Annotated in this window: 403 protein-coding genes and 2 tRNA genes (2 of these 405 running past the window's edge); 142 read left to right on the top strand and 263 right to left on the bottom strand. The window is 42.7% G+C overall.

The window, feature by feature from the left end; translation table 11 throughout:
• Both ACSLUR_RS04975 and ACSLUR_RS04970 read left to right on the top strand, forming a co-directional pair.
• Nucleotides 1-724: the 3' portion of a hypothetical protein gene (locus ACSLUR_RS04975; RefSeq protein WP_448552352.1), read on the top strand. It extends 401 nt beyond the left edge of the window; only the last 724 of its 1,125 coding nucleotides appear in the window; its start codon lies beyond the left edge, outside the window; its stop codon occupies nucleotides 722-724.
• Between the two features lie 356 nt (nucleotides 725-1,080).
• Entirely contained in the window at nucleotides 1,081-3,039 is a 1,959-nt protein-coding gene (locus ACSLUR_RS04970; protein WP_448552350.1) for a methyl-accepting chemotaxis protein, read from the top strand.
• Nucleotides 3,040-3,118: 79 nt separating this feature from the next.
• On the opposite strand, the gene ACSLUR_RS04965 is transcribed toward ACSLUR_RS04970, so the two are convergent.
• From ACSLUR_RS04965 to ACSLUR_RS04950, 4 genes are all read right to left on the bottom strand, one after another.
• The gene (locus ACSLUR_RS04965) at nucleotides 3,119-4,363 is read right to left on the bottom strand and encodes a sensor histidine kinase (protein WP_448552347.1); all 1,245 of its coding nucleotides are present in this window, start codon (nucleotides 4,361-4,363) and stop codon (nucleotides 3,119-3,121) included.
• A gap of 95 nt (nucleotides 4,364-4,458) precedes the next feature.
• Nucleotides 4,459-5,169: a response regulator transcription factor gene (locus ACSLUR_RS04960; protein WP_448552345.1), complete on the bottom strand. Its 711-nt coding sequence runs from the start codon at nucleotides 5,167-5,169 to the stop codon at nucleotides 4,459-4,461.
• A gap of 231 nt (nucleotides 5,170-5,400) precedes the next feature.
• Nucleotides 5,401-6,300, bottom strand: a complete 900-nt coding sequence (locus ACSLUR_RS04955) for a dienelactone hydrolase family protein (RefSeq protein WP_448552343.1) — start codon at nucleotides 6,298-6,300, stop codon at nucleotides 5,401-5,403.
• Between the two features lie 69 nt (nucleotides 6,301-6,369).
• The gene (locus ACSLUR_RS04950) at nucleotides 6,370-7,497 is read right to left on the bottom strand and encodes a type 1 glutamine amidotransferase domain-containing protein (RefSeq protein ID WP_448552341.1); all 1,128 of its coding nucleotides are present in this window, start codon (nucleotides 7,495-7,497) and stop codon (nucleotides 6,370-6,372) included.
• A gap of 324 nt (nucleotides 7,498-7,821) precedes the next feature.
• Between ACSLUR_RS04950 and ACSLUR_RS04945 the strand changes: the two genes are divergently transcribed.
• Both ACSLUR_RS04945 and ACSLUR_RS04940 read left to right on the top strand, forming a co-directional pair.
• Nucleotides 7,822-9,357, top strand: coding sequence for an AbgT family transporter (locus ACSLUR_RS04945; protein ID WP_448552339.1), 1,536 nt, complete (start codon nucleotides 7,822-7,824; stop codon nucleotides 9,355-9,357).
• Nucleotides 9,358-9,625: 268 nt separating this feature from the next.
• A complete protein-coding gene (locus tag ACSLUR_RS04940; protein ID WP_448552337.1) occupies nucleotides 9,626-10,780 on the top strand; it encodes a c-type cytochrome in 1,155 nt (384 codons plus the stop codon).
• A 93-nt stretch (nucleotides 10,781-10,873) separates the two neighbouring features.
• Here the strand turns inward: ACSLUR_RS04940 and ACSLUR_RS04935 are convergent, their stop codons facing one another.
• The gene (locus tag ACSLUR_RS04935) at nucleotides 10,874-11,431 is read right to left on the bottom strand and encodes a TetR/AcrR family transcriptional regulator (RefSeq protein WP_448552335.1); all 558 of its coding nucleotides are present in this window, start codon (nucleotides 11,429-11,431) and stop codon (nucleotides 10,874-10,876) included.
• Nucleotides 11,432-11,655: 224 nt separating this feature from the next.
• On the opposite strand from ACSLUR_RS04935, the gene ACSLUR_RS04930 reads away from it, so the two are divergent.
• From ACSLUR_RS04930 to ACSLUR_RS04920, 3 genes are read left to right on the top strand one after another with little or no spacing between them, the layout of a single operon-like run.
• Nucleotides 11,656-12,966, top strand: a complete 1,311-nt coding sequence (locus ACSLUR_RS04930) for an efflux RND transporter periplasmic adaptor subunit (protein ID WP_448552333.1) — start codon at nucleotides 11,656-11,658, stop codon at nucleotides 12,964-12,966.
• Nucleotides 12,963-16,124, top strand: coding sequence for an efflux RND transporter permease subunit (locus ACSLUR_RS04925; RefSeq protein WP_448552331.1), 3,162 nt, complete (start codon nucleotides 12,963-12,965; stop codon nucleotides 16,122-16,124). The genes ACSLUR_RS04930 and ACSLUR_RS04925 overlap by 4 nt, the downstream gene beginning before the upstream one ends.
• On the top strand, nucleotides 16,124-16,981 hold the full coding sequence (locus ACSLUR_RS04920) for an ABC transporter six-transmembrane domain-containing protein (protein ID WP_448552329.1): 858 nt from the start codon (nucleotides 16,124-16,126) through the stop codon (nucleotides 16,979-16,981). Before ACSLUR_RS04925 ends, ACSLUR_RS04920 begins: the two co-directional genes overlap by 1 nt.
• A gap of 335 nt (nucleotides 16,982-17,316) precedes the next feature.
• Here the strand turns inward: ACSLUR_RS04920 and ACSLUR_RS04915 are convergent, their stop codons facing one another.
• Nucleotides 17,317-17,952, bottom strand: coding sequence for a GNAT family N-acetyltransferase (locus ACSLUR_RS04915; protein WP_448552327.1), 636 nt, complete (start codon nucleotides 17,950-17,952; stop codon nucleotides 17,317-17,319).
• Nucleotides 17,953-18,340: 388 nt separating this feature from the next.
• On the opposite strand from ACSLUR_RS04915, the gene acuR reads away from it, so the two are divergent.
• Together acuR and acuI are read left to right on the top strand one after the other, a co-directional pair.
• A complete protein-coding gene (acuR, locus tag ACSLUR_RS04910) occupies nucleotides 18,341-18,979 on the top strand; it encodes an acrylate utilization transcriptional regulator AcuR (protein ID WP_448552325.1) in 639 nt (212 codons plus the stop codon).
• 114 nt (nucleotides 18,980-19,093) lie between these two features.
• Nucleotides 19,094-20,083, top strand: a complete 990-nt coding sequence (acuI, locus tag ACSLUR_RS04905; protein WP_448552323.1) for an acrylyl-CoA reductase (NADPH) — start codon at nucleotides 19,094-19,096, stop codon at nucleotides 20,081-20,083.
• 35 nt (nucleotides 20,084-20,118) lie between these two features.
• Here acuI and ACSLUR_RS04900 read toward each other — a convergent pair whose 3' ends face one another.
• A complete protein-coding gene (locus ACSLUR_RS04900; RefSeq protein ID WP_448552320.1) occupies nucleotides 20,119-20,625 on the bottom strand; it encodes a gamma-glutamylcyclotransferase family protein in 507 nt (168 codons plus the stop codon).
• Nucleotides 20,626-20,770: 145 nt separating this feature from the next.
• On the opposite strand from ACSLUR_RS04900, the gene ACSLUR_RS04895 reads away from it, so the two are divergent.
• Nucleotides 20,771-22,309, top strand: coding sequence for a leucyl aminopeptidase (locus tag ACSLUR_RS04895; RefSeq protein ID WP_448552318.1), 1,539 nt, complete (start codon nucleotides 20,771-20,773; stop codon nucleotides 22,307-22,309).
• Between the two features lie 122 nt (nucleotides 22,310-22,431).
• Here ACSLUR_RS04895 and ACSLUR_RS04890 read toward each other — a convergent pair whose 3' ends face one another.
• On the bottom strand, nucleotides 22,432-22,974 hold the full coding sequence (locus ACSLUR_RS04890) for a peroxiredoxin-like family protein (protein WP_448552316.1): 543 nt from the start codon (nucleotides 22,972-22,974) through the stop codon (nucleotides 22,432-22,434).
• A 9-nt stretch (nucleotides 22,975-22,983) separates the two neighbouring features.
• On the bottom strand, nucleotides 22,984-23,565 hold the full coding sequence (locus ACSLUR_RS04885; protein ID WP_448552314.1) for an NAD(P)H-dependent oxidoreductase: 582 nt from the start codon (nucleotides 23,563-23,565) through the stop codon (nucleotides 22,984-22,986).
• 183 nt (nucleotides 23,566-23,748) lie between these two features.
• On the opposite strand from ACSLUR_RS04885, the gene ACSLUR_RS04880 reads away from it, so the two are divergent.
• Together ACSLUR_RS04880 and ACSLUR_RS04875 are read left to right on the top strand one after the other, a co-directional pair.
• Nucleotides 23,749-24,105: a winged helix-turn-helix transcriptional regulator gene (locus ACSLUR_RS04880; protein WP_115999664.1), complete on the top strand. Its 357-nt coding sequence runs from the start codon at nucleotides 23,749-23,751 to the stop codon at nucleotides 24,103-24,105.
• A gap of 167 nt (nucleotides 24,106-24,272) precedes the next feature.
• Nucleotides 24,273-24,479 carry a dodecin gene (locus ACSLUR_RS04875; RefSeq protein WP_115999663.1) on the top strand — a complete coding sequence of 69 codons (207 nt, stop codon included), beginning with the start codon at nucleotides 24,273-24,275 and terminating at the stop codon, nucleotides 24,477-24,479.
• A gap of 85 nt (nucleotides 24,480-24,564) precedes the next feature.
• Here the strand turns inward: ACSLUR_RS04875 and ACSLUR_RS04870 are convergent, their stop codons facing one another.
• The 4 genes from ACSLUR_RS04870 to ACSLUR_RS04855 all read right to left on the bottom strand — a co-directional run bounded on the left by ACSLUR_RS04870 (nucleotide 24,565) and on the right by ACSLUR_RS04855 (nucleotide 31,026).
• Complete coding sequence (locus ACSLUR_RS04870; protein WP_448552312.1) at nucleotides 24,565-25,449, bottom strand: LysR substrate-binding domain-containing protein; 885 nt, start codon at nucleotides 25,447-25,449, stop codon at nucleotides 24,565-24,567.
• 111 nt (nucleotides 25,450-25,560) lie between these two features.
• Entirely contained in the window at nucleotides 25,561-26,550 is a 990-nt protein-coding gene (locus ACSLUR_RS04865) for a zinc-binding dehydrogenase (RefSeq protein ID WP_448552988.1), read from the bottom strand.
• 117 nt (nucleotides 26,551-26,667) lie between these two features.
• A complete protein-coding gene (locus ACSLUR_RS04860) occupies nucleotides 26,668-29,832 on the bottom strand; it encodes an efflux RND transporter permease subunit (protein WP_448552310.1) in 3,165 nt (1,054 codons plus the stop codon).
• A 12-nt stretch (nucleotides 29,833-29,844) separates the two neighbouring features.
• Nucleotides 29,845-31,026, bottom strand: coding sequence for an efflux RND transporter periplasmic adaptor subunit (locus ACSLUR_RS04855; protein WP_448552308.1), 1,182 nt, complete (start codon nucleotides 31,024-31,026; stop codon nucleotides 29,845-29,847).
• Between the two features lie 213 nt (nucleotides 31,027-31,239).
• Here ACSLUR_RS04855 and ACSLUR_RS04850 point away from each other — a divergent pair, with 213 nt between their 5' ends.
• Complete coding sequence (locus ACSLUR_RS04850; RefSeq protein WP_448552306.1) at nucleotides 31,240-32,208, top strand: LysR family transcriptional regulator; 969 nt, start codon at nucleotides 31,240-31,242, stop codon at nucleotides 32,206-32,208.
• Between the two features lie 115 nt (nucleotides 32,209-32,323).
• On the opposite strand, the gene ACSLUR_RS04845 is transcribed toward ACSLUR_RS04850, so the two are convergent.
• Nucleotides 32,324-33,604 carry an NAD(P)/FAD-dependent oxidoreductase gene (locus ACSLUR_RS04845; protein ID WP_448552304.1) on the bottom strand — a complete coding sequence of 427 codons (1,281 nt, stop codon included), beginning with the start codon at nucleotides 33,602-33,604 and terminating at the stop codon, nucleotides 32,324-32,326.
• A gap of 350 nt (nucleotides 33,605-33,954) precedes the next feature.
• Between ACSLUR_RS04845 and ACSLUR_RS04840 the strand changes: the two genes are divergently transcribed.
• A complete protein-coding gene (locus tag ACSLUR_RS04840; protein ID WP_448552302.1) occupies nucleotides 33,955-34,719 on the top strand; it encodes a fibrobacter succinogenes major paralogous domain-containing protein in 765 nt (254 codons plus the stop codon).
• A gap of 27 nt (nucleotides 34,720-34,746) precedes the next feature.
• Here the strand turns inward: ACSLUR_RS04840 and ACSLUR_RS04835 are convergent, their stop codons facing one another.
• Complete coding sequence (locus tag ACSLUR_RS04835; RefSeq protein WP_448552300.1) at nucleotides 34,747-35,718, bottom strand: AraC family transcriptional regulator; 972 nt, start codon at nucleotides 35,716-35,718, stop codon at nucleotides 34,747-34,749.
• A 275-nt stretch (nucleotides 35,719-35,993) separates the two neighbouring features.
• Here ACSLUR_RS04835 and ACSLUR_RS04830 point away from each other — a divergent pair, with 275 nt between their 5' ends.
• Nucleotides 35,994-36,962: an SDR family oxidoreductase gene (locus tag ACSLUR_RS04830; RefSeq protein ID WP_448552298.1), complete on the top strand. Its 969-nt coding sequence runs from the start codon at nucleotides 35,994-35,996 to the stop codon at nucleotides 36,960-36,962.
• A 108-nt stretch (nucleotides 36,963-37,070) separates the two neighbouring features.
• On the opposite strand, the gene ACSLUR_RS04825 is transcribed toward ACSLUR_RS04830, so the two are convergent.
• Both ACSLUR_RS04825 and ACSLUR_RS04820 read right to left on the bottom strand, forming a co-directional pair.
• The gene (locus tag ACSLUR_RS04825) at nucleotides 37,071-37,640 is read right to left on the bottom strand and encodes a hypothetical protein (protein ID WP_448552296.1); all 570 of its coding nucleotides are present in this window, start codon (nucleotides 37,638-37,640) and stop codon (nucleotides 37,071-37,073) included.
• Nucleotides 37,641-37,759: 119 nt separating this feature from the next.
• Nucleotides 37,760-38,668 carry a LysR family transcriptional regulator gene (locus ACSLUR_RS04820; RefSeq protein WP_448552294.1) on the bottom strand — a complete coding sequence of 303 codons (909 nt, stop codon included), beginning with the start codon at nucleotides 38,666-38,668 and terminating at the stop codon, nucleotides 37,760-37,762.
• A 143-nt stretch (nucleotides 38,669-38,811) separates the two neighbouring features.
• Between ACSLUR_RS04820 and ACSLUR_RS04815 the strand changes: the two genes are divergently transcribed.
• From ACSLUR_RS04815 to ACSLUR_RS04795, 5 genes are all read left to right on the top strand, one after another.
• Nucleotides 38,812-39,345, top strand: coding sequence for a nuclear transport factor 2 family protein (locus tag ACSLUR_RS04815; RefSeq protein ID WP_448552292.1), 534 nt, complete (start codon nucleotides 38,812-38,814; stop codon nucleotides 39,343-39,345).
• A gap of 90 nt (nucleotides 39,346-39,435) precedes the next feature.
• Entirely contained in the window at nucleotides 39,436-40,446 is a 1,011-nt protein-coding gene (locus ACSLUR_RS04810; RefSeq protein ID WP_448552290.1) for an NAD(P)H-dependent oxidoreductase, read from the top strand.
• Nucleotides 40,447-40,709: 263 nt separating this feature from the next.
• Nucleotides 40,710-41,825, top strand: a complete 1,116-nt coding sequence (locus tag ACSLUR_RS04805; RefSeq protein WP_448552288.1) for an alkene reductase — start codon at nucleotides 40,710-40,712, stop codon at nucleotides 41,823-41,825.
• Between the two features lie 2 nt (nucleotides 41,826-41,827).
• On the top strand, nucleotides 41,828-42,919 hold the full coding sequence (locus tag ACSLUR_RS04800; protein ID WP_448552286.1) for an alkene reductase: 1,092 nt from the start codon (nucleotides 41,828-41,830) through the stop codon (nucleotides 42,917-42,919).
• 759 nt (nucleotides 42,920-43,678) lie between these two features.
• The gene (locus tag ACSLUR_RS04795; RefSeq protein WP_448552284.1) at nucleotides 43,679-45,670 is read left to right on the top strand and encodes a methyl-accepting chemotaxis protein; all 1,992 of its coding nucleotides are present in this window, start codon (nucleotides 43,679-43,681) and stop codon (nucleotides 45,668-45,670) included.
• A 306-nt stretch (nucleotides 45,671-45,976) separates the two neighbouring features.
• On the opposite strand, the gene ACSLUR_RS04790 is transcribed toward ACSLUR_RS04795, so the two are convergent.
• The gene (locus ACSLUR_RS04790) at nucleotides 45,977-47,143 is read right to left on the bottom strand and encodes a methyl-accepting chemotaxis protein (RefSeq protein WP_448552282.1); all 1,167 of its coding nucleotides are present in this window, start codon (nucleotides 47,141-47,143) and stop codon (nucleotides 45,977-45,979) included.
• 219 nt (nucleotides 47,144-47,362) lie between these two features.
• Between ACSLUR_RS04790 and ACSLUR_RS04785 the strand changes: the two genes are divergently transcribed.
• Nucleotides 47,363-47,536: a DUF2897 family protein gene (locus ACSLUR_RS04785; protein ID WP_448552280.1), complete on the top strand. Its 174-nt coding sequence runs from the start codon at nucleotides 47,363-47,365 to the stop codon at nucleotides 47,534-47,536.
• A 136-nt stretch (nucleotides 47,537-47,672) separates the two neighbouring features.
• Here the strand turns inward: ACSLUR_RS04785 and ppiC are convergent, their stop codons facing one another.
• The gene (ppiC, locus tag ACSLUR_RS04780; protein ID WP_448552278.1) at nucleotides 47,673-47,951 is read right to left on the bottom strand and encodes a peptidylprolyl isomerase PpiC; all 279 of its coding nucleotides are present in this window, start codon (nucleotides 47,949-47,951) and stop codon (nucleotides 47,673-47,675) included.
• 141 nt (nucleotides 47,952-48,092) lie between these two features.
• Between ppiC and can the strand changes: the two genes are divergently transcribed.
• On the top strand, nucleotides 48,093-48,692 hold the full coding sequence (can, locus tag ACSLUR_RS04775) for a carbonate dehydratase (protein ID WP_448552276.1): 600 nt from the start codon (nucleotides 48,093-48,095) through the stop codon (nucleotides 48,690-48,692).
• Nucleotides 48,693-48,797: 105 nt separating this feature from the next.
• Here can and ACSLUR_RS04770 read toward each other — a convergent pair whose 3' ends face one another.
• Together ACSLUR_RS04770 and ACSLUR_RS04765 are read right to left on the bottom strand one after the other, a co-directional pair.
• The gene (locus ACSLUR_RS04770) at nucleotides 48,798-51,185 is read right to left on the bottom strand and encodes an AAA family ATPase (protein ID WP_448552274.1); all 2,388 of its coding nucleotides are present in this window, start codon (nucleotides 51,183-51,185) and stop codon (nucleotides 48,798-48,800) included.
• Nucleotides 51,186-51,391: 206 nt separating this feature from the next.
• Entirely contained in the window at nucleotides 51,392-51,874 is a 483-nt protein-coding gene (locus ACSLUR_RS04765; RefSeq protein ID WP_448552272.1) for a zinc ribbon-containing protein, read from the bottom strand.
• A gap of 336 nt (nucleotides 51,875-52,210) precedes the next feature.
• On the opposite strand from ACSLUR_RS04765, the gene leuS reads away from it, so the two are divergent.
• The 13 genes from leuS (at nucleotide 52,211) to lipA (ending at nucleotide 65,956) form a co-directional block, all read left to right on the top strand.
• Nucleotides 52,211-54,811: a leucine--tRNA ligase gene (leuS, locus tag ACSLUR_RS04760; RefSeq protein WP_448552269.1), complete on the top strand. Its 2,601-nt coding sequence runs from the start codon at nucleotides 52,211-52,213 to the stop codon at nucleotides 54,809-54,811.
• Between the two features lie 94 nt (nucleotides 54,812-54,905).
• Nucleotides 54,906-55,406, top strand: a complete 501-nt coding sequence (locus ACSLUR_RS04755; protein WP_448552266.1) for an LPS-assembly lipoprotein LptE — start codon at nucleotides 54,906-54,908, stop codon at nucleotides 55,404-55,406.
• Between the two features lie 32 nt (nucleotides 55,407-55,438).
• A complete protein-coding gene (gene holA / locus ACSLUR_RS04750; RefSeq protein ID WP_448552264.1) occupies nucleotides 55,439-56,479 on the top strand; it encodes a DNA polymerase III subunit delta in 1,041 nt (346 codons plus the stop codon).
• On the top strand, nucleotides 56,472-57,242 hold the full coding sequence (gene nadD / locus ACSLUR_RS04745; protein ID WP_448552262.1) for a nicotinate-nucleotide adenylyltransferase: 771 nt from the start codon (nucleotides 56,472-56,474) through the stop codon (nucleotides 57,240-57,242). The genes holA and nadD overlap by 8 nt, the downstream gene beginning before the upstream one ends.
• Before the next feature lie 210 nt (nucleotides 57,243-57,452).
• Nucleotides 57,453-57,773: a ribosome silencing factor gene (gene rsfS / locus ACSLUR_RS04740; protein ID WP_448552260.1), complete on the top strand. Its 321-nt coding sequence runs from the start codon at nucleotides 57,453-57,455 to the stop codon at nucleotides 57,771-57,773.
• 23 nt (nucleotides 57,774-57,796) lie between these two features.
• Complete coding sequence (rlmH, locus tag ACSLUR_RS04735) at nucleotides 57,797-58,267, top strand: 23S rRNA (pseudouridine(1915)-N(3))-methyltransferase RlmH (RefSeq protein ID WP_115999627.1); 471 nt, start codon at nucleotides 57,797-57,799, stop codon at nucleotides 58,265-58,267.
• Nucleotides 58,268-58,328: 61 nt separating this feature from the next.
• The gene (mrdA, locus tag ACSLUR_RS04730) at nucleotides 58,329-60,302 is read left to right on the top strand and encodes a penicillin-binding protein 2 (protein WP_448552257.1); all 1,974 of its coding nucleotides are present in this window, start codon (nucleotides 58,329-58,331) and stop codon (nucleotides 60,300-60,302) included.
• Nucleotides 60,302-61,420 carry a rod shape-determining protein RodA gene (rodA, locus tag ACSLUR_RS04725; RefSeq protein ID WP_448552255.1) on the top strand — a complete coding sequence of 373 codons (1,119 nt, stop codon included), beginning with the start codon at nucleotides 60,302-60,304 and terminating at the stop codon, nucleotides 61,418-61,420. Before mrdA ends, rodA begins: the two co-directional genes overlap by 1 nt.
• A gap of 99 nt (nucleotides 61,421-61,519) precedes the next feature.
• Nucleotides 61,520-62,344, top strand: a complete 825-nt coding sequence (locus ACSLUR_RS04720) for a septal ring lytic transglycosylase RlpA family protein (RefSeq protein ID WP_448552253.1) — start codon at nucleotides 61,520-61,522, stop codon at nucleotides 62,342-62,344.
• Nucleotides 62,345-62,536: 192 nt separating this feature from the next.
• Nucleotides 62,537-63,733, top strand: coding sequence for a serine hydrolase (locus ACSLUR_RS04715; protein WP_448552251.1), 1,197 nt, complete (start codon nucleotides 62,537-62,539; stop codon nucleotides 63,731-63,733).
• Between the two features lie 273 nt (nucleotides 63,734-64,006).
• On the top strand, nucleotides 64,007-64,270 hold the full coding sequence (ybeD, locus tag ACSLUR_RS04710; protein ID WP_115999622.1) for a DUF493 family protein YbeD: 264 nt from the start codon (nucleotides 64,007-64,009) through the stop codon (nucleotides 64,268-64,270).
• A gap of 68 nt (nucleotides 64,271-64,338) precedes the next feature.
• The gene (lipB, locus tag ACSLUR_RS04705) at nucleotides 64,339-64,998 is read left to right on the top strand and encodes a lipoyl(octanoyl) transferase LipB (RefSeq protein WP_448552249.1); all 660 of its coding nucleotides are present in this window, start codon (nucleotides 64,339-64,341) and stop codon (nucleotides 64,996-64,998) included.
• Complete coding sequence (lipA, locus tag ACSLUR_RS04700) at nucleotides 64,988-65,956, top strand: lipoyl synthase (RefSeq protein WP_116014310.1); 969 nt, start codon at nucleotides 64,988-64,990, stop codon at nucleotides 65,954-65,956. The genes lipB and lipA overlap by 11 nt, the downstream gene beginning before the upstream one ends.
• Before the next feature lie 147 nt (nucleotides 65,957-66,103).
• On the opposite strand, the gene ACSLUR_RS04695 is transcribed toward lipA, so the two are convergent.
• The 3 genes from ACSLUR_RS04695 to prmB form a co-directional block, all read right to left on the bottom strand.
• On the bottom strand, nucleotides 66,104-67,255 hold the full coding sequence (locus ACSLUR_RS04695) for an MFS transporter (protein WP_448552247.1): 1,152 nt from the start codon (nucleotides 67,253-67,255) through the stop codon (nucleotides 66,104-66,106).
• 490 nt (nucleotides 67,256-67,745) lie between these two features.
• On the bottom strand, nucleotides 67,746-68,834 hold the full coding sequence (gene aroC / locus ACSLUR_RS04690; protein WP_448552244.1) for a chorismate synthase: 1,089 nt from the start codon (nucleotides 68,832-68,834) through the stop codon (nucleotides 67,746-67,748).
• On the bottom strand, nucleotides 68,834-69,835 hold the full coding sequence (gene prmB, locus ACSLUR_RS04685) for a 50S ribosomal protein L3 N(5)-glutamine methyltransferase (protein WP_448552242.1): 1,002 nt from the start codon (nucleotides 69,833-69,835) through the stop codon (nucleotides 68,834-68,836). Before prmB ends, aroC begins: the two co-directional genes overlap by 1 nt.
• 89 nt (nucleotides 69,836-69,924) lie before the next feature.
• On the opposite strand from prmB, the gene smrB reads away from it, so the two are divergent.
• Nucleotides 69,925-70,458 (top strand): endonuclease SmrB, encoded by a 534-nt coding sequence (smrB, locus tag ACSLUR_RS04680; protein ID WP_448552240.1) that lies wholly within the window; start codon nucleotides 69,925-69,927, stop codon nucleotides 70,456-70,458.
• 90 nt (nucleotides 70,459-70,548) lie between these two features.
• Here the strand turns inward: smrB and sixA are convergent, their stop codons facing one another.
• Nucleotides 70,549-71,040 carry a phosphohistidine phosphatase SixA gene (sixA, locus tag ACSLUR_RS04675; RefSeq protein ID WP_448552238.1) on the bottom strand — a complete coding sequence of 164 codons (492 nt, stop codon included), beginning with the start codon at nucleotides 71,038-71,040 and terminating at the stop codon, nucleotides 70,549-70,551.
• A 212-nt stretch (nucleotides 71,041-71,252) separates the two neighbouring features.
• Here sixA and ACSLUR_RS04670 point away from each other — a divergent pair, with 212 nt between their 5' ends.
• The 3 genes from ACSLUR_RS04670 (at nucleotide 71,253) to ACSLUR_RS04660 (ending at nucleotide 79,334) form a co-directional block, all read left to right on the top strand.
• Nucleotides 71,253-74,039, top strand: coding sequence for an insulinase family protein (locus ACSLUR_RS04670; RefSeq protein WP_448552236.1), 2,787 nt, complete (start codon nucleotides 71,253-71,255; stop codon nucleotides 74,037-74,039).
• Between the two features lie 239 nt (nucleotides 74,040-74,278).
• A complete protein-coding gene (locus ACSLUR_RS04665; protein ID WP_448552234.1) occupies nucleotides 74,279-78,808 on the top strand; it encodes an EAL domain-containing protein in 4,530 nt (1,509 codons plus the stop codon).
• A 220-nt stretch (nucleotides 78,809-79,028) separates the two neighbouring features.
• Complete coding sequence (locus ACSLUR_RS04660; protein WP_448552232.1) at nucleotides 79,029-79,334, top strand: hypothetical protein; 306 nt, start codon at nucleotides 79,029-79,031, stop codon at nucleotides 79,332-79,334.
• A gap of 877 nt (nucleotides 79,335-80,211) precedes the next feature.
• Here the strand turns inward: ACSLUR_RS04660 and fadJ are convergent.
• Both fadJ and fadI read right to left on the bottom strand, forming a co-directional pair.
• Nucleotides 80,212-82,386, bottom strand: a complete 2,175-nt coding sequence (fadJ, locus tag ACSLUR_RS04655) for a fatty acid oxidation complex subunit alpha FadJ (protein WP_448552230.1) — start codon at nucleotides 82,384-82,386, stop codon at nucleotides 80,212-80,214.
• Entirely contained in the window at nucleotides 82,386-83,690 is a 1,305-nt protein-coding gene (gene fadI, locus ACSLUR_RS04650; protein WP_115999611.1) for an acetyl-CoA C-acyltransferase FadI, read from the bottom strand. Before fadI ends, fadJ begins: the two co-directional genes overlap by 1 nt.
• Before the next feature lie 262 nt (nucleotides 83,691-83,952).
• Between fadI and ACSLUR_RS04645 the strand changes: the two genes are divergently transcribed.
• The 10 genes from ACSLUR_RS04645 (at nucleotide 83,953) to ACSLUR_RS04600 (ending at nucleotide 95,699) form a co-directional block, all read left to right on the top strand.
• Nucleotides 83,953-84,909, top strand: a complete 957-nt coding sequence (locus tag ACSLUR_RS04645; protein ID WP_448552227.1) for an AAA family ATPase — start codon at nucleotides 83,953-83,955, stop codon at nucleotides 84,907-84,909.
• A gap of 10 nt (nucleotides 84,910-84,919) precedes the next feature.
• On the top strand, nucleotides 84,920-85,927 hold the full coding sequence (locus ACSLUR_RS04640) for a DUF58 domain-containing protein (protein WP_448552225.1): 1,008 nt from the start codon (nucleotides 84,920-84,922) through the stop codon (nucleotides 85,925-85,927).
• Nucleotides 85,915-86,469: a DUF4381 domain-containing protein gene (locus tag ACSLUR_RS04635; protein ID WP_448552224.1), complete on the top strand. Its 555-nt coding sequence runs from the start codon at nucleotides 85,915-85,917 to the stop codon at nucleotides 86,467-86,469. Before ACSLUR_RS04640 ends, ACSLUR_RS04635 begins: the two co-directional genes overlap by 13 nt.
• Nucleotides 86,462-87,463: a vWA domain-containing protein gene (locus tag ACSLUR_RS04630; protein ID WP_448552222.1), complete on the top strand. Its 1,002-nt coding sequence runs from the start codon at nucleotides 86,462-86,464 to the stop codon at nucleotides 87,461-87,463. The genes ACSLUR_RS04635 and ACSLUR_RS04630 overlap by 8 nt, the downstream gene beginning before the upstream one ends.
• A 2-nt stretch (nucleotides 87,464-87,465) precedes the next feature.
• The gene (locus ACSLUR_RS04625; protein ID WP_448552220.1) at nucleotides 87,466-89,388 is read left to right on the top strand and encodes a vWA domain-containing protein; all 1,923 of its coding nucleotides are present in this window, start codon (nucleotides 87,466-87,468) and stop codon (nucleotides 89,386-89,388) included.
• A 2-nt stretch (nucleotides 89,389-89,390) separates the two neighbouring features.
• Nucleotides 89,391-91,094, top strand: coding sequence for a BatD family protein (locus ACSLUR_RS04620; RefSeq protein ID WP_448552218.1), 1,704 nt, complete (start codon nucleotides 89,391-89,393; stop codon nucleotides 91,092-91,094).
• A 105-nt stretch (nucleotides 91,095-91,199) separates the two neighbouring features.
• Nucleotides 91,200-91,766: a sigma-70 family RNA polymerase sigma factor gene (locus ACSLUR_RS04615; RefSeq protein WP_115999604.1), complete on the top strand. Its 567-nt coding sequence runs from the start codon at nucleotides 91,200-91,202 to the stop codon at nucleotides 91,764-91,766.
• Nucleotides 91,759-92,472, top strand: coding sequence for a DUF3379 family protein (locus tag ACSLUR_RS04610; RefSeq protein ID WP_448552215.1), 714 nt, complete (start codon nucleotides 91,759-91,761; stop codon nucleotides 92,470-92,472). Before ACSLUR_RS04615 ends, ACSLUR_RS04610 begins: the two co-directional genes overlap by 8 nt.
• Nucleotides 92,473-92,603: 131 nt before the next feature.
• Nucleotides 92,604-94,076 (top strand): sodium/proline symporter PutP, encoded by a 1,473-nt coding sequence (gene putP, locus ACSLUR_RS04605; RefSeq protein ID WP_448552213.1) that lies wholly within the window; start codon nucleotides 92,604-92,606, stop codon nucleotides 94,074-94,076.
• Between the two features lie 402 nt (nucleotides 94,077-94,478).
• Nucleotides 94,479-95,699 carry an EAL and HDOD domain-containing protein gene (locus ACSLUR_RS04600; protein WP_448552211.1) on the top strand — a complete coding sequence of 407 codons (1,221 nt, stop codon included), beginning with the start codon at nucleotides 94,479-94,481 and terminating at the stop codon, nucleotides 95,697-95,699.
• A gap of 171 nt (nucleotides 95,700-95,870) precedes the next feature.
• Here ACSLUR_RS04600 and galE read toward each other — a convergent pair whose 3' ends face one another.
• The 8 genes from galE to ACSLUR_RS04560 all read right to left on the bottom strand — a co-directional run bounded on the left by galE (nucleotide 95,871) and on the right by ACSLUR_RS04560 (nucleotide 105,487).
• Nucleotides 95,871-96,881 carry a UDP-glucose 4-epimerase GalE gene (gene galE, locus ACSLUR_RS04595; RefSeq protein ID WP_448552209.1) on the bottom strand — a complete coding sequence of 337 codons (1,011 nt, stop codon included), beginning with the start codon at nucleotides 96,879-96,881 and terminating at the stop codon, nucleotides 95,871-95,873.
• 34 nt (nucleotides 96,882-96,915) lie between these two features.
• Nucleotides 96,916-97,872: a DHH family phosphoesterase gene (locus ACSLUR_RS04590; RefSeq protein ID WP_448552207.1), complete on the bottom strand. Its 957-nt coding sequence runs from the start codon at nucleotides 97,870-97,872 to the stop codon at nucleotides 96,916-96,918.
• A gap of 39 nt (nucleotides 97,873-97,911) precedes the next feature.
• Entirely contained in the window at nucleotides 97,912-98,511 is a 600-nt protein-coding gene (cysC, locus tag ACSLUR_RS04585; protein ID WP_448552205.1) for an adenylyl-sulfate kinase, read from the bottom strand.
• A gap of 17 nt (nucleotides 98,512-98,528) precedes the next feature.
• Nucleotides 98,529-100,259 carry an SLC13 family permease gene (locus ACSLUR_RS04580; protein ID WP_448552203.1) on the bottom strand — a complete coding sequence of 577 codons (1,731 nt, stop codon included), beginning with the start codon at nucleotides 100,257-100,259 and terminating at the stop codon, nucleotides 98,529-98,531.
• 100 nt (nucleotides 100,260-100,359) lie between these two features.
• Entirely contained in the window at nucleotides 100,360-101,772 is a 1,413-nt protein-coding gene (gene cysN / locus ACSLUR_RS04575) for a sulfate adenylyltransferase subunit CysN (RefSeq protein WP_448552201.1), read from the bottom strand.
• Nucleotides 101,773-101,843: 71 nt separating this feature from the next.
• Nucleotides 101,844-102,743 (bottom strand): sulfate adenylyltransferase subunit CysD, encoded by a 900-nt coding sequence (gene cysD / locus ACSLUR_RS04570; RefSeq protein ID WP_448552199.1) that lies wholly within the window; start codon nucleotides 102,741-102,743, stop codon nucleotides 101,844-101,846.
• Nucleotides 102,744-103,115: 372 nt separating this feature from the next.
• Complete coding sequence (galU, locus tag ACSLUR_RS04565) at nucleotides 103,116-104,009, bottom strand: UTP--glucose-1-phosphate uridylyltransferase GalU (protein WP_448552197.1); 894 nt, start codon at nucleotides 104,007-104,009, stop codon at nucleotides 103,116-103,118.
• A gap of 134 nt (nucleotides 104,010-104,143) precedes the next feature.
• Entirely contained in the window at nucleotides 104,144-105,487 is a 1,344-nt protein-coding gene (locus ACSLUR_RS04560) for a UDP-glucose dehydrogenase family protein (protein ID WP_448552195.1), read from the bottom strand.
• Between the two features lie 348 nt (nucleotides 105,488-105,835).
• On the opposite strand from ACSLUR_RS04560, the gene ACSLUR_RS04555 reads away from it, so the two are divergent.
• The 4 genes from ACSLUR_RS04555 (at nucleotide 105,836) to serA (ending at nucleotide 110,380) form a co-directional block, all read left to right on the top strand.
• Nucleotides 105,836-107,362, top strand: a complete 1,527-nt coding sequence (locus tag ACSLUR_RS04555) for a peptide MFS transporter (RefSeq protein WP_448552193.1) — start codon at nucleotides 105,836-105,838, stop codon at nucleotides 107,360-107,362.
• 209 nt (nucleotides 107,363-107,571) lie between these two features.
• Nucleotides 107,572-108,336, top strand: coding sequence for a 5-formyltetrahydrofolate cyclo-ligase (locus ACSLUR_RS04550; RefSeq protein WP_448552986.1), 765 nt, complete (start codon nucleotides 107,572-107,574; stop codon nucleotides 108,334-108,336).
• A 56-nt stretch (nucleotides 108,337-108,392) separates the two neighbouring features.
• Entirely contained in the window at nucleotides 108,393-109,055 is a 663-nt protein-coding gene (gene rpiA, locus ACSLUR_RS04545) for a ribose-5-phosphate isomerase RpiA (RefSeq protein WP_448552191.1), read from the top strand.
• 95 nt (nucleotides 109,056-109,150) lie between these two features.
• The gene (serA, locus tag ACSLUR_RS04540) at nucleotides 109,151-110,380 is read left to right on the top strand and encodes a phosphoglycerate dehydrogenase (protein WP_448552189.1); all 1,230 of its coding nucleotides are present in this window, start codon (nucleotides 109,151-109,153) and stop codon (nucleotides 110,378-110,380) included.
• Between the two features lie 152 nt (nucleotides 110,381-110,532).
• On the opposite strand, the gene ACSLUR_RS04535 is transcribed toward serA, so the two are convergent.
• The 15 genes from ACSLUR_RS04535 to ribH all read right to left on the bottom strand — a co-directional run bounded on the left by ACSLUR_RS04535 (nucleotide 110,533) and on the right by ribH (nucleotide 127,360).
• A complete protein-coding gene (locus ACSLUR_RS04535; protein ID WP_448552187.1) occupies nucleotides 110,533-111,675 on the bottom strand; it encodes a glycosyltransferase in 1,143 nt (380 codons plus the stop codon).
• A gap of 57 nt (nucleotides 111,676-111,732) precedes the next feature.
• The gene (locus ACSLUR_RS04530) at nucleotides 111,733-112,875 is read right to left on the bottom strand and encodes a glycosyltransferase (protein WP_448552185.1); all 1,143 of its coding nucleotides are present in this window, start codon (nucleotides 112,873-112,875) and stop codon (nucleotides 111,733-111,735) included.
• A 229-nt stretch (nucleotides 112,876-113,104) separates the two neighbouring features.
• Nucleotides 113,105-114,265: a glycosyltransferase family 4 protein gene (locus ACSLUR_RS04525; protein ID WP_448552183.1), complete on the bottom strand. Its 1,161-nt coding sequence runs from the start codon at nucleotides 114,263-114,265 to the stop codon at nucleotides 113,105-113,107.
• Nucleotides 114,262-114,936, bottom strand: coding sequence for an ABC transporter ATP-binding protein (locus ACSLUR_RS04520; RefSeq protein WP_448552180.1), 675 nt, complete (start codon nucleotides 114,934-114,936; stop codon nucleotides 114,262-114,264). Before ACSLUR_RS04520 ends, ACSLUR_RS04525 begins: the two co-directional genes overlap by 4 nt.
• Nucleotides 114,936-115,706: an ABC transporter permease gene (locus tag ACSLUR_RS04515; RefSeq protein ID WP_448552178.1), complete on the bottom strand. Its 771-nt coding sequence runs from the start codon at nucleotides 115,704-115,706 to the stop codon at nucleotides 114,936-114,938. Before ACSLUR_RS04515 ends, ACSLUR_RS04520 begins: the two co-directional genes overlap by 1 nt.
• A gap of 6 nt (nucleotides 115,707-115,712) precedes the next feature.
• Entirely contained in the window at nucleotides 115,713-118,046 is a 2,334-nt protein-coding gene (locus ACSLUR_RS04510) for a glycosyltransferase (protein WP_448552176.1), read from the bottom strand.
• A complete protein-coding gene (locus tag ACSLUR_RS04505; protein WP_448552174.1) occupies nucleotides 118,046-118,975 on the bottom strand; it encodes a DUF4214 domain-containing protein in 930 nt (309 codons plus the stop codon). Before ACSLUR_RS04505 ends, ACSLUR_RS04510 begins: the two co-directional genes overlap by 1 nt.
• Nucleotides 118,959-119,954, bottom strand: a complete 996-nt coding sequence (locus ACSLUR_RS04500; protein ID WP_448552172.1) for an NAD-dependent epimerase/dehydratase family protein — start codon at nucleotides 119,952-119,954, stop codon at nucleotides 118,959-118,961. Before ACSLUR_RS04500 ends, ACSLUR_RS04505 begins: the two co-directional genes overlap by 17 nt.
• Before the next feature lie 10 nt (nucleotides 119,955-119,964).
• A complete protein-coding gene (locus ACSLUR_RS04495; protein ID WP_448552170.1) occupies nucleotides 119,965-121,275 on the bottom strand; it encodes a nucleotide sugar dehydrogenase in 1,311 nt (436 codons plus the stop codon).
• Between the two features lie 277 nt (nucleotides 121,276-121,552).
• Nucleotides 121,553-122,971, bottom strand: coding sequence for a phosphomannomutase (locus ACSLUR_RS04490; RefSeq protein ID WP_448552168.1), 1,419 nt, complete (start codon nucleotides 122,969-122,971; stop codon nucleotides 121,553-121,555).
• Nucleotides 122,972-123,153: 182 nt separating this feature from the next.
• Entirely contained in the window at nucleotides 123,154-124,572 is a 1,419-nt protein-coding gene (locus ACSLUR_RS04485) for a mannose-1-phosphate guanylyltransferase/mannose-6-phosphate isomerase (protein ID WP_448552984.1), read from the bottom strand.
• Nucleotides 124,573-124,855: 283 nt separating this feature from the next.
• Nucleotides 124,856-125,329: a phosphatidylglycerophosphatase A family protein gene (locus ACSLUR_RS04480; protein ID WP_448552166.1), complete on the bottom strand. Its 474-nt coding sequence runs from the start codon at nucleotides 125,327-125,329 to the stop codon at nucleotides 124,856-124,858.
• Nucleotides 125,330-125,429: 100 nt separating this feature from the next.
• Complete coding sequence (gene thiL / locus ACSLUR_RS04475; RefSeq protein ID WP_448552164.1) at nucleotides 125,430-126,395, bottom strand: thiamine-phosphate kinase; 966 nt, start codon at nucleotides 126,393-126,395, stop codon at nucleotides 125,430-125,432.
• A gap of 17 nt (nucleotides 126,396-126,412) precedes the next feature.
• On the bottom strand, nucleotides 126,413-126,829 hold the full coding sequence (gene nusB, locus ACSLUR_RS04470; protein WP_448552162.1) for a transcription antitermination factor NusB: 417 nt from the start codon (nucleotides 126,827-126,829) through the stop codon (nucleotides 126,413-126,415).
• Nucleotides 126,830-126,895: 66 nt separating this feature from the next.
• A complete protein-coding gene (gene ribH / locus ACSLUR_RS04465) occupies nucleotides 126,896-127,360 on the bottom strand; it encodes a 6,7-dimethyl-8-ribityllumazine synthase (RefSeq protein WP_448552160.1) in 465 nt (154 codons plus the stop codon).
• A 158-nt stretch (nucleotides 127,361-127,518) separates the two neighbouring features.
• Between ribH and ACSLUR_RS04460 the strand changes: the two genes are divergently transcribed.
• Entirely contained in the window at nucleotides 127,519-127,800 is a 282-nt protein-coding gene (locus tag ACSLUR_RS04460; RefSeq protein WP_448552158.1) for a DUF6170 family protein, read from the top strand.
• On the opposite strand, the gene pssE is transcribed toward ACSLUR_RS04460, so the two are convergent.
• The 59 genes from pssE to ACSLUR_RS04165 all read right to left on the bottom strand — a co-directional run bounded on the left by pssE (nucleotide 127,786) and on the right by ACSLUR_RS04165 (nucleotide 189,606).
• Entirely contained in the window at nucleotides 127,786-128,238 is a 453-nt protein-coding gene (gene pssE / locus ACSLUR_RS04455) for a PssE/Cps14G family polysaccharide biosynthesis glycosyltransferase (RefSeq protein ID WP_448552155.1), read from the bottom strand. The genes ACSLUR_RS04460 and pssE overlap by 15 nt on opposite strands.
• Entirely contained in the window at nucleotides 128,235-128,735 is a 501-nt protein-coding gene (gene pssD, locus ACSLUR_RS04450; protein ID WP_448552153.1) for a PssD/Cps14F family polysaccharide biosynthesis glycosyltransferase, read from the bottom strand. Before pssD ends, pssE begins: the two co-directional genes overlap by 4 nt.
• Nucleotides 128,728-129,957: an O-antigen ligase family protein gene (locus ACSLUR_RS04445; protein ID WP_448552151.1), complete on the bottom strand. Its 1,230-nt coding sequence runs from the start codon at nucleotides 129,955-129,957 to the stop codon at nucleotides 128,728-128,730. Before ACSLUR_RS04445 ends, pssD begins: the two co-directional genes overlap by 8 nt.
• A 10-nt stretch (nucleotides 129,958-129,967) precedes the next feature.
• Nucleotides 129,968-130,882 carry a glycosyltransferase family 4 protein gene (locus ACSLUR_RS04440; RefSeq protein ID WP_448552149.1) on the bottom strand — a complete coding sequence of 305 codons (915 nt, stop codon included), beginning with the start codon at nucleotides 130,880-130,882 and terminating at the stop codon, nucleotides 129,968-129,970.
• A gap of 24 nt (nucleotides 130,883-130,906) precedes the next feature.
• Entirely contained in the window at nucleotides 130,907-131,770 is an 864-nt protein-coding gene (locus ACSLUR_RS04435; protein ID WP_448552147.1) for a glycosyltransferase family 2 protein, read from the bottom strand.
• Nucleotides 131,770-132,918, bottom strand: coding sequence for a polysaccharide pyruvyl transferase family protein (locus tag ACSLUR_RS04430; protein ID WP_448552145.1), 1,149 nt, complete (start codon nucleotides 132,916-132,918; stop codon nucleotides 131,770-131,772). The genes ACSLUR_RS04435 and ACSLUR_RS04430 overlap by 1 nt, the downstream gene beginning before the upstream one ends.
• Nucleotides 132,915-133,715 (bottom strand): nitroreductase family protein, encoded by an 801-nt coding sequence (locus ACSLUR_RS04425; protein WP_448552143.1) that lies wholly within the window; start codon nucleotides 133,713-133,715, stop codon nucleotides 132,915-132,917. Before ACSLUR_RS04425 ends, ACSLUR_RS04430 begins: the two co-directional genes overlap by 4 nt.
• Nucleotides 133,716-134,003: 288 nt before the next feature.
• Nucleotides 134,004-135,335, bottom strand: coding sequence for a flippase (locus tag ACSLUR_RS04420; RefSeq protein ID WP_448552141.1), 1,332 nt, complete (start codon nucleotides 135,333-135,335; stop codon nucleotides 134,004-134,006).
• The gene (locus tag ACSLUR_RS04415) at nucleotides 135,332-136,252 is read right to left on the bottom strand and encodes a Wzz/FepE/Etk N-terminal domain-containing protein (protein WP_448552139.1); all 921 of its coding nucleotides are present in this window, start codon (nucleotides 136,250-136,252) and stop codon (nucleotides 135,332-135,334) included. Before ACSLUR_RS04415 ends, ACSLUR_RS04420 begins: the two co-directional genes overlap by 4 nt.
• Before the next feature lie 254 nt (nucleotides 136,253-136,506).
• On the bottom strand, nucleotides 136,507-136,875 hold the full coding sequence (locus tag ACSLUR_RS04410) for a DUF2304 domain-containing protein (RefSeq protein ID WP_448552137.1): 369 nt from the start codon (nucleotides 136,873-136,875) through the stop codon (nucleotides 136,507-136,509).
• A 12-nt stretch (nucleotides 136,876-136,887) separates the two neighbouring features.
• Nucleotides 136,888-137,601, bottom strand: a complete 714-nt coding sequence (locus ACSLUR_RS04405) for a glycosyltransferase family 2 protein (RefSeq protein ID WP_448552135.1) — start codon at nucleotides 137,599-137,601, stop codon at nucleotides 136,888-136,890.
• Between the two features lie 131 nt (nucleotides 137,602-137,732).
• A complete protein-coding gene (locus tag ACSLUR_RS04400; RefSeq protein WP_448552133.1) occupies nucleotides 137,733-139,322 on the bottom strand; it encodes a hypothetical protein in 1,590 nt (529 codons plus the stop codon).
• 3 nt (nucleotides 139,323-139,325) lie between these two features.
• Nucleotides 139,326-141,254 carry a tetratricopeptide repeat protein gene (locus tag ACSLUR_RS04395; RefSeq protein WP_448552131.1) on the bottom strand — a complete coding sequence of 643 codons (1,929 nt, stop codon included), beginning with the start codon at nucleotides 141,252-141,254 and terminating at the stop codon, nucleotides 139,326-139,328.
• 106 nt (nucleotides 141,255-141,360) lie between these two features.
• Nucleotides 141,361-142,671 carry a Slr4 family S-layer protein gene (locus tag ACSLUR_RS04390; RefSeq protein ID WP_448552129.1) on the bottom strand — a complete coding sequence of 437 codons (1,311 nt, stop codon included), beginning with the start codon at nucleotides 142,669-142,671 and terminating at the stop codon, nucleotides 141,361-141,363.
• A 304-nt stretch (nucleotides 142,672-142,975) separates the two neighbouring features.
• Entirely contained in the window at nucleotides 142,976-145,030 is a 2,055-nt protein-coding gene (locus ACSLUR_RS04385; RefSeq protein ID WP_448552127.1) for a secretin GspD/PilQ domain-containing protein, read from the bottom strand.
• Between the two features lie 12 nt (nucleotides 145,031-145,042).
• The gene (locus ACSLUR_RS04380; RefSeq protein ID WP_448552125.1) at nucleotides 145,043-145,579 is read right to left on the bottom strand and encodes a hypothetical protein; all 537 of its coding nucleotides are present in this window, start codon (nucleotides 145,577-145,579) and stop codon (nucleotides 145,043-145,045) included.
• Nucleotides 145,566-146,117 carry a hypothetical protein gene (locus tag ACSLUR_RS04375; protein WP_448552124.1) on the bottom strand — a complete coding sequence of 184 codons (552 nt, stop codon included), beginning with the start codon at nucleotides 146,115-146,117 and terminating at the stop codon, nucleotides 145,566-145,568. Before ACSLUR_RS04375 ends, ACSLUR_RS04380 begins: the two co-directional genes overlap by 14 nt.
• Nucleotides 146,107-147,207, bottom strand: coding sequence for a hypothetical protein (locus ACSLUR_RS04370; RefSeq protein WP_448552122.1), 1,101 nt, complete (start codon nucleotides 147,205-147,207; stop codon nucleotides 146,107-146,109). Before ACSLUR_RS04370 ends, ACSLUR_RS04375 begins: the two co-directional genes overlap by 11 nt.
• An 18-nt stretch (nucleotides 147,208-147,225) precedes the next feature.
• Nucleotides 147,226-148,092, bottom strand: coding sequence for a type II secretion system minor pseudopilin (locus tag ACSLUR_RS04365; protein ID WP_448552120.1), 867 nt, complete (start codon nucleotides 148,090-148,092; stop codon nucleotides 147,226-147,228).
• Complete coding sequence (locus tag ACSLUR_RS04360; RefSeq protein WP_448552118.1) at nucleotides 148,085-148,765, bottom strand: prepilin-type N-terminal cleavage/methylation domain-containing protein; 681 nt, start codon at nucleotides 148,763-148,765, stop codon at nucleotides 148,085-148,087. The genes ACSLUR_RS04365 and ACSLUR_RS04360 overlap by 8 nt, the downstream gene beginning before the upstream one ends.
• Nucleotides 148,766-149,188 (bottom strand): PilW family protein, encoded by a 423-nt coding sequence (locus ACSLUR_RS04355; RefSeq protein ID WP_448552116.1) that lies wholly within the window; start codon nucleotides 149,186-149,188, stop codon nucleotides 148,766-148,768.
• Nucleotides 149,172-149,594: a pilus assembly FimT family protein gene (locus ACSLUR_RS04350; RefSeq protein WP_448552114.1), complete on the bottom strand. Its 423-nt coding sequence runs from the start codon at nucleotides 149,592-149,594 to the stop codon at nucleotides 149,172-149,174. The genes ACSLUR_RS04355 and ACSLUR_RS04350 overlap by 17 nt, the downstream gene beginning before the upstream one ends.
• Entirely contained in the window at nucleotides 149,594-150,802 is a 1,209-nt protein-coding gene (locus ACSLUR_RS04345) for a type II secretion system F family protein (RefSeq protein WP_448552112.1), read from the bottom strand. Before ACSLUR_RS04345 ends, ACSLUR_RS04350 begins: the two co-directional genes overlap by 1 nt.
• Nucleotides 150,802-152,457, bottom strand: a complete 1,656-nt coding sequence (locus ACSLUR_RS04340) for a GspE/PulE family protein (protein ID WP_448552110.1) — start codon at nucleotides 152,455-152,457, stop codon at nucleotides 150,802-150,804. The genes ACSLUR_RS04345 and ACSLUR_RS04340 overlap by 1 nt, the downstream gene beginning before the upstream one ends.
• Nucleotides 152,454-152,855 (bottom strand): type II secretion system major pseudopilin GspG, encoded by a 402-nt coding sequence (gspG, locus tag ACSLUR_RS04335; protein WP_448552108.1) that lies wholly within the window; start codon nucleotides 152,853-152,855, stop codon nucleotides 152,454-152,456. The genes ACSLUR_RS04340 and gspG overlap by 4 nt, the downstream gene beginning before the upstream one ends.
• A 79-nt stretch (nucleotides 152,856-152,934) precedes the next feature.
• Nucleotides 152,935-153,990 (bottom strand): UDP-N-acetylglucosamine--undecaprenyl-phosphate N-acetylglucosaminephosphotransferase, encoded by a 1,056-nt coding sequence (wecA, locus tag ACSLUR_RS04330; protein WP_448552106.1) that lies wholly within the window; start codon nucleotides 153,988-153,990, stop codon nucleotides 152,935-152,937.
• Between the two features lie 127 nt (nucleotides 153,991-154,117).
• On the bottom strand, nucleotides 154,118-156,709 hold the full coding sequence (locus tag ACSLUR_RS04325; RefSeq protein WP_448552104.1) for an SLBB domain-containing protein: 2,592 nt from the start codon (nucleotides 156,707-156,709) through the stop codon (nucleotides 154,118-154,120).
• 262 nt (nucleotides 156,710-156,971) lie between these two features.
• Nucleotides 156,972-157,763 (bottom strand): MlaA family lipoprotein, encoded by a 792-nt coding sequence (locus ACSLUR_RS04320; RefSeq protein WP_448552102.1) that lies wholly within the window; start codon nucleotides 157,761-157,763, stop codon nucleotides 156,972-156,974.
• A gap of 113 nt (nucleotides 157,764-157,876) precedes the next feature.
• Complete coding sequence (locus ACSLUR_RS04315) at nucleotides 157,877-158,233, bottom strand: DUF2802 domain-containing protein (RefSeq protein WP_258872108.1); 357 nt, start codon at nucleotides 158,231-158,233, stop codon at nucleotides 157,877-157,879.
• A 160-nt stretch (nucleotides 158,234-158,393) separates the two neighbouring features.
• Nucleotides 158,394-158,888 carry a chemotaxis protein CheW gene (locus ACSLUR_RS04310; RefSeq protein ID WP_115999555.1) on the bottom strand — a complete coding sequence of 165 codons (495 nt, stop codon included), beginning with the start codon at nucleotides 158,886-158,888 and terminating at the stop codon, nucleotides 158,394-158,396.
• Between the two features lie 69 nt (nucleotides 158,889-158,957).
• The gene (locus ACSLUR_RS04305) at nucleotides 158,958-159,848 is read right to left on the bottom strand and encodes a chemotaxis protein CheW (RefSeq protein ID WP_448552099.1); all 891 of its coding nucleotides are present in this window, start codon (nucleotides 159,846-159,848) and stop codon (nucleotides 158,958-158,960) included.
• An 8-nt stretch (nucleotides 159,849-159,856) separates the two neighbouring features.
• Nucleotides 159,857-160,633: a ParA family protein gene (locus ACSLUR_RS04300; protein ID WP_115999554.1), complete on the bottom strand. Its 777-nt coding sequence runs from the start codon at nucleotides 160,631-160,633 to the stop codon at nucleotides 159,857-159,859.
• Between the two features lie 8 nt (nucleotides 160,634-160,641).
• Nucleotides 160,642-161,613, bottom strand: coding sequence for a flagellar motor protein MotB (locus tag ACSLUR_RS04295; RefSeq protein WP_448552096.1), 972 nt, complete (start codon nucleotides 161,611-161,613; stop codon nucleotides 160,642-160,644).
• A complete protein-coding gene (locus ACSLUR_RS04290; protein ID WP_448552094.1) occupies nucleotides 161,610-162,356 on the bottom strand; it encodes a flagellar motor protein in 747 nt (248 codons plus the stop codon). The genes ACSLUR_RS04295 and ACSLUR_RS04290 overlap by 4 nt, the downstream gene beginning before the upstream one ends.
• Nucleotides 162,349-163,536 carry a protein-glutamate methylesterase/protein-glutamine glutaminase gene (gene cheB / locus ACSLUR_RS04285; protein WP_448552092.1) on the bottom strand — a complete coding sequence of 396 codons (1,188 nt, stop codon included), beginning with the start codon at nucleotides 163,534-163,536 and terminating at the stop codon, nucleotides 162,349-162,351. Before cheB ends, ACSLUR_RS04290 begins: the two co-directional genes overlap by 8 nt.
• A gap of 41 nt (nucleotides 163,537-163,577) precedes the next feature.
• A complete protein-coding gene (locus ACSLUR_RS04280) occupies nucleotides 163,578-165,704 on the bottom strand; it encodes a chemotaxis protein CheA (RefSeq protein ID WP_448552090.1) in 2,127 nt (708 codons plus the stop codon).
• A 14-nt stretch (nucleotides 165,705-165,718) separates the two neighbouring features.
• On the bottom strand, nucleotides 165,719-166,462 hold the full coding sequence (locus ACSLUR_RS04275) for a protein phosphatase CheZ (RefSeq protein WP_448552088.1): 744 nt from the start codon (nucleotides 166,460-166,462) through the stop codon (nucleotides 165,719-165,721).
• A 24-nt stretch (nucleotides 166,463-166,486) separates the two neighbouring features.
• Nucleotides 166,487-166,870, bottom strand: coding sequence for a chemotaxis response regulator CheY (gene cheY, locus ACSLUR_RS04270; protein WP_115999548.1), 384 nt, complete (start codon nucleotides 166,868-166,870; stop codon nucleotides 166,487-166,489).
• 45 nt (nucleotides 166,871-166,915) lie between these two features.
• Nucleotides 166,916-167,635, bottom strand: coding sequence for an RNA polymerase sigma factor FliA (locus ACSLUR_RS04265; RefSeq protein WP_115999547.1), 720 nt, complete (start codon nucleotides 167,633-167,635; stop codon nucleotides 166,916-166,918).
• A 19-nt stretch (nucleotides 167,636-167,654) separates the two neighbouring features.
• Nucleotides 167,655-168,497, bottom strand: coding sequence for a MinD/ParA family protein (locus tag ACSLUR_RS04260; RefSeq protein ID WP_115999546.1), 843 nt, complete (start codon nucleotides 168,495-168,497; stop codon nucleotides 167,655-167,657).
• Nucleotides 168,498-168,514: 17 nt separating this feature from the next.
• A complete protein-coding gene (flhF, locus tag ACSLUR_RS04255; RefSeq protein WP_448552085.1) occupies nucleotides 168,515-170,116 on the bottom strand; it encodes a flagellar biosynthesis GTPase FlhF in 1,602 nt (533 codons plus the stop codon).
• A gap of 56 nt (nucleotides 170,117-170,172) precedes the next feature.
• The gene (gene flhA / locus ACSLUR_RS04250; protein ID WP_448552083.1) at nucleotides 170,173-172,275 is read right to left on the bottom strand and encodes a flagellar biosynthesis protein FlhA; all 2,103 of its coding nucleotides are present in this window, start codon (nucleotides 172,273-172,275) and stop codon (nucleotides 170,173-170,175) included.
• 165 nt (nucleotides 172,276-172,440) lie between these two features.
• Nucleotides 172,441-173,571, bottom strand: a complete 1,131-nt coding sequence (gene flhB / locus ACSLUR_RS04245) for a flagellar biosynthesis protein FlhB (protein WP_116014464.1) — start codon at nucleotides 173,569-173,571, stop codon at nucleotides 172,441-172,443.
• A 40-nt stretch (nucleotides 173,572-173,611) separates the two neighbouring features.
• Complete coding sequence (fliR, locus tag ACSLUR_RS04240) at nucleotides 173,612-174,394, bottom strand: flagellar biosynthetic protein FliR (RefSeq protein ID WP_448552080.1); 783 nt, start codon at nucleotides 174,392-174,394, stop codon at nucleotides 173,612-173,614.
• A complete protein-coding gene (gene fliQ, locus ACSLUR_RS04235; protein WP_115999540.1) occupies nucleotides 174,394-174,663 on the bottom strand; it encodes a flagellar biosynthesis protein FliQ in 270 nt (89 codons plus the stop codon). Before fliQ ends, fliR begins: the two co-directional genes overlap by 1 nt.
• Before the next feature lie 2 nt (nucleotides 174,664-174,665).
• Entirely contained in the window at nucleotides 174,666-175,400 is a 735-nt protein-coding gene (gene fliP, locus ACSLUR_RS04230; protein WP_374188845.1) for a flagellar type III secretion system pore protein FliP, read from the bottom strand.
• A gap of 118 nt (nucleotides 175,401-175,518) precedes the next feature.
• The gene (gene fliO, locus ACSLUR_RS04225) at nucleotides 175,519-176,214 is read right to left on the bottom strand and encodes a flagellar biosynthetic protein FliO (protein WP_448552078.1); all 696 of its coding nucleotides are present in this window, start codon (nucleotides 176,212-176,214) and stop codon (nucleotides 175,519-175,521) included.
• 4 nt (nucleotides 176,215-176,218) lie between these two features.
• Nucleotides 176,219-176,620, bottom strand: a complete 402-nt coding sequence (gene fliN / locus ACSLUR_RS04220) for a flagellar motor switch protein FliN (protein WP_115999538.1) — start codon at nucleotides 176,618-176,620, stop codon at nucleotides 176,219-176,221.
• A 12-nt stretch (nucleotides 176,621-176,632) separates the two neighbouring features.
• Nucleotides 176,633-177,700, bottom strand: coding sequence for a flagellar motor switch protein FliM (gene fliM / locus ACSLUR_RS04215; protein ID WP_115999537.1), 1,068 nt, complete (start codon nucleotides 177,698-177,700; stop codon nucleotides 176,633-176,635).
• 52 nt (nucleotides 177,701-177,752) lie between these two features.
• Complete coding sequence (fliL, locus tag ACSLUR_RS04210) at nucleotides 177,753-178,295, bottom strand: flagellar basal body-associated protein FliL (protein WP_448552075.1); 543 nt, start codon at nucleotides 178,293-178,295, stop codon at nucleotides 177,753-177,755.
• Between the two features lie 82 nt (nucleotides 178,296-178,377).
• Complete coding sequence (locus tag ACSLUR_RS04205) at nucleotides 178,378-180,462, bottom strand: flagellar hook-length control protein FliK (RefSeq protein ID WP_448552073.1); 2,085 nt, start codon at nucleotides 180,460-180,462, stop codon at nucleotides 178,378-178,380.
• A 398-nt stretch (nucleotides 180,463-180,860) separates the two neighbouring features.
• On the bottom strand, nucleotides 180,861-181,301 hold the full coding sequence (fliJ, locus tag ACSLUR_RS04200; RefSeq protein ID WP_448552071.1) for a flagellar export protein FliJ: 441 nt from the start codon (nucleotides 181,299-181,301) through the stop codon (nucleotides 180,861-180,863).
• 74 nt (nucleotides 181,302-181,375) lie between these two features.
• Nucleotides 181,376-182,755: a flagellar protein export ATPase FliI gene (fliI, locus tag ACSLUR_RS04195; RefSeq protein WP_115999533.1), complete on the bottom strand. Its 1,380-nt coding sequence runs from the start codon at nucleotides 182,753-182,755 to the stop codon at nucleotides 181,376-181,378.
• Between the two features lie 20 nt (nucleotides 182,756-182,775).
• Nucleotides 182,776-183,573, bottom strand: coding sequence for a flagellar assembly protein FliH (gene fliH / locus ACSLUR_RS04190; protein WP_448552069.1), 798 nt, complete (start codon nucleotides 183,571-183,573; stop codon nucleotides 182,776-182,778).
• Between the two features lie 49 nt (nucleotides 183,574-183,622).
• Nucleotides 183,623-184,678 (bottom strand): flagellar motor switch protein FliG, encoded by a 1,056-nt coding sequence (fliG, locus tag ACSLUR_RS04185; RefSeq protein ID WP_116014478.1) that lies wholly within the window; start codon nucleotides 184,676-184,678, stop codon nucleotides 183,623-183,625.
• Complete coding sequence (gene fliF, locus ACSLUR_RS04180) at nucleotides 184,671-186,383, bottom strand: flagellar basal-body MS-ring/collar protein FliF (protein ID WP_448552066.1); 1,713 nt, start codon at nucleotides 186,381-186,383, stop codon at nucleotides 184,671-184,673. The genes fliG and fliF overlap by 8 nt, the downstream gene beginning before the upstream one ends.
• A gap of 52 nt (nucleotides 186,384-186,435) precedes the next feature.
• A complete protein-coding gene (gene fliE, locus ACSLUR_RS04175; protein WP_115999529.1) occupies nucleotides 186,436-186,768 on the bottom strand; it encodes a flagellar hook-basal body complex protein FliE in 333 nt (110 codons plus the stop codon).
• 302 nt (nucleotides 186,769-187,070) lie between these two features.
• Nucleotides 187,071-188,411, bottom strand: a complete 1,341-nt coding sequence (locus ACSLUR_RS04170; RefSeq protein ID WP_448552064.1) for a sigma-54-dependent transcriptional regulator — start codon at nucleotides 188,409-188,411, stop codon at nucleotides 187,071-187,073.
• Nucleotides 188,404-189,606, bottom strand: a complete 1,203-nt coding sequence (locus tag ACSLUR_RS04165; protein WP_448552061.1) for a sensor histidine kinase — start codon at nucleotides 189,604-189,606, stop codon at nucleotides 188,404-188,406. The genes ACSLUR_RS04170 and ACSLUR_RS04165 overlap by 8 nt, the downstream gene beginning before the upstream one ends.
• 473 nt (nucleotides 189,607-190,079) lie before the next feature.
• Here ACSLUR_RS04165 and ACSLUR_RS04160 point away from each other — a divergent pair, with 473 nt between their 5' ends.
• Nucleotides 190,080-190,370 carry a hypothetical protein gene (locus tag ACSLUR_RS04160; RefSeq protein ID WP_448552059.1) on the top strand — a complete coding sequence of 97 codons (291 nt, stop codon included), beginning with the start codon at nucleotides 190,080-190,082 and terminating at the stop codon, nucleotides 190,368-190,370.
• A 142-nt stretch (nucleotides 190,371-190,512) separates the two neighbouring features.
• Here the strand turns inward: ACSLUR_RS04160 and ACSLUR_RS04155 are convergent, their stop codons facing one another.
• Nucleotides 190,513-192,003 (bottom strand): sigma-54 dependent transcriptional regulator, encoded by a 1,491-nt coding sequence (locus ACSLUR_RS04155; RefSeq protein WP_448552981.1) that lies wholly within the window; start codon nucleotides 192,001-192,003, stop codon nucleotides 190,513-190,515.
• 246 nt (nucleotides 192,004-192,249) lie between these two features.
• Here ACSLUR_RS04155 and pseB point away from each other — a divergent pair, with 246 nt between their 5' ends.
• From pseB to pseI, 7 genes are read left to right on the top strand one after another with little or no spacing between them, the layout of a single operon-like run.
• Nucleotides 192,250-193,251: a UDP-N-acetylglucosamine 4,6-dehydratase (inverting) gene (pseB, locus tag ACSLUR_RS04150; protein WP_448552057.1), complete on the top strand. Its 1,002-nt coding sequence runs from the start codon at nucleotides 192,250-192,252 to the stop codon at nucleotides 193,249-193,251.
• On the top strand, nucleotides 193,248-194,402 hold the full coding sequence (pseC, locus tag ACSLUR_RS04145) for a UDP-4-amino-4,6-dideoxy-N-acetyl-beta-L-altrosamine transaminase (protein WP_448552055.1): 1,155 nt from the start codon (nucleotides 193,248-193,250) through the stop codon (nucleotides 194,400-194,402). Before pseB ends, pseC begins: the two co-directional genes overlap by 4 nt.
• A 29-nt stretch (nucleotides 194,403-194,431) precedes the next feature.
• Complete coding sequence (locus ACSLUR_RS04140; RefSeq protein WP_448552053.1) at nucleotides 194,432-195,352, top strand: aldo/keto reductase; 921 nt, start codon at nucleotides 194,432-194,434, stop codon at nucleotides 195,350-195,352.
• A 27-nt stretch (nucleotides 195,353-195,379) separates the two neighbouring features.
• Nucleotides 195,380-196,162, top strand: coding sequence for a cytidylyltransferase domain-containing protein (locus ACSLUR_RS04135; RefSeq protein ID WP_448552051.1), 783 nt, complete (start codon nucleotides 195,380-195,382; stop codon nucleotides 196,160-196,162).
• A 1-nt stretch (nucleotide 196,163) separates the two neighbouring features.
• Nucleotides 196,164-197,465 carry an aminotransferase class III-fold pyridoxal phosphate-dependent enzyme gene (locus ACSLUR_RS04130; protein WP_448552049.1) on the top strand — a complete coding sequence of 434 codons (1,302 nt, stop codon included), beginning with the start codon at nucleotides 196,164-196,166 and terminating at the stop codon, nucleotides 197,463-197,465.
• A gap of 21 nt (nucleotides 197,466-197,486) precedes the next feature.
• A complete protein-coding gene (pseG, locus tag ACSLUR_RS04125) occupies nucleotides 197,487-198,629 on the top strand; it encodes a UDP-2,4-diacetamido-2,4,6-trideoxy-beta-L-altropyranose hydrolase (RefSeq protein ID WP_448552048.1) in 1,143 nt (380 codons plus the stop codon).
• A 7-nt stretch (nucleotides 198,630-198,636) separates the two neighbouring features.
• Nucleotides 198,637-199,707, top strand: a complete 1,071-nt coding sequence (pseI, locus tag ACSLUR_RS04120) for a pseudaminic acid synthase (protein WP_448552047.1) — start codon at nucleotides 198,637-198,639, stop codon at nucleotides 199,705-199,707.
• Here the strand turns inward: pseI and ACSLUR_RS04115 are convergent.
• Nucleotides 199,704-200,291 (bottom strand): formyltransferase family protein, encoded by a 588-nt coding sequence (locus ACSLUR_RS04115; RefSeq protein ID WP_448552046.1) that lies wholly within the window; start codon nucleotides 200,289-200,291, stop codon nucleotides 199,704-199,706. The genes pseI and ACSLUR_RS04115 overlap by 4 nt on opposite strands.
• A gap of 123 nt (nucleotides 200,292-200,414) precedes the next feature.
• Between ACSLUR_RS04115 and ACSLUR_RS04110 the strand changes: the two genes are divergently transcribed.
• From ACSLUR_RS04110 to ACSLUR_RS04080, 7 genes are read left to right on the top strand one after another with little or no spacing between them, the layout of a single operon-like run.
• Nucleotides 200,415-201,605, top strand: coding sequence for an N-acetyl sugar amidotransferase (locus tag ACSLUR_RS04110; RefSeq protein WP_448552045.1), 1,191 nt, complete (start codon nucleotides 200,415-200,417; stop codon nucleotides 201,603-201,605).
• Nucleotides 201,606-201,607: 2 nt separating this feature from the next.
• On the top strand, nucleotides 201,608-202,285 hold the full coding sequence (gene hisH, locus ACSLUR_RS04105) for an imidazole glycerol phosphate synthase subunit HisH (protein WP_448552043.1): 678 nt from the start codon (nucleotides 201,608-201,610) through the stop codon (nucleotides 202,283-202,285).
• 18 nt (nucleotides 202,286-202,303) lie between these two features.
• Nucleotides 202,304-203,062: an imidazole glycerol phosphate synthase subunit HisF gene (gene hisF, locus ACSLUR_RS04100; RefSeq protein WP_448552042.1), complete on the top strand. Its 759-nt coding sequence runs from the start codon at nucleotides 202,304-202,306 to the stop codon at nucleotides 203,060-203,062.
• A gap of 1 nt (nucleotide 203,063) precedes the next feature.
• Nucleotides 203,064-204,086, top strand: a complete 1,023-nt coding sequence (locus tag ACSLUR_RS04095) for a formyltransferase family protein (RefSeq protein WP_448552040.1) — start codon at nucleotides 203,064-203,066, stop codon at nucleotides 204,084-204,086.
• 2 nt (nucleotides 204,087-204,088) lie between these two features.
• Entirely contained in the window at nucleotides 204,089-205,408 is a 1,320-nt protein-coding gene (locus ACSLUR_RS04090; protein ID WP_448552039.1) for a DUF4910 domain-containing protein, read from the top strand.
• Complete coding sequence (locus ACSLUR_RS04085) at nucleotides 205,409-205,957, top strand: GNAT family N-acetyltransferase (protein ID WP_448552038.1); 549 nt, start codon at nucleotides 205,409-205,411, stop codon at nucleotides 205,955-205,957.
• A 36-nt stretch (nucleotides 205,958-205,993) separates the two neighbouring features.
• Complete coding sequence (locus ACSLUR_RS04080) at nucleotides 205,994-206,839, top strand: 3-hydroxyacyl-CoA dehydrogenase family protein (RefSeq protein ID WP_448552035.1); 846 nt, start codon at nucleotides 205,994-205,996, stop codon at nucleotides 206,837-206,839.
• A gap of 103 nt (nucleotides 206,840-206,942) precedes the next feature.
• Here ACSLUR_RS04080 and ACSLUR_RS04075 read toward each other — a convergent pair whose 3' ends face one another.
• The 24 genes from ACSLUR_RS04075 to ACSLUR_RS03960 all read right to left on the bottom strand — a co-directional run bounded on the left by ACSLUR_RS04075 (nucleotide 206,943) and on the right by ACSLUR_RS03960 (nucleotide 231,992).
• Nucleotides 206,943-209,048, bottom strand: a complete 2,106-nt coding sequence (locus tag ACSLUR_RS04075) for a GSCFA domain-containing protein (protein WP_448552034.1) — start codon at nucleotides 209,046-209,048, stop codon at nucleotides 206,943-206,945.
• 111 nt (nucleotides 209,049-209,159) lie between these two features.
• Nucleotides 209,160-209,855 carry a GNAT family N-acetyltransferase gene (locus ACSLUR_RS04070; protein WP_116014511.1) on the bottom strand — a complete coding sequence of 232 codons (696 nt, stop codon included), beginning with the start codon at nucleotides 209,853-209,855 and terminating at the stop codon, nucleotides 209,160-209,162.
• Nucleotides 209,856-209,885: 30 nt separating this feature from the next.
• The gene (locus ACSLUR_RS04065) at nucleotides 209,886-212,048 is read right to left on the bottom strand and encodes a motility associated factor glycosyltransferase family protein (RefSeq protein ID WP_448552031.1); all 2,163 of its coding nucleotides are present in this window, start codon (nucleotides 212,046-212,048) and stop codon (nucleotides 209,886-209,888) included.
• Between the two features lie 36 nt (nucleotides 212,049-212,084).
• Nucleotides 212,085-212,399, bottom strand: coding sequence for a hypothetical protein (locus ACSLUR_RS04060; protein WP_116014514.1), 315 nt, complete (start codon nucleotides 212,397-212,399; stop codon nucleotides 212,085-212,087).
• A 1-nt stretch (nucleotide 212,400) separates the two neighbouring features.
• The gene (gene fliS / locus ACSLUR_RS04055; RefSeq protein ID WP_448552029.1) at nucleotides 212,401-212,847 is read right to left on the bottom strand and encodes a flagellar export chaperone FliS; all 447 of its coding nucleotides are present in this window, start codon (nucleotides 212,845-212,847) and stop codon (nucleotides 212,401-212,403) included.
• A 42-nt stretch (nucleotides 212,848-212,889) separates the two neighbouring features.
• On the bottom strand, nucleotides 212,890-214,242 hold the full coding sequence (gene fliD, locus ACSLUR_RS04050) for a flagellar filament capping protein FliD (protein WP_116014518.1): 1,353 nt from the start codon (nucleotides 214,240-214,242) through the stop codon (nucleotides 212,890-212,892).
• Between the two features lie 86 nt (nucleotides 214,243-214,328).
• On the bottom strand, nucleotides 214,329-214,772 hold the full coding sequence (locus tag ACSLUR_RS04045; protein ID WP_448552027.1) for a flagellar protein FlaG: 444 nt from the start codon (nucleotides 214,770-214,772) through the stop codon (nucleotides 214,329-214,331).
• An 85-nt stretch (nucleotides 214,773-214,857) separates the two neighbouring features.
• Nucleotides 214,858-215,670 (bottom strand): flagellin N-terminal helical domain-containing protein, encoded by an 813-nt coding sequence (locus ACSLUR_RS04040; protein ID WP_116014521.1) that lies wholly within the window; start codon nucleotides 215,668-215,670, stop codon nucleotides 214,858-214,860.
• A 599-nt stretch (nucleotides 215,671-216,269) separates the two neighbouring features.
• Nucleotides 216,270-217,082, bottom strand: coding sequence for a flagellin N-terminal helical domain-containing protein (locus ACSLUR_RS04035; protein WP_116014523.1), 813 nt, complete (start codon nucleotides 217,080-217,082; stop codon nucleotides 216,270-216,272).
• Between the two features lie 195 nt (nucleotides 217,083-217,277).
• The gene (locus ACSLUR_RS04030) at nucleotides 217,278-218,093 is read right to left on the bottom strand and encodes a flagellin N-terminal helical domain-containing protein (protein WP_116014525.1); all 816 of its coding nucleotides are present in this window, start codon (nucleotides 218,091-218,093) and stop codon (nucleotides 217,278-217,280) included.
• A 119-nt stretch (nucleotides 218,094-218,212) separates the two neighbouring features.
• Nucleotides 218,213-219,028 carry a flagellin N-terminal helical domain-containing protein gene (locus ACSLUR_RS04025; RefSeq protein WP_448552024.1) on the bottom strand — a complete coding sequence of 272 codons (816 nt, stop codon included), beginning with the start codon at nucleotides 219,026-219,028 and terminating at the stop codon, nucleotides 218,213-218,215.
• 129 nt (nucleotides 219,029-219,157) lie between these two features.
• Nucleotides 219,158-220,363, bottom strand: a complete 1,206-nt coding sequence (flgL, locus tag ACSLUR_RS04020; protein ID WP_448552023.1) for a flagellar hook-associated protein FlgL — start codon at nucleotides 220,361-220,363, stop codon at nucleotides 219,158-219,160.
• A 17-nt stretch (nucleotides 220,364-220,380) separates the two neighbouring features.
• Entirely contained in the window at nucleotides 220,381-222,363 is a 1,983-nt protein-coding gene (gene flgK / locus ACSLUR_RS04015; RefSeq protein ID WP_448552021.1) for a flagellar hook-associated protein FlgK, read from the bottom strand.
• A gap of 45 nt (nucleotides 222,364-222,408) precedes the next feature.
• Nucleotides 222,409-223,416: a flagellar assembly peptidoglycan hydrolase FlgJ gene (gene flgJ, locus ACSLUR_RS04010; protein WP_448552019.1), complete on the bottom strand. Its 1,008-nt coding sequence runs from the start codon at nucleotides 223,414-223,416 to the stop codon at nucleotides 222,409-222,411.
• Between the two features lie 122 nt (nucleotides 223,417-223,538).
• A complete protein-coding gene (locus ACSLUR_RS04005; RefSeq protein WP_115999467.1) occupies nucleotides 223,539-224,642 on the bottom strand; it encodes a flagellar basal body P-ring protein FlgI in 1,104 nt (367 codons plus the stop codon).
• A 36-nt stretch (nucleotides 224,643-224,678) separates the two neighbouring features.
• On the bottom strand, nucleotides 224,679-225,359 hold the full coding sequence (gene flgH / locus ACSLUR_RS04000) for a flagellar basal body L-ring protein FlgH (RefSeq protein ID WP_448552016.1): 681 nt from the start codon (nucleotides 225,357-225,359) through the stop codon (nucleotides 224,679-224,681).
• 17 nt (nucleotides 225,360-225,376) lie between these two features.
• A complete protein-coding gene (gene flgG, locus ACSLUR_RS03995; protein WP_115999465.1) occupies nucleotides 225,377-226,165 on the bottom strand; it encodes a flagellar basal-body rod protein FlgG in 789 nt (262 codons plus the stop codon).
• Between the two features lie 21 nt (nucleotides 226,166-226,186).
• A complete protein-coding gene (gene flgF / locus ACSLUR_RS03990; RefSeq protein ID WP_448552014.1) occupies nucleotides 226,187-226,930 on the bottom strand; it encodes a flagellar basal-body rod protein FlgF in 744 nt (247 codons plus the stop codon).
• Between the two features lie 254 nt (nucleotides 226,931-227,184).
• Nucleotides 227,185-228,534 (bottom strand): flagellar hook protein FlgE, encoded by a 1,350-nt coding sequence (gene flgE, locus ACSLUR_RS03985; RefSeq protein ID WP_448552013.1) that lies wholly within the window; start codon nucleotides 228,532-228,534, stop codon nucleotides 227,185-227,187.
• Nucleotides 228,535-228,587: 53 nt separating this feature from the next.
• The gene (locus tag ACSLUR_RS03980) at nucleotides 228,588-229,277 is read right to left on the bottom strand and encodes a flagellar hook assembly protein FlgD (protein ID WP_115999462.1); all 690 of its coding nucleotides are present in this window, start codon (nucleotides 229,275-229,277) and stop codon (nucleotides 228,588-228,590) included.
• A 33-nt stretch (nucleotides 229,278-229,310) separates the two neighbouring features.
• On the bottom strand, nucleotides 229,311-229,730 hold the full coding sequence (flgC, locus tag ACSLUR_RS03975; protein ID WP_115999461.1) for a flagellar basal body rod protein FlgC: 420 nt from the start codon (nucleotides 229,728-229,730) through the stop codon (nucleotides 229,311-229,313).
• Nucleotides 229,731-229,732: 2 nt separating this feature from the next.
• Nucleotides 229,733-230,131: a flagellar basal body rod protein FlgB gene (gene flgB, locus ACSLUR_RS03970; protein ID WP_448552011.1), complete on the bottom strand. Its 399-nt coding sequence runs from the start codon at nucleotides 230,129-230,131 to the stop codon at nucleotides 229,733-229,735.
• 63 nt (nucleotides 230,132-230,194) lie between these two features.
• Entirely contained in the window at nucleotides 230,195-231,028 is an 834-nt protein-coding gene (locus ACSLUR_RS03965; protein WP_448552009.1) for a CheR family methyltransferase, read from the bottom strand.
• 34 nt (nucleotides 231,029-231,062) lie between these two features.
• Nucleotides 231,063-231,992: a chemotaxis protein gene (locus ACSLUR_RS03960; RefSeq protein WP_115999458.1), complete on the bottom strand. Its 930-nt coding sequence runs from the start codon at nucleotides 231,990-231,992 to the stop codon at nucleotides 231,063-231,065.
• 177 nt (nucleotides 231,993-232,169) lie between these two features.
• Between ACSLUR_RS03960 and flgA the strand changes: the two genes are divergently transcribed.
• From flgA to ACSLUR_RS03945, 3 genes are all read left to right on the top strand, one after another.
• Nucleotides 232,170-232,862 (top strand): flagellar basal body P-ring formation chaperone FlgA, encoded by a 693-nt coding sequence (flgA, locus tag ACSLUR_RS03955; protein ID WP_448552008.1) that lies wholly within the window; start codon nucleotides 232,170-232,172, stop codon nucleotides 232,860-232,862.
• Nucleotides 232,863-232,936: 74 nt separating this feature from the next.
• On the top strand, nucleotides 232,937-233,254 hold the full coding sequence (gene flgM / locus ACSLUR_RS03950) for a flagellar biosynthesis anti-sigma factor FlgM (protein WP_448552006.1): 318 nt from the start codon (nucleotides 232,937-232,939) through the stop codon (nucleotides 233,252-233,254).
• A 9-nt stretch (nucleotides 233,255-233,263) separates the two neighbouring features.
• Nucleotides 233,264-233,692, top strand: coding sequence for a flagellar protein FlgN (locus tag ACSLUR_RS03945; protein ID WP_448552004.1), 429 nt, complete (start codon nucleotides 233,264-233,266; stop codon nucleotides 233,690-233,692).
• 251 nt (nucleotides 233,693-233,943) lie between these two features.
• On the opposite strand, the gene pssA is transcribed toward ACSLUR_RS03945, so the two are convergent.
• Nucleotides 233,944-234,783, bottom strand: coding sequence for a CDP-diacylglycerol--serine O-phosphatidyltransferase (gene pssA / locus ACSLUR_RS03940; protein WP_448552002.1), 840 nt, complete (start codon nucleotides 234,781-234,783; stop codon nucleotides 233,944-233,946).
• A gap of 291 nt (nucleotides 234,784-235,074) precedes the next feature.
• On the opposite strand from pssA, the gene ACSLUR_RS03935 reads away from it, so the two are divergent.
• Nucleotides 235,075-235,536 carry a DUF4124 domain-containing protein gene (locus ACSLUR_RS03935; protein ID WP_448552000.1) on the top strand — a complete coding sequence of 154 codons (462 nt, stop codon included), beginning with the start codon at nucleotides 235,075-235,077 and terminating at the stop codon, nucleotides 235,534-235,536.
• A 175-nt stretch (nucleotides 235,537-235,711) separates the two neighbouring features.
• On the opposite strand, the gene clpB is transcribed toward ACSLUR_RS03935, so the two are convergent.
• The 3 genes from clpB to rluD form a co-directional block, all read right to left on the bottom strand.
• Nucleotides 235,712-238,288, bottom strand: coding sequence for an ATP-dependent chaperone ClpB (clpB, locus tag ACSLUR_RS03930; RefSeq protein ID WP_448551998.1), 2,577 nt, complete (start codon nucleotides 238,286-238,288; stop codon nucleotides 235,712-235,714).
• Nucleotides 238,289-238,512: 224 nt separating this feature from the next.
• On the bottom strand, nucleotides 238,513-239,298 hold the full coding sequence (gene pgeF / locus ACSLUR_RS03925; RefSeq protein WP_448551996.1) for a peptidoglycan editing factor PgeF: 786 nt from the start codon (nucleotides 239,296-239,298) through the stop codon (nucleotides 238,513-238,515).
• A complete protein-coding gene (gene rluD / locus ACSLUR_RS03920) occupies nucleotides 239,282-240,256 on the bottom strand; it encodes a 23S rRNA pseudouridine(1911/1915/1917) synthase RluD (protein ID WP_448551994.1) in 975 nt (324 codons plus the stop codon). The genes pgeF and rluD overlap by 17 nt, the downstream gene beginning before the upstream one ends.
• Before the next feature lie 154 nt (nucleotides 240,257-240,410).
• Between rluD and bamD the strand changes: the two genes are divergently transcribed.
• The gene (gene bamD, locus ACSLUR_RS03915; protein WP_448551992.1) at nucleotides 240,411-241,172 is read left to right on the top strand and encodes an outer membrane protein assembly factor BamD; all 762 of its coding nucleotides are present in this window, start codon (nucleotides 240,411-240,413) and stop codon (nucleotides 241,170-241,172) included.
• An 83-nt stretch (nucleotides 241,173-241,255) separates the two neighbouring features.
• On the opposite strand, the gene glnB is transcribed toward bamD, so the two are convergent.
• Complete coding sequence (gene glnB / locus ACSLUR_RS03910) at nucleotides 241,256-241,594, bottom strand: nitrogen regulatory protein P-II (RefSeq protein ID WP_115999448.1); 339 nt, start codon at nucleotides 241,592-241,594, stop codon at nucleotides 241,256-241,258.
• Between the two features lie 179 nt (nucleotides 241,595-241,773).
• Here glnB and nadE point away from each other — a divergent pair, with 179 nt between their 5' ends.
• Nucleotides 241,774-242,607, top strand: a complete 834-nt coding sequence (gene nadE / locus ACSLUR_RS03905; protein WP_448551990.1) for an NAD(+) synthase — start codon at nucleotides 241,774-241,776, stop codon at nucleotides 242,605-242,607.
• A 95-nt stretch (nucleotides 242,608-242,702) separates the two neighbouring features.
• A complete protein-coding gene (locus ACSLUR_RS03900) occupies nucleotides 242,703-243,251 on the top strand; it encodes a GspH/FimT family pseudopilin (RefSeq protein ID WP_448551988.1) in 549 nt (182 codons plus the stop codon).
• 238 nt (nucleotides 243,252-243,489) lie between these two features.
• Here ACSLUR_RS03900 and ACSLUR_RS03895 read toward each other — a convergent pair whose 3' ends face one another.
• The 12 genes from ACSLUR_RS03895 to murJ form a co-directional block, all read right to left on the bottom strand.
• A complete protein-coding gene (locus ACSLUR_RS03895) occupies nucleotides 243,490-243,798 on the bottom strand; it encodes a TapY2 family type IVa secretion system protein (protein WP_448551985.1) in 309 nt (102 codons plus the stop codon).
• A 19-nt stretch (nucleotides 243,799-243,817) separates the two neighbouring features.
• Nucleotides 243,818-244,222 carry a type IV pilin protein gene (locus ACSLUR_RS03890; protein WP_448551983.1) on the bottom strand — a complete coding sequence of 135 codons (405 nt, stop codon included), beginning with the start codon at nucleotides 244,220-244,222 and terminating at the stop codon, nucleotides 243,818-243,820.
• Nucleotides 244,222-247,881 (bottom strand): pilus assembly protein, encoded by a 3,660-nt coding sequence (locus tag ACSLUR_RS03885; protein ID WP_448551981.1) that lies wholly within the window; start codon nucleotides 247,879-247,881, stop codon nucleotides 244,222-244,224. The genes ACSLUR_RS03890 and ACSLUR_RS03885 overlap by 1 nt, the downstream gene beginning before the upstream one ends.
• A 2-nt stretch (nucleotides 247,882-247,883) precedes the next feature.
• Nucleotides 247,884-248,354, bottom strand: coding sequence for a hypothetical protein (locus tag ACSLUR_RS03880; protein WP_448551979.1), 471 nt, complete (start codon nucleotides 248,352-248,354; stop codon nucleotides 247,884-247,886).
• A complete protein-coding gene (locus ACSLUR_RS03875) occupies nucleotides 248,348-249,304 on the bottom strand; it encodes a PilW family protein (RefSeq protein WP_448551977.1) in 957 nt (318 codons plus the stop codon). Before ACSLUR_RS03875 ends, ACSLUR_RS03880 begins: the two co-directional genes overlap by 7 nt.
• A gap of 10 nt (nucleotides 249,305-249,314) precedes the next feature.
• The gene (pilV, locus tag ACSLUR_RS03870; RefSeq protein WP_448551975.1) at nucleotides 249,315-249,851 is read right to left on the bottom strand and encodes a type IV pilus modification protein PilV; all 537 of its coding nucleotides are present in this window, start codon (nucleotides 249,849-249,851) and stop codon (nucleotides 249,315-249,317) included.
• Between the two features lie 339 nt (nucleotides 249,852-250,190).
• The gene (gene ispH, locus ACSLUR_RS03865) at nucleotides 250,191-251,120 is read right to left on the bottom strand and encodes a 4-hydroxy-3-methylbut-2-enyl diphosphate reductase (RefSeq protein WP_448551974.1); all 930 of its coding nucleotides are present in this window, start codon (nucleotides 251,118-251,120) and stop codon (nucleotides 250,191-250,193) included.
• Nucleotides 251,121-251,128: 8 nt separating this feature from the next.
• A complete protein-coding gene (gene fkpB / locus ACSLUR_RS03860) occupies nucleotides 251,129-251,557 on the bottom strand; it encodes an FKBP-type peptidyl-prolyl cis-trans isomerase (protein ID WP_448551972.1) in 429 nt (142 codons plus the stop codon).
• A gap of 74 nt (nucleotides 251,558-251,631) precedes the next feature.
• Nucleotides 251,632-252,138 (bottom strand): signal peptidase II, encoded by a 507-nt coding sequence (gene lspA, locus ACSLUR_RS03855; protein ID WP_448551970.1) that lies wholly within the window; start codon nucleotides 252,136-252,138, stop codon nucleotides 251,632-251,634.
• A gap of 82 nt (nucleotides 252,139-252,220) precedes the next feature.
• Nucleotides 252,221-255,037, bottom strand: a complete 2,817-nt coding sequence (gene ileS / locus ACSLUR_RS03850; protein WP_448551968.1) for an isoleucine--tRNA ligase — start codon at nucleotides 255,035-255,037, stop codon at nucleotides 252,221-252,223.
• Between the two features lie 134 nt (nucleotides 255,038-255,171).
• Nucleotides 255,172-256,113, bottom strand: coding sequence for a bifunctional riboflavin kinase/FAD synthetase (ribF, locus tag ACSLUR_RS03845; protein ID WP_448551966.1), 942 nt, complete (start codon nucleotides 256,111-256,113; stop codon nucleotides 255,172-255,174).
• A gap of 142 nt (nucleotides 256,114-256,255) precedes the next feature.
• Nucleotides 256,256-257,845, bottom strand: a complete 1,590-nt coding sequence (gene murJ / locus ACSLUR_RS03840; protein ID WP_448551965.1) for a murein biosynthesis integral membrane protein MurJ — start codon at nucleotides 257,843-257,845, stop codon at nucleotides 256,256-256,258.
• Between the two features lie 348 nt (nucleotides 257,846-258,193).
• Between murJ and rpsT the strand changes: the two genes are divergently transcribed.
• The 4 genes from rpsT to ACSLUR_RS03820 all read left to right on the top strand — a co-directional run bounded on the left by rpsT (nucleotide 258,194) and on the right by ACSLUR_RS03820 (nucleotide 262,800).
• On the top strand, nucleotides 258,194-258,454 hold the full coding sequence (gene rpsT, locus ACSLUR_RS03835; RefSeq protein ID WP_115999434.1) for a 30S ribosomal protein S20: 261 nt from the start codon (nucleotides 258,194-258,196) through the stop codon (nucleotides 258,452-258,454).
• A gap of 301 nt (nucleotides 258,455-258,755) precedes the next feature.
• Complete coding sequence (locus ACSLUR_RS03830) at nucleotides 258,756-260,378, top strand: DUF8614 domain-containing protein (RefSeq protein ID WP_448552979.1); 1,623 nt, start codon at nucleotides 258,756-258,758, stop codon at nucleotides 260,376-260,378.
• Nucleotides 260,379-260,610: 232 nt separating this feature from the next.
• Nucleotides 260,611-262,212, top strand: coding sequence for a GMC family oxidoreductase (locus tag ACSLUR_RS03825; protein ID WP_448551963.1), 1,602 nt, complete (start codon nucleotides 260,611-260,613; stop codon nucleotides 262,210-262,212).
• An 84-nt stretch (nucleotides 262,213-262,296) separates the two neighbouring features.
• A complete protein-coding gene (locus tag ACSLUR_RS03820; RefSeq protein ID WP_448551961.1) occupies nucleotides 262,297-262,800 on the top strand; it encodes a TlpA family protein disulfide reductase in 504 nt (167 codons plus the stop codon).
• Between the two features lie 74 nt (nucleotides 262,801-262,874).
• Here the strand turns inward: ACSLUR_RS03820 and ACSLUR_RS03815 are convergent, their stop codons facing one another.
• The 3 genes from ACSLUR_RS03815 to ACSLUR_RS03805 form a co-directional block, all read right to left on the bottom strand.
• Nucleotides 262,875-264,056 (bottom strand): tetratricopeptide repeat protein, encoded by a 1,182-nt coding sequence (locus tag ACSLUR_RS03815; RefSeq protein ID WP_448551959.1) that lies wholly within the window; start codon nucleotides 264,054-264,056, stop codon nucleotides 262,875-262,877.
• Nucleotides 264,057-264,322: 266 nt separating this feature from the next.
• A complete protein-coding gene (locus ACSLUR_RS03810) occupies nucleotides 264,323-266,119 on the bottom strand; it encodes an acyl-CoA dehydrogenase C-terminal domain-containing protein (RefSeq protein ID WP_448551957.1) in 1,797 nt (598 codons plus the stop codon).
• A 192-nt stretch (nucleotides 266,120-266,311) separates the two neighbouring features.
• Complete coding sequence (locus ACSLUR_RS03805) at nucleotides 266,312-266,737, bottom strand: DUF3010 family protein (protein WP_448551955.1); 426 nt, start codon at nucleotides 266,735-266,737, stop codon at nucleotides 266,312-266,314.
• A gap of 232 nt (nucleotides 266,738-266,969) precedes the next feature.
• On the opposite strand from ACSLUR_RS03805, the gene ACSLUR_RS03800 reads away from it, so the two are divergent.
• From ACSLUR_RS03800 to ACSLUR_RS03780, 5 genes are all read left to right on the top strand, one after another.
• A complete protein-coding gene (locus ACSLUR_RS03800; protein WP_448551953.1) occupies nucleotides 266,970-267,665 on the top strand; it encodes a TetR/AcrR family transcriptional regulator in 696 nt (231 codons plus the stop codon).
• Nucleotides 267,666-268,055: 390 nt separating this feature from the next.
• Nucleotides 268,056-268,781, top strand: coding sequence for an SDR family NAD(P)-dependent oxidoreductase (locus ACSLUR_RS03795; protein WP_448551951.1), 726 nt, complete (start codon nucleotides 268,056-268,058; stop codon nucleotides 268,779-268,781).
• 49 nt (nucleotides 268,782-268,830) lie between these two features.
• Nucleotides 268,831-269,700, top strand: coding sequence for an amidohydrolase family protein (locus ACSLUR_RS03790; protein ID WP_448551949.1), 870 nt, complete (start codon nucleotides 268,831-268,833; stop codon nucleotides 269,698-269,700).
• A gap of 222 nt (nucleotides 269,701-269,922) precedes the next feature.
• Nucleotides 269,923-270,336 (top strand): hypothetical protein, encoded by a 414-nt coding sequence (locus ACSLUR_RS03785; RefSeq protein ID WP_448551947.1) that lies wholly within the window; start codon nucleotides 269,923-269,925, stop codon nucleotides 270,334-270,336.
• Between the two features lie 115 nt (nucleotides 270,337-270,451).
• Complete coding sequence (locus ACSLUR_RS03780; protein WP_448551945.1) at nucleotides 270,452-271,003, top strand: DinB family protein; 552 nt, start codon at nucleotides 270,452-270,454, stop codon at nucleotides 271,001-271,003.
• Nucleotides 271,004-271,314: 311 nt separating this feature from the next.
• Here ACSLUR_RS03780 and ACSLUR_RS03775 read toward each other — a convergent pair whose 3' ends face one another.
• The 11 genes from ACSLUR_RS03775 to ACSLUR_RS03725 all read right to left on the bottom strand — a co-directional run bounded on the left by ACSLUR_RS03775 (nucleotide 271,315) and on the right by ACSLUR_RS03725 (nucleotide 282,163).
• Complete coding sequence (locus ACSLUR_RS03775; RefSeq protein ID WP_448551943.1) at nucleotides 271,315-271,698, bottom strand: hypothetical protein; 384 nt, start codon at nucleotides 271,696-271,698, stop codon at nucleotides 271,315-271,317.
• 165 nt (nucleotides 271,699-271,863) lie between these two features.
• Nucleotides 271,864-273,129 carry an amidohydrolase family protein gene (locus ACSLUR_RS03770; RefSeq protein ID WP_448551941.1) on the bottom strand — a complete coding sequence of 422 codons (1,266 nt, stop codon included), beginning with the start codon at nucleotides 273,127-273,129 and terminating at the stop codon, nucleotides 271,864-271,866.
• Nucleotides 273,130-273,144: 15 nt separating this feature from the next.
• Nucleotides 273,145-274,527 carry an amidohydrolase gene (locus tag ACSLUR_RS03765; protein WP_448551939.1) on the bottom strand — a complete coding sequence of 461 codons (1,383 nt, stop codon included), beginning with the start codon at nucleotides 274,525-274,527 and terminating at the stop codon, nucleotides 273,145-273,147.
• A gap of 218 nt (nucleotides 274,528-274,745) precedes the next feature.
• On the bottom strand, nucleotides 274,746-275,333 hold the full coding sequence (msrQ, locus tag ACSLUR_RS03760) for a protein-methionine-sulfoxide reductase heme-binding subunit MsrQ (protein ID WP_448551937.1): 588 nt from the start codon (nucleotides 275,331-275,333) through the stop codon (nucleotides 274,746-274,748).
• Nucleotides 275,334-275,382: 49 nt separating this feature from the next.
• Entirely contained in the window at nucleotides 275,383-276,399 is a 1,017-nt protein-coding gene (gene msrP, locus ACSLUR_RS03755) for a protein-methionine-sulfoxide reductase catalytic subunit MsrP (RefSeq protein WP_448551935.1), read from the bottom strand.
• Nucleotides 276,400-276,618: 219 nt separating this feature from the next.
• Nucleotides 276,619-277,020, bottom strand: coding sequence for a glutaredoxin family protein (locus tag ACSLUR_RS03750; protein ID WP_448551933.1), 402 nt, complete (start codon nucleotides 277,018-277,020; stop codon nucleotides 276,619-276,621).
• A gap of 95 nt (nucleotides 277,021-277,115) precedes the next feature.
• Entirely contained in the window at nucleotides 277,116-277,664 is a 549-nt protein-coding gene (locus ACSLUR_RS03745; RefSeq protein ID WP_448551931.1) for a DUF2058 domain-containing protein, read from the bottom strand.
• A gap of 233 nt (nucleotides 277,665-277,897) precedes the next feature.
• The gene (locus ACSLUR_RS03740) at nucleotides 277,898-280,156 is read right to left on the bottom strand and encodes a xanthine dehydrogenase family protein molybdopterin-binding subunit (protein WP_448551929.1); all 2,259 of its coding nucleotides are present in this window, start codon (nucleotides 280,154-280,156) and stop codon (nucleotides 277,898-277,900) included.
• 2 nt (nucleotides 280,157-280,158) lie between these two features.
• Nucleotides 280,159-280,689, bottom strand: a complete 531-nt coding sequence (locus ACSLUR_RS03735; RefSeq protein WP_448551927.1) for a (2Fe-2S)-binding protein — start codon at nucleotides 280,687-280,689, stop codon at nucleotides 280,159-280,161.
• A 159-nt stretch (nucleotides 280,690-280,848) separates the two neighbouring features.
• Nucleotides 280,849-281,484 carry a nucleotidyltransferase family protein gene (locus ACSLUR_RS03730; RefSeq protein ID WP_448551925.1) on the bottom strand — a complete coding sequence of 212 codons (636 nt, stop codon included), beginning with the start codon at nucleotides 281,482-281,484 and terminating at the stop codon, nucleotides 280,849-280,851.
• Nucleotides 281,485-281,797: 313 nt separating this feature from the next.
• Nucleotides 281,798-282,163 carry a hypothetical protein gene (locus tag ACSLUR_RS03725; protein WP_448551923.1) on the bottom strand — a complete coding sequence of 122 codons (366 nt, stop codon included), beginning with the start codon at nucleotides 282,161-282,163 and terminating at the stop codon, nucleotides 281,798-281,800.
• A gap of 365 nt (nucleotides 282,164-282,528) precedes the next feature.
• Between ACSLUR_RS03725 and ACSLUR_RS03720 the strand changes: the two genes are divergently transcribed.
• Together ACSLUR_RS03720 and pheA are read left to right on the top strand one after the other, a co-directional pair.
• Nucleotides 282,529-284,970, top strand: a complete 2,442-nt coding sequence (locus ACSLUR_RS03720; protein ID WP_448551921.1) for a penicillin acylase family protein — start codon at nucleotides 282,529-282,531, stop codon at nucleotides 284,968-284,970.
• Between the two features lie 273 nt (nucleotides 284,971-285,243).
• Entirely contained in the window at nucleotides 285,244-286,419 is a 1,176-nt protein-coding gene (gene pheA / locus ACSLUR_RS03715; protein WP_448551919.1) for a prephenate dehydratase, read from the top strand.
• 83 nt (nucleotides 286,420-286,502) lie between these two features.
• Here the strand turns inward: pheA and ACSLUR_RS03710 are convergent, their stop codons facing one another.
• Together ACSLUR_RS03710 and ACSLUR_RS03705 are read right to left on the bottom strand one after the other, a co-directional pair.
• A complete protein-coding gene (locus tag ACSLUR_RS03710) occupies nucleotides 286,503-289,598 on the bottom strand; it encodes an efflux RND transporter permease subunit (protein ID WP_448551917.1) in 3,096 nt (1,031 codons plus the stop codon).
• Nucleotides 289,598-290,668 carry an efflux RND transporter periplasmic adaptor subunit gene (locus ACSLUR_RS03705; RefSeq protein ID WP_448551915.1) on the bottom strand — a complete coding sequence of 357 codons (1,071 nt, stop codon included), beginning with the start codon at nucleotides 290,666-290,668 and terminating at the stop codon, nucleotides 289,598-289,600. The genes ACSLUR_RS03710 and ACSLUR_RS03705 overlap by 1 nt, the downstream gene beginning before the upstream one ends.
• Nucleotides 290,669-290,991: 323 nt before the next feature.
• Between ACSLUR_RS03705 and ACSLUR_RS03700 the strand changes: the two genes are divergently transcribed.
• Together ACSLUR_RS03700 and ACSLUR_RS03695 are read left to right on the top strand one after the other, a co-directional pair.
• The gene (locus ACSLUR_RS03700) at nucleotides 290,992-291,645 is read left to right on the top strand and encodes a hypothetical protein (protein WP_448551913.1); all 654 of its coding nucleotides are present in this window, start codon (nucleotides 290,992-290,994) and stop codon (nucleotides 291,643-291,645) included.
• 147 nt (nucleotides 291,646-291,792) lie between these two features.
• Nucleotides 291,793-292,443, top strand: a complete 651-nt coding sequence (locus ACSLUR_RS03695; RefSeq protein ID WP_448551911.1) for a hypothetical protein — start codon at nucleotides 291,793-291,795, stop codon at nucleotides 292,441-292,443.
• A gap of 103 nt (nucleotides 292,444-292,546) precedes the next feature.
• Here the strand turns inward: ACSLUR_RS03695 and ACSLUR_RS03690 are convergent, their stop codons facing one another.
• The 9 genes from ACSLUR_RS03690 to ACSLUR_RS03650 all read right to left on the bottom strand — a co-directional run bounded on the left by ACSLUR_RS03690 (nucleotide 292,547) and on the right by ACSLUR_RS03650 (nucleotide 302,192).
• Nucleotides 292,547-293,071: a thioredoxin family protein gene (locus ACSLUR_RS03690; RefSeq protein ID WP_448551909.1), complete on the bottom strand. Its 525-nt coding sequence runs from the start codon at nucleotides 293,069-293,071 to the stop codon at nucleotides 292,547-292,549.
• A gap of 42 nt (nucleotides 293,072-293,113) precedes the next feature.
• Entirely contained in the window at nucleotides 293,114-294,241 is a 1,128-nt protein-coding gene (gene tyrA / locus ACSLUR_RS03685) for a bifunctional chorismate mutase/prephenate dehydrogenase (protein ID WP_448551907.1), read from the bottom strand.
• A 102-nt stretch (nucleotides 294,242-294,343) separates the two neighbouring features.
• Complete coding sequence (locus tag ACSLUR_RS03680; protein ID WP_448551905.1) at nucleotides 294,344-295,426, bottom strand: 3-deoxy-7-phosphoheptulonate synthase; 1,083 nt, start codon at nucleotides 295,424-295,426, stop codon at nucleotides 294,344-294,346.
• Between the two features lie 507 nt (nucleotides 295,427-295,933).
• Entirely contained in the window at nucleotides 295,934-297,190 is a 1,257-nt protein-coding gene (gene glyA, locus ACSLUR_RS03675) for a serine hydroxymethyltransferase (protein ID WP_116014624.1), read from the bottom strand.
• Nucleotides 297,191-297,503: 313 nt separating this feature from the next.
• Entirely contained in the window at nucleotides 297,504-298,124 is a 621-nt protein-coding gene (locus ACSLUR_RS03670; protein ID WP_448551902.1) for a hypothetical protein, read from the bottom strand.
• Nucleotides 298,124-298,750, bottom strand: a complete 627-nt coding sequence (locus ACSLUR_RS03665) for an RNA polymerase sigma factor (protein WP_448551900.1) — start codon at nucleotides 298,748-298,750, stop codon at nucleotides 298,124-298,126. Before ACSLUR_RS03665 ends, ACSLUR_RS03670 begins: the two co-directional genes overlap by 1 nt.
• A gap of 26 nt (nucleotides 298,751-298,776) precedes the next feature.
• Complete coding sequence (locus ACSLUR_RS03660; RefSeq protein ID WP_448551898.1) at nucleotides 298,777-299,952, bottom strand: ABC transporter permease; 1,176 nt, start codon at nucleotides 299,950-299,952, stop codon at nucleotides 298,777-298,779.
• Nucleotides 299,952-300,689: an ABC transporter ATP-binding protein gene (locus ACSLUR_RS03655; protein ID WP_448551896.1), complete on the bottom strand. Its 738-nt coding sequence runs from the start codon at nucleotides 300,687-300,689 to the stop codon at nucleotides 299,952-299,954. The genes ACSLUR_RS03660 and ACSLUR_RS03655 overlap by 1 nt, the downstream gene beginning before the upstream one ends.
• A 9-nt stretch (nucleotides 300,690-300,698) precedes the next feature.
• Nucleotides 300,699-302,192: an alpha/beta hydrolase gene (locus ACSLUR_RS03650; RefSeq protein WP_448551893.1), complete on the bottom strand. Its 1,494-nt coding sequence runs from the start codon at nucleotides 302,190-302,192 to the stop codon at nucleotides 300,699-300,701.
• Nucleotides 302,193-302,488: 296 nt separating this feature from the next.
• Here ACSLUR_RS03650 and ACSLUR_RS03645 point away from each other — a divergent pair, with 296 nt between their 5' ends.
• Nucleotides 302,489-302,932 carry a hypothetical protein gene (locus ACSLUR_RS03645; protein ID WP_448551891.1) on the top strand — a complete coding sequence of 148 codons (444 nt, stop codon included), beginning with the start codon at nucleotides 302,489-302,491 and terminating at the stop codon, nucleotides 302,930-302,932.
• A gap of 210 nt (nucleotides 302,933-303,142) precedes the next feature.
• Nucleotides 303,143-303,361, top strand: a complete 219-nt coding sequence (locus ACSLUR_RS03640) for an EF-hand domain-containing protein (RefSeq protein ID WP_115999398.1) — start codon at nucleotides 303,143-303,145, stop codon at nucleotides 303,359-303,361.
• Between the two features lie 166 nt (nucleotides 303,362-303,527).
• On the opposite strand, the gene ACSLUR_RS03635 is transcribed toward ACSLUR_RS03640, so the two are convergent.
• Nucleotides 303,528-304,967 (bottom strand): NAD-dependent succinate-semialdehyde dehydrogenase, encoded by a 1,440-nt coding sequence (locus ACSLUR_RS03635; RefSeq protein ID WP_448551888.1) that lies wholly within the window; start codon nucleotides 304,965-304,967, stop codon nucleotides 303,528-303,530.
• A 436-nt stretch (nucleotides 304,968-305,403) separates the two neighbouring features.
• On the opposite strand from ACSLUR_RS03635, the gene ACSLUR_RS03630 reads away from it, so the two are divergent.
• From ACSLUR_RS03630 to ggt, 3 genes are all read left to right on the top strand, one after another.
• On the top strand, nucleotides 305,404-305,940 hold the full coding sequence (locus ACSLUR_RS03630; RefSeq protein ID WP_116014634.1) for a cytochrome b: 537 nt from the start codon (nucleotides 305,404-305,406) through the stop codon (nucleotides 305,938-305,940).
• A 187-nt stretch (nucleotides 305,941-306,127) separates the two neighbouring features.
• Entirely contained in the window at nucleotides 306,128-306,685 is a 558-nt protein-coding gene (locus ACSLUR_RS03625) for a YceI family protein (protein ID WP_448551886.1), read from the top strand.
• Nucleotides 306,686-307,046: 361 nt separating this feature from the next.
• Nucleotides 307,047-308,810, top strand: a complete 1,764-nt coding sequence (gene ggt / locus ACSLUR_RS03620) for a gamma-glutamyltransferase (protein WP_448551884.1) — start codon at nucleotides 307,047-307,049, stop codon at nucleotides 308,808-308,810.
• 61 nt (nucleotides 308,811-308,871) lie between these two features.
• Here the strand turns inward: ggt and ACSLUR_RS03615 are convergent, their stop codons facing one another.
• From ACSLUR_RS03615 to ACSLUR_RS03600, 4 genes are all read right to left on the bottom strand, one after another.
• Complete coding sequence (locus ACSLUR_RS03615; RefSeq protein ID WP_448551882.1) at nucleotides 308,872-309,252, bottom strand: DUF1289 domain-containing protein; 381 nt, start codon at nucleotides 309,250-309,252, stop codon at nucleotides 308,872-308,874.
• Nucleotides 309,253-309,382: 130 nt separating this feature from the next.
• Nucleotides 309,383-310,939 (bottom strand): SulP family inorganic anion transporter, encoded by a 1,557-nt coding sequence (locus ACSLUR_RS03610; RefSeq protein ID WP_448551879.1) that lies wholly within the window; start codon nucleotides 310,937-310,939, stop codon nucleotides 309,383-309,385.
• 287 nt (nucleotides 310,940-311,226) lie between these two features.
• Nucleotides 311,227-311,895 (bottom strand): GntR family transcriptional regulator, encoded by a 669-nt coding sequence (locus ACSLUR_RS03605; protein ID WP_448551877.1) that lies wholly within the window; start codon nucleotides 311,893-311,895, stop codon nucleotides 311,227-311,229.
• A 163-nt stretch (nucleotides 311,896-312,058) separates the two neighbouring features.
• The gene (locus ACSLUR_RS03600; protein WP_448551875.1) at nucleotides 312,059-313,645 is read right to left on the bottom strand and encodes a sensor histidine kinase; all 1,587 of its coding nucleotides are present in this window, start codon (nucleotides 313,643-313,645) and stop codon (nucleotides 312,059-312,061) included.
• Between the two features lie 281 nt (nucleotides 313,646-313,926).
• On the opposite strand from ACSLUR_RS03600, the gene ACSLUR_RS03595 reads away from it, so the two are divergent.
• The 4 genes from ACSLUR_RS03595 to ACSLUR_RS03580 all read left to right on the top strand — a co-directional run bounded on the left by ACSLUR_RS03595 (nucleotide 313,927) and on the right by ACSLUR_RS03580 (nucleotide 317,942).
• Complete coding sequence (locus tag ACSLUR_RS03595) at nucleotides 313,927-315,459, top strand: DNA-3-methyladenine glycosylase 2 family protein (protein WP_448551873.1); 1,533 nt, start codon at nucleotides 313,927-313,929, stop codon at nucleotides 315,457-315,459.
• Between the two features lie 92 nt (nucleotides 315,460-315,551).
• A complete protein-coding gene (locus ACSLUR_RS03590) occupies nucleotides 315,552-316,031 on the top strand; it encodes a methylated-DNA--[protein]-cysteine S-methyltransferase (RefSeq protein WP_448551871.1) in 480 nt (159 codons plus the stop codon).
• Between the two features lie 168 nt (nucleotides 316,032-316,199).
• A complete protein-coding gene (locus tag ACSLUR_RS03585) occupies nucleotides 316,200-317,450 on the top strand; it encodes an NADH:flavin oxidoreductase/NADH oxidase family protein (protein ID WP_448551869.1) in 1,251 nt (416 codons plus the stop codon).
• A gap of 90 nt (nucleotides 317,451-317,540) precedes the next feature.
• Entirely contained in the window at nucleotides 317,541-317,942 is a 402-nt protein-coding gene (locus ACSLUR_RS03580) for a hypothetical protein (protein WP_448551867.1), read from the top strand.
• Between the two features lie 91 nt (nucleotides 317,943-318,033).
• On the opposite strand, the gene trmB is transcribed toward ACSLUR_RS03580, so the two are convergent.
• The 3 genes from trmB to ACSLUR_RS03565 all read right to left on the bottom strand — a co-directional run bounded on the left by trmB (nucleotide 318,034) and on the right by ACSLUR_RS03565 (nucleotide 319,965).
• Nucleotides 318,034-318,756, bottom strand: a complete 723-nt coding sequence (trmB, locus tag ACSLUR_RS03575; protein ID WP_448551865.1) for a tRNA (guanosine(46)-N7)-methyltransferase TrmB — start codon at nucleotides 318,754-318,756, stop codon at nucleotides 318,034-318,036.
• Between the two features lie 103 nt (nucleotides 318,757-318,859).
• A complete protein-coding gene (locus tag ACSLUR_RS03570; RefSeq protein ID WP_448551863.1) occupies nucleotides 318,860-319,417 on the bottom strand; it encodes a GNAT family N-acetyltransferase in 558 nt (185 codons plus the stop codon).
• Between the two features lie 137 nt (nucleotides 319,418-319,554).
• The gene (locus ACSLUR_RS03565) at nucleotides 319,555-319,965 is read right to left on the bottom strand and encodes a 50S ribosome-binding protein YggL (RefSeq protein ID WP_448551861.1); all 411 of its coding nucleotides are present in this window, start codon (nucleotides 319,963-319,965) and stop codon (nucleotides 319,555-319,557) included.
• A gap of 111 nt (nucleotides 319,966-320,076) precedes the next feature.
• Here ACSLUR_RS03565 and mutY point away from each other — a divergent pair, with 111 nt between their 5' ends.
• The 6 genes from mutY to ACSLUR_RS03535 all read left to right on the top strand — a co-directional run bounded on the left by mutY (nucleotide 320,077) and on the right by ACSLUR_RS03535 (nucleotide 322,950).
• Entirely contained in the window at nucleotides 320,077-321,162 is a 1,086-nt protein-coding gene (gene mutY / locus ACSLUR_RS03560; RefSeq protein WP_448551859.1) for an A/G-specific adenine glycosylase, read from the top strand.
• Between the two features lie 62 nt (nucleotides 321,163-321,224).
• The gene (locus ACSLUR_RS03555) at nucleotides 321,225-321,818 is read left to right on the top strand and encodes an HD domain-containing protein (RefSeq protein WP_448551857.1); all 594 of its coding nucleotides are present in this window, start codon (nucleotides 321,225-321,227) and stop codon (nucleotides 321,816-321,818) included.
• 112 nt (nucleotides 321,819-321,930) lie between these two features.
• Nucleotides 321,931-322,206 carry an oxidative damage protection protein gene (locus tag ACSLUR_RS03550; protein ID WP_448551855.1) on the top strand — a complete coding sequence of 92 codons (276 nt, stop codon included), beginning with the start codon at nucleotides 321,931-321,933 and terminating at the stop codon, nucleotides 322,204-322,206.
• A 28-nt stretch (nucleotides 322,207-322,234) separates the two neighbouring features.
• Complete coding sequence (locus ACSLUR_RS03545; RefSeq protein WP_220347625.1) at nucleotides 322,235-322,525, top strand: TMEM165/GDT1 family protein; 291 nt, start codon at nucleotides 322,235-322,237, stop codon at nucleotides 322,523-322,525.
• A gap of 186 nt (nucleotides 322,526-322,711) precedes the next feature.
• Nucleotides 322,712-322,787: transfer RNA gene (locus tag ACSLUR_RS03540), tRNA-Phe, on the top strand.
• 87 nt (nucleotides 322,788-322,874) lie between these two features.
• Nucleotides 322,875-322,950 (top strand) — tRNA-Thr (locus tag ACSLUR_RS03535).
• A 79-nt stretch (nucleotides 322,951-323,029) separates the two neighbouring features.
• On the opposite strand, the gene ACSLUR_RS03530 is transcribed toward ACSLUR_RS03535, so the two are convergent.
• Nucleotides 323,030-323,620 carry a LysE family translocator gene (locus ACSLUR_RS03530; RefSeq protein ID WP_448551853.1) on the bottom strand — a complete coding sequence of 197 codons (591 nt, stop codon included), beginning with the start codon at nucleotides 323,618-323,620 and terminating at the stop codon, nucleotides 323,030-323,032.
• A 125-nt stretch (nucleotides 323,621-323,745) separates the two neighbouring features.
• Between ACSLUR_RS03530 and ACSLUR_RS03525 the strand changes: the two genes are divergently transcribed.
• Both ACSLUR_RS03525 and ACSLUR_RS03520 read left to right on the top strand, forming a co-directional pair.
• On the top strand, nucleotides 323,746-324,606 hold the full coding sequence (locus tag ACSLUR_RS03525; protein ID WP_448551851.1) for a LysR family transcriptional regulator: 861 nt from the start codon (nucleotides 323,746-323,748) through the stop codon (nucleotides 324,604-324,606).
• A 435-nt stretch (nucleotides 324,607-325,041) separates the two neighbouring features.
• Nucleotides 325,042-326,610, top strand: a complete 1,569-nt coding sequence (locus tag ACSLUR_RS03520) for an ATP-binding cassette domain-containing protein (RefSeq protein ID WP_448551849.1) — start codon at nucleotides 325,042-325,044, stop codon at nucleotides 326,608-326,610.
• A gap of 94 nt (nucleotides 326,611-326,704) precedes the next feature.
• On the opposite strand, the gene ACSLUR_RS03515 is transcribed toward ACSLUR_RS03520, so the two are convergent.
• Nucleotides 326,705-327,622: a LysR substrate-binding domain-containing protein gene (locus tag ACSLUR_RS03515; protein ID WP_448551847.1), complete on the bottom strand. Its 918-nt coding sequence runs from the start codon at nucleotides 327,620-327,622 to the stop codon at nucleotides 326,705-326,707.
• A gap of 470 nt (nucleotides 327,623-328,092) precedes the next feature.
• On the opposite strand from ACSLUR_RS03515, the gene ACSLUR_RS03510 reads away from it, so the two are divergent.
• The 5 genes from ACSLUR_RS03510 (at nucleotide 328,093) to ACSLUR_RS03490 (ending at nucleotide 334,057) form a co-directional block, all read left to right on the top strand.
• Nucleotides 328,093-330,504, top strand: a complete 2,412-nt coding sequence (locus ACSLUR_RS03510; protein WP_448551845.1) for a TonB-dependent receptor — start codon at nucleotides 328,093-328,095, stop codon at nucleotides 330,502-330,504.
• A gap of 92 nt (nucleotides 330,505-330,596) precedes the next feature.
• Entirely contained in the window at nucleotides 330,597-331,031 is a 435-nt protein-coding gene (locus ACSLUR_RS03505; RefSeq protein ID WP_448551843.1) for a hypothetical protein, read from the top strand.
• A gap of 1 nt (nucleotide 331,032) precedes the next feature.
• A complete protein-coding gene (locus ACSLUR_RS03500; protein WP_448551841.1) occupies nucleotides 331,033-332,727 on the top strand; it encodes a PepSY-associated TM helix domain-containing protein in 1,695 nt (564 codons plus the stop codon).
• 3 nt (nucleotides 332,728-332,730) lie between these two features.
• Nucleotides 332,731-333,039, top strand: coding sequence for a DUF3325 domain-containing protein (locus tag ACSLUR_RS03495; RefSeq protein ID WP_448551839.1), 309 nt, complete (start codon nucleotides 332,731-332,733; stop codon nucleotides 333,037-333,039).
• A gap of 172 nt (nucleotides 333,040-333,211) precedes the next feature.
• The gene (locus tag ACSLUR_RS03490) at nucleotides 333,212-334,057 is read left to right on the top strand and encodes an enoyl-CoA hydratase/isomerase family protein (protein ID WP_448551837.1); all 846 of its coding nucleotides are present in this window, start codon (nucleotides 333,212-333,214) and stop codon (nucleotides 334,055-334,057) included.
• Between the two features lie 119 nt (nucleotides 334,058-334,176).
• Here the strand turns inward: ACSLUR_RS03490 and ACSLUR_RS03485 are convergent, their stop codons facing one another.
• The 3 genes from ACSLUR_RS03485 to ACSLUR_RS03475 all read right to left on the bottom strand — a co-directional run bounded on the left by ACSLUR_RS03485 (nucleotide 334,177) and on the right by ACSLUR_RS03475 (nucleotide 336,681).
• Nucleotides 334,177-334,719, bottom strand: coding sequence for a nuclear transport factor 2 family protein (locus tag ACSLUR_RS03485; RefSeq protein WP_448551835.1), 543 nt, complete (start codon nucleotides 334,717-334,719; stop codon nucleotides 334,177-334,179).
• Between the two features lie 318 nt (nucleotides 334,720-335,037).
• Entirely contained in the window at nucleotides 335,038-335,547 is a 510-nt protein-coding gene (locus ACSLUR_RS03480; protein ID WP_448551833.1) for an acyloxyacyl hydrolase, read from the bottom strand.
• A 225-nt stretch (nucleotides 335,548-335,772) separates the two neighbouring features.
• Nucleotides 335,773-336,681: a 2OG-Fe(II) oxygenase family protein gene (locus tag ACSLUR_RS03475; RefSeq protein ID WP_448552977.1), complete on the bottom strand. Its 909-nt coding sequence runs from the start codon at nucleotides 336,679-336,681 to the stop codon at nucleotides 335,773-335,775.
• 473 nt (nucleotides 336,682-337,154) lie between these two features.
• On the opposite strand from ACSLUR_RS03475, the gene ACSLUR_RS03470 reads away from it, so the two are divergent.
• Together ACSLUR_RS03470 and ACSLUR_RS03465 are read left to right on the top strand one after the other, a co-directional pair.
• Nucleotides 337,155-337,949 carry a helix-turn-helix transcriptional regulator gene (locus tag ACSLUR_RS03470; protein ID WP_448551831.1) on the top strand — a complete coding sequence of 265 codons (795 nt, stop codon included), beginning with the start codon at nucleotides 337,155-337,157 and terminating at the stop codon, nucleotides 337,947-337,949.
• Between the two features lie 304 nt (nucleotides 337,950-338,253).
• Nucleotides 338,254-339,252, top strand: coding sequence for a septation protein IspZ (locus ACSLUR_RS03465; RefSeq protein WP_448551829.1), 999 nt, complete (start codon nucleotides 338,254-338,256; stop codon nucleotides 339,250-339,252).
• Nucleotides 339,253-339,386: 134 nt separating this feature from the next.
• Here the strand turns inward: ACSLUR_RS03465 and ACSLUR_RS03460 are convergent, their stop codons facing one another.
• Nucleotides 339,387-340,280 (bottom strand): LysR family transcriptional regulator, encoded by an 894-nt coding sequence (locus ACSLUR_RS03460; RefSeq protein WP_448551827.1) that lies wholly within the window; start codon nucleotides 340,278-340,280, stop codon nucleotides 339,387-339,389.
• 196 nt (nucleotides 340,281-340,476) lie between these two features.
• On the opposite strand from ACSLUR_RS03460, the gene ACSLUR_RS03455 reads away from it, so the two are divergent.
• Nucleotides 340,477-341,466 carry a zinc-dependent alcohol dehydrogenase family protein gene (locus ACSLUR_RS03455; RefSeq protein WP_448552975.1) on the top strand — a complete coding sequence of 330 codons (990 nt, stop codon included), beginning with the start codon at nucleotides 340,477-340,479 and terminating at the stop codon, nucleotides 341,464-341,466.
• A gap of 138 nt (nucleotides 341,467-341,604) precedes the next feature.
• Nucleotides 341,605-342,999 (top strand): MATE family efflux transporter, encoded by a 1,395-nt coding sequence (locus ACSLUR_RS03450; protein ID WP_448551825.1) that lies wholly within the window; start codon nucleotides 341,605-341,607, stop codon nucleotides 342,997-342,999.
• Between the two features lie 176 nt (nucleotides 343,000-343,175).
• Here the strand turns inward: ACSLUR_RS03450 and ACSLUR_RS03445 are convergent, their stop codons facing one another.
• Nucleotides 343,176-347,825 (bottom strand): hypothetical protein, encoded by a 4,650-nt coding sequence (locus tag ACSLUR_RS03445; protein WP_448551823.1) that lies wholly within the window; start codon nucleotides 347,823-347,825, stop codon nucleotides 343,176-343,178.
• A 619-nt stretch (nucleotides 347,826-348,444) separates the two neighbouring features.
• Between ACSLUR_RS03445 and ACSLUR_RS03440 the strand changes: the two genes are divergently transcribed.
• The 9 genes from ACSLUR_RS03440 to ACSLUR_RS03400 all read left to right on the top strand — a co-directional run bounded on the left by ACSLUR_RS03440 (nucleotide 348,445) and on the right by ACSLUR_RS03400 (nucleotide 357,378).
• A complete protein-coding gene (locus tag ACSLUR_RS03440) occupies nucleotides 348,445-349,104 on the top strand; it encodes a hypothetical protein (protein WP_448551821.1) in 660 nt (219 codons plus the stop codon).
• Between the two features lie 26 nt (nucleotides 349,105-349,130).
• Nucleotides 349,131-350,894, top strand: a complete 1,764-nt coding sequence (locus tag ACSLUR_RS03435; protein ID WP_448551819.1) for an OmpA family protein — start codon at nucleotides 349,131-349,133, stop codon at nucleotides 350,892-350,894.
• Between the two features lie 7 nt (nucleotides 350,895-350,901).
• The gene (locus ACSLUR_RS03430; RefSeq protein WP_448551817.1) at nucleotides 350,902-351,393 is read left to right on the top strand and encodes a Rab family GTPase; all 492 of its coding nucleotides are present in this window, start codon (nucleotides 350,902-350,904) and stop codon (nucleotides 351,391-351,393) included.
• A 5-nt stretch (nucleotides 351,394-351,398) separates the two neighbouring features.
• The gene (locus tag ACSLUR_RS03425; RefSeq protein ID WP_448551815.1) at nucleotides 351,399-353,534 is read left to right on the top strand and encodes a putative bifunctional diguanylate cyclase/phosphodiesterase; all 2,136 of its coding nucleotides are present in this window, start codon (nucleotides 351,399-351,401) and stop codon (nucleotides 353,532-353,534) included.
• Between the two features lie 185 nt (nucleotides 353,535-353,719).
• Entirely contained in the window at nucleotides 353,720-353,980 is a 261-nt protein-coding gene (locus tag ACSLUR_RS03420; RefSeq protein WP_448551813.1) for a hypothetical protein, read from the top strand.
• 478 nt (nucleotides 353,981-354,458) lie between these two features.
• Nucleotides 354,459-355,331: a LysR family transcriptional regulator gene (locus ACSLUR_RS03415; protein ID WP_116002293.1), complete on the top strand. Its 873-nt coding sequence runs from the start codon at nucleotides 354,459-354,461 to the stop codon at nucleotides 355,329-355,331.
• Nucleotides 355,332-355,622: 291 nt separating this feature from the next.
• A complete protein-coding gene (locus ACSLUR_RS03410; protein WP_448551811.1) occupies nucleotides 355,623-356,213 on the top strand; it encodes a hypothetical protein in 591 nt (196 codons plus the stop codon).
• 75 nt (nucleotides 356,214-356,288) lie between these two features.
• Nucleotides 356,289-356,414, top strand: coding sequence for a hypothetical protein (locus ACSLUR_RS03405; protein WP_448551809.1), 126 nt, complete (start codon nucleotides 356,289-356,291; stop codon nucleotides 356,412-356,414).
• A gap of 238 nt (nucleotides 356,415-356,652) precedes the next feature.
• Nucleotides 356,653-357,378 carry a YebC/PmpR family DNA-binding transcriptional regulator gene (locus ACSLUR_RS03400; protein ID WP_115999338.1) on the top strand — a complete coding sequence of 242 codons (726 nt, stop codon included), beginning with the start codon at nucleotides 356,653-356,655 and terminating at the stop codon, nucleotides 357,376-357,378.
• Between the two features lie 93 nt (nucleotides 357,379-357,471).
• Here ACSLUR_RS03400 and ACSLUR_RS03395 read toward each other — a convergent pair whose 3' ends face one another.
• Nucleotides 357,472-358,086: a nuclear transport factor 2 family protein gene (locus ACSLUR_RS03395; protein WP_448551807.1), complete on the bottom strand. Its 615-nt coding sequence runs from the start codon at nucleotides 358,084-358,086 to the stop codon at nucleotides 357,472-357,474.
• Nucleotides 358,087-358,481: 395 nt separating this feature from the next.
• The gene (locus ACSLUR_RS03390; RefSeq protein WP_448551805.1) at nucleotides 358,482-359,465 is read right to left on the bottom strand and encodes an alpha/beta hydrolase; all 984 of its coding nucleotides are present in this window, start codon (nucleotides 359,463-359,465) and stop codon (nucleotides 358,482-358,484) included.
• 223 nt (nucleotides 359,466-359,688) lie between these two features.
• Between ACSLUR_RS03390 and ACSLUR_RS03385 the strand changes: the two genes are divergently transcribed.
• Nucleotides 359,689-360,588 carry a helix-turn-helix transcriptional regulator gene (locus tag ACSLUR_RS03385; RefSeq protein WP_448551803.1) on the top strand — a complete coding sequence of 300 codons (900 nt, stop codon included), beginning with the start codon at nucleotides 359,689-359,691 and terminating at the stop codon, nucleotides 360,586-360,588.
• 47 nt (nucleotides 360,589-360,635) lie between these two features.
• On the opposite strand, the gene ACSLUR_RS03380 is transcribed toward ACSLUR_RS03385, so the two are convergent.
• Nucleotides 360,636-363,212 (bottom strand): EAL domain-containing protein, encoded by a 2,577-nt coding sequence (locus tag ACSLUR_RS03380; protein ID WP_448551801.1) that lies wholly within the window; start codon nucleotides 363,210-363,212, stop codon nucleotides 360,636-360,638.
• 260 nt (nucleotides 363,213-363,472) lie between these two features.
• Here ACSLUR_RS03380 and ACSLUR_RS03375 point away from each other — a divergent pair, with 260 nt between their 5' ends.
• From ACSLUR_RS03375 to ACSLUR_RS03365, 3 genes are all read left to right on the top strand, one after another.
• Nucleotides 363,473-364,495, top strand: coding sequence for a LacI family DNA-binding transcriptional regulator (locus ACSLUR_RS03375; protein ID WP_448551799.1), 1,023 nt, complete (start codon nucleotides 363,473-363,475; stop codon nucleotides 364,493-364,495).
• A 307-nt stretch (nucleotides 364,496-364,802) separates the two neighbouring features.
• A complete protein-coding gene (locus tag ACSLUR_RS03370) occupies nucleotides 364,803-367,142 on the top strand; it encodes a TonB-dependent receptor domain-containing protein (protein ID WP_448551797.1) in 2,340 nt (779 codons plus the stop codon).
• 466 nt (nucleotides 367,143-367,608) lie between these two features.
• Nucleotides 367,609-368,775 (top strand): alkaline phosphatase D family protein, encoded by a 1,167-nt coding sequence (locus ACSLUR_RS03365; protein WP_448551795.1) that lies wholly within the window; start codon nucleotides 367,609-367,611, stop codon nucleotides 368,773-368,775.
• Nucleotides 368,776-368,943: 168 nt separating this feature from the next.
• Here the strand turns inward: ACSLUR_RS03365 and ACSLUR_RS03360 are convergent, their stop codons facing one another.
• The 9 genes from ACSLUR_RS03360 to ACSLUR_RS03320 form a co-directional block, all read right to left on the bottom strand.
• Nucleotides 368,944-370,908, bottom strand: a complete 1,965-nt coding sequence (locus tag ACSLUR_RS03360; RefSeq protein ID WP_448551793.1) for a thrombospondin type 3 repeat-containing protein — start codon at nucleotides 370,906-370,908, stop codon at nucleotides 368,944-368,946.
• 283 nt (nucleotides 370,909-371,191) lie between these two features.
• Nucleotides 371,192-372,652, bottom strand: a complete 1,461-nt coding sequence (locus tag ACSLUR_RS03355; RefSeq protein ID WP_448551791.1) for an MFS transporter — start codon at nucleotides 372,650-372,652, stop codon at nucleotides 371,192-371,194.
• A gap of 203 nt (nucleotides 372,653-372,855) precedes the next feature.
• Nucleotides 372,856-375,159: a DNA topoisomerase IV subunit A gene (parC, locus tag ACSLUR_RS03350; RefSeq protein ID WP_115999329.1), complete on the bottom strand. Its 2,304-nt coding sequence runs from the start codon at nucleotides 375,157-375,159 to the stop codon at nucleotides 372,856-372,858.
• A 222-nt stretch (nucleotides 375,160-375,381) separates the two neighbouring features.
• Nucleotides 375,382-376,695 carry a GGDEF domain-containing protein gene (locus ACSLUR_RS03345; RefSeq protein ID WP_448551788.1) on the bottom strand — a complete coding sequence of 438 codons (1,314 nt, stop codon included), beginning with the start codon at nucleotides 376,693-376,695 and terminating at the stop codon, nucleotides 375,382-375,384.
• Nucleotides 376,686-378,734, bottom strand: coding sequence for a diguanylate cyclase domain-containing protein (locus ACSLUR_RS03340; protein ID WP_448551786.1), 2,049 nt, complete (start codon nucleotides 378,732-378,734; stop codon nucleotides 376,686-376,688). Before ACSLUR_RS03340 ends, ACSLUR_RS03345 begins: the two co-directional genes overlap by 10 nt.
• Before the next feature lie 481 nt (nucleotides 378,735-379,215).
• Complete coding sequence (locus tag ACSLUR_RS03335) at nucleotides 379,216-379,650, bottom strand: VOC family protein (RefSeq protein WP_448551784.1); 435 nt, start codon at nucleotides 379,648-379,650, stop codon at nucleotides 379,216-379,218.
• Nucleotides 379,651-379,745: 95 nt separating this feature from the next.
• Nucleotides 379,746-380,999 (bottom strand): organoarsenical effux MFS transporter ArsJ, encoded by a 1,254-nt coding sequence (gene arsJ, locus ACSLUR_RS03330; protein ID WP_448551782.1) that lies wholly within the window; start codon nucleotides 380,997-380,999, stop codon nucleotides 379,746-379,748.
• Complete coding sequence (locus ACSLUR_RS03325) at nucleotides 380,989-381,996, bottom strand: ArsJ-associated glyceraldehyde-3-phosphate dehydrogenase (protein ID WP_448551780.1); 1,008 nt, start codon at nucleotides 381,994-381,996, stop codon at nucleotides 380,989-380,991. The genes arsJ and ACSLUR_RS03325 overlap by 11 nt, the downstream gene beginning before the upstream one ends.
• Before the next feature lie 181 nt (nucleotides 381,997-382,177).
• Entirely contained in the window at nucleotides 382,178-382,834 is a 657-nt protein-coding gene (locus tag ACSLUR_RS03320) for a CPBP family intramembrane glutamic endopeptidase (RefSeq protein ID WP_448551778.1), read from the bottom strand.
• A 214-nt stretch (nucleotides 382,835-383,048) separates the two neighbouring features.
• Between ACSLUR_RS03320 and ACSLUR_RS03315 the strand changes: the two genes are divergently transcribed.
• Entirely contained in the window at nucleotides 383,049-383,555 is a 507-nt protein-coding gene (locus ACSLUR_RS03315) for a PepSY domain-containing protein (protein WP_448551776.1), read from the top strand.
• 56 nt (nucleotides 383,556-383,611) lie between these two features.
• Here the strand turns inward: ACSLUR_RS03315 and mtnP are convergent, their stop codons facing one another.
• The 10 genes from mtnP to ACSLUR_RS03265 are packed head-to-tail and all read right to left on the bottom strand — an operon-like array spanning nucleotide 383,612 to nucleotide 395,257.
• Nucleotides 383,612-384,460 (bottom strand): S-methyl-5'-thioadenosine phosphorylase, encoded by an 849-nt coding sequence (gene mtnP / locus ACSLUR_RS03310; RefSeq protein ID WP_448551774.1) that lies wholly within the window; start codon nucleotides 384,458-384,460, stop codon nucleotides 383,612-383,614.
• Between the two features lie 38 nt (nucleotides 384,461-384,498).
• Nucleotides 384,499-385,416 (bottom strand): radical SAM protein, encoded by a 918-nt coding sequence (locus ACSLUR_RS03305; RefSeq protein ID WP_448551772.1) that lies wholly within the window; start codon nucleotides 385,414-385,416, stop codon nucleotides 384,499-384,501.
• Nucleotides 385,416-386,465 carry a methyltransferase domain-containing protein gene (locus ACSLUR_RS03300; protein WP_448551770.1) on the bottom strand — a complete coding sequence of 350 codons (1,050 nt, stop codon included), beginning with the start codon at nucleotides 386,463-386,465 and terminating at the stop codon, nucleotides 385,416-385,418. The genes ACSLUR_RS03305 and ACSLUR_RS03300 overlap by 1 nt, the downstream gene beginning before the upstream one ends.
• Nucleotides 386,450-387,157, bottom strand: coding sequence for a TIGR04282 family arsenosugar biosynthesis glycosyltransferase (locus tag ACSLUR_RS03295; protein WP_448551768.1), 708 nt, complete (start codon nucleotides 387,155-387,157; stop codon nucleotides 386,450-386,452). Before ACSLUR_RS03295 ends, ACSLUR_RS03300 begins: the two co-directional genes overlap by 16 nt.
• On the bottom strand, nucleotides 387,144-388,139 hold the full coding sequence (locus tag ACSLUR_RS03290) for a DUF547 domain-containing protein (RefSeq protein WP_448551766.1): 996 nt from the start codon (nucleotides 388,137-388,139) through the stop codon (nucleotides 387,144-387,146). Before ACSLUR_RS03290 ends, ACSLUR_RS03295 begins: the two co-directional genes overlap by 14 nt.
• The gene (locus tag ACSLUR_RS03285) at nucleotides 388,139-388,942 is read right to left on the bottom strand and encodes a glycosyltransferase family 2 protein (RefSeq protein WP_448551764.1); all 804 of its coding nucleotides are present in this window, start codon (nucleotides 388,940-388,942) and stop codon (nucleotides 388,139-388,141) included. Before ACSLUR_RS03285 ends, ACSLUR_RS03290 begins: the two co-directional genes overlap by 1 nt.
• Nucleotides 388,935-391,271, bottom strand: coding sequence for an NAD(P)-binding domain-containing protein (locus ACSLUR_RS03280; RefSeq protein WP_448551762.1), 2,337 nt, complete (start codon nucleotides 391,269-391,271; stop codon nucleotides 388,935-388,937). Before ACSLUR_RS03280 ends, ACSLUR_RS03285 begins: the two co-directional genes overlap by 8 nt.
• Nucleotides 391,265-392,863 (bottom strand): MptA/MptB family glycosyltransferase, encoded by a 1,599-nt coding sequence (locus tag ACSLUR_RS03275; protein ID WP_448551760.1) that lies wholly within the window; start codon nucleotides 392,861-392,863, stop codon nucleotides 391,265-391,267. Before ACSLUR_RS03275 ends, ACSLUR_RS03280 begins: the two co-directional genes overlap by 7 nt.
• A 5-nt stretch (nucleotides 392,864-392,868) precedes the next feature.
• The gene (locus ACSLUR_RS03270; RefSeq protein WP_448551758.1) at nucleotides 392,869-394,392 is read right to left on the bottom strand and encodes a glycosyltransferase; all 1,524 of its coding nucleotides are present in this window, start codon (nucleotides 394,390-394,392) and stop codon (nucleotides 392,869-392,871) included.
• A gap of 4 nt (nucleotides 394,393-394,396) precedes the next feature.
• On the bottom strand, nucleotides 394,397-395,257 hold the full coding sequence (locus ACSLUR_RS03265; protein ID WP_115999313.1) for a hypothetical protein: 861 nt from the start codon (nucleotides 395,255-395,257) through the stop codon (nucleotides 394,397-394,399).
• A 495-nt stretch (nucleotides 395,258-395,752) separates the two neighbouring features.
• Here ACSLUR_RS03265 and ACSLUR_RS03260 point away from each other — a divergent pair, with 495 nt between their 5' ends.
• The 3 genes from ACSLUR_RS03260 to ACSLUR_RS03250 all read left to right on the top strand — a co-directional run bounded on the left by ACSLUR_RS03260 (nucleotide 395,753) and on the right by ACSLUR_RS03250 (nucleotide 399,111).
• Nucleotides 395,753-397,261 (top strand): FAD-binding domain-containing protein, encoded by a 1,509-nt coding sequence (locus tag ACSLUR_RS03260; protein ID WP_448551756.1) that lies wholly within the window; start codon nucleotides 395,753-395,755, stop codon nucleotides 397,259-397,261.
• A 167-nt stretch (nucleotides 397,262-397,428) separates the two neighbouring features.
• Nucleotides 397,429-398,025, top strand: a complete 597-nt coding sequence (locus ACSLUR_RS03255; protein WP_448551754.1) for a type II secretion system protein — start codon at nucleotides 397,429-397,431, stop codon at nucleotides 398,023-398,025.
• A gap of 321 nt (nucleotides 398,026-398,346) precedes the next feature.
• The gene (locus tag ACSLUR_RS03250) at nucleotides 398,347-399,111 is read left to right on the top strand and encodes a substrate-binding periplasmic protein (RefSeq protein WP_448551752.1); all 765 of its coding nucleotides are present in this window, start codon (nucleotides 398,347-398,349) and stop codon (nucleotides 399,109-399,111) included.
• Between the two features lie 277 nt (nucleotides 399,112-399,388).
• Here the strand turns inward: ACSLUR_RS03250 and ACSLUR_RS03245 are convergent, their stop codons facing one another.
• From ACSLUR_RS03245 to ffh, 12 genes are all read right to left on the bottom strand, one after another.
• Nucleotides 399,389-400,207, bottom strand: a complete 819-nt coding sequence (locus tag ACSLUR_RS03245; protein WP_448551750.1) for an SDR family oxidoreductase — start codon at nucleotides 400,205-400,207, stop codon at nucleotides 399,389-399,391.
• Nucleotides 400,208-400,233: 26 nt separating this feature from the next.
• Nucleotides 400,234-400,950 (bottom strand): enoyl-CoA hydratase/isomerase family protein, encoded by a 717-nt coding sequence (locus ACSLUR_RS03240; RefSeq protein ID WP_115999308.1) that lies wholly within the window; start codon nucleotides 400,948-400,950, stop codon nucleotides 400,234-400,236.
• 270 nt (nucleotides 400,951-401,220) lie between these two features.
• On the bottom strand, nucleotides 401,221-402,192 hold the full coding sequence (locus ACSLUR_RS03235; RefSeq protein WP_448551747.1) for a fumarylacetoacetate hydrolase family protein: 972 nt from the start codon (nucleotides 402,190-402,192) through the stop codon (nucleotides 401,221-401,223).
• Nucleotides 402,193-402,498: 306 nt separating this feature from the next.
• The gene (locus ACSLUR_RS03230) at nucleotides 402,499-403,548 is read right to left on the bottom strand and encodes an AraC family transcriptional regulator (RefSeq protein ID WP_448551745.1); all 1,050 of its coding nucleotides are present in this window, start codon (nucleotides 403,546-403,548) and stop codon (nucleotides 402,499-402,501) included.
• 304 nt (nucleotides 403,549-403,852) lie between these two features.
• Nucleotides 403,853-404,137 carry an SCP2 sterol-binding domain-containing protein gene (locus tag ACSLUR_RS03225; RefSeq protein WP_115999305.1) on the bottom strand — a complete coding sequence of 95 codons (285 nt, stop codon included), beginning with the start codon at nucleotides 404,135-404,137 and terminating at the stop codon, nucleotides 403,853-403,855.
• A 33-nt stretch (nucleotides 404,138-404,170) separates the two neighbouring features.
• Nucleotides 404,171-405,034: a TauD/TfdA dioxygenase family protein gene (locus ACSLUR_RS03220; protein WP_448551742.1), complete on the bottom strand. Its 864-nt coding sequence runs from the start codon at nucleotides 405,032-405,034 to the stop codon at nucleotides 404,171-404,173.
• A gap of 300 nt (nucleotides 405,035-405,334) precedes the next feature.
• Nucleotides 405,335-405,688, bottom strand: a complete 354-nt coding sequence (gene rplS, locus ACSLUR_RS03215) for a 50S ribosomal protein L19 (protein WP_115999303.1) — start codon at nucleotides 405,686-405,688, stop codon at nucleotides 405,335-405,337.
• Nucleotides 405,689-405,700: 12 nt separating this feature from the next.
• Entirely contained in the window at nucleotides 405,701-406,474 is a 774-nt protein-coding gene (gene trmD / locus ACSLUR_RS03210; protein ID WP_448552973.1) for a tRNA (guanosine(37)-N1)-methyltransferase TrmD, read from the bottom strand.
• 18 nt (nucleotides 406,475-406,492) lie between these two features.
• A complete protein-coding gene (gene rimM / locus ACSLUR_RS03205; protein ID WP_116002289.1) occupies nucleotides 406,493-407,014 on the bottom strand; it encodes a ribosome maturation factor RimM in 522 nt (173 codons plus the stop codon).
• 37 nt (nucleotides 407,015-407,051) lie between these two features.
• On the bottom strand, nucleotides 407,052-407,300 hold the full coding sequence (rpsP, locus tag ACSLUR_RS03200; protein ID WP_044835858.1) for a 30S ribosomal protein S16: 249 nt from the start codon (nucleotides 407,298-407,300) through the stop codon (nucleotides 407,052-407,054).
• A 232-nt stretch (nucleotides 407,301-407,532) separates the two neighbouring features.
• On the bottom strand, nucleotides 407,533-407,772 hold the full coding sequence (locus ACSLUR_RS03195) for a hypothetical protein (protein ID WP_115999301.1): 240 nt from the start codon (nucleotides 407,770-407,772) through the stop codon (nucleotides 407,533-407,535).
• A gap of 260 nt (nucleotides 407,773-408,032) precedes the next feature.
• Nucleotides 408,033-409,424 carry a signal recognition particle protein gene (gene ffh / locus ACSLUR_RS03190; protein ID WP_448551739.1) on the bottom strand — a complete coding sequence of 464 codons (1,392 nt, stop codon included), beginning with the start codon at nucleotides 409,422-409,424 and terminating at the stop codon, nucleotides 408,033-408,035.
• A gap of 156 nt (nucleotides 409,425-409,580) precedes the next feature.
• Here ffh and ACSLUR_RS03185 point away from each other — a divergent pair, with 156 nt between their 5' ends.
• The 3 genes from ACSLUR_RS03185 (at nucleotide 409,581) to ACSLUR_RS03175 (ending at nucleotide 412,973) form a co-directional block, all read left to right on the top strand.
• Nucleotides 409,581-410,669 (top strand): SO_0444 family Cu/Zn efflux transporter, encoded by a 1,089-nt coding sequence (locus tag ACSLUR_RS03185; RefSeq protein ID WP_448551737.1) that lies wholly within the window; start codon nucleotides 409,581-409,583, stop codon nucleotides 410,667-410,669.
• A gap of 101 nt (nucleotides 410,670-410,770) precedes the next feature.
• Nucleotides 410,771-411,571, top strand: a complete 801-nt coding sequence (locus ACSLUR_RS03180; protein ID WP_116014741.1) for a cytochrome C assembly family protein — start codon at nucleotides 410,771-410,773, stop codon at nucleotides 411,569-411,571.
• Between the two features lie 118 nt (nucleotides 411,572-411,689).
• On the top strand, nucleotides 411,690-412,973 hold the full coding sequence (locus tag ACSLUR_RS03175; RefSeq protein WP_115999297.1) for an HlyC/CorC family transporter: 1,284 nt from the start codon (nucleotides 411,690-411,692) through the stop codon (nucleotides 412,971-412,973).
• A 1,205-nt stretch (nucleotides 412,974-414,178) separates the two neighbouring features.
• On the opposite strand, the gene ACSLUR_RS03170 is transcribed toward ACSLUR_RS03175, so the two are convergent.
• From ACSLUR_RS03170 to ACSLUR_RS03140, 7 genes are all read right to left on the bottom strand, one after another.
• Nucleotides 414,179-414,616 (bottom strand): hypothetical protein, encoded by a 438-nt coding sequence (locus ACSLUR_RS03170; RefSeq protein WP_448551734.1) that lies wholly within the window; start codon nucleotides 414,614-414,616, stop codon nucleotides 414,179-414,181.
• 779 nt (nucleotides 414,617-415,395) lie between these two features.
• Complete coding sequence (locus ACSLUR_RS03165; RefSeq protein WP_448551732.1) at nucleotides 415,396-416,700, bottom strand: tetratricopeptide repeat protein; 1,305 nt, start codon at nucleotides 416,698-416,700, stop codon at nucleotides 415,396-415,398.
• Between the two features lie 9 nt (nucleotides 416,701-416,709).
• The gene (locus ACSLUR_RS03160; protein WP_448552971.1) at nucleotides 416,710-417,255 is read right to left on the bottom strand and encodes an energy transducer TonB; all 546 of its coding nucleotides are present in this window, start codon (nucleotides 417,253-417,255) and stop codon (nucleotides 416,710-416,712) included.
• A 123-nt stretch (nucleotides 417,256-417,378) separates the two neighbouring features.
• The gene (locus ACSLUR_RS03155; protein WP_115999293.1) at nucleotides 417,379-417,792 is read right to left on the bottom strand and encodes an ExbD/TolR family protein; all 414 of its coding nucleotides are present in this window, start codon (nucleotides 417,790-417,792) and stop codon (nucleotides 417,379-417,381) included.
• Between the two features lie 27 nt (nucleotides 417,793-417,819).
• On the bottom strand, nucleotides 417,820-418,347 hold the full coding sequence (locus ACSLUR_RS03150; RefSeq protein ID WP_116014747.1) for a MotA/TolQ/ExbB proton channel family protein: 528 nt from the start codon (nucleotides 418,345-418,347) through the stop codon (nucleotides 417,820-417,822).
• A 2-nt stretch (nucleotides 418,348-418,349) separates the two neighbouring features.
• Nucleotides 418,350-419,741, bottom strand: a complete 1,392-nt coding sequence (locus tag ACSLUR_RS03145; RefSeq protein ID WP_448551729.1) for a MotA/TolQ/ExbB proton channel family protein — start codon at nucleotides 419,739-419,741, stop codon at nucleotides 418,350-418,352.
• A 17-nt stretch (nucleotides 419,742-419,758) separates the two neighbouring features.
• On the bottom strand, nucleotides 419,759-420,544 hold the full coding sequence (locus ACSLUR_RS03140) for a DUF3450 domain-containing protein (RefSeq protein WP_448551726.1): 786 nt from the start codon (nucleotides 420,542-420,544) through the stop codon (nucleotides 419,759-419,761).
• Nucleotides 420,545-420,899: 355 nt separating this feature from the next.
• Here ACSLUR_RS03140 and ACSLUR_RS03135 point away from each other — a divergent pair, with 355 nt between their 5' ends.
• A complete protein-coding gene (locus tag ACSLUR_RS03135; protein WP_448551724.1) occupies nucleotides 420,900-421,508 on the top strand; it encodes a hypothetical protein in 609 nt (202 codons plus the stop codon).
• Between the two features lie 19 nt (nucleotides 421,509-421,527).
• Here the strand turns inward: ACSLUR_RS03135 and ACSLUR_RS03130 are convergent, their stop codons facing one another.
• The 7 genes from ACSLUR_RS03130 to ACSLUR_RS03100 all read right to left on the bottom strand — a co-directional run bounded on the left by ACSLUR_RS03130 (nucleotide 421,528) and on the right by ACSLUR_RS03100 (nucleotide 432,451).
• Nucleotides 421,528-422,541, bottom strand: coding sequence for an MBL fold metallo-hydrolase (locus tag ACSLUR_RS03130; RefSeq protein ID WP_448551722.1), 1,014 nt, complete (start codon nucleotides 422,539-422,541; stop codon nucleotides 421,528-421,530).
• Between the two features lie 170 nt (nucleotides 422,542-422,711).
• Nucleotides 422,712-423,755 carry an MBL fold metallo-hydrolase gene (locus tag ACSLUR_RS03125; RefSeq protein WP_448551719.1) on the bottom strand — a complete coding sequence of 348 codons (1,044 nt, stop codon included), beginning with the start codon at nucleotides 423,753-423,755 and terminating at the stop codon, nucleotides 422,712-422,714.
• Between the two features lie 366 nt (nucleotides 423,756-424,121).
• Nucleotides 424,122-425,042, bottom strand: coding sequence for an SDR family NAD(P)-dependent oxidoreductase (locus ACSLUR_RS03120; RefSeq protein WP_448551717.1), 921 nt, complete (start codon nucleotides 425,040-425,042; stop codon nucleotides 424,122-424,124).
• Nucleotides 425,043-425,330: 288 nt separating this feature from the next.
• On the bottom strand, nucleotides 425,331-426,185 hold the full coding sequence (locus tag ACSLUR_RS03115) for an AraC family transcriptional regulator (RefSeq protein WP_448551715.1): 855 nt from the start codon (nucleotides 426,183-426,185) through the stop codon (nucleotides 425,331-425,333).
• 21 nt (nucleotides 426,186-426,206) lie between these two features.
• Nucleotides 426,207-426,704: an SRPBCC family protein gene (locus ACSLUR_RS03110; protein WP_448551713.1), complete on the bottom strand. Its 498-nt coding sequence runs from the start codon at nucleotides 426,702-426,704 to the stop codon at nucleotides 426,207-426,209.
• 188 nt (nucleotides 426,705-426,892) lie between these two features.
• Nucleotides 426,893-429,559, bottom strand: coding sequence for a TonB-dependent receptor domain-containing protein (locus ACSLUR_RS03105; RefSeq protein WP_448551711.1), 2,667 nt, complete (start codon nucleotides 429,557-429,559; stop codon nucleotides 426,893-426,895).
• 159 nt (nucleotides 429,560-429,718) lie between these two features.
• Nucleotides 429,719-432,451, bottom strand: coding sequence for a beta-helix domain-containing protein (locus ACSLUR_RS03100; protein WP_448551709.1), 2,733 nt, complete (start codon nucleotides 432,449-432,451; stop codon nucleotides 429,719-429,721).
• A 388-nt stretch (nucleotides 432,452-432,839) separates the two neighbouring features.
• On the opposite strand from ACSLUR_RS03100, the gene ACSLUR_RS03095 reads away from it, so the two are divergent.
• Both ACSLUR_RS03095 and ACSLUR_RS03090 read left to right on the top strand, forming a co-directional pair.
• Nucleotides 432,840-433,271, top strand: a complete 432-nt coding sequence (locus tag ACSLUR_RS03095; protein WP_448551707.1) for a cytochrome b562 — start codon at nucleotides 432,840-432,842, stop codon at nucleotides 433,269-433,271.
• Between the two features lie 37 nt (nucleotides 433,272-433,308).
• Nucleotides 433,309-433,950: a cytochrome b/b6 domain-containing protein gene (locus ACSLUR_RS03090; RefSeq protein WP_448551705.1), complete on the top strand. Its 642-nt coding sequence runs from the start codon at nucleotides 433,309-433,311 to the stop codon at nucleotides 433,948-433,950.
• Nucleotides 433,951-434,163: 213 nt separating this feature from the next.
• Here ACSLUR_RS03090 and rpoS read toward each other — a convergent pair whose 3' ends face one another.
• The 10 genes from rpoS to ACSLUR_RS03040 form a co-directional block, all read right to left on the bottom strand.
• Complete coding sequence (rpoS, locus tag ACSLUR_RS03085) at nucleotides 434,164-435,090, bottom strand: RNA polymerase sigma factor RpoS (RefSeq protein WP_115999283.1); 927 nt, start codon at nucleotides 435,088-435,090, stop codon at nucleotides 434,164-434,166.
• 75 nt (nucleotides 435,091-435,165) lie between these two features.
• On the bottom strand, nucleotides 435,166-436,005 hold the full coding sequence (locus tag ACSLUR_RS03080; protein WP_448551703.1) for a peptidoglycan DD-metalloendopeptidase family protein: 840 nt from the start codon (nucleotides 436,003-436,005) through the stop codon (nucleotides 435,166-435,168).
• Between the two features lie 50 nt (nucleotides 436,006-436,055).
• On the bottom strand, nucleotides 436,056-436,637 hold the full coding sequence (locus tag ACSLUR_RS03075; RefSeq protein ID WP_448551701.1) for a YqaA family protein: 582 nt from the start codon (nucleotides 436,635-436,637) through the stop codon (nucleotides 436,056-436,058).
• Nucleotides 436,634-437,296: a protein-L-isoaspartate(D-aspartate) O-methyltransferase gene (locus ACSLUR_RS03070; protein WP_448551699.1), complete on the bottom strand. Its 663-nt coding sequence runs from the start codon at nucleotides 437,294-437,296 to the stop codon at nucleotides 436,634-436,636. Before ACSLUR_RS03070 ends, ACSLUR_RS03075 begins: the two co-directional genes overlap by 4 nt.
• Nucleotides 437,293-438,045 (bottom strand): 5'/3'-nucleotidase SurE, encoded by a 753-nt coding sequence (gene surE, locus ACSLUR_RS03065; protein ID WP_448551697.1) that lies wholly within the window; start codon nucleotides 438,043-438,045, stop codon nucleotides 437,293-437,295. The genes ACSLUR_RS03070 and surE overlap by 4 nt, the downstream gene beginning before the upstream one ends.
• 95 nt (nucleotides 438,046-438,140) lie before the next feature.
• Nucleotides 438,141-439,205 carry a tRNA pseudouridine(13) synthase TruD gene (truD, locus tag ACSLUR_RS03060; protein WP_448551695.1) on the bottom strand — a complete coding sequence of 355 codons (1,065 nt, stop codon included), beginning with the start codon at nucleotides 439,203-439,205 and terminating at the stop codon, nucleotides 438,141-438,143.
• A 12-nt stretch (nucleotides 439,206-439,217) separates the two neighbouring features.
• A complete protein-coding gene (gene ispF, locus ACSLUR_RS03055) occupies nucleotides 439,218-439,706 on the bottom strand; it encodes a 2-C-methyl-D-erythritol 2,4-cyclodiphosphate synthase (RefSeq protein WP_116014769.1) in 489 nt (162 codons plus the stop codon).
• A complete protein-coding gene (ispD, locus tag ACSLUR_RS03050) occupies nucleotides 439,706-440,434 on the bottom strand; it encodes a 2-C-methyl-D-erythritol 4-phosphate cytidylyltransferase (protein ID WP_448551692.1) in 729 nt (242 codons plus the stop codon). The genes ispF and ispD overlap by 1 nt, the downstream gene beginning before the upstream one ends.
• A gap of 15 nt (nucleotides 440,435-440,449) precedes the next feature.
• The gene (gene ftsB / locus ACSLUR_RS03045; protein ID WP_448551690.1) at nucleotides 440,450-440,746 is read right to left on the bottom strand and encodes a cell division protein FtsB; all 297 of its coding nucleotides are present in this window, start codon (nucleotides 440,744-440,746) and stop codon (nucleotides 440,450-440,452) included.
• A gap of 262 nt (nucleotides 440,747-441,008) precedes the next feature.
• On the bottom strand, nucleotides 441,009-441,668 hold the full coding sequence (locus ACSLUR_RS03040; protein ID WP_448551688.1) for a hypothetical protein: 660 nt from the start codon (nucleotides 441,666-441,668) through the stop codon (nucleotides 441,009-441,011).
• 233 nt (nucleotides 441,669-441,901) lie between these two features.
• On the opposite strand from ACSLUR_RS03040, the gene ACSLUR_RS03035 reads away from it, so the two are divergent.
• From ACSLUR_RS03035 to ACSLUR_RS03025, 3 genes are read left to right on the top strand one after another with little or no spacing between them, the layout of a single operon-like run.
• Complete coding sequence (locus tag ACSLUR_RS03035) at nucleotides 441,902-442,279, top strand: GntR family transcriptional regulator (RefSeq protein WP_448551686.1); 378 nt, start codon at nucleotides 441,902-441,904, stop codon at nucleotides 442,277-442,279.
• Nucleotides 442,280-442,289: 10 nt separating this feature from the next.
• The gene (locus ACSLUR_RS03030) at nucleotides 442,290-443,126 is read left to right on the top strand and encodes a hypothetical protein (protein WP_448551684.1); all 837 of its coding nucleotides are present in this window, start codon (nucleotides 442,290-442,292) and stop codon (nucleotides 443,124-443,126) included.
• Nucleotides 443,127-443,159: 33 nt separating this feature from the next.
• Nucleotides 443,160-443,375 carry a hypothetical protein gene (locus ACSLUR_RS03025; RefSeq protein WP_448551682.1) on the top strand — a complete coding sequence of 72 codons (216 nt, stop codon included), beginning with the start codon at nucleotides 443,160-443,162 and terminating at the stop codon, nucleotides 443,373-443,375.
• Between the two features lie 258 nt (nucleotides 443,376-443,633).
• On the opposite strand, the gene guaA is transcribed toward ACSLUR_RS03025, so the two are convergent.
• Both guaA and guaB read right to left on the bottom strand, forming a co-directional pair.
• Entirely contained in the window at nucleotides 443,634-445,211 is a 1,578-nt protein-coding gene (gene guaA, locus ACSLUR_RS03020) for a glutamine-hydrolyzing GMP synthase (RefSeq protein ID WP_448551681.1), read from the bottom strand.
• A 218-nt stretch (nucleotides 445,212-445,429) separates the two neighbouring features.
• Nucleotides 445,430-446,902 (bottom strand): IMP dehydrogenase, encoded by a 1,473-nt coding sequence (gene guaB, locus ACSLUR_RS03015; RefSeq protein WP_448551679.1) that lies wholly within the window; start codon nucleotides 446,900-446,902, stop codon nucleotides 445,430-445,432.
• A gap of 173 nt (nucleotides 446,903-447,075) precedes the next feature.
• Here guaB and xseA point away from each other — a divergent pair, with 173 nt between their 5' ends.
• Nucleotides 447,076-448,416 (top strand): exodeoxyribonuclease VII large subunit, encoded by a 1,341-nt coding sequence (gene xseA / locus ACSLUR_RS03010; RefSeq protein ID WP_448551677.1) that lies wholly within the window; start codon nucleotides 447,076-447,078, stop codon nucleotides 448,414-448,416.
• 138 nt (nucleotides 448,417-448,554) lie between these two features.
• Here xseA and ACSLUR_RS03005 read toward each other — a convergent pair whose 3' ends face one another.
• The 11 genes from ACSLUR_RS03005 to ACSLUR_RS02955 all read right to left on the bottom strand — a co-directional run.
• Nucleotides 448,555-449,235, bottom strand: coding sequence for a PilZ domain-containing protein (locus ACSLUR_RS03005; RefSeq protein WP_448551674.1), 681 nt, complete (start codon nucleotides 449,233-449,235; stop codon nucleotides 448,555-448,557).
• A 170-nt stretch (nucleotides 449,236-449,405) separates the two neighbouring features.
• Nucleotides 449,406-450,869 (bottom strand): ribosome biogenesis GTPase Der, encoded by a 1,464-nt coding sequence (gene der, locus ACSLUR_RS03000; protein WP_448551672.1) that lies wholly within the window; start codon nucleotides 450,867-450,869, stop codon nucleotides 449,406-449,408.
• 171 nt (nucleotides 450,870-451,040) lie between these two features.
• Entirely contained in the window at nucleotides 451,041-452,252 is a 1,212-nt protein-coding gene (gene bamB, locus ACSLUR_RS02995; RefSeq protein WP_448551670.1) for an outer membrane protein assembly factor BamB, read from the bottom strand.
• Nucleotides 452,253-452,267: 15 nt separating this feature from the next.
• Nucleotides 452,268-452,915: a YfgM family protein gene (locus ACSLUR_RS02990; RefSeq protein WP_448551668.1), complete on the bottom strand. Its 648-nt coding sequence runs from the start codon at nucleotides 452,913-452,915 to the stop codon at nucleotides 452,268-452,270.
• A 9-nt stretch (nucleotides 452,916-452,924) separates the two neighbouring features.
• Entirely contained in the window at nucleotides 452,925-454,199 is a 1,275-nt protein-coding gene (gene hisS / locus ACSLUR_RS02985; RefSeq protein ID WP_448551666.1) for a histidine--tRNA ligase, read from the bottom strand.
• Nucleotides 454,200-454,309: 110 nt separating this feature from the next.
• Entirely contained in the window at nucleotides 454,310-455,434 is a 1,125-nt protein-coding gene (ispG, locus tag ACSLUR_RS02980; protein WP_181901502.1) for a flavodoxin-dependent (E)-4-hydroxy-3-methylbut-2-enyl-diphosphate synthase, read from the bottom strand.
• A 24-nt stretch (nucleotides 455,435-455,458) separates the two neighbouring features.
• Complete coding sequence (locus ACSLUR_RS02975; RefSeq protein ID WP_448551664.1) at nucleotides 455,459-456,427, bottom strand: RodZ domain-containing protein; 969 nt, start codon at nucleotides 456,425-456,427, stop codon at nucleotides 455,459-455,461.
• A gap of 6 nt (nucleotides 456,428-456,433) precedes the next feature.
• On the bottom strand, nucleotides 456,434-458,107 hold the full coding sequence (gene pilW / locus ACSLUR_RS02970; protein ID WP_448551662.1) for a type IV pilus biogenesis/stability protein PilW: 1,674 nt from the start codon (nucleotides 458,105-458,107) through the stop codon (nucleotides 456,434-456,436).
• 245 nt (nucleotides 458,108-458,352) lie between these two features.
• Nucleotides 458,353-459,510: a dual-specificity RNA methyltransferase RlmN gene (rlmN, locus tag ACSLUR_RS02965; protein WP_115999261.1), complete on the bottom strand. Its 1,158-nt coding sequence runs from the start codon at nucleotides 459,508-459,510 to the stop codon at nucleotides 458,353-458,355.
• A 360-nt stretch (nucleotides 459,511-459,870) separates the two neighbouring features.
• On the bottom strand, nucleotides 459,871-460,302 hold the full coding sequence (gene ndk / locus ACSLUR_RS02960) for a nucleoside-diphosphate kinase (RefSeq protein ID WP_115999260.1): 432 nt from the start codon (nucleotides 460,300-460,302) through the stop codon (nucleotides 459,871-459,873).
• 376 nt (nucleotides 460,303-460,678) lie between these two features.
• Nucleotides 460,679-461,373: the 3' portion of an NAD-dependent malic enzyme gene (locus tag ACSLUR_RS02955; RefSeq protein ID WP_448551659.1), read on the bottom strand. Its footprint extends 997 nt past the window's final position; the window shows 695 of its 1,692 coding nt (coding positions 998-1,692); its start codon lies beyond the right edge, outside the window — the gene reads right to left on this strand; it ends in the stop codon at nucleotides 460,679-460,681.

Below are 461,373 nucleotides of genomic sequence, written 5' to 3'. Positions count from 1 at the left end.
TGGCTTGGAAGATGATTACGACACGGGTGTAAAATGGCAAACCAAAGGTGATGGCTGGAATGCTGACTTAGCCTACTTCTTTAATGCTGAGTATGACGACGGTGCAAGATACAGTCGTTACTCGTTTGATATCGCCAGTACGGACGAAAGAGCCAACCGTGAAGATGGCCAAGTTAACGGTCACATTCAATATCAACTGGGTAACCACACAGTGGGAGCATCTGCCCAATTAGGCAAATTTATTAATAGCCAGTCGCAAGACAAAGGCGACCACTGGGCGGCTGGCGCGCATTATGTTGGCACCTTTGGCAGTTGGAAAGTTAGCGGCCAGCTGATGCAATACGACTATGATACTGAAGAAAGCTTAGGTACAGCAGATCACCGCATTGCCCTTTCTGCGTTCGAGTTTCCTTTTGATATTGCCGCTAAAGCAACACTCAGTAATTTAAACATTGCAAAAACATTTACCTATAACAACGATCTTGTCGATAGCATTACTTGCTACAACGAGGTAACCTTGATTGACCCGAATGATCGCTCTGGGTTGGCGGAATCGATTCAAAACGTTACCGGCTGTGCAATTGCTAAAGGCGGTTTATATACCTATGTGGATTGGATTGCCGGTAAAAATATGTGGTTTGTCGGTGGCCCAGGCGTAGGTATTGAGCAAGGCCCAGAAAGATGGCGTTCACGCCTAAATATCAATATCGGCTACTACTTCTAGTCGCTTGGTTTTCTTGGTGTCTCTGTTAGCTCAACCGTCGGCGTAACAAACCTATCTGCACTTGCGGTAATTCAATTGGTACAGCTGAAAAGGCTTTGTTTAACTCAAAGCCTTTTCTATTTCTAACCCGCCCTTTCTATTTCTCGCGGTTAGTGCCGGAGATTTTCCTTTATTAGCTTTGCAGTTTTCCTTTTATTTTCTTTCCTGTTTACCGAGCTTTCTATTCCTCAAAGATAAAGTAGCGTCATGACAGCAAGTGTTATCACCTAGGAGGTACAATTCCTTTCGGCATTTGTTTGACTATCAGCAAAAGCTTACTAATTTTATTAGTAGGCCACCGTTGTTAAGGTAAATAAATGACCATTTCACAAAAACTTATCTCAGCATTTATCGCAACCATTACACTTCCTTTATTCACCATTTCGGTATTAATGATCAATAAAATAATTGATCAAGCTTATATAGACTTTGAAGTGAATAATACCCGCGAAGTAAAGCAAGTTGATCATGCTGTTGAATTGTTTTTTAAAGAAATAGCCAAGAACGTTATCTACATAACAGAAAATCAATTCGTGAAAAATGCGAGCCAAGATATCGCCCGTTATCTTGAAAATACGCAATCAACCGAGATGACTCCTCGCCAAAATAGTGAATTAGAGCAACAAATATTTGCCGACTTTGACAGCTTTGGCGCAAGCCACGAAGGGATCTCATACATCTATCTTGGTAATCAAGCTGGTGGCTACCTGCAATGGCCAATTGGCAGCATCAGCGCTAACTATGATCCTCGACCTCGACCTTGGTACCAACGTGGTTTACAAGGAAAAGGTGAAGCGGTGCGCACTAATGCTTATTACTGGGAACCAGATGATGCCGTGATCGTTTCTACCGTCAGAACCATCACCAACAACGGACAGTTAGTTGGCGTTGCAGGTATGGATGTGTCGCTTAAAGAACTCACTCAAATGGCGAAGAAAATTAAGATTGGCGAGTCCGGTTACTTGATGGTGATAGAAGATAGCGGCAATGTGCTAGTCGATGCCAAGTACCCAGATCATAACTTTAAACAACTTGCTGAAATTGAAAACGGTGTTTTCTCCGAAATTGCTCAGCAGAGCAATGGCGTAGTCGAACTTGAAATATACGACGAAACCTACCTTGCCAATATCTACACCTCGCCCAAAATGGGCTGGAAATACGTTAGCATGATGGAAAGCTCCGAAGTACTCGCATCGGCATATAGTATGGCAGTACTTATCGTCATTATTAGCGCAGTGTTACTGGTGATATTTACAATTTTAGGCGTCTACCTAGCAAGGCTTATTTCAAAGCCTATTGTTACCGTTACCGAAGGGCTTGAAGAAATAGCGCAAGGGGGTGGTGACCTTACCAAACGTTTGCACATCAAAACCAATGATGAAACAGGCAAACTGTCAGAAAGCTTTAATCGCTTCTTAGGCTCTATTGCCCAATTAATTAAAGAAATAAACCAAAGCAGCGAGAATGTGAACCAGTCTGCCGATCAAACTTCAGCGTTATCGAACAATTTAGACGAGTCGATCAAGCAACAACTGGAAGCCCTTGATCAATCTGCAACAGCCATCAATGAAATGGCAGCAACTGCAAATGAAGTGGCCAGTAATTGTGTAAGTGCAGCAGATTCTGCAAATGCTACAAAAGACTCAGCGGAATCAGGTCAAAAGCTCATTGAACAAGCGGTTGTGAGCGTACAAGCACTCGGCGAACTAACGCAAAAATCCGCTGATAGCATTCGCCATCTCGATGTAGAAAGTGAAAACATCACTTCGATATTAGACGTGATTCGCGGCATTGCCGAGCAAACCAACCTATTGGCATTAAATGCCGCCATTGAAGCCGCACGTGCGGGCGAGCAAGGGCGTGGTTTTGCTGTAGTCGCCGACGAAGTACGTGCGCTATCACAACGCACCCACGAGTCCACCGAAGAAATCGCTCATCAGCTGGGCAAATTAAGAAATATGACGCAAAGCGTATCGAATGATATGGAAATCAGCGTTGATAAATCACAGCAAACAATCGAATTTACACAAGAGGCTAAAACCTCTTTTGATAGTATTACCGGCTCGGTTGATGCCATCAGTGAAATGAACACGCAAATAGCAGCGGCCGCAGAAGAGCAGCAAGTGGTGGCAGAAGATATCAGCCGAAACGTTGTCGAAATTAAGATGGCTGCGGATGAAGTCGCGGTAATTTCGTCGCAAGCTGGCGAAAACTCGCAGCACCTCAACACCCTTTCGGCAGACTTAAATGCCCTAGTACAGAAATTTAAGGTGTAAAGGCAAAAATTTAAGGTATAAGTACAAAAAGTTTAAGTTGTAGTTAGTTGAGATAAAGAAAAAGAAAAATAAAAAGCAATTACGCAAATGTTAGCGTTGTGGTTGTACCATGCTCATTAGATGCTAATGCAATTCCTATCGCTTGCTGAGCACATAATCGTTTAGCCAATGATAGACCAATGCCCAAACCTTGGCTTTGGTTACCTTTTACGCCGCTCTCAAACACATTGGGTAAGATATCGTGCGCGATACCTTCGCCAGAATTTCTGATAATTAAATGCGGCGATTGCCAGTCAATATCAATTTCACCTTGCTTGGTATGACTAAAAGCGTTAGCGATAAGGTTACCGATAACGATGCGTAACGCCTGTGGGTTGGCGGTTACTGTGGCAGTATTTGAGACATTAACTTCAAGTTCGATGGCCTTATCTTCAATCAGCTGATGATGTTCGACAATGGCTGCCTCAACAACAGCAAGTAATGGTAAGGGCTCGTGCTTTGTCTCACCTTCTCGTGCCAAGGCCAATAAACCTTCAATGCACAATTGCATTTGCTGCTGCGCTGATGCGATGCGTTCAACTAATGGGAGCTGTTCTTTGGTCAAGGAAGTGTCGTTAAGTAAGGTGATTGCACCTTGAGTGATCGCCAATGGCGTGCGCAGTTCATGTGAAATGTCGCGAGTAAAATGTTGCTCACGAGCGATAAATGCGCGAACTCGATCAATTGCTCGTTCCAGCTCTATGGCAAACAGACCAATTTCATCTTGACTAAACTGCTTAGCAAAGCCGTTTGGCAATTCATCACCTTTGACCTGTATTAGCACAGCATTAAGTTGTTCAATTGGCTTTATCAAACGCTTTGCAAATGACCAAGCCAGCCACAAAGCTAAAATAATCAGCATACCAATAAACACGGCATGTGTTTTTGCCATACCACCTTTGATATTGCGCACAACTAAATAGTCACTTACTTCTGCCACTAAAAACCCGTCACCTAATCTCACTAAGTGGTAGTGCGCTTTGTTGTTTTGTTTTACACCAGAAAATTCAATGCGTTCAGGTTCATCCTTAAGCACATCTGAGATGGCTGTTGGTAATTGCTGAGCTGATGGATAATAACGGACGAAATTTAGTTGCGGTTGAATTGGCTGAGCCGCATTAATTTGAGCCTCAACCAGCAATTTTTCTTGTTCAAGCAAGCTCACAAATAAGCTGTCTTCAACATAGTAAGTAAACAAAAAACTTAAGGCACCAAATAACACGCTAATCAGTAAAACTAAGCCAATAAAATACGCAAGAATCCGACTTCGTATTTGAGAAAACATGTTAACGATCCTTATGTTTTTATTTTTCACTAATAAAGTGAATGAGCCTAATAGGCAATGCTGTTGCAAAGCCAATGAACTAGAGAATTAAAAAGTTAAAGCGCTAAACCAAACCCCACACCGTGAATAGTTTTAACGATTGGTACATCAAATGGCTTATCTAAGGCTTTTCTCAGTTGATAAAAATGAGATCGCAATGCATCTGACTCTGTCGGTGCATCACCCCATAACCTTTGACATAGCTCGCTGCGAGTAAGCGCCCTTGGGTGAGCTTCCATTAACAACTGCAAAATTGTGTATGGAATTGGCTGTAAATGGATTTCTTGTTGATTTCGCATCACTTGTTTAGTGCTTAGATCAAGCACTAAGTGCTGGCTTCCTTCACCGAGTTCAAGCTGTTTTCGCTGCTGACTTTGATTGCGAGCAGCTAAGGCTTGGCACCTAACCAATAATTCCTCAAGCGCAAATGGCTTGGTAAGATAGTCATCTGCACCTTGCGCAAAGCCAGTTAGTTTGTCATCAAGAGTATCGCGTGCCGTTAGCATAATGATTGGAATATGACGCTCTGCCTTTGCCCGAAGCAATTGGCACACAGCCAAACCATCTAATTTAGGCAATGCGATATCAAGCACAATACAGTCGAAATAATGGCTAAGCGCCAGCTCACATGCTTGTTCACCATCGTAAGCAAAATCGAGTATCACCTGATGCTTTTCAAAAAAGTTAGCGATATTGCGACTAATTGCCAAATTATCTTCAACAATAAGCACCTTTAAAGGCTTTACTTTTAATGCTTTACCTGTCAATTAGTTATCCTTAAATGGCTTTCGCTTTGAGCAACCAAGTGTTAATCATAGCACTATCAAATACTTAGCTATCGACGCTAATATTTAACATCATAATTTTAATTGTAAACCTTTAGTCGCTTGCTACTTCTCGTTGAAGCTGAACCTTCGCAGTCCAAATACTGCTAGTCTGTCACCTCGAACAGTACAATAAAGGCCAAATAAACAAAGGTTTACATAGAATAGCCCAGCTTACTGATACCAGTTTTCTAGCTGCTGATAGTAGCCTTGAGGTAACACATGCCCGCCATCAAACTGCACATGCTTCTTATTGGCTGTCGTAATGTTGGCATAAAGTTCGGCGTTCTCAGACTCGCTAGCATGCTCATCATCATTGGCCGAAACCAGCCATAATTTATCAAGGTGCGCCAAATTATGGGTAAAGTTTTTTGGTGCGACTATCGCCACTTTATCATCAAGGTACGGCGGCACAATAGATAGCACCCGTTCAATTCGTTCGTCAACTCCAGCAAGTAATAGGGATACTTGGCCGCCCATGCTATAGCCTGCAACCGTGGTATTGGCTTGGTCAAACTGCGCTTGTTTTTCCACCCAATCCAGTAAGACTCTATAATCTTTAACCGTGTCGATAACCATTTGCTCATATGGCTCGCGCTTGCCCCACCAATGTAAATCGCGCATCACTTCAATAATGTTGTAGTCAAGATTTTTGCGTTTGCCATGGTTGCGACTATCAATGGCGATGACGGCATAACCGTTGGCCAATGCCTGCTTGGCTAGCTTATCGGTTTGCTCAAGTGTTGGGCGCTCTTTGAAGCTATCCATCCACCAGCGATTTTCACTGCGCCCCATGGCGTGCACGCCCAGCATCACGGGCATTGAATGAGCTTTAGTATAAGTGTCAGGATAAGCCATTCGCCCATTAACAATAGCGCCATCAAAGCTTTGGTAAGTAAAAGCAAAGGTCGTCGCAGTTAACTGTTCAAGCTGCATATTCATTGGCTTATCAGCAATACTTTGATGAATATAAGATGCTTGTATTTCTTGCTGGCCAACTTGGTATGGATGCAAGCCCCAAATCGCATACCATACGCCACCCAATACAGCGACAATACCAACTATACTGATCATAGCCTTCCCCCACTTGATACCGCTAAGTTTCTGTTTAATTTGATTAAGCACACTCATTGCTCCTTAGTCTTATTCGCTCAGCGTTAGCAATAGGCTTGCTATTTGTTCGTTATCAGGGAACTTCGCTTTTGATGTTTTCAGTAGTTTCACCGCCGTTTGTGTATCGCTTTTATCAAGGTAGGCTTTGGCTATTGCTGTATCTAGCATTGGGTGGTTAACTTTCGCCTGCACCAATTCCATCAGCATTAGTCCAATATCAAGCTCAATTTGACGAGTAGCGTGCTTGGCTTGGTATAGCCCTAACATCGCCAACAGCATGGCATCATAGCGTTCACCGTTGGCAATGAACTCTTGCTCTGCAGCTTCTCGGTTATTAAAAAATGCTTCAGCCAGTTTTATCGTGCGGTCATCTTTAAAATCAATGTGCTGCGGTACAGGCAAGCCCAGTTTTGCAACCACAGCTTTCGCTGCGTCTGTGGTAGAAAATGGGTTTTGCCCCGTAATCAATCGACCATCGACACTGACCTGATTAAGCATTAAACCGTCTTGTTGATAATTAGCGCCATTTTCCGCCAGTTTATCTGCCAGCATAAATGGAAGCTGCCACTTTTTCGTAAAGGCATTTTCTTCTTCATTGGTAAACGCTGACACTCGCTTATTGGCAATAAGCAAGTCACCATTGCTAAGCTTTACATTCAGCAATGCTGCTGGCCCATGGCAGACAGCCCCGACAATACCTTTGTTTTCGTAAACCTGACGAATAATGTCTTTAACAGTTGAATTAGTCGCTAGGTCAAACATTGGCCCTTTGCCTCCAACCACGTAAACCGCATCGAACTTCGCTGGTTCAACTTGCGATAACTTAAGCGTTGAACCAAGTAAATCAACAGCCTGTTTATCATTGAGAAACGCTTGGTTATAAGCTTTGTTCTTATCAAACTTATCAGCGATTGGCTCGCCGCCATTTGGCGAAGCAAAAGTGACCGCAACACCTGCGGCTTTGAATACCAAATAAGATTTACTCATTTCATCAAATTCATAGCCGGGTTTTACTAATTGACCATCGTCCCCTTTTTCGCCATAACTACTGAGTACCATAAGCACTGCTGGTGTGAGCTCTGTTTGGCTGCTTTGGGCATTGATACTTGTAAATATTAAAGTGATAGGTACTAACACCTTAATGATAAATTGCTTCATTGCTATTGCTCCGTTTTAGCTAGTACACGAATATCTAAATTCAATCGTAAAGCTAGCAATAACGCTGTGAAGAAAATGTGAAGACAGCAGTCCTCAGAAAATGCATATAGAAAAATATTTGCGGAAAAGTTCTGGGCTATGGTTAGCAATTAAAGTTGTATGTAAAAAGATGACGGACCCACAACAGGGAAATCAAATTAACAACTTTGCAACAAGCCTTTCTATTTTTTGAGCAATTTCCTAAGATGGAGCTAATGAGTACGATTTTTACTCAAGTTTATTGATGCAAAATCAAGCCACAAAAAGAATAATAAAGGTGAATTTATGACGGAACATGCAACTCCCCTCATCCAGCGGTTACTAAACAAGGTCGAAGTGTGGGGCAATAAACTGCCCGACCCAGCCGCCCTATTTATTGCGTTGATGGTCATTGTTTGGCTACTTTCTTGGGCGCTTTCTGGCGTAGACTTTAGCGCTGTAGACCCTCGTACTGGCCAAGCTTTGGTGATTAACAACCAGTTAAGTGGCGATGCCATGACCACTTTCTTTTCCAAAATGGTCACTAACTTTTCGCATTTTCACCCTGTTGGCGTGGTACTTGTCGCTATTTTAGGCATTGGTGTTGCTGAATTTTCAGGCTTTATCAACGCCGGCCTGCGAGCCTTGATGGCGGTAACAGGCAAATGGCTACTTACCCCTATGGTGATCGCCGTTGGTATTGTCAGTCACACCGCAGTTGATGCAGGTTATGTGCTGGTAATCCCACTTGGCGGGGTGATTTTTTATGCGGCGGGCAGACATCCGCTCGCGGGCATTGCCGCAGCGTTTGCAGGTGTATCTGGCGGATTTTCTGCGAATTTTGTACCGTCTTCTATCGACCCTATGCTGCAAGGTATTACGCAAGCTGGCGCGCAAATCTTGAACTCAGAAGTCGTCCTTAACCCACTCAACAATTACTATTTTACCGCAGCCTCGTCACTATTAATTATCACCTTGGGTTGGTTTATTACCGACAAAATTGTTGAGCCGAAATTAAAAGGTAACGAGCTTGATGGTGATTTATCTGATTTGCCGACGATGGAGCCGTTACAAGCAAATGAACGTAAAGCACTGCGTTGGTCGTTATTAGCAACGGGGATTGGCATTGTCTTACTCATTGTCAGCACCTCATTTGAGAGCTCAGCATGGCGCGCAAGCGATGGCTCACTGACTTCTTTCTCTGCGCCGCTAATGCAGTCTATCGTTCCCTTGATTTTCTTACTGTTTCTTATTCCGGGACTAGTTTACGGCATTATTATTGGCAAAATCAGAACCACCAAAGACTTTATTCAAGGCATGAGTAAAGCAATGAGTGATATGGGCTACTACCTGGTGATTATGTTTTTTATCGCCCAATTTATTTACGCTTTTGGTCAATCTAACTTAGGAATTTTACTTGCGGTAAAAGGCGCAGAAGCGCTAAAAGCGCTGGCATTGCCAGGCGGTGTTACTATTACTGGCATTATAATTCTTACTGGCTTTATTAACCTCTTTGTTGGCTCAGCCTCGGCGAAATGGGCACTGCTAGCGCCAATTTTTGTGCCTATGTTAATGCAGCTAGGCATATCGCCAGATCTTGCGCAAGCGGCCTATCGCATCGGTGACTCAAGCACCAATATAATCACCCCATTAATGCCCTACTTCCCACTGGTTGTTGTGTTTTGTCAGCGATATGTAACCTCAGCGGGGATAGGCACATTAGCGGCTATGATGCTGCCATTTTCCGTGATATTTCTAATCGCTTGGACAATATTTCTTATGATCTTTTGGAGTTTAGGCTTACCGCTAGGTTTGCAGGCAAGCTATGAGTATTTGCCTTAAACTCTGGCTCTAAAATAGACTTCGTTAAACAGATAGAGAGTAGCCTTAATAACTAAGATATTGAGGCTACTCGCTAATTCCATTGAACTTCCCTCTTAGCTTTACCCTAACTTTCCCTTTTACTGCCTATCAGCAAAGCTAAATCAAACAATTGTTACCAAGTTTGTTAAACCACTAGCGAACACAGATAACAATTATTATGCTGTTACCACTAATTTATGGATGAAAAGGTCAATTCAGCTTGTCACACTTTTACATGTCAGCTTTTATGCGCTCAAGCCAAACTAACGGCCATACCAACGGCCAGAATAAACGTCAGACAAATAGCCTGATTAAAAGCCTGGCCCCGCTAGCCTTGGTGCTTATTAGCAGTATTTATTCCTTTAACGTATCAGCACAAGAGCGGGAGTTACGTTCACCGCCACGCAAGCTTACCGCAGAGCAAGCTGAAGTCGCCGCAAACAATTATCAAAAGTACTGCGCCTTATGTCATGGCGAAAATCGTGAAGGTTATGCCAATGATCACGCCCCCTCGTTAAAAAGTAAAAGTTTGATGGAGTCTGGCATTGCCCATCAAGTGCTGCGCCCGATGCAATATGGCCGCAAAGGCACTGCCATGGCAGGCTATCTGGATGAAGTGGGTGGCCCTATGACACTGGCGGAAACTTGGGATCTTACCTACTGGCTATTTGAACAAGCAGGCTTTGACCGCCTCAAGTTTTCCACTAAGCCAGTCAACGGTGATATAAAACTTGGTGAAACACTATATCAGGCTAATTGCACCGCCTGCCATGGCGTTAATGGCGGAGGGGTGAATGCACCAGCGTTGATGAACCAATCTGCCCTTGCCCACAATACCGATGAATTTATTCGCCATGCCATTGAAAATGGTCGTCAAGGCACGCCGATGAAGGCGTTTGGCGAGAAGTTAACCGCGCAAGAAATTAACAGCATTACCGCCTTTTTACGCAGTAAATCACTCGGTTTAAACGAAACTAAGCCGACATTAACGGCGATGCCTGAGCCTAAAGATTACATCATCAATAAACAAGGGGATGATCCTAACTTTACGCTGAAGGATGGCATGTATGTGATGTCAGCAGACTTAAATCGCGCACTCGAAAATAACAGCCGTATGGTATTGCTGGATACGCGCGTGCCGTCCGTGTGGCAAACCGCACATATCGACGGTGCCATCCCCTTCCCTTACTATGCCGATTTAGATGAAACAGTCGCTGGTATTCCAAAGGATGTACAAATCGTCGCCTACTGCTCTTGCCCTCGGGCTGCTGCCGATTACACCATTAATAAGTTAAGAAGACGCGGCTATACTCGCACCGCGGTTTTGTGGGAAGGCATTTTCGGTTGGATGCACTTAGGTTATCCGGTTAGGCGCGGTGATATCGCTGATGTTAGTCACTAGCGTTAACGCATTTTAAATCCCAGAATAGATAGCGAAATTATTAGCACTTTCTTTCTGCATTTGCTGATATTTCGCTAACTGAGATTGCACCAACTATGGCTGAACTGCCTTACTGAAACTACTAAAGGCGAGTGATGCCGCTTGCGCAGCACTTGCCTGATATTCCTCTTGTTGCACCCAACCAGCGTAAAATAACCCTTCAATTAAGTTTAAAACCCAGCTGGTGGGCAGCGAGTTATCAAGTTCTCCGGCTTGCTTAGCCTGCTCGATTAAATCCCATAAATCTTGATCTTGCTCGGCAATAATGCGGTTCACCTCGGGAATATCGTCGGCAAAATAATCCAGCGTCATTAAGAACTGTAACTCAGCCATTAACGGCATCGCTAAACTAAACAATAACTCAAATGCATGCATCGCCGAAGTCGCCTGCGCTTCAATAGGCTGCGTCGCTTGCTCAAAAACTTGTAAGCAATGTAAGGCAATCGCTTCAATTAACGCCTCTTTACTGGTGTACAAGCGATATAAGGTAGCCCTGCCAACACCGGCAGATTTGGCAATATCGGATAAAGATATTTCCTTATTTTTGTTAATCAGTGTTAAACCGGCCAGCACTAATGCCTGCTGCGACTTTACGATTCTGGCGTCCACCATCACATTCACCTTCAGTTTTTTGAGCGCTTTGACCACTAGATACTAAGCAATGCATCTCGGGCACTCCGCTTAGTAGTTGCCAGTCAGTCTACTGAAAAACAATCTCCGAAACAACACTTATGAAACAACAGTGACTCATAAATTTGACTCAGCAATAAAACCTCTTTATTCTAAAAATACGAAACACACATGTCTCATAAAACACATATTGATAAGGAGCTCTGGTGAAATCAGGTAAAAGCAAGTCGCTAGTCATCAAGTCACTGATCGCCGTCATTGGAATATTTCTGGTGCTATGGTTACTTGACGACAGTGAAGCGCAACAAGCGAAAAATGAAACGCCACAGTCAATACCACAAGTGTCTGTGATTGAGGTAACACCAACCGCCAGAATGGCTGAAATTAATGTTACAGGAACTGTGAAATCCAGATGGCCACTGACCCTAAACGCCAATGTCAGCGGCCGCTTGATTGACCATGTTGAGCATATTCAACCGGGCAGCTTTATTCGCCAAGGCCAGTTAATTGCCGAAATTCAAGATATCGACTATGTGACAGCGCTGGCTAGCGCCGAAGCACGTATTAGTCAGGCCAAGTTAACACTCGCCCGCTACCTGAATGAGCAAAGTGTTGCCAAACACCTAGAAACCACGAATAACAGCAATGAATATCGCTTGTTTAAACCGCATGTAAGCGCCGCAAAAGCGGAACTATCCGCCGCACAAGCGAACTATCAATCGGCGCTTAAACGGGTTCAAGATACCAAGGTTAAAGCACCATTTGATGCCATTGTGTTGGCAAAACATACGGTGCCAGCGCAAGAGATCAATGCAGGTGACACCCTTTATCAACTGGCCTCTTCACAAACTATAGATATCGAAGTGCACTTCGCCAGTTATCAGTGGCAGCAAATCGTTAGTACTAAAAGAGATACCCAAAGCGACGCCAAAAGTAATACCACAGTTAATTCTGAGCAGGTACATCATCAAGAAAATACCGAGATAACAGCACGTATAGCTGACAATCAAGGGAACATATGGCAGGGCCAACTGCGCTTTTTATCACCGACGCTCAACCCACAAACTCGCCAGCAGCGCTTGCTACTGACCATTGAAAATCCTTATCAAAACAGCGTTATGCTCTACCCCGAACAACAAGTGAAGGTTAGCTTTAACGCGGCACAAGGGAGCAACACTATTCTGGCTCCCGCCACTGTGCTGACCCGAGATCAGCAAGTGTGGACCGTTCAAAATGGCAGATTAGTCCAAGAAGAAATTCAACTGCATAGTGAAGGGATTGAGGATAGTGATCAGGTATTATTTTCCTTCAGCAAGCAACCCAGCCGCGAACGTCTACTAGTTCGTTATCCACTGAGCACTATGTTGGCAGGCCAACAAGTTAATCCCATGATGGTAAAAGAAAGCCTGCTTACCAAGCAGCACGATGAGCAACAAAACACTCAGCAAGACAAGCCGTTAGGTGCTCAGCTAGACAAGCAGCTAGCAAGCTCAGCATTTGCAGGAGCGCAGCAGTGAACACTATCACTAAATGGTTTCTTGATAATCCGGTTGCTGCCAATTTGCTGATGGTATTTACCCTAGTGGCGGGCTACTTATCGTTTTCCAGTTTACGCATCGAGAGTTTTCCGCAGCCACCGCCATCACAACTGGTTATTGAAGTGAGTTACCCCGGCGCAACAGCCCAACAAGTCGACGAAAGCATTAGCCAGCGCATAGAAGATGCGATCAGCGGTATCGCTGGCATTAAAACCATCACTAGCGCTTCATATGCTGGCTTTGCCTCTGTGCGGGTTAAGAAAAATACCGGTATTGAGTTAAGTGACTTGCTTGAAAAAGTGCGCAACCAAGTGAATGCCATTGTCGGTTTTCCAGAGCGCGCCGAGCAGCCAAAAATTTACCCTGATGAATTTGGCAACTTGGCCTCGTTTGTCATGATTTACGGTGGCGACAGCGATCACACGCGCCAGCAAGTTGCTACCTTAGTGGCCAACAATCTGAAAAAGCATCCGGCGATCTCACAAGTAACGAATTTGGGTAAACGCCGCAAGCAATTAGTTATCGAGCCAGACGCCAACGCCTTAAAACAATTCGGCCTGTCTTATCAGGATGTCGCCAATATTATTCATCAATGGTCACTGAATCATCGCAGTGGTGAGCTCGATACCGAGGCCGGTAAGCTCACCTTAAAGGCCGACAATTACAGTGACACCATACCCAGATTGGCGCAGATCCCGCTGATTAGCAGCGCAAATGCAGTGATCCGGCTTGCCGACGTTGCAAATATCACACGCGACTACGAGCAAACTGACAGCCGAGTGCGTTATGCCGGACAATCAGCCATTGCGTTAATGATATCGACCAGTCAAAAAGATAATTTGCTAACCGTCAGCGAGGCAACGCAATCGGTTTTAGCCGAACTGCAAAGCCAACTGCCAGCGGGGATACACACAGATGTGATGGCCGATATGGCACCTTACATCGACGAGCAATTGGACTTGCTGGGCAGCAATGCTTGGCAAGGCTTACTAATTGTTGTTGTCCTATTAGCGATATTTCTAGAGCTGAGGCTGGCACTTTGGGTTGCCATGGGGATCCCAATTTCCATCGCAGGGGCTATTTGGTTAATGGGGCTGCCAGCCTTAGATTACAGCATTAATGATATCACTCTGTTTGGCATGATTTTAGTGCTCGGCATATTAGTTGACGATGCCGTAGTGGTTGGCGAGTCCATTCATCAAGCGCGAAGCCGTATTACCGACCCGAAAGAAGCGGCTTATCAAGGAGTAAAAGCTGTTTCTGTCGCCACCAGTTTTGGTGTACTCACCACTATCGCTGCGTTTTCACCTATGTTATGGATAGAAAATGAGCTTGCTCAAGTACTCGCAGGTTTTTCTGCTGTAGTGATTTTTGCGCTGATTTTTTCATTGATTGAAAGCAAATTTATTCTGCCAATTCATTTGGTACTGGCACAAAACAAGGCAGCGCCTAAACAACTCTATCTCGCGCGATTAAATCAGTTTCTGAACGCTCTCAAGCGAAAATGCAATGCGGGCTTAACTTGGTTTACCGAGGTTTGCTATCAGCCTAGCCTATCACTGGCACTGGCCCATAAACGCACTAGCCTAGCGATATTTTTACTGCTCGTTCTTGGTGCTTACGGTGCCATGCTAAAAGGCACGATAAGAACAGTATTTTTCCCTGAAATTCCCGGCCGTTATGCCACCTTAGTGGTGGAAATGGATCAAGATGCCGCGCCACAACTAAGCCAACAACATATGCTGAATATTGAGCAGGCGATTGCGGCCACTAATCGCGAGTTGGTCAACAAATACCAAACAAGTGAACCTGTGATTAAACAGTTCTTAGTCGCGATGACTGATAATGAGCAGCTAGAGGCGACAATAGCGCTATCCAACCAAGCCTTGGTAAAGGTCGCCAGTGACGAATTGCTTAGTGTCTGGCAACGGCACCTTGGTCTGCTAGAAGGTAGCCAAGCACAAAAATTTACCTTTGCCGAAACGCCAGCGGGCGGTACTTATTTAACCGTTAGCGCGCCATCAAGAGACTTGGCCCATCATGTTGCCAACGAACTCAAACAAGCACTAGCTAGCTTACCCGGCGTCAACGATATCACCGACGATGGGCAAATTGGCAAGCCACAACTACAAATCACCTTAAATCAACGCGGCATTAACTTAGGCTTAAGTCAGCGCCAATTAGCCCTGTTGATCGGTGGTGCCTATGGTCATATTGAACTGCACCGCATCCTCGATAGCGGCGAAGAGTCCATGGTGCTGCTGCGCCTACCCGCTCAGTCGCGCCAGACATTGCAACAACTAAAAGAAACACAAGTGCTGATCGCCGAGCAAGAATATATAACACTGGCAGAAGTTGCTGATTTTAGCTTTAGCCGCGAGCCAGAGGTGCTATATCGCAAAAACCGCAACCAAGTCATTTCCGTGTACTGGCGACAAGACAAAGGCATTGCCTCACCACAAGAGGTTTGGCAGCAATTACAGCAGTCAAGCGTCGCCGCGCTTAACGCACAATACCCTAATGTTGAAATTAATGCTGGTGGCGAATTTGAGGAAATACTGGACGTGCAGCAAGGCTTTAAAAAAGCCATGTTGCTTACCTTGCTGTTAATCTATGTACTGCTTGCCATTCCACTGAAATCCTACTGGCAACCTTTTATCATTATGTCGGTGATCCCGTTTGGCTTTGCAGGTGCAATTTATGGTCATGGCCTAATGGGCTTATCGGTCAGTTTACTTTCCTTGTTTGGCATGATGGCTATGACGGGCGTGGTAATTAACGACTCGTTGGTTTTAATCACTCGATTTAACCAGCTGCACCGCGCTGGCATGGCAATGAAAACCGCCTTAATTACCGCAGGTAAAAGCCGATTACGGGCGATATTTCTCACCACAGTGACAACCGTTTTTGGCCTTCTGCCTTTACTCAGTGAAACCTCAGAGCAAGCGCAATACCTTAAACCCGCCGCTGTGTCCCTAGTATTCGGTGAGCTATTTGCGACGCCTATCACCCTGATTTTAATCCCCGTGTTACTGAGTTTTCGAACCGCTGACAATACGAATAAAGCGCAAGCCTGCTCAGCAGAGCATAGCGCCGCTAAGCCCAGCCCAAATACGACACCAGAGTTGACTAGCTAATGACGATACAACCAATTTCTGTTCGCCAAATTCTTCGCAGCAACCAGCAAGCCGTGGCAATAAACGTACTGCTGACGATAGTTGAAATCACATTAACCGCGCTTATTCCGCTGTTTATCGGCTTTACCATTGATGGCCTATTAGCAGGCCAAAGCCGAGAGCTATTGATATTAATGGCGATTTTAGTTGTGCTTGTTATCGTCAGCGTTACCAGACGTTTTTACGATACCCGCGCCTACGGCAAAATCCGAGTAACAACGCAGGTAGGTATTGCCAAACAAAACCATCACTTACCAGTTTCAACCCTTAATGCCAGATTAGAGATGGGGCGCGAGCTGGTCGACTTTCTCGAACATAAGCTGCCTGAAATTCTTACTGCCAGTGTGCAGTTTGTTATTTCACTAGCTGTGTTGTTTTTTCTTAACCCTATATTGTCTGCCACTGCTTTTATTGCTGCCGTGTCGATGATGCTGATTTACGGATTTTTTCATCAAGGTTTTTATCAACTTAATGGCGCACATAACCAGCAGACAGAGCAACAAGTAAGCTTGTTAGCAAAAAGATCTTTACCAACAATTACTCGCCATTTTAATAGCTTAAAAGCTTTGGAAATCAAATTGTCAGATCGCGAAGCCCTGCTCTACGGCGGCGTATTTATTGTGCTACTGGCAATGGTGGTGAGCAACTTATGGTATGCAACAAGCCAAATGGCCATCACAGCTGGCACTATTTTTTCCATCGTCAGCTATTCATGGGAGTTTGTTGAAGCAGCAATAGTGCTACCAGTTACCCTGCAAAGCTGGGCAAGGCTTTCAGAAATTACTAAGCGTATTAATTCAATAAACAAAGAAGATTAAATCAGCATTTAGTAGTTGTAGATTTGTACTTAGGCGCACTCAGAAGTCTTTGCATAGGCGGCAGCAGAATTGAGAAACACCAGAGTGATATTATTTGAAAATCTCGTCTGCTATCGGCGAGTAGCAGTCGTTTTCATGCTCTACTGAGGGGCTAATTGAGACACACATAGAGAACCCTGTGACTTTAGTCTTCTTCTGTGCGCCAGTTTGAGCCATTCAGTACAATTCGCTTAATTTAAACTGGACAACATAGCTGCTGTTCACCAAACAAGCTATTAGGCAAGAAAGGCTCATCGGATTACTCCCTGTTTATGCTTTTAATGCAAACTTAGGCATTAGATCCGTTTTACAAGTAGTTTAATCCCTTCATGCTCTGTGATTTCAAAAAACGGTCTTTCATCATTTAAAGTGAACTCACGGTATTTAATAAATGCTTTCTCTTCGAACCCGAATTTATTCTTAAAAATATGTTGAGAAATATTTCCAGTAGCTTCAGCCTGCGCATACTTGAATCCCTTTTTCTTGGCTTCGTTAATACACTTCGATATCAATTCATTAACTACTCCTTTACCATTAAATCTATCATCCATTGCAACGAACTTTATGTTTAAATAAGTATTGTCAGGTAAAACTTCGTCTTTAAAGTAGCTATTGTTGAGCTCTTCTATCAAAGAAGCGATAGGATTGTTTGGCTCGCCATCATAGGCATCAACTTTGTTCAAGCTCTCGGCCAGATCAGAAGCCAAAATGGCTCCTATTATTTTGTTCGTTGTTAACTCTTTGGCTACAAAACCCAATCCGTTATTTGCACAATGTTGCGTTAAATCCAAAATGAACTCAGCAAACTCCTTTGGTGGAGCATTATTTACTTTGGCCAATGGCTCTCTTTCATTAAACGTATCGACGACCAAATTGGCTGTTTCGTGTATATTTTGGCTACAAATATTGTCTACGGAAAAATTAAAAGACATAAATTAACTTATTGATATAGGATTAATTTTGAGCAGGAGTATAAGCAAGCAAAAGTCTTTTTTCCATGAAATTGAAACAGGATAAAATCTGTACTGCAGTGGTTTTATCAACTCTTTGGCACAGAGTGTGTTGTTTGAAAGTCTGCTTTTGAGACAAACTGAAATTTGTATGAATTTAGTTAAATGCCTCAAATTCGTTGAATTCTGCCGTTGAAGCCTAATTAAGCAGATGACCGCTTTACACAAAAAGCATACTGCTAGCTATCGTGCGGCAAATAATGAAAACTAGCACTTAGTCAAACAAATATTCTATATAACTTAATATGCCGATTTATTTGATTAACTATCAATATTGCAATTAATTAGACGATCGGTCTAATATAAATATATGACTGATACCCTTATTAAACCAAGACGCGGGCGCCCGCCAAAAGTTGCCCGCGATAATCAAGATACCAAAGCGGCATTAATCCGCAGTGGCCTTGAGCAGTTAACCGAAAATGGTTTTGCTTCTTCCGGTATTGATCAGATCTTAAAAAAAGTCGGTGTGCCAAAAGGTTCGTTTTATCACTACTTCGCCAGCAAAGAAGCATTTGGACAAGCGGTGATAGATAGCTATGCCGCTTATTTTGCGCGTAAGCTCGATCTCTATTTACTTGATGAATCCCACCCGCCGCTAACCCGTATTGCCAATTTTGTTGACGATGCCAAACAAGGAATGCAGCGTTATCAATTTAAACGAGGCTGTTTAGTGGGCAATTTAGGTCAGGAAGTGGATTTGTTGCCTGCGAGTTACCGCCAACAACTCATTGATATATTTAGTCAGTGGCAGCAAAAACTAGAAGCTTGTTTAAGTGCAGCACAGGCATGCGGTGAGCTTGCAACTAAGCATAATTGCGCGCAGCTCGCTGAAGACTTTTGGATTGGCTGGGAAGGCGCGGTTAGCAGAGCCAAACTCGTGCAAAATGCAAAGCCACTCGATAACTACCTAGCTTTTTTTATCGCACGCATTTCGCAAAGTAAATAGGCAAATACGCGAATACGAATAAGTAAAACGAATAACTCGGCGAGGCTATCATTTAAAAGCTTCACCACATTTTTTTCAACATTAATAGACAGTCGGTCTAAAATAGGAGAAAGCATGTTTAAGAGTATTGTTATCAATAAAGACGAACAGGGTTATCGGGCACAAATTCAAGAGGTTGACGAGAGCATTTTGCCTGAAGGCGATGTCACTATTGATGTTTCTCATAGCACCTTAAATTACAAAGATGCCCTAGCCATTACTGGTAAAGCTCCTGTGGTGCGAAGCTTTCCAATGATCCCTGGCATTGATCTAGCTGGAACGGTAACAGCAAGCGATAGCGACAAATTCAAGGTTGGCGATAAAGTGTTGCTCAACGGCTTTGGTGTAGGTGAAAAACACTGTGGTGGTTTGGCTGAAAAAGCGCGCCTGAACAGTGATTGGCTGATTCCATTGCCTGAAGCTTTCTCACCGCGCCAAGCCATGGCAATTGGCACCGCCGGCTATACCGCCATGTTGTGTGTCATCGCGTTAGAGAAAAATGGCGTCACCCCCGATAAAGGTGAAATTTTAGTCACTGGCGCAAACGGCGGTGTTGGCAGCTTTGCCATCGCAATTTTAGCTAAGCTTGGTTATACCGTGGTTGCTTCGACAGGTCGACTAGACCAAGCCGAATACTTAAAACAGTTGGGCGCGGCAGAAGTGATTGATCGCAACACCCTATCGGAGCCGGGCAAGCCATTAGCGAAAGAGCGTTGGGCAGGTGCCGTTGATGCGGCTGGCAGCCACACCTTGGCAAATGTTTGTGCCAGTATGCAATATGGCGGTGTCGTCACCGCTTGTGGTTTAGCACAAGGCATGGATTTTCCAGCCTCGGTTGCCCCGTTTATTTTGCGCGGTGTTGTATTGGCTGGCATTGATAGTGTGATGAGACCAATAACGGATCGCGTCGAAGCTTGGCAGCGCTTAGCCGAGATTATTGAACCAGCAGATTTAGAAACTATCTCCACCGATATCAGCCTTAATCAAGCCATTGAGACAGCACAAGCGCTTATTGCTGGACAGGTTCGCGGTCGGGTAATTGTTGATCTTGGCGCTAATAAATAGGCGAATAAGCGAACAAATAGTAAGTAAAGAGGTGGCTAATAGATTGCCATCTCTTTTGCTTTTCTTTTGTTATCCGTGTCATCAATAGCTGCAATTTGCTCAATTTTAGCAAGGTAATCAGCGGGTAAATTCGCTTGGCTCGCGCCATAAAACACATGATGTTTATACCAAGTAAACGGCTGAATATCGGGCGTGCTATCGCTGGCATAATAAAGGCTGGCTTGCTCCGCTTGGTGATTTTCATCATAAATGGTCACGTCTTTTTCAAAATAAAACACCCCCAAGCCTTCGGCGGCATCTAAAAAATGTTTCTCACTGGGGCAAAACTCAAATAGTACGCCAAAAACCACATCTTCTTCTTTGTTAGTCAAGTAGGCATCACACTTGGCAGAGCCGTCAACACCCTTTTTATGAAATCGCAAATCGTGCTTGGGTAAGTAATAAGCGCCAATATAGCGAGCGCTGGGCACCCGTTGCTGTAATCGTGGCACCGACATATTCGAGCCATAGGCAAAATATTTTAATAATGCACTATCCTTCATAACACTCCCTTAAAAAATTTCGGCTTTTGAGGCCTGCTAGTAAGACCATAACAAGTTAACCCAAAAGCCATCAAACGATAAAAACAGACGTAATAAACATACGTCAAAAGATACATCAAAAAATACGATAGTAGAGCAAATAAAGATGAAGAAATTAATCACCTTATGCCTTCTCTGGCTAGTCAGTGCACAAACCTTTGCCTTGCCGAAAGTGGAGTTTACCGCAGTGGATTTGGCTGTTCATAAACGCATTGTCGTTTTTATCAAAGATACGCAATCGTTAACGGGTATCGCTGCACAAATTAATCAAGAATCCTCAGGTCAATTACTCGCAGCGATTGCTAACAGTGATGCCTCTGCCAAGTTTGGTGACACGCAGATTTTTTACGGTATTGCGCCGTTTACGCAGGTTTCGGTGATTGGTCTAGGGGAAGAACCGTTAACTCAGGCTAACCTGCAAGCATTAGGTGGTTATGCTATCGCCAGTATTCCCGCTAATTTACAAGAGCAAGCAACCATCGTTACTGATGCACTTAACACCAAAGTTGAAACCCCAGAAGCTTGGCTAGCGCTCGGCGCCGCCTTGCGCGACTATCATTTTGATAAATACAAAACGCCGTCAGCCAGGACATTGCCTAGCGACTTACTTATTCAATCAAGTGATATCAATGCAGCAAAAGCTAAATACGACAGAGACTTAAAACATATGGCAGAAGGGATTTACCTAGCGCGCGATTTAGCCTCTGAGCCCGGTAAAACCATTTACCCAGAAAGTTTTGTTAGCCAAGTCAAAAAAGCGTTTAAAGGGGTGAAAAATATTGATATCGACGTACTGAAAGTCCGCGATATGAAAAAGCGTAACATGGGCGCGCTGTTAGGGGTTGGGCAAGGCTCAGTGCATGATCCAAGACTTTTGGTGATTAACTACCAAGGTGCCGACAAACAAGCGCCAATAGCCCTAGTAGGTAAAGGTATTACGTTTGATACTGGCGGTATTAGCCTTAAACAGAACAAAGGCATGTGGGCGATGAAATCTGATATGGCAGGAGCTGCTGCGGTTGCAGGTACGTTACTCGCAGTCGCCAAGCGAGGCGAACAAGTCAATTTAGTCGGCGTGATGCCATTGGCAGAAAATATGCCATCTGGTGATGCCATTCGCCCAGGTGACGTATTAACTACAATGCAAGGTACGACGATTGAAATTATCTCGACCGACGCCGAAGGCCGACTCATTTTGGCCGATGCAGTACATTACGCACAAAACGAATTTAAGCCAAGTTTGTTAGTTAATATCGCGACCCTGACAGGTTCAGCGGTGCGAGCGTTAAGTGATGAATATGCTGCTGTTGTAACGCGTGACTGGCAATTGACTGAGCAAATGATGGCAATAGGCAAAAGCAGTGGCGAAAACGTCTGGCCACTGCCACTGCACCCTAATCATTTTGACCAGATAAAATCGGATATTGCCGATATTAAAAACTCAGGAGCCGGTAATCCCGGCGCCAGTATTGGCGCTGCCGTGGTTGCCACTTTTATTGACAAAGACTTACCTTGGATTCACTTAGATATTGCTGGCGTTGACTGGTTAGACGCAGATATCGCCGTAGCTCCAAAAGGTTCTCAAGGCTGGGGCGTGCGGTTTATGGATCAGCTGGTGCGTGAAAGTTTGAAATCAGACGAGTAACAGTCACCCTGTTTTCAATGCTTACGGCAACAATAGTTAATCTTGATATAGTTATAAGCCAATAGCACAAGTAATTAGAAAGCCGCTAATTAGCGGCTTCTTTGTAATAGCTATTCAAATACTTAGCTATGCATACCGCGAATGGGGTAGTCATTGTCTGGGTTTTTAATCCAAGCTAAACCATTAACCAGCGTGCCAAGCTCTGGGCGCACAAAGGGATTATTCGAAATATCCACGACATGTAACTTACCCTCGCCATTCACCACAAATAAGCCCGGCTCGGCAAACGGATGATCGGTTTCTTCTGGCGAGCGCGGATCAGAAATATATACGCCCAGCTGCTGCATTTGCTCGACAGTTAAGCCGTAAGCAATTGGGAAGCTGATGTCTAACTGCTCCATATGGGCTTCTAGCTGTGCTTTCGAGTCACCAGAAACCGCCAGTACTTCAACGTCAATTTCCGCTAACGGTGCTAGGTATTGCTCCAATGCATTTAGGTACTTGGTACATAGTGGGCAGTGTTTACCGCGATACACTAACACCAGTTGCCAGCCATTTGTGTTAGCTGCTTTACCCAATACTTGTTGCTCGCCCGAGCGCATCGTGACAGATATTTCAGGAAATTGACTACCCGGGTGCAGTTTATTGGTTGTGTTTGTCATCACTTTTCTCGCTTAAAAATGTTGGTTAAGGTGCGCTTCAAAACGTTTAAAGTCGTTTTCAATATCGGCATTTTTCATGACATCGAAACACACAAAGGTTTCCATCGCCGTCATCCCAAAGAACTTAAAGTTCATATGCATCGGGAAGAACAAATCGTCAACGCTCTTACCTTCAAAAAAGTCTTGCTCGTCATTAAAAGATTCCGCTGGTGCGTTAAAGGTGAGTGACAGCATATATTTGGTGCCCGCTAATGTACCGCCCGTCCCATAGTTGCTTTTCGGTGCATCTTCAGTGCGGCCGTCGCCATTGCATAATGCGCCGCCCATGCCCGCGGTATACACTTCATCCATATATTTTTTAAACGACCAAGGTACGCCCATCCAGTTCACTGGCGCTTGCAATAAAACAATATCTGCCCACTGGTGATGCGCCAATTCTTGTTCAATATCGAAGGTTTCGCCAATGCTGATAACACGGATTTCGTGGCCTTTTTCAGCTAATTGTGTCGCCGCTTTGTCAACTAAGGCAGCATTTAGCTTGCCTTCAGAAAAAGGGTAATAGTGGTGGGCGTTAATAATTAATACATTGCTCATAAGAAAATCTCGTTAATATGCGCTAGCGATCACTTCAAATATATACGTGCTGGAAGCTAGGCTATTGATGAAAAATAAAATACAGAATCATTGCTGACTCAAACTTGTGGTTTATTTTAGTAACCTGTAAACTTTAATCAATTAGTATACTTTTAGTAACCTAGTTAAAATCTAGAGAGTTTTATGAAAAGTGTTGTAGAAACAGACAGTAAAGGTCGTAAAAAAGTTTTAAATGCCTGTCTAGAGCCATGTGCCATTGAAAAAGGGATGCGGTTAATTGGTGGAAAATGGACAGGTTCGATTATTTATCACCTAAAAGATGAGCCAGTGCGTTTTAACGATTTAACCCGCTTACTTGGCGGCGCAAGCAAGAAAATGATCGACCAACGATTAAAAGAGCTTGAAGCCAATGGTATGGTGCTGCGAAAAGTGATCAGTGACCGCCCTGTCGCGGTAAGCTATGAATTAACTGAATTTGGCCGCTCTGCATTATCGATTTTAGAGCAGTTAAGAAGCTGGTCTGAACACAACGACATATAAAGCGGCTACTCGGCTACGTCAGCGAAGTCAACTAAGTAAGTTTGCTTAAACAAGTCTTGTCGTAAATTACTCATATCCATCCAATTTACCGTGATGAGCAGAATATTTGATCTATAGTCAGTGAATACCCAAATGGTATGTCGCTTATGTCTTTAACAGGAGATCATATGTCTAATCACACTTATAAATTACTGGAATTAACGGGTTCCTCGCCAGATGGTATTGAGCAAGCGGTCAGCAATGCTATCGCCAAAGCCAGCGAGTCTTTACACAATCTTAGATGGTTTGAAGTCATCGACACCCGTGGGCAGATTGACGAGGGAAAAGTTGCTCATTGGCAAGTCACCATCAAGGTCGGATTTACGCTGGATTAACAGGTAATAGCATGTGCGTCATTGATTAGTGAACAGTGATTAGCGTACATTGACTATTGAAATCTAGATTTAGGCCTGTAGTTACTTATAGCCGAATATTTGCTTTTAAAAAGTCGATAAATACTCTGATGCGCTCTGACAATGCGGTTTGCTTGTAGTAAACCGCCTGAATTTGCTCCCAAGGGTTGGGAGAAAGCACCGCCCCCGGCAGCAATTCAACTAAACGGCCAGCAGCTAAATCGCGGTAGATCATAAAATTCGACAACAGCGCCAAGCCATGGTGATGTAGCACAAGTTGTCTAACGGACTCCCCGCTACTTGCCAATATAGAAGGCTTTGTTTGGCAAGGTTCAACAAGTGCCCAATCGTTAAACTTAGGCAAGTCGGCAAAGCCCACGATTTGATGATTTGCCAACGCCGCGATACTTTCTGGTTTACCGTGTTTGGCAAGATATTCAGGCGTCGCCACTATTTTTAATGGGCTTTCCCCTAAACGACTAGCATGTAAGTTTGAGTCGTTCAGTTGACCAATGCGAATCGCCACATCAGTGCGCCGTTCAAGCAAGTCGATGATACTTTCATTGGAAATCAGTTCCACCGATATATCTGGATAAGCGGCATTAAACTCAGCCATTAATGGCACTAATTGATGCAAAATAAAAGGGCTTGCGGCATCAATTCTGAGTCGCCCTGACGGCTTGGCATCAGCAAATAAGAGTTTTTCTTCTGCATTCGCGAGCGTTGCCAACGCTTGCTTTGCCTCAGCTAAAAACAAGCGCCCTTCTTCCGTTAAATCCACTCGTCGCGTAGTACGATTAAGCAAAGTCGTATTCAAGTTTTGCTCTAAACGGCTAACACTACGCGAGATTTTGGCCACTTGCAGATCAAGCGCATCAGCCGCACTGGAAAAGCCGCCAGTATCAACCACGGCAATAAAGGCCGTTAAATCTTCAATTTTTGATTTAACCACAGTGACTCGCCTTTTTTAAAAAACCGGCCATAAGCATTAACCATAAATATAAGCTTCAAACGTTAGTTGGACTCTCAATCGACGAGGCTAAACTGAATACACTCTAGGGAGCTAAGCTTTAGCACCAATTGCCACAATCTGCTTACCCACTAGCCCACCAGCTAGTTGCGCATGCATAGCTTTGGTGACCTGCTGAGCATCAAAGTCAATCGCATGGATTTCAGGCACATGCAGTTGTTTACTCGCCAGTAGTTCTAGCAAATGATCGCCCATCATACTGAGCTTTTGCTGGGCACATAAATCATTGGCAAGCCAAGCACCACCGAGTGAAATGACATGAATAGCAGGTGAGCGTTCAAATAATAAACCTGCGTCAATTACTGGTAGTTCGGTTAAACAGGCAATGCGGCCATTAAAGCGTAATAATTCAATATCACGCGAGGTTGCTTCGCCACCAACTGAATCAAGTACTGCGTCTAATGGCTGGTAAGCCAAGGCTTGCTTAATCTTATCCACTAAATGTTTATCGCGATAATCAAAAACATAATCAGCGCCTAAACAGCTAACTAGTTTATCATTGGCTTTCGAGGCAGTTGCCAGCACCGTTAGCCCTTTAGCTTTTGCTAGTTGAATCGCAAACTGACCAACTGCGCCAGCCCCCGCTTCAATTAAAATTGTTTCGCCAGCCTCAACTTGCAGCTTACATAAAGCGAGGATCGCCGTCATACCCGCACAAGGCAGGGTCGCCGCTTGAAGTGGCTCGACACCTTCTGGCAGCAGTGATACCGCGTGAGCTCCAATCGCGACATATTCACCAAGCGCACCAGCTTTTGACAAATCACTATGCCACAGCACTTGTTTGCCAATTAGCGGACAATGCGGGCTGTACGAATCTACCACAGTGCCAACACCATCTAATGCTGGAATATGCGGATATTGCCAAGCGCTATGCCCAGTTTTCGCTAACTTGCTATCCACTGGGTTGAGCGCGGCATAGTCAACTTTGATCAGTACTTGACCATCACCAACACTCGGCACAGGTAGCTGAGTTTCGGTTAGTTCAAAGTCTTCACTTGCCTTGGTTAATACCAGTGCTTGCATCGCACTGGCAATCGAATTGCTTGTTTTCACTTATTTCCCCGCTAATACAAACTTACTGCGATAGGTTTAATACTGACACAATCAGTCTTTGCTAAACCTATCGCATTTAGCCGTTCTCTAAGTTACTTGCTCAGCTGGTAACGTTGAGACGGCCTTTTTATTTTTATTAGCTAGTAGCATATAGAAAACTGGCGTAAATAACAGGCCAAATACCGTTACCCCGATCATGCCACCAAATACTGCTACGCCCATTGCTTGACGCATTTCTGCGCCTGCACCTGTTGCCAAGACAAGTGGCACAACACCAGCAGTAAAGGCAATTGAGGTCATTAAAATTGGGCGCAAACGCAAGCGACACGCTTCTAAAATTGCCGCTAATGGCGATTGACCAGCATCTTGAATTTCTTTGGCAAATTCCACCATCAAAATCGCATTCTTACAGGCCAGTGCGACCAGCACGATCAACGCAATTTGGGTGAAAATATTGTTGTCACCACCAATCATCCAAACCCCTAACAAGGCAGAGAAAATGGTCATCGGCACAATCAAAATAATGGCTAATGGTAAACGTAAACTTTCATATTGCGCAGCTAATACGGTGAACACTAGCACTACAACCAATGGGAAGATGTACACCATGGTATTACCGGCTAAAATTTGCTGGTAGGTCACTTCCGTCCACTCGTATTCCATGCCGTTTGGCAAGGTCGCGGCGAGTACATCTTCAATTGCAAATTGTGCCTGATCAGAGCTGTAGCCCGGTGCTGGGCTACCGTTTAATTCAGCACTTGGATAACCGTTGTAGTGCATCACGCGATCTGGCCCTGTGGTTGGTGTTACTGCCACAACTGCGCCTAACGGTACCATATGCCCTGCCGCATTACGGACTTTTAAGCCAAGAATTTGTTTCGGATCAACACGAAAGTCCGCATCTGCTTGCGCGTTAACCTGATAAGTGCGGCCAAACAGGTTGAAATCGTTGACATACAATGAGCCTAAGTAAACTTGCAGTGCATCGAACACTTCCGATAGCTCAACCCCTAAAATCAGCGCTTGTTCGCGATCCACTTCAATATCCATTTGCGGTACTTGAATGCGGAACGTTGAGTACAAGCCCATTAACTCAGGGCGTTTTTGCGCTTCACCAATCACCGCTTGCAGTGAATCAAACAAAGCGTTAAACCCTAAGTTACCTCTGTCTTCAATTTGCAGTTTAAAACCACCCGTTGAACCTAAGCCTTGAATCGGCGGCGGTGGGAAAATCGCGACAAAGGCTTCATCAATCGCCGCAAATTGGCCATTTAAGTTAGCTGCAATAGCGTTAGCAGAAAGCTGAGGGTCGCTGCGATCGCTAAAATCTTTTAAGGTCACAAACACAATACCGCTGTTCGGGCTATTGGTAAAACCGTTCACCGACAAACCTGGGAAGGCGACGGTATTGGCAACACCTGGGGTATTCAGCGCCATATCGCCCATTTCACGGATCACTTCTTCGGTACGATTCAAGCTTGCCGCATCTGGTAATTGCGCAATCGCTACTAAGTATTGCTTGTCTTGCTGAGGAATAAAGCCACCCGGTACAGCGTTAAATAAACTGCCAGTTGCGCCGACTAAACCTAGGTATAAAACAGACACTAACAGCGAGAAGCGGATCAACTTTTTCACTAAGTTTTCATAGGCATTGGCACCTCTGTCAAACAACTTATTAAATGGTGTAAATACCACTCTGCTCAGCGTTTTATCTAACACACGTGTTAACCAGTCTGGCTTGGCATCATGGCCTTTTAGCAACAATGCCGATAACGCTGGTGATAACGTTAACGAGTTAAACGCTGAAATCAGGGTTGAGATGGTAATAGTTAAGGCAAATTGCTTATAGAATTGGCCTGATAAACCAGTAATAAACGCGGTTGGAATAAATACCGCACAAAGTACTAGCGCAATCGCAATAATTGGCCCAGTTACTTCGGTCATGGCTTTACGCGTTGCTTCTAATGGCGACAAACCATCGTGAATATTGCGCTCAACGTTTTCCACCACCACAATGGCATCATCGACGACAATCCCGATGGCGAGTACCAAACCAAATAGCGAAAGCGTGTTAATTGAAACGCCAATCCACTGCATAATGGCAAAGGTACCGATTAACGATACAGGCACCGCAATTAATGGAATAATCGATGCACGCCATGTTTGTAGGAATAAAATCACCACTAAGACCACAAGCACAATCGCTTCTAGCAATGTCGCGATTACCGCGTCAATCGAACCACGCACAAACACCGTTGGGTCGTAAGCAATTTCGTAAGCTACCCCTTGTGGGAAGGCTTTTGACAGCTCGGCCATGGTGCTGCGCACTTCATCAGACAATTCAATAGCATTAGAGCCTGGACGCTGGAAAATCGGCATCGCTACCGCAGGCTTACCATTAAGCAGTGAACGCAAGGCATAGGTATTCTGCCCTAGCTCAACACGCGCGACATCTTTTAGTCGCGTAATTGAGCCATCGTCACCTACTTTAATGACAATATCTTCAAACTCTTCAATCGAGTTTAAACGCCCTTTTACGTTGAGCAGCACTTGGAATTCACTATCCACTGGCGTTGGTTGTGCGCCTAATGAACCTGCTGCAACTTGGCGGTTTTGCTCGCGAACGGCTGAAACCACATCCATTGCCGTCATATTGCGAGAAGCGATGGCATCTGGGTTTAGCCATAAGCGCATTGAGTATTCACCGCCGCCAAATAGCTGAACATCACCAACGCCGCCTAAACGAGCGATCTGATCTTTAACATACAGACTGGCATAGTTTGACAAGTAGCTGATTTCGCGTGATTCATCTGGTGAGTACAAATGCACGACCATGGTTAAATCAGGCGAAGCTTTCTCTGCCACAACACCCAAGCGCTGCACAGTTGTTGGCAAACGCGGTAAGGCACTGTTGACACGGTTTTGCACTTGCACTTGCGCTTTGTCTAGGTCAGTACCTAAGGCAAAAGTAACGGTTAAGGTCATGCGGCCATCACTAGTCGCCTGTGAAAACATGTACAGCATGTTTTCGGTACCGTTGATTTCTTGCTCAAGCGGCGTTGACACCGTTTCGGCAATCACTTTGGGGTTAGCACCCGGATAGTTCGCCGTGACTACCACAGTAGGTGGCACAACTTCTGGGTATTCACTGACCGGCAGTTGGAACAAGGAAATAGAACCGCCGATCAGAATGATCAGCGACAGCATCGACGCGAATATCGGCCGTTGAATAAAGAAATGAGAAAAATTCACAGCAAGTAACTCCTAGCGAACAGCCGCAAGCGTGTCGGCAGTAGCTGGGTCAACGGTCAGCGCAACCGCTGATAAGTCTAAGGTGACATTGCGCGGGCTGATCACCATGCCAGGGAATACTTTCGCTGGGCCATTTACCGCAATATTATCTTCTGGGTTTAAACCGTCAGTAATTACACGGTACTGACCGTAACGCTCACCTGCGGTCACTTGGCGATATTGCACGGTATTATTTTCACCAATCGTTAACACAAAACGATTTTTTAAATCTGTGCCAATTGCGCGATCTGGCACCAAAATGTGTTTCTCAATATCGGTAGACGCCAGTTTTAAGCGAGCGAAAGAGCCTGCTTTTAACGCGCGTTCTTGCGTTTGGTTATCAAACGTTGCACGCACACGAATGGTACCTGTTGAGGCATTCACTGCGTTATCAACAAAGTCGATATGACCTTGGTATTGGCGCTTGCTGCTGCCAGCTAACGTTAACATCACTGGTAATGGTGTATTTGACGTCACATTGGCAAAATCTGAATTCCACGTGCGCTCGTCAATATCAAAGTATGCGTACATTTCATCGTTAGAAACGATATTCGTTAACACGCTTTGGTTAGCAATAACGTTGTTACCTTCGGTAATTTCAGCGCGTGAAATCACACCAGTAATAGGCGACTTCACTGAGGTGAATTCTAAATCAAGTAAGGCTGAATCGAGCTGCGCTTTCAGTGCTAACAATTCCGCTTTACGTTGCTTTGAATCAGCTGAACGTGACTCCACTTGTTCAATTGAGATAGCACTACTTTTTCCTAAGTTTAACGCGCGTTTTTCGCGATTAATCGCCTCTTCCAGCGCCGCTTCACCAGCAAGAATTTGGGCGCGTAAGCGATCAACGACCGCTTGAAATGGACGAGGGTCGATTTGAAAAAGTGCCTCTCCTTGCTGAACAGTTTGCCCTTCGGTAAAGGCAATGCTTTCAACCACACCGGAAACTCGTGGCATTAAGGTAACGCGCTGCGGCGACTCTAGGCGTGTGGTATAGGTGTGCCAAGATTGCACTTCCTGAAAGGCAACTTGTGCAACATCAATTGGCAGTGGTGGCATTTGCATTTGTGGCTCGGCTTCTTGGCTATTACATCCAGCCAAGGTAAGTACCGCGAGCATTGCCGTTACGGAAGCTAATAAATGAAGCTTTTTCATGAAAATATATACCTTGTAATGCGCTAATTACGACCACAGGTGGCCGAGAATTTTATGAAAAGAGATTGGTAAGGGTGACAAGCACAGACTGTGAAACCATGACCAATTTATTGAGCGCTATTGTAAGACTTTTATTGTTGCCTATTAACCACCTATAATGACACACAGTGTTGCGCTTTTGGCACCAATAAAGTTAACCTTGTGGAGATCCGAATGGATATTTCTAGCCGTATGTTGTTGTTTCTGGAAGTTTCTGAGCGCGGCTCATTTGCCAAAGTCGCCGAGCATAGAAAGATCGATCGTTCAGTTGTATCGAAACAAGTCGCCAAGTTAGAGCAAGAATTAGGCGTGCGCTTAATGAATCGCACCACTCGCTCCTTTTCCATTACAGGCGCTGGCCATGATGTGCTAAGAAAGGCACAAGCGCTCAAAAGCCTGCTTGATGACACGACGCGTGTCGCACAAAATTATCACCAAACGCCACGGGGCACGCTAAAAATCACCTGTAGCTACTCTCTAGCTAAGCAAGTACTGATGCCGGTAATTACCTCCTTTCAGCAGCGCTTTCCACAAGTTAACGTAGAGCTATTCACCGGCGATAAAGTCGTCGATATTATTGCTGATGGATTTGATTTAGCGATCCGTGTTGGCGAGCAAAAAGACTCTTCTATGGTCGCCCGTTACCTCGCCCGCAATCGCTTATTATTACTTGCCGCGCCAAGCTTTATCGAACGCTTTGGCGAGCCCAAAACGCTTGAAGAACTGGCAAGCTTGCCTGCTACTTGCTATGCCGGCGAGCAAATTAGGCCGGATTATATCGACTATGCCGACGATAAAAACCAAACACAGCGTGTGCACCTGAACTGGCAATTTGCCTGTAACGAAGTGGAGTTAATGCGGGACCATGTGCTTTCAGGTGCTTCGTTTTATCTCGCCCCTGCGTTTCATATGCAAGACGATATCAGCGCAGGTCGCTTAGTGCCGATCATGACCGACTTAAAACTACTGGATTTTACGGCGATTTATGCGGTATACCCGCACCGAGATTTGCCACTTAGAGCACGCCTATTTTTTGATGCCTTAAAAGAATATATCGGCGATAAAATTCCGATTTGGGAGCAGAATATTCCAAACTTTGAAAAAATGTACGGTAACCCAACGCGTGAAGAGTGGAACAGCTAAGCATAAACCATTAACCGCTAGCTAGAGATATAAAGGCACTAAAGTTAAAAAGGCGCTAACGTTAAAAAGGCACCAATAGGTGCCTTTGCTTAAATACTCACTTTAATAATAGAACTTAATGCAACTTCATTTTAGGTCTCGTAACTTTCACTAACCGTTCTGCAAACCACAAAATCGTCGCTCGCACTTGGCCATGAATAGCGGCTTGGTGCATACGATACAAAGAAACATACACAAGCTTGGCAATGCGACCTTCAATAAACATGCTACCTTTGGTGAGATTGCCCATTAAACTGCCAACGGTACTAAAACGCGACAAATTCACCAGCGAGCCATAATCCATATAGCGATATTCTTTCGGCGTGAGCCCTTTGCGCTTACGTAAAATATTTTCTTTGACGATGCTCGCCATTTGGTGTGCCGACTGCGCTCTAGGCGGTACCCAACTTTCGTCTGGGTTTTGAAAACCGCAGGCATCGCCCAATACATAAATATCGTTATTAAAGGTTGAGGTCAGATCTTTATTGACTAGCACTTGCCCCATACGATTGGTTTCTACGCCTTTAATTTGTGCTAAAAACTCAGGCGCTTTTACCCCTGCCGCCCAGATCATAATATCGGCTTGCAGTTTTTCATCTTCGCTGGTGACAAAGCCATCATGCTCAGCGCGCTGCACCCGTGTTTGCTCTAATACTTCAACGCCTATTTTTTCCAGCTCACGTTTTGCAGCGCTTGCAATACGATCAGGCAAGGCGGGTAAAATACGCGGTCCGGCTTCAATTAGGCGAATTTTAAGCTGCTCTGCGGCCATATGTTCAAAACCATAGCTGCCAAGCATTTCGGTGACATGAAATAGCTCTGCCGCCAGCTCAACACCGGTCGCGCCTGCACCAACTATATCAATGTGTAGCTCTTGCTTGGATTCGTCCTGACTAATTCGGGTGAAAGTGCTTAATAAGGTCTTGTGAAAGCGCTCAGCCTGTTGGTGGCTATCAAGAAAATAGCAATGCTCAGCTACGCCCAGCGTGCCAAAATCGTTACTGACACTACCAACCGCTAGTACTAATTGATCGTAATGTAACTGTCGTGTGCCGAGATTATGCTCATCGCTGACGGGTTCTAAGGTCAAGGTTTTGCTGTCAGGGTCAACACCACTTAAACAGCCAAGCTGAAAGTGATAGCCATGACGTGCGCCATGCGCGTGATAAACCACGGCATTTAGGCCAGCATCAAAGGTGCCAGAGGCGACCTCGTGCAATAAAGGTTTCCACACATGGGTGCGGTTTTTGTCTACCAAGATGATCTTAGCTTGGTTTTTTCGGCCTAGTTTATGGCCTAATTGGGTTGCTAATTCAAGGCCGCCAGCCCCTCCTCCAACGATAACAATAGTTTGCATAGAAAAGTCCTTAAAAGTAATAAAGGACTGGCGTCGACAAAATTTTTAGCAGTTCACCTAGCATTTAAAATACAGAGAGGAACGCTAGCAAAAAAAATCCAACTTCAGTGCTTTATCACTTAAAAGCAACATCATACTAACACAATTTGTACGGTAATTTTAAAGAATCCTTTGGTGATAATAAGTTACCTCAAAAGTGCTGTGCTGAAGCAGTGCTTCGGAACTTCGAATTAGCAAATAGTCGATATGAACTTGATACAAATAGGCTATTTTTGAAGACGATATCGCCTAGCAGGTTAACCTTGGTAACTATAAAGTGGCTCGCAAAATTTCAACCAAGGTAAATCACCATGAAGCCGCTAATATTAGCGTTAGGAGCCCTAGTGTCACTGATCACCGTCACACCCGTTAATGCCTTAAGTTCCATGTCAAATAGCCAAACGCATACAAACAGCGAAGCGCAAGTAGATAGCAAAGCGCAAGCAGACAGTGAAGCGCTAAACAGAGCACAACCTGGTGTCCAAGATAGTGAAGGCAACTCCTATCGCACCGTAACAATAGGTGATCAAATCTGGCTCGCAGAAAATCTAAGAAGCACTAAGTTTCAAGATGGCTCGGCGATACCCACTGCTTTTATTCCAGATGACGATGAAAATAAGCTGCTTACCTATGGTCGGCTCTACAACTGGCATGATGTGATCGACGAGCGAAATATTTGCCCTATTGGCTGGCGCATTGCCACTGACGCCGATTGGCAAACATTGGAAAAAACCATTGGTATGGCTGAATCTGAATTGGATAAAGAAGGTTGGCGAGGAGATAACGACATCGCCATTAAATTAAAAGAAACGCAACCCGATAGCTGGTTTAAAAAGTTCGATCAATCACAAGTCAATAAGTACAACTTCGCTGCCAGACCTGCTGGCGTTAAATGGCATAACTTTTATATCACCCAAGGTATGTACACCGAGTTTTGGACAAGCACGGAGGCAACCGATAAAAAAGCCTATAACAGAACGCTCGTTTACCCTTGGTGGAATCCTCACAAAGGTGAAATAAACCGCGTCAAGATATCGAAAGACTATATGTTTTCCGTGCGCTGTATCAAAATTTAATCAAGTGTAATGAGTTTTGATAACCTGCTAGTGCGATTGCTGGGTTTGCGCCCATTGCTTGGGTGATTGACCATATAGTCGCTTAAAGTCTCGGCTAAATTGTGACGAGCTTTCATAGCCCATTGCCAGTGCTGCCGTGCTGACATTCTCACCATTGGCAATGCGCATCGCCGCGTTGTTAAGGCGCATGGATTTAACAAATTGTATGGGCGACATAGTGGTTGCTTGCTTAAACTTGCGATGAAAGACAGCGCGGCTCATTCCCACTTGTGACGCAAGCTCATCAATCGTCACGCTTTTACCTAAATGTGCCGATAAATATTCAATTGAACGGGCAATTTCATTTCCCATACCGAACGCTCGCTTCACTGACGGACCTGCTTGCCCTTCCAGTACAGCGTAATAAAACTCTCGTAATCGACTATCCCCGAGTATTTTCATTTGGGTTGGGTTAGCCAATAGTTGCAACAAGCGCAGCAAAGCGTCAGTAAAATTATCATCCCATGTTGCCAAGGTTAAGCTCGGTGATTGGTCGCTGTGTTTTGGTTGTTTCATAACACTGGTTGTACTTGCTAATTCGATCACCAGCTCAGTCATTACCTTTGTATCAAGCGAGATATAAACGCCCAACAGTGGCTTTTCACGTGAAGCTAAAGGTGTGCCAGCTTCAACTGGCATCGACATAGTGCAGCACATGTATTGATCGCTGCCATAGCTAAAACGCTGACCATCGAGTATCGCCTCTTTAGTACCGCTAACAATGGCGATAATTGCTGGCTCGTATATCGCTGGTGCACATCGCACCGCGTCAGTTACTTTAAAAAGTTGTACGCCTGTAATACCCGTATCAATTAACGCTTCTGCACTGACCTTGCTTGCACTCGCCTGCTTTTTATTTGCCGGCTTTTCACTAAGCTGGTGCTCACTTAAGGTTTGCTGACTTACCTGAGCCTCAATTAGTTGCTTTATTTGTTGTTTCAGCGCGTCTTTATTGCTCATATTTACATTCTACTTGTTAGTCTATCCAACTACCTTGACTCCCGAGCCCACATTTTAACAGCTAACCAAACCACTCGATTAATACCAATACGATACAAATAGGCAAGTTTTAAGGACTTTATCGTCTATTAGCTACGACTATTGAGATTTATAGTATTTCACCTGAGCAAGTGCTTCAAGCTTATTAAGCATATGGGTTAACGACTGAAACCCGCAATAACTGCGACTTGCCAACCCATTTAGTACTTTAGCAATACGCATTCAGGAGTTAGACGATGACCACACAACAATTTGGCAAATACGGCTGGAGCCCCGAGCGAATCCGCTCATTGGCGGGGAAAACTTATGTTATTACCGGCGCAAACTCAGGTACAGGTTTTGAAGCTGCCCGTATTTTCCTGTCTAAGGGTGCGAAGGTAGTGATGATGAATCGCAATCCTGAAAAATCAGCAGTAGCCATCGGCAAGCTCCAGCAAGAGTTTGGTACTAGTTGCCCGGTTAGCTTTATCCAAATGGATTTGGCAAGCTTAGTGTCAGTGCGCAAAGCTGCTGCACAGGTGTTGGAATCAGTACCGCAAATCGATGCATTGATCTGTAATGCCGCAATTGCACAAGTTGCTCAGCAAGAAATCACCACTGATGGCTTTGAGAGCCAGCTTGGCGTTAACCACTTTGGCCATTTTCTACTATGTGGCTTGTTGTTTAATCGCATTGAAGCATCAAGTGGTCGTATTGTTGTGGTGGGTAGCAACGCCTATAAAATGGGACTAAAAACTATTCAGTTTGACGATCTAAATTTTGACGCCAAATACACCGCATGGAATGCTTATGCGCAAAGTAAATTAGCTCAGCTGATGTTTGCCTATGAATTACAGCATCGGTTGGCCAACCGTTTTATCGACGGTATTGCTACCGGAGGCTCAAACGTTGAAGTGCACGTTTGCCACCCCGGCGCATCACGCACTAATTTATTGATGGATACCGCCAGCACATTTAACAAAGCTCTTTGGTCTGTACTCTCTCGCATTATCGCCCAACCCGCCGAACAAGGCGCTTGGCCTCAGGTGATGTGTGCGACTGAGCAAGGTCTAAAACCACAGCGTTACTATGGGCCAACAAAACGCAAACAAACGGTTGGTGCCGTTGATGAATGCCCGTTAGAAGCACTGGCGCTAGATAGAGAAGTCGCCACTAAACTATGGCAAGTATCTGAGCAGAAAACTGGTTTTACTTGGCTGTTTTAGTTAGCTATTTGTATTATGCTGTTTAATTCTTGGCGAGTTAAAGGATCTGTTCTCGCCAAGGCTCTTGCTGAATGCTTTATGCAAAACAAAACCGACACCAGCCCCTGACTAAATATCAATATAAGGATATTTAATTTCATTGACTGGCACGATATAAAAACTTACCCCTGCTATCGAATATGTCGGTAGTTGATAAGCGGGGTCAAAGCTTGTTGGTGTGCTAACGGCTTTTCTGAAGCGAATATTTTTTAAAATAAGATCAGAAAAGGCATCCACATCATTAGGTGAGAAAGCCAGAATATTGCGATCAATCACTAAGGAAAAACCGTTAAATATATTGGTGGAATCACAGGAAAAGCCGCAGTAACCAAAGTAGTCAGATAAGTTAGAGCCGATGCGAATCACTTCTTTGACGAACTCTTTTTCACCAAACAGATAAGCGATTTTTCGCTCGAATAAATCACTGTTTAAACCGACAAACTGACTCATCAAGCTACACTTTGCATGGGCATTGATCAGATCGGTTAATAGTTGATTGTTCGCGTGTATCAGCTCAGTTTCAGAAACAGAACCTGAGTCACGAAGCGCTATTAAAGAGTCGCATTTTTTCTCAAAGGTATCGAAATAAGCAGCAAAGTAGGCGACAAAATGAGAGACACTAGCATTAAATAAATTCATTCGAATCAAACTTATTGCGAATAAACCATTAATTTAAATCTAGTTAGCTTTTGCGGGTTCGGCAACATTGACCATAGATGAAAATTCTTCTCTCATAGTTGAGATTTGTAAGTGTAATATCACTCCAATCGAGCTAACTTTTCCAACAGAAAGTCAATCAAAACTCTAACCCGCTTTGCTTTTTGCGCGTCTTTGTGAAAATACACATACAGCGCGGAATACGGATACCAATACTCAGGCAGAACAGGAACTAGCTGGCTGCCGTCGATTAACTCAGTGACTAACGGCTCAACGATACGGCCTATTCCCAAGCCTTTTAGCGCGGCGTCGACCATTAAGCTGGTATCATTGACGATTAAGGCATTAGGCATTTCCACCGTCACTGTTTGACCCTTATCGTTAAGTAATACAGGCACTAATTGATTCGAGGTAATAAAGCGATACTGGATGAGTTTATGTTGCTGTAATTCGTTTGGCGTTGCTGGCAGGCCGTGTTGTTTTACATATTCGGGTGATGCGAAAAATGCCTCTTTCATTGGTGTGGTTAACTGGCGCGCCACCATCCCCTGCTCGACGCGATCACCAAAGCGAATACCCAGATCATAGCCTTCTTTTAAAATATCGATCGCCGCATCAGAAACCGAGATTTCCAATTCAATGGCTGGATAACGTTGACAAAATTCAGCATAAATGGGCTGTAATAAATGCTTATAAACAAAGCGCGGCGTGGTTAACCTGACCTTACCCGATGGTACCTTGCTTAAATCGCTGACACTTTCGAACGCCAAGGGTAATTCCTGCATTGGCTGTTGTGTTTGCTGATGCAATAACCTGCCCGCTTCAGTGAGCTCAATTCGGCGCGTTGTGCGAGTAAATAGCGGTAAGCCAACTTCTGCCTCAAGTGCTTTTAACGCATTGCTAACTGAAGGCGCGGCAATTTCTAGCTTTTGTGCCGCTTTGGTAATACTGCCCTCAGTCACTATTGTGTGAAACATTTGTAGTTGGTTAAAAGTCGCGCCATTCATCATTCTTGTGCTTTATTCACAGATATTCGCCCTAATTATTAGCTACAGCCTAACAATTATTTAGCCATACATCATCTAATCTTTATCAATAAACCAGATTACACTTTTCTCACTGTTTATTCTTCTGAGATTAAAAGAGTTACGTCATGGTCACAAAATATATAGCAAGCACAGTAACGGCCATGCTGATACTGGCAAGCTCATCAACATTAGCTGATGACGCACAAGCGATAAACCAAGCAAAGCTTTGGCCTAAACCACAAACCCCGATTGCTCAAGGTGCACAGCAGAGCAAGGCACTACAGGTTGTACAAGGCTTTTTCGCCGCGTATGCCAAAGGTGACCTCGAGGCAATAAAAGCATTCGTCGCAGAAGATGTTGAGTGGCATATTCCAGGCCGTCATAAGCTGGCAGGCACCAAACGTGGAATCGCCGAATTTACCGAGTTTTTTGGCCAGTTGGGTAAAGCGGGCTTTAAAGCTGAGGTGATGATCCTCGCTGCTAATGACACTTACGTTATCGACGCTCATCGCGGCTTTAGCAATACCGACGGTGGTAACAATATCGATATTAACTGGGTGCTGCTCTATCAAATTGAAAACAACAAAATTAAACGAGTGCAAAACTTCTCAGGTGATTTATATGCCTCAGATGCCTTTTTTAACGATGTTTTTCAGTAAGTTAATGCGCACTATTAGCCAGCTTACTATTAAACAGTTCAGCTTTGTCCAACTCACTTTATAGCCAGTTTCAACTGTAGGAATTTCATTATGAGTAATGTTGTTATTATTTCAGGCCACCCAGATTTAGCCAATTCAAACACCAATACGGTGATAATTGATCAATTAACTGAGCAACTTGCCGCTCCGTCATATAATCTTGAAGTTCGTCGATTAGATAGCCTATATCCTGATTTTCAGATTGATGTTGCCGCAGAGCAAGCAGCGCTTGTTAACGCTGATATTGTCGTCCTGCAGTTTCCATTTTACTGGTATTCAGCGCCAGCGTTATTGAAAAAGTGGTTAGACGATGTGTTTAGCTACAATTTTGCGTATGGCGCTGAAGGCGACAAGCTAAAAGGCAAAGATTTAATCTTATCCTTTACGGTGGGTGGCCCAGAAGAATCATACCAACCACTAGGTTATAACCACTTTTCGATTGAACAGTTAATTTTGCCACTTCAGCAAACCGCTTATTTAACTGGAATGAATTTTGTTGCCCCTGTTTACACTCATCGCATGGTGTATATTCCTGGCGTTTACAATACCTTAGAAGATGTGCAAAGCCGCGCGACTGCTCATGGTCAACGTGTGGTTAATCAAATTCAACTGTTATCCAATTCAATCGAAAGCAAAGTGAGCAAGTTTGTTGCTGACTGGTTTGCTGATTTTGACCTGTTGACTGCTGAGCCAGAGCGCTTTACCGCGAGCCTTAGCGAAGATGTCAAACTAGTGATGCCAGATGGTGAATTTATCGGTCATCAAGGCTTTAGAGACTGGTACGCCATTGCCCAAAAAACTTTTAAACCAAGCTGTGAGCACATTGTCGAGCAGATAAGTGTAGAACAAATAAGTGTCGAGCAGCTGAGTGTTGGTGAACAAAACAGCAATGGTAATTACACCGCCAAATTACGCATTCGCCTTAAAGCAGAAACTTTCCCAGAATCAGCGCTGCAAGGCGAAAGCGTTAATATGCTAGTCAATGAAACGTGGCAGCTAAGCTTAACTGATGCTGGTGATATTAATATTTCTGAATACTTAGTCGAATTGGTTAATGGCTAGCTATTTGGGAAATGGCCTCCCTTATTGGGAGGCGAAGCTCTTGCCAATTCAATTCAATTCAATTCAATTCAATTCAATTCAATTCAATTCAATTATTACGCAAACAGAACCACTCAAAACTAGCAAAAAAACCTTCATACTATTTCATTTTTAACAAATATTATTTGTTATTTTTGCTCTCAATCTAGCCAATCAGCCTTGCTAAGATGCGCGCCACTTAACTTACTTTCTTCACACTTTGCACAATGTAACGAGGCTCAGCCATGACAGATGCTTTATTCCAGCCTATTCAATTAGGCAAACTAACGCTTAATAACCGCATAGTAATGCCACCTATGACTCGCTCGCGAGCCAGTCAACCTGACGATGCCGCCAATGATTTAATGGCAACCTATTACGCCCAGCGTGCGAGCGCTGGTCTTATCGTTACTGAAGGCACACAAATTTCACCTATGGGTAAAGGTTATGCTTGGACACCAGGCATTTACAGCGAGGCACAAATCGCTGGTTGGAAAAAAGTGACAGAGGCTGTGCATGCTAAGGGCGGCGCGATTTTCGCGCAGCTTTGGCACGTTGGCCGAGTTACCCACCCAGATAACATTGGTGGCGAGCAGCCAATCTCATCATCAGCGATTCAAGCCGAAAACGTTAAAGTGTTTGTTGATAATGGCACCGATGAACCGGGTTTTGTTGATGTAGCAAAGCCGCGTGAAATGACCCATGACGATATCAAGTTAGTCATTGAGCAGTATCGCCAAGCGGCATTGAACGCGATTGACGCGGGCTTTGATGGCATCGAACTACACGCCGCTAATGGTTATTTGATTAACCAATTTATCGATTCAGAATCAAACAACCGCACTGACGAATACGGTGGTTGCCTTGAAAATCGACTACGGTTTTTAGACGAAGTCGTTGCCGCTATGGTGGACGCCATAGGTGCTGATCGCGTTGGCGTGCGCTTAGCGCCACTTACCACATTAAATGGCACAGTCGATGAAGCTCCAATTACTACATACACAGCTGCTGCGGTACTACTCAATAAACATAAAATTGTTTATCTACATATCGCGGAAGTGGACTGGGATGACGCCCCCGATACGCCTGTGTCATTTAAACAAGCATTGCGCGATGCGTTTAGCGGCGTACTCATTTACGCTGGTCGTTACAACGGCGAAAAAGCGCAGCAAGCCATTAGCCAAGGCCTTGCCGATATGATTGGTTTTGGTCGCCCATTTGTTGCGAACCCTGATTTACCCACGCGAATTAAACACGGCTACCCATTAGCTGCTCATGTGCCAGAAACCCTATTTGGCGGCGGTGAGCAAGGTTTAATTGATTACCCTAACTACACTAGCCAAGCCAACGCGGAGCAGTAACCATGATTTTCCAAGATTTTGAGCATCAATCACTTAGTTTGACCAACCGTATCACCATGGCACCTATGACACGCTCACGCTCAACTCAGCCGGGTGATATTCCCAATGAATTAATGGCGAAATACTACGAGCAGCGCGCTACAGCTGGGCTTATTATTACCGAGGGCACACCGATATCTGAAGTGGGTCGCGGTTATTCCATGACTCCCGGAATTTACACACCAGAACAAATCGCTGGCTGGCGCAAAGTAACTGATGCGATTCATGAAAATGGCGGTAAAGTTTTTGTTCAGCTTTGGCATGTTGGTCGCCGCAGCCATTCCAGTATTTCTGGGCAACAGCCGCTCGCGCCATCGGCAATCAAGGTGCCAGATCAAGTATTCGGCCCTTTGCCATCAGGTGGCTTTGGCATGATAGAAACTGAACAGCCAAAAGCCATGACCCAGCAAGATATCGACAACACCGTCGCTGACTTTGTTCAAGCAGCAAAAAATGCGATGGGAGCAGGCTTTGATGGCGTTGAGATTCACGCGGCACATGGCTACCTATTTGATACATTTTTGCGTTTAGAAAGTAACCAGCGAGACGATCAATACGGTGGTAGCCAAGAAAATCGCATGCGTTTTTTACTTGAGACTTTATCTGCCGTAGGTAATGAGGTTGGCAACGAAAAAGTTGCCGTGCGACTATCACCACATGTGATTGAAGGCTTTGCCGAGCAAGACTCTGAGCTGGTGCCATTAACGCTAAAAATGCTAGAAAAATTGCAGCCAATGAATTTAGCTTATGTGCACTTTTCAGAAAATATTTCTCGCTACCAAGCAGTGCCAGAGTCATTCCGCCAGCAGGTACGTGAAGTCTACCAAAACCCAATTATGGTCGCTGGTAAGCTTGACAAAGATAAAGCACAGGCATTACTCGCCAAAGGTTATGCTGATTTAGTGGCGTTTGGTACGCCGTTTGTTACTAATCCTGATTTAGTCGCACGTTTTGAAAATAGTTGGCCACTGGCAGAATTTGATGCCGATGCCAGACTAACGTTGTATGGTGGCAATGCTGAGGGTTACACTGACTACTCAAATTATTTTGCTTAGTTTTAAGAGCATAAATATTTTGAAGTTCTAAAAATAGTTCACAAAATAAAAGCTAAGCGTGATTGCTGATTTGCCTGCAATATAAAAAATCAGCTGTTACGTCTTGGCTTTACTCACTTTTAAAAGCGCAAAATTCTTATGTAACCAACAACTGCCATATAGCCGATACCTCTCATATAACCGTCAACGCTAAACTAATCAAAATAGTCAAAGTAAGCCACGGAGTTAAAGCAAACTTAGTAATTGATGTAATCAACGCAATAAACCCAAGAAACGTTGGCCAGCTAGCTCTTGACTAACCGCCTATTTAGAATCAAACACTTACAATAGTTTTTACACCTCTAGATTGAGTTGACAATAACGACAATTCATCAAAATCATAATGCCTGTAAGCTTATACATAAACTCTCTCAGGTATGATGCTAACTTGCTGACAATTCTTCATTTATTGTTATTTTTCAGTCACCTTTAGTGTTTTTTAGCATCAATGTTTAGGCCGTCACTTTGATCTAGCCCCTATTATTGCTCAATATTCCTGCTAATCTAGCTAAAGCTTTTACTCTAAGTTATCGAGAAAAAGCAAAAAAAAGCAGTAAAAACAATCATAAATTCTTCAGGTTTAAAATTCTTGGTCTACACTGAAGTGGTATTGCACAAGTCTGTAATACACACCAAACACCTAGTAAACACCCAAGAGTAACCCAAAACTTAGTTCGCTTTTTCAAAGCAAAGGACCTGTTGAGTAGAAGGAAGTCATCAATGAAAAAACTACTGAGTAGATTATCTATTATTCAAGTTTCGTTAATAAGCTCAGCCATACTCGCCATATTTGTTGTCACCTTGTTGATTCAAAACCTATTAAACAAGTGGCACGAAGTGGAAACCACAGAACAAGATATTAAGCTCATTATGTTGCTTGATGCATTAGAGAAAGTGGCACATAACCACGCTGTTGAACGGGGGTTGACCGCAGGCTTTTTAGGCAGCGGCACCGATCAAGCTCGACAGAAAGTTATTGCTCAACGTCAAAAGGCCGATGCATCTATTAACAACTTACGAGAGCTACAAAAAGAACTTGATCATTTAGGTGATAAACTTAGTGAAAACCTCACTATTTTGTACAACCATGAAGCGGGTAAAGCGAGCCTGCGTCGTAAGGTTGATGTGCGTAACGCGCCGGAAGCATTTGGCTACTACAGTACACTCAATAAAATTGCTATTGATATAGCCGCAAGCCTCAAAAACCAAATTAAACACCCAGAATTAGCTGAAGAATTAAGTGCTGCCTTTTTATTTGCCCAGTACAAAGAGCGACTTGGGCAAAATCGTGGCAAAATAAATGGTGTTTTAGCCAAACAACAAATTACTCCGAAAGCCCAACAAGACATCGCTTTGTATAGCGCAGAACTGAGTTTGTTGAACAATTATTTGAAAGCTAGCCTATCAGGAACCGACGGGCAGCAAACTTTCAACCGAATTTTGAGCTCTGGAGACTCAATTCGAATTAAGTCGATTGTCGATCAATTATTAGCATCAAGCGCTCCTGATTTTTCTTCGCTACCAACACCTGCCAACTGGTTTCCAATGGCAACCCAGCAAATTGGACAGGTTAAATCCATGCTAGACAACCAATGGCAGACCATTCAAACAGATGGCGAGGCAATGAAAAATGACGCATTAAATAATTTGACTTACACCCTTGTCGCGTTTGTGATCACTGTCATCATCATTATTACGCTGAACTACTATTTGCTATCAACTCTTCGTGCGGAGCTTGGCTACTTAACTAAAATGCTAAAAGAAGCGGAAAACGGTGATTTAACCGTTGAGCTTCGCCTTGATACCAAAGACGAACTAGGCGAAATATCAAGCGCTATACACAACACAGTTTATGCGTTTAAAGCCTTGATGCTAGGGTTAGATAAGTCTGTGAAATCTGGAACCCGACTCAACAATAGCATGAACGAAGCGACACAAACCGTACTAGAAGAGTCAGTTAAAACACAGTCGATGGCCACAAATATCGCTAGTGCAATTGAAGAAATGGCGGCCACTAGCCGTGAAATAGCTCAATCTGCCTCGCAGACGCTAGACGCTAGCGATGATTTAAATCGACAAGCACAGCAACTGATTGACGACAACCAAGCAAGCCAAACCTCGATCAACGATTTAACCGCAAGTATGAATACTGTTGAATCACTTGCCGCGCAAATGGAGCAGCAAGTTGCCAGTATTTCGTTGATTCTTGATTCGATTAGCAGCATTGCCGAGCAAACCAACTTACTTGCCTTAAATGCCGCAATTGAAGCAGCGCGTGCTGGTGAACATGGCCGAGGCTTTGCTGTGGTCGCGGATGAGGTAAGAAGCCTAGCCGGAAACAGTAAAGAGTCTTCAGAGAAGATTGCTTCACTGCTTAACCAGCTGCAATCCATCACTGAACAAGTTGTTCAATCAATTGACGATAGCGCTGAGTTGTCGAAAACCGCATTAGAGAAGTTTGAGCAAGCTAAAGACGTGTCTGAGCAAGTGCACGCTCAAAGCCGTAACTTAGAATCACTGGCAATGAATGTATCTTCTGCTGCCGAGCAACAATCGACCGTTGCCGCAACCATTGCAGGTGACGCAACTAATGTGCTGGAATATGCGAACCACGAAGTTGAAGCATCTCAAGACTTAGAGCAAATTTTCAAAGACATGAAAATCAATTCTAAAACACTTCAAAACACCATGGACAACTTTAAGTTTCAGTAACAATTTATACCAATTTCAATAAATACTAGATCATTCTGGCTGGTTAAAATGCTCATTAACTGCGTTGTTATTTTTGAAATTAGAACAACTAGTTAACAAAAAATAACGCCTTGTTTATGAACCTTTTTCCTACGCCATAATTGATCAACTAATTAATTCAATTGGTATTAAACGCAAGCCAATAACAAAAAAGCGAGCATCACATTAGCGTGAATTGCTCGCTTTTTATTTGCCTACTTTTGTCGAGTTAGTTTTGCCTAACTCGCTTTGTTCACTTATATTTAAGCACTTGTTTTTTATTACACTTTAAACACAGATTCGATTTAAGGTAGTGTCAACATCAGCAGCTGTGCGTTGTTGCTGCTCAGCATGCTCTGCAATAGCGGCTAAACCTTGCGTAACATCGCGGCTTAACTCCACCACAGTCGCCATAGCCTCGTTTATCGAAGATGTCGACAGCCGCTGTTCATCAGTACCACTGGCTATTTGTGAGGTTAAATTATCAACGTCAGCAAAGGCATCACCAACTTGGTCTAATGCCGACACTACCTGCTGAGAATGCGCTAAACTTTCTTGTGTTAACGCTTGCCCACGGCCAATTGCATTAACCGCATTCGTCGATTTTTCTTGTAAACCTTCAACCATCGACTGAATCTCTACCGTTGACTCTTGGGTTCGATGCGCCAGCGCCCTCACCTCATCGGCGACCACGGCGAAACCACGCCCTTGTTCTCCGGCACGCGCTGCTTCAATGGCGGCATTAAGTGCCAATAAATTAGTTTGCTCTGCGATGCCACGAATAACATCGAGTACAGTGCCAATTCGTGAGCACTCTTCTTGCAGCAAGGCTAAGTCATTGGCCATGCTGTTGACTTCATTAGTGACCGATTCAATTGTATGTTGGCTGGTATTTGACGAGGAAGTACCCTGTGCAAGTATTTCCATCACACGACTAGTCGTTTCGCTAACTTGCTCTGCGCTGTCAGATAAAATACTCGAAGTTTCGGCAACTTGGTTGATTGAGCTTGCCATTAGCTCGATTTGATTTGATGATTCGTCAACGGCATTAACCGAGTTAACCATTTGTGATGACAGCTTAGTAGAGCCTTGACTTAACACCTCAGACTCAGTGCGAATTTCTTCAATTACTTGCCCTAAACCTTCAATAAACTCGCTTAATTCATTAGTGATTTCAGCAAGTTCATCGCTACGGCTATCATTAAGTGGAGACTCTGGTGCTTGCTCAGTACTCACCACTAACGCCAAATAGGCTTTTAGCTTGGCAAGCCTAGCCGTTAATGTATGTTGGGAATAAAAGTAACAACCTATCAGCTGAGTGACCAGCATCGCTAGCACAAAGCCTGTGACTGCGCCGCCCGACAAGGTTTCCGCCATCAAGACACTAACGACAACAAAAATGACACCAATCAATGCCAACGGCATCAGCAATTTTACGTTTAACCTATCTAACATATTAACTTTCCATATTATTTTTCTTATTTTTCACAACTTTCTGAGTAATGATATTTACCGTCGTCTCACCTTTAGCCCTGAATAATACTACTCGAGCTATTTTGAAACTTAATACGATAATAAATGACATTATTGTTATGAAAGCGTTACCAAATTACCGACAAATCCGCTATTTTTCTATGATAATTTTAAGATTTAACAGACAAATCATTTATCTGCATGAATATTGAGCAATTATTAATTCTAGTGTTGGCGTTGGGAGTTATTTGGGGCGGGATACTGTTACTAAAACAGTCTGCAAAGAAATTTAACCTGACAGATGAACAGAAAAAGAAAATAAAAGAGCGTCAAGCCGCTTGGGAAAAGGAAGAGAAAGAAGAAGACAAGGAATAAAAGGCATCACTAGGGCATTAAAAAAGAAGTTAGAGAAGAAAAAGATGTTATGTAGTGATGGCGGCTTGCTTGGTTAAGCATTACACAAGCAAACCGCTCCATAAGTACCTTTAAGTGTAACGGCGAACACTTTGGCCTAGCTGCGATAAATGGTTTGGATCAGGTGAAAGCCAAAGCGAGTTTTCACTGGGCCGTGAATTTTCAGCACATCTTTCTTAAACACCACGTCGTCAAATGCTTTCACCATTTGACCGCGACGAAATTCTCCTAAGTCACCACCACGCTTGCCAGATGGGCAGGTGGAATGCTTTTTTGCTAGCTTGGCAAAGTCAGCGCCTTTGTCTAATTGTTGCTTTAACTTTTCTGCTAATGTTTTGTCTTTCACTAAAATATGTCGGGCAGATGCTGTCGCCATGATTGTTCTCAAAGTAAGTCGTCTATAGTGCCAATTGTAAACTGAAAACACTAAAAATAACTAATTCAACCACTTCACATGTTCAGTTGTGATACGCTATCACCAAGTTTATCTACTACTTAAAAATTATAATAATTAACTATGAGCGCCATCGATCATCTTTTTAGCCAAAACCAACAATGGGCAGATAAAATACGTGAACAAGACCCAGATTTTTTTGAGCAATTATCGAAACAGCAATCACCGGAATATTTGTGGATTGGCTGTTCAGATTCTCGTGTTCCCGCCAACCAGCTATTAGGCTTAGCGCCTGGGGAAGTTTTTGTGCACCGCAATATCGCCAACCAAGTAGTGCACACTGACCTTAACTGCTTATCGGTAATGCAATACGCAATTGAAGTGCTGAAAGTAAAGCACGTGATTGTTTGTGGTCATTACGGCTGTGGTGGTGTTATCGCTTCAATGGACGATGAACCTAGAGGCTTAATCGATAACTGGCTGCGCCATTTAAAAGATGTTTATCGATTCCACAAAGATAAAGTTGATTCCGTCACCGATCAAAACGAAAAGTTCAACTTAATGTGCGAGCTAAATGTGATTGAACAGGTCGCCAATGTCGCTAATTCCAGTATCGTTAAAAAAGCGTGGTCTAACGGGCAGGAGTTAACGGTTCATGGCTTTGTTTATAACCTTAAAGACGGCATTTTAAAAGATATGGAAGTGTCGGTTGACGGTAAGTAGTTGCTAGTGCTTTAACCTAAACGAGAGCCTTAACTAAAACTTTAACTAAAAAAATAGCCAGCAATTGCTGGCTATTTTTTTGATATAGGGTGACTGTTGAAAAAACTACTCTTCCGAACCTTCTAAAATATCGGCAAATTTGTTCAGTTTCTCTAATGCTAAACCATGAATTGATTTACGTGGGTAGCGATCAGTGCGACTGATCTCACCTGCAGGCATCGCCATCAAAATTTCCAACGCTTGGTCGATGCAATCAACGGCATAAATGGCGAATTTCCCTTCTTTTACCGCATCAATAACATCTTGCTCTAACATCAGATTAATGACATTGGTACGCGGGATAATCACGCCTTGCTTGCCGGTTAACCCCTTGTCTTTGCAAAGACGATAAAAACCTTCGATTTTTTCATTCACACCACCAACCGATTGCACTTCACCGTGTTGATTAATGGAGCCGGTAATGGCAATACTTTGCTCAATGGGCAGCTGAGTAATGGCCGAAATTAACACGCACAGTTCAGCCATTGACGCACTATCGCCATCGATATGCCCATAAGACTGTTCAATAGCAATATTGGCAGAAATTGAAACCGGAAACTCTTGACCATATTTATGGCCGAGATAACCCGTCAGTAGCAATACCCCTTTGGAGTGAATTGATTTACCTAAGTCGACTTCTCGCTCAATATCGGTCACACCATTACTGCCTGCATAAACCGTGGCAGTAATACGCGCTGGTGTACCAAACACGCTATCGCCAATTTCTAACACGGTTAAGCCGTTAACCTTGCCAACATTTTGCCCTTCGGTGTTGATCAGCACTTGGCGCTCTTTAATTTCGCTAAGCCAAGTTTCACTTAATCGCCCCGTGCGACGCTGCTTTGCAGCTAGGGCAAGTTTGACGAATTCAGCAGTCAGTGTGCTTTCCAGCGACTGCTTGCGCCAGCAATACACGGCTTCGTCTAACAAGTCATTGATTTGCACAATATTGGCAGAGATCTTGTGTTGATGCTCAGCGCGGCGCAGTGCATAGCGCACCAATTCGACAATCGCCTCATCCAGCACTTCGGGGTAATCGAATTGTTTTGCACGGCGACGAATTAAGTTGCCATACGCTTTCAAACTGGCGTGATTATTATCGATATGACGATCAAAGTCGGCTAACACTCGAAATAGCTCGGTAAATTCTTGATCGTACTCTTGCAGCATGTAGTAAACATCAGAGCTGCCCAGTAAAACCACTTTCACATTAAGTGGAATTTTTTGCGGCTGTAAGGTGACTGTCGCGCTCGCGCCCATTTCTGAATAGGGATTTTCAATGGCTAGCTTTTGGGTTTTTAAGGCCAATTTTAACCGTGACCACACCAATGGCTGATTCAGCAACTTATCAGCATCTAAAATCAAATAACCACCATTCGCTTTGTGCAAAGCCCCTGGGCGAATTTGACGATAGCTAGTGTAAGTTGCTCCTTGAAAGGTAGAAAAATCGATATGACCAAACAAATTTTGGAAGGTTGGATTTTGCTCGTACACCACAGGCGCGCCTTCATTCGGCTTACGTGAAACGAGTAGGTTTGGTAAGAAGTGCTCAACCAATAACTTACGATTGTCTTTATCATTGGTGTTTTCTGCACTTTCATCCGCCAGTACTTCAAGTACTGTATCAACAGCGTGTTCTTTGAGCTTGCTCAGGTATTTAAGCACACCAATATTACTGGCAAACTCGTGCTCTAATTCTTTAATTAATGGGCGGATACTATGATCAGCGGTTTCAAACTTAAGCTTTCGCAACTTATTTGACGACTCGCGTTTCCAAAGCGGTAGTTCAATCAACTGCTCTGACAACAAGGTTTCCAACGCCGCCAGAATTTTGTAAAACTCAGTGCGTTTTTCTTCTGACAGATTGGCAAATTCTTTGTCGCTAACAGGCTTGCCATCCACTAACGGTGAAAAACCAATTTCACCGTTTTCCTCGTGCAGCACCACACTATGACTAAGTGCAGTTTGTTCAACAGCACCAATGGCTTCATCATATTTTTGGTTAAACTCGCGATCAATCGCCGCCTTTTGACGTTGATAACCCGGGTTATCAAAAATTTCTGGAAACAGTGCCATCAACTCATCAATAAAAGTATTGATGCGAGCCAATAACTGCTTGCCATCGCCCGGGCTCACATAGAGGCGGTACGGTGCGTGGTTATCATCAAAGTTGTTGATATAGCACCACTCGGAAGGCGTTGTTTGCTCACCTGCTACTTCGTTTAGCATTTGCTTGATTAACGTTTGGCGACCCGTACCGTGATCTCCCATAGCAAACACATTAAAGCCAATAGCTTCCATTGATAAACCAAATTCCAATGCCTCTTTGGCACGTTCGTGCCCAACAAAGGGCTGACGCTCAATGGCGTGCTCAGAGCTGATAAACATCGCCTCTGATAAATTAGCAGTTAATTGGTTTGGTTTTAGCAGGCAGCTAACGGCGGATAAACTCATGCAGGAACTCAAATGAAACATGTTCAAATTTTGTTAGTATTATCGCCAGTTTACTCGCTTGCCTGCTAAGAGCAAAGGTAATTTACCCTTGGCTTTGACAGGTGGTCATTTATCAAACAATGCAACCCAACTAGTCCTTATTTAACCTGCCCTATCTGCGATAGAAATTGAGTCTCTTTTACTTCAACAATGCCTTTTAACGAAAACTAAGGCGATAACGGCTGGCGATAAAATTTATCGTGCCCGCACTTAGCACAACTAGCGACTTGCGAGAAATGAGAAATTGTCAGCGATGCATCGCATTGTCGGCAAACCAAGACACCAAAGCCAATATAGTCACCACTTTGATAGATACCGTCATGGGCAAAATCATCAGGCAGCTCAGCCCACTCAATTTGCGATTTATCTGCCGCTTTTGCTAACGAATCCCACCAAGTCTCGTTAAGTAGTCCCAAATAAATTGAATGTGCGGAGTCTTGCTGCCACTGCTCGCTAAACTCCTTTAAGTCATATTTCAAATTATCAACAAACTGGCCTACTCGCTCTTGCGATAAACTCTCTGCAGCATGCGCTAATGCTTTTGCTTCTTCTACGACATCGATTAACTGCCTGACCTCATGCTGCTGAATATCTTGCAGCCAATTGGAAAGCTTTTGATAAATGGTATCTAGTTGGTTGTGCTCAGCCATCATCACCCCTTAATCACTTAAGCAAGAAACACCCTATCATTGAGTATAGCTAGCCATGGCGATTAAGTGTTTTTACGGCGCGAATCGTACGTCATCCTAGCTTGTAATTTGCGGGATTAAACTTGTTGTTTCCTAGCAGGATAAGGTATTCTATGCGGCAAAATTTAACATGCCGCCATTGCAGCCGTTCATAGAGCGAACAAATAGCGATAAATTCGTTATTTAACGCCCTCGCTACTTGCCTAGCTACTGACTCAGCGTCAGAAAGATAAGTAACGTAAAAAGCTGCCAGTTAAGGCTTAAGCACCCTCTTCTGAGTATTTGAGAAATTAATTGATGGAATCCACATACAATCCCCAATCGATTGAAGCAGAAGTTCAGCAATTCTGGACTGACAACAAAACCTTTAAAGCACAAGAAAAGCCTGGCAAAGAAAAGTTCTACTGCCTGTCTATGTTCCCATACCCAAGTGGTCGTCTGCATATGGGTCACGTGCGTAACTACAGCTTGGGTGATGTAATTTCTCGCTACCAACGTATGCAAGGTAAAAACGTCTTACAGCCTATGGGTTGGGATGCGTTTGGTTTACCGGCAGAAAATGCGGCGATCAAAAACAATTCGGCGCCTGCCAAGTGGACGTACCAAAACATTGATTACATGCGCGGTCAATTGCAATCACTGGGTTTTGGCTACGACTGGGATCGCGAATTCGCTACCTGTCAAAAAGATTACTACCGCTGGGAGCAATGGTTCTTCACTAAGCTTTACGAAAAAGGCTTAGTGTATAAGAAAAACGCGACCGTAAACTGGGATCCAGTGGACCAAACCGTACTGGCTAACGAGCAAGTAATTGACGGTCGCGGCTGGCGCTCAGGTGCGATTGTTGAGCGTAAAGAAATTCCTCAGTGGTTTATCAAAATCACCGATTACGCAGAAGAATTATTAAACGACTTAGATCAGCTAGAAGACTGGCCTGAGCAAGTCAAAACCATGCAGCGCAACTGGATTGGTCGCTCTGAAGGTGTTGAAATGACCTTTGCTGTTGCTGACAGTGATGGCCAAGCATCTGACGAAAGCTTTGATATTTACACCACACGTCCAGATACCATTATGGGTGTGACTTATGTAGCGCTTGCTGCCCAGCATCCATTGTCAGTAAAAGCCGCTGAGAATAACCCGGCGCTGGCTGAATTTATTGCGGAAGTGAAAGCAAGCAAGCTATCTGAAGCCGATATGGCGACAGTTGAGAAAAAAGGTGTTGATACTGGTCTTAAAGCGATTCACCCATTAACTGGCGAGCTAGTGCCGGTATGGGCAGCGAACTTCGTGCTAATGGATTACGGCTCAGGCGCGGTCATGTCAGTACCAGGTCACGACCAACGTGACTTTGAATTTGCCACTAAGTATGGTCTAGAAATTGCGCAAGTCATTGCTGGTAGCGAAGAAGATGATATCAGCAAAGCGGCAATCACAGAGAAAAATACCTTAATCAACTCTGGCGAATTTGATGGTTTATCGTTTGATGAAGCGTTTAAAGCCGTTGCCGCTAAGCTTGAGTCACTAGGTAAAGGTAAGATTACTGTTAACTACCGCTTACGCGATTGGGGTGTATCTCGCCAACGTTACTGGGGCGCACCAATTCCAATGATCAACTTGGCCAATGGCGAGTCTGTGCCTGTGCCAGAAGATCAGCTACCGGTTGAACTACCAGAAGATGTAGTAATGAATGGTGTAACCTCGCCAATCAAAGATGATCCAGAGTGGGCGAAAACCACATACAACGGCGAAGAAGCATTCCGTGAAACCGATACCTTCGATACCTTTATGGAATCGTCTTGGTACTACGCTCGTTACTGCTCAACTGATTCAAACGACCAAATGTTAGACCCAGAAAAGGCAAACTACTGGTTACCCGTTGATCAATACATTGGTGGTATTGAGCATGCTATTTTGCACTTATTGTATGCGCGCTTCTTCCACAAACTACTTCGTGATGTTGGTTTAGTTGATTCAGACGAACCATTCAAGAGCCTGTTATGTCAAGGTATGGTGTTAGCAGAAACCTATTACCGTGAAGGTGCTAACGGCGGCCAAGAGTGGATTGCACCAACAGACGTAGAAGTTGAGCGCGACGAAAAAGGCAAAATCACCGCAGCGAAAAGCAAAATTGATGGCGAGCCAGTGATTTCGGCAGGCATGAGTAAAATGTCGAAGTCGAAAAACAACGGTATCGACCCACAAGCGGTTATCGAGCAATACGGTGCAGACACCGTACGTTTATTTATTATGTTCACTTCGCCACCAGAGCAAACCTTAGAATGGTCAGACTCAGGTGTAGAAGGTGCACATCGTTTCCTTAAACGCGTATGGAAGCTCGCTGCTGATTTCACCGAAGCAGCAAATACAACAGAGCTTGATGCAGCAAACGTGAACTTTGCTAGCCAACACAAAGCACTTCGACGTGAGTTACACAAAACAATCGCTAAGGTAAGTGATGACATTGGTCGTCGTAACACCTTTAACACCGCAATTGCGGCAGTTATGGAGCTAATGAACCACTTAGCGAAAGCTAAGCTTGAGTCAAACGAAGATCTAGTGGTGATGCAAGAAGCGGTGCGCGCAGTTACCTTAATGCTTGCGCCAATCGTGCCTCACTTAAGCCACAAGTTATGGCAAGAAATTGGTGACGGTAGCCAAGTTGAAGACGCACTTTGGCCACAAGTAGATGACGCAGCGCTTGTTGAAGATGAAAAACTTATCATCGTACAAGTGAACGGTAAGCTACGTGCAAAAGTGACTGTTGCTGCTGATGCTAGCCAAGACGATGTTCAAGCATTGGCAGAAAGCGAAGAAAACGTAGCAAAATTTGTTGAAGGCAAAACGGTACGTAAAGTGATTTATGTACCAGGTAAGCTGTTGAACATTGTAGCTAACTAAAGGTAGCTAATTAAATGCGCCTAACAACACCCATTGTTAGGCGCCAAATATTTAATCTTGTCGGGTTCTTTTCGCTTTAGAGTAAGGAAAAATTATGAAGTTATCGTCACGTAAAATAAGCCTAATTGTCGTGTTAAGCATTTTGCTATCGGCTTGTGGCTTTCGCTTACGCGGTGACTTTCTGCTCGCACCAGAACTGCAAACCCTTTATGTTAGCTCAGTTGACAAACACGGTGAACTTACTCGTTTAGTCAAACAACATTTAGCCTTAAATCAGGTGAATATCGTTAGTACACCTCGTGCCGAACTTCCTGAGCTGAGAATTTTAAAAGACGAACTAAATCGTCGCACGCTATCACTATTTCCTAATGGCCAAGTGGCTGAATACGAAATTATCTATACCGTTAATTACCAGCTACAAATGGCTAACCAAGAACCTCAGCGCTTTAGCTTTGAGCTGTACAGTGATTATCAAGACGACCCAGATCGCACTCTGGCAAAAAGTCGCGAACTTGCACTACTGTTGAAAGAAATGCGCCAACTTGCCGCAGATCGTATCCTACGTGAAATGGCGAGTATTCAAGTTAATAGCTAAGCCTTCAACGCCAATTAACGAGGTTTTTAAGCTTGCGCATCTACCACAATCAACTCTCACAAACCTTATCACAGCCGTTGGCACCTGTTTGGCTAGTATTTGGTGATGAGCCTTGGCAAAAAAACGACAGCTTGGCGCAAATTAAAGCCGCTGCCCTGCAGCAAGGGTTTGATGAGCTAATCCGCTTTAGCATCGATGACAAATTCAATTGGGATGAAGTGCTCAACGAATACAATGCCATGAGCCTATTTGCCGCCCGTCGCGTGATTGAGCTTGAATTTCTAAGCACCAAGTTAAACGACAGTGCCACAAAAGCGATTGAGTTAATTTGTAGTCAGCTTAGCCCTGACGTCACCCTACTTTGCCATGGTGATAAACTCGATGGCAACGCCAGTAAAAAGAAATGGTTTAAAGCACTGAGCGGCGCGGGTGTCTATCTACCGCTTTACGACCTAGACACCAAAGGTTTAGCCATGTGGCTCAATCGTCAGGTACGTCAGTATCAATTGGTGATTGATAAACAAGGCATTGAATTATTGCTGACCATGTTTGAGGGCAATATCTTAGCGCTCGATCAAGAATTGCAAAAGCTGTCTATTTTATATGGCCAGCAGGCAATTGACTTTGATACCTTGTCAGCACTGATTATTAGCCAAGCAAAATTTAACCCTTTTGCCTTAGTGGATGCCTTACTCGCGGGTAAAGTTGATCGCTGCATCACTATGTTAGATCAGCAGCAACAAGAAGGGACGCCTGCGACCAAAATCCAGTGGTTTATCAACAAAGAGCTTAACCAGCTCAAACAAATGCATTACCAATTGCAAGCAGGCGAAAACGAGCAAGCCATATTTAAAGCATTTCGCATTTGGGATAAGCGCAAACCGCTTTATCAGCATGCACTAGCCAATATGTCGCTTGATAATATTTTAATTGCGATTACCCGCCTAGCCGATGTTGATTTGGTCAGTAAAACTACGAGTGAATTTAATGTTTTTCAGATGCTTGCAGATGTCTGTATTTGCGCTTATCACGGTGAAAAGCTAAAGCCACTTAGCCTAAACTACTATGACTAACGTTGCTGGAAACGAGCTGGTTACAAGCAAACTGCCCAAAAACACGGAAAGCCAACTAATTTTTGGCGGCACCTTTGACCCTTTTCACTTGGGTCACTTAAACCTATGTAAACATATTGCAGGCGATTTAGACGTTAATAAAATCACGCTATTGCCAGCGAATATTCCGCCGCATAAAGCGGCTGCCAAGGTAAGCAGTCAACACAGATTGGCAATGTTACAGGCACTCGCCCAGCAAGTGCCGCTTTTTCGTGTCGATGGTCGAGAGCTTAATCGCGACAAGCCAAGTTATACAGTCGACACATTAGAAGAGATTAAGCTCGAAAAACCATCGCTTTCGCTAAGTTTACTTATTGGTATGGACTCTTTACTTAGCTTTACTCAGTGGCATCAATGGCAGGAAATACTCGCGCGAGTTAATCTTATTGTCTGTACACGGCCCAATTACACGCTTAACATAAAACAATTGCACGCAGAGCTTCAGCAGCGCCTGACCGACAAAGCCTCGTTAAATCTAGCTGATGTTGGACAAATCTATTTAGCCCCACCAGCTAATGTTGAGTTATCCTCAACCGATATTCGCTATCAGCTTAGTCAAGCTGGCATGTGCGATTCATCATCGGTTTCCGTACCTAAACAAGCGCCTTGCCAAGTGCCCAATCAAGGATTAAGCCAAGCGCCTAATCAAGGGTTAAGCCAAGTATTTAACCAGCTCCCCAAAGTAATTGCAGAGTACATCAAGCAGCATCAGCTTTATTGCTAGTACTTTGCCTGAATATACAGATAACTCACTATCCACGCTAACCCAAACATCAATGCGTTTTTGCTAATACTTGAAGAATAAGTGTTTCGTAGCCGAATAATTTACTGCCTGTTACCTTTGAGCAGTTAACGCTCCTGATAAATAGTGATATTATTAGCGGTTACTAATTTCGGATATTGTTTTAATTCAATTTCAATCAAGGAAAAAACATTGCAAAGTGAAGCTCTTTCCGCTTTCGTTTATGAAAAAATCGACGATCTAAAAGGCCGCGACATTATCACCCTAAACATTCAAGATAAGGCCAGTTTTGCTGATTACATGGTAATCGCTTCAGGTAACTCTAATCGCCACGTTAAATCTATTGCGCAAAATGTTGCCATGGAATGCCGTGCTGAAGGTATCGAACCGCTCGGTATCGAAGGTAATGATATTGGTGAATGGTCGTTAGTTGACTTAGGTTCAGTAGTAGTTCATGTCATGACTGACGAGCAACGTGACAAATACCAAATTGAAAAGCTTTGGCAAGACTAACAGCAATTTAGGCGATCCGTTCAATGCGTTTAACTTTATATGCCGTTGGCAATAAAATGCCTGCTTGGGTGACTCAAGGCTTTGAAGAATATGCCCGCCGTTTCCCACGTGATTTAAGCTTTCATCTGGTTGAAATCCCTCCTGGTAAACGTACTAAAAATGCTGATATTGCCCGTATTCTAGACAAAGAAGGCGAGCAAATGTTAGCGGCTATTCCAAAAGGCAATCGCATTGTTACCCTAGAAGTAACAGGTAAACCCTGGGACACTCCAATGCTTGCTACCCAGCTAGAGCGTTGGCAGCACGATGGCCGAGATGTGGCATTATTGGTTGGTGGGCCAGAGGGGCTAGCACCCGCTTGTATTAAAGCCTCAGAGCAAAAGTGGTCGCTTTCACCTTTAACATTGCCACACCCTATGGTGCGCATTATTATTGCCGAAAGCTTGTATCGCGCTTGGAGTGTTAACACGAACCACCCCTATCATCGAGAATAAGCGCAGAGAATAAGCCCAGAGAGTAAGCAAAGGTAATAGCCATCAAAACTAAGCAGCTATCATGGTAAGACGTAAACGCGTATCCATACGTAACCACAGCGCCGAGGCAAATTTATTTGCCCGCCGTGCTTTTATTGCACTCATTGGTGTGGTCGCGATGTTGATTGTTCTGTTTACCAACGTTTATAACTCGCAAGTTAATTCGTTCGAAAAGTATCAAACGCGATCAAATAGCAACCGCATTAAGCTTTTGCCTGTTGCCCCTAATCGTGGGCAAATCTACGATCGCAATGGCGTACTGCTGGCTGAAAATAAGCCCGTTTACAGCTTAGAAATTATTCCTGAGCAGGTTGAAGATCTCGAAGGTACGATTGCCGATATTAGTGAGTTACTCGATATCAGCGAAGAAAAACAACAAAAGTTCTTCAAAGCACTGCGAGGTAAACGTCGTTTTAAACCGATTGAATTACAGTCGCGTTTGAGCGATCAGCAAGTAGCGCTCTTTTCCGTTAATCAGCATAAATACCCAGGCGCATTTATTGATGCCCGACTTAAGCGTTATTATCCATTTGGCGATTTAACCACCCATAACTTAGGTTATGTTGCCAAAATTAACCGCAAAGACGCGCAGCGCCTAGAAGCAGAGGGGAAATCAGAGAATTACGCCGCAACCCGTGAGATAGGTAAACTAGGTTTAGAAAAGTATTACGAAGAGATTCTACACGGTCGTATTGGTCACCAAGAAGTTGAAGTGAATAACCAAGGACGCGTGATACGCACGCTTGATTTCACGCCTCCGACTCCCGGCAAAGACCTTACCCTTACCCTAGATATTGAGCTACAAATGATCGCCAAGCGGGCACTCGCTGGCAAACGTGGCTCAGTAGTCGCGATTGACCCGCGTGATGGCGGAGTGTTGGCGATGTATTCGAACCCAAGTTACGACGGTAACTTATTCGTGCACGGCATTAGCTCGAAGAATTATCGCAAATTATTAGACTCGAAAGACTTGCCACTGATCAATCGCAGTGTCCAAGGTTACCCGCCCGCTTCTACCGTAAAACCCTTCTTAGCCTTACTTGGCCTAGAGCAAGGAGTGATAACACCTGAAACTCGAATTTGGGACCCTGGTTGGTATCAGCTAAAAGGTGTTGATCACAAATACCGTGACTGGAAAAAATGGGGGCATGGCTGGGTTGATTTAACTAAAGCGATTGAACAATCGTGTAACGTTTACTTTTATGATTTAGCCTACAAACTTGGTATCACCAAAATCAGCGAGATGATGGACAAGTTTGGCTTTGGTGAACGCACCGGCATTGATATTCATGAAGAGAGCAGCGGTATTTTGCCCAGTGTTGGCTGGAAGCGCGCTCGCTACAATCAAAACTGGTATACAGGCGAAACTTTATCAGTCGGTATCGGACAAAGTTATTGGACGGTAACGCCATTGCAACTGGCGCAGGCGACCTCAGTGTTGGTCAACAAAGGTGAAATCAAAAAGCCGCACTTATTAAAAGCCAGTTCGCAAACTACATACACACAAGGTGAAGGCAAGAATGTTGTCACCATCAGTGCTCAGCCATATGAGCTTGAGGAGTACCCACCAATTGCCTTAAATAACCAAGACAATTGGCAGCTTGTGCTAGATGCGATGCATTCAACCGTGCAGAAAAAAGGGGCAACTGGCCATACCGCGTTTAAAGACCACCAATACGACGCCGCCGGTAAAACAGGCTCCGCACAAGTTGCGCGCATTGCGCAAGATGCAAAATATGACGCCGAAAAAACTCAAGAGAACAAGCGTGATAATGCCATGTTTATCGCCTTTGCCCCATTTGATAAGCCAGAGATTGTGGTCTCTGTTGCTATCGAAAATGTTGCCAAAGGCGGTGGTGCAACCAATGCCGCGCCGGTGGCAAGGCAAATAATGGATCAATATTTTGGTAATCGCGTGATCACTAGCGAATACACCAGTGAGGAACATCCACTTCACGACGAACACTTTACCGTTTCCACTGACGAGGCCGATTAATGCGATCAACGGGGCAAGATCAAGCCAAAAAACTCGATATTTGGCAGAAACTTCATTTAGATTTACCCTTGTTGCTTGGCTTACTTAGCTTGATGACCTTGGGACTTTTTGTGGTCTATAGCGCAGGTGGGCAAGACTTTGATTTGGTTGTTCGACAAGGTGTTCGCCTTGGCGTTGCCCTGCTCGTGATGTTTATCGTCGCGCAGATTCCACCGCAGGTTTATTTTAAATGGGCCGTTCCCACTTTTGTTATCGGCTTAGGTTTACTGATTGCGGTACTGCTAGTTGGTACGGTAGGTAAAGGCGCTCAACGCTGGTTAAATCTTGGCTTTATGCAGTTTCAACCTTCAGAAGTGATGAAACTTATTGTGCCGATCACCATCGCTTGGTTTATCAGCCAGCACGATCTGCCAGCCAAGCTAGGCAACATCGTGATTGCTTTTATTCTTGTTCTGATCCCGACATTACTCATTGCTAAGCAACCCGATTTAGGTACCTCACTGTTAATTGCTAGCTCAGGCATTTTCGTGATTTTTCTTGCAGGTGCCAGTTGGAAGTTAATTGGCACCTGCGTAGGGCTTGCCTCGGCATTTACGCCAATCCTTTGGATGTTTTTGATGAAAGACTACCAAAAGCAGCGAGTATTAACATTCCTTGATCCAGAGAAAGACCCACTGGGTAGCGGCTACCATATTATTCAATCAAAAATCGCCATTGGCTCAGGCGGGCTATACGGCAAAGGCTGGCTACAAGGCACGCAATCACAATTAGAGTTTTTACCAGAGCGCCATACCGACTTTATTTTCTCTGTGTTTAGTGAGGAATTCGGGCTAGTTGGTGTAACAGCTTTGCTGCTGGTTTATTTAGCTATCGTAATGCGCGGTCTTTGGATTGCAGTAAATGCTCAAGAAGCCTTTACCAAACTGCTTGCAGGCAGTATTACATTAACCTTTTTTGTATATGTATTTGTCAATATTGGTATGGTTTCGGGCTTGCTGCCAGTGGTTGGTGTACCACTGCCGCTCGTCAGCTATGGTGGTACGTCAATGGTGACATTAATGGCCGGCTTTGGCATTCTAATGGCAATAGGAACGCACCGTCGATTTAATGCACAGTGATTACCGATAAGCTTTAAATCTAAATTTTACGCAACGCATAAAAACAACGCGTAAAAGCTAAACATAAAAACTATACATAAAAGCTATACATAAATAACAATGACTAAAAAATTATGCCTAGCCAGCTTGCTTGTCACCGCTATTGCCATCATGGCTGGTTGCAGTACCAATACTGGCCGCTACCAACAAGCACATGACAGCATTCCAACCCGTTTACCAACCGCTGCGGAGCTTAAAGATCCCATTCCGCGTGCTGAGCCCAAAAGCCGAGGTGGTAATCGAGACTATCAGGTGCGCGGTAAGCACTATCAAGTACTCGATAGCGCAGAAGGGTTTAGCCAGTCAGGTATAGCTTCTTGGTATGGTAAAAAATTTCACGGTCATCTAACATCTAATGGCGAAATCTATGACATGTATGCCATGAGCGCTGCGCATAAAAACTTACCATTGCCAACCTATGTAAAAGTTACCAACCAAGCAAACCAAAAATCTGTGATAGTCCGCGTTAATGATCGTGGGCCGTTCCATCAAGACCGTATTATCGACTTGTCTTACAGCGCAGCATACAAGTTAGGCATGCTGTCCACTGGCACAGCAAACGTTACAATTGAAACGATTAGTGACGCTAAGCCGCCAGCCAACCAGAAAGTTAAGCAAGAAACGCTAGCAAATAGCGACAACGACGAGGCGGTACCAGAAGGTGATTATGTTCAAGTATTTGCGACACGCAGTGAAGACGTGGCTAAGCGTACAGTTCTAGCACTGACCAGCTTATATCAGCACAACGCCGTTTATTCGCAGCAAAATGGTATATACCGCGTTAAGCTAGGCCCATTTGCCGAGCACGAAAATACCGATGAATTAGTCACCAGTTTGCGACAAGCCGGTTACGAAAGCGCCTACCGTCGCAAAATCTTACATTAAGCCTGTTATCCATTGGGTTTGCGCGTAGCAAATCCTAATAGTAGTGATATACTGTTGGCAATTTTTTGACACAACTTATCACACCAACCTTTAGCACTGCCCTCCCCAATAAAGCGAGTGGCAAAGTAAATAACTCGCTAAAGCGATGATCAGTTGTGCAGCTGGTTAAAAATACAATTTTCAAGGAGCATTATGTCACGCCCATTCGCTCAGCGCGTAGCTAAATCCACTAAGCGATGCTTAGTTTTGCTAAGCGCCATTACGCTTTCCTCATCTATATTTTCTGCTTCGGCACAATCGATTCGCATCACACCGGATGCTCCTGAAATTAATGCCAAAGGCTTCATCTTAATTGATTACACCACAGGTAAAGTGATCGCAGAAGGCAATGCCGACACGCAATTAGAGCCGGCTAGTTTAACTAAAATGATGACTAGCTATATTATCGGTCGCGAACTTCAAGCAGGTAATATCGCAAGCACTGATATGGTGACTATCAGTGAAAATGCATGGGCAAAAAACTTCCCAGATTCATCAAAAATGTTTATTGAAGTCGGAACTGAGGTGAGTGTTGCCGAGCTTAACCAAGGAATTATTGTCGCTTCAGGTAACGATGCCTGTGTTGCAATGGCAGAGCATATTGCTGGCTCTGAAGACGCTTTCGCCGATCTAATGAATGCCCACGCACAGCAATTAGGCATGTCGAGCAGTTACTTTGAAAACAGCCATGGTCTGCACAGTGAAGAGCACTTCACTACACCACGAGATATGGCAACACTAGCAATTGCATTAATTCGCGATACACCAAGTGAATATGAGATGTACAAGCAACGCTCGTACACTTACAACGACATCAAACAGTACAACCGTAACAGCCTGCTATGGGACAAGAGTTTAGACGTTGACGGTATTAAAACGGGCTATCATTCAAAAGCTGGCTACAGCTTAGTGACCTCAGCGGTGAAAGACGGAATGCGTTTAGTTTCTGTGGTGATGGGTACCGAAAGCCAACGCGCTCGTAAAATTGAAAACAAGAAACTGCTTAACTATGGCTTCCGCTTCTTTGAAACCATCACGCCATATGAAGCTGGCGAAACGTTTGCCACGAACCGTGTTTGGATGGGTGATATTAAAGACGTTAACCTAGGCATTTTAGAAAGCACGCCGATTACTATTCCGCGTGGTCAACGTAAGAAAATTGAAACGAACGTTGAACTTACCAAAGAACTTGTTGCTCCATTAGCCAAAGGTGAGCAAGTGGGTAAACTTTATTTAACCCTTAACGGTGAAGATATCGCTGAATACCCACTGGTTACCTTACAAGAAGTGAACGAAGGCAGCATGTTCAGCCGTTTAGTGGACTATGTAAAACTGCAGTTTGCTAACTAGTTACTAAATTTTAAGTAACAGCGTAAATCCCCCCTTGAAAAGCCCTGGCAAACGCTAGGGCTTTTATGTCTCATAAAGTTGCATTTAACGCTTGAATTTTGATTGTTCGCCACCATTAACAAGCCAGCAAATCACAAGCATAGCCCTTGCCTGTAGATTAGTGATAAAATATGAACTAAGAGCACCAAGCGACCGCATTTATGTGAGCGTTCGCACCAGACTGCGTTGTGGAGCATTATATTAGCGCCCTGCAATCAGTAATAGAGAGCAAATATGCAAACTAAATTTGATGAACTATTAGAATTTCCAACCGTACTAAACTTCAAAGTGATGGGTGTCGCTTGCGACGAATTACCTGACTTGATTGTTGCTGAGTTACAAAAGCACACGCCTGGCGATTACTCACCGAAATTAAAGCCAAGCTCTAAAGGTAATTATGTATCTGTGTCTGTTGCCGTTCGCGTGACAAGCAAAGAGCATATTGAGCAGGTATATCAATCGCTAAATACGATTGAGCAAGTTCGCTACATTCTCTAGCGAACCAAGCCACCAAAGAAATAGCCAAGCATTCTATCGCGACATTGTAAAATCAAGTAGGCAGTAAATTGACTAAAACGCTAGTTATTCGACAGTTAGCACAAGCAGAGTACACACAAGTATGGCAAGCCATGCAAAAGTTCACCGATGAGCGTGATAAGTCAAGCTTAGACGAACTGTGGTTAGTAGAGCATCCGCCCGTGTTTACTCAAGGGCAAGCCGGTAAAGAAGAGCACTTACTTGCGCCTGGGGAAATCCCAGTTGTACAAGTTGACCGTGGCGGACAAGTGACTTACCACGGTCCCGGCCAGCAAGTTATCTACGTCATGATCGATCTTAGACGCCGAAAAATGGGTGTCCGAGAACTGGTTACCCTAATTGAAAATGCGATAGTTAATACCCTTGCAGAATATGATATTGACGCCTACCCAAGGCCAGATGCCCCAGGAGTCTATGTCGATGGCAAAAAAGTCGCTTCGCTTGGCTTACGGATTCGCAAAGGCTGTTCATTCCATGGGTTAGCGCTCAATGTTAATATGGATTTATCACCATTTTTGCGCATCAATCCTTGCGGTTATAACGATTTAGAAATTATACAAAGTGCTGATTTAAATGGTCCGAAAACTGTTGAGCAAGCAGGTCAAGGGCTGGTCAAACATTTAAGCGCACTACTTGAAGCCGACGAGCTTCAATATCAAACAGGTTTGGAACAACAATATGACAATTAAATCTTCACGTATGGAGCCAGGCGTTAAGCTACGCGACGCTGAGAAAATGGCACATATCCCAATTAAAGTCGTGCCTTCAGAGCGTGAAACTATGCTGCGTAAACCAGAGTGGTTGCGCATCAAATTGCCGCGTACAACTGAAAAAATCGATCAAGTCAAAGCTGGCTTACGCAAGCACGGTTTGCACTCAGTATGTGAAGAAGCTTCATGCCCTAATCTGTCAGAGTGCTTCAATCACGGTACCGCCACCTTTATGATCTTAGGTGACATTTGTACCCGCCGCTGTCCGTTCTGTGATGTAGCTCACGGTCGCCCGCTAAAACCAGACGCAGAAGAGCCGAAAAAATTGGCACTTACGCTTAAAGACATGTCATTAAAATACGTGGTGATCACTTCAGTTGATCGCGACGATCTGCGTGACGGTGGTGCGAGCCAATTTGCTGAATGTGTGAAAGAAATTGCCGAACTTGCACCACATACAAAAGTGGAAATCTTAGTTCCAGATTTTCGTGGCCGTATGGACCGAGCGCTGGAAATTTTAAACCAGCATCCACCACATGTGTTTAATCACAATATGGAAACCGCGCCGCGTCTATACACTAAAGCGCGCCCTGGGGCGAATTACCAGTGGTCATTAGACTTACTTAAGAAATTCGGTGAAGCTAACCCCGATGTACCAACTAAGTCAGGCTTAATGGTGGGCTTAGGTGAAACTAACGAAGAAATCCTTGAGGTGATGCGCGACTTGCGTGCTCACGGCGTGACCATGCTAACAATTGGTCAATATTTGCAACCAAGCAAAGAGCACTTACCTGTGGAACGTTATGTTCACCCTGATGAATTTAAAATGTTCCACGACGAAGCCATGAAAATGGGCTTTAAACATGCCGCCTGTGGGCCGCTTGTGCGCTCTAGTTACCACGCTGACAAACAAGCCGCAGGTGAAGAAGTCAGCTAGTAGTGTATCGCCAGCGTTACGTGCTTTAAGGCTAATCATAACTTCCTAAAAATTGGCGGCAGTATATTACCTTTGTACTGTCGCTAACTTTTTAGCCGTCTCATCCCTTCGGTAACTATGTGTAAAGCTAAGGCTATTTAAACACCGTTAACTTTCCAATTGACGCTTGTTAAGCCCCAGTGAAATCAAACCAGCTAGAAGCGCCGTTATCGCCGCAGCAACATGTGTTTGCATTAACCCGTTACCATCTAGCCACAGTAAACCAGCCGCGTACGCACCGATTGCGCCACCCACCCCATAAACACCACTAATGTAGAGCGCTTGCGCCCTGTTTTGTTGATTTTCACGAAAGTGGTGTTGAATAAACTGCATCGACGCACTGTGATAAAGTGCATAGCTTGCCGCATGAATAAGCTGCGTAAACACTAGTAATGCCATATGCTCGCCCCAAAGTCCCATTAACAGCCAGCGCAGTGCAGTACTTAAAAAACTAAAGATTAATAAGTGATAAACACTAAACCGCTTGAATATGCGCCCTGCAAGTATAAACGTCGCTACTTCAATCACCACAGAGACACCAATTAACAGACCAACTGCGTAGCTAGGGTGGCCTAAGTCACGAATATACAGAGCAAAAAATGAGTAGTATGGGCCAAAGCTTACTTGCAACAATAAACCAGCGACAAAGAATAAAATAAAGTTGCGAGACATAAGAGGGGTTAGCATTGAGCTCGTATCTATTTCGCTTGGTGCACGCCCTCTTTTATCGCGCATCAACAAAGTAGATAACCATAAACCAATCAATACCACTAAACCGAGTAAGACAAAGGTTTCACTGCCCTGGCTGGCAATAACTTCGCCACTAAGCACGGCAAGCGCAATAAAACCTAAACTGCCCCAAAGCCGAATACGCGCATAAAACTTTGCGCTTTTGCGCATCGAGTGCAGCGTTAGCACTTCTAGCTGAGGCAACATGCCTGTCCAAAATAAACTGAATAGCGCTAATACAATGGCAATCGGCCAATAACCATCAACAAAGAACAAGCCAAAAAATGAAATCATTGCCAGCGTACTGGCTACTTGAATAACGACAAGTTGTTTGCCCGTTTTATCAGCAAAGAATGCCCAAAAAGATGGCCCTACAATTTTAGTAGCGGTAAAAATCGCAAGTAGCTCACCAATTTGGCGGGAGTTAAATCCTCGCCCTTCAAGAAAAACCGCTAAAAAAGGCATGGCTAAACCAAGTACGGCGAAGTACCAAAAGTAGCCGTTAGAAAGGCGAACAAAGTTAGATAACATGTGTTAGAAAATTACTTCCATATTGGTAACAAAAAGAAGGTTTGGATAGGTCCAGCCTCCACAACCTCTTAGGAGCGACATTGTAAAATGTTCGCCAATCCTTATTTGAAAGGGTTTAATACCAATTGAAATAAATACTTAATCATTCAGCGAGAATTAAAAGGCTCATAGGCAAGGCATTGATTGCAGAGAATGGTTATCCCCTTGTCAAAATCAATAACGCCGAATATGAGCCTTTTAAACTCGCCCTTCGGGAGCGTGTCAGCACTGCGATTATTGCGCCAAATTTATTGGATGTAGAATAACTATATCGGCACAAATTTGGCTTATTCTCCCACCGCTGACAACGCTCTGAATTGATCAATTAATTAATTCAATTGGTATTATTATCGCATATAAAAAAGCTCGCCGCGGCGAGCTATGTCAATTTTATCGCTTAACAGCTTAAGATAAGTTAACTTTCATAAGCTTGCTTGCGTTTGCCGCCAGCCTATTCAATTACTGGTGTAGTGCAGGCCACGTCAGCGTTTTGACCACGATGACGTAAATAATGATCCATTAAGGTTAACGCCAGCATAGCCTCAGCAATAGGCACAGCGCGAATACCTACACATGGATCGTGACGCCCTTTCGTTGCGATATCCATAGGCTGGCCGTCAACATCAATGGTTTGACCGCTAACGCCAATACTTGAGGTTGGCTTAAGCGCAATATTGGCTACAATTGGCTGACCTGAAGACAAGCCCCCCAATACGCCACCAGCGTGATTAGAAGCAAAACCTTCAGGTGTTAATTCATCGCGATGCTCTGAGCCTTTCTGATTAACCACCTCAAAACCGTCGCCAATTTCAACGCCTTTAACCGCGTTAATGCTCATTAAACTGTGAGCAATGTCAGCGTCTAAACGATCAAAAATCGGCTCACCTAAGCCAACAGGGACGCCTGTGGCAACCACCATGATTTTTGCGCCAATAGAATCTTTTTGCTTAATAATGCCGCGTAAGGTTTCATCTAACGCGTCAAGCTTAGTGTCATCGGGGAAAAAGAAAGGGTTCTCCTCTACAATATCCCAGTTAAACTGCTCTGCTTTAACGTCAGCAATTTGTTTCACACAAGCCTTAATCTCAATACCTAATTGTTGTTTTAAGTACTTTTTCGCAATCGCACCAGCCGCTACACGCATTGCGGTTTCACGCGCTGACGAACGACCACCACCACGGTAATCACGAAAACCGTATTTTTGCGTATACGTGTAATCAGCGTGCCCCGGACGGAAGCTTTGTGCGATATTACCGTAATCTTTAGAGCGTTGATCGGTGTTTTCAATTAACAAGCCAATGGGAGTACCTGTTGTTTTACCTTCAAACACACCCGACATAATTTTCACTTGATCTGCTTCACGTCGAGCAGTGGTATAACGAGATGTGCCAGGCTTACGGCGATCAAGGTCAAATTGCAAATCTGCTTCCGAGATTTCTAAACCCGGTGGGCAACCATCAACAATAGCACCTAAACCTAGACCATGACTTTCACCAAACGTGGTGACCGTGAATAATTTTCCGTATGTATTACCTGACATTATCTTGCAACGACCCGTTGATTAAAAATTTCTTGATGTTCCTCTAATTGTGCCTTTGTTAGCACAAAAACGCCGTGTCCACCGCGCGTAAACTCAACCCAATGAAAAGGGACTTCAGGATAAGTTGCTTCAACATGAATTTGTGAGTTACCTACCTCACAAACCAAAATGCCATTATCACTGAGTTGACTTGCTGCCTTGGCTAATATTTCACGCGTGATATCTAAGCCGTCGTGACCAGAGCCAAGCCCCATTTCTGGTTCGTGAATGAATTCAGCAGGCAAGCTGTCAACATCTTCCTGATCGACATACGGTGGATTCGTCACAATTAAATCATATTTTTCCTGTGTGACAGAAGCAAATAGATCAGACTGAATCGGAATAACTTGTGCCATTAAACCGTGACCTTCAATGTTAATTTGCGCAACATCCAGCGCATCTGTCGATAAGTCAAGAGCGTCCACTTCAGCATCAGGGAAAGCATAAGCACACGCAATAGCGATACAGCCGCAGCCCGTGCAAAGGTCTAATATACGCGTAGGCTGATGTGACAAATATGGGGAAAATTGATTATCTATCAACTCAGCAATCGGCGAACGTGGTACAAGTACGCGCTCATCCACATAAAATGACAAACCAGCAAAACTTGCTTGATTGGTCAAATAGGCGGCGGGAATTTGCTCTTCAATTCGGCGCGCAATAAGTTCAAATAACGCCTGCTTTTCATCAGCTAACAGTTTGGCTGTTTTGCAACGTTCAAATAACTCGTTGGGCAGCGCCAGTGTGTACATCACTAATTTAACCGCTTCATCCCAAGCATTATCGGTGCCGTGCCCAAAAAATAAATCAGCGCGATTAAACTCGCTTGCCGCCCACCGAATCCAATCTTCAATCGTCGTTAATTGTTCAAATATTGGATTTGCTAGCTGTTGGCTGGCTATGTCTGGATCTAGCGACTCTTGCTGTGGCTCTGGGGTGGTTGACACTGTTTTTTCTGACATGGCTATCTTGCGCGTTCTGGCGTACTAATGGAGGACAAAAAAGGCCAACTACTATATCATTAAACTCTGTTTACGTGTTCAACTTTGCCATGAAATTTAAAGATTTATTAACCGCTGAAGAAAAGCAATTATTCAAAGATGAAATTGGTAAAGTTAAACGGCTTAAACAAGACAAAGTCGTGCATCAAAAAAAGCGCCCGACTTCTGCGGTTGTAAAAGCAAATCAAATGACGACAAGGCAAGTGGCTGAGTTTCATTTTTCTGATGAATTTGAGCCCGATTTAAATCACACAGGTCCAATGCAATACGTTAAGGAAGGCACCGACAGCTATGAAGCCAAGAACCTGCGCCGCGGAATTTATCATCCCGAGCTAATTTTAGATTTGCACGGGTTAACGCAAGAGCATGCTAAACGGGAAATTGCTGCCCTATTGCTAGCTTGTCATAAAGAACATGCGCGCTGTGTGTGCATTGTTCACGGTATTGGCAACCGAATTCTAAAGAACAAAGTGCCTCACTGGTTAGTGCAGCACCCTGATGTACTAGCATTTCATCAAGCGCCTTTGGAGTATGGTGGTGACGGTGCTTTGCTCGCGCTTGTTGATATCAAAGATAAGTATTGATACCCATTTGAGTTAACCGTGCTGTTGTATGCTTATACCTGTCAATAGGCCTTTTCATAGCTACTTATTGCTATAGAGTTTTGTACGTAGCTAGCCTAAATCACTTGGCGCAACGACGCCATTGAGCTCGCCAAGCATAGTGTTTACATCATATTCTATTTCAGCAATACCTGCCGTTTGGAAGATAGGAGCAAACTGCTGCTGTGTGAATTCTGACACTAAATAACTCACCAATGGCATATGCGAAACGATCAATAAGGTTTCTGTTGATGTCGACATCAATTCACCATCGATTAAATCACGTACTTGAGGCGCAGAGCCTGACGGGGTGATCATGGATTGAGTAACAACTAGCTCGGTTAGCGCTTGAGTCGACAGAGGCAAATATTCAGCAAGGGTTTGATAGGTTTGCTGAGCACGCAAGTAAGGACTAACCCAAATTTTGCTTGGCGTAATTGATTTGCTCGCCAACCATTTGCCCATTATAGCGGCTTCATTAATACCGTATTCAGTTAATGCACGTTCCGCATCAGAGTTGGCCGTCGCTTCTGCTTGACCATGTCGCATTATCAAAATCTGCATTAACTGTCTCCCGCACTTCAATAAATCGCGGTTATTGGTAAAAAATTCCGGCTATAGTAAAAGAAACGCGTTATGATTAATAACAACTCTTAAGAATAAAATAAACTGGCGTTATTCCCTCAAGTAATTTATAACAAAAACAACGCTATAATCAAAAGTATATACACGATTTTCCGATGGTGCTGTTCGATATAAGTGTGAAATAGGAATTTATGTTGAAACAAAGCCCTAATGACAAAAAACAATATCAGCCGCTGACACTTAGCAATGGTTTACAAGTGCTACTTGTACAAAACACTGAGTCTGAAAAAGCAGCGGCAGCTTTGGCAATTAATGCTGGTCATTTTGATGACCCTAGAGACCGCGAAGGCCTAGCGCATTTTGTTGAGCACATGTTGTTTTTGGGCACTAAAAATTATCCCGATGGTAGTGAATACCAAAAATTTATCAGTCAGCACGGTGGCCATCATAATGCATGGACAGGCACTGAGCATACCTGCTTCTTTTTTGACATTCAAAGTAATTACCTACCTGAAGCGTTAGCAAGATTTGCTGACTTTTTTATCTGCCCGCTACTTAGCGAAGAATTTGTTGAAACTGAGCGACAAAATATTGATGCCGAATTCAAATTAAAATTAAAAGACGACATTAGACGCTTGTACGATGTTCACAAGGCAACCGTAAACCAAGCTCATCCATTTTCGCAGTTTTCTGTCGGCAACCTTGAAACCTTAGCCGATCGCGATGGGCAAAGTGCACAAGCAGACATTCTTGCTTATTTTGAACAAAATTATCGCGCTAATTTAATGACCCTTGCCATCGAAGGGCCGCAGCAACTTGAGGAATTAGAGCAGCTCGCTAAACAGTACTTTTCATCCATCAAGGCTGGTGGTGATAAAAAAACGATAACCACACCCTTATATTTAGCTGAGCACTTAACGCAAGAAATATCGGTTACCCCTGTCAAAGAAGAAAGACAATTAATTGTCAGCTTTGCGATGCCAGGTATCGATGAATATTACCAGCACAAGCCGGAATCAGTGCTTACTTACCTGCTAGGACATGAAGGCAAAGGCAGTATTCTATCGCTACTCAAGCAACAGCATTTGGCTTTGGGGCTTACCGCAGGCTCTGGGATAAACGGTTCAAACTTCAAAGATTTCAATATCAGCATCTCGCTCACCGAACAAGGCGAGCAAGAAATTGATCGTATTCTCGACATCGTTTTTAGCTATATTCAGTTATTAAAATCAAAACCGTTATCGCACACTTACTACATTGAAAAGCAAAAGCTCGCGCGCATCGCTTTTGACTATATGGAAAGGCTCAAGCCGCTTGATTCAGTTAACCAGCTCGCGGTGAACATGCAACACTACCCTGTGGAAGACTATATCGCCGGCGATTATTTAATGGCAGGTATGTGCGATGACAGCGTAGAGCACTTGTTAACCTTTTTATCTCCCAACAATTGTCGCATCGTTAAAATCGGACAAAATTACCAATGTGATCAACTAAGCCCTTGGTATCAAGTGCCCTATCATGTGAGTGCCATTTCGCCTCAAACGCTAGAGCGCTGGCAAACCATAACTGTCCATCAAGACTTAAAACTACCAGCGCCAAACCCTTATATCATCGACAAGCCTCAGGTTTGGCCTCACAGCCATGAGTCAAGCAAGCCTGCGCTAATTGACAACCACAATGGCTTATGTGTTTGGTACAAGCAAGATACAACGTATAAAGTGCCCAAAGGGTACATCTATATTGGTATAGATTCACCACTTGCCATTGCATCTACTGCTAACATTGTCATGACGCGCATGTTCGTTGATATCTTTAGTGATCAAGTGATTGAAGAACATTATGACGCTGAGTTAGCAGGCATTCACTATCAACTCTATGCGCATCAAGGTGGCATGACACTACAACTATCAGGGCTCAGTGAAAAGCAACCTTTGCTACTAGAAAGGCTATTAGCTAGCCTTATTCAACATAACTTTACTGAGCAGGCATTTGAGCAGAGCAAAGCATTACATGTTAAGCAGTGGCAAAATGCTGACAAGAACAAGTCTATTTCTCAACTATTTGCGACCTTGAGCTCATTAATGCAGCCCCACAATCCGGCCGCAAGTGAATTATTGGAAACGGTTAGCTCAATCTCGTTTGCTCAGTTTATGCGCTTTTGTGGCAGACTATTCGAACATATCACCCTAGAGGTATTGATCCACGGCAATTGGCTAGAAAGTCACGCTCGAGCAATAGCCAAGCAAATAGAAGACGGGTTTAATCATTGCTTTGATGGTCGTAATCACGTTAGCTGCCCAGTTATAGATATCAATGGACACCAAGAATATATAGTGCCGGTGTTACTGCCCGAGCATGATCACGCAGCCGTGTGCTATTACCCACAAGCAGAAAAAGACGAACATTCAACGGCATTAACCATGCTAACCAGTCATTTTCTCGCACCTCTGTTTTTCCAAGAAATGCGCACAGAAAAGCAATATGGATACTTAGTTAATGTCGGCTATATACCTATTAACCGCTACCCAGGTATTGCATTTTACATCCAGTCTCCACATACCTCGCCGATAGAGCTAGTCAGCGCGATGGATGAGTTTATTGCAACGGTGAGTGATAAACTGTCAGGTGTCACCAATGAGCAATGGCAAACGTTTAAATTTGGCCTAAGTGCACAGTTAGCTGAGAAAGACACTAGCTTACGCACAAAAAGCCAACGCTTTTGGGCAGCAATATCCAATCAAGATTTTACCTTTGATCGCAAGCAGCGCCTGCTTGAAGCTATCAATGACATATCGCTAGAACAAGTCATCGCGTTTATCGAAAAGGTACTATGTAAAACTGACAATCAAGACTTCATTAGCCGATTAACATTAGTTTCACTTGAGAATAAAAGGCAAAGTAAACAATGGGAAGATAGAGGCGCCATAATTATTAACGAACCAAGTGAACTAAGCCAAAAGACGGAGCGAAAATACTAAAGCTCAGACACCAAGTTTTTAGCCAAACCTTAGGCTAATTTTTATCAAGATTGAGACATTACCGACGATTGTTTGAGCATATATCCTACACTTTTCTCAACAAATTTGACTTAGCACAAAGCATTCGATTAAATGTAGCAAACAATAATTATAAATGAACTAGCTAAGCCCTAGGCTGCTAGCAAAATAATTTGGCTGTTCTTTCTTTATATAAAGCTTTACATAGAGTTTTCTTTTTTTTGCTGTTAATTGCTGTGCCAATAACGTCGGTATTGGTTAGCAAAATATCGCACGCCAGCCATTTCGAAAATAACGCAACTTTTCAGCAATTCACCACCTCTGATGGCCTATCACAAAGTTATGTGTTTTCTATTGTCCAAGACAGTAATGGCTTTCTCTGGTTCGCAACAGCTGATGGTTTGAATCGTTATGACGGGTTTGAATTTGTGCATTATCGACACAATGTTCAAGATCCAAATTCGGTGGCTGACAATTATATTCGAACTTTATTTATCGATAGCGAAAATACCTTGTGGGTTGGTACAAAAGGTGGCCTCAGCCGATTTAATCCTTCCCGTAATAACTTTGATAATTTCACCGCCAATCAGGAAAACGCTCTTACCTCCTCTAATCAAAGTAATACTAATGCCCTATCCGACAACACCATTTGGACTATTTATGAGGTTGTTTCCAACGTTGACGGTGTTCAACTGCTTGTCGCGACAGAATCGGGCCTGCATAAGTTCAATACCGCGAATAGTCAGTTTACACGGATAGAAAATGGCACAACAGGCGAAAGTTTTAAAGCAGTAAAAAGCATTTACCAAGACGACAAAAAAAATATTTGGTTAGGTACTTTTGATGATGGCGTTTATCTTTCTAATCAAAGCTTTAGTCTGATAAAACACTTAAGGGTTGCAGGTGAAAAAACCAGCCAATGGAATTTCACTATTGATGCTACTTCATTATTTGATATTAAAGAAATTGCAGAAAACTATTGGCTAGCAACAGACAACGGTATTTTTATTGTTGATAAGAGCTACCAGCTTAAACACCATATCACCCAACAATCGACTGACTTCCAATTACTGTCAAATCAAATCAGAACCTTATTACCGACCCAAGGCAGCAAACTATGGCTTGGGACCAAAGAAGGTATCAATGCCATAGATTTATTGACCCTATCAATCAGCCAAGTCGCGAAAAAAGGCTCAGCCCCGAATGGTTTTGAAGAGCCATGGGTGATGACATCTTATCAAGATAGGGTTGGAAACTTATGGTTTGGCACCTATGGCGGCGGTATTCAAAAGCACAGAGACAGCAGTAAGCTGATTAAAACAGGTCCAAGAACGCAGTTAACTCATGACCTTTGGCTGACCTCATTTGCGCAAGACAGCGCAGGTACCCTGTGGTTTAGTAATGAATCAGGTGAACTGTTTAAACAACCACTTGATGCCGAGCTAGCTCAGCCAATATCGCTAAACATTGAAGTCGCGCAAGTACACGTTAAAGACAGCAATAGTCTATGGTTAAAAAGTTACTCACAAGAGCTTTTCGAATTCAATACTCAGTCACTCACGCTTCGACATTTTCAAGCTTGGACAGCTTCCAGTCACAAAATGCAAGAGCTAGTTGCTCTAAACAACCACCTTTGCCAAATCGACTCAGCAAGAAATGTCAGCTGTTTAAACAGCAATAGCGAGCAGGTACTAACTTTTCTGCCGGAAGGAGAACAAGCTGCTGTTTTATTGCAGAAACATACAAACGATAGCTTACTCGTACTGACCGAAAGCCAAGCCATTTATAAATTTTCAATTGCTCAGCAAACATTCGAGTTTATTTATTCTTTAGCAGATATTTACTCTCCCTCAGTAACGGTAAGTCACTTAATACTCAGCCAAGACAGCCTTTGGTTGGCTTCAAACGGTAAAGGCCTAACCCATATTGATTTAACAACTAGTCAAGTAAAAAACTTCATTGAAGGCAATGGTTTGGGCAATAGCTACGTGGCCGACTTACTAATGTCGCCTGACAATCAGCTATGGTTTGCGACCAATAAGGGAATTGGCGCAATTGATGTTAACAGCTTAACGTTAAAGCAGTTCGATCTGGATTATGGGTTGGATCACATCGAATTTAATAGTCATTCTGCGCTTTTAACAAAAGAAGGCTGGGCATATTTTGGTAGCCCTAAAGGCTATGTAAAATTCAAGCCACAACAGCTATTTAATACAACACAGTCAATATCAGCGCCTATCATCAGCAAAATCAACATTGCGAATAAAAACATTGAGACACTAGAACAGTTTGCGGGCCAACACTTTCCTATGAATTTAGCGAATACTAAAGCATTTACCATAGGTCACCGAGATTTCCCGTTAAGCTTTGATTTTGTTGCACCTAATGCCAAGCTAAAAAACCAAACCAGATACCGCTACCGCTTAATTGGCCTAGAAGAAAGCTGGGTTGAAGCTGACAACGAAAACAGGCGTGCGACCTACACGAATTTAAGCTCAGGCGAATATACGTTTGAGGTTGAAGCCTTTGACCTTTTTGACCCGACGCTTGTTGAAGGTACTAAGCTTTCGTTTACTATCACCCCGCCGTGGTGGTTAGACCAAAGCGCGGTTATTCTATATGGCTTAGCTGGCATCCTACTATGCGCTTACTTCTTGCAGCAGTTGCGACATCGTCACGAATATCACTATCAGATCAAGAAAAGCGAAGAGCGATTAAAACTTTCGCTTTGGGGCAGTGGTGATGAAATGTGGGACTGGAATATTCGTACTCAGAAAATATTCCGTTCAAATATCTGGGGCATTTTAGAGTTTCCACAAGATGGCACTCGTAATGTGGGAACAGAGCAAACAAATATTCACCCAAATGATATCAAGCGGGTAACCAACGCATTAGAAGATCATTTTGATAGCAAAACTGAGCATTACGAGACAACGTATCGCGTTCTAGATAAACAAGAAAACTGGGTGTGGGTACTCGATCGCGGCAAAGTCGTTGAACGTAATGAGCAAGGTAAGCCATTGCGAATGACAGGTACCCTTAAAGACGTTAGTCAAATAAAAAAAGCAGAAGAAAGGCTTAAATTATTTGCCAAGTGTATTGAAAACATCTCTGACGCAGTCGTGATTTACGACCGTCAATTTAACACCATTGATGTTAACAAATCTTTTAGCCGTATTACCGGCAGAAGCAAAGCCGATGTTATTGGCGAGCAATTGCAGTTTAATCGCTACCCCGCGAATTTTACACAATCCATTAAAAAGCAGTTAGTTGTTGAAGGCAGTTGGCAAGGTGAAATTGAAAGTTTGCGTCACAACAATGAGCTTTATTACTGTGAATTAACCTTAGATGTTATTCGTGACGAAGGCGACAATATTTCTCATTTTGTTGGCGTATTTTCAGACATTACTTCGCGAAAAGCATCAGATGCTGAACTGCGCCGCCTAGCCAATTCCGACACGCTAACAGGCTTGCCCAACCGTTCATATTTCCAAGCGAATCAGCAACGTTTAGTGAAAAGTAAAACGCCTCACGCCTTGTTAGTCTTCGATCTCGATAATTTCAAAAAAATTAATGACTCCATGGGACATCAAGTCGGCGACCTTATCTTAGTTGAGGTAGCTAAACGAATTGCTCGCGTTGGCGGCAAACGCATTAGCGTATATCGCCTTGGTGGTGACGAGTTTAGTATTATTATTGAAAATACCAATGATATTCATACGGTAACAACGCTCGCCAAAGAGATTCTTAACTGTATTGCTCAGCCATTAAAACTTAAAAACCAAGAAATCGTCTTGTTTAGCAGTATTGGTATTGTGCTTTACCCAGAAGATGGCGCGACGCCAGCAGAACTCCTCAAGAATGCCGATACCGCCATGTATCACGCGAAAGGCAATGGCGGTAATCGATATCAATTCTTTAGCGATTCAATGAATAAGCAAGCGGTTAAGCGTATTCAAATTGAAACGCTTATTCGCCATGGTTTAAAAGAAGATTATTTCTCGGTTTTCTATCAGCCTAAAATAGACATTGTCAGCGGTAAAGTCTCTGGCATGGAAGCCCTAGTGCGTTTTGAAACACCAACCAAAGGCATTATCAGCCCACTCGCGTTTATTCCTATTTCAGAAGAAACAGGGCAAATTATTGATATTGGTGAAATTGTTTTAAGAAAATCGTGTTTTGCAACTAAGCGCTGGATTGATGCGGGTTTATTTGATGGGCGTGTCGCGGTTAACCTATCGGCGGTACAGTTTACACAACCTAATTTGCCGCAGATGATTGCCAATATTTTAGAAGAAAGTCAGCTACCGGCTAAGCACTTAGAACTTGAGATTACAGAAGGCACTGTAATGGATTCGCCGCAGCAAGCTATTGATACCATGCTGCAAATCCGCTCTATGGGTATTCATTTAGCCTTGGATGACTTTGGTACCGGTTACTCCTCTCTTGCTTATTTGAAGAAATTCCCACTCAATACGTTAAAAATAGACAAGGCTTTCGTTGACGATATTGAAAGCTCAGATCAAGGTCGAAACATGGTAGCAACCATAGTAACCATTGCTCACAACTTAGGTATGCAGGTTGTTGCAGAAGGCGTAGAGAATAATAATCAGTTGAGCTTCTTAGCAGGCCTTGGCTGCGAACAGTTACAAGGTTATTTATATAGTAAGCCATTACCTGAAAATGACTTCCAAAAGTACCTGCTAAGCTATCAAATTACTGATAAATCAACGAGCTTCATCAACAGCTAAATCACTTACACGTCAAAATTTTGCCTCACTGCGCTAAGCTTTGCCGCTTGTTTGGCAGGATTTTGACATTTTTGTATTAAACACTCCCAAAAGCTAACACCAACAAAAATAAAACCTTAAACTTCAATGAGTTAGAAACAGTACAATATAGTAAATCAAATTGGCATACATTTGGCTAAACCTTATACGGATTAAATCAATAACCATAAGGAAAAACAAAATGTTAACTTCTATTCTAATGTCAATCTCAATGTCACTAACACAACCTGCTACTGTAGATACAGAACAAGTTGTTGATGGCGATTCAGCCACTTTAGTTAGCCAGAAGCGTCGTGAATCACGTATTAGCCAAAAACGTCGTGAGTCTCGCATTAGTGAAGAGCTTGAGTTAGCAAGCCAAAAGCGTCGTGAATCGCGTATTAGTCAAAAACGTCGCGAATCTCGCATTAGTGAAGAGCTAGAATTAGTTAGCCAAAAACGCCGTGAGTCACGTATCAGTCAAAAGCGTCGTGAGAGCCGTATTTAATGATTAACTTTATTAAATCGCTTTTTCATAAAAAACATCACGAAAATTCAATTGCCGCTAAGATTGAATTTAAAGAAGCCCCCGCTTCGACGTGGTGGAAATAAAAAAGCTAGTCAATTAATCGTCGCATTGACGTCGGCCATCAATTGAAAACAGTTAAGTAGTCGTTAATAGCTATACAGTTAATCAAATAATATGCGACAAGGAAGTTCGCTTATCAGTTATTACCAGTTGCTCGAATGACAAGACAGGAAATTCATAATACTTACTGCACCCCTGCGGAAATCTATTTAGAGAGCGATATAAGAAGCTAAGCAACAGTTAGCTCCAAAAAAGATGAGTATCTCAGCTCTGCTGTATTTAAAGCTAACAGCAGTTAGGCTTTAAATATTAAGTAATTAAACCCAAACGCTTTATTCACCTTCATACGTTTTTTCATACAAAACATTGGCCATAACGCTGGTCCAAAAACTAAGCCACCCAACGCCCAACGTCTACGCCCTAAACCATTTGATAGTGCTTGGCAGTAAAAAAATAATGAAGAAACTAAAGAGCAGACAACCACTAGTAACAACATAATACAACACCCATCACATACTAAGTCGAAAAGAGAACTAGGCTAAGATCGCAAGCCATTTATTGCTTTACCTAAGCACTAAACTTGAAAAGTGCTTAACTTGATTAGCACTAAACTAAAAACAAGCGAAATCACCTGATGAAAAAACGAGCAGAAATATAACAAAACTCGATGGGCATGAAAAGCAAATTGAGTAATTATTCTACAAAAAAAGAGCTCATGTTCGATAAAACATGAGCTCTTTTTAGCGTGTTAAATTACAGGTGCCAATTTAAAGGCAGGTCAGCAAAGTGCTGATAGTTAGTAGCAAGTAGTGCCCTGCTCTGCCATATCAACGAGTGCTTGGCATGGCTTATAACGCTCACCGTGCTGCTGTGCCCACTGATTCAGCTGGTTAACAATGTTAACCGCTCCAACTTTATCGATATAACGGAATGGACCGCCTAAGAATGGTGGGAAACCAATACCAAAGATTGCGCCAATGTCACCATCGCGTGCATTACGCACAACACCTTCATCTAAACAGCGCATAGCTTCGTTTAACATCATGTAAACGCTACGCTTAGCAATTTCCTGCTCTGTTAGGCTGCCACTTGGGGTAATGCCAAGTAAGCCGTAAATGGTTTCATCCACTTGTTTTTTACCTTTTTTGGCAGCTTTGCCATACAAGTAAAAACCCTTGTTTGACTTTTTGCCTAATCGACCATCATTGATTAATCGATCAAAGGCCTCAGGCGCAGTGAAACGCTCGCCTAATTCAGCGGTTAAAATTGGCGAGATTTTAGCACCAATATCAATACCAACTTCATCAAGTAACTGCATTGGCCCAACAGGGAAACCAAATTTAACCAGTGCTTTGTCGAGTTTCTCAATTGGCTCACCAGCAAGTAACATACGCGCTGCTTCGTTCATGTATGGCGCTAATATACGGTTAACAAAGAAACCCGCCTTATCTTTAACCACAATTGGGGTTTTACCTTGCTTTTTGGCAAACGCCACTGTCGTTGAGATAGTTTGATCTGAGGTTTTCTCATGAGCAATAATTTCTGCCAATGGCATTTTATCGACAGGAGAAAAGTAATGCAGACCAATCACATTCTCAGGACGCTCCGCTTTTTCAGCGATTTGGCCAATTGGCAGGCTTGAGGTGTTACTGGCAAAAATCGTTTCAGGCTTACAGTGTTGCTCAACATCAGCAACCATTTTTTGCTTTAATGACAAGTCTTCAAATACCGCTTCAACGACAATATCAGTGTCATTAAAGCCAGAGTAATCTAACGTGCCTGTAATGGCTGACATTTGCTTTTGCATTTCACTGTGACGCATAAAGCGGCGCTTAACTTTCTTATTCAGTAAATCAAAACTGTATTTAAACGCGGCATTAATGCCATTGTGTGCGATATCTTTTACACGCACAGGCACTTTCGCTTTGGTTGCGGTAACAAAAGCAATACCACCGCCCATCAAACCGCCACCTAGTACGCCAGCTTTAGCCACCTTTTCAGGAGCAACACCTTCGACACCATCTTCTTTTTTCATTTCTGTGGTAGCAAAGAATAAGTTACGCAGCTGCTCAGACTCTGGCGTCATCACCAAGTGGCCAAAATGATCGGCTTCCACTTGGTAACCCATCGCCGGTGAGTTTTCTGCACCAGTGCGCACACAATCAATAATTTTTAATGGTGCTGGGTAGTTACCCTTAGTTTTCGCCAATACTGACTTGCTCGCTTGATCAAAAACAATTTTGCGACCAAATGAGTTACCTTCAAGTAACTTATCCATTAACGAGCGCTTCACTTGCTTAGCTCTCACTTTGCCTGCTAAGGCGAGCTTTTCAGCGGTTGCGACCAAAATAGTATTCGGTACAACATCATCCACTAGCCCAGCTTTTAGTGCTTGTTTAGCACGCAGCTGTTTGCCCGTTAGCATCATATCTAATGACTTTTGAATACCGACAAGCTTAGGTAAACGCTGGGTGCCGCCGCCACCTGGCAATAAGCCAAGTTGCACTTCAGGCACACCTAATGCCGTTTTCGGGCTATCGCTACAAATACGTGCATGACACGCCATGGCTAGCTCTAAGCCGCCACCAAGACACGGGCCATTAATGGCGGCAATAATTGGCTTAGGAAACTTCTCCATTTGATCGAAAACCATCTGCCCCTGACGAGACAAAGTAGTTGCCTCTTCTGCCGTGGTGCAGCTAGCTAGCATGTTAATATCAGCACCAGCGACAAATGAATCCGCTTTACCACTAACAATCACAACACCAGTAATACTGCTATCGTCTTTGATCTCTTTTAGCATTTCTGTGACTTGCTCACTAAATTCTGCCTTAAGCGTGTTCATGGTTTCGCCCGGTACATCCATGATCAAATGGGCGATACCGTTTTCTTGACGCACTAGCGTAAATACGCTGTTTTCGCCCGCTTGCTTTTGTTCTTGAGCAGTCGCTTGAGTCGTTGCTTCAGTCATTAGTCTGTCTCCACAATCATGGCAGCACCTAAACCACCTGCAGCACACGCCGTGGTTAAGCCAACACCGCCGCCACGACGATTTAATTCATTAAGTGTTTGGGTAATTAAGCGAGCACCTGTTGCCGCAAATGGGTGACCATAAGCCAGTGAACCGCCCATAACATTGAACTTGTCCATGTCAATTTCACCAATCGCTTTGTCGCGACCTAAATGCTCTTTAGCAAACTTAGTCGAGCCAAACATCTTCATATTTGCTAATGCTTGCGCTGCAAATGCTTCATGCATTTCAATTAATGTTAAATCGCTTAATTCCATACCCGCGCGTTTTAAAGCAATTGGCGTTGCGTAACTTGGCCCCATTAACATGTCTTCCCAGACATCGATAGCAGCAAAGCCATAGCTTTTGATATAACCAAGCGGCTTGTAACCTAGCTCTTTGGCACGCCCTTCGCGCATTAACAAGACCGCAGCTGCGCCATCGGTTAACGCTGTACTGTTCGCCGCTGTTACTGAGCCATGTTTGCGATCGAACACCGGACGAAGCTTGGCGTAACCCGCTAACTCTGAGTTTTCGCGAATACAGTTATCTTTTTCGATAAATGATTTGTGAGGCTGTGGATGCGCCGCCATCACTTCATTATCAAGTTTGCCAGCAGCCCAGCTTTCAGTTGCTAATACGTGTGAGCGATGCGCTAATTCATCTTGTGCTTGGCGAGTAATACCATGCGTTTTCGCCATTTGCTCTGCCGTTTGTCCCATTGAAAGGCCGGTCGAGTATTCAGCAACAGCAGGTGGTACAGGCAATAAGTCTTTCAGGCCAAGTTGTCTAACTAGCGCAAACTTTTGCCCCATGGTTTTCGCTTTTGATAAATCCAATAGCGTTTTGGCCAGCTTTTTCGTCACCCCAATTGGCGCCACGGATGAAGAATCAGCGCCACCAGCAATACCAACGTCAACCACACCCGCCATGATTGACTCGGCAACATTGACAGTAGATTGGAAGCTAGTAGCACAAGCGCGTGAGACACTATAAGCATCAGTATGCACGTTCATGCCGGTCCCTAAGACAATTTCACGGGCGATATTGGGTGCTTCCGGCATTTGCACCACTTGACCAAACACTAATTGGTCTACAATTTTCGGATCAATGTCATGCTTTTGCATGAGCTCATTAACCACCATTTTTCCTAGGTCTACGGCAGGTACGCCATGAAAGGCTGTTGCCTGTTTAGCAAAAGGCGTACGCAAGCCTGCGACAACGGCAATACGCTCTCCTTTTGGAGTCGCTATGGTATGGGACATTGTTTATCTCTCTTATTTAAGAGGTCAGACCTCTTTGGGTTTTCTTCAATTTTAACGCTTAAGATATTTTTTTCAACTTTCCCCTGTTTAGAGCATGTTGGTCATGACAACGGCACGCACTAATTTTCTTACAAGTTTGTGCTTGTAATAAATAGTTTGAACCTTATATAACAAACAGCGTCATATTCTCGGCAGTCACTAACTTTTCCCTTAGTGTTGTCGTAAACACATAAAAATAGAAGATAAATAGTAAACAATTCTTATGACTATCGAGCATTTTTCAACTCTTAAAGAGCACTTATCTCAACAAATTATTGGCCAGCAAGATATGGTCGAAAACCTGTTAATCGCCCTTCTCGCTAACGGTCATTTAATTGTTGAAGGCCCACCAGGACTTGCCAAAACTCGTGCCGTAAATGCGTTAGCGGATGGCTTAGAGGCAGATTTTCATCGCGTTCAGTTTACTCCCGACCTGCTTCCTGCTGATTTAACCGGTACCGATATTTACCGCCCAGAAGATGGCACCTTTGTGTTCCAGTCTGGTCCATTATTTAGAAACCTAGTTTTAGCCGACGAAATCAACCGGGCGCCCGCGAAAGTGCAATCGGCACTGCTTGAAGCCATGGCTGAAGGGCAAATTACCGTTGGTCGTAAAACTTATCAATTACCCGAGCTGTTTTTGGTGATGGCAACACAAAACCCGCTAGAGCAAGAAGGTACTTACCCACTGCCCGAAGCCCAGCTTGATCGCTTTTTAATGCACCTTGATGTCAGCTACCCAGATGCCGCTAGTGAGCTAGAAATCTTAAAGCTCAATCGTGGCGAAGCATTAAAAACCGAAAGCAAACCACTGCGTACCCTGTCGCAAGAGGAAATTTTTGCCGCTCGTGAAGAAGTCTTAAAAATTCATATGGCACCTGCGGTTGAGCAATATATCGTCGATTTGATTATTGCCACTCGCCAACCTGAAAAATATGACGAGAAACTAAAACAATGGCTAGCCTTTGGCGCTAGCCCACGTGCCACGATTGCCTTAGATCGCTGTGCTCGTGCCCGTGCTTGGTTGCATAATCGCGATTTTGTTAGCCCAGAAGATGTGCAAGCCGTTGTTCACAACGTACTAAGACACAGATTACTGCTAACTTACCAAGCCGAAGCCGAAGGCGTGACCACGAACCAAGTGATTAGTCACTTATTATCTTTGGTGGCTATCGCTTAGTGGGTTTGTGATGAAGTGGTTTAGTCGCGCCGCCGACACTGGCAAGTTTGCAGCAATAACGCAAACCTTAAATGAGTTACAAAGCGATGGCCTGACGCTCAGTATTGAGGAGCTATTGCGCTATCAAAGTAAAACCAGCCTGATTGATTTAAAAGCATCGCGCAATCAGCAATCACGTATGTCTGGCAATTATTTATCGCGCAGTAAAGGCCGTGGTATGGAATTTGACGAAGTGCGTCATTACCAGCACGGTGACGATATTCGGGCGATTGACTGGCGTGTAACCGCACGTACCGGAAAAACGCATACTAAGCTTTACCGTGAAGAAATTGAGCGCCCAGTGTTGGTTGCAACCGATTTAAGCACCAGCATGTTATTTGGCAGCCAACTGCTGTGCAAATCAGTGCAAGCAGCGCACATTGCCGCTCTTGTCGCTTGGCATGCTAAAGCACGAGGCGACCGATTAGGTGGTATGGTATTTAACGAAACCACCCACCAAGAATGCAAACCTCGCTCGCGCAAGCAAGGGGTATTACATTATTTGCATCACTTAGAAACGATGCATGCCGCCAGTTTTGCCAACCAGCAAGCCTTAGCTGCTCAAGATTTTGCTAGCGCATTTGCTGACAACTGCCAGCGCCTAAGACAACTGGCCAAGCCCGGAAGCCTAGTGTATTTAATTACCGATGGTCACGCGATTGGCAGCGAAAGTGTTCGCCATTTATCGCAATTAAGTCGCCACTGTGAGCTGATTGTTTGCATGATCACTGATCCACTTGAAGTGGCACTGCCAAGTTCTGCTCAGCGCCTTAACGTGGCAATGACAGACGGTGAGCAACGTCAACAGGTAACCTTAGGCGATCAACATGCCGCGCAAACTTATCAAACCAAAGTTGACGGCTTAATGGCAGCGCGTAAACAGCTCTTTCGCCAAGCCGGTGCAAGGTTGCTGACCTTATCAGCGGGTGAGTCACTCGAACAACAACTGATAGACGGAGCACACCAATGGATCCGTTAACGCAACTTAAAGATATTCACCTGCCACAGCAGGTGACTAACTTGCCGATTGCCCCCGGTTGGTGGCTGTTACTGGTGCTTAGTATTGGCTGCATTGTGTGGGCCGTGCTAGCGTTTATTCGCTATCGTAAAGTGCGCAAAACACAGCGACAGCTCTTAACGGCATTATCAAGCTCAGTAACACTGGAAAGCAGCAATCAATTGCTAAAATTAGCGCTTATTAGTTACTTTCCACGGCAGGAAACAGCCAGCTTATTTGGAAGTGAGTTAAGAGCCTTCTTAGTTGCCGCACTGCCGTTAAAAAAACAAGCAAGCTTTGAACAACTGATGCCTGAGAACCTTAGCGATATTTATCAAGCCAATACGCAGTTAAGCCTAGATAAATTTAACCAAGCCATACGCTTTTGGTTAACTCATGCACTACCTGCAAAAAAACATGCTTTGGCTGTCGCCCCTAACAAGAATAGAGATGACAAAAACACAGCTAACGAAAGCACCGTGAAACAAACGATGAAAACAACTACTCGAGGTCAAGATGATTAGTTTTGCTTGGCCTTACTTATTATTAGCGCTGCCACTACCACTCTTGGTGTATTTTTTACCAGCAAAGCGCCAAGCACAAGTTGCGGCGTTAAAAGTCCCAGCACTTGTCACTGGTTTAGATGCCGGCGCACAAGCGGATACCAATAAAAAACTTCCGTTATTCGTATTGTCTTTGGTTTGGCTGTTATTAGTTCTTGCCGCCAGTCGCCCCCAATGGCTAGGTGAGCCAATTGATATTCCAACCGAAGGCCGTGAAATGATGATTGCCGTTGATTTATCCGGCAGTATGCGCGTTGAAGATATGGAGCTAGGCGGCAGTACCGTGAACCGCCTGCAAATGCTTAAAGTGCTACTTGGCGATTTTATTGAGCGCCGAGTTGGTGATCGCCTTGGGCTAATTTTGTTTGGTGACGACGCTTATATGCAAACCCCGATGACCTTTGATCGCGAAACCGTTGGGCAAATGCTCGATGAAACAGTACTTGGTTTAGTTGGCCAAAAAACCGCGATAGGCGACGCGATTGGCCTTGCGGTAAAACGCTTTGAGCAAAAAGAAGAGTCAAACCGCGTATTACTGCTGCTCACCGATGGTCAAAATACCGCTGGAAGAATTACCCCAGAGCAAGCATTAGAATTAGCTGTTGCCAAAGGCATAACTATCTACACTATCGGTATTGGCGCCGATGTTATGCTGCAACGCTCACTTTTTGGTATGCGCCAAGTTAACCCATCCAGTGAGCTAGACGAAAAAACCTTAACTAAGCTTGCTGAACAAACCGGTGGCCGTTATTTTCGAGCTCGTGACAGCGAATCAATGGCGCAGATATATCAATTGCTCGATCAGCTAGAGCCTGTAGAGCAAGATCAACAACAAATGCGCCCGCTGACCGCCCTGTTTTTCTGGCCACTTGCGTTAGCTCTGATTATCGCGTTACTGCATTTAGTGTGGCTTAACCTGCCTACTGGCCGCTTATCTAGAGATTCGGGAGCCTAGTTATGTCAGAATTTCATTTTATTCGACCACTGTGGTTAATCGCCCTACTCGCACTACCGCTAATTATTTGGTTAGTCAAACGCTTGCAAGTGAGTCACAGCGGCTGGTCTAACATTTTACCGCCACATTTGGCAGCGCGCATGATGGAGCAAGGTGGCCCAACCAAAGGGTTATCCGTTGTTCCCGCCAGCCTCATTTTTATATTCGCGATAATCGCTTTAGCTGGCCCAACATGGCAAAAATTGCCCCAGCCGGTTTATCAAGTTGAACGTGGTTCTGTGATTGTCATAGATATGTCCTATTCCATGTATGCCACTGATTTAGCACCTAACCGCTTAACCAGAGCCCGTTATAAGGCCGTTGATTTACTCGACAACCTCAACGAAGGGGATATAGGTTTAGTCGCTTATGCCGGTGATGCATTTGTTATTAGTCCGCTAACTCAAGATATCAATAACATTAAACTATTATTGCCATCGTTAAGCCCAGAGTTAATGCCAGCACTAGGTAGCAATCCGTTAGCTGCACTTGATCTTGCACAGCAGATGTTAGCCAATGCGGGACATGTCGAAGGTGATATTTATTGGTTTACCGACGGTATCGACCAAGAAGACGTTAAAGATTTAAATGATTGGTCAGCTCAATACCCGCATACGGTTAATATACTTGGCATTGGCACACGAGCAGGCGCCCCCATCAAATTACCAAACGGTGAACTGATGAAAGATGATCGCGGTGCTATTGTCGTGCCAAAATTATCAGATCAATTCTTATATGGCGTTGCCGGTAAAAGTAGCGGCGAGTACCGAACGATTCGCAGCGACAGCTATGATATTGACGCTTTAATTAGCAATGCTAAACGAGTGCAGGATAAAGACAGTACTGATAGCGATGAACTGGTCGAAAGCGAGCAAAACTTAGGCGATCAGTGGCAAGAAGCTGGCCCCTACTTACTGGTTGTTGTACTTCTTTTACTGCTGCCTTATTTTCGCCGTGGCTTACTTTTGGGCGTGTTACCCGCATTACTATTATTAACGCCAAGCGAGCAAGCAATGGCGATTGACTGGCAAAGCTTATGGCAAACTAAAGATCAACAAGGACAAAAAGCGTTCAACCAGCAGGAATTTGAGCAAGCTGCCAACACGTTTAACGACCCAATGTGGAAAGGCTCGTCACTTTATAAAGCTGGCGATTATCAGGCTGCGGCTGAGGCATTTGGTAAATTGGAATCCGCACAAGGCTACTACAATCAAGGTAATGCGTTAGCCAAAATGCAACAGTTTGACGAAGCCATTAAAGCTTATGAGCAAGCGTTAGCCCTTTCACCCGAGCATAGCGATGCTCAGGCTAACAAAACCTTAATTGAGCAGCTGAAGAATCAGCAAGAAAACCAGCAGCAAAATCAACAAAACTCAGATCAGAATCAGGACAACCAACAGAGCGATCCGCAAAAAAATCAGCAAGAAAATCAGCAACAAAACGATCAGCAAGGTCAAGGTTCACAAGGTGACGAATCGCAAAGTCAGCAAGAGCAACAAAGTGATGCGAGCCAAAATGATGAGCAACAGAGTAATGACCAACAAAATTCGAGTCAGCAAAATAGCCAAAATGACCAGCAAAACGGCTCAGATAGCAGCTCTCAGCCACCAGAGCAGCAAGGGCAAGACGCTGCACAAAATGAACAGCCGCAAGACAGCGCTGTAAGTGATCAGCAACAGGAAGAATCAACAGATAATGCGCAGCAGCAGGCTCAAGCCGCAACAGCAGGTGAACAGCCGATTGATCAAGAGCAAGCACAAAAGCATCAGCAATTACTGAAAAAAGTGACCGACGATCCTTATTTACTACTGCGTAATAAAATGCAGCTGGAATATCAAAAAAGACGCCAAGAAGGTTCAAACAACGGAGTTAAGAAAAAGTGGTAAGAATGTTATGGCTAGCAGCCTTGCTAATGCTAGGGCTAAGTTTTTCACCAGCAAGCCAAGCGCTAACGAAAGTCACCGCCAGTGTCGATAAAAACCCAGTCACAGTTAAGGAGTCTGTGGTACTGACCGTTGTCGCTGATGACGATGTTGACGCTAATGCACTTGATACTTCGCCACTACTTGCCGATTTTATCGTTGGTCGCACATCGGTTAGCTCACAAACTAGCATGGTGAATTTTAACACCACGCGCACGACGACCTGGCAAACCGTGCTTATCCCTCGCCGGATGGGAAATATCACCATTCCCACCCTATCGATAGAAGACCAGTACACGAGCCCAATTACACTGACTGTGCTTGATGCCAATGACCCTGCAGCGAGCCAGCAGCGAGACGTATTTATCACCGCGCAAGTTTCAAATACCGAAGTTTACGTGCAACAAATGCTGACGCTGACCGTCAATATTCATATTGGCGCTGAACTTAAACGCGGCAGTTTAACCGAGCCAGAGCTTGAGGGGGCAACCATTGTTCAAGTGGGCAAAGACAAGGAATCAGATAGCCGCGTTAATGGTAAACGTTATCGCGTAATTACCCGTACTTTCTCAGTCACGCCACAGCAAAGTGGTGATTTTGTGCTGCGCTCGCCGATGTTTAGCGGTGAAATTATGATGCAATCTAGCCGCCGTTCTAATTTCCTGAGCTTTGGCGAAAGTAAGGCCATCAGCGTGTTAGGTGATGAGCTGCCAATCAAAGTAAAACCTATGCCGGCAAGCTTTACTGGTCATTGGTTACCAAGTGAATTATTAACCTTGCACGAAGAATGGCAATCAGAAGGGACTGGTACAAACTATACAGTGGGTGAACCTATCACCCGCACCATTACATTAACCGCTGTGGGTGTTAGCGAAGAACAGCTACCAGATATTGAGCTAACTGCGCCAAGCGATATCAAAATATACCCTGATCAACAAACGACACATGCTAATTCCACCAATGGCCGTCATGTTAGCCAAGCGGTGAGCAATTTTGCCATTGTCGTTAGTCAGCCTGGTGAATACACATTGCCTGAGGTCGAAGTGCCTTGGTTTAACACCATCACTAATCGCATCGAAACGGCGACATTACCAGCTAAAACGATTCAAGTAATCGCAGGTGAACAAACTGTTAGCCCTACAGTTGCCTCTACAAGCCCTATCGCTAGCAATAATTTCTCACCTGCTTCAGGTAAAAGCGTAACTGTTTATCAAGCTCATTGGTTGCAATGGTTATTTTTAGGCCTATGGATAGCGACGAGCCTTGCTTGGATTATCACGGAATTAGTGCGCCGCAGTCGAAATAGCGGTCAAGACAAGTTACTTCAGGCGACACCAAGCACCGTTAGCAATGCACAGCTTGCCTTGATTGCGGCTTGTAAGCAGCAAGAAGGCCACAAGGCGATTAGTTTGTTGGTGCCATGGTTCAATCAACTAGCCAAAAGCGACAAACACATAGCTACAGTTGAAACCATCGCAGAGTTAAAACAGATTAGCCAAGACACCGAACTGCAGATGGCGATTGATGAATTACAACGTTATTGTTTTGCTGCAAATACACCAGCAGGCCAATCAAATTGGTCGAGTAAAGCGCTCGTTGCTGCCGTCAATCGAATCAGTAATCAGCAACAGAGTAAATCAGCTAGCCCCCTGCCCTCGCTAAATCCTTAAATTGACACCAATTTGCGGCTGATAGGAGCACTTTTTTCTGTCTTATCAACCGCGTTCCGGTTAAGCTAGCACTATATGCAGTGGCGCTAGCTGTCCGGATCCTCAATGATAAAAAAAATTCGAAATAATTTAACCGATGCTAAGGTCTCATCCAGCATGAGTACAAAACAAGTTAGATACGAAGCCTTAGTTAAAGCGTTACACACAGATTTATTCCGTTATGCGTATTGGTTAACTCATGACAAACAAGTAGCGGAAGATTTAGTGCAAGAAACCTTTTTAAGAGCTTGGCGTGCCCTAGACTCGTTGAAAGACGAAAAAGCCGCTAAGTCGTGGTTGATCACTATTCTGCGTCGTGAGAATGCGCGTCGTTTTGAGCGTAAACGTTTCGACATGGGCGAATATGAAGAAGCATCGATTACCGATCATCTCTCAACGAGTACTGAGCAAGAAATTGAAAATCATTGGCTACGCGAGCGCATCGCAAAAATGCCAGAAGAATACCGCGAGCCTTTAGTGCTTCAGGTAATTGGTGGTTTTAGTGGCGAAGATATCGCTGAAATGCTTGGACTGAATAAAAACACTGTCATGACACGGTTGTTTCGAGCGCGTAATCAACTTAAAGATGCTTTAGATAAAGAACCATTGAAAAGAGGTAACTACAGTGGATGATTTGCAGTTTAGGCGACATTTGTATGCTGCACCCAATAGCCAAGATCCCGAATTTTTAGCAGCAAAGCAAGCGGATGAATCACGCGCGCAGTTTGCTCAAGAGATTGAAGAATTAGACAGTAAAATTGCCAGCGCATTAAAAGTGCCTGTGCCTGAAGATTTATGCAATAAGCTGATATTGCGTCAAGCTATGGCAAGCCACCAGCAGCAAAAACGTAAAAACCGTATTCACTTAGCTCTTGCGGCTTCAGTTGCATTTGCTGTTGGGTTAACGGTGAACATGCTGCAGTTTTCTAGCGCTTACGACAACTTAGGCGACTATGCCATGGCGCATGTTTACTACGAGCAAGATCATTTTAGCAATGATATGTCTGCCGATATAACTTTGGCCTCGTTAAACTCTAAAATGTCAACGTTCGATGGCAATTTCACAGAAATGCTAGGTCAGTTAATTGCTGCTGACTACTGCCGCTTTGATGGAATAAAAAGTTTACACTTAGTATTTCAAGGTGAATCAGAGCCAGTAAACGTTTTCATCGTACCTGAGCGCAGTGAAGTCGCTTTTGCGGAAGCATTTAGTGATAAAAAGCTCAATGGTAAATCGTTTAAGCACGGTAAAAACCAAGTGGTTATCGTCGGTAACAAAGCTGAGCCATTGCAACAATGGAAAAAGAATCTTAGCAAGAACATTCAGTGGTCTACCTAAAAACTGCTTTTTCCTACCTAGCTTCAACCAGCATGATTGAGATGTTACCCGCAAAAGCTGGTTGAAGTAGCACCCAAATATGATTCTTGTTAGCATGACTGGATTATCCGTCATCTAGCAAGAATAATATTATGACCATTGCCCTTCCGACATTAGTCACTTTTGTTGGCTATTTACTCGCAACACTAACTATTGGCTTTATTGCCTACCGCGCTACGGATACGTTAAGCGACTATATCTTAGGCGGCAGACAACTTGGTCCAGCCGTAACTGCACTTAGCGTTGGCGCATCAGACATGAGTGGCTGGCTATTGCTTGGCTTACCCGGAGCTATTTACCTATCTGGTGCCAGCGAAGTCTGGATTGGTGTTGGTTTGGTCATCGGCGCTTTTCTAAACTGGCTGATAGTCGCGCCGCGTCTGCGCCAATTTACGGCGAACGCCAATGACTCGCTAACGCTACCAGAGTTTTTTGAAAACCGCTTTAACGACACATCCCACATACTGCGCTTTATCTCAGCAATCACTATTCTGCTATTTTTCACGTTTTACGTATCGTCAGGCTTAGTTGGTGGCGCCATTTTATTTGAAAAAGTGTTTGGCCTTGAGTATACCCATGCGCTAATTATTGGTGCACTAGTCATTGTTACCTATACCTTTTTAGGCGGTTTTTTAGCGGTAAGCTGGACCGACTTTTTTCAAGGTTGCTTAATGCTGATTGCGCTCATATTTTTGCCCATCGCCGCCATCAGTACCTTAGGCGGATTAGAGCAAACAGTCTCCAGCCTTGAAGCCATTAACCCAGATTACGATAATCTGTTTAAAAACTTTACCTGGCTAGGCTTTATTTCCTTAATGGCCTGGGGACTGGGGTATTTTGGTCAGCCGCACATTTTAAGCCGCTTTATGGCGATTCGCTCTACCCGCGATATTCCCACGTCGCGTAATATCGCTATGATCTGGATGGTGATCTCGCTTATCGGCGCCTTAGCCGTTGGTTTAGTTGGCCTTGCATATTTTGCCGAGCAACCACTAGCGAACCCTGAAACGGTATTCTTACAATTAGCATCCGCTATTCTAAACCCTTGGGTTGCAGGCTTACTCATCGCGGCAATTTTATCGGCGATTATGAGTACAATCGATTCACAGCTGCTCGTATGTTCCAGCGTGATAGTTGAAGATTTTTATAAACACATTGGTAAACGCAATGCGAGCGAGCGTGAATTGGTATGGTTATCACGTCTGTCATTAGCCGCAATCGCCATTGTCTCAACCTTAATTGCGACAAATCCAGAAAGCAGCGTACTTGATTTAGTGAGTTATGCATGGGCGGGCTTTGGCGCAGCATTTGGGCCAACGGTAATTTTAGCGCTATTTTGGCCAAAATTTAATAAGTTCGGTGCCATCGCAGCGATTGTTTCAGGTGCGGTAACCGTTGTTGCTTGGAAACAAGCTAGCGGCGGCATTTTTGACTTATATGAAATTGTCCCTGGCTTTATTATCGCTTTTATCGCTGGCTATTTAGTAAGCCGGTTTGTAGATGTTAGCAATACCGAGCCAGAGCAAATTTTTAATCGTTTACAACAAACCGACGAGCTTGGCTAACCTTAACTAAAGCCTTAACCAAAGCCTTGGCGTTAAAGTCAGTAACGCCCTAGCACAGCCTAGGGCTATTGAAAGTTGTAAGTGGTTTTGTATAGCGTAAGCAGCTAAATATTGCATAATGCTAGATTGATTTTCTTGCGTTAAATAGACGATAAAATAAGACAAAACATTGGCTATCTAATAAGCTTTCACTTATAGTGCGTACAAAATTAAATTTGGCTCTATCCGTTGTTTTTAGTCTACTTTTACAGGCATTCAACAACGAGAGTTGGCTGTTTTTAAACCTCAATTGATAGCATTTGTGGTACAAATCGTTTTTGTGAGCAATGCTTACCTTATGTAGTGATTGCTCTTAACACAGATTGAACAGCAATAAAGAATTTCGGAAAGGATTTTTACTCGATGTATTTTTATGCAGCGCGTCAACCAATACTAGATAAAAACAAAAATCTCTTCGCCTACGAATTATTATTTAGGGATAGTATCGACAATGTTTTCCCTGAAATAGATGGTGATGAAGCAACCAGCAAGATGGTTGAAGCTAGCCAATTTAGCTTAGGAATTCATGAGTTTACAGGTAATAAACCTGCTTTCATCAACTTTACATTGGATACCTTGAGTAAAGGTTACCCAACAATGCTGACGAAAGAAGAAGTTGTTGTTGAGATTTTAGAAACCATCAAGCCTGGTAAAAAGTTGCTCGCTTTGTGCCAAGACCTGCACAAGCAAGGCTACACATTAGCGCTAGATGATTATATTCATCAAAATGTTTGGGCGCATTTTTACCCATTTATCAAAATCATCAAAATTGATATTCAAGACACTTCGCTTGAGCAAATTCAAGAGATAAAACAAGCCATTGCTAAGTATCCACATATCCAATTATTAGCGGAGAAAGTGGAAACCTACGAAGAATACAACCAAGCACTTGAATTGGGATTTGAATACTTCCAAGGCTATTTCTTCTCAAAGCCTGAAATGGTGAAAACAAAGAACTTATCACCTTCACAAATCGCCATGGCAGAGCTTTTATATGAAACAAGCAAGCCAGAGCTAGACCTTGCCAGCATTACTTCAGTATTTGAGCGTGATGTGACGCTTTCATACAAGCTATTACGCTATGCTAACTCGCCAATTTTCAGACGCCGTAGTGAGATTGCCACCATCAAGCAAGCGTTGGTGATTTTAGGCTCAGCAGAGCTTAAGCGTTTCATTGGCTTAATGTTCGCTGCCAATGTTAACCCAGATAAGCCATCAGAGCTGATCAATTTGTCCATGGCACGCGCTAAATTCTGTGAACAAATCGCTGACATTATGAATCCAAGGCTAGATAGCTCAATAGCTTTCTTAACGGGTTTATTATCTTTAATTGATGCAATTTTGGATGAAGATATTGAAACTGTGCTAGAGAAGCTGCCGCTGTCGCAAGAGATTAAAGATACCCTATTAACGAAAAAAGGCGTCATGGCAGCGCTAATTAAACTGTTAGAGCTGATAGAGCGTGCCGAATGGGACAAAACCAGCTTAGTCATGGACAAGTTGCAATTAGATAAAGAGCAAACGGTTGAGTTTTATAACCAAGCTATTGCTTGGGCAGATGAACAAGCGCAACAGGTGAGCTAAAGTAGAATGAATCTCGCAGTATTTGCAGCTGTAATCATATAGTTTAAATCGAACCCAATAGTTTGAATCAGAAACGAAAAAAAAGAGCGCCGATGGCGCTCTTTTTATTTAGGTTAAAGTTTAAGCTTGTTGAATAGCTATATCTATAGCAGCATGGTTTTAGCTTTTTGACTACTCATAACCGTTAGGGTTACTTGATTGCCAGCGCCACGTATCCTTAATCATGGCATTAAGGTTCAGTTGAGTTTGCCAACCAAGCAGTTCTTGCGCTTTAGTCGCGTCGGCAAAAACGGTAGCAATGTCGCCAGCCCTGCGCGGCACAATTTGATACGGTATATCTTTACCGCTAATAGCTTTAAAGGTTTCAACAATTTCTAATACCGAAGTACCATTGCCAGTACCCAAGTTAATTGCATGACAACCTGATAGCTCACTAAGTTTATTTAGGGCTTTTACATGACCTTGAGCTAAATCAACCACATGGATATAGTCGCGTACTCCTGTGCCATCTGGCGTGTCATAGTCATCGCCAAACACACTTAATTGCCCTAGGCGGCCAACCGCAACTTGAGCTACATAAGGTAATAAATTATTTGGGATGCCCTTAGGGTTTTCGCCAATTAAACCTGACTCATGAGCACCAATTGGGTTGAAGTAGCGCAAGTTAACAATTGACCACTCTGGGTCACTTTTCGCTAAGTCCTGTAAAATCAGTTCTATCATCAGCTTAGTTTGGCCATACGGGTTAGTTGCTGATGTTGGCATAGTCTCGACTAGTGGAGACTGATTATGCTCGCCGTAAACAGTTGCTGATGAGCTGAAAACCAAACGTTTACAGTTGTGCTTTGCCATCACTTCAAACAAGTTTACAGAGCCTGTGACATTATTGTGATAATAGCTAAGTGGAATTTCCGTTGATTCTCCCACCGCTTTTAAGCCGGCAAAGTGGATTACCGCGTCAATGTCGTATTCCGTAAAAACTTGTTCAAGGTCTTCACGGTTACAAATATCCCCTTTGAAAAACTTTGCCTTTTTGCCGGTTATTTTTTCAATTCGAGCTAATACCGCTTCTGAAGCATTGGCTAAATTATCAAAAATCACTACTTCTTGGTTTAGCTGCAACAACTCTACAACAGTATGGCTGCCGATATAGCCCATACCGCCCGTTAACAATAAACTCATGTTATTCTCGCTTTCCTGCTTTAATGGTATTCGCTTAGCTGTAATAAGCTGTTAGCTTATCAATAAAAGTTGCTAATTGCTCGCATGGCAACTGATTAATACCCGCAGCAGCGGCTCTGCCACCACCTGTTTCAAATTGGGCACAAACGTTGTCGGCTCCTTGGCGGTTTGTCAGTGGTGCTCGTAAACTTACGGTATAGCTATCATCACTATTTTGCGTTAAAACGGCGTGTGCTTTATCTGGCGATTGATTGGCAAGATCATTGCCCAGCACTCCACTGACCCTTCTGGCCCAAGCTTCATCCGGTAGTTCTATGACTTTGGCAATTGTATCATCGTGATGGCATATCGCCTGAGCAGCATTTGCCATGTCTTGCTGATAAGCGCTTTCTAATTGATAAAACACCGAGTCTTTGTCATCTCTTAACTCCAATGGATTGGCATAGCCAACTAACGTTTTAAAAAGCTCTGCAGGTGGTATATGTAAATCATCAATCGTGCGACCATAGCCGTTATAGTTAACATAAATGCCAAGCGCCTTTAAGAACGTTTGATCGTGTTCACTTACTTGATGTTGAGTAGCCAACGCTATTGCAGACTTATTCATGTTATCGCCAAACGCTGCGGCAATCGCCCATAAATAGTGAGCGTGATTAAGGTGTTCATTGACTAGCAAGCTCGTACAAGTATTGGCATCTAAATCGATGATCGATTGCAAATATGGGCTATCAGGAATATCACCTGTTCGGTGGTGATCAACGTAAAAAACTGGCTTTTTCGCTGCTAACAAGTTCGCTAAACCATCAGCATTTTTTTCCATTGAAATATCTAGAGTTGTCACCGAGGTCACTTGCTCAATATCAAGTTTTGCGAGCAGCGCGATATCACGCTTAACGCCAGTCACCAAAACACTCTCTTTTGGCTCAGCAAGGCGTAACTGAACCAAGGCTAGAATGCCATCTGCATCACCATTAAAGACATCAAAATGCATGTTACTTCCTCTTGTTAGACTTAATTGAGTTTCGCCTGATTAAGCCAAATAGCCTTGTTCAGCCAAATAATTAACAATTTGCAGGGCGCATTGTTCTATCTCTTGCTCTGCTGTTTTAACATGCAGCTCTGGCGCCTGAGGCACGTCATAGGCCGAGTCGATGCCAGTAAAGTCTTTAATTTCACCTGCCCGCGCTTTTTTATACAGACCTTTAGGATCGCGTTGCTCACAAACTTCAATCGGTGTATCGATAAACACTTCAATAAACTCACCTTCAGCTAACAACGCTCTTGCTTGCGCACGATCTTCTTTAAATGGCGAAATAAACGCGGTTGAGACAATTAACCCCGCATCAATAAACAGCTTACTAACTTCACTAATACGACGTATATTTTCGACTCTATCTTCATTACTAAAGCCTAAGTCTCCATTAAGTCCGTGGCGAACATTATCACCATCAAGTAAATAAGTGTGGTGGCCGCGCTCGAATAGTAAGGCATCAACTGCATTCGCAACGGTTGATTTACCTGAGCCGCTAAGACCCGTATACCAAAGTAGACATGGGCGCTGTTTTTTCTGCTCGGCACGTTGTGTTTTAATCACCTGTTGTTGGTGCCATACCGTATTTTCTGTTTTCATCGGTGCGCGTTGCTCTATTAATAAAATGGGAAGACAAGTGGGATCATAACCAATACCACCAGAGAATAAGTGAAAGAAACGGGAATGCCGAACTTAACAAAATCTGTTAAACGATAATTACCGGCGTTGTATACCATCACATTGGTTTGATAACCGTACGGGCTTATAAAGCTGCCGCTAGCGGCAAATGCTACCGCCATGACAAACGGTAACGGGCTAGCGTCGAGCCCTAAAGCAATATTGTATGCAATCGGGAAAATTAGTGCTGCTGCAGCGTTGTTGGTGACAAGTTCAGTCACTAGCAGTGACAGCACAAAAATCATCACAAACGCGACATAGATGCTTTTGCCATCTAAAAGCTGCTCTACGTTTTCCGCCATAACGGTTGCTAAACCGCTATTTTCCATGGCCTTCGCGAGTGTCAATGCGCTCAGTACAATCATCCAAATCTCTAGCGGAAATCGACGTTTAATTTCATTAATAGTTAAGCAGCCAGAAAACACTAACAAGGCCACATAAAACATTAAACATTTCAGCAAGGATATTGAGGTAAAGACCGACACACCTATGGTGATAAAGAACCCGGCAACCGTCAGTTTGTCTCGCCAACCCGACAGCATATTGTCTGGCTTGTGACCAGAAAGAATGTAAAAGTTTTTTGATAAGTTAGTACGAGAACTAAAATCACTACCGACGGCAAGCACTAAAAAGTCACCTGACTGGATAACAATTTCTCCAAGTTTACCCGACAGAGTTTCACCCTCTCGACGAATTGCCACAACAGCAGCATCAAAACGAGCGCGGAAGCCAGCACTTTTTAAGCTTTTTCCGATAACCGAAGAATCCGGTTTAATAACAACCTCGGTTAAGTTGTCTCTGAGCAAACCGTCTTGTTCAGCAAACAAGGTTAAACCATCAAACTGCTGTAAGGTTAATACCTTAGTGATATCACCAGTAAAGATTAACTTATCTTTTGGCTGCAAAACTTCTTCAGGCGTTACTGGTGAGATTAGCCGCCCTTTGCGTACCACTTCTACTAAGAAGATAGAATCAAGATTACGTAGCCCATTTTCTTCAACGGTTTTACCAATAAGCGCTGAGTTCTCAGCGATTTCCGCTTCAAGTAAGTATTCTTTCGTTTGTAAAGCTTCTTCTGCAATATTGGGCAGTGAGCCTGCGCGTAGCACAATGACAAAAAAACAAACCAATAATGCTGTGCCCCCCACTAACGTGAAGTCAAAGAATTGCAGTGGTTGCCCGCTTTGCTCAATGTATAAACTATTGACTAATAAATTCGTTGAAGTGCCAACTAACGTTAGTGTGCCCCCTAAGATGGCAACAAAAGATAAGGGCAATAAAAGCTTACCTGGATTTATCAGAGTATTGTTTTTAATGGTATTAATTAGACTTGCGACAACTGCCGTATTGTTCATCAGTGCTGAAGCAAAGGCGGCGCTTAACAAGGTACGCAGTGTTGATTTTACCTTGGAACCACTGATCAGAATGTTCGACAGCTTGCGTAAAACGCTGGTGCGCTCAAAAGTAAAAGAGCACAGTACCAACAATAGCAAGGTTACTAAGCCAGGGTTTACCGCGTTATAGAGAATATCTTGAGTGGATACAATAGAAGCAAGTAAGCAAGTTAACGTAGATGCAAAAAATACCCGTTCAGGTACTTTTTGAAATTTTATCAAGCCTAAAAAGGTAGCGACAAAAACAGCCAGCACAAACCATTGCATTGCTGTCATAAAAGCAGTCTCTTCAAATAGTTGCAGTTGCGTTGCCCTTAACCACTTACTATTACCTATGATTTAGATACTAGCAAGCGATTAAGGTTAATTAGCGCACTTAATTGAATAATTTAGAAATGTCGCGCGCACCCCAATGTGGGAAATGCTTGCGTACTAGCGCATTAAATTCAATCTCAAACGCAGAGAAAGTCTGAGCTTCGTCTTTTTGCGTTTCGTGATTAATCATACCCGCACCAACAGTAATGTTAGTTAGGCGATCGATGATAATAAATGCACCCGTTTCAGCATTGGTTTGATAGGGGTCAAAATGTAGCACTTCAGCGACTTCAAAGTTAACTGAACCAATTTCGTTAAGTGCTAAATTGCTCGCTTCACTTTGTTCAAGCGTATTGACATCAGTGCGACTAACAATACTTGAAACATGACCTGTAGTTAATTTGCTACCGTGCTTAATGTAATATTCACGACCAGTTTCTAGCGCATCATCATGCATCCAAACAACAGAGGCATTGAATTCGCTCGATGAAACAACACTGCTCCCCTTGCGTACGATCATTTCACCGCGACTGATATCAATCTCATCGGTCAATGTTAAAGTAACTGCTTGGCCTTGCTCAGCACGCTCTAGCTCGCCGTCAAATGTCACAATAGACTTGACTTCACTCTCTTTACCTGAAGGCAGTGCAACCACAGTATCGCCTACGCGTACTTGACCTGCCGCCACAGTACCGGCAAACCCACGGAAGTTTAAGTGAGGGCGATTAACGTATTGAACTGGGAAACGGAACTCGCTAAGTTGATTGGCAGGTTCAACTTTGATGGTGTTAAGTAACTTCATCATAGTTGCGCCTGGGTACCACGGCATATTTTCACTTTCTTCAACAACATTGTCGCCATTTAGTGCTGAAATTGGCACAAAGCGGATGTCATCAAAGTTAAGCTCTTCGGCAAATTCTCGGTAGTCTTTCTTGATCTGTTGGTAACGGTCTTGGTCGTATTCAACCAAATCCATTTTATTAACAGCCACCAGCACGTGTTTGATGCCAAGTAATGAGCAGATAAATGAATGACGACGTGTTTGTACTTGCACACCACGGCGAGCGTCAATCAAGATAATCGCTAGATCACAAGTTGACGCACCTGTTGCCATATTACGTGTGTACTGCTCATGACCCGGTGTGTCAGCAATAATGAATTTGCGCTTTTCCGTTGAGAAGTAACGATAAGCAACGTCAATCGTAATGCCCTGCTCTCGCTCTGATTGCAAACCATCAACTAGTAGTGCTAAGTCAACCGATTCACCTGTTGTACCTGATTTCTTACTGTCTTTTTCAATGGCAGCTAGCTGATCTTCAAAGATCATTTTTGAATCATGTAGTAAGCGACCGATTAGTGTGCTTTTGCCATCATCTACGCTACCGCACGTTAGAAAGCGAACGAGCTCTTTGTTTTCGTGTTGTTTTAAATAAGCTTCAATGTCTTGTTCAATTAAGTCTGATTGGTGACTCATTTTGGTAAATCCTAAACGTTTATTTCAGAAAATGTGTAATTAAAAATATGGGTTATTGGCCTGTGAGGCCGTTAGAAGTAACCTTCCATTTTCTTTTTCTCCATCGAGCCAGAAGAGTCGTGATCAATAACTCGACCTTGGCGCTCAGAAGTTTTAGTTAATAACATTTCCTGAATAATATCAGGCAAGGTCGCCGCTTCAGATTCAACGGCACCTGTTAACGGGTAACAACCTAGTGTTCTAAAGCGCACTTTTTTCATCATTGGCTTTTCATTTTCAGCCAATGGCATACGCTCGTCATCAACCATGATTAAGGTACCATCACGCTCAACAACTGGGCGTTCAGCTGATAGGTAAAGTGGCACAATCTCGATATTTTCAAGGTAGATATATTGCCAAATATCTAATTCGGTCCAATTTGACAACGGGAAGACGCGAATACTCTCGCCCTTATTTACTTTGCCGTTATACACATTCCAAAGCTCAGGGCGCTGATTTTTAGGGTCCCAACGATGGTTTTTATCGCGGAATGAATAAACACGCTCTTTTGCTCGAGACTTCTCTTCGTCACGTCGAGCACCACCAAATGCAGCATCGAATTGATACTTGTCGAGCGCCTGTTTTAAACCCTGTGTTTTCATGACATCGGTATGTTTGGCACTACCAAAATCAAATGGATTCATGCCCATGGCTATGCCATCTGGGTTTTTATGAACAAGCAACTCAAACCCATATTTTTCGGCCATTTGATCGCGAAAAGCGATCATTTCTTTAAACTTCCAATCGGTATCTACGTGCAGTAGCGGGAATGGAATTTTACCCGGCGCAAACGCTTTACGGGCTAAATGTAGTAGTACAGCAGAATCTTTACCAACGGAGTAAAGCATGACGGGTTTGTCAAACTCTGCTGCGACTTCACGAATGATATGAATAGATTCAGCTTCGAGCTTCTGTAGGTGTGTTAAGTTCATGGGCAAGTCATTAAGTTAAGTTTATTAATTCGAATATTTGACTATCAAAGTCGCAACCTCGTTGCACATTAAAGCAATGAATCGCGCTACTTTATTGCTATTGTTTTGCGTATTTTACTAGCCAGAATTCAAGTTGAGGCTTTCTGGTTCCTAAGCTGCCAAAAACACATTTTAAGTAATGCTTAGCAATGAAAAAGGAAAACTAGCTTATTTTGATATGGTCATTATTCTGGCACAGAAGATTACTGTAAACCATATAACAATCTGCTTTCATATAACATCTGGTTATTTGAAAGCAGATAAAACCAATAGAACATGGTGTATGACTTGTTAAATGCTAGATGTGCATTCGTTGATAATGATTTGTTCCAATTAGCTCAGTGAAGCAAGGAACTCGCTAAATTGTGCTTTTAACTCCGGATGGCGAAGCGCATATTCGACATTAGCTTTCATATATCCAAACTTTGAGCCACAATCGTGCGATTTCCCTGTCATGTGAAAAGCTTCTACCGTTTCAACCTTCATTAGGCTCGCAATTGCGTCCGTGAGTTGAATCTCATCGCCTGCACCAGGCGGGGTAAACTCAAGTAAATCCCAAATCTGCTCTGAAAGTACATAACGGCCAACTACAGCCAAATTAGACGGCGCCTCTTTCACTGGAGGCTTTTCAACTACAGCTGTCATTGGTGCCACTTCACCAGCGCCCAATTTTGCACCGCCACAGTCGACAACACCATAGCTACTTACTTTCTCCATGGGCACCGGTTCAACCATAATTTGACTGTTGCCGCTATTAGCGTATCGTTCAAGCATCGCTGCCAAATTCTCAGTATTTAGATCTGCGCTTGCATCATCTAAAATAACGTCAGGTAATACCACTACAAATGGCTCATTGCCTACCAATGGCCTTGCCTTAAGTACAGCATGTCCTAAACCCTTCGCCTCACCTTGACGAACGTGCATAATGGTAACGTCTTTAGGGCAAATAGATTGAACTTCATCAAGTAGCTGACGTTTCACACGGTTTTCTAACGTAGTTTCCAACTCAAATGATTTATCAAAATGGTTTTCAATTGCATTTTTAGAAGAATGCGTAACTAAGATAATTTCTTTTAAACCAGCACTTACACACTCATCAACAATATATTGAATCAATGGCTTGTCAACGATAGGTAACATCTCTTTAGGGATAGCCTTGGTTGCTGGGAGCATTCTTGTGCCCAACCCTGCAACAGGAATGACCGCTTTTTTAATTTTATTTGACATGAGTATCCTTCTTATACCGCTTCAATAATGTGTAACTAAATGAATTTATAATTGAGGGGGCTTATTGTATTTACCTATCACCATATAAGACCCGAGTATCAATACTAATCTGATGCCATAAAGTGTATAGGCCATTAACCTACAACTTTGACACTATCCCCGCGGCCAATAGCATAGTAGCTAAAGCCCTTTTCTTTCATCATACTTGGTTCATACAAATTACGACCATCGACGACAACAGGGTGTGTTAATGAGCTTTTAAGCATAGCTAAATCAGGCGCCTTGAACTGAGGCCACTCCGTACACACAACTAATGCGTCGGCTGATTTTAATGCTTGTTCTTTAGTACCGCACAATATTAGATCATCTCGTTCGCCATAGATTCGCTGACACTCTTCCATTGCTTTAGGGTCATATGCCTGCACTGTTGCGCCAGCTTGCCATAGGGCTTCCATTAGCTCTCTTGCAGGAGCTTCTCTCATATCATCAGTTTTAGGTTTAAATGAAAGACCCCAAAGCGCAATGCGCTTGCCAGCTAAATCTTGCTCAAAATGAGTATTAAGATGGTTAAAGAGTTTCTGCTTCTGAGAATAGTTGATACTCTCCACAGCTTCGAGAAGAGAAGGTTTATAATCTACATCATTTGCTGTTTTCACCAGCGCTTGAACATCTTTTGGGAAGCAAGAGCCACCATAGCCACAACCAGCGTAGATAAACTGATAACCGATACGCGAGTCTGAACCGATTCCGTGACGAACTGACTCAATATCTGCGCCAAGGCGCTCTGCTAGGTTTGCCATTTCATTCATAAATGAAATTTTCGTCGCCAGCATACAATTGGCCGCATACTTGGTTAGTTCAGCAGAGCGAACATCCATAAAAATCATACGGTCGTGGTTGCGGTTAAATGGTGCATATAACTCTCGCATTACCATTTTCGACGCCTCATTCTCGGTGCCAATCACAATACGATCAGGCTTTGAGCAATCGCTGACTGCCGCCCCCTCTTTAAGGAACTCTGGGTTAGAGACCACATCAAACTCTAGTTCGACACTTCTTGATGCCAGTACATCAGCTATTTGCGCACTTACCTTATCGGCGGTACCTACAGGTACTGTTGATTTATCGACAACAATTTTAGGCGATGTCATATGAGTTGCTATAGTTTTAGCAACGGCTAGCACATATTTTAAGTCAGCAGAGCCGTCTTCATCGGGAGGGGTACCAACGGCAATAAATTGAACTTCACCATGTTCAACGCCAGCCTGAGCGTCTGTAGTAAAATTTAACAAACCATCTTTGTAAGTTTGTTCGACTATTGGGGTTAAGCCTGGTTCATAAATTGGAATAATGCCTTTTTTTAGGTTAGCGACTTTCTCTTCGTCAACATCTACACAAACTACATCATGACCTACAGACGCTAAAATAGCCGCTTGCACAAGGCCTACATACCCAATACCAAAAACCGTTACTTTCATGGAATCCCTATTCGAAGATAATCATTGCTCTATCGCAAAGCATATTTGTATAACATTTCATTACTGCTCTTTCAGTTTTCAACTGATTACACTGCAGCAGCTTACTTGCATTTATGATAACCAAGTTTATTCACTAGCGATAGCCAATCAACATCCTAGCGCCTAAAAAGACAACTAATTAACTAATAAAACAGCAAATCAGCATAGTTAGTCAGTATGAAAATTAGGTTAAATACTCAATAAAATATTTCAGCTTATATTTCAAAGCCTTTATCTATCGAGCCTTGCCTTTCTTAGCTAGCAAAGGTATAACACGGGCTGATTTTGAATATTAGAAAGGATAATTATATGAATTCCCCTACTCCAGGGACTTTCTTCGGTCATCCAAAAGGCTTGCAAACCCTTTTCTTTACAGAAATGTGGGAGCGCATGAGCTACTATGGTATGCGTGCACTTCTTGTTCTTTTCATGACCACATCACTTCAAACTGGTGGGCTTGAATACACCGTAGCGACAGCAACGGCAATTTACGGTTTATATACCGCTTCTGTATATTTTATGGGATTACCTGGCGGCTGGATCGCTGATCGCCTAATTGGTGGTCAAAAAGCGGTTTGGTATGGCGGCATAATTATCATGTGTGGCCACATAGTTTTAGCTATACCTACAACATACAGTTTCTTTGTCGGCTTAATTCTAGTGGTACTTGGTACTGGCTTACTGAAACCTAACATTACGGCGCTAGTAGGACAATTATACGAAGATGGCGACGCACGTCGTGACGCTGGCTTCTCTCTATACTACATGGGCATCAACATCGGTTCATTGATTGGTTACACGGTAACGGGTTATCTTCAAGTCAACCAAGGTTGGCACTGGGCATTTGGCGCAGCTGCTGTGGGTATGGCTATTGGCCTTATCCAATATCAAAAAACGATAGGCAATTTAAATGGTGTAGCAAGTGAGCCTATTCAGCCGTTAGAGCCTAAGCAGAAAAAGCTTGCTTGGAATATTATTGGCGCTTTTGTTATCGCATTAGCTGCAACAACTGTTATGGTGATGAACGGTTCGTTGACCATTAACCCAGTAGCGGTTGCAGAATTTACCGCATATGCAATTGCAATATTATTCTTAGTTTATTTTGGCAATGTGTACTTCGGTGGCGGCTTAAGTGGCGTAGAAAAGAAACGTATGTGGGCACTGTTTTTGGTGTGTCTTGCGTCAATGTGCTTCTGGTCTGGATTTGAGCAAGCGGGTTCATCACTAAACCTGTTTGGTCGTGACTACACTGACCGTATGCTCGGTAGCTTTGAAATTCCAACAACTTGGTTCCAAAACGTTAACCCATTCTTCATTATCGTTCTTTCGCCATTTTTTGCCGCTTTATGGATCAATCTTGGCAAGAAAATGCTAACCCCATCTTATACGCTTAAATCGGCAATTGGTTTAGTGATTATGGGTTTAGGTTTCGTTGTTATGTTCTTCGCAGCGCAAGCTGCAGCGAGTGGCTTAAAAGTAGCTCCATACTTCCTAGTCGCAACCTACTTCCTTCATACAGTAGGTGAGTTAACTTTTAGCCCAGCAGCTCTTGCTGCCGTTAGTCGCTTAGCACCTAAACGCTTTGCAGGACAAATGATGGGGGTATTCGTACTGACCTACTCAATGGGTAATATTGTTGCAGGTTTATTTGCAGGTAACTTCGATCCAAACAATGTTGAAGAAATGCCAAATTTATACTTACAAATTAGCGTGTTCATTGTCGGTGCAGGTATATTGTTTGCCATTGCAAACAAGTGGGCGGCTCGTTGGGAAAACTCTGAAGAAGATATGAAACCCGATGAAAACGGCAAAAGCGCTGATAAAGTAACGGCATAATAAATAACTAAGCTAATAACTAAAACCTTTTAGCTCAATATAAGAAAGCACTGCGCTAATACCGCAGTGCTTTTTTTACATCTAACTTTACACGGTTATTTTCACTCGTTAATTTTTGCAAGCTCGTTTTTTGCCTCAGCTAATTGAATGTGTTTACACTAGTGATTATGCCACTCACAATTTGAGTATTGATCATCACTTTGAGCACAATTAACCCCCATTTATCTAACCTCGCAAACCTTGACCATATCAAACTGGCTCATGACAAAGTTCAGATCAGAACTGAGATCAGAAAACAGCGCTCGTTGCTTAGCAATCAAAGCCAGCACAAGGCCGCTATTGAACTAGTTTCACAGCTCACAAACATAGTAGATGTGAAAAGTGCGAACACTATTGCACTCTATTTAGCAAACGATGGCGAGTTGGATCCTAGCCAATTTATAAAATGGTGCTGGCAACAAGGAAAACGCGTTGTATTACCCGTATTACATCCTTTTACGGCAGGTCATCTATTATTTTTGCAATACACACCTAGTACTTTGATGCTTTCTAACCGTTTTGGTATTCCTGAGCCTAGGCTTGATGTGACAAAAGTCGTCCCCCTTTCATCTATTGATATTATATTCACGCCCTTGGTTGCGTTTGACAAAGATGGTCATCGTTTGGGCATGGGTGGCGGATTTTACGACCGTACATTAGCTAGTTTAGACAGATGCCCCTCAAAACAACCAATTCAAACTGCTGCAGCGCAAGCTACATTAACGCATACGACAATAAAGCAAACGACAATAACGCAAACTAAAGCGGTAGCTGCTGACGTCCAATTGGCACCTAAAAGTAAAACGAGTAAAGAAAATAAACTTATTGGTTTGGCACATGACTGCCAGCAAGTACCCCAAATACCAATTGAACCATGGGACATTCCGCTACCAATGATTGTTACACCAAGCCAAATTATTCGAGCTAAGTGTTAGATAGGTGGGCTATAATCTGGCGGCAATTATTTAGTTATCAAAATTCAGGTAAACAAATGACTCAAGACGAATTAAAAAAAGCCGTAGGACAAGCCGCCGTTAAGTTTATCAAACCAGATACCATTGTTGGTGTTGGCACAGGCTCTACCGTTAACCACTTTATTGATGCATTAGCGGAAATAAAAGATCAGATCAAAGGCGCGGTTTCAAGCTCACAGCAGTCAACTGAAAAACTCAAAGCATACGGTATTGACGTCTTCGACCTTAACGAAGTTAATGAGCTTGATGTTTATATCGATGGTGCTGACGAAATCAACGAACACATGCATATGATTAAGGGTGGTGGTGCCGCGTTAACGCGTGAAAAAATTGTTGCCGCAGTTGCAAAAGAGTTTATTTGTATCGCTGATGAAAGTAAGCAAGTCGGTGTGTTAGGTGAATTCCCTTTACCTGTAGAAGTTATTCCAATGGCGCGCAGTTATGTTGCTCGTGAGCTAGTAAAACTCGGTGGTGACCCTGTCTATCGCCAAGGTGTAGTAACCGACAACGGCAATGTTATTCTTGACGTTTACAACCTCAAAATCGTTGACCCGAAAGCGATGGAAGTCGCTATCAATGCCATTGTTGGTGTAGTGACTAATGGTCTTTTTGCCTGCCGTGGTGCAGACCGCTTATTGCTGGGTACTAAAGCCGGTGTAACCGAGCATAATTTAGGCTAGTTTGGACTAAATTAGTGCTTTAGAGTTACAGCACTATATGCTAGTTTAGATATCTAGCCATCTAAAACTAACTTTTATTACGAAGTATGGACATCATGAATAAAACATCTCTAGCTAAAGAAAAAATTAAAATTCTATTATTGGAAGGGGTTCACCCAAGTGCCCTTGAAGAGCTAAAAGCCAAAGGCTATAGCAATATTGAATACTTAAAAACCTCATTAGCAGAGAGCGAACTCATCGAGAAAATTAAAGATGTCCATTTTATTGGTATTCGTTCACGTACTCAGCTTACTGAAAAAGTACTAAGCAACGCTAATAAGTTAGTCGCCATCGGTTGTTTTTGTATTGGTACTAACCAAGTTAATTTAGCGGCGGCACAAGCACGAGGTATTCCTGTATTTAATGCGCCATTCTCTAATACTCGCTCAGTTGCGGAATTAGTGCTTGGTGAAATTTTACTGCTGCTGCGCGGTATTCCAGAGAAAAACGCTAAAGCACATCGCGGTGAATGGTTTAAGTCTGCTGCAGGTTCGGTTGAAGCCCGTGGAAAAACGCTAGGTATTATTGGCTATGGTCACATTGGTACTCAGCTTGGCATTCTTGCTGAAACCATAGGTATGCGCGTCCGTTTCTATGATATTGAAACTAAGTTGCCATTAGGTAATGCCTGCCAAGCACCTTCGCTAACGGCACTACTAAAAGAGTCGGATGTAATTAGTTTGCATGTCCCGGAAACGCCACAAACACAGAATATGATTGGCGAAGCCGAGTTAGAAGTGATCAAACAAGGTAGTATTTTAATTAATGCATCACGCGGTACGGTTGTCGATATCGATGCACTTGCCCAAGCGCTAGAAAGTAAGAAGATTGGTGGCGCTGCCATTGATGTATTCCCTGTTGAGCCTAAAGGCAACGACGAAGAATTTGTCTCGCCGCTTCGCGCATTCGACAATGTCATTCTTACACCACACATTGGTGGTAGTACCCAAGAGGCGCAAGAAAACATTGGCTTAGAAGTAGCGAGTAAGCTAGCTAAATACTCAGACAATGGCTCAACGCTATCAGCAGTTAACTTCCCTGAAGTATCACTGCCAGAGCACACAGGCACATCTCGCTTGCTTCACATTCACCATAACCAACCTGGCGTATTAACCGCGATCAACAACGCATTTGCTGGTTTAGGCATTAACATTGCAGCTCAGTACCTGCAAACGGATGACAAAATTGGTTACGTTGTTATTGAAGTGGAAACAGAAAGTAGCGAAGCAGCACTAGCTGAGTTAAAGCAAATCGACGGAACTATTCGTACGCGTATTTTGCATTAGATGTAAATCTTTAGATCTTAGCTGTACTTTGAGCTTCATTGAACGTTTATCTTTAACTGATTAAATTCAATGAAGCCCAAACATAAGATACTGCATGTTTACAAAGAGAACAGCCACCGATAGAGAGCTTTTCCTTTTGAATCTGCTATATTTTATTTGAGGTTTGTTACTCTTGAATAAAGCTGGCTAATTTCCTCTGCTACTCGTTCGATAGTGAACATCTTTTGGAATCGTCGAAGCGCATTCTTTCCAATTTCCTCTAAATCTGATTTTTGATAGATACTTGAAATTGCCCTCGCCCAGCTATCGGCGTCTCCAGAATCAATAACAAACCCAGTAACGCCATGCTCAACTACCCAGCTCATACCTGAGCCTTTAACGTTCGACACCATACAAGGTTTTGACTGTCTCATCGCTTCTAATAGCACAACACCAAACGCCTCTGTTTTTTCAATTGAAGGTAAACAGATAATATCTGCCCTCTCAATTTCTTGAATAAGCTCGCTATCCGACACTTTTCCTAAAAAGAAAACTCTTTCCGCTAAACCCAAGTGTTTAACTAGGCGTCGCAGGTACTTTTCCTTATCGCCATGCCCTATTATTGATAAATTTACATTTGCATTGGAGTCAAGCTTTCCTAGTGCTCTAATCAATACATCATGGCCTTTGTAATAGGTTAACCGACCAACAATTAACAAATTCAAAGAGGGCTCAGGGCGTGAGTTTTTTAAAGGACTACTGGGTAATGCCCTGATTCCGAGCGGTATTACACAAGTTTTATCGGAGGCAAATAAGAGGGGGATACTATCTTTGAAGTAAGGTGGAGAAGTCGCAATTACAGAGTTGCATGCTTTCAGTAACTTCTGCTCAAATATTTGATAAAATGGATATAACAATCTAACAGCAGCTGTTGGTTGACTACCAAGTACATCGGCATGCCAATGGACAACCCATGGAATGTTATTGGCTTGGGCTATAAAAAAGCACCAAAACGCAGATACATTAGGCATATGGATGTGAATAATGTCAGGCTTTTCAGCAGTAATCGCCTTATGTAAGATAGAACGAAAGCTTGGCGCAATTGGTGTAAAAGCTAATATTCCTAGTATGGGCACTTTATAGCTATTGTAACCATAATCATTTGAACACTCATATTTGCTTCCTACCTTATGTTGGTGCACAACACAACTAACGTTATGCCCCTGCCTTACTTGCTCATCCATCAAATCCATCATGACATTTTCTATCCCCCCTTTAAAAGGAGCGAAATACTTGCCTACATGCAAAATTCTCAAACCAATTTGCCTAATTATTATCAACACTCAATTTAAGAAAGTGAATAATTTGAGAAATCAAGTATTATTGCTCGCGTCAATATTTCTAGCTAGTTGTCGAAGGTCCATATTTGAAGCTTCTAATATGAAAGCCATTTTTTTTAAGAAAATATCTGCTGAGAATTGATTTGCTCTGCGCTCACACGCCTCTTTCATGCTCAATGCAACATTACCGCTCAACCTCTCTACAGCTTTAATAACATCAACCTCTGTCGGGTTTACTGGACATAGAATACCAGTTTTACCATCTAACACAGTTTCCAGTAAACCTCCTTCTTTAACTCCAATGACCGGTTTACCTGCCGCCATAGATTCAACTGGAGAAATCCCAAAGTCTTCATTCATTGGAAGGTAAATAGTAGCAATACATTGTCCTACTAAATTTATCAGTTGCTCCTTATCACACCAACCTGTAAATTGAATGTTCTTAAAGCCTTCAGCTGACTTCCTTAGCTTTTTCAACTGGCTACCACCAGAGGCAACAACTAGTTTCTTATCGGGCATTCTCTTAAAGGCCTCAACCACTAATGCAATGCGCTTATATGGTTCCAACCTAGCAGTCGATAAATAAAAGTCACTTTGGAACTGCCAACAATAATCATCTACATCGCAAGGCGGGTATACTACTATTGACTCCTGATTTAGATAATGTCTCAAGCGATTTTGCACATTTACAGAGTTGGCAATTACCAAGTCCATCTTATTTAGCGTAGCCTCATATCTAGGTTGAATATAGCATATCAGAGCCTTTAGTAGAGGACGCTTCCACCAACTGATACTTTGAAGGTAGTGAAGCTTCATATCATAAATAAAACGCGGAGGTGTGTGACAATACAATATATTCCCGTTCCTCTTTCTTTGGTGAACGAGTAAAGGAGCATTGGTTCCGCTAAAAATAACCTTTTGATATTCATTAATCTTCTTGGGCTTTTTCTTGAATGCTAGTGCAGTCTTTAGCGTTTGCCACCCTTGCACATCTGTCATAGCAGTTAGTGTTTTCAGGCGCCCTTTCTCTAAAGGAGAGAACTGATAGTTAGCTTTATTAACAAAACCAACCATCAACTCCATGTCTTGAAAATGTCTACATAATGTCAACGCTACGCCTTCAGCTCCACCTTTAGACAGTAAGAAATCATATACATGTAAGTATTTTTGATTCATTAAAAATAACCTGTTCTATCAATAGTAATTGTGCTTTGGCACGCCTCCAATTAAGAACTACATTAAGCAAAAACTTCTGTAACACATTTGCTAAGAATTAGTTTAGTCAACTCTATACCCGAACAACCCAAAAAGCTTAGAGAATTAGCTATTCTTATTAACTTTTTAGAAACTCTATAAAGTATAAGTGCGTCAAAATAACAAACTTAACCGCCTTCTAATTTTGGGTTCAGCTTAAGGCTTTATATATGTCCATGGTTTTTTCTGCACACTCGGCCCAGGAGTAGCTTTTTGACTTATGTCGTCCTAATTTTGCTAACTCTAGATACATTCCTTGATCTTCAGACAACTCAATGATTTTTCTGGCCATATCTTCAATAGAAAAAGGATTCACCATAACACCACAATCTCCAACTATATCTGCCATTGGAGTATTATCTGAAGTTACAACAGCCGTATTACAGCTCATAGCTTCTAAGACAGGCAAACCGAAACCTTCGTAGATTGAAGGCATTAATAGTGCTCTAGCACCACTATAATAATATGGCATATGTTCTTCTTGAACATACCCTTTATATAAAACTACCCCCAAACGCTCCAACTCACGGATTTTAGTCATAACTCTATCTGACTTCCACCCAACGCCGCCAATAATAACAAGCGGAAAAAATTGTACTCTTTTATCAAAGTAAATTTTAAACGCATCTAGTAATCTATCCAGATTTTTGCGCGGTTCAATTGTAGATACGAATAAAAAATACTTGTGATAAAGCAAATTGTCCTTACTAAGAAACATCGCGACACTCGATTTTTCTTTCGGTAAAAACTGCTCAGACACACCTAATGGAGTTACAAAGACTCTATTTTTCGTATTTGGAAAGTGTTTTAAAATTTCGTCACGGACCATAGGGCTTACAGTGACTATTGCATCTGCCGACTTTTCAATATTTTTGAGCTGCTTGTTAATAAACTTCAACCTATTGCTGGGGTGAAACTCTGGAAACAGCAGCGTTGATAAATCATGAACAGTAACAACTTTTTTACCGCCAAATTGGGGTAGGTGAAAATTTGGAGAATGAAAAATAAAATCTTTATAATTAGATAAAGATAACCTCTCCTTAATTGGTATTACTCCCATATATAATGAAGTGGCTAATTTGGAACGAGAGAGATATTCTCTGACTTTATTTTTTTTATTTTCACTAGCTGAATTGTTGCTATGACTAGTCTTAAAGTCTTTTAACTCAAAGAACCGTCCGTGAGCAAAAAACAGCATTCGTTCCATATCATTACTTGCTGAAACCTTTTTAAGAATTTCTCGCGAATAATATCCGACACCAGACATTTGATTAAGAAGAGAGTCCACACCAAAGATTACTTTAACGCTCATACGCTCTCTAGGTACTCCTCACAAATGACTTTAGCATCTCCAATTTTGTATTCAAAAGGTGACTTTAAATAAAGTACTTTATTACATAGCCTCGAAATTTGATGGATATCATGACTAACAATAATTACACAATTATCTTTGGTCAGATTAGAATTGAATGCCTTTTCTGTTTTAAGTCTAAAATCTTCATCGCCGACACCTAATATCTCATCAACTAAAAGAACTTTAGCTCTAAGGAAGGTAGCAATTGCAAAAGCGAGGCGAGCTTTCATGCCATCCGAATATGATCGAGTTGGTAAGTCTATTGAACCCGAAATTCCCGACAAGCCTATAATCTCCGGTGTAACACGTTTCACTTCCTCTAACCCGTAACCTAGAAGCATTCCGCTCAGCACAATATTGTCTCGTCCAGATAATTCACCTTGGAAGCCAACTTGGAGAGAAATAAGAGAAATATTGTTAGTTGCTATTTTAACAGTGCCTTTTTCAGGCGGAAAAACACCAGCTATAAGTTTCAATAAAGTACTTTTGCCAACTCCATTAGAACCAATAACGCCACAGACATCTCCATAATCGAGCCTAAAATTCAAGCTTTCAAATACTTTCTTTTGATTACCGCCCGCTCTAAATGAAAAGCTAACATCGTTTAATTCAATCGCTTTATTATTCATTACTTATCAACTATAAATTTTAATATCCACGGCTGTTTCTTATTTAAATATAAAAATAAAAAAACAGAAAAAAACAATGAACAAACCCCAATTATAAGTAAGCCTACAACATCGGGTTGAGTATCAACCATCAAGATATCCCTGTAAGACTTAATGATAAGGGCAAATGGATTTAGGAAAAATATTGACTGCATTTCATCAGGGATTGCGTCATATTTATAAAATATACCTGAAGCAAACATACACAAAAGCAATGACGTTTGTACCACATACAGCAAGTCTCTAACAATTGACACTAAAAACGCCACTAGTATGCCTAATGCGCACGTCAATAAAAACTGTACTATGATCACAAATGGTAAATATGGTAGGTATGTTGACCAACCTTCGCTACCTAAGGCAACTAAAAGCAACAATGCTGAAAATGTAACTCCTTGTTTCCAGAAGTCTTGAATCAACGTAGCAATTGTAAATGTTAATATGGGGACACGAGCCTTAGTCAGAACCTCAGTGTTCCCATGAATGCTGTTGACGCAGTGGTTAATGGACTTTTCACTCCATAGCCAAGGGATCAAGCCACATAGCAGATAAACTGGAAAATTCTCTATTTCCGATTGAATCAAATAGCCAAAGACAAATAAAAAGACAGCCATATACATTAAAGGCTCTAATAACCACCAAATGTAACTAAGGTAGCTGTCTTTTACTTCTGCTTTAAGTTTTAATTTTGCACATACAAAAGATAACCTAACATAATGTAAATACTGCATATTAACTTAAATATAATCTCCAAGAACTTTTAAGAATTTACGTTCTACAATATCCCAATTATAGGTACTAGAATAATAGTCAAACCCTTGTTGACCTATTGCAGTTAACAATTCGCTATTTTCTTCTTTGCTGATCCAAGAGAGGAGTTTTTCTAGTTCATAGTAATTATTGTAGTAAAAGCCGCCGTTACTTCTTTCGCATTGCCCAGCCATTACTTTACAATAACCATTTACGATTACAGGTGTTTTCATAGACCAACTCTCCAACAATACCATTGACAAGCTTTCATATTTGCTTGGATTAATTAGAGCTTTAGCTTTAGAAATATAGGATAACTTTTCCTCTTCAGAGACAAAGCCTAAATGTTCAATAAATTGCGTTTCTGGAAACTCCACACCATCGATCTTTCCAATTACTTTTAATTTCAAATTAGACTCAGGGTTTCTAAGTTTATACAATATAAATGAGTCAAAAAGCTCAGAGACGTTTTTGCCAGGTTCTATTCGCCCAATATACAAGATGTATTCATCTTCTATAGATTTAGAAATATCAGTTACTGCTTCATCATCATAATCTTGCTCTAACCCAGAACCTATTACGCTAAATTCGTTGATACAATCAGCACCTAATATCTTCTTAACATAAGACACCTCTTCTGGTGTTTGAAAGATGATATGATCAAAGTTCTGAAATACTTCATTGAAACCGTCAAAATATGCATTTGGCTCATCATGAAAGAATGGAACAACGGCCTTTTTGACGTTAGTAAACCTAATTGCATTAAATGTAGTTTTAAACAAATATGTCCATGCAACTACAAAGTCGTAATTTTGATTAAAGCTACTGATGTAGCTATCCATTTCATTAGAGTTAGGCCCTTGCAACGAATATTTACTGCTTAGTCTAAAGAAACTTGAGGTATCCCTAGAGAGTGTCACTGAGTTTACGGGCTCAGTTTTAAACCTTCGAACCAAAACATTCGTATAATTATCCAAAGAATCTATTTCAGGAAGTTTGTTGTCCCAGTCCAACCCTTGAGAAGTTGAAGTTAATATGTCTATATCAAAGTATGAACTTAGCTTCTTTGCGTATAATTTTGCTATATACTCTGCGCCACCATTTACTGAGTCACCAAATCTTTGAACTAGAAATGCTATTCGCTTTTTTGGTTTATGCTTTGAAACGCATTTTTTTGATAAATCTAAGATAGCCTTAGAACAATTGACAGGAGAAACATTAACAGCAACAAATGATGAGATGTCTTTTTTAAGCTTTTCCAATGCCCCGGGAATGTAAAACAGTCGATAAAGCTCTTTGTACAAATCACCTGAAAGACTCTTATTCTTGTGAGAATTGATTTTAGGAATAAAGCTAGGTAGTTCTGAATACCAACCCACATCAGATACAATAACCGGCACAGCAGCACATAAAGCCTTCATCACAACCGCTGAAGTTTCGCCATAGGACGGCTCTCTAAGTGACAACACTAAATCGCAGCTCGCTAACTCATGTGTAAACTTAGTATTTGAAAGCCCCTCCTCAAGTTTAACGGGAACATACTTCCGTAGCTGCTTTAACTGCTCATAAAAAGCAGGGTAATCTTCTGCAACACTGCCAACGATAACAACTTCGAAATCCCGCCCATGAGCTGCGAGCTCCTTCAAAGCCATTAATTTTTGATCTACCAATTTGTTTTTGGTGATATAGCCAAAAATACCAACTTTCTTATTGACTCTAGAACTATTTCCTGGTGACAAATCATAAAATTGATATGTTTTCAGAATTGGTAATTCACTATCAAATTTACGTACTAAAGATTTAGCATATTCAGAATGAACAATGGCCCCGGTGGCATGCTTTATGAAGGGTGCAAGAAAATCAAACTCATTAATAAACCAACTTTCTTCCCAAAACTTCTCGTTGGAATATTTAATTTTATTCTCAATCCATTTTCTTTTCTCAACCCCATAACAGCTTTCAACAAGAGTAAAGAAAGAAGCTTCACCTCTGTCTAGGTAATAAGCTTTTGCAAATAGGTGCCCCAAATAGGCATCATGAACATGGATAACCCCTGGAAAGGCTTTAATCAAGTGTATCATCGACTCATGAACTGGGTTATTACCTACATGATAAATAATACTTTCAAAATTACGTAGCTCTCTAATATCACAGTTACTCATAAATTTAACTGTAACGTTTTCTATAGGCGCAGGAATACACTCTACAGTACTGAAAACAACTACATGACAATGTTTCGCCAACTCTTTGACAAATTCATATGCACTTTCTGCAACGCCATTCACATAATTCGGCCAAGGTGTGACCACTGCTAATTTCATCAGTTCAATTCTTCTTCTGTTTCTATATATTCAATGATACTATCAACACATTCATTGTTGGAATGATTGTAGTACTGCATACTTGCGTCCATTCTTTGAATTGATTTCACATAGGTAGCTAATTTCAATACGCTTACAGCCCACCGAACTCCACTCCCAAATAAAGGCACTCTTTGGATAGCTAGTAGAGCAAAAAACGGGAACAAATTTCCTTTAATTTTTTTATTAACAAGCTTTCCTTCTCGCGAATACTTCAAGAGAGCCAAAATTTCGGGTTTAGAGTACTCACCAGAGCGAAGCTTATTGAGGTAATAGTCTCGACCAACAGGGTCGGGCTCTCTCCCCAACAACGCATTATAGGAAACATTTATAAAGTCAAAATCATGGAATTGCTGGATCATATTAATATCAACAGTTTCGCCTGGCGGCATAGCAACATTCCTCACTGGTCTTTTTAGCTTCTGCGAGTAAATGTTTAGCTTTTCAAAATGAAAGTCAGAGACACACCCGCCTAATTCTCTCATATCAGTCAACCCAACTTCACTGGGCTTTTGTGCCTTTTCAAACAAAAGCTGTAGCTCAACTGTTTTACAGCCAAGAGAGCTAGGATTAATATTCAATTCAATATCAACCCAATTGTTTGACACCAACTTGACTGACTTTGCAGTCACACCATTGAGTTTTATCTCCGCCAAATTTTCATCTAAATATGTAGATAATTTAAACTTCAACATATGAGCTTTTGCGACAGAAAAATTAACTTTACAAGTCTTTTCAGTCCATCTAAAAGTTCCTTCACTCTGATGAAAGCCATCACTGAAAAGGCTAAAATCCGACTGTGAAAAATGAATAAACTTTTTATCTACGGGTATAGCCTTTGAAGAAAACAAACTAGCTTGAAGCTCTAAAATGTTATGAACTTTTTCCATTTTTTTCACCTTGCTGTTCAATTAAAGCTTTGTAGTATTTAATAACTAACTCTAAGCCCGTTTCTAAAGGTGTAAAATCCAACTCTCCAAGCTCATTTTTTAATTTCGTTATATCAGGCCTACGTCTTTTATGATCATGTGGACGTTCTTCTAAATGAACAGGGGTAAACTCTCTCCCTACCTTTTTATGAATGGAGGCCGCTAGTTCTAAAATCGAGATTTCTGCATCATTTCCCAGGTTAATAAAACCTGTCACATCACATTCAACCAGCTTTCTCAGTAATGATGTTGCATCTTTGATATAACAAAAGCTTCGTGTATGTGAACCATCACCAATGATTGTAAATTCCGGCTCTTGAAGGCACCTAGTTACAAACTCAGGGATAACTTGCCCATATTTTGTATTCACCATTCTTTCGCCATACATGTTAAATATACGTAATACTGTATAGTTAATATTGTACTGTTTGGCGTATAGCCTAGTATAAAAATCGCCTATAACTTTGGAAGATGCATATGAGTCTCTGTCAGCAAATGAGTTAAGTAATACAGGATGACTCTCATTTGTCGGAACCTCCAACGGCTCCCCATAAGCCTCAGATGACGAAGCATAAATTACGTGATTTACTGGTGAGTCTTTAATACTGAGCATTACGTTTCTTGTAATATCAATATTTTGTTGAAATACAAACACCGAATTGTCATAAAAATGTTGCGTACCATTTACAGCGGCAAAATGCATTACGCGAGAAACATTACTGTTTTTAAGAATATTGTGAAGTTGAATGTCGGCTCCATTTTCAGACAAGTCCATTTTTACAAATTCAAAATTTTCGTTGTCGTTTACCTCAGATAGGTTTTCTAGTTTACCTCTAAATAAATTGTCAACACCTATAACTTTATAGCCATTACTAATAAATTCATCACAAATAAAAGAGCCGAAAAAGCCTGCTGCACCTGTTACTAAAATAGTTTCCATCATCCCCTCCTTATACATTTCCTAAACATGTGTATTTAACGCCATTACCATACTGAGATTTTGGGTGTAAATTCCAATAGTCGTATACTAAGCCATTAGAACTCATGCTCTCACACAAAGATGTAACATCCATTCGTTTAAAGTCATCACTGTTATTTTGTACAATGACTAGATCTGCCCCTTCAAAGGCTTCGTTAATAGTTTTTACTCTCTGAATGGGTAAATTTTCCATATCCAAGTCTGAATCTGTTACTAAAGAATCAAATACTCTAATTATAGAGTTTGGAAGAACGCTATTGATGTACTTGATCATGGGAATAGCTAACGATCCCCTTAAGTCACTCGTGGCTGGCATGCCTTTAAAAGCTAGACCTAAAACCGAAATAACTTGGACTCTATTTTCACCTATTTTTTGCAAACACTTTTGAATAGGCGCAGTAACAAGCTCTTCATTTAATTTACGAGATTTGAGGGCTATTTGAGGACGAATTTCAATTTCTTTGAACCCCTCTGCTAATATATAAGGGTCTTTTTCCAAACATGGCCCACCTACCAAACCAGGCAATTTAAGATCTGATCTAGGGTAGTTATGATTGCAAGCCTTAATAACATTGTTGACGTTTATTTGCTTGCCTTCGCACAACAAGGCTACTTCATTTGCAAATGCAAACATTACATCTCGTTCTGTGTTATTGATTAGCTTCGTCATCTCAGCTTCTTGACATGAATCTACTAATACAGTTTCCTCGCATAAATGAGAAAAGAATTCACTCACAAAATTTAGAGATTCTGTGTCTTTCGCTCCTATTACCTGAGGTAAAAACTCGAGCTCATAGACTGCCTTACCCTCGATTGTTCTCTCGGGGCAGAAAGCTAGATAATAATTTGAACAGATTTTATCTAAAATTGGCTTTATAAAACCTTCTGTCGTACCTACTGTAACGGTTGATCTCAGTACTACAGCATCGCCCTCTGAAATAACCTTACTTATCATTTCAGTTACAGAAGACAGGGAATCCATATTAACAGTCCCAGTGCTTCCTAAAGGAGTACCTACGGTTATAATATAAACTCGTTGTTTAGTGGATTTTTCTACATAGTTGCCAAATGTAAACTTACCATTTTCAATAACTTTTTTGACTAGAGGATCAAAGTCATTTTCAAAAAAGTGAGCTTTCTTCTTCTCCAAGCTTTTTAATACTGGCGCAGCCCTTTCAACACCATGGACAGTAAATCCTTTATTTGCAATATGAACACCTAACGTCAATCCCACATAACCAAGACCGACTACAACTACTTCTAAACTATCTTTACATATCATAATTATTTACCATGTAAACCTTCAAACTGAAAATCTTAAATATCTTAATAACTAACACTGTCACTTTTCATACGCTCGATGACTTATTACCAACTTTAGCCAAACACTATATTTCTCAAGCCCTAAAAAGCCAAAGAAGGTTTTTGCCAATTAGTATTTATATGAGGGTTAATATTTGCTAGTGGGAACTTATACTCTTTGATAGCTCATCGAACGCCTATTTTGAACTGCCTTAATTTAACCCCAAAGGTTGCGGGTAACAAGTCTTCAAAATCACCTACATATTGCTTATAGCAGACAAACAACGTTTTACCGCTTCTTTAGCAGTCTTAAAGGTGTTGGCTTCTATATAGCAACGTAATTCAGGGGCATTTCCTGAAGGACGTAAATGTACAATAAGGTCATTCGACAGTTCTAACCTTATGCCATCAATTGTATTTTCATTTAGCACATCCACCCCTTCAAAGCCCATGAAAGTGTTAATATTATCAGGGCTTTGTTCTAACTTTTTTAACAAAGTATGGCTTTTATCTTGAGGAAAGTTTTTGATTCGATCACTAGCAGTATAACGAGTAGGTAAGCTGTTGACATGTGATGAAATACTCTTACCACCTGATTCCGCAAATAACATAAGAGCGGGTAATACGGCATCTCTAGTTGGTAAAGCTTTTAGTATTTTATTATTTACTTTAACATCTGTACCCAAAAGAAAGCCGCCGTTGGCTTCAAATCCGCCTACACTCAGATGTTTGACTGCTAAGTCAGCAAACTCAGCAATAACATAGGGAGAGCCAATTTTTGTTCGTGTTACTGATTTAAAATATTTACTAGACTCAATTAACGTATTGCAACTAATAGGGACTGCAAGGGCCTCGAGGCCTAGTGCTTTAGCACAAATAGTCCCTAATACATCCCCTCTTAACCAATTTCCTTTCTCATCTGAAATCAGTGGACGATCGCCATCACCATCTGTCGAAAAAATCATATCGAAGCCATGATATTCAGACCAACTAAAAGCCTTTTGTTGGTCCTCATCTGACACAGCTTCTGTATCTATAGGAACAAATTCATCACTACGCCCTAGCCCCACAACCTCTGCGCCTAAATCTGAAAACAGTTTAGTGTAAAGATCTCGTCCTGCACTTGAATGCTCGTATATACCAATTTTTTTACCAGACAAAAGAGTGTTAGTGAACAAAGAAGTATAACGCTCCAGATAGGCGTGCGCTGCTTCTTTGTTTACTGGTAAATCAGGAAGTTTTCCTAAAGGCTGAAAAAGGGATTGTTCAGATACAATTGACTGTTCATCCGTTTTTAATATTTCACCGTCAGGTCGATAAAATTTAATACCGTTACGATCAAATGGGATATGGCTGCCCGTGATCATAATACAAGGTACGTTGTCTTGCATCGCTTGATAAGCCAATGCTGGTGTTGGTATAACCCCATAGTAGATAGATCTTATACCCAATTGTTGACAGGCGGCAGCACACGACATCGCCATTTCATAACTACTTGGCCTGTTGTCAATTGCAATTGCAAGACAATCAAACTCAAATGTGCGTTTCATCACATTTACAAATGCAACAGTAAAGGCTGCACAAACATCTGGTGAAAATTGAGTGACTAATCCTCTGGCTCCACTGGTACCAAACACTACGCCACTTCGTTTGATGACGTTGATACTATTTAACATCTGTATTTACAACCTAGCATTATTAGTAATAATCATCGCAGATGATAATCTGCAGATGAATTTTTAATTTAAAAATGATTACCTTTCAAAAGGATAAAGTAGGGTTTCAAGTTCACGGAAAAGTCGAAATTTCAAAAGCTGAGTCAACTCTATTACTGTAACTAGCAAAAATTTCCTGGTTGTTATTTAACTCGTCCAAATACATCTTCAAAGCGAACAATATCGTCTTCACCTAGATAACTACCGCTTTGCACTTCAATCAACTCTAAAGAGAGCTTACCAGGGTTGGTTAAGCGATGCTTTTCGCCAATAGGAATATACACTGATTGATTTTCCGAAACCATTTGCTCTTGCTCACCAACTTGGACAATCGCTGTTCCAGATACTACTACCCAGTGCTCAGCTCTGTGATGATGCATTTGTAATGATAAACTTGCACCAGGTTTAACGGTAATACGCTTAACTTGGTAACGCTGCCCGTTATCAATTGAATCGTAGCACCCCCATGGGCGATGAACTTCCCGGTGTATATCGGGCTCACTACGATTATGAGCTTTTAACTTACCAACAATGTCTTTCACACTCTGTACTTTATCTTTGTGAGCAACTAACAGCGCATCTTTAGTGTCAACTATCACAACATTCTCAAGCCCGATCGTTGCAACTAGCTTATCGGTGTTGTGTACAAGTGTATTTTTACTTCCGATACTAATCACATCACCAATATGCGCATTTTGATCTTCATCTTTTTCGGCAATATCCCACAGTGAACTCCAACTGCCAACATCGCTCCAATTAGCGTCCAGTGGTACTACGTTGACATTCGATGCTTTTTCCATGATTGCATAATCAATTGAGTCATCTGGACTTGCAGCAAAACAGTCTTTATCTACACGAGTAAAGTCCAAATCTTCTGTAGCAAGCGACATCGATTTTTCGCACGTTTGGTGCATGTCGGGTGCAAACTCCTGCAAGGCCGCTAAATAAGCAGACGCCTTAAACACAAACATACCACTATTCCAAAAGTACTCACCGCTTGCTAAGTATGCTTGCGCTGTATCAAGATCTGGCTTTTCAACAAATGATTCAACAGAAAGTACGTCAAGTTCACTTGGTTGTGATTTATTCGCTTTAATGTAGCCGTAACCTGTTTCTGGAGAGTTAGGTACAATACCAAAGGTAATTAGCTCACCAGAGCTTGCAGCCTCTATCGCTTTATTTAATGATTGCTCAAAACTTTCTTGGTTAGAAATAACATGATCAGCAGGAAAAACGGCAATAATTGCATCTTCACACTTTGAATAAGCTTTAAGTGCTGCCAATGCTATTGCTGGGGCTGTATTTCGAGCTAAGGGCTCTAAAATGATTGCCTCTGGCCTCACTCCTACATATTGACACTGCTCAGCTACCATAAAACGATGGTCTTCATTACAAACAATAATGGGGCTGTCTAGATGAGAAACTCGTAACAATGTTTCTTGCAACATGGTGTACTCACCACCTGTAAGGTTTAACAGTTGTTTAGGGTAATGTTTTCGAGATAAGGGCCATAAGCGTGTGCCTGAACCACCAGATAAAATTACAGGGAAAATGCTCAAAATTCGCTCCAACTATTAGTACTATAAATATATGGAGTTAAAAACGTGAAGATAGGAGACTGGAAGAAAGTCCATATCTAGCAATGCAAATATCCATATAAATTGAGTATACTGAAAAATAAATTATTATAATTTTAATTTAGAGTAATTATTCATATCATGGTTAGAAAATCAAGCTTAAGGCTAAACTCCGCACCAAAAGAATAAACCGACTGAACAAATATCAAACAAAAAATATTTTCTTTTACAATTTTTAAACCTTATTTGTTTGAATAATTAGTTCTAGCTAGATCAAAGCATAAATATGAAGACAAACACATGCAAAAGCCCCAGCCAAAACATCATCAAACATAATACCCAATCCTCCATGCACTTTTTTATCAGCAACCGAAATTGGCCAAGGCTTAAGAATATCGAAGAGCCTAAATAGTAAGAAACCAATTATTATATTGGTAATAGAGAAAGGTACAAATGCCATTGTAACTAAAAACCCTGCAATTTCATCCCATACAATGGCAGGATGATCATGAACCCTAGCACATTTTGCTGCTTTCCCACAAATATAAATACCAAATACACATGCCAGCAAAGTGACATATAAATATACTGTCGGTGAAAACTGAATAATTATTAAATAAAGTGGAATTGCAGCTAAAGTGCCAAATGTACCAGGGGCTTTAGGCGCTAAACCCGAACCAAAGCCTAAGGCTAGAAATTGGACGGGATCGCTAAGCTTAAATTGCGTCACAGATTTAGTCATTGTAATTGTAATTCTCTTGGCCGCAGTTGATTGTTGGTGACAGTAAAGTGAGTTACTGAGTTAATATGTTACTTCGCAGTGAAACTAATCAGCAGTGCAATTAGTCACTGCTGAAGTGTTCAAAACCTTTGGCATTAACATGCACAACATTGCTATCAAGCGTAGTGGTCAGCTTCATACTTTTGTTTAGCTGCCCTATGCAGGTGAATTTCACCCCTGCATTGCTAAGTGCTGTCTCCATGCCAACTTTATTATCTTCCGAAACAGTATAAAGTAACTCGTAGTCATCACCACCTGACAACGCTAATTCTCTGGCTTTATCAGCATCGACATTTGCCAACAGCTCAGCAGAAAGTGGCAAGTCATCAAGTACGATATTTGCTCCAACCTGAGATGCTTGGCATAGGTGCGCTAAATCGCCCATCAAGCCGTCAGATAAGTCGATAGCAGCCGATGCATACTCTTTTAAAATCTGCCCAGCCAGTACTCTCGGTTTGGGATAATGAAGTTTCGCCAGTAACGTGTCCTGATACTCTGGAGCAACTTTCATTTCTTGCTGCAACATTTTCAGCGCCAATGCGGCATCGCCAAGCTTACCAGTCACATATAACCAATCACCAACAGCAGCACCACCTCGAGACAGGCCTTTATTTGCAGGTAACAGGCCTTGTGCGGTCACCGTGATGCTTAATGGCCCTGAAGTCGTATCACCGCCGATGAGTTGGACGTTGAAATATTCTGCGAGTTCAAATACGCCAGCACAGAATTCGGTAACCCAGTTTTCATCAACACTCGGCAGGGTTATCGCCAGCGAGATCCAGCTTGGTTCCGCGCCCATTGCCGCTAAGTCAGACAAGCTTACAGCCAAAGACTTATGCCCGATAGCGCGAGGCTCAGCATCCGCAAAAAAATGGACGCCAGCAACTAACGTATCTGTGGTAATCGCAATATGATGGTGTTCACCAGATGATACAAGCGCACAATCATCACCAATGCCCAAATGAACATCTTTTCGCTGAACAGGTTGCTCAGCGAAAAAACGTTTGATCAGATCAAACTCTTTCATGGAGGTTTTGATTGAGGTTATTCGTTTGGACGAAACTGTTTAACAAGCTTGTCAAGCACGCCATTGACGAACTTGTGGCTATCATCAGCTGCAAAGGCTTTCGCTAATTCAATTGCTTCGTTGATAATGACGCGATATGGCACGTCTTGGCAGTCACTTAGCTCATAAATTGCTGTGCGTAAAATCGCCTTTTCAACATGATCAATTTCATCTAGTGGACGATCAACCAGTGGTGCGATTGAACTATCTAACTCTGTGATACGGGCTGTTACGCCACGAAACAACTGCTGAAAGTATTCAATATCAAAACGGCGTTTAGCGTTTTCAGTTAAGAAATGCGCCTCAACAACGTTAATATCGTTGCCACTTAATTGCCATGAGTATACGGCTTGTACCGCTAACTCACGGGCTTTTCTTCGAGGAGAAGGTTTCACTGTATTATCCTATATAAAATCTTTAATAAGCTTTATTGGCCATAAATGCTCTTATCGATGAGGCAATTATAGCTTGGCTAATACGTTAACCATTTCAAGCGCGCCAAGTGCTGCTTCTGCGCCCTTGTTACCCATTTTAGTACCAGCACGTTCAATTGCTTGTTCGATTGAGTCGGTCGTGATTACACCAAATGACACAGGAACAGAAGCAGACAATGCCACTTGCGCTAGGCCCTTGTTACACTCACCTGCAACAAAATCAAAATGAGGCGTACCACCGCGAATAACTGCGCCTAAAGCGATGATAGCATCGAACTCTTGCTTTTCTGCCACTTTCTGTGCAGTTAACGGTAACTCGTAAGCGCCAGGTACTTTAACAACCGTAATGTCTTCATCATTCACACTACCGTGTCTTTTTAACGCATCGACTGCACCTTCTAATAACGAGTTAACAACGAAGTCGTTAAAACGAGAAACCACGATAGCAAACTTTTTGCCTTTCGCTTCAAAATTACCTTCAATTACGTTCATTGAAATTTACCTTGGATAAAAAATTGTCGCGATTCTAACAAAAAATCGCAATTTTAGGTACTGGTTTATCAAGATAAACCAACATCGATTCGAAAAAGGAAATTGTGCGTTACAGAAGTAATTAAGTTAAAATGAGTGAAAATTTATAGAGGTGACTGATGAAACTATTTCTATCATCTAAAGACATTCCATCACTTTCAAGCTTAAACTCAGATAAACGCAATGAGAGTGTATACAAAGCTCAACAAAAACTTGAAGTACCACAAAAACTCACGTTAAGCCTTTTAAAGCTGGTTTTATTAACCCCACCCTTTATTTTTCTTGCTCGACAAGAATGGTTGATATTGACGATAACAATAGTATTAAGCGCAATAGGTTATATGTTGATATTTAGGCCATTGTTCTTCAATTTTATTAATAAGCTGCTAACTAAGGACTAGCTCCATTAGTTTAGACTTCATGAAAAAGCGCTCTGGGGTGTATGGCGTAAATGCTAGCTCGCCCGACGATATTTTAGAAAGCAGCTTGGGGATTTGATCTAACTGCCACGCAACCGCTAAATGGTTGTGAGCTTCCATAAAGCTAGCTAAATCAGCTTGGTGCTTGTCTACTCGTTCGAGATTAGGAACGAGTATGACAGGCTTATCAAGGGCTAAAAGTTTATACGTAGAGCCCGCTCCCGCATGGGAAATAATAATATCCGCACTTCGATAATATTGCTCTATCTCGTCAGTAAACTTAAAGCTATGGTGACGTTTTAATTCAAGGTCTGTTGGGCCCGTTTGAAGGGTGAACTCAACCCCCTTTAAGTTAAGGTGTTCTATATAATCAAATAGCTTATCAAAAGACGTAGTGCCAACTGTCACTAAAACTTTCATAGCAAACCCACATAAGTTGATTTTGGATATAAACTTTGCAAAGACTTGTTTTGCACCCAGAACTCATCAGCCAACATATACATGACTTTTCCTGTTAAAGATTTGGTAGTAAATCTTGAACAAGACTCAACATGAAGTACTTTAATCCGGAGCAATTTCGCAGCTATTGCTGTAGCTATGGCCTTTCCTGGTCCTGTTGAAACCACCAGTGAAACGGGGTTAGTTAAAAGAAACAAAAAGCTCTTTACAAAATTTCTAATTAGCCAAAAAACCGAGAACAAGCTTTTGAGCTTACTCTGTTTATCTCTTACTTCATCCAGCAAAATAATCTCATCGGCCCAACTGATAGTTCTATCGACGTCGGTCATAGCCGTAAATGTGACCATTTCACAGCGGGATACATCAATATAGTTTATCAAACACTCCATTTCGGCTTGGTGCCCTCCCTCCCCGAAAACAAATATTACTTTTTTGCGAAGGTTTGTCTTATCAGACATTTGCAATTTCCTTCAATTTTTTTTCCTGTTCAGAGTTTCTTAACCATTGCTGTCCAGCGATTATTCCCATAAGCAACCAAAAAAAGTAGAAAAACGATATAGTGTAATATACTGGCCCTGCTAGCATCGCAATCAGCATGGCTAAGAAAGTATATAACGTGGCTTTTTCTATGGAGCTCTCAGGGCCTTTTGCTTGATAGAGCGGTTTGACTAAGCGGTAATGTAAAAATACAAATATGGTAAACAGCACTGGCCCCAGCTCTACCCAATACTTTACCCAGTCTGAGTGTGCTGAATAGCCTTGCCCTGATGGTAACTTCAGAGCATTCATATTAACTTCTTGGCCAAAACCTGCGCCCTTATAGCGGAATCTTGCATACCAATCATCTAGAAGTAATTTCCAATGAAGTACTCGCCACTGAAAGGAAGACTCTAATTTTTGACCTTCTTCAACTTCTAAATCCACGCCAGCAACAAAAGTTTCTACTATGCGATCACCGATAGGTGTGTGCATAACAACAATATACGAAGTTGGTACTGCTAAAATAAAACAGGTAAAAATTGCGAGAAACTTGCGCTTACTTGATAAAATCACATAGATTCCTATTACACCAGCTAAGCTAATGATATTTTTCAAAGTTCCGCTAGCAATAATGAGTGCAAAAGATATTACCGCCATATAAAGGAAAAAACCGCGGTGTCTACTTTCCATCAACCAGCGGACGGTAAAAAATACGCACGAAAACAGCGCTATATTGGCGAGTATATTAACCCTACCAGTTATTCCTATGGGTCGAAAGACTTCTTCAACTTCTACGCCTAATCCTAAAAAGTACCCAAACAATCCAATTGAAATGTGCAGGAATATTGCGAATGATAGGGTAAAAAGGGCAATATGACGTTTTCCATACAAGGTTAGAATAAAGCCTAAAAATAGAAATGCTCCCATTAGCATAAGCTTCATCAATTCTGACAGCGAGCTTGCAAGCGGCATACTATTTAGGAACGCGATAGCAGTACTCACCAATGCAATACCGAACAGCCCTAAATAGCTTCTAGTAATAGGGCTTTTTAAAAACGATACTAATGCCCCTCGATTGATGATCACAAATAATAGCGTCAAAGAGAGTAGAAAAACGGGTACGCCTAAACGCAAAATACTTGAGTCAAATGATATAGTGACAACTCGAAGAAACCAAAAGAATAAAATGACGCCGCTCATGCAGATTGACCTAAGCTAATTGTGAACGATAAACATTTATTACTTGGTGGCAAACCGCTTGATTAGATAGGGCTTCTTTATCTTTTTCAACGTACCTAAATAGCTCTTCGTTTTCTAACCAGTGCGCTACGCCATCAGCCAATTTACTATCAACGTCATCTACAACACAATGAGGATAGTCATTAAGTAGCATCGGCACGTCTCCAACACGCGTTGATATTACAGGTAGATCACACAGCATGGCCTCTTTTACCGCTTGCGGTGACCCTTCATAATCAGAAGTCATTAACATCACCGTTGAACTTCTAAATAAATCCGCCACTTCATTTCTGTTTAAATTTTCAAGCAACGCAACATCAAAGTTGACAGCTGTTTTTTTCTTGACTGCATCAATAATACGGCAAAAGCGATCATAGTTTTTTTCTGGTCGACTAGGGCTTGAAGGGAAAACAACAACGGGCTTTCTTAATTGTTCTGTCGAGTAAAACTCCTTTGTAATTCCACAAGGAATATATGTGGTTTGATCTGTTTTCTCTTTAACTATTTCATTAGTCTCATTACTTACATTAATAATGAAGTTACTAAGCTTGATGGCCAACTTTGTTACGAAACGAGTCATCGGGTAATGTCCCACAACGTCACCACCATGAGTAGTAAGTACAATTTTAACGCCTTTTAGTTTTAACCATGGAATCAATGCCAAAATAGGCAATATAGTTAGCCCAAAATGGAGATGAAGAATATCTGGCTTGAAATTTTTAATGGTTTTAAACAATCCAAATGTCGAGAGTAAATATTTCTGAAATGGACTTTTCCCATCAACAAAATGAAGTTTGACCTTATCATCGCCAAGTATGCTAGCGATCTCTTCTACCTGCTCTTTTACGAAAATGCCGAAATAAGGCGCACCATCTTTAGGGTACATGTTTGTAACAACTAGGACTTTCATTTATAGCTTAGCCCCTAACTTTATCGCTAATGCTCTCAGCCAATTTTTTACGTCACCCAAATTAAATAATTCAAATAAAGTTAACCAAGGCAATTTTTTATTTACAAAAATTGCTTTTCGCAAATTCGCATTTTTGCGTTGTTGTTTGTTCATTAAATGCCAATAGCGGTCATAAAACTTTTCGCAGCCCCTCATTCTTTTGCTAGAGGATGTAATTCTTTCACGAGTACGATCAATGTCCGCCACATACAGTGGTTCCATAATTTTTCTAGCATTGCCATGCTTAAGTAGCATGCGAACCCAAGTATCGTAATCTTGCCAAGCTGGCATATCTTCGCAAAAGCCATTTATTGCTTGAAATTTATCTTTGGTCGCAAGAATTTGATTACCTACGATATTATCTAACAACAATTGCTCTAACGTTACTTTTGAGGTCGTAGTAGTCAAGATACTCTTTTGACAAAACTCAGCAGTGCTTTTTATATTTAAATCCCACTGCAATAATGACGTGCAAACAAAAGCGTCTTCATCTGTTATCGCATCAACCATATGTTGAATTCTTTGGGGATGGAAAACATCATCATCATCCAACCCTGTACAGAATTTTCCATGAGAGTTATTAATACAAGTATTTCTTGCTGCACAAGCGCCTTTAGGGTGTTCGTGCTTAAAGTAACGAATGTTTGAATATTTATTACAATATTCAGCCATCATATCGTCCGTGTTATCTGAGGAGCCGTCGCTACAAACCAATATTTCGATATTGTTGTATGTCTGTTTGAGCACTGATTCTAGCGCTCGCTCTAATAATGCCGAACGATTATGAGTAGGGATGTATACAGAAACGAGAGGAGTAGATGACATTAAGCTTCAACTACCTCTTTCACCGTTTGCCACATTTGCTCTGTAACATTTTTATAATGACCACTTTTCAATTTTAAGGTGTCACTCACAACGTTATCATTCGCTAAACAGTTATCTAACAAGCGAATTACTGCATCATCTTGATAATCACCTGACACTAAATAATCGCTTACCTCATATTCACTAAACAATTGCTCATATTTATGGCTCCAACTGGTACCAATACACGGAATATTTTGAGATAAAGCGCTAACACATCCGTGAAAGCGAGAGCATAGAATCATTTTTGCACCACCAATCAGTCCTTTGACTTTAATGGGGTCCAACTCAGTAATAATTGGTAATGGAGTTGCTAACTGTTCATTAATTTGCTCGCAAATGCTTCTATCTTCTGCGCCTTCATGATTAAGAATATATACCCCTAACCCCTTATTTTGGCAGTACTCTGCCGCTACTTTAAACAAATGAATATAGCTACTTCGCCACGCTTTGTTTGGGTTCTTTTCATTTATCATGTTGTGATTTGGAATCAAACAAACTTGAAAGTTATCAGCACTATAATAATCTGGCAGTGATCCAACTAACGCATTCGTAAAATCAGGGAAAACTTCAACGTTCTTATGATCTGCCATTAAATTACTTAAATGTTCAAATGACTGTTGTTCTCTAGCGCAAACAAGCGAAGCATATTTCATTTTACTACTGATCTTTTGCTTGTTTTTTTCTTTAGAAAATGGCCCGAATGCTTGAGGTAAAAATATATATTTTTTACCAGCGATGTGCATGCGTTTTGCTTCAGCAAGAGCATGTTCAAGAATAACTGAATTCCACTGATCGCCATAGGCAAAACCAGAGGCATCAAGCACAACATCGATATCAGCTTCTGTTACTACTCCCCACTTCTTAAGCCAATTTCTAACTTTATGAGGTAATGATGTTGTCAAACTATTCAAATCAAATGGATACTTTCGAAGAGATAACTTTTGCCATGCTCTATAACGTATGCGATTTTGAAATGTTGAGTTAGCATTAGGTGCTAAAACTATCTCTGCATCTGGCCAAAAAGCTTCAATTTTTTGCACAATAGCACATAGCATAAGTTCAGCGCCCTTATTAACAAACTGGACGCCTTTAATTTCAATGATCATAGTTGGACTTCTTTTATTAACTGTTCAGGTCTTTTCTTCTGAGAGAATGGGATTTTTCCTTCTGCATCCGCATAGCCGAAGGACATCAACATGATAGGACGTTGATATGGCGTTAATTTTAGCTTTTTGGCCATAAGTTTTTCTCTAAACTCAATATCAGGCCAGTTTATAGGACAGGTACTTACCCCTAAACTCTCAAACGCCAACATCAATTGCATTGACGCTAGTGAAGCATCAATGTATATCACATGCTTATCACGTTCTGCTGGGTATGAGGAAAGGTCGCCAATAACAACAAATAAAGCAGGTATATTTTCAGCAAAGCCTGCTGTTCCCATCGCTAGTTTAGCAATAGAAACTGCATCATCTCCTGTCAACAAATGAAACTCAAACGGTTGGCGATTACAAGCACTCGGCGCTAATGCTGCCATTTCCATAGCCTGATATACAAGCTCTTTAGCTACCGGCTTATCTTGATACCAGCGAACTGAGCGACGTCGTTTAAACAGCTCATTTAACGATGATGCATCTATGTCAGTATTCGGACGAGCATGTTCTGCGTATGGAATAAACCCTGATGACTCATCACACTTTATGGTTGCGCGAGCCATTTGAAACTGTTCCTGGTAGACCTTTAGTTGTTGAGTTAATTCTACAACGTCAAAATATTCAGTTAATACGTCAGTTGCCCACTTTAACTCTTGGGCGCAGATTGACGGCTCTGCTACACACTTAACATAACAATCAACCGTTTCGCCAATATAAGCTAATGCAAATACGGCTCGACGAGGCTGCATAATTAAGCCCTTTTCTAGTCGATGCGTATTTCTTCTCAGTAAAACACTACTATGGTTTATCTCCTCAAGAGAGTTCTTATACGCCAATCGGCCTTTCAGTACTGACTGGTGTTCTCGATGAAACTGCCTGCTAAAAAACAGATAATAAAACGAGCTTAAAAACTTAGAGCTCGCAAACACAGGAATGATTGCTTCATCAAAGCGAGAGATAAAACCTCTTACTTTTTCAGCTGTTTCCCTCGAAATAAATAATTTTAGAATTTTCTTCATAATATTGATGGGATTACCCTAATTTCTAGACGCTGATTTTAAACCAAGCCCCAAGAGCCTTAAAGGCGAGAATAATGAATTTGTCATAATCATAGCCATTGGCCAGGTTGCTCGGCTAAAAAACAATGTTATATAAGATGCGGCTGCGTATGAAATAACCGTCGATACTGCTGCTCCAATGCCGCCATAAAGTGGAATTAGGTAAAAATTAAAGCCTATATTAACAACCATGCCGATACCATGTGTAAACAATGAGTACTTGACCAAATTTTCAGCAACCAGCCACTTACTCAATAGTGCCCTCATAAACACAAAAATGCTTGCCCAGATATGAATGGTCAATATGATGCCTGCTTCTTTGTATGCATCACCATATAGAAATGTCACTAACCACGGTCCTATTACCGTAATAAAGGTCGCAATTAGTAACGCCAAAAGGAACAACAAATCATTAGTTCTTTGTAACTGTGATTGATAACTAGCTTGTTCAGCGCTTTCTTTTAATTTTAAAATCTTGGGAAAGAAAGCGGTTACAATAGCTGTTGCAAAGAAATACCAAACTTCCGAAAGTCGACCAGCGACCGCATAAACCCCAACCTCTTCACTAGACACCAATTCACCCAGCATGACTTGATCTATCTTCAAATAGATAACAGATGCTATGCCAGAAAGAATCAACCAATATGATTGACTTAATAAGGATTTCCCATACTGCCAGTCGACAAGCGTAATCGAAGCACGGTTTGATTGTTTAATATAAACAGAATAAAAAGCAACTGATAACACAAAGAATTCAATAGCGTGAACCCAAATGTAGGTGGTTAAGCTGGCATCATTTAGATAACAAATCAGCTTAATGACAAAAAATAAAAACGTGTTGAAAAATCTGCATAATACAATGATCTGATTTTTAAGTTTCGCTTGAAACCAGAAATCTACAACATGAAGACAATTAAAAATATTAACTCCAGCAAACAAAATCATTGCCCACTGGTTACCATCGACACCACTTAACTCTACATTGAGGATGACTATAGTGCTCAAAACAAAAGCGATGAGAGCAGCAATAAATCTAAACATTAATGCCGTTGAGATAATTATCTCGGTTTTATTTGGGTGCTGAACTATCTCCCTCGTCACTATAGCATTGAAACCTATCGAGCTAAGCGGGCTTAATAAAGCAAGAATAGCTAATAAATAGCTCAATACTCCGAAGTCATTTGCTCCTAGTTGACGAGCAATCAGGATATTTATAGCTAGGACAAAGCCTAGCGAAATAACTTTTTCACCAATAAGCCAAATTGAATTCTTAAATACAGCACTATTTTTCAGCGCCGACAGCTTAATCATTGTTTGCTATTAAAGACAAAGTGACGCGCTAGAACGATAGTAATAATAAAAATTGCGCCAAATATTGTCGCGCCTATACAGATTAATGCACGTTGTGGCGAAACCTTTTCTTCAGGAAAACTAGGCGGATCTATTGTCTTAAAAACATACTCTTTACGAACTTCAGTCAACAATAATGTTTTCATTTGCTCTTCCATTAGCTGAAAAAACGTTTCTCTCATTGTTGAACTGTCAGTCTTATTTGTAGCCGTTTGCAGATAATGAATACTTTGCTTAGCTTCTACCATGTCTTGCTGACGTACTTCTTCATTAATGTCTTCAATTAGCCACAGAAGCCATTGCTGAGCAATTTTCGGATCGTAAAACTCCAGTTCTATTCTAACTACACCTGTTTTTTTATCACTATCAACAACCAGTATGCTTTCAAATGCTTGAAATACGTCTTCAGCTGAAGGGGTAACAGGCTTCGGTGGCACGACATCACGCACCCAAGTTTTCGCTTCTTGGTCGTATAGCTTATTGTTGATAATCAATTGGCCACTCTCATCAACGCCTTCTGCTGCTATCAGAGGCACTAAAATACCTCGACTATCAACGAACTTTTTCAGAAATACGCGAGACTTTAATAATTCTTTGGCAAGCTGAACTTTGCTATCGTCACTACCGCCGCCAAGTGCAGCCCCCGCCAAACCAGCAAGCCCGCCCAAGTTGCCAGCAATTGCACTAAGGCCTGAGTCTGAGCCTTTATTTGATATCAGTTTAGCTTGAGACTTATAAATATTTGGTAGTGATATTGCGACGAAAACGGAAGCTGCCGCAAATAACAATACAAAAAAGCTGATAAGAATTTTATTTTGCCAAAGGACAGAAAAAACTGACGAAAGCGAAACCTCTTCGTAATTATTTGGCGTAGCCATGTATAGTGAATTCCTTATTAACACCTAGCCCATACTAATGCGGTTGAGCTATGTCTTATGTCTTGTATAAAAATGGATTTTAAAGCTAAGCGGTGAATAATACATTAGGGGAGGCAGTATATCTAGTCGATGAACATTACCTAATAGCAAGCTGGGCTGATTATTTAACCGCACTTAATAGGGAATTAGAAATATCAACTCAATGCAAATTTTTGAATTAATAGACTTGATTATTCAGGTGAGTATCACACTATCTACGCATTTGAGGACTTATCAACTAAATAACGTAATTCGTCTACTTCAGCTTCAAGGATTGCCAGCTTTTGAACGAGTCTACTTTGGGTAATATTCATTTTATTTCGCTCAATATCCATTAATAGAATTTTTAAGAGCGCTGCACAAATTCCCAAAATTAAAGGAATGACTGGCGGATATGCGATGCCCATTGCATGCCCAAACTTATCAATTAAGCCAGGAAACGCTCCTAGGACGAATATAGTGAGCGCAACTAACACCCAACGAACCGCTTGTTTTGGTGCAAGATGATCTCTCCTAACTAGCCAATAAATCACCAGAGCAATTATTGCACCAATTATAGATGAAAAAAGCTGAGGGTTTTCCAATGTTTAAACCTTTTAATCTTGAAGTCTTTTAAAGTACTTGTTTTTGTTGGTGGGATACGCTTTAGCGCTAGACAAAATCGAACTGTAAATTAGGTAATTTAAAACAGCAAACCATGAGTTAAAAATTCGAGAAGCACCGACCTCTCTTTCGGCCATATTAACAGAGACCTCATGTACAGATAAATTTAAATTACGAGCCATAATTAGTACACCTATACATTGATACTCCAACATAGTTGCTTGTCTTGAGGTGGCTAAATCTAATGCAATGCTTGAATATAGCCTGAAGCCAGAAGTAATATCACTTACATTCAAGCCATTTAACTTTTTAAAAAAAGACCAAGCTATATGTCTGCCAACACTTCCGCGATTAGTACAATTCCCAATAACAAGGTTGGCACCTAAGGTGTATTTTTCTATTAGTAGTTCGATGTCACTTGCCATATGTTGGCCATCCCCATCCATAGTTACGACAACTTCATACCCTTTCTTTCGAGCATATCTCAATCCTGTTTGAGTTGCCTTCCAAGCGCCCATGTTCTTTATGCTTTTTAAAACTCGAGCACCTGCTGCCTTTGCCTGCAATACAGTACCGTCATCGCTACCGTCATCTACGACGACCACAAAGTAACCAAGTGAAGCCACTGATGAGACAACTTGTCGAATTGTCTTTTCCTCATTCATAGCAGGTATAACAACACATACATGAGAGGCTTTAATCGACATATCTTACGAGCTCCTTAAAAGGACGAGAGTATATTCTTTTTGCCGACAATTTAAAATATATTCGTATTTTCACATGCTAAGCAATCAATATATCTACTCTTAGTTCATAATAGAAATAATCGTCGCCAACTTTAATTGCATACCTTTATGTTCTTTGCAGCTTGGACGTTATGGGCGTTTAATTTCAATGAAGCATTTGAAAGGCTTATCGCAAAATCACACCCTCCCATTTTCACATAACCGTATGCTAGTATCGCAAGCAATTGGCTTCGTTCTTTCGGCTTGTGCACATACTTTAAGCCCAGCATGGCGGTTTGAATGCCTGTTTGATAACGTCTTCGCTTAAATAGCAAGGCCATTAGATTCTCAAGTGCCGATACTCTGACAATCCCATTTTTAAAGTTTATATTAACAGCCTTTAACAAAAGGTCTTCAGCCTCAGCTTCTTCACCTCTTTTAATGAGCTCCAAAGCATATGATTCCATCGTTCTTGTACTTTCTGGAGTGATTTCAAGCTCATGTTTATAAAATTGATAGCTGTCTTGCCAAAGTACGTTTCGATGATAAGTTAAACTACTCAAACTAATAGTGCTCACCAGTACCAAAAGTAGCAGTACTATCTTTTTTCGATTGCCGGAGATTAGGAAATTTAGTAGAGCCACCAACGCAATAACTAAGCCGATATTGGGTAAGTAACTTCTATGCTCAAATGCCAAATCCGTAATGGGAATTAATGAAGATTCAACAATGTGTGCAGAATAAAACCATAAAACGCCTATTAATAATAAAGGAATATGCCGACGCAAAATAACAGAAGTAAAAATAACGGCAAGGTGACAAATGAATGCCCAATAAACGCTTGGTGAGTTTGTTAGATAAAGGCCAACGTTCATATCGAGCTGCAAGCCGATGGGATAAAAAGCTTTAGCGATATATAGCCATAGCACTACAGCCTGTGTAGCAAAGTATTCGCCTCGGGTGAATTGAGTCGTTTCTCTGGTAAGCTTATCGAGCAAAATTAGGGTATCAGAGATAAAAGGGTAAGCAAGCGCAAATAATACTCCAGCTAATCCAATCGTTTGAAGTACTTTGGAGCGATCAAATGGTTTAAAAAAGAACAATTCACATAGCAAAATATATACAAAAATTGTGATGTAATTCTGCTTAGTGAGCACACCGAAACAAATAGAAATTATAAAGAAGAAGAGACGGAGTATTGTTGGCTTGTAAAACCTAATTTGAAGGTAGCTAACAAGCGTAAGCAACCAAAAAAAAGTAGCCAGCGATGCAGCTCTCTGTACTATGTAGGTGACAGCTTGTGTATTAAGAGGATGTAATAGCCAAATAGCGACACAGGCCATTGAAAACAGTATAGCCTGGTTATTATTATGCAGAGCACTATTCTGGGCGAACAGCCTGATAACAATAAAAGCCAAAATACCATTAGACAAATGAATCAAAAAGTTTACAAGGTGATAACTAAGTAAACTCCCATCGAAATACCGCTCATTCCCCCAAAAAGTCAGGTAGGTAAGAAACCTTAAACCGTAGTAATCCCAAAGCTCAGTTAGAGTTCCCGATTTAAGCAGTTCATTCTCAGCAATAGAAATGCGATCATCCAGGTAAAATGGGACTGACATTGACGGCCAGTACGCTAGGGTAGCAAAGGCTAGTATCAGCAGGCCTAAGCCCCAGTAACCATTTAATGAAAAGCGGTTCATAAACTAGCCGACCAAACTTACCTTTTCTCTTGAAATATAACTTTCAATATAAGTAATATTTGTTTCGATAAGCTTAGTAAAGCTCTGTTTAACAAATTCGCTAAGGCTCTCATCGGCATCAACTTCACTTAGAAACTCTGTTTTTACACCTTTCCAAATAGACAAGGTCTTGAATACTACCTGTCTCTCAATATTGAGTATTTCTTTCTTGAGAGTAAGTGGGTCGTTATATTCGGCTTCTCCAAGTGTTTGTATAAGAATATACTCAATCACTTGCTTAAACGCAGCGTGATTCTCGTCATTTGGAATAGGCAAACAGTTAACTACAACGTCACCTTTGTCTAACGAAACCTGTGCAGGTAAAAACTTAGCGAGATGTGGGTATGCCCTGATAACTGAAATATCTGCTCGACCAGAGCTTCCCTGCAGTATCAAACGACGGCCATTTAATAATGATACCTCTTGTTTTGCTGAGTAAACGAAGTCATAAACGGAATCAACAAAACCATATAGAAAATAAGTGTACGCTGGATCAAGCAAATTGTACTCAACGAAGACCTCTCTAGTCTGAGTATCTCCGGCACCGCTCACATCAACACTGCCTTTAGTCTGATTTAACTCATAGCCACTAGAGTTTAGCTTGTGGTTTAGGAAGTCAATAATTGCAAGCAAACCAAGTTCGTACTCGCCTTCTATAGATACTCCTGCTTTATTTAGTGCCTCACGAGAGTATTGGAATTCACGAGAACCAAAAAACGAACGAATCGCGAGCTCATCAAAGTCCTCAGTCTCCCAAAGGTGCTTATAATTTTGAAATTTAGGTGTCTGAAGGAAGTACTCAAATATAAAGTTTATTAGCCGATTATGATGTCGAAGCGCTAATAAAGGAAAGCTTGTAGACCATTCATTTATCTTGTCACAGGCATTATAAAGCGCAACCATCTGCTCCATTATTGGTATTGCTGCTGGGTTAGCTACTTCGCTATGAATTTGTAAGTGTAGCTTGTTCCCATCCATTGTCAGATCATAATCGCGAGATAAAGGCATACACTGTAGGGGAACACTCAGGAGTTGGCTCGCATCGTCGTTGAAGGCTTTAATAGATAGGTTGCCATTTTCAACATACACTCTGACATCAGGATGAATTGACGCCCCCATGCTCAATAATGTCTTGATAAAGTCACTTACTAACGGCTCAATATTTTTATTATCGCAAACAATTTGTTGTTTAGGCTTTATAAGCACCATATTTTTATTTTCGATATCTTTTAATGGGCTTACTAAGGCTTTATACCAAGCTTCATGGCTAAAGCGTGCTTCTAATTTTGTTAAAGATTCATTTAACAGTGAATCTTGTTTGCTAAGGGCAAGCGCATTGCACAGTATCTCGGCTTCATTTGTTTTAAGCTTGCTAATTATGTTGTCTACTTGAACTAGTGAACCATTAATTTCACTCCCCCTTCCCAAAGCACAAAGAGCATGAATTTTGAGTACTAGACCGACACTAGTAAAGTCGTTTGCGTTAATCAGGCTATCTATATAAGTTAATAGTATTTCATTCTTACTGTGAAGCCATGCCAACTGGCAAAGTTCGTGACGATAGTTAATGGATGCTATTGAAGAGTCTACTGAGAGGATCTGCTCTAAACAAGAAATGGCTTTTTCATATTCATCGAGCTTATATTCACAGGCTTTTAAGTTATTTAGAGAATTAATTCTCTGCTCGTTAGTAATAGAGAGTTTTAAAGCTTCAATGAACTTTAATCGCGCTTGCTGGTACTTAACTAACTGAAAATAAATAACACCTTCAAGCTCCATTGATTCAAAGCTAGTCGACTTTAACTTGCTATTGAGTTTTTTTGCTAAGGGCAGTGCTTTTTTCAACTTTCCTTCTTTGACTAAAGATAACGCCTGTTGTAGTTTTTCATCCATTGATGCGACTCCTGTCTAATAATAAACCTTAATTGACCTACATCTCATAAATAAAAAAGGCGAGCTAAAGCTCGCCTTTTTCACAACTCTAAAAAGTTAAGTAAAATTACTTACCTTTGTATTGAGAAGTGTTAACGAAGCCACGATCCGCGCCACCTACGTTGTAAGAAGCGTAAACTGTAACGTCTTTGTCTTGTGCGTTAACAGTAACAGTTAAAGCAACTTTACCACCAGTGAAACCTTCAGCAGCTAAACCGTCACGAACTTGACCAGCGATACCTGTAACTGTACCTTTCTTAGATTCAGCGATAACACCTAAGTCGTACATAGTGCCAGCTTCATCAATAGCAGTTACTGATACATCTGCGTCTAATGAACCTTCGTTAGTTACGTAAAGGATTTGAGAAATGTTAGCACCGTAAGGCATGTAAGGTACAGAAACTACTGCGCCATCTAATGTCCAAGCACCAGCACTTGTAGAACCTAAGTCTTCAGAAGAAGCAGTACCGAAAGTAGCAACACCTGAAACAGTGAAGTCTTGAGCGTTTAACACAACAGCTTCAGTTTCAGCAGCAGCATCAGTTACTGGAGGAGTAATAGTGATTGTATCAGTAGTTACAGGGCCTGTGTAAGTTACAACTAGCTCTTTCTTAGCGTCGTCGTACTTAGCTACACCAGTACCTGCAGATGCAAAGTTAGCATCTTTGAAACCAGCGAAATCACCTTTAAGAGTAACTGTAGTACCAGTAACAGTTACAGCACCATTTAAAGAAGTATCGTTAGATGTAGTGAAAGTGAAAGCGTCAGTTGTAGCACCAACTAGTGCTTTACGCTGCGCAGCAACACTGATAACACCGTCTAAATCTGCAGAAGTAGCAACTTTGATGTCACCTAACTGATCTTTAGAGTCAACGATCTTGTGTGTTTTAGTACCAGCATCAATTTCAGTTACGCCGTTTGATAACTTAGCTTCAACATCAACAGTTACGTCTGCAGTGAAAGAAGATGTGTTGTGAGTTAAAGCAACAGTTGCGCTTGCGCCAATTGTAGTTTGGCCAGTTGTAGCAGTAACTGTTGTTACACGGTATGTAGCAGTATCAACAGCAGAAGCGTCTAGAAGAGTAGCAACCATAGTCGCGCCACCAGAACCTGCAGTGTTGAAGTTAATTGTTGCAGGCCAGCCCGCTGTTTTGTTTACAGAACCTGCAGTTACTGTGTAAGTGATTAAATCGTTAATCGCAAAACCAGCATTTACAGTGTGCGTAAAGCTTGCTGCAGTTGTTGCAGTTGAAGTAGCTAGTGCAGCACCTTGTGCAGAGTAATCAGTTGTTGTACCGCCTAAGGTACCTGCAACAGCAACACTTGAAACACCAGCGATAGCTGCTGCTACTAACGTGTTTTTAAATAATTTTGACATTTTTATCTCCATTCATTTCATGAAATTTAATTGCCTACATCCATATCCACAATGGTGGAAAGTAGGACTTAGTTAAATTTAACGGTTTTTTAAGAATAATCCTAAATCCCCGACCGATTCTATGTAAACATTATCGACACTGTCAACAAGTTACTTTAAAAAAAACAGACAAATCAATTTATTGTTATAAATTTGTCACATTTGACTCAAATTAGCGACGCAACTGCCGATTAATTATACAAGAATTGTTAATGATAGCTCTGAATTTATTGTATTTGCACACATCAATCCACAGCTAAAAAAACTAATTTTGTAATCGAATATCGATATTTTCCAATACATTCTGAAAGCTATTCATTATGTGCTGCCACTGGTTACTTCGTTCAACTATTTTTGGTGTAACCATAATCACTAATTCAGTTTTCTCATTAGTCTTTGATGCTGATTCAAAAAGCGCTCCCAGCAATGGAATAGACTTCATAAACGGAACACCAGTATCGCTATTTGAGACATCCTCACTAATTAAACCGCCAAGTAAGATAGTTTGGCCAGAGTCGGCAACAACTTCAGTCGTTAATTTACGCTCGAAGAATATTGGGTTCCCCCCTTTCCCGACTTGGTTGGCAACTTGATTCGAAATATCTTGGGTTATTTTCATTATTACCACGCCTTGAGCGTTGATTGTGGGCGACACAACTAAATTAATGCCGGTCTCACGGAATGAAATATTTTCGGTTACTACATCACCATTGGAGCCAGTTGTACTGCCAGCACTAACTGGTATACGGTTGCCTACGTTAATTGTTGCCTCTGTGCCATCTCTTACCAAAATAGAAGGCTTTGATAAAATATTTACATATGAATTTTCTTCAACAAATTTAGACATCACCTCATTTAAACCGCTGCTCCAGTTTAAATTAAACCCTGTGATATCACTTAAACCAAGGGAACCCTCTGTTGTTGCAGTAAAATTACCACTATTTAGTGCAAACTCGAAACCACGACGAAATACACCGGTTAACGTAACCTCTGCAATAGTAACACTCAAGAGCACTTGCTTTGGCATCGTATCCATACGTTGAATCAAGGGGAGCATAGCTTGGTAGTCTGTTCCCGAGGCATGAAATATAAGGGTGTTTGAACGTCTATCAATCACCATAGACATTTTATCATTACTTACGGATGCGCTTTGCGGTGAGTTATTCGCCTGTGCGCTCGACTGGCTGTCTTTAGCTGTCGTTGGGTCACTCACAGGGCCAATAGAAGAGGCACCTCCGATAAGGGGGGCAAGGCTTTCCCCTAAATCACTAGCTCTCGCAAATTTTGGCGTGTAAACGTGATATTGCTTTTCGCTACCTTTGCTAGGCTTGTCTATTTGTTTTGCCCAAAACTCTACGCGCTCTAACAAGGCTTGTTCTGCTGAAAATACGGCGATAGAACCTAGTTGAGCAATTGGAACAAAAACCAAATTCTCTTGTTTATTTGGCGACCGCCCAATGTCAATACCTTCGGTTTGCAGTAGCTCAGTTACGGATTCAACAAATTGATTTGTTGACATGTAAACAGGTGAGATTAGCGCAATATACTTGCCGCGATTTGCCGGCACATCTAACAAGCGAATTAGGTCTAAAGCGCGTACAACTTGATCTCTGCGGCCACGGATAAATAACGCGCTTTGTTCAAAGTCCGTTGTAATTTCGGCATCAACTAAGCCTCTTAGTGTGCGCTCAACGCTTACCCTAATACCGTACTTCAATGGGACAACTTGCAATATATTACCAGAGCTTTGAGGAATGGCGTCTTCATCACGACCAAACCCCATGACGACACTCCCTTTACCGCCGCTAGGAATCTGATAAACATAGTATATATCGTCTTTAAACCTTAACCCAACGCCACGCTCTTGCAGAAGCTGAGCCGTTAGCTCAAACAATTTTCGCGGTGTAATTTTGTTAACTATATTCAAAGAAATAGCTGAATTATCTATCTCATTGCCAATAACATAATCAACGTTTAATAATTCACCTAATACATTGTGTAAAAACGATCGCGTAGGCATATTATTTACAGATACATTGAGTTCGCCTTCGTCCGCAAATCTTTCACTAAGTTGCGTAGAAGATAATTCAACACCTTGTCTATCTAGCGGAGTTAAACGCTTCATGTTGCCCGAGGAAGCATCTCTGTCAGGAGCTTGTTGGTTTTCACTGATGCTTATTTTAGGCCCATCATCAGCTAAAAATGACTTTTCCAATTCCTTTTTCGGGTTTGTGCTCGCACAACCTGTGAGCCCAATAGCCGTTACCAGTATAGCTGAGGCAAAGCGCTTTTGTTTACCCACGTAATTTTTTCTACTCATTGTTGACTGCAACTAAAATATTGAAAGTGTAATTTTGTTATTTGTAACTGCTGAAGCAAGCTCAACAGACGTCTTATTAATGTTATTTACGTTGTAGCTACCAAGTTGCTTACCAACGTCTACTTTAACTTCTTTAAATGCACCGGTAGTTAAGTGTTCTTGAATTAATATGGCAAACCATTGGTGTTGCTCTTGGAATAGTCCAAGCACCGTATATTTAAAATCTTTTGTATACAACTTATCTAAACGTCCCTGCTGTGCGTTTCGCTCTTCATCAGACAAGCCGCTATAGATTGGTTTTGTTTGAACGATAGGAGCAGGCTTTGGTGCCTCGACTGCGGGTTTATCGAACCCTTTATATAAGTTTAGGATTTCATCAAGCACTATAGCTTCTTTTGATAATAAACGGCCATCTAATGAAGACTGCTTTATAACTTTTTGAGTAATAGATTCAGCTTGAGCGAATTCTCTATCGTTTATGTCGTAAAAAGCATAAGCACCAACCAAGATCAGCGAAAAAAGCCAATGAAGTTTACTAATTTGCAGCACGTTTGTTCTCCACAGGGCTATAAACAATTAGCAGATTACCGTTAGTTTTACCTAATGAGTCATCTGTTTGGAATCGTGTATTCAAACTAAAACTATCAATCGTTAGGCTTTGTGTTGATTTGTAGAGTGCAAACTGCGCTTTCATAAAGTTTTTGACTAGACCTGAAAAACGCACATTTATTTTAAGCGTTGTACCAACCTGGTTAGGTACAGGTTCGTGCCAAGTAAGCGCTTTAATATCAAGAGAGTACTCACTAAAAACCCTCTCAATTTGTTGCTGCTTAGCTACTTGATATTTACCAAGATCATCATATTCGTCAATTGAAGACTTAATAATTTCAAGTTGCTGCTTAAGGTTTTGGTTATATTTGATAAGTGTATCCGATTGGGCAATAGCAGCCTCGGTTTTAGCAGCTTTGCGTTCAAGCTGTGCGCTCTCTGCTCTCAACTCATCTTGCCATTCAAATATAGGCACTACGATAAACTTAATAGTAACCAGTAACGCTAACAGCAGAAGCAGTTCATTTTTATGGTTCATCTTGATGCTCACTTTCAACTGCTAACTTAAATTTAATAATAAAAGTTTCGAGCCCTGCACTCTTCTGTACAGAAGTAGTAAAACTTGGATCCTGAACTTGTTTATTATCATATAAAAATTCAAGTACTGTTGCCGCAGAGCTTGCTTTTGCCTTAAAAAAGACCTGCTCTCCATTAAATCTAATAAACTGAAAAGTAACCCCTTGTTTATATAGTGGGTTCAAGATTTGCCATATGTTCCATAAAGGCTTCACATTTGCTTGGCTACCAATTAGCTGTTCATAATCTTGAATTAATCTCGAATTTTCAGCTTGTATATTGAGAACTTCTGTTACCGCCTCAGTATCTGATGAAATAGCCATTTGAACACTTTGATGCTTAAAATAAACATAAGCTGACGTTGCTCCCATATACACACAAAATAGGAGTGCAGTTGGTGCCCAAAGAGGCTTCGATCTTGCTATGGTATTTTCTAAAGACATACCATCATTAATAGAGAACTTAGTCAAAACAGCAAACATGTTCTGCCAAACAGCACTGCTGATTTGATGAACGAGGTGTTGATTGTTGAGTTTTTCCTGTTTCTCTATAGCAATGCCTGAAGAGAGTAAAAAAGACATCAATGTATCAGGGGAAACAATACTTGATACCGACTTCTCTTTACCTTTAACTACAGCAGTGACTTCAGTCGAACTCTCGTTTAGAAGTAAAGCCGAATTTTCATCCATAACTCTAGCTAATAGAAAAGACTCTGGGATGACATAGTGAGTGCCAGCTGGCACTTTCTCTTTCGGTATTTGCCATATAGTAACTAATGACTCTGTATCGCTGTTATTTTTAATATCATAACTAACGTAGTAATCTGCAGTTAGCTCTTCAATTTCAAATATAATCGCTGCTTTTAATTCCTTTTGATTGGTAATCGGGTAAGTGAGGTGTCGCTCTAAATAATGTTTACGCGACATAACAAGCAGCAAAGGAGCTTTCTTAGTTCCCACAAGTTCACTCGATTTACCTGAAAAGAGAGTCAAAGTCTCATGCAAGTAACCCATCAAGCGATCTTGTAACAAGGTTAAAAATTTATTCTTCATTAACTTTAATTCTAACAACTAGTAACGAATTTCATATTCTATATATGGCAACTTATCATATGGCTTTGTGTCTATTTCCATTGATTTAGTCAAACTTACTTCACCAATACTCGCTTCGAATTCCATTCTTAAAAGACCACTTGTTGAAAAAAACTGCAATTCATCTTGCCTTAACCCTGTGATAGCACTGAAATTCCGTGCGGTCAGGTTACCATTCTCCCTTAATTTGAGTACTTGATCTACTTTTTGTTGCGACATAAAAAGTAACAAAATCTCTTTGGGTGCGCTTAGGGGGTTAAAAAAGGAATGAGGCCTCAACGATACAAAAGGTGATAACCGCTCTGAAACGTTTTGGTTACCACCGCTCAGGTAAGCTATTTCACTTGTTTGCTGGAACGCAATATTGGTCGGAAAACCTGGTGTGCTATATCTTGAAGACTCAGCTCCATTAGGCAATGACAATGAATTCTCGTCTTGCCAATCAATAATTACATCACCAAATGATTGACTTACAGGCAAGTCAAGTAAATTTGCTAACCTAACGACATTACTGCCGTCTTTGATGTAGTACAAACTCAACAAGCTATATTGGTCTTGCATTCTAACAGTGACATTATCACTATACGCAAAATCTTGATTATGAAAGTTCCAGCTTTCTAGGTTTGGAAAAGAAGTTGCTTGATCTTTATTTTCAGTCAACAACTTAAAAACCAGTTCGGACTCTGCCGACTTGATTGCTACTTCGGCTTTGGCTCGATCAACGAGCAGCTGAGCAATAGCAACTTGGTTCTTGGCTGTTTGCGTAAATTGAATCGCCAATACGGTTATTATCGCGGTTATCAATAACACTTGAAAAAGTGCTATGCCGCGCTGTTGTTTACGCATTTTCATCGCCAAAATTTAAAATTAAGTTTAACCAGCGACCTTGGTCATTAATCACAGGAATTGTTACATTACCTTCCTGAGTAGCGATCGAAACTTTTATTGGCATTAAGTTACTGAGCGAAGAATCATAGCCTGAACGCCACTGAGGAACAAGATTACTATCACTAATTAACGGATCTTCAGCAGTAATTTTTTGCTGGAAGTTATCCCATGCTAATACATTGAGATCAATGCGAGCAGTATCATTAATAAGTACCTTTTCATAATCGTAAATGTCCGTGTTAGCTTGATAAAGGTTTTGAATTTTAGCTTCCTTGTATAATAGGTAAAATAAACCACTAGCAGAACGTTCTACAGATAATTTGAACAACGCAAACTCATTGTTATGAAAAATTGGGTTTTGTGTTACCCCTGTTATCTGGTTGTCAACGAGCTCAAAATAATAAGATGGCTGTCCGTTTTTGCGATACACAAAAGGGCTTATACCGCTCACAATTTCGTTAAGTAAGATTAAGTCTTTTGCTTGCGAAGCATGCTTGGAAAAGTAACCAAGCCGACCATCCCATCGATCAATGAAAAGCGAAAAGCTCCAAGTACCAAGTAGCATCACCATAGACAAAATAGTCATGGAAATCATCATTTCAATTAGTGTAAATCCAGCTTCCCGACGCATTCACTTCCAACTCAATTCATTAAATACAAAGGTTTTAGAGGCTTGCCCAGAATAAACATTCAAAGTGACTTGCCACAAATAAAACTTAACAGGTTGCTTCTCCCATAGCCCTTTCTCTGGATTGAATCTATCTGGGGGAGGCGCCGCTTTGATTAGTTCTGATTGCCATGAATAGCTGATCGCACCAAACTGGCCTGATTTAGACTTGGGTTCGGTAACCCCTTTAGTACGTAACTCACTTTTGACATCGTTAAGAAGCAATCCAATATTGCTATGCAACTCTATGTTTCTTGATGCAACCAGACTCGATCGCGCAGCGGTTTGATAGATGAAGGTCATCGTTGTGATAACAACTATCAATATAGTCGCCGCTACCATCACTTCTATCAGAGTGAAGCCAGCGTGGTTATTTGGACGCTTCAAACTCAGTGCCTTCCACTAACCGAAATAAGTTTATGCTTTCTTGCTTGTTTAGTTTGTCGAGGTTTAGCACTTCTGGGAATGGATATCCCCGCCCATTAAATTTAATTGCTTGCTTGTCAAAGTGCAAATGCTCAAATGTTTTTGAATCAACTAATTGTTCTCTAGTGTACAGAGATAAGACATTGTTATTAAACAATACCTGGTGCTCTGTTGCTGTTGAAAATGCCTTAAAGCTAATTTTTTTTAAGCTATTCTTCAAGCTTACTAATTCAGATTGTGCTTGTGCTTTAGCAATAAATTCAATAGTCAAAGGCCCAACTAAAGATAGCGCTATCGCCATTATTGAGATAACAACAATAAGCTCAATTAGCGTAAAGCCTTTAACCGAGTTATGCATTTTTCGCATTAAAAACCAATATCGTTAACTGTAACGATACTCATCAACATTACCACTACAACTGAACCGACAATTCCCCCCATAACAAGAATCATAATAGGCTCAATTAAGCTGGTTAGTCGCGTTGTCCACTGACTGAACTCTGTCCTTGAGCGATCGGCAACTTCTGAGAATATTGGCGCCATATTTCCTGACTCTTCACCAACTTCTAAGAGCGACACCATAAGGTCAGGAAGCAATTGACTTTGCTTAAGCGAGCTAGAAATACTCTCACCTTTTTTAACCTTATCAGCGGCAATGGAAAGATTTGACCGAACTACTTTGTTTTTTACACTCTTTGTTGCAAGCTTTAATGCTTGATCAACTTTTATGCCTGTTGATAGCATCAACGCCATACCGCTGGTAAAGCGTATACGCTCTATCACCTGAATTGAGCGACCTATTAGTGGTAAGCCGAGTAATGAACTATCTAGTCTGTCATCTATGTAATCATTATCAATTGCCCACTTAACACCATATATCATTGCCCCCAAGCTAGCAGCCAAATGAATTTGATATGATTGCATCCACTCGGAAAGTGAAAGTAAAGCTTGAGTATAAACGGGTAGTTCTGCCGCATCGGCAAACATCACGGTTAATTTTGGGACTACAAAATTGAAAATGAAAAATATAGCAAGTACACAAACCATAAAAATTACCGCGGGATAAGTTATGGCCTGAACAATTTTGCTATTCAGTTCTTTTTTGTATTTTAGATCTTCCGCTAACCCTTTAAACACGAGCGGAAGTTGCCCACTAGATTCACCGATGCGAACTAAGTTGATATAGAGCGAGTCGAATACTTTAGGGTGCTTTTCCATCACCTCACTCAGCGCAATCCCTTTTCTAACGTCCGCAGCGATCGAAACAAGAAGTTTTGCTAACGCACCTTCTTTTTTTGCCTTTGAGAGCACTTGAAGCGCTTTGTCTATCTTGACACCGCTTTCCAACAACAAACTGAGCTCTGCGGTAAGAAACTCTAAATCACTGGCGGTGACTTTATCATTGCTACCCAGTTTGAACATTATTGAGTTAGGCTTTTTGTCAACAGAAAAAGAGACTAACCGTACTTTTTGCGCTCTCAACTGGTTTTTAAAGTGCTGCTCTGACTCGGCTTCAATCACCCCGCTTATCGAAGTACCTGCCCGATCGTAAGCTTTATAATTGTAGCTTGGCATTAACCAGCAACCCTTAAGACTTCTTCGATAGTTGTTATTCCTTGAACAGCCTTGTAAATACCATCCTCTACAAGGTTCCTATATCCCTTACTTCTCGCTAACTCCCTCGCTGCTAACTGAAAATGCTTATCCTTAGGTAATTTCTTAATCTCTTCATCACAAGGTAAGTACTCTACAATAGCTATTCGTCCCGAATATCCCGTATGGTTGCAAAATTCACAGCCATAAGGCTTTTTAATGTTTAAATCGACACCATACTGCTCTGCTACCTTCTTGAGCTCATATTTCTCAATGAGCTCATGTGCTTGGTCATCGTCTTGGCAGCAATGTTGGCAAAGCTTTCTTGCTAAACGCTGAGCGATAATAGACGTAATGGCAGCATTCAGTAAGAACTCTTCAGCCCCTAAGTCAATGAGTCGAGTATAGGCGCTAGCCGCATCATTAGTATGTACAGTACTAAAAACCAAATGCCCCGTTAACGCCGACTGCATAGCTATTTGTGCAGTTTCAGAGTCACGGATTTCACCTAACATGATAACATCCGGATCTTGACGAACAATGCTCCGAAGACCAGCTGCAAAGTCAAAACCTATTTCAGAGTGAATTTGAACCTGATTAATACCATCAAGCTGATATTCCACCGGATCTTCTAAAGTAATAATTTTTACTTTCGCATCGTTGATCGCGTTAAGGAACGAATAAAGACTGGTGGTCTTACCACTTCCCGTCGGACCTGTAAGGAGAATAACTCCTGCGGTAGTTTTTAGGTCGCGTTCAATATATCCCTGAATATCCTTTGATAGCCCCAAAACTTCCATAGAATAATTAATGGCTTGCTTTCTAAGAAAGCGCATTACTATACTTTCACCATCGTTAAGTGGTAAAGATGACACCCGAATATCAAACTCTTCACCGGCAAGCTTCATTTCGATTTTGCCGTCTTGAGGCTTTCGTTTTTCTGCAATATCCATCCCACTAAGGATTTTCAACCGAGAAGCAACGGATAAACGCATTTTAGCGGGGATCATTTCGATGTCTTGCAATACCCCATCAATACGAAAACGTACGCGATACTTATCTAGGTGAGGTTCTAAATGCATATCCGAAGCTTTTAATTTAAGTGCTTTAGCCATCAAGGAGTTCAATAGATTAACCGTTGGCGCTTCACTAGCTAGCTCTTTTAGCTTCTCTTCTTCATTAAGCGTTAGCTCTGCGTCAGATGAATCTAACTCTGACTTAACATAGATATCAGCCAGTGCATTAGCTTGCTCTTCGGTAGGTATTGCTAATTCGAACTCCACTTTGTGAAAAGTCAATAATTCCCTAGGCTCTAGCATTAAAGGGTCTAATGTAGCAATTAGCCACCCTCTTTCACTATGGCTTACAGGAAACCAGTGATGAGCTACTAGTTCTTCTATTTTCACCTGCTCATGCCAATCACTCTTTTGACTTTCAAGTTCTATACTCTTATTTAAGAAAGGGGTTCCAAGTAATAAGTGATAAAATTTCGGAAGTTCTTCGTCAGATAAAACGCCCATATTGAGCAAGATTTTTTCAATCCGACCATCAGATTTCTGCTGAAAAGACTTAGCTTTATCAATATCCTCTGCTGCTACTGAAAACTGCTGAGTCAGTAACTCATCGATTGCTATCATTGGTGGATAATATCTTCTGCGTTATCTGAACCACCACTTTGACCATCACTGCCAAAAGACAACAGTGAGTATGGTTTTCCATCTATACCAGGCGTTTGATATTGATATGCATGCCCCCAAGGATCAACAGGTACCTCTTTTGGTAAGTATGGTCCATCCCAATTAGGGTGACTTGATTGGCGAAGTTCATTTAAAGTTTTCGGATACCCCCCCATGTCTAATCGATAAGTGTCTAATGCAGTTTCAATATTCTGCATTTGAGCGGCTGCCGTCTTGCGTTGCGTTGAATCAACTTTGCCAAACATTTTTGGTGCAACAAGTGACATTAATAGTCCAAGAATGGTAATAACAATAAGTAATTCAATAAGGGTAAAACCCGAAGGCATTGATCTTTTCATTAATAATGTTCCTGCAAAATAACTGAGTAGAGTCTATCAATCAGAATTTATACTGTCGATAGACGAAAAAGGTAGGTAACTAAGCATGTTTTCTTTTATCGGAAAGCTTCTGGGCTGACTCTATAGCAAATACATAAGCTACGAAAACAAGCAAAAAGCTGTACATCATTATCTGTTCCGCAACTTGATAAAGTTCGCCTAATATTCCAATTGAAGCTAGCGCTACTGAAACTGCGCTTAATAGCCACAATGATTTTCTCGAGCTCAACCCTAGGCCCATACAAATATGATGAATGTGGCTATTGTCAGCTTTAAATGGAGAATCCCCTCTACGGGCACGTCTAAACATAATTGCTACCATATCCATCAAAGGGATAGCAATGAGCCAAAGCGCTGTTACAGGTCGGAAAGTGTGTTGAGCACCACCATTACTTTGCGAGCAAATAGTTAGTAGCCAAATCACAGTAAGCCCCATATACATGCTACCAGCATCACCCATAAAAATTTTCTTCCCTCTAGGGTTTCGTCTACTCACGTTGTAGAACAGGTAAGGGATAGTTGAAACAACGATGAGCAAAGGTAATAAAACACTTTCATTACTTCCTTTGATTGACATTAATAGAGCGATAGAACCAATAGTTATAATACTCATTGACCCAGCTAGACCATCTATTCCATCTACCATATTAAATGCATTAATAGCAGCAATTACAGCCAATATCGTGAATATCATGCCATACTCAGCGATAAAAATTGACTCTCCCCCTGATATTGCACCAAAGTCATTGATATAACGGCCTGCACCAAAAACTAATATACAAGCAACAATACCTTGAAAGAGCATTCTTGAGCCAACACTCAAATCATAAATATCATCCAACGTACCAATAAAGACAATCAATGCAGAGGATATTAAGTACAAATTTACAACATGACTATTATCAATAAATATTGTTGATGCAATCAATACACCTGTAAATATAGATATACCGCCAATCAATGGTATCGCACCATCGTGCTTTTTACGTTCATTTGGTAAATCGATAAGGCCAATATGAGGAGCCAATGGGAGTAGGACCTTAATGGTCAATATAGAGCAGCAAAATGCTACGAGTAGCGCGAAAAAATCAAACATAGTTTACGATAAGTTATGAAGTTAGTAACAACGAATCGGGCTTCTAACAATCCGTTTCAAAGAAGGGGCATTATAGTTGCCCCCTCTTAAGTTAGCTAGCAAATTAAGACCTAAGCTAGCTGAATATTTATAACCCAGCAATAGCTGCTATGGCTACTGATGCTTGATACACGATTTGCGTGCCCAGCGCCCACAAGCTTAAATTATCAACAAAATAAGAATCCAATGGTACCACAACAGTATCCCCTGGGCTTACCCCAGCCTGATTGCTAGTAAACCAATTTGCAGTCTCTGGCAATACAACGCGACCATTGGCTTTTATTACATAAATGCGTTTTTCGTCAGCCTGTTGCTTAATTCCACCGCTTAATTCAACATAGTCAAACGCGTCTAAATCACTGCGATAAAGGTGCGATGTTGCAACTTGTACTTGTCCTACAACATTTACTGAATTTTGCTTAGTTGGTACATATAATACGTCACCATCTTCCAATAATATATCTAGCTCTTTATCACGCTGCATTGTTGGTAAGTCAACAACTAAACGCCCTACTGGCTGTACTTTGGTTAAATCCGCAAGCAGTAGCTTAGCCTGTTGATAATCAATATTTTGCGCATCTTTTTGCGACAAGCTTTTGGACGCAATTTCAGCACGAAGGCTTTCTGTTACTTTTAATATATTTTGTAACTCCAGCTGTTTTAACTTCTCGCGTGTAAAAATCGAACCTTCTTGATATGCAAACTCTGTAAAACCACCAGCTCTCTCAATCAGCTGTACTAATGTTTCACCACGTTGAATCGTATATTTACCTGGGAAAAGGAATTCACCTCGTAGCTCGACTATGTGATTTTCTTGCCATGCGGGAATCACGTGAATGTTAAGCCTATCTTTACTCCTTACGGGAATGTTTTCGATAGTTTTTCCAGATAAAGCTTCTCGAAGGTTGACATTAAGCGATGACTTGTTTGCTTTTCCTCCAATTATTTCATTTCTAGTGATTTCAGCTCTTTCCAAATAGGCAGACTCTAATAATCCACCGGAAGCTGCAATCATATCGTTTACCCTACTGTTCTTAGCTAGAGGATAGATACCTGGATATTTTACAGCCCCAGCGATTTCGACAAGTTGCAATGGTTCACCGCTTGCTGCTTGTTGTTGAAGTTTGTTAATTACAGGGACAAGCATTCTTTGACGAGAAAATACTCTAATGTCCCTTATGGCAACTTCTTCTTCAGCAGCACCGCCTGTAAGCTCCTCGAGTGATTTCTTTGCTAACTCTAATGATTTATCAGCGTCACCTTTTTGTTTCAAATCTTCTTCGTCACCGTACTCTAACCAGAATAGCTTCTCTTCAAAAAGTGACTTTGCTCTGTCTTTCTCTTTATCCTTAAGCTCATCATGAGTCATTGCTAGGGCGTCTAGAGATAATTCAGCGTCTGTGTACTTGTCATTTGTAGAAAAGATCAAAATACGGTCGTGGGCTTTCAACGTTAAATTGTCAGCGGAATCGTTATCACTAATCGCTTTAAACAGGCTAAACTGTAAAACCTCAATATTCCTCCCTATATCTTTTTCACGGATGATTAAACTGTAACTTAAGTCTGCATCGTCAAGCATATAAGAGTGAATACTAGGAAGTAAATCACTTACCTTGTCTCCTGTTTTCCACTGGTACTTTCCGGGCCTAGTTACAGCACCAATAAGTGTAACCGAATCATCAAACTGCTCAGACGTTTTTAACACCTTCAAATTGTCGCCGCCCTTGACCTTTTCATTCAATTGAGTTGGCTCGCTCAGGTTAACATTTACTATTGTTCGAATATTGCTCTGGTTAAAACGCTCTACAACACTTGCAGTTGGGTATGCTGAAGGTAATAAGCCTCCTGCCATTTTGATCACCGCTTCAAAATTGTCCCCTGCTTTTAGTTCATAAATGGCTGGGCGTCTAACTTCACCTGTAACAGTCACCCGTTCACCTACAGGCGCAACAAAAACAACATCACCGGATTTTAGTAAGATGTCACTTGATGAGTCACCATAGATTAATAGGTCATACAAATCTATTGTTGTAACAAGCTTACCTGCTCGTTTAACTTGGATATTGCGCAACGAGCCAATATCATTAATACCACCTGCAGCAAAGATGGCATGCGTAACGCTAGATAGCGCACTCATTACATAAGGGCCAGGTTTAAACGCATCACCGGCAACAAATATGCGCATCGCTCGCAAATCTGAAAGAGTTACGACGACGTCCACACCGAGTACTTTTTTCTTAATTTGCGAGGCGAAATATTGTTTAACTTCCGTATAAGTTAAACCAGCAACACTAAATGGGCCAAGATCCGGTATAACAACATCACCTTGTCGATTTACCTCTAGCTCAAATTCATTGCTTTCTTTGCCAAACATTTGAATTTTGATGGTGTCACCAGCGCCAATAATGTAGTCAGCTGGTACGGCAATATCCATAGTAGGCGCAAAAGTAAAAGGTGCATTAGCAAATACATCATAGCCAAACGGTTGTGGCTCAGTATCCTCCTCTTCTTCCTCTAGCAACTCATCCTCAGGCAGAATTGGATTACCAAATTCATCAAATTGAGTTCCTCTCGGGTAAACCGTTTGCTGTTCAACAAAGCTATCTTGGTTCTTTGTAGAGCCCACACTCTGTAGTTGTCTTTTTATCGCGTTGTAATCCACCCCCATACTTTGTGCCAACGCACGTTGTTGGGAAACTGGCAATTTTTTAAATTGCTCTAGTTGTTGTGGCGTAATGGAGCTAGGCACTTGTGTACCTATCGCACTCATTGATAAGGTCAAACCAAGCAAGGCCGACATCAAACGGGTAGAAATATATTTCATTGAACAGCGAATTTCCTGAGGACTAATTTTTTGTTTTGTAAAACTGGCGCAAATTCTATCATATGGGCCAGTTTTGTTAAGGTCGATATTAGTTTAATAACAAGTCAAGCTATGAGCTTCACTCTTCATCTAGCTCGTCTAAATAGGCATCAAGCTCAGCTTCTTCCTCTTCGTCTACCTTTATTGGCGGTTTGCCATCATAGACGCGATATTCCATGTTCTGGAAATAAGCTTGTTTAACAAACTCATAGGGATCTATAGCATTATTGATAAGCTGTTCTTGCTGCGTTAAAGATGCTCTTGCTTCTAATCCGATGATGGCACTGCGCACTACGTTAGGCCAAAAATCGATAACCGCTAAAGGCCAGTAATAACGATCGACAAAGTCACCTACTTCGTCTCGTACCGAGCTCGGCCCTAGTGCTGGGATGACGATATAAGGACCATCACCTACACCGTATACCGCCATTACTTCGCCAAACTCTTCTTGTGTGCCCGTCCAACCAAAGTCACTCGCGGGGTCAAAAAAGCCAAGTAGACCTACCGTAGAGTTAAGTACGAATCGCCCGGCACTTTTACCCGCATTGGAAAACTTACCTTGTAGTAGGTTATTAATAAAAGAAGACGGCTCATTAAGGTTGAGAGCCATGTTGTGAAGGCCTGTACGTAAAAACGTTGGCGTATACTCTGTATAGGCAGTTGCTGCTGGTTTTAACACATATTTATCAGCGTAGTTCCATGTAAATGTCCACGAAGCTCTGTTAACTGTCTCTAATGGATCTTTAGGATCACCTTCTACTTGTGACGTTGAAGAGCAGCCTGATACTGCCAAGACAGATAACAAAGCAACCACTTTTACCGCACGTAATGAAAAAGCGGCACGCAATGCTTGATGGATAGGTTTATTCACTGTGACTTCCTAATGATAAATTCTTGATATTATTGCCCAGTCTAACACGCTAGCGAAAATCGGACACTTGCCTAACAAGTCATAACATCCGCAATTAGACAGACGCGCTTGGGCTATTCATTGTTGTTTTGTTTGTATATGGCTAGCAACATTTCAACCTCAGCACGCGGCAACTCACACTCCGCCATAATTTCCTCAGCACTAGCGCCTTTAGCTGCCAGCTTTGAAGCGCGATGATAGAATTTATCTTGGGGTTGCTGCTCATCAATTAAGGTAAGCTGTTGGGTTATGTTTGCAATTGCTTGCTGCTGACCTTTGATACGGTGCTCAAGTTGCTTAGACACTTGCTCATTTTCCGTGTTTTGAGTACTGATAAGGTCATTAAGTTCCGCGTTTTTTTGTGCGATGTTATGAATATTGGCTTGTAAATCAGCTGTCAGCATTTCGAGCGCATTTACCTGGCTACTCAAGAGCTTGCTTTGTGCTTTAAGGTGCGAAACCTTTATTAGTAGCCAAGCTAGGCAACACACCACAGCTAAGGCAAGAGCTATTATCAAAACCAAGTTGATATTCACATTTAGCGCCCACAAAAAAAGCCTGATACACAGGCTTTTAGTCTAAAAAATCCATTTAGAATTGTTTCAATTCATCCCACTCGTCATCTGATAATAATTTATTCAGATCAACAAGAATCAACAATTCACCTTCGCGGTTAGATACACCTTGGATAAACTTAGCACTTTCTTCGTTACCAACATTTGGTGCTACATCGATTTCAGAAACTTTTAAGTAAACTACTTCCGCAACGCTATCAACTAAAATACCGATAACTTGCTTTTCAGCTTCAATAATAACGATACGCGTGTTATCGGTAATTTCCGCCGCTTGTAAACCAAAACGTGAGCGCGTATCAATAACAGTTACCACATTACCACGCAGGTTAATAATACCTAACACATAATCTGGCGCACCTGGCACAGGCGCAATTTCAGTGTAACGCAATACTTCTTGTACCTGCATTACATTGATACCGTAAGTTTCTTGCTCTAATTTGAAGGTTACCCATTGTAGCACTTCATCATTAGTGTCTACTGACTCATTTGCACTACGTCTTTCATCAGACATACTTCTTGTCCTCAAAGTTGTTAACTATTGCCGCTCGTTTGCAGCAGCACTGTTTATTTCGATATACGACTAATTTGGATAGACGCTCAACCCTTGATCTAGCATTTTAATCAAGGCGTCAATATCTAATAGCGCACACATACGTTCTTTAACCAGACCAGCTAACCAAGGACGTTTAGGGTTGTTATCCATCCACTTCACGTCACTTTGTTCTAGTGTAACTGTATCTACAAGGTGCTCAGCCATCAAGCCCCACTGGCTATTACTCAACATTATAATATATTGATAAGCTAATGAATCCATTAATTGTTGATCGCATTTTTCCGGCATTACCCACAGTGCGGTATCAACGACATTAATTTTTTCTTCGCGATGTAGCATAACCCCTTTGAACCAGTCGGGTTTGCCCATCAAACTATTAATGCTCTCAACATTGTGAATACCACCTAACTCAATCAATGGTACGGCAATAGTAAGCCCTGCTACATCAAAAAACATCGCCTGAAAACTACCTTCGCGATAATCTTTTTTCGCTTTAACTGGTACTTGCTGCTGGCTCTTTGCTGTCGCAATGGCTGTGCTGTCAGATGTTGTTTCAGTAACTAACTTATCTGACACAGGTGCTGGAGTAACCTTGGGTTCAGCAACCTTAGGCGCCGTTTGTTGCTTCGCGACCTGTGGTGCTAAAACCTGTGTTGCTGCTACCTTTGCTTTAGCCTCTGCGCGTGTCGAGGTAACTTTATCCGTAACAGGTAAGCTTGGTTTGGCAACACTCTCAAGTAACTTTTCTAGCTTCTCGCTGTCTGGCTCTTTATGTTGAAGCGCGCTCTGGCTTTTATCAGGTTGTGAGCTTGTTTGTATTGATGGTTGATGCTCAACAGGCTGTTCAGCCTCATCCGTCAGTAGCTCTGATAAATAAGACCTCATCACTTTTTGGCTAGCAGCTAGCGATCTTGACATTGATTAACCTATTTATTTACTGCGGTAAGTTTAATTAAATGTTTCAACAAGCTTTTATAAGCGTAGACACCACGAGAGTTACCTGCGTAATCTGAAGGTACTTTCTGCGAGACACTCGCGTTTCTAAAATTAGTATCAACTGGCACAACCCCAGGCCAAACTTTATCACCATAAAGTTCCTGTAACTTTTGATAGGCAAGTAAAGAGGCTTTAGTGCGTTTATCAAACATAGTCGGAACTATGGTATAGGTAAATGGCTCTTGTTGTTCACCTTGCATGATTTCCATTGTCTTCATCATGCGGTCTAGCCCTTTAAGCGCCAAAAACTCGGTTTGCACTGGGACGATAATTCTATCAGAAGCGGCCAGTGCATTCACCATTAATACACCGAGTACAGGCGGGCAGTCCATCAGTACATAATCGTATTGCCCTTCAAGCTTTTGTATCGCTTTTTTCAGCACTAAGCCCATGCCACCTTTACTACCAAGCGAACGGTCTAGTGTTGCTAGCCCCATGGTCGCAGGCAAGATATCAATATTCTTATATTCGGTTGGGCAAAGTGTTTGTTCTATCTGCTCTTTAGTCGATACTTTGACAAAAAGATCGTATACGCTCAGCTCTAAATCTTCAGATTCGATACCAAAATAATAACTCAGCGACGCATGAGGATCAGTATCCACCAATAGCACTTTATGTCCACGTTCGGCCAACAAGCCCCCTAAGGTTATTGTTGAGGTGGTTTTACCTACCCCGCCTTTTTGATTAGCGATTGTCCAAACGACCAATAGAGCACCTATTCACTTGAGTTGTTAGTTTCGTTTTCATTACGCGTCGTGATGCGAATTGCACCATTTTCTAAACGAATGATGTTAATTTTATTATCTTCACCTGTAGAATCAACCACTTCCTTAATCGCTTCTACGTCTTTTACACTGATAGTTGGGGTATCGAGTAAGCTTTCTTGATCTAGCCCATATTTTGAAATAGCGATAACAACTTTTCGATTTTGCGCTCGTCCCTGTGACGTGCTGTTATCTGCGCTAGGATAGTACTCTCCATAGCCTTCTATTGCCATTCTTGCAGGGGTTACCCCAAGCTCTTCAAGCAAGCGTAAAATCGCAGTCGCTCTGGATACAGAAAGTTCCCAGTTAGAAGAGAATATTTCGTTATTAATAGGTTGATTATCAGTATAGCCTCGTACTCGAACAAAATTAGTCACATCCGCAAGTACTTGGTTGATAACAGTTAGTATCGCGTCTGCTGAACGCGTTGGAGAAGAAGAGCCACTAGGAAATAGCAAGCCACTGTTGAGCTCAATTTCCAGCCAGTCACCATCTATCTTTAACTGAGCATAACCTGACTCAATGATATCATATAAGGCGGTATGCAATTTTTCTTCTAGCGAGGTCAAGTTAGTGCCAACGTCACTATCCGCAATGTTAGACAGTATTGGCTGACCATCGGTTAACTCGGGGCCAGCATCATCTTTTAAACCGTCGCCATATAAACGCTTATTCGTTTTACTCGAATTCACGGGCAAAATGTCGTCACCGTGACCGCGGTTTTTAGGCAGTTCGTCATTTGCTTGGAACACTCGCCCTATTGAGTCTGTCATTGTTTCAAATGGCTCTTCATTGATCATCGCCATGGCGTACAAAACCACGAACAACGCAAACAGCAACGTCATGTAGTCGGCATAAGACACCAGCCAACGGTGAACATCATCATGCTCAACATCATGGCGCTTTATTCTGAGCCTACTCATTCTTGCAACCTAAACGCTGACAAACGATTTTCAATAGCGTGTGGGTTTTCCCCTTGTGAAATTGCGATTAGACCTTGAGCCATCATCTCACGATACATGGTTTGCTGGTGAACAATAGCACGGATTTTGTTGGCAACAGGAATGTATATTAAGTTAGCAAAACCAACGCCGTATATTGTCGCAACAAAAGCTGTTGCGATACCTTGGCCCAACATATCGGGATCAGACAAATTACTCATCGCTTGGATAAGGCCTAATACTGCCCCTAGAATACCAATGGTTGGGCTATATCCTCCCATAGATTCAAAGATTCTTGCCGAGCGCAGACTATGTTCGCGATAAAGCTCTAAGTCTAGCTCCACTGAAGTAATAAGCTGTTCAGTTTCAATGCCATCGGCGAGGAAGTTTAAGCCTTTGTTGACAAAGCGGTCTTCAACATCCATCGCGACATTTTCCAACACTAGATAACCAGACTCTCTAGCTTGCTGTGCCCACCCAACAATGTCGTTAATGCCTTTATCGATATCAAATTTTGGAGGTGTAAAAATCCAAGGCAATAAGGACATTGCGTGGCTAAATTGTGCTTTGGATGACTGGAGCAGTACTGCGCCCATAGTGCCACCAACGACGATAATAAACGCGGGGAGCTCAAACAAAGTGCCGATGGCACCACCTTCAATGCTAAATCCCAAATATATCGCAAGTAGCGCAACAATAAGCCCAGCAATACTGAGCTTATCCATGGCCTAACTCCTTTAGGATAGAGCCTGCGACTTCGGCAAGCGGCAACGACAATTCAGATATGCCAGCTTTTGCCACGGCCTGTGGCATACCATAAACGACACAACTGGCTTCATCTTGAGCCCATATAGTAGCACCTTTATTTTTCAACATACGAGAGCCTTCCCTTCCATCAGCGCCCATACCGGTCAATATGATACCTAATACTTCACCCGCATATATTTTCGCAGCAGAGCCAAAACTTATATCTACACTAGGTTTGTAAGCAACTCTGGCAGAGTTGTCTTCCATCACCTTAAGTTTTGCTGCATTTTCCGTACCATCGATCAGCATTTGCATGCCACCCGGCGCAAGGTAAGCCTTGCCAGCTTCAAGTCGATCGCCGTCTTTCGCTTCCTTGACGGAAATTTGACACAAAGAATTCAAACGATTAGCAAATGCTTCCGTAAACGCAGCCGGCATATGCTGCACCATAACTATCGGCAGAGGGAAATTCGTGGGAAGTTGAGTTAGTATTTGTTGAAGTGCTACAGGGCCGCCTGTTGACGTGCCTATAGCTAGTAATTTGTATTTTTTGCCTGAGCTTTTACGCAGCTTAGTCGCCGCGACAGCATTTGCTGGTTTTTCACCAGCATTCATAACTTTTGCTGAAACCGGAGTTGCAGAAGGCGTTTTGCGTTCAAAGCGAGGCTTTATAGATTTAGTAGCAGTAGGTGAAGGTGTTCGAACACTCGGCGTTGCATGGCTAACTGGGCGTCGAATAAAGCCACGCTTCACCGAGCCACTTTTTCTTGCGAGTTCTAGTACTCGCTGACGCAGCAAGCTACCGGCGTCTTCACTGTTTTTTGCTATTTCATTAAATTTTTTCGGCAAGAAATCCAACGCACCTGCATCTAGTGCCTCAAATGTTGCTTTTGCACCTTCATGAGTAAGTGACGAGAACATTAAAATTGCGGTTGGAGAGTTAGCCATGATGGCTTTTACTGCATCGATGCCATTTAACACTGGCATCTCGATATCCATGGTAATGACATCTGGCTTCAATGAAGCCGCCTTCTCAACTGCTTCTTGCCCATTTACTGCCACATCAATCACTTCGATGTTTGAGTCTTGGCTTAGTATATCGCTGACTCGACGTCTAAAAAAACTCGAGTCATCAACCACCAATACTTTATATGCCATGTAAATTCTCTAATGCAGGCCAGCAACCTGGGAACTGCGCGTTAACCGCGCAGTTTTTTATGAACGAGGGATTTTTTTGCGTAGTGCTTTAACATACTTGGTACATCAAGAATTAACGCGATGCCACCATCACTAGTAATTGTCGCGCCTGCCATACCTGGCGTACCGTGAAGTAATCGGTCTAATGGTTTAATCACCACCTCTTCTTGACCAATTAAGCTGTCAACCACGAAGCCAACTTGCTGTGTACCCAGTTGCACAATAACAACATGACCATTATCACGTGGTTTATTTTCATTACCTTTTACTAACCATTGATCAAGATAGAACAACGGAATAGCTTTCTCACGAACAATAATTGTAAGCTGACCATCGACCACATTAGTGTTAGTTAAATCTAAGTGGAAAATTTCGTTAACGCCCGCTAGTGGTAACGCAAAAATCTGTTCGCCAACAACAACCATTAGCGTTGGCAAGATTGCTAACGTTAGCGGCACTTTAATTTCTAAAACGGTGCCAACGCCCATTTCAGAATCAATATTAACGGTACCGTTTAGCTGAGTGATTTTGGTCTTAACAACGTCCATGCCAACACCACGGCCAGACACTTCAGAAATCTCTGTTTTCGTTGAGAAACCAGGAGCGAATATAAGGTTGAACGCTTCTTTCTCGGGCATGCGAGCCGCAGCTTCTGCATCTAACACACCACGGTCAATCGCAATTTGCTTAAGCTTTTCTGCATTCATACCCGCACCATCATCACGGATGGTCAGTAAGATATGATCACCTTCTTGTGAAGCAGATAAAATAACTGTACCTTCGCGCGGTTTACCATTGGCCTCACGTACGCTTGGCTCTTCAATACCGTGATCAACTGAGTTTCGAACCAAGTGAACTAGCGGATCAGCTAGCGCTTCAACTAAGTTTTTATCTAAATCAGTTTCTTCACCTTCAAGAATCAGCTTAATTTCTTTATTTAAGCTACGCGCCAAATCACGAACAACACGAGGGAAGCGGCCAAATACTTTCTTGATTGGCTGCATACGCGTTTTCATCACCGCGCCTTGCAGGTCAGTTGTTACTGCATCTAGATTAGAAACCGCTTTTGTTAGTTCTTCGTCTTCTTTCGTCAGGCCTAAGCTCGTTAGTCGATTACGCACTAACACGAGCTCGCCAACCATGTTCATAATTTGGTCTAAACGTTTAGTATCAACACGAACGGTAGTTTCCGCTTGCGGAGCCGCAGGCGCTGCAGGCTTCTTCTCTTTAGCCGCAGGCTTAGCTGGCGCTTTTGCTGCAGGCTTGGCCGCAGGTTGTGCTGCTGGTTTGGCAGCTTGTGGTTTAGCTGCTTCAGGTTTAGCCACAGGTTTAGACGCTGGAGTCGCAGGGGCAGCACTTGGGGCTTTGCCTTTACCATGCAACTCATCCAATAACGCTTCAAATTCGCTATCGTCAATTTCGTCAGAAGAACTGCTTTGGCTTGGCGTAGTCTCTTTTGCTGCGGTTTTGAATGCTCCTTGGCCATGAAGTTCATCTAACAATGATTCGAACTCATCATCGGTAATTTCATCGCTATTGGAAGATGCCGGTTGTGCAGCAGGCGTGCTAGCAGAAGCTGCACTATTTCCCGGACCATGAAGCTCGTCAAGCAGTGCTTCGAACTCGTCTTCCGTCATTTCTTCATCGCCGCCAGCAGATTCTGCTGCGACTTCAGTTTCTTGGAAGATCTCTGGTTCGTGCTCTTCAACAGCAGGAGCTGGCGCAGCGCTTTCGCTACCTTCTGGCTCACTCAAACGGTGAAGCTCAGCAAGCAAAGCAGGATCAGCAGGCTCTGGTTGTTCGCGATTTTGCACTAACGCAAACATTTCATTAATGGTATCAAGCGCCTGCAAGATAACATCCATCAATTCAGGGGTTACAGAGCGTTGGCCATTACGCAGAATGTCAAACACATTTTCCGCACCGTGACAGGCATCAACAAGTTCAGTTAATGATAAAAATCCGGCACCACCTTTGACGGTATGAAAGCCTCTAAAAATAGCGTTCAGTAAATCAGCATTGTCAGGGTCATTTTCCAACTCAACAAGTTGCTCTGACAATGCTTCTAAAATTTCGCCTGCTTCTATTAAAAAATCCTGTAGAATTTCTTCATCCGCTTCAAAGGACATGCACCAAACTCCCGCTAAAATCCTAGGCTAGATAAGAGATCATCAACGTCATCTTGATCTGATACAACGTCGTCTCTCTCGTCTGTATTAACAATCGGCCCTTCAACTAGATTTTCACCAGTTTTAAGGGTTGCTTTTTCTTTTTGCTCATCTTCCGTCACACCAAAAGCTGTCAGCATATTAATCAAGCTTTCTTCCACTTCTCGTACAAGGTCAATTACTTTTCTAATCACTTGACCTGTTAAGTCTTGGAAATCTTGCGCCATTAATACGTCTGTCATTAGCGCGTGCATACGTTCGGTTTCTGATGATGTTGTTTTCAGCAATTTGTCGATATCTTTACAAAGTGCTTTAAACTCACCCAAATTCAGATCATTGTGCATCAGTTTTTGCCAAAGCGGATTAACAGCTTTGACTTGCTCTTGAATGGTATCAACAACTGGGAAAATGGATTCTACCGCGTCCATGGTCTTATTAGCCGCATCTTCTGTACGGCTAATAACATAATTTAAACGCTCTTTTGCATCAGGAATATCAGCATTGGCTAAGTCGTTTAGTCGTGAGTCCAATTGGAAATTCATCATTGAGTCATGCAATTGACGGGTCAACTTACCTATCTCTGCAAATAACTCTGAATTAATTGGGTTTTGAATATCAGCAAGTAATTGGTCAGCTTTTTCTTGCTGACCATTCTCGATAAATTCAACTAATGACTTGGCTTGTTCTAAAGTAATCTTTGCACTAGACAATTTACTCATGAAATTTCCTCGCGTTTAGCGCGTTTATCCTAAACGTTCAAAAATCTTGTCTAGTTTTTCCTTAAGGGTTGCAGCAGTGAAAGGTTTTACAATGTAACCGTTTACACCCGCTTGCGCCGCCATCACAATTTGCTCTTTCTTCGCTTCTGCAGTGATCAGAAGCACCGGAATGTGTGCTAACTTCTCATCAGCGCGAATTGCTTTCAAAAGATCGATACCTTGCATACCCGGCATGTTCCAGTCGGTCACTACAAAGTCAAAGTCACCGCCTTGTAACATAGGCAACGCTGTGCTGCCATCATCCGCTTCTTGAATATTAGTAAAGCCTAAATCGCGTAATAAGTTCTTAACAATTCTTCTCATTGTCGAGAAATCATCAACAACAAGTACTTTCATATTTTTATCCAAGGCACCCTCCGGTGAAATAAATCAATAAATTTCTATATATTCTACTTAACTTTGCCAAGATTGCATACGTGCTTTTAATCGATGCATTGCTTGACTATGAATTTGGCTCACTCTTGACTCACTAACGTCAAGAACTTGTCCAATTTCTTTTAAATTGAGCTCTTCGTCGTAATAGAGCGACAGTACTAAAGCTTCACGCTCAGGTAAAGTCGAAATACATTCTGTTAACGTTTTTTTAAAGGTTACATGTTCAATTGTATGATATGGATCATCTTCTTGAAATTCTTCATCAAAACTAAGCACATCATCAGTCACCCCTAAATCTTCGATGCCGATGATTTTTCCAGTGCTTACTTCATTAAGAATATGATGGTATTCATTCAGGGAGATATCAAGCTTATCAGCAACTTCCGAGTCTGTTACATCGCGACCAAGTTCACCTTCCAATGCTTTGATAGCATCGCTGATCATTCGGCTATTCTTGTGAACAGAACGAGGAGTCCAATCCCCTTTGCGAATTTCATCGAGCATAGCGCCGCGAATTCGAATGCCAGCAAATGTTTCAAAACTAGCGCCTTTGCTACCGTCAAAGTTGCTCGCAGCTTCCAATAGTCCAATCATGCCAGATTGAATTAGATCGTCAGCAATAACACTTGCCGGTAATCTGGCCAACAAGTGATAGGCAATACGTTTAACTAATACCGTGTGCTGTTCGATTAGTGCCGATTTATCAAGATAGCTAGTGTAAGCATTAGCTTTAACCACTATAACTCCCTATGAGGCGTTATTGCTCAAGCAATTGTTCGATAAAGAACTCTAAATGACCTGAAGGTCGGTTGGGAATAGGCCAACTGTTGATTTTACTTGCCAATTCGCTAAACGCTTTTGACGCTGCCGAATCTGGAAAAGCATCAACGATAGCTTTTTGCTTGCGCACCGATTTTCGAATGTTTTCATCAAATGGCACCACAGCAACCAACTCAATCGCGACATCCAGAAAACGATCTGTCACTTTAGTCAGTTTAGCAAATAACTGCTGCCCTTCTTTTGGGCTACGTACCATATTGGCAACCACTTTAAATTTAAATACACCGTGGTCGCGGCTTAATAATTTCATCAACGCGTAACAATCAGTGATTGAAGTAGGTTCGTCTGTTACTACTAACATCACATCTTGAGCGGCACGGGCAAAGCTAAGCACCATGTCTGAGATACCCGCTGCGGTATCAACAATCAGCACATCAAATTCAGTTTGCATATCGCTGAAGGCGCGAATTAGGCCAGCATGCTCTGATGGTGTTAAGTCCACCATGGATTGTGTGCCAGATGTCGCTGGAATGATCTTAATGCCAGCCGGACCTTCAATAATGATGTCATCAAGTTCGCAGTCACCACTGAGTACATGAGCAATGTTTTTCTGAACGCGCAGGCCAAGCATCACATCGACGTTTGCTAAGCCTAAGTCAGCATCGAGTACCAGTACCTTTTTGCCTTGTTTAGCCAGTGATATAGCGGTATTGAGTGAAACGTTAGTTTTACCTACCCCTCCCTTGCCTCCGGAAACTGCGATAACTTTGATTTGTCTTAAATCTTGCATTTTTCGTAAGCCGCTTGCTTGGTCAATCATCTACTACGTCTCAAAGGTTAACCAAAGGCAGCTGAGGCCATTGGTTGTCTATTAGCGCTAAAATTGAATCTTACCGCTGATTTGTTTGCTAATTTCTCTGCAAGACTAACTAATTTTTCAGCATTTGCAACTTTAATATCTTCTGGAACACGCTGACCGTCTGTTAGATAACCAATTGGTAAACCGTTTTGAATCGCAGTTGATAAGATTTCACCCATACTTAGGCTTTCATCTAGCTTAGTGAAAATGCAGCCACATAGTGGAATTTTCTTAAAGCGTTCAACGTTTTCCTGCATTACTGCTTGTTGCGTATTAGCCGCCAATACTAAGTAGTTTCTGATGCGAATACGTGAGTTCGCCACTAAGCCAGATAAGTTCTCAGCTAAGCGCATGTCACGTTGTCCCATACCTGCAGTATCGATCAAAATTAACTTCTTGCTGCTGTATTGCTGAATTAACTGTTCAAGTGCATCACTGTCTTTCGCTAGCTTCACAGGACAGCCGATAATTTTGCCGTAAGTTTCAAGTTGCTCGAAACCACCGATACGGTATGTATCAGTAGAGATTAGCAAAATGCTATCTGCGCCATGAACTTGTGCGAAACGTGCTGCCAATTTAGCCAAAGTTGTTGTTTTACCAACACCGGTTGGGCCCACTAGTGATACCACACCACCACGGTGAATAATGTCGTTGTTAGTGGTATTTACTTGGCTACTCAATAATTGCAGCGCACTTTGCCAGCTTTGCTCTTCGTCTAAATGCGTAGGGACAAAGCCTGCAATTTGATCAGCTAACTGCTCGTTCAAACCAAGCGAAGTCAAGCGGTCAATTAACATAGCGCGATTGGGGTCTTTTTGCGCCATGTCTTGCCACATTAGGCCTGATACTTGATGTTCCAACAATTGACGAATAGAAGCCATTTCAGCTTTCATTTGGTTAAATGCGTCCATGCTAACTACGCTTGAATCGTTGCCATATGCTGCTGTTGGGGTATTAGCAGCTTGAGCAGGAATAGCAGCGTTGGCAGGTACACCAAAACCATCATCTTCAGTCGAGAAAGGTTGTTCGTTTTGAGTAGCTTCAGTGCCAGCATGTTGCTGCTGAAGCTTGTCAGTAAACTGTTTTAATTGCAGTTCTAAATCTGGTGTTGCAGTATCGTGACTGTTTTTGGACACAGCAGTTGCTTGACTAGATTGACTAGCTTGACTGCTTTGCGGCTGCGAAACAGGCTGTTGCTGAACGTTTCTAGCCAACAATGCACTTAAGCTATCAGCTGGAGATTGCGCTTGCTCAGCACTGTCTAAACCCGACATTTCTAAACCCGATAGGTGCGGTTCAATACGCTGTTGTGGCTCAGTTTGCTGATGAGTACCAGACGCTGCAGGTGCTGGCGCCGATAGATTAACTACGTCGTCAGCAAGATCACGTTTAGTTTGAGCTGTCTCTTGAGACTGGCTCATTCTTGGCTCAACACGTGCGTTGTTGTCTTGAGCCGCCATTAATTCGACACCTTCAGGAATCTTCTTGTTTGACATAATGACAGCGTCAGCACCCAGCTCTTCTTTGATTTGTGCCAACGCAGTTCTCATATCTTTAGCAACATAACGTTTAATCTTCACTGATAACCCCTTAATTCAGCAGATAGCATTCTAATTCTTACGTTTGTGCTGGTGGTTTAGTTACCGATTGCGCTGACAATCTTGATTTGCTTATCATCTGGAACTTCTTGATAAGAAATCACTCTCAGGCCAGGAATCGTGTATTTAACAAACTTCGCTAATACCGTTCTTAGTATGCCTGACGTTAACAAGATAGGTGTTTCACCGCTTAATTCTTGTTGTTGTGCGCCATCGGTTAATGATTTTTGCAGTCTTTCTGCAAGACCAGGTTCTATACCTGCGCCATCATCACCAGCCATCTGCATAGACTGATGCAACATCTGTTCCAACTCTGGCGCCAATGTTATGACAGGCACTTCATTTGCCGAACCGACCATGTCTTGAATGATAAATTTACGAAGCGTAATTCGCACTGCAGCCGTTAATACTTCTGGGTCTTGGCTCTTCGGACCATACTCTACTAGTGTCTGAATAATGCTGCGCATATCACGCACTGCAACACCTTCGTTCATTAAGTTTTGTAGCACTTTAACAACGGTGCCAAGTGGCAGAACGTCAGGAATTAGTCCTTCAACAAGTTTCGGATAATTCTGGCCTAGACGGTCGAGTAAGTTTTGCACTTCTTCGTGACCAATAAGCTGTGACGCATTGTTACTTAAGATTTGGCTCAAGTGTGTAGCCAGTACCGTAGCCGCATCTACCACAGTGTAACCAAGCGATTGCGCTTGTTCCCGTTGATTCTGCTTGATCCATACAGCATCTAAGCCGAAAGCAGGGTCTTTCGTCGGAATTCCGTCAAGTTGTCCAAATACCTGGCCGGGGTTAATTGCCAAGTCATGATCATGGCGAATTTCCGCTTCACCTACCGCAACCCCCATTAATGAAATTTGATAAGTGTTTGGCTCTAGGTCCAAGTTATCGCGAATATGCACTGCCGGCACAAGGAAACCAAACTCTTGCGAAAGTTTCTTTCTGACCCCTTTAATGCGATTGAGTAACTCACCACCTTGTGCTTTGTCCACCAACGGAATTAAGCGATAACCAATTTCTAGCCCAATTACATCAACATGGTTTACATCATCCCAGCTTAAATCTTTCGTTTCTTCTTCTTTTTGTTGAGTTTGTACTTGCTCTTCTTGGGCTTTCTGCTGAGCCTCATCCGCTTTTTTCGCTTTCAGTTTTTCACCGAAGTAAGCAATACCGGCAATTAATGCTGCAAACGTTAAAAACGCAAAATGCGGCATACCAGGGACAATCCCCATAACGAACATGACGCTAGCCGCAATATACAGTGAACGGGCTTGACCTAACTGACTGCTGACCTGCTTGCCCATTTCTTCAGAGGTATTTTGGCGGGTAACCACGATTGCAGTGCCTACTGAAAGCAATAAGCCCGGAATCTGTGCAACTAAGCCATCACCAATCGTTAGTAAGGTGTAGATCTCAACAGCAGCATCAAAGCTTAAGTCATGCTGCACCATGCCGATGACTAGGCCACCAATGATGTTAATGAAAAGAATTAAAATACCTGCTATCGCATCACCTTTTACGAACTTACTGGCACCATCCATCGAACCATAGAAATCTGCTTCACTGGTGATTTCTTGGCGGCGTTCACGTGCTTGGTCTTGCGTGATAAAGCCAGCATTAAGGTCGGCGTCGATAGCCATTTGTTTACCTGGCATAGCATCTAGGGTAAAACGCGCCGTTACTTCAGAAATACGACCCGCACCTTTAGTGACTACAACAAAGTTAATGATGATCAAAATTAGGAAGACCACTAAACCGACCGCGTAGTTACCACCAATAACAACCGAACCAAACGCTTCAATGACTGCCCCAGCAGCATCAGGCCCCTCATGACCTTCCAGCAGCACCACGCGCGTACTTGCCACGTTTAATGACAACCGAAGGATAGTCGCAATCAACAATACCGATGGGAATGCGCCAAAATCTAGCGGCTTTAAGGTATAAACCGTAATCAGCAACACCACGAGTGATAAAGCAATGTTAAATGAAAAAAGTACATCCAATAGCATGGCAGGCATTGGCAGTACTATCATGCCAAGTGCGGCCATTACTAAGAAAGGCGTACCTAAGCCAGAAAGGTGGTTTACTTTACTTTTGTCAAATTGAGGGAGTTTCGCTAATAACTGCATTTCTAATTAGTGATAAAGTTTTGACGATTACGGGATACTACCGTTTAAGCAATAAGTAAGCCAGCTAGCTCAGGCTCTAACTAAACTATTAGATAACTAAAGGCGATAACTAAAGCTATTACTGAAACAATAGCTTAAATTGCTACTTAAACTATTCTTGCGGTATCAATATCGATAATCGTCTGGGATTGGAAGGTTTTTAGCCAATGGCACTGGGCGGCGGCCTTTGCCAGAGCGGTGTGCTCTTAACTGAAAAATAAAAGCCAGAACTTGTGCTACCGCCGCAAACAGAGCCTCAGGTATTTCTTCGTTAACTTCTGCGGTGTAATACAAAGAACGCGCTAACGCAGGCGATTGCAGAATTTCAACACCATGCTCTTTTGCTATAGTGCGTATGTGTATCGCCATTTGGTCTGCACCTTTGGCAATCATCATCGGTGCGCCGCCTTGTTCGGTGTCATATTTTAATGCGACCGAGTAATGAGTTGGGTTAGTAATTACCACGTCAGCTTGTGGCACATCTTGCATCATACGGCGTTGCGACATCTCATACTGCGCCCTGCGGATACGCCCTTTAATTTCTGGGCTACCCTCAGTGTTTTTCATTTCATCTTTAACTTCTTGTTTAGTCATTTTGAGCTGGCGGGTGTGATTCCAAACTTGATATGGCGCATCAATGGCAGCAATGATACCCAATGAACAGGCCAAAACTAAGAACATCCACAAGAGCATCTCAACCGCGTGACCAAAGTTACTCGGCGCTGACTCTAAACTTAAGCTGATGATTTCTTCAAAGAGAACGGTGAGTAAGGTTATCGCAACAAAAAAGACAACAAAGAACTTAAGCAGTGATTTAATCAGCTCAACCCCGGCTTGTACGCCTAGCATTCGCTTAAAGCCTTGCAGTGGTGAAAGCTTACTAGCCTTGGGCGCCATTGCCTCCCAGGAAAAATTCATACCGCCTAACAAGGTGTTTCCAACAAAGGCTGCGAGCGTGATAATCGCAAAAATCCATAACATTGGGTACATCACACCGGCGAAAACCTCACCAACGATGTTAAAAATATTCTGAGTATCCATTACCTCTTCGCGAGTAAAGGTAAACATGCGCTTCATCATTTGTGACAAGCTAAGCACTAACGAATCACCGACCATCAACAACGCAACCGCACTGCTGATTAACACGAACATAGTGCCTAAATCTTTCGAGCGAGGGATTTGCCCTTTCTGTCGAGCCTCCGACAGTTTTTTCGCCGTCGGCTCTTCACTGCGTTCGCCTGAGTCTGAATCTGCCATGGTTACCAGTTACCCATCAGAAATTTATACATTTAGAAAATTAACGTGCACCGCAATCAACAAGGTAGCAAGTAAAATCAATGGCACGTGCCCACTGCTGCTCAAAATGCAGCAAAAAGTTACCTAACGTAAGCCACATGATGATAAGCCCGCCAGTCATGGTAATCGGAAAGCCAACCGAGAAAATGTTAAGCTGTGGCGCGGCACGGGTCATAATACCAAATGAGAAGTTAATCAGTAACATTGCCGTTAAAGGCGCCAACGCCAACGACAGCGCAGTGGTAAACATCCAGCCAGCCCATTCGACGGTTTCTTTGTATTTAACGGTTTCTAGCCCTTCACTTGGAATAGGTATAGTTTCAAAACTAACCACAATAAACTGAAGAAACGTTAAATGACCATCAAGTCCCCAAAACAGTAAGGTCGATAAAATCAAAAAGAACTGACCAACCGCAGGCACGTTAGTGCCACTGGCAGGGTCAACCAGTGAAGCAAAGCCCAAACCTGTTTGCATTGCAACAATTTGTCCGGCCAAGGTAAAGGTATTAACCACCAACACAGTCACAAAACCAATCAATACGCCTATCAGTATTTGTTCAACAACCAATAAGAAGGTTTCAAAGGCAAATAAGTTATCAACACCAACGGGGGGAATGGCCGGCATTATCGCCAATGTTATCGCGATACATAGCAGCAGTTTTATTCGCGTTGGAATGGTTTGCGCACCCAAGCCAATCATCGACATGACTAAAGCTGAAACGCGCGTCAAAGGCAGCAATAAATCAGCCATAAACTGATTAATGACTGACTCAGTAAATTCCATTAGCTCACCACACTCGGGATACTATTGACTAGCCTGATGGTGTAATCCATCAGTTTTTCCACTAGCCAGTGGCCACCGAAAATTAGGGCTAATAAAGTCACGATCAAACGAGGTAAAAAACTCAAGGTTTGCTCATTGATAGACGTCGCCGCTTGGAAAATTGCGACAATTAAACCGACAATCAAGCTCGGAACAACAATCGCTGACACAAGCAAGATAACGAGAAACATTGAGTCTCTTAGTACATCAACAAAGACCTCTGGTGACATAGCTAAGTTCCCAAGCCATAACTGGCGGCAATGGTGCCAATCACTAAATTCCAGCCATCTACTAACACAAACAGCATAAGTTTAAACGGCAAAGACACTATCATGGGAGATAGCATCATCATCCCCATTGCCATGAGCACACTGGCAACCACTAAGTCGATGATCAAAAAGGGAATAAACAGCATAAAACCAATTTGGAAAGCGGTTTTTAGCTCACTTATCACGAAAGCTGGAATAATAACAGTCATCGGTAAGTCAGTTGGCTGATCAACCTCAGTAATACCTGCCATTTCGGCAAGGGTTGATAAATCTTTTAAGCGCGTTTGCTCAAGCATAAAGGCTCTAAGTGGCACCTTAGCTTCGTTGATGGCATCAACAGACGTCATTTGCTCTGCTAAGTAGGGCTGAATTGCCACTTCATCAATTTGGTTGTAAACCGGCGTCATGATAAAAATTGTCATAAACAAGGTTAACCCAATGATCACCTGATTTGACGGCGTTTGCTGCAAACCAAATGCCTGTCTGAGAATTGCCATCACCACCACAATGCGGGTAAATGAGGTCATCATAATTACCGCAGCGGGGATAAACCCGAGCGCGGTCATAAAAATCAGAATTTGTAAGGTCACTGAGTACTCTTGTGAGCCGTCTGGATTGGTGGTTAATTTCAGCGCCGACATCGAAAGGTCGTCAGCCGCCATTAACTGGCTAGACGTCAGCAACACGAGTAATGACATGACGACAATTAGTGCTTTTTTCATTATTCTCTTATCTAGATGATGTGTTAACAGCATTCGCTTTCTTACTAACTCTTATTACAGTCAATTTAACGTTAAATACTTAAATTTTGACGATTTACTTTTTCAAGAGCTTACTGAGGCTAGTCGCAATATCAACAGGCAAGTTCTGCTGACTTGTTATTGGTTCAGCCAACTCTTGTAGTATTGAAATATTATTGGCAGTAACACCAAGCAATAACTGCTTACCCGCCACTTCAACAACCACTAATCGCTCTTTTGTACCAATGTGCATTGACGTGATCACTTTTAAATCACTGTGCAACTGGCCACCTAATTTAAACTTCTTCAATAATGAAGCAGCCAGCAATATTAACGCCAATACCGCTAATAGCGACAATAACATGCTCGATAACTCAAGATTATTACTGGCAACATGACGCCCTACTTCTGGCGCTGTTTGTTGGGGTGCCAGTTGAGGCATTGGTTGAGACGTTCGTTGAGGCGTTGGAGGCTGCGAACTGGACATTGTGGATTCAGCTGCTATGGAGTCAGCATTTTCAGGGTTAGCCACTGATACTGATTGAAGACTCTGCTCTGTTGTTGGTTCAATCGGTTTAGTTGTTTGCTCTGTATGAGAGGAGTCTAACGCGAGGTCTGATTCGGATGCTGTTTGCGAGTTTATTTGCCCCGCATATTGTGTTGCTGGTGTTTGATCTTTATCTTCTGATTGCTGAGCATTTACCTGCAGCCCACAAAACAAAGCCAGTACCAAGGTACAGGCTTTGATAATACTTGCAGTGGTCAATCTCATGGAATTACTTAAGCTTTTTAATACGTTCAACCTGACTGATAACATCGGTAAGTCGAATACCAAATTTGTCGTTAACCACAACCACTTCACCATGGGCAATCAAAGTACCATTGACCAGCACGTCGAGCGCTTCACCGGCAACACGGTCTAACTCGACAACTGAACCTTGGTTTAATTGCAGCAGGTTACGGATTGAAATATTAGAGCGACCAACTTCCATGGAAATTGTTACCGGAATATCTAAAATTGCATCAAGTTTGCGCTGCTCTTCACCTGAGATAGGTGTATCGTTTTCTTCAAGTTCTTCCAACTCGACTTTCTCAGCGCCTTCAGCAGCCTCGCGAGCTTCGGCCTGTTCATTTAAGGCCTCATCCCACATACTTAGGTCATCATTTTCAGTACTCATAACTGCCTCTAATTAATACTCTAAATCGTCTTCTAGCATATGCAGTTCAGCATCACTATCTAGGCGTTTACCGCCTTTGGTTAATATGGTTAATTCAGACTTCACAGACTCTGGACGTTTAATCTTCTCTTGAATTTGCAGAGCAACATTGTCACGACTTCGTCCCAGCTTGGCCCTAAAGGTTGGTAAGTCTTCAATGAGCACAGTGACATGATCTGGAATTTCCACAGGTATGATATCTCCTGCTTCAAGCTCCATGATTTTCTGCAGCGGTAAATCAACCTCAATGAACTTGGTGGTCAACTCTACTGGCACATCAAGAATTTCATCGCGAAGCGCTTTTGACCAGCGCATGTCAGTGTCTTCTTTGTCACTTTGTACACCAGCATCAAGTAATTCGCGGATCGGCTCTAACATCGAATAAGGTAGGGCAACGTGGAAATCACCGCCACCACCATCAAGCTCAATGTGGAATGAGCTAATCACCACCACTTCGGTAGGGCTAACAATGTTTGCCATTGACGGGTTAACTTCTGAATCTAGGTACTCGAACGACACATCCATAACAGGCGACCAAGCTTCTTTGTAATCTTCGAAAATCAGCTTAAGTAACATTTGGATGATACGGCGTTCAGTGGGTGTAAATTCACGACCTTCGATTTTCGCATGATAACGACCGTCACCACCAAAAAAGTTGTCTACCAAAATAAACACTAAGCGTGCTTCCATGGTAATTAAGGCGGTACCTTTTAGCGGTCTAAATCTTACCATGTTCAAACTGGTTGGTACGAACAAGGTATGTACGTACTCACCAAACTTGATCATTTGAATACCGTTTATCGAGACTTCTGCAGTGCGGCGCATCATGTTAAATAAACTGATGCGCATGTGGCGCGCAAACCGCTCGTTAACCATTTCAAGTGTTGGCATGCGGCCACGAACGATACGATCCTGCGAAGAAAAGTCATAGTCAGAGGTCCCTTCTTGGGGCTCCTGTTCCTCGACTATTTCATCTTCTTCGACTTCATCGACACCGTGCAGTAGCGCATCAATCTCGTCTTGTGAAAGTAAGTCACTCACTTGAAATTACTCTTATACTCAGTTTTAAATATCGCTCTGTCTGGCTTGCCAGTTATTGCATCACAAAGCCAGTAAATAGCACTTTTTCGACAATTTTATTACCCGAAATTTCGCTCAGTATCTTTTGCACTTCCGCTAAAGATTTCTGTTTTAACGACGCTTTACCGGCACTGGTTGCTAAGTCATCTGCGTTGGCCAATGAAAACGTTGACAGCAAAGTGCTTTCAATTAATGGCACATGCTTTTTCGCTTCTTCTTCATTGTCACTGCCACGCACTAATAGCTGCACGCGTATTTCAACGAAACGGTCGCGTGTTGCACCAGGTACGTTGAATCTAAAGGGTCTTGGCATCGGAACATAGAGTGCATCTCCTGTTGACGCACCTGCCGCCTCGGCTGGCATTTCTTCACTACCTTCAGTACTTTCACCACTTTCTAACGCCGCTGCTACTTCTTCTTCTGACGGCTCGCCGCCCATAAAGAAGAATACACCACCACCTGACGCTAATAACACGACTACGGCAATGATGATGATCATCATTTTTTTCTTGCCACCGCCGCCGTTATCGACTTCCAATTCTTTTTCGTCTGCCATAAAACACCCTAATTAACCAGCAGTTGAGTTGCTTTGCTAAACTATATCGTCGTTAGCTGTTTACGCCAATGCTTTTAATGTTTTAAGCGTAGAAATCAATACCAGTTGCCGAACCTTTAACCAACTGAGCGATATTTTCCGGTGCTGTAGATAGCTCTTCATTACCGCTCGCTCCGCGTCCGAATCGCCCCTGCTCTTTACCATTGCCTTGCTGGTGTTGCGCGACATTGGCATCACCAACATCTACCCCACTTTCCTGTAGCATATCTCGTAATTTATCCATATGTTGCTCAAGTGCATCTTTAGCTTGTGGGTTTTGTACGGTGAAATTTACTGCTGCTTGATCCCCTTGCAAATTAACACGTACATGCACATTACCCAGCTCAGGTGGATCTAGCTGAATATCGACTTGTTGCAGCTTTTGATTGACCATCACCATCACTTTATCTTTCACCGCGTTAGCAAAGTCTCGGCGATAAATATTGATGGTTTCCGTTTGCAGTTGCTGGGTTTTCTTAATATCTAAGTTGCTGTCAATTACTCGGCTAGCAGCCGCCTCTAATTGCTCGACTTGCTCAGGGGTTAAATTTTCAGTATTTGTGATCGAACTCGTTGTATGAGTCTGGCTAGCATTCGCTGCTGCTATAGTTTCTGCAAAACTCATGCGTGAGTTTGGAGCAGAAACTTGAGCTTGCTGGCTGTTAGTTTCAACCTGTTGTTGCAGAGTTTCAGCTTGCTGGTGCTCACCTTGATTCAAATTTTGCTCTTGCTGCTCTGCTGGCGCTGCATCCGCCAGGGCATTTAACTGTTGAACATGGGCAGACGGTTCACCACTTGTTCGCTGCGTTGCAGCGCCGTTAGTATTTCGTTGCTGATTTGAAGTAAGTTGTACATCATTCGCAGCGGCAGCGTTTTGCTCTGCATCAAGCCCTTGATCATTAGCTGAGTTAATTGCATTACTTGCACTTGCTGCCAGACCGTTTACCGATTGAACGGATGATTGTTCATTAGTCTGAGATTTGTCATTGGCAGTGTTGCTACCCTGCGAAGCTGCTGACAAGGTATTTTGAGAAGAACCTTCAGTAGAGCCTTGATTAGCGCCTTGACTCGCAGATAAATCACCGCTTAATTGCTTAGAGTTCTCACTAGATGCGCCATTACCTGCCGCATCAGCCTCTATCGCACCAGCCTCTGATGCCCCCGTGTCTAAAACATTAGTAAGCTGGACTGCTGATTGTTCCTCGGTAAACTCTTCAGCACCTGCAGTCTCTGCCCCTAACTTAGGCTCAATCTTGGTATTAAGATCGGTAGATTGTGCCAACCCGTTACCTATGCCCACCAAATTACCAGCAGATTGAGAACCAACTGATAAGTCAATAGTACTCTCATCTTTGCTCGTTTGGCTATCGTTGCCTAGCTTACTAGCGTCAATTTTTTGTTCGCTACCTTTTGAAGAATGTGCAGCTAACAACTCATCTAATTTACTCGTAGACGGCTTATCGGATAATGTGCCATTTTGTGCTTCGCCCTCGCTTGAAATTACGCTTACTTCAGAGGCTCTAGCTTGCACACCGATGACTTCAGATAATTCATCAGCTTCAGCCTCAGTTTCAGTTGAGCTTGTCGAGTCAGCGGCAAGATTATTTACCTCGTTAGAGCGCGATACCTGAGTGCCAGCGTTTTTATCACCTTTGGCAGCGTCGCCACTTAGCCACTTTTCAGATTTTGCCAGCAAGGTCATGAAATCATCAGGCTTGGCTTCTTGTTCTGCTTGCTTTGCTAGCGACTGACTAGTGGTTTGTTCCTCTGAAACCTGCTCTTCGCCTGCCACTTGTTTAGGCGTGTCGGATGCTTGTGCATCTCTTTGCTGGCTAGATGTTTCCTCATCCTCAGTTGTTTTAGCGTCATTTGGCTGAGCATCGATATTCTTGCTGTCCAATGCATGTTCACTATCTACACTAACGTCTTGATCGTTATCTACATTAGCGCCTTTATCACTGGCACGACTTGTATAATTAGTTTGCTCTTTTTGCTGAGTTTGCATTTGGCTATCAACAAGTTTGGAAAACTCACCACTATTGCTAGCTTTGTCGCCACTAGGCGCTGCACCAGCAACTAGGTCATTACTTTGTAGTGTGTCTATCGACAATACATTTACTCGTGTCATAACAGTTCCAATACAACTAAATCCATTCTTAATGCCCACCTATTGCGTTAATCAACCAACATCTTCAATCGGCATTAAGCTCAAGGCAAACTATTCATGGTGACTAAGCAACCACTTATCTCATTTTGTACATCGCCAAGTTACATCACTTAGCTCTTTTTCAATTGTCAGTGTCGTTCACAAACCTTCACACAGGTTTTAGACGGAAAATCTTGTGCTATTAATGAAACCTGAGCGGCAATTATTGCGACTTGGTTTTTCAATTTTCCGCTAACTTCTGTTTGCTGACGCCCTAATTCTATGGCTCGTAAGACTTATACAACGCTCTAAATGAAGACCTATACAAGGTATCACAAAAATAAAAAGCAAAAATTACGCCACAGTATAAAAAATAAACTTTAGTGTGCCCTTCTGACAAATTGTTGGGTGGCGATTTCATCAAACATTTTTTGTTCTTTACGCGCCTCTTGTTTAGCTAACTCTTTCAGTTTTAGCTCTCTGAGGTGCTCTACCGCTTGCACTTTCTGTCGTTGTGCTAGCCATTGCCGCTTGCGCTGCTCCATCAAGGCTTTAGCTTGATTAATAGCGATAGAAACTTGCTCTGCCGCTTGATCGAGTTTTTTTACAAAGGCGTGAAAGTGGTTAAAGGTCGCACTGTCGATACCCGCTCTAGAGCGCTCACTTAGCCTGCGCATATACTCTAAGCGATAATCACTGACTCCTTGCATACGCTGTAAATTCTGCTGATAGTCAAGCTCTGCCGCTTGAAGTTGCTGTGCGGCTTTGGTTTCTTTTTCCTTTTCGAATCGATACAAAATATCGAGCTGCTTCGAAGACATGACTTTACCCTTTGCTATCCATGGAACTTGTTAAACAGTTCATTAGCTTTATCATTACTCACCTATTAACCCTGCTAGCGTGCTACTGCCATGTTTTGTTGAGCAGGTTGCCCTTGCTGTGCTTGTGCTGCTGCAACAATTTCATTGAGTTGCGTTAAGCTCTGATCGTAAGGGATCACTTCCTTCATTTGCTGTTGCAGATAGAATTCAATAACAGGCAACAAGTTAATTGCCTGATCAATACGTGGATCACTGCCTTTGGTGTATGCGCCAATGGCAATTAAGTCTTTATTTTGTTGATATAGTGAATAAGTTTGTTTCAAGCTACGCGCTAGTTGCTGATGCTCAGGGCTGGTCACCATCGGCATAACACGTGAAATTGATGCTTCAACATCGATTGCAGGGTAATGGCCACTATCTGCCAATGAGCGTGACAACACGATATGGCCATCAAGGATCGCCCTCGCCGCATCAGCAATCGGGTCTTGCAAATCATCACCTTCGGTTAGTACCGTATAAAACGCAGTGACTGAGCCTTGGCCCTCACCGCCATTACCCGCGCGTTCAACCAATTGCGGTAGCTTAGAAAATACTGAAGGCGGGTAGCCTTTGGTCGCTGGTGGCTCACCGACAGCTAAGGCGATTTCACGTTGTGCTTGGGCATAACGGGTCAGCGAGTCTAGAAGTAAAAGTACGTTAAGCCCTTGATCGCGGAAGTATTCAGAAATTTGTACAGCGGTTTCGCAGCCTTTTAAGCGCATAAGCGGCGAGCAGTCTGCAGGCGCTGCGACAACAACTGAACGTCGTCGCCCTTCTTCGCCCAAAATTTCTTCAATAAACTCTTTTACCTCGCGGCCACGCTCGCCCACTAGGCCAACCACGATAACATCAGCGCTAGTGCCTCGGGTCATCATCCCCAATAGCACGGATTTACCCACACCAGAGCCAGCAAATAGCCCCATACGTTGGCCTTGACCAACCGTAATAAAGCCATTGATAGAGCGCACGCCGACATCAAGCGGCTCTGAAATTGCTCGACGAGCAAGCGGGTTAAGTGGTGTGTTGTCATGGCGGTAATGCTCGTCCGCTTCGATTGGCCCTTTGCCATCAAGCGGGTTACCAACACCATCAATCACGCGCCCCAAAAGATCCATTGACATAGGTAGGCGGACTTTAGCGGAAAGTGGCAATACACGAGCACCGGGCAATACGCCAGTCAAGCTTTGCTCAGGCATCAGATAGGTTTTATCTTCTGCAAACCCCACGACTTCAGCAATTAGGTCACCGTGGGCAGTTTCAACTAAACATTGGCTGCCGACATGTGCTTTAACTCCAACGGCCTCAAGTGTTAAGCCGACCACGCGGATCAAGCGACCCGCTACTGCTTGGCTAAAAGGCTTAATAATAGGTTGGCATTGCGCTAAACGCTCAGCCAAGTGAGAACTTTCAATCATGTTGGAATTTTGACAACAAACTACTTATGCAGTGCTTCTTGCAAAAATGATTCCACAACTTGTTTGATACGTGATTTGATTGTTAGATCGATACTTGATGTACTATTTTCGATTTGACAGCTACCTGGCTCGAATTGCGGTGCTGGTAACAATCGCCACCCTTGCTCTTGAATATAGCTGTCACCAAATTGCTCGGTAACGCGTTCAATATCGATTGGGTGCAATAGCATTTGAACTTGCGAGTCTTGGCTAGGTAGCGCTTTAATGCCCTCGCTAATTGCTGCCATAAGAATATCGGGGTTGGTTTTAGCCTCAGTCAGTATGACCGCTTCGGTAAGCTGTGCAACCAAGACTAGCAATTGATGTTCAATATTTTTTTCTACAACAGCAAGCGGTTGATGCAACTGTTCAACTTGTTGTTGCCATTGATTCGCCAACTCGGTAATGGCTTGTTGCCCAGATGCTAAACCTTCGGCATGACCTTGCTCGCGGCCAGCTTGCTCACCGTCTTGATGGCCTTGCGCCTTGCCTTCATCATAACCTTTGGCAAACCCTTCCTCTTTGCCTTGGTTGAAGCCCTCTTCATAGGCGGCCTGACGAATCTCTTCGATTTCTTCGGCAGTTAAGGGGACAGGCTCCGGCTCTGGCTCCGGTGGTGGCTCATAACGCCAATTACGCGGTTTACCCAGCGCATTGGTTTGCTCAAGTTCTTGCGCGGTTACTTGCTTTTCAACGTCCGGTAAGTGCCATAGTGAACTTTCTTGTTCACCTTCTTTGAGCACTTGCTGTCCAACAGACGACTTTGTGAATTTATTCATAACAACGAGTGACTAGGCAAATATTGGTTGTGGCGATTGGTTGAGGCGATTACAAGAATTCATCGCCACCACCGCCGCCGCCCAGCATGATCTCACCAGCGTCAGATAATCGACGGGCAACCGAGAGAATTTCTTTCTGCGCAGCTTCCACTTCACTAATACGTACAGGACCCATAGCTTCAAGATCATCTGCCAGCATTTCAGCAGCACGTTTTGACATGTTGCCCAAAATTTTCTCTTTCAGCGCTTCGTCAGCACCTTTGATTGCTTTCATTAGTGCGTCTTGCTGCACTTCTTTCAAGATAGCTTGAATACCGCGGTCATCAACATCTGCAAGGTTTTCAAAGACAAACATAAGATCTTGAATCTGTTGACTCATCTCTTCATCGTGCTCGCGAATTGAATCCATCAACATACCTTCAACATTAGTGTCTAGGTAGTTCATGATATCGGCAGCCGCTTTCAAGCCGCCCATTTTCGCAGCTTGTGCACCCGCTTGACCGGCGAACTGTTTCTCCATAATTTCGTTCAACTCTTGCAATGCTGCCGGTTGAACTTCTTCTAGGTTGGCAATACGCATCATCAGGTCTAAGCGCACTTTTTCGGAGAATTGGCCTAAAATTTCGGCCGATTGCTCTGGCTCTAGGTAAGATAAAACAATGGTTTGGATCTGCGGATGCTCGTTGCGAATAATATTGGCCACTTGCTTCGAGTCCATCCATTTTAATGAATCTAAACCTTTAGCCCCACCGCCCATCACGATCTGGTCAATTAGGTTACCGGCTTTATCTTCACCAAGTGCTGCGGTTAATGCTTTACGCACGAACTCCTCACTCTGGAAGCCAATCGTCGAGAAGTTTTGAATTTCGTTGATAAACAGTTTGTGCACAGCAGTGATCTTTTCTTGGGTAAAGTCTTCCATACCCGCCATGATCATACCCACTTGCTGCACTTGCTTAGGCTCTAAGTGCTTAAGAATTTGCGCAGCGTCTTCTTCTGACAAACTCAGTAGTAAAATAGATGCCTTTTCGGCACCGTCTAGCTTTTCAACATCAAAGCCACCAGCACCACCGACAGGGGCTAATTCTTGGCCTTCATCACTCATCTTCGCTCAACCAACTTTTCACAACTTGAGATGACAGCTCTGGCTCGTTAGCAACAAGCGCACGAACTGCTTTAAGTATATCTTCATCACGATGCAGATCAGGTAACTGCAAGCTACCATCTGGCGCAAAACCTACGGCATCCGCATCGAAATCAGATGTTAACATATCCATGGTTTCATCACCTAGGTCAACATGACTATCCAGTGATTTGTCGCCGTAATCTGCTGGTGTTTGATCTGGGTAGATTAAGCGTTTCAGCATTGGGCGAACAACTGCCACAATCAACACAATAATTACTAATGCACCCATCACCAATTTCAGCGCCTGCATAAACCAAGGCTGCTCGTAAATTGGTACCTCTTCTTCTTCACCTAAATCAATACGTGAGAATGGCAAGGTAACCACTTCTAATGTGTCACCGCGCTGCATATCAAAGCCAATACTGCCTTGCAGTAAACGGCGAATATTAGCAAGCTCGGCTACCGAACGCGGTGCTGATGTGGTTTCCCCTTCTGCGCCCGGTGTTGAAATATAATCTAATGCTACCGACACACTGATACGGCGAATCACCCCAGTTTGCTGCTTGGTATAGCTAATTGACTCGTCAAGCTCGTAATTTTTAGTCGATTCAGAATGTTTACGCGATGGTAATACTGGCTGGTCGCCATTACCTGTCGCGTTTTCAGGAATATCGGAAGCAAGCGGCGGCTGATTCGTTAGTGCGCCTGGAATACCACCTAGAGAACCACCAATCGAGGTGTCTTCACTGTTCATTTCACTGCGCAATGCTGGTAAATCTGGGTTGTAGCGACGTGACGTTTCTTCTGTATTGGTAAAGTCCATCACAACGTCAACTTGTGCCGTATAGTTACCTAAACCAACGACAGGAATTAAAATTGAATCAATTTTTTCCATGTACTCGGTTTCACGCTTTTGCTCAATTTCAAATTCTTTGCGTGAGCGCGATGATACTGAGTCTTGGCTACCAGAATTTAATAGGCGGCCATTTTGGTCAGTTACTGTCACCCGATTTGGTGACATGCCTTGTACCGCAGAGGCAATAATATCAACGACAGAGTCTACTTCTTCTTCAGAAAGTACTCGGCCGCGAGCTAAGGTTAGTACTACAGTTGCAGAGGGCGACTTTTGTTTGCGGGCAAAAACATTTTCACGTGGGATCGCTAATAATACTTTAGCGCGTTGAATAGACTGTAACTGCTCAATCGTAAATGCCAACTGTTTTTCACGGCTGTGCTTTAAACGCTCACTTTCTAACCGTTGGCTAACACCAAAGCCCATGTCTTGCATGATAATATCTGTGCCTTCAGATGGCTCGTCTGTTAGGCCTTGGCGGGCAAGCAGTAATTTAATGTCTTGGTATTCGTCTGCGCGTACCGATATGGTGTTATTCGCTTGTTTGTAGTCAACTTGGTTGGCATCCAAGAAGTCCATTGTTTCGATAAGCTGCTGGGTAGGTAGCTTGGAAAGAATGCGGTACTCTGGCTGATTGGCCCACATGATCACAAAAACAGCAATCGCTAAACAAATGGCCAATGCCATGATTAAGGTTAACTGTCTTAATACATCAACATTACCTAACGAAGCAGCAAAACCTGACTTCTGCTCTTCGATCATATCATTGTCTTGGGCGACAAGATCTGAGCCGTCTGTGGTTGCCATTGCTGTGGAATTATTGTCAGCCACTTTACATCTCCGCTAATTGACTACTTGAATGCACACTAAATTTCAGCGCGCATTATACTGGCATACTCATGATTTCTTTATAGGCTTCGACAAACTTATTTCTTACCTGCACGGTTGCTTCAAAGGCAACGCTGGATTTTTGTGCAGCTATCATAGTTTCAGCCAAGGTAACGCGATCGTCACCCATTTCAAAGGCTGTGCGTTTCTGACCTGCATCTTGCTGCAAACCGTTCACAGTATCAATAGCTTGTTTAAAAACATTGCCAAAATCAGAAGATGAAGCGTTTACTTGCTGCATTGACTCCATCGGCATCGCGCGATTGCCTGTTGCTTGTACAGACATGGCTTGCATTTGTGCAAGTAAAGAATTTGCTTTGATATCCATGACGGTTCACCTCTGTCAAAAAACTGTTGTTTAATTCACCAACTAATTACTTACCTTGTAAAGCAAGCATAGTGCCAATCAAACAGAACAGAATTTATTAGAGCTAACCACTTGTAATTTAATAAATTAACAATGAGGCTTAGAGGAATTAGAACGACTAAACATCAAAAAACTGGCGTCAAAAAGAAGTGCCACATCAGGCGATGGAATTAACCTGATGTGGCTGGTGGAATGATGGTCAAATTAACCGCCAAAGTGCTAAGCAAGTTCTAAATAAGTACAAAGCAAGTTCTACGCAAGTACTAAGCCGGTATTTCGATACCTGAGTCACGCATCTTGGCAATTTTGTAACGCAAGGTTCTTGGGCTGATCCCTAACCGCTCAGCCACGGCCTTTCGACTGCCTTGGCATGCTTGCAAAGTATCTAAAATAATTTGATGCTCTTGCTGTTTAAGCTCATTACCGAGTTTTTCTTCTTTTTCATGCTCAATGTCAGTAGTGACTTGAATTTGCGTGTCGAAATTTTCAATTAATATGTCGCCTGCATTTATAACTTGATCTGAGTGCAGGATTAGCGCCCGTTGCATCACATTATCCAGCTCGCGCACGTTGCCCGGCCATTGATAAGCCAGTATTTTGCTGCGCGCACATGCGCTAAACTCTGGCATTGTCTGGCCGTTGCGCTGGCTATGAATATGCGCCAAATGTTTGGCTAACGGTAAAATATCATCTCGTCGCTCTGCCAACGGCAGCCAAGTCAATGGGAATACATTGAGTCGGTAGTATAAGTCTTCTCGAAAAACGCCTTCACGAACGGCATCTTTCAAATCGCGGTTGCTAGTGGCAATAACACGTACATCAAGCGAGATGGTTTTGCGGCCACCTAAGCGTTCGACTTCGCGCTCTTGCAGCACCCGCAGAATTTTAGCTTGTAAGCTTAAGTCCATTTCCGTGATTTCGTCGAGTAAAATCGTGCCGCCTTGGGCTTGCTCGAACTTGCCTGGGCAAGCAGAGATAGCACCCGTAAACGCGCCTTTCTCGTAACCAAAAAGAGTCGCTTCTAGCATATTCTCCGGAATTGCCGCGCAGTTAATCGCAATAAAAGGCGCCTCTTTGCGCGCGGAATGATTGTGCACATATTGCGCTAACACTTCTTTACCCGAGCCACTTGGCCCTAACACCATCACGGAAGCGTCTGTTGTCGCTACTTTGCGAGCAAGCGTTAATAGCTCTACACTTTTACTGTCTTTGGCAATTGGCTCTTGTTTGCTAACTGCAGAAATCGGCACATATTGACTGACCATGTTCAATAGTACTTCGGGTGCAAATGGCTTAGCCATATAGTTGCTGGCACCATCTTTCATCGCCTGCACGGCATCATCGATAGTGCCATAGGCGGTCATCAGCAGCATTGGTAAATTCGGGTAGCTTGCTTTAACACTTTTCAATAACGATAAACCCGACATGCCGCCCATTTGTACATCGCTCACTACTAAATCAACACTTTGTTGCTTAAGCATCATCAAGGCTTGTTCGCCAGAGTCTGCCTCAACACACTCATAGCCAGCTAACAGTAGCGTGTCGATGAGTGCTTCACGTAAGCCCGCATCATCTTCAACAACGAGAATTTTGCTACTACCCATGGGCAACCTCCTGAAAATGTTGTGTCAACTCTGTTGAGTTATGGTTAATCGAATTGTCTGCAGTTGCAGTATGATTACCTGCCACGAGCAAAGGCAGCTTAATACATATATTGGCCCCTTCATTTGGGCCACTAATCAGTTTCACATCCCCTTGATGGGCATTGGCGACCGACTTCACGACGGCTAAGCCAAGACCTGTGCCTTTTGCACGCGAGGTAAAAAATGGTTCAAAGATTTTGTCAGCCATTGATGCGTCAATCCCGTCGCCGTTGTCTTTAACGCTGATATAAACAAACTGTTCGTGAGCCTCGACGGTAATATTAATCAAAGCTTTCTGCTTAATAACCTCTAAACTGTTGTGAATAAGGTTTTGCAAGGCCCCTGAAAGCGCACTTTCGTTACCCAGTACTTGGCAATGGGTGTTGGTTAAATGCAGCTTCACTTCACTTTCTGATTTATTAACTAGGGCTTCCATCGCGTGTACTGACTTTTCTACCAACTCATTAACATTGAGCGTAGTGACCACTTGTTGATTACCACTTTTGGCAAACAACAACATATCGTTAACTTGTTGTTCTAAATCGGTAAGGCGCGACATGAGTTTTTCTTGAAACCCTGTTTTTGAAGATTCAGGTAAATTTTCATTCGCTAAGTTGGCGCCGTACAACATAGCAGCAGATAACGGCGTACGAATTTGGTGTGCTAGTTTAGAAACCATGCGCCCTAGTGAAGATAAACGCTGCAATTGACCCAGTTTATCTTGCAATAACCGAGTTTCAGTAAGATCTGTGATCATGATTAGCTGGCCAGGTTGATGACCTAATGCGCTAATCTCAAGTTTCACGCGGCGGCCATCTTTTAGCGAAACTTCGTGCCAATCGTCAGCGCGTGGCTTAAACGAGCGTTTAATCACATCAAACCATGCTTGACCTAAAATAGGCTCGTCTAATAATTGCTTAGCAAATTCGTTAACTCGCACAACAATGCCGTTGCCATCGAGAATGATGACACCTGTTGGCATAACATCAATAAGCTGACTTAACTGGCTACTCTGCTGGCGTAAAAAGGCTAACTCACCAACATAAGCTTCTTTGCTTAAGTTGTCTTGGTGCTCTTCAAATGCAAAACAGCCTTGACCAAAAATGGCGCTAGTACTGCTAGCATCAATATGATGAGTGTTTAAAGCGATAGCCATAATGCTTCCCCGAAGTTTGCTGCAAATTGCTTACTAGGTTTTGATTGACCTCAAGCAATGAACGATAAATATGCTCTAAAATGAGCTAAGTGCTTAGGGTTTAGCATTTATAGTGCCAAAATATTTATTTCTTTATTTACATGCACTTACATGGTTGTTTTGTTGATGCCAATTTTCTGTCAGTCATTTAATGGGTGTATAAATAACAGGCGTCAAAAATTAAAAACTAACCTATTCGACTGACAAGATAAAAACAAAAGCTCTTTTAAAACAGTCGGATAAGAATAATTTTATTGTTGGCACTATCTCTGCTTAGTTCTTTAAGAGAAATGTTCACAAGGATAATCGATTCGAGATAGAGAAGTATTCAGTCGAGTATTTTCTTGAGATTAGTTATCGAGCAAATTCTAGTAAATTTTTAGAAAACAGTTTTTAGCAGACAATTTTTAGCAAACAATGAATAAGGTATTTATATGTTAGTACTTGGTGGAAATGCAGAATCAAATCATGCAGCAAACAGCAGCAGCTTCGTCAAAGGCAAACGATACAGCTTTAGCCTGTTCACTCAAAATGAAAGCCTTGACGAGCAATTAGCATCAATTGAACAGTATATGATGAACAAAGGCTGGGACAATATCGTTATTGAAGAGCAAAGCTTACTTAACGAAGCCGACGAGGTGAATCACGAAGTGGTTGCTGAAGCAATTTTAGCAGCAAAAAATGACGGTATGGCAGGTATTGTTCACCACGTACCACTATCTTAGACACGTACTGGTTTATACCAAATACTCAAAAGGGCGAGCTGGTTTTAATCAGCTCGCCCTTTTATGTTTTTATGTCGTTTAACTGCTAACTAACTTAAACAACTAACTTAAACAACTAACTTAAACAACTAACTTACTTAGACTACTTATCTTTTTGTAAATCGTACTTTTTCATTTTCTCGACCAGTGTTGTTCGGCGCATGCCTAAAAGTTCAGCCGCTCTAGCCACAACACCTTGGTGCTGCTCTAATGCTTGGTTGATTAACGATACTTCAAGATCGGCTAGGTATTCTTTAAGGTTAATACCTTCACTTGGCAATACCCCTACCGAAGCTGGTGCAGGCTGTTCCGCCGATTGTGAATTATCGGCTGCTTCTTCTGTGTCTGATAAATCACCGTCATCATAGTCAAAGCCAGCAAACAGCTCGTTAATTGCCTCACGCTCTTGCAGCTCTTCAGGGTATTCTGGCTCGTATTCATCAACATCAATATGCTGATACTTGGCAGGTAGCTCACTGACATTAACCACTTGATCACCATACATAATGATCATGCGTTCAATAAGGTTTGAAAGTTCACGAACATTACCCGCCCAAGGATGCTCCATCAAAGACTCAATTGCTTTTTCAGTAAAGCGCACACTGCTATTTTGCTCAGCTTCAAAGCGCGATACCAGCTCTTGTAAAAGCAGAGGTACGTCTTCCTTTCGCTCTCGAAGCGCAGGTGTTTCAATCGGGAATACATTCAGGCGATAAAATAAATCTTCACGGAAGTCACCCGTTTTGATCATATTTTCAAGGTTTTGATGAGTCGCTGCGATAACACGCACATTCGCTTTAATACTTTTGCTACCGCCGACGCGTTCAAACGTGCGTTCTTGCAGTACACGCAGCAGTTTAACTTGCATTGGCTGTGGCATATCGCCAATCTCATCGAGAAATAGTGTGCCACCTTCGGCTAACTCAAAACGTCCTTTACGGCTAGAAATGGCCCCGGTAAACGCGCCCTTCTCATGGCCAAACAGCTCACTTTCCAGTAACTCAGCGGGTATCGCACCACAGTTCACAGGCACAAACGGGGCATTTGAACGATCAGATAGATTGTGAATGTTGCGCGCGACAACTTCTTTACCTGTGCCCGATTCACCTAGCACTAAAACGTTAGCCGCAGTTGGCGCCACTTGTTCAATCAAAAATCGTACTTGTTGCATTGGCTTACTAACACCAATGAGTGAACGAAATAGTTTAGTGCTACCAGGTTTGCCTTGGCCTTTAGTGGGTAGTTTATTATGGTATTGGTGGCAATGGTGAATCTGCTCTGTTAACTGAGCATAATTGAGTGGTACTGACAGCTCGCCTATAACGTTGGCATAGTTAGCTACAGCATTTTGATCAAGCACGTCATGTAATACAAATGGACAACGCGGATTATTAGCAATTAGCTGCACTGCTGAATGCGACACATTGCCAGCAAAAATCACTGTTAGCACATTCGCTGTTTGTTTAAAAACATTGATCAGCTCGTCTTCTGCACAAGACAAAAAATGCTCACCAACAAACGCTAATACCGTTTCAATTTGCTGACGCCTTGCTGCGTCATTATCCACTACAAGGATTTGCTTTTGACCATGCATAAGTATTTGTACTGCCACTTATAATAATGATGATCCGATTCTAACGGTGTCATTGAAATAAGCAACAGAAAATTGACGCTTAGGCAGTCAAAAATACGTCACCTTGTTCAAAAACATGATGCTTAGCGGCTTATTTGAACAATCAGTGCTGTTGATTCATATAGTTATTCTCTTCTCTGAGTGAATTTGGTATTTTGGGAATATTATTTGCTTTCTCTTTGAGAATCAGTGTTAAAGGGCGTTCGAATGTTTGACAACAAGAGTATTTTAATTACGGGTGGCACAGGCTCGTTTGGTAAAAAATATGTTCAAACTCTACTGTCTCGCTATAAACCCAAAAAGATCATTATTTACTCTCGTGACGAGCTAAAACAGTTCGAAATGCAGCAACAATATAACAGCGAATGCATGCGTTATTTTATTGGTGACGTACGTGACAAAGAGCGCTTAAATCGCGCCATGCGTGGTGTGGATTTCGTTATTCATGCCGCCGCAATGAAGCAAGTACCTGCAGCCGAATACAACCCGATGGAGTGCGTAAAAACCAACATTAATGGTGCGGAAAACGTAATTGACGCGGCACTCAATAATGACGTTGAAAAAGTTATCGCCCTATCAACCGATAAAGCAGCAAATCCAATTAATTTATACGGTGCGACCAAGCTAGCTTCAGATAAGATATTTGTTGCAGCCAATAATATTTCTGGAGGCCACAATACGACTTTTTCAGTAGTTCGTTATGGCAATGTTGTTGGCTCGCGCGGCTCTGTGCTTCCCTACTTTCAGAAATTGATGGCAGAAGGTACAGATCATTTACCTATTACTCATAATGAGATGACCCGCTTTTGGATCAGCTTGCAACAAGGTGTAGATTTCGTCTTAAAGAATTTTGAACGTATGTATGGTGGTGAAATTTTTGTCCCTAAAATTCCATCGATCAGAATTCCTGATTTAGCAACCGCTGTCGATGCTTCAATTCCACAAAAAGAAATTGGCATCCGCCCCGGTGAAAAACTGCACGAAATTATGTGTCCTGCTGATGATTCTTATCATACCTACGAATATCACGACCACTTTGTCATTGCGCCAACGATTATCTTCTCAAGCAGAAGTAACGACTTTACCGTTAATGCTATTGGCGAACATGGTAAGCCAGTAGAGCACGGCTTTGAATATAGTTCTAAAGACAATCCAGACTTTATGACGGTTGAGCAAATTAAAGCCTTTAATTCGCAGGCGTGTCTATGATCCCCTACGGTAAACAACATATTACCGAACAAGATATCAGCGCTGTTGTCGAGGTATTAAAGTCAGACTTTATTACTCAAGGGCCTAAAGTTTTAGAATTTGAACAAGCAATCGCTCAATATTGCCATGCGCAACATGCCGTAGCGACAAATAGCGCAACCTCAGCACTGCACATTGCTTGTCAAGCACTTGGTTTGAGCCAAGGTGACTACCTTTGGACTTCTCCAATCTCGTTTGTCGCATCTGCTAATTGTGGACGTTACTGTGGCGCGCAGGTCGATTTTGTCGATATCGATCTTGATACCGTTAACATTTGCCCGAAAAAACTAAAGGAAAAACTCGTCTTAGCCAAACAGCAAAACAAGCTGCCCAAAGTGGTGGTAGTGGTGCATATGGCGGGATTAAGCTGCGATATGCAAGCCATCGCAACGCTGGCTAAAGAATACGAGTTTACCATTATTGAAGATGCTAGCCACGCCATTGGCGGCCAATATCATGGAAAGCCTGTTGGCAATTGCCAATTTAGCGATATTAGTGTGTTTAGTTTTCATCCTGTGAAAATTATTACCTCAGCTGAAGGCGGCATTGCGGTCACCAATGATAAGGCGCTAGCAAGTAAGATGCGACTTTATTCAAGTCACGGCGTCACCAGAGAGCAAGCGACATTTACTAATGGCATTGACGCACCTTGGTATTATGAACAGCATTGCTTAGGGCAAAATTATCGTATGACCGAGCTACAAGGCGCATTAGGATTAAGCCAATTGCAGCGTGTTGACAACATAATTGAGCAGCGTCAACAGTTAGCAAAAAGGTATCAAACGGCACTTACAGGTTTGCCAATACAGTGGCAACAGCCAGTTGACGACAATTATTCAGCCTATCATTTGTTTGTCATCCGATTAAACGATGATGCGAAGCTTACACGCGAACAATTGTTTGAAGCGCTACGTGAGGCCAATATTGGCGTTAATGTGCATTATATTCCCATACACACCCAACCCTACTATCGAGAGTTAGGCTTTAATCAAGGTGATTTTCCGGTAGCCGAGCACTACTACCAAGGCGCATTATCATTACCATTATACCCAGAGCTAAGTGAACAGGACTTTGATCATATCACCACTACCCTGCACACTTTGCTGGGCTAGTCTTGGTTAGGGTAGGCACAAAATTTCCCATGGAACTCACCTTAGGTACCGTGCAATTTGGTCTTGATTACGGCGTTAGTAATCAAACTGGACAAGTTAATCAATCAACGATTGAACTTATTCTATCTAGCGCTCATTCCTCGGGAATCGAGACATTGGATACCGCCAGCGCCTATGGCAACAGTGAGCAAGCATTAGGGGGAATAGCTGCTAGCCAAGCTTTTCAAATCGTCACAAAAGTACCTAAGCTAGAACCGGAGGCGACTAGCTTGCTCCCCTTTGTTGAGCAAAGCTTAGCTAACCTCAAACGTGACAAACTAGATACTGTAATGTTTCATCATGCCGACGATCTAATTGCTCACCAGCATCGCGATGCGCTATACAAAGAGCTCGAGGCACTAAAGAAACAAGGGGTTATTAAGCGGATTGGCGCATCACTTTATCACCCAGAGCAATGGCACCAGCTCAAGAATAACTTCAAGTTAGATTTGCTACAGGTACCCGCCAATGCACTAGATCAACGCTTTGTTAGTGATACGCTTATCAATGATTATCGCGCATACGGTGTAAAGCTGCATTGCCGCTCTGCTTTTTTGCAGGGCTTGCTGTTAATGCCAAGCAGCAAGCGACCAAGCTATTTTCAACCCTTTGCTAGTGAGTTAAATGCTTTTGATCAAATGGCTGCAACGCTTAATTGCTCGCACCTAGCACTTTGCCTAGCCTGCCTACATTATTTTGCTCAGCAAACTAAAGCTCTATCCGCTGCTGACGATAACCTACTTGAAAGCATTGTCGTTGGCTGTTGCAGTGTTGAACAATTAGACGAAATCATCACGGCCAATAAATTGGCAACGTCATTGCTACCAAAACTGTCAGATAGTCAGCTCGCGAAATTAGCCTCAACAAGGCAGGCGTTAATTAACCCAAGCTTATGGCAAGTTGCTAAGTAACCTGCCAAAAGCACTAGTAGGAATCTCATGAAAGTTGTTGCAATTTTACAAGCAAGAATGAGCTCAAGCCGACTCCCCGGTAAAGTGCTAAAGCCTATCCTTGGCAAGCCTATGCTTGCTCACCAGCTAGAGCGTATCGAGCGAAGCAGTAAAATCGACACCATAGTTGTAGCAACATCAGCTAAAAATGAAGATGAGCCAATTGCGAGCTTATGTCAGCAATTAGATATCGCCTGTTTTAGGGGCAGTTTAGATAATGTGCTTGACAGGTTTTATTGCGCGGCAACTGAATATCAAGCCGATATTGTTGTGCGACTAACAGGAGACTGTCCACTTGCCGATGCCGATATTATTGATCAAGTTATTTCGATGCACCTATCACAAGGCAATGACTACACATCAAACGTAGAACCACCAACATTTCCCGATGGCTTCGACGTCGAAGTATTCAATATGAATCAATTGCGCTTAGCCTGGCAACAAGCGAATCTGCCATCAGATCTCGAGCATGTTACTCCTTATATTCGCAACACACTTGCAGTAAAAAAGGGCAATTTTGAATCACCAATAGACTATTCACATTACCGCCTAACCGTAGACGAGCCAAACGATTTCGAGTTAGTGAAAACTATTTATCAAGAACTTGGCGAAAATAGCCAGTATTTCAGCAGCGAGCAAATATATGAGTTGTTGTCGCAGCAGCCTAAGCTCTTAACTCTAAACCAAAATATCACTCGAAATGAGGGCTATTTAGCCTCGCTTAACCAAGACAAACACGATAAAAAAGCATGTCGTGTAGATGTAGATTAATATGAATAAGTATACTCCACGAGACTACTCTGCCTCCGAAAAATGGCTGGCACGCGCCGAACAAACCATTCCGCTTGGTTCACAAACCTTTAGCAAAAGTAAAACGCAATTCCCAGTTGGGGCAGCACCACTTTACCTTGAAAAAGGTAAAGGCGCGAAAGTGTGGGATATCGATGGCAACGAATACCTCGATTTTATGAATGGGCTGTTATGTGTGTCGCTTGGTTATGCAGATGATGATGTTACCCAAGCAGTTTATGAGCAAATACAAACTGGCGTTAGTTTTTCACTGCCACATAAGCTAGAAGTTGAAGTTGCAGAAAAGTTAGTAGAACTTATTCCATGTGCTGAAAAGGTACGTTTTGGAAAAAACGGATCTGACGCCACCTCAGCTGCAATTCGACTTGCACGCGCCTACACAGGCAAAGACATGGTGTTAGTGTGTGGTTATCACGGCTGGCAAGATTGGTATATTGGTTCTACGGCTCGCAATTTGGGTGTACCTGAAGCCACCCAGGCACTAACAAAAAGCTTTCCATTTAATGATATTGACGCACTCAAACACTTGGTTGAGCAATATGACGGACAAGTTGCTGCAATCATTATGGAGCCAATGAATGTTGAATACCCAAAAGACGGTTATTTAGCAGAAGTGCAAGCACTAGCCAAGGCACACAATATCGTATTCGTTTTCGACGAAACGATTACAGGTTGTCGTTTTGCCAAAGGTGGTGCGCAGGAGCTGTTCGGAGTAACACCAGACCTCGCAACCTTTGGTAAGGGCTTAGCCAATGGCTTTCCCTTATCTGCAATTGTCGGTAAAAGCGATATTATGGATTTGATGGAGGACGTCTTTTTCTCTGGCACATTTGGCGGTGAAACGGCATCGCTGGCAGCAGCAAAGGTGGTACTCGATAAAGTTGACCACCAAGATGTGCCAAAACAGCTAGCCGAAACTGGTCAATATTTGCTGGAAGGGCTAGAAAGGTTGATTACCGAATATCAATGCCAAAGCTTTGTTAGCACCGCTGGACACCCATCTTGGTCGTTTTTACAAATTGCTGATAGCAACGGCTATACAAGCTTTGAACTGAAAACCTTGTTTATGCAAGAAATGCTAGCGCGAGGTATTTTAACTTTCGGTAGCCACAATATTAGCCTCTCGCACAGTAAAGCAGATATTGACGAACTGCTCGCTCGCTACCAAGAAGTACTGCCAATGCTAAAAGATGCAATAACCAATCGGACAGTGATCGAACAGTTACGCTGCCAACCACTTGAGCCATTATTTAAAGTCAGATAGCAAAAAAACAGGTTAGTTTCGATGATGAATATTGCTATTAGAGCTGACTCCTCAACTCAAATGGGCACTGGCCATATCATGCGCTGTCTAACGCTTGCCAATGCATTAAAAACAAAGTGTTCAGCCAATGTCTACTTCTTCTGCCGAAATACAGTGGGCAACATAAACAAAGCCATTCTAGATGCAGGCCACCTCCTAATAGAGATGTTACCACCGTCAAACGTTGATAAAGGTCACTTAGCGCATAGTTCATGGCTTGGTTCAGCGCAAGATGAAGACGCAAAAGAATTTTTAATGCTAATGGGCCAACCAATAGCAGAGGCAACTGTTGTTCCCAAACATTTCGACTTTATCGTAATCGATCACTATGCTATTGACTGTCTGTGGCACAAAGCAGTTAGACGGGTAACCGATAACATCGTAGTGATTGACGATCTAGGCGATCGCCAGCATGACTGCGACTATTTAATTGATCAAACATTTCAGTGTTCAACAGCTAAATACAAAAATAAAGTACCATTGCATTGCCAACTGCAGCTAGGCACAGATTACGCAATGTTAAGGCCTGAGTTTAATGTAGAGGCGAGGTTTGGTCTGAATCAACACCAATTAGTTGATAAGCGAATTGCTCAGCTAAACGCTAACCAAGAGCAGCGACGCTTACTGATCATGTTTGGTGGCACCGACCCAGACAACCTGTCTTTACAAACTCTAAAATTACTGTCGGCTCAATCGAATCGCTACTATGTCGATATTATTCTTGGCTCAAGTGCCAAGCATATCGAAGAAGTAAAAGACTATTGTGAAAACCATCTTCAATTTACTCTGCACGTTGCACCTAAAAATATTGCCCAGCTGATGTTAAACGCTGACCTTGCGATAGGCGCTGCAGGAGCTACTTCATGGGAGCGTTGTGCGCTAGGTTTGCCAAGTTTACTTATAGTGCAAGCGCGAAACCAAATAGAGATAGCCAAAGCACTTACTAGAGCAGGAGCAGTGCAGAGTTTTGAAGCGACAGAGCTAGATACACTTTTAATTGAGCGATTGGCAGCGTTAACCGACAGTCAACTTATTCAAATGATTAACAACTGCGTTAGTGTCTGCGACGGATTAGGTGCAAATCGTCTAGTAAAACGCATTCTCTTAGACAACTCATCGAATTGAAACAACTATGACATCACATAAAGACTACATTGTAATCGATGGTAAAAAAATTGGTCCTGCTTATAAGCCGTATATCATTGCTGAACTTTCGGCTAATCACAACGGCGACTTAACGGCAGCACTTGCTACCATTGAAGCCGCAGCGCAGGCAGGGGCAGATGCGATAAAAATTCAGACATACACCCCTGAAACCATGACCATAAAGAGCAATAAAGAAGACTTTCAAGTCAGAGGCGGTTTGTGGGACGGTTACCAGCTATATGATTTGTACGAGTGGGCACACACACCATTCGAGTGGCATGAGGCGCTGTTTAAAAAAGCAAAGGAAGTTGGTATTACACTGTTTTCAACGCCATTTGATGAAACAGCAGTAGAGCTCTTAGAAAGTTTAAATACACCAGCTTATAAAATAGCTTCATTTGAAATGACTGATTTGCCTTTGATTAAGCGAGTCGCACAAACAGGCAAGCCAATGATTATTTCAACGGGCATGGCTAACGTGAGTGAAATTGAAGAAGCGATAGCTACGGCCAAAAACAATGGTTGCAATGATTTAGTCGTGCTTCACTGCATAAGTGCCTACCCTGCCCCTTATGATCAAGCCAACCTTGCGACCATCGCTGATATTAGCGAACGCTTTGATGTGCTTTCTGGTTTATCTGACCATACGCTTGGCACTGTTGCTTCGGTTAGTGCGATAGCTTTAGGTGCATGTCTAATTGAAAAGCACTTCATTTTAGATCGCAACCTAAAAGGCCCTGATTCAGAATTTTCGATTGAGCCTGATGAGTTAGCACGTTTAGTGACAGAAACCCAAGCGGCACACCAAGCAATAGGTCACGCTGGTTATGAGCGAAAGCCTGCTGAAGAGAGTAGTATCAAATTTAGGCGATCTATTTATTTTGTCAAAGACTTGGCGAAAGGAGAAGAAATAAGTACAGAGCACATTCGCCGAATACGGCCAGGCTACGGCCTAGCCCCCAAATATTTTGAGCAGTTAATTGGCAAAAAAGTGAATAAAGCTATTGAACGTGGAAGCCCCGTGAGTTGGCAAGATATTGACGGCTACGAGCTTTAACGTTTGGCTTCAAGCCCAGCTTCCATTATAGGTTTAATCTGTGTATCCCAGCCTTTAGTCAGTAACGGTTTATGCACGGCTAAATCTTTAGCGGCATGGTAGGAGCCAGTACCCGCTTGCGGAATGTTTGGGCAAGAAAGCGATTTGATTGAAAGCCAATATTCGGTGAATAAAGCTTCAATAGACGCGCACAATTTGTCGTATGAACTAGCCAATGTTTCGGTGTCAACATTAAACTCAAGCTGTTGTTGCGCAATGATATTGCCAGTATCAAGCCCTTGGTCAATATAATGTATAGTGACGCCTTTTGGAGTGTTGTCGAAAAAGCTCCAAAAATTTGGATCGGCACCTCGATTCCAAGGTAAGTAAGAAATATGAAGATTAATCGCACGCTGAGGAAAAAAGGCGAGTACCTCAGGCATTAGAATATGTCGATAACCATAGCTGACAAGAAAGTCGAACTTTTGGCTTTTCAGCCAAGTTAACGATAACTTTTCAGAGGTTTGTTCAACGCATTCCCCTTGGCGCTCGAGCCAAGCCAGAATATTTGATTCTTTTGGCCCTAAAAACAGAGTTTTTGTCACTTATTTACCCATACAACAATGCCTATATTCGTTTGGCATTTTATTTGCTTTTGCTTTTATCACAAAGAATTTATCATGCTGATCATATCAGTGATACTCAAACCATGCTAAGGACTTAACTACATGCAAAAATGTAGCGTTTGTAACTTACCCGAAACATACGAAACGATTGAATTTGATGAAAATGGTGTATGTAACATCTGTCGCCAAAAAGACTTCAAAGACGAAAAAATTAATTGGCAAAAACGTGCTGAAATGCTGGCCGAGCTGATCGAAAAGCATCGTGGCAAATATGAGTATGATTGTATTGTTCCCTTTTCTGGTGGTAAAGACTCTACCTACACCCTGTGGTATTTAGTTAAGAAATTTAATGTTAGGCCATTAGTGGTTCAATTTAACCACGGCTTTATGCGCGATACCTTAATGGAAAACAATCTCCGCACGTTTAAAAAATTAGGGGTCGATGTAATTTCATTTACTCCTAATTGGAAGTTAGTCAAACGCCTAATGTTAGAAACCTTAGTGCGAAAAGGTGACTTTTGCTGGCATTGTCACACAGGCATTTTCGCCTACCCTATGCACGTCGCCCTCAAGTACCAAGTTCCTCTGATTTTCTGGGGCGAACCATCATCGGAGTACACTGCTTACTACGATTACCAAGATGAAGAAATTGAATGTGTCGACGAGACTCGCTTTAATCGCTACATTAATTTGGGGATCACCGCTGAAGACATGTACGGCATGATCAAAGATGACTATCAGTGCGATCCGCGCGAGCTTACGCCATATACTTACCCACCGCTACGTGATTTAAAACGCTTAAAATATCAGTCGGTATGCTTAGGCTCCTTTATACCTTGGGATGTAAAAGCAAATACTAAGCTCATTCAAGAAGAGTTAGGCTGGCAAGGAGACCAAGTAGAAGGTATGCCTTGGGATGAATATTCTTATGAAAAAATAGAGTGTTCAATGCAAGGAATGCGCGATTATATTAAATACCTTAAACGTGGCTACAGTCGCGTTAGTCAAATGGTGGCATTAGATCTACGAAATGAGCGCATTAGTAAAGAATATGGTGATAAATTAGTAGCTGAGTATGAGGGCAAAAAACCACCGTCACTTACACTATTTTTAGATTACTTGGGCATTACTGAAGACCAATTCAACCATATTGTTGCCAAAACAGTTGTACCACCTTTCAAACCCGACTTTGATAACATGGAGTATGCCCCTAAAACCCATGACTTTGATCGCTGGTATCGTGAAGACGAGCAAGACAAAGGTATTATCTTTAAAACTAAGGTAGCTGAGTAAATATGATTGGGATCTTAGATATTGGGCTAGGTAATATCCAATCAGTGTATAACGCCATTTATGAAAATGGCTACGATCCGATTTTAGTAAACGAACCAGAGCAATTAAGTGAACTCAGTCACTTTATTATGCCGGGGGTAGGAAACTTTAGCGCGGTTTCCCAAATGTTGGCAGACAGTGGCTTTGACCGAGCAATTAAAAACCTTATTGCTGAAGGTAAGCCAACCTTAGGCATTTGCTTAGGTATGCAACTACTAGCTTCATTTAGTCGTGAAGTCGTAGGCGATGAAAAGCAAGCACAGGGACTTGATATCATCCCTGCTCAAGTACTTCCTATCGCAGATACTGTTAGTTTACCTGTGCCTCATGTTGGTTGGAATGAAGCAAAAATTGCCCAAAAACATCCCATTTTTGAGAATATTAAAAACCTACGCGATTTCTATTTTGTGCACAGCTACCATATGCAATGTCAGCGCAGCGAACATGTTTTAGCAACTACAGATTACCAGCACTCTCTGGTTTGCATAGTCGCCAAGGATAATGTTGTTGGCGTGCAATTTCACCCAGAAAAAAGCCAAAAGAATGGCATGCAACTGCTAGAAAATTTCTGTGAGTGGGATGGTGTTTGGCAGCCAGATAAAGCTAGTCAAAACCAAGTTGATCAAAATCTAAATGCGTAACTCTATTGAGCCAATTTGATGTTAAAGAAACGAATTATTCCCTTGATGCTGCTGCTCGATGAACGACTAGTTAAAACCGTGCAGTTTGACAGTTGGCGTGATGTTGGTGACCCAGTAAAAAGTGCGAGTGTTTATAACTCACAATATACTGACGAGTTGGTTTTATTAAATATTGCTCGACATAGCCGCAGTATCGACCAGTTAGCTGAGTTGATTCCTGAAATCGCAAAGGTCAGCTTTATGCCACTCTCTGTTGGTGGTGGCATCAACCGTTTTGATGACGCGGCGTACTTGATCAATCAAGGAGCCGATAAAATTATCGTCAATAGCGCTGCGTATTCTACCCCTGAGCTCATTACACAAATTGCCGATAAGTTTGGTAGACAAGCTGTTATTGTCAGTATTGACACTAAACATCAAGATAGTCAGCACGTTTTATACTCACATTGTGGCCAACAGGCAGAATCGATTTCTCTCGAACAGCACATTAATACATGTCAGCAAGCCGGCGCTGGTGAATTTATGATCCAATCGATTGATCACGATGGCATGATGTCAGGCTTTGATCTCGAATTGCTGAACCAAGTGGTCGCGATAAGCAAAGTCCCCGTGATTGGCTGCAGCGGCTCGGGGGATTACCAGCACCTAAAACAAGCTTTTGTTGAAACGGGCGTCAGCGCATTAGGTTGCGGCAGCTTATTTAACTTTTCTGATAGCAACCCGATTAGAGCCAAGAACTACTTAACTAACTACAACTTAGCATTTAAGCAGGTTTAATATGTCAACAAACCTTCACTTTAACCAAGTTGCTAGCATTACTTTGATCGGTGGTGGCAACTTAATGGCAGAAAGCGCATTAATTTTTGCCAAGCAAGGTTTTGAAGTTAATGCCATTATCGCACCGCGCCATATTGATGAACCATTAATTGGCACCAAAGCAACGTTAGGCGAATATCTTGCTCAAAACGACATTCATTTCAGCCTTATTCCAGATATCAACCAACTTACTTCTAGCGAGTTAGCGCAATACATCCCTAGTGGGTCGATGGCCATATGCTATGGGCCTGCATGGGTATTTAAACAACATGTCATTCATGCTTTCGAATACGGCATGTACAACATCAACCCTATTCCGATACCTCATTATTTAGGTGGCGCTCACTACACATGGCAAATTCTCAACCAAAACCGTGAAGGTGGCTGTGTTTTACAAATGATCACTGAGCAGCTCGATCAAGGAGCTATTATTGCCAAGCACCAATTTGAGATAAGTACATCAGCCAAAACACCTGACGACTACTTTATTGAAAACATTGAGCAAGGCTTAGTTTTTATTGAACAGCTCGCCATTGACTTTAAAAATGGTAAAGCTTTTATGTCACAAAATTATCGTGACACGAATAAAAATCGGGTTTACTTACCGCGCCTAAGAACAGACAAGCAAGCTTATATCAATTGGCAGTGGCACTATGATGAAATCATCAGTTTTTGTCGCGCATTTAGCGCTCCTTATGTCGGCGCTGCAACTTTTGCCAATCAACAAGAGTTGCGTATCACAGAAGTTGAAAGTATCGAACTAGAGCATCCACCAATGCACCCTTTTGCCGCAGGTGTCATTATCAGAAAACTAAACAATGAGATTGTTGTAGCTGCCGTAGGTGGCTTTATAAAAATCACCGCTTTAGAGCCAAGTGTTTACCAGCAGCTTAAAGAGGGTATGCGCTTATTCACGCCTGCATCGGTATTGGACCAAGCGATGCAATATCAAGTGGTGTTAACCGCTGAAGGTTTTAAGGATTAAATGTGAACGACTCTCAGTACAATGAATACGATGTGATTAGCTTAGTTGAAAAACTCTATCCATTCGCCTACTCAATTACGGGTGCTGGCAACGATAAAGCCATTTCAGCTTACTTGGAAGAACTCGACTTTACCATTCATGAATATGACTCTGGACAGAGTTTAAATGGTTGGCATATTCCACATGCATGGCAAGTTCAACAAGCCAAGATATTTTGCCAAGACCAAGTGGTCTACGATGCCGCGTTATCACCATTAGGTGTTGGCATTTTGTCGCCGTCATTCTCTGGAGAGATATCGCTTACGCAATTGCAAAAACACTTAGTGAGTGATCCGAATCAACCTGATGCCACTCCATACCATTGGCAAAACCTCTATCGCCCGCTTGAACGAGACTGGGCCATTTGTATACCGGATAAGCTTCGTCAATCCTTAACGGAAGCAAACTACCGCGTTGAACTAATTACAGACTCGACGCCGGGTACCATGAAAGTCTTGGACTTTTACTTACCTGGTGAGAGTGAGCAAACCATTGTGCTTAACGGGCACAACTGTCACCCTTTTCAAGCTAACGATGACATATCCGGTTGCGCTGTCGCGATTAGGGTTATGCAAGCGCTGCTGAAACTTAAAAGGCGAAAATTTAGCTATCGTGTGATTATCGCTCCAGAGCTGCACGGCCCGATGTTCTGGTTAAATGCGTTATCAGAAGCTGAACGCCATAAAATTGTTGGCTGTGTATTGTTTAAATCAGTTGGCAACTCTGCCAGCTTGAAGCTCCAACATAGCTACACTGGTGTCGATGATATTGATAAAGCTGCAGAGTTTGCCATGCAAAGCCGCTACCAGGAATTTGAGCAAGGGGATTTTCGCGCTATTTATGGCAATGATGAAACGGTTTTTGAGGCGCCGCCATACAACATCCCTACTATTTCACTAACACGCTGGCCTTTCCCAGAGTATCACACAGACTTAGATACACCTGATAGATTGGATGAAACAGCATTATCTGACACAGTTGCCACAACATTAGCGCTTATCGAACACTTGGAATACAACCGTCGCTATACCGTAAACTTTACCGGTCTAGTTTGCTTGTCTGCTTATGGCTTATACAAATCAGTACCGCCTGTTGATGACTCAGGCGTAGACTACAACTCGCTGAGCGGCCGTTGGAATAAGTTAATGAACTGCTTACCACGTGAAATTGAAGACAATATGTCAGTGTTTGATTTAGCCCTGAAATATCAACTGCCGGTAAAAGAGATTTTTGATTACCTATCCCTGTGGCAGAAAAACGGCTTGTTAATGGAGAAATCCTAAATGGCGTCGACATTACTAAAACTAGTAGACGAAACCATACCAGATATTTATCTGCAACAAATAACCAAGGATGACGCCACAGAGCAATACGTTAGCTGGCTCAACGATCCTATGGTGAACCGCTACCTTGAAACACGCTTTATGGTGCAAACCTTAGCTTCTGTTAATGCTTTTATTGACAATATTAACGTTAACCCTAACGAGCACTTGTTTACTATCAGGCTGTCAGCGACGGGACAGCATATTGGCAATATTAAGCTTGGCGCAGTCAATAGTCATCACGGCTACGGTGATATCAGCCTATTTATTGGTGAGAAAAGCTGCTGGGGGAAAGGTTATGCTAGCCAAGCCATTAAATTGATTAGTCAATATGGCTTGAAGCAACTCGGGCTACGCAAACTTTGCGCTGGTGCATATGAGCCCAACATTGGCAGTACCAATGCGTTTTTAAAGGCAGGCTTTATACATGATGGCGTATTAAGAGCCCACTACTTGCTCGATGGCAGCACTTGCGATCGAGTTCAAGTTTGCTTGTTTAGCGAAGACTAGAAAATAAATCATAGAATAACAATAGGAAACAAAATAATGAAAGTTTGTGTCTTGGGTGCTGGTGTAATGGGAAGTGGCATCGCGTCACTATTCATTCAGTCTGAACAAGTTGACAGCCTTATTTGGTGGGGACGCAATCTCGCGTCTGTTGAGGCTAGTTTTGCTAAGGTCAAAAAGGAAGTTTCTCGTTTTGCCAGAAAAAACTCGCTCTCCAAAGAGGTATTAGAGACCCTGCTGGAAAAAGTAACCTTCTCAGATGACATTAGTGCACTAGGTGGTTGTGATTTATACATTGAAGCTGTTGTCGAAGATTTCTCAATCAAAGCTGATATTTTCAAAAAATTGTCAGCGCTTGTGCCGCATGATGCGATTGTCGCAACCAACACCTCTTCACTCTCGATTACGGCACTAGCGATGAATATCGAAAAGCCCGAAAACTTTATTGGTATCCATTTCTTTCACCCGACATCCATGATGAAACTAGTGGAACTGGTCAAAGGGTTAGTCACCTCAGAGCAAACACTTAGCAAGTCACTAGCCCTAGTTGAAACCCTCGATAAAACGCCAGTAACGGTCAACGAATCGCCCGGCTTCATCGTCAATCGGATGTTAATTCCGATGATCAACGAAGCGGTTGCAATCTTATCTGAAGGGGTAGCAAGTCGAGATGATATCGACAAGGCGATGAAGTATGGTGCCAATCACCCTATTGGACCACTAGCGCTGGCAGATCTTATCGGAACCGATGTTTGTTTGTCGATTATGGAAACTTTGTACGCGGAAACGGGTGACCCTAAATATCGCGCGCACCCGCTACTTAGACAGTACGTTAGAGCCGGTATGCTGGGCAGAAAAGTGAGGAAAGGCTTTTTGGATTATTAGTGAAAATTAGCGAATATTTACGATTATAGTAACGACTGTTGTTTGTTACTAAACTATAGTGGAGTCGCCATAATCAACAGCAACTCCACTTCGGTTGGTTTAATTAGCGAACAAATATCTCTTTAAACATAGCCACTACTTTTTCTACCGTTTCAGATTTGACGTGGCGATGATCTATATCCCAAGCATCTTCAATACACTCAGTCACAAGCTCATAACTCGGTAGGTAATACATATCTTCGTTGTTATTAACAAGTTCATCCGCAGCAACTCTTAACACTGACTTAGAGTGACAATTTGCGCTAATAATATGCTGTTCTTCAGCCCTACCCGTTGCTAAAAACGGAATAGGTGAAACACTAATAATGAGTTTAAAGTCTGGATTATGAGCTTTAATAATGTCGAAGAAACGCTGAATATAGTCAACATTTTCTTGTACAGTAAGGGTCCTATGCTTAACCAAGTGAAACATATTTTCTCTTGGATTACGTGACATGAATGTACTGTCAGTGAGCTGCCAACATTCGTTCAGCCCCATCGTTAAGACAAATACCTTACAGCTTAAGAAAGTATCTCTTAACGCGGCAATATGCTTGTCATAATCAGCGAAATAAGCTTCTTTACTCGAAAACACAACCCCTTCTCGGTAGGGATCTAAAAAGTAACCCGTTTCATTTTGGAATAGAAGCTTGCTGAATTCTCGATGCCCAAATGCTTTTTCAGCTAGCTGTGTAAAGCTTGGTGAATTAAACATAATCCCATAGTTTGCACAGAATTTTACTAATTCATCACCAGGTTGGTAACCGTCAACAAACACGCCAGAGTTAGGGTCGTCATTACGCTCACTAATGACGTAATTGTAACCTTGAGTCTGAAAGTACTTAGCGATTTCAAATGCGAAACAACTGCCCGCCGAGCCTATCGGTGTATCTAAATCCATAATTGGCTCTTTGCGCACATAGGGCAGAATCTCAAATTTTGACTGAGGATACTTTTCATGCACTGGACTTGGCCAGAATATCGCATTTGGATTTGGCTTGTCGGCTTGGCTATATCGGCTTCTTGAGTCATTAAAGTTTTGCTCAAAGCTACTAATATCTTTTAATGCATCAAGCCACTCTGCTTGTAAAAATTTCTCCCAATGCAACTGCTCTAAAGCGACTTTTTTAATGAACCTTAAAAGGTCGAAAATACTGGTAATTGAAACAAGTGTTGGATCATTTCTTTCAAGGTAGTTTACAAGTAGCCACGCTGGCTTAGGTGTCTTGATTACATTTTCAATAATAAACCGCGCATGTTGAAGGTTTTCAACCTGAAAGTTCAAGCCCACTTCAACGTAATTGAGGTCTAACGCTTGGTCTTTTGTGATCTTTTTCACAATTGGCGCAAACTTTCTAAAGTCCTGACAATCGTATGCAGGAAAGTAGTATTGTTCTGCAACAGTTTTCCAATGAATTTCACTAGGAACAAGGCAAAAGTTCAACGCATATCTAGGCTTGCCTGGTACAGGTGTTTTTGCACGATGGGCGATTTCAAATGGATTGAAGATAATAGTATCACCAGCAGCGGGCTTCACGCCCATTGGCTGGTAGTCGACATTTAACTTTTTGCATAACGGTTCAATGTTAAGAGAGCGTTTTTCAACACTTGCAAAAATGTAACCGACTTCTTTTAACTTATCTGTCGCTTCTTTATCAAGATATGCGGTGTCACTGCCATGTTCATCAAAACCATTTAAGTAGGTGATAACCTTTAAATGCTTCTCGGGCCCACCATCACAGTGCCACTTAGTTGAATATCCCGTTTCTTCATCCGTACTTTCGATTTTATAAATAGACCACCAAAAAACACAGTATTCACTGCCAAAATATGAACGAATATGAGCGTCAATTTCATCCGTGAACACTTGGGTTAATAATAATTCAGCAACGCTTTCGTGCTGTATGCCCTCAGGGTCGCCTTCAAACTCCTCGATTAACGATTGGCATAGCTCTGCAGGTAACAGATTAGGAATACACTTGATATGATCTTTAACAAGTGTCGTGTCGATTGTCTCTCGTTCGAATTTTGCTTGGGCTTTTTCGGCGGCGCTTCGATAGCCATGGTCTTCGCCAAAATATTTAACAACAGCTTTATCAGCCCCCGGTTTGATATTGTATATCTCACCTTCTACTTCAAGTAAATTCTCTTCAAGATTAACGTCAGACATAATTGACCTCTCCATAGGCGGTAATTTGACACTGAATACCAACTTCTAGCAACTACCAAACCAGAAATGAGCCGACTAACTAAATTTAATGATCTCTTGTTTTATTACATGCTAGTTGCTAAATAGCTGCTCGTAATAATCAGAGTTTTCACGATAAAACTCGTTATACAAATCCATAAACGCCTTTTGGGGAAGATTTTTATATCGCGTTTTCATCTTCTCTGCCGAATCCCATAACCCGCCACGGAACTTTGAAATATAGTGATAGTCTTCGAGTAAACAAGCGATAGTAGCTTCATTCGTAACTTCCATCCCTTTGACAAATTTGTTTCGATGAATACCTTCAAATTTATAACCCACTAGTTCCATGCGTTGCTGCCAACCGGTCAAATCGATATGCTGGCCAGCTTCAATGCGCGTAATACCTAAGTACTCAAAGGCATGTTCCGAAATTCTCGCTATCGCTTCTAGCGCAATAAAGGGAGAGTTTCGTTTGTCTACTTTGCTGTCAACCACTAGTGCAATAACACAGTGCTTTTTTACCAAGTCGATACATGAAAGCGATACCACCCCCATGTACTCACCCTGTTTATTAGCAACAATAAGAATTAAACGCTCTTGGTGTTGTTGGGTGAAAAAGGCCACCTGCCCTGCGGGAGTATTAGGAAAAACGCCTTGATCCAGATAGCGAGTTATTTTTTTATCATTAAACCACTTGTACCAATTAGAGTCGCGAGCAAACTCTTCTGTTGGCACACACAAATCCATGACTTCGCCGGCAATGAATACATCTAAAGGTTTAATCATCTATCTTTACAACCTTATAACATCTGCAAATTATTTTTTGGTCAGCGGTGCAAACCAATTCGTTTCATAGTAATGAGGTTTTAGCGCATTTTCTTTGTAGTAGATTATGGTTTTGGCTAAAAACTCTCGATAGTGGGCAAGTGCTTGCTTGAAATCTTCAATTGCATCAGCTTCTTCAACGGCTTCATATAGCAGACGAATTAACATAGCCTGCATATGTAATACGCTACCCTTAAGCAAATAGTAGAAAATTTCTCTATTGCACAAGTCTTCATCAATTAGCAGCATAAAATGCTGTTTCAACAATTTAAGACACCCTTCAAAGCTATCATCTAACTCATCAATAGCTTTAATCAGCAGTAAACAAAACTCCTCATAGCCCTGCGTGTCCAGCTCACCAGCGAGCTCTTGATAATAAGAACCATCGTCTAGATAAGTACTGTCTGTAACCAACGCTTTTAGCTGCTTGCGCTTTTCTTCAATAATATCTGTCTTTATCTCTGCCACTTCGACTCTTAGTGGCTGAGCACCTTTGATCAAAGCACCGTCAGACAAATTTTTAAAGCTTAGCTCAGTATTGTTGCCAATAAGCCATTCGAGCACGCGTTTGGAGCCACCAAAAAATGAGTCGGTATGGAATATTCCACCAAAATTACCTTCTAGTTCATTTTCCAAAACATCGTTAGAGTCATACAGTGATAAGTCTTCGCCTTCTTCACTGTAATACATACTCTTAGCACTGTGATGCACCCCTCCCTTTTTGTGCGCTAAATCCACACCTAATAAGTAGATATCATTGAAACCTAAAGCCACAGCAATAGAAGTGGCTGTATTAGCTACTGTTGGATTGATGTAATTATGTATTTCAAATAAATGAGCCAGGCTACTTTCCATTAACAATGGTTCAGAAGGCTCACTACCTTTGGGTGCCATAAGTTTGACGGGAAACTTTGCATAAACATCAGGGTGCAATGTTGATGGCCCCCAAAGAATCAGTTCGTCTAGCGTTTCTTGAGGACAGTAATACTCTAACTGCTCAGCAATTGGCGATGTACGTTCTTGTTCACAATGAATATCTGGCGTGATGCCATATTGATATAGGGCACCTAAGGCACTGCCACAGCTAATGACAATGGCCTTTTCTTGGTTCGCTTTAATAAAGTCAACTAGCTGATCAAGTGATGGACCATTACCAACAATAAACACCGGACAATCAGCCAAAGGATTACTGAGCAAGGCTTTCTTCTTTAAGATAGGCACACCTTGCTTCATGCTAGTCAGCATATGGCTATTTGACATCACTGCATCATCAAAAAAGCCCCAGCCTTGAATAGTTTCGCGAAATCTAGCTTTAAAGACTTTAACTAAGCCATTAATTTTTTCAGTATGGTAATGAATAAAGCCAAACATCTTTGCCATATCATAGCGGCCATAGATATCGCTCCGTTTAAGCACATTTTGAAAAAAGGTGTCTTCGGTATCACCCAGTGAAATATGAATATTAAGGTCGAGGTGCTCAACTTTGGAAAGAATTTGATGCCAATTGGCGATAAAAAGCGACGCATAAAATACATCAAGCTCGGGCTCGAAAATATATAAGTTTTTGATGTTATGTTGAGCACTAAGTAACTCTATATGGTAACCATTACCAACACCGAATATCATGGTAGAGTTAACGAACTTGGAGAGCCTTCTCGTCGCACCATCGTTTTTTTCCATTCTATCCGCCAAAAGTTTTAAAATTTTGGTCAATGAATCAGAGTGAATAAAGCCAGGTTCATTTTGCTCGTTTGAGTCAAACATCGCCGACGCAGACTGTGGTGCTTGTTGATAAGAGGCGACCTGAGTACTTGCCATCAAATAAGCAGGGTATTTATAAATATATTGGCGAGTCTCCAAATCAATTATGTTTGGAAACCCCTCATGTATATCAACAATATATCGAGTCGGCTGATATTTTTCGAAAAACTCAAAAATATTAGGATCAAAACGCTTGAATGCAGCCATATTTAGTTGAAACTGTTCAAACAATGTATCGTCATCACACACTAACAGTGACATACGATCAGCACATTGCTGCAATGTTGACTCATCTTGAGCGACACGATTTATTTGTTGTCCAATTACCTTTGCCCTTTCCTCGAGCTTAGCTATTTTTTCAAGAAGACTTAATGATTCATGATTTTCAGACATGACTAATGACCCAATAATAAAACCGTCGAGAAGGGATTAAAGAGAAGTATATTGCTTAATCGCAAAATTAGTTTTTTTTTGCTTTGACAGTTTTTGTTGATATTTTGACTTAAACTCTACCGCTTTTTGATGTGGCTTCTTATCTTCTTTCTCTAGCCATCGCAGTAATTCTGTAAACTCAGCTCTTTCAGCGCTTGTTGGAGAAAGGGCCGTAACTTCACTTTCTATATCACGTAGCAGCAATAACCGCTGCTCGAGTAGCAAAGTACAGCCTTCAATATTAAAAGCTTCAATAAAGTCATTGATCTGTGTGGTCAGATGCTTAACTTTTTGAAACTTTCTATCTAACACACTATGACCCCATACCGCTAGCGGCTACAGAGTTATCTCGTTCGTTGAGCTTCGCAAAACCAGCTTGCTTGTCTTGCTCAGAGATATTTTGCCAAGCATCACGCAACGGGATAAGAAATTCCGCTACTTGGTCCAACACTGAAATATCGAGAGATACACTTGCTGCCATAAGCTGTTCGATACAGTAACCGTATAAATTACTAAAGTTATTTGAAATCGTCGGTTCAGAATCTTTATCGAGTGAATCTTCTAATGAGTTCAATATGTTAATTGCTTTAGTTAATGCAGTTGCTTTTAACGCTAAGTCTTTACGCTCAATAGCCCCTTTACCGATTGCAATATTTTCCAGCAAACCGTTATAAAGCATCAAAATTACTGTGTGTGGATCAGCGGCAGTTAAACCACTATCGCGGTTAACCTTTTGGTAAGCTTTTAAATTATTTCTCATAATCAATACCTATTCTATTGAGTGTTTCAGTGTCGCACCTCTTTAAGAATCACTACTTGTTGTAGTTCTCAGGGCATTGGACACAAAATCTCTAGTTGAATTAAAGCCTGCAACTGCTGAATCTAACGCGGTGAACTGAGCTATTAATCGAGCCTCATAATCAGCCAACCTCTCATTAAAGGCTATGCGTTCATCACCGACATCTGATATTTGCTCATTCAACGATGTTTGTCGCTGGGTCAAAACACCGTCAGAATCGACATAGTTATCAACAATTGCTGAAATACGTTTAGCAACACCATCATCTGAAGCAAAAAGCTTACCAACTTCTTCAAGATCGTTCGCTAAAGCATTACTTAGACGTTGTTCACCTGTTTGAATCGTATCAGAACTAAAGCGAGAAACTTCTAACTTACCATCATCATTAAGTTCAATACCTAAATTTTGCAAGCTACCGATACCGCTGCTCGCAACTGTATCTAACAACACATCATTAATTTGCTGCTTAACTTGCCTAATATTAGGATCAAACGCCAATCGCCCTAGTCTCGGGGCTCCTAGCCCTGTCAGTTGATCTTGCAAGCTGTTAAAACTACTTACAAACTCATCGATTAACTCTCTACCGCTATCTGTATCCTGACCAATGGTAATGGTTGAATTATCACCTGTTGTCACGGAATTTGCGGTGATAGTTACATCTTCTATGAAATTTTTAAACTCATTTGAACCATTAGTAACAGTGTTGCCATCGATATTGATTATGGCATCTTGGGCAGCACGAGTGACGGAATTATTGGTAGAAATTCCGGCTAGCGAGGCATCGGAACTTGTCACCGACAAACTATTGGCGCTTCCCGTTTCTGTAGAATTGAGAATTAAAAAAGTACCAGCATCGGCATTAATAATATTGGCAGTCACGCCAAAGTTATCAGACTCCGCATTTATTTTATCGCGAATTGCACTTAAATCATCAGCTGCATCAATGCTCACGTTAAAACTATTTGAGCCCGCAGCAAACGTTAGCGTACCACTGCCAAGAGTTGTTGTAGATGAAGCAAATGCTGTTGACTTTAATTGAGTCCCTGTTGCCAATTGCTGAACGTTAACATCAAACTCACCATTGCTCGCAAAGCCATTCGTGGTGACCGAGATATTATCATTGCTGGTAGAAATAGTTTGCTGATTGAAGGCGTTATCAGCAGCTAGCCTGTCGACTGTGGATTGAAAATCAGAAAGTGCCGATTTAAACGAGCCAACACCTGAAAGCTCAATTTGAAGTGATTCTTCTTTGCTATCAAGCCTTAATTCAGTTGGAATACGCTCCGCATTTAAAAAGCCTTCAACCAACGTATTTAGCGGTAAGCCTGAGCCGATCCCCAAATTGGTAAACGACATAAAGCCTCCTTAAGAAAGATGTCGAGTGAGCAAGAAAACGGCTACATGAGTAAACTCGTTTTACTTAGTCAATAATAACAACGGTTTTAAACCTTATCATCAATTAATATGCCAGTTCTATCAACGACTTCATCTTGAAGACCTTTAATACGCTCAGCCAATTCAAGAATTTCATCCGACGGGAATTGTTTAATTAACTCTCGACTCTGTGCGTCAAACACTTTGATAACTGTCTGACCGGAACTATCGTCTTGAGTAAAATTGACATTGCGAATTTGTGGCTCAATAAAGCTAGAAACCGTTTCAATAGCATCGGTTAGATCACCAGCAGGACTTTGTTCATCAGCTGCTTGAGATTGCTCTTCTGCTGCAACCTGCTCAGCCTCTGCAATTCTATCAACAGCCAATTCAGCCACGTCAGGTTGAATACCTTCGTTAGGTGAAGCTTGATTGACTTCGTTTCTGCGACTAACCAAACTTTCAGATACATCTGCAAGCACTGGCCTTACAACACCAAGATTAGACTCCATAGCGCCTCCTATTACTCAGCGGCTAGAATGCATTAAGGCTCTTGCGAAGAAGAGCCCTAATATTATGCCAAAATAATTGGGCTTATTATAACAATGATAGTGCAATTTGTGGCTGCTGGTTAGCCTGAGCTAATAATGAACTTGCTGCCTGTTGCAATACGTTGTTACGTGCTAATGCTGCTGACTCAGCTGCGTAGTCGGTATCTTCAATACGTGAACGTGAAGCAGCTACATTCTGAGCGGTGTTATCGTTACTACGGATAACTGAACTGAAACGGTTTTGGCTAGCACCAAGCTGTGAACGTACAGTGTTTACCGATGCTAACGCGCTATCTAAGTCAGTAATACGAGATTGTGCGCCATCAAAGCTGGTTAATGAACCCGATGCACCGATTTCTGAGCTAGCGAAATCTTGGCTAACCGTAATAGAGATCGTTTGGCTAGCATTGGCACCAATTTGGAACTGCGCACTATAGCTGCCATCTAGTAAGTTAACACCACCGAAGCTAGTTTGCTCTGAAATTCGCGTTAACTCGCTTTCTAGTTCAGTGTATTCAGTATTTAGCGCAACTCTATCGGCATCAGAGTTTGAACCGTTTGACGCTTGAACCGCCAATGTACGCATACGTTGAATAGTGTTTGTATACTCATCCAACGCACCTTCAGCGGTTTGTGCCAAAGAAATTGCATCATTAGCGTTACGAGATGCTTGGTTAAGACCATTTACTTGCGAAGTCAAACGGCTAGAGATTTGTAAACCAGCAGCATCATCTTTTGCGCTGTTAATACGCTTACCAGAAGATAAACGCTCGAAGCTAGTTGATAAATCATCAGTTGAACGTGATAACTGACGTTGAGAGTTTAATGATTGAATATTACTGTTTACCACTAAAGCCATAATGCTTGCCTCCGGGATTTAACCCTAAAAATCTGTTTAATTTTCGAGGTCCAATCATTAACTATGATCTCCTCTTGAAAACTTTATCGGTTGCCCAATTGAAATCTTTAATCTTTTTTCAAAAAAAAATAAACTTTTTAACGGAGTGAATTTTTATCCAATAAAAACAATAACTAAATAAGATAATTAATTTGCAAAATACTGTCGGATTTATTGTTGTGTGGTAACTGGCTAGCCCCTAGCTCTGATAACTGCCTTAACGAAACCTCAAAACACACCTTTAAATAACATTAAATCGTGCTTAGAGAAAATAAATCCGGACGTTATAACTACAAGTTTTATCGAAACTTAGATGAGAAATACTGAATACAGCGTTTAAGGCATTTGTCACTAATTCAACGTCACTACACTTTAAGTACATCAATTATTTATATGGCTAAATTCTCAAGATACAGTTTTCATTCAGCAAATAACTGTCGTAGTGGGCAGTTCTAACTTAACGCAGAGATTAATTTCAGAAATACGCAAGGGATGAAATATAAAAAAGGCTCTTATTACTAAGAGCCTTTTGATTGCAATACTTACTTATAAAACTAAAGTTACAGCAACGATAGTGCGATTTGTGGTTGCTGGTTAGCCTGTGCTAGCAACGAACTTGCTGCCTGTTGCAATACATTGTTTCTCGCCAAGTTAGCAGACTCAGCTGCATAATCAGTATCTTCGATACGTGAACGAGACGCTGCTACATTTTGTGCTGTGTTATCATTACTTCTAATAACAGACGTAAAGCGGTTTTGCGCGGCACCCAGCTGAGATCGTGTGGTATTCACTGTTGATAACACACTATCTAGGTCTGTAATTCGAGACTGTGCGCCATCGAATGTAGTTAAACTACCATCAGCACCAATTGCACCACTTGAGAAGTTTTGTGTGACACTTACAGAAATTGTTTGACCAGCATTAGCACCAATTTGGAACTCGTTAGCGTAGCTGCCGTCAAGTAAATTCACGCCACCAAAGCTAGTTTGCCCAGCTATTCGTGAAAGTTCATTTTCTAGCTCAGTATACTCAGTGTTTAGTGCAACTCTGTCCGCGTCAGAGTTAGAACCATTTGATGCTTGAACCGCTAGAGTACGCATACGCTGTACCGTATTTGTATACTCTTCCAATGCGCCTTCAGCTGTTTGAGCCAAAGATATCGCATCATTAGCGTTACGCGAAGCTTGATTCAAACCATTAACCTGTGAAGTTAATCGGCTTGAGATTTGAAGGCCAGCAGCATCATCTTTAGCACTATTGATACGCTTACCTGAAGATAATCGCTCAAAGCTAGTAGATAAGTTATCTGTTGAACGAGCCAACTGGCGTTGAGAGTTTAACGATTGAATATTACTATTTACAACTAAAGCCATGATACTTGCCTCTTACTAATTCCTACAAAACTGATTAAGGTTTAGGAAATACTAAAATTTAATTCCCTGATACTTTTGTTATCGGATATGGAAAAAATAACTTTAGTCTTTTTATTTAAAAAGTTTAATTAATCAGCAAAAAACAAAAAACCCTCAATAAATGAGGGCTTTGCATTACTAAAATTGACTTAATTGTTATTGAAGTAAACTTAGTGCAATTTGTGGCTGCTGGTTAGCCTGCGCTAAAATTGAACTTGATGCTTGTTGCAGTACATTACTTCTAGCCAATGCTGCAGACTCTGCCGCATAGTCTGTATCTTCAATTCGAGAGCGTGACGCCGATACGTTTTGCGCTGTATTGTCATTACTTCGAATAACCGAGCTAAACCGGTTTTGCGCAGCACCTAGGTCTGCTCGTGTTGAGTTTACCGCGCCTAACACGCTGTCTAAATCAGTAATTCTAGATTGAGCACCATCAAACGAAGTTAGTGAACCCGAAGCTCCAATTACACTGCTAGCAAAGTTACTTGAAATACTCACTGAAATGACTTGTCCAGCGTTAGCACCCACTTGGAATGTTTCACCATAAGTACCGTTGAGCAAGCTTACACCACCAAACTCTGCGTCAGTGGAAATACGGGTCAGCTCAGCTTCCAATGCAGTAAACTCAGTATTCAATGCAATTCTATCAGCATCAGAGTTAGAACCATTTGATGCTTGAACGGCTAACGTTCTCATACGCTGAATAGTATTTGTATATTCTTCAAGCGACCCTTCCGCGGTTTGTGCTAACGATATAGCATCATTCGCATTTCGTGACGCTTGATTCAAGCCATTAATTTGAGATGTCAGTCGACTTGAAATTTGCAAGCCAGCGGCATCATCTTTTGCACTATTGATACGTTTACCTGAAGATAAACGCTCATATGAAGTCCCTAAATCATCAGTTGAGCGGCTTAATTGACGCTGAGCATTTAATGACGAGACGTTACTATTAACAACTAAAGCCATAATTTTACTTTTAATCCCTTGTCGGAATTAAACCCCCAATTTTTGATTAATGTTATAGGTATTAAAGACTAACCAATTAAGCCTCCAGCTTGCCTCAAGCAAACTAGAGAGCCGACAAATTATTGTAATAAGCTCAGTGCAATTTGTGGTTGCTGATTAGCCTGAGATAAGATTGAACTAGACGCTTGTTGCAGAACGTTACTTCTAGCTAAAGCGGCCGATTCAGCTGCGTAATCGGTATCTTCAATACGTGAACGAGACGCAGATACATTTTGCGCTGTATTATCATTACTTCGAATTACCGAGCTAAAACGGTTTTGGGCAGCACCTAGGTTTGCACGTGTGGTATTCACTGTTGCCAATACACTGTCTAAATCGGTAATTCGAGATTGCGCACCATCAAATGAAGTTAGTGAGCCAGAAGCACCAATGACTGTGCTTGCGAAGTCAGTAGCGATACTGACGGAAATAACCTGTCCCGCATTAGCACCAACTTGGAAAGTTTCACCATAGCTACCATCAAGCAAACTCACACCACCAAACTCTGCATCAGTAGAGATTCGAGTAAGTTCGGCTTCGAGTGCTGTAAACTCAGTATTCAAGGCGATTCTGTCAGCATCCGAGTTAGAACCATTTGATGCTTGTACCGCTAGTGTTCTCATTCGCTGAATCGTATTGGTGTACTCTTCTAAAGAACCTTCTGCGGTTTGCGCAAGTGAGATCGCATCATTAGCATTTCGAGATGCCTGATTAAGACCATTTACTTGAGAAGTTAATCGGCTAGATATCTGCAAGCCAGCTGCATCATCTTTTGCACTATTGATACGTTTACCTGAAGATAAACGCTCATATGAGCTTCCTAAATCATCTGTTGAGCGACTTAACTGGCGCTGAGCATTCAATGACGACACATTACTATTAACAACTAAAGCCATTGTTATCATCTCCTAGTAGAGTTTGCGGTTCACTTGCTGATAACAGGTTAATGGAACCACAGGTTTAAAATTTGACACTTAAGGTATATGCATATAGTGCGCCAACGTGTCATTAGAAAAATAAAAAAATTAAATAAAGTTAAACAAACTTAGCTCTCTTACTTGCACAAACGTTTGCTGAGCCGCTTGCAAGGCGGTTTGTGACTGCTGAAAGTCACTGACTGCTTTAGCAAAATCTAAGTCTTCAATGCCTGAACGACTGCCTTCTATAATTAACTCGTTGTCTGCATGGATATTTTTTTGACTATCAATAAGTTGGCGGTTTACACCTGCTTCAGCTTGGCGTGCCAGTAGATGGTTAATTGACGCATCTATCTGCGCCAAAATCTCGGCATGATCGACTTTGTGCTGAGCTGGGTTGGCGGGATTCGCCCCTTGGTTTATCCAATCCAGTGCTGCACCAACGGTCTCAAAAACGCTTACTTCTTCATCAGGTTGCAACTCAAAACTATCACCCGGCAATGGGTTGCCGCTTATTTGTACTTCGAGCCCATTGAAGGCAACCGTTTGCCCTGCCGCGTAGGTATTAGTATTAAATACCGTGTTCCCTAAGCTATCGGTAACGGTTAAATCAGTTGCGGAAGTAAAGTTAAAGGTATAATCCGGCGGGTTAGCCGTCGTGTTGTAAGCACCTCGGTTGGCAACCACCGCAGATTGCAAAGCGATACCAGAGGTATTAGCCAGATAATTGGCAGAAAAGTCTCCCTGCGGGTTATCAACATTTAAAAATGCTTTATCCCCCGGTTGGTTTAAGGTGACATCAACATTACTGCCAATCGAAAGCTCTCTAACGCCATTATCACCGTTATAAATCACCGAGTTATCAGGTTGACGAATAAAAGGCTGTTGGTTTGATTGAAAGCCAGCGAAGATAAAACCACCGGTATCATCTTTGTTATTAGCGATGTCCAACAACTGCTCAAAAGAGTTGTTGGTTACCTGAGCTATGGATGCCAAGTCGTTATCACTAAGCACGCCGTTATTTGCCTGTATAAATCGCTGTTTGAGGTTCTGTAAAACGTCAATCGCTGAAGAAAATGATGTTTCTTGTAGACTATTTCTATTCTCGGCAATCGTAATATTTCTTTCGAACTGTTCGATGCTAGCTAACTCGCCTTTTAAGCCCGTTAAGGTGCCAAAATTTACCGCATCATCTTTTGCGCTTAAAACACGCTTACCTGAAGACAAGTATTGTGTTTGCTCATTAACATTTGACTGTTGCTGACTAATTTGTTGACTGTTTTGAAAATAAAACTGTGCAGTTGAAACTCTCATTGTTTATTCCTTAGCCTTTAACCTACTGCCGATAGCAAGGTGTCAAAAATAGTGTTAGCGACTGAAACCACCCGTGATGACGCTTGATACGCCTGCTGGAAGCGCAATAAATTGGCAGCCTCTTCATCCAAATTCACACCAGAAGTTTCCTGATTGCGATTAAACGCTTGAGTGAAGAGTGCTTGCGATGTTTCTGCTCCAAGCTCTGCGGCTTTTGCTTGGCTACCAACCTGTGCAGTGGTAATGCCAATACTTTGACTAAAGCTTTCTCGGCCGCCGTTGATAATGCCCTGCTCTCTGGTATCGGCGATAAATTTCGCGTTTTCTCCATTACCTGTGCCAAAGGCGTCACTAATGGTAAATTGCTCTGGGCCATTAGGTGCCTGACCAGACGGTCTTCCTGAGATTTCAATGGTAAATGCCGCGGTTGCTGGAGCTGCCGGCAGTTGTATCTGCTGTGATGGCGGCGTGTACGCAGCCGGTGCTGATGTTGTATTTGTTGTCAGATTGGTAATGGTGTAGTTAAAAGTGCCCGAACCCGCTGGACTTTCTAATACATTAACTCGCAAAGGGGCGGCTGCACGAGCAGCAACAGGATCTGCCACTGCAACTATCTCAACTTCACCTGCGCTGACATTATTGCTTGATGCAGTAACACTAACTGCTGAACTGGCAGCAATCGCTTTACCGTCGGTTAGCTCAACTTGCATTAAAGCTGCGCTATTTTCGGTCGGGCGAATAGTGAACCTGTCTCCTGCCGCTGGTGTACCGGAGTTTTCAACAAAGTTAAAACCAAAACTTGTAGTATAAGTACCAGAACCAGGCGCACCGAGGTTAGTGGTGGTGCCGTCAGCAAGATTCGTTAGTTGATAGTTAGCACCATCAAAAGAGAGATCAAACTCGTTTGTCGGCAACTGAGTTACATCGGTAATTTCAATGCCTGCTTGTAGGCCCGGTGTTGAGTTACCCGAGTAGGGTAGAATCCGTGATGTTTGGTTTGTTGTGTCGTTAATGTCACGGAAAAAGTTAGCGCCTTGCCCTTGGTTTAAGTCTAAACCTTGACGTTGAGCACCATTGAGCGTTTCTGATAATACCAGTGCAACGCGGTTTATTTGACTGCGCGCCTGCGCTAAATCTTCATCTCTAAATTTTATTTTTGCGCCTAACGAACCACCTAAGGAGTCTTGCTTAAGCGGAATTGTGGTATTTTTACTAGCAATTGCCACTTGTGTTTGCAAAGGATCTGGATCACCCGGCACAACTTGCAAGCTCAAAGGCGTTGTTCCAGCAACAAGTGTATTGCCGCTACCAATCATTACCGTCATCACGCCATTGGCATCTGTTACGGTATTTACACTGGTAAATTCAGCTAATTGATTAATTAATCTGTCGCGCTCATCCAGCAAGTCATTTGGTTGCCCTGGCTGGCCTTGTGAGTTGGTATGAAGTATTTGCTCATTAATATTGGCAAGTTCAGTTGATATCTCTGAAATCTGCTTAGCAATCTCTTCAATTTCACCATTGGTTGCCGTTTCAATACGATCAAAGCTGTCATTCAAATTATTAAAATTTGTCGTCAAGGTTTTGGCTTGATTAAGCGCGATACTGCGCAATGCAGGATCTGACGGATTGTCAGCGATAGAATTAATTGACTGATAGAACTGTTCAATAGAGCCAGTAATGGCCCCGCCTGCCGAGCCTAAAATACCATTAAGCTGCGTTAAACTCGCATTACTGGCATTGGCAGCCCCTAAATTGGATTGATTAATGACTTGCTCACGGTAAGCAAATTGGTCGTACAACCTTGAAATATCAGCGACATAAGTACCCGTACCAATAAAGTTGCCACCCGATTGAAGCGCTTGCGTTGGCGACTGCTCAGCACGTTGTCGGCTGTAGCCATCGGTATTAACATTGGCAATGTTATGGCCGGTTGTAGCTAACTGTTGTTGCGCCGACAATAAGCCGCTAACACCAGTTTGATACAAGTTGACAGTCATGCTTTACGCTCCTCGATTACCGAGGACAAAGCACTCGATAACAGTTTATTGGTTCAGAAAATTACTCACCGACTTTAACGTTCCTAAAATTTTGTTTGCGTAGTTAGGATCCGTCGCATATCCGGCTTTCTGTAGTCCTTGCAGGAAGTGTTCCACATTGTCAGGTTTTGCTAATGCGTCTTGATAACGCGTACCTGAAGAGAGGAAATTAACGTAGTCGTTAACGCTCTCGCTAATACTGTTATAGACGCGGAATGGCTCGTTTTTCTTAACCAAACTGCCCTGTTCAAATTCCAGCGTATCTTTCTGTGCTTTCTCGCCAGTCCAGCGGCTGTCCGCCTTGATATTAAAGAGGTTGTTAGAACTTGTGCCGTCACTGTTTTTGATAATTTTTTGGCCCCAACCAGTTTCTAACGCGGCTTGCGCTATCACTACTTGGAATGGCACTCCAAGCTGGCGTTCAACTTGTTTTGCGGGTTCGGTTAAGGCGGTGACAAAATCTTGAGGTTGGTTAAATTCTGGAGAAGATTTTTCTGATGTTTTGACGACGCTACTCGCTTTTGCTAATGGAACTTGAGTGCCAGCTTGACGATTATTTGACACCTTATCGGCGCTTTTCTCAGCACCAGATAAAAATTGCTCAGCTAAGCGAGCGACGTCGCGCTCAACCTTTTGGCTCGCGGGTGCTTGGTGATCAGTGCGAATTACTGAACGCGGCGTAAAAGAACCATCGCCACCGCCTAATTGGCGCTCAATCAGTTCTGCTAAGCCAAGCGTGCCCTTGTTCGACATATCAAGCGCCATTTGCTGATCTTGCATGTCACGATAAAATTTAGTTGATTGCGAGTTAAACGGGCTATCAGCTTCAAGTACTTCCTGTGCGCTACGCATACTCTTTAGCAGCATTTGCATGAAAATAGATTCAAATTGCTGGGCAGCTTCTTTTAACGCTGCCTTTTTTGACGCTTGATCGGTTTGATTAGCTTGCTGACGTATATTGTTCAGGCCATTTAGATCAAAAAAGTTTCTTGCTTCTGCTAGTTTGTTATCCACAAAAATACCTTTTTCCTTTACCTAACATTTACACCAAGAGTTAAAACTCAACACTAATGCCGCCAACGAGTAACTAAGCTAATACCTGCAACTTACGCCAGAGCTCGCAATACGTGTGTAGGCTAGATAATAATTAGCTCACCACGCAATGCGCCAGCTTGATCAAGGGCTTCTAAAATCGCCATCACATCACCTGGACCCGCGCCTATTTCGTTAATAGCGCGCACTAAGGTGTCTAAAGTCACACCTGGGTCGAAAACGAACATACGAGAATCATCTTGATTAACATCGATAATGCTATTTTCTGTCACCGCAGTTTCACCTTCTGCAAAAGCATCCGGTTGAGTAACTTCCTGCTGCTCGTTAATCGTTACCGTAATGCCACCATGAGTAATTGCCGCAGCGAGTAATTTAACTTCAGAGCCAATAACTATGGTGCCTGTACGTGAATTCACGATAATTTTTGCAGCCGGTGAGTCGGGTTCAAATTCAAGATTTTCTATCATCGATAAAAAACTAACGCGATCTGATGCGTCACGCGGCGCTGTAACTTTGACGGACGTTGCATCTATTGCACGAGCCGTGCCAGCGATAAAGTCATTGATGGTATCTGCCATGCGTTTAGCTGTCGTAAAATCTGAACTTCTCAGATTAAACGTAATATGATCGCCCGACATAAATGCTGACTTGATTTCACGCTCAACCGTTGCCCCATTTGAGATACGACCAACAGTAGGAGTGTTAATGACAACACTTGAACCATCTAAACCCTCAGCGCCTAAACCACTTACTACTAAGCTACCTTGCGCAACGGCATAGGCGTTGCCGTCAATACCTACCAAAATTGTTTGTAATAATGTACCGCCACGTAGGCTGGCAGAGCTGCCAATTGACGACACCGTAATGTCAACCTTCTGACCTGGCTTAGCAAATGCTGGCAGGTCAGCGTGCACAGCAACCGCCGCAACATTCTTAATCTGAGGTTTCAAATTTGCGGGCATAGAAATCCCAAAATTACTGAGCATGGTTTTAAAGCTTTGCTCAGTAAACGGCGTTTGTTCACCAGTGCCAGGTAAACCAACCACCAAACCATAACCGACTAGTTGATTCGAACGAACCCCTTGAATATCAGCCAAGTCTTTGATGCGCTGGCTATGCGCGCTAAAAGTAGATAGAAGCGAAACGCTTGCTAATACGACACTGCAAATTTTGATGAATTTATTCATATTAACATCTCCAAGCTTACGAATTGTTCCGTAAGCTTATAGTGGCCACCAAGAACTGTTGAAAAATCGAGTTAACCAGCCTTGCTCTTGCACATCGGCAAAAGTTCCTGTGCCAGCGTATTGGATACGCGCATTCGCGACTTTGTTTGACATAATGGTGTTGTCATAAGTGATATCTTGCGGACGAATAATGCCCGTTAAACGAATATATTCGTCACCATTGTTTAGGGTCATCCATTTTTCACCGCGGATCATTAAGTTGCCGTTTGGCAGCACACGCAATACATGAACTGAAATATAACCGTTTAAGCTGTTACCTTGATCTGCTCTTGAATCACCGCTGTAATCAGTTTCTTGATTAAAGCCAAATTGAATCGAATCGCCTTTGAATGTCGCGTTGCGACCGCCTAAACCAACGATTGGGTCAAGCGTTGCTTCATTTTCTTTGGTAATTTCTGTGGTCGCACTTTTTTGTGCTTGCGTGCTCTCATTTAAAATCACCGAAATAATGTCGCCAACGCGGTGGGCTTTCGAATCCGAATAAATATTGTTAACGTAATTAACTTTGAATAACGACCCCGTTGGCACCACTTCTTCTTCCTCTGTCTCAGGTAAAATTGGCGCAAATTCAGGGTCGTCAGGCAGCACTTTTGATTGTTGAACGCTAGCGCAGCCAGTTAGCAGCGCCATAATAATCACGATAGTTAGTTGTTTCATCAGGTTAACCTCAACTATTAAAGTTGCTGGTTCAAGTAACTCAGCATTTGATCGACCGCTGAAATTACTTTTGAATTCATTTCGTAAACCCGTTGGCTCTCAATCAGGTTAACCAACTCTTCCGTGGTATTTACATTTGACGTTTCAAGCGCTCCTTGCACTATCATGCCGTAACCTTCCAAACCTGGCACACCTTGCGCTGGCGCACCACTAACAGCTGTTTCAGTAAATAAGTTCTGACCAATCGGCTCTAAACCAGTTGGGTTGATAAAGTTGACGGTGTTAATTTGACCAACAACGGCGTTGTCAGCCTGTCCTTGAATTCGTACCGAAACTTCACCGTCTTGCGAGACATTAATCTCAAGCGCATCATCTGGAATTGTAATTTGTGGCTGTAATGGATAGCCGGCACCAGGGGTAACAATGTTGCCTTCTTCGTCCATCGTAAATTGACCATTACGGGTATATGACGAAGTACCATCTGGTAGTAAAACTTCGAAGAAGCCGTCACCTTGAATCATTAAATCCAATGAATTGTCTGTGGTAATCATATCCCCTTGGGTATGAATTTTTTGCGTTGCAACCACTTTGGCACCGGCACCTAACATTAAACCCGATGGTAATTCAGTGTCTTGAGCACTACGACCACCCGGCTGATTAATTGTTTGATACAGCAGGTCTTCGAATACTGCGCGACTTTTCTTAAAGCCAACAGTACTCGCGTTCGCTAAGTTATTGGAGATAACAGCAATATCTTTTGTTTGCGCATCTAAGCCAGTTTTACTAATCCACAATGCTGGGTTCATACTTCACCTCGAAAAAATAAATTAGAAAGCACGCAATAACGAAGAACTTGCTGAATCAATTTCTTCTGCTGTTTTCATTAGTTTCAGTTGCATTTCAAATTGACGCTGCAACGCAATCATGTCGGTCATTTCATTAACAGGGTTAACGTTACTGGCTTCAAGCGCACCGCTTGCTAGTTGCACGGTTACATCCGCTGGCTCATTATTGCCGTCTTTACGACGAAACAAGCCGTCATTACCCTTTTCAATGTCTCGTACATCTGGGTTAACCATCTTGATACGGCCAACTTCTTCTTGTGCGTTAGCTGGCGCACCTTCTGGCTGAACGGAAATTGTTCCATCACCGGAAATATGAATATTGTTAACCGGAAGCGGTAAAAAAATCGGTCCGGCGTCACCAATCAATAAATCACCATTGCTGGTTTCTAGGCCGCCCGTTTCAGTTAACTTTAAATGACCAGCTCGGGTATAAGCTTCGCCACCATCTGGCGTTTGTACTGCTAACCAACCATCACCTTGAATGGCAACGTCAAGATCACGTCCAGTGGTTTGAATTGAACCGCCGCCAAAATTTTGGCTGGCACGTTCAGTCATGGAAAACACCCGAGTTGGCAACCCTTCACCAAAAGCCTGCATGGTTCTAGCTTGCGCTAAATCGGCTTTAAAGCCAGTAGTCTTGGCGTTTGCGAGGTTGTTCGCTGTAACCGCTAAAGCGTGCATATTTTGCTTTGCACCGCTCATTGCGACATAGAGCATTTTATCCATTGTGGACTCCGATCAACGTTGCATATCTGTTAGTTCAATATTCTTAAACTAGTAAAAGCAAATAAAGTGCCAGAAATACCAACTTACCGATAAAAAGAAAATCAGAAGAGAATTTGAAGTGTAAAGCGACAGTACAAAGAAGAAGGCGTGAATTATAAAGTAGGCGTAAAAAATAGAAATCAAAACAAAGCCCCAATAAAACTTGGGGCTTGATAAACAAAGCTAGATAATTGTTTAATAAATCTGCTAGTAGACTATCGAATCTGCAAAATTGTTTGGTTTAGCTGGTTATCAACTTCTAGTGAACGAGAGTTCGCTTGGAAGTTACGCTGAGCGGAAATCAAATCGATAAGCTCGGCGGTTAAGTTTACGTTCGACTGCTCAAGTGCCGATGAGTTAATCGTACCAAATGTACCTGAGCCGGCTTCACCTGCTAATGCCTCACCCGAAGTTAAACTTTCTTTCCAAGAGGTTCCACCGACTTGTGTCAATCCTTGGTTATTGGCAAAGCTAACTAGAGCAACTCGCGCAAGCGGCTCTGAAGTACCATTTGAGTAGGTGGCACGAATTAAACCATCGTCGTCAATATCAAGACCTGTTAATCGGCCAACCGCTAAACCATCTTGTTCTAGTGATGTAACTTCAAAGCCCGCAGCAAATTGCGTAGGCTCGTTAGGGTTACCGCCTGTTGTATCTAAATTAAAGTCAATGGTAATTGTCTGTGTCGGATCTGCACCATTAGTTAAAATACCTGCACCCAATGTGTTAGTGATTAATGTATCGGGAAACTGACCTTTAAATTCGCCGCCGGCAGAAAAATACAAGCGTGCTGCACCAGCTGGTATACCCGCACCGGTTGGAGTCGTAGGTGGCGTAGAATTATCTTCACCCACACCAGTTGGCGAAGGGTCGTTAATGGCAACTTGGTTACCATCAACAGCAGTATAGACATCCCACTCATTAGCCGCTGATTTTTTAAAGTAATAGGTCATAACATGGCTATCACCTAAACTGTCAAATACGGTTACCGACGTGGAGTGGTTATACGTCAGAGGATCGGTAATATCAAATGCCGCCGCAATAACCGGATCGCCTGCTGGCAAGTTCATGCGAATATCGACCTCGCGACTCTGCATTGGAGAACCCGAAGCTGTCGGAATTTGTATCGGTGAAGCGGTACTTAGCGCAACAGAAGATGAAGAGCCATCACTGTTAACGGGGAAGCCTAATAGGTGACCACCCTGCGAATTAACAATAAAGTTATCTGAATTTAACTTGAATTCACCAGCACGCGTATAAGAGCGCTCTAAACTACTCAATTCAGGCACTGTCGCGAAGAAACCGTTACCTGTAATCGCCAAATCCAGCGCGTTGTTGGTAAAACGTATACTACCTTGGGAAAATTGCTGTGCCACTTCTGAGGTAAGTACACCATCACCGGCTTTTGTATTACCTGCTGCCAATAGCGATGTTGCAAATACATCGACAAACTCAGCGCGAGACTCTTTAAAACCTGTGGTGTTAACATTGGCGATGTTATTTGACGTTACATCTAAATCTTTTTGGGCAGCGTTTAAGCCACTTAGTGCTACATTGAAAGTCATAGTTTCACCTCTTGGAAATCTTTTATTGAATTAACTTACTAAGCTGATTTCGCTTAGCCTTGAGTTACTTCAACAACATCAGATAAATTCATCGTTGAACCGCCGTTTAGGTTCAACACAATATTACCGCCAGCACCTGCTAGCGTTACGCTGTCTACTTTTCGGTAAGTCATGGCTTGCAGCTCTGACGCTTGGCCGTCAACTAAGCCTGCAACGCGGAAACGATATGCCCCTTCAGGCGCTAACTCGCCATTTGATGTCATACCATCCCATGTAAAATTCGACTCACCTGCTGGCACATTGCCAACGGGAACTGTTTGGATAATTTCACCCGCCGTATTTTCAACATAAATATTGACGTTACTCGCAGGGCTATCAGTAACAATCTTACCTTTTGGCTGCTCACCTGTTGCCATACCAAAAGTATTGTCTTCAACCAAAACGCTTCGACCGACCAAAGAAGAAGCTTGTAATGCTTGGCTTGACGACATTGAATTTGCAAATTGTGCAAATGAGTCATTAAGTCTTGCCACACCGTCTGTCGTTGAAAACGCCGTCATCTGCGAAATCATCTCGTTGTTCTCTACAGGCTTGGTTGGGTCCTGATGAGCAAGCTCTTGAGTCATCAAGGCAAAGAAATCTTCTTGGGTTAACATGCCGTTGTTATCATCGGCTTCTGGTACCCCAGTCTCTCGTTGCCAGCGAAGGCCGTCTAAACTGCTGCTGCCACTAACTGAATCCATACTCTATCTCACTCTAACTGCTGGTCGAGCCTATTAGCTCTGACCTAATCTCAGGGTTCTGTTCACCATATTCTTAGCTGATTCCGCTAATTGAATATTGGTTTGATATGAACGTGACGCAGAAATCATATTGGTCATTTCTTCCATCACATTCACATTCGGTTTGTAGATATAGCCGTCTTTATCCGCCATTGGATGGTCGGGTGAATACTCAACGTTAAGCGGCTTATCGCTTTCTACAATACCAAGTACTTGAACGCCAACGGAGCCATCTTGTCCTGCGGCAGCTTTTTGCATCTCAGCGGCAAAAACCGGATGACGCGCTCGATAGGTTTGATCGACACTGCTACTGACGCTGTCAGCGTTAGCAATATTACTGGCAGTGGTGTTCAACCTGACCGATTGCGCCGCCATGCCTGAGCCACTGATATCAAATACATTAAATAAGCTCATAATTATTGCCCTCCAGATAGCGCTTTTTTCAGCCCTTTAACTTTAGAATCTAAAAATTGCACACTGGCTTGATACTGTAATGTGTTTTCTAGATACAAGTTTCGTTCCACTTGTACATTTACAGTATTACCGTCACCTGTATCTGGTTGATCTGGAACGCGAAATCCTTCACCAGCAGTCATTTCAGTACGGATATCAAAGTGCTTTTCGTGAGTGCGAGCCATGCCCGCTTGTTGATTTTTTGCCGCACCGGCAAGTGCGTCTTGGAAGTTCATGCCCTTGGCCTTGTAGCCAGGGGTATCGGCATTAGCAATGTTACTTGCAATTATTTCAGCGCGCTTGGCACGCAACATCATCCCTTGCGGGTGAATTCCGAACGCTTTGTCAAAACTAATAGCCATAATGCTACCTCCAAATCATTTGAAAGTAGCAATACAATTACTATGCCAACATTAGCGTCAAATTTATGATTGCTTTTGGTAAACGATGCCAGGGTTACACCTAAGCATATCAAATTGTTGATTTAATCCAGAAAGTGATTCAGAGGCTCCAAGGAATAAGTAGCCATCTTTATTGAGCACTCCGTGAATTTGAGAAAGGATTTGCGCTTTAATTTCCGGTGAGAAATAAATAAGTACATTACGACAGAAAACGATATCGAATCTGCCAATAAGGCTATAACTATTCAGCAAATTTAGCGGGCGGAAGCTCACCAGCTTTCGAACCGCTTCTTTGACCCTAAGCATGCCGTTATCACCAGGTTCAAAAAACTGACGCTTACGCTCTGCCGAAAGCCCTCGCGCAAGCGCTAGGCCGTCATAATGGGCATATTTACAATGCTCAAGCATAGTATTTGAAATGTCTGTGCCAACAATTTGAACCCCACCAGGAAAAGAGCCAGGCTTAGATTGCATGTATTCAAGTACCGTCATGGCAATCGAATATGGCTCTTGACCAGACGAGCTGGCCGCAGACCAAATCTTTAATGGCATACGTTGGTTCGCAAAATCAGGTAAAATTTTGCTTTTTAACAGTTCAAAAGGATAATCATCACGAAACCACAAAGTTTCATTGGTTGTCATCGCATCAATAACCGCTGCACGCAGTTGACGCTCCATGGGGCTAAGTGTGCGTTGCACAAGCTCAGCCAATGAAGCAACCTCAAATTTTGCCATCAGCGGCGCTAAGCGGCTTTTTACTAAATACTGCTTATTATCACCCAATACGATTCCGCATTGTTGCTCAAGAAAGGTTCTAAAGTCGTGATAACTTTTGTCATCTAATTGTCTAGCTGGCACTGCAATGTCCTAAAAGCAAACTAAGAAAAGAGGATTAATCTTCAATTTTTAACCACTTTTTCACTGCAGTTGCTAATTCGTCAGGGTGAAACTTCGGAATAAAGTCTTCCGCTCCAACTTTTTCAACCATGGCATTGTTAAACACACCGCTTAGTGAGGTATGCAAAATAACCGGCATCGAACGCATTTTTTCATTGCTTTTGATTTCTGCGGTCAAGGTATAACCGTCCATTTCTGGCATTTCAATATCAGAAATTAATAAGGCAACTTTTTCTTCGATAGTATTACCGCACTGCTCTGCAATTTCATTGAGTTGATTAAGGGCATCTTGACCATTTTTAGCCAATACCATTTTAAGTCCTAGCGGCTCAAGCGCTCTCTTGACTTGGTTTCTCGCAACGGTCGAGTCGTCAGCAATCATGATCACACGCTCACCCAAGCTAGCACCAACAGAGGCATCAGCAACCTCTTCACTCAAGTCGGTAGACACTGGGTTGATTTCGTTAAGGATCTTCTCAACATCTAAAATTGACACCATTTCTTTGTCAATTTCAGTAACGGCCGTTAGGTAACTAGATTTACCAGCACCTTCTGGCGGCGGCATAATGTCTTGCCAGCTCAGTGTAGTAATACGCTCAACCCCAGCAACTAGGAAGCCCTGAACACTGCGATTGTATTCAGCGATAATAATAAAACAGTTTTCCGTTAACGGTATTTCAGGACCACCAGTGGCCTTACTTAAGTCGATCACAGAAATAGTTTGCCCACGAATGTGCGCAACACCTTTGATAAAAGGATCTTGGTTTGGAAGCGATGTTAACTGAGGGCACTGCAGCACTTCACGTACTTTAAATACGTTAATGCCAAAACGCTGTGGTCCAATTAATTTAAAAAGCAATAGCTCGAGTCGGTTTTGGCCAACTAACTGAGTACGTTGGTTTACCGAGTCTAAAATGCCCGCCATAGTTACCCCTTAATCTCATGTGCAACAGAAAAGGCACAATTCTTGTTTACTATTAATTTAACATTAGTCTAAGCGCCTGTTTTTTGACAGCGCCGTTAAATACTTGAGTTAAAACTAAGCCATTTGATATTAAGCATAGTCGAGTATTTAACGTCAATAACACGATGACACGTAAACATGAGCAAATCGAAGATTCTTTTCACTTTTTTAACGCTGTGCTATCAGCTTCAATCGCAAGCAATTGCCACCAGTTTTGATCGAGACTTTATTGAAGGCCTCGCTAAACGTTCAGTTGAGGATAGCTTCACACATGTTAGTAATCGTAAAGTCTCCGTTACTGCCGCCAAGCTCGACCCTAGAATAGTGATCAAACCTTGTGACCAGAATTTGCAGGCCAATATACCTGATATTCATAACAGTAGAAACGTAAATGTTAAAATAACTTGCGAGGGATCAAGCCCCTGGAATCTATATGTTCCTGTGAAAGTGACGATAGATGCCCCGGTAGTAGTTGCTAAATATGCAATCGACCGCGGCAGCATGCTAACCCCTGATAATATCCAAATTGCTTACATTGATGAAAAACGCTTGCGCGGTGAGGCCATAGGCGACGTAAACAGTCTCTATGGCGCAAAAGCCAAACGCAACATTGTGAAGGGTAAGGCAATATCGCCTAATCACGTTTGTTCGGTATGCAAAGGGGATAATGTGACACTCATCGCTCGCAGTAGTACCTTTAGTATAAAAACATCGGGAACATCAGTTTCCAATGGCCACGTTGGCGATAAAGTGCGAGTTAAAAATAATCGCTCTGGTAAACTCGTTACCGGCCGAGTAAGTGGCGTTAATAAAGTGACCATTAATTTGTAAATAATGATAAAGAAATTCAGTAATTGGCCGATAATATTATAGAATGAGTAATACACAACATGCAGGTGTAAGAAATGGCTATTAATATCAACAACTTGAATAATAACAATCAAGTTAATCGTACTGTGCAGCAGCAACAGAACGACGTAAAGAACCAAGTCGACCAAAAAGCGGTTAACACATCTCAGGCGACAAGAGTTAGCCAAGATTCAGTGTCACTAACACCGCAAGCAAGACAGTTGAACGATATCCAAAAGAAAAACGGTGATGCGCCACCAGTGAATCAAAGAAAAGTTGATCAACTAAAAGAAGCAATTCAATCAGGTGCTTACAAGGTAGATGCGGAAAAGTTAGCGCAAAGCATCGCCAAATTTGAATTTGATTTACTATAGAGAATAACAATGAGCTCAAGCGTCTCACAGCAATTACTTAATAAACAACTAGAACAACTGACTGCTCTAGAGCAGTTGTTAATTGACGAAAAAGAATTGCTCACGCAACGAGACCCTGAGGCTTTAAATACGCTTACCGAACAAAAAAAGGTATTGCTTGAAGCGATTGAAGGGTTAGACGCTAATATCAGCAAAAATCCACAGTTTTTGGCGGACAAAGCGCAAAACCTGCTCGATGATTCGCTTAAAGAAATTCAAGCTACCCTGCTCCGTTGTCAAGAGCTCAATATCATCAATGGCCAAGTGATTACTCATTCACAACTTGCCGTTGAGCGCATGAAGACGACCCTATTAGAGCGTCACAATCGCTCTTCAATGACGTACGATAATAAAGGTAAGAAACACGCTGGGCTAAGCAGTCTTGATATGAAAGCCTAGATATCAAAGCCAAGTAAAGAAGCTTGGATATAAAAGCTTAAGCACAATCGCTTAACCTGAAGTCTACCTATTCCCAATTAGATAGCCTGTAATCATATTTTAGGTGACGTTAGCTAGACAAATCCTCAAGTCAAAGCCGGTGAAACAAAAACACTACCTATAAAAAACGCCAACATTAAGTTGGCGTTTTTTTATGTTATTAAGCTTTGCTAATCAATAAACTTAGTGATTAGCGCAGTCAAAACGGCAAGTTATTTTTGCTCAGTCATACTGCTAGCATCATCTGCTGCTTGGTTATTATTTACAGTAGCCTTTTTGCTATCAAAGTCAGCGTCATGATCTTCGTCACCAACTACATGCTCTAATTTAAGCTTTTTCACTGAGCGAACCGTTGTTATTGGGCCTGAACATGCGTACAAAACAAATACTGCCATTAACAGTTCAGCAGGGCTAGAGGCGACAACCACAAAGACCAAGACAATCAGTAAGACCACAATAAAGCTGACCTTTCCTTTCCAATCGACTTCTTTAAAGCTGTTATACCTAAAGTTGCTCACCATTAATAAACCAGTAACTATGGTCAATAAACCCATAATAAAGCCATAGTCTTGGCCGTTTAGTTGATATTCCGTACCGACCCAAACAATACTCGCGATAACACCAGCTGCTGCTGGGCTTGCTAGCCCTTGGAAATAACGTTTATCCGCAACCCCTACTTGAGTATTAAATCGTGCTAAGCGAAGCGCTGCACCGGCAACAAAGACAAAAGCCGCAAGCCAACCAAACTTACCCATACCAGAGAGCGCCCAATTATAGGCCACTAACCCAGGGGCGATGCCGAAAGAAACCATATCAGCCATACTGTCATACTCGGCACCAAATTCACTTTGAGTATTGGTAATACGAGCAACTCGGCCATCTAGCCCGTCAAAAATCATTGCCACAAAGATAGCAATTGCAGCAGCTTCGAAATGATTATTCATTGACGAAACAACCGCGTAGAACCCTGAAAACAAGCCTGCCGTAGTTAATAAGTTCGGCAATAAATAAATACCTCGGCTTTGGTTCACATTAGCATTAGGCGAAGTCATATAAGCGAGAAATGTCCTTGTCTGATAAAAACAGCTAATTTAGCACATCTCTTTTAGCGCCGCATTACGTAAATTTAGTAACAGATTAATTCAAATAGGCACGGTAAGCTCAAAACATCGGGGATGTTCACTGTGCAATCCCAACACTGATAATTAATCAACTTACAGCTTTGCGTGCAGTGAGTCAGAGGTCAGAAAAAACGCTGTCAATATATCAACTTAATGTTTAAGATGGGTTAAACTTTATTCAATGCTGTTGGCTGGGAAGTTTGCTAGTAAAAGGCCTTAATTATGTACAAGTTGATTCCAACACTTTGCCTGCTGTTATTCACAATGTCAGGAAACGCTCAAGATACAACTGTTTACCGCTGGGTTGATAAAGACAATATTGTGCATTTTAGTCACCAGCATCCTAACGATAAAGATTTTGCCAAAGTCGATGTCCGCGTTGCTTATGCGCCAGTAGTTCCTGACGGTGAAAAAAACTCATTTGTTGATGATTGGTTGGCAGAAAGGCAAGCACAAAAAGAAGCCAAGAATGAGCTCGAACGTGCCCGCCAGGCTTCAGAGTTAATTGAAAAGAACTGCCAAGCAGCACAAGTTAATTTGAAATTGCTTGGTGGTTTTGAACGAATTTTATTAAAAGAACCAGACGGCAGCTCTCGTTTACTAACGCCAGAGGAAAAGCAAGAACAGCGTATGCTGAATAAACAACACGTCGAAATTTACTGTGATGATAACGACAATAGCTAATGCAATTTAGCTGCGATAACTTATTCAGTTAACAGCAGTAACCAATCATCAAAAAGGTAGCAGCTACCAAGCTACTACCTAAAACCATTACCTAAAAGCACGACCTAAAATCACTCACTGGAAAGTTATCTACATTTACACTTTTCTTCTTGCGCTAAAACAATCAAAAACATCACTATTCCGTAGTGAAAGTAAATTTGTCATCAGCAAATTGAACAACGATTTTCTGGCCCTTTTCAAATTCTCCTGCCAGTAAACGCTGCGCCATAGGGTTTTCAATATCTGTTTGAATTGCACGTTTTAATGGCCTAGCGCCAAATAGAGGATCAAAACCAACTTCTGCAACCTTTCTTAGTGCACTGTCGTCAAGGTGCAAACCAAGCTCTTGCTGTGCTAAACGCGCTGATAAAGATGCAATTTGAATCTTAGCAATTTCAACTATTTGCTCTGCGACTAATGGATGGAAAACAACGGTATCATCAACACGGTTAATAAATTCAGGTTTAAAATGTTGGCTAAGCTCTGCCATCACAGAGGCTCGCATTAATTCGTATTCTTCGTCACCGCTATAGCTTTGGATTGATTCCGAGCCAATATTGGAAGTCATAATAATGACGGTATTTTTAAAATCTACCGTTCGCCCCTGACCATCAGTTAAACGGCCGTCATCAAGCACTTGTAGTAAAATATTGAACACATCAGGGTGCGCTTTTTCAATTTCATCGAGCAGCACTACCGAATAGGGCTTTCTGCGCACAGCTTCGGTTAAATAGCCACCTTCTTCATAACCCACATAACCTGGAGGGGCTCCCACTAGTCGAGCAACGGAGTGTTTTTCCATAAACTCAGACATATCAACGCGAATCAAGGCATCTTCAGTATCAAACAAAAATTCGGCTAGCGCTTTAGTCAACTCTGTTTTACCAACACCTGTTGGGCCTAAGAATAAAAAAGAGCCTATTGGCTGATTAGGATCTGCCAAGCCTGCTCGTGATCGGCGAATAGCGTTAGCGACAGAAACAACGGCTTCAGACTGGCCTATGACGCGCTGATGAAGTTCATTCTCCATACTGAGTAACTTTTCACGCTCTTCAGACAGCATTTTAGCTATGGGGATGCCAGTGGAGCGACTAAGCACGTCAGCAATTTCAATTTCAGTAACTTTGTTACTGAGCAAGCTCATTTCTTGCATTTCCGCTTGACTGGCTAAATCTAACTGCTTTTCAAGTTCAGGGATCCTGCCGTATTGCAGCTCAGACATACGATTCAAATCGCCCGCACGGCGTGCTGAGTCCAAATCTATTCTCGCTTGTTCAAGTTCTGCTTTGATGGTTTGCGTCCCTTGCGATGCTGCTTTTTCAGTCGTCCAAATCTCATCTAGCTCGTCATATTGCTGCTGCGTATCTTTAATTTCTGCGTTAATGGCGTATAGACGTTTGATTGACGCATCGTCAGTATCTTTCGCCAAGGCGCGTTGCTCTAGTTTAAGCTGAATAAGTTTACGCTCTAATTTGTCCAAGTTTTCTGGCTTAGAGTCCATTTGCAAGCGAATACTGGAAGCCGCTTCATCAATCAAGTCAATTGCCTTATCGGGTAATTGACGATCGCTGATGTATCGGTGAGAAAGTGTTGCAGCGGCAACAATTGCCGGATCGGTAATATTCACCGAATGATGCAGTTCATAACGCTCTTTTAGACCACGTAAAATCGCGATAGTGTCTTCAACACTTGGCTCATCAACGATAACTTTTTGGAAGCGGCGCTCAAGCGCTGCGTCTTTTTCAATGTACTGACGATACTCGTCGAGTGTTGTCGCTCCAACACAGTGTAAATCACCGCGTGCAAGTGCTGGCTTCAGCATATTTCCAGCATCCATTGCACCATCGGCTTTGCCTGCGCCGACCATGGTATGTAGCTCGTCAATAAACAGAATGACTTGCCCTTCTAACTTAGACAACTCATTCAATACTGCTTTTAAACGCTCTTCAAATTCACCACGATATTTTGCGCCCGCCACCAGTGCGCCCATATCAAGCGACAATACCTGTTTGTTCTTCAGCCCTTCTGGCACTTCGTGATCAACAATACGTTGCGCTAAACCCTCGACAATGGCGGTTTTACCAACCCCTGGGTGACCGATAAGTACAGGGTTGTTTTTTGTGCGACGCTGAAGCACCTGAATTGCACGACGAATTTCATCGTCACGACCAATTACAGGATCTAGCTTACCTTGCTCTGCACGCTCGGTGAGATTAATCGTAAATTTATCGAGCGCCTGTCTTACATCTTCCGCATTTTGATCGTTAACGTTTTGACCACCTCGTATACGCTTAATGGCATCTTTGAGCCGCGCTTCTGTCGCCCCTAGCGACTTTAAAATCTGGCCTAGCATGCCAGTATCTTCTAGCGCAGCTAATAAAAACACATCAGAAGAAATGTAAGCGTCTTTTAATTTTTGCGCGTACTTATCACAAAGGTTTAGCAAGTTACCGGTTGTTGATGAAAGTTGAACTTCACCACCAACACCGTGAACTTTTGCCAGCCCATCAAGCGCTTTATCAACTTGTTTGCGCAGCGAGCTAACATCAACCCCTGCACTTTTTAACAAAGGAATAACGCTGTTACCAGATTGCTTTAGTAAGGCCATCATTAAGTGCAGTGGTTCAATAAACTGATGATCTCGCCCCAATGCTAATGATTGCGCATCAGAAATAGCTAATTGGAAAGACTGAGTAAACCTGTCTAAACGCATACAAACCTCGGTTCTCGATAATTTCTGGTTAGCATTAGCAAGTGTAAAATGATAGTGATTTAGCTCACTGTAATTTGCTAACGCTTTAAAACTAACATTATCTATAGGGGCTTAACTGCTAAAATCAAGTATATGTAGGGTGCGATGTTGATTTAAAACAAGCTTTTAAGGTTCTTTGGAGGAGCTAATAATATGCAGAGGGGCTAACAGTAGCAGCGTAAGCACTAGTAATCGTTGCGGCAGATAATACTTGCCATACGGCCTGTGACGCTTTCGCGTCGGTAAGAATAATATTGCTGCGCCATAGAATAGGTGCAATGAGGCAGGCTGGCTACCTCAACAATACCTGAAGCACTGAGTAGACATTGCGCAATTTGATGCAGGTTCGCCAAGTATTTTTGAGCAGACTGAGGCACTACCTGAAAAGCAACTACCGTTGCCGGGTTAAGGTTTACAAATGTGTTTTTAACTTCATTGCCAACTTCAAAAGCTCTTGGGCCAATACAAGGGCCTAACCAAGCCACTAATTGCGCGACAGGTGTGTTCATCGCTTCAACAGTTTTCGCAATTATATTTTGCGCTAATGGTCGCCAGCCACCATGAATTGCGGCAATAACTTGCCCTGACTTATCGGCAATTAAAATAGGCAAGCAATCTGCCGTCATTACCGCTAAGGCAATATTAGGGCTTCGTGTTATCGCTGCATCTGCGGTAATTGGTGCCACTTGATATTGATCGACAATAGCAACATTACTGCCATGGACTTGCTCAAGCCATTGAATGTTTGTACCAGCTGGTAAATCTTTAGCAAGACTTGCTCGGTTGGCATTAACTTGTTCTGGGCTATCGCCAACATGCAGCCCTAAATTAAAGCTATCGTATTGACCGGCCAGCGCCAACTCGCCAGCAAGCTCGCGAGTCGTCGTAAATGCCGTGACATGGCGGGCCGGCCAATCAACAGCAACTTTGTGGCTAGCTGTATGCTGCCCAGCGTTAGTAGTCTTGCTCACTGTTAAGCTTAGTGTCTTCTTTTAATAACTCGACGAGTTCAACAAAATCATCAGGGATGTCGGCACGCCATGTCATTAACTCGCCCGTGATTGGGTGATACAGTGATAGCATTGCGGCATGCAACGCCTGACGTTTAAAACTGCGCAAAAATGTTAGTAACTCAGGCGTCGCATTTTTAGGTGGTCTTGGACGACCATTGTATAACGGATCACCGACTAGCGGGTGCGTGATATGTGCCATATGCACACGAATTTGGTGAGTACGACCCGTTTCAAGGCGCAGTCGTAAACGCGTATGTAAGCGATACTTTTCCATCACACGGTAATGGGTAACCGATGGGCGCCCCGACATCGTCACGGCCATATGAGTGCGCTTAGTTGCATGACGCCCTATTGGCTCATCTACTGTACCACCTGCGGTCATAATGCCGCTGGCGATCGCCTCGTATTCACGCGTAATTTCACGCGCTTGCAAAGCATCAACTAAATTTGTTTGCGCGGCAATGGTTTTGGCAACTACCATTAACCCCGTTGTGTCTTTATCTAGACGATGAACAATACCAGCACGTGGAATTAGCTCAAGTTCAGGACAGTAATGTAATAAAGCATTAAGCACTGTGCCATCTGGGTTACCTGCACCTGGGTGAACCACGAAGTCCGCTGGCTTGTTAATGACCAGAATATCATCATCTTCGTAAACAATGTTTAGCGGAATATCTTGCGGTTCAAAGCGCACTTCCGCTTCAATGGTGGCATCAATTTCAACGGTTTCTTCACCAAACACTTTTTCGCGCGCTTTGGTGACAACCTTGCCGTCTAACTTAACATTACCCGCTAAAATCCATTCTTTTAAGCGTGAACGCGAATAATCAGGAAACATTTCCGCTAATGCTTGGTCTAAACGTTTTCCTAAGCAGGATTGTGGAACAGTTTCTTGATGTTGGATAATTTCGGCCATTAAAATCTCTTTGCTATCAAATTAGTATTTGCACTGTGCAAGGCAAGAATGCTGAGTTAGAATGCTGCTCAACAAAAAAAGAAAAGCATTTTACCCTTTTGTTTAGGGCTTTCATAACAATTTTAACGAAAACAACCTAGTGATAATCGAGTCTATGGATAAATTGACCTTAAGAGCTTTAGTGTTAGCCGCAGTAGTATCGCTTGCTGGCTGCTCTTCTTCTGATACTGATATTGAAAAAGTACCTGATCGTTCCGCCCAAGCATTGTTTGTTGACGCTCGCGAAGCGCTTGATAACGGCTTATATCAAAAAGCTATTCAAATTTTATCTGCTATTGATTCTCGCTTTCCATTTGGCCCTATCTCGCACCAAGTGCAATTAGACTTATTGTTTGCTTATTATAAAACAGGTAATTCTGAGCAAGGCATTGCATTAGCAGATCGCTTTTTACGATTAAACCCTAAGCACGCTAACGTTGACTATGTTTACTACATGCGCGCATTAATTAACGTAGCGACAGAAGAAAACTTATTCCAAGATTTAGCGGGTATTGACCGTTCAGATCGCGATCCAAGCGCATCACGAGATGCCTTTAAGGATTTACGTAAAATCGTTGATGAGTATCCAGACAGTAAATATGCTGCAGATGCGAGAAAGCGCATGATTGCGATTAAATCTCGCTTAGCTCAATACGAACTTGCAGTCGCTAAATTTTACTTAAAGCGTGAGGCTTATGTCTCTGCCGCTAATCGTGCTCGCTACATCGTTGAATACTACGCACCAACTCAAGAAACAGAAGCGGCTCTTGAACTGATGGTTGAATGCTATCAAGCATTAGGATTAGACGATTTAAAACGTAACACACTGCAAGTTATTGCGGCTAACTACCCTAATAACCCATTGTTAAATAATTAATCACTCGATTACCAACGGGTACAAAAAAAGCTGCACATGCAGCTTTTTTTTATTGTTCAGCTCAGAGGAAAGAGAGTTAGAGTCTAAATAGCTGCTTCGTCTTCTTCACCAGTACGGATTCGGATTACACGCTCAACATCAGTGACAAAGATTTTACCATCACCAATTTTACCTGTTTGCGCACTTTCAATAATAGCGTTAACACAGCGCTCGACATCGTCAGATGCCACGACAATCTCAATTTTCATTTTTGGCAGAAAATCCACCATATATTCCGCGCCACGATATAGCTCAGTATGACCTTTTTGACGGCCAAAGCCCTTCACCTCTGACACCGTCATACCGGTAATGCCGATCTCGCCTAATGCTTCACGCACATCATCCATTTTAAATGGCTTTATAATCGCCTCTATTTTTTTCATTTTCACGCCTTAATAATTTTTACAGCTACGTTTTTATTATATGCCGATAATTAAAAAACAAAATAACTAAGCGCTGAAAACTCAACCATTTGAATTATTTTCACGTATAAATGGTCTGCACAAATCGCTGTGCTTTTTGTTACACTCAGCTTAACTATTTTTGATACCAAGGATTAACAATGAATCAGCAAGTGATCATTGAAGAAATGAAAGTGTTACCCGAAATCGACCCTGCATATGAAGTAGAGCGCAGAGTAGCCTTTATCAAAAAACAACTAACCTCTTCCTCACTTAAGCACCTTGTATTGGGCATCAGTGGTGGTGTCGACTCATCCACTTGCGGCCGTTTAGCGCAACTTGCCGTTAACGAGTTGAACCAAGAGCACGCAACTGAAGAATACAAATTTATAGCGGTCAGACTGCCTTATGGTATTCAGGCTGATGAAGAAGACGCTCAAACTGCGCTTTCTTTTATCCAACCAAGCAATGTGGTAACAACCAACATCAAAGCAGGCGCTGATGGTATTAACCAAGAAACCTTAAGCGCCTTAGAAAGTGCACAATTACTTAGTGCAAGTGACAGCCAAATCGATTTTTCAAAAGGTAATGTAAAAGCGCGTAGCCGCATGGTAACTCAGTACCACATTGCTGGTATTCTTGGCGGCTTAGTGATTGGCACTGACCACTCTGCAGAAAACATTACAGGCTTTTTTACCAAGTGGGGTGATGGCGCATGTGACCTAGTGCCGCTTTTTGGTCTTTCAAAGCGCCAAGTTAGACAATTAGCTAAGCACTTAGGTGCTCCCTCAATTTTAGTGGAAAAAGCCCCTACCGCTGATTTAGAAGACCTAGACCCAGGCAAGAAAGACGAAGATGCACTAGGCCTTAGCTATGACCAATTAGATGACTTCTTGGAAGGCAAAGTAGTTTCTGATGAGGTTCGTGACCGTATCGTAGCTATCTACAACAAAACCCAACACAAGCGCCTGGCGATTCCCACTATCTACGACTAGAGCTTGATTTCTAGCATCGACCATTTGGTGTTCCTAGCCAACAGTGGTATAACTGTTGACTAGGATTTAACCGCTCGTAGTTAAGGTGGCTGATTATGAAAATATCAAAAGGATTTACGCTCGTAGAGCTAATGGTTGGAGTTGCCATCATAGGAATCGCGCTGGCGGTAGCATTACCAAATTTCAATAATTGGATCGTGCAAATTAGAGTGGACAACGAAATATCTCAAATTCATCGCCTACTGCTCACAGCAAGAAATACCGCTATAAACTTAGAACATGAAGTCATCGTCTGCCCGTTAGATGGAAAAAGCTGTGTAGATGATTGGTCGCGTGAAATAAGTGCGTTTGTTGATGTGAACAATAACGGTGACTATGATTCGGCAGACAATGAAACTATTATTCGAGTGAAAGCCTCAATTGATGAGGGCGACACCTTAACCTTTCCAAGGGCTAGTCTGACTTATCAGCCGACTGGCCAAGCAGGAGGCGCGGCAGGAACTTTTGCTTATTGCCCCAAAAGCCTACCACAGTTCAACCGCGGGGTTATTGTCTCATTGCGAGGTAGAGCTATTCAAACACGAGACACGGATAATGACAACATTGACGAAACAAGAGCTGGTGCTGATATCACTTGTGAGTAGTGTAGTTATATAGTGACCGCTTGTTTGTATGCTAATACCCCTACCCTTCAACCGTATGCGACGCTAGTGCACAGAGTTAAGAGAGAACGATAGTGAATGGCAGAGCTCTAGGAACATTTTCTCAAATAAAGCCAAGCTAAACCGACGATACACTTAGTTTTGCTAACTTGATTTGACTAAGCGAGTGATAGTCGTCCTTAAAGCATGAGGAAAAACTATAAACACAATCTAATGTCGGCTATTTAGGTAAGCTGTTTTCTAACGCATTCGCTTTTGATTCTGTAAATTTTTGACCAAATGGAACACACTCAAAGACATCAAAAATTCGTTCGGTTGTTCGCTTTTTATTAATGCGCTTATTCTTTTTTAGCTTGTCGAAATAGCTCGCACCTTGATTAGCAGGCATAATTTTATAATGAATAATTTCCGTTCCACCTAGCAATGCGATATGGCATTTAATACGAGCTTTGTCATCAGCCTTAGCATTTACATCAGATGGGCTCAATAAAACAGCTAACGCGACAATCGCAACAAAGATACTTTTCATTTTATCGTTCTCACTAGTGTTAATCCCAACAATCGCTACTCGGTGTCTTTTGGCCAGCGTCTGTCACCTTAAGCTCTTTGCATTTCACATCAGCAGAAGCGAGGCTCCCTTGAGCCGTGGCGGTTAAGATAAAGCTGTCTCCAGTCACTGTTGCATCTATTTTGTAATAACCGCCTTCAGTTTCAAAAGGATCTTTAGCTTGGCCAAGCTTTGTCATATCATTTGTATAAATTCTGTTGTCTAAGTAGTATTGCTCCATCAAGCTGGCAATTCTTAGCAATTCACGCTGGCCCTCAGTTCGTTTCGATTTAGTCGCGTAACTCTGATAGCTTGGGTATGCAACTCCTGCCAAAATACCAATAATTGCAACAGCAATTAATAACTCGATCAGAGTAAAACCAGAAGACTTGATGCTTCTTTTCATTAATTATCTTCCTCAACATATAGAGCTGTACGCATTGTTTTCAATCTCAAACCGTCGCAGTTACCATTTGCATCACAAATTGTCTTTTCATCAGGTGCAAGCAACACAACTTCTGTTCTTTGATCAGTTTCTTTAGGGTTATCTGGATCCGATTCATCATCATCTGTTGTTGGCGGCCGAGTAACAATAGTTGGCTTTTCATTTATGATACCGGGCAGCTCTATTATCCTCGTCTCATAAACAGTTGTTCCTAACGCTAAATCAACAGCATACAATTGTGCCTTACCGCCATCTAAGGCGCAGGTGCCTGCTGAAGCAAAAGTAGGAATAAAGCTGTTGTAATATGCAACACCTGCTATTGCCTCAGGCTGTGTAACACTTTTCTCTCCGCTGCCTTGCAAGCTTATTCGCCAGCCATCTTCTTCACTCACAGCAAATGCTAATTGTTCCCGCTCACTATCACTAAGGCTCTGATTAGCAAAAGGGTTACCAGTGTAATCATATAGGTCATTCACACCAATCACTGCGGGTGCGGTATCAAATTTTTGGGTAATAATATTCCCATCTTTGATCATAAATAGCATGTTATTAGTTACAGTATCTAATGGATCAGCGCGATTACCACTGCCGATTAAAATGGCATCATAAGGTACAGCTGATTGGTGAAACTGCTCATCGGAATTACCATCAACTATGGTTGTGTACTTAAATGTTTCTGAAATCAATGCTCGTGTAATTGTAGGCTCACTGAAGAAACGTCTGTCATTCGCTTCTGTCGCATTATTTCCTTCACCTTGACGGCCGAGTGAAGCGAGCTTAATAAGCCCCCAATCATCAGAGTCGGCACCGACCATATCAAGTCGCCAAACTACACCACCAGTATCGCCGAAATATAGTCGGTCCGCGAAACCATCTGAATCGCTATCAAGGGCAGAAACTGCTGCAGGAATGCTGTCATTACCGGAAAAGTCGATATCACCACCTGGTGTTATCGCTAGTTTCTGCGCACCTGTTGCTGCATCAACAAAATATAACCCTCTGCCCAAAGAATCATTTGTACCCACGCCACCTGCATCCTTTGATGCTGCATAGCCAGCAGCAAATACTAGAGTAGGCTTGGCTTTACCCGAATCTGTATTGATTAACGAGTTGATCACTCGAGGTGTAGACCATGACTGACCAAGTTCATTGAAGCCATTTGTCTCATCATTGATGTGCCATAATAATTTAGGCGCCGCGTCCGGGTTACTAATATCCAGAGCATAGTAAGAAGAGCCTCCTCGGCGTGAGCCTACAAACACCCAAGCTTTATCGCCTTTAGTATGATCAACAGTGCCATCGCCACCGTCATCAATATAGGAAACAGGGGTACCATCTAAACCATAGACTTTACCACTACCACTCGCATTAACTCTCAACTCACTATAATTATTAAAAAACTCTTTCGGCATAAATGCCCAGTTTTCTTTAACTGTATCTCCTTCATCTTCGAACATATGCAGTGCACCTGCATTAGTTCCAACGATGATGCGTACATCTTGATTATCAGAGCTGCCACCGTAATTAATTACGAGCGGACGTGAATGGAGAGGATCACCAAAAACATCCTTGCGCATATCTGTTGTTGACTTGTCGTTATCATCATCATCAACATCACTGCCCTTTGCCCAGTCAACCAATCCATCTAAATCAGCTTCTGTAACTTTCATAAATGCAGCAAGTTTTGCCTCAGTTTCAAAAGCAGTAACGGCATTGTCTTTTGTAAAATCTATTATTGCTCCACTACTGCCTAAATCTGAATATACAGTACGACTGCTAGGTGTCATATTTTGGAACATTTCAACAACGCCCCCTTCATTAACATCTGCGCCGTCATCATTAGTTGACCAAATTGTTGTTACATCGTCTTTAATATTGCCATCGTCATTTAATGCTGGTTCTTTCCCTGTACCAACTAGACCGCTTCCTGAAATTTTCAGTTTCTTTAGATTCCCTGCCCATCTTGGTCTGCGTTCTGGCAAAAACATAGCGTAGTAAACTGAATCGAGTGTTTGAGTGCGGTCAAAATTATTTGAGGCTACTGCTGGTGCAGTGAAAGTTGCATTGACACTTAGTGCATTCCGTAAAGCAGAAGATAACTCTATAACTAGCTTTTCTGGTTCCTCAACGTTATAGAATTCACCACCTCCGGCAGCGGCAGCTGCATCAAGCAATTTTTTTGCATCGTCATCGATCAGTTCTGAATTGGTGGGGTTATCCGGATCAGCAAAATCTTGTAACGCAAAGCCGATAGTGTTCAAAGTTATATTCTGCTTACCTTCAACATTTCCATTGATATCTTGGTTATGAAGGATGTCTGCTAACGCAGCCAAATAATTATCCTTGCTAATTAGCGAACTGCCAAATCTAGAGCGAACCTTTCTTACTTTGCTTGCATCAAAGCCTGGCATAGCAGCAATCTTGCTGTTAGCTGCTTGGTCTTGAGTTGGGGCCCCATCGGTTATCATTATCACATGGACATTGTCACCACAGTAATTAGCACCGAATGGTGATAAGTAGTTTTTACCTGTCTCTATACCTGTGTCCCTTGGCGGAGTGTTACCTTTGTAGTTAATATCACTATAGTTAGAATCATTATCCCCAAAGTCTACAGATAGACCGCCAAAATAACGACTTGCCTCATAAAGGCTTTCACACAATGGCGTATTGGTTTCACCGTCTATATCTGTTTCAAGGATACCTAGCAGCTCAGCTCTAGTTGCAATATTCATTGGCTGAATACCCATAACTATGCGGCCGCCATCGCGCGTATTTTCACCAGCGTGGTTTAGGTTAAATATTTGAAGCCCAAAATCTACGTTATGAAACGACTCTACAACTGACACCACAGCTCGCTTTGCTGCTTCCAATTTAGATACATTTTCTTTTTCGACCGTATCACTTTGCGAGTATCTAAGGTAATTGTCCGAATATAGAGTAACTATTTCACCTTTCTCTGCTGTACTAATGGCGTTGTTAATGTCAGTTGTGTAATACACTGGTTTTTTTTTCGTTCCTAGACCATCTGCGGGATAGCCATCAGGTAATGGTTTACCATCTTTGTCAAAACCGTAAGGTTTACCGTCAGCGTCAGTACCAGAGTTTATATTTCGAATAGAAGTATTATTAAGTATGTCATATTCTATATCTTCTAAGCAGTCGACTATTTCCAAGTTTGCGCCATTGTTGTCTGGTATTTCTTCCCACGTTCCAGAGCTGCCTTTGAAGGTATACTCCCTAAGGTTTACATTCACAAAGCCTTTTGTCGCTAAAGGTTCGTGAGCAAAGTCACAACTTAGAATCGATGCTAAAAAACGTCGCTGTTCGCTTGGACTATCGGGAGTTGGCAAAGATTGGCCATCAACGCCGGTACCTTTAGTAAAGTAGATAAACTTTTCCGACAGTGAATTAAAACCACCTACTGCGGGGTAAGTAAAGTTTGGATCGTAGGGGGCATTAATGGTAACCAATTGGTTCATACTGCCTGAGTTATCAAAAATGATTAACACCTTGGGGGTAATCCCAACGGTAGTCGACTCATTTCCAAGGTATAATTCAATATCTTCCGAGTATGCTACCCAAGGAAGTAAACAGCTTAGGAAAAAAAATACGTATTTCATCACTAATTCCCTACATTTAATAGTTGCTGAGCAATATTAGCGTTGGCTCGAACTTCGCTCGTATTATTTCGGCCATATTGATTAGTTACAGCAATGCTCACGACATTGCATTTTAATAATTGATTTGAGGAAGATAAGGTTGTGTGCGGGCAGTCTGTCGGTTCATTGGTGTCAAGCTCATTATCAATAACCACACTGCTGACGGCCACACTTGTTATTGTATTAACAGGTTGAGGAAAATCCTTGCCTGCAAATAAATTGACATTACCTCTAATTTGGTCTGCAACAGTTTCGTCTAAAGCGCTAACGGCTGCCTGAACCGCAATTAACTTTTCTTCACTGGCGCCCGACATTTTGATGTCTGAAGATGAATTAAGCATTAACACTGAAGCAACGGCAGTAAGCGCGACTAAAAAAACAATTGATGTTATTAAAACAAAACCTGTTTGAGGCCTTTTTTGATTACCTACCATACTCTTACATCACCATTGTGTAGTGTTATAGTGGAACTAAAAAGCATTCTTCTATAGTTATCACCAGCTGCGTTAAAGTTAACATCACCTAATCGGTACACAGTATCATTAGTATAGGTGGGGTCTAGCTCTATATCACGCACTAGCACATATACTTTAACTGCTCTAATTTTTGCGCTAGAAGCGCCATCCCAAATCGCGTCTGTTACATTATTTGCCGAGACAAATGAGTCAACATTGCCATTACCGTCACTATCAATACCGTATAAAAATCTGATCATTTCTACACCGTCGATTAAAGGCTGATTCCACATGCTATTGGCTAAGCTAATCAGATTTAGGGTCGGTACAACATTAGAACTACCAGCTAAAGTATCATCTGAAACATAGTAGATATGGTGCTGATACTCCCATGTCTGGCTATTGTTGATAACAGGAGGAGTATTCTCACCATCAAATATTTGGCCAGCATTCATGTTAGTCGTTAAGTAGTAGCGATCACCGTCTAACGCCCCTACCGTCGGTAATGCGACTGCACGCTTTAACTGCAAAATATCAGAACCTTGCTTGGCATCATTGATACACCCCATCATGGCGGAATTTAAAGGTGTAGCACCCCATATGGCTCGAAAGGTACCAATATTTCCTGGAAATGTTCCATTATTAATTCCACCACCTCGGCACTCACTGCTGGGCGCAGTTGGCACAGATAGTAAATTGCTGTTGCTTAGTGGCATGGCAAGCTCCCCCCAGAACCCCTGACGCATTAGATCATCAGTTAGTAAGCTAATGGTAATTCGCCCTGTTTCTTGCATTGAACCATACCGAGTTGTGGTATCAGATGTTGAGTACATACCAACAAATACGCTCATTACACCTGAAAAAAGCACTAACCCTAACGCTAAAGAAATAAATATTTCTAAAATTGTAAAACCGCGTTGATACTTCATTTACTGCTCGCTAAAACAAAAATGCTGTTAATACAATACTGCGACGTTTGTCTGCCGAAGAGTCGCAATTTCCGCCACCAGCACTTTTTACTTCGGATCGCCCTGCCCAGCTAACAACTACAGTTACTAGTTGAGCATTGTGAGTAATACACCCTCTTGCATCAATTAAGCCACCAGTATTGCTGTTGCTTAACTTTGAGTTTGCTCCCTGCAATGCATTTGTCCATTCGTATAGATCATTAGTAGCTATTTGTTGTGCTGTGCATGGGGAAGCGACATTATTGCAAAGGTTGTCTGGCAAAGGTCTAGCATTTTCACCATAGTTGCCTTCATAGCTCTCTAATATCGCTTCACTCACATCATTGCTACGAATGCGTTCGATAATATCTTGCGCCATAGCCGAGGCTAATGAGCGCTGCATAGCATCAAAGCTTCCTTTCTTGGCTGTTGTTTGCATAGCCACAGCACCTAAAATTCCAGTCGCTAAGATAAATAATGCGACTAAAACTTCTATTAATGTCATTCCTCGCGAATGGTAGTTATCCATAAATCCACCTCGCTTTTGGATCGAGTAGTAAGTCGTGAGTTAAAAAAGTAGAAAGGGAAAGAAAGAAATTTCTTCGCAAAAAAATAGAGTGGCGATTTATTGAAGTAATAAATACCCGAGATTGGCCAACATATGTGTTAAGTATCGCCATAATTAGAGGCATTAACCCATACCTATATCCATATAATGGGTAGCTGTGACCTATATTGTCACTACACAGTTACTACCCACGGTTGCGTTTAAAGTTATCGCAAATCCGAAACTGTGATCGAATTCTCCTGTTAGTAATTAGCTTTGCAGCTGACTAAAATGCTGATTAACTTTTATCCACCCCGAAGATTAACGCAATTCAACAGGTACGGCAAATACTATGTTTTCTTCACGGCCTGGGTGTTCGATAACTTCATGACCTCCATAGGATTTTAGTTGCTCGATAACTTGCTTTACCAATACTTCTGGCGCTGAAGCCCCCGCAGTAACCCCTACTTTTAGTGTGCCTTTTAGCCAAGCTTCATCGATATCGTTAGCTGTATCTATTAGGTAAGAAGTCGTGCCGATTTTTTCGGCCAATTCACGTAAGCGATTTGAGTTAGAGCTGTTTTTCGCACCAACAACTAACAACAAATCTACTTGTTCTGCAATTGACCTAACAGCATCTTGGCGATTTTGCGTTGCATAACAAATATCGTCTTTACGCGGTCCTTCAATTGCAGGAAACTTGGTTTTCAACGCATCAATTACATCACTAGTATCATCTACTGATAAGGTGGTTTGGCTACAGTAATGCAATGCATCAGGGTTTTTAACAGTAAGCGCTGCTACATCTTCTGGTGACTCAACTAAGTAGATACCGCCGTCTGCACTGTCATACTGCCCCATCGTGCCTTCTACTTCTGGGTGACCTGCATGACCAATAAGCACACACTCAACCCCTTTGCGACTAGCACGAGAGACTTCCATATGTACTTTAGTGACTAGTGGGCAAGTGGCATCAAATACTTTTAATCCGCGCTCTTTCGCTTCGTTACGAACGGCTTTTGAGACACCGTGTGCGCTGAAAATTACGGTTGCATCGTCTGGTACTTCATGGAGTTCGTCGACAAAAACAGCGCCACGATCTTTTAAGCCATTAACAACAAATTTGTTATGAACAACTTCGTGACGCACGTAAATTGGTGCATCAAATAAATCTAAAGCGCGATCTACTATGCTGATAGCACGATCTACACCTGCACAAAAGCCACGCGGATTTGCTAAGATAATTTCCATCAAAATGCCTACTTAATTTCTACCACGTCAATAACGAAAGTAACGTCTTGTCCAGCCAAAGGGTGATTAAAATCAACGGTAACAGATGCACCAGATACTTCAGTAACCATACCAGGTACTTCACCGCCAGGCGTTGTAAAAGTAATAATACTGCCCACTTTAGCCGGTGTGTCTGCGTCAAATTTGTTGATGTCTACATAATGTACATTGTCTGGGTTCTTTTCGCCAAATGCATCTTTGGCAGCAAGGGTGAACTCTTTCGTTTCACCTTCACTCATTCCTAGCAATTGTGCTTCAAACGCAGGCGAGATACTTTGATCGCCCATATTGATTATTGCGGGCTTATTATTCACTTTAGTGCTATCGGCGGCAGAGCCATCTGATAACTTCATGGTGATGTGGGCAACTAGACTTGAGACTGCGGTAATTTGTGTCATTTCTTACTTCTTAAATTAGGTACTTCTTAAATTAATTACTATTCAATACTGACTTTGCCAGCTTCCTGTTCGTTTCAGTCTTCTTTATCGGGCTGACCAAAGAAAGAGTCATAAATCATTAAGGCTGCTCCAACGAAGATCACCGAATCGGCAACGTTAAATGCAGGCCAGTGAGACTTTCCTACGTAAAAGTCGAGAAAATCGATGACATAGCCAAATAACACGCGGTCAATTAAGTTGCCAAGTGCACCACTTAGCATTAACGCAAAACCAACCCCTAGAACGCGATTTGACGATGGTGTTTTAGATAGCCAATAGATGAATAAACCACTTGCCAACGCGGCTATTGTGGTAAAAAACCAACGCTGCCAGCCTCCTTGGTCTGCTAAGAAGCTAAAAGCAGCACCTTCGTTATGTACATAGGTCAAATTAAAATATGGCATAACAGCAACACTTTCGTACAAATCAAAAGTGCCGGCGACCCAGTGTTTTGTCACTTGATCAATAATGAGAAAAAGTACAGTAAGCCACAGCCATTTAAGCCCTGTTGAAGAAAAAGGTGATGATGAAGAAAAACTCACGTCAGAATTCCTATAACGAATAAATCTATCGGTAGAAGAAAATAAACCGCTGAAATTCAGCGGTTTATTTTGGAAGTGTCAGTTATGCGAACTGTCGCTGCTCACCGTCGCCATCAACGTTAGTTACACAACGTCCACATAGCTCAGGGTGTACTTCAACCGCGCCGACATCGTCAGTAAAGTGCCAACAACGATCACACTTAGTACCTGCTGATTGCGCAACCGCAACTGATAAACCTTCAAGCTCAGTTGCTACGGCTTCGCTAGGCACTGCGTCAGTTGAAATCGCCGCGCCTGATGTGATCAGTACAAAGCGTAGCTCATCGCCTAATTTCGCAAGCTTGTCTGCAAGCTCAGCTTGAGCATACAAAGTCACTTCAGCTTCAAGTGCTTTACCCACTTTCTTATCTTTACGAGCAGCTTCTAGCGCTTTGTTAACTTCAGCACGTACTAATAAAATGTCGTTCCAGTAATCGTCACTCAGCTCGCCATCGTTAGTAATACCAGCAATGTCTTCAAACCATACATCAGTAAACACAAACTCATCACGCTCGCCAGCAGCCGGAGCAGGCAATGCTTGCCAGATCTCTTGTGCAGTGAATGACAAGATTGGTGCCATCCAACGCGTCATCGCTTCAGCAATTAGGTACATTGCGGTTTGACATGAACGACGCGCATGGCTGTCAGATTTAGCTGTGTATTGACGATCTTTAATGATGTCTAAGTAGAAGCCACCAAGCTCCGTTGTACAGAAGTTCATTAGCTTGTGCACCACTTGGTGGAACTCATATTCATCGTAAGCATTAATGATTTCTGCTTGAAGTGCTGCAGCTTTGGCTACCACCCAACGATCCAACGCTACCATATCTTCAACGGCAACTGAGTGCTTAGCAGGCTCGAAACCGTTAATGTTGGCTAACAAGAAGCGTGACGTGTTACGAATACGACGATAAGCATCCGCTTGGCGCTTAAAGATTTCGTCCGATACGGTAATTTCTTGCGTGTAGTTAACCGAAGCCACCCACAAGCGAAGAATGTCTGCGCCTAGCTTATTAGTGATCTCAGATGGCGTGATCACATTACCAAGTGACTTAGACATTTTCTTACCGTCAGCATCAACGGTAAAGCCATGGGTTAATACCGTCTTGTATGGCGCACTGCCATTAATCGCCATCGCTGTTTTTAATGAAGACTGGAACCAACCGCGGTGCTGATCAGAGCCTTCCAAGTATAAATCTGCTGGATAACCTAACTCTTCGCGTTGTGCCATAACAGAGTAATGAGTAACGCCAGAATCAAACCAAACATCTAGCGTGTCTGTTACTTTGCTGTAAGCATCAGCGTCATCGCCTAATAAATCACTTACTTCTAGGTCGAACCATGCGTCCATACCTTGCTTTTCAACAAGCTTGGCCACTTCTTCAATTAAACGCGGCGTGTCTGGGTGCAAGGCTTGTGTTTCTTTGTGAACAAACAAGGCAATTGGCACGCCCCAAGTACGCTGGCGAGAGATACACCAATCAGGGCTCGACTCTAACATTGAATCAATGCGCGCACGGCCCCAGTCAGGAATCCACTGCACACCTTCAACAGCACCTTGAACTTCTTCGCGAAGACTATTCTTAGTCATGCTGACAAACCACTGAGGCGTCGCACGGAAAATTAATGGCGTTTTTGTTCTCCAACAATGTGGGTAACTGTGAGTAAATTTGTCTTTAACAAGTAAGTTGCCATGCTCAGCAACGACATCAATTACTTTCTCATCCACTTTGTAGACGTGCTCACCGGCGAACAACTCCACGTTATTACGGTAAATACCGTTATCGTCTAGGTAGTTTAACGTTTCGATGTTGTATAGTTTGCCAACATTGAAATCTTCTACCCCGTGATCTGGTGCGGTATGAACACAGCCCGTACCCGCATCAGTTGTAACGTGATCGCCCAAAATAACAGGTACTTTGCGCTCATAGAAAGGGTGATTAACTTGCAAGTGTTCAAGTGCTGCACCGTTAACTCGACCAACAATGGCGAAATCTTCAACGCCTGCGCGCTCCATCACACTTTCGTGCAAAGCTTCAGCGACTAACAAGCGCTCTTCGCCTGCTTGCACAATAACGTAATCTAACTCAGCATTAACGCTAACTGCTTGGCTAGATGGTAGTGTCCACGGTGTTGTTGTCCAAATAACAACAGAAATTTTGCCGCTACCTGATAAGTCTGATACAAGCTCTGCTAGCACAGACTCATCGGCAACCGGATATTTAACATCGATCGAGAAAGACACTTTGTCGGCGTATTCAACTTCCGCTTCTGCAAGCGCTGAGCCACCAACAACACTCCAATAAACAGGTTTAAAGCCCTGTTGTAAGTGACCATTTTCAGTGATTTTACCAAGCGCACGGATAATGTTGGCTTCGGTTTCAAAATCCATTGTTAGGTACGGATTTTCCCAATCACCGAACACACCTAAGCGTTTAAAGCTCTCACGCTGACCATCAACTTGCTTTGCCGCATACTCACGACATTTTTTGCGAAACTCTGCAGCCGAAAGTTTGTGACCTGGTTTGCCAAACTTCTTCTCTACCACTAACTCAATCGGTAAACCGTGGCAATCCCAGCCAGGCACGTACGGCGAATCGAAGTCAGATAAGGTTTTTGCCTTAACAATAATATCTTTAAGAATTTTATTTACCGAGTGACCTAAATGAATGTCACCATTGGCGTAAGGAGGGCCATCGTGCAAAATAAATGACTTCTTACCTTTTTTCGCCGCTCTAATTTTGCTGTAAAGGCCCTTGTCAGCCCAGTCTTTCAGCATTTGTGGTTCACGATTTGCCATGTTTCCGCGCATAGGGAAACTGGTATCTGGCAAATTTAAGGTATGTTTGTAATCACTCATTTATGTCGATATCCGTTAATTCAAATCTGGTCAATCTAACGATTCTATTCAATTCGCTTAGCCTAACTTTACCCTAACTTAATGATTCGTTAGGTTTGTTTTGGACTAAGACTCGCTAATTTAGTTTATGTAACTTAAGCCATCTTGGCTTGATATTCAGTTACATAGCGACGCGCCTGTTGGCTGTCTTTGTTAATCTGTTCGGTTAGTTCTTGCAAAGAGTTAAACTTACGTTCTGCGCGCAGTTTATCTAGTAAAACAACTTCCAATATCTGACCGTACACATCTTGGTTGAAGTCGAAAATATGCACTTCAAGTTGTTGTCTAATGCCTGCCACTGTAGGTCTTGAACCAATATTGGCAACACCAAAATATGTCCCAGCTTCGCTATTCACTTGTACCGCATAAACACCGGATACTGGCGATACACGACGTTTGAGCTTGATATTAGCCGTCGGGAAGCCTAACTCTCTACCACGTTTGTCACCGTGGAAAACACGACCATGAATCGAGTAAGGTCTACCCAGCATGCCTTGCGCGTCAGCTAGCCTGTCTTGCTCTAAGGCTTGACGGATCTCGGTACTACTGATGCGGCAATCATCTAATTTAAAGCTCGCGGTATCCGAAACACCAAAGCCAAATTTCTCGCCCGCTTGGCTCAGCATTTTAAAGTCGCCAGTACGATTCTTACCAAAGCGAAAATCATCGCCAATGATCAAATGCTTAATACCAAGCTGTGCAACCAACAATTGCTCGATAAAGTACTCGGCCGTTTGGCTAGCAAAAGCACAATTAAAGTTCACACAAATCAAGCGTTCTACCCCAAGCTCTGCCAGCAAGGCGTATTTATCTCGTAAGCGAGTTAACCGAGCTGGCGCCGTTTCAGGGCTAAACAACTCTTGCGGTTGCGGCTCAAATACCATTACAGCAGACACACAATTCAGTGCTTTCGCCTGCTCTATCAATGCGGTAATAACGCGTTGGTGTCCTAAGTGAACGCCATCGAAATTACCTATGGTCAATACACAGCCGTGATCAGCTGGTTTTATGTTATGAATTCCGCGAATTAACTGCATTGAGCGATTCAATCTTGTCTGTTTAATCTTTTGGCTTAGCTAAGCTGATGTGTTTTTAGACATTCATCAGTTATCAGCAAGTTAGCCTATCTAACCTAAAAAACCGACGAATTATATATTAGTCTCAGTAAAGAATCAGCATTTAACGAGCAGAAATCGGGCTATTTTTATCAACCTTAAAATCACTGAGTTTTACGCGCATTAGCCATAGCAAAGCAAAGTAAAGTATAACGCCGGCAACAATCAAACTACTGATGTGTGCTAACTGCTGTGAAAATACCATTGCAAACCACTCATTTTCGCTTGGCTGAAAATAAATAATAGCGCTAGCCATTAGCGCAGAGGCGACAACTAACTTCGCAAAAAACCACTTGGTTTTACTAGGAATGGTGAACACACCACTGTTTTTCAACCCGCGATAAAGCAGAAATGCATTTAAAGTCGCCGATAAGGTAGTTGCCATTGCCAAACCAACATAGCCATAAAACGGCGCTAACATTAAGTTAAAAACCATGTTTGCTACCATGGCAATTATGCCTATCTTAACCGGAGTTTTGGTATCTTGCCGTGAGTAAAACCCAGGAGCGAGCACTTTGATAAACATAAAACTTACTAAGCCTGAAAGATACGCATAAAGGGCGTAAGACACTTGCAGCACATCGCTTTGACTGAATTCACCGCGCATAAACAGCAGCATGATGATAGGCTGAGCCAGCACCATCAACCCAGCCAATGCTGGCATTCCCATCAAGCAAACAACCCGCAAGCCCCAATCAATGGTAGAGGAAAATTCTGTTTTATTTTCTCTAGCGTGCAGCCCAGAAAGGCTGGGTAAAATTACCGTGGCAATACCGATACCAAATAAACCAAGGGGAAATTCCAGTAAACGATCGGCATAGTACAACCAGCTAATTGAGCCTGTGACTAAGAAACTGGCAATTAAAGTATCTAACAGCAGATTAATTTGGGTAACGGAAACACCAAACAACGCAGGCACAATTAGCTTGCGAATTTTTGCCACTCCAGGTGCATGCCACGCCCACTTGGGTTTTACCAAAACACCTGCGCGATATAAAAACGGTAGTTGAAACAAAAATTGTACTACCCCCCCAAAAAATACCCCCCACGCTAAGGCATAAGCAGGCAAATCAAAGTATGGGGTTAAGAAAATAGCGCTGGCAATAATACAAACATTGAGTAATACCGGTGTAAAAGCGGCGGCGGCAAATTTGCCTAAGGTATTGAGTATTGCGCCAGCAAGTGCGGTTAAGCTAATAAACCACAAATACGGAAAAGTAATTTTGAGTAACGTAGAAGCCAGCTCAAACTTAGTGCCTTGCTCGCCCCCATGCCACCAATCAAGAAACCAGCCAAAACCAAACAGCGCAACAATAACTGGCGAAGCTATCATACCGAACAGGGTAACAAGAGATATCACTACCCCTAACGTGCCAGACACCTGTGCAATCAGTTTTCTGGTTTCATCTGTGCCATTTTTTTCATCTTGTGCTTGATACTCACTGAGCACTGGTACAAAAGCCTGCGCGAATGCCCCCTCAGCAAATAAGCGTCGTAAAAAGTTGGGAATTTTATTAGCAAAGAAAAATACGTCAGCACCTGCGCCTGTTCCCATGAAGTTAGCGATAACCACGTCACGCACTAATCCTAGTACACGAGAGATCATGGTCATGGCGCTGACAATAATGCCTGACTTAATTAACTTTTTACTCACTCTGTTTGCTCAATAGGGAAAATAGACAAAAGAAATATTATGACTGTAACTCAAAGTGTTAAACAAGCAGAGAATGTTCTGTTTACCGCTAGCACTGCAAATAAATAATTTCTGGCTCGCTATGTGTAGCAGCGCTAAAAATCTCGTAAATAACGCAGCTTACTGACGCAAATCGCTATTATTAAACCAATAAATAAATGCCAGGTTGTTCAATGGGAGTTATTAATTTAGCGGTAATTAATAAATCTGGTAATATTTATCGCTAAATTAATTGACAATTCCTCAGAAAAAAGGCATATTTTGCCGCCTTAAATTTAGGCTATATTTTATCACATTTAGGAGTTCACCTTGGCTAACTCAAAGCAAGCTAAGAAACGTGCGGTACAATCTGAAAAGCGCCGTCAACACAATGCAAGCCGTCGTTCAATGATGCGTACTTTAGTTAAAAAAGTAATCGCTGCAATTGAAGCCGGTGACAAAGAATTGGCAACAAAAGAATTAGCAGCTGCGCAACCGATCTTAGATCGTTACGCAACTAAAGGTCTTATTCACAAAAACAAAGCTGCTCGTAGCAAGAGCCGTTTAAACGCTGCTATCAAAGCACTTTAATTTGTTTTTGTAGACGCTTAAGTATCTTTTAAAGATAAAGCGATGTTAAAAACCGGCAACTACGCCGGTTTTTTTATAACTGTATTTTTTCTAAAACTACATACCGATACCCGCGCGCATCAAGAGCTATTGATAGCTGCATAATTAGTAAAGCCTCATTCAGAATAGTTGCACCCTGCAATGTTTTTTCCTACTCTTTTTGCCGTCAATGATAATGAGAATTTCCCGTATGAATCTACATTCAACAACCAATAACAAATCAATCAAAGCTAAGCTTAGCAAACTCGCTGCCGTTGTTTTAATGGCCACATCAGTGCTTTCAGCCTGTGGTGACAACACAACAAAAACAGAGCAAGCACCTACATTAGTTGAAAACTATGAAAACCGTTTAGACATCTATAAAACAGTTACGCTAAGTGCTGATTTAAGCCACTTATCTGACAATCAAAAGCAAATGTTATCGCTGCTAATTGACGCTTCCAAAATTATGGACGATCTATTCTGGAAACAAGCATTTGGCCAAGACAAAACAGCGTTTCTGGCAAAATTAAGTGACCCGAAAGTAAAAGCTTTTGCTGAAATTAACTATGGCCCTTGGGATCGATTAGATGGCGACAAAGCGTTCTTAACTGGTTTTGATGCAAAATCGCATGGCGCACAGTTTTACCCAGCAGACATGACAAAAGCCGAGTTTGAGCAAGCAGACTTTGCGGACAAGCAAGGCTTATATTCTATCGTTGAACGCGATGCTAATGGCAAACTTACATCAACTGCCTACTCAGAGATTTACACAGATGAAATCAACCGCGCAGCCGCTATTCTAGAAAAAGCAGCAGGCTTTGCCGATAACCAAGAATTCGCTAATTACCTTAAAATGCGCGCCAACGCCCTGCGTGCCGACGATTACCAAGCGTCAGACTTTGCCTGGATGGACATGAAAACTAATCCAATTGACGTGGTGATTGGTCCAATTGAAACTTATGAAGATCAGTTATTTGGCTATCGCGCAGCGTTTGAATCTTATGTGTTAGTCAAAGACCTATCTTGGAGTGAGCGTTTAGCGAAATACGCAGCGTTTTTACCAGAACTACAGCGCGACTTGCCCGTCGCTAAGAAATACAAGCAGGAAACACCCGGCTCTGACGCTGACTTAAATGCTTACGATGTAATTTATTATGCTGGGCATTCAAATGCGGGGGGCAAAACAATTGCCATCAACCTACCAAATGACGAAGAAGTACAGTTAGCCAAAGGTACACGTCGCCTTCAGCTAAAAAATGCTATGCGTGCTAAATTTGATGCCATTATGCTACCGATTGCCGAGCAGCTTATTGTGCCAGAGCAACGTAAGCACGTAACTTTCAATGGCTTCTTCGCGAACACCATGTTCCATGAAGTCGCACACGGCTTAGGCATTAAAAACACCATCAACGAGCAAGGCACCGTTCGCCAAGCATTAAAAGAGCATGCTTCTGCGCTTGAAGAGGGCAAAGCTGACGTGCTTGGCCTTTACATGGTCAAACAGTTGCTTGCTAAAGGCGCAATCACTGAAGGTACGCTTGAGGATTACTACGTTACCTTTATGGCGGGTATCTTCCGCTCTGTGCGTTTTGGCGCAAGCTCTGCGCACGGTAAAGCAAACATGGTGCGCTTCAATTACTTCCAAGAGCAAGGTGCCTTTAGCCGTGACGAGCAAGGTTTATACAGCGTAAACATGGAGAAAATGACGCAAGCTGTTGATTCTTTATCTGAGCTAATTTTGACGCTGCAAGGCAATGGTGATTACGCAGGCGTTGATCAGTTGGTCAAAGAAAAAGGCCTGATCAAAGAAGACCTAGCGAAAAGCTTAGCGAAGCTTGAAGCGGCAAATATTCCTGTAGATATTGTTTTTGAGCAAGGCAAACAAGTACTAGGGCTGAAATAACCTTGTTTAGGACGAGTCACTAAAAGCAAACCAAGCCGAAGCTTAGCTTCGGCTTTTTTATGTCTAATTTAACTTTTCTGTTAAGTTCTCTAGTCGTTATTTTCGCTTTCAGTCAAACAAACGCAGAATAGTGCTCGCATTGTCTCTATTAATTCTGTATATAAAAAGCACAATAATAAAAATAAATGAAATTACGAATCTTAAATTACAACGAAAATACAACAGGTGAACAATGGATAGTTTTGATTTTATCATTGTTGGGGGAGGTTCTGCTGGCTGCGTGCTAGCCGATAAGTTATCTGCAGATGGACAATTTCAAGTATGTCTAATTGAGGCTGGTCCCAAAGACAGCTCACCATTCATTCATGTTCCTTTGGGAACGATTGAGCTGATGCGCAGTAGCAAATACAACTGGCTATACGATACTGCCCCAGAAGCAACTCAAAACCAACGTCAAATATTTAACCCTAGAGGCAAAACACTCGGTGGTAGTAGCTCGGTTAACGCTATGCTTTATGTTCGAGGCCAAAAAGAAGACTATGATGCATGGCGTGATATGGGCAATGAAGGCTGGGGATATGACGACGTACTTCCCTATTTCAAGGCCACTCAGCATCAAGAACGTGGCGCTGATGATTACCACGGGATAGAAGGCCCGCTCAATGTCGCTGAGTCGCGCTGTAAACTTCCCGTATTTGATAAATTTATCAGCTCCGCCGCCAATGCTGGTTACCCAATAAATAATGATTTTAATGGCGCCTCGCAAGAAGGTGTTGGCTACTACCAAGTAACCCAAAAAGACGGTGAACGCTGCAGCGCCGCCAAAGCATTTTTGACTCCAAATTTAGATCGCCCCAACCTCACCGTTTTAACCGAAGCTATGGTTGAAAAAGTGCTATTTGAAGAAAAGATCGCAGTGGGTGTAAGAATAAAACATAAACAAAAATGGAAAGAAATTGTTGCCCATAAGGAAGTCATACTCAGTGCGGGCGCATTTAATTCTCCTCAGCTCCTTATGCTCTCCGGCGTTGGTCCAAAAGCTGAACTAGAAAAACACAATATTCCTGTAGTACATGAGCTAGCAGGGGTCGGGCAAAACTTACAAGATCATGTAGACATTATCGTACTCAATGAGTACCAAGAAACCGATGGCATTGCCTTTCGCCCTGTTGCCATGGCAAAACTCGCTCCAAGCGTTCTAAAGTACTTTACCAAGCGTGAAGGTGTACTCACTAGTGCAGCAGCTGAAGCAGGCGGCTTTATCAAAACAGATAACACACTAGGGCGACCTGATATTCAGCTACATTTTATGCCTTTTGCGATGGACGACCATGGTCGTAATTTAACAATGCTTTGCCGCTATGGAGTGGCAATGCATGTTTGCTTGCTAAGGCCCCAAAGCAGAGGACAAGTTACCTTATTTGGCAATGCTCCGCACTTACACCCCAAAATTGAACTTAACATGCTTTCTGACAAAGATGATCAGGCACTTATGGTTGAGGGAGTGCGCAGGGTTAGAGAAATTTTCGCTCAACATCCACTTGCAGGAGAGCTAGGTAATGAAATCTACCCGGGTGTATCTGCCACCACAGACGAAGATATTCTAGCCTTTCTTAGAGAGCGAGCTAATACCATTTATCATCCAGTGGGAACATGTAAAATGGGTAGTGATGAAATGGCTGTGGTAGATAAAGACTTAAAAGTACATGGCTTAAAGTCGCTTCGCGTTATTGATGCTTCCATCATGCCTACGCTTATAAGCGGTAATACCAATGCGCCAACCATTATGATTGCTGCTAAGGTTGCCGACTCCATACTTGCACAATACCAGTAAATTTATTTTCTGGAATTGAATGAATAATGTCACTTGCATGGTCTAGTAACATTATTACTTCACTCATTTAATTTCAGGAAAGCTATGAAACTTCAATCAATCTGCTTAGCAGCCAGCCTTTTCTTACTAACCATTAGCAACGCTTTTGCAGAACAAAAAGCTTCATCAAAAACACCGTCAAACATAGTGCCGGACTGGCAGCTTACCATGCAAAATGGTGAGCCAATAAATTGGAAAATGTTTGAAGGTAAGCCAGTAATTTTGCATTTTTGGGCGACTTGGTGTCCATACTGTAAGCGCCTGCAACCAAAATTAGTCGAATTAGTCGAAAAACACCCTGAAGTGGTATTAGTAGGTATTAGTTTCAACGAAGATGAAGATGCTAAACCTCAAGATGTATTAGCAGAGCGCGGTTATACCTTTAAAACAGCCGTTAATGGCGAAGAAGCAGTCAGAAAGTTCGGTGTTTCAGGCACGCCAACAACCTTCTTTATCAAGCGCAATGGTGAAGCCATTTTTAAATACACCAGCTCAGATATTAAAGACCCTCGCCTTCTAAAAGCCACACAGGTTATCGCCGAAAAGTAATCAAGTGGTTTGAATTATCGGCTTAATTTAACAGCTTAGTAAATCCCTCCATTCAATAGTATCAACCAATCTCGCTATTGGTTGATACCTGACGCCTTATTTCGCCCGTACAGCTTATATTTCAGTTGACGTCGCTCCGACTGTTCATAGGTCCAGTCAAGTGCTTTAGCAATTGCGTTTTTAGCTCTTGCTTCATGACCTTTAGCCATATGAACCTGATATAAGCCAACATAAGCTTGATTAACATATGGCGCTAACTCAATGGTACGATTAAAAAATGCAATGGCTTGCTGATGGTTACCTTGCTGCTGGGCTAAATAAGCCTGATCGAGCCAACTGTAGGGGTTTGGATCTTCAAGTTTCGCCATTTTTTCTTGCAACCTATTAGCCTCTTTAGTGCGCTGTTGCATAGACAATAAGGTTGCATAGTTACTCAACAGCGAAAGATTATTGGGTGCGCGTTTCATGGCATATTTGTATATTTGCTCCGCCGTGTATTCATCCCCTTTTCGACGATGCACCACGGCTAACAAGTTCATTACTTCAACGCTAGCAGGGTCATACTGATAGGCTGTAATCGCATTAGCAAAGGCTGTTTCCAGATCACCTGCGACTAATGCATCAGTTGCAATATTTTTGTAGTACATAGCAACAAACTGATGGTACTTAAGGTAACGACTCTTTATATTGCTTGAGTCAGGAAAGTAATCAATCACAACGCCTGCATTGGCGAAAATAGAACTCAGGCTCCCTTCGCTGGGCGCTGCAAATAACTTAGTTTGCACATGAATTGATGACAACACCAAGTTATTCTGCTTTTCAAACACCGGTAGGGTAAGCACTTCCCTAAAAGCTAAATCAACACCCACTAAACGTGCCAAAGCAGTGGTCAGAATAGCTAAGCTCATACAATTGCCCTCCAAGCTAGCCATTGCTTGAGAGGCGGTATGCGTTTCCCCGTAATAAGTAAAGTTTGACAATTTACTGAGCAAGTAATCACTGATAATTTTATGCTTGTCGTCTCCATGTGCTAGTGCCTTGTTGTAATAATCAAGAAACTGCTGTTGTTGGGCAGCACTGAGACTGAAAAGCGCTTTTTCTGAGGTGATATCAACGGTTTGAGGGTTAAATAGATGATAAGCGATCGGTAGTGCTTGCGCTGCGTTTTTCTGATTTACTTGATTCGCCTGCCCGCCATAGTGATTACTGCAGCCAACAACCATAAATACGAATATCAAAACCGCTAAACTACGCATTGTCACTCCTTAACTACCAATTCCTTTGTGCACGAAGACATTATTTACAGTAATACTTGGTTAATAAAAGGTCTACTAATTTTTTCGTAATATAATTAGTTGTCGTAATTTAGTTAGATGTATTGTGCTGAGATTGGAAATGATGTGGTTGCCATATGAATATGTGATGGAGAGATCAATGACCGCCTGCCAAGCATTGAGCCTCTCCCACAAAAAAGGCCAACAAAATGCTGGCCTTTTAAATCACTAAGAATCGTGTATTTTAATTAAAATACGAACTCTTCTAGGTCATGTGCCATCATGCTGTCTGCACCGTTTTCGATACATGCTGCATGACCGTGTGCACGAGGTAAGATACGTGCAAAGTAGAAGCGAGCTGTTTTGATTTTCGCTTCGTAGAAGGCTTTATCTTCTGTACCTTCAGCTAACTGAGTGAAAGCAACCTTCGCCATTTTTGCCCAGAAATAAGCAAGCGTTAAGTAACCTGAATACATTAGGTAGTCAACCGATGCTGCGCCAATTTCATCAGGGTTTTGCATCGCTTTCATGCCAATTTCTTGCGTCATCTTCTGCCAGTTAGGCGCGATGGTAATCATCGGCTTAATGAACTCACTCATTTGCTCATCAGTTACATTCTCAGTACAGAACTGTGTAACCTCTGCCGCAAACGGCTTAATTAGTTCACCTTTCGAACCTAAGATTTTACGCGCAAGTAAATCAAGTGCTTGAATACCTGTAGTACCTTCGTATAAACAGCTGATCTTAGTATCACGCATCAACTGCTCCATGCCCCATTCTTTAATGAAGCCGTGGCCACCGAATACCTGCACACCGTGGCTAGTACACTCAAGACCTAATTCAGTAAGGAAAGCTTTAGCGATTGGCGTTAATAGCGCTAACTTGCTTTCAGCTTCGGTACGTTTCGCTGCGTCTTTTTCTACTTCAACAATATCAACAAGCTGTGCTAAGTAACCGTTTAATGCACGGCCACCTTCAGCAATCGACTTTTGCGTAAGTAGCATACGACGCACGTCTGGGTGCACGATAATTGGGTCAGCTGCGCCGTTCGGGTTCTTAGGACCTGTTAATGAACGCATTTGTAAACGGTCTTGAGCGTAAGCTAGTGAACCTTGGAAAGCTGCATCAGCCGCTGCAACACCTTCATTGGCAACACCTAAACGTGCCGCATTCATAAAGGTAAACATGCAGTTTAGACCACGGTTAACTTCACCAATTAGGTAACCTTTCGCGCCATCGAAGTTGATAACACAAGTCGCATTCGCGTGAATACCCATTTTGTGCTCAATTGAGCCACAGTTAACGCCATTGCGCTCAGCTTTTTCACCGTCAGCAGTTACGTTGAACTTAGGCACAACAAATAAAGAAATACCTTTAGTGCCGGCTGGTGAACCAGGAATGCGAGCAATTACAATGTGAACAATGTTGTCTGATAAATCGTGCTCACCTGCAGAGATAAAGATCTTAGTACCCGTTAGTGAGTATGAACCATCGTCATTTAACTCAGCTTTGGTACGTAACATACCTAAGTCAGTACCACAGTGTGGTTCTGTTAAACACATAGTACCAGTCCAGGTACCTTCAACTAGCTTAGGCATGAACATGTTTTTTTGCTCTTCTGTACCATGCGCTTCTAACGTTGCTAGTGCACCATGGCTTAGGCCTGGGTACATTGCGAAACTGTGGTTTGCAGCTGATAAGAACTCACCAATTGCAGTATTAATTGAGTGCGGTAAACCTTGACCACCGTGTTCAACAGGTTGAGATAATGTTGGCCAGCCGCCTTCTACGTATTGTTGGTATGCTTCTTTAAAGCCATCAGGTGTAGTGACAACACCGTCTTCCCACTTACAGCCTTGCTCGTCACCGGATTGGTTAATTGGCGCAATCACTTCTTCAGTGAACTTACCCGCTTCGGCCATAATTGCGTTTACCATGTCAGGTGTTGCATCTTCATAGCCTAGGTTTTGGTAGTGAGTTTCACAGTCTAACAATTCTTGCATCACGAACTGCATGTCACGCAGTGGAGCTTTATATTCTGGCATTGTTGTTTCCTCAAAATTGATCCTACCACCAACTGGTCGGACTAGTTATACCCATACATTTTAACAAGGTTGACAGCCATTTTAAAAGTGTAATCTAGCTATCTATGCTCAATATAACCTTGGTTTATACAAGGCTATTGTGGCTGTTAATAGCTATGCTTTTCTTGTTGGGCATTAAAGCTATTAATAAACCTATCGTGCTTCTAAAAACGCAAACACGGTTTCAAACGCTGTTTGCTGAAACTTTTTCAATCCTGTATCACGAAAATCGATACCTACTTGGCTTTTTGCTAGCGTGTTCTTCACAAAACTGCCTGAGACAATATCTACTTTTACGCTATCGATTAGTTGAATTGCTGCTTCAAGCTTAAAACCAACAGGGCCACCAGCAAACTTACCTTTTAGTGCTCTGCCTTTAATCACCACGTGCTCAATTTGGTAGTCTTCCATCAGCTTCTTAAATGCGAACTGAAACTTTTGTACTTGCTCAGCATCGCCGGCATCGTCAATCGAAACTTTAGCAACCCTTAGTTGCGGTAAATCATACAAGCCGTTTTCCAACGCCATTACACATACAATTGCATCATTACCTTTAAGCTCTACACCACATACTTTCATAATTTTAGCCTCTTTATACGCCCAGCGTACTCTCTGCATATCAATGGGCGGTATTATGCGCTCGTCTGTATGTGAAGGACAGTATTTTTGCCTTATTACGCACAAAATCGAACAAAGGTTTGAAGCTTTTACACTAATAAGTTTACTGAGGGATAAATTAATTGGCTTTGCTAGCGACTCCCTTGCTCGACTTAGCCTAATTGTTACCTTACACTGCAAGGTAAATTTGCTGATGAGAACAAGCCATTCAGCAATTGCCAGTTCAGTAAAACCAACGGATGAAGTGAAAAGTATGCAGCAAGATTCAATTATTGAAGCCAAACAGGTACGTAGTCAGCAAACTCAGGAAAAGTTACTTAATGCACTCAATAATTGTTTGAAAGAAGACTTCTTTGAACATATCAGTATTGCTCAAATCACCGAACAAGCAGGCGTTTCTGTTGGCACCTTTTATCGCCGTTTTAAAAATAAAGAAGCGCTATTACCCTATTTATACCAAGATTTCGGTACCCAACAGCGGGCATGGGTGTTGTCGTTAACTACCGTTAAGCAAGAATCGCTTGCCCAGCAAGTGCAATATATCATCGACAATTGTTGTGAGTTCTTAAGCAGCAATGCCGGTGTACTTAGAACCTTGCACTTAAACTCGCGTTTGTACCCCGAAATTTTACCGACTAGCCAACTAAGTGAGCGTTCACAAGAATATCGAGAGATTTCTGCAATGTTAATTCAACATTCGACAGAAATTAATCACCCGCAGCCTAGCATGGCTTGTGATATGGCAACCTTTATGATGATAAACGGCCTGATTGAGAAAATTCTCTACCAAGACTTAACACCAGCAATTGCTTCGCCATTGGCGATGGCAGAGCACTGCAAACAACTTGGTGCAATGATCTTGGGTTACCTCACCGCTAAGCCCAAGTAGAACCTGAACAGAGCGTAAGTAAAGCCAGCGTAAACCAGCTAAACTTGCTATGAAGACAACTAAGCAGACAAATAGCTAATCCGAAAATAATTAAGCTTTATACCAATTTGATTAATTATTTAGTCCCTCAGAATGGCATAAGCAGTATTAGAACAAACGAAATTTATGACGATATAGTTGTTCTACATCAAGTGAATTTTGTGCAGTTATCATGCTGCTTATGCATTCCCAAGGGCGAGTTTTAAAGGCCCATATACTGCGTTATGGCGTTTGACAAGGGAATAACCATTCTCTACACGCCAAGCCTTGTCTATGAGCCTTTAAACTCTCGCTGAGTGATCAAATAATTATTCAATTTGGTATTATATCAACCTATTGAGACAACTTATTGTGACAAAAACTTGTGTAATTACTGGTGGTAGCTCAGGCATTGGCCTAAGCATCGTTAAATCTTTTATTAATGATGGCTATCAAGTCTTTAACTTAGACATTCAACCTAGTGAATATGGTCATTTTATTCGCTGTGATATGACCGATGTTTCAGCGGTCAAAAATGCGGTTGAAAAAATCGGTAACGAACACAAAATTGACGTTTTAGTTTCAAACGCAGGCGTTCACTTTTCTGCAAATATAGAAGACACCAGTGAAGCTGACTTTGAGCGCGTATTTAACATCAATGTAAAAGGTGCCTATGCGGCAACACAAGCTTGCTTGCCTTTTATGCGAGCGCAACAAAACGGTTCAATTATCTACATTGCCAGTGATCAAGCCTTAATTGGCAAGCGAAATTCATTCGCATACAACTTGTCTAAGTCAGCCCTTGCTTCAATGGCGCGTACCACCGCACTTGATTATGCCGTACATAACATACGCGCTAACGCGGTATGCCCAGGTACAATTGAAACTCCGCTTTATCACAACGCGATTAATCGTTATGTTGAAAGCTCAGGAGCAAACATTGACGAAGTCCATCAAGAAGAAGCAGCATTGCAACCACTTGGTAGGCTGGGTCAACCAGAAGAAGTCGCCGAGCTAACCTTATTCCTAGCGTCAGATAAGGCTAAATTTATTACTGGCAGCTTGCAGGTCATTGATGGCGGTTACACCGCTCAATAAGTTTAAATAGCAATGGTAGCAATTAAAGCAAAGCATCCGAATTAGCACTATGCGGCTCATTGACCCTCACCTACACTTGTTTGACCTTGCAAAAGGTGATTATCACTGGCTGAAAAGTGAAAATCCGCCATATTGGTCAGATAAAGCGACAATAGCTCGTGATTTTAGTTTTCACGACTTACTGCTAGAGGCCCCGCTATCGTTAGCAGGCTTTGTTCATATTGAAGCGGGGTTTGATAATCAAGCACCATGGCGAGAAATTGCTTGGCTAGAAGAAACCATCAAGCCGTCATACCAGTTAGCGTTTAAAACTATCGCCACCATTGATTTGAGCGCAGATATTGCAATCGTTAAACAATCGCTCGCTAAATTATCAGGTTTTTCCTCTGTCGTTGGCGTGCGCCATATTCTCGATGATAATGCTGTCTATGTGCTATCGCAAGCAGGCGTTATTGAAAAGTTTGAGGCGATTGCCGCACATGACTTTCACTTTGAGCTGCAACTGTCTTTAGCAGATTTACCTGCTGTAAACTTGCTAGTCGATATTCTCGATAACCTTCCCGAGCTAAGAGTTATCATTAATCATGCTGGCTGGCCAAGCACAAACTTAGCAGGTGACCACAACTGGCAACAAAGCATACAAGTGCTTGCAGGCTATAACACGGTTGCGCTTAAGTGCTCTGGTTGGGAGATGACTAACCGTCACTATGACTCATACTGGCAACAGCAAGTTGTTGATTACACAGTCGGTTGTTTTGGTGAGCATCGAGTAATGCTCGCCAGTAATTTCCCGTTAACCCTATTTTCGACCTCTTACCAAGCGTTATGGCAGAACTATCGAACATCAATTGTTGATCCTTCACTAGCATCCAAACTCATGTTTGAAAATGCCTATCTATGGTATGGATTTGCTCGCTAAGCTAGTTAATTTAGCTGACGGCGCTATTTAAATAACTAAGCTAATGGCTCATTCGCTATATCCCACCACTCATAAAACAACCAAGTCATTTTTCAATTATTAATAAAGGCATTCTGCGTCAAAGCCTGCATTAGTTGCTAACCTTAAAGCTGATAATACATGCAGCGTTGCCAATACAATGGGCAATAACCCCACGACACGGTTAATTAGGCGAGTGATTCAGTGAATACTGTAGAACTTATTGATGTGATTGAGAAATTAGAATCTCGATTAAACAGTTACTGGAATTTCTATTCAATCGCCATTATTGCGATCAGTGGCTGGCTATTGTCACTCAATAAACCCAGCGAATTTCCAATAGAATCTGCTGTTATTTTAACTATTGGCTTTTTATTATTTATCATCATGAATGCCTCTGTTTTACTACCTCTAACCAAGCGGATATACGCGTTAGAAAAAGTGCTTATAGTGACAGTAGCAGAAACGACAACGCTGGTACCTGAATTGAAAACGATTTTATCAAAACCTCTTATTAACAATAGGTATATCGGTACTATCGTAATGTACTTTTTGCTTGCGATCGCAATGCTCGTTTTTATTGCGTACAAGGCTTATGTACTAAATTTTTCGGATTAAAACCCAATGTTGCAGTTGAAACCGAATATCGCAACCTAACATTAAATTTTCGCATAACAGCGATTTCTAACAACAAGCCAATAAATTGCAATCAAATGACAAACAAGGAAATCTGTTGAGTATTGTTCAAAATTTTCAAATGATGGCAATCTATAACCAGCGCATGAATCAGCTACTGCTGACTGTATGCCAAGCTTTGCCAAAAGCGCTACTAGACAAACCAACTAATTCTTTCTTCGCAACTATCACCGACTACTGGAACCATCTACTATTTGGTGATCTCATCTTACTTGGTCGACTGGCAAGCAACAATTTAGCAAGCTTATCCAACGCTTCATTGGCAAGTTTTCCAACGCCAGTATCACCGCAAGATACTTACTATAAGCATATCGAGGAGCTAAGTAGTGTTAGAGCTAAGCTTGATGAACTATTAGTTGAATTTTGCCAAGGGCTTAGCGAACAAGAATGCGGTAAGGTAATACACTACACCACCACAGAAGGTGACACTGTGACCAAAGTCGCTAGCGACGTAATTCAGCATTTATTTAACCATCAAACCCACCATCGAGGTCAACTCACTTGTGTATTGAGTCAATTTGGTGCTGACTATGGTTGTATGGATTTGCCAGTGATTGTTCCAGAAGGCAGCGGGCTTATAGACACCTAATCACCTGAAAACAATAAATTTTTACTAGGGCGTGTTGATCTTTCAGGGTTGTTTTTGCAGTAGTCTGTTTGGGTTTTATACAAGACGGCACTTGTGCAGTGTAGTCATTCTCCATAAATAAGTGCCAACACAGTAGAAAACTCAAACAGACGCTGCCCTGCGGGTTCATCTAAACGCCTCCTGCTCATTGTTGCTCGCTTTTTACATAGAATGACTATGCGACAAAGCGAGCTCCGCGATCAGAACGCGTTTAGATTGAACAAAATTCAATCTCGAAAGATCAACACGCCCTAAATTAGGCAAAATTTGAATTACTTCTCCTTTAATATTGTCTTTGCCTGACTGACAGCTTCTTCCATTGAATATACGTACTTCATATTCTCATAGGTTGCTTGATGCATATCCAGAATCGTTTTGTTCATCGGCTTTGGTGCAACTAAGAATAGGTAACGGCAATTATTGCTAAGGCTCCACGCTTGAATCTCTTTTAGCGCATCCATCAACTCCATCGCGCCCCCTTCAAACTCTAGCGTATCTGCAATCCTTACCCAGGGTTGGTGACGCACAAACTCAGCCTTAAGCTTTATGTCTTCAAAATACTGCTGTACACCTTCAACATTCCATACCCCCCGCATCGTGGTGTACATAATGCTGTCAGATATAGATATTTCATAATCACAATGTGCTTTAAACATTACTTCTCATTATTTTCATTGAGTGCCTAGTTTATTAAAGATTTTCGCTAAGTGACTGAACCTTTGCTAAGAAACTAAATCGTAAAAACAAAAAAACCTCATTAACAAGTTAATGAGGTTTTTAGACATAATGCAAATTTTAGCATACCTATTTACTTGGTATTTTTACTTAGTATAGGCACGCGGCATTTCGCTAGATGTTGTATAGCGCTCGCGTAGTTTATCTTGACGGCTTTCAAGCAGCTGCTGCTCACCGTCAATCCACATTTGCTCAACCGTTGTGCTTAGCTCAAATGGGTCAGCACTCCACAGCACGATATCTGCAGGTTTGCCAACCGCAATGCGGCCAGTATCTAGGTTAAACGCATCGGCAACGTTAGCTGTAACCGCGGCTAAGGCTTCTTGGTAGTCCATACCATTAGCAACAGCATTACCTGCATCAAAGCGCAACTGGTGGGCATTGTGCGAATCACCATCGACAGTCAATACCACGTTAACACCTGCTTTATCTAATTTGCCCGCATTCGCTAAATTAACGTGCAATGAGTCAAAGCTACCCGGTAGGTTGCGCAGTGCCCCCATCACGACAGGCACTTCAGCGTCAGCAATTTGCTTCGCCACTAATGGCGCATCAGCCGCACCAAGCAATACCAAATCAAGGTTAAAGCGTTGCTTAAGCTCAAGCACAGCTAAAATGTCGGTGGCGCGATCAACATAAACAAGTAGCGGCTTTTCACCTTTTAACAGCGCATTGATTTCCTGCTCACTGCGCTTGGGCTCTTTCTTATCTTTGCTATCTTTACCATTTTTAGCAGCCATTTTCGCCGCTTTATCTAGCGCTTTTTTCGCATCTTCAAGCTTGTGCGTTAACGCCAGTAAATTAGTCGCACGTGAACCTTTAGATTCGCTACCAAGTGCTACTAGCACGCCATTTTTGGCGCTAAAAACACTGTCAAACTCGCCATTTAGTTTGGCGGCAAAGGTTTGCCCTTTAAACATGCTGTCGCCACCATTTGGCGCCGTGACATTGGTAGTAATACCTGCTTTACGGGTAAAAGAGATCAGGCTCGATTTAGGGTTAAAAGCAACACTTGGGTCGAAAGTAATATCCGCTTTCTTCGCATCAGCATCTCGGCTGTGAGCAACCGCGCTAACTTCCACTAAGCCAATTTGGTTCATTGAACTAATAAAGCCCGGCGTCAGTACCTTACCATTGGCATCAATGACTTGATCAGCCGCAACAGATTCAGGGTTAATTGCGGTGATCACGCCGTTATCAATCACTACAGTCGCATTTTCAAGCACACCGGCATCGGTTACCGTGTGCACTTTTGCGTTAGTAATCGCCACGCTAGCAGCATGTGCTGAAGACGCCGTGGCTAGTGCTAAGGCAATTAATGATGATTTAAAACGTTTATTTCTCAATGTCATAGTCTTTGCCTCCTGTTATTCCTGACCCAACATAAAGTCACTTTGCGCTTGATAGTTTTCATCAAAGCGATCGTAAACTTTAGCGCCATCAACAAATACTTGCTCTGCTAATGCATACACGCTAAACGGGTTGGTATTCCAAATGACGACATCAGCGTTTTTGCCTTGCTCAAGACTGCCCGTTTTATCGGCAATACCCAATGATTTCGCAGCGTTACTGGTGATCCAACGGATCGCATCAGCTTCTGTTAATGCAAAGCCATTTTCATTGGCACGGTACATCACTTTTGCCGCTTCTTGGTTAAGGCGCTGAATAGTTGTGCCTGAATCTGAGTGAACTACCGCACATGAGTTTTTCATCGCATCGACAATAGCGACGTTCTCTTCCACCATATCGTAGGCTTCCATTTTAAAGCCCCACCAATCTGGCCACATCGCCGCACAGTTACCATTTTCACCCAACATATCAGCGATTTTGTATGCTTCAACGGCGTGATGGAAAGTACCTGAGTGGTAGTCAAATTCTTTACCTAAGTCGACCATCATGGCCATTTCTTCGGCTTTGTAACAATGATTGTGAATTAAGATCTCGCCATCAAGCACACCTTTAAGCGTGTCTAGCTCAATATCACGAACTGGTGCTGCTGGGTTTTTACCGGCTGCATAGTCAGCGTCATATTTTTCCCAAGCACGCTTGTATTCTGCCGCCTCGGCCCATGCCATACGGTAGCCAGCCATATTACCCATACGTGTACCTGGTGCTTCTTTACGGCCGCCATAAACACGTTTAGGGTTTTCACCACAGGCCATCTTTAAACCGTAAGGTGCATCAGGGAACTTCATTCCTTGCATCGTGTGACTTGGCACATTCTTCAAGGTAACACCGCGACCGCCGAATAAGTTAGCTGAGCCCGGTAAAATTTGTAGTGTAGTTACACCGCCTGCGCGTGCGGCATTAAAGCCCGGATCTTGTGGCCAAACACTGTGCTCAGCCCACACTTCTGAGGTATTAGGCGCAGTCATTTCATTACCATCAGCATGCGATTCAACTGAAGGACTAGGATAAACACCGTAATGAGAGTGCACGTCAATCACACCCGGTGTAACCCACTTACCTTGGCCATCAATTACTGTTGCACCATCAGCCGCTAGGTTTTGCCCTACTTGACTGACTTTACCGTCAACAAACAACACATCAGCATTATCAAGGCGCTCACCATTACCAATTAGCACAGTGGCATTTTTAATCAAAGTCGTTTGCTGAGGTAAGGTTTGATAAGTACTTGGGTATGGATTTTTATTGATGGTGACTTTCGCGTCTTGTTGCTCAGACTGCATACAGCCGGTTAGCGCAACAGAAACCGCTACCATCACCAATGATGGCATCAATTTTTTCATGGTTATTCCTGAGTTTTGCTCTTTTTTGCGCTACTTTACAGCGGCGTTGAGCATATTATTTTGACAATGGATCAACCAACAACATTATATTGAAAAAATGTTAACAACAAGCCATGTGCGATGAGTTTTAGTAAATTTTGCGACTAGTTGCACTTTTCTCAAGCAAAGTGGTGCAAAGTGCGCGCTAAACTCGCGTTAAGCCCAAAACATGCCAAAGGTTATTTGCGCTTAAATAACCAACGGCTAATGCGATCTTTACGCAGTGTAAGCAGCCAAATTAGTCCTACAGCATATAATCCCGGCTCGTAGATATCGGATTTTATCGACCAGTAAAAATGCACCCAAATTGCAACAGCGGCGATATACACCCAATTGTGCAATTGCTGCCAGCTTTTACCCATTTTGCGTTTAATTTTACTCCATGACGTCACCGCCAATGGCACTAATATGGCAAAGGCAAACATACCAACAGTAATGTATGGGCGGTCAATTACTTCATCGATAAACAAACGCCAATCAAACTGCAACTCAAAGAACAGAAAATTAAGCAAGTGGAATAATGCATAAGTAAATGCCCACAAACCTAATAGACGTCTAAATTTTAACAATACAGGTTTTTTGAAGCGTTTTGCCAACGGTGTGATTGCCAGCGAAATTAGCAAAATGTTTAGCGCTCCAATACCAGTGAAGTGAATCACGCGCTCCACCGGATCTGCGCCAATAGTATCGTTAACAGCGCCGTAATAAAGCCAAACTAAAGGTAAGGCTGCGGCTAAGTGAACAAGGGTTTTAACTACTGCAATCATTTAAAACGCTCGCTAAATGAAGATCACTAGGTTAAGAAGAGCAAGCGCGTTAGTAAAAACGCGCTAAATCCATATTTTTGTATAAATGCGCCACTTCTTCACCATAACCGTTAAATGGCAGTGTCGCTATACGGTTACGAGCAAATAAGCCACCTGTGGTAATGCGGCGCTCGCTTGCCTGACTCCAACGGGGGTGTGACACATCTGGGTTCACATTGGCGTAAAAACCATATTCGTTCGGCGCTAAAATATTCCATGTCGTTGGCGGCATTTTCTCAACCAACTTAATCGAAACAATCGACTTAATACTTTTAAAGCCATATTTCCATGGCACCACAAGGCGAATTGGCGCACCGTTTTGCGGTGGTAAAGTTTTCCCGTACAAACCGACACTTAGCATGGTAAGCGGGTTCAACGCCTCATCTAAACGCAGCCCTTCGACATAGGGATAATCAATGCCCCCACCAATACGACGGCTACGCTGACCCGGCATTTGTTCAGGATCGTATAAGGTTTCAAAAGCAACATATTTAGCTTTTGACGTTGGCGCTGCTTGCTTAATCAAGTCCGCTAACGAAAAACCAATCCAAGGTACCACCATAGACCACGCTTCGACACAGCGTAGACGGTAAATACGCTCTTCCAGCGGGAATTTCTTGAATAAGTCATCGTAATCTAAGGTAATCGGTTTACTCACTTCACCACTAACAGTAAGTTGCCATGGTTTGACTTTTAGCCCTTGGGAATTGCGAGCAGGATCGCTTTTATCTAAACCAAATTCATAAAAGTTGTTGTGGCTAGTAACTTTAGCTTCCGGTGTTAACAACTCGTCTGTTGCTGGAGCTTTCTGGTAGTTTAGCGCTTGCTGAGTAAAGCTTGCTTGGTCGGAGCCGCCCCAAAAGTCTAATGGAGCTGCACTTGCTGAGCGGGCAATCGATTGGCTAAGCAGTGTGCCTGCGCCAATATAGCCCATAGATTTTAACAGTTGACGGCGATTAACATAGACTTGTTCATCGGTAACATCGTTATCCGTTAATTGATAAGATTTTTTTGATTTGATCAGCATACAACCTCCAGATACAACAATGCTGACTTAAAGTCAGCATATATAACTTAAAGCCAGCAAGATTAACTTAACGCGACCTACAAAATAGGCGCTTATAGCAATTGTAGACCGCACATGAGTGAATTAATTTTCAATTCACTCAGATTATTTCTGCGCGGCTAGCTGCCGCTGGAGGCTATCAATGATTTCAATAGCAGTGGCACAGTAGCAACGGAGAGCCTATGCCGCTTGTATAGGCTGTTGCGCACCTTGTTGAACTGTTTTTTGCAAGTACGCAATAATATCGTCAGACTCGTACAACCATTCGACCTTGTTTTCACCAGCATCGTGCGTAATTTTCAAACACGGAACGGTTGGCTTGCCACCGCCGTTAATAAGCTCTTCGCGCACAGCGTAATTGTTATCTTTAATATTCATCAACGGTAACTCGATGCCTTCACGCTTCATCGCACGGCGCACTTTCACGCAAAACGGGCAAGTTGGCAGATGATACAAGCTTAAATTTTTAGTCAGCTCAGCAATTTCTTGTTGGCGTTGCACAGTTAATCTAGGTGATTTAGGTTGAGTCAGAAAGTTAACTAAAATAACAATTCGGCCAACTAACCAGCGTAATAATTTCATAGAGTTACCTTAAATAATTGGAAAAGTAATTTGTGTTTAAGCGTTATGTACTTGCTTGGCGTAATGTACTTTACATGTTTCGCTCAGTGCAGTGGTTACCACATCAGATCGTCTGGGATCTGGTATGCTGCATACGGGTCGTCTTCATCAACGGACTCTTCAACCTTGTCGTTACTGAGTAGCACCACGGTTTCATCAAGCGTCGCAAGCTTGTCGGCAGTTTCTTTGGTAACCACATAAGTGACATCATCTAAACCACAAATAGATAATCGGCCGTTAACTAAGGCTTTTTGCGTTAGCTCATTGACCAAGAGCTTTTTCACTTTAGTGCCAAAGGTGTAGTTATATTCAACTTCCCCGTCGATATCTTTGACTTGATGATGCGCTAAGATTTGCAATATGCGTTGATGCAATTCTTTCGCCGCTAATTGCTCTTGCTTCTCGGCATTTAATGCTGCGTCTTTCGCAAGTTTTTGTTCTTTTTGCTTAGCAATGTCTTGTTTAACCTGCTCTTGCATGCTGGCTTCAACTTGTGCGCCACTGCGTTTTTGTTTGTTCTTTTTGCGCTTGTCACTATTGGCTTGTCGCGCTTTCTGCTTAGTTGTTAAACCCGCTTTTAATAGCTGATCTTGCAATGAGGCCATAACCTACCCTTTACTCAATACATTAAACCTTTGGGCAACCCCAAAGTTTGCATAAATTTTCTGGTGGTAAGTGTACAAAATTCAGGTTTAGTGCGCGACTAATCACACAAAAAAGTTGGTTATATGGCAGGGTTAATTGACATAAAAAAAGCCGTTAGTAAGAACTAACGGCCTTTTCGGCTTAGCTAAAATTTAGCTCAGGCTAAATCTGAATATTGAGTTACGCGCGAGTGCTAAACAATACCTTGTTTAGCAAGTGGTAAGTCACGATAACGTTTACCCGTTAAAGCAAATATCGCATTGGTAATTGCTGGCACAACTGGTGGTACCCCCGGTTCACCAATACCGCCCGGAGGTGCATCGCTATCAACAATATCGATCTCGGTTACTGGCGTATCCGCCATGCGCGCAACCGGGTAATCATGGAAGTTGGTCTGATTAATCACACCGTCTTTAGCTGTCAGCTCACCATAAAAAGCTAGCGAAATACCAAACACTGCTGAGCCTTCCATTTGTGAGCGAATCCTCTCAGGGTTGACCGCAGTACCGCAATCAAGGCTAAACCACATTTTATCGACTTTGATTTTACCGTTTTGCTCGCTAACCTCAGCTACACAAGCAACATAGGTGGCAAAACTGCGGTGTACTGCGATGCCTAAAGCAGAACCAGCTTTTCGAGGCTTATCCCAATTGGCCATTTTCGCGACACGATTAACGACATTTTTGTAACGCGCCGTATCTATAGGATATTGCTTTATATCGGAACCATAGTTGCCGTATTTAGCGTTTTGCGCTGCAAGGTCAATATGACGGTCATCACCTAATAAGCTCAATAGGTAGTCTTTCGGGTCAGTTTTCGCCTCATGAGCAAGTTCGTCAGCAAACGAGCAGACTGCAAATGCTTGGTTGATATTCGTCACTGAGCGCAGCCAACCAATACGCGTATGAGCAGTCGCTTTGCCCGCAGCACATTGCACATTCGCAATGTCGTACGGCATATCAATTAAGCCTAAGTCAGCTTCGAAGGCAATAACATCAGCACCTTTGGCAAAGGTTGAGCTAATGGTTGGTAAGGCAACATTATGCTGCCAAGCCGTCACCTTGTGCTTGTTATCCAAACCCGCTTTCAGTTTTTGGTAGCTGACCGCATGATAATAGCCATTTTGTATTTCGTCTTCACGTGTCCAGCAGACTTTCACTGGCTTACCACGAAGTTTTGACATCATAGCGGCTTCTACAATGAAATCAGGCTTGGATTTTCGACCAAAACCACCACCTAACAGGGTTACATTGATATTAACGTTTTCCGGCGGCACTTGTAACAGTTGCGCGACTGTACCTTGCGCTGATTGTGGCGTTTGCGTACAAGCCCAAATATCAAACACGCCATCGTGGTAATGTGCAGCAGCCGCTGGTGGCTCCATTGGCACATGAATGAGCTCAGGCACATAGTAATCAGCTGAAAAAACTTTGTCTGCACTGGCTAGCGCCGCATCAACATCACCTGCTTTGCGCAATACTGCACTAGGCGCATCACAACTTGCTGCTAGGGATTTTTTATACTCCTCGCTTTCGTAACTTGCGTGGCTACTGTTTTCCCATTCAATTTCCAACGCTTCGCGACCTTGCATTGCCGCCCAAGTATTTTTGGCTACCACGGCAACACCGCCTAGTGGTTTAAACAATGGTGGTTCTTCCAAGTTTTCCAGCGCAATTACATCAATCACACCTTTAATTTTTTTCGCCTTGCTGGCATCAAATTTTACCAGCTTTGAGGCAAGCACAGGCGGCCTTGCAATAACTACATATTCCATGTTGGGCAATTGCACATCATAACCGTATGTGGTGTTACCTGTGGCGATATCATGACCGTCAACAAGCGGGATATCGGATTTGCCGATAAAATTAAAGTCTGCTTTGCTTTTAAGTTTTAGCGAGATTGGATCTGGTACTGGTAAAGTAGCGGCAACTGCCACTAAGGAACCGAAGCTAGCAATTTTACCCGTAGGTTTGTGAATAATTTGATTAGCCTTGGCATAGCACTCACCAACAGGTACTTGCCACTGATTGGCTGCCGCTTGCTCAAGCATAGTACGAGCTGTAGCGCCAGCTTCTCTTAACGGTTGGTAGAAGTTACGAATAGAGCGTGAACCGTCGGTATTTTGACTACCGTATTTCTTATCACCTAAGCCTTGAATAACATTAATTTTTTGCCAGTCTGCGTCTAGTTCGTCTGCCACTATCATAGGGATACTGGTGCGAATCCCTTGCCCCATCTCTGAGCGGTGAACAATTATACCAACAGTATCATCGGCATTAATGTGAACATAAACACTTGGTTCAAATTTAGTGCTAGCAGGAGCTGCAAAGGCTTTCGGCAAACCGCTTACTTCAGGAAAATTAACCGCCAGCACTAAAGCCCCTGACCCTAAACCCAAGTTTTTTAAAAACGAGCGACGGCTAACATTTTCAACACTCTTTTTAGTCGTCATGGCTATGCTCCTTGTTTACCGGTTGAGAGTTTGCCAGTTGAACCAACATCAACAGCCAAATCGTCGACACGCGCGGTTTTGGTTGATAAATCTGCCGCTAAATGAATCGCTTTTTTAATTCTTTCATAAGTGCCACAACGACAAATGTTGCCACTCATGGCTTGTTCAATTTGCGCATCATTAGGGGTTGGGTTGGCAGCAAGTAACGCAGCCGCAGACATCATTTGGCCCGATTGACAATAACCACATTGTGGCACATTCAGTGTTTGCCACGCTTGTTGAACTGGGTGGTCACCATCGTTTGATAAGCCTTCAATGGTAGTAATTTTTTGCCCATTAACAGCCGAGACTGGGGTGGCACAAGAGCGCACAGGTTGGCCATTCAAATGAACGGTACAAGCGCCACATAGCCCTTTACCGCAACCGTACTTAGTACCTGTGTAATTAAGAATATCGCGCAGCGCCCACAATAGCGGCATATTTTCATCATCGCTATATTGGTGCGCGCGACCGTTTACATTTAAGGTGATCATGTTTGCTTCCTTGATAGCTTCACTAGGTTGTTATCACTACTGCAATGTTTTGTGTCATTGACTTTACATCGTTGATTTTATTATTTTTAGCTTACTTTTCTAAAGGATAGAAAGGTTACTTTGACAGCTATAACTATACGCCAAAACTGGCTGATATGTTTAAACTTTGCGTTGAAGTTGCAGTTTTCTGAGCTGCTCAGGCGTATCTAAATCGGCTTTTGCGTTAATAAGCTCAATCTGCTCGACTAATTGCTTATTTTGAGTTCGCAATTTAGCCAGCACGAACTTTGCACCTTGTTTGCCGTCTAGCTTACTAAGGTGATCAAAAAGCGCTTGCGAGAATATCACTGGCGGGCCAAATTCAACGGAATTATTATCTGTTTCAGTCCAACAGCTTATGGTTGCAAGTTGCTCTCCCATTGAGTGCCCAGTAATCAACTTTGCAATATCTTGCTCAGTGACTTGCCATTGATCTACTAGCATTAGTAATACACCGCTAGCATTAGAAGCATTGATAATATTGCAAACCCCGCAAGCAATTGAGGAACCCATTCCCGTTGACCACCTGCTATTTTCAACTATGTTCACCGGCCAAGGCGCTAATAATTCTTGGTAAGTTTCAGCGTCATGGCCAATGACAACCGTTACGTTATTGCTAAGCTTTAAGGCGAGTTTAATTTGGCGGATTAGTAGATATTCACCGTCGATTTTAACTAGTTGCTTAGCTTCTCCTAAGCGCGAAGAGTTACCTGCGGCTAAAATTAAAATTGCAAAATCTTTAGTTGTGATATTCACATGAAATACCCAATTTCCTGATATGCCGATGTTTCACATACTGATAAATCAAAAAATGATACGTTGTAAATTGGCACGAGTAATAACAGTTGTAGTAAAAAAGTATGAAAAATTGAATTGGGTAGATAAAAGCGTTAAGTTCTTGGGCTATTTGCCACGGGTGAGGATGCTTTCTGGGTTTTGCCTAACTCTTTAAGCAAAACCAATCAGCAAAACTAGGTAGTGATAAATCCCCCAAAATCAATAAACAACACCTAGCCAATAAATGACTAGATATTGTTGAATATCGATAGATAAAAATATAGAAGGCTAGCTATTGAACTAACTTTATATACTCAGGATCTTGAGATTCAATATTTTTTTTCTGAGCCTTTCGCTGAGCTGTTTTTCTAACCTTTACTTCCCGTGTAACCGAGCGCCCATCTTGGTATCTATGGTAAGAAAAATTATCTAAACCAAGCATTTCAGTAAACTGGTGAAAGGTCATAAAGTCATCTTTGGTAAACTCTTCACCATCTTTGGTTACTAAGCCGTCGATATACATGGAATCACCATTGATATTGCAGTTGGCAATAGCACTATATGGCTTACCGTATTCTTCTACTTTAAGCGCCCTAACCATTTTAAGCTCAAAGCACCACTCACCTACTTGTATGTAGCGATTAAAATTGTCTGACATGCAAACTCCGTTATTGTTATTTTCGTTGCGTTAAAAGTAATCCTGTTTAGCTACTAGCTAAAGACTTCCTTTCTACAGACAATTCTTCCATGATCAACCATAGTCACATTAACAACATCTAAATTAACAACTTTTGTAACTTAGCAGTTTTTCACTACAGTGGTGTTACAACGAGGCCACATTATGTCATTTGTCAGGCCAAAAATACCATTGAATTATTGACTATTTTTTAACCTAAGCAAAAACATTAACTTATGTCAATAAATTGCACAAAAAACTCGCACTTTTACCGCATTTTCCGTGCACATCTCAACAAATCGCAGTAATCTAAGCTCAAAACCCAAACGAAATAACAATAATTAGTGATGAACAAAATCAAACCTTTTTTACTGGGTGGTGTCATTTTACTGGTATTTATTCTAGCTACTGCATCAGCCTGGATATATAGCAGCATTTACAATGCGATGCCGCAACTGGACGGCAATACCGCGTTATATGGTCTTAACGCAAAAGTTGAAATCACTCGTGATGAATACGGCATAGCAACAATCCAAGCCGACAGTCGTTTGGATGCCGCCATGGCACTTGGTTTTGTTCATGGCCAAGAGCGCTTTTTCCAAATGGATCTGCTGCGCCGAAACTCAGCGGGTGAGCTTTCTAGCCTGTTTGGTGAAGTTGCTCTTGATTATGATAAAAAAATTCGTGTACACCGTTTTAGAGAGCGTGCCAGAGCAATTATCAACACGCTTCCTAAGAACGAGTTTGAACTAATAAAGGCGTATACTCGGGGTGTTAATCAAGGTATTCAGCGACTTGGTGCCAATCCATTCGAATATTTGTTACTGCGACAAACCCCTGTGCTCTGGCAAGAGGAAGACACCATACTGACCGTATTTAGCATGTATCTTGATTTACAGTACGCTGGCGGTGAGCGCGAGTTAAGTCTATTCGCTATGCAGCAATCATTGCCTAAAGACCTCTTTGCTTTTTTAACCCCCAAAGGTACGCAGTGGGATGCAGCAATAGATGGCACTCGAATGCCTCAAGCTACTATGCCAACTAGCTTTCCAGCTAGCATATCATCTAAGGAATTCTCATCTGACTTAGTTGTTTCTGACTTAAACACTTCTCAAACAAGCAATAAAGAAGCACAAGCGTCCCTTTCCTTTATTAGCAAACAACTAACAGAACAAAACTTTGTCGGTTCAAACAACTGGGCCGTATCTGGAGCACTGACTAAAACGGGTAGTGCAATTGTGGCAAACGATATGCACTTAGGGCTTCGCGTGCCCAACACTTGGTATCGAGCATCATTAAAGTACAAGTTGCCAGATGGCAGTCCGATTAAGGTAACAGGCGCGACCTTGCCTGGCACACCCAATGTCATCGTTGGCAGTAATGGACATATTGCTTGGGGCTTCACTAATAGCTACGGCGACTGGAGTGACGTGGTCCTACTTAAAACAAACAAAGACAAAAGCCAATACCTAACACCAAGTGGCTTTGAAGATTTTACTCAGCGCAACCACATGATTGCCATCAAAGATCAAAAAACCGTCGAAATTCAAACGCAAGAAACCGTTTGGGGGCCAGTAATTGGTGAAGATAAAAACGGCAATCTATTGGCATATCGTTGGGTAGCCCATGATACAAACGCGGTCAACTTAGCGCATATAAAATTAGAAACAGCCACCAATGTTGAACAGGCTGTAAAGATTGCAGCAAGTGCAGGCATACCAGCACAGAACTTAATGGTTGCTGATAGCCAAGGCGATATTGCTTGGACAATCATGGGGCAAATTCCAGTAAAACACGGTGACATAGGAGAACTACCAAAAGATTGGTCCACTGGCGAGTTTGGCTGGAAAGGTTACCTAGCCCCTAAAGATTACCCTAAGGTTATCTCTCCTGCACAACAACGACTGTGGACAGCCAACTCTCGTGTTGTCGGCGGTCAGATGTACCAACATATCGGTAATGGCGGCTACGCACTGGGTGCTCGCGCTCAGCAAATTAAAACCCGGCTGTTTGAGCAACAAGCGTTCGACGAACAAACTTTACTCGATATCGCACTTGATACAGAAGCCATTTACCTGTCGCGCTGGCAAGGACTGTTGCTAGACCAAATATTAACTGAGCCCGCACTAAGCGCGAATTCTCATTGGCAAACAGCTCTGCCTTTTATCAGTCAGCAGCCACTGATGGCCAGTGTTGATTCCGTTGGCTACCGCATCGTTAAAGCATTTAAATCTAAGGTCAAAGCTCAAGTCTTTGAACAGTTGGAAAGTTACCTTAGTGAGCAAGATAAAAACTTTTCACTAAAAACCGTGCGAAATTCTTTAGAAGAGCCACTATGGCTATTAGTAACTGAACAACCTGCTGGTTATCTAGCACAAGGCATGAGCTGGCAAACATTGCTAACAGAGTCGTTAGACCAAGTGCTTAGTGAAATTACCGAACAACAAAACCTTGCAGATGCCACTTGGGGCCAACATAATGCCGCTGAGATTAAACACCCGCTGAGTAGCGCTATCCCTATTTTCGGTGGTTACCTTAACATGCCGGCAGAACCATTACCTGGCGACGGCTTCATGCCAAGAGTTGATGGTGGCAGCTTTGGCGCGTCAGAGCGTATGATCGTTTCGCCTGGGCATGAAGAGTCTGGCATTTTTCATATGCCTACCAGCCAGGCTGGTCATCCTTGGAGCCCATACTTTGGCAAAGGACATAGCGACTGGGTTGCAGGTAAACCTAGCCCATTTTTACCGGGTGAAACTCGCTATACGCTAACGTTGCTGCCATATTAGGCATTTATAGTTAAAAAATAGTGCTTGAACTCTAGTAGGACTGTCGATACATTAAAGCCATGAATATTACTTTCGCTATTGAAAGCGCAGTAAAAAGCGCAATCAAAAACGTTTTATCAGGCACTCGTTTCTTTAGCCTGTTTTTTATCCTCTCTCGTTGAGGAGCGTTTTTTGCGGCAAAAATTAACCCGAAAAACCTCCACACTGGAGGTTTTTTTTTATCTATTTTTTAACGGTACTATATTAGCAACAAGCTAAAGCAAAGGAGTCAACGTGGAGCAATCATTAGACCTAAACGAAATAAGAGCACAAATTACAGAAACCGACCAGCAATTGCTCGAGCTCTTTGCCAAGCGCCGTTCGCTCACACTCAATGTTGCCAAAAGTAAAGCACACCAGGTGCGTCCAGTACGAGATCAACAGCGTGAGCAAGAATTGCTGATTCGTTTGATAAAACAAGGTAAAGAATTAGGGTTAGATGCCCACTACGTGACCAGCGTATTCCAAACCATTATTGAAGATTCAGTGCTTAACCAGCAGGCATACTTGCAAACCTTAACTAACCCTAACTTGCAATTGCCGATGGTCAGCGTGGCCTTCTTAGGCAACAAGGGTTCATACAGCTACCTTGCTAGTCACCGTTACTTCTCACGCCGCGCGGAAAAGATTATTGAATCAGGCTGTCAAAGCTTTGCCGATATTATGCAACAGGTTGAAGCTGGCCATGTTGATTACGGTATGCTCCCCATTGAAAATACAAGCTCTGGTAGTATCAATGAAGTTTACGATCTGCTGCAACATACTAACCTTGCAATCGTTGGCGAAATCACGCAACCCATTGAGCATTGCTTGCTAACAGCGGTCAATACTCGTTTAGAAAATATCAAAACCATCTACGCACACGGTCAACCATTCACACAGTGCAGTAACTTCTTAGACAAGCAACACGACATTCGCATTGAATATTGCGATAGCACAGCCGATGCCATGGCAAAAGTCTATGAATTACAAGATGAAACAGTTGCCGTTATTGGCAGTGAAGAAGGTGGCCACTTGTACCAGTTGCACGCCTTAGAAAAATCCATTGCCAACCAAGATGAAAACCATAGCCGCTTTATTCTTGTCGCACGAAAGCCTGTTGATGTTGCTGAACAAATTCCTGCTAAAACGACCTTTATTCTAGCGACAGGTCAAAAGCCTGGTGCCTTAGTGGAGTGTTTGTTAGTGCTAAAAGAGAAAGGCATTAACATGTGTAAATTAGAGTCTCGCCCTATTCAAGGCCGCCCTTGGGAAGAAATGTTTTACATTGATGTGGAAGCCAACCTTAAATCAGCGGCAATGCAAGAAGCTATCGGTGAATTAACCGAGCTAACTAAGTTTATCAAAGTGCTAGGCTGTTACCCTATCGAACATATTTCGCCAACCAGCGTACCGGCTGCAGAAATCTAATCGTATTTGATATAGAAAGCACCTAGTAAAAAGGCACGCTAATTAGCGTGCCTTTTTGTTTTTTCATTTAGCGCCTTAGTCAATTAACCTTGCTGCTCTTGTTGTTGCAGTTTGTCTAGTTCATGGGCAATTGCTTCTGGTGAGCCGGTATTTCGGCACAACCAATAGTATGCACTAGGCACAACAAATAAGGTGAAGATACTGGCCAGCGATACACCTGCGAAAATCACTACACCAATCACCATACGACTTTCATGGCCTGGCCCTTGAGCCATCACCAATGGAATCGCACTCGTCACAGTCGTAAAAGTGGTCATTATTATAGGGCGTAAACGCTGCTGAGAGGCGTGAATTAATGCCGTTTCAAACGCTTCGCCTTTGTCTCGTAACTGGTTCGCAAATTCAACAATTAGAATACCGTTTTTCGCCGCTAAACCAATTAGCATCACAATACCAATTTGGCTGTAAATATTCAGACTCATGCCCATATATTCTAGTCCGGCAAGTGCACCCACTAACGCTAAGGGTACAGTCAATAAAATAACGAATGGATGAACAAAACTTTCAAATTGAGCTGACAGTACAAAGTATGTGATCAATAGTGCCAGTGCAAAAATAAACAGAATAGAAGTGCCTGATTCTTTTAACAACAATGATTGACCTTTGTAATCCACTTGCGCTTCATCCGGCAGTTCATCTCGTACCACTTGGTTGAGGAAGTCCAACGCATCACCGAGTAAGTAACCGTCAGCTAAGTTCGCAGTAATCGTGACACTGCGCAAACGATTGTAGCGATTTAAACGCGATGACGTCGCATTTTCTCTAATCGTAATTAAGTTCGATAGCGGAATAAGTTCATTAGTTTCACGCGAGCGCACGTATACGTTATTGATATCTGTCGGGCTAGCAAAATCAGCTTCATCACCTTCCAAGATAACATCGTACTCTTCACCACGGTCAACAAATGTAGTAACGCGGCGCTGACCCAACATAGTTTCAAGCGTTTTACCGATATCACCAATTGGTACACCTAAGTCGTAAGCACGGTTGTGATCTATTTCCACAAGCAACTGAGGGAAAGTTTCTTTGTAATCACTTTGCACGCTTTGTAAGTTAGGATTTTCTTGTGCTCTGGCAATAACAATATCTCGCCACTTCGCTAACTCTTCGTAGGTATTTCCTTGGATCACAAACTCTACTGGCTGACTATTGCCTGAACCGCGCAGGCCTTGGCGCATAATCGCAAACGCTCGCACATCGGTTACCGATGACAATTCACCATTCATTCGACCAGCAAATTCAGCCGTTGAAAACGCACGTTCGTCCCATTTAGGTAAACCAACAATAGCAATACCACTTGAGCCACCAAATCCTGGCACACGAACTAGCACGCGGTCTAATTCACCACGCTCTTGATACGCTAAAAGTTTGCTCTCAATCTGCTGCATGTTCTTAACATTGCTTTCGTAGCTTGCCCCTTCGGCACTGTTCATAATGATAAACAGATCGCCGCGATCTTCTTTTGGCGTGTACTCGTTAGGCAATTGCAGAAATAGGCTATACACGGCGTATAGCGAAGCGATAACAATGGCAACTAACAACACTGGCTGATGAATTGAGCTTTTTAACGCATTGGCATAACTGGCTTCTAATCGGGCAAAGCCTTTATCAAGTAGTTGACCAAACGAAGAACTGCGCTCGCGGTGTTTTAGCATTTTTGAACACAGCATAGGCGTTAACGACAGTGCTGTGATACTTGAAAACACAACCGCTGCAGCAATCGCCAAGGCAAATTCAGTGAATAACCGCCCCATATTACCGGAGATAAAGATCAACGGCACAAATACAGCTACTAACACTAAGGTCGTCGCCACTACCGCAAAGGCAACCTCGCGCCCACCTTCATAGGCGGCCATTAATGGTGTTTGTCCTTGTTCGATACGGCGATAAATGTTCTCTAAGACCACAATTGCATCATCAACTACTAAACCAATGGCTAACACCAAAGCGAGCAAGGTAAGTAGGTTGATGGAGAAGCCCAGTGCTGATAACGCCATCATTGAGCCAATCAGTGCCACAGGTACAGTGACCGCGGGAATAATGGTTGCGCGAATATTGCCCAAGAACAAGAAGATAACCAAAATCACCATCATCATGGCGATGAACAAGGTATTGTACACTTCGTCAATTGAGCCTTGAATAAATACGGAAGAGTCGTAGCTGTTGCGAATGGTAGTGCCTGTTGGCAGTGATTCGCGAATTTTTCCCATCTCAGCACGCGCCGCTTTTACCACGTCTAAGGTATTGGCTTTCGACTGCTTAATAATGCCAAGACCGACCATGTTTTTGCCGTTACCGCGGAACATGTTTTCGTCATCTTCCGCAGCCACCTCAACACGAGCAACATCAGCTAAACGCACTAATTCACCATTGCTACCTTTAGCAACCACCATGCGGGCAAAATCAGTTTCTGAGCGATAACTGCGCTCGACCCTTATTGAAAAGTCGCGGTCAACTGACTCAATCTCACCCGCTGGTAACTCAACATTTTGCGCACGTAATGTGGTTTCAATATCATCGACCGTGACGCCGCGTGCCGCCATAGCAACGCGATCAAGAAAGACTTTCATCGCATAGGTGCGACCGCCTCCAACACGCACTTGCGCAACACCGTCAACCACAGCAAAGCGGTCAACAATATAACGCTCGGCATAGTCAGTAAGTTGCAAGGTGCTCATGGTATCACTTTGCATTACAAACCAAACAATTACGTTGGCATCACTGTCAGATTTAAACACTTCTGGCGGATCTGCCTGTTCTGGTAATTGGCGAAGTGCGCGTGAGATCCTATCGCGCACGTCGTTGGTCGCTGAATCAATATCGCGGTCTAGCTCAAACTCAATGGTAATGCTAGAACGACCAACACGACTGGTTGAGGTAATATTTTTAACCCCTTCAACACCACTGATGCGATCTTCTAAGAGCTGGGTAATTTTAGTTTCAATGATCGCCGCTGATGCACCGGGGTATGAAGTATTAATACTAACCACAGGCGGGTCAATATCAGGATATTCACGCAGCGGTAATAGAAAAAACGCAACAACACCGAAGGTGACAATAAGCAGATTGACAACCGTGGCAAAGACCGGACGTTTAACTGATAAGTCAGATAAAATCACTATGATGGCTCCTGTACTTTCGGCTCAAGAACCTTCACTTGTGTTCCATCTCTGAGTTTAAGTGCCCCTTCAACCACGACTGGTTGGTTTTCGTCTAAACCACTTTTAATTTCCACCATACCCGGCTTACGACGGCCAACAATCACCTGTTTTCGCATCGCTTTACCATCACTAACCACAAACACATAATGATTGTCTTCAATTGGAATAATGGCACTTTCTGGTACTTGCAGCACTTGTTCAACACTGCGTTCAACGTTAATGCTTAAAAGCATACCTGCACGCAGCGCATAATCAGAATTAGGGATTTCCGCGCGCACTTTTACCATGCGAGTTGCATTATCAATACGCGGGTCAACTGAGACAATTTTACCCATAAAGACTTTATCGTCGTATGCAGTGTTCGTTGCCTCAATCGCCTGCCCGACCGCAATAGTGGTATAAAAGCGCTCAGGTACCGAGAAATCCACTTTGACCGTACTTAAGTCGTCAAGTGACGTAATCACGTCGCCTGATTGCACAAACGCACCAACACTGATTTCACGAAAGCCTAGCACGCCATCAAAAGGTGCCGAGATGGTCAGTTCATTGAGTTTTGTACGGGCACTTAACAGCCGAGCGGCGATTGCTTTGGTTTGCGCTTCTTGCTGGTCAACTTGCGATTTCGATGTTGCTCTTTTAGTTAATAGATCTTGAAAGCGATTTAACTGAGCTACAGACTCCGCTAGATTGGCTTCTAACTCTCTTACTTTCGCTGCCTCTTCTTGGTTATTCAGGCGAACTAAAATATCGCCTTTTTTAACAATTTCACCGTCTTGAAAAGAGACTTCTTCGACAATATCGGAATAATTTGAAGTGATCAGCACCTGCTCATTGGCACGAGCATTACCTAGAGCCTCAATCACGTCTTTAAACTCTTCAGTATGAGCGGCGGCAGTTTTCACTGGCACAATGCGCTGACGACTTTTCTTCTCGCCCTGCTCTGCAGGCCAATTAATAGTGATAATAAGCGCAGCAAGTAAGCCAAAGATAAAAATAAAAGGTAAACGACTTTTTATAGAGCTAGACATAACAACTTAAGCATGAAAATTTAATCGTGAAAATATACCGGAGTTCAAGTTCGGCAACGATGTTATTCATCTGAAAATATAGGACGTTAACCGAAAAAACGTTAATTCCCCCTCGATGAACTAGCACTAATGCCCTGCCATGTTGGCTTTTGCGATTAATGCTCGCCATGCTAGACCTGTTAAATTAGTCGCTTATTTCAGCTTGTTTTGTTTTGGCACAACAAATTTAAAATGCTTACTCCTCCCCTGTCTATTTTAACTCGCCTAGCGATTTCGTTTGGGTATATAATCCAGCCTCTTACCTTAAAAAATAAGAAGTTAACGTGAATAAATTAGCTGCTCTTGCCTTTGCCGCTTTCGCAACACTCGGCGCCTTAATGTGGTATGCCGCTAGCCAGTCAATGGAGCAATATTTAACGGAATATCAAGTCGCCATTAATCAGCAGTTGCCAGAAGGAAGTGAGTTTTCACTTAGCGATTTATCAACAAAAGCAGCTGAAGATTCAGGCTTTATTGGCAGCGTTAAATTGCTATTACCCATTGAAAACAGCGACGAGTTACTAGCGATACAGCTAACTAACATTAGCTGGCAATACGAAAAACGCAGTTTAAAGAAAGCCGTTGTACAAGTAACCCAAATGACAATTGGGGATGCGACTGTTTTACTTCCTCAGCAAGATGCACAGCAGGCACTCGCCAATTTAACAACACAGCTAGATACGCTAGTAAAGCCAGCGCTTGAGCAACAATTGGGCCTAATGGGTCGCAGTGAGTTCCAGTTAAACATCAACAAGTTAATGCTAGATAAATTGTTCATCACGTTAACCGCTAGCGGCGAGCCAAGCCATGAAGTGATTGCGCAACAGCTGACGCTGACAAATGAGCATCTCACGAGTGAGCAACAAATGAGTATCGTTGGCGCGTACGTACTACAAGCGATTGCTTTAGAAACAAAAAATCAGCTACTAAGTCATTAATTACGCGCCTAAATACTTGTAATCCTGTTAAGGCAATGCAATGCTGACTACTTAGTGCAAGATCAATAAATTCAATAAAAACTATAATAAGTGCCGATAAAAAGCACCTATAAATAAAAGCATAAAAACTAAAAAAGGATGATTTGTATGAATAGTTTTAGGTGGCTGCCACGCTGGCAACAAAATGACAAAGCTAGCTTCATGGCTCGTTTAATGTGTTTGTTGCTTGCATGCTTTAGTTTGAGCGCTAATGCGCAACGCGCTGGTGACGTTAACGGTAATGAAATAACGCCTTACATTGGTTATATGTTTGGCTCTGACATTGGTGCTGCCGACGGTAGTGATATCGCAATGTCAGATGACGCTCATTTAGGGATTGCTTTTTCTTGGCAAGATTCGCCAAACGGTCAAGGGCAAGTGTTGATCAATTATGTGAAACATGATTTTGATAGCCAAATCGATGGCACAACTGAAGATCTAACCCTGCTTTACGCCCACTTTAGCGGTGTTGCACAATTTCGTCAGCAAAACTATGTCACCACCTTCTCGCTAGGTTTAGGCGGTACATTTATGGATAGCGATTATGAAAGTGGGCTATACCCGTCAGCTACAATAGCCATCGGTACACGATACGAATTTTCGCCGACATTAGCATTTGTTACCGAATTGAGAACTTATGCCACATTGACCGACGATGATGACGACTTCTTTTGTGAACAAAGTATTTGCGCGGCAGAGTTTGACGATACTCTGTATATCGACACATCAATTTCTGTTGGCTTAGCGTTTGTTTTCTAACTAAACAAATAAATAGTTATACAGACTAAAAGGCCAATCGTACGATTGGCCTTTTGTTTTATGCTTGATAAATAAACAATTGCTTAGCTAACTTTCACAACCGCTATAAACGAACAAAAGACAGAATATCAGCAACAAGGTTTGTTTTTGGTCGCTCAATAATACGTCCAACTTCCTCGCCACCTTGTCTAACAATAATAGTTGGCGTGTATTTAACGCCGGAAGCTGCCGCTCGCCCTTGTGGTTCCTGTTTGCGAATATCCAGCGCGATTAACTTGCTTGTTATGTTTGGATTAACACTCAACGCTTTTAGCAAGCGTGGCACTTCGCGCTGACTGTCATGGCACCAAGCACCAAAGTAAACATCTAAGCTAATGTTGCTCGGTAGGCTTTTCACTAGCGCCACTTGCTGCGGGCTAAGCTGATAACTTTGGTAACCCTTGGCAAAGTATGGGTAGTCTTTAAACAGCGTTTGTTCGGTGACATCGCCAGTGATATAGGCTTTGTGATGATTTTGTTTTGCTTTAGTAGCAGAAGATGAATCAGCAGTTGTTTGACAAGCAGCGAGTAGACTAACTGTTATCCCAACAACTAAGTATTGTGATAATTTTGAATGGAAAGGCAGCATAATTTTTTATGATTGTCATAAGCTTATGCCGCCATTGTAACTTTATTTTATCTCATTGGCTTTAGCTAACATGCCTTTGCTTTCAGCTAAGAATATATTCGCATAATCACCAAACCAGGCTGAAACTTGGTCAAACATTGTGACGAAAGCTTCTTTATCGCCCATTTCAACGTCTTCCAACAACTCTAAGAAACGGTAAGCAAAGCGTTTCATCATAGCAATGTTGTCGCTATTGGAGAAAATAATATCCGAATATAGCTCTGGATTTTGCGCAAACAAACGTCCCACCATAATAAGCTCTAAGCGATAAATCGGTGAGCTCATATCAACAAGTTGCTGTAAATCAGCACCTTCCGTCATTAAATGGTAACCGTATGCAATTGTGGAAAAGTGACGCATTACTTGCACCATTGCCATTGCACGATCGTGCTCATTTGCAGATACAGGGTAAATCGTTGCACCCCACACTTTAAATTGTTCAAGTACCCATTGGTAATGTTCGCTGCCACGACCTTCACAGGAAATAATGGTTTGCTTGATCAAGCTGCCTACATCAGGGCCAAACATTGGATGTAAACCAAGAACAGGTCCCTTATGCACGTTTAACATTTCATACAAAGGAGACTCTTTAACACTGGTCACATCAGCCAAAATGCATGACGAAGGCAAGTGCTCTAATTGTTTAATAATCATCGCTGTAAAGCGAATTGGTACAGCAACAATCACTAAGCTAGCTTTGGCTAGAATCGCTTCACTGTGATCCCAATCATCTTTCTCAATAATGTGTACTGTGTAACCAGAGCGAGTAAACAAATCAACAAAGATACGTCCGAGTTGGCCCTGACCGCCAATAACAACCACTTCACCGCAATCAGGGTTAACACAACGATAGCCACTTTCATCTTGGCTTGAATAGGAATCTTGCATAATTCGACGCAAGATATCTTGCACAAGATCAGGGTTTACGCCCTGCTCACTCGCCTGCTTGCGACGCTGCTCAATTAAACTCGCTTCGCGATCTGGGGCATAAATTGGCATGCCAACTTCACTTTTTAGCGCACCTACCCGACTAGTCACCTGACGGCGTTTTGCCAATAACTGGACTAGTTCACTATCTAGTTGATCAATTTCAGCACGGCATTGCGCAAGCGCTTCAGTGATATCTTTCATATGCTTATCGTTGTTAACTTATTTTTTTCGTATTTGTTTTGTGTTTTTTCGTGCTGCCTTCGCATGGGCGATATGAGAATTTGCCAGCAGCAAGAATGCCAATTAAGCAATTCTTGCTTTTAACACGCCGGCTAATTTAGCATCGGCTTGCGCAAACAACGCCTCTGTTGTTGCAAAATCAATACAAGCATCAGTAACCGACACACCGTATTTCAGCTCATTTTTTGGTAAGTTTGCGCTTTGATTGCCAGCATTGATATGGCTTTCTAACATAATACCAATAATTGACTTGTTGCCTTCACAAATTTGGTTAACCACATTGTCTGCAACCAAAGGTTGGCGGCTGTAGTCTTTGTTTGAATTACCGTGGCTACAGTCAACGACAATTGCTGGTTCAAGTTTTTGGTTCACTAAGTCTTGTTCACATAAAGCAACATTGACTGAATCGTAGTTAGGTTGCTTACCACCACGTAAAATAACATGACCATCTGGGTTACCAGAAGTTTTGATAAGCGCCACTTGCCCTTGCTTGTTAATGCCCATAAAACGATGGGAAGACGCCGCTGAGTGCATCGCATTAATGGCGACATCTAAGCTACCATTGGTACCATTTTTAAAGCCGATCGGCATAGATAAACCACTGGCCATTTCACGGTGAGTTTGAGATTCGGTAGTACGCGCACCAATGGCTGACCAGCTAAATAGCTCCGCTAGGTATTGTGGACTAATTGGGTCTAGCGCCTCTGTTGCAAGTGGTAAGCCAAGCTCTGTTAAGTAGAGCAGCAATTCACGGGCTTTGCGCAGACCTGTTTCGACATCAAATGAGCCATCCATATGTGGGTCGTTAATCAACCCTTTCCAGCCAACAGTTGTTCTTGGCTTTTCAAAGTAAACACGCATCACAACAAACAAGCTGTCTTGGTATTTGTCATGCATTGCTTTTAAATTACGGGCGTACTCTTTCGCCGCTTCAATGTCGTGAATTGAACATGGACCACTGATCACTAATAAGCGATGGTCTTTCTTGTGAATAATGTTTGAAATGGTACGGCGCGAAGCTTTAACAAATTCACGCCCCTCTTCACTTAGCGGCAGTTCGTTGCGCAATTGTTCAGGTGTGATCAATACCTCTTCGGCATTAACGTGAATGTCGTTCAAGGTCTTTACATGTGGTTGTGTGCCCATAATCGTTTCCAGTGAAGTCGTTAATTAAAATAAATTATAGAGTAAAGGTGTCAGTAAGCGACGCGTTAAAAAGCCTAAATTGCGGCCTTTTATTTTAAACGCTTACCTTACAAAAAGAGGTAGAGCGGTAATATCGATAACTTTTTAACATTTCAATAGTGCTCAGTTTGTTCAGTTGATCTGTTTGGCTTTAAACCAAATTGAATAGTGTCTTGGCTTACAAAGAACTGTACAACGAAATAATAATTTCACTGTTTAAGTTACTGCTAGCCTAAGCTAATTTGAGGCCATGATAGCCAGCACCGTTACGGTTGTAAAGTTTTATTTTCAGCAATTGTACACATATAATTACACTCTATTATTTGGCACTATACTTTAGGCGACAAAAATTTTAGGCAATAAAAAAGGCCACCGAAGTGACCTTTTTCAAAAAACTTAACGCAATTTATATCGCGTTTTGCCTATATCTTAGTCATATACCTTACTCATAGAGCTTAGGCATACACTTTACGCGTATACAGGGAAGCGTGAACAAATTTCTTGAACTTGTTCACGAACCTTAGCGTTAACATCTTCGTTTTCAATATCATCTAAAATATCGCAAATCCAACCCGTCAACTGCTTAGTCTCTTCAACACCAAAACCACGGCGCGTAATAGCTGGCGTACCTAAACGTAAACCAGAGGTAACAAACGGTGAGCGAGGATCGTTTGGCACAGAGTTTTTATTTACTGTGATATGTGCGCGACCTAAGGCTGCGTCAGCATCCTTACCAGTGATATCTTTATCGATAAGGTCTAACAACAATAAGTGGTTTTCTGTGCCATTTGACACAACTTTGTAACCGCGTTCTTGAAGTACAGATACCATCGCTTTGGCGTTATCTAAAACACCTTGTTGGTATGCTTTAAACTCAGGCTGTAATGCTTCTTTAAACGCTACAGCTTTTGCAGCAATCACGTGCATTAATGGACCACCTTGGCCGCCTGGGAATACCGCAGAGTTTAGTTTTTTGTAAACGTCTTCATCACCACAACCAGAAACAATCAAGCCACCGCGTGGGCCTGCAAGTGTTTTGTGAGTAGTTGTTGTAACAACATGAGCATGTGGTACTGGGTTTGGATACAAGCCAGCAGCAACAAGACCAGCAACATGTGCCATATCCACCATAAAGTAAGCATCTACTTTATCAGCGATTTCACGCATGCGAGCCCAATCAACAACACCAGAGAATGCTGAGAACCCCCCGATGATCATCTCAGGCTTGTGCTCAAGCGCTAAACGCTCAACTTCTTCGTAATCGATATCACCAGTTTCTGGATGTAAACCGTATTGAATTGCTTCGTACAATTTACCAGAGAAGTTAACGTGTGAGCCGTGAGTTAAATGACCACCGTGAGCCAAGCTCATACCTAACACTTTAGCGCCTGGTGTCACTAATGCTTGGAATACCGCAGCGTTAGCTTGTGAACCAGCGTGTGGTTGCACGTTCGCGTAATCTGCACCAAATAATTCTTTAGCACGCTCAATCGCTAATTGCTCTGCTTTATCAACATGCTCACAACCACCGTAGTAACGCTTACCTGGGTAGCCTTCGGCATACTTATTAGTTAGTTGTGAACCTTGCGCTTCAAGTACACGTGGGCTGGTGTAGTTCTCTGAGGCAATTAATTCGATGTGAGCTTCTTGGCGTGCTACTTCATCTTGCATTGACTGCCATAATTCCGCATCGAAATCAGCAATATTCATATCCCGAGTCAGCATGTTTTATCCTCTACAGTGATAACGTTGATAATGATTTTGAGGCAGAATATTCTGCCCGAACTAGGGTAATTTGTACACGATAAACCAGCGAAATTTGTGCGCTCGTTTATTCCAATATATTTGCAGGGAACAACTTGGTTATATGCAGTAATTCTAAGCGAAATATATTGCGCCCCGAAGCGAAACTTTACGCTAGGAGATTAGCTAACTATATAGAATAAGAGCAAAATAAAAAAGAGAATAAAAGCGCTTTAAAAAGAATTTAATTCAACATTGTTCACAAAGAGCAAAATTAAAATCAAATAAAAAATAATTAACCATTTATTATTTTATTTAACTCATTAAGCTCTTTAACCCGTTTGCGCTTGTATAGGTAGGCACCGACTAACATCACGACAATTAGCAAGTTAGCAAACAAATATGCCGGCCATACCGGCTTATCGCTGGTTTTGGAAATTTCCCAGATATACCAGTTACCAATCGGCAATATGGCGAAGCAACTAATTAGCCAAAGGTTGGCATATTGAATCGCCCCTTTAATACCACTGATATTTTTTTCAAACGCCTGCTTGGGGTCGCTGGCATCCATGCGCCAAGTTTTAATACGAATGTTGAACTCGATGATGGTATATATCAGTGATCCAAATGCCCCAAAGCTCAAATAAATGACGGTTGTCCAGTCGATAACTTGCTCGCTCAGCGAGTAAACAAGAGCACCAAACAATGAAATTGTCGCCAACACATCAAGCCCGAGTACAGTTTTTGCTGCTAGCGTACGCTTTTTCAACTTCTTAACCAGTTGAGTAATATCAACTTTTTCGTATGGTTGTGATTGCCAATCGTCAACTAATTCTGACCACTGTTCATCAAGTACACTCGGCTCGTCTCTTTGCATCTTGTGCAACTCAACGTTGGTTAGCTGCTTATCTGTCATTATGCCTCCAACAACTTCATCAAGGCCGTTTTGGCGCGCTGTAAACGAACGCCTACTAAGTTGACGCTAATCGACAAAATATCCGCCATTTCTTGATAGCTCATACCTTCAAGCGCCAGTGTCACAATTTGCTGCTGTTCGAAGTTAAGTTGCCGAATGGCTTGTCTAAGACGTTGCTGCCTTTGCGCTTTATCAAGAGATTGATAAGGGGTTGAACTAGCATCAGTGAGTGGTTGGTCATCAAGTTCGCTATCGGCTTTTACCGTTCGAACCGCTTTGGCTACATGGGTGGCTAAAATATTGTGAGCAATTTTAGCGACAAAGGTTTTTACCGATGCTTGGCCTTTAAATTTAGGTAAGGCTTGCCAAATGTTAAGCGCGATTTCCTGAAAGAGCTCTTCTTGAATTGCTGGCTTAGCCTCAAAGCCCATAATGATATGTTTAAGCATTTTTTCATGCGAATCCATCCATTGCATGAAGGTTTGCTGGTGGCTCAAAAGACTTTCCTTAGAACGGTGATTAGTGCAGCGAATATGACTATTTTCAGATAACACTGACGCACTTTCAGATGTGCCAGCACTCGGTATTACTGAATAATCATTATTATTAGCAACTAACTGTATCATATGAAAAATCTCTAAGCCACGCTGGTTTAGCTAAGCGCCATGACCACTTTTTCTGATTTCAGCTTTTGTGCCAATGTCATTACCAACACTGCAGATAATGCAACTGTGGTGACACTGGTAAAGGCAAATGCCGACCAGTTAATTGCCAAACCTTTAAACAAGTCTTCCATGATGATGGATTGACCGGCAACTGGCAGCCAATCAAGCCACATTGGTCTATCGTCAATAAACATCAAAATAAAAGGTACAAAGGCTGGCAGCATAATCAGCATAGTGACGGTTGATTGCGCCTCTTTAAAACTTTTCGCTTGGAACGAGAAGAATAGCTGTAACGCTGCCGCCAAAATACAAATTGGAATCAACAGGCCAAGTAAGGCAACAAACATGTAAAGGTCAATGCTAAAGGTTGCACCAATTTTTGACAGATCCACAAAACCGATTGAGATTGAGGTAACAACCAACATTAAGATAATCGATAAAATTGAGATAGATGCAGAGCAAGACAACTTGGCCAGTACGATTTTGGTGGTACTTACCGGCTGACATAGCAACATTTCTAAAACGTTACGCTCACGCTCACCCGCACTTGAATCAATCGCAATCGACAAGCCCGACATAAAGGCGCCCATTAATAGGTACAAGCCCAACATAATGCTAATCATCATGGCATTGCTGCTTGGCTGAGCGCGATCTTGTTCCACTAAATTAAGTGGCTGTAGAATGCGAACATCAACACCGCGCATAATCAAACGCTTGTAGCCAATCGCTCGGGCGTGGTCGCGCACCACATCTTTAATACGACGAATCGGCGCTAGGCTTGGCTTGTCACTGTAGTCGGCATTAAGCACAACATTAATGATCTTACCCTCAATCATGTCCTGACCATAAGTTTCAGGAATGGTGATGGTAATACCGCGCTCTTGCCAAATTCGCAGATCACTTTCTTCGGCTTCTGCTAACGGTAAAATATTCTCGTCCGCTAAATCTTTAACAAGTTTAGGGGCATATTCAGCACCGACAAACTCTGCATACACAGGCGGTTTATCGACCATTTCTTTGATCATGGTTTTTGACATCACCATAATCATCACCGGCGCTAACAACGACATACTAAACGCCACCATCATCGCGCGCTTGTCACGAAACGCTTCTTTGAACTCTTTGATGATTAGCGCCTTCAATTGGCTAAATCCTGCACTCATTAGGCTGCCACTCCTTCGTCTGAACCAATTAATTTTACAAAAGCTTCTTCCAGTTGGCTTTCTCCTGCTAACTGACAAAGCTCCTCTGGTGTGCCTTCTGCCGCCAATCGACCATTAGCGACAATAACCACGCGATCACATAGCGCAGCAACTTCTTGCATGACATGCGAAGAGAACAAAATGCAGTGTCCTTGCTCTTTAAAGCGACGTAAATAATCGCGAAGAATTCGTGTACTCATCACATCCAAGCCGCGAGTTGGCTCATCCAAGACAAAGTTCTTTGGCTGATGCACTAACGCTTGTGCCAAGGTCACTTTCATGCGTTGACCTTGCGAGAAACCTTGTGTTTTACGATGTGCTAACTCTTCCATTTCAAGGTCTTTAAGAATTTGCTCAATTGACGCTTTCTTTTTGGCTCCAGATAAACCGTGAATACTGGCGAAATAGTCAATTTGCTCATAAGCCGTTAAGCGCTCATACAAACCAAATTTATCTGGAAATATCCCCAACTGAGCACGCGCTAAAATCGGTTGTTCTAGCGCACTGATACCATCAATAGTAGCAATACCCTCATCCGCTTTTAGCAAGCCATAAAGGGTTCGTAAGCAGGTGGTTTTACCTGCGCCATTTGGCCCCAATATGCCGGTGATCTCGCCATCATTGGCAGTAAAAGATAAACCGTCTAATGCCTTGACGGTTTTACCAAAGGTTTTATGTAAATTTTCAACTTTGATCATGCTCGTTCCTTAAGTATTGCCGTTAAGACTGGTCATAAATGTTTCGGCGGGTAATTCAGCTAAGCAGCTCGCGTCTAAGCCTTCTAAATCCAGCTCATCAATAAATTTAGCTACTAGCCCAACGCCACAATCGTTAACCGCAACAATATGCGATAAATGCTCAGCAACAATATGACGACTGTTTGCTAACATCTGATCCGCTCGCTCGCCATTTTCAGGTGGTGTCACAGGGTCTAAGTTACCAGACAAAATTAAGGTTGGAATGTCACTTTTTACAGGCTCATAAAAGCTAGCTTCAGGACGGTATTTTGGCCATAAGGGGCAAACTAATCGAACACCACGATGACTGATGTTGCGAGCAAATTGATTGCTTGCATCGGCTTGCCAATCTTGTTCCGCGATCAAAGGGAAATCTTCATTACAGGCAATATTCATTAGCAAGTTAGTATAAACAGATCCACGCGGCTGTTTTTCATCCGCTTGGGCAAGTACACCAACGAATGGCATAAAGTTACCTTGCGCCGCCTGATTGATTACCAGTGGCATCATGCTACGCCCAGTCAAGCTATAGAGTTGTTGTTGAATCGTTGAAACAAATTTGTCAGCATCAATAATTAGCTTGGTAGCTGTGCCCAAGCGAGGATGTGGAATGGTTAATTCAACCGGCTTTGCCACTAACTCAGCAAACACTTTTTGGTAATCTTGATCTAAGTTTGGAAAAGCCTTTTGGCAGCTCTCTTCCGCCTGACAATTGCTTAATAATAATTCATAAGAACGGGCACCACTTTGACCGAATAAACCAATGCGCATATCGAGTGGGGCAACACTGTCTAACACCGCACTATTGAGGCTCTCGGGGAACATGCGCATATAAATCATTGCAGCTCGCGTGCCATACGAACCACCGTAAACGTTAATTTTTTCATGGCCTAATGCAGCGCGCACTGCATCAAAGTCGCGAATCGCATTTTCTGAATTGTATTGGCTAAGGTCTTGAGTAAAGTCAGCGATACAATCTTCTACTTCAGTCACTTCGAAATCGAACGTCAGTGACTCATAAACACTTTGGGCGGTAAACGCTTCATCATCGCATTTAAGTTGAGATGATTGCCCCGTTCCACGCTGGTCGACCAAAATAATGTCATGCGTTTTGCGTACTTCGTAAAAGCGATTGCGCAGCATCGCTGCCAACTCTGTTGCCGCCTGCCCTGGCCCGCCCGCTAAAAACATTAAGGGAATTTTGTTGTTTGAATTATCAATTGCCGGCAACACCGTAAAATGTAAGTCAATTTGTTGACCTGCTGGCATTTGGTAATTTTCTGGCACAGTCAAAGTACCACATTTGATTTGCTCTTTTATGCCATCAACATGACAATTTTCGATAGACAGGTTTGACCGTGAAGATATTGACGATGTTTGCTCCGCGCTTGTCATCATCGAACTTGTCAGCAGTCCAGAGGCTAATAGGGCTGAACAAACGACTTTACGTTTTAATTTCCACATTATTATTTTAAATCCCTTGTTAATACTAAAGTAAATATTAAGGCTCTACTTAATCGCAATCAGTAACAGACTGAAGTAACAGAAAGAACTAACACGCCTACTAGTCTGTTCTTTTTGGAATTTATTACAGCCAACTGTAAAAAATAATAAAAAAGGAATTAGTGAATTAAAGACAAGCTAATCGCAACGTTATTCAACGGCTATATGCGCTAGTAAAGCAAAGCACGTAAAACTTTACGAAATTGTCAGCTAAAATTGAACTAATAGCCCGTAACAACAGGTGTTAAAGAGGTTTTGTGAAAGTTATTGAGAAAGGTGAATTGCTGATTGTTTCTAGCTATCCTTGCAAACTAGCCATTGCATGTCTCGCCGTGGAGTCACTGACCTTATTTACCACACTACATCAGCAGTTATCGCTTGCGGCTATTTTACTGGGCTTCTTTGTCCCGACCATTTGTTTACTCGTGCTTGATTTCAAACTGTCTATCTTTGATAGCACCAGTCGTAAATTGCTGATCAGCCAGTTTTCATTGCGAGGCAAGCGCCGTGTCTTGCTAACATTTGACGATATCAAGGAAGTTCGCACACAAACTCATCAAGGGCTTAAAGGTAATCGCAATGCGGGTGTAGTGGCAGTGTTCACAGCAGAAAACTTTTACCCGATTACAACGCTGACTGATAGCAATTATCGGCAACAAACAGCGCTAATCAATAGAATAGAACAGTTATGCCTTGGCTAAGCTAGGCTAAGCAGCAGTTAATTCTTACCCTTTCAATAAGCATGAAAAGACAATCTAATAGTGATAGAAACGACCAAATTAGCGTCTAACTGCTATAGATTTGCTCAGGTACTGCTACGACCAATCAGAAAATTGAAATAATTCATTCCATTATCTCGCTAGACGCGATAAAGTTTTAATCCTGTTTTTACCTGGCATTAAGAGAGTGTTATGGAACTTAACCAATGGGTAGACGAGCTATTTGAAGTATTTGACGAAGATCGCGATGGCATGATTAACCGTAGCGAGTTCGTTGAACTGATTGACTGTTTGTTACAAGACAAAGGTATTCGCATGTGTGAGAGTATCTTTAAGCGTTTTGATAAAAACCACGACAACGCAATCTCCAAAGAGGAGCTGCGCGAAATGGTAATTGAATTAGCCTTGTAAATGGCTAATTCACCTTTGCGTTAACTATCAGCGCTTTGCATATTCCACTATCGTGATTTGCTCGCAAAAAACTTAATGAGCACTTGAATAAGTTAATAAAAAGCACAACACCATCCTTGGCTGTTTCACCGCTTATTTATCATCAACAATCCAATATTTTGAATAGCTAATCGGATAAGCTTCCCAAGCATAAGTACTTAGTCACTAAGTAATCATCCAATCCATATTTAGAACCCTCACGGCCAAAGCCTGACTGCTTGATACCACCAAATGGCGCAACCGCATTTGAGATCACAGTATCGTTAATCCCGACCATGCCGAATGCCAACTGTTCTGCGACTCGCCATATCCGGCGAATGTTTTCACTGTAAAAGTAGGCAGCTAAGCCAACCTCAACAGCATTAGCACTGCTAATAACCTCGGCCTCGTCATCGAAACCAATAATCGGCGATATAGGGCCAAATATTTCTTCTCCCGCCACAGACATTTCATCAGTCACGTTAGTGAGTACAGTAGGTTCGAAAAAGTTACTTTTTGATACAGCACGACCACCAGCAACTAAGGTTGCGCCCATCGCTAAGCTGTCATCGATAAGACTTTGCATGCGATCAACCGCTTTTGCTGAAATTAACGGGCCAACATCGATGCCTTCACGCAACCCATCACCTAACTTCAACTGCTTTACCGCTGCGACATATCGCTCAGTAAACTGCTCACGTATACGGTTGTGCACGTAAATACGGTTAGTGCAGATACAAGTTTGCCCAGCATTGCGATATTTAGATTGAATCGCGCCCTGCACCGCTAATTCAAGATCGGCATCGTCAAAAACAATCAACGGCGCATTACCACCAAGCTCCATAGAAACCTTTTTGATCCCTTGGCTACATTGGCTCATCAACAATTTGCCCACTTGGGTTGAACCGGTAAAAGTAAACTTAGCTACCTTGGGGTGCGTTGTTAACACTTCGCCCACTGCTTGCGCTTGCTCAGACACAATAACATTGAAAACACCAGCAGGAATGCCCGCTTGTTCCGCCAGCGCAGCCAGCGCCAATGCCGAAAGTGGTGTTTGCGGGTCAGGACGAACCACAAAACTGCAACCTGCGGCTAGTGCAGCTGCAGCCTTTCGCATGATCATCGCATTGGGAAAATTCCACGGGGTGATCGCTGTCACCACACCAACCGGTTGCTTCAGCACCAATAAACGTTGGCTGTCGTTGGTTTGCGGAATAATATCACCGTAAACTCGCTTACCTTCTTCAGCAAACCATTGCAGAAATGATGCACCGTAGCTAACTTCTCCCTTTGCTTCTGCCAGCGGTTTACCTTGCTCTAACGTCAATAAACGGGCAAGTTCATCTTGATGTTCCATGATCAAAGCAAACCAACTAAGCATAAGATCTGCTCGTTGTTGCGCAGTTTTTTTAGACCAACTCGGCATTGCCGAATAGGCTGCCTCAACTGCCGTCACAGCACCAGCAGCTCCAGCATCATAGACTTCAATCACCGTTTGGTTGTTAGCTGGGTTTGTTACTGGAAACAATTGCTCACTTGGCAGCCATTGCCCCGCAATAAAGGAACATTGACGAATAAGATTATCCATAGAAAGCTTCTTAACAGAATAAGTAGAAAAGAAAAGATTAGCCATTTTATCGTTAGTCATTAGCCGACACCAGTTTGAATCACATTCGAACAACCTTTACAGAGAATTTACAAATGAGACTATCCCACGACTCGTTTCAATAACTTAAGATAAGCATCGAGCGATATTTTTTTATAGGCTAATGTAAAGAAATGCAAAGATGCCTGCTAAGCTGCAATCAAATGGCTAGCACTTAGGTCATTTAGCTCGTCCTTTGCGTTATATAACTTTCGCGCTTGCAAAGGTGAATACAAGCAAACACAAAATTGTGAATTGGTATAAATTGCGGTTTGCAGATAAACACCAATAATTGAAATCTTAATGCGAACGGCGCTGAGAGCTTAAATTCAGCGGTATGTAATACTAATTGAAATAAAGGTTAATGAGGAAAGTCGAGATGTTAAAAGACAGTGAAAGCCAATACGGCATAGTCTCCAAATTCTTTCACTGGTTAAGTGCTATTGTGGTCATTGGCTTGTTTGCCGTTGGCTTTTGGATGGTTGATTTAAGCTATTACAGCCAATGGTACAAAACCGCACCACATTGGCATAAAAGTATCGGAATTTTGCTATTGATCGCGACCTTTATGCGTTTGCTGTGGAAACTTTTAACACCATCACCAAAGGCCGTTCAATCTACCTCTGCAAGTTTACAAAAAGCAGCTACTATCATGCACTACCTGCTTTATCTGCTGCTTATTTTAATAATGACCAGTGGTTATTTGATCTCAACCGCAGACGGTAGAGCCATAGAAGTTTTCACTTGGTTTAATGTCGGCTCGCTTGGTGAACTGTTTGCAAACCAAGAAGACATTGCCGGCGTAGTACACGAATATTTGGCATACACACTAATTGCATTAGTTGTTGTACACGCATTGGCGGCATTAAAGCATCATTTCATCGACAAAGATGAAACGCTACGTCGAATGATTTAACGAGAATGTCTGAAGGCAATGTCTAAACGCAATTAATCGAAGAATTTTGCTTGGAAAACAACCTGCCTTACAGCAGTAGCTGCGGGCAAAAAAACTAACCTGCTTTTTGGCGTTAGCTCACTGATATTAAATGTATTAACTAATGAGTACACCACCAAGCGTACAAAAGTAAATAGGAAATAATTCCATGAAAAAACTAGCTTTAGCAGTGCTATTGAGCGCTGCAACTACATTACCAACAATGGCAGCCGACTATGTGATTGACACTAAAGGCGCGCATGCCGCGATTAATTTCAAAGTCAGTCATTTAGGTTATAGCTATGTTACTGGTCGCTTTAACAAGTTTTCAGGTAACTTTAGCTATGACGCCAATAAAGTTGCTGACAGTAAAATTATGTTAAAAATCGACACTAGTAGCGTCGATTCAAACCACGCTGAGCGTGACAAGCATATTCGCAACGACGACTTCCTTGATGTTAGTAAGTTTGCAACAGCAGAGTTTGTTAGCACTAAAGTAGAAGACTTAGGTAACAACAAACTCAAAATTACCGGCACCCTAACTCTGCAGGGCATGGACAAAGAAATTGTGATTGATGCCGTTAAAGTTGGCGAAGGCAAAGATCCTTGGGGCGGCTACCGCGCAGGATTTGAAGGTTCAACGCAAATCGCAATGAAAGATTTCGGCTATAAAATGGACTTTGGTAATATTATGTTTGACCTGCATATTGAAGGTGTCCGTCAATAACCACTATTTAATGGGTATTGTATGACACGATACTAAAATATCTAGTATTCAAATGCCTAAGTTCTAATGCCTAAGTAGTAATACCTAAATATTAAAGCCTTACCAACTGGTGAGGCTTTTTTGATCTTGTACCTTCATGATTAGTAAGAACTTAGCAAAGCGCTAGATAATTCTTTCACACAATTCATTTAAATAGTTCCCTTAAATAACTCCTTCAAATAACTCATTCCCATCATAGTGATAACATCTTGAATAGCCCATAAATTGAACTTTATTGCCGACAAACGCTATATTAACAACAAGCCCAAATATGGAGTTCAACATGAAAATCTGCGCTTTTCCTTTAATTATCGGTATATCAATGGGTCTTTCTCTGGGTACGGCCACTGAAGCCAGCACTATCGTCGATGATGTAACCGGTAAAACCGTGACTTTACGGGAAGACGGCAGAGGCGACCGCGTTGTTGGCGCACCTTGGGCTACTCGCTCACCAGTGCTAGCGATGAATGGTATGGCAGCAACCTCTCACCCACTCGCCAGCCAAGTAGCAATCGACATATTAAAAGATGGCGGCAGCGCAATGGATGCGGCTATTGCTGCTAATGCAGCCATAGGACTCATGGAGCCAACGGGGAACGGTATCGGCGGCGATCTATTTGCGATTGTCTGGGACCCCAAAACCGAAAAGCTACACGGATTAAATGGCTCAGGGCGATCAGCCAAAGGACAAACTCTCGCTCAGTTAAAAGCGAAAATTGGTGATGTTTCGCAAATTCCAAACTGGGGAACGCCACCAGTGACAGTCCCCGGAACCGTTGACGCTTGGTTCGAACTTCACAAAAAATTTGGCAAGCTATCGATGGCGCAAAACCTAGCGCCAGCAATTGCTTATGCGAAGCAAGGATTTCCCGTTACAGAAGTTATCGCCTACTACATGGAAATCTATCAAAAACGCTATGAAAAACTACATAAAACGGGTGAAATTGAAGAAATTGCTAACTATCAAGCAACCTTCTTAATTAACGGCAAAGCACCAGTCGAAGGCCAAGTATTCAAGAACCCTGATTTAGCGAATACGCTGTCACAAATTGCTAAGGGTGGGCGCGACGCTTTTTATCAAGGTGAAATAGCCAAAACCATGGACGCCTACTTCAAACGCATAGGCGGCCCACTAAGGTATGAAGACTTTGCCAGCCACAGTAGTACTTGGGTTACACCAGTTTCTGTCAATTATCGTGGTTATGATGTTTGGGAGTTGCCGCCCAATGGCCAAGGTATTGCCGCACTGCAAATGCTCACTGTACTTGAAAATTTTGATTTAAATGCCATGGGGCACAATAGTTCAGACTATCTGCACGTCATGACCGAAGCGAAAAAGCTTGCCTTTGAAGACCGCGCCAGATTCTACGCAGATCCTGATTACCAAAACATCAACTTAGATTACTTGTTGTCAAAACAATATGGCAAAGCCAGAGCTAAGCTTATCGACATGAACAGCGCAGCCACGCAAGTTGAACATGGCGACCCTAAACTTATCGAAGGCGATACAATTTACCTAACAGTTGCCGATGCCAATGGCATGATGGTGAGCTTAATTCAAAGCAATTATCGCGGTATGGGCACAGGCTTAGTCGCTGATGGTCTGGGCTTTATTTTCCAAAACCGCGGCGCACAATACTCTCTAACCAAAGGCCACCCAAACGTTTACGCGCCAGCAAAGCGCCCTTTTCACACGATAATTCCGGCATTTATCACCAAAAACAATAAACCTTATATGAGCTTTGGCTTAATGGGTGGTGCGATGCAACCGCAAGGACATGTGCAAATGGTGACTAATATTGTCGATTTTGGCATGAATGTACAGCAAGCTGGTGATGCAGCTCGATTCCACCACAAAGGTTCAACATCGCCCACTTGGGAAGGCCGAATGAAAGATGGTGGTGTACTTGAGTTAGAAAGTGGCGTGACAGCAAGTGCAGTTAAAGAGTTGCAAAAACGCGGTCACAAAATACATATCACCAGTGGTCCTTTTGGTGGCTATCAAGCTATTCTAAAAGATCTTCAAACTGGGGTTTACCACGGTGCCAGCGAAATGCGCAAAGACGGACAAGCGCAAGGCTATTAAAGCAGAATGGCAAAGCTGGCTGATAAAACTGATTAGTAAAGTTTATTAGTAAAGCTGAAAACTAAAGTTCAAAATCACCAAAGTCCATCTCATCGTTTGACGAAGTGGTAGTTTTAGCTGTGCTTTTGGGTGTGGGATCAAGTAAGGATGGTTGAATGACTTGCTCTGCTATTTGTTCTTGTGATGCTTGAGGTGAAGACTCTGCTGAGCTGTTTTGCACTGAAACATTTTGTACTGTGTTGCTTGGCGCTAGCTTAGCTTTATCTTTGCGTTTCTTACGTTGCACACAGCGCTTAATGACTTTTTGCTTATCGTCGGAGGATAAAGTAATCCACTGCTGTCGTTCTTCGCGAGTGCGAAAACAACCCAAGCAGTGCCCTTTTTCGTCTGATTGGCAAACACCAATACAAGGGCTAGGAACGTCAAAAAACTCTAATTGCATACTTTCTCTACATTATCTGATGTAGCAAAATTAGATGGAGCAGATAAGCCACTATACCTGCCTAACATCTCGTATTTAGGCAAGTATAGCAAGCTAAAGCGCTGCACTATGTCAGCGCTCAACCAACTTATTAGGCAAGTTTGTCGGTTGCAATGTGATAATCAGGATCTTCAATCACATTCACTTCAACCAAGTCGCCTGCTTTTTCTAATAGCTGCTTACACTCAGAGCTTAAGTGCACTAAATGCATAGTTTTACCACGAGCAATATAGCGCTCGGCTAAAGTATCAATCGCTTCAATCGCAGAGTGGTCAGCAACACGAGAGTTTTTAAATTCAACAATAACGTCGTTTGAATCATTTTCCATATCAAACTGATCAAGGAAGCTAGATACAGAACCAAAGAATAACGGACCATTAACTTCGTAAACTGTTGAACCTTGATTGTTAACAGAGCGTTTAACGTTAACGTGTTTAGCATGCTCCCAAGCAAAGACTAATGCTGAGACAATAACACCAACAATTACCGCGACTGCTAAGTCAGTAGCAACCGTAACACCAGATACTAGTACGATAACAAAAGCATCAGCCTTTGGTACTTTGCGCATTATGCGGAAGCTTGACCATTCAAAAGTACCAATGACGACAATAAACATGACACCAACTAGCGCCGCCAATGGAATTTGTTCAATTAAGCTAGATGCAAATAAGATAATACCAAGCAAGCCAAGTGCAGCCGTGATACCTGAAGCTCGGCCACGACCACCAGAGTTCACGTTAATCATTGATTGTCCGATCATGGCACAACCACCCATGGCACCGAAAAAGCCGTTTACAGTATTTGATGCACCTTGCGCGATACACTCTTTGTTACCACGACCACGAGTACCTGTTAGCTCGTCAATCAGCGTTAGCGTTAGTAGTGATTCAATTAGGCCGATAGCAGCAAGTACTAACGCAAATGGGAAGATAATTCGCAATGTTTCAAAGGTAAATGGTACTTCTGGAATCGCAAATTGCGGTAAGCCACCGGCAATTGTTGCTGCTGGGTCGTTAGTCATATCACGAACGTAATCAACAACTGTGCGAGCATCTAAATCTAGGCTTTGCGCCAATAAAGTCACCACAATAATCGCGACTAATGATGATGGCACTGCTTTCGTTAGCTTAGGTAAGAAGTGAATAATAGCCATTGTTAACGCAATTAAACCCGCCATTGTGGCTAACTGATTACCTTGCATCCAAACGAAAATACCTTCTTCATTTGCCACTTTAAATTGACCAAGTTGAGCAAGGAAAATAACAATCGCCAAACCGTTAACAAAGCCCAGCATCACTGGGTGTGGCACTAAGCGAATAAACTTACCAAGTTTGAATATACCAGCGAGTATTTGCAGTATGCCGGTGAGCACTACGGTCGCGAATAGGTATTGTACGCCATGCAAAGCAACAAGGCTTACCATCACTACTGCCATGGCACCTGTTGCCCCCGAAATCATACCTGGGCGGCCACCAAAAATTGAAGTGATAAGTCCCACCATAAAGGCAGCATAAAGGCCGACTAACGGCTCAACACCAGCAACAAAGGCAAATGCAACTGCCTCTGGCACCAATGCCAATGCCACGGTCAAACCTGATAGAACATCATTTTTCAGGCTTGAAACCTTACTCGCATGAATTTCAAACATCGTATTCTCGTGTAAAAAGTTAGTGAAAATGTGATTAGCAATGGCTTGCTATGACTTGCAATAACCACTTGAGTTATGGCTAACAAAAGTAGTCAAAAACCAGCAAAATCGCCATATTCTGGTTGGCGGGCAACCATAAAGCATTGGCGGTTAAAACTTGAATTACTGGTCGTTTTAAGGGCGAGAATACTATAGATTTGTATGAAAAATGTCAATCACAGCCCAAGTTAGTAATTACCAACAAACACATTGGTAAAAACGGCCAAGGCAATGTTATTTATAACGTTTTACTTACTGCCTTTTTCGCGAGCGAGTAAGAAGGCTTTGATTTCATCGCGAGAACCCAAGATGTGCTGTTTCAATACCGCAACGGCACCTTCCACATTACCTGCCTGACATAAGCCCAAAATATCATTGTGCTCAGACTCAGCTTTAGAAATCCCTCCTGCCCAAAGCAAATGCATACGAATGTAGCGATCAGCATTTTTATTTAACGTATCTACTAAGTCTTGGGTTTGTGGTCTGTCGGCCGCTGAATATAAGCAATTGTGGTAATCGGAATTAAGCTGGCTCCAAGTATTGGCTGCATTTTCTTTCCCTAACGCGTTTTCCAGTTTGTCCAATAACACTTTCGCTTCTCGCAAGTCTTCTTCTGACAAGTTTGGAATCGATGCGGCCAGTAAATCTGCTTCAAGCATTGCTCTAAGTTCAAATAACTCATCAACTTGGTCAACGTTTAATTCAGTTGCAGTTGCACCTTTGTGCGGTTCAAAAGCGACTAGTCCTTCTGCTTCTAATTGCAATAAGGCTTCGCGCACGGGAATACGGCTAACATTTAGTTCTTCGGCAAGCGCTGCTTGGCGTAACGGCTGGCCCGCGGTAATTTCACCACTTAGAATTTTTTCTCGAATGGTCTCTACTACAAGTTGCGTCCTTGTCTTGTATACGATTGCCATGTTGAATTTCCTTTCTTATTTATTGTTATTAGTGTGGAAAATAGTGTGAAGTCGTTAATGAGCACGGTGCGTTTATGTATTAGTAAACGATGTCTTAGTATACAATTGTACCTGTCATTAATAATGATAGCTTGAACAACCTTGAAGCTGACATTGCAGAAATTTAGGCCATAGACTCTTTAAACACAGCCTTTTCAACGTACTCAACTGGTACTTTAACCTTGAAGCAACATCCAGCGTCTACATCTGGGCAAGTTATTGTGCCGCCCAGTTTAGAGTGCACTAAGTTAAACACAATATTTAAGCCTAGCCCCGAACCACCTTGACCACGTTTAGTAGTAACGAATGGGTCAAAAATAGTTTTCTTTAATTCAGCATCAATGCCGTGACCGTTGTCTTGATAAAGCATGGTGAGATAACCGTTGCTCTCAGAGAACTTAATCGAAATTTCACCCTCGTCACGCCCTTCAAAACCATGAATATGGGAGTTCATTAAAAAGTTCGTCAGAATTTGGTTCCACGCACTGGGGAAAGTCACAAATTCAAAGTCTTTATCTAAATCGATATGAATGTTGTATTTCTTGCGCTTAAACATGGTTTTCACTGTGTTCACCACATCATTAACATGTTGCGCTAAATTAATTTTGTGCTCTGGATCTGTATGTTGTTCCACCGCCACCGATTTAAAGCCACGGATCAGTTCAACAGACTTATTCAAACTACGCTCAATAATTTGCTGGTATTCAGTTAAAAGATCTAACGTGTCTGACAATTGCGACTTGGTTAGCTCTTGATCATCAACTGCCTTTTTCAATGCATCGACTTTTTCTTTCAACGCTGTAATTGAAGTCACACAGATACCGAGCGGTGTATTCACCTCATGTGCCACCCCAGCGACCAATTGACCAAGTGATGCCATTTTTTCTGACTGCACTAATTGGTCTTTAGCTAAGGTTAAGTCATCGAGTGATTGCTGAAGCTGGGCATTACTCTCTTGCAGCTTAGCAGTGCGGTCAAACACCTTAACTTCTAATTCACCATTTAAACTAAGCAAAGCATTTTCTGCTTCTTCAAGTTTAACAATATCTTGTTTGATGCGCAGACGCATGGTGTTAATGGCATCGACCAGAATGTCGAGTTCGTCTTTATTTCTGCGGCGACCATCGAGCCTCAAGCTAACGTCTAAATTGTCAGTTGCAAGCTGCTGAGCATAGTCAGTTATACGATAGATATGGCGGGCAACAAGCCAGTGTCCCACCAACATAATAACGAAGGTAACAATAAAAATTTTAATGGTTTCAGTGGCGATAATAACACCCGCTTTTTGCCATAAGCGCTGATATATATCTTCATAATTGGCGTACACTTCTAAAACACCAATTTCATTCTCACCGTAATTTATTTGATAGTTGCGATATAGCTCTTTAACTATTGCGCCTTCATCCCCTACTTCATAACTACTGCCTAAATCAGTAATCACTTTCACGTAAGAAATATCTGGCAGGTCAGCAATACCTTTGATTTGCTGCTCCATCAACGACTTATTAAAGTCCCACAAACTGGTCGCCATGGAGGGAATATAGCTGGTTTCAATATTATTGAAGCGCTGTTCGAGTCGATCTAGGGAATCGTTGTAATCGGAATAAAGCTGAATGGTGGTAGAGACTAGCGACAAAATTACACTGCACAGTAGAATATAGCCGAGTACGCGTCGACTTAATCTATTGTCATAGTAAAACATGTCACTCATTGGCATTCCATACGCTCGAAAAAGGACTCGCAGCTTGCACGTATTTTATTTAATGGCACGGCAAAGCATACAGATTAAACACCTTTTATAGCGAGTTTGAAAAACTTGTCAATAAAATCCCGACTTTTGCTCGATTAATTAACAATTTAGCAACAACTACATAATGAGCTGTGTAACTATTGCCCAGCCTGTTTACATATCGCAACAGGTAAACCAGATTCGGGCGTTGAATCGTGGTATAAGTTGAACGTTAATGCTGAATAGATGGCCGATTTCCGCCAGTGCAATTTTGTTTTTTTGATACACTGAACAAAACACAAGTTGCAGACCAAATCACTATGCTTTGCTTGGACAATGTTTCTTCACCTGACAACAGCTTAAGCTGCGAATCTGAACTAAACCCTGATGTTTGTCAGCGGGCTAGGTTAAGCAAAGACGCCCGATTCGATGGTAAATTTTATACTGCAGTACTAACCACAGGCATTTTTTGCCGCCCCATTTGCCCAGCACGCGCGCCTAAAGAAGAAAATGTTCGTTATTTTCACACCGCAGTTCAAGCGCAAAACGCGGGTTACATGCCGTGTAAGCGCTGTTTGCCAGAATTAGCGCCTGCGCAAAAGCTCGCCCCAGCAATTCAGCAGCTAGCAGATGCTATTGAAGAAGGATTATCACTGAGCGAGCTAGCAACACGTTTTGCCATTTCAGAGCGCCAAGCAAGGCGGTTATTTTCACAGCATTTTGGCTTGCCACCGAGTAAGTATGCCCAGCATCAAAAGCTACTAAAGGCCCGACAACTGCTCACGGGCACTAACTTACCGATAGCTGATGTCTGCTTTGCTGCTGGCTTTACCAGTATTCGACGATTCAACGAGGCGGTAAAAGCTACGTATCAAGAAACGCCTCAACAAGTGCGTAATCGACTAAGTAAAAAGCTACAAGGAAACGAGATTTCCGTACTGCTCAGTTACCGCCCCCCTTTTGATTGGCAGGCTATGCTTGAATTTTTCAGGCTTCGGCAACTACCCGGTATCGAAATTGTTGGCGAGCAAACCTATCAGCGAAGTGTTTTACTCGGCCACGTGGCTGGCTGGATAAGCGTAACAGATGTTGCTAATAAGCATGCATTAAAACTGACAGTCGCGCTTGATGATTTATCCGTGCTCGATCAAGTAATTGCGAAAGTGCGAAAGTTATTTGATTTAGACGCAGATATGGATGCAATTCACCAACACCTAGCTTGTGATCAGCTGTTGGCAAAACAAATTGAGCAAAACCCAGGAATTCGCCTGCCTGGCTGCTGGGACATTTTCGAGTTCTCTATTCGCGCTATTCTCGGTCAACAAATTTCCGTTAAAGCAGCTACTACCTATGCGGGCCGTATTGCTGAAAAATACGGGCAACCACTATCGATAAACCACCCCGAGTTGAATAAGTGCTTCCCATCGGTTAATGATCTTAAAACGGCTGACTTCGGCCAACTTGGCTTAACGCAATCTCGCATTGACACACTTATTCGCTGGGTTGAGTTTTATCAACAAAACGAAGCATTATTTACCGATTACCAATCGCTTGATGAGCTGACCAAAACACTGGTGGAGCTCAAAGGTATTGGTCCATGGACAGTAAACTACCTTGCAATGCGCGGTTTAAGTGATCCTAATGCCTTCCCTGCCAGTGACCTTGGAGTCATCAAGGCTCTCACAGTTGAAGATAATAAGCCCAATGTGAAGCAAATATTGGCACGCGCCGAGCAATGGCAACCTTGGCGAGCATATGCCACGTTATACCTTTGGCTATCGCTCAAAGCGCAATAATCTGTATAACTAAAAAATGACTAAAACCAATTACTAAAGCAGTTACTAAAGCAGTTACTAAAGCAAAAACGACTAAAATCAGGATTAGCGCTATGTACCACACTATTTACCACTCACCGCTAGGTGAGATAGCAATCACCGCCAATGATGACGGCATCACTGCACTCGCCTTTCAGCAAGGTGCTGCGCCGATACAGTTTGCCGAAAACTCAGCACAAAGCGATAAGCATTTTAGCGAAGTTACGCAACAATTAACCGAGTACTTTGCAGGGCAAAGAACACAATTTGATTTAACACTCGCCCCACAAGGCACACCATTTCAACAAACGGTATGGCAAGCACTCACCGAAATTCCTTTTGGCCAAACCGTCAGTTACGGCTGGTTAGCAAAAAGCATTAATAATGAAAAAGCGGTGCGAGCAGTTGGCACAGCAAATGGTGCAAACCCAATTGCGTTGATTATTCCTTGTCATCGCGTGATTGGTGCTAACAAAAAGCTAACGGGTTACGCTGGTGGTTTAGCATTAAAGGCGAAACTGTTAATGCATGAACAAGCTGACTTTAAACCTTAGCCTTTAAACTCTGGCCTTTAAACTCTGGCCTTTGAACCCTGGCCTTTGAACCCTGGCCTTTAAAATACGGCTCCAAAATCTAGCTCAAAGCATAAAACTGCTAGGCATTTTGCGTAAACTGGTTATTATTTAGCAATCCATAATGATAACAATAACGTAACTACCTAAATGAAATCTCCCAATACTTCGCCCATCTATTCGCCGCTTGAGCTCAGCAGTGGCATTCAAGTGAAAAATCGTTTAGTAAAAGCCGCGATGGAAGAGAACATGGCGACCGATAATCAACTGCCGAGCACTGAATTAATGCGCCTATACAGCACTTGGGCACAAGGTGGTGTTGGTATGATTATTACGGGTAATGTAATGGTTGATCATCTTGCCATGACAGGGCCTGGTGGCGTAGCGCTGGAAGCAGAAACCGACTTAACTGCCTTTCGTACTTGGGCACAAGCGGCAAAACACGGCGATACCAAAGTGGTAATGCAGATCAATCACCCAGGTAGACAAGTCTTCAAAAATTTAGGCGGTAAAGCGATTTCACCATCAGACATCGCAATGGACATGGGTAAGCACAGTCATATGTTCCCTAAACCAACACCAATGAGCGAAGATGATATTCAAGACGTTATCAACCGCTTTGCAATTACCGCCCAGCGTGCGCAACAAGCTGGGTTTGACGGTGTTGAAATTCACGCGGCTCATGGTTACTTGCTCAGCCAATTCTTATCACCACTCACCAACAAGCGAAACGACCGTTGGGGCGGCAGCATTGAAAATCGCGCCCGTATTTTGGTTGAAACCGTTAAACTCATCAAAGCCAATGTAGAAGAACATTTTATTGTGTCGGTAAAACTCAACTCAGCCGATTTCCAACGAGGCGGTTTTGATGTTGATGACGCTGAGCAAGTGCTTGAAATGTTGGCTCCCTACAATCTGGACTTTATCGAAGTATCAGGTGGAAGCTATGAAGCTCCTGCTATGCAAGGGCGCAGTGCGGATGAAAGAACTCTTGCACGCGAGGCTTACTTTTTGTCATTTGCGAGCCAACTAGCAGCTAAGGCTACAATGCCGATTATGGTGACAGGTGGCGTTAAACGCCTTGCCGTCGCAGAACAAGCACTGGCTGAAAATATTCAGCTAATTGGCATGGCAACCGCATTGGCGATGACGCCACAACTGCCAAATAAGTGGCAAAAGCAACCGGATTACGTCAGCCCATTACCCGTGGTTAACTGGAAAGACAAAACCCTAAGTGGCTTAGCAACAATGGCGATTGTTAAACAACAGCTGAAACGTTTAGGCCAAGGTAAGAAGCCGAATCTATATCCTTCGGCACTGTGCTGCCTTGTTAAAGATCAGCTCAATAAAGCCAAGCTAACCAAACGTTATCGCAAGCAATATCAACAAGAGTTGTCTTAAGGTTCTGGAGAACCACGCCTTATGTTTTGGACAATATACTGCTAGTATGCGCGCTATATTATTCGCAGTGATTAACACAGAGTAGTTGCAGTGGAAATTTTAGCATTAGCCGCAACCTTATTGCTTATTTGGATGGCTTGGCAACTTTACCGAGCCAAACGCTTTAATCGCTTTAAACGCGAGATCATGACATCGCTAAAGCCAAAAGTATTAGCGCACCTTGAACAAAGGCTAATTGAAGAGCGCAGCGAACTCACGCCCAATAATCAAGCCCATATCGACGCCAGCCAATATTATTGGGGACAATACCCTAGCCGGGTATTACAAGCGGCGCTTCATTGGCAAATTATTGATGACGATTGGTTAGTGCAAACCGGTAACAAGCGCTACAGTCAGCATTTATTTTTCGTTGAACAAGACAAGCTCGCAGAATTTACCGAGCGACTGACCAGTGAAGTAATAGAAGTTAATGAAGAGGAAGAAGCACGTTAAATCTTAGGATGTAGTGCCAATAAAATAGACTCATAAAAAAAGCAGAGCTAAATTTATAGCTCTGCTTTTTGTTTTAAGTGGTTTTATATTATTACAGTTTCTTAAACTGAATATCCCAAACGCCATGGCCTAAACGCTGCCCACGGTTTTCAAACTTAGTCAGCGGGCGATTATCTGGACGAGGCACATAGTCATTGGTTGCAGACAAGTTTTCATAGCCTGGCGCACTTTGCATATCTTCTAACATGCACTCAGCATAGTTTTCCCAGTCAGTAGCCATATGGAAAACGCCACCAACTTTTAGCTTTTGGCGAATAGTTTCAACAAACTCAGGTTTTACAATGCGGCGCTTATGGTGCTTTTTCTTGTGCCAAGGATCAGGGAAAAACAACTGTACTGTTGTTAAGCTGTTATCTGGAATACAGTCAGCTAAAATTTCAATCGCGTCGTGCTCGTATACTTTTAGGTTATTGGCTTCTTGCTCTACAGCCAGTCCAATACAAGCACCAACACCTGGGCGATGAACCTCAACACCAATGTAATTTAGTTCTGGTGCGTTCTTAGCCATTTCAACCAATGACTTGCCCATACCAAAGCCAATTTCCAACACGACTGGGTTGTCGTTGCCAAAGACTTGGGCGTAATCGAGCATACCGTCTTGATGATCTAAGCCCATGTCTTGCCAGTGGTTATCCAACGCGTGCGCCTGACCTTTAGTTAAGCGTCCTTCACGTTTAACAAAGCTACGTACCGTACGAATGTACTTACCTTCCTGCTTTGCTTGTTCAATGGTTTTGTGGGTTCTTTCTGTCATCGAAAATCATCTTAGCGGTTAAAATGGCGGCGTATTATCTTATGTTAGCAGCTTAAACTCAAGAAAGAGTCGCGAGAAGCCAAAATGTAATATCTACTAGCCTCTACACAAGGGCGTGTTTATTTTTCAGAGGGATTTGAAAGGTCAGTAACGCTTGCCAATCGCCATTGACCTTCAAGAACTTAGGCTCAACACTCACAAGCTGACCACCCGCCTTTTCAGCAACACGTATACTGGCAGCATTCTGTTCTAAACATGCAATATTCAAGTAGCTAACTTTGTGTTTGGCGAGTAAATGAGTCATGTAGCGGATAACTTGGCTAATAATGCCTCTTCCTTGGCTGTCGCTGCTTAACCAATAGCCCACTTCTGCCAATTGTTTGTCAGCATCGATAAATTTAATCCCGAAAACACCACAGATTTGCTGATTATCAAGAATTTTCAGCCAAGTAGCTGATGGTAAGCCACTATTCACACGCTCAAGAATATAACGTTCGGTTGATGCAACATCGGTTACATCACTTACCCAATAAAGATATTTGGCTAAGTTAGCGCGATTTTTCTGGATAAGGGTAAATAGCGGTGAGGCGTCTTCAGCGGTTAATGGCAGCAGCGCCAGTTGTTCGGTTATTTGATGAGGAGAAAGTAACGCTTGTGTCAAATTTAGTCTTCCCTGTGCTTTTTACCTTATGCTTTATCTAGTGCATTTTCCTAGCTCTTTTTCCGTTGGCTTAAACATAAGCTAAAACAAAAGCTTAGACTAAAGCTAAAACCGGTTGTTAACGTGGTTTGGTGGAGCTATCCCCACCAAACATCGTAAAGCGCTGATACCGAAACAGCTACTGCACCTTTATCTTTTAACCAGCTTTCAACCGCTTGGCGATCTTCCTCTGTGCACTTACCAATGTCCATTGTGCAAATTAAACCATGCCACAAAGTATCACCTTCTCCGCCAAAACCTAAACCACGAGGCTCAATCACCTGCACGATAAAGTCATCGACAAACGTATCAACCTGCTCTTCGCTGGCATCTGCCGCTAATTGCCATGCAACATCAAATCCTAGCTCTTGGAATTCATCAACACGTAATTTTTTTCTTAATCGGCGGCTGCGATTTTTTGCTTCAGCTTTCATTTCTGTATGTCCATTAAAGTAAGCGTAAATAAAATTTCTGGCATGAGCATAGAGTGAATAGGTATCATCAGACAAGGTTTTGCACCAACTTTTTACTGATCTTTTCTATGCTTTGCGTTGTAAGCCTTTGTTAACCCTTTTTATCAGCTTTTTTCCAGTGTCAGTTTTCGCTACACTGTCGCCGCTATGACAGATCAAATCACTATATCCGCCCAGTCAGCCAAAGCATTTGGTAACGACATTCTTACTTGGTATCACAAAGAGGGTAGAAAACATCTACCTTGGCAGCAGAATAAAACGCCCTATCGCGTTTGGATTTCTGAGATCATGCTGCAACAAACCCAAGTCGCCACTGTTATCCCCTATTACGAACGATTTATGGCGAGCTTTCCTGATGTGAAATCACTAGCGCAAGCTGATGAAGATAATGTGCTGCATCACTGGACGGGGCTTGGCTACTACGCGCGTGCGCGAAATTTACACAAAGCTGCCAAGCATATTGTTGCTCAGCACGGCGGCGAGTTTCCAACCGAGATTGAACAGGTGATCGCCCTACCCGGTATAGGTCGCTCTACAGCGGGAGCAATACTCAGTTTATCGCTTGGCCAGCACCACCCGATTTTAGACGGCAACGTGAAACGTGTTTTAGCGCGCTGTTATTTAGTAGAAGGTCACAACGCCCAAGCCAAGTACGAAAGAACCCTTTGGCCAATTGCGGAAAAGCTGACACCAGCTGATGGCGTGCAGTTTTTTAATCAAGCTATGATGGATATGGGTGCTACCATTTGCACACGTAGCAAACCTAAATGTGATGTTTGCCCAGTCGAGCAAGTTTGCCTAGCCAATGCCACTGGCGAGCAAGCGAACTTTCCGCAAAAAAAGCCAAAGAAAGAAACACCTGTTAAACAATGCGTGATGATTATTCCCAAAGTTGGCGAGCAAGTGCTTCTGGAAAAAAGGCCACCGTCAGGCATTTGGGGTGGCCTCTGGTGCTTTTTAGAAACTGACTGCCAAAGCCAAATTCCAGCAACGCTCGATAAGCTTGGCTTAAATAGTATAAAAACAACAAAGCTGACTGAGTTTAGACACACCTTTAGTCACTTTCATTTAGATATAACGCCCGTACTCGTTGACTGTGAATACGCTCAAAGCAACACCGTAAATGAACCAAATACACACGCTTGGCTAACTATTTCACAAGAAACAGCACTCGGTTTTGCTGCTTCTACCGTAAAAATATTAGGTGAAATAAAAGAATTAGAGGCTATTTAACGTTAGCTAACACTAAGCACTTTTACCCAAAATGACCACCACATTTCATTGATGGAGCCGTAATGGAAGCACTATCTCAACAACTCGATTTCATTTTAGAGTTAGATAAATTAAAAGCGGTTTATCGCCGCGCCCTGATCAAAACCGATAACAATCGTTTTGAAAACAGTGCCGAACACAGTTGGCACATTGCCCTAACGGCACACGTATTAGCACCTTATGCGGAAGGTAAAGTAGACATCTCACGCGTAACACTGATGTTGCTGCTACACGATATTGTAGAAATTGATGCCGGCGACACCTTTGCCTTTGATGAAAAAGCAATACTCGCCGAGCAGTCGGATAAAGAAATTGCTGCTGCCAATCGTATTTTTGGCCTATTACCTGACACGCAAAAAGAATACTTCACAGCGCTGTGGCATGAGTTTGAACAAGCAAAAACACCTGACGCTAGTTTTGCTAAAGCAATGGATCGTATTTTACCGCTTATTCAAAATATGAAGAATGATGGTGGCAGTTGGGCACAGAACAAGGTTTACAAGCAGCAAGTTATCAATCGCAATAAGCACTTGGAAACATCAGCCCCTAAACTTTGGGCCTATGTTTTAGAGCAGATAGGCATCGCCACGACTAACGGTTGGTTGCTCGAAGAATAATTGAATTAAAGCACCCTTGATCTAAAGAAACAAGACAATGAATAGCTGGATCATTTTCTAGCTGGCTACTTATACGTATAATCAGAACCAATTTTTTAAGACGAGAACAATCATGAGCAGAACAGTATTTTGCCAAAACCTACAAAAAGAAGCCGAAGGTTTAGACTTTCAACTATATCCTGGTGAAGTTGGTAAGCGTATTTTCGATAATATAAGTAAAGAAGCTTGGGGTAACTGGCAGAAAAAACAAACCATGCTAATCAACGAGAAAAAGATGAACATGATGAACCCTGATGATCGCGCTTTTCTAGAACAAGCTATGGTGGGTTACTTATTCGAAGGCAAAGAGCCTGAAATTGAAGGTTACGTACCGGTCAACAAGTCTTAGTCACTAACTAAAGAACGTTAACCAAGTAATGGACAGTTTTTTTAGTATCGACTGGCGCGTATTTTTCACAATCTTTGCATCTGTGTTTATTGCCGAGTTGGGTGATAAAACCCAGCTCGCCACTATGTTGTTTGCAGCAGATAAAGAAATCAGTAAATGGATGGTTTTTGCCGCCGCGTCAGCTGCCTTAATTGTGGCTTCCGCCGTTGGCGTAATCGCAGGCACTTTTTTATCTGCTTATATAAGTGAAAAAGTATTAGCTTACATTGCAGGTGTTGGCTTTATAACTATCGGGATTTGGACTATTTACAGCGCTTAATTCCGATATTTGTACACTAAATAGCGACAACGTGTAAAAAACCAGCAAACAAATAATTATTTAAAAAAAGTAGTTGACCTGAATTAGTAAAAGAAGTTTAATAGCGCCCGTCTTCAAGGCACGGCCAAAAAGACGATAGTTAGATAACTTAATCGGTAGAGTTACTTACTAAAATTAATTACCGAAGCCCAGATAGCTCAGTCGGTAGAGCAGGGGATTGAAAATCCCCGTGTCGGTGGTTCGATTCCGCCTCTGGGCACCATATTTTGAAATAGCGAATGTTTATAAATATAAGTTTCGATATTTCGGTGCCAAGATAAACTTATGTTTATCGCACACAGTTTTGTGTGCCGACTTAGCTCAGTTGGTAGAGCAACTGACTTGTAATCAGTAGGTCGCCAGTTCGACTCCGGCAGTCGGCACCATTCATCAGATAAGCCTCAACTTCGGTTGAGGCTTTTTTGTTTCTGTACCTTGTCGTAGTAGCTAATTAAACCAAGCATATCAATCGAACAACAACCCTACCCCAAGAATGCAAAGGGTTCCGCCCATTACTCTGTTAAAGAGTTGCATGTGGCTTACAGATACAAGCCAAGACTTAATCTTTTTCCCCATCAATGCCCAGCCCCCTATGCCAATAAAACAAATAACAAAGTAAATAGTTAGAAACTGAAAAAGCCTTAACTCAGAAGTGTAAACATCAAAGGCAGCGCAACCCGCTAAACAGGCCATCCATGCTTTGGGGTTAAACCATTGCATCAACCAGCCTTGAGAAAAAGAAGGGATTGAAGAACAGTCGTTTGTTTCACTGATACCTCCTGTATCAGTAAATACTTTGTAGCCTATATAAATAAAGTAACCACACCCTACATACTTTAGAGTCGCCATTAACAGTGGAAAGCCTTCAATTGCAGCCCCTAAGCCAATACCAATCAAAAACAGCAGTGCGATAAAGCCAACGGTTGCCCCAACAACAAACTTTAATGAGTTTAAAAAACCAAAATTTAACCCACTGGTTAGTGCCACAAAGTTCACTGGCCCAGGGCTTATCGACATAGATAAAGAAAATACTGCCATAGAAACTAGCATCGACATAACAAACCTCCCTCTTTTATAAAGTCTCTATTCTTGCTCATTGCCGAAAGTTTTATTAGTTGCTTTAATTTGATTTGATAATTCTAAAATTTGGAACAATTGCTTTGATTAATGAATTAAAGGCCATGGCAATTTTTGCAGAAGTTGTGAAATGTGGCTCATTTAGAGAAGCTGCAAAAAAACTTTCGTTATCGCCATCTGTGGTCAGCTATCACATATCCCAACTAGAACAAAAAACGGGTAGCGCCTTGCTTTATCGGTCAACAAGAAAGCTTACCTTGAGTAATGAAGGTGAAGCTTTCTACCAACAAGTTCAAAAGATGCTTGAAGCGGCAAACAAAGGCATAGATTTATTATCGGAAAAACAGAAAGAACCATCGGGCACTGTCAAAGTGTCGCTACCAACTGCTCTGAGTAAATCACCAATTAGCGAAGCAATTGCTCAATTTGCCCTTAAATACCCGAAAGTGACACTTGAACTAAATTATTCAGATACAAACAGCGACATTATTGATGAGCGCACCGATCTCACCATTAGAGCGGGTAAGGTTGCAGATAATGACTTTAAATCAACGAGTTTAGGCTCTTTGGAACGAGTACTAGTATGCGCCCCGACGTTTTATCGACAGCACATACCCGCTCAAAACCCAGGTGACTTAAATACGTGGGCTTGGCTAAAATTATCTCAACTACCAAACAAGCGGCTATTTTTAAAAGGAAATAGCAGAAAAGAAGTCGCATTTACTAGCCAGATTACGTTGAACAGCGTTGAAGCTATCTACCAGTTTTGCGTCAATGGCAATGGTCTCGCGGTATTAGCAAAACCACAAGTAGAAAACGATATAAAGAGCGGAAAACTCATTAACGTACTCCCCGAATGGCAAGTTGAACCTTTACCTCTATATGCCTTATGGCCGAAGAATATTAATAAAAATAGCGCGACTAAAAAGTTGATAGAAGCTCTTAAAGACAGTGCTGACAGCTAGCTGTTCAAAAACAACGATTAACAGTTCTAGCAGTTGAGCACACTGTCACTTGACTAAAAAACAATCAAAGCGTTAACATAACACCAACTTACCTTTTGGAGTTTACGCCATCATGAACAACTAAGTCTGTTATCCATATTTCATTTTATTTTTGGATTTACAGGGTTAGTCGGCGTAGCTTACTTACCAATACTAGCGGCACTCGTTACCTCTAGGCTCACTCAGCCTAAATACATAAATCAGCAAAACTAATACGAAAGTCAGAGCTTAGTTTTAGGAATAAGTTTTTACGCCTAATTTTACGTTTAGTTTTCAAGTAATATGCCGCTGTGACTGCCTGCATAAGCTTTTCTTCATAAATCGTTATGCAATAAAAGTTGTTCGCTAAGCCGTCTGCCCTATTGATTTCAACTGATATTATTTAGGAGGCAGATTATGCCCGTATTTCAGGCTTACAATATCTCGTATCAATTTGATAACGGCAATATTCTTTTTAAAAGTTTATCTTGCTCGTTAACCCAGCAGGGAGTTGGTTTGGTTGGTAGAAACGGCGTTGGCAAATCACTATTTGCATCAATCATCAGCGGTGAGCAAATGCCATCAACAGGCACAGTAACTCCGCCAAATTCATATGCAGTTTATCGCCAACAAGCTAGCGAGTTACTTGGTAGTGAGCTCTCGATTGCCCAGTACTTGGGGGTTAGCGAAATGCTCACAGCGATCAATAACATTGAATCAGGCGATTGTGATGATAAGTGGTTTGAAATAGTTGATGAGCAATGGCATTTACCTGCCCTACTTCAAGAACAACTTGCGATTTTGGGCTTACCAGAAGATCTTAATTTTCCCTGTGCAAAACTTAGCGGCGGTCAACTAGCACGTTTGCAGCTATGGCAGTTATTTAAAAGCAATGTGCAATTGCTGATACTTGATGAGCCTTCAAATCACCTTGATGAAAGCGCGAAGCAATGGCTGATAAATGCGATTGAAAACTATACTGGCAACATTTTACTGATCAGCCACGATCGTGCACTGCTGCGTGAAATGAATGAAATTTGGGAACTTTCAAGTACAGGGTTAAGTGTTTATGGCGGCAATTATGATTTTTATGCTGAGCAAAAACAAACAGAACAGCTAGCCATAGAGCGACAATTAGCGCAGTTAAACAAGGCGCAGAAAAAACTTGTAACACAAGCGCAGTTAAACCAAGAAAAAGCAGAACAGCGAGCAGCGCAAGGAAACCGCCTGCGAAAAGGAGGCAGCCAATCAAAAATACTGCTCGACTTCAAAAAAGGTAAGGCAAGTGCAAGTAACGCTAGCCGCAATAAAAGCGCACAAGTTCGCCAGCAGCAACTGCAAACACAAACACAAGAGCTATCCCAAAAGCACGAACAAGTCAGCCGACAAAAGCTGTATATTGCAGATCAGCAAAGTAATGCGAAAAAAGCTATTTCGGTAATTGATGGCGTATTGCCCTTCGGCAATATACAACCTATTTCTTTAAAAGTTTTTGCCAATAACAAGCTTCACCTCAAAGGCAATAACGGCTCAGGTAAGTCGACATTATTAAAAGCTATTTTAGGAGAAATTGCGCTAAGCTACGGGGAGCTAATGGTCAATACGCCAGTGTGCTACCTAGACCAACACTTTGGCGTTATCCAAGAGAAGCTATCTATACTAGCGAACATGATGACGCTGTGTGATGGCATGACAGAAACTGATGCTAGAACCTTACTTGCTGGCATTGGCTTTCGTCGTGATGCTGTCTATCGACTTGGTAAGCAACTTAGCGGCGGTGAAAAAATGAAGCTTGCAGTGTTAGTCATTAGCCATCAAGCCCATCAACCTTTTTTACTGCTTGATGAGCCAGATAACCACCTCGATTTAGCGTCAAAACAACTGCTAGCAAAAGCCTTACTCGAGTACCGTAGCGGGTTCATATTGATCAGCCACGACCGTGATTTTGCACAAGAATCTGGGGTTAACTGTGAATATCAATTATGAGCACCATTTGTAAGCTTTGCTGCGTGGGGCTGACTGTGCTTTTAACAACAAAGTGCCTCCCCTCTCAAAATACTTTTCGGCAATAAGAAAAGCACTAACTCTCAATATTGCCGAAATAATGTTTTAGTGCTGCCAGTGCTGCTTGCACTTTATAGGTGTATTTTTTATCACGAGTAAGAGCGTAAACATTGTGTTTTTCGATTTGCCAATCAGGTAGTAACGGCACAAGCTCGCCGTTATCAAGCAAATGCTGAATTTCTAAAGTAGGCAACTGAGCAATACCTAGCCCTTCCTGTACATGGCTGATTAACGCATTAAGGTCATTAAACACATAACGTAAGGCTGGTTTAAAGCTCGCTGGAGCCGATTTAGCATGGTGTAAAACTACCTGATTCAACACCCCTTTCGCTTCAATTTCACCTAGGCCTAACCAAGTGTGATCGCCCAACTCTCGCGGCGTGACTGGGTTACCATGCTGTTGCAGGTATTTAGGGCTAGCGCAGATAACTTTAGTCGCTTTACCAAGTTGGTGATAAATATAGCTAGAGTCTTTCGCCTCTCCGCAATCAATTACAATATCAATACGTTCATCAATTAGATCAACGGTTTCGTCACTGGCGATCAGCGATAGCTTTAACTCCTTGTGCTCTTTAAACAAGGGAGCAAGTGCTCGTGCTGCGGGTTTGGCTGCCAAGCCTACGGGTAAGGCGATACGAAGCTCACCGCTAATCGCGCTTCGGCTCTGGTGAATCACTTCTTCCGCTTGTTCAGCTGCGGCAAGCATTTTCTTACTTTGTAGGTAAAACTTTTCACCGGCTTCTGACACATTGATACGGCGAGTAGAACGATACAGCAAAGTTACGTCAAGCTCACTTTCTAGCTGATTAATAAATTGGCTTACCGCCGGTGGGCTTATACCCAACTTAGCTGCTGCTTCACGCATAGAGCCAGCTTCCACCACATGGCAAAAAACACCCATCAATTTTAGACGATTAAGTAAATGTGAATTCATATCATTCGCAACATCAATTAAGTTTAACTTAACAATGATATAAGTAATCACCGTCTATTTAAAGCTTAAGCTTACTTCTATAATGCCCGCGATTTTTCCTACCTCTCATCACAAAAGCTTTTAGCCAAGTGAAATAAGCTAAGCAGAAGCTATTTGGCTTCTTTATTTAATCAACTAACCAAATGGTTAAATGATTATTAAAAACTTAAATAGGTAGATACGAATCATTAGCATCTACATTTTTACAAGCAATTGTGTTTTATCAAAAAGCACCCTACCGCTTGTAAGTGAGAGGAAGGTACTAGCGCAAAGTCTCCTTCAAATGTTTGTTTAAGCCGCCTTAATAAGTGCTCGCGACACGTTAAGTAGATGTGAAAAACACTAAAAATATTAAAAACACGAATAAAAGACCAATTGAACTCTCTATTAGAAACTCAATTGAACTCTCTACTGAAGACAAGGGAAAACAGATGAACCGTTTTAAGTTATCGCCGTTAGTAATCGCGATGATGGCATTAGGCACAAACGCCAATGCCGAAGCACCAGCCGACAAAAATATGGAACGCATTAGCGTATATGGTCAGCACAATGAGCTTATCCTAAACTCTGGTACTGCCACTAAGTCAGATATGGATTTAATCGAAATTCCAGCGGCCATTGTGGTGGTAAGCAAAGAGCTTATCGATCAACAAGGCGCAACTGACCTACAAGAGATACTAAACAATATCAGTGGTTTAAACCAAGCAGGCAACAACTATGGTATTGGTGATAACTTAGTGATTCGCGGTTTAGGCGTTAGTTACACTTACGACGGTATGTACGCTGGTGGTGGTTTAGGCAACAGCTACAACCCTACCCGCTCAATGACAAACGTAGAGAGCATTGAAGTATTAAAAGGCCCTGCAACTGGGCTATACGGTATTGGCGCTGCTGGCGGCATTATCAACCTAGTAGAGAAAAAGCCACAGCGTGAAGCTGCATACCACCTGCGCGCCAGTGCTGGCAGCTGGGACAGCCAACAAGTGATGTTTGACGCAACAGGCCCAGTGACAGATCACTTAGCCTACCGTTTAGTGGGTAACTACGAAAAAAGTGACGGCTACCGCGGCTTAAGCGATGAGCGCACCGAGCTTTACTCTACGTTCTTATTAGACAACATCGACAATCACGCACTAACGTTATCAGCCGCGTATATTGATGACAGCGTACAAATTGATTCAATTGGTCATCCGGTTAGAATTTTAAACCACGACAGCATCAACGGTAGTCCGAACGATTGGACGGCACTAGTCAACGATAGTGATGCCGATGGCGACGGTGTACTTGGTATTCAGTTAACTGACGCTCAGCGCCAACAATTGGCTGATTCAATTGTTGCAACTGATGGCTTCCAGCCATTCGATTTAGGCAACGGTGCGTTAATCTCGCCATTATCGTCACCAAATAAAGGTGAAGAGCTGCGCGTTAAATTAAAGTCTGAGTGGCAAATTAATGACGAAACTCGTTTAATCCAACAACTACAATACCGTGATTACGAGTCGCAATTTGTTCGTCAAACCGGTGCATTTAACTATGTTTACTGGAATCGTAGCGGTGAAATCAATGCCAACCCGCGTGCTCCGCTAGTAATTGACGATGTGCTTTACCCATACGCTGCGCGCCGCCAAGAATACCGTCGCCAATACTCAGACGAGCAATCACTGCAATACTTTGCTGACTTACAAATCAAGTGGCAGTGGTTAGGCATGGATGGTGAGCACTTAATCAGTGCCAACTATGAAGATCGTGATATGAGCGTGAAATCATGGTCAATCTACGATGCTGATGGTACTTCAGCTGAAAACGCTGTGCCTTACATTTTGGATATCAGAAACCCTAACTGGCCGACAGGCTCGTTTGATGACTACGCGCCATCTTTACGTTCAAACTACGACAAGAACGTGAAATCTGCTGGCATTAGCATTCAGGAAGTTATCTACTTTACTGATAGCCTAACGGGTCGCTTTGGTGGTGCTTACACAGAGCTGGAGCAAACTTACCAACACAAAGGTACAGATCGTTCACCACTGGCAACCGAGGAAGCAGATACAGACGATAGTGGTTTCACTTACAACCTAGGTTTGAATTACCGTATTACGCCTGAAATTGCGGTATTTGCTAACGCCTCAAAAGGTCGTACGGCGTACAGTATTTTAGGTAGTGTTTCGAGCTCTGAAACCGATAACCGCCCAGACTCTGAATCTGAATCAATTGACTTAGGTGTGCGTTTTACTGCGCTTAACGAAGAGTTAATTGGCTCTGTAGTTTGGTTCGACACGCGTCGTACGAACTTGCGTTACAACAACCCATTGTTTAACGACAATCCAAACGATGCTGAATTTAACATTGACGTGCCACAGTACTTCTACAACGACGAAGACAAAACCCGTGGTGTTGAGTTCGACTTAAACTTAGCGATTAGCGAAACCTTCTCAATGAATGCTAACGCGACATATCAAGACGCTGAGTTAATTCGTAACAGTAACCGTGGTACAAGCACCCCAGTATCTGGCCCAGTGAAAGGTATTCCTGAAAAGTTTGCCAGTGTTTGGGCGAACTACCGCGATCAATTATTAGGTTTGCCGGGTGAGTTAAACGCCAGCCTAGGCCTAACTTATGAAGATGAGCGCAGTGTTAACTCAACCGGCTTTGGCTTACCTGTATCGGCACTAAGTAGCTACAGCGTTTGGGATGCCGCATTCGGTTACGAACACAAAAACTGGCAAGTAAAAGTTAACCTAAACAACATTTTCGACAAAACCTACTACTCGAAAGCAATGTTCTTAGGCGGACTACCGGGTGAAGGTCGCAACGCGAAAGTCACCTTCGACTACAACTTCTAACACTCGTTTTAGTAGACGTTTATACAAACCATAAAGCCAGTGCTCGCCGCTGGCTTTTTTCAGTTTTCAGCTTTCAGTTTTCAGTTTCTACTATGTCAAATACTCTCACTATGACACTTCACTTAGTTGCCGCGACACTTGGCGCATACGCATTGGCCGTTGCCAGCAGTTTGGCGATGGTGCCCTTATTTATCAAGCTGCTTGGCAGTTTGCTCACCGATGCCGTTTACGCTGCGACTATGTGGTCATATGTGGTGTTCTTCGCCGTGTTTATTTGCGCTTTTTCGGTGGGCTCACTCAAGCGTTTATATCTAGGTTTACTGGTTAGCGGCGCACTGAGTTTAGCGATTCATTTTGCTTTTATTGGCGAGTCAGCTAATTCGTCGAGTACTGGATCATCAAACACGGGCTCATCAAACACTGAAAACAAAGCCAAACCAATGGATACACCAACCAAAACAATAGCGCAGTTAACTAACACCAAAGTAATTAGCACCAAAGCAACTAGCGTTACAGCAGGTAAATAAGATGAAAACGACCTTTCGAAAATCAATGATTTGGCTGCACACTTACGTTGGCCTGCTGGCTGGTTGGCTGCTATTTGTTATTTTCCTCACTGGCACGCTTAGCTACTACAATCACGAAATTACCCACTGGCTAAGCAATGGCAAACACTCGCCACATTCACAACAGGTGTTACTCGACAATGCCTTAAGTAAACTTCACGCCGAGGCACCCAGCACCAAACGCTGGCAAATCAGCCTACCCAATGAGCGCGGCAGTGGCTATCGCGTATCCTATCGCGAAGTTAATGCCGAGCCGAATGGCAAAAGAGCCAAACGCGTTTCACGCAACATTGACCCTGTTACGCTGGAATTTACCGATCGCCAACAAATTCAGGGCGGTAACTTTTTTCGCACCTTTCATTACACACTATCGCTCAGGCAATGGGGCGGCCGCTACGTAACAGGTGCTGCCGCAATGGCGATGCTTATTGCACTCTTTACAGGGATTTATACGCATAGACGATTTTTTAAAGACTTTTTCACCATTCGTCGCAACGAGCCGAAAAAATTCACTATCGACTTGCACGCAATGCTTGGCGTAGTCACCATTCCGTTTTGCTTTATCATTTGTGCCAGCGTGATGCTGATTTATATCAGCATGTATCAACCATTTGCCATAGGCCATTATTTCGATAGCTATCGCGCGCTCGACAAGCAGGTTTCTACTAGCCACAAGCCGCTACAGCCAGCTAAACAAATTGCCGATGAGCCAATTGAAATTCAGAGCTATCAATCACAACTGAATGAACTACTCGGCCAGCACTGGAAAACACAGCACACGCTTGAGGGTTTAACTATCAATAACCCAATGGATAACAACGCCCAGCTTGTCTTTGCAAAAGCAAAACATGAGCTGTTATCGAACAAAGCCGAAACTTTCGCATTGACACGCAGTGGTGAGCTACTGCCAGAGATTGAAGCTGAGCGAACACCGCGTATGGTAAGACGTATTTTCTACGGCTTACACGAAGCACACTTTGCGTCGCCTGCACTTAGAGCGACGTTATTTGTCTTGGGGATGATGGCAACTGTGCTCATAGCCACAGGCATGGTGATCTGGCTGCAAAAACGCCAAGCTAATCAAGAAAAGCAAGCTATTCAAGCGAATCAAGTTAAGCAAGCTAAGGCGAGTTATGTCTTCGTGGAAAAAACCAATAGTGGCATGTTCTATGGTTTATCACTTGCTGTTGGTATGTATTTTTTATGCACTAAATTAATACTTGCTGATAGCTTCAAGAGTACTTTTAACTCGTTAGACAGTTTTTCAGGAATTGATACCAACGCTTTTTTTATTACATGGCTAGTTGCTGTTTTACTCTGTTGGCTAAAGGGCATTAAGCAAGGTAAAAAATGCTTACTGATCCTGAATTTCATTGTCTTCTCAACCCTATTGGCGATTGAGTTGGGCTCTTTAAATTTAATAAATGTGTTTTCACTGAGTGGGGAAGCTACCCCAGCCTTTGACCATTCCTTTGACCTAGCCAAAGCTACCATTAACTTTTGGCTGTTGCTGACTTGTGGTTACTTTTTTTCGACACTAAATAAGTCACTAGCCACAGACAAGCTAACCACAGACAAGCTAGCCACAGACAAGCTAGCCAAGCCATCAGTTCCATCATCTAAATCACTTCCACCATTAACAGAGGCAAGGAGATAAAGCATGGCTAATATTTTAAGTGTTATCGCCCTACTCTTCGCCATTGTTTGCCTATCGTTAGCGATGCAAAAGCATTACAAAGCATGCTTTGACGGGCGCTTAAATGAACATAAAGAAAAACGACTTAAAGTGAGTGGTTGGCTGTTAATGATAATTTCAGTAGCACTGGTAGAGCCGAAAGGTATTAGCTATGTGGTTTGGACTTGCCAACTAGCACTGGTTATTTTTTTACAAGCTTGGCTGCTGAGTGTCGTCACTGAGCGAAAAACCGAACGAAAAACTGGCCGAAAACGAGTAAGAAAAGCGAGATAAATAAAAGTAAGCTTTCGCAAAAAACCATTATTAACAAAAATGTAAAACAGATTGCATTATGTAACCAATAATAAATTTTAAATAAACATTCTAGTATAGAAACACAGCTTGATTGGCGATAAGTCAACCAAGCTATGCGTTACTAAAGAACCCACTAACTAGAGAGTTTATTATGAAATATCAAGGTTTTCAGACATTCACTACAGATCAGCAAGATGGCATTTTAACGGTCACTTTTAATTTTGGTACTGTTAACGTGCAAGGCCAAGAAATGCTGGCAGATCTCAACAGCCTCGCTATGCGACTTGAGCGCGATCGCGACACTAAAGTGGTTGTATTCCAATCCGCTAACCCTGAAATTTGGGTTTGTCACTACGATACTGAGCTACTCAAAGATATGTCAGAAGAAGCAGTATCACGAGAAGATGCCCAGCTACTTGACCTGCAATCAGTTTGTGAGCGCATTAGTAAGGTACCACAAGCAACAATTGCCAAGCTTGAAGGCTTCGCCCGTGGTGGCGGTCATGAATTAGCGCTGGCACTAGATATGCGTTTTGCCGCACGCGGTAAATTCAAGTTTATGCAAATGGAAGTGGGGATGGGCATTTTACCTTGTGGTGGCGGTGCTTCACGTATGGCGCGTCAAGCAGGGTTAGGCCGCGCATTAGAAATTATCCTCAGCGCTCGTGACTTTGACGCCGATGAAGCAGAAGCGTACGGCACGATTAACAAAGCCCTAGAGCCAGATGAAATTGGCCCTTACGTTGATAAATTAGCGCAGCGCATTGCTAAATTTCCAGCAGAGTCCATCAATGCGTGTAAACAAATGGTGTATGAATCAATCGACAAGCCGATTAATGAAGCACTAAAAGCGGAAGCTTACTGGCTTTACCAAGCTACCAGTAAAACTCCTGCAATTAAGCGTTTTACCATTGCCGACGAGCAAGGCTTGGAACATGAGATGGAAAATCAGCGCAACTGGGAAGAGTTAGTAATGAAGGTGCAAGATATTAACTAGTTAATATTGCTCAGAGTACGCGCCAAATAATGCTGTGGTATCAACCCAGCACTATTTGGCTAACTGCATTATTTAGCTAATCCAGATTTAACTAGCCCAGATTTTACTAACCTAAACTACTAAAACACACCGTTTTCATTACGAATATTGCCGCCACTGATTAACGAGTAAAATCGCATAAAGCCATCCAACGCTTGAATTGAATCCCAGTGCTCAACAATTCTGCCGTTCTCTAAACGCCATGTATCAATAATATTCATGCCTTTTTGATCGTTACCACGATCTTCTTTTTTCAGCGTGGCATGCGAGTGAAATATCACATAGTCACCATCAACATAGATGTGTTTCACGTCATAGCTATAGTCTGGGTAGTCTTCAACAAATTCTTGTAGAAAGCTGACTAGGCCGGTGACCTTATCTGGCAAGTTGCGGTTGTGCTGTGTGTAAGCACTGTCGTTGTAGCGCTGTAAAACATAATCGAAATTGTGATTGTTCATTAAGTTTTGTACAAAATCCGTGATCACCTCTGCATTCTCAAGTTCTTGCGCTGTCCAATTGGCTTTTTGCAAAGATGCTAAATCAATAATAGGTTGCTTAGCAGCGTTGGCGGTTGCCACATTAGTTAATACAACAAATGCTAGTGATGCTATTACTTTCCACATAAGTTTTTCCTCTTTAGATATTTAAGCTCATTAGTTACTTATGTATACCAACATAAACAAAAGAAACTTAAGAAACAAGAACGCACAAAAACATGCCCTAGTTACCTTTTAGTGCCTATAGGCATTGAATCAACTGAGGAAAAACATATAAATTTTAAAGGCTGAACATTCGAGCAGCCTTATACCAAGAATTTGATTAATAAGAGGTTTGTTAGCTACCAAACGCGATAGATACAAGTTAAAGGAGTTGAGTTGTAACTAAAAAGGCAGATAGTTGCCTATCTGCCTTCTTTAGCAATGAGCGTGAGAGTAATAAACCTAAAAGCTCCACTCATAACTTAGTGCCACATTTTCAGAGCCTGGGTTGATATCGCCAAAGCCCGCATTAGAAATATGACCAAATTCGAACTTAACAGCTTGATCTTCATTAAAGTGATAGCGAGCTATAAAACGGCTATAAAACTCAATATTGTCGCCTAGCGCTTCGGTATGCTTTAAATACCCAGCAGAAAAGCCAAAACCTGCAGTTACATTGGGCATCACTTGCCAATGACGATTAGCGCCAACCGCATAATATTGGTTGCCATCAACATCCGACATAAACATAAATGTTGGTTTTACGTTATATATCGTAGGAAGCGTATGGTAGTCATACTGAACAAAGAACGCTTCGGTTGTCGTAGAGTCGAATATTCCCCAGTTAGACACACCGATACTTACTGTTTGGCCGGTAAACGTATCGGCAAAGCTCAGTGGGCTCATTACAGGGCTGATAATACTCGCTGCAAATAATATTGATGGAAGCGTTAAACGTTTACTATTTTTCATGTATTCACCCTACTCTTACTAAACTACTAATTTAATGAAGCTACTAATTTACTGAAGTTATAAATTACGTCTTTTTGCTGAGTACTACTGTGCCAATATGCTTAAGTGCTTTGCTCAAAACAGCGAGAAATTTACATTGCCGGCAAGGATAATAAGTTAATCATCAAAATACCGTTATTGAGTGTAAACCTTGTGTTAACAATGTTTTTTGAAGCTAAAGCACGATTAAAACGGTGCTAATGTATCTTTGATTACGTTTGGCACTGTCCAGCGTTCTGCTGCTGTTAAGTCTTCAATTGGCATTATATTTCTCGGTATCTGCATACGGTCGCCATACAACCAAAAAACAAGGTTTGAACGCTCGCCAGAGGTAATCGGCTGAGCGGCGTGAGCAACACTGCCACGATGAATCATGGCTGTACCAGGCGCAAACGATAAGCGTTTAATAGCACCCGTTTGACGATCATAGAAATCTACCTCAGAGCCAGTAAATTCCTCACTCGGCAAGTTCATATTGATATTTAGCGTGGCCGCCGACGCATCAGTATGAAGACGCAACGAAGTATCAACTCCGGTTTGGTAATTAATCGAAAAACCAAAGGTTTGGGTGTCGTAGCCGGTAATATCAGGAAATAGCATCCGAGCCACTGGGCGCATGTAGCGATCCATCAAGGTCTGGTAAAACGCTTGAAAACTTGGAGCTGCCAAGTAGCCTTCTGAACGCTTATCCAACATCGCGCCAAAGCGATTAAGTGCGATGCCATAAGGCGGCCTAACAGGAATGCCAGAATCCGCAGCTTTAGCCAGATAATCGCGTAAATCAGCAAGTTTTTCTGGGTTAAAAAATTGCGTGGTGTAAACACCCGGCGCTACTTCTTGCCATAAACTCTTCACTTCTGATTCAGTGATTGGATTTTGCCACGCTTGTTCAACTGCTGCTCGTAGTTTGCTATCAAGTAGCGATTCGGTAAGCGGCTGAAAGGTTGACTCACTTTGTTCCCATTCCTGCCAAGCGCTCGCCAATAATTCGCGGTTATCATCCCAAAATGCCTGCACGGAAGGCGCACGCGCTAGCATGGCATCACGTGATGGCAGTTCTAATGCCCTCGCCTTCGCTAAACTCGACGTAGATATGCTCGACGTAGATAACTTTGTAGAAACTGCTGAGTTATTCATTACTGCCTCCAAATTGACTACCTAAAAGCAAATGGTGTTAAGCACTTTCTGTTAGGTAATTACTGCAACGGCTTCAACATAAGAAAGCCGTAAAAAATAAGTGAAAAATTGATGACGGCAAATTTATTACATTGCAGTTAATGAATAAATAATCAGCATAAGAAGACAGTATTTGTTTTTTGTTAATAATAAATTTTGGCTACTCCAGTGTTAATATCAGCGGCTGATATTAGCGGTTTACTTGGGAGGCTTATTTAAGAGGAAAACAAAAAGAGCAGGCGCTTTTAATAAGTATCAAGGTAATCGCCAACTAATCATTGGTTAACAGCTGAAGCCGCCCGCTCAATTCGCTCATTTTTCCATCAATGTCATATTGATGTCGCATTGATAACACTACCGTGACGTTTTTCCTAGGCGTAAAAAGCGCCAGAATGATATCTTTAACTATCCTTGCAAGGTATCGATTTATGGACATGAAGATAAGCAGTAAATTATTAAAAGAACAAAGAAAAAAGCGTGCCTGGAGTCAAAGTGAATTAGCTGAGTTGACTGGCTTAAGCTTGAGAACCGTGCAACGAATCGAAAAAAGCGGTACCGCTTCGCTTGAATCAGTAAAAGCATTTGCAGCAGTATTTGAATTGACTCCAGAATCGCTTCAAGTAGATGCTAAAACTGATCCAGAAACGTCAGATTTAAATGTAGATAAAGTGTCGCCTAATAAGCCAGTTAAGCAAACTTTATTTAAGGTAAGCGACCAAGCGATTCAACTTGCTCTGATCGTTTTTCTACCAGCTTGTCTCGTTATGCTATTTATGCTTTTTACCAAACTTCCTAACCTTGACTGGGTTCACTCCGTGAGGTTAGCGCTGTTTAGTGAAAACTTGCCAGCAGCTATTACGCTGCTTATTAACCTGACCATAGCTTTATTTCCGCTAGTGATTTTCTGCCTAATGATTGGAATTTGTTGGGACTTATATAAACAGCAAGGCGCCGCTAGCTATATTAAGCAACTGCTTAAACGTTCCTTTTCGCTAAAAGCGGGGAGAGTTAAACTCCAAGAAAAGTTAAAGCGAGCTGTTTATTTGCTTAAAAAACCTGCTCTAATATCTATGCTTCTACTGATATTTTCCTTAACCATCATAGGCTTGACCATGGAGCCTTATCAAAAAGCAAATCTCAAACACTTTATTGCCAAGGTGTTAGCTGCTGACAATAACAACTTATAGTGACCACTTAGCAACCATAGGATTAAAGAGCCGATATATACTGATGTGTTTTTCAATAGCTAATGCGAATACGAGCTATCTACCCGGAGTTAAGCTGAATTGAAAAGGCGAATTCGAACCGTTTTAAGCGAAGAGCACTTCTAGCTTAGAGTCACGAACTCTAATACAAACATATACTGGCTATTCTTAGCTCGCTGTATTGCGTAATGTAAATATCCAGCAGCTGCGACTATGATCATTGAAAATTTTCTGAAAATACGGCATTTTCATTGGCAAAAAGTTAATAACATAGAGATTAAAGTTAATGCGTTTATGGACTTACGAGCGACCTTTTGAATATGGAAGTGACGATTATAAAATTATATTTAGCTTCACTTTATCCACTTACACCTCTCAACTATTTTGCAATAACACCTTAATTGACCAAGTTACTGGCACTTTTGTTGAGGGCTTGCCAGTGATCAAACACAAAGTTGAGCCGCCTGCTAATCAAGATGTTGACGCAAGCAGTGAATCAATCAACAGCAGTTTGACAAAGCCGATCACAGTATCTGTTGGTTATTTCAGCCTTTGGAATGTCGGTATTGAAGTTAGCACTAGCAGTGATAATGAAGACGGTAATGAACTGATCTACACCAGCCATCCCGGCAAAGACATCTACTACGGAGAAAAGAAGGTCGGCAAACTCAATAGCGCTCATGTTTCACCGCAAACGCAAGCGAAGATGGAAATACAACGACAAAAATGGCAACAAAACAAACACTCAATATTTGCCGATATCGGCCTTGGTTTAGCATTTTTTGTTGTTGCAAAAATTACGGGTGACTTAACACTCGCGGCTCTGACCGGGGTAACCTTGGGGCTAGCACTGGTCGTTACCCAACGTTTTGTTAAAGTAGACCTGCTCGGTGGTTTTGCAGTTTTTGGCACTGTTATGCTAATGATCTCAGGTATTTTTTCGCTGGTGTTTCAAAGTGAGTATCTGGTGCAACTTAAGGGGACATTTATGGGGATAATAAGTGCTTCAGTACTGTTAATTGATGGCTTATTTAGAAAAGGTAGTTACTTTGGCGCGCGCTTTGAGCGTTATCTTAACTCTCCTATTGAGCACCAATTTTTTGTGATTGGTCTGGCGGTGATAGGCGCCATAATGGCGGGGGTAAATTACCTAGTCGCTAACTATATGAGTGAAGGATCTTGGCTTAACTACGACACATTTTTAGAAACGCCTTTGTATTTTTTACTGTTTTTTACCTTAGTTTGGCGGGCAGGTATGAAACATCAAACGGCAAATTCGATATAGCTAGAAAAAGGAGCTTTCGATATAAGCTAGGGAATAGGAGCTAAACTCAGTAAAGAGAGTTAAGCTCCTAAACTAGCTAGTCATAGGATTTCCCAGCTATTTTTCTTGGCTACTCTCCCAGCTATTTTTTCCAGCTATTTTTCCCAATACGGCACTTCACCATAATACTCAATAAAGAAGTCGATAAAGGCGCGCACCTTCGGTGCCAGTAATCGTGAGCTTGGATAAACAGCCCAAATCGCCGTATCTGTTGTTAATGGATAGTCTTTTAATACTTGCACTAGCTCACCTTTGGCTAGCGCTTTGTAGGCACACCAAATCGAGGTAATAGTAAGCCCCGCACCATCAATACAGGCGTCGCGAATCGACTCACCGTTATCAATGCGAATGGCTCCCTTTACTTTAATTTTTTCAATGCCATTGGGGGTTTGAAAATCCCAGTGGTCAATACCAATTAGGTTAATACACTCGTGATTAAGTAAATCGACAGGCGTGCTCGGTTCACCATATTTTTCAATATAGTCAGGAGAGGCGCAAATAATGCGTCTATCTGCGGCAAGCTTTCTGGCAACTAAGGTTGAATCATTTAAGGCGGCATTGCGAATGGCAATATCAAAGCCCCCTTCCACCATATCAACTATGCTATCACTTTGCCTAAGATCCACTTTAAGCTCAGGGTGCGCTGTTACAAATTCTTTTAACGCTGGCACGATATGCATACGCCCAAACGATGATGGCGCGGTAACACGAATAGTTCCTTGTGGGGTAAAGCTGCCAGCACCAACCGATGCCTTAGCACTATCAACCGCGTTAAGCACTTCTTCCGCATGGGGTAGGAACTCGCGCCCTTCCTCAGTTAACGAGACTTTGCGGGTCGTGCGGTGAATTAACTTCACCCCAAGTGACTCTTCCAACTTATTAATATGCATACTGGCCACAGGAGGCGACAGGTTCAGTTCGCTGCCAGCTTTACTAATATTGTGCAATGCGGCAACACGGACAAAGAGTCTAAGGTGGTCGTTATTCATAATGAATCACTCGCTATCAACACCAATTATTAAATAAATCTTAAAACAGATTGCATAGCAGAGTCTATTATCAAGATTTAATTCTGCAAATATACTTTCCTCACTTAATCGAAACAGCCATACCGCGGCTGACAATGTTCACAACAGAAGCACTGATTAGAGGCAATACAAAATGACAACACAAATGAAGGCTCAAATGAAAGGAATGGTAATTAACGAATTTGGCGGTAGTGATGTATTTACAGCGACTGAACTCGCAAAACCTGAAGCAACCGCTGGCCACGTTGTGGTAAAGGTTAAAGCAACCAGCGTTAATACCGTTGACACTATGATTCGCCAAATGGGTGAAGATTTAGCGCCATTGTCGCCGGCACTACCCGGTGTATTAGGGATGGATTTTGCGGGTGTTATCGACTCTGTTGGTGAAGGTGTAACAGGCTTTGCTGTCGGTGATGAAGTGTACGGTTGTGCTGGCGGTTTAGCCGATCTACAAGGTGCATTAGCTGAATTTATGCTAGCTGACGCCAAGCTTATCGCACACAAGCCAAAATCACTCTCAATGCGCGAAGCGGCGGCAATTCCACTGGTTGGCATTACCGCTTATGAAGGTTTAGTTCGCGCTGGAGTTAACCAAGGTCAAAAAGTATTAGTGCATGGCGGCGCAGGTGGTGTTGGTCATATTGCTGTACAGCTTGCTAACTATTTTGGTGGCGATGTCTATGCAACGGGCGGTGAACAATCGCAACAAGCGCTCATCGAAAACCTAGGCGCAACAGCCATTAACTATAAAACTGAAAGCGTTGCTGACTATGTTAGCAAATACACCAACGGCGCAGGTTTTGATGCCGTGTTCGATTCAGTCGGTGCAGGCAATCTGATTAACTCGTTTGAAGCAGCAGCATTAAATGCCAATGTTGCCACTACCGTTTCTATGGTTGAGTTAGACCTTACCTTAGCTCACTTTAAAGGCTTATCACTGCATGTGGTCTTTATGTTAATTCCGATGCTACACAACCATAAACGTGAAGAGCACGGTGAGATTTTAGCGAAATTGGCTGAAATTGCTGATGAAGGCAAACTAACACCGATTGTAGATAAAGAAGAATTTACCCTTGAACAAGTCGGCAAAGCCCACGATCGCTTAGCCAGTGGTCAAGCAATTGGTAAAGTGGTTGTTACTGTCTAACTTATGGCTAAACGTATGGTTAAACGCAAATAAGCGCTAATAAACCAACACACAAAGAGCGCCCATTAGCGGCTCTCTTTCTCCCTTTTTCACTCAATATTTGAATCGGTATTACACCTTTTATGTACTAAGGTGCCCATGACTTTATTTCCCATATCACAGCCCTCTGCTCAATTTAACGCCTTGCTGCAACAAACACTGCCTATGCTACTGGGTTTGCTTGCAATTATGGGTAATCAATTAATTGATAATGCATTTATTGGTCAACTAGGTGAACAGCCATTAGCTGTGGTGGGTTATTCATTGCCTGTTTATCAACTCATTATTGGTATACAGGTAGGGATAGGGATTGCGACAACAGCATGTGCATCTGCGGCATTAGGCGCAGGTAAAACTAAGTATGCACGCCAGTTAGGTGCCATTGTGTTGGGGCTAGGCAGTGTACTGGTTACCATCGTATGTGCCCTACTTTGGTACTATCAAGAAGCTATTGCCAGCATACTTGGTGCTGATAGCTCCCTTTATCCACTGCTACGCAGCTACTGGTTACCTTGGTTATTGAGTTGCTGGCTTGGCGCGTTATTGCATTTAGGCTACTGCATTTGCCGTTCTTTTGGCCAAGCACTTATTCCCGGAAAAGTGATGGTGCTTAGCAGCGTTATCAACTTAATACTCGACCCTGTACTTATCTTCTATTTTGATCTGAATTTAGCAGGCGCAGCTTGGGCAACCTGTATCGCGTTTGGCATCGGCCTTATCGTGATTTTTAGAAGTATAATTGCCAGCTATTTCCTAATGTTGCCGGTTAATACTCAAGTAGTTCGAAAAGGGGTAAGAGCGATCACGCAAACAACACTGCCCGCGATGCTTAGCCAGTTTTTACCACCACTATCAGCAATGTTTGTCACTATGATTATTGCTAGCTATGGTAATTCAGCAATCGGTGCTTGGGGGTTAGCGAATCGCTTAGAGTATATTCTGATTATTCTGGTCTTAGCGCTAACCATGGCACTGCCGCAAATGCTCGGTCGATTAAAAGGTGAGAAGAACTATCTCGAAATCCAATCACTGGTTAACACCGCACTGCTCTTTGTTGTATCTGTGCAATGTGTATTTGCGTTGCTGATTTGGCTCAGCGCAGATCTATTTGTGCAACTACTCACCCATGAGCAAGGGGTACAAGCTATTGTTAAACAATACCTAATGATGGTGCCAATTAGCTACGGTTCGCTCGGTGTTTGCATGATCAGTATTTCAGTGTGCAATGCCATTGGTCTGCCACGAACTGGCTTACTGATTTCAATTGTTCGACTATTTATTTGCTACCTACCGTTTGTATGGCTGGGTGCAGAGCTTTACGGCTTAACCGGCGTATTTATCGGCGCTTGCATAGGTAACCTTATCTGCGGAATCGTGGCATGGCAAGTATTGAGCAAATACCTGAATAAACTTAGCACTAATAGCGCAGAAGTGGCTTTGCCAGTCGAGCAATCAGCTAAACCAATAGCACAGGCAAACGCACATAGCCGATAGCCGATAGCCGATAGCATTGCCGCTGGCTGTACAAAGTTTGTGAGACTTAAGATTACGTCACTTATCACTAGCACAAATGAACTCGCTAAATTGAGCTAGCTAAAAATAGCAATAAGTGACGTATTCGGGGCTTAAAATTAAACTCGCTTAACAATAGCCGTCGCTTTTAACGAGAATTAGTTACTGTTACCTCCATCACCATTACTAGCGCCGCTATTGCCATCACCGTCGGTATTATTTTCACTGCCCTCATTCTTCTCGCATTTGGTTACTTTAATAGATTCGCTTTCACCATCAGCTTTAGTTTTCTTATATTCAACGTCTTTGTTGCCTTTATTTAAGCCGGTTTCCACCACTTTCTTAGCAATTTTATCGGCGGCCGATTCCTTGCCTTCATCTTTACTTTGGGTCACATTTTTCGCTGCTGCATTAAAGGATTTAAGCACTTCTTTAATTTGCTCAGTGGCATCGGCATCGTTTAAATAGCCTTCTTTATGCAGCTTTTTGATCTGATCTATTTGTTTGGCGCCGTCACGTTTTTGATTCGCCATCACTGACAAGCTGGCAAAGTCTTTCGAAATAGAAGCCATATCGGTAGCCTGTTTTGCTGTTGTATTGAGTGCACCCAACGCATTTTTCTGGGTGCCTTCAAGACCAGTAATATCGCTGAACACATCCCCTTGGCCGAGCAGTTTGTAGGCATCAGCTAAACTGGTTGGCGCAGGTGCTGCGGCAGCAGTTTGAATATTGATCAGGTTTTCTGGCAAGTCTTTCGGTTGCAAGTTACCCGGCTCAGAACGGCGGCTACCCGTATCAAGCGCACCAATTTCAGGTGCATCACCACAGCATGGCACTTCGTCAAAGCGCCAATGACGGCTTTCATCGATAGTTTCACAACTATTGCATTGCCCCATCACTGATTCAGCGTAAACACCTTTGGTTGGTAGGCTAATACGGTATGGGTCGATAGGTGTGGTGGGTTGATAATAAGCCAGTAGATCTTGAACACCACGGAATACTGGATCGAGCCTTTCACCCGGGATCACTTTCAGCACTAAGTTATTACCGACAATGCCCATCACTTTATTTTCAACCACACTGGCGACACTGCGACCACTGCTATTTGGTGCGAGGTAACCATCAAGCAAGCCAAATAGGCGACTGGCATCGATATTGCTCCAAATCACCTTATGCGCTAGTTCCATATGTTCATTTAAAAACTGGACTAAGGCACTGGCGGCATCTTGATCTTCTTTGCGTGGATTCGACAATTCGCGATTATTAAGCGGCGTATAAAGCTGCGCGGCATCTGAGGTTGGCCCCATATTAAGCAGTTCAGCAATATAAGGCGGCACAAATGGCCCAAGCGGCCCTTGGTTATACAAAATATCATTATTAATGCGGTTATTACGGGTGATGTAATCACGCATATATTTAGTTTGATAACCCAAATGCATAGAGCGCAGAATGATTTTTGATGTTGATTTGACTGACGTACTGGCCGCCACCACCAAATGCTGAATTTGCCGACGCGTCACTGTGCCGGTACCAGCGCTAGCAAAGCCGATGCGCAATGGTACGCCTTTGCGATAGGTCGACAGTAAGGTTAAATCAACATTGAGCAATTGCAGGGTGCCAACCTCGCTCACCGCATAAACCGACAGGGTATCGACAAACTGACGAACAATATCAGGCACGTATTGCTCTTCAAAAATCGCATCTTTTTCTTGATCGGTCAGTGGTACTGGGCGCTCTAAACTGATGGTCATTTTCTTGTTAAACCAAGGGAAATCTATGGTTAGATCGTATTCTTCCATTTTTAGCGCAGTATCGATGGCTGGAGTAAACGGCCGTGCTAGCTCAAACGACATGGTCATATAGCCAGAAAACGCCTGAATCACTTCGTCGGCATGGCTGCCTGCTGGCAAGTCGGCATTAACATAGTTAGTTTCAATGCGCTCGATGGCGTCAAACCCTTTTAACAATTTTCGACCGTACATAAAGCGCTGTAAGGTATGTCGCCAGCGCAGCACTTTTTGATGGTCAAAATGGCTCATGGGCATAGGCACGAATAGACATTCCTGAACATCCACCAAGTTCTGCTCAACTGCATAATGTTTTAGTACTTCGAAATACTCCACGGTCATGGCATGACAATGATTATTGTTTTTCACGACCTCAGTTTGCGCCCGCACATCTTCTTGCTGGCCAACCGTTTGGACGACAGTATTACGCTGACTTCTCAGGCTTGACGCCGATTGTGAGGTGCTATCTTGTAAGCGATTTAGCGCGCTGGAGGCTAAATTTCGCGATGATGACTGCGAGGCACTTGAACTGGAATTTGCGCCAGAATGGGCCACGCCACCGGCAACACCAAAAACAATGCCTTTGAAAAAGCCACCGATACCACCGCCAATGCCACCGGAGCTAGATTTAGTGCGGTTAGACGATGATGCCTGCATATTTTCATTGAGGTTAGCGCTCATAATTTCAGTAATATCACGGTCACGCTCAATATTGGCGGTTAAGCTTTCAGTCGCAACCGTCGACTCATCACGTCGCGCCTGCTCCGTTCTGTCCCAATCTAAAATAGAAATGCGTTTTTCCTGACATGGCGCCAGTGGCAAGCTATAAAGTAAATCCCCCAGTGAATAGCCATCCGCTTTCCATTGCTGTTTAAAGTGCAGAATATGGCCATGGGCGATGGTGGTATTTTCATAAATGGTGGGTGTTTCATCCCAGTCAATGCTGGTTTCCACCGTCAACTCCTGACGCCCCGGATGATTGCGAATATAGGCGCGCTCTAACGCCAATACATAACGCTGGCTGGTTTGAATTTCACGCAGCAAATGGGTTAACGTTGATTTAATTTCTTCGTAGTTTTCATAAAAATAGCGATCGATAAGCTCCATGCCAAAGCTAACGCCAGAATTGTAGAAATGGTAATACTCATCAAGTAAGCGGACAAAGCCCGCAATACTATCAACAAATACTTGGTAATATTCTTTAATCTCAAGAATTTCAGGCAGTGATAAAATGCGTGTATTCGCTAATAAATTACGAATTTCTTGATACTTTTGCATTAGGCAAATAATGCCCATGGTTTCTCGCACTGGCTTTATTGGGCAAGGTTCGAACGGCAGGTTTTGATTACTGAGGTTATTGGCTAATTCAACCGCCATTCGGCGCAAGTTTGCTAGCAAAATTTCTTTACTGTCTGAATCTGTGGCTTGCTTTTCAACCAGTACAATTACTTTGTCTAACTGGGCAGCAACTTGTTTGATTTGCTTGCTATCCACTTGATTGCCATTGGCAAGCGCTTCAATATCTACCAGCACTTTATGCAGGTGCCTCATGGTGTCGCCATCAAGTCTGACTTGCTGCACATTTTTCACAAGCTCTGCCAGTAGGGCATTTATTTTGTCACTTTCAATCGCATTGTGGGCAGCTAACTTTTCACAAAACGATTGCTCTTCCTGTACCCCATTTTTACCGCAATAGGCGGCCGCCAGCTTCATTTCCAGCTCTTTGAGTTTTTGCTTTCGTTTGTTCTGCGCAATGATCAGCTGAATAATATCTTGATAGTCAAAGCGCATATCTGGCGCGGTAATATCTAAACTGTTTAACACCAGCGGCGCGCGTTGGCCAATATCTAAATTAAGCACATAATTACGGCGTGTATAGGCTGGAATTTTCGAAACCCGCTGCGCCATTTGGTTAGCAACTTCTGCCGAAATACCGTGGCCTTTAGTATCGCCTTCAACCTTTACTCCACCGTCATCATTAATTGGCTGAGCAGGTTTAGCCGCGCCGCTATCTTCTTGCACGGCAAAGTTAAGCAATGACATTGAGCTAAATGAAGATTTAAGCTTTGCAACGACACCAAAGGCGAGATCTGAATGAAGTTCTAACTGCTTTCTAACCTTATCGGTTTCACTGGCGGTAATGGTCAAACCGCGAATTTCTGGCTCTGTGGTTCGCACCGTTTGGTAAAAACTAAACTCTTCCAGCGTACGATTAGGCACAGTAAAGTCGATACACTTGCCACCCACATCTTGTGAAAATGCACTGGAATTAACCAGATCGGCATTATCTGGCTGACTTTCCACTTCCGTATCACAGCCGCAGCCTTTTTCATCGTCTAAAGCCGAAAGGTCGGTAACTAAAATAATATTGGCAGGGATGCGATTCTCATCAAGTGGAATAACTATCGGCTCTTGTTCCATACCAGCAATCATCCCGTAGGCACTGCTTGCTACTTGATTGGCAACGGAGCAATAAAAATAGCCGCTTTTATCGGTTTTCGCGGCGGCGATAGCATTGAAAGACTCCATGCTAAACGCTGTTTCACTGCCTTGTGAGGTAAAAATCAGCACTTGCAAACCAACATTTTTGCCAGCACCCGAAACATCAACCACTCGCCCTTTGACTTTGATAACTTGCTCAGCAACAGGCGCAATATCACCGACTGAAACGAGCTTAGGATTCACTTTAATTTCAAATGGCTGGCTAATGTCAGCCGAGGTCATATTGATATTAGCGGCGTTTAAGCTGCCATGGCTCACATAAAGCTTGGCGAGTAACTCGCCATTGGGGGCGTAAACTTCAAGGGTGACGGCTTCATCAACCACGAGGTTTGCTGGCGGAACAAAAAACCGAAACTCACCAATTGCACTAACATCAACCCTGTCTTTGCTAAATACCGCTTGCCCGGCAATTTCACGGCTATAAGAAACTTTGACAAAGTGCCCTTGGTAGCCTGAAGCCAAGTCACTATCGGTTGAACTTAAAGGGATTAATTGACCGTTAACACTTAACATATCCATAACACGTCCTTTTCATCAATGAAGATAGAAAACTAACGATTGAAAATCTGACAATAAAAATCGACGTTACCCAGCACTCTTGCTGGATTCTTTATGGATAGAAAAACTCTGAATGGGCTGCCTTACGTCACTAACTGATACTCGTAACTAATACCTGTAATATTTGGCAGACGCTCCCCAACAACTTCAAACAACGAAACGACTCCGTCCAATACTGCTGTTTTAGAAACTGGGTAACTTGCAGCAAACTTATTTGCTCAGCTTTAGTGTAGGTGCTGTATGGCCTAGGCTCAATGTGGCACCAGTAATTACCGCAGGTGTTTAACCTTACTCCTTGATTTTTCACCAGTTAAAAAGTACTTCCCTGTTCAAGTTGCCTAGTGTCACCATTTAGCTACAGAAACCTTACTTAAATTATGGATAAATTTACCTTATTTGAAGGCCAACGCCCCCCCGAATCTGCAATTTAGGTCTACACTTAAAAAACACTGATATATCTTTTAGTTAATTACCACTCAGTTAAGACTTCATCAGAAAAGTTGATGGTAAAAATGAGTTAATCAGTTCAGTTTTTAGATAAATAATTTCAAGGATTGCGCTTAAGTAAACGGAGGTAACGATGGCAAAGCAAACCCATGATGTGAACGGCCAACAAAAATCACCTGAAATCGCTAATCAATTGGGCCAACTAGGCCAACTTAGAGACATTTTATTTGGTGAAGATAAACGTGAATTTGAAGCACATTTTTCAAATATAGAACAATCACTTTCAAACCAAATAGAACAATTGACCCTGTACGTGAATCAAGAGCTTAAAACTCTGCGCGAAGAAACAGAGAAGCAGATTCAATTACTTAATGATCAGCTACTTGATAGCGACCATGCGCATAACGAACGCCAAGATCACATTCAAGCTTTTGTCGATACTACCGCAGATCGATTGTCTAATTTTGAGCAACAAACTCAGCAAACAAGCGAGAAAATCAAACAAAATGCGGCCAATGCCACTCATCAGCTCAATGAGCAGTTATCTCAAGAAATTGCCCAATTAGCAGAGCAGTTTAATGACAAGTTAATGTCCATAACAAGCCAACTTGCCCATGATAAAGCTGATCGCTCTGTACTTGCCAACATACTCAACGCAGCAGCTTCACAGCTCAATGCCTTAGATAGTGTGCCAATGGCAAACGAAAACCCGAACGAAGCTATGCCTAAAAATAAGCCTAAAACTAAGCCTAAAACTAACCCTACAGCGAGTGCTAAAGGGAAAGACAGTTAACGAAAATCGAGCAGGACTTTCTCGCCATGGAAGATAAGCGAACAAGCGAAAACGATATTCATAGCGTGCAAAGCCTACTATTTGGTGAGCACAACGAACACATTACTGCGGCAGTTCGCAAAGAAGCGCGCGCAATCGTTACAGAAGTTATCACAGAAGCCTTGGATGACAGGCAAAAGATTGATGCGAGTTTGGTAACTACCATTGCCCCTTTGATGGAAAAGGCGATCAGCAAGAGCATCGAAAGTAACAAGGCGAGCATTATTGATTCTCTCTACCCCGTTTTAGGCGGGCTGGTTCGAAAATCTGTCGCGGTATTTTTTAATAGCTTTCTCGCCAAACTCAATTACTTGATTGAACATAGCTTAACCATCAAAGGGTTACGGTGGCGAATTGAGGCATGGCGACAAGGTGTTGAGTTTAGTGATTATGTACTAAAGCAATCACTCGTTTATCGCGTGGAAAGCGTTATGCTGATCCATCGACCAAGCGGCACTTTGTTATGTGATGCCCAAGTCGAGAATAGTCAGTATAATGATCCAGTATTGATGTCGGCCATGCTTAGTGCCATCAATGACTTTATGGCAGATTCATTCAACAGCCAGCAAGATGTGGTGCTGGAGTCTATCGCCGCTGAAAATATCACACTCATTATCACCTGTACGCCACATGCAATATTAGCAGGAGCAATCTCTGGTACCGTACCAAAAGAACTAACTTACTTGCTCCAACAAACCTTAGAGGCTATTCACGGTACTTTTACCAATGAACTCGCTAGTTTTAAAGGTGATACATCTACGCTTGAACAGGTAAAACCCGAGCTTGAATCTTGCCTTATTGCTGAATTACAGCCTAAACAAGCCTCAAGTAAAGCTCATTGGCTAGTGGTTATCTTGCTCATCACAACCACTCTAGTTTTCGGTAATAAAGCATTTAATACTTGGCAACAATCTACCCTTGTTACAGCTATCGAAGCACTACCTGTACCTCCGGGTGTTGTAATTCAACAGCTTGAGTGGCACGAAGATAAGTTATATATCAATTACTTGCGAGATCCTGCCGCGGTTAAGCTTTCAGATTGGTTAAGCAGCCACCTAGCCAGCCAAAATCCGCTCAGTGAAAGGCTACTTAGCAAGCAGTACAATCCCTCGCAATTGATGTTAATTGAAACCCCCTTTATTTCATTAGCACCAGAGCTAATCAATCAAAAGGTTGCTCATCTATTAGCTGATACCCAACTAACCTACGTTATGGAAAATCAAAACCTAAAACTCAACGGCACTGTTGATAGGTTTACCTTTGCCAATGTGATGGAGAGGTTAAAGCTACTTCCAGGGTTATCGAATATTGATACAAATGACGTGTTGATTACTGGTAACGCCTTATCAAACGAGGAAAAGCAGCGATTAATGCTTGATAATATGCTCGCTAATTTAGCGCTTTCACCTATCGATTTTGCTACCAAGTCGGCAGAATTAACGGCGGAGATGCAGCTGGTGTTAACCGAGCTGGCAAAACAACTCACAAGCATTAACACATTGAGTAACTCACTTGGCGTTAAACTGGGCATTATCCTTACGGGTTACAGCGACAGCACTGGCAGTAAAGCGCTTAATCTTGAGCTTAGCCAGCAGCGCGCAAACAATGTTAAAGCCGCCCTGATTTTGCGAAATGTTCCCAACGACCTTTTATTTGCCGTTGGCGTTGGCGAGTTACCACTAACGCAAATATCCAGTGCCAGCAGAAAAGTGCTAGTTTCAAGTATCACCTTGGCAAGCGGTGAGGAGTGAAGTATTTATGTATTGTCAAAAAGTCTGCTTAATTGGCGCTTCTGCTGTAGGAAAAACCAGCCTAGTTAGACACTTTGTTGATGGCATTTTTGCCGATAAATACCTAACGACCATTGGTGTAAAAATTGACAAACATCAAGTGGTGACCAAGCAAGGTGAAGTGCAGTTATTGATTTGGGATATTGAAGGCACTGACAGGTTCTGTGGTTTTAATACCCGCTATTTAAATGGGGCAAACGCTTATATTGTGGTGCTCGATCAAAGCAGGCCTAAGTCGGCAGTTGATGCCCTTACCTTATTATCAATGGCTAAAGACTACTCTGATGCACCTGCTTATCTCGCCATCAATAAATCCGATTTAAACGGCCAACTATCACAAGATTTACACGCACAACTACAGAGCGCAGGCTTTGCTCAAGTCATCAACACGAGTGCCAAAACAGGTGAAAATGTAGAACAACTGTTTCGCTCAATTGCCGAACAAGAAGTAGTAAGGTAAAGCCGATGGAGCATGACTTAAAACAAGCCCTGACAGCCCTCAATTGCGCTGTTTTCAAATATTTGGGCAGTGGACAGTTTGCAAAAGTATTCAACGATCTGCCTTGGATTGCCGCGCTACTACCGAATTTGCCAGCAAGTTCAACGTCACTGCATATGCTTGGCAACTCGCTTTTTCTTGACGACTTTATTCGCGACGCTAAATCCTTTTGGCACCAACAACAGGAAGCTCAATTAAATTCCGGCATATGGACTGAGCCTCAAGCCGATGGCCAAGCCAAGCACTATGAAGCCCAAGCGATCAACTGTGATGCTGGCCAATACTTAATCATTAAGAACCTTGCATCAGAATTTGATGAAAAACAGAAAACCCTGCAACTAGCGCGTGAACTTGTGCTTGCCAACGAGAATATTGTTGCTAACCACCAATACGCTCAAGAGCGGCTAGCTGCGCTAGTGGCAGCGCCTGAAAGTGCCCCGCAACTCATTCAATCTGTGTCTAAAGTCGTGCAAATGATCAATACCGCGATTCTTATTTGTGACAGCGATATGAAGTGCCTAATGGACAACCCGGCAACAAGACAGTTATTTAACCCTGATAGCTTAACGCAGGGTGAAACGGCGATAAGCACCTTGCTCACACTCATTGAAAAGCAATACCCTGAGTTCCAATTTAGTCAGCTAAAACAGCAAGCTTGGCAAGGCGAACTGTGCTGGATGAGACCCCCATTTACCATGAAATGGCTAATGGTATCGGCGATTCCTGCCAGTGAAGGCAACTCATCCGCGTGCCAATGGATATTTATTATCAGTGACATTACCCAACTTAAACACCTGCAAGAGCAAAACGAGAAGCTTACGCTAATTGACCATCTGACCGAGCTACCTAACCGCCAATTTTTCTGGAACGCCTTAGATACAGCGATTGCTCGTAACTATTCATGTTATGTGCTGTTTATTGATATTGAACACTTTCGAGTCGTTAACGATGAGTTAGGGCATCGTATTGGTGATGAAGTGCTGTTGTTTATTGCAGAGCAATTACGCTCATCAATTAAAAATAGTGATATCGTTGCCCGTATTGGCGGCGATGAATTTGGCATTCTACTTTATGATATTGAGAGTGATGATGATTGCGAGCAAATATTATCTCGCTTAATTCGCTCAACCCTACATTTACCCAGTCATATTCACGAAAAAATTAACCAAGTCAGCTTAACCTTAAAAATTGGCGCTGCCGCATACCCACGTGATGGTCAATCGGTTGAACGGCTGATCAAATGCGCCAATATCGCCACGAACCACACCAAGCAAACCAAAGGGTTAGCCTATAGCTTTTACAATGCTGAAATGGAGCTTGATATGCAGCGCATGTTAACGCTCAAAAAGGAAATTGATTTAGCGTTAGAGCACAACCAATTTGAGCTGTACTTTCAGCCAATTTATGCCATGCCAGCGAAAACCATCACTAAGGCGGAAGTGCTCATTCGCTGGCATCATCCTGAATTAGGTTTGGTGAGCCCTGCCAGTTTTATTCCGCTAGCAGAAGAAAGCGGCTTAATAATTCATTTAGGCAAGTGGATTTTCGAGCAAGCATGCCAAGCACTGAGTGAATTGCACCATCAAGGTCATCAAATGACGCTAGCAGTAAATTTATCGCCACGTCAGTTTAGTGACCGCAACTTAGCCACCTTTATTGAAGAAACCATTGCCGCATTTAACATTGCGCCAGAAAACATAGAACTTGAAGTGACAGAAGGCTTGTTAATTTATAATTTCGACAGTGTGTTAGCGCAGTTAACACAACTAAGAAAAATCGGTGTGAAACTCTCGGTCGACGATTTCGGCACGGGTTACAGCTCTCTTAGCTACCTTAAGCGCTTGCCGATCAATACCCTAAAAGTTGATCGCTCTTTTGTTATCGATTTAGCGACAGATCAAAGTGATAAAGCAATTGTGTCTGCGGTTATTTCAATGGCACACGAGCTCAACCTAGCCGTGGTAGCAGAAGGCGTAGAGCAAGAAAGCCAGTTACAGTTTTTGCTTGCTCATCATTGCGACTTTATTCAAGGCTTTTTATTTTGCCAACCTCTTCCTTTTGACAAACTTTGTCAGCAGCTAGCTAGGCCTATAACCACTTGATACTAAAATGGTTGATAGTAGAACTAAGTGCTGTATCGAATCACCCTATGGTTTGATGTATTAGCCCCTGTCAGAACTTCTCTAGCTAAACTACTTGAACTCATTCATCACTTTTCAGACCACTATCGACCTCAAACTGGTTAAATACTATACTAAAAAGACTAAGTTCATTAAGAGGTGGCCGAATGGAATCTAGGTCAAAAAAGTTGAGCACTGAAGAGCGCAGACATAGCCGAGCAACTGAAGGTGAGTTGCTGAGTAATATGACCATGTCGCAAAAGTTTTCAGTGAATAGCTTAATTCAATATGGTTATCAGTTCGCCTTTACCCGCGGCTCAGAGCATGGCACCCTAGCGGTATTACTCTGCGGTAATAGTGTTGCAACGGTAGACGAACAGGGCGAAATTAATACCTCACCAGGGCTATCATTGCGACCTTATAACTAAGTGGACAAAAAGGTTTTAAACGGGTTAGCAGCTCTGAACTGGCGAATAGATAGCAAATAATTACTAAATAACTAGCAAGTAAATGTGTTGCTTAACAAGCAGTTGCAATTCAAACATTCAAGATATTTATTTTTAAAAGTCATAAGTGAAATAATTTAATCCGTCGAGTGATTTCTTCTCAATTGTCATCCTGCTTTAGTGCATTTATTCTAACAGCGTTTTCGAAATCTCCCCCGATTTCTAAACCATTAGACACTTACTTTATTTGTCAGGGCACTTTTTTAGTGCCCTTTTTTTTGCCCTATTCGCACCAATTTGGTTCGCCTGCATCGCGATAGCGCAGCAAGACTCGCCAAAAAATAGCACACTTACTGCAATCACCTGTTTTTAATAAGAAAAACCTCATGGTCTAGGTATTGCTTAGCTAAAGATGATTTTCTAGCAAGGACTCTATGTAGCTTTATTTTTCATCATGAGCATTCAAACTCCAATTCGAGGTCTAAGATCTTTCTGCATCGCCGCCAAATGTTTAAGCTTTAAGCATGCAGCATCTCAGCTTTTTCTAACCCCTTCTGCGGTTAGTCACCAAATTAAGCAACTTGAAGATCAACTCGGTACTCAACTATTTAAGCGTCAAACGCGCTCGATTGAACTGACCAGTGCAGGTAAGCAATTTTATAACTCAGTTTACCCAATCATCACCAATTTAGAGCAAACCATTGCTGATTTTACTAATAGCCAACAAAACAAGACGATCACGATCAGCTTGCCAGAGTTTTTCGCTAGCGAGCTATTTGTCCCAAAGTTAAGTGAGTGGGCGGAGCTTAATCCAGATATTAATTTACAGTTGGAGACAGTGAAGTCTGCAAGCCAAACTCCTGCGACAGCGGATTTGTCGATTGTATTAGCCAACGGCAAACCTAATGGCAGTGTGGTACACGAATTATTTCCTATCCGATATGTGCCAGCTTGTAACAAAAAGCTATACCGAAAATGGGCCGCACATGGCGAAGATGCGTTAAGTTCAGTTCCGTTGATTTTGCACCAAGCGCGCCCTTGGTCATGGCATCAATGGGCAGACAAAAATGATGTTCCGAACTTTGATCCGAAACAAATTATTCAATTTGACAGCATGTTCGGCGTTGCTCGTGCTGCCCAACAAGGCATGGGAATAGCGCTAGTGCCAATGCCGATCAGTAAAGCATGGTTTAGTGAACAGTTGTTAGTAAAACTATTTGATCGTGAATTAGTCACCAACGATAAGTATTTTCTTATCCAGCATGAACATATCGAAAGTGCCGATGAGCTAACAACTTTTGCCAACTGGGTGAAAGATAACTTTGCTGACTAGCTGCTAACAGGCCATCATTGTAGACCATGGTTTTAGTCAGATGGCATATGATCTTTAATGCTTAAGCGTTAATTCTAACGTTTCCCATATACCTGATATAACTGGGCACACATCGTATTTAGCCGCTCAAAAAAAGATATTTGATGTAAAAAGTCGACAGGCGAAATTAATTCACTTAACAGGTGCGTTTTTATCGTTTGTCAGACTACCGCTCTACTTTCTAAAGTTAGTACGTCACCGCTTGGTGACGAATTTACAACATTAAACCAAACTTTAGATAAGGAGAGCACCATGAAATCACGCATGGGTAAAATGTCGATGTTTGCCTTACTGCTTGGCACAACAGCCAGCGCGGTCGCGGTAGCAGCGAAAAGTGTCGCAACAGAAGCAAAACTTAACGGACTCAAATTGGCAGTAGTCAAGAATGCTATTGGCTCTTACGAGATTGTCGAAGGCAAGTATCAACTAGGGTTATCTAAGCTGAGCTCAGCGCCCAAAGACCTTGCTTCTAGCTACAATCAAGAAATGGGCATGTGCGTTGCGAACATTAAGCTTAACAAGTTATCACTAGCTGATAGCGCTTGTAGCAATGCCATTAGGCAAATTGACAAAGTTAACGGCCCTACTCACCAAAAGCAGTATTTAAAATCTTTAGCCTACAGTAATCGCGGTATTGTTCGCTATTTAGCTGATGACAGCTTAGGGGCTTATGAAGATTTTACGAGTGCCATGCTGGTTGATAATAACACCATAGTTAAAGGTAATTTATTAACCTTTAAACAAATGAGTTTCACCACTAATCACCAAAGTACGGCGAACAATAATGCCATCTATCAAGTGAAGCACTACAGAACTCAAACAACAGCGAGCCTGAGCGAGTGATAACGGCACTTGTTAAGCCATTAAAACTGATGATAACAAACCGCAGTAACAAACAAGACGTAATGGAGATTCATAATGAATAAATTACTAGTGGGTAAAACAACTGCCCCTAAAATGCCGCTAATCAATGTATGTTGTGGTTTTACTATCAGCATTACTCAAATGGACCATCACCGACAGCGACAGCTAGTTTTACAATAACGCCAACACTAAGGTAAGCCTATGCAGTTTATCCAATAACCCGTGGTTACTTGAATTTGGTAGCCACTTAATTTCCTCCCGTTTTATATTATCACTGGCCAAATTTCACTATATGGCTTGCTGAAGGATTCCGGTTAACTTAAATCATTGATAGATTGCCATCTGCCCCTAGCAAAAACCCTGCACTCGCTGTTAAAATCTAGTCATTGGATCATTGTAAATAAGAAGCAAACATAAGATGGGTAGAGCGTTTCAAAACCGAAAAGAGTCTATGGCGAAAACCGCCGGTCAAAAAACTAAAGTTTATTCAAAATATGGTAAAGCAATTTACGCTGTTGCCAAAAGTGGTGGTGTTGACCCTGACGGCAACTTAGCACTGCGTAGCTTAATTGATAAAGCAAAGAAAGATCAGGTACCAACGCACGTTATCGACAAAGCAATTGATAAAGCAAAAGGTACTGGCGGTGAAGACTATTCAGAAGCCCGTTATGAAGGCTTTGGTCCTGGCAACTGCATGGTTATTATCGATTGCTTAACTGACAACGGCAACCGCACCATCAAAGACGTTCGTCAATGCTTTACTAAAACCAATTCAAAAATTGGTTCAACTGGCACTGTGTCTCATATGTTTGATCACCAAGCAGTATTTGCCTTTAAAGGTGAAGACGACGAAACTGTACTAGAAAACCTTATGATGGCTGATATTGACGTTACTGACGTTGAGCTAGAAGACGGCATTATTACCGTTTATGCGCCGCACACAGAATTCTTCAAAATCAAAACTGAGTTTGCCAACAGCATGCCGGAATTTGATTTAGAAGTTGAAGAAATCACTTGGGTTCCGCAAACATACACCGACGTTACTAGCGAAGAAGATATCGCTAACTTCGACAAATTTATTGCGATGCTAGAAGATTGTGAAGATGTACAACACGTCTATCACAATGCTGATGTTAAAAGATAATTAGCACTTAATTGTCATCGTAAAACTGAGATAAAAAATGCCAGCTTCTTTTCAAAGAAGCTGGCATTTTATTTACTTAATTGGCTATCAAAATTATTGGATAGTTATCAATCGCTGACGCTTAGCTGCAAATTTCTCCGCTGCAAGTGGTGCTACTTTCTCTAAGATTTCCCTACTACCAGATTCACTTTTCGCAAAAAGTTTTACCGACTGAATGACCCAATGGCCATCATAGTTAGCCAGTGTGAACTGATACTCACCGGATATTGACCAGTAGCCTGACTTTCCCAGCCAATGGCTGGCGGTAAAATCGACATTCACCTGTGCATTCTTTTGATGCTCACTATTTTGCTGTGCACTCTTTTGATGAGCAGCGATTTCAAGCTGCGAAACACGCATATTGCTTAGCTCATGAAAAGTGGTGTCGAAGCCAGGCAAAAAGCCCGCCCACTGCTGCATTAATGCCTGATTAGTCACAATTTGCACTTCGCCGCCAAAAAGCTCGGTGTAATCCAAAGTCACTTTTGGAGCGAATAGTGCGCCTAAATACTCAAAAGCACTTTGATCAGCCAGTGCCGAAAAGCTGTAAATAGTGCTTCTAATTTTTGCCTCATCTTGGGTTAGCTGTTGCGTTCTATTTTGGCTAATATTTGCCGAGCCTTTACGCTCAGGGCTTTGTGTTGCTTGGTTTGAATGAGCTGTCATCATTACGCTCCATAGTATTAGAATTGCCAATAACTTATTCATCGCAGATCTCTTTCATGAGTTAAGTTTTGCTTGGCCTATGCTTCGTTTAAGGAAATACCAATTGAATTAATTGTTCAATTCAGAGCGCTGTCAGCGGTGGGAGAACAAACCAAATTTTTGTTGATATAGTTATTCTACATCTCATCAATTTGGTGCAGTTATCGCGACGCTGACACGCTCCCAAAGGGCGAGTTTAAAAGGCTCATATGCGGCGTTATTGATTTTGACAAGGGAATAACCATTCTCTGCAATCAATGCCTTGCCTCTAAGCCTTTTAATTCTCGCTGAATGATTAAGTAGTTATTTCAATTGGTATAGCACCTACACAGGCCAGTATTTTTTTAATCAGTTCAAAATTACAAATACTTGCTAAAGTGCTTATCAATTGCACCAACTGCTTTGTTAACGGCATCCGCTTGGTCATAGAAGTCAAATTGGCTAATACCGTCAAACCATACCGCTTGCACATTATCGCCAGCGTTTTCTAAATACTGCTTAGCACCTGCAGGTAGAGCCATCGCCTCTGAGGCAACCATTAATACCGGTTTATTTTGGGCACTTGCTGTGGCAAGTGCATCATAATTAAGCCAGCCCTGCCATGAAGCAACATTAAATAAATTGTCATAAGCGGGAATCAAGCCGCGGTGAGTTTCGGTGTAATATGGCGCTTGATACATCAAGGCACTTTGATTGGTTAAACTAGCCGCCTCAATGGTAACTGGCTGTTCTTTTTGTGCAGACTGCTCTGCGAGGGCTAACAAGCTAGCAACATTTTCCTCACCGCCATAAATTGCTGTTGCTAGTGCTTTGTCATGCAGCCAAGGCGCGACAACGGCAACGGTTTTAACATTCGAATTTGCGAGCGCGGCATCGAGCATGTAGCCAGACGAAGCACAAATACCTACCCCTGCGATTCGCTCAACATCTAGTTGTGTCAGCTCGCTCTGTTTGCTTGCAAGCGCACTAATAACGGCCTGAATATCTTCAATTTTACGCTGGGGATCTTCAAGATACTTAATCTTGTCGCTTGACTGACCCCAACCACGAAAATCAAAGGTCAATGCCGCATACCCTTGTTCTGCCAAAGCTCTGGCATACACAGCTGGCATTTGTTCTTTGACCGTAGTCCAAGCGCCAGTCACCAATACCACTGGTAACTTTTCAGTGCTTTCTTGATGACTACTTGGCAAGTATAGATTTGCAGCAAGTTTGCCAACACTTGTCTCTAATTGAATTTGTTGCATAATATTTTCCTCACTGATAGATGATGACTTAATTGCCGCAGCACTCGCATGTATTGATAACGCTGCTGTTAGACCAAGTAGTATTTGCTTAAACATAACCTTCTCTCACTACTCTGGTTAGGAATTGAGGACTAGTGTATAGGCGAGTATGTAAGGGATATTGAATATTCGTGCTTACGGTTTTGTAATTTATTGCAGCTCGATTAATTGCAAATAACTTCTAATAAGCGTGAAACAACAAACAAGTGATAAATGCGCTAGAAAGATCAATATTAAGAAGCGCTCTGACTCATAAGAGCAATGATTGAGTAAAACAAAGATGAAATCCAAGCTAGCGTTTTTTCAAGCGACTAATGGGCAGCTGTCTGATTGTGGGCAGGTGCTAGATATCGAGCTTTCCAGTGAAGCACTTGGCTGGCAAGGCGTTATTCTTGAAAAAGGCAGCTCACCGCATTTTTATCCGCAGAATGTGTACACACCATACTTCTACTTTGCCCTGGCACTGGAAGAAGAGTTGCATTGGCAAGTCGGCGAGCAGCACAATGAAATCACGCTTAAAACAACGCCCGGCAATATCTGGATAAACCCACCAAAAACGCCTTTTACTCACGATATCTCAGAGCCTTGTTATTTTGTTATTCTGGCGGTTGAAGCATCCACTTTTCTCAATAGTTGCCCGCTTAATATTGACTCAAAAAAGCTTAGCTTTCTGAATAATTACAATGTTATCGACGAAACCATCAAAGGTATTATTGAATTGTTTTTGTTGGAGGTTGCTGCTCAAGGGCGCAACGGAAAGGTTTATCTAAGCCAATTGTTAGCCCTACTGAGCACACACTATATTCAGCACTACTCTAACTATTTTGATTTACAGAATAGCCAGCAGCGTATTTCTAAATTTGAGCAACGACAAGTAGACAAAGTCGCCAATTATATTCAAACACGTATTGGTGAAACCGTTACCGTGGATGACCTAGCGGAACTACTTAATTGCAGTAAATTCTATTTTCTTCGGGAATTTAAGAAGTTTACTGGATTAACACCCTATCAATACTTAATGAACGAAAGGTTAAGTAAGGCCAAAGCTATGCTCACTCAACCTGATGCGCGTATCGCTGAAATAGCCAGCACTTTGGGGTTCAATGATCAAGCGCATTTCACCCGCACATTCAAAAGCCATTTTGGTATAACCCCAGGGCAGTTTATTAAAAGCGACTAGTGCTTGATTAAGCATAATCAACCTTGAACAACCTTAATCAACCAAGGTTAAGATAGTGAATGCTTAGAGATAAACTCTCCTTCAAGCGGCTCAGGGGAGCGTCCATTCACTTCGTCGGTCAGCCATTCTAAGTAGTCATCAAATGCCATAGGTTTAGCATAAAAGTACCCTTGACCGATATCGCAACCAAACTGCCTCAATAGGTTTTCATCTTTTTGGCTATTAATCCCTTCAGCAACCACTTCAAGCCCCAAGCCTTTAGCCATTCGAACCGTCGTTTCCGCAATGGTTCTGCGCTTCTTATCATCGCCAACATCCTGAACGAATTGGCGATCAACTTTTAGCTCCTTAAATGGCAATTCACTAACGTAGGCCATAGACGCATAACCAGTACCAAAGTCATCAATACTAATGGTAACACCAAGCTCGGTTAGCAATTCAATGGCCTCTAGAGCTTGGGCATTATTGGTGATCGTGGCCGATTCTGTTAGCTCAAACACTATCTTGTTGGCGGCAATTTCAGCTGCTTCAATTTCAGCGGCAACATATTCGTAAAAACCTTCTGCGCAAATATCTTTGCCACTAATATTGATTGATACCATGTGATGCTTGTAACCCTGTGCCAACAATACACTGTGCTGAGCAATGGCCTGCTTAATGACCCAACGGGTTAGTTTGTTAATTAAGCCCATATCTTCGGCAACGGGAATAAACGCCGTTGGTGGAATGAAACCTTGTTCGCTTAGGTTGTCGCCATCGTAATGCCAACGAATTAAACATTCACTACCGCAAACGCGCATGGTTTTTAAATCCACTTGCGGCTGATGATAGAGCTCAAAGCTCCCCTGCTCGATTGCAGCATTAATTTCAGCAGCAAGCTTTAACCGATAGCCACTGTTATCTGACTGAAACTCTTCATATATTGCCCACTTACCTGTGCAATTTTCTGCATCGGGCAATGCCATTTGAGCTTTGTTCAATAAGATAAATGGTAAGTTACCGTGTTCTGGGTAGCTGGCCACACCGATATTCGCTTGCAGCGGTATTTGCAGCGCTTCAATACGGTAAGCTTCTTCGACCAAAGTATTGATAGAAGAAACTATGGTGTCTAATGCTTGCTGGTTTTTCTGTTCGTTAACAACAATTGCCAACATATTGCCTGCGACCAAGGCAATCTTCTCACCTTTCATGCCTATTGGCTCAATTGCATCGTTATAAGCAAAAAGTGGCGTGAGCTTTTCGTAGATTCGCTTAAATAAAGCGGTATTCATCGCATCATTAACGTAAAGAGCAACACGCTCAATATGCTCAGGTTTAATCACCAACACATGCAAATGCGCATCAGGCGCTTGCATTAACTTATACAAGGAGCGCTCAAAAACATTCTTGCGCGGTATTCCAGAGCCTGAGTGGTAGCTCATTTCAGCAATGCGTTCAGCTTCATGACGGCGCATACGCTCGGCGAGCGCAAACGACATCAGGGTGATTTCACACAATACGGCAAGTAAAAAGGCGTTGCGCAAAACAAACGAATAATCAATTTGATTGAGTAAAACCAGCGGCTGAATTGCAGCGCCAGCTAGTAGCGGTACCCAAGAAATTATATAAAACCTCGCCCAAGCAAATTCCTTTCTGAGCTTTAAAACAACAAGGGCTATCGAATAGGCATAAAAAATAGGTACTAGACTAAAAAATATCTTTGCTTGCAGCGCGTGCGGTAAAAACACACCAATAAAGCTGAGGAAAATTAGAACACCAACACTTACTTGGCCAATGTGAAACAGCTTGCCTTTGTCTTCATTGAACTTTAAAAAGTACAGGGTAAACAGCACCAAAAAGCTCAGTAAGTAATAATGGAAGAACAGCGAATGTGTATTGAGCAGCGCTTGGGTCTCAGGGCTAAACAGTATGTAGCCGTATCCATTTACCGTGGCTAAGACTAAAAACGCGGCGAGCAAGTAACCGATGTAAATTAAATAAACCTTGTCTCGAATAGCATTAAAAATCACTAAGTTATAAAGGGCAATCACGGCAAGTACACCGATAACGACACCAAACAGCACCCTTGTTAGTGCTTGTTTAGTCTGAAACTGCTCAGCTTGATGCCAAACTAACGGAATATTCGGTGGGCCACCTGCTTTTAACTTAAGTAGTAACTCAATATTTTGCTTGGCACTAAGGTTAACATTCAAATGTGGGAAGGCTGTGGCGCTTAACGTTCCTTGATTTAAGGCTGCTAAAGGCGAATTTACTGCGCTTGAGTACTGATATACCGCCAGCTCTGTCAACATGGAATTGTCGATATGCAACACCAAGGCAGCATCATCTAATGTCTGGTTAGCTAGTGAAAACCTAACCCAATAGGCGCTATCTCCCAGTTCAAAAGGGATATCATTAGGCGCTGAGGAAATAAAGCCAGCTTGACGTTCGCGCACTTGGCTAGCTGATAATTGATTGCTGCCGTCAACATAGTAACTCGTTGCCACTTCAATATTGGCTTGTGTTCGCGCTAACTCTCTCGTATCCAAATTACTTAAATGCTGCGTGGCAGCGAAACCAATCGCAGCAATAACTAAGGTGAGGAGACAAACAAATGAGTAACGTAACCAAATAGATTTAGACAACTTACCGCCAACCATTATCAATTAAACTTTCAGGCATGAACCTAAGATTATAACGATTTACAGCAAAAATTGCTGGCTAGAAACACGATTAGGGACTCAAGGTAGAAATTTTGTGATGAGTTGCAATAAGTTAAGTGCTTCTATAAAAACTTGCTCAACAGTTTAATTAATAAAAACACAAGCTAGCGAAAACATAAAATCTATACTTAAGTAGCAGTAAACGTTAATATTTTACAATTGATTGTCATTGAGTCCTTAGTTTGAAATCAAAACCTACTTCTTTTGACATAGCTTTTCGTGCAGGTGTCTCGCAGTCAACCGTCTCGCGAGCATTAAGAAATAGTCCTCTGGTTAATGAAGAAACGCGCTTGAAAGTGCAGGCGATCGCTCGCGAGCTCAATTACAAAGTGGATAAAAACGCCAGTAACCTGCGCTCACAGCAAAGTAGCACCTTAGCGTTATTGCTTTTTGAAGATCCGACTAACGATGATTCATTAATAAACCCATTTTTCTTGTCAATGTTGGGTAGCATTACCAAAGCTTGCTCAGACAAGGGCTACGACCTGCTCGTCTCTTTTCAGCAAATGAATGATGACTGGCATGCCGAGTTTGAAGACTCAAACAAAGCCGACGGCATAATTCTGCTTGGCTATGGCGACTTTGTTGATTACGAAGAAAAACTTATCCAATTAATTGAGCAAGATACCCGCTTTGTTCGCTGGGGTGCAGAAGTAGAGTCACTACCAATTGTCTCGATTGGTTGCGATAACTTTCACGGAGGCTATCAGCTAACCGAACATGTGATCATGAATGGCCGCAAACACTTTGCCTTTTTAGGCGAAGCATCTAGCCATGCGCCAGAGTTTTTTGATCGCTATAAAGGTCATTGCAAAGCACTTACCGACAACCAACTTGGTGTCAATCAAGCCTGTCAAATTGACGCGATATCTACCGAAGACTCAGGTTACAAAGCAGCACTAGCACTTATCGAAAGCGGTGAACCATTTGATGCCATATTTGGGGCAAGCGACTTAATTGCCATTGGTGCAATGCGAGCCTTGCAAGATAATGGCTACCAAGTTCCTGAGCAGGTTGCTGTGATTGGTTTTGATGATATTCCAATGGCAAGCTTTACCTTCCCATCACTCACAACAGCCAAGCAAAACACTAAGCTTGCTGGTGAACTCTTGGTTGATAGCCTGATTAAGTTAATTCACGGCGAACCTGTGAAAACCACCTTGATGCCAACAAACTTAATCGTTAGAAAGTCCTGTGGCAGTTAGCTAATAGAGCTAATAGAAAAAGTTAGTAGCAAATACTAGCTGCAAAGATTCACCACCACTCCCAGCTTAAGATTCGTTAAGGAACTCCCGCACGCGTACTCAATACTGTTGAGTTATTTCAGCTTATGTCATTGAAAGTTAACCATTTATTAATTGAACGTTCAATAAAGCTCAACAGATTTGTCATAAACCACTCGTAGACTGCTGCCTCGTTCATTAAGACCAACGCGTGAAACACATAGCAGCTTGTGCTTTCCAGCTTTTATGTTGGTCACGCCCAATAAATAAAATACTAACGAGGACTCTCATGTCTACGCGCATAAATAATAAGTCATTACTTGCTTCAGCCATTGCTATCGCACTAGCCTCACCGCTCGTTATGGCTACTAACACAGACGAAGAACAAATGATTGAAGAAATCACTGTGGTTGGTAAAAGCGTTTCTTATGCAAACAACGAAACGCCAGAAGAAATGTTCAAACAGCAGTCGGCAATGACCAGCGCTTTAGCGGTTATTGATAATTTACCGGGCGTATTAATCAACGAGGGCGACACTTTTGGATCTGACGACTGGTCAACAACCGTTTCAATTCGTGGTTTCCAGTTAAGCCTAGACGAGCAACAAATTGGCATTACCATTGATGGTATTGCAAACGGTAACTCAAACTACGGCGGTGGCGCGAAAGCCAATCGCTATATTGACACTGAAAACCTAGGTGTAGTGCAAGTTTCTCAAGGTACCGCAGACATTGCGTCTCGCTCTCATGAAGCCTTAGGTGGTTCATTGAACTTCACGACCTCGGATCCTGAGCAAGAAGAAAAAGCGACGGTCAGTTTAACGCTAGCAGACTTTGATGGTCAAAAGTACTTCGCTCGCTATGATACTGGCGAAATATTCAAAGACACTTTCGCTTGGTTTAGCTTATCTAGCACAGAAAGTAGCGACTGGATCCAACAAGCGGCAGAGAACGAGCGCGATCATTACGCTGCAAAAATCATCAGCGCCGTTAACGGTATTGATTTAACCGCTTACGTTTCTTATGACGATACACATGAAGACAATTACCAACGCGTTAGTCTTGCCGGTTTTGAACAAAATCCAGAGTGGGATGGCCTAACTGAAGACTGGACAGGCATTCCTTACGTTGACCAAACATACCGCCGTGGTTGGTCAACACTGCGCGAAAATATTTTCGGGTATTTAAAAGCCGCTTACGTAACCGATAGTTTTGAAGTGTCGGGCAACGTTTACTTTCACGACAATTCAGGCCGTGGTGATTGGGTTCCACCTTACCTAGTCGACGTAAAAGATGATGGCGATGCTGGCCATTCAGAGCTTGTTTCAGGCAATACAGTATTGGGCGGTGCACCACTTGGTCGTATCTATTTTGTTGATGCCAACGGTAACAGCTTAGCACCGGCTGCAGGCTGCGAGAGTTCAATTCTTGCACCTTACGGTGGCTCAGGTCCTGAAGCAGATCCTGCTTGTTATGAGCGCAGTGCAATTCCTGTCGGCTCATACCGACATACTCATTACAACAAAGAGCGTTTTGGCTTTAATGGTGATTTTGCCCTTTACAGCACCTTTGACAATATCAACAACACCTTACGTGGTGGTATTTGGTATGAAAACTATGAGCGTGACGAGTCTCGTGATTGGCATAAAATTATCGACTCCCGTACCAGCTTCCAGTTTGATCATAACCCGTACTGGGTGCAATACGACCGCAGTTTCACCGTCGATACCATGATGTTCTACCTAGAAGATGAACTTGATATGGGCTGGGGTAAGGTACGTGTTGGCGCGAAAAAATTCCTCGTTGAATTAGAGGCAGACGATAACTTCAACCGCGGCGCGGCAAAGTTAAAAGTAGACTCAGATTCCGACACCCTACTTTCAGCAGGTGTTGTGTTAAATACAGGGGTTGATGGTCTGGAAGTCTTTGCGGGTTACGCTGAGAACTTTGCCGCCATTAAAGATTCTGTGCTTGAGCGTGATGCTTCACAACTTGATAACATTGAGCCAGAAACGGCTGACAACATCGACTTAGGCATTCGTTACAGTTCGGACTCGATTGAAGCTAGCTTAACTTACTACGACATCAGCTTTGATAACCGCTTGGTATTCATTGCACCTGATTCGCCAGACGGTATCGACTTCTTGATTGGCAACAACGGTTCATATGTTAACGTGGGTGGTATTGACTCGACTGGCTTTGAAGCGTCTTTCACTTGGTACATTTCAAACGAATGGACGGCCTACACGTCATATACTTCTAACGATTCAGAATACGTTGAAGGTACCTCGGCTTTCCCAACGGGTAATACCGTATTCGGCTCAGCTGAAGACTTAGCGGTTGTTTCATTTGACTGGTTACGCGACGAAAAATTTGCTGGTGTTTCAACTAAGTGGGTTGGTAAGCGTTGGCTAGATGCTGCTAACACACAGCGTATTGATGACTACATAGTGTCTGACGTTTACGCAGGTGTCACCGTTGACCGTCCAGTTGAGGGAATTCAATCTCTGGAAGTTCGCTTAACCATTAATAACATTACCGATGAAAGCTACTTAGGTGGTGTTGCTGGCCAAGCTGCTTGGATTGGTGCACCACGCACAGCGGCATTAAACATCAAAGCAGCATTCTAGTTACCATTAGAGCGCCCAAAAAGCTAAAACCGGCACGCCTATTAGTGCCGGATTTTTTGTTTTGGGTTTGGTTTATACAAACGAACAAGAAATTTAGCTAATGATTTGCCACCACCCAACTATACCAAATTGAATAATTATTTGATCAATCAGCGAGAATTTAAAGGCTCATAGACAAGGCTTGGCGTGCAGAGAATGGTTGTTCCCTTGTCAAACGCCATAACGCAGTATATGAGCCTTTAAAACTCGCCCTTGGGAATGCATAAGCAGCATGATAACTGCACAAAATTCACTTGATGTAGAACGACTATATCGTCATAAATTTCGTTTGTTCTAATACTGCTTATGTCATTCTGAGAGGCTAAATAATTAATCAAATTGGTATTAACCTTGTTAAATTGATAATTATCATAAAGTTAATGAAATCTCAGGCACACAAATAACCGACGTATCTTGAGTAAATAAGATGAAAAATATCAGCCAACTGATGACTAAAAGTTTAACCACAGCGCTACTAGCTGCCTCTCTATCTGTAAGCGTAAACGCAATTGCACTTGCTGATAGTGCTGATAGAAAGACAGCAGAAATCGACAATAAAGCACGAGCTGCCAAGCCCCTGTCTAAAATTTATTTCGGCTCTTGTGGCAAGCAATACAAACCCATGCCTATATTCGATGCCATTGTTGCCGATCAACCTGAGCTTTTTGTGTTTCTTGGTGACAATATTTATGGCGATACCGAAGATATGAGTGAGCTTCAGCAAAAATATAACACCTTAGGTGAACACCCAGGATTTAAAAAGCTGAAGGCTACTACCCCACTAATCGCCATTTGGGATGATCATGACTATGGCGAAAATGATGCAGGCAAAGAGTACCCACAAAAAGAAGCGTCTCGAAAAATTATGTTGGACTTTTGGCAAGAGCCAAAGGATTCACCACGCTATCACCGCGATGGTATTTATACCTCGTATATGTATGGCGAAGAGGGGTATGGCGAAAATGTGACTGGCAAAGAGAATAAAACCGTTCATATTATTATGCCAGATTTACGTTGGAACCGAGACGAACTGCACCAAGTAGGCAAGTTTAGTTATGCAACAAAGCGCATGCCGAAAAATATGGGGCCGTACGAAGTTAGCCCAGTTAAGGGAGCCTCTATGCTGGGTGAGCGTCAATGGCGGTGGCTAGAATCTGAATTAAAGAAACCAGCTACCGTTAAGATTATTGCTTCCAGTCTTCAACTTTTACCCGAGTTTACAGGTTGGGAGTCATGGGCAAACTTCCCAAGTGATCGCGATAGGCTACTCAACTTCATTAAACAGGAAAAAATTCCCGGAGTAATAATTATCAGTGGTGATACGCACTGGGGCGAAATATCAAAAGTCACCGAACATGAGATGTACCCGCTTTGGGAAGTAACCAGCTCAGGGCTAAGTGAGAAATGGAAAGATGTTAGCCCGAACAAACATCGCCAAGGGCAATACACCCACGATGTAAACTACGGATTTATCGAAATAGATTGGAATAAAACAGACCCTGAGATTGTCTTCGGCCTTAAACAAGTCGATGGCCAAGTGTTTAGCCAGCACCAACTAAAGTTATCTCGGCTATCATTTACCCAATCGCATTAACCTAGAATTTATAAAGCTCAATTTAAAGTTCTATTCAACTCGCTATTTTCACCAGCCGTTTCTAGTAAACTACACCGCGTAATAAAGGAGCCTGATGGCTCCTTTATCTATACAATACTTGAGTGTATTTGCTTTAGAGATAGTAACTACATCTCTAATGTAAAACGATTACTGTGACGCTTGATTACCTATTTTATCGACAAAAATATCGCGTTGATTGTTCCAATCCGCGGGATAGGCTATTAGTAGCTCTCCGTTATCCAATGTCACAGAGCTAAAGCCTAAATTAACACCACTGTTATACAACTGTTTACCTATTTCTGACTCACTTTCAGCCAAATTAATTTCATGGATGGAGCCATTAACAACACCTATTAGTTTGAGCTGGTTATTGATATTAATAGCTTTTAAGTTACCAATTGTTTCGGTTGATTGGCCATAGGTTTGTAAAGAGCTAAAGTCACTTCCTTGCAACACATTCCAAGTAAACTCGTAATTACTATCAAGGTGAGCATAAGTAATCAATAACTGGCCATCATCGCTTTCAGCCACACTCAAACCGTAGTTAATACCATCTTCTCTATTTATCTTATATATGCCCAGCGTTTCAATAAAATCAGCCGTTTTGACCAAATATAAATCGGAGTTGTAATTACTAGCTCCTTTTAATAAAGAAAAGCCAATTAAATAGTTTCCATCTTTCATTCGCTGAAAAAATAGATTAGAAAACGGATACACAACTCCCTCTTCATCTTGATAATCACTTTTATTGATATTTAACTCGACCAACAAGGGTGCAAGCGTTCTATAAGTGCGACGAACAGCATCTACTCGTTGATATAAACAAATAGTAAAATTGCAATTATCTAAAGCAATAATCTGATTATCAGCACTGACTGCTATCTGTTCATTATAAAGTGATGGCATTTCAGCAAGCTCTGCCCATGACGCGCCATTATCTTGTGAGATTGCGAGTTTAGTTACCCCTAGATCGGCAAAATCACGATACGCTATATACAGAGCTCCTAAACTATCACTTACTATTGTTGGTGAATCTTGAGTATTAATGCTGTTTGTTAGTTGTGTTGCTTTGTGAGGCTCTAATTCAATAGTACAATCCGTTGAAGATGCTGAGCAATAAACGCTAAATTCATGGGATTGATTGACCGTGTAGTCGTTGTTGGGGACACCATCACAATCATAAGTCGCCAATGAACAATACACTGAAAATTCTACTCTATAACTTTTGGGGTCCATGTGAGTAGGAAATTCTATTTCCCAAGCTTCTCGCCTATTATTGTAGTTAGCGTTGTAGTAACCCTCAGTTATAAGGCTTGAGAGCCTCCGCCCTGTTTCAACATCATATACGTAGTATTGCGAATGCCAGCCGTTCAGCGGATTAAGCTGCTGTTGCTCTGAAGAGAACCCTCTCAGGCTGAAAATAACAAAGTATCCCTGTTCATATTGCTTCTGCACGCCAACAACATCAAAATAGTCTTGAGTATCTACTATTCCGTCATTGTCATCATCACTGTCGCTGTTATCGCCTATACCATCAAGGTCAAAATCCCTTTGTTCACTTTTATCCAATGGAAATGCATCATAGATATCTTCTACGCCGTCGTTATCATCATCAAGATCAGTTTCATCACCGACACCATCACCATCAGCGTCTAACGCTTGTGCGGAGTCTAGTGGAAAGGAGTCAATATCATCATTGAAGCCATCGTCATCGTCATCAAGATCGGCTTTATTACCTATACCATCTTTGTCGTGATCTTCAAATTCGCTAGCGTCAAGGGGGAACGCGTCAGTACTATCATCAACACCGTCATTATCGTCGTCTGTATCTGCATTGTTGCCTATGCCGTCTCCATCAGTATCGAGATTTTCTTTGGGGTCTAATGGAAACGCATCATTACTGTCGATAACGCCATCGTTGTCATCATCATTATCGGCATTGTCGCCAATTCCGTCTAAGTCATTATCTTTAGATTCGGCAGGGTTGTTGGGGAATATATCGAGTTGATCTGGGACGCCATCTTTATCTATATCGTTAACATCACCTCCATCTCCACCACAAGCAATTAGTGTGGAGCACATTAAAATTAAAACTAAGTAGTTGGCTTTCATATTAAATCCCTTTAATCAGCTTTTACTTGCCATTTACAGAGCTCTATTTCACAGGAAATAAACTCTATAAAACAATAATGTTTAAATTTATCATGGGCTAATAAAGCACTAATTGCAACTAAGGTAAACCAATAACAATACTGCGGTATTTTATCTCTAAAACTTGTATAAAGTTGAGTAGACAAGCCTCAATGTAACACTAGAATTTAATTCTAATCACTGGAATAAAAAAATGGGGGCTGCCGCCCCCACATCCAAAATTCATAATGAATAGAATTTAAGCCTAAGCTTTTGCTTCAGTGTCTTTTACAAAAATAACCGACGCTGCCGCTAAGAACATGGCAACACCGGCCAGCATAATAATGTTAATCGCTTGGTTGTCGAATACATGACTTAAAATCCAACCAGAGGCAATACCTGAAACAATTTGTGGCGCCGCTATGGTGAAGTTAAATATTCCCATATAAACACCAGTTTTATCAGCAGGTAATGCGCCTGCTAGAATCGCATAAGGCATAGCTAAGATGGCCGCCCATGCAATGCCAACACCTGCCATAGACCACACTAAACCTAATGCCCCTTTTGGAATTTCCACTTGGGTGATCAGCAAATCAACATGAGTTAGCGTTGGGTCTTGGAATAATACAAAGCTTAAGTAACCTAAACCACCTGCGATTAAGCTTAACGAGTATGTAAGTTTACGGCCAAATGTGTTGGCAAGTTTGGTCATCACAATAGCAAACAAGACAGAAAACAAGGCCTGTGCGGCGTACAAAATACCTACCCAATCACCAGCAGAGCCTTTCGCTTTAGCGATATCGGTTGGTAAACCACCGGCAGCAGCAATATAGGCTGGGTCAAACCATTCAATAGCTACGCCCCAGGTGTGCTGCGTAATCGCTGCAGGCGTATAAGTCCACATAATAAATAGCGCAAACCAAGAGAAAAACTGCACCAGCGCGAGCTGTTTCATGATCACCGGCATATCTTTGAACAACGCCCAAAAGCCCGCTAGGCGCTCGCCTAAGCTACGCTGTGTTTGTTGCTCTTTAGCAACCGCTGCAGCGTCCATCTCTTTAAACGCATAGTACTGCTCTGGCGGATATTCTTTGGTGCGAAATACTGTCCAAAGTACAGAACCCAAAAGCACAGTTGCACCTATATAAAACGACCAAATAACCGATGGCGCCACTTCACCTTGGGCTGACAAATTATCTAAACCAATTACATTGGTTAAAAAGAAAGGCAATATCGAGCCAACAACCGCACCAATATTAATCAGCAAGGTTTGTACTGAATAACCTAAGTTGCGCTGACCATCGGGCACCATATCTGATACCAGCGAGCGAAACGGTTGGAAAGTGACATTAAAGGCGGCGTCTTTAATTGCAAAAATAAACAAACCAAAAATCATGGGTGGAATAAAGGCTACGACCATAGAGGCATTAGGCAGCAAAGCCATTGCCATCGCCGCCACAATGGCACCACCTAAAATAAAGGGCAATCGTCGACCTAAACCGTTCCAGGTTTTGTCGGAAGCCGCGCCGACTATCGGCTGAACAATTAAGCCCATAATGGGCGCTGCTAGCCAGAACAATGAAAGTGAAGAAAGGTCGGCACCTAAGTCCGATAATATTCGGCTAACGTTGCCATTTTGCAAAGCAAAGCCAATTTGCACGCCAAGAAAGCCAAAGCTGACATTCCAAATCTGCCAAAAGCTCAGGTTTGGTTTAGTGTTGTTCATTTATCCCCCCCAGACTGCGTTTTAGCGTTTTATAATTGCAGTGGTGAATAGTATTCATTAGAAGTTATAAAAAAAGCACACTGCCGAGGCAAGTGTGCTCATTGTACTGTTATCCTAACTGCCTTTTCTGATGCTCGGCAATTAACTGCATACGTATTCAGCTTAGTCGATTGATATCAATCTATTAGTGCAATATGTATCAACTAGCTTTCTTCGCTTGGCGTTTGCTCTTCGTCGGCAAGCACTTCAGTCACCGAGGTTTCCACTTCAATGCGATCAACACGCTGTAGACCTCGTGGTAGCTTGTTGCCGCGACGACCTCGTTCACCTCGGTAGTGTTCAATATCTGTAGCTTTTAGTGTCAGTTTACGACGACCCGCGTGCAAGGTTACCGAATCACTCGGTAAGATAACCGCCATTAAGGTCACAAACTCTTCTCGTGCTTTTGCTCTTGCCGAGGCAATGTTAATGATTTTATTACCCTTACCTTTGCTCAGCACTGGTAAGTCTTTTACTGGGAATACCAACATCCGGCCTTCGCTAGTGATAGCTAAGCACAAGTTTTCCTCTAAATTCGAAATAGGCAATGGAGTTAACACTTTTGCATTGGCTGGCAAGCTAAGCAGCGCTTTACCATTTTTATTGCGGCTGACCATATCGCCAAACGCACCAACAAAGCCATACCCTGCATCAGAACTCAGTAAGTACTGGCTGTCATCATCTGCCATCAAGGTTTGCGTAAAATTTTCACCCGCTGAGATATTAAAACGCCCAGTTAGCGGTTCGCCTTGGCTACGTGCCGTTGGCAAGCCATGCGCATCGGTTGCATAAGCCCGCCCTGTGGTATCAATAAAGACGACTGGACGATTACTGCGCCCTTTCGCCGAGCATAAGTAGCTATCACCCGCTTTATAACTCATCTGTGCAGGTTCAATATCATGCCCTTTCGCGCAACGCGCCCAGCCTTTTTCTGAAACCACAACAGTTACGGGTTCACTCGGCACTAAGTCTTTTTCAGACAAGGCTTTGGCTTCGCCACGTTCTACGATTTGTGAGCGACGTTCATCACCATAAAGCTCTGCGGCAGCAAGAATTTCTTTTTTCAATAAGGTATTCATACGTGCTTTTGAGCCAAGCGTTTTTTCTAGCTTTTCACGCTCTTTGTTTAATTCATCTTGCTCGGCACGAATTTTAATTTCTTCAAGTTTCGCTAACTGACGAAGTTTAATTTCTAATATGGCATTGGCTTGAATTTCCGACAGATTAAAGCGCGACATCAACTCTTGCTTTGGTTCGTCGTAATTGCGGATGATTTCAATCACTTCATCGATGTTAAGGTAAGCAACCAGTAAACCATCAAGAATGTGTAATCGCGCTAACACTTTGTCTAAGCGGTACTGCAAACGTTTACGTGTCGTTTCGCGGCGAAACTCCAACCATTCAGCCAAAATGTCGCGCAAGTTTTTCACCGCTGGCTTGCCATCCAAGCCAATCATATTCAGGTTTACACGGTAGTTTTTCTCAAGATCTGTAGTGGCAAACAAGTGTTGCATCAACTGTTCGGTATCAACGCGATTCGAGCGTGGCACAACCACTAAGCGGATCGGATTCTCGTGATCTGACTCATCACGTAAATCCACGACCATCGGCAGCTTTTTCGCCTGCATTTGGCTAGCAATCTGCTCTAACACTTTCGCGCCTGACGCTTGATGCGGCAATGAGGTAATGACAATTTCACCGTGCTCTACCTCGTAAACTGCCCGCATTTTAATGCTGCCACGGCCCGTTTGGTAGAGCTTCTCAATATCCGCTTTTGGCGTGATGATTTCCGCATCTGTTGGATAATCAGGCCCTTGCACATGTTCTAGCACGTCAGCTAATTCGCTTTTTGGCTGCTCGATTAAATGCACACAAGCATTGGCAATTTCACGCACATTGTGCGGTGGAATATCCGTTGCCATACCAACCGCGATACCCGTAATACCGTTCAATAAGATATGTGGTAGACGAGCCGGTAACGTTTTCGGCTCCTTCATGGTGCCATCAAAATTAGGTACCCAATCAACGGTACCTTGTCCAAGCTCTGACAGTAACACTTCACTGAACTTAGACAAGCGCGCTTCGGTGTAACGCATCGCCGCGAATGATTTAGGATCGTCTGGTGCACCCCAGTTACCTTGACCATCAACTAGCGGATAACGATAAGAAAATGGCTGCGCCATGAGTACCATGGCTTCGTAACAGGCAGAGTCACCATGCGGGTGGAATTTACCTAGAACGTCACCAACGGTACGAGCTGACTTTTTATATTTTGCGACTGCTGATAAGCCAAGCTCTGACATCGCATAAACAATACGGCGTTGCACTGGTTTTAAGCCATCGCCAATATGCGGTAAGGCACGATCCATAATGACATACATGGAATAGTTGAGGTACGCTTCCTCAGTAAATTTGCGAAGCGGGACTTGTTCGATCCCTTCAAGGCTATATTCGAGCGTGTCAGACATGAATTTTTTTCCTAACTACAGACAATTGTGCGGGCTAAATATCGACCTACAAAGAAGTGTTGGCGAGGGTCATCATTTAACCTAGTGTGCAATTTTTATTGTTGTCATTTCGCGGATCAAACGATCCAAATGATGATGTTTGCTAGCTTAGCGGATTCTCAACATAGAAAAAACTGTTTCGCGTGTGAAAAATTGGCGAATTGGGAATTATAGTGCATTTATCTATGCAGTTGGATTAAAACTCGCCACTTGACCATTACCAGAGCGCTTAGCAAGGTACATGGCATCGTCTGCTGCTTTGATTAATGCATCCACATCTCGAATTTGCTCGGTCAAGCTGGCAATACCAATCGACACCGTAACCTCAATAGAATGATTGGCAACAAGTAAAGGTTCAGCTGATATTTTGGCAGCAAAATTATTGGCAATTGCTTGTGCAGAAACATTATCAGCTTCCGGTAGTACAGCAATAAACTCTTCTGCCTCAAGATGAGCAAAAATGTCACGCGAGCGCATCACTTCTTGACCTAAGCGAGCCACCTCTTGAAGTACTGCATCACCAACGCCATAGCCAAATTCATTATTGATGCGTTTAAGTTGATCAACATCAATCACAAGTGCACTCAACGCTTGCCGATTATTATGCGCTCGCTCAACCAACTGACGAGCAACTTTGAATAAATGATCGCGATTACTAAGGCCAGTTAAGGTGTCTGTTTTGGCAAGCCATTTTAGCTTCTTGCGAATTTGCAATTGACGAAAAATCATCAACAAGAAAACAATACAAATGCACACTAGGATAATGGCGTAACGTTCTTGTTCTTGTTTTTTAAGTTCTATGCGCGCCACTTCCGCTTGCTTTAGCTTACTTTGCTCAGCGAGCAACAAATTGACCTGTTCACGCTGCTTAATTTGATATCGCTCTTCCAGTTGCGCCAACTGTAACTGCTCAGTGTGTTCAAATTCTTCCGCAAATTTAATGAGATAAGTACGGCGATAATGATAACCCTGCTGATAGTTCCCCAAGCCAACATAGGCATCAGATAGTGCTTGATAATAGTGATAAAATGGTGCGCTAGCTTGTAATTGTTCAGGTAACTTTGCCAGCAAGTTATTAGCTTTTTCTAGCGCGTCAACACTGTTATCAAACTGTTTATTTTGGAGTGCCACTAACCCACGACAATAATGAAGTAATAAGCGTTCAGCATCATTGTTTGCCTTAATGTTAGCGGCCTGTAAGTTAAATTCAGCTAAATTTTCAACGCGCTTTGCTTCAACAGCACCTACCAAAGACAATACTTGCTCAGAAACCGGCATTTCCAGCACCTGTTCTTGCGGGATTGGCAGGGCATACCCGACAACGGAATAAATGGGTGCAACGAAAAGCGTCAATGCTAACGGCATACTCAGCAAACTGGCGTTCTTAATCACTCTCGATAAACTTTTACTGGCTGCGGCGAACGCCAAAATTACAAAACGCCCAAAGACGTTAATGCCTTGTATAAAGCCAAGAAGCCGCCTGCTCATTAACTGCATATCCGCTCCCGACCTTGGTGCTTAGTGTCGTGCAGCGAATTATCGACATAATCAAATAAATCACGTAGTTTATATGAGTTCACAGCTTCGGTCGTTGAGACCCCAATGCTCACCGTTAACTCAGTCGCAACACTGAGCTTTGGATTTGCATCAACAACCGCTTGGCGAAACCTTTCAGCTAGCTCTTTAGCCGCGGTTAAGTTGACACCAGGCAGCAAAACAACAAACTCTTCGCCACCGTAGCGGGCAAAAATATTGGGGCGTTCAAATACGGTTTGCCCTATTTGGCCAATCAGTATCAATGCTTCATCGCCAACTCGGTGACCATATTGCGCATTAATGGTTTTAAAAAAGTCACAATCGATCAGCATGAAGGCGACAGGTTCACGTCGTTTCTTTGCGCGTTTCAAACCTTTTAGCGCTAACTCAATAAACCGACTTCTGTTCAGCACTTTAGTTAATACGTCGGTGCGCGATGCATTCACTAATTGCTTCTGCCCTTTCATTAAGTTGTTAAGCAAAATCGCAAAAACAATTGCTAATAGTGCCGCGACATAAATGTAAAGCTGCTTGTAATACGCTGTTTCTTTCACATCTTCCAACGCAAGTGACTCAAGTCGATGACGGCTTTCAAGCAAGCTTTTCTCTATATCGACACGCTGGCTTTCATACTGCAAGCGCAATTCAGCTTCTGCTTGTGCGGTACTGCTTTCAAGGTTCGCCATATTAAGCTCATACACACGATGATAAGTGTTATAGGCTTTTTGATATTCCCCCATTAAACGATAGGTTTCTGAACGAAGTACTAACAGTGCAGCCTCATCCATTGGCGCAGCGTTTATGTTGTCACTGTAAAACAGCTTAAACGCTTCATAAATGGTGCTTAGAGCCTGCTCGTACTGTCCCATTTCCTTGAGAATGTTAGATTTATTGATAAGGAACTGAAATGGTAAGTAATGATGCTCAACATCAGCCAGTAATAGCTCCGTAATTGCTAAATGCTCTAGTGCGAGGTCATACTGCTTAAGCTCTTTATTAACATAAATATTTGCTAAGCCAACATGACCACTAAATAACATCTCTGTGTTGTTGAGTGGTGCCAATTCGTTGAGTAAACGCTGATAGGTTTTAATTGCTTGGTCTGTGTCACCACTTGCCGAATAACTAACCGCGATATTGCGTAAATTATTGATGGCAAGTAACGGTTTTTCTGCTTGCATGTAGTAGCGGTAGGAAGATTGATAATACTCGCGAGATTGTTCGCCTTTCTTTAAATTACCGTACAAAATCCCCAGTTCACTATAGACCAAGCCTTTGAGCTCTAAATCCGACAGACGTTCTGCAATCGTGGCGGCATCGTTTATAGCAATAATAGCTTCTGAGAGTTTGTCGGTTTGATAATAAATAGCGCCGATATTGATTAAGCCCTTGGCGATTTCTTTTTGATCATCTAATGATTCAGCAACTTCTAAGCCCGCTAAATATTGCTCCATCGCTTGCTCTGGCTTCCCCAACGTTTCAAGCGCATAGCCAAGATCGTAAGCTAGCTGGGCGATAATAATGCGTGGTGAGATTAAGCTCGATGCTAAAATTAAGCCTTGCTCAGCTGTTGCTCGGGCAAGTCGGTGCTGCCCTTGCAGTGAGTAGACCTCAGCAAGCACGTGGTAATACTCTAGCTGCTCATTTAATGGGTATTGGGTTAACGAGGGCTTTAAAAGCTGCAGTTGATGAACCGCTTTTGCTTGCTCGGTATCAGACAGACGCCTAATTGGGGCAAGTTGTTCAAGTAACGAGGTATTGGTGTTTGAAACTTGCTCAAAAGTATCTGCTGTTTGTGCATTCCACGGAGCAAAACCAAGACTTAGTGATAACGCAAAGCTTGATGTTGATACAGATGCCAGTGCCAATCCACTAGTAAAGGCGAATGCGCCTAACCAATTTGAGTATATTCTAGCGAAAGATAAAAATGGCTTTTCTCTAATTGCCAGCCAACTGTTGAAGTGTTGATTATAGAAGTGGAATAAGAAATTTTTTTGCACTTACCTGTGGCGCCTATTGGTGTTGTTCTTTGCTTTAGTTCTTTACTGCAGATGCATCTTTTGTACACGTTTAAAATAAACGCTTACCGCAGTATAACGACAAACAATCACCAATCAAAGCATAAATCAAAGCACAAATCACACAGTATTCAACGCCCCAAAATTTAGATATCACAAGGTAAAACAGCGAGTTAAAAATAGCCTAGTTAACAAGGGCGTGTTGAACTTTCGAGATTGAATTTTGTTCAATCTAAACGCTTTCTGATCCCGGCGCTCGCTTTGTCGCATAGTCGTTCTATGTAAATAGCGAGCAACAATGAGCAGGAAGCGTTTAGATGAACCCCATCTATTAAAACAAAAGGGGCAGCGTCTGTTTTGATTTTCTACTGTGTTGGCACTTATTTATGGAGAGTAACTACACTGCACAAGTGCCGCCTTGTATAAAACCCAAACAGACTGCTGCAAAAACAACCCTGAAAGATCAACACGCCCTAGATGAGTAATTAAAATCCCAAAAGCTAGCTTCGATTTTATTACCCTCAGGGTCAATCACAAAACAGCCATAATAAGGTTCGCCATAGTCTGGTCGTGGACCAGGTTTACCATTGCACTTAGCACCCAACGCTAAAGCTTGTTGGTAGAAGTTTTCAACCTGCTGATGAGACTTCGCCACAAAGCCAAAGTGCACCCCATTGCCGGTGCTCATTGGCTGTTTATCAAATGGAATTTGCACCCAAAATTCTGGGTAACCCTTGCCAAAAGCAAGTGCGTGTTCGTATTCACTAACTAAGTCAATATCCAATGTTGCCAATACAGGCTGATAAAATGCTTTGGCTTTGACAAGGTCATTGGTGCCAATCGACGCATGACAAATTGTGCGATAGTTATTGCGCTCGTCATTCGCGCTAGTGCTCATAGTGATAGTGACTCCGGTCTATGTAAATTGCTAAAATACACTTTTTGTTTGTGCCGTTTGGTTTCTGACGCTTTGTTTTTGAAGCTTTTTTTAAACTAAGCTGTAACTGCCTCATCCGCCACTTTGACTTGTGTTACCAACAAAGCAGCCAGCCCCGCCAGTACACTTGAGGCAACCAAACACGCCATTAAACCATATTGTTGATACATCAATCCCGAAAATATCGTGCCGAGTAATCGCCCCATCGCATTCGCCATGTAGTAAAAACCCACATCAATGGAAACACCATCTTCTTTGGCTAACGCAACAATCGCATAGCTATGCACGGCAGAATTTATCGCAAATACGGCGCCAAAGAGTAACAAACCGATCACCAACACCCAAGTTGCTGATAGCTCACTATTTAAGGCAAACATTAGCGCGATAACAGACAGAGTCAGTATGCCGCCCCACTGACTTGCAACTGCATGCACAGGTTTATTTGAGAGGTTCACTAGCTTTGGTGATAACGCTTGTACTATGCCATAACCAATCACCCACAGCGCCATAAACAACCCCACATGGTGATGCTGCCAAGCCAATTCACTGACAAAAAATACAGGTATTGCAACCACAAACCAAACATCGCGAGCCGCAAATAAGCATAGCCGTGCCGCTGATAAGTAATTTAATGGCGCAGACTTAGAGAATATATCGTTAAACTTAGGTTTATTTTTTGCTTTACCCAGATCTTTTTTCAATAACAGCTGGCTGGCAATTACCACTAAAAACAGAGCGCTGGCCATTGCAAGCATGGCAGATTGAAAACCTAGCAATGTCAACAAAGCGCCACCGAGAAAAAAGCCAATACCTTTTAAGGTGTTTTTTGAGCCAGTAAGCAAGGCTACCCATTTAAACAATTTACCTTCAAAAGAAGTTCCATGCTGCCCGTTTTGCGCTGAACCTTTCGGAATAAGGGCTTTAATACTGCTCTTAGCACTCATCTTGTTGAGGTCTTTAGCAATACCTGAAAGCGCTTGCGCCGCCATCACCAACACAACCGTTAGGTACTGATCAGGCACCGCCAACATCGCCAATGCGGCAACTTGCAATACCAAGCCAATTTGCATCGTACGATTAAGGCCAATACGTGCCCCTAGCCAGCCGCCAATAAGATTAGTTACCACACCAAAGAACTCATAAAACAAGAAGAGCATAGCAATCGCTAAAGGCGAGTAACCCAGCTGGTGGAAATACAAAACCACCAGCATGCGCAAAGCACCATCAGTTAACGTGAAAGCCCAGTAATTAGCAGTGATCACTAAATACTGTTTTACTTCACTAGATAGCGTTCGGAGTTTATTTAACACTTAAACCTACCATTTTTGCTAGCTCAGCAGTGCGGTTAGCGTAGCCCCACTCATTATCGTACCAAAGGTACATTTTTAAATGGGTGTTATTCACTACCATAGTTGACAACGCATCAACGATACTTGAACGCGGATCGGTTTTATAATCCACTGACACTAAAGGCTTTTCTTCGTAACCTAAAATGCCGTTTAGCTCCTGCTCAGCAGCTTTTGACATTAATTGATTAATTTCTGCAACGGTAACTGGACGCTCCATTTCAAACGCACAATCGGTAATTGAAGCATTCGCCAGCGGCACGCGCACCGCATGGCCATTTAAGCGGCCTTTCAATTCAGGGAAAATATGAGTAATTGCCGTTGCCGAGCCTGTTGTTGTCGGGATCAAGCTTTGCCCGCAAGCACGAGCGCGGCGCAAGTCTTTGTGTGGCGCATCTAAAATGGTTTGGGTGTTCGTGATATCGTGAATGGTCGTCATGCTGCCGTGTTTGATACCAATGTTTTCTTGCAGCACTTTTACTACAGGTGCTAAACAGTTGGTCGTACAAGAAGCTGCTGTCACGATCGGGTGCTCATCAACATTGTATAAGTTGTCATTTACGCCCATGACAATATTGAGTACGCCCTCTTCTTTAACGGGCGCAGTCACCACCACACGCTTTACCCCTTGGTCTAAGTAGGCTTGCAACTTCTCTTTGGTTTTCATCTTACCCGAAGCTTCAATCACAATATCGCAGCCTGACCAATCAGTGTCAGCAATCGCCAGGTTATGCGTAATAGCGATTTGCTGATCATCAATAATCATCTTATCGCCTTCAGCGCTTGCTTGATGCTGCCAAGTACCATGAACAGAATCGTAATTCATCAGGTGCGCCAAGGTTTCGGCATCACCTGCAGGATCGTTAATTTGTACGAAGCTAAGTTCCGGCCACTGCCATGCAGCACGCATCACTAATCTGCCCATGCGGCCAAAGCCGTTAATACCTACTTTAATTGCCATGACTAATCTCTCTATACAGTTCTCTATTCAGCTCTCTAGCTAATGCTTTGTTCAGTTTTAGCTAAGAAAACATATGATATTTTACATATTCGAATTTTCACATATTAAAATAACGAGTGCAACCTATAACTTATTTTCATCTAACTTTTCGTGACTCAAGTTTCTAGGAGCGTACTGATTCTCAGGCCTGTAATTCGAAAAAGTGTCCCAAGCCAAGAGTAAATAGCCACACGCCCCATAAACTATGCTCTAAAGCAACCAGTAAGGTTGAGCGTGATACCGCATAAGTCCTGCTAAAACAATAACCTGCAAGGGTAGACAGGAGCACAGCAACCCAATTGCCATAAATAATGTGAGCAAAACCAAAGCTCGTAGAACTTAGCCAAATTCGATGGCGCTTACGCGGCAATATGGTTTTATAACGGTGAAAGAGAAAGGTGCGAAAAATAACTTCCTGCGGCAAAGCAGAAAACAGTGGGTAGAGGAAGAGTAACAACAACCACGTTTTCGGCCCTTCAATCGGTAATTTGAATAAAGATTCCGGCGCGATAAGTGCGAAAACTAATGTGCTACCAAGCATCACGCCAAAGAACAACCAAAGTGTGTTCGCAATGCGTTTGTTAAACCCTAATTTATTTGTGAGTCGAAAGCGCTTAAAGCGCTCATCAGAGATCAATAACCACAAACAAATGGCACCAATCACAGTTAATATCGGCAGCACCCAGTATGTTATCAAATGATTAAACTGCCACAGGAGCAATGGTAACAATAAGAATAACAATGTAAGTTCAAGCCAAGATTTAAACGATGAACGGCGGGTTAAGCTAGATGGTTTCACTGGCGCTATCTCAGCAATATTCGTTAGAATGAGCGATTATTTAATCTTAGTTCAAGCCATACGTTTTTTGTTCAAGCCATGCCTTGAGGCTATTTACTGCTGCCAATCCTATTTACACTGAGTTGGTAGATTGCTAACCGATTTGTTAGCGGCTAAGTCTGATATGGAAAACAAGCACTAAGGTTGAGACGTTATCTTGATATGAAAATATAAAATGAAGTTTGCCAAGTTAAACCGTACGATTCACAAGTGGGCTAGTGTGTTAATTGCCCTACCTTTATTACTTGTCATAGTGACAGGAATTCTACTATTAGTGAGAAAAGAGTTTGCTGTCTTACAGCCGCCAACTCAGCATGGTATCAGCGCTATACCTAGCCTTGATTTTTCCACCATACTGGCACAAACCAAGACGATTGAGCAGGCAAACGTCTCAACTTGGCAAGACATAGATCGGTTAGATATTCGCCCAAGTAAAGGCGTGATTAAAGTGCGAACTAAAAGTTCATGGGAAGTTCAGCTCGACAGCCAAACAGGTAAAGTGCTGCAAGTGGCTTACCGTAATTCAGAGTTTATCGAAAGCTTACACGACGGTACTTTCTTTCAAAAACAAGCCAATTTATGGCTAATGCTGCCCGTTGCTATAGTGTTGCTATTACTCTGGCTAACTGGCTTGTATTTGTTCTGCTTACCTTACGTTAAAAAGTGGCGCAGAAAGGACTAAAAAATGCCTTGCAGCTGCCAATGTGCAAGGCATTCAACTCGACTTTCTAAGAGTTTTTAGCTGCTTAACACCGCTAATAACTCTTTAGCCTCTGGTGATAAGGCAGATTCTGGCGTTAACACTGCACTTGCCAACGCGTTTCGACAACCGCATGACTCATCTGTCTGATAAGTTTTAATAAACGACTCCAGTACCGACTTTGCTTTTGTTAAGCTTTCGCCATAACGACTGATCACTTGCTCCACACTCACATGTTGGCTAGGGTCATCTTGCCAACAATCGTAATCTGTCGCGATGCCAATGGTGCAGTAGCAAATTTGTGCTTCGCGCGCTAAAAATGCTTCTGGTACATTTGTCATGCCCACTAAATCACAAGCAGCGGCATTTTTTAAAAACAGACTTTCCGCTTTACTACCAAGACGCGGGCCATCAACACAAGCATAGGTTTTGTTGTCGTGGATGGTTACCTCAAGGTTATTAGCGGCCGCCACGATACCTTGTGCTAAGTGTTTGCAGCTAGGCTCGGCGGTTGATACATGAGCAACCAAGCCGTTACCAAAGAAGCTCTTGGCACGGCTGCCTTTAATAAAATCAAAATACTGCCCGCAAATGGCTAAGTCGCCGGGCGCAATTTCCTGCTGCAAACTACCAACAGCTGAAAAACCCACTATTTGAGTAACACCAAGCGACTTAAGCGCCCAAATATTTGCTTGATAATTGACTTCACTCGGCAACAGTTGATGACTATTGCCATGTCTTGGTAGAAAAAAAACCGTTTGCCCTAGATAACTGCCCTGCTTAATGGTGGCAGAAGGTTTACCAAATGGCGTATCAATCTCATGCTCCTGCGCTACTGCTAAGCCATCGATTTGATAAATACCTGTGCCACCGATAATTGCTAACATTTAATAATTCTCCCAACTAAATTCCGAAAAAAATAAGGTTATTCACTACAACTGGCGCCATGAGCAAAACAGCTGTAGCACCTGTGATGCTTCATACTAATACGAGCGCTCATGCTATCGCTGAGCGTATTGGCTAAGTGATAATCCTCGTCATCATCCACTAAGGTGCAAGCGTATACCTGCATTTGATCATTTTTTTTGATAATCATTTTAGAGTTGCTACACATGTAATTTTTGCGTTGCTGCTCGGTTTGATACGTAACCATACAATGGCTGCTAATGTGCGGCACGTCAGCAATGCTGCCCGGTGGTAAGAAGTCTGGAAAAGCAACAATATTAAGATCTTCAGGTAAGCCATTTAAGGCAAATAAATCCTGAAATTGCTTAGTGACTTGATCGCTATTTTCGTCAGCCGACATATGTCGCGCCACAGACACTTTAAAGCCTGCTCGATGTAGTTTTTTTAAGCCACTAATCGCTAATGCAAAATTGCCTTGCCCCCGCCCAGCATCATGGCTTTGGCTTTCGGCTGAGTCTAAGCTGATGCGCAGCGAGATGGGGTGTTTACATTCGCTACTTGCCGCCAAAGCTTGAAGTGCAGGTAAGCGTTTAATCAGTGGCGTAGTGCCGTTAGTGAGCACAAGGCAAGGTCGAAACTGGCTAGCATACGCTAAGATGTCAATCATATCTTTGAGCAAAAATGGCTCGCCGCCGGTAAAAGAAAACTGCTTAACCCCTAAAGCAAGTGCCTCATCAATAAAAGGTTTTACCTCACTCAGTTTTGGTCCTTGCAGACGCTTACTGCTCGGGCTTGAGCCCTCTAAGCAAAAACTACATTCGAGGTTGCAGCGAGTGCCAGTATGAAACCAAAGTTCATCAAGCGCGTGGGGGATAATATAACCACGCTCTTCACCCGTAGGCGTTTTATACCAGCTTTCGCTATGTTGCTTGTTCATTAACAGCAGCCCGAAGTCGTTGTACTCGTTTTTGCTTTAGGCTGATTAGTGGCACATGACGGAGAGCGCTTAAACGCCCCTAAATGTTGGCTAAAGTCACCGACAAATTCAAAGTGTGACTTGAACCGACTGTGCGCTAGCATTTGCCATGTATTGCCGCTTACCTTAACTTTTTCGCCTTTAGCAAAATAGTTATCTTGGTCGAACTGTAAAGCGTCTGGGTGACTCGTTACAGTGCCTTGATAAACGACAAAAAGGCCATAGTCCTCTTGATTAACCTCTAACTCAGGTGCTTTAAACAAGCGATAGGTATTAGAGTGAAATTTAATACCTTGTACACGTTCAATGATTTCAGGGTTGTCTATGGTGATTTCTCGGCGCTCAACTAATCGAGGATCGGCAAAGCCAACCTGTTTAGCCAATTCAATAAAGTCACCTTGATATAAAGCGCCACTGAGGCACTCACCGTAAAGTAGTGGATCGTTTTTCAGGTGCTCAGGAATACGGCGATCGGCATAAACATCGGCAAAATACATTTCACCGCCATTTTTTAACAGCGCATAAGCTTGCTTTAGCACCGCTTCTTTATCTGGCGATAAATTGATCACACAATTGGAAACGATCACATCAATGCTATTCTCAGCCAGACCAAGCTGGTCGAGTTTTTCAATATAACCAAGCTTAAACTCAGTATTTGCATGCTGATAACCAAATTTTTGCTGGTGAAATGCCAAGTGTTTGTTGGCCACTGCTAGCTGCTCTTCAGTCATATCAACGCCAGTAACAAAACCGTGCTCCCCTACCATTTGCGCCAAGGCATAGCAGTCGCGGCCTGCGCCACAGCCAAGATCGAGAATATGACAATCGGTTAGGCTTTCTGGCGTCACTAAGCCACAACCGTAGTATTTTGCTAGCACTTCATCGTGAATGTTCGCCAATACGGTTTTCACATCGGTCGTTAAATTGCTGTCTGTACAACAAGCATTCGTTTGTAAATCCTCGCTCGATTGTAGGGTTTTACCATAATATTCTTTTACTGCATCGTGCATGAGTCACTCTCTTCTAACGTTAATATGGTCGCTATGTATTGCAATAGTTTTTGTCGTGCAGGTCGCTGTTCGCCCGCTAAGTCGCGATATAAGGTAATAAGATCGCACTTTTCATCAATGTCATAACCTGGGGTGTGATAACCAACCGACAAGCCCCAGCTATGGCAACAAGCCGCCAGTGATGCGCCTAAATAAGACGAGCTCCATGGCAGATTGGTTAAATCAGGCCAAGGCTGAGCATTTGACATAATCACAACACCGCCATCGGCCGCCATGTTGAGCACAATATCGTCTTTCGCTAGCATATCGGCTAAGCCGACATAGTGTGCCTGCCTAAGCATCGGCGCATCGGTACCAATAAAGGCCAACTTTTGATGGCCCTGACTTCGCAAGTGTTTGTCGATGTGGTTAAGTCGTTGGCCTAAGTTACCACCGCCTTGATAAATCACCTGAGCTTGCTGCTCTTTCGCTTGGCTAATTAAAGCCTGCCCCCACGCTAAATCTTCTTGATGAGCAACCGCTAAAACGACATTGCCCGACCAAGCTTGAGCGTCTTCAATAGCGCAAGCTAACAACAACTGGGCAATATCAAATGCCGCATCAGCACCTATGGTTTGTGCCAAGCGTTGCTTGCCCTGATGTAGTTTGGGGCGCTTACACATAATCACTAGGCTTGGATTAGTTGTTGTCATCTTGGGTCTCTATTGCGGTTTTATCTAGGTTTTGCATTGCTGTATTCAAAGCTGCGTCAATCGGTTGATTAAGTTGCCAGTTATATTGATAGTTAATATCGCCATTAAATTTCGTTAGTGCACTGGCAAGTTCAGGTTCGGCATAGCGGATAAGGTGAGCAAGCAGCGCATTCTGGTCTTCGCCAAAGTCAGTACCGAACCAGTTATAAATACTTGATAAGGTAAGCTGGGTATCAGCCAAGTTCACTGCTCTAGGGTGATTAACAAAAGCCTTTGCTGCGGTGTTTAGTTGTTGCTCCAACTCGTTTGCCGTGATCGCTTGCAATGGTAAATTGGGGCAGCCGCGACTAGCGCAATTAATCACGTAATGCACTCTTGGTTCTTGCCAAATGCTGCGCAATATACCGTGTTCAATTTGATTCAAACTCAACGCTTGCCCAGCTACCTGAGCGACTTTGATGTCCCAAGGACCAATAATTTCTCCTAAGCTATCAAACGGCAGTTGATGAATTTCGCGTATACTGGCAATCGGGTAGTGATCGAGCACAAGCTTTACCGTCAGTGCGTTGTATAAATTGATCCAATAAGCAAATTGCTCACGATGATTAAATGCTCGCGGGTCGATATCTTGCAAAGCCTGAAGATAAGCGTTCAACTGTTGTTTATCTTGCTCGTTAACTGCTTGGTAATCGAATACTGTCGCCGATAACGGTTCAGAGTAACGAGCATACTTCGCCAGTAGCTGTTGCCAAGACTGATGGGCAATGGTTTTGGTATTCTCAGCCGCGAAAGCTTCTTGATTCAGCTGCCAGTATTCAATTGGCTTGGCGGTGCGCGCTTGATACAAATCATAGCCCAAAGTAGCTAGTAGCAAGGTGCAAGCGACTAACAAGCCAAAAATAACTTCAAAAAGCGCAGACCGATCAAACGTGTTTGGGTTTGGCTTAGCTTGGACGGGCTTAGCGGCATTGAGCACTGTCATTACTGAGTATTCTCTTTTGTTGGCGACAGCTCAGGGCCACTAAAACCAAATAAACGCAACCTTGCGATCATGGTTAAAATGCCAATGCCAGCCAGCACAGTACCTTTAACCGTGCCACTGATTTTTGATTGCCCTATTCTGACTTTAGAATCAACTGGATACTCACTAGTTTTAAGTTGCAGCATGGCCGCTTTGACTTGCATTTCAACAGTCCAACCAAAGGTTTGATCTGCCATGGCTAACTGTTTCAATGCGCTTTGACGAATAGCACGAAAAGGCCCTAAATCGGTGACTGGCTGACGCCAGAACAGCCGAATTAATCGCGATGATAACCAGTTACCAAACAGCTGAGGCGGTGTTAACGCCCCTTGTTCAATCGTCCCAAGTGTACGAGAGCCAATCGCCATATCATCACCACTAGCAATACCAGCCAATAGTCGCTCTGCTTGCTCAATAAAGCAGGAGTCATCGCCATCGACAAACAGAATGATGTCGTACGCTTGCTGTTTCTTGTTTTGTAGGTTCTTGAGTTGCTCTTGTTCCAGCCATTCGAGCGCCGTTAGGCAGGCAATACCGTAACCGGGCTGGTTTTGCCTGACGACATGAGCACCTGCCGCCTCAGCATTGGCTGCGGTTGCATCAGTAGAGCCATTATCACAAACCACCACCTGATCAATCACCGCAGTCGCTTGCCCTTTGTCATTGTTGGAGGTCAAACCCACAAGCTGACTAACCACTTTACCGATAGCCTGCTCTTCGTTCAGCGCTGGAATAACCGCAGCAACGCGAAAACCTTTATACATTTTTAACCTCAATAATTTCAGCCATTTGTACGCGGCTGGCAGCAAGCTTACCGGTTTTGACAACTTGTGAGGTAGCACGGTCAATTTCAGCAAAGCTCAATGTGCCAGTTGGACAAACTTGCACACATGCCGAGCAGCGAACACATTGCGGGTCAACCATTGGCTTACCCTTTTGCGCAAAGGCCATCACATCAATACCTTGATGACATTGACTGGTACATTGGTTACAGCTAATACACTTAGATTTGTCTGCTGCAATCGCAAACTTACTGAATCGCGCGTAGATGTGCATTAACGCGGCAAGCGGACAGGCAAAGCGACACCAAGTACGGCCAGAATATTTAAAGTACAAACCAAACCCTAAGACCCCAGCCATAAAGGTATCCACGACCCATTTCCAGCTAAACGCATTGACCAGTTCATAATTTTGGTTCTCACCTTTTAAAAGCAAGTTGAACATTGAATTCATCCAGCTTTCAGGGTAAATCCAGCCCAAGATACGAATAAATAGCATGACAAAGGCCGCGAGTAAGATAACTTGGCCAAGCATATTCAGCTTGTTCCAGTTTTTGCCGTGCGGCATTTTATGGCGCTGTTGATCGCCCATGGTTTCAGCCATTGCGCCACAAGAGCAAATCCAGCTGCAGTAAGCGCCCTTGCCCCATTTGTAAACAATCAAAGGAATGATCACGAATGTTTGCACCACGGCTATCGCCAACCAAGCCACCTGAGGTTGATCGGTAAACACTGTGTATACACCAAGCGGCCACGCAAAGATAAAACTGTAGGCATGCCAGTAAGCTCGTGGGTGCCCCCAATCAGGCCAAACGTGGTTGGCTAAGTCTTGCGCTGAAATATATGAAGGGAACAAAGCATCCCCCACCGCTTTGCCCCAACCTGCATCAAAGCCGCCGTTGTAACCAATCCAAGGGAGAATTATTTCCGGTAGTAAAAACAGTGGAAACAGTTGAATGGTAAACAGCACACTAGTTTGTACCGTGACATACGGGGTTTTACTACGTTGGATTCGCTGCCATCCAAATATGGCGATCAAAGTGGTATATAAAAAGGTGTAATAGAAGGAGCGACTTTTTAATGACATGGCGATAGTGCCGATCAAGGTCGACCTGTCTTCAACCTGCGCAGACCACCAGTTGCCAAGGCCACTGATCACCTCAGGCATGTTATTGGGGAAGGTAAAAGTAGACCAAAATGAGTTTACAAAGCCATAGCCTTTCCAGTCATACAGGGCAAACATCGCAAGCATAAACAAAGCAAAGGCTAACCAACCTGAAAAGCTGCTTTCACCACTAATTTGGATTTTACTGCGGCGGAAAAATTCGAGTGGAGCCTCCCGGCCTGTCGCCAATAGCACTTCATCATTGGCTAGGGTTTGTTGCTCGCCCTTTTTGTTGGTGAGGTTAACGGCATCTTCGGTAATTTCAGTCACCTGAGTTGACATTTTTAAGTCAAGTTGGCCTGCCTCAACCAACTGGTTCACTTGCTCAATATTCTCTGGTTTTGGGCGCGAAAACTCGGCTTGACGATGGCACAGCGTTACTTGTGCCTCATAATTAGCACAGCTAATTGCCGCTTCTAGGGCACTATCACCACCGCCAACCACAAGTAGTTTTTTCCCTTGATATTGGCTCGGGTCAATTAAGCGATTACTGACTTTTTCGAGTGTTTCGCCGGGCACATTAAGCTTGCGGTAATTACCTGAGCGACCAATAGCCACAATAATGCGATGCGCCGAAATACGCTCGCCACTGTCAAGCATTGCATGCAAGTGTCCGCCTTTGCGCTCAATATGGGTAACATTTGCAATCTCAGGGTTGATATCATGGCGCTTAGCATCCGCTTGCAAGCTGGTTAACAAGCTTTCTTTGTCAACAACCTCTTGACCAAATTGGAGCTTGCCACTTGGCGTCATCTCAGTGGGATAAGTATAAATCGGCTTACCGTGAGGAAAGTTATTGATGGTTGAGAACGGTGCGTTAGCTTCAATCAGCTTAAAGCTCAACCCAGCTTCTTTGGCGGAAATTGCCGCCGAGTAACCACTGACACCACCACCAATAATAACGATATCAGCAACCTCAGCTGTATGTTTGCGATTACTGAAGCTGGTATCGGCCAGTATGTCTTGAACAGCTTTTGCACCAGTGTCGGCAGAAAACTTTAACAATGGCACGCCAGTTAAGTCACCAACAATATAGGTACCGGGAATATTAGTGGTGCCATTAGCTTGGCTTACCGGTAGTTTTTCTACTTTGGCGTCAGGCCATTGACCATGTAACCAATGATGATATTTACTTACTATAGCTAACATGAAAACCTCTTTTGGGGCGACGAAAGTTCGCCCTCGGTAATAGTTTGTTTCTTCCACCTTGTGACGCCGGCATAAATTAAACTCAGCAATGCAAAGAGATAAGCACCAGCCAACAAATTGATAGGCCATTGCGCTGGTTGCCAAATTTGGCAACAAACAAACTGATCCAGTACTTCATAGGTAAATGGCATAACACCAAGAATGAGTAATAACGCAAGATTGGGTTTTAACGCGACGAGTGCCGCCAACGGCATTAAGTACCAAGGAAATAATACTGGACTAATAAATAATGGAATAAAGAGCGCAAGCTGACAGGCGCTAACTAAATCGTTAGAAAGCAGAGTTTGCTCATTATTTGCGACGGGCTTTTGAGCGTTCGCTTGCTGACGGCTAGCCAAGTAACCCACAATGGCAATTAAGCTTAAGGTTACACCTGCTAATGCGGCAATAAACGCTTGAGTGCCTAGCGGGGTTAACAAGGAAAATAGCGGTGCAGCAAAGCGCCATTTCTCAAAAAACACACCGATACTGCCCACAGGGTATAGCCCTAATGCCAAGGTAATAGCGTAGCCAAGACTAATCGTCGCAATGGCACTAGCAACTAACGTTATTGCTCGGCGCAACGAGAAGTTAGCAAACACAAGTGGCATTAACAGTACCAGCGGCAATATTTTAGTGAGGACGCCAAGTCCGACACAAATCCCCGTTAAAACGAGTTTGTTACGCTGCCAGCAATAAAGCGCAGCGACTATCGCTAACGTTGAAAAGGCATCGACATGCAGGGCTGCACCCGTCTCGATAATGACTATCGGTGACAATGCAATCAGCGGTAAATGTACCAGCTTGTTATGGGCTTTAAGCAATAAAAACATTAGCCATAGCGAGGCAATGCTGGCGCAGGTTAACATCAACTGCCACAGCGATTGAGCGTGGTCGATTCCCACACTGGCAGCAAGGCTAAATAATGCCAACGCTAACGGTGGATAAAGTGTTGGATAGGCGGCGTGCTCTGCTGGTGGCTGCCATATTGTTCTAAGCTCAACAAGCGCAGGGTCATCATGGCTAACTTGATAAGGATCTAAACCAGTCAGTGCGATACGGCCGTCAAATAGGTAACGGTCAACATCGTTTGAAGTGTATGGTTCAACACCAAGTAAAACAATGCGCGCTAAGATGCCCGCTGCCAAGATCAACCAGCTAGCGCGAGTCATACTCGCGGCAAAGGAAGTATTTTGCTGAGTTTTTTGCTGATATGCGCGCACAGAATACCAAGCCACTAACATGCACAAGCACATCAAGGTAAATTGGACGATAACTAAATTGCCCATCCCCCACTGTACTAGATCCGAATTTGCTAGGCTCCAGCCATCACCGCCAAGCTCAATAGTAGTTGACGTGATAGCTGCCTGTGACAATTGGCTGTGCACCTCACTTAACCAATGACTCATTGATGCCACTAAGACCGCACCAACCAAGCTTGCATAAAGTAGCCAAGACCTGCGACTGTGAACAGTCGTCGCGTGAAGACCTGAACAGGCCAACTTAGTTAACGTGTCTGAGGTTATGGTATTAGTGGCTATCGTGCGAGTCACGGCAGTTACTCTTGCTGATGTTTTTGATAGCTGCGCATACTGTGAATTGAGGTTGTTAAAAAACCTAGTAACAGTAGCAACAAAAACGGTGCCATAAACCAATGATCATTGGCAATCGCCCAAATCAAGACAAAGCCATAAACAACAGCAACAGCAAATTCAAATAGTGCACCACGCGGCGCTACTGCTCGATAAAGCTTGGCTGAAAGTATGCTGGATTTAGCGGCCTTGGTTTCTGGTGTTGGCGTTTGGCTTTGTTGTTGCTCATCGCCTTCTACCAATTCACCACTTTTAGGAGTACGAACAAACTCACTTCGCTCACCGCGCAGCGCTTCGTAACCAGCTTTCGCATTATTGGTTGCTAGCTGTATACCAAGCAACATTAATCTTGGTAGGCGCAATGCAGCGCGCAACTTGGAGTGACCGAGGGCGACTTGACCGTAGAACAAGTAGATCAAATGGCTAGCCGACGCTAAGAATAGTAATGGTAAATCTAGCCATAACACATCGTAAAGGTCATAAGCTTGCCTTATCCACAAGGTCGGGATTAAGAACACTAAGGTGTCTATCAACATGATAAGATAAGCGAGATTATTTGACAGGTGAAAACTCGCTTCTACTTTCGTTTTTAGCGGTAATGATGAGCGCCAAACCGTAGGCAGCATCTTCAGCATCACCTCTACACCACCTTTAGCCCAACGATGTTGCTGGCTTTTAAACGCATTGATATCAGCAGGAATTTCACCCGCACAGCCAACATCATTTAAATACAGCATGCGCCAGCCTTTAAGTTGAGCGCGATAGCTTAAATCTAAATCTTCAGTTAGCGTATCCGCGCTCCAATGGCCGGAATCAACAATCGCCTTAGTTCGCCAAATACCGGCGGTGCCATTAAAGTTGAATAGCTTGTTACTGGCGCTGCGCACTTGCTGCTCAAGACTGAAGTGAGCATCAAGCATAATCGCCTGAGTTTGAGTCAGCTCGCTACTCGCTTTGTTTAAGTGCTCCCACCTAAACTGCACCATACCAATATCATCTTCAAAGAAATAATGGATATTGTTTTTCAGCAAGTCAGGCTCAGGTAAAAAGTCGGCGTCGAAAATAGCAATAAATTCGCCCGTTGCGGTTTCCATGGCATCTTTTAATGCGCCCGCTTTATAGCCGTGACGATTAGTGCGTTGCACATGATCTATATTGATACCGCGCTGTTGATGGTAACCAACACGCTCGGCGATAACATCGCTGGTACTGTCGTTAGAGTCATCGACAATTTGAATTTGCAATTTGTCTTGCGGGTAATCAAAGTCAGCAACAGCATCAACGATACGCTTAGCAACCAAGCGCTCATTGTACAGAGGGATCTGCACAGTGATGCTAGGTAAAGTGTCAAACTTTTGGGTTATTTGGGGCTTTTTATCGCGATATTTATAGCGACGAAAAACCATAGAAAGACGGTGCAAACCAAATAGTGATAGCACCAACAGTAAAATAAAGTGCCCGACTAGGACACATATTGCTATTAACGACATATGCTTAGAACACTCGTGTTAATCCAAGTTGAATGCTGTCACCTTCCAAGGTATTTTTGCCATAGATATCTTGGGTATAGGTAAGTTCAAGGCCCCATTTATTTTTTGAACTTGAATCAAACGTCCAACCAGCGGTCAATTCCCACTTACCAGAATCAAACTCCGGTACCACCAATAAGTTGGCATTGGTGTCACTAGCGTTGCTATCAGCATTCTCGGCACTAAGCACGCCATCAAGCTTAGTTCGCAAGTAGAGGTTTTTATTAACGCTGAAACCATATTCCAACAAGTAACGATATTCATCCGACGGCGCACCGCTGCGATAACGGTAGCCAAATTCTGCGCCTAAATAACCATATTGGTTTAAGCTCTTACCTAATAAGACTCTTAGCTCATAGTCTTCTTGACCATTACCTAAGGCGAGATCATCATCTTCATCGTATAAATAAGGTAGCTTTGCGAGGAAAGAGGTAGATAGGACAAAAGGATCCGCCTGCCATTGATAACGAATACCAATTTCAGCATCACCAAAGCCATTATTGGTTTGCTTAACATTATTGGCGTCTGTTTGCTCAAGCGATTGATAAAGTAATTGACCGTAAACGGCAAAATTGTTGCCTAAGCCATATTCACCATAAAAAGAAGTATTTTCACCAATAAATTCAGAGAAGTTATCGTTATCGCCTCTAAATTCATCCGCTTCGTAATAAGCGTAGGCAAGCTTGTTGTAACCTTCCCCTTGTTTAGGAACCCATGCACCCGCATTAGCTAGGCCTGAAGATAAAATAGCTGCAGCAGATACACCGATAACAGCTAGTGTCGGCTTTGAACGTTGAGATATTAAAAGCTTGCGCAAATTAAACATGTTTAACCCTCCTATTTTTTTATATAAACGGCCCTGTTAAAAACTAAGTAACCAACAAGGTATTGGTCGTACCTTTTAACTTAGGCAGCCAATAAGAGGACGTAAAAACAGATAAAGTTTCACAATTTTTTACAAGTTATAAAATCACTACAAAGCTGTGATAGTTTCGTTATAAACGTGATACTAATACAACAAAATCAAGGGTTTTAGCTTAATTAGTAGCCATGATTTAAACATCCGAGTAACACGGTAATCTCACTGAATAAAAGACTCGTACTAAACGACAATAATCCGCTTTTTCTCCAATCAGATTTTGATGCCAGCTTGTGTTAAATATTTTGTGGCGGTTAAATAATTGGTGGCGAAAGTTTGGCGCGAAAGTTTGGTGAACAAGCGTTTCTTGGCAAAGTATCAAACTTCAGTTGTCCGCATGTTTTGAGACCTATTAGCTAACCAAGGCCTTTGGGCGCTTTAATTCGGTGAAAACTCACATTTATGAGAAATGAAACACAACTGAGCAATGTGCAAACTGATATTGCCGTGGTTTGGTTAAAGCGAGATCTTCGACTAAGCGATCATCTTCCCCTGATGCTTGCCGCTCAAACTCGATTACCAGTTCTGCTTCTGTATATTGTTGAGGATATTATGGTTGCCGATGAGCATATGTCATTGCGGCATTGGCGGTTTATTTTCCAATCTTGGCAAAGCATCAATCAGTCACTTGCGCAGCTAAATGTTGACACTCGCTTACTGGTGCTTAAAGGCAACGCTATTGAGTGCCTCAATCAACTAACTCAGCTATTTAATCTTAGGTATATATTTAGCCACCAAGAAACGGGACTAGCTCACACCTTTACCCGTGACAAACAAGTTAAGAACTGGTGTCAGACGAACCGAGTTGTATGGCAAGAGTGTCAAGCGGGCGCTGTTGTTCGCGGCTTAAGCCATCGGCTTGATTGGGATAAGCGTTGGCAACACTATATGCGAGCACAATTGGTCAACGTAGATTTACCTAGTGTCAACTGGCTAACCATCCCCAACGTAACACTGCGTCAGCTGGATACATTTGAAGCGCCCGATAGCTGGCAAGTCGTTGATAGTAACTTTCAACAGGGTGGTGAACAGCAGGCACTAGAGACTCTTGCGTCATTCTTTATTGAACGCGGCCAGCGTTACCATTACTCAATATCAAGCCCAAGTGCCAGCCGCGAGGCTTGCTCTCGGCTCTCACCTTACCTGGCATGGGGCAATATTAGTCTGCGTCATGCTTACCAAGCCTTGTTAAGTCATTGGCAACGACCAGGCTGGCGCAGAGCACTTTCGGCACTTTCCTCACGGTTTCATTGGCATTGCCATTTTATTCAAAAATTTGAAGCCGAGCCTGAGCTAGAGTTTCAGCACCTAAATCCCGGTTACAATGATTTCCCTTACCAAAGTGGCGTAAATGCAGAACAAGCATTGACTGCTTGGCAAGACGGTAATACTGGCTACCCTCTCGTTGATGCTTGCATGCGTTGCTTGGCAGAAACCGGCTATATCAACTTTCGTATGCGCGCTATGCTGGTTAGCTTTTTATGTCATCATTTACTGCTTGATTGGCGCTTCGGCGTTAAACACCTTGCCCGTTATTTTCTCGACTACGAGCCAGGTATTCACTACACGCAATTTCAAATGCAAGCGGGCGTTACGGGGATTAATACCATTCGTGTCTATAACCCAGTCAAACAGTCTGAAGTGCAAGACCCTGACGGAACTTTTATCAAGCAATGGCTACCTGAGCTAGCTGAAATTCCTGCACCATTCATTCACAAGCCATGGGAGTTAACTCCTATGGAGCAACAAATGTATGATGTTCAGCTTGGTCAAGACTACCCAGAACGTATTGTTGATATCACCACCACAGGTAAGCAATCCAGAGATTTATTGTGGCGCTGGCGAAAACAGCCTGGAGTGGTAGTGCATATTAATGCCATTCTGGCTAAGCATGTTCGCCCCAGCCAATAGCGCCTTTTAACTCAAGTAAATGAGAGCGAGAAATAACACTGCCAACACCTGTTGAATGGACTACATCTTGTTACAGGCCTGTCATTGATGAATAAGCGAGCTATCTGCTACGCTCACATTCTAGGGAAGAATTGTCGTAACACCTGAGCTGTAGAAAGGAAAAAATAATGGAATCATACTCATATCGTCGTTTTCGTGGTTTCACATTAATAGAACTTGTTGCCGTTATTCTGATACTTGGAATTTTAGCCACAGTTGCACTTCCAAGGTTTATCAACCTACAAACCGATGCCCGTAACAGCACGTTAATGGCGGTAAAAGGGCAAATTGAGTCTCAAGCGAATTTAGTTTTTTCACAGTTAGCAGTGGTAGGTCTAGCTGACCGAAACCCTGCTAGAACTGACCCAGTGACTGGTGGCGGTTACTTCGGTAATGAACCAGCTAACAACCCTTTCAATAATATTTGTGGGCAAGATTGCTACTTTATTTACGGCACACCTTCAGCTTCAGCGACAACGATTCCTTCACTAATTGAGAACATAGGCCAAGACCAAGAATTTGTCTTTGCGGGTTACCATAGTAACGATTGGGTAGCGCAAGGGGTGACGGGTACAAATGTTGTGGCGACGTTTTCTTTTAGAGACAATGTGAACATTGCTGCTCAGCCAGGCCAAAATAGCCTTAAATCTGACAATTGCTATATCTGGTACTCAGGTGCAAGGGCTGATCGCAGTTATAAAGCAGGGGTTGTTCCTTGTGAGTAAAAACTCACAGCAATTCAGTACCTAATGTTTTTCTAGCTCACTTTTTACATATTTTTGTATAAATGCCAAATCTTTGTGATGTTTGGTAACTCAAGAAATTTAGCGTGCTTGTAACTAGATAACAGTAATCTACCTAACGACAAAATGAGAACTTCAATTCAATTGAATTTGACAGTGTGAAAGTTTCGACTAACTTGCTATATAGGGAATAATAATAACCTTAATGCGCTTATTCGTTCGTCACTCTCCTTTTCACGCCTTTTCATGACAAGAATGCGTATCACTAGGTATAAAACTCAACCTTTGTTTTAGGGAAGCTAAGTGGTTAATAAATTCTTTCTTGTAACAGCATTAGTACTTTTTTGTTGCAGTGCGACTGCTCATGAAAAGCTAGTGCTTCGCAGCGCGGTATCACCCGACTTTATTGACGGCCTGCATGCAAAGTATCTCAATTATATTGCCGAAAATTTAATGATGAAAATCGACATTAAACCGCTGTCGTTTTCACGTCGATTACGCGCTTTGCAAAACGGTGAACTGGATATATTAGTCGGTTTGCAGGACTCTGCTGAACAGCAAGAAAACCTTATTTATATCGATCCGCCCTACCAAATCTTAGCCTCAACATTTTTTGTTCGTGCCCCAGAAAAATCTTCCCTGACAAATTACCAGGATCTAACTTCTAAACGTATTGCAATCACCGCTCAAGTTGCCTATTTCGATGAATTTGATAACGATGAGTCACTAGCTAAAGTAAAGGTTGATTCTTTGGAGCAGAAGATAAAATTGCTGATCAATCATCGCGTCGACACTTTTATTCACAATTACGACAGCACTTTAGTTAACTTAAAAATATTAGCGCTTAGCGATCAGGTAAAGCCAGCCATTTACCAACCTACAGATAAGCGAAAATACTATTTTGCGATAAGTCGACGTTCTCAATTAATGCCTCACTTGGATCAACTTATGCGCGTGATTGAGAAAGGCGTTGCCAATGGCGCATTTATTGAGATTCGCGAGCAACATTACCGAGATTTGGCACTTCAAGCTAAACCAACAGATTCATTAGCCATTGCTTTTAAGTAGCGACGTTAATTTACAAACGCAGATATAAACGTTAGCGGCAGGCCTTGGCATTATTTTCTGTTTTTGATTTTGAATTTGAATTTGATTTTGATTTTGATTTTGATTTTGATTGTCTTACCACACTTTGCTCAGCGACAACTTGTCGAAGTAAATGAGCATTATAAGCACGAGAAAAGTGAAAAGTAGGCAATGAAAAATGGAAACTAGCCACAACAGTAACTAGTTTCCATTAATGGATATCGTCTTTAGCTAAATGACGATGGTAATAACTGAATGCTTAACTAGCATTCTGATCAAGCATCTCTGATAGGTTGGCCATCAACCAAGTAGCACCAGACTGACTCCAACCGCCATCAACAGGTAAAATAGCACCTGAAATATAGCCCGCTTGGTCACTGCCTAACATACCTGCCGCATTGGCAATATCATCGGGCGTTCCTTGACGGCCAAGCGGAACCGATTTATCACACATTGCTTTTAATTCTGGCGTTGGTGTTAAGCGCTCCATCCCTTCCGTTCCAGCGATCGGCCCAGGCACAATTGAGTTAATACGGATGCCATCTTGCCCCCACTCCATCGCTAAGCTGCGTGTCACCATATCCACACCAGCTTTTGCTGAACAAACATGAGTTTGATGCATCATAGGTAGAAAAGCTTGCGGGGCAGAAATATTGATTACGCTTGCGCCAGGCTTACGCAAATATTGATGGCTTGCTTTCATCACATGAAAGGTGCCCATGAGATCGATTTCAACCACAGAGCGGACCGCATTCACTGACATGTCGTTAACACGTGCCGGGAAGTTACCTGCGGCACCAGAAACCAACACATCGATGTCGCCACCAAAAAAATCAACTACTTGAGCAAAGCCTGCGCTCACATCATCCGCGTTGCGCACATCAAAAGTCACCCCAAAAGCGTCTGCGCCTAAGGCTTGCAGTTGCTCCACCGCTGCATCTACTTTTTCTTGCTTACGCGAGGCTACCGCGATTTTCGCTCCCCAGCGCGCAAAAGCAAGGGCAACCCCCAAGTTAATGCCACTGGTACCACCAACAACAAAAACGTTTTTACCTTGATAGTTAAATTCGATACTCATTTTATTATCCTTTTTAAAAGCTGGTGCTAAACCATCAACTGTAGATTATCAATCAATGGTTTGTTTTCTTGGTCAATGACCGCAATAATCTCTTTGTGCAAACGCTTTTTATGCTCGCCAAATATTGCGCGTTTTTTATCAAAACCTTGCGCGAACGCTAGTGCTTTAGCTTGCAAATCTTCATTGTCATCACAGGCTTGCTCAATCACATGGTCGCTAGCCAATTCTGGTGCACCGACGCGGCGACCAGTCAGTTTCATCTCATTAAAGCGATAGTAAGGCATGGCCTTTTTCACAAATGCGATCATGCCGGGTAAAAACGGTATTGATAGATCAACTTCTGGAAAGCAGAAAAATCCACGGTCTGAACGCATAAATCTAAAGTCACAGGCACACGATAAAATTGCGCCATTGCCAAATGCATGACCATTAATGGCGGCGATAACAGGGATTGGAAACAGCAAGAGTGTTTTAAATACTTCATCCATATCGTACATAAACGTTTGGATTTGGGCATATTGCTTTTGCTGCATTGCAGGCATTAGCCAGTCAGTATCAATGCCTAAACTCCAGCTCTTTTCATCGCTTGAGCTAATGATCAGCGCCTTGTGGTTTTCATTTGCTAGCACAGCACTTAGCTGTGCCTTCATTTCTGCTGCGAACGCTGGGTTATGGCGATTCTCACCATTATTCATAGTAAGAATCGCAACGCTACCATTGGTTTCTAGTGTTGTTAAACTCATTAGGATCACTCTGTTATACGTTTTTAAATAATCATTCTAACGAGTTAAACAAGCGACGCAAACATTGAAAAATAGCACTAACAAGCTATTCCCGCCCACTGTATTTCTCAGTCACTGATATTGGCAAATGCACAGACACACTCAAGGTACTGATAATTTACAGGTTCAGAGAAGTTAAAGGTATTGATACGCCTAGAGTCCTGAGTAGACAGCTACAACAGGGGAAAGCAATAACTTTCACCCAGTTAACATAGGCACTGTTGACCTTAATTACTGATTAACAATAGTGTTGCGTTGAGTACCTAAATCAATTTTGCCATCGTCACTGACAATGCGTGCTTCAATATAATCGCCCGCTTTAAGGTACTCAGGGTTTTTAGCTTGTTTGCCGACAAAGGCTTTCCATTTAACCGCTTCAGGCAATAAACCAAGCAGTTTAACAATCGCTTTAGGTGGCACAGATAGCGCACAACCGCCTGGTGAGCCAGTAAAAATCATATCCCCGGGTGCTAGGTCTTCTATTTGAGAGAGCTCAGTTAGGGTTTCATGAGGCTTGTAAATCATATTGCTACTATGATCTTGCTGTTTAAGCTCGCCATTGACCGTTAACGTCAAGTTCAGTTGCTCAAGGTATTTCGTTTCATCATCGCTAAGCAGACATAAATAAGGTCCTGTTGGACAAAACGTTCGATAGCTCTTGCCTTTATAAAACTGTACTTGTGGAATTTGAATGTCACGTGCAGTAACGTCGTGAACCATAACTACACCGGCGATATACTGATGAATATTGTCGCGCGTTACCGTTACTGACTTTTGGATGTCAGCGCCAATAACAACAGCTAACTCGACCTCGTAGTCAAGCAATTTAACGTGGCTTGGCTTGATAATATCTGACGCAGGGCCGGTAATGCTGGCATCTGATTTATGAAATAGTGTGTTGTAGTCTTTAGCATGTGGATCCATCCCAGTTTCAACGCGAGCAGCAGGATAGTTTGAGCCTTGGCATAAAATACGACACGGTTTAGTAATTGGCGACAGAACTTCTACTTCTGCTTCATCGAGCAATTTGTCTTGGTATTCCGTTAAATTATTTTGCATTTTAAAGGCCAGCTCTCGACCATCACGCAAAAAAGACTGGGTATCAGGGCTGTCTACATCAATATCGTATAGGCCATTGTCCCAAACGGCCCAACCGAATTTTCCTGATGTTGTATTTTTGTATCTAGCAATATGACAGGGCATAGTATTTCTCTTTTATTTTAGTATTCATACCAATTTCAATAAATACTTGATCATTCTGGCTGGTTAAAACGCCCATAAACTACGTTGTTATTTTTGAAATTAGAACAACTAGTTAACAAAAATAACGCCTTGCCTAAATGGATGTAGGTACTTAGGTTTTGCTGGGAGCATAAAACCTGTGTTTATGAACCTTTTTCCTACGCCATAATCGTTCAACTAATTAATTCAATTGGTATTATTGATATTTGTAGTTGTTGCTTGTAACGGTTACCAATAAGTAAAGTGCTTAATGGTGCTTACTACTGGCTAATGCTGAACTTCGCTATCTTTTACTAACGGCTTAGGTTGTGCCGCCCTCATCTGCGCAGGCGATACTCCCCACCACTTTTTAAAGGCTCTTAAAAAGCTCGCAGACTCAGAATAATCCAGCCTAGTTGCGACTACTTTGACTGGCAACGAAGCCGCGAGGAGTAACTCCTTTGCCAGCGTCATCTTGGTGTCCATCACCACAGCCTTGAAGTTATGGTTTTCTTCCTGCAACCGTCTTTTTAATGTGCGGTCACTGATAAACAAGGAGTGAGCGACGTCAGTTAACTTAGGCGAAAAATTCTTTTCTTGTAGAATGTAATTGCGAACTTTTTGTGCGAAGCCACCAAATTTGTTGGTTTCGTTAAGAATGCGCTGACACTCACTGAGAAAATGATTGTGAGCAATGGGATCGGTATTAGTAACGGGTAAATCAAGTAGTTCTTTCGAGGCGATTAGCGCGTAAAAGGGTTGATTGCCCCTGACTTTCAAACCAGAAATTGCAGTCAACTCTTGCTCATAAAGAGGGTCTGAAAACGGTAACTGAAGTTCAAAGTCAGACATGTCATAATCAGGACTCATCTCGCGCAGAAAACGCAGCGTCATATAAAAGTAACGCTCAAAGGTAAATCGGTGAATCGCCGCAGGCAAATGTTCCATATCGAGTATAAAGGCAACACGGCCGAGGCTTTCTCGAAAACTCACCCGAGAAAGTAGAATAGACACCTCAGAAAAGCTCGCCATCGCCTCTAAAGCGGAGCGCACGGTTGGGCTTGTTAATATTGCTAACCCCAAAACCCCAAAGTTGGTGACATCTAATGCCTGTGCAGCTTTTACCCCATAACCCGCCTGTTTAGGCAGCACTTCAACGGCTCTTGCAATAACTTCAATTTCAGTTTGATTAGGGATATCAACATCTGCATTTAGCATTTGATTGATGTCTATCCCTGTATCACCAAAACACTGTGCTAAGTCTATGCCATTCGTTTCTAAAATATTGGCAATTGCTTGAATAGTCAGATTGGCTCGTCTGTTATCTTTCCACGACATAGCAGTTCTGTTTACCTCAAGGTTTAGTCAGGTTGGTCAGCAGTTTAAGCTAAAGTATCAATGCGCCTAAGCCAATCAAGCTAAAGCGTTTGGCATAACGAGGGAAGTATGTGTTATTTGATGAATATTTACTGTAAACATCAAGTATTGCTGATTAAACAAAGAACGTTTTGTTACCAACGAATATTAAGGTTTGAGCCCGTTTACAAAAGCACTAAACAAAACCGTAACGTGCTTTTCTAAACTTGCTCAAACCTTAAATTGATAGCTCAAAGCAAACGGCGCTAAATGCGCCGTATATCAATTAAAATAGGCCTTGAACGCTAACAGCAACCGATGTATCGCCTTCAACTTCAACATCGCCTTCCATTACCGCGCTCATCGCATCGGTTTCACCAGCCATGATCTCTTTCATGGTATCAAGTGACATGGTGATTGTGCACGACGCATCTTTGTCTTCGGCAACTACTTCTTTGTTGTGAACGTGAATAACACTCGCATCACCAATTTTAAATTTAACCGATGACGGGAAGCCACCAAACTTGTCAACAGCAGGGATTAGAGCGTCAATTAATTCTTGTGTAGTCATTGTTGTAACCTTAATTCTTCTTTCTAATTGATATTATGATAACGAGAATGGACGACCGTCTTTCTCTGAGATTGTTGTGCGATGCAATTCGCGGCGGTAACCTTCGTAGCCACCCGTTGCTTTATGTAATACACTGCGGTTATCCCACATCACCAACATGTCCTTTTCCCATTTATGAGCATAAACGAATTGCTCTTGAACTTGCCAGCGCTGCAGCTCCATAATCAGGCTCATTGCTTCTTTTTGCGGCATGTCTGAAACACCAATAATGTAGGCGATTGCTGAGCCATATATTGACTCTTTGCCACTTACCGGGTGTTTAAGGATAAATGGATGCGTTTCTTGCTCTAATGCTTCATCAGAGGCAATCACTTCCATACTCTTGCTCTTGTACTTATCGCCGTAAGAGCCTTTTTTCGAGTAACCCATTTTCGCTGAATGAATCGCTAACTGCCCTTCTAAACGACTGCGCAGTTCTTCCGGCATTTCCTCTAATGCCAAAACTTGGTTAGCAAACAAAGTATCACCGCCGACTGGTGGTATTTCGATGCTGTACAAGCAAGTTGCAAATGGAGGGTTCGATTTAAACGTCCAGTCTGCATGCCAAATCTCTGCAAAGATTGCTGCGGTTTCGTCAGCTTCACGCTGAATCGCAATCATATGCTCACGACCTGGAAGCGACTTAACAAAGGGATCTATCGCCAGATCACCAAATGATGCAGATACACGCTCTAAGTCGTCATCTGATAATTTTTGATCACGGAAAATAATAACGTGGTGTTCGCCCCAAGCTTGGCGAATTTCTTCAATCTGCTCATCACTCAAAGGCTGAGTTAAATCGACGCCCCCGATGTATGCGCCACAAGCTTCACCCGTAGGGGTAACTGTAATGCCCATAATGCACTCCTGTTGTTCACTTTTTATAATAGTTGCTTAATTACCATAATAGAAAGTTAAATCACGAGACATGATAGATTAGGCCACACAATTGACACATCAGGCCAATCAGCACAGAAAAAAAACAAAAATAACGGGGAGATTTTGGCTTGTTGTATAGAGTGAAAATGCTATTGAGTATATGAATAGCGAATAGGTATTATGCTGTGAATAAAGGTGAGAATAAATATTGGCAATAAAAAACCCGAGCAGTGCTCGGGTTTTTTCTGGGGTATAAAAGTAATACTTTTAGAGTAAAAGTTACTTCTTCGCCAACTTCTCTTTGATACGCGCAGAACGGCCAGAGCGCTCACGTAAGTAGTAAAGTTTAGATTGACGAACATCACCGCGGCGTTTAACTGCAATAGAGTCAACTAATGGGCTATGTGTCTGGAATACACGCTCAACGCCTACACCGTTCGAAATCTTGCGAACAGTGAAAGCTGAATGTAAACCACGGTTTTTAATCGCGATAACAACACCTTCAAACGCTTGAAGACGCTCTTTATCACCTTCTTTAACTTTTACTTGTACAACAACTGTGTCACCTTGCGCGAACGCAGGTAAGTCAGTTTTCATTTGCTCTTGTTCAAGAGCTTTAATAATGTTACTCATAATTACCTCTTCCTAGGATTCACGGTCAGTTGCTTCACGCTTAATTTGCTTCAGCATTTCAGTCTGTTCTGCCGTCAGAGCTAGGTCAGTTAAAAGTTCTGGTCGCCTGTGCCAAGTTCTTTCCAGTGACTGAAACTGTCGCCATTGTCGAATATGTTCGTGATTACCACTTAACAACACCTTAGGTACCGCTTTCTCATTTTCAGAGCCAGCGTCTAATACTTCTGGTCTTGTGTAGTGTGGGCAATCAAGTAAACCATCAGAAAACGAGTCTTGCTCGGCTGATAGTTCATGCCCTAGCACGCCCGGAACAAACCTTGCGACTGCGTCAATTACATTCATCGCCGGCAGTTCACCGCCACTTAAAATGTAATCGCCCACTGACCATTCTTCGTCAATATCTGACTCGATGATCCGCTCGTCAATTCCTTCGTAACGCCCTGCCACAAAAATCAGGCAGTCGTCTTGTGCTAATTCACTCACGCCAACTTGGTCTAGTTTCCGGCCTTGTGGTGATAAGTAAATCACCTTAGCGTTACGCCCATCTGCTTGAGCTTTCGCTTTGGCAGCATGTATCGCATCGCGTAGCGGTTGCACCATCATCAACATGCCCGGTCCGCCGCCATAAGGTCGGTCGTCCACAGTGCGATGTTTATCATGGGTAAAGTCTCTTGGATTCCACGAATGAAATTCAATTAAGCCTTTACGAATCGCTCGGCCTGTCACCCCATACTGTGTAATGGCATCAAACATTTCTGGAAAGAGGCTAATCACCCCAATCCACATTTTGCTGCTTGTCACAGTTTAAAAACCTGGGTCCCAGTCAACACAAATTTGTTTCGTTTCATTGCTTACCGAGACAATGACTTGGTCAAAAATATACGGGATTAACCGCTCTTTTTTCCCAAAGCCGTCGTTGCGGTTCGCTTTAACAACCAGTACGTCGTTAGCGCCAGTTTCCATAATATCGGTGACTTCGCCTAGGTTATAACCTTTGTCGGTCACGACACTCATGCCAATTAAATCACGCCAGTAAAACTCACCTTCCGGCAACTCTGGTAATAGTGATTCATCAACAAATATTTCAGAATGTACTAAGCTTTGAGCTTGGTCGCGATCTTCCACATCTGCTAGCTTGGCAATTAAGCCGTTATTATGTTTGCGCCAATCAACAATTTCCGCTGATTGTTCTTTACCACCTAATTTTAATGACCAAGGTGAATAGTCAAAAATAGCTTGAGGATCTTCAGTAAAGCTGTGAACTTTTACCCAGCCCTTGATACCGTAAACTGCGCCTACTTTACCCAGGAGGATTTTTTCACTCATATCACTCACCAATACATCCTAAAACTTACTAACTTAATTAAGCAGCTGCTTGAGCGTCTTTAACTAACTTAGCCACACGATCAGATAGACCAGCACCTTGACCAACCCAGTGGTTGATACGATCTAGGTCTAAGCGTAATTTTTCAGCTTGACCTTGTGCTGTTGGGTTGAAGAAACCTACTTTCTCGATGAAACGACCATCGCGAGAGTTACGGCTATCTGCAACAACAACCTGATAGAATGGACGCTTCTTCGCGCCACCACGAGCTAAACGAATGGTAACCATACCGTCCTCTATATATTTAATGTTAAACGAATTTTCCAGACACTTTCTGTACAACCAATATTTCAGGCAGACAGAAAAGCTCGCGTATTCTACGCTTTTCTGGTGATATTGCAAGTGAATGCTAGCTTTGGCAGTGTTATTAGTTGTTAACCAAGTAATTGATGGTAATTTAAGTTTTCGATGAGAGGCTACTTCATGAACAAAAAGCTGAACCAACAAAAGTTTGTCACAGTTATTGGCTATCAGACTCTTTTTTCAGTTTGATCAATAAATCAATGTGGGGAATTAATTCTTCTATCTCTCTAATTTGCTCTCGCAGTGCCTGCCACTGCTCAAGCTCTAACTTACCTGAATCAAGAATAGCGTGCTTGATTTCACTGATCAGCGAATTATCTTTTTCCTGCTCAATAAAGTGATTGATATGAAGCAGCTTATCGAGCTCTGCCTGACTAATGATTTCTTTTTCTACCATTTGCTTATTGCTCTAGATATTGGTGAAAGTGCCGTAACGTACTGATTGAAGGTGGTAAAACTTGCACGCTTTTCCGATAGCACGCGATTTCTTTTTAAGCTCTTCTTTTTAGCTGTTCAGCTTAACTATTACTTTAAAATATAGCTCGCAACGCAGTTAGCCAAAAGAAAACGAGATAAAAATTATGTAGCTAAAAACAAAAAAGCCTAATTGCATATAACAATTAGGCTTTCATTTCCGCAAGCGTACTGTCTTGAGAATTAACGACCAAACATACCGCCGCCAAAGCCGCCACCGCCCATACCCGGTGGCATCATACCTTTCATACCGCGCATCATTTTCTGCATGCCGCCTTTACCCGACATCTTCTTCATCATTTTCTGCATTTGGGTAAATTGTTTTAGTAGCTTATTAACGTCTTGAATTTGCGTGCCAGAGCCGGCAGCAATACGGCGCTTACGTGAGCCTTTAATAATATCAGGGCGAGCGCGCTCTGCTGGCGTCATCGAGTTAATAATGGCTTCCATTTGCACGGTAATTTTGTCATCCATCTGACCTTTTACTTGCTCAGATAAATTCCCCATGCCCGGCAGCTTGTCCATCAAGCCCATCATGCCGCCCATGTTTTTCATTTGTACCAACTGTTCGCGGAAGTCTTCTAAGTCAAAACCTTTACCTGCTTTTACTTTCTTGGCAAGCTTCTCGGCTTTTTTCTTATCGACTTTTTGTTCAACTTCTTCGATAAGTGATAGCACATCACCCATACCAAGAATTCGTGAAGCAATGCGATCTGGGTGGAAAGGCTCTAATGCATCGGTTTTCTCACCAACACCTATAAATTTAATTGGCTTGCCTGTGATATGGCGAATTGACAGCGCCGCACCACCACGAGCATCACCATCAGTTTTGGTCAATACCACACCGGTTAGTGGCAAGGCATCGTTAAATGCTTTAGCGGTATTTGCCGCATCTTGACCTGTCATCGCGTCAACAGTGAATAAAGTTTCAACTGGTTTGATAGCGGCGTGTAATTCCTGAATCTCACCCATCATGTCTTCATCAACATGCAAGCGACCCGCGGTATCGACAATCAGTACATCAAAAAACTGGCGTTTAGCATGATCAATCGCTGCGTTGGCAATATCAATCGGCTTTTGTTTGATATCACTTGGGAAGAATTCAACACCAACTTCGCTAGCAAGTGTTTCAAGCTGCTTAATTGCCGCAGGTCGATATACGTCAGCACTAACAACAAGTACTTTTTTCTTTTCACGCTCTTTTAAGAATTTTGACAGCTTAGCAACCGAGGTTGTTTTACCTGCACCTTGCAAACCTGCCATTAAAACCACTGCTGGTGGCGCCGCTTTTAAATCAAGCGCTTCGTTCACTTCTCCCATCGCAGCTTCGAGCTCTGTGCGAACAATCTTAACGAAGACCTGACCCGGCGTTAGGCTTTTTGATACTTCCTGACCAACCGCACGCTCTTTCACTTTTTTAATAAAATCACGGATAACAGGTAAAGCAACATCAGCTTCTAGCAACGCCATGCGCACTTCGCGCAGGGTGTCTTTAATATTATCTTCGGTCAGACGACCGCGACCACTGATGTTTTTAAGCGTTTTGGTTAAACGATCGGAAAGATTCTCAAACATGGAAGTCTCAACAAGTGAATTAGGTGAAAAAATCTGACGCCATTATACGCGTTAAACAAGCAATTAAAATAATTCCCTACTTGTTTTGCGGAAAATAGCGTATGTAAAACCATTTATGATACGCTGGCGGACGTTAGCAACAATATTGGGGCGAAAGTGGAAACCGCAAGCTTACTCGTATCAAATTTTATTGCATTAACCTTAGATGCCAGCCCTTGGCTGCTTTTGGGCTTGTTAATCGCTGGCTTAATGAAAGCTTGGCTACCGAGCCAATTGTTGTCCAAACATTTAGGACAAGGTAATCGCGCGATTGTCAAAGCTGCGCTAGTGGGTGCCCCTCTGCCGTTATGTTCATGCGGCGTTATACCCGTTGCTACTGAATTAAAACGCAGCGGCGCATCGTCACCAGCTACTTCATCCTTTTTAGTTGCTACCCCTGAAACTGGCGTTGATTCTATAACCGTTTCCTATGCCATGTTAGGACCATTTTTCGCCGTGTTTAGGCCCATTTCTGCGATTGTCTCTGCAATTGCAACAGGCTTTTTGGTTAAAACAGCAAAGCCGCTAGCAGATCCTCAAAGCAATTCAGTACAAACTGAAGGCAGTTGCTGCCACAGCAAAACACAAGTAGAAGAGGCGCATGCCACTGAAACAGTAACTAGCTGCTGTGCATCAACACACGACAAGGCCACAGAAAAAAGTGCCGGCCAGAAAACGCTACAAGGCGTTAAATACGCATTAACTCAGCTAATTGACGATATTATCAAGTGGCTGCTCGTTGGCCTTATCTTCGCCACTTTAGTAAAAACCTTTATCCCAACTGAACTATTAACAGCTTATGGCAGCGGCATTCCTGCGATGTTGTTAATGATCTTGATTTCAATTCCTATGTATATTTGCGCAACAGCATCTACGCCGATTGCGGCGGGGTTTATCATGGCTGGCATTTCACCTGGCACCGCTTTAGTGTTTATGATGGCAGGCCCTGCCACCAATATTTCCACCTTAGGCGTCATTAAAAATGAAATGGGCACTTCCGTATTATCTCGCTACCTACTAGGCATTTCGGTATCAGCCATCGCCTTTGGCTTATTACTTGATGAATTAGTGACTTACCTAGGCATTGATGTTAATCAACAGATGCAACACAGCCACGAACTGTTACCTTTTTGGCTAAGTGCTAGCTGTGCGCTACTTCTATTTGTTTCAGCAATAAAGCCACTGCGCCGCAAAATTATCGATTAATTAAAGACAAACATGGCGTTAGGTCATCAATCTGATAAACTGACGCTGATTTTTTAGTAGACAACTCATTGTCATTCAACACCAACACACTAGGATGAGTAGTGGACTTTATTGACATTAGCACTTTAATTGCGGCGTTCTGTTATTTACTCGCCACGGCTTCCATTTTATCTAAGTTATTTGACAGCAAAGGACCAAACCACTTAGTCGTGCTTTTGCTTGCATGTATTGCGATTGTGCCACATACCTTGCTAACGACGAATGCTTTGTTTGTTGAAGGGGCAATTAACTTCAATTTGCCAAACGTGGTAACACTGGTTAGCGTGGTGATCACTATGTTAATCACTGCCACAGCAGTGAAGTATCAGTTAAATCTGCTACAGCCTGCTGCTTATGGTTTTGCTAGCATTTGGCTGTTTATCAGCTTTTTCTTACCAGATGTAGCACACATCCCCTTGGCAGTAACCCAAGCGACTGTGCTGAGCCATATCACATTGTCACTTATCGCCTACTGTGTATTGATAATCGCTTGCTTGTATGGCTTTCAAGTTGCCTATATCAATATGAAGCTGAAATCTAAAAACTTGGCGGCAGTGAACCACTTGCCACCACTTATGTTGGTAGAACGTCAGTTATTTACCATTCTAGCGGTCGGTACGATAGCGCTAGCAGCTACAAACTTAACAGGCTTTATCTTCTTAGACGGTTTATTTAACACCGATAATGCACACAAAACCGTGTTGTCGTTACTCGCCTTATTGATATATAGCATTATACTATGGGGGCACTTTAAAAACGGTTGGCGTGGCCATCGCGTACTAACGCTGACACTAGTGGCAACAGCATTACTTACCTTGTCATACTTTGGCAGCCGCTTTGTAAAAGAATTCCTGTTAAGTTAGTTTTTAATACACAAGTGAAGATATCTGTTTGTTCGCCATAAATTTTAAGGTATAACGGATATCTGATTTTAGTTTTCGCGCTAAAATCAATCTGTTTGGCAACATAGGATCCCCCTTTTTGGACAACATTTCGACTAGTACACTGTTTATTATTTTAGGTGTGCTCATATTTATTTCTGCCTATTTCTCTGGCTCAGAAACAGGCATGATGTCACTCAATAGGTACCGTCTTAGGCACCTTGAAAAACAAAAACACAAAGGTGCGAAAAGAGTAAGTAAACTGCTCGAAAAACCGGATCGATTGATCGGGCTTATTCTCATCGGCAATAACTTAGTTAATGTATTTGCATCGCTAGTTTCAGGGGTTATTTTCGCTCGCTTTTTTGGCGACGCAGGTATTTTTTACGCGGGTCTAGCATTGACCTTAGTTATTCTGGTTTTTGCCGAAGTAACACCGAAAACGCTAGCTGCCCTTTACCCCGAAAAGGTGGCATTCCCAAGCTCAGTTATTCTGACTTTATTGTTAAAAGTACTCTTCCCTTTTGTTATCGCGGTTAATTGGATAACGAACGGCTTTTTGGCATTGCTGAGAATAAGCTCAGAGCAGCGAGAACAGCACAGCTTAAGCACCGAAGAATTAAAAACCGTAGTTAACGAGTCAAGTGCCTTGCTACCAGAGCGCGATCAAAACATGCTGGTGAGCATTCTCGACCTAGAGAAAGTTACGGTTGAAGATATTATGATCCCGCGTAACGAATTAGTGGGCATTGATATCAACGAAGACTGGAAGAAAATTCAAAAGCAGTTAACGCAATCAAACCACACCCGTGTACTGTTGTATCGTGACAATATCGATGATGTTGTTGGCTACGTGCATATGCGTGATGCGCTGCGTTTATTATCAAAAAACCAATTTACCAAAGCGACACTGCTGCGTGCAGTCCGCGAATTGTATTTTATCCCTGAGGGCACCCCGCTCAATGTTCAACTACTTAAGTTCCAACACGCGAAAGAACGCTTAGGCTTAGTTGTTGACGAGTACGGCGACATCCAAGGTTTAGTCACGCTTGAGGACATTCTAGAAGAGATTGTTGGCGACTTTACGACAACAGCAGCTCCTGCACCTTCGGAAGAAGTTCATCACCAGCCTGATGGCTCCTATTTAATTGATGGAAGTGCCTCTATTCGAGACATTAATAAAGAAATGTCATGGCATTTACCCACAGACGGGCCAAAAACACTTAATGGCTTAATTATTGAGTATTTGGAAGATATTCCACAAGCTAAACTAAGTGTTAGGATCGCCGGCTACCCGGTAGAGATCGTTGACGTAAGCGACAACATGATCAAAACCGTACGTATAATGCCTGAACACTTTTCAGGCGAAACCCCAGAAGAATAAAGGGCTAGGAGCAATAGTACAAAAAATGTCACTATTGCTCAAATTACCCACTACGCAACACTTCCCTATAAAGATCCAAAATTCCATCAATTTGATTCTTTGATCGCCACCATACTGATCATTTTTACATGCTTTGTTTGCTAGTCTTGAAATTACCTATCGTAGCGAATGTTAGTAACAAACTTATCCACAGATAATAAGGTTATTCAACTTTCCACATTTTCTGTGGATAACAAAGGAGACCCCTGAAAAATATTGGCCTCTGCTTTTGCAATGTTTTTTTCATAAAAACATCATATTTTTTTACTCTTTTTTTTTGCCTAAATTAACATCACTGGTAGACCAGATTTTGTGCCTAAAGGTTAAACACACACCGAATAAATACTCTTCGCAGCAGGCGCTTTGCTAAACACTTTTCACTTGCACTGTTTACTCACGATTTTCGAGCAAATAAGAGGAACAATACCTAGAAACTGAATTACAGCTAGCCACAAATCACCGCAGGGTAAGAGCAAGCAATTTAACGTTCACCCCTTTTCATTTCATGTTTAGTTTCTATCGTTCGCCTTTCTCGCCCCTATCGATAAACCTTGTAGGATAAAAAGCGTCACTGCGTGAAAGGCACAAAGCTAGCTTAGTTATCTATCAATAAAGGAGTTAAAAAATCGCTGCCACGCACTTTAACTGTCAATATTGTCTAGGACAGATCACTAAGAATAAAAAAAGCCCCACACCATGTGCAGAGCCAAAAGAAAGTTCAGTTTGCTGGGGATAGAGGAGAGCAAGAAGCTTTACCTTGCTATTACCCGTACTTTAACTGTCGACAAGTTGCTGAGAATAAAAAAGCCCCACACTATGTGCAGGACCAAAGAAAGCTCAATACTTTAGGTACAGAGAAGAGTTAAGCGATCTCTCCTTGCTATTTACTATCAATAAATTTCTGGGAATGGGAGAGCAATAAGCTCGACCTTACTATTACCCATTCTTTAACTGTCGACAAGTTTCTTGGAATAAAAAAAGCCCCGCACTATGTGCAGGGCCAAAAGAAAGATCATCTATTTGAGAGCAGCGGAGAGCTTAAGGCTCTCGATTAATTCCATTTCTGAGTAAGAAATAAAAAAAGCCCCACACTAGGTGTGGGGCAAAAAGAAAGCTCAGCTTGGGGGAGAGCTTAAAATAGCAATTGGGTTTTAGAACACTGTGTTCTAGCTTTTGTGCTTACGAACAAAGCGACTAATGATTTCGCCATTACAGTAGATAGCATCAATATTCTTGTATTGTGCTTGTGCTGCATCTAAGCCATTAACCACTGCATCACGACAGATTTGTGAGGCAAGTGCTTCGTCTGCAGCAACAAATTTGAAAACGACATCTTTTACTGACAATGCTGCCTGCGCATCATATTTTGCAGCAAAGCGGCTTAATGATGTTTCGTTACAGTAGGTTTTGCGTTTTACTTCGCTATATTTCATGCCAAGTGAGCGCGCTACCGCTTTCGCTTCGGCGATACCACCTTGTGCTGCTGCCATACAAAGTTGTGTTTCAGCAGTTTGATCTAACGCTCTAAATTCAACTTGATTAACTTTTGCTGACGCCGTGAAAGAAACAGCTAAAGTTAACGCAGCAACAAATAATGATCTCATGGCACACCTCATATAACGCTTTTAATGATTAACGAGTATCTCTACTCAACTGCTGGCTAGTATATAGACTCTTTACTCTAATGTAAATTTATTTTGTAATTTTATTTCATTAATTGCTATTTTAGATATAAAAACCCTTAGTTTTTCGTAATATATTTTCACAAAAGTGGTAAAACCAAATTAAATCATTACATTTCTACAACTTATTACAAGTAAATAAATTTCAACTATATCCATCGCAACGCTTAAAGTCAGTAATAGCGATATGTTTTCGTAGAATATACCCACAAAAATTTACCTTCATGAGATTTTTTAAAAGAAAATTACGTAAAGTAGCCTTTTGAGAATCAAAACAAAAAATGGTAATTTGCTAGTCACGCTGGGACGACAAGGTACTCAAAAAGAATACCTAGGTAGGTTTAAACCAAAAGCTAGTTAAACAGTTTTTGCGCTAGCTGTTTAGTTAGCCGTTTTAGTGGGTAGATGATTGAGAAGCGCTAGGTGTTTAAGTGCTGAAGTCTAACTCCTTAAATATGTGCTTCTAATTGAGAAGTATCGAACTCTCGAAACTTTCTATAAGTTCTCTTAGGTATAGTGTGCCCCTTTTAACTTAAATAAGGCTGCTCTAAACCACTTACATTTAAATTTGAAATGTCATATATATTAAAAAAGCCGCAAGTGCGGCTTTTGTTTTATCTTTGAGTAGTTAGCCCCTTAATTTAACTTAGTAAGGCCATACTCATTGAGTGTATTTGGCTACATTTCACTAGATAATGGCGCTAGTTCATTGCCAAGCGTTGTTGATAATCACGCTCTATCTCAACGTACTTAGTCCACTGCTTAGCGGTTTTGGCAACGTCTTTAAAGGCTTGAGCATCGGCGAAAGCAGCGATTGCTTCGTCAAAGTTGCCTAGGTTAAAGTTCGCCATGCCAAGCGCTAAGTGCATATTGCCTTCGTTATCTAAATCACCACGCTTAAGCGCGACTTTGGCGGAATCAATCGACTGTTGCCATTTTTCCGTGTTTAAGTAGGCTTGTGCTAGTTGCTCGTCGAACTTGCCGTTTTCAGCAATTTCAGCGCCTTTGATCAAGGCTGGAATTGCTTTGTCGTCTTCCTTGGCCATGACATAGGCTTGCGCCATTAGCTGAATGCGTTTTTCATCGGCAATGACAATACCTTTAGCAATCGAGTCATCCAATAGTTTTGCCGCTTTGTACGGTAGCTGATTGAATAAATACAATTGGGCGAGCATGATAATATCGCTAGATTTACTGATATAGCCTGCCTGCCATGCGGTTTCCATCGCACCAAGTTGTTTCTTCTCTTCGCCAATTTCACCGTACATGCCCGCTAATTGGATCCAGTACTGTGGCTTTTGGTATAAACGCACTAGCTCTTCCATCACTTCAGTCACCTTTTCAGGCTGCTTAAGCTCGTAGTAAGCTGCACGTTGCAGAATTAGCCAGTTTTCTTTTGGTGTTTCGTCTTTCGCTTTAACCATATCAATGGCGGCATTGATGTGATTAAGTGCGTCCGCATACTTTTTGTCTTGGTAATAGACCTGAGCGAACAAAATATGCTGGCCAGACTGCATTTCCTTATCGGTATTGGCGCGCCACTGTTGTAAAAATCCAAGTGCCTTACCATAGTCTTGTTGCTGCATTGCTAATTGAGCAAGCGAGTATACGGTTGAAAGGTAAAGCGACTCTGGGATGGCTTCTTCAGCGATAACATTTTCGAAACTGGTGATCGCATTGGCGATGTCGTCATTACCGTAATGCATAAAGCCATAGAAATTCCACATCATGGCTTTTTCATAGCTGTTAAGCTGATTAATGCGCTCTTTTACATCGTCCAATACACCAAAACCAGCCGCTTTATCACCACCGTCAGCCAATTGCTGAGCACGGGCTAGTTGGGTGTATACTCGATTTCGCATCGCTGGTACTTTCTTAGAAGCGCGCTTGGCAGGTGATGCTTCAGCCGCCTTTACAACGCCACCTAAAAAGTCACCACTCACAATTGGTGAGCCATATAGTACACCAGCTGCTACTAAGGACATGATTAGCTTTGATTTGTTCATGAGCTGCTCCTATCCGTCAATTTGGAATGTAATTTTGTTTTGTACGCCTGCCACTTCTACTGCAGTACCGTCAACAACACGAGGTTTGTACTTGAACTTCAAAGCTGCGTCGACTGCCGCGCGGTTGAAGATATCTGCTGGCTGCGCTTCGACGACTTTCGGGTCGCGTACTGAGCCATTCGTGGTTACCGTAAATTCAACAATCACGTAACCTTCAATACCACGAGACTGCGCACGACGAGGGTAAATTGGCGCCACTTTTACAATCGGTAAGTAATCGCCATCACTGCTGTCTAAGCTCAAACCACCTGCTAGGCCAGTATCGGCACTCACATCGGCGGTAAACGCTGTGCTGATCGCATCTGCATTCGGGTTTGCCTGCTGCATTTGTGGTTGCTGCATTGGTGGCGGTGGGGTTTGCGGCTTAGGTGGCTTTTGTGGTTTACGCTCTTTCTTTTGTACCGTCTCTTCTTTCTTTAAACGAATAAAGTCGAGCACGTTACCGCGTGGTGGTTCAGTTAACGCGTCTTTACCACCAGTAATCAAGGTTTGCATACCCCAAAGCAAGACAAAGGTCACGCTAACAGCAAGCGCTAACGCGATGCCGTAACGTGGTAAAGCGCTTGGTGCTAATGAGTTTGTAGCGCTGCTATTTGACGTTACACTAGTGCTCATCGATTATGCCTCTTGAGCAGCAATTGACACATCAAACACACCAGCGGCGCGAGCAGAATCCATAACTTTGATCAACACATCCGTGGTCGCTTTTTTATCAGCTTGAATGACCACTGTCCCTTGTGGGTTTTCTGCTTTTAAGCGTTCAATGTTCGCTTGTACGGCACGCACATCAACACGACGCTTATTGATCCAAATTTCGCCCTTATCACTAATCGCAACAAGAATATTGGCGCGCTCTTTTTTCACTGCTGTCGCAGCTTCTGGACGGTTAACCTCAATACCAGCTTCTTTGACGAATGAGGCGGTAACGATGAAGAAAATGAGTAGAATAAATACAACGTCTAGCATCGGCGTCATATTAATTTCTTCCTGTTCTTCCTGCTCTTGTAAAACTTTTGCTAATTGAGAACGCATAGTTCTAATCCTTATTTTGGCTCCAGCTTAATGCTGAAGCACAAGTGAATCTTCTAACTGTTCGGTTCTGCGTTTGGTTTTGCGTTGTAACCAAGTCACCACAAAAACACCCGATAATGAACCGACCATACCAGCCATGGTTGGAATAGTGGCGCGAGATACCCCTGACGCCATTGAGCGCGCATTGCCGCTACCAGAAATTGCCATTACGTCGAATACTTGAATCATACCGGTCACGGTTCCCAGTAGACCTAGCAGTGGACATAGCACGACTAGGCTCTGAATCAAGGCTACATTCTGATTAAGCATTTCCGTTAAGCGCGATACTTGCGCAACACGAATTTGCTCAGCATTCCAAGAGCTTTTATCAGCTCTTGCTTGCCAGTTGGCAATAACTGATTTTTTAATGCCGTTGTACGTTTTTAAGAAAAAGAACAAACGTTCGAAAATCAGTAACCACATAAGGCAGATAACGCCGGCGATCACGGTCAGTACCTGACCACCGGTATCAAGAAACGCGCTGATACTATTCATCATTTCGATGAATATAATCATGTTTACGCTCCTTTCTCTGCACGCTCTGCAACAATGCCAGCGCTTTGCTGCTGAAGAATATTGATAATGCCACGGCTACGTGTGGTTAAGATGGTAGAGATAAACACCATAGGAATCGCCACAACTAAGCCAAGTACTGTAGTCACAAGTGCTTGTGAGATACCACCGGCCATTAATTTCGGGTCACCTGTACCAAACAAGGTAATCGCTTGGAAGGTATTGATCATACCGGTTACTGTACCTAGTAGACCGATAAGCGGTGCGACCACGGAGATGATCTTAATCATGGTTAAGCGAGAGGTAAGCTGAGGTACCTCTTTTAGAATACGCTCAGAAAGTTTTAACTCTAAGGTTTCAACGTCAACATCTTTGTATTCTTCTTTCGCCATTAATACGCGGCCTAACGGGTTATCGTTAGAAGGTGTTGCCGTTTTAAGCTGGCGGTTAACCTTGTTACCCACTAGGAATAATGCGATGAAACGTTCAAGCGCAATGAGTAAACCAATCGCACCAATCGCCAAAATCACGTAACCGACAGGGCCACCTTGGTCAACGCGCTCTTGCGTATCAGGTGCTTGTACTAACAGGCTTAAAATTGAACCACCTGTTGGGTCTAACGCAAAGGCGACTTGTTGCGTGCCTTGTGATGGGTTAGCAGCAGTCATATCAGCCGCAGTACCTAAGTAACGACCAGAAGGCTGACGAATTAGCTCTGCAACACTGCCTGTCTCGCTGATAAATTCTAGATACTTGTTGTTCGCTACTAAGTTGAAGTTACCAATACGCGTCACAGTTGCAGTTTGTTTTGAGCCATCAGCTAACACTACTTCGCGATCGAAACGCACTACTTTCGCACTTTCCGTCATTTCACGTTGTAATTCGAACCAGATCTTTTCAATTTCTTCAATTGACGCAAGCTTTGACGAAGAACCCATTGATTGAGCAAATTCATCTAAGAAAGCTTCACGGCCAGGGATTTGTGCAGAAATAACTGAGTTTTGGAACTTGCTTTTAGTATCGCCAGCCACTTGCTGGAGTACACCAAATAGTTCTTTTAACTCACCTAAACGCTTGTTTAACGCGTCTTGACGGTTGGCTAATTCAATTTCATTGTTTTGGAAGCTAGCTTCTAACTCAGTACTTAGCTTGATTTGATTGTCACGCTCGTTAGTCGCATTTGCTAGCAACTGGTCTTGCTCAGATTTACGCGCCATAAAGTCAGCTTCACGCTGTTTATTTTGCTGAGTTTGTGCAACTTTACCTTGCGCTAATTGTTCAAGTAATTGGTCTAGGCTAGTAGCTTCTTGAGCGTTAGCAGCAAAAGCAGCAGAAGTTAGGGTTACTGCTGCCAAGAAAGTTGAAACGTGCTGTGTAACACGGTTAAATGATTTCATTTTCAGGGTAACTCCACTTATTTTCCGGCTGAAGGCTTAGTCACGTTAACCGGAACAACCACTAGGTCCGGTGCTAATTGTTTGCGGGCAATGCGTAATGCTTTATTGATATCAGTGCGGTAGCCAGCGTCTAAATCGTCCCAGCTCTTGGCATCTGTATTCCAAGCGCCCATGCGTGAACCGTCGCGTGTTTGGTAGATGTAAGCAACGCGGCCAATGCGAAGGAAGTCAACATCCATTTCTTTGCCGTCTAGCTCAAGTAAATCGCTGTACGCTTCGATAGTACGACCGTAATCAACTTCTACTTGGTAAGCTTCCATCACTCGGCGGAATTTTTCAGAAGCAGAAATATCAGCGCGCTCCATCATCGCCTTAAGGTTGGCAACACGCGTGCTACGCTCTTCAGATAAGAAAGGTACATCTAATGAAATAAAGGCTTCGAGGGTGTCAATCATGCGCGCCATTAATGGCGAGATTTGACGCTCAATAATGCTCACTTGCTCCATTGAGCTCGCTAAGTCTGCTAATTCCATTAGCTGGTTATCAATTTGTTTTTGCATTTGACCGTTGTATACGTTCAAACCATCAATTTCTTTGTTAACCGCTTTAAACTGTTGAAGCTTGCTTTGAATTTGATCGGCAATTTTATCGATTTTTTGTTGTGACTTGCCGGCAGATTGGTTGATTTCTTGGCCAGCTTTCACTGCTTGATCTAGCTGCTCAGATTGAGCAGCAAGCGCAGATGAAGCCATACTTGCCATGCCTACAAACAACCCAGCTTGCGCCAGTTTTGACAATTTCATAAGAGTAAACCTTAGAGTATTTAATAAAATGCGTTAGTTGCGCGGTGAAGCACACGACTAACGAATAAAGCTATAAAAATAGATGGTAAGAATTTTAAGTTTGAAATGTGACGGTTGTGTTTCGCTAATGTTTCAGCTTTATTAAATTACAGTAAGGTGACGTTTTTCTTACCGTTTTCAAAATATCGTCACAAAAGTGTACAGTAAGCTATAACAACTTAAGCAAGCCTAAATTGGACGTATTGGGGAACTTAAAGTGCTGGTATAGGTCGGAAGAAGTGTTCAAAATACATTCACTTTTCCTCGTTAGTTGAGGTTTAGTTTTAAAAAAGGAATGAAGTTACTAGCAATGGATATGAAGAAATCATTACTTAAAGGCTTGTTGGTGTGCTGTTTACTGACAAACTTATTCGCATGCTCATCGATGTCTTTTATTGGCATGTACAAAATGAGTCAAATGGATCCAATGACGATGGATCCAGCGCAAATTAGCGTCGCAATAAAAACCGATCAGGCAGTCGAAGTAAAAAAAGGGGCTGCGACTATTACCTTCCGATACCAAAGTGAAGATCAGAACAAAGACCAATCAATCAATATCGACAAGGTATTTGAAGTGGTAGTTGATAACCAAAATAAAGCGGCGTATGAACTGTTTGGCAAGTTAAAGCCAACCGAGGTTGTTACTTCATTGTCACTCACCGCCGAAGATGCGCAATTATTTCGAGGCTTTCAACAACAAATCGCAGCTCACAAAGCTAACGGTGGTAAAGGTACAGGGTCGTTTGGTTTAGGGTTAACCGACTTTTGCTTACCTGAGCCCATGCCTAAACGTGATCTGTTGGTCGATGTTTACCTGCAAACCGATCGACAAGATGGCTTTTTTAAGTTTCTAAGTGATGTAGACATTAAAGAGCAGGCAAAAGCGCTGGAAGAAAAAGGCAACTCATTGAAGTGTCGCTCATAACCATTTAGCGCGCCTTTGGCTATTTTAGCGAGCGCCACCAGCGCTCACTTGATATGGCATTATCTGTGGCACTGTCTGTGTCGCTATCTGTGGCATTAGCTTTAGAATAAATTAGCGCAAAAAATTCACCAAAAACAGGAGTTGAAAGCTCAACATTGTTTTCTTCCGCCAGTTTGGTGATGCGCTCTAATGGCTCATCCCAGTCGTGTAGCGCTAAATCAAAGGTGGCATTGTGAATTGGCATCATAACTTTGCCTTTCAGATCCAAATGCGTTTGCAAGCTTTCCTCAGGGATCATATGTACCCCTTGCCACGCTTCGTTATAAGCGCCGGTTTCAACAAAGGTTAAATCAAACGGGCCATACTTTTCGCCAATCTCTTTAAAGCCTGAGAAGTAACCGCTATCGCCACTAAAAAAGACGTTAGTTTCTGGCGTGCGAATGACAAAGCTTGCCCACAGCGACTGATCGCGATCAAATAAACTTCGACCTGAAAAGTGCTGCGTAGGCGCGGCAACAAATTCAATGCCTTTAGCCGTTATTGACTGCCACCAATCAAGCTCAACAATTTTGCTGGCATCAACGCCCCACTTAACAAGTTGATCACCAACTTTTAGCGTAGTAATAAATTGTTCAGTTTTATCTTTTAGTTGAGCAATGGAGCCTTTATCGAGATGGTCGTAATGATTATGGCTGATCAGTACGATATCAACGTACGGAATGTCAGCTAAGTCAATTGGCGACTCATGAAAACGCTTCGGCCCTGCCCATTGTACAGGTGACGCTCGCTCACTGAACACAGGGTCAACCAAGATCACTTGCCCGTTAACTTTCAGTAACAGCGATGAATGACCAAGCTTAACGCCAGTGTTATCTGGTGCAGCGAGCACATCATCAAAAGAGAACTTAGTGACAGGCAAAGCAACCGATGGCATGGCCGCACTTCGTTTACCACCAAAGTGCTTTTTCAAAAAGGTTGCAATGGTTTTTGAGTCAACAATGTACTCAAATTCGGTATTTTCAAACTTTGCCATGAACTTACTTTGCCCGCGTTAATACTTTCACTTTCAATACTTTAAATAGTTTCGACGTTTATTTACTAGCTCGCAGCTAGCCTTTTGTTAGACAGACTATTCTATCACTGACTAGGCGAATGCAAATAACACCAAACATAATAAATTATGCTGGCTGATTTAATGCTCCGCTACAATTCTCGCCACCAGCGGTTGTTTGCTTGTGGATTAGCTAAATCAAAAAACTCACCAAAAATCGGCGTTGCAAGCGTTACCTGATTCGACTCTGACAACTGGGTAACTCGCTCAAGTGGTTCGTCCCAGTCATGTAACGCCAAATCGAAGGTGGCATTGTGAATCGGCATCATCACCTTGCCTTTAAGATCAATATGCGCCTGCATGCTTTCTTCTGGCAGCATATGAATTTCCGACCAAAGCTTGTTGTAAGCGCCAGTTTCAACAAAGGTTAAATCAAATGGCCCATATTTCTCACCAATCTCAGCAAAGCCACTAAAGTAACCACTATCGCCGCTAAAGTAGACATTAATATCAGACGTTCTGATCACCCAACTCGCCCAAAGCGTCAAATCACGGTCCATTAAACCGCGACCGGAAAAGTGCTGTGTTGGGGTCGCAATATATTCAACGCCATTAACCTGCGTTTTCTGCCACCATTCAAGTTCGGTAATTTTATCTTCTGCTACGCCCCATTCACGCAAGTAGTCTCCCACGCGCAGTGGCACAACAAACTGACCAACTTTCTCTTTAAGCTGCTTTATCGCGCTTTTATCTAAATGATCATAGTGGTCATGGCTAATGACTACGACATCAACCTGTTCAATATCAGCCAGTTTGATCGGTGGCTGATGAAAACGTTTTGGCCCCGCCCATTGCACTGGCGAAACGCGCTCACTAAAGACAGGATCGAGCAAAATAACCTGCTCGTTTACTTTCATTAGCACTGAAGAGTGCCCTAACTTAACTGCACTGTTATCGCGTACGGCGCGAATTTCTTCAAATGTTAGCGGTTTAATCGGTAAAGTTGATGGTGGCACAGGCGCAGCACGCTTAGTGGTGACATACGACTTGATGATTTCCCAAAACACACCGAAATGCGTTTCATATTGCGTTTCGGTATTGTGAAATTTTTGCTTTGACGTTTCAGTTTGGCTAAACCAAGAGAAAATCGACACTGCCATCACTAGACCTCCAATCCAAACTAATTTTGATTTCACTAACTTTGACTCTTTAGCGGCGCTCACAGAACAACCCTTTAAGTAAACTATTCGGTGTAGTTTAATTATCACTCAACCAAAAGTAAACTAAAGAGTGTAAAAAAGAATTGAATTAGTTGTTATAACTAAGAAGTGAAATGACATACACCACTCCACTCTCCCAGCACGAAACAAAACAAAAGATTTCATGAGGTAGAAATTGCCCCTATATACTCAAACTAATGCCTGGGTAACGCACTTCAAGCGTTTATTCGCGTCACTTTTGTTACATATGAAAAGGTTACATATGAAAAGGTTACATATGAAAAGTTTAGTAAATCGAAAGTCTAGCCTCTAAAAGCGAGTTATTTACTCTGTAAAGATAAATTAGTGGGTACTAATCAACTGCTGCACTGCTTGATAGGCATTGTCTTGAAAGTCTTGGTTGTCAATATCCGAAAATAGCCTGCCTTGCTGACCAATAACTCCTGTTAACCCGCGTAAACTGGCATAGAAGCCACCACTTCGGAACTCGCTATTAAATAGGCCATCGACATAGCGTTTCGCGCCAGTTTCGACACCGTGTACCTTGCCAAGCAGCAACATAAAGCGCAACATGGTTTTCATCACTAGCTGTTTAACAAAAGGTAAGGTATTAAAACCTTCAGTACCAACTGTTGCCCCAGGGCTCATGGTAATAAACCTAAGGTTTGGGTGCTGACGTGCCATTGCTGACATCCACATGGCGGCCATATATTTGATTGAACCATAGTGATCTGTGGCATCCTTACTCCCCTCAAATAAACTACCATTGGCAATTGCAGCAAAATCATCAACCGACGAAGTTGCCAAATTTGGCCGTTTCATGCCCATTTCTTCAACCCCGCGAGCGGCCTCTGAGCCAGCATATAAGGCTGCATAATTAAGCTTACCTGCTGCAATAAGCTGCTCAGTCAGCAGCGCATGGCCAAGTAAATTCACCGCGAAAATATTGGTCACACCGTCACTGGTTAGTTGATCATATTGACGACCGCCAGACCCTCCAGCATTCATAATTAAGGCATCAATACTTTCAGGTAGTCGCTTAACTGCCTGACGAACAGAGTTAAGGTCGCTGACATCGATGAGGAAAATTTCAAAAATATTTCGGCCAGTTAACGCCGCTAACTCAGTTTGCGCAGCCTTTGCTTTTTCTTTATTACGACAGCCTAAATAAATTTTTTCAATGTCAGGTTTCGCAGCCAGTTGTTTCGCCGCTTCTTTACCTAAGCCGGCATTTGCACCAGTAATAAGTACACTTTTAATCATGTTGAATCTCCAAAACTTTATCTAAATATAAAAACTAAAAAGCGAAGTGCTTTAATGGCGATAAGATTAATCAATCATCGATTGTGTTTTTTGATATTTCTTGCGGTCTTTGAATTTGCCTTGATAAAACGACCGCAAATTTAAGTGCAACTGAGCGATTAGGTTGGCTTAGTACGATAAGACGAGATACTGAGATGAAGGCCAGAGGCTTATGTTAAGAGGCGTAAACCTAGTGACGAAAACGATTATTTCAGGTCAGCCACTAGGGATAGCTTTTAGATTTCACCATTAGGCTTTGGGCACAATAGGAATATTTAAATAAATTTTATTGTTAGGGTCTGCATCATTAAAGCCCGCGGGTAAAAGTTCAAAGTCCGGCTTTTCTGCATACTCATAGTCACTTTTTGGTAGCCAACTGCCCCAAATATACCTCAGGGTATCCTCAAGCTTAGCCAGTGACCCGATATGAGTGAATCTTGCGTATTGCTGCGCGCTCAATTCACGGGTGATCATACCCTCTGGTACTTCGTCGAAATTAGCCACCTGCGCCGCGCAGATATAAACAAAGGTGGTATTATCTTCGGTTTCTTCATAGGCTTCGTAAATACCAAAAAAATCGGTACCAACTCGGTTAGGAATGCTATTGCGATAAGGAGCAAATGCCGACCAAAGTTTAGGTAGACTCAAGTCGCCATCATCATATTGGCTAGCAATTCCGACAATTTTCATCGCCGGCTGGTCAATAATTTCCGGTGCCATGGTCAGGTTGTTTTTCAGATAATCTAATTCGCTTTCACTAAACGGCTGCTTGTACAAAAGGCGATACGGCTCATTGATTTTGCGATACTGGGCTGGCGTGATATTAAATTGTGCTTTAAAAGCGCGTGTAAATGCTTCTTGTGAGTCAAACTGACAATCTAACGCTAACTCCAATATGCCAACTTCTTCGGTGAGTAGTCGGCGCGCCGCTAAAGTCAAACGACGCTTACGCAAGTACTCTTTCGGTGTGTCTCCAACCAATGCTTTAAATACCCTGCTGTAATGATAGGTGGAATAGTGGGCAGCAGCAGCGATCTGGTGAACACTGATTTTCTTGTCTAAGTGCTGCTCGATATAGTCGATACTGTTAAAAAATCGCTGCATAACCTTGTCCTGTTGTTCATGTTAAACCAATAGTGCGTCATTGTCGGCTAACTCATTTTCGGCGTAGTCCTTTAGACCCGCCAGTAGTTTGCCAAAAGCAACAGGAAAGATCAGTCTTAGCAGCGGATAAAACGGGTAAGCCAATAATTTAAGTTGTGGCGACGCTGTCCAAATTACTTGGCAGCTATTACTGTCAACTGCACGCACCGACATCTGCACATGATTTTGTTTAAGCGGCACAATTGCTGGATTGTTTACCGGCAACACATCAAATGAAATGGTTTTATCTTGCTCACTAAACTGGGTAATCACCTCTTTCACTTTGGCACCATTTGGGTTTTTACTCAGATCACACATTCGACCTTGCATTGGTGCGCCGAGTTCACTGTCGCCCGCCCCAATAGCAGCTGAATGAGGAATTGGTCCCATCCATAAGTGCGCTTTATCAAACTGATGAGCGACTAAATGCCACACTTGTTCAGCCGACTTGTTGATGGTAACTGATTTGGTAATATTCATAGTAACTCCTTACGCGTTAAATAAAATCTAACTAGCCTTAGCTAATGGCGTTACTGTAAAGATTCTTCGGGCTTAATTTTTGATATTTCTTGCGGTATTGATATCAACAGACTGTTTGCATTATTTATTTACAACACATAAAAAAGGCGACCTATGGCCGCCTTTATAGAATGATTAGGTTGAGACCGCTAATCGAATTCCCACTTAAATTGAACGTCAAAACCGATACCGCGAGTTTCGCTGCGCAATAAGGTGTTATCAAACTCAATTTCTTTTTCTTCATCAAGCAGGTTTTGCACTTTAAATTTCAACTGTGTTGAGAACGTTGGATAGAAAGTGTAAACCAAGTCTAACGAGTGGAATGGTTGCTCATATGAGTCATCTTTATCATCAATACCAGGAATGATAATACGTTCACCAAACACGTTGTATGCTAAGTTAACGGTGTGGTTACCATTTGGATGATCGTAACCAAGGTTAAGGTTAACAACGTATTCAGAATGACCCGTCATACGGCGTGTTGGGTTGGTAATTGATGTAGAAACACCGGTTTGCTCAACCACTTTTTGTGTATCGATTTGAATCTCTGAATCAGATAGCGTTACGTTACCCGACAAGAAAATATCGTTACCAATACCGCCCATAAAGTCGCCTAGGAAGGCAAAATCTTTCATGAACTCAACTTCAACACCGTATACTTCACCCTCTTCCGCATTGGCAATACGAATAAGCGGTGGTCCATCTTGCGCTGGTGATTGCACAGACTCAATCGGGTCAGTCATATCTTTGTAGAATAAACCTACCGATAAGTTTTCACCTGTGTCTAAGTACCATTCCCAGCGTAAATCGTAGTTTTTCACCTTTGTACTGCGTACCGAAGGTGTACCACCGATAGGGAACTCTGTTAGCGGGTCAATATAGGTTGCTGGTGCAACTTCACGAATATCAGGGCGAATAGTTGTTTCACCGTAAGATGCGCGAAATTGCATGGTTTCATCAAGAATATAGGTTAACGCTAGTGCGCCAAACACATCATCTTCTTGGAACGCTAAAGCTGCTAAATCTTCTACCGTAGGCTCAGCTGGTAAATCAAATTGACCCGTTGCAGGGTCAAGTGGCGCAACCACTTGGCGGAAGTCTTCCCAACGCACACCGCCGCTTAAGCGCCATGTGTTGTCAAAGAATACATCGGCTTCAAAGTAGTAAGCATCAATCTTCTGCGCTGATAAGTAATCATCACCCGCCACCGAGGTGTCACGAATAATTTGCTCCGTACCATTTAACGGCTGATTTAAAACAACATCGTCAGTTAAAATCTCGTTCATCTCAAAACCAGACAAATCAAGACCATTAAACGCTAGTGTATTAACATCAATACGACGGGCAAATGCTTGACGCGTTTTCTCGATGTAATTTGCACCGGCCTTTAGTTCAACTTCGGTTGTGTCGAACGTTAGCGGTAGCGATACGTTAACGAATACGTTTTCAGCATCATCATCTAGGTTTTGGAAAGTATAACGAGAAGCGGTTGTCGCATTACGCAATGAACTTTCGTTTTCCAAATCGAAGACACCATCTTCATTTTCGTCCGCTAAAATATAGCGAGTTAAAATATTCCCCGGTGCATAACGATTTGAGCGTGAGTCTGAATACATCCAGTCAATGCCCAGGAAGTTCAGCTCCGGAAAGGTATGTGTACCACGTAGCTGGTTAACAATCAGTTCTCGCTCTTCGTACGTCACTTCAGAGTCACGCACGCGCAAGCCGTCAGATAACAAAACGTTGTTGGTGTTACCGAGCTTGTCTTTGATTTGGTCTTTGGTGTCGTGCAAGATGATCGAGCTAAAATCTAACTTGTGATCGCGCAAGTATTCAATACCGAAGTTGAACATGCCTGACCATTTAACCGAGTGCTCAGTTGACACCACATCGTCAAAACCACGCACTAAATCAAATGAGCCATCAGGGCGAAGCACGAAATCTTGACCTTCGTATTCTTCCGATACTTGCCACTCATTGTCGTAAGATAATGCTGTTAAGAAACCGTAGCGGAAATCACCCGCGTCGAAACGGTTACCTAAGGTTAAATCTAAGCCGACATCGGGATCGGGATCTTCTGATTTAGGATCATAGTCTTTGTACAAGTCGGCAGCGATTGCACGATTATCAGCTTGTGATAACTCGCCTAGTGCATCAAAGTTACTCCATAATTGGCGCAGTGCCGCTGGTGCTTCACGAGTACCATCGTCAATACCGTACCAATCGTCGCCACCGCCCTCGTAGGTTAAACCATTTGAACTGTTATCTGTATTGCCACCAATGTTGCCAGCAATATTGAAAACCAATTGCGAAGGAATCGACTTTAAGCGGATATCAACGTTACCACCACCGAAATGCGCCTGCATTGATGGTGAGTAGGATTTTTGCACCGATAAAGATTCGATAATTGATGACGGGAATAAATCCAGAGGAATAACTGTACGTGTTGGATCCGGCGATGGTACAGAAGCACCGTTTAAGGTGGTGCTTGAGTAGCGTTCACCTAAACCGCGAACATAGATGAATTTGCCATCGACTAGCGTTAAGCCAGTAACACGTCGAAGTGCTGCGGCCGCGTCGCTGTCACCTGTTCGTGAAATTTGCTCGGCACCTAAAATGTCGGCGACGAATGCTTGGTTTTTACGCTCTTCTATCACCGCACTGGCGGTACCTTTTAAACGACTGACTTTTACAACGACTTCCTCTATTGCCGCTGCTTCGTCAGCTTCCTGTGCCGTCGCTTGAACACCAGCTAAGCCAGACAATACCGCCACAGCTAAACTTGATAATCCAAAGCGCTTAATATTCGTGTTCATTTCAAACCTCTTTAGAATGGCTGACCTGCTAATGCTTGTTGGTCAGTTGCTAAATGGATACTGAGAGTAGAGAGTTCAGGCTAAGATAAAATGCCGCCAACTGAGCGCTGGCGGCAATCACTTATCTCATCAAATCGTTATTCATTGATAGGGCTCAGATTACTCTAGACCAACAGTCCATCCTGCAGTCCAATCGTTGTCTTCTGATACCGCGCCAATGTGGTTAGCGTTGTCGAAGAACGGGTGTGAACCGAAGCTGTATGGCGTGGTTGTGTCGATAGTGTAGATACCGTTAACAACGTCTGCTACGCCTGCTTCTGTGCTGTTATCAGCGTTAACATTTAACACCCAATCCATTAGGTCAAATGCACCTGATGAGCTGTCTTGGCTCTTGAAGTTTTCGCTACAAGCAAATACTGAGTTAGTAATTACTGTGTCGCCAGCGATTGCTTGGTCAACCGTTGTACCTGCTTCTAGCTCTAAACACTCACCTGCTGCGTTAGTGACAACAAAGTTGTGAAGTTGAGCGCGAGTACCTTCACGTAAGTAAATACCTTCAGAATCTTTGTCGGCTGTGTCGAAGCTGTTACCAATAATGGTCATGTTAGCAATCGTTGGGTTTGACTGAGGTTGCTTGCTTGGATTTGAACCGTCGTTATCCGCTTCGATTGCACGGTTAGCTTCACCGCCATTCTCGTCATGCTTAACTAGTACGTATTGCATGTTGCCGCGGAAACCGTTGTCCCAGTCAACTGAGTCATCTTTGTTAGAAGTCAGTACTACGTATTTCGCGTTAACCGCACCACCGAAGAACTCAACACCGTCATCTGCGTTTTCGTGTACTTGGATGTATTCAACCGTTGTACCTGAACCAACACCGCCGAAAGTGATACCGTTTAACTCGTTATCTGGTGCGATTTCAAAACCAGCGTGCTTAACTACAACGTAGCGTAAGGTACCTGAGTTATCTTCCCAGTTCTCAGCAGTATCAGCACCACCGAATACAGCACCTTCTTCGACACCTTCCACTTGTAGTGCACAATCTGAACCGTCAGATGGACACTTGTTTGAAGGCGCGTTACCTAAGATAACCATACCGCCCCATTGGCCAGAACCAGTCGCTTCGCCATTAACGTCTTGGCTAGAAGTAAAGGTAATTGGATTCGCTGCTGAGCCTAGTGCTTCAATTTTTGAATCACGGCTTACCACGATGTAGTCGCCACCTGAGCGACCGAAGATAGTAGTACCAGCTTCAATCGTTAAAGTTGCTGAATCAGCTTTATCGTTACCAACGAATACCGGGCCGTCTAATGCGTATAGGTTGCCAGAGGTTAGCGTTAAGTCAGAGGTGATAGTGCCTGAAATTTCACAGGTTGTGTTACCCGCAACTGGTGCAATAGCCGTAGTACCTGTTGGACAACCTTCTTGCTCAGCTGGTGCCGTAATTTCACCGCCGCCAAAACCGAATGCCCAACCTTGACGCCAATCATTTGTGCCGTCAAATGCACCTTGGTAATCCGTTGAGTCGAACCAAGTGTCGATTGCTGCTGGATCTTGACCGGCACCTAACAGTGGCGATTGCGCACTAGGTACACCGTTTTCATCAACTAAGATTGACGAACTTACAGCGTTTGAAGACTCAGCAGTAAACCAAGCAGCTAAATCAAAATCACCAGCGTTTTTGAAGTTTTCGCCGTTGGTACATGCCATGGTGCTGTTTTGCATCACAATAGCACCAGACTCGGCATTAGTCACAGTTTGACCTGCTTCAAACTCTAAACACTCACCCATCTCTGACGGGCCAGTAACCACTGCGTTGTAAATTTTTGCTGAAGTACCTTCACGTAGGTAGATACCTTCAGAATCTTTATCAGCCGTGTCAAAGTTGTTACCCATAATTGTCATGTTCGCAATAGTTGGGTTAGACATTGGCTCTTTGTCTGGCGTTGAACCGTCGTTATCTGCTTCGATTGCACGGTTAGCTTCGCCGGCATTCGCGGCGTGTTGTACGAAAATGTGCTGCATGCGACCACGGAAACCGTTATCCCAATCGATGCTGTCGTCACGGTTACCAGTCAACACTAAGTGTTTAACATCTACCGCACCACCGAAGAACTCAACACCGTCATCTGCATTCGCGTGAACTTGTAAGAAATCAACGGTAGTACCTGATCCAACACCACCGAATGTCACACCATTTAGCTCGTTATCAGGTGCAATTTCAAAACCAGCGAACTTAACAACAACGTACTTAAGTACACCTGAATTATCTTCCCAGTCAGTACCACCAAATACTGCACCCTCAGCAACACCTTCAACTTGCAGAGCACAGTCAGAACCGTCTGAAGGACACTTGTTAGATGGCGCATTACCTAGAATAACAATACCGCCCCATTGGCCAGCAGTAGCTTCTTCACCTTTAACGTCTTGTAAAGAAGTGAAGATAATCGGTTCTTGGCGCGTACCTTCTGCCATGATTTGTGCATCACGATGAACAACAACGTAATCGTTACCTGATTGACCAAATAATACTGTACCTTCTTCAATCGTTAAGGTTGCGCCTGCTTCAACTTCTAATGCACCACTAATGGCGTAAAATACTGGCTTGCTGCCATCTGATTTAGCTAGAGTCGTATTTTCAGACACTTGACCATCAATCACTTGTACTTGCACGTCAAAACCTACCGCTGCACTTACTTCAGCTGACAATGAAGAAGAAGGGATACCCGGTAAATCAGCACCAGTGTCAGGGTTAGTTGGTGCTGGGTTGGTGATGTTAGTATCACCTACTGAGTTATCAACATTTGAAGAAAGTTCAATATCACCGCCACAACCGGCTAGCACCAAGGCAGCTGAAACTGCACTTATTTTAAATAGGTTTGTTAATTGCATTTTGTTACCTGCTCCGCAGAAATTAGTGTGTACATCATGTATTTAGAATTGCGGCTAATCGTACGAGGCAAAAATGACAGAAATGTTTTGGAAATATGTACTTTTTATTGACAAAAAGTTACAGAGAAATGACAAAAAGCTAAGAAAACCATTGAAATAGCAGCCTGCAAGCAGGTTCACTAGAATTGCAAATTAGTCGTGCTTACTCGTTTATGACAGTAGTAAAGCCATTTAATGTCACTATTAATACACTTCTATGACATTTTTTGTAGTAGGTAGACTGACATTTATTTGCTTACAAAGCATCGTGTTTTTAGTATCTTACTAGCGAATCAAAGCTTTCTAATCATTTCGTAATTAAAATATCTAATAATATAAAGGGCTTACTATGAAAAAATTGATCGTTCCTGTTGTATTGTCAGCGCTCGCTTTCTCCGCTCCAAGCTTTGCCAGCCACCCAATGTGTGGAAAAACTGAATTAGCTGACTTAATGGGTGATATGAAAGGCAGTATGAAAGCAGTTAAAAAAGCAGTGAAATCTGGTGATATTGAAAAAGTTTCAATGATTGCTAATGAGTTGATGACCGCTGTAAATCAATCAACCTATCTTGTGCCATTGGCAATTAGCGACCAAAAGACACTGACTGCTGAACAACAAGCTGACTTTAAAAAGTACCAAAAAGGCATGGAATATTTGAAGTCTGCCGTATCAGAATTAGCACAAGCGAAAGACTTGCCTGCGATTAAATCAGCGTTAGGTAAAATTGGTAAGGCCAGTAAAAAAGGCCATAAAGCCTTCAAAATGGATTGTGACGATTAGTTGCGAAACCAATTCGTAAAATTATTTAATTGCAGTAATGACGAAATTTAAAGTCTGGGACAATTTCACCCGCATCTATCATATGAGCCAACTGATTTTGTTGGCTTTGCTGTGGTATTCAGGTGAGCAAGGTGATTTTGATCTCCATTTTATCTGCGGTTATACCATGCTGGCTTTATGGATAAGTCGTCTATTCTGGGGAATTTTCGGCAGTCAAACCTCGCGGTTTAGCTATTTTCTTGCATCCCCAGTAAGCGCCTTACGCTGGTTAGCCAAACCTCACCAAGCTTTCCCTGGCCATAATCCATTGGCCGCCTATATGATAATTGCACTACTGCTTAGCCTTGGGGTGCAGCTTATCTCAGGCTTATTCGCTACAGATGATGTACTGGCAGAAGGGCCACTTATCTATGGTGTGAGTGACTCGCTAGCAGAAACGCTGGATAGTTTGCACAATAGTAACTTTGATATTCTGCTTGGCTTAATTGCAATACATATAGTCGCAGCATTAGTGCATAGTTGGCGAGGCGATAACGTTATTAAAACGATTATTACTGGCTACTCCAATCATAGTCACTCAGTTCAACTAAGATTCCGCTCAAGCTGGATTCCAATCGCACTTTGGTTAAGCTTATTTTTATTGTTTGGTTATTTGTGGCTTGGTGATGATGGTTTTTAGTATTAACAATTTAACCGCAATATAGATAGTACTATACGTATAGAATCAGTTAAGCACCTAGAGCCACTAATCGCTCGATTAACAGCCTTAGCAACGAAAAAAGCCAACTTGAATTAAGTTGGCTTTTTATTACTTTCTTCTTACTACTTTTCTTTATACTACTTTGTGTTCGTATTCTAGGAGCGAATAACTGAAAAAGCTTATTATCACTTACTAATCTTGAAAGATTGCTTCAATTGATAAGTTTTGCTGGCTCAGAATATCACGTAGGCGTTTAAGCGCTTCTACTTGAATTTGGCGGACACGCTCACGGGTCAACCCAATTTCTGTACCAACATCTTCTAAGGTTGCCGCTTCATAGCCCATAAGGCCGAAACGCCGCGCAAGTACCTCGCGCTGTTTGCTGTTAAGCTCACCTAACCATTCGATAATGTTGTTGTTAAGATCGTTACTTTGCAAATCACGCTCTGGCCCAGCACCTTTCTCGTCTGGGATAACATCAAGCAAGGCTTTATCAGAGTCGCCACCAAACGGTGTATCTACTGAGGTAATGCGCTCATTTAAGCGGAGCATTTTGCTCACGTCAGCAACTGGCTTATCGAGCTCTTTAGCAATATCTTCTGCCGTAGGTTCATGATCTAGTTTTTGCACTAACTCGCGGGCAGCACGCAAGTAGATGTTGAGCTCTTTAACGACATGAATGGGTAAACGAATGGTTCTGGTTTGGTTCATGATGGCACGCTCAATGGTTTGACGTATCCACCAAGTTGCATAAGTTGAAAATCTAAAGCCGCGCTCTGGATCAAATTTCTCAACTGCGCGAATTAAACCTAAATTGCCTTCTTCTATCAGGTCTAACAATGGTAAGCCGCGATTGTTATATCGCCGAGCTATCTTAACTACTAATCGAAGGTTACTTTCTATCATACGCTTTCGTGCCTTCTCGTCGCCTTTTAGCGATAAACGCGAAAAGTAGACTTCTTCTTCGGCAGAGAGCAAAGGTGAAAAACCAATCTCACTCAAGTATAACTGCGTTGCATCTAGGCTTGCAGAGACCTCTTCCTGAGTTTTAACTGAAGGTTCCGTATCAACTGTGCTTTGTTCAACATTTATTGCGTCGATTTCTTTTTCTAAGCCCATATTACTTCTCCCATCAACTAGCAAAGTTAAGTATTAATTATTCAAGTTATCTCCATTTTTATTCTTTTTATAACGCTATCGTTTAGGTAAGTACTTCATAGGATTCACTGATTTTCCACGAAAGCGAACTTCAAAATGAAGCATGACTCTTTGCGCGTCTGTGTCACCCATCTTAGCTATTACATCACCAGCTTTGACTGATTGCTGCTCTTTTACCAACAGCTCGTCATTATGTGCATAAGCACTCAAGTAGTCGTCGTTGTGTTTAACAATGATGAGCTTACCGTAGCCTCTTAATGCACTACCCGCATAAACCACCTTACCATCAGCTGCTGCTGTGATTCGATCGCCACGCTTGCCAGCAATATCAATCCCTTTGTTTCCTTGCGCTGCTGTTGAAAAAGTCGCGACGACTTTTCCTTTAGCAGGCCATAACCAACGCCGGATTTTCTGCGAAAAGTTACTAGCCGTTGCAGCAGGCTTTTTGCTTATTTTTTGCCCACTTGCAGCTTTACCATACTCCTGCTTTTTGGTCGTTGCAATAGCTTTTTTAGGCGCTTTATTGGTGGTAGTACCAGAGCTTTTAGTCGAATTATTTGCCGAGCTCTTATTCCTACTGGGCTTGCTTGAATTTCCACTAATTTTAAGTTTTTGACCAGGAAATATACGATAAGGAGGTAACAAACGGTTTAGTTTAGCGATGGTTCTAACGTCGCTATTCGCACGCCAAGCAATGGAGTAAAGGGTTTCACCTTTTCTAACGGTATAGGATGAACTTTTAATGCTCGCGGGTGTTTGTGTTTGCACAGAAACGGTTGAGCGCGACTCAACTACTGGCGCAGGCGTATTTCTGGTGCTACAGGCAGAAAGCACCAGAAGGCTAATAATAATTAGAAAAAGGTGACGGCTAAACATCCTGTAATTTTACGTACAAATCAAATAAAACTGAGTCTAAAAGTGCATAGTTATGCTAGGTATACTACATAGGCTATCGCAATAATTGCAACAACGCTCCAACCAATCACATCAACCCACTGGCGAAGCTTTTGTTCCATTTTTTCACCGCCCCATTGGATCAAGCCCGCAACTAAGAAAAAGCGCATACCTCGACCAATAAACGAGGCAATTAAAAACGGTAAAAAGAGCATCTGTAAAACACCGGCGCTTAAGGTAAACACTTTATAAGGAATAGGTGTAAAACCGGCAAGAAAGACAACCCAAACGCCCCATTGATCGAACCAAGCCATGGCGTGGTCCATTTTATCTTGATAGCCTACCTCAGTAATAATCGGCTGAATCCATGCATCAAACATAAAATAGCCCAGTAGGTACCCCACAACGCCACCCACAACAGAAGCAGTTGTGGTTAAAGTTGCATAAACCCATGCTTTTTTCGGCTTAGCGAGTACCATAGGCGCCAGTAATACATCGGGAGGAATGGGAAAAAACACTGATTCAGCAAAAGTGAGTATGGCAAGTACTCTAGGCGCTAACTTGTGCTCGGCCCATTTAAGTGTCCATTCATATAAGGCAGAAAATATCTTCACAGTAAATCTCCTGGCACAAGCGGTACAAAACGCACCATTTCAATTTGCTGCTCATGGAAATCATCCCCATCGCGGGTAATCAATTTAAGCACTTGCGATTGTTCGCCAACCGGAATCACAAGTCGACCACCATCCGCTAGCTGTGTTAACAGAGCCTCTGGAACGCTGCTTGGCGCTGCGGTAACAATAATCGCTTGAAAAGGGCCTTTGCTTTGCCAACCCTGCCAGCCGTCACCATGTTTCATCGAAACATTGTGTAAATCCATGGCTCTTAGTCGACGTTTGGCCTGCCATTGCAATGCTTTAATTCGTTCAACAGAAAATACCTTACTGACTAACTGCGCAAGAATGGAAGTTTGATAACCTGAGCCAGTGCCTATTTCCAAAACATTTTCAGGTATACCATCGGCCAAAATTAATTCTGACATTTTCGCGACAATATAGGGCTGAGAAATGGTTTGTCCTTGCCCTATTGGCAAAGCGGTATTGTCATATGCCTTGTGCGCTAAAATTTCTGGTACGAATATGTGCCTAGGCGATTGTGCAATAGCACGTAATACGCGTTGATCACTGATGCCTTCATTGGCAAGCTTTTGCGCCAATATTTCCCCACTGCGACTCGACTTCCCGCCAATACTGCGACCTACATTGACATTCATATTGTTACTTCACTCATCCACTCAGTCATTCGTTCCATGCTTTTATAAGCCGTCATATCAACAGTCAAAGGTGTGACAGATGCATAATTATTGGCTACCGCATTAAAGTCTGTTCCTGCGCCAGCGTCAAGCTCTTTACCCAGTGAGCCATACCAATAAATAGTGCGCCCCCAAGGGTCAGCCATGCCCTTCATGGTTTCTGCTTTATGTCTATGGCCAAGACGTGTCACTTTAATTCCAGCTACTTCCTCAAGTGGAATATCTGGTACGTTAACATTTAGAATTTGATCGGAAGGTAATGGGTGTGCCTTTAATCGCTTGATTATGTTTGCCGCGATAACCGCAGCAGTTTGGTAATGATTTTCACCTTTCCCGACTAAGGAGACTGCAACTGCAGGTAAGCCCATATGACGACCTTCGGTTGCGGCAGCCACGGTACCTGAGTACAAGGTATCGTCACCTAAATTTGCGCCATTATTAATGCCTGCGACCACTAAGTCAGGTAACGGGTCCATTAGCTGGCTTATCGCTAAATGAACGGAATCAGTAGGCGTGCCGTTTACGGAGATAAAGCCGTTATCTAAGGTTTGTGCACGTAAAGGGTTAAGCAAAGTTAATGAGTTACTTGCACCACTGCAATTGCGATCAGGAGCAACTAGAGTGACGTCAGCGAATTTAGACAGTTCTTCATACAAGACTTTGATGCCTGGTGCATGCACGCCATCATCATTGCTCAGTAATATTCTCATTTGACTTCCTTCATTCCTTTTTAATTTTTATCGTTGCGCTTTGCCGATTTAAGCAGGCATTAAAATACTTATGTTATAACAGCTTAACTTTGGCTTTAGTTTTGGCTTTGAAAAGCCTGTTCTGCCATATCGGTATAGTGAGTTAGCTCTCTTAAAATTGCCGTGGCATAGCTTCCCGCAGGCAACATAAATGACAAGCGAATGGTACGCTCATCAATCACCTCAGCTTTTGGATTAAGCATGGTCAACCGCGCTCTTCTGCGCTCTTGCTTTAAACCAAGGGTGCACAGGCCGTCAGCAAGTGCGGGATTAGCTGCTGCAATATCTGCCTCTAGCTGATGGGCTTGGTGCTGCGTTAATAGCTCGCCCTTACCCCACATACTGGCTGTCATATCAATATCATGCGCATCTAAACGCGCTTGAAGGTCAGTGTCTTGCTCGGTTGCTTTAAAAATTGATTGGCTACCAGCGAGCATAAACACATCACCTTGCATCGGCGTTACAAAGCGGTTTTGTACAATTCGCTCACTCAACATTTGATTGAACAAGTAACTGCGAGCAGCAGACAAATACATACTGCGCTTTTTCTTGTCTTTGATTTTTTGACCATTAAACAATGACAATGCTTTTTGTAAGTTGCCACCATTAAAGCCGAAACGTTGCTCACCAAAGTAATTTGGGACACCTGTTTTAGTCACTTGCTCAAACCGATGTTGAATTGACGCAATATCACTAACTTCCCGCAAGGTTAACTCAAAGCGATTGCCAATTAGCGCGCCCGTTTTTAATTTTTTGTTGTGGCGCTGATAACTCAGCACCTTCACACCTGCAATATCAAGATTTGATAAATCATCGATTGCCTTACCCGGCAAGTGTACGCCAAACCATTGCTGAGTAACCGCATGGCGATCTTTTAAACCGGCATACGTGACCTGCATATCTTTAACGCCAAAATGTTTCGCTAATTGGCGAGCAACAAACGTAGTGTTCTCGCCTGTTTTCTCAATGTGCAGTAACAAGTGCTCACCATCACCGCTCGGCGCGAAAGGTAGCAATTCAAATACTTTGAAATCTGCGTGTTCAGTACGCAATTGTGCTGTCGATGTTGGCTTGCCATGTAAATAAGCCAGCTCATCATAACAAATAAAATCTTGCTTCACTTGTCTGCTAACTCACTTACTTTCACTCGACATTCTCTCAAGCAGCACCACTGCATGGGTAGATATCCCTTCCTTTCGACCAACATAGCCGAGTTTTTCGGTCGTGGTTGCTTTGACATTGACTTGATCAATATCGGCTTGTAAATCACTGCTTAATATTTCGCGCATTGCCAATAGGTGCGGCGCAATCTTGGGGGCTTGCGCAACAATTGTGATGTCGGCATTGCCTAAGCGATAGCCTTTATCATTCATAAGACCAACAACGTGGCGCAATAAAATACGTGAGTCGATATTTTCAAACTCGGCATCGGTATCAGGAAAGTGATTACCTATATCGGCTAAACAAAGTGCCCCTAAAATCGCGTCACATAACGCGTGAATGGCGACATCGCCATCTGAATGGGCAACAAAGCCATGCTCAAACGGAATTTTTACGCCCGCTAGTACAATTGGCCCTTCACCACCAAATTTGTGGACATCAAAACCATGACCTATTCTCATCACGCTTCCCGTTTCTCTTGTCGTTGTTCGTTCATTAATAAAAATTCTGCCAGTACTAGATCTTCTGGCTGAGTGATTTTTAAATTATTTGGGCTGCCGTTGACTAGCATACTTGGTAACCCCGCAGCTTCTATGGCGGAGGATTCATCGGTTATATTGACCTTGTTAGCAAGCCCTTGTTCTATCGCTTGAATCAGCTCGGTTGTGCGGTACATTTGTGGTGTTAATGCATGCCAAAGTTGCTCTCGTGCCACTGTTGTTTGCACGCGCTGTTCGGTATCGCCGCGCTTCATAGTATCTTTGACTGGTGCAGCCAATAGCCCACCACAATGTTGTGTAAGGCAGGTTTCGACAAGACGATCAATTTCTTCAGTGCTAACGCAAGGTCTTGCCGCATCGTGAACAAGAGACCAAGCGGCAGCTTGCGGGGCAAATTGCTCGCTTGCTTTGAGCGCAGCAAGCACGGAATCAACACGTTCTTGGCCACCAACAACTGTTATAACATTGGGGGTGTGGGCTATTTCAAGGTCATGAAAATAACCGTCTTCAGCCCCCAATGCGACAACCACTCGTTCAATATATTTACTTGCCAATAACTTGGCTAAGGTATGTTCAATAACTGTTTTTCCCGCCAGACTTAAATATTGCTTGGGATGCTCGCTTTGCATGCGTTTGCCAACACCAGCAGCGGGAACAATGGCTGTAACAGCAACCATAGGTTTATTCATTAACAACTTCCTGAACTAATTTCTTCGTTGCTGAGATTTATTGGCTGGAATAATACGAAAGAATGTTTCGCCGCTTTTAATCATTCCTAACTCGTTTCGGGCACGCTCTTCAACCGCTTCAACACCTGATTTTAAATCGTCAGTGTCAACATAAAGCAGTTTATTTCGCTGCCTTAATTTATCGTTATCTGCCTGCTGGCGCGTGACTTCTTCTTTTAACGCAACATAATCAGAAATGCTGTTTTTGCCAAACCATAAACGGTATTGCAAAAAAATAATAAAAATCAGCAATAGTGCAGTAATGATGCGCATGAAAGCTCGACGCCTGATTATTATGAGTTAGAAAGGTATGGCGGATATTATACCCAAGCAGAGTGAATATGCGATAGCCCGTTATACCAATTGAATTAATTAGTTGATCAATTATGGCGCAGGAAAAAGGTTCATAAACAAGGCGTTATTTTTTGTTAACTAGTTGTTCTAATTTCAAAAATAACAACGCAGTTAATGAGCATTTTAACCAGCAAGAATGATCAAGTATTTATTGAAATTGGTATTAGTTGCATTGCTGCGATTAATGATTATCGACCGGTAGCGGTTTCTTTAAATTTTTCCAATTGATTGAGCAAGACAACAAAAGTTCTCGTAAGGTTGGAATAATCGGTCGGCATGGTTTGTTGTTTTGCCAAACATGGCCTGCACAGCTTGCCATCATGATTTTTTTAGTCGGCTTTAACAATTTAGCCTTGGTGTGAAGATTGGCATGCTGATGCTCTTGTTGCTTTTGCTTACCTTGCCTTTCCTGCTTGAATGCAAACCAACCGTGACCATTCGTTCGCACTCGCCCTTGCACTTTATCTAATCGATCAATGCAATCGAGCACCAAGCGCTCCCCCACTTCAACTGGAACGACTAACCCTAGCGATAGTTCTTGATTTAAATACCAATGTGCAATGGCATCTAGCTCTTGCCCAACTTGTGGTAAGTTGCGACTTTGCTTCGATGACCAAGTGGCATTTTGACTATCAAGCGTCATCGGTGTCTCGGCATTTACCATCGCATGAGCAGCCTTTTGCACATAATAAGGCAGGCTTTGTAAACGCCGTTGCAAGGTTTCTATTTGAGCGACCTCGACACGTGCCAGCAAGGTAACCTCACGTTCATATAACGCGCTACAAAGTTCAGCAAATTCATTGCTTTGTTGTGACTCTTGCCACAATAACGACTGTGTCATTCAGATTGGTAAACGGCCAATTCCTGTGTATTTATCAAGCATACTAGATAACCAGTAAAAGATAAATTATCCGAAAAAACTCACTATTCCAATTTCATCTGCGTCTATTTTTTAAACATTTTTTCACGCACGTTACTTGAAAAACACAAAAACCACTTGTACCATTACTACAGATGGCACATTAAGAATATTTAAACCTTTGCCAGTTTTGAACAAGGCATTATTGAATAAATATGGAAATAGAAATTGATCTTGACGATCCAACGCCAGTTTTTACTCAGCTAATTGAGCAGATTAAGTCAGCTGTTGCTGGTGATTTATTAGCGCCTGGCACACCGCTTCCTTCGATCAGGCAATTAGCGAATGAGTTAGAAATCAACAGTAAAACGGTTGCTAAAGCTTATAAGTTACTTGAACGGGACAAAATAGTGCATAGCAAAGGCTATCGAGGCAGCTTTATTCGAGAAGATGCAAAAAACTATTGTCACCTTGATCTTAAAAAATGGACGCAAGAAAAACTCGAAACTTGTATCAATGAACTGCGAAAAAATGGGGTGACCGACTCAGAAATTCGCGTTGTTTTTGGCAACTTAATGAATAGCAAACTTTAGGGAGAAAGGCATGTTAATTAGCGTGATTTTTTGTTGTGTCGTAGGTTTTCAACTTTGGCTTGTGTCACACTATTATGCCAAACGTGCCTGTCATGGGCTAACGGCTTTGCAATATACCTCAACGCCGCTGGAAAGCAATGTTGAACAACAAAAACCGGTTGATTTTGCAAAGTTCATCTCGCAATTTAAACGCGCAAACCAAGTCATTTTTTCACTTGGGCTTAGTAGCTTAGCTTTGCTTTTGTATTGGGAGTTAGAACTTAATTTTCAGCCGCCAAGCATGTTTGCCGTTGTGCTATTTATGATACAGCTAGCCCCTTTTGCACTTATTGACGTTACTGAAAAACGCCACTTTCAATGGCTCAAACAAGTTATTCATCAGCCCAAACGTTCAGGCTCAATAGTAAAACGCACGCTTTTAACCTTTGTGCCACTTAAGTTAATGCTCGTCGCTTTGGCTTGCATACTGTTAACGATAATGTTTGATCTTAGCGTACATGCTAATCAGCAACCTTTGTGGCAGGGCTTTAATGAACAGGCGTTACATCGCAGTATAACCTTGATCATAACTAATGGCTTACTGTTCGCTTTGGTTTTCAAAACAATTTACAGCCAGAAAAAAGATCCTCAGCAAGCACAGGCTAATCATTTAGATCGCGTTAAATTCACGGTTCAATCGCTTTTTTATTTGAGCATTGCAATGAGCTGTTATTTCACACTACAGAGTTTACTTGTCGCACTTGCTGCAGAGCACTGGTCAGCGGGTGCAACTGCAGTTTATGCCGTGGTAGTTGCTTACGCCTCTGTTGGCAATCGCGTGCGCTGTATGAGTAACACCACGATTTGATTTTTAAATCATTTTCACATCAAGGAGAAACAGATGAATATGCAACAATTAAAAAACAAGGTTTGTACAAACGACAAAGTACAAATTGCCATCGCACTTGTATTTGCTAGCTTAATGATTGCCATATCCTTACTTACAAAAGCTACACAAGGCAGTGAAAATAACTTTGCGATTACGCTTTTGCTTATTGCCGGCTATTTCAGTTGCAGCCAAGCGGCGAAGCAGCGCAACATTAAAGACCAAGGATAATACCAATTTCAATAAATACTTAATCATTCTGGCTGGTTAAAATGCTCATTAACTGCGTTGATATTTTTGAAATTAGAACAACTAGTTAACAAAAATAGCGCCTTTTTTATGAACCTTTTTCCAGCGCCATAATTGATCAACTAATTAATTCAATTGGTATAACACCAACAAAAACGCCGTGATGATTATTGTTTATCAATAAAGCATCACGGCGTTTTCAATTTAAAGCTTATTTATAAAGCAGTTATTGTAAGCTATTTATTCCCACTCGATTGTTGCAGGTGGCTTACCCGAAATATCGTAAACCACACGAGAAATACCATCGATTTCATTAATAATACGGTTTGATACTAAACCTAAGAAATCATATGGTAAGTGTGCCCAATGAGCAGTCATAAAGTCGATCGTTTCAACTGCGCGTAAACTCACTACCCAGTCATATTTACGGCCATCACCCATCACACCAACTGAGCGTACCGGTAAGAATACCGTGAATGCTTGGCTCACTTTGTTGTAAAGGTCATGTTTGTGTAATTCTTCAATAAAAATAGCATCAGCACGACGTAATAAGTCAGCATACTCTTTTTGCACTTCACCTAAGATACGAACGCCCAAACCAGGCCCAGGGAATGGATGGCGGTAAAGCATATCGTATGGTAAGCCTAGCTCTAAGCCAATCTTACGTACTTCATCTTTGAATAGCTCGCGCAGTGGCTCAACTAAGCCCATTTCCATATCTTCTGGCAGACCACCAACATTGTGGTGTGACTTAATGACATGCGCTTTGCCCGTTTTAGAAGCAGCTGACTCAATTACGTCAGGGTAAATAGTACCTTGCGCTAACCATTTCGCATTCTGGCGCTTACCGGCTTCTTCATCGAACACTTCAACAAAAACATTACCGATGATCTTACGCTTAGCTTCTGGATCAGCTTCACCTTTTAAGCGGTCTAAGAAGCGCTGCTCAGCATTAACATGCACAATATTAAGGCCGAAGTGATCACCAAACATATCCATCACTTGCTGACCTTCGTTTAAACGCAGTAAACCGTTATCAACGAATACACACGTTAGCTTATCGCCAATCGCGCGGTGCACTAGCATGGCAACCACAGATGAATCAACACCACCTGACAAGCCTAGGATAACTTCATCATCACCCACTTGCGCTTTAATCTTGGCAATCGCATCATCAATAATCGAGCTTGGTGTCCATAACTTTTCACACTGACAAATATCCACCACAAAGTGCTCAAGAATACGCATACCTTGTTTCGTGTGCGTTACTTCTGGGTGGAATTGAACACCATAAAATTGCTTTTCTTCGTTCGCCATTGCAGCATAAGCACAGCTAGGTGTTTGCGCTACGGTAACAAAGCCTTCTGGGATTGCCGATACTTTATCGCCGTGGCTCATCCATACGTCCAACAGCGCATTGCCGTTATCGCCAACGGAATCTTCAATGTTTTTGAATAGTGCAGACTGGTTAATTACTTCAACCGCCGCGTAGCCAAATTCTTTATGCTCAGAGCTTTGTACGCCACCACCTAGCTGCTCAGCCATAGTTTGCATGCCGTAACAAATACCTAACACTGGCACGCCAGCGTTAAACACATATTCTGGTGCGCGCGGAGAACCGGCTTCAGTCACTGACTCAGGCCCACCCGCTAAGATAATACCCGTTGGGTTGAACTCTTTGATTTGCTCTTCGGTTACATCCCAAGCCCAAAGTTCACAGTAAACACCAATTTCACGCACACGACGTGCAATCAGTTGCGTATATTGAGAGCCGAAGTCTAGAATTAGAACGCGCGATGAGTGGATATCTTTGGTCATATCAAAACCTTATATAAATTTTAAAAATAACAGGCTGACTTCCATTGATGATGGCTGTCAGCCTGTTTCAATTCTTTAAAACGAGGTATAAAAACTCATTATACCTTTGTTGCAAATTGTTGACTGTCATTTGGCGTGAGTTCAAGGCGGAGACGCGTAGCATAGTTTACTATGTGAGCATCGACAACGCAGAAATTACGGCCAAATGACTTCAACAATTAGCCCATACGGTAATTAGGTGCTTCTTTAGTGATGGTCACATCATGTACATGAGACTCACCCATACCCGCCGCCGTAATCTTCATAAATTCAGGCTTGGTACGCATCTCTTCAATCGTCGCTGAGCCCGTTAAGCCCATTGATGAGCGTAAGCCGCCCATTTGTTGGTGAACAATTGCAGCTACTGGGCCTTTGTAAGCAACACGGCCTTCAATACCTTCCGGTACTAGCTTGTCAGCTTCGCCGTCAGTTTTCTGGAAGTAACGATCTGATGAACCTTCTTTTTGTGCCATTGCGCCTAATGAGCCCATACCGCGGTACGATTTGTAGTAACGACCTTGGTAAAGTTCAACTTCACCTGGCGATTCTTCCGTACCCGCTAGCATTGAGCCAACCATCACACAGTGCGCACCTGCTACTAGGGCTTTGGCGATATCACCAGAGAAACGAATACCACCGTCAGCAATGACCGGAATGCCAGTGCCTTTTAGCGCATCTACGGCGTTAGAGATAGCCGTTAACTGTGGCACACCAACACCAGTTACAATACGCGTTGTACAAATTGAACCTGGGCCAATACCTACTTTAACCGCATCAACACCAGCATCAGCAAGCGCTTTAGCACCGGCAGCAGTGGCAACATTACCAGCAACAATTTGTAAATCAGGGTATTTAGCACGTGTTTCGGCAACACGGTCAATAACCCCTTGCGAGTGGCCATGTGAAGTATCAATCAGAAGTACGTCAACGCCAGCAGCAACCAATGCGTCAATACGCTCGTCTGTACCTGCACCAACACCAACAGCAGCACCCACGCGAAGACGACCGAACTCATCTTTACAAGCGTTAGGTTTGCGCTCTGCTTTTTTGAAATCTTTTACTGTGATCAAACCTTTCAACTTAAAGGCATTATCAACCATCAGGATTTTTTCAATGCGATGCTCGTGCATTAAGTGCAAAATTTCTTCACGCTCAGCGCTTTCGTTAACTGTTACTAAGTCTTCCTTCTTAGTCATTAACTCAGCCACCGTTTTGGTAAGGTCTGTTTCAAAGCGCAAATCACGGCCAGTAACAATACCGACTAAGTTGTTTTCAGTGTCAACGACAGGGAAACCTGAGAAGCCTAGCTCGTCAGAAAGTTTAGTCACTTCAGCAATTGAGATATTAGGTGCAACAGTAACAGGATCAGAAACAATACCGCTTTCGTATTTCTTTACTTTAGAAACATTGCGCGCCTGCTCTTCAATGGTCATATTTTTGTGAATAAAACCAATGCCCCCTTCCTGCGCAAGAGTGATCGCTAAACGCGCTTCAGTTACCGTATCCATAGAGGCAGATACCATAGGCACATTTAATGAAATTTTGCGAGTAAGTTTGGTGGTTAAGTCGGCAGTATGAGGCAGTACCGTAGAGTGGGCTGGTACTAATAGAACGTCATCAAAGGTTAACGCTTCTTGGGCTATACGTAGCATTGCAATATCTCACAAGGTTAAATAGGTGGAAGAAATATTGCGGCAGAATTTTAACCGTTTTGGCCTACAAGGTAAACTTAATTTTTCGTAAATTTAAATTTATTCATCCCAAGCCGTCAAATGCGCGATATAATGGCTAAACACTAGCTTAACTTCCAAGAAATAGCCTTTAAATGACCAATAAACAACATATTTTACAAGTCAGCGAACTGACCCGAAAAGTCCGCTTTATGCTGGAAAGCGAAATAAATGTCGTTTGGTTAAGTGGTGAAATCTCTAACTTTATCGCCGCCGGCTCAGGTCATTGGTATTTATCGTTAAAAGATAGCCAATCTCAGGTTAAATGTGCAATGTTTAAAGGAAATAACCGATACGTTCGCATTAAACCTAAGAATGGTCAGCAAGTATTGGTAAAAGCTAAGGTTTCTTTGTATGAACCGCGTGGCGACTTCCAGTTAATTATCGAACAAATGGAAGATGCTGGTGAAGGATTGTTGCGCCAGCAATACGAAGCACTTAAAGCTAAGCTTGATGGCGAAGGCTTGTTTGACGCCAGCAACAAGCAAGCAATTGCCTCTCACTACAATAAAGTTGGTGTTGTTACCTCGCCAACCGGCGCCGCTATTAAAGATATTATTAGTGTCATGGCAAGGCGTAGCCCAAGCACAGAGCTTATTATCTACCCGGCGCTTGTTCAAGGAGAGCTAGCTGCAGCGGATATTGTCGCGAGTATTGAAGTTGCCAATCAGCGTAATGAAGTGGATGTGTTAATTGTCGGTCGCGGCGGTGGCTCACTAGAAGATCTGTGGTGCTTTAATGACGAGCGTGTCGTGCGTGCAATCAGTAATAGCGAGCTACCGGTGATCAGCGCGGTTGGTCATGAAATTGATACGACATTGTCCGACTTTGCTGCTGATATCAGAACCCCTACCCCGTCTGCGGCGGCAGAGCTTATTTCTGGTGATCAGCAAGAGCAGCTTGCTAAAATTACGCAACTAACACAGCGCTGCCAACAAGCAATCAATCAAAGGCTTCATCTGCAATCGCAGCGCAGTGCCCATCTAGTACAGCGCTTACAGCAAAATGATCCGCAACGACAGTTACAAGTGGCAAGCCAACAGGCTGATGAACTGCAACAGCGCTTAACCAAAGCAATGAATCAATTGCTAGTCAATAAAAGCCAGCGCCCCACGTTACTTGCACAGCGGTTAGAGCATCAATCACCAGAACGAGCCATTAGTCAATACCAGCTGCAATTGAGCCAGTTAGATAAGCGATTTAAACAAAGCTTTAAGCAAGGATTAAGTCAACAGCAGCAACGCTTTGCCGCCCTTGCTGAGCAATTACACTTGGTCAGCCCACTAGCCACCATAGCGCGTGGTTATAGCATCACCCGAAGTGAAACTGGCGACATCGTAAAGTCTGTCGAGAAAGTTAATATAGGTGAGGAGATTTCAGTACAATTGAGTGACGGTAAACTCAAGGCGAAAGTTTCGAATAAACAAGCTGGGTAGGAAAATATCCAGCATGTTTCCACGCTTTTATTACGAGAAAGCTCATTTACGGATATTAGGTGTAGATGTTAGTCGCGGCTTTAAACGCATCTAGTGATGAAACTATGCTGAGCATTGAAGCAGAGAGTTTCATATTGCTTAAAGCTCAACCGTCAATGCGGCATTGAGTAATTCAATGACTTGCTTACTACCCTGCTCTTTAAATTGAACACCAACAGCTATACCATCAACTTGGGTTTTGACATTGCAAATCACCGCATCGAGCTTAATATTGCTTTTTTCCTGAAAGTCTTCGATAACAATCAAAATATCTTGCTCTTTATTCAACAAAAGTGAGTCGCCATTGTGCAGTGACAGCTGACACCCTTTAGACGACATATCTTGTACTTTCGCCTGCCAGTAATCGTTATTGACTTTTACTTTAGCCTTAATGTCCGTTTCAATACGCATTGAAGAGCGCAGATTTTGTAGGCTCAATGTTTTTGGAAACTCTAGCACCATTAAGCGAGAGGGAATTTGCAAGGTTTGACGCACAGGTGAAACAAAAGCAACGATAGAGCCTTCATGCCCTTCGATGACACCACGCACCGTAATATTAGTGCCTTGTGTAATGTATTGAGCAAAACCGCCTAGCTTGTTACTTTCAGGATATTGGATAAGCACGTATTGCTTTGGTAAATAACCAAGAAAAGTCGTCCGAAATTTACCACGCTTGCCGGCAGGCGACACAATATCTATTGTTACTTGAGAGCCAGCATTAAATAACCCAAGATTGCGATTTAAACGCTTAGCAACATCAATTTTGATTGGCTCTGCCATGTTTGGTGTAGCACCTTAATTTTTCTTTCATTACAGCTAGCCGTTACCCTAGCCAAAAGCGCCAACAAATGCAATTTCAGCAAGGGTAATCCCAATTAAAATAATCGATAGAAAAAAGCCGTTATTTGAATAGCTTCAATTAACGGCTTTTAACAACTTGGAAAGCTAAGCTAGTCCTTTTTATAACCTTGCGTCGCACGCGCTAGTTTTTTCTGCTCGGTGTAAGTGAGCTTTTTCTTACCGGCAAATGGATTAGAGGTTTCTCTAAACTCAATTTTAATTGGCGTCCCCATGATCTTTAATGATTTACGGTAGTAATTCATCAAGTAGCGCTTGTAAGACGGCGGTAAGTGTTTGGTTTGGTTACCGTGAATCACCACAATTGGCGGGTTGTAACCACCTGCATGCGCATATTTAAGCTTAATACGGCGACCGTTATGCATTGGTGGCTGATGGTCAAACACCGCCATATCCAATATTTTCGTTACCATAGAGGTCGAAATACGCTTAGTCGCTGAAACAAAGGCTTCTTCTACCGATTCGAATAAGTGGCCAACACCTGTGCCGTGCAACGCTGAGATAAAGTGCACACGGGCAAAATCAATAAAGCCTAGGCGGCGGTCTAACTCTTTATGGATATTGTCTTTAACTTCTTGGTCAATGCCGTCCCACTTATTCACTGCCAGTACGAGTGAGCGACCTGCTTCAAGAATAAAACCTAACAAGCTTAAGTCTTGATCGGTAATCCCCTCACGAGCATCAATAATCAATAAACAAACGTTGGCATCTTCAATGGCACGCAATGTTTTGATCACTGAGTATTTTTCAACTACATCATTAACATTCTTGCGACGGCGAATACCTGCTGTATCAATCAGAGTATATTCACGGTCATTGCGCTCCATAGGAATATACACACTGTCTCGTGTGGTACCTGGCATGTCGTAAACCACCACACGCTCTTCACCGAGAATACGGTTAGTTAGTGTTGACTTACCCACGTTAGGTTTACCGATAATGGCTAGCTTAATTTTATCGTCTTGCTCAGGCGCTTCAATTTCAACTTCTTCGCCTTCTTCAAAGACAAGTTCGTCTTCAAACTCGCCCTCTTCAGCTTCGAGCTTTTCTTGACCAAGCTCTTCAATATGTGGTGATAACGCCAATGTTAATAGCTGCGTAACACCACGACCATGCGCGGCCGCAATTTGATGAACCGTATCGCCTAAGCCAAGACTGAAGAATTCAGCAATCGCCGAGTCTGCATCAATACCGTCAATTTTGTTCGCGACTAAGAATACTTTCTTATCTTGCTTACGCAGATAATCTGCAATTGCTTCATCAGCTGATGTTAAGCCTGCACGAGCGTCAACCAAGAAAAGTACCGCATCAGCCTCTTCAACCGCCATCAGCGATTGTTCAGCCATTAATGCGTCGATACCCTCTTCATTACCATGAATACCACCAGTATCAATAACAATGAACGGATGCTCCTCGACCGACGCTTGGCCATACTGGCGATCACGCGTCAAGCCTGGGTAGTCAGCTACCAGCGCATCACGGGTGCGAGTTAGGCGGTTAAATAAGGTCGATTTGCCCACATTAGGGCGACCGACTAAAGCAACAACTGGTAGCATGTTTACCTCAAATTCTAAACTGACCGCAAGCAAAGGCGGCCAAGTGATGTATCTCCATAAATTGGCGATACCAATAAAAAAACAAAGGCCCCAAATGCATCAGCATGGAGCCATTAAACATTTCTATAACTATAGCTCAGTGTTTAATAACTTAAGCTATAGCCATAATAATTAGGGGAGCTTAACTGCTTGCAGCGAACCATCGCGCGCTTGCACATAGATAGTGCCTTCCGCCACCGTTGGCGTTGCATAAATGCCGCTGCTATCTACCTTGTGACGAGCAACGAACTCACCGGTTTCTTGGTCAAGGAAATGTAAATAACCTTCAAAATCACCAACCGCTAAGTAGTCGCCGATAACAACAGGACCTGTCACACTGCGATTAGTTAACGCTAAGTTACTCCAGCGCTCTAAGCCATTCACGCGGTCAACAGCGTAAACATGACCTTTTAAGTTAGTCAAAAACAAGGTGTTACCCTTGATGGCTAACTGGCGATATGAAGAGTACTGGCGCTTCCACAAAATTCGACCATTGCGAATATCGATCGCCACTAAGTTACCGCGCGATGAAATTGCATAAACCTTATCGCCAAAAACTAGCGGTTGACTGTCAACGTCAATAACACGCTCAAGCTCAGTTGAACCGGTTGCTTCACCCACAGGTACAGTCCAACCTTGTTGGCCTTTTTCCAGCATAAATACCGATAATTCACCTGCTGATGTTCCTACTAATACACCGCCTGCTGCGGCTGTTGGGGCACTAATACCACGCAATGTTAATGGCGGCACATCAAGATCTACCTGCCATAGGTCTTCACCGGTATTGGCATTAAACGCTTTTAACACGCCCGATGCCGTATTGACTACAAGAATGCCAGAGTCTAATGCCGGACGAGCAATCACTTCGCCTTTTACTTTGCCTTGCCAAGCTAATTCGCCTGTTTCAGCATCAAGCGCAAATATTTGACCGTTTTCGCTACCAATAAAGACTTTATTAACGCCCGTTACTGGTCCACCGGCTAGTAGCGCAGGTTCACGACTGTCGAAAAAGCCGCGTTCTTTGTTCACATCGCTTAGGTCAATATGCCAAACTTTATCACCACTGTTGGCGTCAATCGCGTAAGCATCACCTTCTCGGCTGATGCTAAATACTTTGTTGTAGCCGTAAGCAGGTTTAATGCGTGAGAAGTAGTCATCAACGCCATCGCCAATGCCCTTTTCCCAAGCAACATCTACTTCAAATTGCTCATTGATATCAGTCAACTCAGCAATTTTTATCGCTTCGTCTTCATCGTCAGTTGATGAACACGCCGCTAGTGTTGTTGCCAGCGCAATGGCTGATAATAATCGTACGTTTACTATTTTTTTTATCACTTTTTTCACAACGCAGCTCGCTATTTAGTTAGGCAATTGAGTTAGGTTAGTTGCCTGTGCTAAATCATCAATTTTCAGCTGTAAGCTTGGATTAGTCGCTAAACCATCGGCATCAATTGCTGCTTGATAAGCGTTACGCGCAAGCTCAACTTTACCTTGCTTAAGGTAAGCATCACCTTTGATTTCTTCAATCGCAGCCTTGAATGCTTCTGATTGTTCGCCACCAACAGTCGCTAACGCTTTGTCAAATTGTTCAAGCTGAATTTGTACACGTGCCAAACGCACTGTCGCAATTGACTTGATGCCAGCATTGCTCGCTTTATCAATCGCTTGTTGTAAATGTGTCGCTGCTTTTTCCCAGTCTTGATGCTCGGCCGCATCTTTAGCTAGGCTTAGCGCTGTGAGCGACGCATAACTTGATTCTGCATTGATTTGAATAAATTGCTCTGCGTTTGCTTTAAACGCTTCGTGATCTGCTGTTTGGCTGTCAATAACAGCTTGATACTGAGAAGCAACGGCCATTTCGCCTTCTAGCTTGCTATCTTTATAGAAGTTAAAACCAACAAATCCTGATAAACCAACAACTAAGCCGCCAATAAGGTAGTTGCCGTATTCGTGCCAAAACTTTTTGATCGCTTCGACTTGTTGTTCTTCTGTTTCAAATGTTTCCACAATACTTCCTTACATAATACTTGCTAACAGACCTGCGACTTGCGCTAAGTCGATTTGTTGTTGTTCGTGTTGACCACGCAGATACTTGACCGTTACCTGCCCGTTGGCAATTTCATCTTCACCTAAAATAAGCGCAATATGTGCACCTGATTTATCCGCGCGTTTCATTTGCTTCTTCATGTTGCCACCGCCACAGTGGTTTTGAATGCGAATACCTGACACTTCATCGCGCCACTGCTCCGCAAGCTGCATTGCAGTTAAGTCGGCACCTTCACCCAAAGCAATCACATAGGCTTCTACTTGTGGGCGAATATTATTCAGTTTTTCTAAGCTGGTCAGCATTAACACTAAACGCTCAATGCCAAGCGCAAAACCAACACCCGGTGTACCTTTGCCGCCAAGCTGTTCAACCAAACTGTCATAACGACCGCCCGCACAAACAGTACCTTGTGCGCCAAGGCTAGAAGTTACCCACTCAAATACCGTACGGTTGTAGTAATCTAAGCCACGCACCAAACGCTCGTTAAGTTCATACTTGATACCTGCGTTATCTAAATAGGCGGTTAGTTGAGCAAAGTGCGCTTGAGTCTCTTCACCGAAGTAATCGCTTAACTTTGGCGCGTCGGCTAAAGCCGCTTGCACATCTGGGTTTTTACTATCAAGCACGCGCAGCGGATTAGAATGCATACGGCGCTTGCTGTCTTCATCGAGCTTGTCTTCATGCTTGGTTAAGTACTCAACCAGTGCATCACGGTAAGCGGCACGCTCTTCGTTTGAGCCTAATGAATTAAGCTCTAGCGTAACGTGTTCAGCAATACCTAGCTCTTTCCAAAGGCGCGCAGAAAGCATAATAATTTCGGCGTCAATATCCGGTGTTGCAATACCAAATGCTTCAATACCAAATTGGTGGAATTGACGATAGCGTCCTTTTTGTGGACGTTCATGGCGGAACATTGGCCCCATGTACCACAGGCGTTGTTCTTGGTTGTACAACAAACCGTGTTGGTTACCAGCTCGTACACAGCTTGCAGTGCCTTCTGGGCGAAGTGTTAAACTGTCACCGTTGCGATCGTCGAACGTGTACATTTCTTTTTCGACAATATCGGTCACTTCACCGATAGAGCGCTTGAACAAAGCGGTAGATTCAACGATCGGCATACGAATTTCGGCAAAACCATAATTGCCAGCTACCCTGCGTAGGGTGTCTTCTACCATTTGCCACACTTTAGTTTCTGACGGCAAACAGTCATTCATACCACGAATTGCTTGAATCGCTTTACTCACTTAATCAGCTCTCTTCTTTTAACTTAAAAACAATAGTAAAAATCAACGGCGCATTATAGGCGCTAGCGGTTTAAACGTAAACAGCACGCTAGCAGACGAACCATATCAAATTATTCGTCTTCTAATTGCTTAACGGCGATCTTGCTGTTTTCGTCCATCAACTTGGCCTTTGCTCGGATCTTTTGCTCCAGTTGATCAACTATATCGTTGTTGTCGATGCGTTCTTTTTGGCGGGTACCATCTAAGTAGAAACCACTTTTGCGACTGCTACCGGTCAAACCTAAGTCAGAAACAGTTGCTTCACCTGGGCCATTAACAATACAGCCGATAATAGAAACATCCATTGGTGTTACTATGTCTTCTAAACGCTCTTCCAGCGCATTGACTGTGCCAATCACATCAAACTCTTGGCGAGAGCAACTCGGGCAAGCAATAAAGTTAATACCACGACTGCGAATTTTCAGCGATTTCAAAATATCGAAGCCTACTTTAATTTCTTCAACGGGATCAGCAGCAAGAGAAACACGCAACGTATCACCAATACCTTCGCTGAGCAGCATGCCTAAACCAATAGCAGACTTAACTGAACCCGAGCGGAAGCCACCCGCTTCGGTAATACCAAGGTGTAATGGATTATCAATTTGCGCTGCTAACAGTCGGTACGCACCGACCGCTAGAAATACGTCTGACGCTTTAACACTGACTTTAAAGTCATGAAAGTTCATGCGATCAAGAATATCCACATGACGCATCGCCGACTCTAATAACGCTTCTGGTGTTGGCTCACCGTATTTTTCTTGCAAGTCTTTTTCTAATGAACCGCCATTAACGCCAATGCGAATCGGAATACCTTTATCACGCGCAGACTCAACTACCGCTTTAATGCGATCTTCTTTGCCAATATTACCTGGGTTAATACGCAAACAATCGGCGCCATACTCAGCTACTTTCAGGGCAATACGGTAATCAAAGTGAATGTCGGTGACTAATGGCACTGACACTTGCTTTTTAATTTCTTTAAACGCTTCAGCGGCATCCATGGTCGGGACACTAACGCGGACAATATCGGCACCAACCGCTTCAAGCGATTTGATTTGTGCGACCGTAGCAGCAACATCAGTGGTTAGGGTGTTCGTCATCGACTGCACGCTAATGGGTGCATCACCACCAACTGGGACATTGCCCACCATAATTTGGCGCGATTTGCGTCTGACTATCGGAGATTCATTAAACATAGACATAAACTAAGAAAACTCAGGCTAAGAAGATTCGGGTAAGGTAAATTTTGCAATATTGCCGACATTATACTTGCTCATGTCGATAGACTCACCATTAAAATCAATAGCAACTAATTCGGGTTTACCAACGGTTACTTTGAAAGGAGCAACGCCGTTAAGTTCCATGACATAACCCGCTTTTTTAATGCCCCATGCAATACGCTCACCTGCACCGTCATAGATGTTGACCCAGCAATCACCTGCAAACGAGAAAACCACCTTGACGGGCTCTGCTATCGGCGCTTGCGCAACTTCAGCGTTAGCTTGCGCAAGCTCAATAGGCTTTGCTTGAACTGATGGTTGAACAGTAGCTTGCGGCACTGTTAACGGGGTTTCTGGCGCGAGCTCTTCATTTACTGGCTCTGCAACTTTTGACACTAGCTGATTGTTCGAAGCTTTAGGTTCCGTCGCTGCTGGTTCTAACGTTGTTGATTCAGGGTTTTGATTGTCGGCAGTTAAACCTGCGGCTTGATTGGTGTTTTGAGTTTTTGATGAGTCACTATTGGTGGGTTGCGGCTCTATCGTTAGCGCATTGTTACTGGCGTCTTGTAAATAATACAGCACGGTAGAAGCGATTAATGCCGCCAAAATAAGGTAGCTAATCCACATTAATCGGCTGTGTTGCGCTTCCTTCTCGGTAATTTTGGAAAAGCTTTGTAACTCAGTACGCTGCTTGGCTGCTACACCTAGCATCTCGTAACTTGCGAGCACATCTTGCTCGTCTACACCCACTAATTTAGCGTAGTTTTTCAAATACCCTCGGTTAAAGGTATCTGGCAGTTTACTGTCAAAGATCTCTTGCTCTATTTCGTTTACCAACGCAGGGCGGAAATTAAGCTGTTCCGCCACTTGTTGCTGGCTCAGCCCCATTGCAACTCTTGCCTCTGCCAGCATCTGACCAGGGCCAATTACTTCAATATCTTCTGATAATTCAGTTGATGTATTACTCATTTAAATTTATTGCTCTTGTTCGGCTTGCACACTTTCAGGGTCAGCCAAATAAATAATGTCGCCGATCTTTATCAGCGAATTTTCGTCTAGTTTGTTCCATCTGCGTAAAGCGCTTAAATAAATGTTATAGCGCTTCGAAATGGTGAATAAATTCTCACCTTTCACTATTTTGTGTTGAGGCAAATCAGCAAGCGTTAAATAAACTGGCTCTGTTAACGGCTCAGCTACTTGTTTTACTATTTGCTCTGATTCCCGTCCCGATACCTGCGCGTTACCTTCTAGTTCTTCGACAGCATCAGTTTCAGCAGTGATCAAACCGTCTGAGTTTTCCTGTATCGCTGTCGCTGTGCTTTTTGAAACTATATGCTCTGCTAGCTCAGTTTGCGTTGACACAGTTTCTTTGGGTGCAATTTTTTCGGGTTCACTTACCGATGTTTCGCTTGCTGTTATCGCTAGCTCGGCACTGTCATCTTGTGGTATCGGTTGTTCAACTGACTGATTATTATCATTAATGACCTCAGCTGATGCAGATAGTTCCTTTGCTTGCACAGATGCATCAGGCGACACTTTGGGCTTTGCTTCAGGCTTTGGTGCTTTTAATACGATAGTTTTTTTAGGCTTATTCGTGCTTGTTGTAACGACACTTGCTGTCGCGGAGGTTGCGGTTTTGGCACTAGCTACTGCTTCTGAATTTTCCACCACAGCTGTCTTGCTTCGTTTTATTGCAACAGGCGGCTTGTTGTTAGGTTTTAATACTTTAACTTTCTTCGCGACAGTTTTTGCAGGGTCAGTGGAGGCACTGGTCACTGAGTTATTTAGCTTATCGGTAGTTGATGACGTATTACCAGCTAATGCCAACAATCTGAATTGCTCAGCCAATTCATCTGCTTCTATTTGCTCTAGCTCGTTGAGCAAATACTGCCTTGCATGCCATGACTCGGGAAACATTTTAACCAACATCGTGCCGTAATTTTTCGCGATTCGCCGATTGCCCAATGCTTCATAAATCTTATAGCTGAGTGACAATGAATCTGGCGTAAAACGTCGGGTCGCTTTTTCATACCGTTTAGCATAAGCCAAGGCTTGATGATACTGCCCTTTCGCATATTGCAGACGCATCATTTGATATAAAATTGAGGCATTGGCTGGGTTATGGTCAATCGCTTTATTTAAATAAGTTTCTGCTTTTTCAAAATTTAGTGCTTTTAGCTGACATAACGCCAAGTTTTCATAGCTTTTTGACACCAGCAAATAGGTCGGTACTGCAATTGCTTTTAAAAACTGTTGCTCTGCTTCTGCCAAGCGCTCTTTGCGGCAAAGAAAAACGCCGTAGTTATTGAGCGTATCAGCATCATCGGGTTTTAGCGATAAAGCTTTTTCATATGAAGCACTGGTCAACTCGTCTTCGCCAACCGTTTCGTAATAGTGAGCAAATGCGGTGTAAACCTGCACTAGATTGGGTGAAAATCGTTTTGCTTTTTCAAGATTTAACTTAGCTTGTGTCGTGTTACCCATTTTTAAGTAACCTAAGCCAAGTGAGATGCGAGTCATCGCAATTTCCGTATTGCTCGATTCATTCTGAACAACAGGCGTTTTGGAGTTTTCATAGTTTTGCGTGACACAGCCTGATAAAAAACTAAGGGCTGCGCTCAGGGCAAGAAGTTTAAACGCTTTATCCATATTTTGCATAGCATGCTTGATCGTTATTGTTATCTTGGAATTACTGGTAAAGTACTTGGCCAGCATCAAATGAACAATACTATACCAGCCTAGCACTAGCAGCCAAACACTAAATATTTTTGACCTACTATAAATAAAACCAGCAAGGGGCTTAAGCGCTTGCTGGTTGCTCACTGATGTCTCATTAGTGAGTGCCTTTAATGGCCCCTGAACAAGATACTTGCCAGAGAAATTTGAAGGGCTAGTTAAACGACTTTAACCTCAATTTCACTTGCTGAGTCACCACGCTTTGCTGCAATTGCCGCGGTACGTTTAGTGCGGTCAAGCACGTCACCAGCTAATTGGCCACAAGCCGCGTCAATATCATCACCACGGGTACGACGTGTGATCACAGTAAAGCCATACGATTGCAGTACTTTGTCGAAGCGATCAATGCGTGAATTGCTTGAACGCTTGTAAGGAGATCCAGGGTAAGGATTAAACGGAATAAGGTTAATTTTACTCGGCGTATCTTTTAACGCATGCGCTAGTTCATGGGCTTGCTCAGTGCTGTCGTTGACGTGATCTATCATCACATACTCAACTGTCACCGCCTTTTGCGCTTTCGAACCATCGATGTAACGACGTGATGCCGCCAAGAAATCTTCTAATGGGTATTTCTTGTTGATTGGCACTAGCTCATCACGCAACTGATTGGTTGGCGCGTGTACCGAAATCGCTAACGCACAGTCAATTTTTTCTTTCAGCATATCAAGTGCTGGTACAACACCTGAAGTACTAACGGTAACGCGACGTTTTGATAATCCATAACCCAAATCATTGAGCATTGTATCTAATGCTGGAATTAAGTTTTTCATGTTAAGCAGTGGTTCACCCATGCCCATCATCACAATGTTAGTGATCGGGCGCGTGCCAGCAATGCGCGTTGCACCAATATCGTTAGCCACCCGCCAAACTTGACCAATGATCTCAGCCATCGACAAGTTACGGTTGAAACCTTGCTGCGCCGTTGAACAGAAGCTACATTCCAGTGCACAACCCACTTGTGACGAAACACATAAAGTTGCACGGTTGTTCTCTGGGATCCAAACTGTTTCCACTTCCTGGCCACTTTCAAGCTTTAACGCGTACTTGATTGTGCCGTCGTTAGACACTTGCTTTTGCGAAATTTCAGGTGCAACAATTTCACAGTTACGCGCTAATTTTTCACGTAACTTCTTGTTCAAGTTAGTCATTTTTTCGAAATCGTCATAACCAAAGTGATACATCCACTTCATGATTTGATCAGCACGAAACGGTTTTTCACCGATTGACTCAAAGTATTGGCGTAAACCTTGATGATCAAAATTTAGTAGATTGACTTTTGAGGCTGTTTGCTCAGCCACTTGTACCACTTCAGACATAAATCAATTTCTCTAGAAGACAAAATTTAAAGGCGCAAGATTGTACACTTTTTCACCACCATAAACAATTATAAAGTGGTGTCAGTAAGGTTATGCGATAACTAATCGTAAGCATTTTCAGCGCTTCATTTTAAAAATGCTTACGATTAACAGCGCTAATCTTCGCAAGTTATTTAGGGAAAACAGCAAACCTTAAATAACGCAAAAGGATTTTACCGATAACTCAGTAAAATCCTTTTTGTAATTCTCTTTTTAAGCTAAGTGTAGCGTTTTCGTTCTAGGAAGAAACGCGCAGCGTATGAATATTACGTGAGCATTTCTGACAACGAACGGGAGCGCTACACGACGCTTAAAATAGAATTAGCGAGTGCGTGGGCAAATTTCTTCTTCAGTGAAGAAGTAAGCAATTTCACGAGCTGCTGATTCTAAAGCGTCTGAACCGTGAACTGCGTTCTCGTCGATAGAGTTTGCGTAGTCAGCACGTAATGTACCTGCTAATGCTTCAGCTGGGTTAGTTGCACCCATGATTTCGCGGTTTTTAAGTACAGCACCTTCGCCTTCTAAAACTTGAACCATTACTGGGCCAGAAGTCATGAATTCAACTAAAGCACCGAAGAAAGGACGCTCGCTGTGCTCAGCGTAGAAACCTTCAGCTTGTTCTTTGGATAAGTGAACCATTTTTGAAGCGATGATAGTTAAACCAGCAGTTTCGAAACGGTTGTAGATTTGACCGATAACGTTTTTAGCAACTGCATCTGGTTTAACGATAGAAAAAGTACGTTCGATAGCCATGATAAAGCCTCTTTTAAGTAATTGAATAATGGGTTCACTTTGCAAGGAATTGGGAATACTGCCCGCCAAACGAAATGAACGCTAAAAATTTTGGCGCGATTATAGACTAAGTGATGCTAAAAAACTAATGATATTGTTGTGACGCTTACAGGTCTTGGTTGGCGTATGCTCTAGCGTTAGTGATTACCTATAGCGGCGTTAACCTGCAAAGTGTTAGTTGAGGGTGAATTGACTGCGGAATGCTTTCAAATATTAGAAAAAAACAGAAACAGCTCACATTCCACCTCGTATTCAACTTTAAAGGGCAAAGCGAGCCGTTTTGCATTAGCAGCATTAATTTTTCACGCTACGTTTAAATACTGTACCTAGCAGCTTTTTAGATACTAGTACGGCGATATTGGCGGTACTCAGGCTGCCAGAAGTTCGCTTCAATTTTTGCACTTAATTGCTCGTCAGAAAGCGCTAACGCTAGGTCTTGCGCATAGGCGACTTTCGCGACAGCAAAAGCAATACGCTTACTTAATGCTGAAATTTCTGTAATTGGCGGCAATAGTTCCCCTTGCCCAGCATTAGCCAATGGCGATGCTTGCGCCAATGTTTCACTCGCAACCATTAACATTTCATCAGTAATGCGGCTGATTTTAGCGGCAACAACTGCCAAGCCTAACCCCGGGAAAATGTAGCTGTTATTACATTGGGCAATTGGGAACAATTCACCCTGATATTCAACCGGTTTAAATGGGCTACCTGTTGCAACAATCGCTTGGCCTTGTGTCCACGTGATCACTTGCTCAGGTGTTGCCTCTACTTGGCGTGATGGATTGCTTAACGGGAAAATGATTGGCTGAGGACAATGGCTGTGCATAGCTTTGATCACTTCCTCAGTAAACAATCCTGCTTGCCCAGAGACACCAATTAATACATCTGGCTTTGCGCCTTCCATCACTTCTAGCAAACTGGCGTATTCGCCCGCCACTTGCCAATCACTTAGTGCACCTGTTGACTGCACTAGCTTTTGCTGAAAGTCTCTAAGGCCAGTCATGCCTTCAGTTAATAAGCCAAAACGATCGA

The organism is Thalassotalea montiporae (genome assembly GCF_053485855.1).
This window is presented reverse-complemented; position numbering and strand designations above follow the sequence as displayed.

Excerpts from the sequence above, each read along its gene's own strand:
- ACSLUR_RS03800 (WP_448551953.1), top strand. The coding sequence starts at position 266,970 with ATGAGAACAAGCCATTCAGCAATTGCCAGTTCAGTAAAACCAACGGAT.
- flgE (WP_448552013.1), bottom strand. The coding sequence starts at position 228,534 with ATGACTTTCAATGTAGCACTAAGTGGCTTAAACGCTGCCCAAAAAGAT.
- ACSLUR_RS04755 (WP_448552266.1), top strand. The coding sequence starts at position 54,906 with ATGAAGTTATCGTCACGTAAAATAAGCCTAATTGTCGTGTTAAGCATT.
- ACSLUR_RS03315 (WP_448551776.1), top strand. The coding sequence starts at position 383,049 with ATGAAGTTTGCCAAGTTAAACCGTACGATTCACAAGTGGGCTAGTGTG.
- ACSLUR_RS03485 (WP_448551835.1), bottom strand. The coding sequence starts at position 334,719 with ATGTGGAAAGTAATAGCATCACTAGCATTTGTTGTATTAACTAATGTG.
- ACSLUR_RS04135 (WP_448552051.1), top strand. The coding sequence starts at position 195,380 with ATGAAAGTTGTTGCAATTTTACAAGCAAGAATGAGCTCAAGCCGACTC.
- ACSLUR_RS04140 (WP_448552053.1), top strand. The coding sequence starts at position 194,432 with ATGGAACTCACCTTAGGTACCGTGCAATTTGGTCTTGATTACGGCGTT.
- ACSLUR_RS03740 (WP_448551929.1), bottom strand. The coding sequence starts at position 280,156 with ATGACGACTAAAAAGAGTGTTGAAAATGTTAGCCGTCGCTCGTTTTTA.
- ACSLUR_RS04830 (WP_448552298.1), top strand. The coding sequence starts at position 35,994 with ATGACCACACAACAATTTGGCAAATACGGCTGGAGCCCCGAGCGAATC.
- ACSLUR_RS03695 (WP_448551911.1), top strand. The coding sequence starts at position 291,793 with ATGAATAGTTTTAGGTGGCTGCCACGCTGGCAACAAAATGACAAAGCT.
- ACSLUR_RS03160 (WP_448552971.1), bottom strand. The coding sequence starts at position 417,255 with ATGCAAACCTTGATTACTGGTGGTAAAGACGCGTTAACTGAACCACCA.
- ACSLUR_RS03815 (WP_448551959.1), bottom strand. The coding sequence starts at position 264,056 with ATGCGTAGTTTAGCGGTTTTGATATTCGTATTTATGGTTGTTGGCTGC.
- ACSLUR_RS03120 (WP_448551717.1), bottom strand. The coding sequence starts at position 425,042 with ATGATTAAAAGTGTACTTATTACTGGTGCAAATGCCGGCTTAGGTAAA.
- cysC (WP_448552205.1), bottom strand. The coding sequence starts at position 98,511 with ATGAAAACAGAAAATACGGTATGGCACCAACAACAGGTGATTAAAACA.
- guaA (WP_448551681.1), bottom strand. The coding sequence starts at position 445,211 with ATGACCAAAGATATCCACTCATCGCGCGTTCTAATTCTAGACTTCGGC.
- msrP (WP_448551935.1), bottom strand. The coding sequence starts at position 276,399 with ATGCTGATCAAATCAAAAAAATCTTATCAATTAACGGATAACGATGTT.
- rluD (WP_448551994.1), bottom strand. The coding sequence starts at position 240,256 with ATGGCCGAAATTATCCAACATCAAGAAACTGTTCCACAATCCTGCTTA.
- rpoS (WP_115999283.1), bottom strand. The coding sequence starts at position 435,090 with ATGGGCTTAGAAAAAGAAATCGACGCAATAAATGTTGAACAAAGCACA.
- rlmH (WP_115999627.1), top strand. The coding sequence starts at position 57,797 with ATGCGTTTAACTTTATATGCCGTTGGCAATAAAATGCCTGCTTGGGTG.
- ACSLUR_RS04045 (WP_448552027.1), bottom strand. The coding sequence starts at position 214,772 with ATGGAGTCTAATCTTGGTGTTGTAAGGCCAGTGCTTGCAGATGTATCT.
- flhA (WP_448552083.1), bottom strand. The coding sequence starts at position 172,275 with ATGCAGTTATTAGCGAAACTCCCTCAATTTGACAAAAGTAAAGTAAAC.
- ACSLUR_RS03430 (WP_448551817.1), top strand. The coding sequence starts at position 350,902 with ATGTATTGTCAAAAAGTCTGCTTAATTGGCGCTTCTGCTGTAGGAAAA.
- ACSLUR_RS04305 (WP_448552099.1), bottom strand. The coding sequence starts at position 159,848 with ATGTCAAGATCGCTAGCTGCTAGCCAAAAAGTGATGAGGTCTTATTTA.
- ACSLUR_RS03445 (WP_448551823.1), bottom strand. The coding sequence starts at position 347,825 with ATGGATATGTTAAGTGTTAACGGTCAATTAATCCCTTTAAGTTCAACC.
- fliS (WP_448552029.1), bottom strand. The coding sequence starts at position 212,847 with ATGAGAAATAATTTAAAAGCTTACCAAAAGGTTAACCGCGATAGTGGT.
- ACSLUR_RS03110 (WP_448551713.1), bottom strand. The coding sequence starts at position 426,704 with ATGAATATTACCAAATCAGTTACCATCAACAAGTCGGCTGAACAAGTG.
- ACSLUR_RS03875 (WP_448551977.1), bottom strand. The coding sequence starts at position 249,304 with ATGAAGTATCAACGCGGTTTTACAATTTTAGAAATATTTATTTCTTTA.
- ACSLUR_RS04720 (WP_448552253.1), top strand. The coding sequence starts at position 61,520 with ATGACTAAAAAATTATGCCTAGCCAGCTTGCTTGTCACCGCTATTGCC.
- ACSLUR_RS04005 (WP_115999467.1), bottom strand. The coding sequence starts at position 224,642 with ATGAATAAATTCATCAAAATTTGCAGTGTCGTATTAGCAAGCGTTTCG.
- ACSLUR_RS04360 (WP_448552118.1), bottom strand. The coding sequence starts at position 148,765 with ATGCGTCGGGAAGCTGGATTTACACTAATTGAAATGATGATTTCCATG.
- ACSLUR_RS04400 (WP_448552133.1), bottom strand. The coding sequence starts at position 139,322 with ATGAACCGCTTTTCATTAAATGGTTACTGGGGCTTAGGCCTGCTGATA.
- ACSLUR_RS03025 (WP_448551682.1), top strand. The coding sequence starts at position 443,160 with ATGAATATGCAACAATTAAAAAACAAGGTTTGTACAAACGACAAAGTA.
- ACSLUR_RS03960 (WP_115999458.1), bottom strand. The coding sequence starts at position 231,992 with ATGGCGGGCATTTTAGACTCGGTAAACCAACGTACTCAGTTAGTTGGC.
- ACSLUR_RS03830 (WP_448552979.1), top strand. The coding sequence starts at position 258,756 with ATGGCCACATCAGTGCTTTCAGCCTGTGGTGACAACACAACAAAAACA.
- pseI (WP_448552047.1), top strand. The coding sequence starts at position 198,637 with ATGACATCACATAAAGACTACATTGTAATCGATGGTAAAAAAATTGGT.
- ACSLUR_RS03135 (WP_448551724.1), top strand. The coding sequence starts at position 420,900 with ATGAAGAAATCATTACTTAAAGGCTTGTTGGTGTGCTGTTTACTGACA.
- trmD (WP_448552973.1), bottom strand. The coding sequence starts at position 406,474 with ATGTGGATTGGGGTGATTAGCCTCTTTCCAGAAATGTTTGATGCCATT.
- ACSLUR_RS03890 (WP_448551983.1), bottom strand. The coding sequence starts at position 244,222 with ATGAAAAGAAGCATCAAGTCTTCTGGTTTTACTCTGATCGAGTTATTA.
- ACSLUR_RS04920 (WP_448552329.1), top strand. The coding sequence starts at position 16,124 with ATGACGATACAACCAATTTCTGTTCGCCAAATTCTTCGCAGCAACCAG.
- ACSLUR_RS04945 (WP_448552339.1), top strand. The coding sequence starts at position 7,822 with ATGACGGAACATGCAACTCCCCTCATCCAGCGGTTACTAAACAAGGTC.
- ACSLUR_RS03650 (WP_448551893.1), bottom strand. The coding sequence starts at position 302,192 with ATGTGGAAATTAAAACGTAAAGTCGTTTGTTCAGCCCTATTAGCCTCT.
- ACSLUR_RS04505 (WP_448552174.1), bottom strand. The coding sequence starts at position 118,975 with ATGGAAAAAGTTCATAACATTTTAGAGCTTCAAGCTAGTTTGTTTTCT.
- ggt (WP_448551884.1), top strand. The coding sequence starts at position 307,047 with ATGGGTCTTTCTCTGGGTACGGCCACTGAAGCCAGCACTATCGTCGAT.
- ACSLUR_RS03150 (WP_116014747.1), bottom strand. The coding sequence starts at position 418,347 with ATGATTATATTCATCGAAATGATGAATAGTATCAGCGCGTTTCTTGAT.
- acuR (WP_448552325.1), top strand. The coding sequence starts at position 18,341 with ATGACTGATACCCTTATTAAACCAAGACGCGGGCGCCCGCCAAAAGTT.
- ACSLUR_RS03465 (WP_448551829.1), top strand. The coding sequence starts at position 338,254 with ATGCGTTTATGGACTTACGAGCGACCTTTTGAATATGGAAGTGACGAT.
- ACSLUR_RS04040 (WP_116014521.1), bottom strand. The coding sequence starts at position 215,670 with ATGGCTTTAGTGGTAAACAGTAATATTCAATCATTAAACTCTCAACGT.
- ACSLUR_RS04160 (WP_448552059.1), top strand. The coding sequence starts at position 190,080 with ATGTTAGTACTTGGTGGAAATGCAGAATCAAATCATGCAGCAAACAGC.
- cysN (WP_448552201.1), bottom strand. The coding sequence starts at position 101,772 with ATGAGTCACCAATCAGACTTAATTGAACAAGACATTGAAGCTTATTTA.
- ACSLUR_RS04580 (WP_448552203.1), bottom strand. The coding sequence starts at position 100,259 with ATGACAGCAATGCAATGGTTTGTGCTGGCTGTTTTTGTCGCTACCTTT.
- gspG (WP_448552108.1), bottom strand. The coding sequence starts at position 152,855 with ATGAAAAGATCAATGCCTTCGGGTTTTACCCTTATTGAATTACTTATT.
- ACSLUR_RS03625 (WP_448551886.1), top strand. The coding sequence starts at position 306,128 with ATGAAAAAACTAGCTTTAGCAGTGCTATTGAGCGCTGCAACTACATTA.
- ACSLUR_RS03425 (WP_448551815.1), top strand. The coding sequence starts at position 351,399 with ATGGAGCATGACTTAAAACAAGCCCTGACAGCCCTCAATTGCGCTGTT.
- ispG (WP_181901502.1), bottom strand. The coding sequence starts at position 455,434 with ATGTTTAATGAATCTCCGATAGTCAGACGCAAATCGCGCCAAATTATG.
- ACSLUR_RS04805 (WP_448552288.1), top strand. The coding sequence starts at position 40,710 with ATGACAGATGCTTTATTCCAGCCTATTCAATTAGGCAAACTAACGCTT.
- ACSLUR_RS04525 (WP_448552183.1), bottom strand. The coding sequence starts at position 114,265 with ATGAGCGTTAAAGTAATCTTTGGTGTGGACTCTCTTCTTAATCAAATG.
- ACSLUR_RS03370 (WP_448551797.1), top strand. The coding sequence starts at position 364,803 with ATGTCTACGCGCATAAATAATAAGTCATTACTTGCTTCAGCCATTGCT.
- ACSLUR_RS03265 (WP_115999313.1), bottom strand. The coding sequence starts at position 395,257 with ATGTTTAATTTGCGCAAGCTTTTAATATCTCAACGTTCAAAGCCGACA.
- glnB (WP_115999448.1), bottom strand. The coding sequence starts at position 241,594 with ATGAAAAAAATAGAGGCGATTATAAAGCCATTTAAAATGGATGATGTG.
- ACSLUR_RS04030 (WP_116014525.1), bottom strand. The coding sequence starts at position 218,093 with ATGGCTTTAGTTGTTAATAGTAACGTCTCGTCATTAAATGCTCAGCGT.
- ACSLUR_RS03035 (WP_448551686.1), top strand. The coding sequence starts at position 441,902 with ATGGAAATAGAAATTGATCTTGACGATCCAACGCCAGTTTTTACTCAG.
- ACSLUR_RS03140 (WP_448551726.1), bottom strand. The coding sequence starts at position 420,544 with ATGAAATTGTCAAAACTGGCGCAAGCTGGGTTGTTTGTAGGCATGGCA.
- lipA (WP_116014310.1), top strand. The coding sequence starts at position 64,988 with ATGACAATTAAATCTTCACGTATGGAGCCAGGCGTTAAGCTACGCGAC.
- ACSLUR_RS03040 (WP_448551688.1), bottom strand. The coding sequence starts at position 441,668 with ATGACACAGTCGTTATTGTGGCAAGAGTCACAACAAAGCAATGAATTT.
- ACSLUR_RS03545 (WP_220347625.1), top strand. The coding sequence starts at position 322,235 with ATGGACAGTTTTTTTAGTATCGACTGGCGCGTATTTTTCACAATCTTT.
- ACSLUR_RS04390 (WP_448552129.1), bottom strand. The coding sequence starts at position 142,671 with ATGTCAAAATTATTTAAAAACACGTTAGTAGCAGCAGCTATCGCTGGT.
- ACSLUR_RS03460 (WP_448551827.1), bottom strand. The coding sequence starts at position 340,280 with ATGAATAACGACCACCTTAGACTCTTTGTCCGTGTTGCCGCATTGCAC.
- ACSLUR_RS04260 (WP_115999546.1), bottom strand. The coding sequence starts at position 168,497 with ATGATTGACCAAGCAAGCGGCTTACGAAAAATGCAAGATTTAAGACAA.
- hisH (WP_448552043.1), top strand. The coding sequence starts at position 201,608 with ATGATTGGGATCTTAGATATTGGGCTAGGTAATATCCAATCAGTGTAT.
- ACSLUR_RS03630 (WP_116014634.1), top strand. The coding sequence starts at position 305,404 with ATGTTAAAAGACAGTGAAAGCCAATACGGCATAGTCTCCAAATTCTTT.
- ACSLUR_RS04345 (WP_448552112.1), bottom strand. The coding sequence starts at position 150,802 with ATGCCAAGCTACAATTATAAAGCTTACGATCGGGCAGGTACTTCGATA.
- ACSLUR_RS04845 (WP_448552304.1), bottom strand. The coding sequence starts at position 33,604 with ATGCAAACTATTGTTATCGTTGGAGGAGGGGCTGGCGGCCTTGAATTA.
- ACSLUR_RS04500 (WP_448552172.1), bottom strand. The coding sequence starts at position 119,954 with ATGGAAACTATTTTAGTAACAGGTGCAGCAGGCTTTTTCGGCTCTTTT.
- fliN (WP_115999538.1), bottom strand. The coding sequence starts at position 176,620 with ATGAGTACTGAAAATGATGACCTAAGTATGTGGGATGAGGCCTTAAAT.
- ACSLUR_RS04395 (WP_448552131.1), bottom strand. The coding sequence starts at position 141,254 with ATGGATGAAAAACTACAACAGGCGTTATCTTTAGTCAAAGAAGGAAAG.
- nadD (WP_448552262.1), top strand. The coding sequence starts at position 56,472 with ATGACTAACGTTGCTGGAAACGAGCTGGTTACAAGCAAACTGCCCAAA.
- ACSLUR_RS03335 (WP_448551784.1), bottom strand. The coding sequence starts at position 379,650 with ATGAGCACTAGCGCGAATGACGAGCGCAATAACTATCGCACAATTTGT.
- ACSLUR_RS03360 (WP_448551793.1), bottom strand. The coding sequence starts at position 370,908 with ATGAAAGCCAACTACTTAGTTTTAATTTTAATGTGCTCCACACTAATT.
- ACSLUR_RS03095 (WP_448551707.1), top strand. The coding sequence starts at position 432,840 with ATGAAAAAATTGATCGTTCCTGTTGTATTGTCAGCGCTCGCTTTCTCC.
- ACSLUR_RS03885 (WP_448551981.1), bottom strand. The coding sequence starts at position 247,881 with ATGAAATACGTATTTTTTTTCCTAAGCTGTTTACTTCCTTGGGTAGCA.
- ACSLUR_RS04155 (WP_448552981.1), bottom strand. The coding sequence starts at position 192,003 with ATGCATGGTCAAAAGCAAATCCTTGTAGTGGATAATGACGCAGCAAGG.
- ACSLUR_RS04515 (WP_448552178.1), bottom strand. The coding sequence starts at position 115,706 with ATGCAGTATTTACATTATGTTAGGTTATCTTTTGTATGTGCAAAATTA.
- ACSLUR_RS03005 (WP_448551674.1), bottom strand. The coding sequence starts at position 449,235 with ATGGCAGAGCCAATCAAAATTGATGTTGCTAAGCGTTTAAATCGCAAT.
- ACSLUR_RS03590 (WP_448551871.1), top strand. The coding sequence starts at position 315,552 with ATGTACCACACTATTTACCACTCACCGCTAGGTGAGATAGCAATCACC.
- fliG (WP_116014478.1), bottom strand. The coding sequence starts at position 184,678 with ATGAGTGATGAAGGCCAAGAATTAGCCCCTGTCGGTGGTGCTGGTGGC.
- fliE (WP_115999529.1), bottom strand. The coding sequence starts at position 186,768 with ATGGATATCAAAGCAAATTCTTTACTTGCACAAATGCAAGCCATGTCT.
- ACSLUR_RS03220 (WP_448551742.1), bottom strand. The coding sequence starts at position 405,034 with ATGGGCATTACAGTTACCCCTACGGGTGAAGCTTGTGGCGCATACATC.
- ACSLUR_RS03935 (WP_448552000.1), top strand. The coding sequence starts at position 235,075 with ATGTACAAGTTGATTCCAACACTTTGCCTGCTGTTATTCACAATGTCA.
- ACSLUR_RS04695 (WP_448552247.1), bottom strand. The coding sequence starts at position 67,255 with ATGTTATCTAACTTTGTTCGCCTTTCTAACGGCTACTTTTGGTACTTC.
- flgM (WP_448552006.1), top strand. The coding sequence starts at position 232,937 with ATGGCTATTAATATCAACAACTTGAATAATAACAATCAAGTTAATCGT.
- ACSLUR_RS03245 (WP_448551750.1), bottom strand. The coding sequence starts at position 400,207 with ATGAGTATCGAATTTAACTATCAAGGTAAAAACGTTTTTGTTGTTGGT.
- ACSLUR_RS04800 (WP_448552286.1), top strand. The coding sequence starts at position 41,828 with ATGATTTTCCAAGATTTTGAGCATCAATCACTTAGTTTGACCAACCGT.
- ACSLUR_RS03775 (WP_448551943.1), bottom strand. The coding sequence starts at position 271,698 with ATGTTTAAAGCACATTGTGATTATGAAATATCTATATCTGACAGCATT.
- ACSLUR_RS03410 (WP_448551811.1), top strand. The coding sequence starts at position 355,623 with ATGAAATCACGCATGGGTAAAATGTCGATGTTTGCCTTACTGCTTGGC.
- fadI (WP_115999611.1), bottom strand. The coding sequence starts at position 83,690 with ATGTCCCATACCATAGCGACTCCAAAAGGAGAGCGTATTGCCGTTGTC.
- ACSLUR_RS04290 (WP_448552094.1), bottom strand. The coding sequence starts at position 162,356 with ATGGATAAGCTCAGTATTGCTGGGCTTATTGTTGCGCTACTTGCGATA.
- ACSLUR_RS04445 (WP_448552151.1), bottom strand. The coding sequence starts at position 129,957 with ATGAGCGGCGTCATTTTATTCTTTTGGTTTCTTCGAGTTGTCACTATA.
- galE (WP_448552209.1), bottom strand. The coding sequence starts at position 96,881 with ATGAGTTTATTGTTAACGGGCGGTATGGGCTATATCGGCAGCCATACT.
- ACSLUR_RS03635 (WP_448551888.1), bottom strand. The coding sequence starts at position 304,967 with ATGGATAATCTTATTCGTCAATGTTCCTTTATTGCGGGGCAATGGCTG.
- rpiA (WP_448552191.1), top strand. The coding sequence starts at position 108,393 with ATGACTCAAGACGAATTAAAAAAAGCCGTAGGACAAGCCGCCGTTAAG.
- ACSLUR_RS04425 (WP_448552143.1), bottom strand. The coding sequence starts at position 133,715 with ATGCAGCCTCGTCGAGCCGTATTTGCATTAGCTTATATTGGCGAAACG.
- ACSLUR_RS03235 (WP_448551747.1), bottom strand. The coding sequence starts at position 402,192 with ATGCCCTGTCATATTGCTAGATACAAAAATACAACATCAGGAAAATTC.
- ACSLUR_RS03170 (WP_448551734.1), bottom strand. The coding sequence starts at position 414,616 with ATGAGATCATTATTTGTTGCTGCGTTAACTTTAGCTGTTTCTTTCACG.
- fliH (WP_448552069.1), bottom strand. The coding sequence starts at position 183,573 with ATGAATAAATTCACAAAGTCGTCTGTTGGACAGCAAGTGCTCAAAGAA.
- ispD (WP_448551692.1), bottom strand. The coding sequence starts at position 440,434 with ATGAATAAACCTATGGTTGCTGTTACAGCCATTGTTCCCGCTGCTGGT.
- ACSLUR_RS03810 (WP_448551957.1), bottom strand. The coding sequence starts at position 266,119 with ATGCCAGAATATAAAGCTCCACTGCGTGACATGCAGTTCGTGATGCAA.
- ACSLUR_RS02975 (WP_448551664.1), bottom strand. The coding sequence starts at position 456,427 with ATGAGTAATACATCAACTGAATTATCAGAAGATATTGAAGTAATTGGC.
- ACSLUR_RS04825 (WP_448552296.1), bottom strand. The coding sequence starts at position 37,640 with ATGAATTTATTTAATGCTAGTGTCTCTCATTTTGTCGCCTACTTTGCT.
- ACSLUR_RS03520 (WP_448551849.1), top strand. The coding sequence starts at position 325,042 with ATGCCCGTATTTCAGGCTTACAATATCTCGTATCAATTTGATAACGGC.
- ACSLUR_RS04820 (WP_448552294.1), bottom strand. The coding sequence starts at position 38,668 with ATGATGAATGGCGCGACTTTTAACCAACTACAAATGTTTCACACAATA.
- ACSLUR_RS03660 (WP_448551898.1), bottom strand. The coding sequence starts at position 299,952 with ATGAGTGCAGGATTTAGCCAATTGAAGGCGCTAATCATCAAAGAGTTC.
- ACSLUR_RS03530 (WP_448551853.1), bottom strand. The coding sequence starts at position 323,620 with ATGTCGATGCTAGTTTCTATGGCAGTATTTTCTTTATCTATGTCGATA.
- ACSLUR_RS04165 (WP_448552061.1), bottom strand. The coding sequence starts at position 189,606 with ATGGCTATCGCTTTAAACACTCATCATATTGATGCTAGCAGTACTAGC.
- ACSLUR_RS03240 (WP_115999308.1), bottom strand. The coding sequence starts at position 400,950 with ATGAGTTTAACAACACTAGAAACCAATGGTAGCGTTGCGATTCTTACT.
- hisF (WP_448552042.1), top strand. The coding sequence starts at position 202,304 with ATGTTAAAGAAACGAATTATTCCCTTGATGCTGCTGCTCGATGAACGA.
- ACSLUR_RS03550 (WP_448551855.1), top strand. The coding sequence starts at position 321,931 with ATGAGCAGAACAGTATTTTGCCAAAACCTACAAAAAGAAGCCGAAGGT.
- der (WP_448551672.1), bottom strand. The coding sequence starts at position 450,869 with ATGCTACCAGTTGTTGCTTTAGTCGGTCGCCCTAATGTGGGCAAATCG.
- ACSLUR_RS03280 (WP_448551762.1), bottom strand. The coding sequence starts at position 391,271 with ATGTTAGCTATAGTAAGTAAATATCATCATTGGTTACATGGTCAATGG.
- smrB (WP_448552240.1), top strand. The coding sequence starts at position 69,925 with ATGAAATTTAAAGATTTATTAACCGCTGAAGAAAAGCAATTATTCAAA.
- ACSLUR_RS04510 (WP_448552176.1), bottom strand. The coding sequence starts at position 118,046 with ATGAAATTAGCAGTGGTCACACCTTGGCCGAATTATGTGAATGGCGTT.
- ACSLUR_RS04810 (WP_448552290.1), top strand. The coding sequence starts at position 39,436 with ATGAGTAATGTTGTTATTATTTCAGGCCACCCAGATTTAGCCAATTCA.
- mtnP (WP_448551774.1), bottom strand. The coding sequence starts at position 384,460 with ATGTTAGCAATTATCGGTGGCACAGGTATTTATCAAATCGATGGCTTA.
- ACSLUR_RS03980 (WP_115999462.1), bottom strand. The coding sequence starts at position 229,277 with ATGGATTCAGTTAGTGGCAGCAGCAGTTTAGACGGCCTTCGCTGGCAA.
- ACSLUR_RS04640 (WP_448552225.1), top strand. The coding sequence starts at position 84,920 with ATGAAGTGGTTTAGTCGCGCCGCCGACACTGGCAAGTTTGCAGCAATA.
- ACSLUR_RS03605 (WP_448551877.1), bottom strand. The coding sequence starts at position 311,895 with ATGGCAATCGTATACAAGACAAGGACGCAACTTGTAGTAGAGACCATT.
- ACSLUR_RS04070 (WP_116014511.1), bottom strand. The coding sequence starts at position 209,855 with ATGATTAAACCTTTAGATGTATTCATTGCCGGCGAAGTCATGGATTTG.
- pssA (WP_448552002.1), bottom strand. The coding sequence starts at position 234,783 with ATGACTTCGCCTAATGCTAATGTGAACCAAAGCCGAGGTATTTATTTA.
- ACSLUR_RS04560 (WP_448552195.1), bottom strand. The coding sequence starts at position 105,487 with ATGAAAGTAACGGTTTTTGGTATTGGGTATGTAGGCCTTGTGCAAGCG.
- ACSLUR_RS04340 (WP_448552110.1), bottom strand. The coding sequence starts at position 152,457 with ATGATAGCAATCGATGAGTTACTGACTCAGCAGTTTTCAGTAGCAGCA.
- ACSLUR_RS03895 (WP_448551985.1), bottom strand. The coding sequence starts at position 243,798 with ATGAAAAGTATCTTTGTTGCGATTGTCGCGTTAGCTGTTTTATTGAGC.
- wecA (WP_448552106.1), bottom strand. The coding sequence starts at position 153,990 with ATGTTTGATTTTTTCGCGCTACTCGTAGCATTTTGCTGCTCTATATTG.
- ACSLUR_RS03470 (WP_448551831.1), top strand. The coding sequence starts at position 337,155 with ATGATATCTTTAACTATCCTTGCAAGGTATCGATTTATGGACATGAAG.
- ACSLUR_RS03805 (WP_448551955.1), bottom strand. The coding sequence starts at position 266,737 with ATGAAAGTATGTGGTGTAGAGCTTAAAGGTAATGATGCAATTGTATGT.
- ACSLUR_RS03165 (WP_448551732.1), bottom strand. The coding sequence starts at position 416,700 with ATGAACAAATCAAAGCTAATCATGTCCTTAGTAGCAGCTGGTGTACTA.
- fkpB (WP_448551972.1), bottom strand. The coding sequence starts at position 251,557 with ATGACACAAATTACCGCAGTCTCAAGTCTAGTTGCCCACATCACCATG.
- rplS (WP_115999303.1), bottom strand. The coding sequence starts at position 405,688 with ATGAGTAACATTATTAAAGCTCTTGAACAAGAGCAAATGAAAACTGAC.
- ACSLUR_RS03115 (WP_448551715.1), bottom strand. The coding sequence starts at position 426,185 with ATGCAGCGATTTTTTAACAGTATCGACTATATCGAGCAGCACTTAGAC.
- ACSLUR_RS03555 (WP_448551857.1), top strand. The coding sequence starts at position 321,225 with ATGGAAGCACTATCTCAACAACTCGATTTCATTTTAGAGTTAGATAAA.
- ACSLUR_RS03230 (WP_448551745.1), bottom strand. The coding sequence starts at position 403,548 with ATGTCGTGGAAAGATAACAGACGAGCCAATCTGACTATTCAAGCAATT.
- ftsB (WP_448551690.1), bottom strand. The coding sequence starts at position 440,746 with ATGCGCATCATTACTGCACTATTGCTGATTTTTATTATTTTTTTGCAA.
- ACSLUR_RS03670 (WP_448551902.1), bottom strand. The coding sequence starts at position 298,124 with ATGACAGATAAGCAGCTAACCAACGTTGAGTTGCACAAGATGCAAAGA.
- ACSLUR_RS04855 (WP_448552308.1), bottom strand. The coding sequence starts at position 31,026 with ATGAAAAAGCTTCATTTATTAGCTTCCGTAACGGCAATGCTCGCGGTA.
- ACSLUR_RS03305 (WP_448551772.1), bottom strand. The coding sequence starts at position 385,416 with ATGAACAAGCAACATAGCGAAAGCTGGTATAAAACGCCTACGGGTGAA.
- ACSLUR_RS04915 (WP_448552327.1), bottom strand. The coding sequence starts at position 17,952 with ATGTCTTTTAATTTTTCCGTAGACAATATTTGTAGCCAAAATATACAC.
- flgC (WP_115999461.1), bottom strand. The coding sequence starts at position 229,730 with ATGAGCTTATTTAATGTATTTGATATCAGTGGCTCAGGCATGGCGGCG.
- ACSLUR_RS03345 (WP_448551788.1), bottom strand. The coding sequence starts at position 376,695 with ATGCAGTTAATGAGCAGGCGGCTTCTTGGCTTTATACAAGGCATTAAC.
- ACSLUR_RS04460 (WP_448552158.1), top strand. The coding sequence starts at position 127,519 with ATGAAACTATTTCTATCATCTAAAGACATTCCATCACTTTCAAGCTTA.
- ACSLUR_RS04205 (WP_448552073.1), bottom strand. The coding sequence starts at position 180,462 with ATGACACGAGTAAATGTATTGTCGATAGACACACTACAAAGTAATGAC.
- fliO (WP_448552078.1), bottom strand. The coding sequence starts at position 176,214 with ATGAGATTGACCACTGCAAGTATTATCAAAGCCTGTACCTTGGTACTG.
- ACSLUR_RS04630 (WP_448552222.1), top strand. The coding sequence starts at position 86,462 with ATGATTAGTTTTGCTTGGCCTTACTTATTATTAGCGCTGCCACTACCA.
- flgA (WP_448552008.1), top strand. The coding sequence starts at position 232,170 with ATGAGCAAATCGAAGATTCTTTTCACTTTTTTAACGCTGTGCTATCAG.
- ACSLUR_RS03285 (WP_448551764.1), bottom strand. The coding sequence starts at position 388,942 with ATGTATAAAGGTTTTCGCGTTGCTGCGGTTATTCCAGCGCTGAACGAA.
- ACSLUR_RS03405 (WP_448551809.1), top strand. The coding sequence starts at position 356,289 with ATGAATAAATTACTAGTGGGTAAAACAACTGCCCCTAAAATGCCGCTA.
- ACSLUR_RS04850 (WP_448552306.1), top strand. The coding sequence starts at position 31,240 with ATGGATATTTCTAGCCGTATGTTGTTGTTTCTGGAAGTTTCTGAGCGC.
- serA (WP_448552189.1), top strand. The coding sequence starts at position 109,151 with ATGAATAAAACATCTCTAGCTAAAGAAAAAATTAAAATTCTATTATTG.
- ACSLUR_RS04600 (WP_448552211.1), top strand. The coding sequence starts at position 94,479 with ATGTATTTTTATGCAGCGCGTCAACCAATACTAGATAAAAACAAAAAT.
- ACSLUR_RS03490 (WP_448551837.1), top strand. The coding sequence starts at position 333,212 with ATGAAATATCAAGGTTTTCAGACATTCACTACAGATCAGCAAGATGGC.
- ACSLUR_RS04480 (WP_448552166.1), bottom strand. The coding sequence starts at position 125,329 with ATGACTAAATCTGTGACGCAATTTAAGCTTAGCGATCCCGTCCAATTT.
- ACSLUR_RS04645 (WP_448552227.1), top strand. The coding sequence starts at position 83,953 with ATGACTATCGAGCATTTTTCAACTCTTAAAGAGCACTTATCTCAACAA.
- ACSLUR_RS03325 (WP_448551780.1), bottom strand. The coding sequence starts at position 381,996 with ATGGCAATTAAAGTAGGTATTAACGGCTTTGGCCGCATGGGCAGATTA.
- ACSLUR_RS03900 (WP_448551988.1), top strand. The coding sequence starts at position 242,703 with ATGAAAATATCAAAAGGATTTACGCTCGTAGAGCTAATGGTTGGAGTT.
- ACSLUR_RS03820 (WP_448551961.1), top strand. The coding sequence starts at position 262,297 with ATGAAACTTCAATCAATCTGCTTAGCAGCCAGCCTTTTCTTACTAACC.
- ffh (WP_448551739.1), bottom strand. The coding sequence starts at position 409,424 with ATGTTTGAGAATCTTTCCGATCGTTTAACCAAAACGCTTAAAAACATC.
- pssE (WP_448552155.1), bottom strand. The coding sequence starts at position 128,238 with ATGAAAGTTTTAGTGACAGTTGGCACTACGTCTTTTGATAAGCTATTT.
- flgB (WP_448552011.1), bottom strand. The coding sequence starts at position 230,131 with ATGGCTATTAGTTTTGACAAAGCGTTCGGAATTCACCCGCAAGGGATG.
- ppiC (WP_448552278.1), bottom strand. The coding sequence starts at position 47,951 with ATGGCGACAGCATCTGCCCGACATATTTTAGTGAAAGACAAAACATTA.
- rodA (WP_448552255.1), top strand. The coding sequence starts at position 60,302 with ATGCGATCAACGGGGCAAGATCAAGCCAAAAAACTCGATATTTGGCAG.
- ribH (WP_448552160.1), bottom strand. The coding sequence starts at position 127,360 with ATGAACGTAATTGAAGGTAATTTTGAAGCGAAAGGCAAAAAGTTTGCT.
- ACSLUR_RS03505 (WP_448551843.1), top strand. The coding sequence starts at position 330,597 with ATGTCAAATACTCTCACTATGACACTTCACTTAGTTGCCGCGACACTT.
- can (WP_448552276.1), top strand. The coding sequence starts at position 48,093 with ATGAGCGCCATCGATCATCTTTTTAGCCAAAACCAACAATGGGCAGAT.
- ACSLUR_RS03090 (WP_448551705.1), top strand. The coding sequence starts at position 433,309 with ATGACGAAATTTAAAGTCTGGGACAATTTCACCCGCATCTATCATATG.
- pseB (WP_448552057.1), top strand. The coding sequence starts at position 192,250 with ATGTTTGACAACAAGAGTATTTTAATTACGGGTGGCACAGGCTCGTTT.
- ACSLUR_RS03725 (WP_448551923.1), bottom strand. The coding sequence starts at position 282,163 with ATGTCAGACAATTTTAATCGCTACATACAAGTAGGTGAGTGGTGCTTT.
- mutY (WP_448551859.1), top strand. The coding sequence starts at position 320,077 with ATGACAGATCAAATCACTATATCCGCCCAGTCAGCCAAAGCATTTGGT.
- ACSLUR_RS03515 (WP_448551847.1), bottom strand. The coding sequence starts at position 327,622 with ATGAATTCACATTTACTTAATCGTCTAAAATTGATGGGTGTTTTTTGC.
- pilV (WP_448551975.1), bottom strand. The coding sequence starts at position 249,851 with ATGGATAACTACCATTCGCGAGGAATGACATTAATAGAAGTTTTAGTC.
- ACSLUR_RS04440 (WP_448552149.1), bottom strand. The coding sequence starts at position 130,882 with ATGTACCCTAAAGATGGTGCGCCTTATTTCGGCATTTTCGTAAAAGAG.
- ispF (WP_116014769.1), bottom strand. The coding sequence starts at position 439,706 with ATGAGAATAGGTCATGGTTTTGATGTCCACAAATTTGGTGGTGAAGGG.
- bamD (WP_448551992.1), top strand. The coding sequence starts at position 240,411 with ATGGATAAATTGACCTTAAGAGCTTTAGTGTTAGCCGCAGTAGTATCG.
- ACSLUR_RS03750 (WP_448551933.1), bottom strand. The coding sequence starts at position 277,020 with ATGAAATTATTACGCTGGTTAGTTGGCCGAATTGTTATTTTAGTTAAC.
- ACSLUR_RS04590 (WP_448552207.1), bottom strand. The coding sequence starts at position 97,872 with ATGCATTTTGATGTCTTTAATGGTGATGCAGATGGCATTCTAGCCTTG.
- ACSLUR_RS04295 (WP_448552096.1), bottom strand. The coding sequence starts at position 161,613 with ATGAGTAGGCTCAGAATAAAGCGCCATGATGTTGAGCATGATGATGTT.
- aroC (WP_448552244.1), bottom strand. The coding sequence starts at position 68,834 with ATGTCAGGTAATACATACGGAAAATTATTCACGGTCACCACGTTTGGT.
- fadJ (WP_448552230.1), bottom strand. The coding sequence starts at position 82,386 with ATGACTGAAGCAACGACTCAAGCGACTGCTCAAGAACAAAAGCAAGCG.
- ACSLUR_RS03735 (WP_448551927.1), bottom strand. The coding sequence starts at position 280,689 with ATGATCACCTTAAATGTAAACGGTCGCGCGCACCAATATAGCGATGAT.
- thiL (WP_448552164.1), bottom strand. The coding sequence starts at position 126,395 with ATGAAAGAGTTTGATCTGATCAAACGTTTTTTCGCTGAGCAACCTGTT.
- ACSLUR_RS03260 (WP_448551756.1), top strand. The coding sequence starts at position 395,753 with ATGAGAAATGAAACACAACTGAGCAATGTGCAAACTGATATTGCCGTG.
- ACSLUR_RS04970 (WP_448552350.1), top strand. The coding sequence starts at position 1,081 with ATGACCATTTCACAAAAACTTATCTCAGCATTTATCGCAACCATTACA.
- ACSLUR_RS04865 (WP_448552988.1), bottom strand. The coding sequence starts at position 26,550 with ATGCAAGCACTGGTATTAACCAAGGCAAGTGAAGACTTTGAACTAACC.
- xseA (WP_448551677.1), top strand. The coding sequence starts at position 447,076 with ATGACCAATAAACAACATATTTTACAAGTCAGCGAACTGACCCGAAAA.
- ACSLUR_RS04065 (WP_448552031.1), bottom strand. The coding sequence starts at position 212,048 with ATGTCTGAAAATCATGAATCATTAAGTCTTCTTGAAAAAATAGCTAAG.
- ACSLUR_RS04025 (WP_448552024.1), bottom strand. The coding sequence starts at position 219,028 with ATGGCTTTAGTTGTTAATAGTAATGTGTCGTCATTGAATGCTCAGCGC.
- ACSLUR_RS03195 (WP_115999301.1), bottom strand. The coding sequence starts at position 407,772 with ATGGTAGAAAAAGAAATCATTAGTCAGGCAGAGCTCGATAAGCTGCTT.
- parC (WP_115999329.1), bottom strand. The coding sequence starts at position 375,159 with ATGTCTGACACGCTCGAATATAGCCTTGAAGGGATCGAACAAGTCCCG.
- ACSLUR_RS03290 (WP_448551766.1), bottom strand. The coding sequence starts at position 388,139 with ATGACAGTGCTCAATGCCGCTAAGCCCGTCCAAGCTAAGCCAAACCCA.
- ACSLUR_RS04170 (WP_448552064.1), bottom strand. The coding sequence starts at position 188,411 with ATGGGTAGTAGCAAAATTCTCGTTGTTGAAGATGATGCGGGCTTACGT.
- ACSLUR_RS04130 (WP_448552049.1), top strand. The coding sequence starts at position 196,164 with ATGAATAAGTATACTCCACGAGACTACTCTGCCTCCGAAAAATGGCTG.
- ACSLUR_RS04765 (WP_448552272.1), bottom strand. The coding sequence starts at position 51,874 with ATGGCTGAGCACAACCAACTAGATACCATTTATCAAAAGCTTTCCAAT.
- ACSLUR_RS04635 (WP_448552224.1), top strand. The coding sequence starts at position 85,915 with ATGGATCCGTTAACGCAACTTAAAGATATTCACCTGCCACAGCAGGTG.
- ACSLUR_RS04280 (WP_448552090.1), bottom strand. The coding sequence starts at position 165,704 with ATGTCCTTTGAAGCGGATGAAGAAATTCTACAGGATTTTTTAATAGAA.
- ACSLUR_RS03615 (WP_448551882.1), bottom strand. The coding sequence starts at position 309,252 with ATGCAATTAGAGTTTTTTGACGTTCCTAGCCCTTGTATTGGTGTTTGC.
- ACSLUR_RS04110 (WP_448552045.1), top strand. The coding sequence starts at position 200,415 with ATGCAAAAATGTAGCGTTTGTAACTTACCCGAAACATACGAAACGATT.
- ACSLUR_RS03765 (WP_448551939.1), bottom strand. The coding sequence starts at position 274,527 with ATGAAAAAATTGATGCCATCATTGGTGATGGTAGCGGTTTCTGTTGCG.
- ACSLUR_RS04095 (WP_448552040.1), top strand. The coding sequence starts at position 203,064 with ATGTCAACAAACCTTCACTTTAACCAAGTTGCTAGCATTACTTTGATC.
- ybeD (WP_115999622.1), top strand. The coding sequence starts at position 64,007 with ATGCAAACTAAATTTGATGAACTATTAGAATTTCCAACCGTACTAAAC.
- ACSLUR_RS04900 (WP_448552320.1), bottom strand. The coding sequence starts at position 20,625 with ATGAAGGATAGTGCATTATTAAAATATTTTGCCTATGGCTCGAATATG.
- ACSLUR_RS03720 (WP_448551921.1), top strand. The coding sequence starts at position 282,529 with ATGAACAAAATCAAACCTTTTTTACTGGGTGGTGTCATTTTACTGGTA.
- clpB (WP_448551998.1), bottom strand. The coding sequence starts at position 238,288 with ATGCGTTTAGACAGGTTTACTCAGTCTTTCCAATTAGCTATTTCTGAT.
- msrQ (WP_448551937.1), bottom strand. The coding sequence starts at position 275,333 with ATGATTGCAGTAGTTAAAACCCTTGTTCACTTAGCCGCAGCCTTACCT.
- ACSLUR_RS03690 (WP_448551909.1), bottom strand. The coding sequence starts at position 293,071 with ATGCTGCCTTTCCATTCAAAATTATCACAATACTTAGTTGTTGGGATA.
- fliI (WP_115999533.1), bottom strand. The coding sequence starts at position 182,755 with ATGATTGAAAGTTCTCACTTGGCTGAGCGTTTAGCGCAATGCCAACCT.
- ACSLUR_RS03585 (WP_448551869.1), top strand. The coding sequence starts at position 316,200 with ATGAAATCTCCCAATACTTCGCCCATCTATTCGCCGCTTGAGCTCAGC.
- fliJ (WP_448552071.1), bottom strand. The coding sequence starts at position 181,301 with ATGTCTTCGAAGCAGCTCGATATTTTGTATCGATTCGAAAAGGAAAAA.
- ACSLUR_RS03945 (WP_448552004.1), top strand. The coding sequence starts at position 233,264 with ATGAGCTCAAGCGTCTCACAGCAATTACTTAATAAACAACTAGAACAA.
- galU (WP_448552197.1), bottom strand. The coding sequence starts at position 104,009 with ATGTCAAATAAAATTAAAAAAGCGGTCATTCCTGTTGCAGGGTTGGGC.
- ACSLUR_RS04615 (WP_115999604.1), top strand. The coding sequence starts at position 91,200 with ATGATAAAAAAAATTCGAAATAATTTAACCGATGCTAAGGTCTCATCC.
- ACSLUR_RS04415 (WP_448552139.1), bottom strand. The coding sequence starts at position 136,252 with ATGGCTACGCCAAATAATTACGAAGAGGTTTCGCTTTCGTCAGTTTTT.
- ACSLUR_RS04490 (WP_448552168.1), bottom strand. The coding sequence starts at position 122,971 with ATGTTAAATAGTATCAACGTCATCAAACGAAGTGGCGTAGTGTTTGGT.
- ACSLUR_RS03270 (WP_448551758.1), bottom strand. The coding sequence starts at position 394,392 with ATGTCGTTAATAGCAATATGTGTCCTAGTCGGGCACTTTATTTTACTG.
- ACSLUR_RS03610 (WP_448551879.1), bottom strand. The coding sequence starts at position 310,939 with ATGTTTGAAATTCATGCGAGTAAGGTTTCAAGCCTGAAAAATGATGTT.
- flgK (WP_448552021.1), bottom strand. The coding sequence starts at position 222,363 with ATGACTGTCAACTTGTATCAAACTGGTGTTAGCGGCTTATTGTCGGCG.
- ACSLUR_RS04405 (WP_448552135.1), bottom strand. The coding sequence starts at position 137,601 with ATGTCGATTAAAGCCTCTCATGTATGTGTTGTTATACCTGCTATGAAT.
- ACSLUR_RS03770 (WP_448551941.1), bottom strand. The coding sequence starts at position 273,129 with ATGACATTGAGAAATAAACGTTTTAAATCATCATTAATTGCCTTAGCA.
- ACSLUR_RS04620 (WP_448552218.1), top strand. The coding sequence starts at position 89,391 with ATGTTATGGCTAGCAGCCTTGCTAATGCTAGGGCTAAGTTTTTCACCA.
- ACSLUR_RS03130 (WP_448551722.1), bottom strand. The coding sequence starts at position 422,541 with ATGGCAAAGTTTGAAAATACCGAATTTGAGTACATTGTTGACTCAAAA.
- ACSLUR_RS04625 (WP_448552220.1), top strand. The coding sequence starts at position 87,466 with ATGTCAGAATTTCATTTTATTCGACCACTGTGGTTAATCGCCCTACTC.
- ACSLUR_RS04660 (WP_448552232.1), top strand. The coding sequence starts at position 79,029 with ATGTTAACTTCTATTCTAATGTCAATCTCAATGTCACTAACACAACCT.
- guaB (WP_448551679.1), bottom strand. The coding sequence starts at position 446,902 with ATGCTACGTATAGCCCAAGAAGCGTTAACCTTTGATGACGTTCTATTA.
- ACSLUR_RS03070 (WP_448551699.1), bottom strand. The coding sequence starts at position 437,296 with ATGAATGTCAATGTAGGTCGCAGTATTGGCGGGAAGTCGAGTCGCAGT.
- cheB (WP_448552092.1), bottom strand. The coding sequence starts at position 163,536 with ATGGCATATAAAGTATTGGTGGTTGATGACTCGAGTTTTTTTAGACGT.
- surE (WP_448551697.1), bottom strand. The coding sequence starts at position 438,045 with ATGAGAATATTACTGAGCAATGATGATGGCGTGCATGCACCAGGCATC.
- flgG (WP_115999465.1), bottom strand. The coding sequence starts at position 226,165 with ATGAACCCAGCATTGTGGATTAGTAAAACTGGCTTAGATGCGCAAACA.
- trmB (WP_448551865.1), bottom strand. The coding sequence starts at position 318,756 with ATGACAGAAAGAACCCACAAAACCATTGAACAAGCAAAGCAGGAAGGT.
- ACSLUR_RS04935 (WP_448552335.1), bottom strand. The coding sequence starts at position 11,431 with ATGGTGGACGCCAGAATCGTAAAGTCGCAGCAGGCATTAGTGCTGGCC.
- ACSLUR_RS04950 (WP_448552341.1), bottom strand. The coding sequence starts at position 7,497 with ATGAAGCAATTTATCATTAAGGTGTTAGTACCTATCACTTTAATATTT.
- ACSLUR_RS04555 (WP_448552193.1), top strand. The coding sequence starts at position 105,836 with ATGAATTCCCCTACTCCAGGGACTTTCTTCGGTCATCCAAAAGGCTTG.
- ACSLUR_RS03655 (WP_448551896.1), bottom strand. The coding sequence starts at position 300,689 with ATGATCAAAGTTGAAAATTTACATAAAACCTTTGGTAAAACCGTCAAG.
- ileS (WP_448551968.1), bottom strand. The coding sequence starts at position 255,037 with ATGAGTGATTACAAACATACCTTAAATTTGCCAGATACCAGTTTCCCT.
- ACSLUR_RS03495 (WP_448551839.1), top strand. The coding sequence starts at position 332,731 with ATGGCTAATATTTTAAGTGTTATCGCCCTACTCTTCGCCATTGTTTGC.
- cysD (WP_448552199.1), bottom strand. The coding sequence starts at position 102,743 with ATGAACTTAACACACCTACAGAAGCTCGAAGCTGAATCTATTCATATC.
- ACSLUR_RS04035 (WP_116014523.1), bottom strand. The coding sequence starts at position 217,082 with ATGGCTTTAGTTGTAAATAGTAATATTCAATCGTTAAACTCTCAACGC.
- acuI (WP_448552323.1), top strand. The coding sequence starts at position 19,094 with ATGTTTAAGAGTATTGTTATCAATAAAGACGAACAGGGTTATCGGGCA.
- ACSLUR_RS03705 (WP_448551915.1), bottom strand. The coding sequence starts at position 290,668 with ATGTCTAGCTCTATAAAAAGTCGTTTACCTTTTATTTTTATCTTTGGC.
- mrdA (WP_448552257.1), top strand. The coding sequence starts at position 58,329 with ATGGTAAGACGTAAACGCGTATCCATACGTAACCACAGCGCCGAGGCA.
- ACSLUR_RS04420 (WP_448552141.1), bottom strand. The coding sequence starts at position 135,335 with ATGATTAAGCTGTCGGCGCTGAAAAATAGTGCTGTATTTAAGAATTCA.
- ribF (WP_448551966.1), bottom strand. The coding sequence starts at position 256,113 with ATGCAGTTAATTCGCGGAATTCATAACATAAAACCAGCTGATCACGGC.
- ACSLUR_RS04815 (WP_448552292.1), top strand. The coding sequence starts at position 38,812 with ATGGTCACAAAATATATAGCAAGCACAGTAACGGCCATGCTGATACTG.
- ACSLUR_RS04435 (WP_448552147.1), bottom strand. The coding sequence starts at position 131,770 with ATGTCATCTACTCCTCTCGTTTCTGTATACATCCCTACTCATAATCGT.
- ACSLUR_RS03105 (WP_448551711.1), bottom strand. The coding sequence starts at position 429,559 with ATGAACACGAATATTAAGCGCTTTGGATTATCAAGTTTAGCTGTGGCG.
- fliP (WP_374188845.1), bottom strand. The coding sequence starts at position 175,400 with ATGTCATTACTCGTGTTGCTGACGTCTAGCCAGTTAATGGCGGCTGAC.
- fliD (WP_116014518.1), bottom strand. The coding sequence starts at position 214,242 with ATGTCGTTTACCAATTTGGGGATCGGCTCAGGCTTACCGCTAAATACG.
- ACSLUR_RS04790 (WP_448552282.1), bottom strand. The coding sequence starts at position 47,143 with ATGTTAGATAGGTTAAACGTAAAATTGCTGATGCCGTTGGCATTGATT.
- ACSLUR_RS04770 (WP_448552274.1), bottom strand. The coding sequence starts at position 51,185 with ATGAGTTTATCCGCCGTTAGCTGCCTGCTAAAACCAAACCAATTAACT.
- ACSLUR_RS04785 (WP_448552280.1), top strand. The coding sequence starts at position 47,363 with ATGAATATTGAGCAATTATTAATTCTAGTGTTGGCGTTGGGAGTTATT.
- ACSLUR_RS03365 (WP_448551795.1), top strand. The coding sequence starts at position 367,609 with ATGAAAAATATCAGCCAACTGATGACTAAAAGTTTAACCACAGCGCTA.
- ACSLUR_RS03385 (WP_448551803.1), top strand. The coding sequence starts at position 359,689 with ATGAAATCCAAGCTAGCGTTTTTTCAAGCGACTAATGGGCAGCTGTCT.
- ACSLUR_RS04965 (WP_448552347.1), bottom strand. The coding sequence starts at position 4,363 with ATGTTTTCTCAAATACGAAGTCGGATTCTTGCGTATTTTATTGGCTTA.
- ACSLUR_RS04495 (WP_448552170.1), bottom strand. The coding sequence starts at position 121,275 with ATGATATGTAAAGATAGTTTAGAAGTAGTTGTAGTCGGTCTTGGTTAT.
- pseG (WP_448552048.1), top strand. The coding sequence starts at position 197,487 with ATGATGAATATTGCTATTAGAGCTGACTCCTCAACTCAAATGGGCACT.
- ACSLUR_RS03455 (WP_448552975.1), top strand. The coding sequence starts at position 340,477 with ATGAAAGGAATGGTAATTAACGAATTTGGCGGTAGTGATGTATTTACA.
- ACSLUR_RS03145 (WP_448551729.1), bottom strand. The coding sequence starts at position 419,741 with ATGAAATCATTTAACCGTGTTACACAGCACGTTTCAACTTTCTTGGCA.
- ACSLUR_RS03640 (WP_115999398.1), top strand. The coding sequence starts at position 303,143 with ATGGAACTTAACCAATGGGTAGACGAGCTATTTGAAGTATTTGACGAA.
- ACSLUR_RS03450 (WP_448551825.1), top strand. The coding sequence starts at position 341,605 with ATGACTTTATTTCCCATATCACAGCCCTCTGCTCAATTTAACGCCTTG.
- flgH (WP_448552016.1), bottom strand. The coding sequence starts at position 225,359 with ATGAAACAACTAACTATCGTGATTATTATGGCGCTGCTAACTGGCTGC.
- flgF (WP_448552014.1), bottom strand. The coding sequence starts at position 226,930 with ATGGATAAAATGCTCTATGTCGCAATGAGCGGTGCAAAGCAAAATATG.
- ACSLUR_RS04955 (WP_448552343.1), bottom strand. The coding sequence starts at position 6,300 with ATGATCAGTATAGTTGGTATTGTCGCTGTATTGGGTGGCGTATGGTAT.
- ACSLUR_RS03510 (WP_448551845.1), top strand. The coding sequence starts at position 328,093 with ATGAACCGTTTTAAGTTATCGCCGTTAGTAATCGCGATGATGGCATTA.
- rimM (WP_116002289.1), bottom strand. The coding sequence starts at position 407,014 with ATGAGTGAAAAAATCCTCCTGGGTAAAGTAGGCGCAGTTTACGGTATC.
- rpsP (WP_044835858.1), bottom strand. The coding sequence starts at position 407,300 with ATGGTTACCATTCGTTTAGCTCGTGGTGGCGCGAAGAAGCGTCCATTC.
- pseC (WP_448552055.1), top strand. The coding sequence starts at position 193,248 with ATGATCCCCTACGGTAAACAACATATTACCGAACAAGATATCAGCGCT.
- nadE (WP_448551990.1), top strand. The coding sequence starts at position 241,774 with ATGAATCAGCAAGTGATCATTGAAGAAATGAAAGTGTTACCCGAAATC.
- ACSLUR_RS04795 (WP_448552284.1), top strand. The coding sequence starts at position 43,679 with ATGAAAAAACTACTGAGTAGATTATCTATTATTCAAGTTTCGTTAATA.
- ACSLUR_RS04080 (WP_448552035.1), top strand. The coding sequence starts at position 205,994 with ATGAAAGTTTGTGTCTTGGGTGCTGGTGTAATGGGAAGTGGCATCGCG.
- ACSLUR_RS04880 (WP_115999664.1), top strand. The coding sequence starts at position 23,749 with ATGAAAAGTGTTGTAGAAACAGACAGTAAAGGTCGTAAAAAAGTTTTA.
- ACSLUR_RS04895 (WP_448552318.1), top strand. The coding sequence starts at position 20,771 with ATGAAGAAATTAATCACCTTATGCCTTCTCTGGCTAGTCAGTGCACAA.
- ACSLUR_RS03295 (WP_448551768.1), bottom strand. The coding sequence starts at position 387,157 with ATGACAACAACTAATCCAAGCCTAGTGATTATGTGTAAGCGCCCCAAA.
- leuS (WP_448552269.1), top strand. The coding sequence starts at position 52,211 with ATGGAATCCACATACAATCCCCAATCGATTGAAGCAGAAGTTCAGCAA.
- ACSLUR_RS04375 (WP_448552124.1), bottom strand. The coding sequence starts at position 146,117 with ATGAACCATAAAAATGAACTGCTTCTGCTGTTAGCGTTACTGGTTACT.
- ACSLUR_RS04350 (WP_448552114.1), bottom strand. The coding sequence starts at position 149,594 with ATGCGAAAAATGCATAACTCGGTTAAAGGCTTTACGCTAATTGAGCTT.
- pilW (WP_448551662.1), bottom strand. The coding sequence starts at position 458,107 with ATGGATAAAGCGTTTAAACTTCTTGCCCTGAGCGCAGCCCTTAGTTTT.
- ACSLUR_RS04670 (WP_448552236.1), top strand. The coding sequence starts at position 71,253 with ATGTTGAAACAAAGCCCTAATGACAAAAAACAATATCAGCCGCTGACA.
- ACSLUR_RS03790 (WP_448551949.1), top strand. The coding sequence starts at position 268,831 with ATGCGGCTCATTGACCCTCACCTACACTTGTTTGACCTTGCAAAAGGT.
- ACSLUR_RS04275 (WP_448552088.1), bottom strand. The coding sequence starts at position 166,462 with ATGAGTAAATTGTCTAGTGCAAAGATTACTTTAGAACAAGCCAAGTCA.
- ACSLUR_RS03525 (WP_448551851.1), top strand. The coding sequence starts at position 323,746 with ATGGCAATTTTTGCAGAAGTTGTGAAATGTGGCTCATTTAGAGAAGCT.
- pssD (WP_448552153.1), bottom strand. The coding sequence starts at position 128,735 with ATGTCTGATAAGACAAACCTTCGCAAAAAAGTAATATTTGTTTTCGGG.
- ACSLUR_RS03080 (WP_448551703.1), bottom strand. The coding sequence starts at position 436,005 with ATGTTTAGCCGTCACCTTTTTCTAATTATTATTAGCCTTCTGGTGCTT.
- tyrA (WP_448551907.1), bottom strand. The coding sequence starts at position 294,241 with ATGAAAGATATCACTGAAGCGCTTGCGCAATGCCGTGCTGAAATTGAT.
- ACSLUR_RS03400 (WP_115999338.1), top strand. The coding sequence starts at position 356,653 with ATGGGTAGAGCGTTTCAAAACCGAAAAGAGTCTATGGCGAAAACCGCC.
- ACSLUR_RS03880 (WP_448551979.1), bottom strand. The coding sequence starts at position 248,354 with ATGGTAGGTAATCAAAAAAGGCCTCAAACAGGTTTTGTTTTAATAACA.
- ACSLUR_RS03390 (WP_448551805.1), bottom strand. The coding sequence starts at position 359,465 with ATGTTTAAGCAAATACTACTTGGTCTAACAGCAGCGTTATCAATACAT.
- ndk (WP_115999260.1), bottom strand. The coding sequence starts at position 460,302 with ATGGCTATCGAACGTACTTTTTCTATCGTTAAACCAGATGCAGTTGCT.
- ACSLUR_RS04835 (WP_448552300.1), bottom strand. The coding sequence starts at position 35,718 with ATGAGCAATAAAGACGCGCTGAAACAACAAATAAAGCAACTAATTGAG.
- ACSLUR_RS04530 (WP_448552185.1), bottom strand. The coding sequence starts at position 112,875 with ATGAATCAAAAATACTTACATGTATATGATTTCTTACTGTCTAAAGGT.
- ACSLUR_RS03480 (WP_448551833.1), bottom strand. The coding sequence starts at position 335,547 with ATGAAAAATAGTAAACGTTTAACGCTTCCATCAATATTATTTGCAGCG.
- putP (WP_448552213.1), top strand. The coding sequence starts at position 92,604 with ATGACCATTGCCCTTCCGACATTAGTCACTTTTGTTGGCTATTTACTC.
- ACSLUR_RS03435 (WP_448551819.1), top strand. The coding sequence starts at position 349,131 with ATGGAAGATAAGCGAACAAGCGAAAACGATATTCATAGCGTGCAAAGC.
- ACSLUR_RS04075 (WP_448552034.1), bottom strand. The coding sequence starts at position 209,048 with ATGTCTGACGTTAATCTTGAAGAGAATTTACTTGAAGTAGAAGGTGAG.
- ACSLUR_RS03825 (WP_448551963.1), top strand. The coding sequence starts at position 260,611 with ATGGATAGTTTTGATTTTATCATTGTTGGGGGAGGTTCTGCTGGCTGC.
- ACSLUR_RS04875 (WP_115999663.1), top strand. The coding sequence starts at position 24,273 with ATGTCTAATCACACTTATAAATTACTGGAATTAACGGGTTCCTCGCCA.
- ACSLUR_RS04365 (WP_448552120.1), bottom strand. The coding sequence starts at position 148,092 with ATGCGTAAACAACAGCGCGGCATAGCACTTTTTCAAGTGTTATTGATA.
- ACSLUR_RS04885 (WP_448552314.1), bottom strand. The coding sequence starts at position 23,565 with ATGAGCAATGTATTAATTATTAACGCCCACCACTATTACCCTTTTTCT.
- flgL (WP_448552023.1), bottom strand. The coding sequence starts at position 220,363 with ATGAGAGTTTCAACTGCACAGTTTTATTTTCAAAACAGTCAACAAATT.
- ACSLUR_RS03665 (WP_448551900.1), bottom strand. The coding sequence starts at position 298,750 with ATGATACAGTTAGTTGCTAATAATAATGATTATTCAGTAATACCGAGT.
- ACSLUR_RS03100 (WP_448551709.1), bottom strand. The coding sequence starts at position 432,451 with ATGCAATTAACAAACCTATTTAAAATAAGTGCAGTTTCAGCTGCCTTG.
- ACSLUR_RS04310 (WP_115999555.1), bottom strand. The coding sequence starts at position 158,888 with ATGTCTGATGAAAGACGTAGTGCAAATGAGTCAGTAGACACTAATGAT.
- ACSLUR_RS03420 (WP_448551813.1), top strand. The coding sequence starts at position 353,720 with ATGGAATCTAGGTCAAAAAAGTTGAGCACTGAAGAGCGCAGACATAGC.
- ACSLUR_RS04085 (WP_448552038.1), top strand. The coding sequence starts at position 205,409 with ATGGCGTCGACATTACTAAAACTAGTAGACGAAACCATACCAGATATT.
- ACSLUR_RS03155 (WP_115999293.1), bottom strand. The coding sequence starts at position 417,792 with ATGCGTTCTCAATTAGCAAAAGTTTTACAAGAGCAGGAAGAACAGGAA.
- ACSLUR_RS04370 (WP_448552122.1), bottom strand. The coding sequence starts at position 147,207 with ATGAAGAATAAATTTTTAACCTTGTTACAAGATCGCTTGATGGGTTAC.
- ACSLUR_RS04715 (WP_448552251.1), top strand. The coding sequence starts at position 62,537 with ATGTCACGCCCATTCGCTCAGCGCGTAGCTAAATCCACTAAGCGATGC.
- ACSLUR_RS04385 (WP_448552127.1), bottom strand. The coding sequence starts at position 145,030 with ATGAGTAGAAAAAATTACGTGGGTAAACAAAAGCGCTTTGCCTCAGCT.
- ACSLUR_RS04520 (WP_448552180.1), bottom strand. The coding sequence starts at position 114,936 with ATGAATAATAAAGCGATTGAATTAAACGATGTTAGCTTTTCATTTAGA.
- flhB (WP_116014464.1), bottom strand. The coding sequence starts at position 173,571 with ATGGCAGATTCAGACTCAGGCGAACGCAGTGAAGAGCCGACGGCGAAA.
- ACSLUR_RS03440 (WP_448551821.1), top strand. The coding sequence starts at position 348,445 with ATGGCAAAGCAAACCCATGATGTGAACGGCCAACAAAAATCACCTGAA.
- fliR (WP_448552080.1), bottom strand. The coding sequence starts at position 174,394 with ATGGAATTTACTGAGTCAGTCATTAATCAGTTTATGGCTGATTTATTG.
- ACSLUR_RS03255 (WP_448551754.1), top strand. The coding sequence starts at position 397,429 with ATGGAATCATACTCATATCGTCGTTTTCGTGGTTTCACATTAATAGAA.
- ACSLUR_RS04430 (WP_448552145.1), bottom strand. The coding sequence starts at position 132,918 with ATGATCATTGAAATTAAAGGCGTCCAGTTTGTTAATAAGGGCGCTGAA.
- ACSLUR_RS03030 (WP_448551684.1), top strand. The coding sequence starts at position 442,290 with ATGTTAATTAGCGTGATTTTTTGTTGTGTCGTAGGTTTTCAACTTTGG.
- ACSLUR_RS04940 (WP_448552337.1), top strand. The coding sequence starts at position 9,626 with ATGCGCTCAAGCCAAACTAACGGCCATACCAACGGCCAGAATAAACGT.
- sixA (WP_448552238.1), bottom strand. The coding sequence starts at position 71,040 with ATGCAGATTTTGATAATGCGACATGGTCAAGCAGAAGCGACGGCCAAC.
- ACSLUR_RS03600 (WP_448551875.1), bottom strand. The coding sequence starts at position 313,645 with ATGAGTGACATGTTTTACTATGACAATAGATTAAGTCGACGCGTACTC.
- ispH (WP_448551974.1), bottom strand. The coding sequence starts at position 251,120 with ATGGAAATTATCTTAGCAAATCCGCGTGGCTTTTGTGCAGGTGTAGAT.
- ACSLUR_RS03395 (WP_448551807.1), bottom strand. The coding sequence starts at position 358,086 with ATGATGACAGCTCATTCAAACCAAGCAACACAAAGCCCTGAGCGTAAA.
- glyA (WP_116014624.1), bottom strand. The coding sequence starts at position 297,190 with ATGCTGACTCGGGATATGAATATTGCTGATTTCGATGCGGAATTATGG.
- ACSLUR_RS04840 (WP_448552302.1), top strand. The coding sequence starts at position 33,955 with ATGAAGCCGCTAATATTAGCGTTAGGAGCCCTAGTGTCACTGATCACC.
- ACSLUR_RS03300 (WP_448551770.1), bottom strand. The coding sequence starts at position 386,465 with ATGCACGATGCAGTAAAAGAATATTATGGTAAAACCCTACAATCGAGC.
- ACSLUR_RS03225 (WP_115999305.1), bottom strand. The coding sequence starts at position 404,137 with ATGACTACACAAGAATTAATTGACGCTCTAATCCCTGCTGTTGACAAG.
- prmB (WP_448552242.1), bottom strand. The coding sequence starts at position 69,835 with ATGTCAGAAAAAACAGTGTCAACCACCCCAGAGCCACAGCAAGAGTCG.
- ACSLUR_RS03500 (WP_448551841.1), top strand. The coding sequence starts at position 331,033 with ATGAAAACGACCTTTCGAAAATCAATGATTTGGCTGCACACTTACGTT.
- fliL (WP_448552075.1), bottom strand. The coding sequence starts at position 178,295 with ATGGCAGACGAAAAAGAATTGGAAGTCGATAACGGCGGCGGTGGCAAG.
- rlmN (WP_115999261.1), bottom strand. The coding sequence starts at position 459,510 with ATGTCTGAAGTGGTACAAGTGGCTGAGCAAACAGCCTCAAAAGTCAAT.
- ACSLUR_RS03355 (WP_448551791.1), bottom strand. The coding sequence starts at position 372,652 with ATGAACAACACTAAACCAAACCTGAGCTTTTGGCAGATTTGGAATGTC.
- ACSLUR_RS03745 (WP_448551931.1), bottom strand. The coding sequence starts at position 277,664 with ATGGCCTCATTGCAAGATCAGCTATTAAAAGCGGGTTTAACAACTAAG.
- ACSLUR_RS03680 (WP_448551905.1), bottom strand. The coding sequence starts at position 295,426 with ATGGGCACACAACCACATGTAAAGACCTTGAACGACATTCACGTTAAT.
- fliQ (WP_115999540.1), bottom strand. The coding sequence starts at position 174,663 with ATGTCACCAGAGGTCTTTGTTGATGTACTAAGAGACTCAATGTTTCTC.